437 protein-coding genes, 8 tRNA genes, 8 pseudogenes, 2 CRISPR repeat arrays and 1 riboswitch (2 of these 456 running past the window's edge) are annotated in these 453,985 nt (G+C 53.8%); of the genes and pseudogenes, 227 read left to right on the top strand and 226 right to left on the bottom strand.

The window, feature by feature from the left end; all coding sequences use genetic code 11:
* A protein-coding gene (locus RHH81_RS08630) for an IctB family putative bicarbonate transporter (protein WP_206199833.1) crosses the window boundary here: on the top strand, window positions 1-707 show its 3' portion. It extends 691 nt beyond the left edge of the window; 707 of the gene's 1,398 nt are visible here — the last part of the coding sequence; the start codon falls outside the window, past its left edge; the stop codon is at window positions 705-707.
* Here RHH81_RS08630 and RHH81_RS08635 read toward each other — a convergent pair.
* Entirely contained in the window at window positions 676-957 is a 282-nt protein-coding gene (locus tag RHH81_RS08635) for a hypothetical protein (protein ID WP_302678079.1), read from the bottom strand. The two genes, RHH81_RS08630 and RHH81_RS08635, sit on opposite strands and share 32 nt — an antisense overlap.
* Before the next feature lie 821 nt (window positions 958-1,778).
* Between RHH81_RS08635 and RHH81_RS08640 the strand changes: the two genes are divergently transcribed.
* The gene (locus tag RHH81_RS08640) at window positions 1,779-2,876 is read left to right on the top strand and encodes an ArsA-related P-loop ATPase (protein WP_302678080.1); all 1,098 of its coding nucleotides are present in this window, start codon (window positions 1,779-1,781) and stop codon (window positions 2,874-2,876) included.
* A gap of 6 nt (window positions 2,877-2,882) precedes the next feature.
* Here RHH81_RS08640 and hisD read toward each other — a convergent pair whose 3' ends face one another.
* From hisD to RHH81_RS08665, 5 genes are all read right to left on the bottom strand, one after another.
* Window positions 2,883-4,178, bottom strand: coding sequence for a histidinol dehydrogenase (gene hisD / locus RHH81_RS08645; RefSeq protein WP_206199836.1), 1,296 nt, complete (start codon window positions 4,176-4,178; stop codon window positions 2,883-2,885).
* A 141-nt stretch (window positions 4,179-4,319) separates the two neighbouring features.
* Window positions 4,320-4,811, bottom strand: a complete 492-nt coding sequence (locus RHH81_RS08650; protein ID WP_206199837.1) for a DUF29 domain-containing protein — start codon at window positions 4,809-4,811, stop codon at window positions 4,320-4,322.
* The gene (gene ruvB / locus RHH81_RS08655; RefSeq protein ID WP_206199838.1) at window positions 4,795-5,883 is read right to left on the bottom strand and encodes a Holliday junction branch migration DNA helicase RuvB; all 1,089 of its coding nucleotides are present in this window, start codon (window positions 5,881-5,883) and stop codon (window positions 4,795-4,797) included. The genes RHH81_RS08650 and ruvB overlap by 17 nt, the downstream gene beginning before the upstream one ends.
* Window positions 5,884-5,904: 21 nt before the next feature.
* Window positions 5,905-6,900, bottom strand: coding sequence for a ketol-acid reductoisomerase (gene ilvC / locus RHH81_RS08660; protein ID WP_149818542.1), 996 nt, complete (start codon window positions 6,898-6,900; stop codon window positions 5,905-5,907).
* A gap of 102 nt (window positions 6,901-7,002) precedes the next feature.
* Entirely contained in the window at window positions 7,003-7,287 is a 285-nt protein-coding gene (locus tag RHH81_RS08665) for an RNA-binding protein (protein ID WP_181494467.1), read from the bottom strand.
* A 234-nt stretch (window positions 7,288-7,521) separates the two neighbouring features.
* Between RHH81_RS08665 and mnmA the strand changes: the two genes are divergently transcribed.
* The 8 genes from mnmA (at window position 7,522) to RHH81_RS08705 (ending at window position 15,488) form a co-directional block, all read left to right on the top strand.
* Window positions 7,522-8,631 carry a tRNA 2-thiouridine(34) synthase MnmA gene (mnmA, locus tag RHH81_RS08670; RefSeq protein WP_206199839.1) on the top strand — a complete coding sequence of 370 codons (1,110 nt, stop codon included), beginning with the start codon at window positions 7,522-7,524 and terminating at the stop codon, window positions 8,629-8,631.
* A 14-nt stretch (window positions 8,632-8,645) separates the two neighbouring features.
* Window positions 8,646-8,876 (top strand): DNA-directed RNA polymerase subunit omega, encoded by a 231-nt coding sequence (locus tag RHH81_RS08675; protein WP_206199840.1) that lies wholly within the window; start codon window positions 8,646-8,648, stop codon window positions 8,874-8,876.
* Window positions 8,877-8,881: 5 nt separating this feature from the next.
* Window positions 8,882-9,562, top strand: coding sequence for a hypothetical protein (locus tag RHH81_RS08680; RefSeq protein WP_206199841.1), 681 nt, complete (start codon window positions 8,882-8,884; stop codon window positions 9,560-9,562).
* 25 nt (window positions 9,563-9,587) lie between these two features.
* Window positions 9,588-12,179, top strand: a complete 2,592-nt coding sequence (locus RHH81_RS08685) for a TIGR03960 family B12-binding radical SAM protein (protein WP_302678083.1) — start codon at window positions 9,588-9,590, stop codon at window positions 12,177-12,179.
* Complete coding sequence (locus tag RHH81_RS08690; protein ID WP_206199843.1) at window positions 12,176-12,871, top strand: N-acetylmannosamine-6-phosphate 2-epimerase; 696 nt, start codon at window positions 12,176-12,178, stop codon at window positions 12,869-12,871. The genes RHH81_RS08685 and RHH81_RS08690 overlap by 4 nt, the downstream gene beginning before the upstream one ends.
* Before the next feature lie 119 nt (window positions 12,872-12,990).
* Entirely contained in the window at window positions 12,991-13,626 is a 636-nt protein-coding gene (locus RHH81_RS08695; protein ID WP_149818527.1) for a peroxiredoxin, read from the top strand.
* A gap of 125 nt (window positions 13,627-13,751) precedes the next feature.
* Window positions 13,752-14,447, top strand: a complete 696-nt coding sequence (locus RHH81_RS08700) for a DUF3153 domain-containing protein (protein ID WP_310744283.1) — start codon at window positions 13,752-13,754, stop codon at window positions 14,445-14,447.
* Between the two features lie 6 nt (window positions 14,448-14,453).
* On the top strand, window positions 14,454-15,488 hold the full coding sequence (locus RHH81_RS08705) for an AI-2E family transporter (RefSeq protein WP_206199845.1): 1,035 nt from the start codon (window positions 14,454-14,456) through the stop codon (window positions 15,486-15,488).
* On the opposite strand, the gene RHH81_RS08710 is transcribed toward RHH81_RS08705, so the two are convergent.
* The 8 genes and pseudogenes from RHH81_RS08710 to RHH81_RS08735 form a co-directional block, all read right to left on the bottom strand.
* On the bottom strand, window positions 15,489-16,136 hold the full coding sequence (locus RHH81_RS08710; RefSeq protein ID WP_310742913.1) for a hypothetical protein: 648 nt from the start codon (window positions 16,134-16,136) through the stop codon (window positions 15,489-15,491). It abuts the gene before it with no gap.
* Window positions 16,137-16,435: 299 nt separating this feature from the next.
* Window positions 16,436-16,600 (bottom strand): annotated as a pseudogene (locus RHH81_RS13090) (DNA methyltransferase); the annotation flags it as partial.
* Window positions 16,601-16,812: 212 nt separating this feature from the next.
* Entirely contained in the window at window positions 16,813-17,688 is an 876-nt protein-coding gene (locus RHH81_RS08715; RefSeq protein WP_310742914.1) for a DNA adenine methylase, read from the bottom strand.
* A gap of 13 nt (window positions 17,689-17,701) precedes the next feature.
* A pseudogene (locus tag RHH81_RS13025) lies at window positions 17,702-17,990 on the bottom strand (N-6 DNA methylase); the annotation flags it as partial.
* Between the two features lie 47 nt (window positions 17,991-18,037).
* Window positions 18,038-19,345, bottom strand: coding sequence for an aminopeptidase P N-terminal domain-containing protein (locus RHH81_RS08720; protein WP_310742915.1), 1,308 nt, complete (start codon window positions 19,343-19,345; stop codon window positions 18,038-18,040).
* Between the two features lie 424 nt (window positions 19,346-19,769).
* Complete coding sequence (gene cobD, locus RHH81_RS08725) at window positions 19,770-20,834, bottom strand: threonine-phosphate decarboxylase CobD (RefSeq protein WP_310742916.1); 1,065 nt, start codon at window positions 20,832-20,834, stop codon at window positions 19,770-19,772.
* Between the two features lie 5 nt (window positions 20,835-20,839).
* Entirely contained in the window at window positions 20,840-21,166 is a 327-nt protein-coding gene (locus tag RHH81_RS08730; protein WP_190278230.1) for an HU family DNA-binding protein, read from the bottom strand.
* Between the two features lie 409 nt (window positions 21,167-21,575).
* The gene (locus RHH81_RS08735; RefSeq protein ID WP_302678089.1) at window positions 21,576-22,778 is read right to left on the bottom strand and encodes a phosphoglycerate kinase; all 1,203 of its coding nucleotides are present in this window, start codon (window positions 22,776-22,778) and stop codon (window positions 21,576-21,578) included.
* 154 nt (window positions 22,779-22,932) lie between these two features.
* Here RHH81_RS08735 and RHH81_RS08740 point away from each other — a divergent pair, with 154 nt between their 5' ends.
* Entirely contained in the window at window positions 22,933-23,322 is a 390-nt protein-coding gene (locus RHH81_RS08740; RefSeq protein ID WP_206199852.1) for a universal stress protein, read from the top strand.
* 107 nt (window positions 23,323-23,429) lie between these two features.
* Window positions 23,430-25,988, top strand: a complete 2,559-nt coding sequence (locus tag RHH81_RS08745) for a DUF3536 domain-containing protein (protein ID WP_310742917.1) — start codon at window positions 23,430-23,432, stop codon at window positions 25,986-25,988.
* On the opposite strand, the gene RHH81_RS08750 is transcribed toward RHH81_RS08745, so the two are convergent.
* Window positions 25,985-26,575 carry a Uma2 family endonuclease gene (locus tag RHH81_RS08750; protein ID WP_310742918.1) on the bottom strand — a complete coding sequence of 197 codons (591 nt, stop codon included), beginning with the start codon at window positions 26,573-26,575 and terminating at the stop codon, window positions 25,985-25,987. The two genes, RHH81_RS08745 and RHH81_RS08750, sit on opposite strands and share 4 nt — an antisense overlap.
* Window positions 26,576-26,716: 141 nt before the next feature.
* On the opposite strand from RHH81_RS08750, the gene RHH81_RS08755 reads away from it, so the two are divergent.
* Window positions 26,717-27,451 (top strand): DUF2993 domain-containing protein, encoded by a 735-nt coding sequence (locus RHH81_RS08755; RefSeq protein ID WP_310742919.1) that lies wholly within the window; start codon window positions 26,717-26,719, stop codon window positions 27,449-27,451.
* On the opposite strand, the gene RHH81_RS08760 is transcribed toward RHH81_RS08755, so the two are convergent.
* Window positions 27,401-28,093, bottom strand: coding sequence for a phosphoribosylanthranilate isomerase (locus RHH81_RS08760; RefSeq protein ID WP_206199855.1), 693 nt, complete (start codon window positions 28,091-28,093; stop codon window positions 27,401-27,403). The two genes, RHH81_RS08755 and RHH81_RS08760, sit on opposite strands and share 51 nt — an antisense overlap.
* Window positions 28,094-28,188: 95 nt before the next feature.
* Here RHH81_RS08760 and psaK point away from each other — a divergent pair, with 95 nt between their 5' ends.
* The gene (gene psaK, locus RHH81_RS08765) at window positions 28,189-28,440 is read left to right on the top strand and encodes a photosystem I reaction center subunit PsaK (protein WP_225901542.1); all 252 of its coding nucleotides are present in this window, start codon (window positions 28,189-28,191) and stop codon (window positions 28,438-28,440) included.
* On the opposite strand, the gene RHH81_RS08770 is transcribed toward psaK, so the two are convergent.
* Window positions 28,417-29,370, bottom strand: coding sequence for a serine hydrolase (locus RHH81_RS08770; protein WP_310742920.1), 954 nt, complete (start codon window positions 29,368-29,370; stop codon window positions 28,417-28,419). The genes psaK and RHH81_RS08770 overlap by 24 nt on opposite strands.
* A 14-nt stretch (window positions 29,371-29,384) precedes the next feature.
* Window positions 29,385-31,169, bottom strand: a complete 1,785-nt coding sequence (gene pyk, locus RHH81_RS08775) for a pyruvate kinase (RefSeq protein ID WP_302676097.1) — start codon at window positions 31,167-31,169, stop codon at window positions 29,385-29,387.
* 208 nt (window positions 31,170-31,377) lie between these two features.
* Here pyk and RHH81_RS08780 point away from each other — a divergent pair, with 208 nt between their 5' ends.
* Genes RHH81_RS08780 through RHH81_RS08800 form a run of 5 tightly spaced genes read left to right on the top strand, consistent with a single transcriptional unit; the run spans window position 31,378 to window position 34,470 of the window.
* On the top strand, window positions 31,378-32,463 hold the full coding sequence (locus tag RHH81_RS08780) for a GTP-binding protein (RefSeq protein ID WP_310742921.1): 1,086 nt from the start codon (window positions 31,378-31,380) through the stop codon (window positions 32,461-32,463).
* 9 nt (window positions 32,464-32,472) lie between these two features.
* Entirely contained in the window at window positions 32,473-32,628 is a 156-nt protein-coding gene (locus tag RHH81_RS08785) for a DUF2256 domain-containing protein (protein ID WP_206199860.1), read from the top strand.
* A gap of 32 nt (window positions 32,629-32,660) precedes the next feature.
* Entirely contained in the window at window positions 32,661-33,038 is a 378-nt protein-coding gene (locus RHH81_RS08790; protein ID WP_302676094.1) for a SaoD/DsrE family protein, read from the top strand.
* Window positions 33,039-33,054: 16 nt separating this feature from the next.
* Window positions 33,055-33,273, top strand: coding sequence for a GDCCVxC domain-containing (seleno)protein (locus RHH81_RS08795; protein ID WP_206199861.1), 219 nt, complete (start codon window positions 33,055-33,057; stop codon window positions 33,271-33,273).
* Between the two features lie 9 nt (window positions 33,274-33,282).
* The gene (locus RHH81_RS08800) at window positions 33,283-34,470 is read left to right on the top strand and encodes a geranylgeranyl reductase family protein (protein ID WP_310742922.1); all 1,188 of its coding nucleotides are present in this window, start codon (window positions 33,283-33,285) and stop codon (window positions 34,468-34,470) included.
* On the opposite strand, the gene RHH81_RS08805 is transcribed toward RHH81_RS08800, so the two are convergent.
* Window positions 34,467-36,431 (bottom strand): CHASE2 domain-containing protein, encoded by a 1,965-nt coding sequence (locus RHH81_RS08805; protein ID WP_206199862.1) that lies wholly within the window; start codon window positions 36,429-36,431, stop codon window positions 34,467-34,469. The two genes, RHH81_RS08800 and RHH81_RS08805, sit on opposite strands and share 4 nt — an antisense overlap.
* A gap of 41 nt (window positions 36,432-36,472) precedes the next feature.
* On the opposite strand from RHH81_RS08805, the gene RHH81_RS08810 reads away from it, so the two are divergent.
* The 3 genes from RHH81_RS08810 to RHH81_RS08820 all read left to right on the top strand — a co-directional run bounded on the left by RHH81_RS08810 (window position 36,473) and on the right by RHH81_RS08820 (window position 37,609).
* Complete coding sequence (locus RHH81_RS08810) at window positions 36,473-36,985, top strand: hypothetical protein (protein WP_206199863.1); 513 nt, start codon at window positions 36,473-36,475, stop codon at window positions 36,983-36,985.
* 71 nt (window positions 36,986-37,056) lie between these two features.
* Window positions 37,057-37,138: transfer RNA gene (locus RHH81_RS08815), tRNA-Tyr, on the top strand.
* Window positions 37,139-37,153: 15 nt separating this feature from the next.
* The gene (locus tag RHH81_RS08820) at window positions 37,154-37,609 is read left to right on the top strand and encodes a hypothetical protein (RefSeq protein ID WP_206199864.1); all 456 of its coding nucleotides are present in this window, start codon (window positions 37,154-37,156) and stop codon (window positions 37,607-37,609) included.
* Window positions 37,610-37,637: 28 nt separating this feature from the next.
* On the opposite strand, the gene RHH81_RS08825 is transcribed toward RHH81_RS08820, so the two are convergent.
* Window positions 37,638-40,106: a cyclic nucleotide-binding domain-containing protein gene (locus RHH81_RS08825; RefSeq protein ID WP_310742923.1), complete on the bottom strand. Its 2,469-nt coding sequence runs from the start codon at window positions 40,104-40,106 to the stop codon at window positions 37,638-37,640.
* 139 nt (window positions 40,107-40,245) lie between these two features.
* Here RHH81_RS08825 and typA point away from each other — a divergent pair, with 139 nt between their 5' ends.
* The gene (gene typA / locus RHH81_RS08830) at window positions 40,246-42,036 is read left to right on the top strand and encodes a translational GTPase TypA (protein ID WP_206199866.1); all 1,791 of its coding nucleotides are present in this window, start codon (window positions 40,246-40,248) and stop codon (window positions 42,034-42,036) included.
* On the top strand, window positions 42,036-42,317 hold the full coding sequence (locus tag RHH81_RS08835) for a DUF3593 domain-containing protein (protein WP_302676089.1): 282 nt from the start codon (window positions 42,036-42,038) through the stop codon (window positions 42,315-42,317). Before typA ends, RHH81_RS08835 begins: the two co-directional genes overlap by 1 nt.
* 4 nt (window positions 42,318-42,321) lie before the next feature.
* Here RHH81_RS08835 and RHH81_RS08840 read toward each other — a convergent pair whose 3' ends face one another.
* A complete protein-coding gene (locus RHH81_RS08840) occupies window positions 42,322-43,968 on the bottom strand; it encodes an AarF/ABC1/UbiB kinase family protein (RefSeq protein ID WP_310742924.1) in 1,647 nt (548 codons plus the stop codon).
* Between the two features lie 128 nt (window positions 43,969-44,096).
* Between RHH81_RS08840 and trxA the strand changes: the two genes are divergently transcribed.
* Both trxA and RHH81_RS08850 read left to right on the top strand, forming a co-directional pair.
* Window positions 44,097-44,411 carry a thioredoxin gene (trxA, locus tag RHH81_RS08845; RefSeq protein ID WP_149818701.1) on the top strand — a complete coding sequence of 105 codons (315 nt, stop codon included), beginning with the start codon at window positions 44,097-44,099 and terminating at the stop codon, window positions 44,409-44,411.
* 126 nt (window positions 44,412-44,537) lie between these two features.
* Window positions 44,538-45,695, top strand: coding sequence for a DUF445 family protein (locus RHH81_RS08850; RefSeq protein WP_310743548.1), 1,158 nt, complete (start codon window positions 44,538-44,540; stop codon window positions 45,693-45,695).
* Here the strand turns inward: RHH81_RS08850 and RHH81_RS08855 are convergent.
* Window positions 45,692-46,282: a DUF3318 domain-containing protein gene (locus RHH81_RS08855; RefSeq protein ID WP_310744284.1), complete on the bottom strand. Its 591-nt coding sequence runs from the start codon at window positions 46,280-46,282 to the stop codon at window positions 45,692-45,694. The two genes, RHH81_RS08850 and RHH81_RS08855, sit on opposite strands and share 4 nt — an antisense overlap.
* Before the next feature lie 114 nt (window positions 46,283-46,396).
* Between RHH81_RS08855 and RHH81_RS08860 the strand changes: the two genes are divergently transcribed.
* Together RHH81_RS08860 and RHH81_RS08865 are read left to right on the top strand one after the other, a co-directional pair.
* Complete coding sequence (locus tag RHH81_RS08860; RefSeq protein ID WP_310744285.1) at window positions 46,397-47,674, top strand: FAD-dependent hydroxylase; 1,278 nt, start codon at window positions 46,397-46,399, stop codon at window positions 47,672-47,674.
* Between the two features lie 80 nt (window positions 47,675-47,754).
* A complete protein-coding gene (locus RHH81_RS08865; protein ID WP_310742926.1) occupies window positions 47,755-49,074 on the top strand; it encodes a class I SAM-dependent methyltransferase in 1,320 nt (439 codons plus the stop codon).
* Here the strand turns inward: RHH81_RS08865 and RHH81_RS08870 are convergent.
* From RHH81_RS08870 to dapF, 4 genes are read right to left on the bottom strand one after another with little or no spacing between them, the layout of a single operon-like run.
* The gene (locus tag RHH81_RS08870; RefSeq protein ID WP_310453701.1) at window positions 49,066-50,178 is read right to left on the bottom strand and encodes a DUF819 family protein; all 1,113 of its coding nucleotides are present in this window, start codon (window positions 50,176-50,178) and stop codon (window positions 49,066-49,068) included. The two genes, RHH81_RS08865 and RHH81_RS08870, sit on opposite strands and share 9 nt — an antisense overlap.
* Entirely contained in the window at window positions 50,171-50,890 is a 720-nt protein-coding gene (locus RHH81_RS08875) for a peptidase (RefSeq protein ID WP_206199872.1), read from the bottom strand. Before RHH81_RS08875 ends, RHH81_RS08870 begins: the two co-directional genes overlap by 8 nt.
* Before the next feature lie 9 nt (window positions 50,891-50,899).
* The gene (locus tag RHH81_RS08880; RefSeq protein WP_310742927.1) at window positions 50,900-51,802 is read right to left on the bottom strand and encodes a VWA domain-containing protein; all 903 of its coding nucleotides are present in this window, start codon (window positions 51,800-51,802) and stop codon (window positions 50,900-50,902) included.
* A 7-nt stretch (window positions 51,803-51,809) separates the two neighbouring features.
* Window positions 51,810-52,670 (bottom strand): diaminopimelate epimerase, encoded by an 861-nt coding sequence (gene dapF / locus RHH81_RS08885; protein WP_206199874.1) that lies wholly within the window; start codon window positions 52,668-52,670, stop codon window positions 51,810-51,812.
* A gap of 29 nt (window positions 52,671-52,699) precedes the next feature.
* On the opposite strand from dapF, the gene RHH81_RS08890 reads away from it, so the two are divergent.
* Entirely contained in the window at window positions 52,700-52,918 is a 219-nt protein-coding gene (locus RHH81_RS08890; protein ID WP_206199875.1) for an Hfq-related RNA-binding protein, read from the top strand.
* Here RHH81_RS08890 and larC read toward each other — a convergent pair.
* A complete protein-coding gene (gene larC / locus RHH81_RS08895; RefSeq protein ID WP_310742928.1) occupies window positions 52,910-54,109 on the bottom strand; it encodes a nickel pincer cofactor biosynthesis protein LarC in 1,200 nt (399 codons plus the stop codon). The two genes, RHH81_RS08890 and larC, sit on opposite strands and share 9 nt — an antisense overlap.
* Window positions 54,110-54,181: 72 nt before the next feature.
* On the bottom strand, window positions 54,182-54,562 hold the full coding sequence (locus RHH81_RS08900; protein ID WP_149818723.1) for an MGMT family protein: 381 nt from the start codon (window positions 54,560-54,562) through the stop codon (window positions 54,182-54,184).
* 332 nt (window positions 54,563-54,894) lie between these two features.
* Here RHH81_RS08900 and RHH81_RS08905 point away from each other — a divergent pair, with 332 nt between their 5' ends.
* The 9 genes from RHH81_RS08905 to RHH81_RS08945 all read left to right on the top strand — a co-directional run bounded on the left by RHH81_RS08905 (window position 54,895) and on the right by RHH81_RS08945 (window position 62,210).
* Window positions 54,895-55,632 carry a V4R domain-containing protein gene (locus tag RHH81_RS08905; protein WP_310742929.1) on the top strand — a complete coding sequence of 246 codons (738 nt, stop codon included), beginning with the start codon at window positions 54,895-54,897 and terminating at the stop codon, window positions 55,630-55,632.
* Complete coding sequence (locus RHH81_RS08910; RefSeq protein WP_310742930.1) at window positions 55,613-56,188, top strand: hypothetical protein; 576 nt, start codon at window positions 55,613-55,615, stop codon at window positions 56,186-56,188. Before RHH81_RS08905 ends, RHH81_RS08910 begins: the two co-directional genes overlap by 20 nt.
* A 9-nt stretch (window positions 56,189-56,197) precedes the next feature.
* On the top strand, window positions 56,198-56,683 hold the full coding sequence (locus RHH81_RS08915; protein ID WP_310742931.1) for a phycobilisome protein: 486 nt from the start codon (window positions 56,198-56,200) through the stop codon (window positions 56,681-56,683).
* 56 nt (window positions 56,684-56,739) lie between these two features.
* Window positions 56,740-57,411, top strand: coding sequence for a V4R domain-containing protein (locus RHH81_RS08920; RefSeq protein ID WP_286626872.1), 672 nt, complete (start codon window positions 56,740-56,742; stop codon window positions 57,409-57,411).
* A gap of 50 nt (window positions 57,412-57,461) precedes the next feature.
* Window positions 57,462-57,944, top strand: coding sequence for a 2Fe-2S iron-sulfur cluster-binding protein (locus RHH81_RS08925; protein WP_206199881.1), 483 nt, complete (start codon window positions 57,462-57,464; stop codon window positions 57,942-57,944).
* A gap of 38 nt (window positions 57,945-57,982) precedes the next feature.
* Complete coding sequence (locus tag RHH81_RS08930; protein ID WP_206199882.1) at window positions 57,983-58,783, top strand: tetratricopeptide repeat protein; 801 nt, start codon at window positions 57,983-57,985, stop codon at window positions 58,781-58,783.
* A 94-nt stretch (window positions 58,784-58,877) separates the two neighbouring features.
* A complete protein-coding gene (locus tag RHH81_RS08935; protein WP_225901544.1) occupies window positions 58,878-60,665 on the top strand; it encodes a serine/threonine-protein kinase in 1,788 nt (595 codons plus the stop codon).
* A 43-nt stretch (window positions 60,666-60,708) separates the two neighbouring features.
* The gene (locus RHH81_RS08940; protein WP_225901545.1) at window positions 60,709-61,677 is read left to right on the top strand and encodes a metal-binding protein; all 969 of its coding nucleotides are present in this window, start codon (window positions 60,709-60,711) and stop codon (window positions 61,675-61,677) included.
* The gene (locus RHH81_RS08945; protein WP_310742932.1) at window positions 61,674-62,210 is read left to right on the top strand and encodes a hypothetical protein; all 537 of its coding nucleotides are present in this window, start codon (window positions 61,674-61,676) and stop codon (window positions 62,208-62,210) included. Before RHH81_RS08940 ends, RHH81_RS08945 begins: the two co-directional genes overlap by 4 nt.
* Before the next feature lie 40 nt (window positions 62,211-62,250).
* Here the strand turns inward: RHH81_RS08945 and cobT are convergent, their stop codons facing one another.
* From cobT to RHH81_RS08965, 4 genes are all read right to left on the bottom strand, one after another.
* Entirely contained in the window at window positions 62,251-63,339 is a 1,089-nt protein-coding gene (cobT, locus tag RHH81_RS08950) for a nicotinate mononucleotide-dependent phosphoribosyltransferase CobT (protein ID WP_310742933.1), read from the bottom strand.
* Entirely contained in the window at window positions 63,336-64,106 is a 771-nt protein-coding gene (pgeF, locus tag RHH81_RS08955; protein WP_310438179.1) for a peptidoglycan editing factor PgeF, read from the bottom strand. The genes cobT and pgeF overlap by 4 nt, the downstream gene beginning before the upstream one ends.
* Before the next feature lie 44 nt (window positions 64,107-64,150).
* Window positions 64,151-64,444: a nucleotidyltransferase family protein gene (locus RHH81_RS08960; RefSeq protein WP_310742934.1), complete on the bottom strand. Its 294-nt coding sequence runs from the start codon at window positions 64,442-64,444 to the stop codon at window positions 64,151-64,153.
* 85 nt (window positions 64,445-64,529) lie between these two features.
* Complete coding sequence (locus RHH81_RS08965; RefSeq protein ID WP_310742935.1) at window positions 64,530-65,243, bottom strand: phycocyanobilin:ferredoxin oxidoreductase; 714 nt, start codon at window positions 65,241-65,243, stop codon at window positions 64,530-64,532.
* A gap of 87 nt (window positions 65,244-65,330) precedes the next feature.
* On the opposite strand from RHH81_RS08965, the gene shc reads away from it, so the two are divergent.
* Window positions 65,331-67,259, top strand: coding sequence for a squalene--hopene cyclase (shc, locus tag RHH81_RS08970; RefSeq protein WP_302678109.1), 1,929 nt, complete (start codon window positions 65,331-65,333; stop codon window positions 67,257-67,259).
* A gap of 6 nt (window positions 67,260-67,265) precedes the next feature.
* Here shc and RHH81_RS08975 read toward each other — a convergent pair whose 3' ends face one another.
* On the bottom strand, window positions 67,266-68,105 hold the full coding sequence (locus tag RHH81_RS08975; protein WP_225901546.1) for a M48 family metallopeptidase: 840 nt from the start codon (window positions 68,103-68,105) through the stop codon (window positions 67,266-67,268).
* An 88-nt stretch (window positions 68,106-68,193) separates the two neighbouring features.
* The gene (locus RHH81_RS08980; RefSeq protein ID WP_206199891.1) at window positions 68,194-69,183 is read right to left on the bottom strand and encodes a cysteine synthase A; all 990 of its coding nucleotides are present in this window, start codon (window positions 69,181-69,183) and stop codon (window positions 68,194-68,196) included.
* 137 nt (window positions 69,184-69,320) lie between these two features.
* On the opposite strand from RHH81_RS08980, the gene RHH81_RS08985 reads away from it, so the two are divergent.
* Window positions 69,321-69,407: transfer RNA gene (locus RHH81_RS08985), tRNA-Ser, on the top strand.
* Window positions 69,408-69,520: 113 nt separating this feature from the next.
* On the opposite strand, the gene RHH81_RS08990 is transcribed toward RHH81_RS08985, so the two are convergent.
* Together RHH81_RS08990 and pyrR are read right to left on the bottom strand one after the other, a co-directional pair.
* Entirely contained in the window at window positions 69,521-70,315 is a 795-nt protein-coding gene (locus tag RHH81_RS08990; protein WP_206199892.1) for a site-specific DNA-methyltransferase, read from the bottom strand.
* Between the two features lie 15 nt (window positions 70,316-70,330).
* Window positions 70,331-70,873 carry a bifunctional pyr operon transcriptional regulator/uracil phosphoribosyltransferase PyrR gene (gene pyrR, locus RHH81_RS08995; protein ID WP_302676066.1) on the bottom strand — a complete coding sequence of 181 codons (543 nt, stop codon included), beginning with the start codon at window positions 70,871-70,873 and terminating at the stop codon, window positions 70,331-70,333.
* Window positions 70,874-71,233: 360 nt separating this feature from the next.
* On the opposite strand from pyrR, the gene uvrB reads away from it, so the two are divergent.
* The 3 genes from uvrB (at window position 71,234) to ispF (ending at window position 74,474) form a co-directional block, all read left to right on the top strand.
* Window positions 71,234-73,243 (top strand): excinuclease ABC subunit UvrB, encoded by a 2,010-nt coding sequence (uvrB, locus tag RHH81_RS09000; protein ID WP_206199894.1) that lies wholly within the window; start codon window positions 71,234-71,236, stop codon window positions 73,241-73,243.
* 158 nt (window positions 73,244-73,401) lie between these two features.
* On the top strand, window positions 73,402-73,911 hold the full coding sequence (gene apcB / locus RHH81_RS09005; RefSeq protein WP_149818761.1) for an allophycocyanin subunit beta: 510 nt from the start codon (window positions 73,402-73,404) through the stop codon (window positions 73,909-73,911).
* An 80-nt stretch (window positions 73,912-73,991) separates the two neighbouring features.
* The gene (gene ispF, locus RHH81_RS09010; RefSeq protein ID WP_302678113.1) at window positions 73,992-74,474 is read left to right on the top strand and encodes a 2-C-methyl-D-erythritol 2,4-cyclodiphosphate synthase; all 483 of its coding nucleotides are present in this window, start codon (window positions 73,992-73,994) and stop codon (window positions 74,472-74,474) included.
* A 9-nt stretch (window positions 74,475-74,483) separates the two neighbouring features.
* On the opposite strand, the gene RHH81_RS09015 is transcribed toward ispF, so the two are convergent.
* Entirely contained in the window at window positions 74,484-75,230 is a 747-nt protein-coding gene (locus RHH81_RS09015; RefSeq protein WP_206199895.1) for a pentapeptide repeat-containing protein, read from the bottom strand.
* Window positions 75,231-75,325: 95 nt separating this feature from the next.
* Between RHH81_RS09015 and RHH81_RS09020 the strand changes: the two genes are divergently transcribed.
* Together RHH81_RS09020 and RHH81_RS09025 are read left to right on the top strand one after the other, a co-directional pair.
* On the top strand, window positions 75,326-76,279 hold the full coding sequence (locus RHH81_RS09020; RefSeq protein ID WP_315862887.1) for a LysR substrate-binding domain-containing protein: 954 nt from the start codon (window positions 75,326-75,328) through the stop codon (window positions 76,277-76,279).
* Window position 76,280: 1 nt separating this feature from the next.
* Entirely contained in the window at window positions 76,281-76,925 is a 645-nt protein-coding gene (locus tag RHH81_RS09025) for an alpha/beta hydrolase (protein WP_206199896.1), read from the top strand.
* Here the strand turns inward: RHH81_RS09025 and RHH81_RS09030 are convergent.
* Complete coding sequence (locus tag RHH81_RS09030; RefSeq protein WP_302676061.1) at window positions 76,912-77,562, bottom strand: diacylglycerol/polyprenol kinase family protein; 651 nt, start codon at window positions 77,560-77,562, stop codon at window positions 76,912-76,914. The two genes, RHH81_RS09025 and RHH81_RS09030, sit on opposite strands and share 14 nt — an antisense overlap.
* A gap of 26 nt (window positions 77,563-77,588) precedes the next feature.
* Window positions 77,589-78,713: a non-hydrolyzing UDP-N-acetylglucosamine 2-epimerase gene (wecB, locus tag RHH81_RS09035; RefSeq protein ID WP_206199897.1), complete on the bottom strand. Its 1,125-nt coding sequence runs from the start codon at window positions 78,711-78,713 to the stop codon at window positions 77,589-77,591.
* Between the two features lie 261 nt (window positions 78,714-78,974).
* Here wecB and RHH81_RS09040 point away from each other — a divergent pair, with 261 nt between their 5' ends.
* The 4 genes and pseudogenes from RHH81_RS09040 to cas5c form a co-directional block, all read left to right on the top strand.
* Window positions 78,975-79,490, top strand: a complete 516-nt coding sequence (locus RHH81_RS09040; RefSeq protein ID WP_206201676.1) for a bifunctional nuclease family protein — start codon at window positions 78,975-78,977, stop codon at window positions 79,488-79,490.
* 1 nt (window position 79,491) lies between these two features.
* Complete coding sequence (locus tag RHH81_RS09045; protein ID WP_310742936.1) at window positions 79,492-80,613, top strand: aldo/keto reductase; 1,122 nt, start codon at window positions 79,492-79,494, stop codon at window positions 80,611-80,613.
* Between the two features lie 242 nt (window positions 80,614-80,855).
* Complete coding sequence (gene cas3 / locus RHH81_RS09050; protein ID WP_310743549.1) at window positions 80,856-83,075, top strand: CRISPR-associated helicase Cas3'; 2,220 nt, start codon at window positions 80,856-80,858, stop codon at window positions 83,073-83,075.
* 89 nt (window positions 83,076-83,164) lie between these two features.
* Window positions 83,165-83,758 (top strand): annotated as a pseudogene (cas5c, locus tag RHH81_RS13030) (type I-C CRISPR-associated protein Cas5c); the annotation flags it as partial.
* A 64-nt stretch (window positions 83,759-83,822) separates the two neighbouring features.
* A CRISPR array of direct repeats spans window positions 83,823-84,002; the repeat unit is 37 nt; unit sequence GTTGCGATCGCCCTTCGGGGCGATCGAGGATTGAAAC.
* Here the strand turns inward: cas5c and RHH81_RS13035 are convergent.
* The 7 genes and pseudogenes from RHH81_RS13035 to rsmH form a co-directional block, all read right to left on the bottom strand.
* A pseudogene (locus tag RHH81_RS13035) lies at window positions 84,003-84,200 on the bottom strand (hypothetical protein); the annotation flags it as partial.
* On the bottom strand, window positions 84,188-84,490 hold the full coding sequence (locus RHH81_RS09060) for a hypothetical protein (protein WP_206199900.1): 303 nt from the start codon (window positions 84,488-84,490) through the stop codon (window positions 84,188-84,190). The gene RHH81_RS09060 and the pseudogene RHH81_RS13035, both read right to left, overlap by 13 nt.
* Window positions 84,491-84,666: 176 nt before the next feature.
* Window positions 84,667-84,739: transfer RNA gene (locus RHH81_RS09065), tRNA-Ala, on the bottom strand.
* Window positions 84,740-84,749: 10 nt separating this feature from the next.
* Window positions 84,750-85,301: a photosystem II reaction center PsbP gene (gene psbP / locus RHH81_RS09070; RefSeq protein ID WP_310453708.1), complete on the bottom strand. Its 552-nt coding sequence runs from the start codon at window positions 85,299-85,301 to the stop codon at window positions 84,750-84,752.
* Window positions 85,302-85,325: 24 nt separating this feature from the next.
* A complete protein-coding gene (locus RHH81_RS09075; protein WP_302678125.1) occupies window positions 85,326-87,092 on the bottom strand; it encodes a penicillin-binding protein 2 in 1,767 nt (588 codons plus the stop codon).
* A 9-nt stretch (window positions 87,093-87,101) separates the two neighbouring features.
* Window positions 87,102-87,542, bottom strand: a complete 441-nt coding sequence (locus RHH81_RS09080; protein ID WP_310742937.1) for a hypothetical protein — start codon at window positions 87,540-87,542, stop codon at window positions 87,102-87,104.
* A gap of 88 nt (window positions 87,543-87,630) precedes the next feature.
* Window positions 87,631-88,503 (bottom strand): 16S rRNA (cytosine(1402)-N(4))-methyltransferase RsmH, encoded by an 873-nt coding sequence (gene rsmH / locus RHH81_RS09085; RefSeq protein WP_206199904.1) that lies wholly within the window; start codon window positions 88,501-88,503, stop codon window positions 87,631-87,633.
* A gap of 59 nt (window positions 88,504-88,562) precedes the next feature.
* On the opposite strand from rsmH, the gene RHH81_RS09090 reads away from it, so the two are divergent.
* From RHH81_RS09090 to RHH81_RS09110, 5 genes and pseudogenes are all read left to right on the top strand, one after another.
* Window positions 88,563-89,108, top strand: coding sequence for an Npun_F5560 family protein (locus RHH81_RS09090; protein WP_149818787.1), 546 nt, complete (start codon window positions 88,563-88,565; stop codon window positions 89,106-89,108).
* Window positions 89,109-89,126: 18 nt separating this feature from the next.
* Window positions 89,127-89,438 carry a nucleotidyltransferase domain-containing protein gene (locus RHH81_RS09095; protein WP_310742938.1) on the top strand — a complete coding sequence of 104 codons (312 nt, stop codon included), beginning with the start codon at window positions 89,127-89,129 and terminating at the stop codon, window positions 89,436-89,438.
* A 146-nt stretch (window positions 89,439-89,584) separates the two neighbouring features.
* A pseudogene (locus RHH81_RS09100) lies at window positions 89,585-89,815 on the top strand (nucleotidyltransferase substrate binding protein); the annotation flags it as partial.
* Window positions 89,812-90,444, top strand: a complete 633-nt coding sequence (locus RHH81_RS09105) for a hypothetical protein (RefSeq protein WP_206199907.1) — start codon at window positions 89,812-89,814, stop codon at window positions 90,442-90,444. The pseudogene RHH81_RS09100 and the gene RHH81_RS09105, both read left to right, overlap by 4 nt.
* Window positions 90,445-90,471: 27 nt before the next feature.
* Window positions 90,472-91,830, top strand: coding sequence for an OB-fold nucleic acid binding domain-containing protein (locus RHH81_RS09110; protein WP_310742939.1), 1,359 nt, complete (start codon window positions 90,472-90,474; stop codon window positions 91,828-91,830).
* Here RHH81_RS09110 and RHH81_RS09115 read toward each other — a convergent pair.
* Window positions 91,827-93,077 (bottom strand): SufS family cysteine desulfurase, encoded by a 1,251-nt coding sequence (locus tag RHH81_RS09115; protein WP_310743550.1) that lies wholly within the window; start codon window positions 93,075-93,077, stop codon window positions 91,827-91,829. The genes RHH81_RS09110 and RHH81_RS09115 overlap by 4 nt on opposite strands.
* 317 nt (window positions 93,078-93,394) lie before the next feature.
* Here RHH81_RS09115 and RHH81_RS09120 point away from each other — a divergent pair, with 317 nt between their 5' ends.
* On the top strand, window positions 93,395-94,633 hold the full coding sequence (locus RHH81_RS09120; protein WP_149818794.1) for a DUF4912 domain-containing protein: 1,239 nt from the start codon (window positions 93,395-93,397) through the stop codon (window positions 94,631-94,633).
* A 57-nt stretch (window positions 94,634-94,690) separates the two neighbouring features.
* Here RHH81_RS09120 and RHH81_RS09125 read toward each other — a convergent pair whose 3' ends face one another.
* Both RHH81_RS09125 and RHH81_RS09130 read right to left on the bottom strand, forming a co-directional pair.
* Window positions 94,691-95,566 (bottom strand): alpha/beta fold hydrolase, encoded by an 876-nt coding sequence (locus RHH81_RS09125; RefSeq protein ID WP_206199911.1) that lies wholly within the window; start codon window positions 95,564-95,566, stop codon window positions 94,691-94,693.
* 84 nt (window positions 95,567-95,650) lie between these two features.
* Window positions 95,651-95,971, bottom strand: a complete 321-nt coding sequence (locus RHH81_RS09130; protein ID WP_149818796.1) for a DUF1815 family protein — start codon at window positions 95,969-95,971, stop codon at window positions 95,651-95,653.
* Between the two features lie 371 nt (window positions 95,972-96,342).
* On the opposite strand from RHH81_RS09130, the gene RHH81_RS09135 reads away from it, so the two are divergent.
* Entirely contained in the window at window positions 96,343-96,786 is a 444-nt protein-coding gene (locus RHH81_RS09135) for an NUDIX hydrolase (RefSeq protein ID WP_206199912.1), read from the top strand.
* Here the strand turns inward: RHH81_RS09135 and RHH81_RS09140 are convergent.
* The 5 genes from RHH81_RS09140 to RHH81_RS09160 all read right to left on the bottom strand — a co-directional run bounded on the left by RHH81_RS09140 (window position 96,783) and on the right by RHH81_RS09160 (window position 99,687).
* Entirely contained in the window at window positions 96,783-97,499 is a 717-nt protein-coding gene (locus RHH81_RS09140) for a metal ABC transporter ATP-binding protein (RefSeq protein WP_206199913.1), read from the bottom strand. The two genes, RHH81_RS09135 and RHH81_RS09140, sit on opposite strands and share 4 nt — an antisense overlap.
* Window positions 97,496-98,569, bottom strand: a complete 1,074-nt coding sequence (locus RHH81_RS09145) for a metal ABC transporter substrate-binding protein (RefSeq protein ID WP_206199914.1) — start codon at window positions 98,567-98,569, stop codon at window positions 97,496-97,498. The genes RHH81_RS09140 and RHH81_RS09145 overlap by 4 nt, the downstream gene beginning before the upstream one ends.
* A 122-nt stretch (window positions 98,570-98,691) precedes the next feature.
* Complete coding sequence (rpsR, locus tag RHH81_RS09150; protein ID WP_011057896.1) at window positions 98,692-98,907, bottom strand: 30S ribosomal protein S18; 216 nt, start codon at window positions 98,905-98,907, stop codon at window positions 98,692-98,694.
* Between the two features lie 13 nt (window positions 98,908-98,920).
* Window positions 98,921-99,115, bottom strand: a complete 195-nt coding sequence (gene rpmG / locus RHH81_RS09155) for a 50S ribosomal protein L33 (RefSeq protein WP_149818803.1) — start codon at window positions 99,113-99,115, stop codon at window positions 98,921-98,923.
* A 35-nt stretch (window positions 99,116-99,150) separates the two neighbouring features.
* Entirely contained in the window at window positions 99,151-99,687 is a 537-nt protein-coding gene (locus RHH81_RS09160; protein WP_225901548.1) for an RDD family protein, read from the bottom strand.
* A gap of 90 nt (window positions 99,688-99,777) precedes the next feature.
* On the opposite strand from RHH81_RS09160, the gene RHH81_RS09165 reads away from it, so the two are divergent.
* From RHH81_RS09165 to RHH81_RS09175, 3 genes are read left to right on the top strand one after another with little or no spacing between them, the layout of a single operon-like run.
* Window positions 99,778-101,538 (top strand): NFACT family protein, encoded by a 1,761-nt coding sequence (locus RHH81_RS09165; RefSeq protein ID WP_302678132.1) that lies wholly within the window; start codon window positions 99,778-99,780, stop codon window positions 101,536-101,538.
* 39 nt (window positions 101,539-101,577) lie between these two features.
* Window positions 101,578-102,036 (top strand): photosystem II protein PsbQ, encoded by a 459-nt coding sequence (psbQ, locus tag RHH81_RS09170; protein ID WP_302678133.1) that lies wholly within the window; start codon window positions 101,578-101,580, stop codon window positions 102,034-102,036.
* A 36-nt stretch (window positions 102,037-102,072) separates the two neighbouring features.
* Entirely contained in the window at window positions 102,073-104,691 is a 2,619-nt protein-coding gene (locus tag RHH81_RS09175) for a DNA polymerase III subunit alpha (protein WP_206199918.1), read from the top strand.
* Here the strand turns inward: RHH81_RS09175 and tmk are convergent.
* The gene (gene tmk, locus RHH81_RS09180; protein ID WP_206199919.1) at window positions 104,617-105,330 is read right to left on the bottom strand and encodes a dTMP kinase; all 714 of its coding nucleotides are present in this window, start codon (window positions 105,328-105,330) and stop codon (window positions 104,617-104,619) included. The genes RHH81_RS09175 and tmk overlap by 75 nt on opposite strands.
* 192 nt (window positions 105,331-105,522) lie before the next feature.
* Between tmk and RHH81_RS09185 the strand changes: the two genes are divergently transcribed.
* From RHH81_RS09185 to RHH81_RS09205, 5 genes are all read left to right on the top strand, one after another.
* Window positions 105,523-105,876, top strand: a complete 354-nt coding sequence (locus RHH81_RS09185; RefSeq protein WP_149818813.1) for a hypothetical protein — start codon at window positions 105,523-105,525, stop codon at window positions 105,874-105,876.
* Complete coding sequence (locus RHH81_RS09190; protein ID WP_310744286.1) at window positions 105,873-106,997, top strand: FAD-dependent oxidoreductase; 1,125 nt, start codon at window positions 105,873-105,875, stop codon at window positions 106,995-106,997. Before RHH81_RS09185 ends, RHH81_RS09190 begins: the two co-directional genes overlap by 4 nt.
* A gap of 25 nt (window positions 106,998-107,022) precedes the next feature.
* A complete protein-coding gene (gene psbM, locus RHH81_RS09195) occupies window positions 107,023-107,133 on the top strand; it encodes a photosystem II reaction center protein PsbM (RefSeq protein ID WP_149818817.1) in 111 nt (36 codons plus the stop codon).
* A 69-nt stretch (window positions 107,134-107,202) separates the two neighbouring features.
* Entirely contained in the window at window positions 107,203-108,333 is a 1,131-nt protein-coding gene (locus RHH81_RS09200; RefSeq protein ID WP_206201677.1) for an iron-containing alcohol dehydrogenase family protein, read from the top strand.
* The gene (locus RHH81_RS09205; protein ID WP_310742941.1) at window positions 108,334-109,533 is read left to right on the top strand and encodes an aspartate aminotransferase; all 1,200 of its coding nucleotides are present in this window, start codon (window positions 108,334-108,336) and stop codon (window positions 109,531-109,533) included.
* Window positions 109,534-109,575: 42 nt separating this feature from the next.
* Here RHH81_RS09205 and RHH81_RS09210 read toward each other — a convergent pair whose 3' ends face one another.
* The gene (locus tag RHH81_RS09210; protein WP_310742942.1) at window positions 109,576-110,847 is read right to left on the bottom strand and encodes a sugar ABC transporter substrate-binding protein; all 1,272 of its coding nucleotides are present in this window, start codon (window positions 110,845-110,847) and stop codon (window positions 109,576-109,578) included.
* Window positions 110,848-110,859: 12 nt separating this feature from the next.
* Window positions 110,860-111,276: a large conductance mechanosensitive channel protein MscL gene (gene mscL / locus RHH81_RS09215; protein ID WP_302676038.1), complete on the bottom strand. Its 417-nt coding sequence runs from the start codon at window positions 111,274-111,276 to the stop codon at window positions 110,860-110,862.
* 223 nt (window positions 111,277-111,499) lie between these two features.
* On the opposite strand from mscL, the gene RHH81_RS09220 reads away from it, so the two are divergent.
* The 4 genes from RHH81_RS09220 to RHH81_RS09235 all read left to right on the top strand — a co-directional run bounded on the left by RHH81_RS09220 (window position 111,500) and on the right by RHH81_RS09235 (window position 114,798).
* Entirely contained in the window at window positions 111,500-112,492 is a 993-nt protein-coding gene (locus tag RHH81_RS09220) for a 30S ribosomal protein S1 (protein WP_149818829.1), read from the top strand.
* A gap of 1 nt (window position 112,493) precedes the next feature.
* The gene (gene pdxA / locus RHH81_RS09225) at window positions 112,494-113,519 is read left to right on the top strand and encodes a 4-hydroxythreonine-4-phosphate dehydrogenase PdxA (protein WP_302678138.1); all 1,026 of its coding nucleotides are present in this window, start codon (window positions 112,494-112,496) and stop codon (window positions 113,517-113,519) included.
* A gap of 85 nt (window positions 113,520-113,604) precedes the next feature.
* Window positions 113,605-113,928, top strand: coding sequence for a DUF1825 family protein (locus RHH81_RS09230; protein WP_310742943.1), 324 nt, complete (start codon window positions 113,605-113,607; stop codon window positions 113,926-113,928).
* 12 nt (window positions 113,929-113,940) lie between these two features.
* On the top strand, window positions 113,941-114,798 hold the full coding sequence (locus RHH81_RS09235; protein ID WP_206199927.1) for an aminotransferase class IV: 858 nt from the start codon (window positions 113,941-113,943) through the stop codon (window positions 114,796-114,798).
* 11 nt (window positions 114,799-114,809) lie between these two features.
* Here RHH81_RS09235 and RHH81_RS09240 read toward each other — a convergent pair whose 3' ends face one another.
* The gene (locus RHH81_RS09240) at window positions 114,810-115,436 is read right to left on the bottom strand and encodes a hypothetical protein (protein WP_310742944.1); all 627 of its coding nucleotides are present in this window, start codon (window positions 115,434-115,436) and stop codon (window positions 114,810-114,812) included.
* A 35-nt stretch (window positions 115,437-115,471) separates the two neighbouring features.
* A complete protein-coding gene (locus RHH81_RS09245) occupies window positions 115,472-116,122 on the bottom strand; it encodes an exopolysaccharide biosynthesis protein (protein ID WP_310742945.1) in 651 nt (216 codons plus the stop codon).
* Window positions 116,123-116,234: 112 nt separating this feature from the next.
* Here RHH81_RS09245 and RHH81_RS09250 point away from each other — a divergent pair, with 112 nt between their 5' ends.
* Window positions 116,235-116,597, top strand: a complete 363-nt coding sequence (locus RHH81_RS09250; RefSeq protein ID WP_149818841.1) for a DUF6464 family protein — start codon at window positions 116,235-116,237, stop codon at window positions 116,595-116,597.
* A 76-nt stretch (window positions 116,598-116,673) separates the two neighbouring features.
* On the opposite strand, the gene RHH81_RS09255 is transcribed toward RHH81_RS09250, so the two are convergent.
* Both RHH81_RS09255 and RHH81_RS09260 read right to left on the bottom strand, forming a co-directional pair.
* Window positions 116,674-119,202 carry a glycogen/starch/alpha-glucan phosphorylase gene (locus RHH81_RS09255; RefSeq protein ID WP_310742946.1) on the bottom strand — a complete coding sequence of 843 codons (2,529 nt, stop codon included), beginning with the start codon at window positions 119,200-119,202 and terminating at the stop codon, window positions 116,674-116,676.
* Between the two features lie 147 nt (window positions 119,203-119,349).
* A complete protein-coding gene (locus RHH81_RS09260; RefSeq protein ID WP_310742947.1) occupies window positions 119,350-120,093 on the bottom strand; it encodes a hypothetical protein in 744 nt (247 codons plus the stop codon).
* A gap of 130 nt (window positions 120,094-120,223) precedes the next feature.
* Here RHH81_RS09260 and RHH81_RS09265 point away from each other — a divergent pair, with 130 nt between their 5' ends.
* Entirely contained in the window at window positions 120,224-121,165 is a 942-nt protein-coding gene (locus tag RHH81_RS09265) for a MoxR family ATPase (RefSeq protein ID WP_302676030.1), read from the top strand.
* Window positions 121,162-122,619, top strand: a complete 1,458-nt coding sequence (locus tag RHH81_RS09270; RefSeq protein WP_310742948.1) for a DUF58 domain-containing protein — start codon at window positions 121,162-121,164, stop codon at window positions 122,617-122,619. Before RHH81_RS09265 ends, RHH81_RS09270 begins: the two co-directional genes overlap by 4 nt.
* On the opposite strand, the gene RHH81_RS09275 is transcribed toward RHH81_RS09270, so the two are convergent.
* Both RHH81_RS09275 and RHH81_RS09280 read right to left on the bottom strand, forming a co-directional pair.
* The gene (locus RHH81_RS09275; protein WP_206199934.1) at window positions 122,616-122,831 is read right to left on the bottom strand and encodes a hypothetical protein; all 216 of its coding nucleotides are present in this window, start codon (window positions 122,829-122,831) and stop codon (window positions 122,616-122,618) included. The genes RHH81_RS09270 and RHH81_RS09275 overlap by 4 nt on opposite strands.
* A 163-nt stretch (window positions 122,832-122,994) precedes the next feature.
* Window positions 122,995-123,255 carry a hypothetical protein gene (locus tag RHH81_RS09280; protein ID WP_206199935.1) on the bottom strand — a complete coding sequence of 87 codons (261 nt, stop codon included), beginning with the start codon at window positions 123,253-123,255 and terminating at the stop codon, window positions 122,995-122,997.
* Between the two features lie 436 nt (window positions 123,256-123,691).
* On the opposite strand from RHH81_RS09280, the gene RHH81_RS09285 reads away from it, so the two are divergent.
* Window positions 123,692-126,373, top strand: coding sequence for a CHAT domain-containing tetratricopeptide repeat protein (locus RHH81_RS09285; protein WP_310742949.1), 2,682 nt, complete (start codon window positions 123,692-123,694; stop codon window positions 126,371-126,373).
* Here RHH81_RS09285 and RHH81_RS09290 read toward each other — a convergent pair.
* Window positions 126,370-127,527, bottom strand: coding sequence for a DUF58 domain-containing protein (locus RHH81_RS09290; RefSeq protein WP_206199937.1), 1,158 nt, complete (start codon window positions 127,525-127,527; stop codon window positions 126,370-126,372). The genes RHH81_RS09285 and RHH81_RS09290 overlap by 4 nt on opposite strands.
* A gap of 14 nt (window positions 127,528-127,541) precedes the next feature.
* Complete coding sequence (locus RHH81_RS09295) at window positions 127,542-128,000, bottom strand: co-chaperone YbbN (protein WP_225901551.1); 459 nt, start codon at window positions 127,998-128,000, stop codon at window positions 127,542-127,544.
* Between the two features lie 32 nt (window positions 128,001-128,032).
* On the opposite strand from RHH81_RS09295, the gene RHH81_RS09300 reads away from it, so the two are divergent.
* Together RHH81_RS09300 and recA are read left to right on the top strand one after the other, a co-directional pair.
* Window positions 128,033-128,821 (top strand): hypothetical protein, encoded by a 789-nt coding sequence (locus RHH81_RS09300; RefSeq protein ID WP_310742950.1) that lies wholly within the window; start codon window positions 128,033-128,035, stop codon window positions 128,819-128,821.
* A 74-nt stretch (window positions 128,822-128,895) separates the two neighbouring features.
* Window positions 128,896-129,954, top strand: a complete 1,059-nt coding sequence (gene recA, locus RHH81_RS09305; RefSeq protein ID WP_310742951.1) for a recombinase RecA — start codon at window positions 128,896-128,898, stop codon at window positions 129,952-129,954.
* Here recA and RHH81_RS09310 read toward each other — a convergent pair.
* A complete protein-coding gene (locus tag RHH81_RS09310; protein ID WP_310742952.1) occupies window positions 129,921-130,460 on the bottom strand; it encodes a GNAT family N-acetyltransferase in 540 nt (179 codons plus the stop codon). The two genes, recA and RHH81_RS09310, sit on opposite strands and share 34 nt — an antisense overlap.
* Window position 130,461: 1 nt before the next feature.
* Window positions 130,462-131,328, bottom strand: a complete 867-nt coding sequence (locus RHH81_RS09315; protein WP_310742953.1) for a tetratricopeptide repeat protein — start codon at window positions 131,326-131,328, stop codon at window positions 130,462-130,464.
* A gap of 226 nt (window positions 131,329-131,554) precedes the next feature.
* Between RHH81_RS09315 and RHH81_RS09320 the strand changes: the two genes are divergently transcribed.
* The gene (locus RHH81_RS09320; RefSeq protein WP_149818861.1) at window positions 131,555-131,824 is read left to right on the top strand and encodes a CD225/dispanin family protein; all 270 of its coding nucleotides are present in this window, start codon (window positions 131,555-131,557) and stop codon (window positions 131,822-131,824) included.
* Here RHH81_RS09320 and nagA read toward each other — a convergent pair.
* The 9 genes from nagA to RHH81_RS09365 all read right to left on the bottom strand — a co-directional run bounded on the left by nagA (window position 131,795) and on the right by RHH81_RS09365 (window position 140,967).
* Window positions 131,795-132,946 (bottom strand): N-acetylglucosamine-6-phosphate deacetylase, encoded by a 1,152-nt coding sequence (nagA, locus tag RHH81_RS09325; RefSeq protein ID WP_206199941.1) that lies wholly within the window; start codon window positions 132,944-132,946, stop codon window positions 131,795-131,797. The two genes, RHH81_RS09320 and nagA, sit on opposite strands and share 30 nt — an antisense overlap.
* Window positions 132,943-133,170, bottom strand: coding sequence for a ferredoxin family protein (locus RHH81_RS09330; protein ID WP_011057929.1), 228 nt, complete (start codon window positions 133,168-133,170; stop codon window positions 132,943-132,945). Before RHH81_RS09330 ends, nagA begins: the two co-directional genes overlap by 4 nt.
* A gap of 50 nt (window positions 133,171-133,220) precedes the next feature.
* The gene (locus RHH81_RS09335) at window positions 133,221-134,852 is read right to left on the bottom strand and encodes an ATP-binding protein (protein WP_206199942.1); all 1,632 of its coding nucleotides are present in this window, start codon (window positions 134,850-134,852) and stop codon (window positions 133,221-133,223) included.
* Between the two features lie 3 nt (window positions 134,853-134,855).
* Complete coding sequence (locus RHH81_RS09340; protein WP_310742954.1) at window positions 134,856-136,103, bottom strand: D-alanyl-D-alanine carboxypeptidase; 1,248 nt, start codon at window positions 136,101-136,103, stop codon at window positions 134,856-134,858.
* A gap of 7 nt (window positions 136,104-136,110) precedes the next feature.
* The gene (locus RHH81_RS09345) at window positions 136,111-136,317 is read right to left on the bottom strand and encodes a DUF2839 domain-containing protein (protein ID WP_302678153.1); all 207 of its coding nucleotides are present in this window, start codon (window positions 136,315-136,317) and stop codon (window positions 136,111-136,113) included.
* A 59-nt stretch (window positions 136,318-136,376) separates the two neighbouring features.
* Window positions 136,377-136,862, bottom strand: coding sequence for an adenylyl-sulfate kinase (cysC, locus tag RHH81_RS09350; RefSeq protein ID WP_310743551.1), 486 nt, complete (start codon window positions 136,860-136,862; stop codon window positions 136,377-136,379).
* A 107-nt stretch (window positions 136,863-136,969) separates the two neighbouring features.
* Window positions 136,970-139,537, bottom strand: a complete 2,568-nt coding sequence (gene leuS / locus RHH81_RS09355) for a leucine--tRNA ligase (RefSeq protein WP_310742955.1) — start codon at window positions 139,535-139,537, stop codon at window positions 136,970-136,972.
* A gap of 73 nt (window positions 139,538-139,610) precedes the next feature.
* Complete coding sequence (locus RHH81_RS09360) at window positions 139,611-140,309, bottom strand: response regulator transcription factor (protein WP_206199946.1); 699 nt, start codon at window positions 140,307-140,309, stop codon at window positions 139,611-139,613.
* Window positions 140,310-140,361: 52 nt separating this feature from the next.
* On the bottom strand, window positions 140,362-140,967 hold the full coding sequence (locus tag RHH81_RS09365; RefSeq protein ID WP_310453720.1) for a hypothetical protein: 606 nt from the start codon (window positions 140,965-140,967) through the stop codon (window positions 140,362-140,364).
* Window positions 140,968-141,161: 194 nt separating this feature from the next.
* Between RHH81_RS09365 and RHH81_RS09370 the strand changes: the two genes are divergently transcribed.
* A tRNA-Met gene (locus RHH81_RS09370) sits at window positions 141,162-141,235 on the top strand.
* Between the two features lie 69 nt (window positions 141,236-141,304).
* Complete coding sequence (locus RHH81_RS09375) at window positions 141,305-142,012, top strand: fimbria/pilus periplasmic chaperone (protein ID WP_310742956.1); 708 nt, start codon at window positions 141,305-141,307, stop codon at window positions 142,010-142,012.
* On the opposite strand, the gene RHH81_RS09380 is transcribed toward RHH81_RS09375, so the two are convergent.
* From RHH81_RS09380 to RHH81_RS09415, 7 genes and pseudogenes are all read right to left on the bottom strand, one after another.
* A complete protein-coding gene (locus RHH81_RS09380; RefSeq protein WP_310742957.1) occupies window positions 142,009-144,492 on the bottom strand; it encodes an O-antigen ligase family protein in 2,484 nt (827 codons plus the stop codon). The two genes, RHH81_RS09375 and RHH81_RS09380, sit on opposite strands and share 4 nt — an antisense overlap.
* 71 nt (window positions 144,493-144,563) lie before the next feature.
* Window positions 144,564-145,796 carry an LL-diaminopimelate aminotransferase gene (locus RHH81_RS09385; protein WP_302678157.1) on the bottom strand — a complete coding sequence of 411 codons (1,233 nt, stop codon included), beginning with the start codon at window positions 145,794-145,796 and terminating at the stop codon, window positions 144,564-144,566.
* Between the two features lie 273 nt (window positions 145,797-146,069).
* A pseudogene (locus RHH81_RS13040) lies at window positions 146,070-147,025 on the bottom strand (type II restriction endonuclease).
* Entirely contained in the window at window positions 147,025-148,449 is a 1,425-nt protein-coding gene (locus tag RHH81_RS09400) for a site-specific DNA-methyltransferase (protein WP_315863388.1), read from the bottom strand. The pseudogene RHH81_RS13040 and the gene RHH81_RS09400 overlap by 1 nt, the downstream one beginning before the upstream one ends.
* A gap of 166 nt (window positions 148,450-148,615) precedes the next feature.
* Complete coding sequence (alaS, locus tag RHH81_RS09405) at window positions 148,616-151,291, bottom strand: alanine--tRNA ligase (RefSeq protein WP_310742961.1); 2,676 nt, start codon at window positions 151,289-151,291, stop codon at window positions 148,616-148,618.
* 304 nt (window positions 151,292-151,595) lie between these two features.
* Window positions 151,596-152,447, bottom strand: coding sequence for a prepilin peptidase (locus RHH81_RS09410; protein ID WP_399372818.1), 852 nt, complete (start codon window positions 152,445-152,447; stop codon window positions 151,596-151,598).
* On the bottom strand, window positions 152,402-152,629 hold the full coding sequence (locus RHH81_RS09415; protein ID WP_225901554.1) for a hypothetical protein: 228 nt from the start codon (window positions 152,627-152,629) through the stop codon (window positions 152,402-152,404). The genes RHH81_RS09410 and RHH81_RS09415 overlap by 46 nt, the downstream gene beginning before the upstream one ends.
* Before the next feature lie 317 nt (window positions 152,630-152,946).
* Between RHH81_RS09415 and RHH81_RS09420 the strand changes: the two genes are divergently transcribed.
* Complete coding sequence (locus RHH81_RS09420; protein WP_310742962.1) at window positions 152,947-156,687, top strand: PAS domain S-box protein; 3,741 nt, start codon at window positions 152,947-152,949, stop codon at window positions 156,685-156,687.
* Here the strand turns inward: RHH81_RS09420 and RHH81_RS09425 are convergent.
* The 3 genes from RHH81_RS09425 to RHH81_RS09435 all read right to left on the bottom strand — a co-directional run bounded on the left by RHH81_RS09425 (window position 156,620) and on the right by RHH81_RS09435 (window position 157,461).
* Window positions 156,620-156,970 carry a hypothetical protein gene (locus tag RHH81_RS09425; RefSeq protein ID WP_206199956.1) on the bottom strand — a complete coding sequence of 117 codons (351 nt, stop codon included), beginning with the start codon at window positions 156,968-156,970 and terminating at the stop codon, window positions 156,620-156,622. The genes RHH81_RS09420 and RHH81_RS09425 overlap by 68 nt on opposite strands.
* Before the next feature lie 9 nt (window positions 156,971-156,979).
* Entirely contained in the window at window positions 156,980-157,186 is a 207-nt protein-coding gene (locus RHH81_RS09430) for a hypothetical protein (protein ID WP_310742963.1), read from the bottom strand.
* A gap of 95 nt (window positions 157,187-157,281) precedes the next feature.
* On the bottom strand, window positions 157,282-157,461 hold the full coding sequence (locus RHH81_RS09435; RefSeq protein WP_206199958.1) for a hypothetical protein: 180 nt from the start codon (window positions 157,459-157,461) through the stop codon (window positions 157,282-157,284).
* A 236-nt stretch (window positions 157,462-157,697) separates the two neighbouring features.
* On the opposite strand from RHH81_RS09435, the gene hemL reads away from it, so the two are divergent.
* Window positions 157,698-158,933 carry a glutamate-1-semialdehyde 2,1-aminomutase gene (gene hemL, locus RHH81_RS09440; protein WP_315862931.1) on the top strand — a complete coding sequence of 412 codons (1,236 nt, stop codon included), beginning with the start codon at window positions 157,698-157,700 and terminating at the stop codon, window positions 158,931-158,933.
* On the opposite strand, the gene RHH81_RS09445 is transcribed toward hemL, so the two are convergent.
* A complete protein-coding gene (locus tag RHH81_RS09445; protein WP_206199960.1) occupies window positions 158,924-161,080 on the bottom strand; it encodes a HAMP domain-containing sensor histidine kinase in 2,157 nt (718 codons plus the stop codon). The genes hemL and RHH81_RS09445 overlap by 10 nt on opposite strands.
* A gap of 218 nt (window positions 161,081-161,298) precedes the next feature.
* On the opposite strand from RHH81_RS09445, the gene RHH81_RS09450 reads away from it, so the two are divergent.
* The 5 genes from RHH81_RS09450 (at window position 161,299) to RHH81_RS09470 (ending at window position 166,791) form a co-directional block, all read left to right on the top strand.
* Complete coding sequence (locus RHH81_RS09450) at window positions 161,299-162,150, top strand: circadian clock protein KaiA (protein ID WP_206199961.1); 852 nt, start codon at window positions 161,299-161,301, stop codon at window positions 162,148-162,150.
* Between the two features lie 5 nt (window positions 162,151-162,155).
* On the top strand, window positions 162,156-162,482 hold the full coding sequence (gene kaiB / locus RHH81_RS09455) for a circadian clock protein KaiB (RefSeq protein ID WP_206199962.1): 327 nt from the start codon (window positions 162,156-162,158) through the stop codon (window positions 162,480-162,482).
* A gap of 69 nt (window positions 162,483-162,551) precedes the next feature.
* Window positions 162,552-164,108 carry a circadian clock protein KaiC gene (gene kaiC / locus RHH81_RS09460; RefSeq protein ID WP_206199963.1) on the top strand — a complete coding sequence of 519 codons (1,557 nt, stop codon included), beginning with the start codon at window positions 162,552-162,554 and terminating at the stop codon, window positions 164,106-164,108.
* Window positions 164,109-164,196: 88 nt separating this feature from the next.
* Entirely contained in the window at window positions 164,197-165,117 is a 921-nt protein-coding gene (locus RHH81_RS09465; RefSeq protein WP_206199964.1) for an NAD(+) kinase, read from the top strand.
* Between the two features lie 60 nt (window positions 165,118-165,177).
* Window positions 165,178-166,791 (top strand): HD domain-containing phosphohydrolase, encoded by a 1,614-nt coding sequence (locus RHH81_RS09470; protein ID WP_310742964.1) that lies wholly within the window; start codon window positions 165,178-165,180, stop codon window positions 166,789-166,791.
* On the opposite strand, the gene RHH81_RS09475 is transcribed toward RHH81_RS09470, so the two are convergent.
* The 3 genes from RHH81_RS09475 to RHH81_RS09485 are packed head-to-tail and all read right to left on the bottom strand — an operon-like array spanning window position 166,788 to window position 168,192.
* The gene (locus RHH81_RS09475) at window positions 166,788-167,384 is read right to left on the bottom strand and encodes a CPBP family intramembrane glutamic endopeptidase (RefSeq protein WP_206199966.1); all 597 of its coding nucleotides are present in this window, start codon (window positions 167,382-167,384) and stop codon (window positions 166,788-166,790) included. The two genes, RHH81_RS09470 and RHH81_RS09475, sit on opposite strands and share 4 nt — an antisense overlap.
* Before the next feature lie 4 nt (window positions 167,385-167,388).
* Window positions 167,389-167,715, bottom strand: a complete 327-nt coding sequence (locus tag RHH81_RS09480; protein WP_149818908.1) for a 2Fe-2S iron-sulfur cluster-binding protein — start codon at window positions 167,713-167,715, stop codon at window positions 167,389-167,391.
* Between the two features lie 42 nt (window positions 167,716-167,757).
* On the bottom strand, window positions 167,758-168,192 hold the full coding sequence (locus RHH81_RS09485; RefSeq protein WP_310742965.1) for a thioesterase family protein: 435 nt from the start codon (window positions 168,190-168,192) through the stop codon (window positions 167,758-167,760).
* Between the two features lie 157 nt (window positions 168,193-168,349).
* Between RHH81_RS09485 and RHH81_RS09490 the strand changes: the two genes are divergently transcribed.
* Window positions 168,350-169,360: a WD40 repeat domain-containing protein gene (locus RHH81_RS09490; protein ID WP_310744288.1), complete on the top strand. Its 1,011-nt coding sequence runs from the start codon at window positions 168,350-168,352 to the stop codon at window positions 169,358-169,360.
* Between the two features lie 88 nt (window positions 169,361-169,448).
* On the opposite strand, the gene sufB is transcribed toward RHH81_RS09490, so the two are convergent.
* Window positions 169,449-170,885, bottom strand: coding sequence for a Fe-S cluster assembly protein SufB (sufB, locus tag RHH81_RS09495; RefSeq protein ID WP_206199969.1), 1,437 nt, complete (start codon window positions 170,883-170,885; stop codon window positions 169,449-169,451).
* Between the two features lie 121 nt (window positions 170,886-171,006).
* On the opposite strand from sufB, the gene sufR reads away from it, so the two are divergent.
* The 5 genes from sufR to aroQ all read left to right on the top strand — a co-directional run bounded on the left by sufR (window position 171,007) and on the right by aroQ (window position 173,681).
* Window positions 171,007-171,666 (top strand): iron-sulfur cluster biosynthesis transcriptional regulator SufR, encoded by a 660-nt coding sequence (gene sufR, locus RHH81_RS09500; RefSeq protein WP_149818916.1) that lies wholly within the window; start codon window positions 171,007-171,009, stop codon window positions 171,664-171,666.
* Between the two features lies 1 nt (window position 171,667).
* The gene (locus tag RHH81_RS09505; protein WP_310742967.1) at window positions 171,668-172,546 is read left to right on the top strand and encodes an alpha/beta hydrolase; all 879 of its coding nucleotides are present in this window, start codon (window positions 171,668-171,670) and stop codon (window positions 172,544-172,546) included.
* 50 nt (window positions 172,547-172,596) lie between these two features.
* On the top strand, window positions 172,597-172,929 hold the full coding sequence (gene psb28 / locus RHH81_RS09510; protein WP_149818920.1) for a photosystem II reaction center protein Psb28: 333 nt from the start codon (window positions 172,597-172,599) through the stop codon (window positions 172,927-172,929).
* 126 nt (window positions 172,930-173,055) lie between these two features.
* Window positions 173,056-173,184, top strand: a complete 129-nt coding sequence (locus tag RHH81_RS09515) for a hypothetical protein (RefSeq protein ID WP_255451719.1) — start codon at window positions 173,056-173,058, stop codon at window positions 173,182-173,184.
* A 50-nt stretch (window positions 173,185-173,234) separates the two neighbouring features.
* Window positions 173,235-173,681: a type II 3-dehydroquinate dehydratase gene (gene aroQ / locus RHH81_RS09520; protein WP_190278250.1), complete on the top strand. Its 447-nt coding sequence runs from the start codon at window positions 173,235-173,237 to the stop codon at window positions 173,679-173,681.
* Here aroQ and RHH81_RS09525 read toward each other — a convergent pair.
* The gene (locus RHH81_RS09525; RefSeq protein WP_206199971.1) at window positions 173,678-174,217 is read right to left on the bottom strand and encodes a YqeG family HAD IIIA-type phosphatase; all 540 of its coding nucleotides are present in this window, start codon (window positions 174,215-174,217) and stop codon (window positions 173,678-173,680) included. The two genes, aroQ and RHH81_RS09525, sit on opposite strands and share 4 nt — an antisense overlap.
* 143 nt (window positions 174,218-174,360) lie before the next feature.
* Here RHH81_RS09525 and RHH81_RS09530 point away from each other — a divergent pair, with 143 nt between their 5' ends.
* From RHH81_RS09530 to RHH81_RS09545, 4 genes are all read left to right on the top strand, one after another.
* The gene (locus tag RHH81_RS09530; protein ID WP_206199972.1) at window positions 174,361-174,858 is read left to right on the top strand and encodes an HNH endonuclease; all 498 of its coding nucleotides are present in this window, start codon (window positions 174,361-174,363) and stop codon (window positions 174,856-174,858) included.
* 172 nt (window positions 174,859-175,030) lie between these two features.
* The gene (locus RHH81_RS09535; protein ID WP_206199973.1) at window positions 175,031-175,741 is read left to right on the top strand and encodes a Crp/Fnr family transcriptional regulator; all 711 of its coding nucleotides are present in this window, start codon (window positions 175,031-175,033) and stop codon (window positions 175,739-175,741) included.
* 68 nt (window positions 175,742-175,809) lie between these two features.
* Window positions 175,810-176,394 (top strand): hypothetical protein, encoded by a 585-nt coding sequence (locus tag RHH81_RS09540; RefSeq protein ID WP_206199974.1) that lies wholly within the window; start codon window positions 175,810-175,812, stop codon window positions 176,392-176,394.
* 112 nt (window positions 176,395-176,506) lie between these two features.
* The gene (locus tag RHH81_RS09545; protein WP_310742968.1) at window positions 176,507-177,619 is read left to right on the top strand and encodes a sigma-70 family RNA polymerase sigma factor; all 1,113 of its coding nucleotides are present in this window, start codon (window positions 176,507-176,509) and stop codon (window positions 177,617-177,619) included.
* Here the strand turns inward: RHH81_RS09545 and ispE are convergent.
* Window positions 177,616-178,551 (bottom strand): 4-(cytidine 5'-diphospho)-2-C-methyl-D-erythritol kinase, encoded by a 936-nt coding sequence (gene ispE, locus RHH81_RS09550; RefSeq protein ID WP_206199976.1) that lies wholly within the window; start codon window positions 178,549-178,551, stop codon window positions 177,616-177,618. The two genes, RHH81_RS09545 and ispE, sit on opposite strands and share 4 nt — an antisense overlap.
* Window positions 178,552-178,633: 82 nt before the next feature.
* Between ispE and RHH81_RS09555 the strand changes: the two genes are divergently transcribed.
* The gene (locus RHH81_RS09555; RefSeq protein ID WP_149818932.1) at window positions 178,634-179,488 is read left to right on the top strand and encodes a metal ABC transporter permease; all 855 of its coding nucleotides are present in this window, start codon (window positions 178,634-178,636) and stop codon (window positions 179,486-179,488) included.
* Here the strand turns inward: RHH81_RS09555 and tsaD are convergent.
* Window positions 179,433-180,494, bottom strand: coding sequence for a tRNA (adenosine(37)-N6)-threonylcarbamoyltransferase complex transferase subunit TsaD (gene tsaD / locus RHH81_RS09560; protein WP_302678173.1), 1,062 nt, complete (start codon window positions 180,492-180,494; stop codon window positions 179,433-179,435). The genes RHH81_RS09555 and tsaD overlap by 56 nt on opposite strands.
* A gap of 215 nt (window positions 180,495-180,709) precedes the next feature.
* Here tsaD and RHH81_RS09565 point away from each other — a divergent pair, with 215 nt between their 5' ends.
* Window positions 180,710-181,147, top strand: coding sequence for an Rrf2 family transcriptional regulator (locus RHH81_RS09565; RefSeq protein WP_206199978.1), 438 nt, complete (start codon window positions 180,710-180,712; stop codon window positions 181,145-181,147).
* Between the two features lie 63 nt (window positions 181,148-181,210).
* Window positions 181,211-182,176, top strand: coding sequence for a cysteine synthase A (gene cysK / locus RHH81_RS09570; RefSeq protein ID WP_206199979.1), 966 nt, complete (start codon window positions 181,211-181,213; stop codon window positions 182,174-182,176).
* A gap of 85 nt (window positions 182,177-182,261) precedes the next feature.
* Here the strand turns inward: cysK and RHH81_RS09575 are convergent.
* The 3 genes and pseudogenes from RHH81_RS09575 to RHH81_RS09585 all read right to left on the bottom strand — a co-directional run.
* Window positions 182,262-182,537, bottom strand: a pseudogene (locus RHH81_RS09575) (transposase); the annotation flags it as partial.
* A gap of 83 nt (window positions 182,538-182,620) precedes the next feature.
* Window positions 182,621-182,926 (bottom strand): hypothetical protein, encoded by a 306-nt coding sequence (locus RHH81_RS09580; RefSeq protein ID WP_310742969.1) that lies wholly within the window; start codon window positions 182,924-182,926, stop codon window positions 182,621-182,623.
* Window positions 182,927-183,018: 92 nt separating this feature from the next.
* Window positions 183,019-184,410: a ParA family protein gene (locus RHH81_RS09585; RefSeq protein WP_310742970.1), complete on the bottom strand. Its 1,392-nt coding sequence runs from the start codon at window positions 184,408-184,410 to the stop codon at window positions 183,019-183,021.
* Window positions 184,411-184,628: 218 nt separating this feature from the next.
* Here RHH81_RS09585 and rpsB point away from each other — a divergent pair, with 218 nt between their 5' ends.
* Entirely contained in the window at window positions 184,629-185,420 is a 792-nt protein-coding gene (rpsB, locus tag RHH81_RS09590; RefSeq protein ID WP_149818942.1) for a 30S ribosomal protein S2, read from the top strand.
* A gap of 17 nt (window positions 185,421-185,437) precedes the next feature.
* Window positions 185,438-186,364, top strand: coding sequence for a translation elongation factor Ts (tsf, locus tag RHH81_RS09595; protein WP_206199982.1), 927 nt, complete (start codon window positions 185,438-185,440; stop codon window positions 186,362-186,364).
* 5 nt (window positions 186,365-186,369) lie between these two features.
* Here tsf and RHH81_RS09600 read toward each other — a convergent pair whose 3' ends face one another.
* Genes RHH81_RS09600 through RHH81_RS09620 form a run of 5 tightly spaced genes read right to left on the bottom strand, consistent with a single transcriptional unit; the run spans window position 186,370 to window position 193,173 of the window.
* On the bottom strand, window positions 186,370-187,020 hold the full coding sequence (locus RHH81_RS09600) for a riboflavin synthase (protein ID WP_302678174.1): 651 nt from the start codon (window positions 187,018-187,020) through the stop codon (window positions 186,370-186,372).
* 7 nt (window positions 187,021-187,027) lie between these two features.
* A complete protein-coding gene (locus RHH81_RS09605) occupies window positions 187,028-188,878 on the bottom strand; it encodes a prolyl oligopeptidase family serine peptidase (protein ID WP_206199984.1) in 1,851 nt (616 codons plus the stop codon).
* On the bottom strand, window positions 188,875-190,323 hold the full coding sequence (gene purF / locus RHH81_RS09610; protein ID WP_206199985.1) for an amidophosphoribosyltransferase: 1,449 nt from the start codon (window positions 190,321-190,323) through the stop codon (window positions 188,875-188,877). The genes RHH81_RS09605 and purF overlap by 4 nt, the downstream gene beginning before the upstream one ends.
* Complete coding sequence (gene purL, locus RHH81_RS09615; protein ID WP_310742971.1) at window positions 190,324-192,609, bottom strand: phosphoribosylformylglycinamidine synthase subunit PurL; 2,286 nt, start codon at window positions 192,607-192,609, stop codon at window positions 190,324-190,326. It lies immediately after the preceding gene.
* 39 nt (window positions 192,610-192,648) lie between these two features.
* On the bottom strand, window positions 192,649-193,173 hold the full coding sequence (locus tag RHH81_RS09620) for a GNAT family N-acetyltransferase (RefSeq protein ID WP_302677753.1): 525 nt from the start codon (window positions 193,171-193,173) through the stop codon (window positions 192,649-192,651).
* Window positions 193,174-193,244: 71 nt separating this feature from the next.
* On the opposite strand from RHH81_RS09620, the gene RHH81_RS09625 reads away from it, so the two are divergent.
* Both RHH81_RS09625 and RHH81_RS09630 read left to right on the top strand, forming a co-directional pair.
* Complete coding sequence (locus tag RHH81_RS09625) at window positions 193,245-193,967, top strand: hypothetical protein (protein ID WP_149818954.1); 723 nt, start codon at window positions 193,245-193,247, stop codon at window positions 193,965-193,967.
* Between the two features lie 40 nt (window positions 193,968-194,007).
* Complete coding sequence (locus RHH81_RS09630; RefSeq protein ID WP_310742972.1) at window positions 194,008-195,666, top strand: Ppx/GppA phosphatase family protein; 1,659 nt, start codon at window positions 194,008-194,010, stop codon at window positions 195,664-195,666.
* Window positions 195,667-195,677: 11 nt separating this feature from the next.
* Here the strand turns inward: RHH81_RS09630 and RHH81_RS09635 are convergent, their stop codons facing one another.
* From RHH81_RS09635 to RHH81_RS09660, 6 genes are all read right to left on the bottom strand, one after another.
* Complete coding sequence (locus RHH81_RS09635) at window positions 195,678-196,613, bottom strand: branched-chain amino acid ABC transporter permease (protein WP_302678176.1); 936 nt, start codon at window positions 196,611-196,613, stop codon at window positions 195,678-195,680.
* Window positions 196,614-196,997, bottom strand: a complete 384-nt coding sequence (gene gcvH, locus RHH81_RS09640; RefSeq protein WP_206199991.1) for a glycine cleavage system protein GcvH — start codon at window positions 196,995-196,997, stop codon at window positions 196,614-196,616.
* A gap of 16 nt (window positions 196,998-197,013) precedes the next feature.
* Window positions 197,014-197,211, bottom strand: a complete 198-nt coding sequence (locus tag RHH81_RS09645; RefSeq protein ID WP_206199992.1) for a hypothetical protein — start codon at window positions 197,209-197,211, stop codon at window positions 197,014-197,016.
* Window positions 197,212-197,229: 18 nt separating this feature from the next.
* Window positions 197,230-197,796: a peptide deformylase gene (gene def, locus RHH81_RS09650; protein ID WP_149818965.1), complete on the bottom strand. Its 567-nt coding sequence runs from the start codon at window positions 197,794-197,796 to the stop codon at window positions 197,230-197,232.
* Between the two features lie 72 nt (window positions 197,797-197,868).
* A complete protein-coding gene (locus RHH81_RS09655) occupies window positions 197,869-198,210 on the bottom strand; it encodes a LapA family protein (protein WP_149818967.1) in 342 nt (113 codons plus the stop codon).
* Window positions 198,211-198,305: 95 nt separating this feature from the next.
* Window positions 198,306-198,671 carry a hypothetical protein gene (locus tag RHH81_RS09660; RefSeq protein WP_206199993.1) on the bottom strand — a complete coding sequence of 122 codons (366 nt, stop codon included), beginning with the start codon at window positions 198,669-198,671 and terminating at the stop codon, window positions 198,306-198,308.
* Window positions 198,672-198,749: 78 nt separating this feature from the next.
* On the opposite strand from RHH81_RS09660, the gene RHH81_RS09665 reads away from it, so the two are divergent.
* The 4 genes from RHH81_RS09665 (at window position 198,750) to RHH81_RS09680 (ending at window position 202,621) form a co-directional block, all read left to right on the top strand.
* Entirely contained in the window at window positions 198,750-199,577 is an 828-nt protein-coding gene (locus tag RHH81_RS09665; RefSeq protein ID WP_310742973.1) for an aldose epimerase, read from the top strand.
* 33 nt (window positions 199,578-199,610) lie between these two features.
* On the top strand, window positions 199,611-201,131 hold the full coding sequence (gene trpE, locus RHH81_RS09670; protein WP_302677743.1) for an anthranilate synthase component I: 1,521 nt from the start codon (window positions 199,611-199,613) through the stop codon (window positions 201,129-201,131).
* Window positions 201,132-201,297: 166 nt separating this feature from the next.
* Window positions 201,298-201,915, top strand: a complete 618-nt coding sequence (locus RHH81_RS09675; protein ID WP_206199996.1) for a Crp/Fnr family transcriptional regulator — start codon at window positions 201,298-201,300, stop codon at window positions 201,913-201,915.
* A gap of 124 nt (window positions 201,916-202,039) precedes the next feature.
* Window positions 202,040-202,124: riboswitch (Glutamine riboswitch) on the top strand.
* Window positions 202,125-202,168: 44 nt separating this feature from the next.
* The gene (locus RHH81_RS09680) at window positions 202,169-202,621 is read left to right on the top strand and encodes a DUF4278 domain-containing protein (protein WP_310742974.1); all 453 of its coding nucleotides are present in this window, start codon (window positions 202,169-202,171) and stop codon (window positions 202,619-202,621) included.
* Window positions 202,622-202,738: 117 nt separating this feature from the next.
* On the opposite strand, the gene RHH81_RS09685 is transcribed toward RHH81_RS09680, so the two are convergent.
* From RHH81_RS09685 to RHH81_RS13045, 3 genes and pseudogenes are all read right to left on the bottom strand, one after another.
* Window positions 202,739-203,287: a hypothetical protein gene (locus tag RHH81_RS09685; RefSeq protein WP_206199998.1), complete on the bottom strand. Its 549-nt coding sequence runs from the start codon at window positions 203,285-203,287 to the stop codon at window positions 202,739-202,741.
* A gap of 551 nt (window positions 203,288-203,838) precedes the next feature.
* Window positions 203,839-203,973, bottom strand: a complete 135-nt coding sequence (locus RHH81_RS09690) for an FmdB family zinc ribbon protein (protein ID WP_225901716.1) — start codon at window positions 203,971-203,973, stop codon at window positions 203,839-203,841.
* A 5-nt stretch (window positions 203,974-203,978) separates the two neighbouring features.
* Window positions 203,979-204,095, bottom strand: a pseudogene (locus RHH81_RS13045) (acetamidase/formamidase family protein); the annotation flags it as partial.
* 130 nt (window positions 204,096-204,225) lie between these two features.
* On the opposite strand from RHH81_RS13045, the gene RHH81_RS09700 reads away from it, so the two are divergent.
* Both RHH81_RS09700 and lnt read left to right on the top strand, forming a co-directional pair.
* Window positions 204,226-205,425 carry a DNA double-strand break repair nuclease NurA gene (locus RHH81_RS09700; RefSeq protein WP_310742975.1) on the top strand — a complete coding sequence of 400 codons (1,200 nt, stop codon included), beginning with the start codon at window positions 204,226-204,228 and terminating at the stop codon, window positions 205,423-205,425.
* Window positions 205,376-206,896 (top strand): apolipoprotein N-acyltransferase, encoded by a 1,521-nt coding sequence (gene lnt / locus RHH81_RS09705; protein WP_310742976.1) that lies wholly within the window; start codon window positions 205,376-205,378, stop codon window positions 206,894-206,896. The genes RHH81_RS09700 and lnt overlap by 50 nt, the downstream gene beginning before the upstream one ends.
* Here lnt and RHH81_RS09710 read toward each other — a convergent pair.
* Window positions 206,859-207,686 carry a DUF3598 family protein gene (locus tag RHH81_RS09710; RefSeq protein WP_310742977.1) on the bottom strand — a complete coding sequence of 276 codons (828 nt, stop codon included), beginning with the start codon at window positions 207,684-207,686 and terminating at the stop codon, window positions 206,859-206,861. The two genes, lnt and RHH81_RS09710, sit on opposite strands and share 38 nt — an antisense overlap.
* A 179-nt stretch (window positions 207,687-207,865) precedes the next feature.
* Between RHH81_RS09710 and RHH81_RS09715 the strand changes: the two genes are divergently transcribed.
* The 3 genes from RHH81_RS09715 to RHH81_RS09725 are packed head-to-tail and all read left to right on the top strand — an operon-like array spanning window position 207,866 to window position 211,322.
* Window positions 207,866-208,732 carry a response regulator gene (locus tag RHH81_RS09715; RefSeq protein ID WP_302678181.1) on the top strand — a complete coding sequence of 289 codons (867 nt, stop codon included), beginning with the start codon at window positions 207,866-207,868 and terminating at the stop codon, window positions 208,730-208,732.
* Window positions 208,729-209,976 (top strand): FAD-binding oxidoreductase, encoded by a 1,248-nt coding sequence (locus RHH81_RS09720; protein ID WP_310742978.1) that lies wholly within the window; start codon window positions 208,729-208,731, stop codon window positions 209,974-209,976. Before RHH81_RS09715 ends, RHH81_RS09720 begins: the two co-directional genes overlap by 4 nt.
* A 20-nt stretch (window positions 209,977-209,996) precedes the next feature.
* Window positions 209,997-211,322: a (Fe-S)-binding protein gene (locus RHH81_RS09725; protein WP_206200004.1), complete on the top strand. Its 1,326-nt coding sequence runs from the start codon at window positions 209,997-209,999 to the stop codon at window positions 211,320-211,322.
* Here the strand turns inward: RHH81_RS09725 and RHH81_RS09730 are convergent.
* From RHH81_RS09730 to RHH81_RS09740, 3 genes are read right to left on the bottom strand one after another with little or no spacing between them, the layout of a single operon-like run.
* Window positions 211,319-211,753, bottom strand: coding sequence for a hypothetical protein (locus tag RHH81_RS09730; RefSeq protein ID WP_206200005.1), 435 nt, complete (start codon window positions 211,751-211,753; stop codon window positions 211,319-211,321). The two genes, RHH81_RS09725 and RHH81_RS09730, sit on opposite strands and share 4 nt — an antisense overlap.
* A 27-nt stretch (window positions 211,754-211,780) precedes the next feature.
* Entirely contained in the window at window positions 211,781-212,152 is a 372-nt protein-coding gene (locus RHH81_RS09735) for a hypothetical protein (protein ID WP_149818994.1), read from the bottom strand.
* 54 nt (window positions 212,153-212,206) lie between these two features.
* Complete coding sequence (locus tag RHH81_RS09740; protein WP_206200006.1) at window positions 212,207-213,916, bottom strand: AarF/ABC1/UbiB kinase family protein; 1,710 nt, start codon at window positions 213,914-213,916, stop codon at window positions 212,207-212,209.
* 357 nt (window positions 213,917-214,273) lie between these two features.
* Here RHH81_RS09740 and RHH81_RS09745 point away from each other — a divergent pair, with 357 nt between their 5' ends.
* Together RHH81_RS09745 and RHH81_RS09750 are read left to right on the top strand one after the other, a co-directional pair.
* Window positions 214,274-216,199, top strand: a complete 1,926-nt coding sequence (locus tag RHH81_RS09745) for a DICT sensory domain-containing protein (RefSeq protein ID WP_206200007.1) — start codon at window positions 214,274-214,276, stop codon at window positions 216,197-216,199.
* A 48-nt stretch (window positions 216,200-216,247) separates the two neighbouring features.
* Complete coding sequence (locus tag RHH81_RS09750; protein WP_310742979.1) at window positions 216,248-216,973, top strand: segregation/condensation protein A; 726 nt, start codon at window positions 216,248-216,250, stop codon at window positions 216,971-216,973.
* On the opposite strand, the gene RHH81_RS09755 is transcribed toward RHH81_RS09750, so the two are convergent.
* Together RHH81_RS09755 and RHH81_RS09760 are read right to left on the bottom strand one after the other, a co-directional pair.
* A complete protein-coding gene (locus RHH81_RS09755; RefSeq protein WP_206200009.1) occupies window positions 216,970-217,821 on the bottom strand; it encodes an inositol monophosphatase family protein in 852 nt (283 codons plus the stop codon). The two genes, RHH81_RS09750 and RHH81_RS09755, sit on opposite strands and share 4 nt — an antisense overlap.
* A 6-nt stretch (window positions 217,822-217,827) precedes the next feature.
* Window positions 217,828-218,220, bottom strand: coding sequence for a 2Fe-2S iron-sulfur cluster binding domain-containing protein (locus RHH81_RS09760; RefSeq protein ID WP_225901556.1), 393 nt, complete (start codon window positions 218,218-218,220; stop codon window positions 217,828-217,830).
* Window positions 218,221-218,361: 141 nt separating this feature from the next.
* Between RHH81_RS09760 and RHH81_RS09765 the strand changes: the two genes are divergently transcribed.
* Together RHH81_RS09765 and RHH81_RS09770 are read left to right on the top strand one after the other, a co-directional pair.
* The gene (locus tag RHH81_RS09765) at window positions 218,362-218,910 is read left to right on the top strand and encodes a DUF1269 domain-containing protein (RefSeq protein WP_206200010.1); all 549 of its coding nucleotides are present in this window, start codon (window positions 218,362-218,364) and stop codon (window positions 218,908-218,910) included.
* Window positions 218,911-219,141: 231 nt separating this feature from the next.
* On the top strand, window positions 219,142-220,914 hold the full coding sequence (locus RHH81_RS09770; protein WP_310742980.1) for a hypothetical protein: 1,773 nt from the start codon (window positions 219,142-219,144) through the stop codon (window positions 220,912-220,914).
* 6 nt (window positions 220,915-220,920) lie between these two features.
* On the opposite strand, the gene RHH81_RS09775 is transcribed toward RHH81_RS09770, so the two are convergent.
* Window positions 220,921-221,754, bottom strand: a complete 834-nt coding sequence (locus RHH81_RS09775) for an acyl-CoA desaturase (protein WP_206200012.1) — start codon at window positions 221,752-221,754, stop codon at window positions 220,921-220,923.
* Between the two features lie 702 nt (window positions 221,755-222,456).
* Here RHH81_RS09775 and RHH81_RS09780 point away from each other — a divergent pair.
* The 4 genes from RHH81_RS09780 (at window position 222,457) to ntcA (ending at window position 227,704) form a co-directional block, all read left to right on the top strand.
* On the top strand, window positions 222,457-225,183 hold the full coding sequence (locus tag RHH81_RS09780) for an MGH1-like glycoside hydrolase domain-containing protein (RefSeq protein WP_206200013.1): 2,727 nt from the start codon (window positions 222,457-222,459) through the stop codon (window positions 225,181-225,183).
* A gap of 367 nt (window positions 225,184-225,550) precedes the next feature.
* Entirely contained in the window at window positions 225,551-226,213 is a 663-nt protein-coding gene (locus RHH81_RS09785; protein ID WP_310453745.1) for a hypothetical protein, read from the top strand.
* 6 nt (window positions 226,214-226,219) lie between these two features.
* On the top strand, window positions 226,220-226,864 hold the full coding sequence (locus RHH81_RS09790) for a DUF2834 domain-containing protein (RefSeq protein ID WP_310742981.1): 645 nt from the start codon (window positions 226,220-226,222) through the stop codon (window positions 226,862-226,864).
* A gap of 174 nt (window positions 226,865-227,038) precedes the next feature.
* Window positions 227,039-227,704 (top strand): global nitrogen regulator NtcA, encoded by a 666-nt coding sequence (ntcA, locus tag RHH81_RS09795; protein WP_190278317.1) that lies wholly within the window; start codon window positions 227,039-227,041, stop codon window positions 227,702-227,704.
* Here the strand turns inward: ntcA and RHH81_RS09800 are convergent.
* Together RHH81_RS09800 and psb35 are read right to left on the bottom strand one after the other, a co-directional pair.
* A complete protein-coding gene (locus RHH81_RS09800; protein ID WP_310742982.1) occupies window positions 227,701-229,317 on the bottom strand; it encodes a cyclic peptide export ABC transporter in 1,617 nt (538 codons plus the stop codon). The genes ntcA and RHH81_RS09800 overlap by 4 nt on opposite strands.
* Complete coding sequence (psb35, locus tag RHH81_RS09805; protein WP_315862889.1) at window positions 229,314-229,559, bottom strand: photosystem II assembly protein Psb35; 246 nt, start codon at window positions 229,557-229,559, stop codon at window positions 229,314-229,316. The genes RHH81_RS09800 and psb35 overlap by 4 nt, the downstream gene beginning before the upstream one ends.
* Before the next feature lie 144 nt (window positions 229,560-229,703).
* Between psb35 and RHH81_RS09810 the strand changes: the two genes are divergently transcribed.
* Complete coding sequence (locus RHH81_RS09810) at window positions 229,704-231,047, top strand: TIGR03279 family radical SAM protein (RefSeq protein ID WP_206200017.1); 1,344 nt, start codon at window positions 229,704-229,706, stop codon at window positions 231,045-231,047.
* A 64-nt stretch (window positions 231,048-231,111) separates the two neighbouring features.
* Window positions 231,112-232,074: a hydroxymethylbilane synthase gene (hemC, locus tag RHH81_RS09815; RefSeq protein ID WP_206200018.1), complete on the top strand. Its 963-nt coding sequence runs from the start codon at window positions 231,112-231,114 to the stop codon at window positions 232,072-232,074.
* A 7-nt stretch (window positions 232,075-232,081) separates the two neighbouring features.
* On the opposite strand, the gene RHH81_RS09820 is transcribed toward hemC, so the two are convergent.
* The 3 genes from RHH81_RS09820 to accD form a co-directional block, all read right to left on the bottom strand.
* Complete coding sequence (locus RHH81_RS09820) at window positions 232,082-236,344, bottom strand: CHAT domain-containing protein (protein WP_310742983.1); 4,263 nt, start codon at window positions 236,342-236,344, stop codon at window positions 232,082-232,084.
* A 110-nt stretch (window positions 236,345-236,454) separates the two neighbouring features.
* Window positions 236,455-238,314, bottom strand: a complete 1,860-nt coding sequence (locus RHH81_RS09825; protein WP_310742984.1) for a serine/threonine phosphatase — start codon at window positions 238,312-238,314, stop codon at window positions 236,455-236,457.
* A gap of 119 nt (window positions 238,315-238,433) precedes the next feature.
* On the bottom strand, window positions 238,434-239,357 hold the full coding sequence (gene accD, locus RHH81_RS09830) for an acetyl-CoA carboxylase, carboxyltransferase subunit beta (protein WP_310742985.1): 924 nt from the start codon (window positions 239,355-239,357) through the stop codon (window positions 238,434-238,436).
* A gap of 235 nt (window positions 239,358-239,592) precedes the next feature.
* Here accD and rseP point away from each other — a divergent pair, with 235 nt between their 5' ends.
* The 5 genes from rseP (at window position 239,593) to RHH81_RS09855 (ending at window position 244,147) form a co-directional block, all read left to right on the top strand.
* Complete coding sequence (rseP, locus tag RHH81_RS09835) at window positions 239,593-240,699, top strand: RIP metalloprotease RseP (protein WP_310742986.1); 1,107 nt, start codon at window positions 239,593-239,595, stop codon at window positions 240,697-240,699.
* Between the two features lie 8 nt (window positions 240,700-240,707).
* The gene (gene nth, locus RHH81_RS09840) at window positions 240,708-241,376 is read left to right on the top strand and encodes an endonuclease III (protein ID WP_206200023.1); all 669 of its coding nucleotides are present in this window, start codon (window positions 240,708-240,710) and stop codon (window positions 241,374-241,376) included.
* Between the two features lie 10 nt (window positions 241,377-241,386).
* Window positions 241,387-242,016 carry a Uma2 family endonuclease gene (locus tag RHH81_RS09845; protein ID WP_302678195.1) on the top strand — a complete coding sequence of 210 codons (630 nt, stop codon included), beginning with the start codon at window positions 241,387-241,389 and terminating at the stop codon, window positions 242,014-242,016.
* Window positions 242,013-242,771, top strand: coding sequence for a hydroxyacylglutathione hydrolase (gene gloB, locus RHH81_RS09850; RefSeq protein ID WP_310743552.1), 759 nt, complete (start codon window positions 242,013-242,015; stop codon window positions 242,769-242,771). Before RHH81_RS09845 ends, gloB begins: the two co-directional genes overlap by 4 nt.
* 62 nt (window positions 242,772-242,833) lie before the next feature.
* Window positions 242,834-244,147 (top strand): hypothetical protein, encoded by a 1,314-nt coding sequence (locus RHH81_RS09855; RefSeq protein ID WP_310742987.1) that lies wholly within the window; start codon window positions 242,834-242,836, stop codon window positions 244,145-244,147.
* Here the strand turns inward: RHH81_RS09855 and RHH81_RS09860 are convergent.
* Genes RHH81_RS09860 through RHH81_RS09875 form a run of 4 tightly spaced genes read right to left on the bottom strand, consistent with a single transcriptional unit; the run spans window position 244,144 to window position 248,610 of the window.
* A complete protein-coding gene (locus RHH81_RS09860) occupies window positions 244,144-245,712 on the bottom strand; it encodes a trypsin-like peptidase domain-containing protein (RefSeq protein ID WP_310742988.1) in 1,569 nt (522 codons plus the stop codon). The genes RHH81_RS09855 and RHH81_RS09860 overlap by 4 nt on opposite strands.
* A gap of 53 nt (window positions 245,713-245,765) precedes the next feature.
* On the bottom strand, window positions 245,766-246,647 hold the full coding sequence (locus tag RHH81_RS09865) for a 3'(2'),5'-bisphosphate nucleotidase CysQ (RefSeq protein ID WP_225901558.1): 882 nt from the start codon (window positions 246,645-246,647) through the stop codon (window positions 245,766-245,768).
* On the bottom strand, window positions 246,644-247,177 hold the full coding sequence (locus RHH81_RS09870) for a GIY-YIG nuclease family protein (protein ID WP_206200028.1): 534 nt from the start codon (window positions 247,175-247,177) through the stop codon (window positions 246,644-246,646). Before RHH81_RS09870 ends, RHH81_RS09865 begins: the two co-directional genes overlap by 4 nt.
* Window positions 247,174-248,610, bottom strand: a complete 1,437-nt coding sequence (locus tag RHH81_RS09875; protein ID WP_310742989.1) for a cache domain-containing protein — start codon at window positions 248,608-248,610, stop codon at window positions 247,174-247,176. The genes RHH81_RS09870 and RHH81_RS09875 overlap by 4 nt, the downstream gene beginning before the upstream one ends.
* Window positions 248,611-248,688: 78 nt before the next feature.
* On the opposite strand from RHH81_RS09875, the gene rodA reads away from it, so the two are divergent.
* The 4 genes from rodA (at window position 248,689) to RHH81_RS09895 (ending at window position 251,275) form a co-directional block, all read left to right on the top strand.
* A complete protein-coding gene (gene rodA, locus RHH81_RS09880) occupies window positions 248,689-249,963 on the top strand; it encodes a rod shape-determining protein RodA (RefSeq protein WP_310742990.1) in 1,275 nt (424 codons plus the stop codon).
* Window positions 249,964-250,017: 54 nt separating this feature from the next.
* Window positions 250,018-250,185 (top strand): DUF3285 domain-containing protein, encoded by a 168-nt coding sequence (locus RHH81_RS09885; RefSeq protein WP_206200031.1) that lies wholly within the window; start codon window positions 250,018-250,020, stop codon window positions 250,183-250,185.
* Between the two features lie 20 nt (window positions 250,186-250,205).
* The gene (gene ybeY / locus RHH81_RS09890; RefSeq protein ID WP_206200032.1) at window positions 250,206-250,694 is read left to right on the top strand and encodes an rRNA maturation RNase YbeY; all 489 of its coding nucleotides are present in this window, start codon (window positions 250,206-250,208) and stop codon (window positions 250,692-250,694) included.
* Between the two features lie 128 nt (window positions 250,695-250,822).
* Window positions 250,823-251,275 carry a diacylglycerol kinase family protein gene (locus RHH81_RS09895; RefSeq protein ID WP_206200033.1) on the top strand — a complete coding sequence of 151 codons (453 nt, stop codon included), beginning with the start codon at window positions 250,823-250,825 and terminating at the stop codon, window positions 251,273-251,275.
* Between the two features lie 24 nt (window positions 251,276-251,299).
* Here RHH81_RS09895 and ychF read toward each other — a convergent pair whose 3' ends face one another.
* The 5 genes from ychF to RHH81_RS09920 form a co-directional block, all read right to left on the bottom strand.
* The gene (gene ychF / locus RHH81_RS09900; protein WP_310742991.1) at window positions 251,300-252,391 is read right to left on the bottom strand and encodes a redox-regulated ATPase YchF; all 1,092 of its coding nucleotides are present in this window, start codon (window positions 252,389-252,391) and stop codon (window positions 251,300-251,302) included.
* Between the two features lie 235 nt (window positions 252,392-252,626).
* Window positions 252,627-254,042 carry a type I glutamate--ammonia ligase gene (glnA, locus tag RHH81_RS09905; protein ID WP_310438122.1) on the bottom strand — a complete coding sequence of 472 codons (1,416 nt, stop codon included), beginning with the start codon at window positions 254,040-254,042 and terminating at the stop codon, window positions 252,627-252,629.
* A gap of 109 nt (window positions 254,043-254,151) precedes the next feature.
* Window positions 254,152-254,649: a DUF2085 domain-containing protein gene (locus RHH81_RS09910; protein ID WP_206200036.1), complete on the bottom strand. Its 498-nt coding sequence runs from the start codon at window positions 254,647-254,649 to the stop codon at window positions 254,152-254,154.
* Between the two features lie 168 nt (window positions 254,650-254,817).
* On the bottom strand, window positions 254,818-256,176 hold the full coding sequence (locus tag RHH81_RS09915) for a glycosyltransferase family 1 protein (protein ID WP_206200037.1): 1,359 nt from the start codon (window positions 256,174-256,176) through the stop codon (window positions 254,818-254,820).
* 59 nt (window positions 256,177-256,235) lie between these two features.
* A complete protein-coding gene (locus RHH81_RS09920) occupies window positions 256,236-257,312 on the bottom strand; it encodes a glycosyltransferase family 4 protein (protein ID WP_149819063.1) in 1,077 nt (358 codons plus the stop codon).
* Window positions 257,313-257,655: 343 nt separating this feature from the next.
* Between RHH81_RS09920 and RHH81_RS09925 the strand changes: the two genes are divergently transcribed.
* From RHH81_RS09925 to RHH81_RS09950, 6 genes are read left to right on the top strand one after another with little or no spacing between them, the layout of a single operon-like run.
* Window positions 257,656-258,525, top strand: a complete 870-nt coding sequence (locus tag RHH81_RS09925; RefSeq protein WP_206200038.1) for a branched-chain amino acid ABC transporter permease — start codon at window positions 257,656-257,658, stop codon at window positions 258,523-258,525.
* A complete protein-coding gene (gene rfaE2, locus RHH81_RS09930) occupies window positions 258,509-259,054 on the top strand; it encodes a D-glycero-beta-D-manno-heptose 1-phosphate adenylyltransferase (RefSeq protein WP_225901559.1) in 546 nt (181 codons plus the stop codon). Before RHH81_RS09925 ends, rfaE2 begins: the two co-directional genes overlap by 17 nt.
* The gene (locus RHH81_RS09935) at window positions 259,030-259,737 is read left to right on the top strand and encodes a GUN4 domain-containing protein (RefSeq protein ID WP_206200039.1); all 708 of its coding nucleotides are present in this window, start codon (window positions 259,030-259,032) and stop codon (window positions 259,735-259,737) included. The genes rfaE2 and RHH81_RS09935 overlap by 25 nt, the downstream gene beginning before the upstream one ends.
* Before the next feature lie 45 nt (window positions 259,738-259,782).
* Window positions 259,783-260,178, top strand: a complete 396-nt coding sequence (locus RHH81_RS09940) for a Spy/CpxP family protein refolding chaperone (RefSeq protein ID WP_206200040.1) — start codon at window positions 259,783-259,785, stop codon at window positions 260,176-260,178.
* Between the two features lie 4 nt (window positions 260,179-260,182).
* A complete protein-coding gene (locus RHH81_RS09945) occupies window positions 260,183-260,341 on the top strand; it encodes a hypothetical protein (protein WP_206200041.1) in 159 nt (52 codons plus the stop codon).
* Window positions 260,334-260,462 (top strand): hypothetical protein, encoded by a 129-nt coding sequence (locus tag RHH81_RS09950; RefSeq protein WP_255521451.1) that lies wholly within the window; start codon window positions 260,334-260,336, stop codon window positions 260,460-260,462. Before RHH81_RS09945 ends, RHH81_RS09950 begins: the two co-directional genes overlap by 8 nt.
* Window positions 260,463-260,805: 343 nt before the next feature.
* Here RHH81_RS09950 and RHH81_RS09955 read toward each other — a convergent pair whose 3' ends face one another.
* On the bottom strand, window positions 260,806-261,108 hold the full coding sequence (locus RHH81_RS09955) for a carbon dioxide-concentrating mechanism protein CcmK (RefSeq protein ID WP_206201682.1): 303 nt from the start codon (window positions 261,106-261,108) through the stop codon (window positions 260,806-260,808).
* Between the two features lie 96 nt (window positions 261,109-261,204).
* Here RHH81_RS09955 and cofH point away from each other — a divergent pair, with 96 nt between their 5' ends.
* From cofH to RHH81_RS09980, 5 genes are all read left to right on the top strand, one after another.
* Window positions 261,205-262,386, top strand: coding sequence for a 7,8-didemethyl-8-hydroxy-5-deazariboflavin synthase subunit CofH (gene cofH / locus RHH81_RS09960; RefSeq protein ID WP_206200043.1), 1,182 nt, complete (start codon window positions 261,205-261,207; stop codon window positions 262,384-262,386).
* A complete protein-coding gene (locus RHH81_RS09965; protein ID WP_206200044.1) occupies window positions 262,383-264,011 on the top strand; it encodes a DUF3352 domain-containing protein in 1,629 nt (542 codons plus the stop codon). Before cofH ends, RHH81_RS09965 begins: the two co-directional genes overlap by 4 nt.
* A 58-nt stretch (window positions 264,012-264,069) precedes the next feature.
* Window positions 264,070-264,984 (top strand): pentapeptide repeat-containing protein, encoded by a 915-nt coding sequence (locus tag RHH81_RS09970; RefSeq protein ID WP_302677693.1) that lies wholly within the window; start codon window positions 264,070-264,072, stop codon window positions 264,982-264,984.
* 57 nt (window positions 264,985-265,041) lie between these two features.
* A complete protein-coding gene (gene leuB, locus RHH81_RS09975) occupies window positions 265,042-266,127 on the top strand; it encodes a 3-isopropylmalate dehydrogenase (protein ID WP_310453754.1) in 1,086 nt (361 codons plus the stop codon).
* Window positions 266,128-266,253: 126 nt separating this feature from the next.
* Window positions 266,254-266,784, top strand: a complete 531-nt coding sequence (locus RHH81_RS09980) for a YqhA family protein (RefSeq protein ID WP_310742992.1) — start codon at window positions 266,254-266,256, stop codon at window positions 266,782-266,784.
* A gap of 29 nt (window positions 266,785-266,813) precedes the next feature.
* On the opposite strand, the gene RHH81_RS09985 is transcribed toward RHH81_RS09980, so the two are convergent.
* From RHH81_RS09985 to RHH81_RS09995, 3 genes are all read right to left on the bottom strand, one after another.
* Window positions 266,814-268,952: an EAL domain-containing protein gene (locus tag RHH81_RS09985; RefSeq protein ID WP_310742993.1), complete on the bottom strand. Its 2,139-nt coding sequence runs from the start codon at window positions 268,950-268,952 to the stop codon at window positions 266,814-266,816.
* Between the two features lie 140 nt (window positions 268,953-269,092).
* On the bottom strand, window positions 269,093-269,416 hold the full coding sequence (locus tag RHH81_RS09990) for a hypothetical protein (RefSeq protein WP_310742994.1): 324 nt from the start codon (window positions 269,414-269,416) through the stop codon (window positions 269,093-269,095).
* Window positions 269,417-269,722: 306 nt separating this feature from the next.
* Complete coding sequence (locus RHH81_RS09995) at window positions 269,723-269,854, bottom strand: hypothetical protein (RefSeq protein WP_302677689.1); 132 nt, start codon at window positions 269,852-269,854, stop codon at window positions 269,723-269,725.
* Between the two features lie 119 nt (window positions 269,855-269,973).
* On the opposite strand from RHH81_RS09995, the gene nrdR reads away from it, so the two are divergent.
* Window positions 269,974-270,462, top strand: coding sequence for a transcriptional regulator NrdR (gene nrdR / locus RHH81_RS10000; RefSeq protein WP_206200049.1), 489 nt, complete (start codon window positions 269,974-269,976; stop codon window positions 270,460-270,462).
* Here nrdR and RHH81_RS10005 read toward each other — a convergent pair.
* From RHH81_RS10005 to RHH81_RS10020, 4 genes are read right to left on the bottom strand one after another with little or no spacing between them, the layout of a single operon-like run.
* Entirely contained in the window at window positions 270,459-271,655 is a 1,197-nt protein-coding gene (locus RHH81_RS10005; RefSeq protein WP_310453757.1) for a GNAT family N-acetyltransferase, read from the bottom strand. The two genes, nrdR and RHH81_RS10005, sit on opposite strands and share 4 nt — an antisense overlap.
* A 44-nt stretch (window positions 271,656-271,699) precedes the next feature.
* Window positions 271,700-272,692: a pentapeptide repeat-containing protein gene (locus RHH81_RS10010; protein ID WP_310742995.1), complete on the bottom strand. Its 993-nt coding sequence runs from the start codon at window positions 272,690-272,692 to the stop codon at window positions 271,700-271,702.
* 48 nt (window positions 272,693-272,740) lie between these two features.
* The gene (locus tag RHH81_RS10015; RefSeq protein WP_302678207.1) at window positions 272,741-272,992 is read right to left on the bottom strand and encodes a hypothetical protein; all 252 of its coding nucleotides are present in this window, start codon (window positions 272,990-272,992) and stop codon (window positions 272,741-272,743) included.
* Entirely contained in the window at window positions 272,985-273,266 is a 282-nt protein-coding gene (locus RHH81_RS10020; protein WP_011057702.1) for a helix-turn-helix transcriptional regulator, read from the bottom strand. The genes RHH81_RS10015 and RHH81_RS10020 overlap by 8 nt, the downstream gene beginning before the upstream one ends.
* A 43-nt stretch (window positions 273,267-273,309) precedes the next feature.
* Here RHH81_RS10020 and RHH81_RS10025 point away from each other — a divergent pair, with 43 nt between their 5' ends.
* The gene (locus tag RHH81_RS10025) at window positions 273,310-274,707 is read left to right on the top strand and encodes an aminotransferase class I/II-fold pyridoxal phosphate-dependent enzyme (RefSeq protein WP_310742996.1); all 1,398 of its coding nucleotides are present in this window, start codon (window positions 273,310-273,312) and stop codon (window positions 274,705-274,707) included.
* Here the strand turns inward: RHH81_RS10025 and RHH81_RS10030 are convergent.
* From RHH81_RS10030 to acpP, 6 genes are all read right to left on the bottom strand, one after another.
* Entirely contained in the window at window positions 274,704-275,249 is a 546-nt protein-coding gene (locus RHH81_RS10030) for a DUF3727 domain-containing protein (RefSeq protein ID WP_225901561.1), read from the bottom strand. The genes RHH81_RS10025 and RHH81_RS10030 overlap by 4 nt on opposite strands.
* A 180-nt stretch (window positions 275,250-275,429) precedes the next feature.
* A complete protein-coding gene (locus tag RHH81_RS10035; RefSeq protein ID WP_190278265.1) occupies window positions 275,430-275,840 on the bottom strand; it encodes a hypothetical protein in 411 nt (136 codons plus the stop codon).
* A gap of 4 nt (window positions 275,841-275,844) precedes the next feature.
* Window positions 275,845-276,246, bottom strand: a complete 402-nt coding sequence (locus tag RHH81_RS10040; RefSeq protein ID WP_206200055.1) for a hypothetical protein — start codon at window positions 276,244-276,246, stop codon at window positions 275,845-275,847.
* 107 nt (window positions 276,247-276,353) lie between these two features.
* On the bottom strand, window positions 276,354-278,348 hold the full coding sequence (gene tkt, locus RHH81_RS10045) for a transketolase (protein WP_310742997.1): 1,995 nt from the start codon (window positions 278,346-278,348) through the stop codon (window positions 276,354-276,356).
* A 35-nt stretch (window positions 278,349-278,383) separates the two neighbouring features.
* Complete coding sequence (gene fabF, locus RHH81_RS10050; RefSeq protein WP_206200057.1) at window positions 278,384-279,646, bottom strand: beta-ketoacyl-ACP synthase II; 1,263 nt, start codon at window positions 279,644-279,646, stop codon at window positions 278,384-278,386.
* Window positions 279,647-279,650: 4 nt separating this feature from the next.
* Window positions 279,651-279,896 carry an acyl carrier protein gene (acpP, locus tag RHH81_RS10055; RefSeq protein ID WP_149819108.1) on the bottom strand — a complete coding sequence of 82 codons (246 nt, stop codon included), beginning with the start codon at window positions 279,894-279,896 and terminating at the stop codon, window positions 279,651-279,653.
* 221 nt (window positions 279,897-280,117) lie between these two features.
* On the opposite strand from acpP, the gene RHH81_RS10060 reads away from it, so the two are divergent.
* The 7 genes from RHH81_RS10060 to RHH81_RS10090 all read left to right on the top strand — a co-directional run bounded on the left by RHH81_RS10060 (window position 280,118) and on the right by RHH81_RS10090 (window position 287,469).
* Complete coding sequence (locus tag RHH81_RS10060; RefSeq protein WP_206200058.1) at window positions 280,118-282,382, top strand: ribonuclease R family protein; 2,265 nt, start codon at window positions 280,118-280,120, stop codon at window positions 282,380-282,382.
* A gap of 36 nt (window positions 282,383-282,418) precedes the next feature.
* A complete protein-coding gene (gene fmt / locus RHH81_RS10065) occupies window positions 282,419-283,414 on the top strand; it encodes a methionyl-tRNA formyltransferase (protein ID WP_310742998.1) in 996 nt (331 codons plus the stop codon).
* A 132-nt stretch (window positions 283,415-283,546) separates the two neighbouring features.
* Complete coding sequence (locus RHH81_RS10070) at window positions 283,547-283,870, top strand: ribbon-helix-helix domain-containing protein (RefSeq protein ID WP_206200060.1); 324 nt, start codon at window positions 283,547-283,549, stop codon at window positions 283,868-283,870.
* Between the two features lie 44 nt (window positions 283,871-283,914).
* A complete protein-coding gene (locus RHH81_RS10075; protein WP_206201683.1) occupies window positions 283,915-285,444 on the top strand; it encodes an AAA family ATPase in 1,530 nt (509 codons plus the stop codon).
* 120 nt (window positions 285,445-285,564) lie between these two features.
* Window positions 285,565-285,918 carry a DUF1257 domain-containing protein gene (locus RHH81_RS10080; RefSeq protein ID WP_149819118.1) on the top strand — a complete coding sequence of 118 codons (354 nt, stop codon included), beginning with the start codon at window positions 285,565-285,567 and terminating at the stop codon, window positions 285,916-285,918.
* Between the two features lie 247 nt (window positions 285,919-286,165).
* Complete coding sequence (locus RHH81_RS10085) at window positions 286,166-286,990, top strand: DNA-methyltransferase (protein ID WP_399378998.1); 825 nt, start codon at window positions 286,166-286,168, stop codon at window positions 286,988-286,990.
* Window positions 286,978-287,469 carry a hypothetical protein gene (locus RHH81_RS10090; RefSeq protein WP_206200061.1) on the top strand — a complete coding sequence of 164 codons (492 nt, stop codon included), beginning with the start codon at window positions 286,978-286,980 and terminating at the stop codon, window positions 287,467-287,469. The genes RHH81_RS10085 and RHH81_RS10090 overlap by 13 nt, the downstream gene beginning before the upstream one ends.
* Here the strand turns inward: RHH81_RS10090 and RHH81_RS13095 are convergent.
* The 4 genes from RHH81_RS13095 to RHH81_RS10105 form a co-directional block, all read right to left on the bottom strand.
* Entirely contained in the window at window positions 287,361-287,747 is a 387-nt protein-coding gene (locus tag RHH81_RS13095) for an IS630 transposase-related protein (RefSeq protein WP_206200062.1), read from the bottom strand. The two genes, RHH81_RS10090 and RHH81_RS13095, sit on opposite strands and share 109 nt — an antisense overlap.
* A gap of 142 nt (window positions 287,748-287,889) precedes the next feature.
* A complete protein-coding gene (locus RHH81_RS10095) occupies window positions 287,890-290,100 on the bottom strand; it encodes a glycosyltransferase (protein WP_206200063.1) in 2,211 nt (736 codons plus the stop codon).
* 31 nt (window positions 290,101-290,131) lie between these two features.
* Window positions 290,132-291,211: a PIN/TRAM domain-containing protein gene (locus RHH81_RS10100; protein WP_206200064.1), complete on the bottom strand. Its 1,080-nt coding sequence runs from the start codon at window positions 291,209-291,211 to the stop codon at window positions 290,132-290,134.
* 49 nt (window positions 291,212-291,260) lie between these two features.
* Window positions 291,261-292,223 carry an HMA2 domain-containing protein gene (locus tag RHH81_RS10105; protein WP_206200065.1) on the bottom strand — a complete coding sequence of 321 codons (963 nt, stop codon included), beginning with the start codon at window positions 292,221-292,223 and terminating at the stop codon, window positions 291,261-291,263.
* A gap of 105 nt (window positions 292,224-292,328) precedes the next feature.
* On the opposite strand from RHH81_RS10105, the gene RHH81_RS10110 reads away from it, so the two are divergent.
* From RHH81_RS10110 to RHH81_RS10120, 3 genes are read left to right on the top strand one after another with little or no spacing between them, the layout of a single operon-like run.
* Window positions 292,329-293,351, top strand: a complete 1,023-nt coding sequence (locus tag RHH81_RS10110) for an ATP-binding cassette domain-containing protein (protein ID WP_310743001.1) — start codon at window positions 292,329-292,331, stop codon at window positions 293,349-293,351.
* On the top strand, window positions 293,351-293,761 hold the full coding sequence (locus RHH81_RS10115) for a hypothetical protein (RefSeq protein ID WP_302677676.1): 411 nt from the start codon (window positions 293,351-293,353) through the stop codon (window positions 293,759-293,761). The genes RHH81_RS10110 and RHH81_RS10115 overlap by 1 nt, the downstream gene beginning before the upstream one ends.
* Before the next feature lie 3 nt (window positions 293,762-293,764).
* Window positions 293,765-294,904 (top strand): LptF/LptG family permease, encoded by a 1,140-nt coding sequence (locus tag RHH81_RS10120; protein ID WP_206200068.1) that lies wholly within the window; start codon window positions 293,765-293,767, stop codon window positions 294,902-294,904.
* Here the strand turns inward: RHH81_RS10120 and RHH81_RS10125 are convergent.
* The 5 genes from RHH81_RS10125 to ndhO form a co-directional block, all read right to left on the bottom strand.
* Complete coding sequence (locus RHH81_RS10125) at window positions 294,901-296,082, bottom strand: M20 family metallopeptidase (protein ID WP_206200069.1); 1,182 nt, start codon at window positions 296,080-296,082, stop codon at window positions 294,901-294,903. The two genes, RHH81_RS10120 and RHH81_RS10125, sit on opposite strands and share 4 nt — an antisense overlap.
* Window positions 296,083-296,120: 38 nt before the next feature.
* Window positions 296,121-296,603 (bottom strand): CYTH domain-containing protein, encoded by a 483-nt coding sequence (locus RHH81_RS10130; RefSeq protein WP_310743002.1) that lies wholly within the window; start codon window positions 296,601-296,603, stop codon window positions 296,121-296,123.
* A 3-nt stretch (window positions 296,604-296,606) separates the two neighbouring features.
* Window positions 296,607-298,070 (bottom strand): carotenoid oxygenase family protein, encoded by a 1,464-nt coding sequence (locus RHH81_RS10135; RefSeq protein WP_302678214.1) that lies wholly within the window; start codon window positions 298,068-298,070, stop codon window positions 296,607-296,609.
* A complete protein-coding gene (locus tag RHH81_RS10140; protein WP_286627071.1) occupies window positions 298,067-299,422 on the bottom strand; it encodes a folate/biopterin family MFS transporter in 1,356 nt (451 codons plus the stop codon). The genes RHH81_RS10135 and RHH81_RS10140 overlap by 4 nt, the downstream gene beginning before the upstream one ends.
* Before the next feature lie 110 nt (window positions 299,423-299,532).
* Window positions 299,533-299,745 (bottom strand): photosynthetic/respiratory NAD(P)H-quinone oxidoreductase subunit O, encoded by a 213-nt coding sequence (ndhO, locus tag RHH81_RS10145; protein ID WP_181494778.1) that lies wholly within the window; start codon window positions 299,743-299,745, stop codon window positions 299,533-299,535.
* Between the two features lie 257 nt (window positions 299,746-300,002).
* On the opposite strand from ndhO, the gene RHH81_RS10150 reads away from it, so the two are divergent.
* Window positions 300,003-301,433 carry a mannose-1-phosphate guanylyltransferase/mannose-6-phosphate isomerase gene (locus tag RHH81_RS10150; protein WP_310743003.1) on the top strand — a complete coding sequence of 477 codons (1,431 nt, stop codon included), beginning with the start codon at window positions 300,003-300,005 and terminating at the stop codon, window positions 301,431-301,433.
* Window positions 301,434-301,448: 15 nt separating this feature from the next.
* Here the strand turns inward: RHH81_RS10150 and RHH81_RS10155 are convergent, their stop codons facing one another.
* The 8 genes from RHH81_RS10155 to RHH81_RS10190 all read right to left on the bottom strand — a co-directional run bounded on the left by RHH81_RS10155 (window position 301,449) and on the right by RHH81_RS10190 (window position 306,139).
* Entirely contained in the window at window positions 301,449-301,898 is a 450-nt protein-coding gene (locus tag RHH81_RS10155) for a divergent PAP2 family protein (RefSeq protein WP_149819142.1), read from the bottom strand.
* Window positions 301,899-301,949: 51 nt separating this feature from the next.
* A complete protein-coding gene (crtE, locus tag RHH81_RS10160) occupies window positions 301,950-302,873 on the bottom strand; it encodes a geranylgeranyl diphosphate synthase CrtE (protein ID WP_149819144.1) in 924 nt (307 codons plus the stop codon).
* Window positions 302,874-302,883: 10 nt separating this feature from the next.
* Complete coding sequence (folD, locus tag RHH81_RS10165; RefSeq protein WP_310743004.1) at window positions 302,884-303,804, bottom strand: bifunctional methylenetetrahydrofolate dehydrogenase/methenyltetrahydrofolate cyclohydrolase FolD; 921 nt, start codon at window positions 303,802-303,804, stop codon at window positions 302,884-302,886.
* 203 nt (window positions 303,805-304,007) lie between these two features.
* The gene (locus RHH81_RS10170; RefSeq protein ID WP_149819148.1) at window positions 304,008-304,343 is read right to left on the bottom strand and encodes a hypothetical protein; all 336 of its coding nucleotides are present in this window, start codon (window positions 304,341-304,343) and stop codon (window positions 304,008-304,010) included.
* Window positions 304,340-304,537 carry a DUF454 family protein gene (locus tag RHH81_RS10175; RefSeq protein WP_206200076.1) on the bottom strand — a complete coding sequence of 66 codons (198 nt, stop codon included), beginning with the start codon at window positions 304,535-304,537 and terminating at the stop codon, window positions 304,340-304,342. Before RHH81_RS10175 ends, RHH81_RS10170 begins: the two co-directional genes overlap by 4 nt.
* A gap of 77 nt (window positions 304,538-304,614) precedes the next feature.
* Window positions 304,615-305,259, bottom strand: coding sequence for a pentapeptide repeat-containing protein (locus RHH81_RS10180; protein ID WP_149819152.1), 645 nt, complete (start codon window positions 305,257-305,259; stop codon window positions 304,615-304,617).
* Between the two features lie 5 nt (window positions 305,260-305,264).
* Complete coding sequence (locus RHH81_RS10185) at window positions 305,265-305,726, bottom strand: Fur family transcriptional regulator (RefSeq protein ID WP_206200077.1); 462 nt, start codon at window positions 305,724-305,726, stop codon at window positions 305,265-305,267.
* A 134-nt stretch (window positions 305,727-305,860) separates the two neighbouring features.
* The gene (locus RHH81_RS10190) at window positions 305,861-306,139 is read right to left on the bottom strand and encodes a TMEM165/GDT1 family protein (RefSeq protein WP_310744289.1); all 279 of its coding nucleotides are present in this window, start codon (window positions 306,137-306,139) and stop codon (window positions 305,861-305,863) included.
* Window positions 306,140-306,322: 183 nt separating this feature from the next.
* Between RHH81_RS10190 and RHH81_RS10195 the strand changes: the two genes are divergently transcribed.
* The 3 genes from RHH81_RS10195 (at window position 306,323) to RHH81_RS10205 (ending at window position 308,873) form a co-directional block, all read left to right on the top strand.
* Window positions 306,323-307,303, top strand: a complete 981-nt coding sequence (locus tag RHH81_RS10195; protein WP_206201685.1) for a hypothetical protein — start codon at window positions 306,323-306,325, stop codon at window positions 307,301-307,303.
* Window positions 307,300-307,626 carry a hypothetical protein gene (locus RHH81_RS10200; RefSeq protein ID WP_310743005.1) on the top strand — a complete coding sequence of 109 codons (327 nt, stop codon included), beginning with the start codon at window positions 307,300-307,302 and terminating at the stop codon, window positions 307,624-307,626. Before RHH81_RS10195 ends, RHH81_RS10200 begins: the two co-directional genes overlap by 4 nt.
* Window positions 307,627-307,730: 104 nt before the next feature.
* The gene (locus RHH81_RS10205; protein WP_302677664.1) at window positions 307,731-308,873 is read left to right on the top strand and encodes a histidine kinase; all 1,143 of its coding nucleotides are present in this window, start codon (window positions 307,731-307,733) and stop codon (window positions 308,871-308,873) included.
* Here the strand turns inward: RHH81_RS10205 and RHH81_RS10210 are convergent.
* Window positions 308,870-309,829 (bottom strand): hypothetical protein, encoded by a 960-nt coding sequence (locus tag RHH81_RS10210; protein WP_206200080.1) that lies wholly within the window; start codon window positions 309,827-309,829, stop codon window positions 308,870-308,872. The two genes, RHH81_RS10205 and RHH81_RS10210, sit on opposite strands and share 4 nt — an antisense overlap.
* Window positions 309,830-309,942: 113 nt before the next feature.
* Window positions 309,943-310,959 carry a UDP-3-O-(3-hydroxymyristoyl)glucosamine N-acyltransferase gene (gene lpxD, locus RHH81_RS10215; RefSeq protein WP_206200081.1) on the bottom strand — a complete coding sequence of 339 codons (1,017 nt, stop codon included), beginning with the start codon at window positions 310,957-310,959 and terminating at the stop codon, window positions 309,943-309,945.
* A 204-nt stretch (window positions 310,960-311,163) separates the two neighbouring features.
* On the opposite strand from lpxD, the gene RHH81_RS10220 reads away from it, so the two are divergent.
* Window positions 311,164-311,349, top strand: coding sequence for an NblA/ycf18 family protein (locus tag RHH81_RS10220; RefSeq protein ID WP_024125509.1), 186 nt, complete (start codon window positions 311,164-311,166; stop codon window positions 311,347-311,349).
* Window positions 311,350-311,420: 71 nt separating this feature from the next.
* On the opposite strand, the gene RHH81_RS10225 is transcribed toward RHH81_RS10220, so the two are convergent.
* Entirely contained in the window at window positions 311,421-312,104 is a 684-nt protein-coding gene (locus RHH81_RS10225; protein WP_310743006.1) for a hypothetical protein, read from the bottom strand.
* A 233-nt stretch (window positions 312,105-312,337) separates the two neighbouring features.
* Here RHH81_RS10225 and RHH81_RS10230 point away from each other — a divergent pair, with 233 nt between their 5' ends.
* Entirely contained in the window at window positions 312,338-312,619 is a 282-nt protein-coding gene (locus RHH81_RS10230) for a hypothetical protein (protein ID WP_302677660.1), read from the top strand.
* 46 nt (window positions 312,620-312,665) lie between these two features.
* Window positions 312,666-313,388 (top strand): superoxide dismutase, encoded by a 723-nt coding sequence (locus tag RHH81_RS10235; protein ID WP_310743007.1) that lies wholly within the window; start codon window positions 312,666-312,668, stop codon window positions 313,386-313,388.
* Here RHH81_RS10235 and RHH81_RS10240 read toward each other — a convergent pair.
* The 4 genes from RHH81_RS10240 to rpsP are packed head-to-tail and all read right to left on the bottom strand — an operon-like array spanning window position 313,333 to window position 315,150.
* On the bottom strand, window positions 313,333-314,355 hold the full coding sequence (locus tag RHH81_RS10240; RefSeq protein WP_149819174.1) for a PhoH family protein: 1,023 nt from the start codon (window positions 314,353-314,355) through the stop codon (window positions 313,333-313,335). The genes RHH81_RS10235 and RHH81_RS10240 overlap by 56 nt on opposite strands.
* Before the next feature lie 9 nt (window positions 314,356-314,364).
* Window positions 314,365-314,538 (bottom strand): 30S ribosomal protein S21, encoded by a 174-nt coding sequence (gene rpsU, locus RHH81_RS10245; RefSeq protein WP_015126245.1) that lies wholly within the window; start codon window positions 314,536-314,538, stop codon window positions 314,365-314,367.
* 3 nt (window positions 314,539-314,541) lie between these two features.
* Window positions 314,542-314,895 (bottom strand): KH domain-containing protein, encoded by a 354-nt coding sequence (locus RHH81_RS10250; protein ID WP_181494762.1) that lies wholly within the window; start codon window positions 314,893-314,895, stop codon window positions 314,542-314,544.
* Between the two features lie 3 nt (window positions 314,896-314,898).
* On the bottom strand, window positions 314,899-315,150 hold the full coding sequence (gene rpsP, locus RHH81_RS10255) for a 30S ribosomal protein S16 (RefSeq protein WP_149819178.1): 252 nt from the start codon (window positions 315,148-315,150) through the stop codon (window positions 314,899-314,901).
* 106 nt (window positions 315,151-315,256) lie between these two features.
* Here rpsP and fabD point away from each other — a divergent pair, with 106 nt between their 5' ends.
* Both fabD and RHH81_RS10265 read left to right on the top strand, forming a co-directional pair.
* Entirely contained in the window at window positions 315,257-316,147 is an 891-nt protein-coding gene (gene fabD, locus RHH81_RS10260) for an ACP S-malonyltransferase (protein WP_206200085.1), read from the top strand.
* On the top strand, window positions 316,144-316,779 hold the full coding sequence (locus tag RHH81_RS10265) for a 1-acyl-sn-glycerol-3-phosphate acyltransferase (RefSeq protein WP_206200086.1): 636 nt from the start codon (window positions 316,144-316,146) through the stop codon (window positions 316,777-316,779). Before fabD ends, RHH81_RS10265 begins: the two co-directional genes overlap by 4 nt.
* Here the strand turns inward: RHH81_RS10265 and gap are convergent.
* From gap to RHH81_RS10300, 7 genes are all read right to left on the bottom strand, one after another.
* Window positions 316,776-317,798 (bottom strand): type I glyceraldehyde-3-phosphate dehydrogenase, encoded by a 1,023-nt coding sequence (gap, locus tag RHH81_RS10270; RefSeq protein ID WP_310743008.1) that lies wholly within the window; start codon window positions 317,796-317,798, stop codon window positions 316,776-316,778. The two genes, RHH81_RS10265 and gap, sit on opposite strands and share 4 nt — an antisense overlap.
* 23 nt (window positions 317,799-317,821) lie before the next feature.
* Window positions 317,822-318,157 (bottom strand): rhodanese-like domain-containing protein, encoded by a 336-nt coding sequence (locus RHH81_RS10275; RefSeq protein ID WP_206200088.1) that lies wholly within the window; start codon window positions 318,155-318,157, stop codon window positions 317,822-317,824.
* Window positions 318,158-318,209: 52 nt separating this feature from the next.
* Window positions 318,210-319,757, bottom strand: coding sequence for an NAD(P)H-quinone oxidoreductase subunit N (locus RHH81_RS10280; RefSeq protein ID WP_206200089.1), 1,548 nt, complete (start codon window positions 319,755-319,757; stop codon window positions 318,210-318,212).
* 145 nt (window positions 319,758-319,902) lie between these two features.
* The gene (locus RHH81_RS10285; protein ID WP_206200090.1) at window positions 319,903-320,799 is read right to left on the bottom strand and encodes an LD-carboxypeptidase; all 897 of its coding nucleotides are present in this window, start codon (window positions 320,797-320,799) and stop codon (window positions 319,903-319,905) included.
* Between the two features lies 1 nt (window position 320,800).
* Window positions 320,801-321,337: a DUF2808 domain-containing protein gene (locus RHH81_RS10290; protein ID WP_206200091.1), complete on the bottom strand. Its 537-nt coding sequence runs from the start codon at window positions 321,335-321,337 to the stop codon at window positions 320,801-320,803.
* Window positions 321,338-321,340: 3 nt separating this feature from the next.
* Window positions 321,341-321,862: a transcriptional repressor gene (locus RHH81_RS10295; RefSeq protein WP_206200092.1), complete on the bottom strand. Its 522-nt coding sequence runs from the start codon at window positions 321,860-321,862 to the stop codon at window positions 321,341-321,343.
* Window positions 321,863-322,084: 222 nt separating this feature from the next.
* On the bottom strand, window positions 322,085-324,016 hold the full coding sequence (locus RHH81_RS10300) for a transglycosylase domain-containing protein (RefSeq protein ID WP_206200093.1): 1,932 nt from the start codon (window positions 324,014-324,016) through the stop codon (window positions 322,085-322,087).
* Between the two features lie 175 nt (window positions 324,017-324,191).
* Here RHH81_RS10300 and tyrS point away from each other — a divergent pair, with 175 nt between their 5' ends.
* The 4 genes from tyrS (at window position 324,192) to RHH81_RS10320 (ending at window position 329,279) form a co-directional block, all read left to right on the top strand.
* Window positions 324,192-325,418, top strand: a complete 1,227-nt coding sequence (gene tyrS / locus RHH81_RS10305; protein ID WP_206201686.1) for a tyrosine--tRNA ligase — start codon at window positions 324,192-324,194, stop codon at window positions 325,416-325,418.
* Window positions 325,419-325,475: 57 nt separating this feature from the next.
* Window positions 325,476-325,805, top strand: a complete 330-nt coding sequence (locus RHH81_RS10310; RefSeq protein ID WP_149819198.1) for a hypothetical protein — start codon at window positions 325,476-325,478, stop codon at window positions 325,803-325,805.
* A 62-nt stretch (window positions 325,806-325,867) separates the two neighbouring features.
* The gene (locus tag RHH81_RS10315) at window positions 325,868-328,552 is read left to right on the top strand and encodes a pitrilysin family protein (protein WP_310744290.1); all 2,685 of its coding nucleotides are present in this window, start codon (window positions 325,868-325,870) and stop codon (window positions 328,550-328,552) included.
* Window positions 328,553-328,556: 4 nt separating this feature from the next.
* Complete coding sequence (locus tag RHH81_RS10320) at window positions 328,557-329,279, top strand: cytochrome c biogenesis protein CcdA (protein ID WP_310743010.1); 723 nt, start codon at window positions 328,557-328,559, stop codon at window positions 329,277-329,279.
* A gap of 295 nt (window positions 329,280-329,574) precedes the next feature.
* Window positions 329,575-330,398: direct repeats of the CRISPR family, unit length 36 nt; unit sequence GTGCTGGGATTCTTTCCCAGCCGAATTAATGGAAAC.
* 57 nt (window positions 330,399-330,455) lie between these two features.
* Here RHH81_RS10320 and RHH81_RS10325 read toward each other — a convergent pair.
* Window positions 330,456-331,676: a F420-0:Gamma-glutamyl ligase gene (locus RHH81_RS10325; protein WP_310743011.1), complete on the bottom strand. Its 1,221-nt coding sequence runs from the start codon at window positions 331,674-331,676 to the stop codon at window positions 330,456-330,458.
* 75 nt (window positions 331,677-331,751) lie between these two features.
* Here RHH81_RS10325 and RHH81_RS10330 point away from each other — a divergent pair, with 75 nt between their 5' ends.
* On the top strand, window positions 331,752-332,528 hold the full coding sequence (locus tag RHH81_RS10330) for a DUF1350 family protein (RefSeq protein ID WP_302679163.1): 777 nt from the start codon (window positions 331,752-331,754) through the stop codon (window positions 332,526-332,528).
* 48 nt (window positions 332,529-332,576) lie between these two features.
* Complete coding sequence (trpB, locus tag RHH81_RS10335; protein ID WP_206200100.1) at window positions 332,577-333,818, top strand: tryptophan synthase subunit beta; 1,242 nt, start codon at window positions 332,577-332,579, stop codon at window positions 333,816-333,818.
* A 1-nt stretch (window position 333,819) separates the two neighbouring features.
* Here trpB and asnS read toward each other — a convergent pair whose 3' ends face one another.
* The 3 genes from asnS to RHH81_RS10350 form a co-directional block, all read right to left on the bottom strand.
* Window positions 333,820-335,208 carry an asparagine--tRNA ligase gene (gene asnS, locus RHH81_RS10340; RefSeq protein ID WP_206200101.1) on the bottom strand — a complete coding sequence of 463 codons (1,389 nt, stop codon included), beginning with the start codon at window positions 335,206-335,208 and terminating at the stop codon, window positions 333,820-333,822.
* 11 nt (window positions 335,209-335,219) lie between these two features.
* Complete coding sequence (locus tag RHH81_RS10345; protein WP_310743012.1) at window positions 335,220-337,559, bottom strand: endonuclease MutS2; 2,340 nt, start codon at window positions 337,557-337,559, stop codon at window positions 335,220-335,222.
* Between the two features lie 119 nt (window positions 337,560-337,678).
* A complete protein-coding gene (locus RHH81_RS10350; protein ID WP_206200103.1) occupies window positions 337,679-338,638 on the bottom strand; it encodes an FHA domain-containing protein in 960 nt (319 codons plus the stop codon).
* Between the two features lie 195 nt (window positions 338,639-338,833).
* Between RHH81_RS10350 and RHH81_RS10355 the strand changes: the two genes are divergently transcribed.
* Window positions 338,834-339,310, top strand: coding sequence for a Dps family protein (locus RHH81_RS10355; protein ID WP_206200104.1), 477 nt, complete (start codon window positions 338,834-338,836; stop codon window positions 339,308-339,310).
* Here RHH81_RS10355 and RHH81_RS10360 read toward each other — a convergent pair.
* Window positions 339,307-339,681: a hypothetical protein gene (locus tag RHH81_RS10360; RefSeq protein WP_206200105.1), complete on the bottom strand. Its 375-nt coding sequence runs from the start codon at window positions 339,679-339,681 to the stop codon at window positions 339,307-339,309. The genes RHH81_RS10355 and RHH81_RS10360 overlap by 4 nt on opposite strands.
* 81 nt (window positions 339,682-339,762) lie before the next feature.
* On the bottom strand, window positions 339,763-343,158 hold the full coding sequence (locus tag RHH81_RS10365; RefSeq protein WP_310743013.1) for an EAL domain-containing protein: 3,396 nt from the start codon (window positions 343,156-343,158) through the stop codon (window positions 339,763-339,765).
* A gap of 144 nt (window positions 343,159-343,302) precedes the next feature.
* Here RHH81_RS10365 and RHH81_RS10370 point away from each other — a divergent pair, with 144 nt between their 5' ends.
* Genes RHH81_RS10370 through mutL form a run of 3 tightly spaced genes read left to right on the top strand, consistent with a single transcriptional unit; the run spans window position 343,303 to window position 346,344 of the window.
* Window positions 343,303-343,518 carry a DUF2555 domain-containing protein gene (locus RHH81_RS10370; protein ID WP_206200107.1) on the top strand — a complete coding sequence of 72 codons (216 nt, stop codon included), beginning with the start codon at window positions 343,303-343,305 and terminating at the stop codon, window positions 343,516-343,518.
* Window positions 343,505-344,722, top strand: coding sequence for a bifunctional phosphopantothenoylcysteine decarboxylase/phosphopantothenate--cysteine ligase CoaBC (gene coaBC / locus RHH81_RS10375; RefSeq protein ID WP_310743014.1), 1,218 nt, complete (start codon window positions 343,505-343,507; stop codon window positions 344,720-344,722). The genes RHH81_RS10370 and coaBC overlap by 14 nt, the downstream gene beginning before the upstream one ends.
* Complete coding sequence (gene mutL / locus RHH81_RS10380) at window positions 344,710-346,344, top strand: DNA mismatch repair endonuclease MutL (protein WP_310744292.1); 1,635 nt, start codon at window positions 344,710-344,712, stop codon at window positions 346,342-346,344. The genes coaBC and mutL overlap by 13 nt, the downstream gene beginning before the upstream one ends.
* Here the strand turns inward: mutL and RHH81_RS10385 are convergent.
* Complete coding sequence (locus RHH81_RS10385; protein ID WP_310453466.1) at window positions 346,341-346,832, bottom strand: NADAR family protein; 492 nt, start codon at window positions 346,830-346,832, stop codon at window positions 346,341-346,343. The genes mutL and RHH81_RS10385 overlap by 4 nt on opposite strands.
* Before the next feature lie 239 nt (window positions 346,833-347,071).
* Here RHH81_RS10385 and psb27 point away from each other — a divergent pair, with 239 nt between their 5' ends.
* Window positions 347,072-347,476 carry a photosystem II protein Psb27 gene (gene psb27, locus RHH81_RS10390; protein WP_206200110.1) on the top strand — a complete coding sequence of 135 codons (405 nt, stop codon included), beginning with the start codon at window positions 347,072-347,074 and terminating at the stop codon, window positions 347,474-347,476.
* Window positions 347,477-347,481: 5 nt separating this feature from the next.
* Entirely contained in the window at window positions 347,482-348,192 is a 711-nt protein-coding gene (locus RHH81_RS10395; RefSeq protein WP_302678251.1) for a M15 family metallopeptidase, read from the top strand.
* 14 nt (window positions 348,193-348,206) lie between these two features.
* On the opposite strand, the gene rpmB is transcribed toward RHH81_RS10395, so the two are convergent.
* The 7 genes from rpmB to RHH81_RS10430 all read right to left on the bottom strand — a co-directional run bounded on the left by rpmB (window position 348,207) and on the right by RHH81_RS10430 (window position 353,750).
* Entirely contained in the window at window positions 348,207-348,443 is a 237-nt protein-coding gene (gene rpmB / locus RHH81_RS10400) for a 50S ribosomal protein L28 (RefSeq protein WP_149819231.1), read from the bottom strand.
* A gap of 80 nt (window positions 348,444-348,523) precedes the next feature.
* Window positions 348,524-349,162: an LON peptidase substrate-binding domain-containing protein gene (locus RHH81_RS10405; protein ID WP_149819234.1), complete on the bottom strand. Its 639-nt coding sequence runs from the start codon at window positions 349,160-349,162 to the stop codon at window positions 348,524-348,526.
* Window positions 349,163-349,221: 59 nt separating this feature from the next.
* Window positions 349,222-349,305 (bottom strand) — tRNA-Leu (locus tag RHH81_RS10410).
* A 62-nt stretch (window positions 349,306-349,367) separates the two neighbouring features.
* Window positions 349,368-349,814 (bottom strand): hypothetical protein, encoded by a 447-nt coding sequence (locus RHH81_RS10415; RefSeq protein ID WP_206200112.1) that lies wholly within the window; start codon window positions 349,812-349,814, stop codon window positions 349,368-349,370.
* 116 nt (window positions 349,815-349,930) lie between these two features.
* A complete protein-coding gene (gene pcrA, locus RHH81_RS10420; RefSeq protein ID WP_310743016.1) occupies window positions 349,931-352,252 on the bottom strand; it encodes a DNA helicase PcrA in 2,322 nt (773 codons plus the stop codon).
* Window positions 352,253-352,602: 350 nt separating this feature from the next.
* A complete protein-coding gene (locus RHH81_RS10425; RefSeq protein ID WP_206200114.1) occupies window positions 352,603-353,526 on the bottom strand; it encodes a hypothetical protein in 924 nt (307 codons plus the stop codon).
* Window positions 353,505-353,750, bottom strand: coding sequence for a hypothetical protein (locus RHH81_RS10430; RefSeq protein WP_206200115.1), 246 nt, complete (start codon window positions 353,748-353,750; stop codon window positions 353,505-353,507). Before RHH81_RS10430 ends, RHH81_RS10425 begins: the two co-directional genes overlap by 22 nt.
* 155 nt (window positions 353,751-353,905) lie before the next feature.
* Here RHH81_RS10430 and menB point away from each other — a divergent pair, with 155 nt between their 5' ends.
* From menB to RHH81_RS10470, 8 genes are all read left to right on the top strand, one after another.
* Window positions 353,906-354,742: a 1,4-dihydroxy-2-naphthoyl-CoA synthase gene (gene menB, locus RHH81_RS10435; protein WP_206200116.1), complete on the top strand. Its 837-nt coding sequence runs from the start codon at window positions 353,906-353,908 to the stop codon at window positions 354,740-354,742.
* Between the two features lie 42 nt (window positions 354,743-354,784).
* Complete coding sequence (locus RHH81_RS10440) at window positions 354,785-355,033, top strand: Ycf34 family protein (protein ID WP_149819240.1); 249 nt, start codon at window positions 354,785-354,787, stop codon at window positions 355,031-355,033.
* Window positions 355,034-355,197: 164 nt separating this feature from the next.
* A complete protein-coding gene (locus RHH81_RS10445; RefSeq protein WP_255521454.1) occupies window positions 355,198-356,517 on the top strand; it encodes a TrkA-related ion transporter in 1,320 nt (439 codons plus the stop codon).
* Between the two features lie 4 nt (window positions 356,518-356,521).
* Complete coding sequence (locus RHH81_RS10450) at window positions 356,522-357,046, top strand: SRPBCC family protein (RefSeq protein WP_206200117.1); 525 nt, start codon at window positions 356,522-356,524, stop codon at window positions 357,044-357,046.
* Window positions 357,047-357,055: 9 nt separating this feature from the next.
* Entirely contained in the window at window positions 357,056-357,817 is a 762-nt protein-coding gene (locus RHH81_RS10455; RefSeq protein ID WP_206200118.1) for a hypothetical protein, read from the top strand.
* A gap of 105 nt (window positions 357,818-357,922) precedes the next feature.
* The gene (gene clpB / locus RHH81_RS10460; protein WP_310743017.1) at window positions 357,923-360,634 is read left to right on the top strand and encodes an ATP-dependent chaperone ClpB; all 2,712 of its coding nucleotides are present in this window, start codon (window positions 357,923-357,925) and stop codon (window positions 360,632-360,634) included.
* The gene (locus RHH81_RS10465; protein ID WP_302678258.1) at window positions 360,631-361,503 is read left to right on the top strand and encodes a ParA family protein; all 873 of its coding nucleotides are present in this window, start codon (window positions 360,631-360,633) and stop codon (window positions 361,501-361,503) included. The genes clpB and RHH81_RS10465 overlap by 4 nt, the downstream gene beginning before the upstream one ends.
* 16 nt (window positions 361,504-361,519) lie before the next feature.
* Window positions 361,520-362,335: a ParB N-terminal domain-containing protein gene (locus tag RHH81_RS10470; RefSeq protein ID WP_302678259.1), complete on the top strand. Its 816-nt coding sequence runs from the start codon at window positions 361,520-361,522 to the stop codon at window positions 362,333-362,335.
* On the opposite strand, the gene chrA is transcribed toward RHH81_RS10470, so the two are convergent.
* The 3 genes from chrA to nblR form a co-directional block, all read right to left on the bottom strand.
* The gene (gene chrA, locus RHH81_RS10475; protein WP_310743018.1) at window positions 362,332-363,564 is read right to left on the bottom strand and encodes a chromate efflux transporter; all 1,233 of its coding nucleotides are present in this window, start codon (window positions 363,562-363,564) and stop codon (window positions 362,332-362,334) included. The two genes, RHH81_RS10470 and chrA, sit on opposite strands and share 4 nt — an antisense overlap.
* 431 nt (window positions 363,565-363,995) lie before the next feature.
* Complete coding sequence (locus RHH81_RS10480) at window positions 363,996-364,508, bottom strand: DUF192 domain-containing protein (protein ID WP_310743019.1); 513 nt, start codon at window positions 364,506-364,508, stop codon at window positions 363,996-363,998.
* Window positions 364,489-365,178 (bottom strand): response regulator transcription factor NblR, encoded by a 690-nt coding sequence (gene nblR / locus RHH81_RS10485; RefSeq protein ID WP_149819255.1) that lies wholly within the window; start codon window positions 365,176-365,178, stop codon window positions 364,489-364,491. Before nblR ends, RHH81_RS10480 begins: the two co-directional genes overlap by 20 nt.
* Before the next feature lie 65 nt (window positions 365,179-365,243).
* Between nblR and RHH81_RS10490 the strand changes: the two genes are divergently transcribed.
* The 3 genes from RHH81_RS10490 (at window position 365,244) to frr (ending at window position 366,633) form a co-directional block, all read left to right on the top strand.
* Window positions 365,244-365,317, top strand: a tRNA-Arg gene (locus tag RHH81_RS10490).
* Window positions 365,318-365,369: 52 nt separating this feature from the next.
* Window positions 365,370-366,098 carry a UMP kinase gene (gene pyrH / locus RHH81_RS10495; RefSeq protein ID WP_310743020.1) on the top strand — a complete coding sequence of 243 codons (729 nt, stop codon included), beginning with the start codon at window positions 365,370-365,372 and terminating at the stop codon, window positions 366,096-366,098.
* The gene (gene frr / locus RHH81_RS10500; protein WP_149819259.1) at window positions 366,085-366,633 is read left to right on the top strand and encodes a ribosome recycling factor; all 549 of its coding nucleotides are present in this window, start codon (window positions 366,085-366,087) and stop codon (window positions 366,631-366,633) included. Before pyrH ends, frr begins: the two co-directional genes overlap by 14 nt.
* Window position 366,634: 1 nt before the next feature.
* Here the strand turns inward: frr and RHH81_RS10505 are convergent, their stop codons facing one another.
* From RHH81_RS10505 to RHH81_RS10515, 3 genes are read right to left on the bottom strand one after another with little or no spacing between them, the layout of a single operon-like run.
* Window positions 366,635-367,273, bottom strand: a complete 639-nt coding sequence (locus tag RHH81_RS10505) for a histidine phosphatase family protein (RefSeq protein ID WP_206200125.1) — start codon at window positions 367,271-367,273, stop codon at window positions 366,635-366,637.
* A gap of 52 nt (window positions 367,274-367,325) precedes the next feature.
* Complete coding sequence (locus RHH81_RS10510) at window positions 367,326-368,495, bottom strand: SpoIID/LytB domain-containing protein (protein WP_302678264.1); 1,170 nt, start codon at window positions 368,493-368,495, stop codon at window positions 367,326-367,328.
* A gap of 37 nt (window positions 368,496-368,532) precedes the next feature.
* Window positions 368,533-369,261 (bottom strand): HpsJ family protein, encoded by a 729-nt coding sequence (locus RHH81_RS10515; protein ID WP_310743021.1) that lies wholly within the window; start codon window positions 369,259-369,261, stop codon window positions 368,533-368,535.
* A gap of 214 nt (window positions 369,262-369,475) precedes the next feature.
* On the opposite strand from RHH81_RS10515, the gene glmU reads away from it, so the two are divergent.
* Window positions 369,476-370,825, top strand: a complete 1,350-nt coding sequence (gene glmU, locus RHH81_RS10520) for a bifunctional UDP-N-acetylglucosamine diphosphorylase/glucosamine-1-phosphate N-acetyltransferase GlmU (protein WP_310743022.1) — start codon at window positions 369,476-369,478, stop codon at window positions 370,823-370,825.
* Here glmU and RHH81_RS10525 read toward each other — a convergent pair.
* The 7 genes from RHH81_RS10525 to RHH81_RS10555 all read right to left on the bottom strand — a co-directional run bounded on the left by RHH81_RS10525 (window position 370,822) and on the right by RHH81_RS10555 (window position 375,786).
* Window positions 370,822-371,154, bottom strand: a complete 333-nt coding sequence (locus RHH81_RS10525) for a hypothetical protein (protein ID WP_206200129.1) — start codon at window positions 371,152-371,154, stop codon at window positions 370,822-370,824. The genes glmU and RHH81_RS10525 overlap by 4 nt on opposite strands.
* A 54-nt stretch (window positions 371,155-371,208) precedes the next feature.
* A tRNA-Val gene (locus tag RHH81_RS10530) sits at window positions 371,209-371,280 on the bottom strand.
* A 53-nt stretch (window positions 371,281-371,333) separates the two neighbouring features.
* The gene (gene pyrF, locus RHH81_RS10535; RefSeq protein ID WP_302678266.1) at window positions 371,334-372,038 is read right to left on the bottom strand and encodes an orotidine-5'-phosphate decarboxylase; all 705 of its coding nucleotides are present in this window, start codon (window positions 372,036-372,038) and stop codon (window positions 371,334-371,336) included.
* 24 nt (window positions 372,039-372,062) lie between these two features.
* Window positions 372,063-372,659 (bottom strand): DUF3611 family protein, encoded by a 597-nt coding sequence (locus tag RHH81_RS10540; RefSeq protein ID WP_302678267.1) that lies wholly within the window; start codon window positions 372,657-372,659, stop codon window positions 372,063-372,065.
* A 30-nt stretch (window positions 372,660-372,689) separates the two neighbouring features.
* Window positions 372,690-373,526, bottom strand: coding sequence for a sulfurtransferase (locus RHH81_RS10545; protein ID WP_310743023.1), 837 nt, complete (start codon window positions 373,524-373,526; stop codon window positions 372,690-372,692).
* Between the two features lie 13 nt (window positions 373,527-373,539).
* Window positions 373,540-374,691, bottom strand: coding sequence for an NAD-dependent epimerase/dehydratase family protein (locus tag RHH81_RS10550; RefSeq protein WP_149819273.1), 1,152 nt, complete (start codon window positions 374,689-374,691; stop codon window positions 373,540-373,542).
* Window positions 374,692-374,784: 93 nt separating this feature from the next.
* Window positions 374,785-375,786 carry a hypothetical protein gene (locus tag RHH81_RS10555; protein ID WP_310743024.1) on the bottom strand — a complete coding sequence of 334 codons (1,002 nt, stop codon included), beginning with the start codon at window positions 375,784-375,786 and terminating at the stop codon, window positions 374,785-374,787.
* 358 nt (window positions 375,787-376,144) lie between these two features.
* Here RHH81_RS10555 and RHH81_RS10560 point away from each other — a divergent pair, with 358 nt between their 5' ends.
* From RHH81_RS10560 to RHH81_RS10585, 6 genes are all read left to right on the top strand, one after another.
* Window positions 376,145-376,732, top strand: coding sequence for a Uma2 family endonuclease (locus RHH81_RS10560; RefSeq protein ID WP_286627127.1), 588 nt, complete (start codon window positions 376,145-376,147; stop codon window positions 376,730-376,732).
* Window positions 376,733-376,823: 91 nt separating this feature from the next.
* The gene (locus tag RHH81_RS10565; protein ID WP_310744293.1) at window positions 376,824-378,506 is read left to right on the top strand and encodes a DUF3685 domain-containing protein; all 1,683 of its coding nucleotides are present in this window, start codon (window positions 376,824-376,826) and stop codon (window positions 378,504-378,506) included.
* A gap of 276 nt (window positions 378,507-378,782) precedes the next feature.
* Window positions 378,783-380,579, top strand: a complete 1,797-nt coding sequence (locus RHH81_RS10570; RefSeq protein ID WP_310743026.1) for an iron uptake porin — start codon at window positions 378,783-378,785, stop codon at window positions 380,577-380,579.
* 94 nt (window positions 380,580-380,673) lie between these two features.
* Entirely contained in the window at window positions 380,674-381,909 is a 1,236-nt protein-coding gene (locus tag RHH81_RS10575; protein WP_310743027.1) for a S41 family peptidase, read from the top strand.
* Window positions 381,899-382,540: a phosphoribosylglycinamide formyltransferase gene (purN, locus tag RHH81_RS10580; protein WP_302678273.1), complete on the top strand. Its 642-nt coding sequence runs from the start codon at window positions 381,899-381,901 to the stop codon at window positions 382,538-382,540. Before RHH81_RS10575 ends, purN begins: the two co-directional genes overlap by 11 nt.
* Window positions 382,541-382,689: 149 nt before the next feature.
* The gene (locus tag RHH81_RS10585) at window positions 382,690-383,310 is read left to right on the top strand and encodes a hypothetical protein (protein WP_206200137.1); all 621 of its coding nucleotides are present in this window, start codon (window positions 382,690-382,692) and stop codon (window positions 383,308-383,310) included.
* Between the two features lie 36 nt (window positions 383,311-383,346).
* Here the strand turns inward: RHH81_RS10585 and RHH81_RS10590 are convergent, their stop codons facing one another.
* Window positions 383,347-384,513 (bottom strand): aminotransferase class V-fold PLP-dependent enzyme, encoded by a 1,167-nt coding sequence (locus RHH81_RS10590; RefSeq protein WP_310743028.1) that lies wholly within the window; start codon window positions 384,511-384,513, stop codon window positions 383,347-383,349.
* Between the two features lie 142 nt (window positions 384,514-384,655).
* On the opposite strand from RHH81_RS10590, the gene RHH81_RS10595 reads away from it, so the two are divergent.
* A complete protein-coding gene (locus tag RHH81_RS10595) occupies window positions 384,656-385,402 on the top strand; it encodes a hypothetical protein (RefSeq protein WP_206200139.1) in 747 nt (248 codons plus the stop codon).
* A 41-nt stretch (window positions 385,403-385,443) separates the two neighbouring features.
* Here RHH81_RS10595 and ruvX read toward each other — a convergent pair whose 3' ends face one another.
* Window positions 385,444-385,899, bottom strand: coding sequence for a Holliday junction resolvase RuvX (ruvX, locus tag RHH81_RS10600; RefSeq protein ID WP_310743029.1), 456 nt, complete (start codon window positions 385,897-385,899; stop codon window positions 385,444-385,446).
* 90 nt (window positions 385,900-385,989) lie between these two features.
* Here ruvX and ileS point away from each other — a divergent pair, with 90 nt between their 5' ends.
* The 5 genes from ileS (at window position 385,990) to RHH81_RS10625 (ending at window position 390,530) form a co-directional block, all read left to right on the top strand.
* A complete protein-coding gene (gene ileS / locus RHH81_RS10605; protein ID WP_310743030.1) occupies window positions 385,990-388,851 on the top strand; it encodes an isoleucine--tRNA ligase in 2,862 nt (953 codons plus the stop codon).
* A 16-nt stretch (window positions 388,852-388,867) separates the two neighbouring features.
* The gene (locus RHH81_RS10610; RefSeq protein WP_310743031.1) at window positions 388,868-389,668 is read left to right on the top strand and encodes a site-specific DNA-methyltransferase; all 801 of its coding nucleotides are present in this window, start codon (window positions 388,868-388,870) and stop codon (window positions 389,666-389,668) included.
* On the top strand, window positions 389,665-389,808 hold the full coding sequence (locus tag RHH81_RS10615; RefSeq protein ID WP_206200142.1) for a hypothetical protein: 144 nt from the start codon (window positions 389,665-389,667) through the stop codon (window positions 389,806-389,808). Before RHH81_RS10610 ends, RHH81_RS10615 begins: the two co-directional genes overlap by 4 nt.
* Window positions 389,809-389,943: 135 nt before the next feature.
* Entirely contained in the window at window positions 389,944-390,159 is a 216-nt protein-coding gene (locus RHH81_RS10620) for an IS630 transposase-related protein (protein WP_399373389.1), read from the top strand.
* Complete coding sequence (locus RHH81_RS10625) at window positions 390,159-390,530, top strand: pentapeptide repeat-containing protein (protein ID WP_310743032.1); 372 nt, start codon at window positions 390,159-390,161, stop codon at window positions 390,528-390,530. The genes RHH81_RS10620 and RHH81_RS10625 overlap by 1 nt, the downstream gene beginning before the upstream one ends.
* Here RHH81_RS10625 and gltX read toward each other — a convergent pair.
* Window positions 390,520-391,977 (bottom strand): glutamate--tRNA ligase, encoded by a 1,458-nt coding sequence (gene gltX / locus RHH81_RS10630; RefSeq protein ID WP_310743033.1) that lies wholly within the window; start codon window positions 391,975-391,977, stop codon window positions 390,520-390,522. The genes RHH81_RS10625 and gltX overlap by 11 nt on opposite strands.
* A 58-nt stretch (window positions 391,978-392,035) precedes the next feature.
* Window positions 392,036-394,135: a TIGR00300 family protein gene (locus RHH81_RS10635; RefSeq protein WP_149819303.1), complete on the bottom strand. Its 2,100-nt coding sequence runs from the start codon at window positions 394,133-394,135 to the stop codon at window positions 392,036-392,038.
* Between the two features lie 259 nt (window positions 394,136-394,394).
* On the opposite strand from RHH81_RS10635, the gene tig reads away from it, so the two are divergent.
* From tig to clpX, 3 genes are all read left to right on the top strand, one after another.
* On the top strand, window positions 394,395-395,864 hold the full coding sequence (tig, locus tag RHH81_RS10640; RefSeq protein WP_310743034.1) for a trigger factor: 1,470 nt from the start codon (window positions 394,395-394,397) through the stop codon (window positions 395,862-395,864).
* An 84-nt stretch (window positions 395,865-395,948) separates the two neighbouring features.
* On the top strand, window positions 395,949-396,638 hold the full coding sequence (gene clpP, locus RHH81_RS10645) for an ATP-dependent Clp endopeptidase proteolytic subunit ClpP (RefSeq protein WP_149819305.1): 690 nt from the start codon (window positions 395,949-395,951) through the stop codon (window positions 396,636-396,638).
* Between the two features lie 32 nt (window positions 396,639-396,670).
* The gene (gene clpX / locus RHH81_RS10650; protein ID WP_149819308.1) at window positions 396,671-397,993 is read left to right on the top strand and encodes an ATP-dependent protease ATP-binding subunit ClpX; all 1,323 of its coding nucleotides are present in this window, start codon (window positions 396,671-396,673) and stop codon (window positions 397,991-397,993) included.
* On the opposite strand, the gene RHH81_RS10655 is transcribed toward clpX, so the two are convergent.
* Window positions 397,990-398,709: an SDR family oxidoreductase gene (locus RHH81_RS10655; protein WP_310743035.1), complete on the bottom strand. Its 720-nt coding sequence runs from the start codon at window positions 398,707-398,709 to the stop codon at window positions 397,990-397,992. The genes clpX and RHH81_RS10655 overlap by 4 nt on opposite strands.
* Before the next feature lie 163 nt (window positions 398,710-398,872).
* Between RHH81_RS10655 and RHH81_RS10660 the strand changes: the two genes are divergently transcribed.
* From RHH81_RS10660 to RHH81_RS10680, 5 genes are all read left to right on the top strand, one after another.
* Entirely contained in the window at window positions 398,873-403,570 is a 4,698-nt protein-coding gene (locus RHH81_RS10660) for a translocation/assembly module TamB domain-containing protein (protein ID WP_310743036.1), read from the top strand.
* Between the two features lie 88 nt (window positions 403,571-403,658).
* Window positions 403,659-405,941 carry a cache domain-containing protein gene (locus tag RHH81_RS10665; RefSeq protein WP_310743037.1) on the top strand — a complete coding sequence of 761 codons (2,283 nt, stop codon included), beginning with the start codon at window positions 403,659-403,661 and terminating at the stop codon, window positions 405,939-405,941.
* Window positions 405,942-405,950: 9 nt separating this feature from the next.
* Window positions 405,951-406,628, top strand: coding sequence for a bifunctional demethylmenaquinone methyltransferase/2-methoxy-6-polyprenyl-1,4-benzoquinol methylase UbiE (ubiE, locus tag RHH81_RS10670; RefSeq protein ID WP_310743038.1), 678 nt, complete (start codon window positions 405,951-405,953; stop codon window positions 406,626-406,628).
* A gap of 196 nt (window positions 406,629-406,824) precedes the next feature.
* Entirely contained in the window at window positions 406,825-407,316 is a 492-nt protein-coding gene (locus RHH81_RS10675) for a universal stress protein (RefSeq protein ID WP_206200150.1), read from the top strand.
* Window positions 407,273-407,905, top strand: a complete 633-nt coding sequence (locus RHH81_RS10680; RefSeq protein ID WP_206200151.1) for a tRNA-(ms[2]io[6]A)-hydroxylase — start codon at window positions 407,273-407,275, stop codon at window positions 407,903-407,905. The genes RHH81_RS10675 and RHH81_RS10680 overlap by 44 nt, the downstream gene beginning before the upstream one ends.
* 2 nt (window positions 407,906-407,907) lie before the next feature.
* Here the strand turns inward: RHH81_RS10680 and RHH81_RS10685 are convergent, their stop codons facing one another.
* Window positions 407,908-408,597: a hypothetical protein gene (locus RHH81_RS10685; RefSeq protein WP_206200152.1), complete on the bottom strand. Its 690-nt coding sequence runs from the start codon at window positions 408,595-408,597 to the stop codon at window positions 407,908-407,910.
* 198 nt (window positions 408,598-408,795) lie between these two features.
* Here RHH81_RS10685 and rpe point away from each other — a divergent pair, with 198 nt between their 5' ends.
* Complete coding sequence (rpe, locus tag RHH81_RS10690) at window positions 408,796-409,491, top strand: ribulose-phosphate 3-epimerase (RefSeq protein ID WP_302677601.1); 696 nt, start codon at window positions 408,796-408,798, stop codon at window positions 409,489-409,491.
* On the opposite strand, the gene thiO is transcribed toward rpe, so the two are convergent.
* On the bottom strand, window positions 409,488-410,594 hold the full coding sequence (gene thiO / locus RHH81_RS10695; RefSeq protein WP_206200154.1) for a glycine oxidase ThiO: 1,107 nt from the start codon (window positions 410,592-410,594) through the stop codon (window positions 409,488-409,490). The genes rpe and thiO overlap by 4 nt on opposite strands.
* Window positions 410,595-410,770: 176 nt before the next feature.
* On the opposite strand from thiO, the gene RHH81_RS10700 reads away from it, so the two are divergent.
* The 7 genes from RHH81_RS10700 (at window position 410,771) to hmpF (ending at window position 420,898) form a co-directional block, all read left to right on the top strand.
* Complete coding sequence (locus tag RHH81_RS10700; protein ID WP_206200155.1) at window positions 410,771-411,280, top strand: TIGR02652 family protein; 510 nt, start codon at window positions 410,771-410,773, stop codon at window positions 411,278-411,280.
* 2 nt (window positions 411,281-411,282) lie between these two features.
* Window positions 411,283-412,269, top strand: a complete 987-nt coding sequence (thiL, locus tag RHH81_RS10705) for a thiamine-phosphate kinase (protein WP_206201692.1) — start codon at window positions 411,283-411,285, stop codon at window positions 412,267-412,269.
* Window positions 412,270-412,490: 221 nt separating this feature from the next.
* Window positions 412,491-415,910: a phycobilisome rod-core linker polypeptide gene (locus RHH81_RS10710; protein WP_310743040.1), complete on the top strand. Its 3,420-nt coding sequence runs from the start codon at window positions 412,491-412,493 to the stop codon at window positions 415,908-415,910.
* A 250-nt stretch (window positions 415,911-416,160) separates the two neighbouring features.
* The gene (gene rpaB / locus RHH81_RS10715; RefSeq protein ID WP_149821735.1) at window positions 416,161-416,904 is read left to right on the top strand and encodes a response regulator transcription factor RpaB; all 744 of its coding nucleotides are present in this window, start codon (window positions 416,161-416,163) and stop codon (window positions 416,902-416,904) included.
* A gap of 18 nt (window positions 416,905-416,922) precedes the next feature.
* Window positions 416,923-417,723, top strand: a complete 801-nt coding sequence (locus RHH81_RS10720) for a hypothetical protein (protein WP_206200157.1) — start codon at window positions 416,923-416,925, stop codon at window positions 417,721-417,723.
* A 5-nt stretch (window positions 417,724-417,728) separates the two neighbouring features.
* A complete protein-coding gene (locus RHH81_RS10725) occupies window positions 417,729-418,925 on the top strand; it encodes a homocysteine biosynthesis protein (RefSeq protein WP_206200158.1) in 1,197 nt (398 codons plus the stop codon).
* 287 nt (window positions 418,926-419,212) lie between these two features.
* Entirely contained in the window at window positions 419,213-420,898 is a 1,686-nt protein-coding gene (hmpF, locus tag RHH81_RS10730) for a pilus motility taxis protein HmpF (RefSeq protein ID WP_206200159.1), read from the top strand.
* Window positions 420,899-420,901: 3 nt separating this feature from the next.
* Here hmpF and RHH81_RS10735 read toward each other — a convergent pair whose 3' ends face one another.
* Window positions 420,902-421,903, bottom strand: a complete 1,002-nt coding sequence (locus RHH81_RS10735; protein ID WP_310744294.1) for a tetratricopeptide repeat protein — start codon at window positions 421,901-421,903, stop codon at window positions 420,902-420,904.
* Window positions 421,904-422,135: 232 nt separating this feature from the next.
* Here RHH81_RS10735 and RHH81_RS10740 point away from each other — a divergent pair, with 232 nt between their 5' ends.
* On the top strand, window positions 422,136-424,130 hold the full coding sequence (locus RHH81_RS10740; RefSeq protein WP_286625052.1) for an elongation factor G: 1,995 nt from the start codon (window positions 422,136-422,138) through the stop codon (window positions 424,128-424,130).
* On the opposite strand, the gene RHH81_RS10745 is transcribed toward RHH81_RS10740, so the two are convergent.
* Window positions 424,127-424,975, bottom strand: coding sequence for a glycosyltransferase family A protein (locus RHH81_RS10745; protein WP_206200162.1), 849 nt, complete (start codon window positions 424,973-424,975; stop codon window positions 424,127-424,129). The genes RHH81_RS10740 and RHH81_RS10745 overlap by 4 nt on opposite strands.
* A gap of 100 nt (window positions 424,976-425,075) precedes the next feature.
* On the opposite strand from RHH81_RS10745, the gene RHH81_RS10750 reads away from it, so the two are divergent.
* Window positions 425,076-425,148 (top strand) — tRNA-Glu (locus RHH81_RS10750).
* 96 nt (window positions 425,149-425,244) lie between these two features.
* Entirely contained in the window at window positions 425,245-426,408 is a 1,164-nt protein-coding gene (locus RHH81_RS10755) for a pyridoxal phosphate-dependent aminotransferase (RefSeq protein ID WP_310743043.1), read from the top strand.
* On the opposite strand, the gene RHH81_RS10760 is transcribed toward RHH81_RS10755, so the two are convergent.
* From RHH81_RS10760 to RHH81_RS10770, 3 genes are read right to left on the bottom strand one after another with little or no spacing between them, the layout of a single operon-like run.
* Entirely contained in the window at window positions 426,405-427,007 is a 603-nt protein-coding gene (locus RHH81_RS10760; RefSeq protein ID WP_206200164.1) for a Uma2 family endonuclease, read from the bottom strand. The genes RHH81_RS10755 and RHH81_RS10760 overlap by 4 nt on opposite strands.
* A gap of 44 nt (window positions 427,008-427,051) precedes the next feature.
* Window positions 427,052-427,948 carry an ROK family protein gene (locus RHH81_RS10765; RefSeq protein ID WP_302678291.1) on the bottom strand — a complete coding sequence of 299 codons (897 nt, stop codon included), beginning with the start codon at window positions 427,946-427,948 and terminating at the stop codon, window positions 427,052-427,054.
* Window positions 427,945-429,312, bottom strand: coding sequence for an LCP family protein (locus RHH81_RS10770; RefSeq protein ID WP_206200166.1), 1,368 nt, complete (start codon window positions 429,310-429,312; stop codon window positions 427,945-427,947). The genes RHH81_RS10765 and RHH81_RS10770 overlap by 4 nt, the downstream gene beginning before the upstream one ends.
* 191 nt (window positions 429,313-429,503) lie before the next feature.
* Between RHH81_RS10770 and obgE the strand changes: the two genes are divergently transcribed.
* The 5 genes from obgE (at window position 429,504) to dnaN (ending at window position 437,193) form a co-directional block, all read left to right on the top strand.
* Window positions 429,504-430,514, top strand: coding sequence for a GTPase ObgE (gene obgE / locus RHH81_RS10775; RefSeq protein WP_310743044.1), 1,011 nt, complete (start codon window positions 429,504-429,506; stop codon window positions 430,512-430,514).
* 38 nt (window positions 430,515-430,552) lie between these two features.
* Window positions 430,553-433,078, top strand: a complete 2,526-nt coding sequence (locus RHH81_RS10780) for a CHAT domain-containing protein (RefSeq protein WP_310743045.1) — start codon at window positions 430,553-430,555, stop codon at window positions 433,076-433,078.
* 2 nt (window positions 433,079-433,080) lie between these two features.
* A complete protein-coding gene (locus RHH81_RS10785; protein WP_225901719.1) occupies window positions 433,081-434,352 on the top strand; it encodes a cell wall metabolism sensor histidine kinase WalK in 1,272 nt (423 codons plus the stop codon).
* 66 nt (window positions 434,353-434,418) lie between these two features.
* On the top strand, window positions 434,419-435,987 hold the full coding sequence (murJ, locus tag RHH81_RS10790; RefSeq protein WP_206200170.1) for a murein biosynthesis integral membrane protein MurJ: 1,569 nt from the start codon (window positions 434,419-434,421) through the stop codon (window positions 435,985-435,987).
* A 96-nt stretch (window positions 435,988-436,083) separates the two neighbouring features.
* Window positions 436,084-437,193: a DNA polymerase III subunit beta gene (dnaN, locus tag RHH81_RS10795; protein WP_310743046.1), complete on the top strand. Its 1,110-nt coding sequence runs from the start codon at window positions 436,084-436,086 to the stop codon at window positions 437,191-437,193.
* Here dnaN and RHH81_RS10800 read toward each other — a convergent pair.
* Window positions 437,190-437,822, bottom strand: coding sequence for a CPP1-like family protein (locus tag RHH81_RS10800; RefSeq protein ID WP_149819363.1), 633 nt, complete (start codon window positions 437,820-437,822; stop codon window positions 437,190-437,192). The two genes, dnaN and RHH81_RS10800, sit on opposite strands and share 4 nt — an antisense overlap.
* A gap of 294 nt (window positions 437,823-438,116) precedes the next feature.
* Here RHH81_RS10800 and RHH81_RS10805 point away from each other — a divergent pair, with 294 nt between their 5' ends.
* The 4 genes from RHH81_RS10805 (at window position 438,117) to RHH81_RS10820 (ending at window position 441,127) form a co-directional block, all read left to right on the top strand.
* The gene (locus RHH81_RS10805) at window positions 438,117-438,374 is read left to right on the top strand and encodes a hypothetical protein (RefSeq protein WP_302678296.1); all 258 of its coding nucleotides are present in this window, start codon (window positions 438,117-438,119) and stop codon (window positions 438,372-438,374) included.
* Between the two features lie 66 nt (window positions 438,375-438,440).
* On the top strand, window positions 438,441-439,286 hold the full coding sequence (gene bchL, locus RHH81_RS10810; RefSeq protein WP_149819367.1) for a ferredoxin:protochlorophyllide reductase (ATP-dependent) iron-sulfur ATP-binding protein: 846 nt from the start codon (window positions 438,441-438,443) through the stop codon (window positions 439,284-439,286).
* A gap of 44 nt (window positions 439,287-439,330) precedes the next feature.
* A complete protein-coding gene (locus RHH81_RS10815; RefSeq protein ID WP_206200172.1) occupies window positions 439,331-439,711 on the top strand; it encodes a DUF5331 domain-containing protein in 381 nt (126 codons plus the stop codon).
* Window positions 439,712-439,744: 33 nt separating this feature from the next.
* Window positions 439,745-441,127 carry a ferredoxin:protochlorophyllide reductase (ATP-dependent) subunit N gene (locus RHH81_RS10820; protein ID WP_206200173.1) on the top strand — a complete coding sequence of 461 codons (1,383 nt, stop codon included), beginning with the start codon at window positions 439,745-439,747 and terminating at the stop codon, window positions 441,125-441,127.
* A gap of 53 nt (window positions 441,128-441,180) precedes the next feature.
* On the opposite strand, the gene RHH81_RS10825 is transcribed toward RHH81_RS10820, so the two are convergent.
* The 7 genes from RHH81_RS10825 to RHH81_RS10855 all read right to left on the bottom strand — a co-directional run bounded on the left by RHH81_RS10825 (window position 441,181) and on the right by RHH81_RS10855 (window position 448,658).
* A complete protein-coding gene (locus tag RHH81_RS10825; protein ID WP_310743047.1) occupies window positions 441,181-443,337 on the bottom strand; it encodes an AMIN domain-containing protein in 2,157 nt (718 codons plus the stop codon).
* A 94-nt stretch (window positions 443,338-443,431) separates the two neighbouring features.
* Window positions 443,432-444,154: a pilus assembly protein PilO gene (locus RHH81_RS10830; RefSeq protein ID WP_310743048.1), complete on the bottom strand. Its 723-nt coding sequence runs from the start codon at window positions 444,152-444,154 to the stop codon at window positions 443,432-443,434.
* The gene (locus tag RHH81_RS10835) at window positions 444,151-444,852 is read right to left on the bottom strand and encodes a PilN domain-containing protein (RefSeq protein WP_310743049.1); all 702 of its coding nucleotides are present in this window, start codon (window positions 444,850-444,852) and stop codon (window positions 444,151-444,153) included. Before RHH81_RS10835 ends, RHH81_RS10830 begins: the two co-directional genes overlap by 4 nt.
* Window positions 444,853-444,863: 11 nt before the next feature.
* Window positions 444,864-445,943 carry a type IV pilus biogenesis protein PilM gene (pilM, locus tag RHH81_RS10840; protein WP_225901572.1) on the bottom strand — a complete coding sequence of 360 codons (1,080 nt, stop codon included), beginning with the start codon at window positions 445,941-445,943 and terminating at the stop codon, window positions 444,864-444,866.
* Between the two features lie 273 nt (window positions 445,944-446,216).
* The gene (locus tag RHH81_RS10845; protein WP_310743050.1) at window positions 446,217-446,798 is read right to left on the bottom strand and encodes a L,D-transpeptidase; all 582 of its coding nucleotides are present in this window, start codon (window positions 446,796-446,798) and stop codon (window positions 446,217-446,219) included.
* A gap of 29 nt (window positions 446,799-446,827) precedes the next feature.
* The gene (locus RHH81_RS10850; protein ID WP_286625069.1) at window positions 446,828-447,259 is read right to left on the bottom strand and encodes a hypothetical protein; all 432 of its coding nucleotides are present in this window, start codon (window positions 447,257-447,259) and stop codon (window positions 446,828-446,830) included.
* Between the two features lie 169 nt (window positions 447,260-447,428).
* Window positions 447,429-448,658 (bottom strand): acetate kinase, encoded by a 1,230-nt coding sequence (locus RHH81_RS10855; RefSeq protein ID WP_310453502.1) that lies wholly within the window; start codon window positions 448,656-448,658, stop codon window positions 447,429-447,431.
* A gap of 122 nt (window positions 448,659-448,780) precedes the next feature.
* Between RHH81_RS10855 and RHH81_RS10860 the strand changes: the two genes are divergently transcribed.
* Window positions 448,781-450,478 carry a phospholipase D-like domain-containing protein gene (locus RHH81_RS10860; RefSeq protein ID WP_310743051.1) on the top strand — a complete coding sequence of 566 codons (1,698 nt, stop codon included), beginning with the start codon at window positions 448,781-448,783 and terminating at the stop codon, window positions 450,476-450,478.
* Window positions 450,479-450,505: 27 nt separating this feature from the next.
* Here the strand turns inward: RHH81_RS10860 and RHH81_RS10865 are convergent, their stop codons facing one another.
* Together RHH81_RS10865 and RHH81_RS10870 are read right to left on the bottom strand one after the other, a co-directional pair.
* Window positions 450,506-451,018, bottom strand: coding sequence for an adenine phosphoribosyltransferase (locus RHH81_RS10865; RefSeq protein WP_206200182.1), 513 nt, complete (start codon window positions 451,016-451,018; stop codon window positions 450,506-450,508).
* 49 nt (window positions 451,019-451,067) lie between these two features.
* Window positions 451,068-452,372, bottom strand: a complete 1,305-nt coding sequence (locus RHH81_RS10870) for an NCS2 family permease (protein ID WP_206200183.1) — start codon at window positions 452,370-452,372, stop codon at window positions 451,068-451,070.
* 394 nt (window positions 452,373-452,766) lie between these two features.
* On the opposite strand from RHH81_RS10870, the gene RHH81_RS10875 reads away from it, so the two are divergent.
* On the top strand, window positions 452,767-453,985 hold the 5' portion of the coding sequence (locus tag RHH81_RS10875) for a hypothetical protein (protein ID WP_310743052.1). The gene runs 503 nt beyond the window's last position; only the first 1,219 of its 1,722 coding nucleotides appear in the window; it begins with the start codon at window positions 452,767-452,769; its stop codon lies off the right edge, out of view.

Here is a 453,985-nt window from a genome sequence, read left to right on the forward strand (position 1 = left end):
CAAGCCTGATATTGACGTTTAGCCGTGGTGGTTGGTTGGGGTTGGTTGCGGCGACGATCGCTGGGGTGGGGTTGCTGGGGATTTGGTTTTGGCCAAGGTTACCGCTGCAATGGCGGCGTTGGGGGGTGCCAACTGTGGGGGGGCTGGCGATCGCCCTCTGTATTGGTGCGATTGTGAGTGTGGCGCCGCTGCGGGAGCGAGCAGCGAGTATTTTTGTTGCCCGAGGGGACAGTAGCAATAATTTCCGCATTAATGTTTGGACGGCAGTGCAACAGATGATTTGGGCACGGCCTTGGCTCGGCATTGGACCGGGGAATGTGGCCTTTAACCAGATTTATCCACTCTATCAGGTGAATGTGCGCTTCACAGCATTGAGTGCCTATTCCATCTTTCTGGAAATCCTTGTGGAAGTAGGGGTGATGGGCTTTAGTGTCTTTCTCTGGTTGTTGGCGGTGCTCGCCGATCGCGCGTGGCGTTGTTTGCGGGCGTTACGGACAACAGCAAACCCTCAAGGGTTCTGGTTGATGGGAGCTGTGGCAACCATGGTGGGAATGCTCACCCATGGGTTGGTAGATACGATTTGGTTTCGCCCGGAGGTGGCTACCCTTTGGTGGCTGATGGTGGCGATCGTTGCCAGCTTTGCGCCGTTGGCAGACCGAACAGAGAATACAGCCGCTAACGGTCTGGATGCTGAGCCGTCAACCTAGGCATAAGCTCGGGATCGCCCGCTTGATCTTGCCAGCCACAGTGGGAGCAATGGCACTGACCTATCTTGAGTTGGGAGTGATGGATGGGTTGCCGACACGCAGGGCAGCGACCGGTGAAGTAAGGGTGGTACATCAGCATCCGAATCTGCTCAACAGGAGGAAGATGACCAATCACTTGCTCAAGACTGGCTGTGGGGGATTCTAGGGAAAACATCAGGGAGTCCACAGGAACGTTCGTATCGGTTGGCACAATCTCTTTTTTTCAGTGTGCGAGCGATCGCCGGCAAGGGGAATCGTAGAAATACGGAAATCTTCCCCCTCTAGCCTGTGGAAAACTCCAAAAAGCCTGTGGAAAATTCTGGGGAAAACCTGTGGAAAACCCCGGAAAAACTCTGAAAAACTGTGGAAAACTTTTTATTCTTTTTCCACTAAGATAATGGCTTGTGGAAAAACCCCCCACTTTTTCCACAAGTTTTCCACAGGGGGGAAGTGGCTCAAAGTCGCTCTGCAAGCGGGTTTCCGAAAATTTTTCCACATTTCCACAGCCCCTACTACTACTATAAATATTATTTAAATAATTTAGTAGCAGTAGTAGATCTCTAGATCTAAGGGGAATAAGATTCTGACAGAGAAAAATAAAAGATGTGATTTGGGGAACGTGGGGTTAGTTTGAAGCTGGCTTAGAGCTTGAGGAAATCTTGGTTGAGAGGGTTGTGATACTGGGAAACATTAGGAAGACAAGAACAAAACGAAAGGTTGAGATGGCTAGAGGATCAGAACTTCCAAGTGCTTGGGGAAAACTTTGGGGAATTTGGGGAAAACTGTGGAAAAGGATTTGAATTTAGGTTCAGGATGCTCTAATAAGGATCTGTTTGCGCCGCGAAAAATTTTTTTGGCCTGAGAAGGGTCTAGAAGCCCCTAGAAGGAGGGCGATCGCCCTAGTGAGTAGGTTTTATCGTTGAGGGGATTTTGCTGCCCATAGAGGCGATTTTATGAGGGGTTGTCTAGACAACCTTGGGATAACCGTTTGTCGATAGGATAGTCCAAGCAACTACCGTCCTCAAACTTGCCATGACACGCATTGTTACTCTCCTAGGAGCAACCCCAGAACAACAAACGGCACTGGGTCTGGCCATTGCCCAGTGGTTTGCCGAGCGACAGCAGCGAACCTTGTTAGCGGTGCCGAGTCCAGCCACTTCCCTGCAATTTCTCATTGGCAGTCCAGATCGGGCGATTGGTTGGCAACCCAAGTTGCTGTCGGAGGGATTAGCGATCGCCGAGCTGATGGCCACTGAAAGTCTCAACGCGGCATGGCAAGAACTTAGCCGTTTAGTGGAACCCTATTTGCCCCAAGAATTGGTGGGTAAGGTTTATGCGGGCGAATTGGTGATCTTGCCGGGGATGGATACTTTGCTGACCCTAAATGCGCTGCGCGTGCACTACAGCAGCGGTGAGTACGATGTGATTGTCTATGTGGGGGGGAATAGTCAAGATACACTGCGGCTGATTGGGTTGCCCCAAGGGTTGGCATGGTACTATCGCCGCTTTCAACGTTTGCTGGATCAACTGGATCTCAACGCGATCGCCAATGCGATTGGGGGGCCGATCGCCAGCGCAATTATGGCGGCCAATATTGACACCCAAAAAGTGCGTGAGCGTTTCGGTGAGGCGAAGGAGTGGATCGATCGCGGTGTGCAGATTGCCGCGGACTCGCAACGGTTATCGGTGTTTCTGCTAACGGATGGCACAGTGATCTCAACCGCTCAAACCGAATGGTTATGGGGCAGTGCTCAACAGGTGAATGTCCCTATTTCTGAGGTCTTTTGTATGGGGGAACCCACGCCAGAGGTCAGCCGCACGTTTGCACCGCTACGCATTTCCGCTCTTCCTAAAGACTGGAACAACTGGCAAAGTCTTGTTTCCTATCTTCCAGACTTGAACCAGCTAGGAGCGGCACCGGCTCCCTATGAGTTTGATGAGACGCAACAACAGGTGCGCATTTTTCTACCGGGATTTCGCAAAGATCAGGTGAAACTCAGCGAGTTTAGTGGGGAACTGACGGTGGAAGCTGGCGATCAGCGGCGCCACATTGAGCTACCCCCTAGCCTCAAAGGCAAACCCGTTCGCGGGGGTAAATTTGAAGCTCCCTACTTGATCGTCAGTTTCTAAGACTTTCTAAGGTTCAAGGCGCAGACGCACAGAGTCGCGGTGGGAAATCAGGCCTTCTGTTTCAGCGAGGGTCATGACCGCTCCCCCCTGTTTGCGCAAGGCAGCAGGGGTGTATTGAATAATGCTGGAGTGTTTGAGGAACGTTTCTACGCCCAAGGCAGAAGCATAACGGGCGGCACCAGAGGTGGGCAGGGTGTGATTGGGACCCGCGAGATAGTCGCCAACCGCTTCAGGGGTGGAATAGCCGAGGAAAATCGCACCGGCATGGCGCACCTGCTCGACAAGGCTCCAAGGGTCTTCGACTTCCAATTCCAGATGTTCAGGGGCAAAGTGATTGGAGAGTTCTACCGCTTGTTCTAGGCTCTCGACAATGCCAATCAGGCCATAGTGGGCGATCGCCTTCTCGGTGAGAACCCGGCGCGGATGGTCAGCCAATTGTTCGTTCACCGCTGTAACCACCGCCTTTGCAAGGGGCAAACTCGGAGTCAGTAAAATGGCCGCTGCCAAGGGGTCGTGTTCTGCTTGAGCTAGCAAATCAGCGGCAATGTGAACAGGATTGGCCGCCTCATCGGCAATGATTAAGACCTCTGAAGGCCCTGCTAGGGAGTCAATACCAACCCGCCCATAGACTTGCTTTTTGGCAAGCATGACATAGAGGTTTCCCGGCCCTGTAATCACATCCACGCGCGGAATCGTTTCTGTGCCATAGGCAAGGGCAGCAATGGCTTGGGCGCCACCAACGCGATAAATCTCTTGAATTCCCGCTTCTTGGGCGGCAACGAGAACCGCAGGATTAATACCTTTGCCCTGACCGGGAGGGGTGACCATGACAATCCGCTGCACACCGGCCACCTGAGCGGGAATCGCATTCATTAACACCGTACTCGGATAGGCAGCCCGTCCCCCCGGCACATACAGTCCGGCAGCATCAACAGCAGTGTAGCGTTTGCCGAGGACAATGCCATCTTCACCAAATTGCACCCAACTTTTGGGCACGCGCTGGCGGTGGAAGGCTTCAATTTGCTGCTTGGCAAGGCGAATGGCATCGAGGAGTTCTTTGGACACCTGTTGGTAAGCGGCATCCAGTTCATCTCCTTTCACTCGTAAGGTTTCGGGGGTGAGGTCAATGTGATCAAACTGGGCAGTGTACTCAATCAGGGCGCGATCGCCTTCCTTGGCCACACGGCGCAAAATTGCCTCAACAGTAGCCTCTTGGTCGCTCATCTCCCCGCTATCGGTGCGATCGCAAATGCGGCGTAGTTCAGCGCGTAGGTCGGTTAACTGGGTGATGATCCGCAACATGGTCGTTCACGTAGGCGAGGCAGAGAGTCGGGGAAAGGTTAAAAAACCTTAATCAACCCTATCAATAGCTTACAGCGATTTTCCAATTACAGGGGCGGGCTAAGGCTGGCCAACAACGAGTGCTTAGGGCAAGATCGCGATTCACGAGACTGAGCCTTCGGAGTTCGCATCAGATTGCCAAGGCAGCCACTCCTCATCTAGAGCTTCCTCCATTGTGAAGTCGGGGACTTCCGGAATCACGTCAGGGGATAACCCAATCGCTTTCAACATATTTTTCCTTGCCTTTTGATAGGAGTCTAGGAAAGCTGCCTTTGCAAATGGCTGAAGACTGAGGCTATCCTGCAAAATTAGCGCAATTTCTAAACGGAAATGACTAATCTCCAACAGCCAACCCCTATAGCAGTATTGTCGCTCAGTTTCCCAGTATTTGAGCTTGAGAAGATGCTCACAAAGACGCAGTAGATAGCTGAATAGGGCGCATTTTTCGCTTCGACCCAAGCTCTCAATCTCCTCAATTAAATTTTCCACATCTAAGTGGTCAAAGTTCCCTGCCTTGAGGTGGGCAACGGTCTCCTTAAGCCAAAGGTAATAGTCGGTCTCATAGAGGAGTTGGGTCTTAAGACAAGGGGTCATGGGGACTAGATAACAACGGCAACTGGTTTTCTGGTGGAGTATAGCCTAGGTGTTGCCAAGCGCGGGGAGTGGCAACGCGGCCTCGGGGGGTTCGTTGCAGATAGCCCATCTGGAGCAGGTAGGGTTCATAGACCTCTTCAATGGTTTGCACATCCTCACCAGTGGCTGCAGCAAGGGTTTCAATGCCCACAGGCCCGCCTTGATAGGACTCAATTATCAGACTGAGGAGCCGGCGATCGCTCCAATCCAAGCCTGCTGGATCCACATTGAACAGTTCAAGGGCAGCGGTAGCCACCTCTAGGCTAATCGTGCCATCGTGCTTCACATCGGCATAGTCCCGTACCCGCTTTAGGAGCCGCAGGGCAATGCGGGGTGTACCCCGACTGCGGCGGCCAATTTCTAGAGCGGCTTCAGGAGTAATGGGAGTTTGTAAGAGGGCTGCCCCCCGCTGAACGATCTGCTGGAGTTCTTCGGGATGATAAAAGCGCAAGCGCTCCACTAAACCAAAGCGATCGCGCAAGGGCGAGGTCAAGGCGCCGGCACGGGTGGTTGCTCCCACAAGGGTAAAGCGATTGAGTTTCAGTCGTCGCGTGCGTGCCGTTTGCTGTTTGCCCACGGTGAGATCAAGGTAAAAATCCTCCATGGCGGGATAGAGGAGTTCCTCGGTCATGCGGGAGAGGCGGTGAATCTCATCAATAAAGAGAATATCCCCCGCTTGCAGGTTCACCAAGAGACCCACAATGTCGCGGGGGCGTTCCAAAGCTGGGGCACTGGTCACTTTGCAGTTGACCCCCATTTCTGCCGCTAAGATCAAGGCAATGGTGGTTTTCCCTAAGCCCGGCGGGCCATAGAGCAGCAGGTGATCAAGGGGTTCTTGGCGTGCCTTGGCTGCCTCGATCGCAATGTGCAGCACATCCTTGAGTTCCTGCTGGCCAATGTAGTCCTGCAAAAAGCGGGGACGTAGGGACTCCTCAGCCGGCGAGTGCTGTTCCTCTGGGGTGGGTTGATTGGAAAGCAGTAAAGGGGGGCGCGATCGCTCCGGCGGTGAATTTTGCGACGAAATAATCGCCATTGCTGCCCCCTAGGGCAAAGCTTAAGCCCGTTTTAACCAGCTAAACATGGAACGCAGTTCTTGACCCACCTGTTCAATGGGGTGTTCTGCCTCCCGTCGCCGCATTGCAGTAAAGCCCGGTTTACCCGCCATATTTTCCAGCACAAACTCACGGGCAAATTGACCCGTTTGAATTTCGTGGAGAATTTTGCGCATTTCCGCGCGGGTCTCCTCGGTAATAATCCGTGGGCCACGGGTGAGGTCGCCGTATTCTGCGGTGTTGGAGATGCTGTCCCGCATTTTGGCAAGCCCCCCTTCCACAATCAAATCCACAATCAGCTTCACTTCATGGAGACACTCAAAGTAGGCCAGCTCTGGCTGATAACCGGCCTGCACCAACGTTTCAAAGCCAGCCTTAATCAGGGCGCTGAGGCCACCACAGAGCACCACTTGCTCACCAAACAGATCGGTTTCTGTTTCTTCGCGGAAGGTGGTTTCCAGAATGCCGGCACGGGTGCCTCCAATTCCTTTGGCATAGGCCATGGCGAGATCACGGGCTTGACCACTGGCATTCTGATAGACCGCAAACAGGCAGGGTACCCCTTCCCCTTGGGCATAGGTGCGGCGCACGAGGTGACCAGGGCCTTTGGGCGCCACCATCACCACATCCACATTGTCGGGGGGCACAATCTGGCCAAAGTGAATGTTAAAGCCGTGGGCAAAGGAAAGGACATTCCCCGCTTGCAGGTGGGGGGCAATCTCCTGCTCATAAACAACCCGCTGAACTTCATCGGGCAGAAGAATCATAATCCAGTCGGCCAGTTTCGCAGCTTCCGCCACGGAGTGCACCGCTAGACCATCGGCACGGGCGCGCTCTGCAGAACGACTGCCGGCATAGAGACCCACCACAACATTGAGACCGCTATCCCGCAGGTTGAGGGCATGGGCGTGGCCTTGGGAGCCATAGCCAATGATGGCGATCGTTTTGTCCTTGAGGAGTTCTAATTGGGCATCTGCGTCGTAATACATGCGCGCCATAGTGATGATGTTCCTTTCCAATTGCATTCAGCAGGTCGTTATTATTTCTCTACCACATTGGCAGAGCCGATATAGCACCTCCTAGAGGGCTAGTTGCGGGAGTTAGCGATTACGGGAATAACGATTGTTCCCACCGCCCATGGCTTCACGGGGGCGTGCCTTGTTGACCTTGAGTTGCCGTCCCATCCACTCGGCACCGTCGAGATCAGCGATCGCCGCATCTTCTTCAGCATCCGTGGACATTTCCACAAAACCAAAGCCCCGCTTACGGCCTGTTTCCCGATCCACCGGTAAATAGACTTGTTTGACGGAACCGTACTCGGCAAAAACGGCCTCTAGGTCTTCTTGGGTGGCCGTGTAGGAAAGGTTGCCGACATAAATAGACATAATCTGATCTGCTCCAAAGCAAAAATTGAACCCTGTGTTGACGCTGACTTCGGAGAGACGACTGTCACGTAACCAACCTTCCCTAAAACCGAACTCAAGAATCGCTCTACTTAAAAAACTCAAGCGGCGATTACTCGCCAACCTTGTCTTCCGATTATAGCCGATTGCGATCGCCTGCGCTGCGAAAGTAGGGATGCTACCCTAAAAGAGGTAGATTTTTTGTGAATCTTAACAATGTCCGATTTACCGGCGGTTGTTGTGGGCCTTTCCGGCGGTGTTGATAGTTCCGTGGCCATTGCTAGCCTCAAAGCTCAAGGGTACCCCGTTGTTGGTCTGACGCTGTGGCTGATGAAGGGTAAGGGGCAGTGCTGCTCTGAGGGGCTAGTGGATGCGGCGCGTCTTTGTGAGGAGCTGGGAGTCCCTCACCATATTGTGGATAGCCGCGAAATTTTCGAGAAATATATTGTGAACTATCTGGTCAGTGGCTACGCCAGTGGGGTGACACCGCTGCCCTGTTCCCAATGCAACCGTTTGGTGAAGTTTGGGCCGATGCTCGCCTATAGCCGTGAGCAACTGGGGATTGACTACATTGCTACCGGGCATTATGCCCAAGTGAAATACAATCCCACCAGCGATCGCTATGAACTGTGGCGGGCGGTGGATCGTCATAAGGATCAAAGCTACTTTCTCTATGACTTGCCCCAAGAGATTCTGGCTCATGTGCTGTTTCCTCTTGGTCAGCAAACCAAGGCGCAGACCCGTGCCCTCGCGGCGCAGTATGGCCTGCATACCGCCAGTAAACCGGAAAGCCAAGATCTCTGCCTGATTGAAGCCCATGGCTCCATGCGCCGATTCTTGGATCAGTATCTGCCCAGTCAGCAAGGGGAAATTGTCGATGTCCATGGCCGGGTGCTGGGGTACCATCAGGGGATTCACCACTATACGATTGGCCAGCGCAAAGGCTTGGGAATTGCGGCACCTGAACCGCTTTATGTGGTGGCCTTGGATCGGGAACACAATCGCGTCATTGTCGGCGATCGCGCCACCGCCGGCCGTCGTGAGTGTACAGTGGCCCGGGTGAACTGGGTCTCGATTCCCCCCCCCACAGAACCGATCACAGCCACGGTACAAATTCGCTATCGTACTCCTCCAGTGCCGGTGACTATCATTCCCGCTGCCAACGCTGAGCAGGTACAATTGGAGTTTACTGAACCGCAATTTGGGGTAACGCCGGGGCAAGCGGCGGTTTGGTATGCGGGCGATCGCCTGCTGGGGGGCGGCATTATCCAGCCCTTTGTGACACCGACACCACAACCCCTACAAGCAATGGCCACCCACGTTTAAGGAAAAGACTGACCATGCAAAAGCGCCTTCATTACTCATCCTTGGAAATTAACCGCCGAGCAGAAGAATTAATCAAGCACTCCGCCAATCGCTATCGGATTACGGTGCAAATTGCCAACCGGGCGAAACAGCGGCGGGGGCTAGAGGCCAGTGAAGATCTCGATGATCTGCCCCTGAAGCCGGTGACCCGTGCCATTATCGAAATGTCCGATGAAATTGCTCAACCGGAGTTACTGGCAGATTAGGCGCCATGGGAAGACGACGGGGCTGGACGTTTTTGGGCTGGGTGACGTGGGGGTGCTTGCTGGCACTTCTGTGGCTGCCCCTGAGCAGTACTTGGAGTGTGGGGCGATCGCAACCTGACCCCAACCTACCCGATGCCCCTGCCCAAATTCTCATTAACCCGCGGCTGGTGGCAGAAACCCTCTATCCGAAGTTGCCCGGTTTGCCGAAGGAAAACCACTATATCCGTCAAGACAACCGTCAGCCGGCACCAGAAAGTACCCTCCTTGAGCGATTCATTGTCTATCACACCACTGTCAAAGGGCGATCGCCCCTCTACCGTTTTGACTGGAAAATTTCCCTTGCTGACTATTTGGGGCTGAATGACTTCCTGCGCAGAGAAACCTATCCGGGACGTTCTTACCTGACAGTCAACCCCATGGAAGGGGATATGGCTGCCATTCGCCAACTCAATCGCCAACAACGGGATGCCTTGGTGAGCACACTGGCCACCTTCTACGCCCAGCAAGCGGGGTTACCCACGACTACACCCCAGCGTCCCCAACCCCAAACAACACTGCCAGAACCGACATGGAGACCCCCCACCGTTCTGCCCCCCGTTCCCCAACCCGGCAGTGCTGGACTTTTGGCGCCCCCCGAATCCCCCCGCCCGCTGCCCACTGGGGAATCCCGTTTTTTACTGCCCTAGATGTTTGCAATTGGGTTCATGAGTCATGGCTGTTCCGATTACTGAGTTGCTCACCCCAGAGATTCTCAAACCTGCTCGCTATTTGGGCAATGAGCGAGGGGCAGTTCATAAGCCGTGGCAGGCCGCAACGGTGCGCTGGGTGCTCAGCTATCCGGAAATCTATGAGGTGGGCGCCTCGAACTTAGGACACATTATTCTCTACAACATTCTCAATGCCGTCCCCGATCAACTGTGCGATCGCGCCTACTTACCCGCAGCGGACTTAGCCGCCAAATTGCGAGTGACCCAAACTCCCCTTTTTGCTGTGGAATCGCGCCGCGCCCTGCGGGAGTTTGACCTCATTGGCTTTAGCCTCAGTTATGAGTTGGGTGCCACGAACATTCTGGAAATGCTCGACTTGGCCGGCCTACCCCTGACTTGGCGAGAACGCCAACAGGCACCCCTAGAAGAGATTCCCCTTATCTTTGCCGGTGGACAGACAGCGACATCAAACCCTGAACCCTACGCTGACTTCTTTGACTTTTTTGCCCTTGGGGATGGCGAAGAACTCTTGCCCGAAATTGGCCTCGTGGTGGCAGAAGGCAAACGAGCCGGCTTGAGTCGGCAGGACTTGCTATTGGATTTGGCACAGGTGCCGGGGGTCTATGTGCCGCAATTTTACGATCGCCAAGGGGATGGCGCCGTCAAACCCAATCGTCCCGATGTGCCCGAGCGCATTTTGCGGCGAGTAGCTACCCCGATGCCCCACTATGCCATTGGCTTGGTGCCCTATGTAGAAACCGTTCACGATCGCTTGACAGTGGAAATTCGCCGGGGCTGTACGCGCGGCTGTCGCTTTTGTCAACCGGGGATGCTCACCCGCCCTGCCCGCGATGTTGCCCCCGATGAGGTGATTGCCGCCATTGAAACGGGGATGCGCGCCACGGGCTACAACGAGTTTTCGCTACTGTCGTTGAGTTGCTCCGACTATCTAGCTCTGCCCGCCGTGGGTGTGGAAATTAAAAATCGCCTGCAAAACGAGAACATCTCCCTCTCACTCCCCAGCCAGCGGGTGGATCGCTTTGATGAAAACATTGCCCACATTGTCGGTGGCACGCGCCAAGGGGGACTGACCTTTGCGCCGGAAGCGGGAACGCAGCGGCTACGGGACATTATCAACAAGGGGCTGACCAATGCGGAATTGCTGCGGGGGGTCAAAACTGCCTACGAACAGGGCTGGGATAAGGTCAAGCTCTACTTTATGATTGGCCTGCCGGGGGAAACTGATGCTGATGTGTTGGGCATTGCTGAAACGATCCGCTGGCTGAAGCGAGAATGCTGGATCAAAGGACGCAAGCCCCTGAGCTTTAACCTGACCATCTCTAACTTTACCCCCAAGCCCCATACACCCTTTCAGTGGCACGCCGTCTCCACCAGTGAGTTTCTGCGCAAACAGGAGCTACTGAAGGCGGAATTCCGCACGATCAAGGGGCTAAAGGCCAACTTTACCGATGTGCGCATCTCAGCAATGGAAGACTTTGTCGGTCGGGGCGATCGCCAACTGGGGCCAGTGATCCGCCGCGCGTGGGAATTGGGGGCACGGGAAGATTCTTGGTGGGAAAGCCTCGATCGCGCCTATGCCGCTTGGACGCAAGCCATTCAAGAAGCGGGTCTGGACTGGAAATACCGTCAACTGGAAGCGGGTGAGTGGAATGTCTTTAGTGGTGGCAGCCACAACCTTGATGCGCCCCTGCCTTGGGATCACATTGATACGGGCATTAGTAAAACATGGCTGAAGGAAGACTTGCAGCGTGCCCTAGAAGCGGTGGTCGTTCCCGATTGTTCCTTTGAGGGCTGCTCCCATTGTGGCGTCTGTGGCATTGACTTTGGCCATAACGTGGTCGTGCCGCCCCCCCCGATTCCGCCTATTCAAGGTCAACCCCAAGCCCCCCAAGAACGGGTGCAACGTCTGCGCCTCACCTTTGGGAAAACTGGGGAAATGACGCTTCTCAGCCATTTAGATCTACTGCGCCTCTTTGAGCGAGCAGTACGCCGTGCCCATCTACCCATTGCCTTTACGGGGGGATTTCATCCTTCACCCCGCATCTCCACCGCCAGCGCCTTGCCCCTTGGGGTGACCAGTTATGGCGAAATTGTTGATCTGGAATTTTATCGCGAGGTGGAGCCGTCAACGGTGCTGGAGCAATTGCGGCAACAACTGCCGGCGGAGGTGCCCCTTTACACCTGTGCAGTGGTGCCCTTAAGTGAACCGGCAGCAAGTCAAGCCCTGCGGGCAGCTACTTATGAACTGCTCATCCGTACCCCTGAACCTGTGGAGCGGGACACTTGGCAACAGTGGTTAGAGGATTTGCGAGCCACCCCTGAAATTCTCTATGAGCTAACCACCAAGTCAGGGAAAACCCAAGTGGTGAATTTGCGCGATCGCCTGCTGCAGATCCGCCTCAAGGAGCACCAAGACCACTGGCCTGCCGTCAGCCTCATCTACACGGGAGTCTGTCGCAATGATGGCACGTTCCTGCGGCCAGAGCATTGTCTGTACCTCCTAGAAAAAGTGAGTGGTCTGTCCTTGGAACTGGGGGCGATCGCCCGTCAGAAATTACACCTCGAAACGCCATGAACCTAGCAACGCAAATTCGCGGCGGTCTGATTGTCTCCTGTCAAGCCCCGGCAGATTCCCCTTTGGCGGCGCCAGAAATCATTGCCGCTATGGCAGGGGCAGCGGTTTTGCGGGGCGCAGTGGCCGTGCGCATCAATACCCCGGCCCATATTCAGGCAGTGCGCCAAGCAGTAAAGGTGCCCATTATTGGTCTCTGGAAGCAAGTTTTGCCCGAGTACCCTGTGTATATTACGCCTCGCTTTGCCGATGCGGTGGCCGTTGCGACAGCAGGTGCTGATGTGATTGCCCTCGATGCCACAGCGCGATCGCGCCCTGAACCCCTACAGGACTTGATTCAGCGAATTCACGATGAACTGGGCAAGCCCGTCATGGCCGACATTGACTCCCTTGCAAGTGCTGAAGCGGCGATTGCTGCCGGTGCTGATTGGGTGGGCACGACCCTCTTGGGTTACACCGAAACCACGGCGCATACCCCACCCCCCAGTTGGGCGCTCCTGAGTCAGCTGGTTGAGCACCTCAACGTGCCTATTCTCTGTGAAGGGGGGATTGCCAGTCCCACAATGGCTGTAAAAGCTTTGACTTTGGGGGCTTGGGCAGTGGTCGTGGGCACCGATATTACAGGCATTGACCTCAAGGTGCAGCAGTATGTCCAGACCCTAAAAGCAACGACGATTGAAAATTCTCAACCCTAAATCCTATCCAATTCTATCGGTTTGTATATTTTCCTCTATATTCCGACCGATAAACGAGAGTTTGTGGCAAGATAGAATCCGTAGCTAAAGATACATCGTTAGCCTAGGAGCCACCATCTATGAGCCTAAAACTTGGGGATGTCGTACCCAACTTTACCCAAGCCTCTTCTATGGGGGAAATCAACTTCTATGAGTGGGCAGGGGATAGCTGGGTTGTATTGTTTTCCCACCCAGCGGATTACACCCCCGTTTGTACGACAGAACTGGGCGAAGTGGCGCGGTTACGCTCAGAATTTGAGAAGCGCAATGTCAAAACCTTGGCCTTGAGTGTGGATAGTGTGGAGTCCCACCTCGGCTGGATCAAAGACATTGAAGAAGTCAACAACGTCAAGGTGGATTACCCGATTTTGGCAGATGAAGATAAAAAAGTCTCCAACCTCTACGACATGATCCACCCCAACTCCCTCAACAACCTGACGGTGCGCACAGTCTTTATCATTGACCCCCAAAAACGCCTGCGCTTGACCTTGACCTATCCCGCCAGCACGGGGCGTAACTTTGCTGAGATTCTGCGGGTGATTGATTCGCTGCAACTGACGGACAACTACAGTGTGGCCACCCCCGTCAACTGGCAAGAGGGTCAAGAGTGCGTGATTGTGCCTTCCCTCAGCGATGAAGAGGCGAAGCAGAAGTTTCCCAAGGGCTTCAATGCTGTTAAGCCCTATCTGCGGTTGACACCTCAACCCAACAAATAGCCTAGATTAGCCTAGACAAGTCATGGCGACACCCTGAGCTGTTCGGGGTGTTTTTTTGTGCCTTGGCAGCATCCCAAGATAGGATAATCTTGCACAGCAAAACCAAGGAAAGGAATAGAGGCGGAATGCAGCGCTGGATACTTTGGCTCTTGATACCCCTTGTGGTCTGTTTGAGTGGATGCGTCCAAGCAGATATGGTCATCCAGCATCAGGGACAAACTGGGGGGAACCTCACCTACACGCTGACGCTGCCCCAACCCGATCTCCCTTTTACCGAACAGGTGATTCAGCAGGCGCGCCGCTTGGGGGGAACGATCAAGGAACGGGATAAAACGCATCTTCAGGTGACGATTCCCTTTGACACCAGCCAGCAATTGGCCACTATCCTCAACCGCATTGGTGGTGTGCCCTATCTTCCCCAAGTCACTGCTGAGGCGGATATTTTTGACCAGAACTGGTTGCTCTTTGTGCGGGAGCGCTTTCGCTATGACATTGATCTGCGCCCCTTGGGTATTGAGTCCCGTGATCAAGCTGTTCTTGTGGCACCGCAGTCGCTCCTGAAGTTTCAACTTGCCCTAGAAACCCCTTGGGGGGCGCGCCCGATTGAGCGTCCAGCCACTACTGCTGATACCGTGGTCAATCCTCATGTTCAGCGGGGGGGCGATCGCCTGACTTGGACATTGATGCCCGGTTATCTGAATCACCTAGAGGCAGCCTATTGGTATCCAAGTCCCTTGGGTTGGGGCACACTGGCGATCGTGGGCTTGCTGGTGCTGGGCAATTGGTTACGCACTCGCCTGCCTAGGAGTCATTCAACCTAGAGTCCCATGAGATGGTCTGGCCCGCCGCAGAGTTGGCAACGGTATCTTGCCTATTTAATAGCGGGACCTCTGATTGTCCTCAATCTCTGGGTGGCGGAGCAAGTTTACCTCTATTTTGAATATCCGATTAATCTCCTTGTCATTGCCGCCATTTTGGCTTTTTTGCTCAATCAAGTGGTGATTCGCCTCTGTGCTCGTGGTTTGCGGCGGCGGAATGCGATCGCCTTGGTGTTACTGATTACCCTTTTGGTGGTCAGTGTCTTGATGCTGTTGCTGCTCCCCCTTGCTATTCAACAGGCGGAAGAACTCCTAAATCAACTGCCAGAGTTGGCGGATACGGGCAATCAAAATTTGCGCCATCTAGATCAAGTGCTGCGCCGCTACCAGTTCCCTGTGGGGGTGAATGACTTGATGGAAGAGCTGACGATCCAGCTCAAAGGGATTGCCGCCATGTTACCGGGTGTGGCGATTACAACCCTAACTAAATTTGTTGATGTGCTCCTCGTGCTGATCCTAACGGTGTATATGCTCTTTTATGGCAGTGAGATTTGGCGCGGACTCATGAAACTGGTACCCAAGCCTTGGCGGCAGATGGTGGATTACTCGCTGCGGCTGAATATTCGCAGTTTTTTCTCGGCACAGCTTTTTTTGGGGCTGTTTATGTTTCTTGCCCTGATTCCCTTTATGATCGCCTTCAAGGTCAATTTTGGCTTTCTCTTTGCCCTGATCATTGGTATTGCCCAGCTCATCCCTGTGGTGGGGGCGACCTTGGGCATTGGTTTAGTAACACTGCTTATCCTTTTTCAGGATGCGTGGCTGGCTTTGAATATTTTCGTGATTGCTGTGGTCTTGCAACAAATTAAGGATAACGTGCTTACCCCGAAGTTACTGGGGGACTTGATGGGTCTGAATCCCCTCTGGCAGTTTATTGCGCTACTCATTGGCGGACGGGTGGCGGGTTTCTTGGGAATTTTGCTGGCCATTCCCCTAGCCGCAACACTGAAAACCGTCCTCGAGTCTGAGCCTGTCGAAGACACCTAACTAGGCGATCGAATAACTAGGCGATCGAAACGTTTTGATCACCGTACACACCCCATGACCGCAAATGTTCATCATGACGGCATTTGTAGCCCCACCAATCACGCCACTCACAAGGGGAACGGCTCGCGCAGGTAGGGTGAGACTTTTACTCGAGACCTTGCCAAAAATCTGCTGCAAAAGGGGACGCGGAAGCTGCCTGAAGACCGCCATCAGCACTTGGGATAAATTTTTTTGCGCCGCCCGCCGGCCAAAGGTCTTGAAGATTTGCCGACAAAATTGGGTACCGAAGTGGTTTGCAAGTTCAGCGGCAGTAACCCCCAAGGCAGTGGGAATCAGCATCATCAGCACATTTTCGTTTTCAGAATCTAGGCCATAGATGGTGAACAGCGCCGCTGCCAGCTTGATTTGGGCATGGTAAAAGTAGGCAATATCGAGGGGCACGCCAGCCCAGCCCATGACGCCAGTGGCGACTCCAGAACCCACTGACCAGAGGGTGGCTTCATAAATTGCATGGTTGGCCATGCGATCGCGATCGCCCCCCCAGCGAGGATCATGGAGAAATTGGTATCCCCACTGCCGCCCCTCTTCGATGGCAAGGAGCATGAGCTTGAGCAGCCAATCGGGTATAGACGCTGACGCTGTGGCCATAGGCTTAAGAAATAATTGTCAACTTAAGGGATGGCATTGGCATAAATCTACCACAGTCAAAATTGAGCAACAATCTAAAAATGTAAAATTTTAATAAATAAAGTTTTAATAAAAATTATTGGCTAAAGTGTTGGACTGCATGGATGAATGTGAAACTTCAGGGGAGCGATCGCCCCTTGGCAATTTCTCACCGCTACGCGTTTGTTATAGACGGTATCATTCATCGAGGCACTGTTGAACACGCCCAGATTGACCAATAATTCGAAATCTTTTTTCTTTTTCAACCCGATCTTAAGGTGTTATTCTCTATCTGCTTCTGCAGCTTGCCTTAATGCTAAGAAAGCTTCTTTGAGAGGCTGACTCACTGCACTATCGGGTTCATTCAATACTAGCTTTTGATACGCGTCCAAAAACCTGGCTCGTGACCTGTGGAAAAAATGCAAAAAGTGGCGCAAAAAACCTAGTATGGCTTTCGGGGATCAACATCTGGTCGGTCTATTTTGGCTAACAGACAAGCCATAAGAAGTCTTGTGCACACCCGATTACTAATCTGTCGGCACACATACTCAATCCGTGAACGAATATCATGGTCTGAAATAGCCGAATTGTTTATATCTTGATAAGCACGTTTTAGGATGTTTGTAAGAGCCTTATCAGGTGTACTCATTGTTTTTTCCTAAAATAATGTCTTTTGATTGATCGCTTTGGGGGCATAATTTGTCCACAGAATCTCAGTTCGCTCATCTTTGGTCGAATGTATTGTTTTGCTCGGGGCGATATTTTTGTACCAATTCGGAGAAGGATACAACTCGTCCATTAAATCGCAATCGTAACCTGAAATGGCAACAATACCTTGAACTGAATTCAGCACGGACGCCAGCTCACGATGTTCTTTGTTGCTCATTTCATAAGCGTAAGCGTTACTATCGCCCCGCGTGTCATGGACATAAGGTGGATCACAGTAAAAAAGCGTATCTGGTGAGTCGTACAAACGTATGACTTCAATAGCGGGTCTATTTTCTATTTGAACACGCAACAAACGCAGGGCTATATCTGGTAAGTCTTCAATTGCACCAAGCCAGCGAGACACAGCTCCTGACATACCTGCTCTACTCGTGTTTTTGCAATTTGCCCAGCGTCCCAGTGTTGCAGATTGAGCTAGACCAGTTTGCACTTGACGGGCGCGTACATAAAACCTTCTTGCACGTTCAACAGGATCTAAAGATGGGTCTATTTCACAGGCGATTGAAAATTCTTCACGTGAAAAAGGGGTGAGACCAATTGCTCTTATCAAACGCTCTGACTCATCTCGTAAGACGCGGAAGAAATTTGCAACCTCACCATCAACGTCATTATATGTTTCTACAGCTGAAGGTTCTCGGTTCAATAAAACAGCAGCTGAGCCCCCAAATGGCTCACAGTAATGGTGGCAAGAGGGCAATAGAGGCAAAAGCCAATCAAGGTGTGAATATTTTCCACCATACCAACCAAATGCTATTATCCTTTTTCTGCTTCGCTTGACGACTGGGGAAGGTGTGCCGTTTCTCTTCATTACACGATGAGTGCCTTTTGCGATACTTCTCGGTATTGTCCTCTACGATGTCGATACCATAAATTGATGCCACTGCCAGCACCGTGTAGCGCTCATATTCAAGTTGAACCTTGGCATAACGGGCTTCCGCGCGAGGATTTCTACCAAGAAGTTGCCAGTACCGCAGGTGGGTTCCAAGAAACGCGAGTTAATGCGTTCGGTTTCTGGCTGGACTAAATCTAGCATGGCCTGCACGATGTGCTGGGGGGTGAGACTTCACCATGGTCAGGAACGCGGCGTTTGGATTTGACAGTTTTTTCCACGGGGACTTGCTGTAAAGGACTCAATGAGGAGGACTTCCTGCTTTCTATTATTTCGGCACAGCTGCTGTCAGTACTTCGTGCCCCTCGGTGGTGACCAAGACATCGTCTTCGATGCGCACACCAATGCCGCGCCAGCGATCGCTAATCTCGGGCTGACCCTCAGCGGGCATTGCCTCAGGATGAATATAAATCCCCGGCTCCACTGTCAGCACTTGACCCGGTTGCAGCGTGACCCATGTTTCTTTGTTGTGCTTGTAAAGACCGACATCATGGACATCGAGACCCAGCCAGTGACCGGTGCCATGCATAAAGAAGGTGCGATATTTCTGGGTATTGTTCTCTTTGCCTTCGTTGATCAGATCGTCAATCGCTCCCCGCAGCAGGCCAAGCTCTACTAGACCCTCAACGATCACCCGCACCGCCGCATCGTGGATTTGGTTGTAGGTATTCCCCGGTTGCACCTGCTCAATGGCGGCTTTTTGGGCAGCGAGGACAATATCATAGATCGCCTGTTGCTCGCCGCTGAACTGGCCACTCACAGGAAAGGTGCGGGTAATATCAGCGTTGTAGTAGCGATAGGCACAGCCAGCATCAATTAAAAGTAAGTCTCCTGCTGCCATTTGCCGTTGGTTCTCAGTGTAGTGAAGCACACAGGCATTCGACCCCGAGGCAACAATCGAGGGATAGGCCGGGCCATCGCCCCCCCGTAGGCGAAAGAGATGCTCTATCTCTGCCTGAATTTCATATTCCCAGCGTCCGGGGGCAGCCACTTCGCGGGCACGCTGATGGGCTTCGACAGTGATGGCGATCGCTTGGCGCATCAAGGCCAATTCTGCTGCTGATTTAATTTGCCGCATCGGTGCCAAGAGAATACTGGGATCGGCGATCGCCCGTGGGCCTGTGCCCCGTTTTGGTAGTGTCGCCAAGAGGCGCTGATAGTGCTTGAGAATCACTTGATTAAAGCGCTCATTGTGACCAAAGTGGTAATACAGCGGATCCCCCGTCTCCAAATAGCGAGGGAGGTGCTGCTCTAGCTCACTAATGGGATATACGGCATCGGCACCTAATTGCTCCTTGGCTGCTTCTACCCCAAGGCGTGCCCCTGTCCAGATCTCTTGGCTGAGATCCTTGGGCTGCACAAAGAGAACATAGCGATGCTCACTGTGGTTTGGCGCAAAAACAGCAACGGCCTCTGGCTCATTAAAGCCCGTGAGGTAATAAAAGTTACTTTCTTGGCGAAAGTTGTAGTCCACATCATTGTGCATGATGGCGCGCGGGGCACTACAGAAAACAGCGACACCCGTGCCCAATTTCTCTAAAAACTGCTGCTGTCGTTGCTGGTACTCTGTTTTCATCGCGCCTTGAAGAGTGGGTCAACCCTTGGGAATGATGACCCTGAAGTGGTTTGGTGGGGGCGGAGGGACTTGAACCCTCACGACTTGTTTAAGGTCAACGGATTTTCATCCTCCTGCCGCTTTCGCGACCACCCCTTGGGTGTTGAGGATTGGACTCTCCCTTTACCCGCGTAGAGGATCTACGGTAGGGTAGCTCCCGTCGAGTCTCTGCACCTTCCGTTTCCAGTCTGGGTTTGAGAAACGGCTTGGCTCAGGATTGCCCTATTTGCCCTATGGACAAACGTAGGTTTCCCTGAATTTGAGAGCATTCACTTAATAGATTTCTCTACTAAGGCTCAATTTCTTAAGTCCGCAGCGTCTACCATTCCGCCACGCCCCCTTAAGTACCGCTACTATACCACCTTGGCTTTGGGGGATGCAATTCCTACTGGCGTTGGTAATAAGCCCGCAACCCCTCGAGGAGCCGCTGATTTTCGCTGTCACGGCGCACCGCCACTCGGAAGTAGGAAGCGCCCAATTCGGGAAAGCTGCAACAATCACGAATCAAAATGCGATGCTGCTGGAGGAGGTAGGTTTGCAGGGGCAAAATGGCGTCCGTTGCTTTGATGAGTAGAAAGTTTGCCTTACTCTCGGTCACTACCTTCAGTTCGGGCATAGTATTTAAGGCCGTTGCAAAGGCATGACGCGCTGGCGGTAACCATGCCCACGTCTGTTCCTGAAAGGGGCGATCGCCCAAAGCTGTGACACCGGCAATGATTGCTAGACTATTCACACTCCAAGGATCGCGCCACGATCGCCAGCGTTGCCAACGTTCTGGAGAGGACACACCATACCCTAAACGCAGACCCGCCAGACTATAGAACTTCGTTAGCGATCGCAGAACAATCAAGTTGGGGTACTGAGGCACAACCCCCACTAGGGATTCACTAGCCGCCGGCGGCAAAAAGTCCATAAAGGCCTCATCCACGATCACCAAGGCACCCGTCTCTAGCAACGGCTGGAGCTGATTGCGAGACCAGAGCTGTCCACTGGGGTTATGGGGATTGTTAATGAGGATGGCATCTTCAGGGGTTAGGGAGGGCGCGATCGCCCCAAAGTCGCTTTGCACCCGGGCTAGGGGAATCGGCACAATGGGGCAAGCAAAAGACGCCAGTGCCCGCCGGTAGTCAGCAAAGGCAGGAGTAATAAGATAAATCTGCTGGCGATCGCCACACTCGCGACCTACCCAAGTCAATAACTCCGCCGCGCCGTTGCCCACCAAAAAATAATCCCTCGGTAGTTGATGCAGGGTGGCAATAGCATCCACTAAGGGACGGCAATCGGGATCGGGATAGTCGCGAATCGTGGGCAAAGCAGTCTGTAGGGCGGCAATCACTGAATCAGGGGGCCCCCAAGGGTTGAGACTGGCCGAAAAATCCAAAATCTCATCGGGAGCACAGCCAGCGATCGCTGCCGCCCAAGCTAAATTGCCACCGTGGCGGGGGGGCATTCAGACTATTTTTTCTTGCCCTTGGCCGCCGGTTCGGGAGCTGCAGGCGGTGCAACTTTTTCTTTGAAGAGTTTCCCTGCTGAAAAGGCGGGAACGGTAGTTGCTGGGATTTGCATTTTTTCTTTCGTTTTCGGGTTGCGTCCCTCACGGGCCTTGCGCTCCCGCGGTTCAAAGGCACCAAAGCCCACTAGTGTCACTTTTTCTCCCTTGGCCACGGCCTCCATGATTTCCTCGACGGTGGCTGAGATAATCGCCTCAACTTGCTTTTTGGTGACGTTGTTGGTGCTATGGGCACGACTAAACACAGCATCCACGAGTTCAGCTTTATTCATGGGGATAACTCCACAGAAACATTAAAGGTTGTTAATTGAGGAACAAATGGGTGAAAGGCACGAAACCCTTGCCTCTGCTTGCTTTCAAGCCTCATTCTAGAATAGCCAGACCCCAACTGGAACCCTGAAACCTTTAAGATATGTGGTTTTCAGCCACTTTTATCCATTAGAAATTTCTCAAACCCTTGATTCATCAGTCTTTTAGTCTATTCCATCCTCTTTGCAGGGATAGTTTGGGGCAGTGACAGTTGTTAGAAAAATTAACAAATCACGGTGTCCCAAGGTCTGAATATCGCCCCAGAGAACAAAAAAGCCCCATGGCTGAGACGATGGGGCATTCACAAATTTCATGAATTTAATGCTTGGATTCGGAGGATTTGATCACAGCGTATTGGCGATGATCTATCCCCTAGGCATCATCCAAGGCGGCAATACCAGGAAGTTCTTTGCCTTCGAGGAGTTCAAGGCTCGCCCCCCCGCCCGTGGAGATGTGACTCATGCGATCGGCAACGCCCACTTTTTCAACCGCTGCCACAGAATCGCCACCACCAATAATCGTCGAGACGCCCTCACTGGTGAGGTCAGCCAAACAGCGAGCGATCGCCTCCGTGCCCTTGGCAAATTGATCAAACTCAAACACCCCCATTGGGCCATTCCAGATCACTGTTTTGCAATCCTTGAGCGCCTCTTGGAAGAGTTTGACCGAAGCAGGCCCAATATCCAGACCCATCCAGCCATCGGGAATCGCTTCGATACTGACCACTTGACTATTGGCATCGGCGGCAAAGTTATCCGCCACCACGACATCTGTGGGCAAGAGCAACTCCACCCCTTTTTCTTGGGCTTTGGCTGCGAGGTGTTTGGCTAGCTCCAACTTGTCTTCTTCCACCAAGGATTTGCCCACATTGAGACCCCGCGCTTTGTAGAAGGTGAAGATCATGCCGCCGCCGATCAGCAATTTATCCACTTTTTCTAAAAGGGCTTCAATCACACCAATCTTAGAAGAGACCTTAGATCCCCCCACAATCGCAGCCAAGGGACGGCGGGGATGCTCAATGGCGTTTTGGAGATATTCCAGTTCTTTCTCAATCAAAAAGCCCGCCACACAGGGACTGAGGTATTGCGTCACCCCAGCAGTTGAGGCATGGGCGCGGTGCGCAGTGCCAAAAGCATCATTGACATAGACTTCTGCACAGGCCGCTAGTTGCTTGGCAAATTCAGGATCATTTTTTTCTTCCCCCGGATGGAAGCGCACATTCTCGAGGAGACAGACATCCCCATTGGCCATTGCTTGGGTATGGGCCACCACGGCATCACCAATGCAGTCATCGAGCTTGGCCACGGGTTTGTGGAGCAGTTCCGAGAGCCGCTGAGCCACAGGAGTGAGGCGCAGTTTATCATCCACACCCTTGGGACGGCCAAAGTGGCTGACAAGAATCACCTTGGCACCTTTGCTGATCAGGTCTTGAATCGTCGGCAGTGCGGCGCGGATGCGGGTATCATCGGTGATGACACCATTCTCATCGACAGGAACGTTAAAATCCACCCGCACGAGGACACGCTTTCCTTCTAAGTCGGCAGCCGATAACTGTGCCACGGATTTTTTAGACACGCTAGAGCCTCCTAAATGCGTTAAAACATGGATGATGGTACTAGGGGCATAACAATCCCAGCCAGCGATGGAGTGACCCGTTACAGAACCCTCACCTGACCCTCATTCTACCCAAGGGCGTGCCCTTCCACTTGACTCCAATGAGGTGAACTCTATGTTCAAAACCATTCTTTTTCCCATTGACCGTAGCCGTGATACCCAAGAAGCCATGCCCACTGTGGTTGAGATGGTGAAACTGTTTCAGAGTCAGTTGTTTCTGCTCTCGGTGGAGGAAACCCCAGAACCCGATGCGGAGCTAGAGGCGGCGATCGCGGAATTTTTGAATCGAGTGAAGGAAGCCTTTGCCCAACACGCGATTGTGGCGGAAACACTGCTGCGGCGCGGCAAACCTGCCTTTGTGATCTGTGATGTGGCCGATGAGATCAATGCCAGTTTGATTATTATGGGTTGCCGGGGAACGGGTCTGACCCCAGAGGGGTTTCAAGAAAGTGTCAGCAACCGCGTGATTAATTTGGCGCCCTGTCCGGTCTTGGTGGTACCCTAGCGTAACTGAATCTTGCGGAGCTTAAAGTTTCGTCACAGGCGGCCTAGCCCTTGGGGCGATCGCCGATGATCAAGGAAAGTGAATGTGTTGTCTTGTGGTTGATCTGCATGCTGAATCCAACAGATGTAACGCCGACCGTGTTTTCCCCTGCTGCTGATCAACTGCAAGCCCTTGGGGTGTACGTAACCATCCATGGCCATTTCTATCAGCCCCCCCGCGAAAATCCCTACCTCAATGCCATTGAACACCAACCCAGTGCCCAGCCGTTCCACGATTGGAATGAGCGTATTTACTACGAGTGCTATCGCCCCAATGCCTTTGCGCGGATTCTCAACGATCGCGGTGAGGTCATTGGTATTGTCAATAACTTTGAATACCTCAGCTTTAATATCGGCCCGACGCTCTTTAGTTGGCTCGAACGCTACGATCTTGAGGTCTATCAGCGCATTATTGAGGCTGATCGCCACAGTTGTCAGCGCTTCAATGGCCACGGCAACGCGATCGCCCAAGTGTATAACCACATGATTTTGCCCTTGGCCAACTACCGCGATAAACTCACGCAAATTCGTTGGGGCAAGGCGGACTTTCGGCGGCGGTTTGGCCGCGAACCGGAGGGGATGTGGCTGGCAGAAACGGCCATTGACTATGACACCGTAGCCGCCCTGATTGAGGAGGGGATTCGCTTTACGATTTTGGCGCCTTCCCAAGCCCAACGCTGTCGTCCCATTCTTGCCGACGGTGAAAGCGAGTGGATTGAAGTCAGTGGCAGCCAAATTGATCCGACCCGTCCCTATCGCTGCTATTTGCCGGGGGGCGATCGCCAGCGGGATTACTTGGATATCTTCTTCTACGACGGCCCCATTTCGCGGGACATGGGCTTTAGCGATCTGCTCACTAGCTCGCAATTTCTAGCGGGGCGGTTGGGACAGGCCGTGCGCGGTGATCATCGCCCCAGTCAAATCATTGCCGTTGCCACTGATGGGGAAACCTTTGGCCATCACAAGTATGGCGGTGAAAAAGCCCTCGCCTATGCCTTTAAAGTGGAATTTCCACAGCGGGGCTGGCAGATCACTAACTTTGCCTACTACCTCAGCCTGTTCCCGCCCACATGGGAGGTGGAACTCAAACCCGTCACGGCGTGGAGCTGTGCCCATGGTGTGGATCGCTGGCAGGACAATTGTGGTTGCGGTGGGGGCGGTGAGTGGCATCAACGGTGGCGACGCCCCTTGCGGGAGGCACTGAACTGGTTGCGGGATGAGCTAATTGAAATTTATGAAACCTTGGGCAGTGAGCTATTTCAGGATGTTTGGGCAGCCCGCGATGCCTATATTGAGGTGATTGGCGATCGCTCGCCGGAGACTCTGCATCGTTTTTTGGCACAACACCAACGCCGCCCCCTGAGTCAAAGCGAGCAAATTGATGCCCTGCGCTTGCTGGAGATGCAGCACCATGCCCTGCTCATGTTTACCAGTTGTGGCTGGTTTTTTGATGAACTCTCGCGGCCTGAGGGGGTGCAAATCCTCCGCTATGCGGCACGGGCGATCGAACTCGCGGCAGATGTGGCAGGGGTGCAGTTGGAACCCGAGTTTATTGAGCGTCTGGCCGCTGCCCCCAGTAATGTGCCGCAGTTTGGCGATGGGGCAACGGTCTATCACCAGTTGGTGAAAACGGCTCAAATTAGCTTGCAGCAGGTGGCCGCCCACTATGCCATGAGTTCCCTCTTTAATAGCTACCCCCGCCAACATCAACTGTACTGCTATGAGATTGAGCAGGGGGATTATCATCTCCAACGCATGGGCAGCCTGACCTTGGCGATCGGCCAGATTCAACTCACCTCGACGATGACAACCGAGTCCCAACTGCTGATCTTTGCTGTCTTGCACTTGGGGGGCTGGGATTTCCACTGTGCGATTCAACCCTTCCAAGGGCGGCGGGAATATAGCCAGATCAAGACCCATCTCCTGCAAGCCTTCCAACAGGGGAGTGCAGCACGGGTGGTGATGGCAATTACGGAACGCTTTGGGGGGGTAGCCTACAGCTTGGATGATCTCTTTGCTGAGGAACGACACCGTCTCATGGGGGTGCTGGCGCGGGAAACCCTTACGCGCTTGGATCAGCTTTATACCCAAGTTTATCGCGATAACTACGGCATCCTGATGGGGTTTCAGCGGGATGGCCTGAATGTGCCCCAAGAATTGCAAGTCGCGGCAGCGGTGGCGTTGACCCATCGTGCCATTAGCCATTTGCGGAGTTTAGAGCAAGACCTGAGCGATCTCAGTGATTTGCCCTTGGCGGATCTGCAAAACCATCTGGCAGAATTGGCGGCGATCGCCCGTGAAGCACGGTTGTTGGGTTGTCACCTTAGCCTTCAAGAGCAACAGCGACTCCTTGAGCAGCAAATTAGCACTGGATTGCGTTATCTTGCCCACCACCTCGACAGTGACACCCTTAGCCAGTTGAGTCCCCTGCTGCAGGACTTGATCACCATTGGCGATGCCTTAGGTTTGAACCTGAATCTGGATCGGGCACAGGAACAGCTTTATACCCTGATGGGTGAACTGCGGCAGAAGGGCACGCACCTCAGCGAGGGCGATCGGCGGCACCTACAAACCTTAGCTATCCGCCTCAAGGTTGATCCCCAACTATTGGTTGCCCTCTCTTCCTAGGGAAGAATCTCCGTTAAATCCAGCACGAATCCGGGGAGCAGGTCTTCCCCAAAGAGGTGCCGAGGGGCGATCGCGACTTCAGGGGGCATTTGAGAACGGTAGATTTCTACCCGTTGATTTTGCGGGTCAATCAGCCAGCCCAGGTGCAGACCATTGTCCAGATATTCGCGCATTTTGGCTTCGAGTGGCCGCAGATCATCACTGGCAGCGCGCAGCTCAATTACAAAATCGGGACAAAGCGGTACAAATCCTTGCCGTTGTTCGGGGGTCAAGGCGTGCCAGCGATCGCCTCGAATCCAAGCAACATCGGGACTGCGAATGGCGCCGTTGGGCAGCTTAAATCCCGTCGAGGAGTCAAAGGCAACGCCCAATCGGGATTGCTGATTCCAGAGGTACAGTTGAACAGCTATTTGAAGATGACGCCTGCCAGTTTCTCCACCTGTGGGGGGCATAATGATTAGTTCTCCACGGGACGATCGCTCCAGCCGCAGATCAGGGTTTTGGCGGCAAATTGCGGCAAACTGCTCATCGGTTAGTTCCAGCACCGGTTGTAGGGCGATCGTCAGCATGGCTGAGCAGCCTCTCATCGCATTTCCACTACCCCAGTTCTAGCAAATTAGGAAAGTTGCCTCTGACCAGACCCAACCTACGTCCAGTTTCGTTAAAATCAGCGAACTAGCCCCATAGGTTGGCCTAGGTATCACCCAAAAAGTGTGTGAGGAGTACGTATGTCGTTAACGTCCCCAGAAATGGCTGAGGCGTTTGGTGCCGCTTCTGAACGCGGACTAATTCCCCGGGTCTTGCAACCGGCGTTGCACTGGTGGTTATCTGCGCAGTTGGAGCAGGCAACAGGCTTGGAAATTCAAATTCAAGGGGGCGATCGCCAGATTTTGCAGGGATACTTACCCCACGTGCGCGTTGCCGCAGCTAGCGCCAGTTATCGCGGTATTCAATTGCGCCAAGCAGCCGTCCAAGCGGAACAGATTCAGATTAATCTAGGGCAAGTGTTGCGAGGCAAACCCCTAAAACTCTTGGCACCAGTGCCGGTGCGCGGGGAACTAATTCTCAGCCAAGCCGATCTCGACGCCTCTTTGGGGGCGCCGCTCCTGCAATCCAGCCTACGGGAACTGCTGAAATTGCTCGATCAGCGCGGCTTGGGCAAAGCAGGGGTCAATCTGCAGGAGTGGCAATTGCGGCATACGCAGGCAGAATTGGGTGCTGGGTGCCTCAAACTGGTGTTCTCGATGGTGAATGCCCAAGGGGAGCAGGCGGATTGGCATTTGATGACCCAGGTGCGCTTGCAGGATGAGCGAACCCTCTGCTTAGAAAAGGTGCATTGGCAAGGGGAAGGTGACCCTCATCCCACGGTGGCCATTGATTTGGGTGAGGGGGTGGCCATCCAAGAGTTGCGGCTAGAAACGGGTGCCCTCAGGGTGCAGGGAATGATTTGCATTTATCCCTAGGTTGCTCAGCAATGCTGCTACGCGCCCTAAATCCTTGATCCCCGGTTGGCTTTCCACACCACTGGCTAGGTCAATCCCTTGGGGTTGGGTTTGGGCGATCGCTTGACGGCAATTTTCCGGCGTGATGCCCCCCGCCAGCCACCAAGGGCAAGGAATGGCTAAGTCTTTCAGCAATGTCCAGTCAAAGGGCTGCCCCGTGCCCCCCAACTGCTGCGGGTGATAGGCATCTAGGAGAATGCGATCCACAATCGGGGCGTAGGCGGGAATCTCGGCGAGGCTGGCTGCCGATCGCACCCGCAGGGCTTTGATCAACACAATATTAGGGAAGGCATGGCGTACCTGTTGGCAAAACTCGGGCGATTCGCTGCCATGAAGCTGCAGTGCCTGTACCCCTGTGGTTGTGACTAAATGGGCTAATGCTGCTAAATCGAGATTGGCAACCACGGCAACAGTCAGTACTGAGGGCGGCAACTGGCGACAGATCTCGGCAATGGTTGCTGCCGGGACATAGCGGGGGGAATGGGGCACGGTAATAAACCCCAAAGCACTGACGCCCATTTGGGCGATCGCGATCGCCTGTTCGGGTAGAGTCAAGCCACAAATTTTGACAGCAATTTTGACAGGGACAGTTGAGTTAAGCATTTGTAACGAGATGCACCATTTTGTAAAGAACTAGCGGTGGGCGATCAGGCCGTTCCGTATAATTCATGGGCAATTGTACCCATTTAGGAGGAACCATGGTGTTAGCCACGCTCCCCGATACCACTTGGACGCCGTCTGTGGGTTTGGTGGTGATCCTCTGCAACCTGTTTGCGATCGCCATTGGCCGCTATGCCATTCAATCACGGGGAAAAGGCCCCGGTTTACCCGTTTCCTTGCCCGCCCTCTTTGAAGGCTTTGGTCTGCCCGAATTGCTGGCTACCACCAGCTTTGGTCACCTTTTGGCGGCCGGGGTTGTCAGTGGCCTACAGTACTCCGGTGCCCTCTAGGGTCGGAATACCACTGGCAATTTGACGGGAAATAAAGGGCAAAACCTCTGTATTCATACTGGCAGTGCGATTCTCAATAAAGACCACCAAGGTATAGGGGCAATGATTGGGGAGTTCAATATAGGCCGCATCGTGGCGCACCCAACTGGTGAGTCCCGCCTTTGACCACAACTTTGCCCCCGGAGGTAGCCCTTCCCCCAAAAAGCCCTGTACTTGGTTTTCTGGATCCTCGGCCAAAAGCTCTGGATCGAGGGAACGCTCCATCAGTTCCATCATCGCTTGACTGGCGCTAGCAGACACGGCAACACCGCCCACAATACTGTGGATTAACTTAGCCGTGGCATCAGTGGTCAGACGATTAGCATTCTGGCGATCGCGCCCGACAAATTCCTGCTCTCGTCCATAGGGGCCATCACACCACGTTTTTTGATTCACGTTGATATTAGTGAGCTCTGGCCACCCTAAGGATTGAAAATAGCGATTGACGATATTGCGCTGGTATTGCCATGTGCGAAAAGGTTCCGGTGGCAGCACCGGGCCACTAGTCGTCCCCGTGAGCATATCCACCACGAGGCTCGTGGCATCATTGCTGGAGTCCACAATCATATCCCGCAGGGCGCGTGCTAATTCCGCATCCGGCTGAAGCATACCGCTGTGGAGCCACTCATGACAGGCCACCAGATAAAACAACTTCACCACACTGGCCGGGTACATCGGCACATCGCCGCGATAATGGGCGCCGGGAATCGAATACTGCCAAAATTCTGCTGCGGTCAGCGCTCCGCCCGTATTCACGGGAATGGGGGGTGGATACACCAATAAGGTCAGGGCAATGTCCTCTTGTCCCAGCCAAGGAAAGTGTTGCCATGTCGCTTGGAGCGTCCGCGTCACCAAATCCGTGAGATAGGTGTTGGCCTGAAAAAAAATCATTGCCTGTTCCACTCCTACTCGGGCGATCGCTCGACGCCATTGCGCGCACCGGAATAGACCAAGCCCCGCTCCACATCCATAGTGAGAATCGTGCCCTCGCGGATCAGGCGGGTGGCATTTTTGACCCCGACAATCACTGGAATTCCCAAGCGCAACCCCAAGACCGCCGCGTGGCTCGTCAGGCTATCCTCTTCGGTAATAATGCCTGCCGCTTTGCGAATGGCTTCCACCAATTCAGCACTGGTGCGCTCGGCCACCAAAATTTCGCCACTATTAAACGTGCGAACTGGCATTCCTTCGTGCACCACCCGCGCCGGGCCACTCACCGACCCATGACCAATGCCACAGCCGCGTCCCATCACCGAGGTGACGAGTTCCACCTTGATCATATCCGTGGAGCCAGAGACTCCTTGCAGCGTGCCAGCGGTCATCACCACTAGATCCCCTTCCTCTAGGAAGCCCCGCTCCTGTGCCGCATTAATGGCTGCCTGAAACGACTGCCGCATCGAGGGATGATCCAGAGTCAGCAGTGGTTCGACCCCCCAGACTAACTGCAAGCGCCGTGCCACCTCGATATGGGGCGTTGCCGCCAAAATCGGAATTTGGGGACGAAACTTGGAGACATTGCGGGCTGTAGCGCCGCTCTTGGTTTGGGTAATGATGGCCTTGGCATGAAGCTGTGCTGCCACCTGTCCCACCGCTTGACTAATGGCATTGGGAATGGAACGCACCGCTATGGACTCAGCCACGGGCGGTTGCCGCAGTTGGGGTTGGTTGTCGATGCGGGCAGCGATCGTCGCCATCATCTTCACTGCCTCGACGGGGTATTCCCCCATGGCCGTTTCATTGGAGAGCATCACGGCATCGGTGCCATCGAGAATAGCATTGGCGACATCGGAAATCTCGGCACGGGTAGGGCGGGGGCTTTTCACCATGCTGTCCAGCATTTGTGTGGCCGTAATCACGGGAATGCCCAAGCGGTTGGCGGCAGCAATCAGCCGTTTTTGCAGAATCGGCACCTCTTCGGCGGGCAGTTCCACCCCCAAATCTCCCCGTGCCACCATGACACCATCGCAGAGGGAGAGGATGGCATCCATTTGCTCGATCGCCTCGTGCTTTTCGATTTTGGCAATCACCGGCACCTGCTTGCCCGCATTGGCAATCAGTTCTTTGATCTCCAGTACATCTTGGGGATTGCGAACAAAGCTGAGGGCCACCCAATCTACCCCTTGATTGAGGCCAAACATCAGATCTTCACGATCTTTCTCTGTCAGGGCCTTAATGGAGAGGTAAACCCCTGGAAAGTTCACGCCCTTGGCATTCGAGAGCGTGCCGCCAACAACCACTCGGCAGTGGAGTTCACCCGCCTCCTTATCCACTTCTTCAACGACCATTTCCACGCGGCCATCATCCAGCAAAATCGTGGCGCCGGCGGGAACCTCCTGAGCCAAGGGGGGATAGGTAATCGAGCTAATGTGCTGGTTGCCCATGACGGAGCGACTGGTGAGGGTAAAGCGATCGCCCCGTTTGAGGGAAATGGCGCCCTGTTCAAACCGCCCGAGGCGAATTTTGGGGCCTTGCAAGTCCTGCAAAATGCCCACGGGTTGCCCCAACTCATAGGAAATTTGGCGAATCAGGCGAATGCTGCGCTGGTGATCGTCGTGGGTACCATGGGAAAAATTCAGGCGCAGGGTAGTCGCTCCCGCTTGGATAATGGCGCGCAGTTTATCGGGATGGCTAACCGCTGGACCAATGGTGGCGACAATTTTAGTGCGGCGTTGCAACGGCTGGTTCGACATATTCAACTTAATCGTTAGGCCTCAACAGGTTACCCTATTTTGCTTGACATGGGGAGACATGCAGGAGCGTTTTGGACATTGTCCTACCCACGGTAACGGCTGTTGGTGGCAATCGGGTCTTGTTTCTAGCCTACAGCGATCGCTCACCCCTTGAGCGAGGTGCAGCGGCTATAATTTGAGAATAATTCTCGCTCTTAACATCCTGCCTATGACGACTTCTTCCCTGCCTACAACTGCCAAAATGGAGGCAATGAAGCACGGCCTACCGGTAACTATCATTACAGGGTTTCTCGGTAGTGGTAAAACCACACTCCTCAATCATATTCTGACCAATCAACAGGGACTGAAGACCGCCGTCCTTGTCAATGAATTTGGGGAAATTGGTATTGATAATGAGCTATTGGTGACCAAGGATGAGGGCATGGTGGAGCTCACCAATGGCTGTATCTGCTGCACGATTAACAATGACTTGGTGAATGCAGTTTATCGGGTTCTCGAACGTCCTGACAAGGTGGACTATTTAGTCGTGGAAACAACGGGCTTGGCGGATCCACTGCCGGTGGCTCTGACCTTTTTGGGAACTGAGCTGCGGGATCTCACCCGTTTGGATTCAATTATTACGGTGGTGGATGCGGAGAACTTTAGTCTTGATCTTTTCAATAGCAGCGCTGCCCAAAGCCAAATTGCCTACGGTGACATTATTCTCCTCAACAAAGCAGATCTGGTGACTGAGGAACGCTTGCAGGAGTTAGAACGGCGAATTCACGAAATGCGGGAGGGAGCGCGGATCATTTGTACGGTGAAGGCGCAAGTGCCCCTGCCCTTGATTTTGAGTGTGGGGCTGTTTGAGAGCGATCGCTACTTCCAGCCTGAGGCAGCGCCCCAGCATTCAGAACACGACCATGAGCACCACCATCACGACCACGGTCACCACCATCATCATGAGTGTGATGACCATTGCGATCATGATCATCCTCACCCCCATCAGACCTCCAACCACCTTGAAGAGGATGGCTTTACCTCCGTTTCCTTCCAGAGCGATCGCCCCTTTGAACTGCGCAAATTCCAGTATTTTCTGGATCACCAGCTACCGGAATCCGTCTTTCGTGCCAAGGGCATCCTTTGGTTTAAGGAAAGTCCCCGCCGCCACGTCTTTCACCTCAGTGGTAAGCGCTTTAGTCTCGATGATGAGGAATGGAAAGGCGATCGCAAAAATCAACTGGTGCTCATTGGCCAAAATTTGGATCATCCAACCCTGCTGACCCAGTTGGCCGCCTGTGTCACTGACGCATAACCCCCAATCATGGCCAAGCAACGGCGCAAAGAAAACCTTCCCAGCAAAATTTGTCTGGTCTGTGGCCGGCCTTTCCAATGGCGCAAAAAATGGGCGAATTGCTGGGAGGAGGTGAAGTACTGTTCTGAGCGCTGTCGGCGGCGGCGCTCCCAAGCCCAAAGTTAATGTGCTTTTGCTGAATCAAAAGGAATGGTTCTATGAAAGTTGCCTATATTTTTGCCACTGACATGGCCAGCACCTTTAAGCTGGCAACGATGGTTTTACCGCAGCTGGAGCGGGGCGATCATGGCGCTGAAGTGGTGGGTATGATGTTTTTTGATGATAACCTCTTTTGTTTGCGTTTAGGGGATCCCGTTGGTGAGCGCTTAGCCCGCATTGCCAAGGAACAGGGGATTTTACTCATGGCCTGTGATCAGTGTGCGGTGCGCCGTGGTTTGGCCGAAGGAACATTTGACGAATGTGGTACCGGTTCTGTCAAAGCCAAGGGGATGGTTGAAGGGGTAGTGTGTGGCTGCTTTCCGCAGTTTTATGCTAGCCTTGCAGACAGCGGACTCGATCAAGTCATTACCCTTTGAGTCTCTGCTGAGGAAGATGAGTCAACCGTCAGTTGTGTTTTCCAGCACCTTGGTCTGTCCCCATTGTCACACGGAGCAAGCGGAATGGATGCCCAGCGATGCCTGTGTCGTGTTCTGGGAGTGTCCCCAATGTCATGCCCACCTCAAACCCAAGGCGGGGGACTGTTGTGTCTTCTGTAGCTACGGCACGGTTCCTTGCCCATCGCGGCAGCTGGAACACACTGGCGATCGCTAGAATTGGGGGTTGCTACCCCCTGCGGAAACCGCTATCGTGGGGGCGCTTTTGCCTCCCGTGAGTAACCGTATGCAGGCAATCTACGACTGTATTGTGGTGGGTGGGGGTGCTGCTGGCGGGTCAGCCGCCTATCATCTCGCTTGCCGCGGACGTCAGGTTTTAGTTCTAGAAAAATTGGCCTTGCCCCGCTCAAAGCCCTGCACTGGAGGGGTTTCACCCGCCATTGCCCAGTGGTTTGATTTTGATTTTCAGCCCGCCATTGCCGATACCACCCGCACTGTGCGCTACAGTTGGCAGCTCAGTGATGCCATTGAAGCCGAGTTAAGCATTCCCGAACCCATCTGGATTGTTGATCGCACGGTGTTTGATCAGTACCTGTTGCAGCAGGCACAACAAAGGGGTGCGGTTGTTACAGATCAGACCGAGGTTACTGGGATTACGTTCCAAGCAGATCGCTGGCAGATCCACACGGCAACCACGACCTATGGTGGGCGGTATCTCATTGCTGCCGATGGTGCCAATAGTCAAGTGGCTCAGTGGCTGGGGTTTAAGCCCAAAGTGGTGCGCACGGCGGCGGTGATGACCATCCCCAATCTAGGGGGGGATCGCGCGGCGCATTTTGAATTTGGCCTCGTGAAAAATGGTTACCTCTGGAGTTTTCCGAAGGGGAACCAGCGAACCGTTGGGGTTGCTGTTGTGCGGGGCAGCGATCGCCCCAATTGGGAACCGATTTTGCAACAGTATTGCGCTGCCCATGGGCTGCAGTTGGCCGACGCTGCCATTCAATACCATCCCCTGCGGGTATGGGAGGGTCAGCAACCACTCCATACCCACCATGCCCTCCTTGCGGGTGAAGCCGCTGGTCTGGTAGATCCCTTTTCGGCTGAGGGAGTTCGTCCTGCTCTCTACAGTGGCATGCGGGCTGCTGAAGCCATTGACGCAGCTCTTGCTGGCGAAGTGGATGCCTTGGCCACCTACAGCAAAAGATTGCAGGAGGAATGGGGAGCGGATTTAGTGTGGGCGCAACGCCTCGCAGCACTCTTCCATCGCATGCCGAAGGTCGGCTACCACCTTGCCATGAAACGCCCCTCCGCTACCCAGCGGCTCGGTCAAGTCCTCTGTGGTGAGTTGCGCTATCGCGATATTGCTGGCCGTGCCATCCAACGGCTCAGCAGTTCCCTGATTCCCGGACGTTAGATCTCCACTTCAATGGCGGTGGGCTGATTGGGGGCGATCGCCAGCCCTTCGCGGACGCCGAGAATGCGAAAGACCTGAATTTTGCGCTCTTTGCCCTTGAGTTCCAACGGTCCCCATGCCTCGACCTCGTAGCGATCGCCGAGATACTCCAGCGTTTCCTGTGCCACTAAAATCCGACAGGGGCTAGGCTGGCGGTGCTTGTCCACACTCTCAAGGCGCGAGGCGGTATTCACACTGTCGCCAATCACACCGTACTCGAGGCGATTTTTACTACCGAGACTGCCGACCACAATCGGACCTGTGTAGATCCCCGCCCGCATCATCACCTGCGGTAACCCTTGAGCCGCCCATTCACGATTCAGTTCCTCTAGTAGTTGTCCCAAGGCCAAGGCACAATCCACGGCATTGCGGGCATCAATGGCAATTCCTTCGCGGCTGGTTCGTTTAATGGGCACGCCAAACACGGCCATAATGCCGTCACCGGTGAACTTATTAATCACGCCGTGGTAGCTTTGTACCACATCCGCCACTTTTTCGAGATAGGCATTGAGCCAGTTAAAGAGTTCCTCCGGTTCCATACCTTCAGAAATGGTGCTAAACCCCTTCAAGTCAGTAAAAAGCAGTGTGGCAATCAGGCGTTGGCCGGGCAACTTACCATCCTTGAGGAGTTCATCCCGCCGTTCCCACATGGCAGCGGCAATTTCCGGTGAGATATTTTGGCCAAGGAGGCGCATCACCATTTGCCGTTGCTGTTGGGCTTGTTGTGCAGTGTAGGTGACGACTCCGCCACTGCCAAGGAGGAGGGTCAATGCTGGCGGTACAAGGGGCACCCAGCCCAATTTCAAAAACAACCCATAACAGGCCAGCAGTAGGATGAGGAGAGCCGTGCCCACTGCCGTTGCTAGAGCCAAGGGATGGCGCACGCGCCAAGCAAGGATGGCACCAATCAATGCCCAAAGAACAATCCAAACGTTCTCGACACTGTTGGGCCAAAACCATATAACCGCGCGATCGCCCAAACCCGCATCAATGAATTGCCCCACCATTTGGGCGTGGATAAACACCCCTGCCATGCGCTGATTGTCCCGCAGGCCGGAACTAAAGGGGGTATAGAAAAAGTCTTTGCCACTTTCGGCAATGTTGCCAATGAGAACCACGCGATCGCGAATCAATGCAGGAGCAACCCGCCCATTGAGCACATCCTCCAAAGGTACCCAAGTCACTGCCCGCTGATCACCGCGATAGTTGAGCATAATTTGATAGCCCGCCGTATCGGCACCCACATAACCGCCGTCATTGGGTTGCAGGGGTGTGAAAATACTCTGCCCCAACTGCATTACATTGGGATCGGCATCACTGCCCCGTGGCTCAATCCCCCCATCGGCTAAGTACCGCAGCGCCAGCCGCAAGGAGAAAGAGTACAGCGTATTCCCCTGATCGTCCGGCAAAAATAACAAGCTGCGACGGACAATGCCACCGGCATCCACAGTGACATCATTAAATCCCACCTGATCGGCACTGAGGGCCGCCGGCGGACGAATGGTTGGGTGAGTGGCATCCCCTAGTTTCGTGACCGCAAACAGGCGATCGGAACTTAACCAAAGGCGGTTTAATTCCTCATGTCCCGGCGGTACAGCAAAATCGCGGTAAATATCAAGACCAATGGCACGGGGCTGATGTTTGAGGAGTTGTTTTAGAGCTTGGGCATAGATCTGATCCGGCAGCGATAGGGAGCGGTAACGTTGAATATCGGCTTCGGTGACTGCCACCACCAAGAGTCGCGGATCGGGGCCGGGCATAGGGCGCAATTGCATCAGGCGATCGTAGGCACCCAATTCCAGGGGTTGGAGCCAACCCATTTCGCGAATCCCAATCACCACCGTGCTGGCGATGGCACTGGCTACGACAATCAGACCCAGATCAGCAAAGGTGCGGCGAAAGTGGGACAATAGGGGCAGCATAGCTTTGCAAGCAAGCAAGAGATTTTCTTCATCCTATCGCTATGAAAAATTACTTGGTAGCGACATTGGGCGATCGCCTCCAAGCCGAGGCCGTTTATACCCAGCTGGAAAAGGACGGCTTCCCCATGGCAAAGGTCGCCCTTTTGGGTCGAGGCTACAAACAGTGGTCAGAGTTGGGACTTACCGATCCCTTTCAAGTGGCACGCCAGCAAATGCAACGGATGTTGATCTGGCTTGTTCCCTTTGGCTTCTTTGCCGGTTTTACCTTTAACCAAGCGACTCAAATTGACATTCTGCCGATGCTGGATCGCCTCAACAATAGTCTTTTGGGGGGCATCTTTGGGGCGATCGCTGGCGCTCTCGGTAGTCTCACCGTAGGTGGTGGTCTGCAAGTGGTGATTACGGGTAAGTCGGGCATCCCCTTTGAAAAGCGATTGCAGCGGGGCAAATACCTGATCCTAATTCAAGGTAGCGACAGCGAGATTCGCCGCGCCGAACGTCTCCTCAAAGTGCAACCCCTAGAAAACCTGCAAAGCTACACCCTCGACGAGTAGGGAATGGTTTTCTCAAAACGGGAAGCTCAAGTCTCCCCCCTGATGTGGTATATTAAAAAATCGCGATGAAAGGGTCGGTGCCCGAGTGGTTAATGGGGGCGGACTGTAAATCCGTTGGCTACGCCTACGCTGGTTCGAATCCAGCCCGGCCCATAGAGATAAAAAAGCATGAGTGAACCTGTAACGCGATCTGAATGGAGTCAAGTGTTGGATGCCATCCAAGGGATGCAGGCCAGTCTTCAGGCTATAGAGAAAAAGCTAGATATTCACATTGCCACCAGTGGCGAGAGGTTCCAACGACTTGAGGACAAAATTGATGCTGTTGAGGCGAAGCTAGAGCAGCGTATCAATGCTGTTGAGGCCAAGCTAGAGCAGCGTATCAATGCCGTTGAGGCCAAGCTGGAACAGCGCATCAATGCCGTAGAGGCGCAATTGTCGCAGCGTATTAGTGCCGTAGAGACACAATTGGGGCAGCGCATTGACACAGTAGAGACCACATTGCAGCAAATTGTCAAACGGCAGGATGGAACCGATGCTCGTTTGTGGGGATTCTTGGTGACGCTGCTAGTGCTGGCTGCTGGCTTAATCACTAAGCTGCTGTTCTTTGACACGCCACGCCTTTGATGAAGTTTTGCGAATCCAGCCCAGCCCATCAAAGTAAATAGGCAATTCCCCAAGCGAGAGCGAGAATGCCTAGCCAAGGGTGCCACATCTGTCGTAGGGGCGATCGCGCAATCTTTTGACTGAGGAGCAAACTGGCAAGGGTACTGACAACAAGTGTGGTCGTTTGCAGGAACCCGATCACTGCTGGATGGGCTTGCCAACTGGGCAAACTCGTGCCATCGAGGCCAAAGGTTGCAAAGGTTACGGGCAACAACTGACCCGCCTCCCCTAGACCAAGGGGCAAATAATAGGCCAAATTGGCACCCAGCACCAAAGGCAGATACCCATAGGCCAAGCGCACAAAGGGAACCGAGCCTTGTCGGTGTATCTGATGCCAACCCCATGCCAAGAGTCCCGGCAGAGCTAGCGCCACCACCGCAATCATCGCCTGCACGCCCAAATTGGCCTCTGCAAGTCCCAGCCATGCCAGAAGCAGCGGTAAACGGTGCAATACCACCGCCCCCAAGAGCAAAAACAGCAGGCAAACTTCAGCCGCCGTGGCCTCATGACTGGTCCAGAGATCAATAGCCGGCGGACGCAGATTCACTTCCACCGAGCGATGCGGGCAAGCCTTGAGACAGGTCATACACAAAACGCAATTGCGGTTATCCGTTAGTTGAGCCGGATGGGAATAGACGGGACAGCCCCCCGTTTCTTGACCTTCCCCAAGGGCGGGCCCCCCTTTGTAGCATTGGTAGGTCTGGCAACTGGCAGCGCACACCCCCTGCTGTGCCCGCAATTCAAGAATGGAGAGTTTGCCAAAGAGGCCATTCATGCCACCAATGGGGCAGAGATAGCGACACCAAAAGCGACGTTCATAGAGCTGAGAAAAAATCACGGCTCCCGCTGTAATCAAGATCAGTAGCCAACTGGAGAGATAGGCCGTATTGGGTAAATCCCACAATTCTTCCCACAGGAGAATCACGGCAAAGAGGCCAAAGAGCACCCAGCCCCCCCAGCGTTCCGCCAGTTGACGCGGCCAAGGGCGCAGCTTGCGCGGCCAAATCTTGAGGGATAGCCTTTGCAGGACTTCGCCGTAAATCATAAAGGGGCAGACCGCACACCAAATGCGCCCCAAGAAGGGAAAGATCAGCAATGAGACCGGCCACCACCACGCCCAGAAGAGGTTCAGGGTAAAGTTGTCTGGGCGATCTTGGGGTCCCCAGAGGCCAATGCCGACAATCAGCGGAAAAAGCCAAAGGGTCAGGCCATAGTTGAGGCGATCGGGCCACCACGGACTGCGTAGAAAAGCACGCAATTGGGGATAGGCATTGAGTAGGTTCCAACGAAATCGCCGTTGGCGCGATCGCTCCGGCCAAAAGACTTCTTCAGTGAGTAACTCCGCCCCGTCTGCTTGCACAAGGGCACGCTCCACCAGACTCGCCAACTCCCGCAAATTGCCGGGAAAATCATAACTTTGCAGCCGGCGTAGGGCTTCGGGGGTAATCTGAGGCTTAGGAATGCCCCGTTGCCGGCAGTAGAGGGCAATATAGTAATTCACCAAGGCTTCAATATCTGCTTTTGTCACCCGCAGTGGGGGTACTTTAATTTGGTGGTGCACCAGATTTTGGTAACCGCAGCCTTTCTTTTCGGCAATCAAGATCAATCGCCCCGGAAAGCGGCGGGAGGGTACGGGGGGGTCGGCGACGGGTTCATAGGTCTGTTCGGCCACAAGGCGGCGCAGTTGCGGATAGAGCTGGGCAGGCCATTCATGGACATTGTTGAGGATCAGGGTGCCCTCTGCGACCCAGTCAAGGAGACCTAGTTTCGTGGCTTTGCCAAAGAGTTCTGCCCCATTGGCGGATAGGGTGCCACAGTTAAAACGAATCAGGGGTTGGCGACGATCGCGCGAGCCATAATGAATTAGCGCAGCAATATTGTCCTTTTCCAGACCCGGTTCACCAAAAATCAATACCGGCTGGCGATCGCTCGCGGCCTCTTTAATCCCTTGGCGTAAGCGCACGGCATAGCGACTACTCCCCACAATTCCCTGTTTTACGCGCGGTACAAGATAGGGGCGCAAGACTGCCTGCCGCTCCTGCTCGTGGGCAAGATCACTGAGGGTACTTTGCAACTGCTGCGACACCTGTTGGCGGAGTTCGGGAAATTGATCAGCCAATGTGGCAAACACCTCGCGGGGCAATGTCCACAATTCACAGTCCGTGAGGGTAATCACTGTTTGCGGTGCCCGTTGCTCCAGTACCAGTTCTGGCCAGTGCAAAACCGTTCCCGGTGGCAGGGTCGTTATAGTGGCGGGGCGATCGCGGGTGGTGTGGTAGGCTTCCAGCTCTCCCGATCGCAGGATCATCAGATGAGTAACGGGTGTGTCTTCAAGGACAATGCGACGATTGGCCGCAATGGATTCTGTGCGCAGGGCGGCAGCGATCGCCTCTAATGCTGCCAAAGAAAGCGATCTAAGAGGAGTATGGGTTTGCAGCCAACTCAGGCGATCGGTCATCGAGGGCACCCCCCAACAAAATTAGTGATGAGGAAACACCTCACTACCTATGGCTCAGTTCCTTTACCAAACTACGCTAGGATTGTAAAGGTTTCTTACGCTCCTCAACGCTCTATTACAAAACCCGCAGGAAGTCGCTATGAGTCTGCCGATTCGTAATGTTGCCATTATCGCCCACGTTGACCACGGCAAAACCACTCTGGTGGATGCCCTACTGCGTCAGTCGGGTACCTTTCGTGAAGGGGAAGACATTCCTGAGTGCGTCATGGACTCCCATGATCTGGAGCGCGAGCGTGGCATTACGATTCTGGCCAAGAATACAGCGGTTCGCTACAAAGACTTGACGATTAACATTGTGGATACCCCCGGCCACGCCGATTTTGGCGGTGAAGTGGAGCGCGTCCTTGGCATGGTGGAGGGTTGTCTGCTGATTGTCGATGCCAACGAAGGGCCAATGCCCCAAACCCGCTTTGTCCTGAAAAAAGCCCTGGAAAAAGGTCTGCGCCCCATTGTGGTTGTGAATAAAATTGACCGGCCGCAGGCAGAACCCTACAAAGCCATTGATAAGGTGTTGGACTTATTTATTGAGCTGGGGGCGGATGATGATCAGTGCGAGTTTCCCTATCTTTTTGCTTCGGGCTTGGCGGGCTACGCAAAAACAGATCTAGACGAAGAGGGCAAGGATATGCAGCCCCTCTTTGAGGCCATTGTCCGCCATATTCCACCGCCCGTGGGCAATCCCGATGCGCCGCTGCAACTGCAGGTGACCACCTTGGATTACTCGGAGTACCTAGGGCGAATTGTCATTGGCAAAATTCACAACGGCACCGTGCAGGTGGGACAGCAGGCGGCCTTGGTCAAGGATAACGGCCAAATTGTCAAGGCAAAGATGACCAAACTCTTGGGCTTTGAGGGACTGAAGCGGATTGAATTGGACATGGCCAGTGCCGGCAATATTGTGGCGATCGCGGGCTTTAGTGATGCCAACATTGGCGAAACCATCACCGACCCCAACAACCCCCAAGCCCTACCCCTGATCAAGGTGGATGAACCGACCCTGCAAATGACCTTTGCGGTCAATGACTCCCCCTTTGCCGGTCAGGAGGGAACCTTTGTGACCTCGCGGCAATTGCGCGATCGCCTGTTTCGGGAACTGGAAACCAACGTGGCACTGCGGGTCGAAGAAACTGACTCCCCCGATCGCTTTGCCGTTTCTGGTCGGGGTGAATTGCACCTTGGCATTCTCATTGAAACGATGCGCCGCGAAGGCTATGAATTCCAAGTGTCCCAGCCACAGGTGATCTATCGTGAAGTCAATGGTCAGCCCTGCGAACCCTACGAATGCTTAGTGCTCGACGTTCCCGATGAAGCCGTTGGCGGCTGTATTGAGCGTCTCGGCCAGCGACGCGGTGAAATGCAGGATATGCAGGTGGGGGGCAATGGTCGGACGCAACTGGAGTTTGTGATTCCGGCGCGGGGTCTCATTGGTTTCCGGGGCGAATTTATGCGCCTAACGCGCGGCGAAGGGATTATGAACCACAGCTTTTTGGACTATCGTCCCTTGGCAGGCGAGATCAGCACCCGTCGCAATGGCGTCTTAATTGCCTTTGAGGAGGGCACGGCCACCTTCTATGCCCTGAAAAACGCCGAAGATCGTGGTGTCTTTTTCATTACCCCCGGCACCAAAGTCTATAAGGGTATGATTGTCGGTGAGCATAACCGTCCCCAAGACCTCGAAATCAACGTCTGCAAAGCCAAACAACTCACCAACTTCCGCTCCTCAACGGGGGATGAACTAGTGCAACTGCAAGCACCTGTGGAAATGAGCCTAGAGCGGGCACTGGAGTACATTGGCCCCGATGAACTGGTGGAGGTAACGCCCCAATCCATCCGACTGCGCAAAATGAGCAAGAAGCTGGCACGCCGCTAATGCTGACGAATGCCTTTTTTGCCCTCTCGCTGTTTCCCTATTTGGGGTTCTTGTACTTCATGACCCGCAACCCCAACACCCCCCGTTTAGCCCTCATTGGCTTCTATGGGACACTGGTGTTTGTTGCTGTCACCATTCCAGCGGGACTCTATGCCCAGCAGGTCTATGACACAACCTTGGCCAATGTGGATGGGTTGCACGGGGGGGCAGAATTTTTTCTAACCTTGGCCAATATCCTGATTGCCTTGGGCTTTCGCCGCGCCCTCAGGGAATCCTCCTAACCGCCTATTGCCAGCGGCATAACCAAAGAAAGCGCAGCCAACTACGCAGGAGTGCCAAACCCGCTAGTGCTGCTACTGTAAAAAGAGCGATCGCCCCCCCCAAAGCTTTGGCTGACCACAACATCGCCCCCGCCAAAAGGGTAAAACCAGCCAATCCCAAATAGACTAAACAAATTAACAAACTCTCAATGCGCCGCAGTTGCCGCTCCATGGTGGGATTGCGCACCGACAGTTGCAGTTCGCCACAAGCCAAGCGATCCTCTAACTGTTGCAGCCGCACTTCAAGGCGACTGGGCTGCTGTAATCGCTGGTTGATTAGGGTTTGGGTTTGATGAATCAGTTCTCGCCAGCCCCCCCGCGAGCGACGCATGAATTCCTTGACAAAGGGTTGGGCCGCCGCACTCAGGTTGTACTCAGGGTCTAAACTGCGGGCAATCCCATCGAGGGTTGTGAGGGACTTGAGAATATAGGTCATCTTTGCGGGTAGGCGAAAGGGCTGCTGCTCAAAAAGGGCATACACATCCTGTTGCAACTCCCGAAAGGCGGTTAAATCCACAGGCCGTTCGGTAAATCGATCTAAAATCAATTGCATAATCCGTTGTAGGGGGACTCTATCGGTAACAGGCATCAATAGCCCCAGTTCAATCAAGGCAGCAATCACGCGATCGCTATCCTTTTGCAGCACCGCAAAAAATGTTTGTACCATCTGCTGCTGATTCAGGGCTGGCACTTCTGTCATCATGCCGTAGTCATAGAAGATCAGATCACCTTCCTTGGTCACGGCCAAGTTCCCCGGATGCGGATCGGCATGGAAAAAGCCATCAACTAATAACTGCTTGAGATAGCAACAAATTCCCCGCTGGTTAATCATCTGGGGATTCAAGCCAAAGGCTTCGATGGCGGCGCGATTGTCAATGCGAATGCCGGGGAGATACTCCATCGTCAGGACATAGCGGCAAGTATGTGTCCAATAGACCTTGGGGACGCGAATATGGGGGTCTTGGGCAAAGTTGGCACGAAAGCGATCGGCATTTTGCCCCTCTTGAACGTAATCAATTTCCCGCAGCAGAATACTAAAAAACTCCTCATAAATCTCTTGGAGGGCATAGGGACGGAGAAAGGGCAGCCAGCGATCGCCCCAGCGAATGAGTTCACCAATGGCCAGATAGTCCAGATAAAGTTGTGCCTCTAGATGGGGGCGTTGCACCTTGACAACAACCTGTTCACCACTGTGGAGTGTGGCGCGATGGACTTGACCGAGACTGGCGGCTGCAAGGGGTTTGGGATCAAAGGTGGCGTAGAGATCGGCAAGGGGTTGCCCCAAGTGCTGCTCAATCAGGGCGATCGCCTGTCGCGAGTCAAAGGCAGGCACCTGATCCTGTAGCTTTCTTAGCGCTTCAATGTATGCCGGGGGCAAAAGATCAAAACGAGTGGAGAGAAACTGACCAATTTTAATAAAGGTCGGTCCCAAGACCAATAATTGCTGTACGAGCCAACGCGCACGTTGAGATTGGGCGCGATCGCTCCGCCGCCGCCAAGTATAGTCCCACAGCAGTTGACTCCCAAAGCGCCCCAACACCCCCACAATTTGGCTCACACGGCGAAACAGGAGCCAGCAACTCGGACGATAGGTAGAGGCAGTAACCAGCATTCAGCAGCAATCACAAAAAGTGCCCAACCTCAACAATACTCCCTTTTTCACGGGCATTCAGATTTGCTCGCCCCGATTCTCTTCTGCCGTGTCTATGATGAGAACTAGAGTCCTGATCGGAATTTGCTATGGCGACCACACGTCAATTTAGTAGCTTCAGCGATCTCCTAGCCACCACAGACAAACCCCTCTTGGTTGACTTTTATGCCGACTGGTGTGGTCCTTGCCGCATGATGGCGCCGATTTTAGAGCAGGTCAAGCAAGTTTTGAAATCGGCTGTTGAGGTCGTCAAAATTGACTCCGAGCGCTATCCCCAACTGTCGAGTCAATACCACGTTCATGCTCTGCCAACCTTGATTCTTTTCCACCGAGGCCGTGAGGTTCAGCGCTGGGAAGGGGTTCAGCCGCCAGAAGTTCTGATTGATGCGATTCGCCGCCTGTAAAATTCTTCAAAAGAAAGGTGTTTGAGGAATCAATCAGGATTGGCCAATATCAGCTATTGGACATTGCTCGTACCACCGTTGGCGGGGGGCGTCATCGGCTACTTTACGAATGATTTAGCCATTACCATGCTCTTTCGCCCCTACAAGCCTATTTATGTCGGCGGCAAGCCACTCCCCTTTACCCCCGGTCTGATTCCCCGCAATCAGGAGCGGCTGGCTCGTCGCATTGCTGATGCCATTCTGGGTTCTCTCCTGACGCCAGAGGAGCTGCAAAACTTAGCGCGGCGTCTGTTGCAAGTGGAACGAGTGAAGGCGGTCATCCATTGGCTCCTACAAACAAGTCTGAGCCAAATTCAGGCTCAAAGTGAACAGCGATCGGCCCAAGTTTTGGCCAATATTCTACGGGATTTTTTTGGCAGTGCCCTACCCCGTTTGATTAAAGTGTGGTCGCGGCGGGAAGATTTTCTGGAACCACAACTGAATCAACTCTTTGATCAGGTATTAGTGGAGCTGCAACTGAGTGATGAGCAGGCGGAAAAACTGGCAGATTGGCTGCTGTCGGTCATGTTGCCCCCCGATCGCCTGCGACTGGCGATTATTGACTTTCTCACCGATCGCACGATTAATGTCCTCGATCAAGAACTGCGGCAAAACACCAGTGGCACCTACTGGGTGGTGGCTAATCTGGTGGGGGTGCGCAATACGTTAATTCGCCTGCGGGAGTATTGTCTCAATGAACGCGAAGCTTGTAACCGCCGCCTTGGAGAATTAATCACGGCATTGGCACTGCGGCAACGCTTGGTGGAAGCGCTGCAAAATATCACCCTACAAAGTTTGCCCCTCGGTACGGTGCGGGAGCTACGGCAACTGTTTCGGCAGACAGTGCGCAGCTATATCCAGGAGCAGGGCTTTAGTGTCGTTGAAACGCTCAGTCAAACGGTGGAGTGGGAAACGATTTCCCTGAGTATTTTGCGGCGACTGCGGGATTCAGCCAGTCTGGGTGCCTCGCTGGAAGTGGTCAGCGATGAATTGGCTCTAGTGCTCGATCGCTATCTGGAACGGGATATGGAACTGATTATTGAGCGGGCGATTCCGATTTTGGATTTGGATCGGGTGATTGTGGAGCGGGTCAAGGCCACCTCGCCAGAAAATCTGGAACTAGCCATTCAGGGCATTGTTCGCAGTGAGTTGCAAGCCATTGTCCGCTTGGGGGGCATTCTTGGCTTTTTGATTGGGGTGGCACAGGCCGGCTTTTTGTACTGGCAAAGTCTTCAGGGGGTCTAAACAGGGACTTTGACCTCAGATTCACCCGCCAACTGGCGTAGATTTTGGCAGCGAATGAGTTCAGTGACATCAAGAATAGGACGCCGCTCTAACTCTGCCACCTGAGAAATCCCTGCAAGGAGAGCCTTGGCAGCCTCTTGTTCACTGTAGCCGCGCCGTTGAGCCAATTGCAGGGCTTGGCGATCGGCCGCCACTTCCACGGGAATGCCCCGCGTATTTTGCCACACTTGAAGGCCAGCAAAGGTGGTTAGCCCCCCGGCTACCAAAATGCCGACAGGATCTGCTTGGACAACTTGTAAGACTGTACCCAGCAAGCCTGCCACCGTGAGTCCTTGGTAGAGGTCAAGTTTGATCAAACCCGTGGTGTTAAACCACGCCACTGCCCGCAGCAATAAAAGATCGCGCTCTGGGGTATCGAGATGCTGCCACAGGCGAAAGTTAATTTCAATCGGGCGATCGCCCCAAGGAAGAGCGGGCTGATAGCGCAACACTTTGCTTTGTTGTGGTCGAGAAACCAACTTACAGCGCATCCGTGCCGACGCCGGCATCAGATCAAGCAAGCGCGGAATCTCAGCCTCTGGGGTCATAGGGAAAGTCATACACTCATTGCTCTGCCTTTAGTCTGCCATTACCATCCCTTTTCTGCAATCTTTTAAATTCCTTAGAATGAGGGAGCAAGTGTTTTTTGTGCCCAAATCAAAATGGTGATGACATCGGCCTTTGCCCCCTCAGAACAATCGCTGGTTGCTTCTGGCCAAGAATTGCCCGCCGTGGATGTGGCGATTGTCGGTGCGGGGATTGTGGGTCTGAGCTTGGCCTGCGCCCTACGCCATAGTGGCCTAGCGATCGCTCTCATCGAAGCAACACCCTACGCGCGGGAAAACACCAAAGGCCAAGCCTATGCTCTGCACCAAGTGTCCCGCTACTTCTTTGAGGGGATAGGGGTGTGGGATCAGCTGATGCCCCATGTGCAGCCCTTTGAGGTGGTGCAACTCTCCGATGGCCATTGCCCCTTGACCGTTCGCTTTTATCCTGAGGATTTGGGCACAGCGGCCATTGGCTATGTCGGTGAACATGCAGCGATCGCCGAGACCCTTCAGAGCGTTCTACAGTCTGTTGGCAATGTGACGTTCTATTGTCCGTGGCGGGTGGTGGCCAATGAAGTGAAGGGCGATCGCGCCCACCTCACCCTCATCTCTGACCACTCCTCAGAACCCCAAGTGGCGCATTTGGCAGCGCGTTTAGTGGTGGCAGCAGATGGTGGCAAGTCTCCCCTGCGGCAGCAGATGGGCATTGAACCCAAGGGATGGCAATATGGTCAGTCCTGTGTGGTTGCTACCCTCGAGGTTGCCCATCCCCAACCCGTGATCGCCTATGAACGCTTTTGGCCAACAGGCCCCATGGGGGTGCTCCCCCTAGCGGGGAATCGCTATCGAGTGGTTTGGACACTGCCCCACCCAGAGGCACAAGCCGTTGCTGCCCTCGACGATCGCGCCTTTCTAGCGAAACTTCAGCCCTATCTTGACCCGCAGATGGCGCAGATTACGGGGGTGAGCGATCGCTTTGTCTTTCCAACCCAATTAATGCAAGTGAATTCCTATGTGGCCGATCGCTTTGTGGTTATTGGCGATGCCGCCCATCGCTGTCATCCAGTGGGAGGGCAAGGGCTAAATTTAGGCCTGCGGGATGTGTGGGCACTGGCGCAACAAATTCTTGCTACACCTTGTGAGAGACTGGGCGATCGCCCGTCCTTGATCCAATTTCACCGTCAACGCTGGTGGCAAAATGCCCTAACCCTTGGATTTACCGACCTACTCAATCGGCTTTTTTCCAATGCGTGGTGGCCTTTGGTGGGGGTGCGCCGCTGGGGCTTGTGGCTGTTGCGAACTGTTGCCCCCTTCAAACGTCTGGTGCTGCGGTTTATGGCCGGTCTCCTGCTACCCCTACCGAGCGATCGTCAATTCCCCAGAGGGCGTTAAAACTTTCTGCGCAATTATCTCCAGCGCCGTCATTCTGTAGGATTAATTTGACAGAGAAATGAACCACTTGGGAGAAATAGATGGCTGCTACGGATGATCTAGAGAAAATTCGCCGCCAGTTTGACTATGGCCCCTATCCCCGTGTTGCCATTGACAAAACTCCCAAGGATGAGCCGAATGTTCTCTTTGTCCACGATTTGGTGACCGCCTTTTATGTGCGGGATCATTGGGTGCCAGAGACCAAGGGCAAGCGGATTCTCGATGCCGGGTGTGGCACTGGCTATAAGTCCTTAGTGCTGGCGATCGCCAACCCCGGCGCGGAAATTGTCGGTATTGATCTATCCCCTGAGTCTGTGAAGTTAGCGGCAGAGCGACTCAAGTTCCATCACTTTGACAACGTTTACTTTGAGGCGCGCTCCATTTTGGATTTGCCCAGTTGGGGCGAGCAGTTTGACTACATCAATTGCGATGAGGTGTTGTATCTGCTGCCTGACCCCGTCGCAGGCCTCAATGCCCTCAAAAGTGTCCTTAAGCCCGATGGTATCTTGCGCGCCAATCTCCACAGTGCGCTGCAACGCTTCCCCTACTTTCGTGCCCAAAACCTCTTTAAGCTGATGGGCTTGATGGACGACAACCCCGAAGAAATGGAAATGGACATTGTCCGCGAGATCATGAAAGAACTCAAGGATGGTGTCGATCTGAAGGTTCGCGCTTGGAACCCGCACTATGAGAAGGAGGAGAGTAATGAGACCCTCTTGGCGAATCATTTACTGGTGGGCGATAAGGGCAGCACGATTCCCCAACTCTTTCAATACCTAGAAGCAGCGGGTCTGGAATTCATTTCCATGGTTAACTGGCGCCACTGGAATCTGGTGGATCTCTTCAAAGACCCAGAGAACCTGCCCACCTTTTTAGCGCTGAGCTTGCCCGATGTGCCCCAGGCAGTGCAATTGGAGATGTATGAACTTTTGCATCCCGTGCATCGCCTCTTGGATTTTTGGTGTAGTCCGCAACCCCGTGCCGCGGTACCCGACTTAGGGGAATGGTCTGAGGAGCAGTGGGATCAAAGTACGATTTATCTGCATCCGCAACTGCGCACTGAGGCAATCAAGGAAAAATGGCTAGGGTATCTCAATGACCGCATGATTGTAGACTTGGGCACATTTATGTCCTTTTCTAGTCCCACGTCGGTCTATGTGGATCCGCTGGGATTGGCAACACTGCTGCCCTTGTTTGATCAGCCCTTGGCCTTTCCAGAGTTGTGCGATCGCTATCAACGCTTGGCTCCCCTCGACCCCCTCACCCTAGAACCCATTGAACCAAGGGTGGCACGGCAACAACTGCAAGCCCTTTTGACCCGCTTGGAATTGAGTTTATTTGTTCTGGTTAGTTTACCCTAAACCCATCCAGCCAAGAACTTGGGCAAGCGCCAGTCCCAAATAGCTGGCGATCGCATAGCCAAGCAGTCCCAAGGTAATCCCGACCCCCATTAACTGGGGTTGATGCCGACCCGTGGCTTGGGCAACGGCTGTGGTTGGTCCGCCAACAGCTGCCTGGGAGGCAAGGGCAAGCAGTTCCACATCCAACTTCAGGAGTGCCCCAAGGCCGAAGGTGACAAGACCGTGGGTAAACACAATCATGGTGGTAAAGAGAATCATTTCCAGTCCCACCGGAATGAGCGAGGGCACATGGGTACCGGCACCAATCACCGTAAAAAAAAGATTCAGGCCAAACATTCCCAAAGCGCCCGTGCCCCGCAGGTAGCGCATCCATTTGAATTGCGCCAGCGCCAAGCTGAGGGTGGTGAGCCAGACAATGGTGGGAATCAGCGGCCAAAACTGATGCAGTGCCGTTGACAAGACCAAGATAGCTATGGCCAAGCTGAGGAGAATGGCCAAATCCACAGGAGCGATCGCTGAGGTCGTCGGTAGCGGCATCACTCTAACAGTTGCCTCTGCATCCCGTGAAGGATAAAAACGGGCTAATAGCGAGGGTAGAGTAAGGGTTATCGCCAGCCAAACTGCCGTGAGCAGGTTATCCGCCGTCGTGGCCGCACTAAAGAGCAAATCCGAAAGGTTGAGGGCACGCCCAACCCCCACAAAGTTAATGCTGCCGCCAATATAACTAGCCGCCAAACTGCCCGCCAAGCGGGGGGTATCCCCCAAAAACCAACGATGGAACAGCACACCTGCAAGGAGAGCGCCCACCAAGGTTCCACAACTGGCCAGGCCAAAGGCCAACAGCGCCGATCGCCCCAAGCGCCGCACATCCTGTAAATTCACCAGCAGTAGTAGCCAGACGATCGCCAAGGAGGTGATGGTGCCGTAGATCGTGTCATAGACCGGCGATTGTTGGGGAATAAGACCCAAATTTGCACAAATGGCAGCCAGAATCAAAACAATCAGCGCAGACCCCAAGCGTGCTGCCCAGGGAAAACGCTGCTCTAGCCATAGCCCCAGCGCCGTCAGCGTCGATAGGATGCCCCAAAGGATCAAGTCATCCATGGGGGGTCAACTCCGCTAGCCGCTGTCCCAACCGTGTCGGCTGCTCATAGACCCGCCGCAGGGTATTCACATCCCGCTGTGAAATGGGGGGCGGATCCGCCACTTGGGCAAAATAGAGGGCATCAGTGGGTAGGGGGCTATGTCCCCAAATGCCGAGGGCATGACCCAGTTCGTGGCGCAGCGCTGCAAGGACAAACTTGGCAGCTTGAGTCGGACGCACCACGACACGGCAGCGATGGCGCAGCACCCCTTGGCTATCCACAAAGAGTTCGTAGCTGGTTTCAGCAAAGCGGGCGCGGCGGTTATTTTGATCCGTGGGTCGCTGCGAGAGCAAGCGAATATTCGCCGCTAGGCTGGCATCCACAATTTTTAAGGGCAAATAGGCGGACCACTCCTTTACGGCCTGTTCTGCCGCTGCTTGCCACACATGGTTCGGATCCCACGGCGGCGGTTCAATTGCAACGGTGACCGGGAACTCTGTCCACAGTAGATAGCCCACTTCCACCGCTTGGACTTCATCAAAATAGTCCTCACCTTTCCTAGGAATCTCAGCGAGGGAGGGGGGCAACGGATAATGCACTGCTGCTGGCAGTTGGATATTCTGGCGCGTCAGGTTTGCGGTGCCTGCCAAGGACTCCCAATTCCCTTGGGTACCGCCCAGCATCAATCCTAGGGCAACCATGCACACCAAGAACCACCAGCGACGCTTCATCCTTGCTCCTCAACAGGTCTGTACAAAGGGCCAGCCCGGAAATCGCCAGAGAATAAGGGGAATTGCCACCGTCCAGAAAAAGGCATTGAGCAAGGCAATTTGACCCGCCAGATTCATCGGCAAATGCAACCATCCCTGCAACACCCAGCGATCCAAGGGCAAGACCAAGAGCCACATAAAACAAATGACGGCCATTCCGCCCCAAAAGATTGGCCAGCGGGCGTTGCTATTGAAGCCCTCAAAAAAGGTTTGACCCACCAGTTCTTCGAGAATGGCGACGGGGGCAGAGCGGTATTGCCCACCTGTGACTTGGGTAGCGGCGGCCAGTTGCGGAGCATGATCACCGACAACAATGGCGTTGATTTTGACTCGTTGTTGGCGGGCATTGGCCACCACGCCTGCATCTACTGGGGCTTCCCCATCGGTAATGAGGAGCAGTTGGCGGCAGCGATTCGAGATCTGTTGCAGTTGTTGGGTGGCCATGGCGATCGCCCCCGAAAGATTGGTGGCACTGGGATCCACTTGGGCAAGCAAGTCACTGCGATTAAGGGCTTGATCCAATTGGGTGAGGAGCAGATCACTATTGGTCTCAAACCGCGGCGTCAGAAACACCACATTGCGGCCAAAGCCGTGGATCATGACTTCGTTGGGGTTGGTGAGTTCCCGTTGGTTGCGTTGCAAGTAGAGCTTGGCAGCGAGCACCTGCTGCGCTATTACAGTTTGGGGTTGATTAAATTGCAACGGATTATTGCCAAACGTACTGCCGCTGAGATCAAGGGAGAGGACAACGGCGACACTAGGACGTCCCCAATTCAACAGTGAGAAGAGCAGTGCCAGCAGGACACAGCCTATGAAAAGAATGAGGGGAATCTGAAAAAGAGGGTAATACCACAGTTGTCGCCGACGGGTCATAACTCACCTAAGGCAAGGTACCGCTAAAGACTGCGAGGGCAGGCCCGGTCATATACAAATGTTGGCTAGGCAAATCCCAGCGAATATGGAGATCTCCCCCCGGCAGTTCAACCGTGGCTTGGGCTTGATCGCCCACAGGACTCAGGCGATGGGTCAAGACGGCAGCGACGAGAGTGGCACAGGCTCCCGTTCCACAGGCAAGGGTCATGCCCGCTCCCCGTTCCCAGACGCGCATCCGCAGGCGATCGCTCCCTAGGACTTGGACAAACTCAGTATTGGTACGCTGGGGAAAAACGGGGTGATGTTCAAACTGTGGGCCAAGGGTTGCCAGATCAACCGCAGCGACATCCTCGACAAACGTGACACAGTGGGGATTTCCCATACTCACACACGTCACCAACCACGGGCGATCGCCCACCATTAGGGGCACATCAATCACCTTTTGATCTGCGGCTGCCAAGGTGGTGGGAATCTGCTGCGCCAAGAGTTGGGGTTTGCCCATATCCACCGTTACCTGACCATCCGCTTGTACCTCTGGCACAATGAGACCGGCAAGGGTGTCAATGCGGTAGCGCACGATTTCGCCGGCGGAGCGACCCTCAAGGGCAAAAATAAACTTGGCCAAACAGCGAATGCCATTACCGCACATTTCGGCCACTGAGCCATCGGCATTGTACATCCGCATGCGGTAGTCGGTATCCCCCGTGCCTGTCAGCAAAAAAATGACGCCATCGGCGCCCACGCCAAAGTGGCGATCGCACCAGTGTTGCGCTTGTTCTGGGGTTAAGAGCAGCTCTTCCTGATGGCGGTTGTCAATGAGGAGGAAGTCGTTTCCTAACCCTTGATACTTCTGAAAAGATAGGCTCATAAAATTGAAAAGGTATGAGAGGGAAATCCATGACCGACGAATTCAATACGGCACTGCCCAGCATTCACCAGTTGCAGACCTTCATTAAAGATAGCACCGAGGTTGAAGTCAAGCTCAGCACCAGTGATCTCGTGGTTGGTAAGGTGCGCTGGCAGGACGCCAATTGCCTGTGCGTTGTCGATCACTACGATCAACCCACCATTATTTGGAAACAGGCCATTGTCTTTATTAAACCCAAGCTAGCCTAGGAGCCACAGTGGCAGCGCCACAGCCAAGGCCTCTTGATAGACCACCTGCCAAGGTTGCTGATGCTGACGGGCAAGGGCGGCACAGTCTTCGTATTCGGGCTGGACATTGAGCCGCTGTCCTTGGTGTTCGGCTACTTTCACCCGTACTTCACCAAATGATGTTGTGATGGTTTTGATTTGGCGTTCAAGGATATAGCGCTCCTGTACCTGCCGCCGCAGCCCCAGCGTCGTTGTTTCGCGAAAGAGGGTCTGGACACAGGCGGCCTCTGCACTGGGGGGACACAACACCGTGAGCAACACCCCCAAGCGTGACTTTTTCATCGTAATGGGTTGGTAAAAGACCTCAATCGCACCAGCAGCATAAAGTTGTTCAAGAGTATAGCTGAGGGCTTGGGGTGTCATGTCATCCAGTTGGGTTTGCAGTTCGACAATGGTTTTTGCCGTAGTTGTTTCTGCTGAGTTCGACAGGGTTCCCAACCAGAGACGCAAGAGATTCGGTAGGGGCAACTCTTGACTCCCAGCGCCTAAGCCCACCCGTTTCAATGTCATCGCTGGCGGTGCCCCAAAGCCCTCACTCAGGGCACAAACCAAGGCAGCTCCCGTAGGCGTGACCAGTTCTTTTGCAATGCCATTGCTATAGAGGGGCACTTGGTAGGTTTGGCACAGTTGTAAGACCGCAGGAACAGGGACTGGTAGTTGACCATGGGCCGCTTTGACCGTTCCGCCCCCAGTGGGTAGCGCCGAGCAGTAAATGTGACTAACATCGAGGTAATCCAACCCCAAGCAGGTGCCGACAATATCCACGAGGGCATCTACCGCTCCCACTTCATGGAAATGTACTTTTTCTGGCTCAATGCCATGCACGGCGCCCTCAGCAATGGCCAAGGCTTCAAAAACCTTGAGGCTCCAGTCACGGGCGCGATCGCTGAGGTGGGCGGCACGGATTTGCTCTGCAATGTCTGGCCAATGGCGATGGTGATGGGAGTGGCGATCGCGCAGATGCACCTGTGCTTTTAATCCCCGCTGTCCCTTGCGCTGCACCGTTTCTGTGGTCAACTCAAACGCATCGGCAATCCCGAGCTTGGCCAGTTGGCTTTGCAGATAGTCGAGGGGAACCCCCAGATCAAGGAGGGCACCCAGACACATATCCCCTGCCACCCCAGCAGGGCAGTCAAAATAGGCAACCGTCATAGCAAACTCACAGGTGCAGCGGCACTAAGGACTATGATACCGGGTTTATAGTGAGCGAAACTGCAAGGAGACTTACCCTACCGCTGAGGTTTCTGTGGCGATCAACAGCTCATCAACTATAACCGACGGTTGCCACTGGTAGCGCCTCAAGTTAATGCGATCGCCCGCCTCAAAAATAATCCCCTCTGCCTCTAGGCGCCAGCGCTGTAACTCATCCGTCCCTTGGCGTTGGGGCGCGTAGGAGATTTTGCCTTGGGCATTAACCACCCGATGCCATGGAATGTCAGAATTCGGTGCCACTTGATAAAGGGCATAGCCCACATAGCGTGCATGACGCGGCCAACCACACAGGGCGGCAATTTGGCCATAGGTGGCCACACGTCCTACGGGGATTTGCTTCACTAACCAATAAATTTTTTGTTGAAACGTCAGTGCCTGCGTGTCTGTCTTCATAAGATTTCACATTTTAAGGCACATTCAACTCCTCTAAATCCGTATTCCTACGGAGGAAAGCATCAAAATGAACCCCCTAGATTAAACATTAAGGGTGGTAACAGGATTACTAAATTCAATTAAGAACACCTGCCCCCGAAAAGATAGATCGGTCATGATTTAAGCAGCAGCAATGCTGAGGCAGGGGAGGGTGGAATTCGTTGTTTTGTGTTGAACCATGATGTGTTTCTCATCGAATTGCTTTTTGCTGAATGATGGCTTCTATGCTTTTTTGACTTGAGTTCCCAATTCTCTTTGTCGATATTCTTGACGCTATTTGATGGAGTCACCCTATGACCATGACCAGTTCCCGACCCCAAGCCGCCACTGGCGATCGCTATGGTGTTAACCATCTCCTGCGCAAAAAATACCCGAAACGCCACCATCACTATGCCTTTTGGGACTTCTTTGAATTCGATAGCGATCGCGGTACCTACACCGATTGGAACAATGCCCGCAACCTCCTCGTCACCGAAGACTTCATCATTGGCCTCATTGAAGGCCTTGAAGAGGAAGTTGGCCCTGCCTCCAGCGTCGTCATGTACAAAATTGGTGAAGAATGGGGACGCCGCGATGCCCGCTTCTTCCAAGAGTGGTTTCCCACGGAATATGGCTATGAGCAGGGGATCAAGCAAATGCGGCTTCCCTATGTCCTCGAAGCTTGGTGGTGGCCCTGCACAACCCAAGGCTGGGGCAACTGGGAAGTGGATCTCAGTGAGCAAAAACACGGCTTCATGTTTATCAACATCTTTGATTCGGTTGTGGCGCGTACCTTGGGGGATGTTGGCCGACCCGTGTGCCACCTTTACGCAGGCCTCTTTGCCGGTTTCTTTAGCGGCCTGATTCAAAAAGAACTCAGTTGTATTGAAATCCAGTGCTACGCTATGGGAGAAACCTACTGCAAGTTCCTGCTCGGCAAGCAGGATCGCATTGATGCCGCTGCCTTCTGGCAAAACGAAGGAGCCTCCGCCAAAGATATTGAAAAACGGCTCCGCAGTGGAGAACTGGTCTATGAAAAACCGAAACGGTAATTGGCAACAGCAAGCCGTTGCTGAATTCTTTGAGGAACTGAACTGGCTGGGCTTGGTGCGCCAGCAGCCGGTCGCAGAAACCTTGGTTCTCAACTGGCAATCCCTGAAAGTAGGAGAATTTTGGCAGCGGGTCAATTGGCTGGGGCTTGAGGTCAAAGGGGCGATCGCTCCCACGAGTCCCACAGAATGGCCCAGCTACCGCGTCAAGGACTTCTTTGGTCACATCAACTGGGAAGGGATTGGGGTCATCTTGCCTGCGATCTCACCCCCCCTAGAGGAGGAAATGGCGGCTCCCCCCGTTGCTGCCCCTACCCTCCCTTGGGCTGCATGGTCGGTAGAAACCTTCTTCCGCCAACTCAACTGGGAAGGCCGTCCGGATCAAGCCATCTCCCTCGAGCCAAGTCTGTGCCTCTGGCGCCTGTCGGTCAAAGACTTCTGTGCCAGTATTCCTTGGGCAGGCCAACCCGTGATTGCCCAAGTGAGGAAAGTGGAACCCCCGCCCCCTGCCCCCGTGGAACCCGAAGTCACCCTCTCAGACTTATCAAACCTGTTTTAGGAGATCCCTATGCACACGGAGTTAATGAATCTCTACTACAAAGCCGAAGAAAACTACCTCAGCAATGTGGACATCAAAGTCTTCCGCCACCACATCGAGTCTCTGCAACAGCGGTTGAGTACCTATGAATTTCTGCGGGATCATGAAATTGAAATCTTCCAGCCTGTGGCCGACACTCTGCAAAAGAAATACCCCACCGAAAATCCCCAAACCCTTGAGCAAGTGTTGCGTCAAGCGATCGCCCTACTGCGCTATGCCGCCATGGCCATGCTCCTGAATAACCCCGAGTTTTTGCAGCATCGGCTCCTCGAGTGGCTCACGGAAGTGGTCAACGCCCACCAAACCCAAACCCTATGGAGCAGTTGCCACGAGCTTCTTAGTGCCCGCCTCAAGGAAATGCTCACCGAGGCTGAACAGGACTTGATTTTGCCGCTGTTGGATCACGCCCAAGCGACCCTTGTGGGTCTGCCAGCGGTGGTCTCTGTCCACGCCTAGATTAGGGTTGGAAGTCTGCTGAAAGTGCTTGTTATGCCTACGAATGAGGATGTCCTATGATCTCTGTTGCTGATTTGGTCAAAGACCCCATCATCCCCGGCAACTACTACGCTGCCGATGCCTATGTACAGGGGGATTTTGAAACAGGTCTGATTGAAAACCGCAAAGGTGCCCGTCTCATTGCCCTACCGGATATTTTGCTCCAAGCCATCTATGCCGGCCTCGATCAGGAAGTGGGACAGGCCAGTGGGGTGGTTCTCTTTAACTGTGGTCGCTGGTGGGGCAAGAACTTTTATCGCCGCTTTGTCGAGGAGGTCAGCGAGTACTATCGCCGTCCCCTTGCGGAAATGGAAATGGTGGAGTTTCTCCAGTGTCTCAAGGAATGCTGGAAGACCCACGGTTGGGGCACGATTGATCTCGATGTGAGCTTCTACCAGCAGGGCTTTTTGGTGGTGAAAACGTGGGACTCCCCCTTTGCGGCGGCGGCTCCCAAAAATACGGGTCAGCCCCAATGCGCTGCCGAGGCGGGGATTTTAGAGTCCTTCTTTAGCCAATTGACCGGTCGCGATCTCCACTGTGTGCAAACTGCCTGTGAAACCCTAGGGGCAACCAATAACCTCTTTGTCTTGGGCTTGCGGGAGCGGGTCGAACCGGCTAAGGCTTGGCTGCAAGAGGGACAGGATCATGACACGATTATGGAGCGGCTATGTCGCACTCAAGCCGCTTGAGTATGATCCTAAAGTAACTCTCGATGCGTCATTAAAAGGAGAAAAGAGCAGTGGCCAAAGTTGTCAAACTTGAACCCATCTCGCGGGAAACCACGATTAATACCAATGACAATTTGCTGTCTGCTCTATTGGACTCTGAACTCCACGTGCTCAAGGAGTGTGGCGGGCGCGGGATGTGTGCCACCTGCCATGTCTATATCAAAGAGGGGATGGAGAGCCTCTCCCCGATCAGTAAGCGTGAGCAACGCACCCTTGAAGTGATTACAACGGCAAATGCCACCTCTCGCTTGGCCTGTCAGGCACGGGTACTGGGGCCGGGGGTAGTGGTGGAGCTACCCTCAGGGATGTATGTCAGCGCGGTTGAAGATATTGAGTCTTTGATTGGGCGGCGGGCTGAGCAGGATATTTTGCACCCCCTCGATGGCCGCGTCTTGGTGGAAGCGGGCAAGCTCATTACCCGCACGATGATTACCCAGCTGAAAGATACCCAAGTGCAGGTGGGGCAATATCTCGCCAATACGTCGGATGCCTAACCAACCACTTCATTTTCATCCTCAGGGAGGCACCATTTATGGAAGACCGTAGTTTGAATTCCCATGACACGCCATCGGGCAGGGGGCTAGCACCCCTAGAATGGGGCGCAACAGGGCTAACGGTTGTGTTGTCGGTGGCGGCGGCTGCGACCCAACAGGCCATTTTGACAGCGATCGCTCCTTTGCCCCTCTCATTGGCGGTGGGCTTAAACTTAGTGAGCCGTAAAAAATTGGATGCCCAGTTCCAAGCCTTTGTGCAGCAACAGGAGGCCAAAATTGCTGAATTGGTGGCGTCCCAAGGGCAGCAGCAGTCAGAGGTCGGCGGCCTTACCTTGGCCCTGAGTCAGGTATGCGATCGCCTTGAGGATGTGCAGAAACAGGTCATGCAACTCAACCAAGGGGCACGGGATCTCCACGACTACACCCGCATTCTTGACACCGAGCAAAAACAAATTGAGGAAGTGCTGGATTGCTTGCGGGAAATCGAGAAAAATACCCAAGTGATCCAAGTGGATCCCAGCCATGCCAAGGCCTACTACAATCGCGGTCTGACCCATCAGCGTCTAGGGGATGCCGAAGCAGCAATTCTCGATTACACAGAAGCGATTCGAATTAACGATAGCTATGCCAAGGCCTATCACAATCGCGGTGTAGCGCGCTCAACTTTGGGCGATCGCAAGGGAGCAGTAGAGGATTTGCGCACAGCGGCGAAGCTCTTCTTTGAACAAGGGGACATTAGCAGTTATCAGCGGGCACGGGATCTGGCCAAGCGTATCCATGAAGTGGGGAGTATTGAACAGGACAATAAAGAGGTACCCTTAGAAATCCTCTTCTCCTAGGGGACAATTCATTTTGCTGCTGACCCTGCATTGACAGGGGCAAAATTGCGAATCATTCTGAGAAATGTTTTTCGTTGATGGTTGAGGCTCCTTGTTGGCCACGGCTCGTGCTGCCCAAACCTCCCGTTACCGGCTGGTGGATCTAGCCGGTCAAGGCCAGTACGGACAAGTTTATCTGGCGGTCAATCGCGAGTCGGGTGAACTGGTGGCAATTAAGGTGCTCAGCGAGCGGCAATTGCTGACCCGTGGCTTTTTGCGGGAGTTGAATTTTCTCCTGACGCTTCAGCATCCCCATGTGGTGGGTTGTCAGGCGATTGACTATATTCGCGTGCACCATAGCTCCCAAGTAAGCCGCAGTTTGGTAATGGATTATTGTGCCGGGGGGACCTTGCGATCGCTCCTAGAGCAAGAACAGGCCTTACCCCTGACCACCGCTTTGCGCCTTACGCTGGATGTGCTGGCAGCTTTGACCTATGCCCATCATCGCGGCATTCTCCACTGCGATCTCAAACCGGAAAATATCCTGCTGGAGGTGACTGCTACGGGCTGGCAGGCAAAGGTGTCCGATTTTGGTGTCGCACGCCTCATTGAGGATGTCAAGGGCAGCGGTCAAACGGGATCTCCTGCCTATATGGCGCCGGAGCGTTTCTATGGTCAGACGATGCCCGCTTCGGATCTCTATGCAGTGGGGATTCTCATGTACGAGATGATCGTTGGCGATCGCCCCTTCCACGGCACACCTGCTGAACTCATGACTGCCCACCTTAGCCGTCCCTATACCCTTCCTGAAGGCTTGCCCTTTCTGGTGCGGAGCACTATTACTAAAGCGTTGGATAAATTACCGCAGCGCCGCTATAAAAGTGCAGCGGAAATGACGATGGCGGTGCAATTAGCCCTAGAGGTGATCGAGGCAGAGCGTCATGAGCAGCTGTTGTTGTTCTCTAGGTCACCGGCGGCGGTTTGGCTGGGGGAACCCCAAGGCTATTCTTTAGCGATACCGCCCCAACAGGTTGCTAGTACGGCCACAAGGTTCTATGGGGTGGTGGGCGATCGCCTGTGGGCCTGGCAAGCCAAGGAATCTCACCCTGAAGTGATTGGCCAATGGCCGCTGCCACCGTTGCCGATTCAACTCTATGGCGGTGAATTGAGGGCTTGGCTGGGCATCCAAGGGCAGCCACCGCAGCTTTTCTGTATCCATGACGGGCTCATTCCCCTAGAGTGTCATCTTCGCTCCACTCTGAACCAATTAGCCATTGACGCCACTGGTTATTGGTGTGCAGAAACGCAGATTGATGATGCAGGAGAATTAACACTTCATGTCCAACTGCTCAATGGTCAAGGACAGCGCACTCTCCGCTGTGGATGGCAGGGACGAGCTTTTGTGGATACACTCCTCCTCAATCGTCGTTATGGCTTGGTCATCAGTCGTTCCCAACATTCCGAGACGGAGCATGCCACCACCCATTTTCAACTCTTTGACCGCCGCGGACACTGGCGGCTATACACCCAACTGCCTGCCCACCTGACATTGTTTACCCCGGCCCATCACCAGCCGTGGCAACTAGCAGCGTTTGAAGATCATCCGCAGCAACCTCTATTGATGCTCCTCCATTTGCGGCCTTGGCGGATTCAACGCTTGGGGCTGCGGTTTCGTCCCCAATTTCTCTGTGCTACGCCCTGGGGCTATGTGGTGGCGGGTCGCCATCGTTTGAACTTAGTGACCCACAGCGGCGAAATTGTCGGCACGGCTGAAAGTGAGCAGGAGATTTGTGGCCTCGGCTTTACGGGCGATCGCCACCTTTGGCTGGTTCGGCAGCATCAGGGCAAGTATATTTTGCAAACGTGGGATATTACGGCCTGGGAAATTGACCTCATCCTCTAGGCCAGCCGCCTATGATAGAAAGAATAGCCGTGGGATATGCCCCATGAAACAGCCCCAGATTCTCAAAATTACCCGCAAAGCGGCCAGTCTGAAACAAAAGCAAAAGCAGCAGTCATCTCCCACCACCCTTGATGTTACAGCGACAACGGTAGCCCCTGAACCCGTCGTTGAGGTAGCAGCGGGCGATCGCGACAGTGCTCAAGGGCGTCAACATTGGTGGAGTGAACGCTGGATTGGTGTGCTAGAGTCCTTTGGCTGGCGCCGACGCCTAGAGCGGGCACGCAATTATGTCCGTGAAGGACGGGTGCTCACCTTGGAATTCAAGGGCAACCAAGTCCATGCCCAAGTTCAAGGCACGGCTCCCGAACCCTATCACGTCAAACTGCATTTGGATGCCTTTAGTGAAGAGCAGTGGCAATATGCCATTGACGGCATGGCACAAAAAGCCTTCTATGCCGCGAAGCTCCTAGCGGGAGAACTGCCCCCCAGTATTGAAGAAGTCTTTACCCAAGCTGGACTGAGTTTATTTCCCTTTACTAAGTTCGACATCCATAGCCGCTGCAATTGCCCTGACCCCGTCAATCCCTGCAAACATATTGGCGCGGTTTATTACTTGCTGGGGCAATACTTCAACGAAGACCCCTTTTTACTCTTTCAGTTGCGGGGCAAAACCAAAGAGGAGATTCTCCAACGCCTGCGCCACTATCGGGCAACGGCGACTACCCCCTCTATGGTGCCCACCCCCCCACCCCTCTATGAGCCACCGAAAACCGATGCTCCCTTTTGCCAATATCGCCAGCCCCTACCCCCAGAGTTAGTGGTGCTTGTCCCCAGTGGTCAACCCCATGCCGTGCTATCCGTGTTACCCCCCTTTCCCCATGAGGTTCCCAGTGAAGTGGCGCAGTTAATGGCCACCCTAGAGCAGATGTACAGCAGTGCCAGTCTTGCGGCCTGTCAGTTGGCGATGGGTGAACCGCTGAGAGGAGATGAGGGAACCGAAAGTGAGCCATGAAACCCAACCAGTATGACGGTCAGGGCGAAAATCTCAAACGTGGTCTCAAAGCAGAGGACGCCTTCTTAGAGCTTGCCCGCAAGCAGGGATTCCAAGTTCACCACGCGAGCGAAGCTGCTGATATTCATGAGCACTGGGATTGTTTGTTGATTAAGGGGTATGCGTCCCTGAAAGTGGACATCAAGGCAGTCAAGAAAATTCAACGCCAAGACCCGCAGCCCCAAGATCAATACACTTGGATAGAATTGCAGGGGGTACGTGATCAAGGCTGGTTGTTTGGCGGTCACTCAGACTATATTGCCTTTCAAACGTTGAACTCATTTATTTTGGTGCAGCGCACAGCACTGATAGCGTTTGTGCAAAAGAATGTCGATCTCGCCGTTCAAGTGACCCAACCTACAGAGGCCCTAAAAAAACATCAAGGCAAATATCCTGTGTACCGTCGCTTAGGGCGGAGCGATCGCCTCATCTTAGTCGAAACCGATATTCTAAGACAGCTTCCGGGCAGTATCGAGTGGCTGAATCCCCAGTAACTTCCCCCTTTTCCCCAATGAAAGTCGCTCTCAAAGAAGATCACATCCCTTTAGACCAGCGATCGCCCAACCTGTCAATAATATGCACCATGTCTGAATTGCTCCAGCCCGCCAGCAGATGGGCAGCAATGGCACACCCCCCCGCACCAACCCCTTCCTTGACAAACCCCTGTTCATAGGCACGCAGGGCAGGATGACGGGATGCGCTGAAATCAAGTTGCGTGTAAATGAGTGGACACTGAACACGCTCTGCCAAGCGGTGAATCTGAGCCGTTTGATCTTCAATCAGCCAGCGGGTTGTGCCCACCACGATTTGTGCGGGACACCAAGGAAGCTGACGCCACTGGGCGATCGCTCGCGCAAAGGCATAGACCGCCATCATTTGTGACCCCCCCGCCAGCAACACACCACAGGTTTGACTTGCCCGCAGGGCCATAGCCGCCACCACCACCTGCATTGGATCGCCAATCGCTGCTACACAAGTGAAAGGATCCGCATTAGCAGGGAGATGGGCAAGCCCCTGTTGCACGAGTGACCACTTTTGGGCATGGTTACTCTGGCGATGACTACTGCCTACACAATCGCGAGCGGGGATGCCCAAACTTTCACAGAGGGCAAGGGCAGTGGTTGTGCCGCCCACGACACATTCAGCAATGATCAGCCACGGATATTGGCTGCTGAGCTTGGCTCCCCAAGACCATCCCTGTTCCCAGAGCTGCACTACGGTTTGGGCTGTCATCGCTTCAGCCGTGGTTAGGCAGCGCGCCGGAGCGCCCCCCAAGTCAATCATCTCGGGCAGACGCGGCAAAGGTAAACCCGCATCAAAGACGTAGAGGGGCAACGCCAAAGCCTCAATGAGGGCACGACTAATTAGAGCAGGGGACGCACCCGCCGTCAGGGGTGGCAGCGGATAGCGGTAGTAGGGTTGAATGCCTCGCAGCAGGAACTCGCCATCCGCTAGGGCTGTGGTTCGGCGATCGCTGGGGGTTTGACCCGCTGCCGAGATTCCGGGAATCAATGCCGTTTCCGTAAAGCCAAGAACACAGACTAGGGCAGGAAAGTCGGGGTGCTGGCAGTGGCGATCGCCCCAAGCGCGGGCAATGGATTCTCCCGTGGCAACGCCAATCATACTAATCGACTAATAATTCCCGACCACTGCACCTGCTTGAGGTGTTCACGGCGATAGGAGAAAAAGCATTCAGCATCGCGAAACGTACAGTGGGGAGACAGGGCAATTTGCTCGTCCCTTAGCCCCAATTGCAGCAATTGCAAGCGATTCACCCGTGCCACATCCACCCGAAGTCGCTCAGGGTCTGGATCAAGAAAGATCATCTCTGGGTCTAAGGCAGCGAGACGCTGGTAAAGATCATCGCGGTCAGTGGTTTCCGTCACCCCCTCAAGAATGGTCTGCGCCAAGGCACGGGCCACATTCAGCCCCACTTGATAGACCTCACCGCGAATCGCAGGCCCCATGGCAATCCGTAAATTGGCAAGATCACTGCCGAATGCTTGCATCTGCTGGAGCGTGGCCCTAGAGATTTGGATCGCTGTCCCCCGCCACCCCGCATGAATCGCCGCAACCCGTCCACTGCCCACATCGGCAATGAGTAGCGGCACACAATCGGCACTACACACCCAGAGGGCTTGATCAGACCCTGTGGCCACAAGGGCATCCGCTGCCAATCGTTCATCACGGGCTAAAACTTCTGCTGCCAAAGCCACGCGATCGCCATGCACCTGTTGTGTCCGTAGCGGTGTTGCTGTCGTGCCTAGGGCTGCGGTGAGGGTGCTGAGGTCTTGTCCTTGCCAATCGCGAGTAAAGAAGCCATGCTGAAACCCCTGCAAAAGATCGCAGGTGAGAAAGCGCCCGAGGTCAGTGGTTTGCCAGCGCCACATTGTCAGATCCAATGACAGCTAAACTATGGCGTTCTCGTAGCTCCCTAGAAGGCACGAATCGCCTCCTTTAATACCTCCTCCCTAAGCGTTGAACGTAAAGATTGGGGTGTGCCCAAATCAACAGAACAGCTTAAGATTTCCTCCAAATATTCTTTTAGCTCAATGAAGGTAAATAATCCAACAGGCCTTTCAAACTCTACTAACAAATCAACATCACTTTCAGCGTGAGCTTCATCCCGTGCCACTGAACCAAACAGCTGCAGGGTCTTTACTGCAAATTTTTTAAGGGATTCTCGACGGTTTTCTAAGGTATTGATCCCTAATTGACGACTCAACATTCCAATGTTTCCTTATTCCTTTAATCTGAATCTGACCGATCCACTGGCTGATGCGGTTCATCGGGGAGAGAGTCCTTAAGGGGTTCTAGGCAGCAGGGGGCAAGTCAAAGAGAACGGTGGTCATGTAGCGTTCTGCCCAAGCAGCACCAAAGGCTTTTTCCAGAACCCGGCGGGTTTTATCGTTCTGCTGTTGCTGGTGGCAGTACTGCCGTTGGCCGGCAATCACGGCTTCGGGCTGATCCGTGGGCACAGCTTGCTGGCTAAGTTGACAGTGGAGCGTGAGGTACTCACCAATGCGATCGAGAAATTGCTGTTCCTCAGTGTCTCCCTGTGGCCGAATAAAAATGCAAAAGGACGAGAAGATATGTCCCCAAGGGGGCAACTCACGGGGTTGACTAAAGGTGAGTTTTGGCAAAGCACTTAAAGCCGATGTATAGGCAGCGGGCAACTCACCCGTCACCGGCGAGAGATCCACAATTGCGGCACTAATTTGCCCTCGGCCACCCACGAGGTCACAGCCAAACATTGGCAGATCGTAGCGCGGCTCTGGAAACATGACACAGTGTAAAATATCCAGACTCTCCCCCACCCGTGCCAGTTCAAGGTGAAGTTTGCGAAAGGGCGGCGCTTGGTAGCAGTGGTTCTCAATCGTTAGCCGCTCCCCTTCCAGTTTGCCCTCGACATAACCGAGATCCTCAGGCAGGGTATAGGGGGCTAAGGGCAAAGTGCTCTGCCAAATCTGCTCAATGCGATCGGCGAGCCGCTGAATTAGGGGATGCTGGTGTTGACGGAGAGACATAGCCTTGATCCTAACCCAAGTCTGTGCCGCTTGCGAGGGAGCGATCGCCCCCGCTAAACTAACCAAGAGTCTAACAGCCGAGGAATCATGCAAACTCAAATTGCCGCTGCCATTGACCCAAAGCAACTCCAACAGGCGATTCGCGCCAGCCAAGACTTTCTCTTTTCACAGCAATATGCCGAGGGCTACTGGTGGGCAGAATTAGAGTCCAATGTGACCATGACCGCAGAGGTGATCCTGCTCCACAAAATCTGGGGCACTGAACAGCGGCTACCCTTGGCCAAAGCGGAACAGTATTTGCGCAACCATCAGCGGGATCACGGCGGTTGGGAGCTATTTTATGGCGATGGCGGCGATCTCAGCACCAGTGTTGAGGCTTACATGGGACTGCGGCTCTTGGGCGTGGCCGCCGATGATCCTGCCTTGGTGAAGGCACGGCAATTTATCCTTGCTCGCGGTGGCATTAGCAAAACTCGCATCTTTACCAAACTGCACCTTGCCCTCATTGGCTGCTACGACTGGCGTGGGATTCCCTCCCTCCCCCCTTGGATCATGCTCCTGCCGGAGGGTAGCCCCTTCACTATCTATGAGATGTCTAGTTGGGCACGCAGCAGCACCGTGCCGCTGTTGATTGTCATGGATCGCAAGCCCGTTTATGCCATGGATCCGCCCATTACCCTCGATGAACTCTATGCCGAAGGGCGGGCAAATGTGATCTGGGAACTGCCCCGCCAAGGCGACTGGAGTGATGTCTTTATTGGTCTCGATCACGTTTTTAAGCTCTTTGAAACCCTGAACATTAATCCCCTCAGAGAACAGGGGCTAAAGGCCGCCGAAGAATGGGTGCTCGAGCGTCAAGAAGCTAGTGGCGACTGGGGCGGCATTATTCCGGCGATGCTCAACTCCCTATTGGCATTGCGTGCCCTTGACTATGCTGTGGATGACCCCATGGTGCAGCGGGGGATGGCAGCAGTGGATCGCTTTGCGATTGAAACCGACACCGAGTATCGCGTCCAGCCCTGTGTCTCCCCAGTTTGGGATACTGCCTTGGTCATGCGCGCCATGGTGGATTCAGGCGTCGCCCCCGATCATCCCGCCCTGGTCAAAGCTGGCGAATGGTTGCTGTCCAAGCAAATCCTTGACTATGGGGACTGGCACGTAAAAAACAAAAAAGGTCAGCCGGGGGGATGGGCCTTTGAATTTGAGAATCGCTTCTACCCCGATGTGGATGATACAGCGGTGGTGGTGATGGCGCTTCATGCTGTGACCTTGCCTGATGAAAACCTCAAACGGCGAGCCATTGAGCGGGCAGTCGCTTGGATTGCCTCAATGCAGTGTCGGCCGGGGGGCTGGGCAGCCTTTGATGTGGACAATGACCAAGATTGGCTCAATGCCATTCCCTACGGCGATCTCAAGGCAATGATTGACCCGAATACTGCTGATGTCACGGCACGGGTGCTGGAGATGGTGGGGCGGTGTCAGTTGGCCTTTGACAGTGGTGCCCTCGATCGCGCCCTTGCTTACTTGCGCCATGAGCAGGAACCGGCAGGCTGTTGGTTTGGCCGCTGGGGGGTGAACTACCTCTATGGCACGAGTGGGGTGTTGGCAGCCCTCTCCCTTGTTGCTCCTCGCTACGATCGCTGGCGCATTCGCCGTGCCGCTGAGTGGTTGGTGCAGTGTCAAAATGCCGATGGTGGTTGGGGTGAAACCTGCTGGAGCTACAACGACCCTTCTCTCAAGGGCAAAGGCGATAGCACCGCTTCCCAAACTGCTTGGGCCATTATTGGCCTTTTGGCCGCTGGCGATGCCACAGGAGACTACGCCACAGCAGCCATTGAAAAGGGGATTGCCTACCTGCTGCAGACCCAGCGCGCCGATGGCACATGGCACGAGGATTACTTCACTGGCACGGGCTTTCCCTGCCACTTTTACTTGAAGTACCACTACTACCAGCAGCACTTTCCGCTGACGGCCTTGGGGCGCTATGCTCGCTGGCGCAATCTGTTGGCTAGTTAGGTGAGATTAGAAGGAGCGCAGTTGTTGTTGATAGGCCACCGGATCGGTGCCACACAGGGGTTGGGGGGCAACCACACAGTCATTGCTCAAACCAGAGCGAATTAAGTTTTCAGCAAGCAACTGGCGATCGCGCGGCGCAGGGTGGGTACTCAAAATCGTTGGCGGTGCCCCTCCCTCCCGTTGCAATTTCTGCAGAAATGTCACCATCGCCCGTGGATCATAGTTGCTGCGAGCCAATAGCCCCAAACCATAGCGATCGGCCTCTAGTTCCTGCTCACGACTGCGAGGACGTCGAAAGGCAAGTTCCATGGCCATTTGTAGCCCGCGATCGCGATCCAAGCCCGCAGCCGTCATTAAGCCTTGGGCGATCGCCATTTGTTGCAGTTGACGAATCACATGGCGCTGATCAATGTGGCCAATTTCGTGGGCAATGACGCTGGCTAGTTCCGCCTCGTTTTCCGCCCGCAGCATTAGCCCTGTAGTGACATAGACAAAGCCCCCCATTGTGGCATAGGCATTCACTTGGCGGTCTTGGATGATGTGAAACTGGTAGGGCACACCTCGACGTTCGCCGACATTAACCAAGCGGTCACCAATGCTATGCACATAGTTTTGCGCAGCGGGATTGCGAACAAGGCGCATCCCTTGCCGCAGCATCTGCTCATGGATCTGTTGCCCCAAGGCCACCTCTTGGCGGGGCGAGATATTCGATAGTTGGATGACCTGAATCCCCTGCAACAGTAACCGCTGCCAGAGATTTTGAGCCTGTGCAGCCACAGGATGGAGAGCGATCGCCACCCCACAGACCAAGCTGGCAAAGAGGAGAAACCAACGTTGTTTTTTCACGGCTAATATTTCGCGTAAAGTCCACACCCACGCCTAGCGGCTACTTGCCCCCTTCTGACCCCTCTATTTTAGACATTGTTCCCAAGGCTTAACGTTTTTTAATCTCTGGCACCCGTAGCCCTTTACTGGCCAGCCACTCTGGATTAAAGAGCCGCGATTGATAGCGGGAACCCCCATCGCACAACACAGTAACAATTGTGTGACCGGGTCCGAGTTCCTTGGCGAGGCGTACCGCTGCCCCCACATTAATCCCGACGGAGCCACCCATAAAGAGGCCATCGTAGTGCAGCAGTTGATAAATGATCTCAAGGCACTCTTGATCCTCAATTTGAATCGCATCATCAATGGGAGCGCCTGCTAAGTTGGCGGTAATGCGGCTATTGCCAATGCCTTCGGTAATGGAACTGCCACTGCTACTGAGGGTGCCCGTTTTCGCATAGCTATAGATGGCACTGCCCATGGGATCGGCAATCACAGTGCGAATCGCGGGATTTTTTTCCTTGAGGTACATCGCCACCCCCGCATAGGTGCCTCCCGTGCCAGTAGCTGCTACCCACGCATCAATGCGGCCATCGGTCTGCTGCCAAATTTCAGGGCCAGTGGTTTCGTAGTGGGCTTGGCGATTGGCCAAGTTATCGAACTGGTTTGCCCAGATGGCATTCTCCATTTCCGCAGCAATCCGGCCAGAGAGCTTCACATAGTTATTGGGATCTTTGTAGGGCACAGCGGGAACGGGGCGCACCTCGGCACCTAGGGTACGCAACAGATCAATTTTTTCTTGAGATTGGGTATTGGGAATCACAATCAGGCACTTGTAGCCTTTGGCATTACAAATGTGGGCTAGGCCAATGCCCGTATTGCCTGCTGTGCCTTCGACCACCGTACCACCGGGTTTGAGAAGGCCCTTTTTTTCAGCATCTTCAATAATGTAGAGGGCAGCCCGATCCTTAACAGAGCCACCGGGGTTGAGGAACTCTGCCTTACCGAGAATTTCACAGCCTGTGAGGTCACTAAAGTAGTTGAGGCGAATCAGCGGCGTCTGCCCGACGGTGCCGACAAAACCCTGTTTAATATCCATGCCGTCGTTGTTTTAAGTTAACTGAATACTTTTATCGTAAAGGGGTTTGCCGCCAGAATTGCCTTGAGGGGGAGCGTGACGGAGTCAATCGCGAAGTGTGCCTTTGGCATTCACCTTTGCTATGATTGGAGATCCTTGGAGAGGTGGCAGAGTGGTTGAATGCGCTTGACTCGAAATCAAGTTTAGGGTAACACCTAACGGGGGTTCGAATCCCCCCCTCTCCGTTGATGTCCCCGATAGTTTAGAAAAACGGGTACCTCGCTTTAGCTAGCGATAGATGTAGTGGCACGACTGACCTAGAAGCTTGGCTAATAGAACCCGTCAAGCTCGAAAAGTCCTATAAATTGATCACATCAAAAAGTGTAATCTCATTCAGGAGTCTCTCCTTTGCCAGTTCTGCATATCGAGGATCAATTTCAACGCCGACGCCTTTTCGTTTGTTGGCAAAAGCTTCCACCAGTGTTGTGCCGCTGCCACAAAAGGGATCGAAGACGATATCGCCCGGAAAACTAAAGAGCTTGATACATCGTCTCGGCAGTTCCCTTGGAAACGGTGCAGGGTGACCAATCTTTTTTTTGCTTTCGCCGCTGAATGTCCATAGCCCGTTTGTCCATTCCATAAATTCTTCCCGAGTAATATCGGCCTTTTCATCGGACTTGCGCCGCCACTCCTCTTTGTACAACACCACAATTAACTCCACAGGCGCAATCACATAGGGTGCTGAGGGCGACATCCACGATCCCCAAGCCGTCCGCCGCGAAATATTACCCTCATTCCAGACAATGGTGGACTGATATTTCCAGCCAACCTCTTGAGCCAAAACCGTCAAATCCGCGCCAACACTGCGCTGTCCCCCTTTGTTTTTATCGAGGGGAATGTTAAGGCAAAACCGCCCGCCCGTTTTTGTCCAGTGAAAACAGTTGGACAGCCAAGCGCGACTAAATTCTAGATAATCGCTGTAGGGGACATCATCTTTGACTGAGCGATATTCAAGACCCACATTGTAGGGCGGGGAAGTCACAATCAGGTCAATAAAAGGCTCAGTAAATAAATCAGCATCAAGGCTATTGGCATTGAATAGCCATGTATCTTTCATTTGAAAGAAGGCTTCTTTTTTTGAGATGAATGGCATTGAGTTTTCCCAAGATTAAGAGGGTTTCCATAGCTCTACCCCATCCCGCTGATCAATCCCCTGCAAGAGTACCTTGACCACTTCATCGCGAGCCGTGGGCAGTACTTTACCCGTAAAGTCGGGGTGAATCGGCAATTCGCGGTGCCCGCGATCGATGAGTACCAATAACCAAATGGCACTGGGGCGACCGTAATCATGGACGGCATTGAGGGCAGAGCGAATCGTGCGGCCACTAAAAATCACATCATCCACCAAGACCACAATCCGCCCAGAGAGATCCACGGGAATCAGGGTCTGACGCGGTGTGCGCGGGCCAATGCGATCCAAGTCATCGCGATAAAATGTAATATCCAACTCACCAATGGGGAGGTTCACTCCTTCCAGTTGTTCAACTTGTTGCCCCAACAGCTTGGCAAGGGGAACCCCACGGGTATGAATCCCCAACAACACTAATTTGTCGAGGGCATCGCGAGCCTTCTCCACCACTTGGGAGGCTAAGCGCGTGACAGTGCGCCGTAGATCATCGGCACTGAGAATTTCAACGACTTCACCAGCCATAGCCGTCACGGTAGGGAATTCACAGATTTTAGCGAAATTCCCGCAAAAAGAGACCCTACGCCAAGCGGGTAGGGCCAAAGACGCAGTTAGGAGGTATCTTGCTTCCCTACGATACTGCCGATATTTTGGGGGAGCGAAAGCTTTTACCAATTCTTTAGATTTGGCGCAATTAACTGTTACAATACACGAGAAACTGTTATTTAGAATACCAAATCTTAGGGCTGCTTTCTCAAATAGGCGAGGACGTGGTTTTGACCGTTTCAAGCGCCTTCAATCCTTCTGAACAAGATTTTGGGTGGCTCGCTCCTCCGTTGCTCGACTACCCTAAAAGCTAGGTAAGAATTCGTTAGAAATTGGGCAATGACCAGCACTCCCTTTCGTATTCACGCTCCCTTTGAACCGACGGGAGATCAACCCCAAGCCATTCAAAAACTGGTTGCAGGGGTACAGGCGGGATATCGCTTCCAAACATTGCTGGGGGCAACGGGCACCGGCAAAACCCACACGATCGCCCGCGTGATCGAGGCCCTTGGCCGCCCGACCCTTGTGCTGGCCCACAACAAAACCCTTGCGGCGCAACTGTGCAATGAACTGCGCTCATTCTTTCCAGAAAATGCCGTCGAGTACTTTATCTCCTACTACGACTACTATCAGCCCGAGGCCTACATTCCCGTTACCGATACCTACATCGAAAAAAGTGCCTCTATCAATGAAGAAATTGATATGTTGCGACACTCGGCCACCCGCTCCCTCTTTGAACGGCGGGATGTAATTGTCGTTGCCTCCATTAGCTGCATCTACGGCTTGGGTATTCCAGCAGAGTACCTCAAAGCGGCGATTTCCTTGGAGGTGGGCAGTGAAACGGATCTGCGACAACTGCTGCGGCAACTGGCCACCATTCAATACACGCGCAACGATGTGGAACTGGGGCGGGGGCGCTTCCGTGTCAAGGGAGATGTTTTAGAAATCGGCCCAGCCTATGAGGATCGCATCATTCGGGTTGAGTTTTTTGGGGATGACATTGAAGCGATTCGCTATGTCGATCCCCTGACGGGGGAAACATTGCAGAGTGTCGAACGCCTGAATATCTATCCCGCGAAGCACTTTGTCACCCCTGCCGAACGCCTGGAAGCGGCTTGTGCTGCCATTGAAGCGGAACTGCAAGCCCAAGTGGCTTACTTGGAAGCCCAAAATAAACTCCTTGAAGCACAGCGCCTGAGTCAACGTACCCGCTATGACTTGGAAATGCTGCGACAGGTGGGCTATTGCAACGGTGTGGAAAACTACTCACGCCATCTCGCCGGCCGGGCAGCGGGGGAACCGCCGGAGTGTTTGATTGATTATTTTCCTGACGACTGGCTGTTGGTGGTGGATGAGTCCCATGTAACAGTGCCGCAAATTCGCGGGATGTTTAATGGTGACCAAGCCCGCAAAAAAGTGCTGATTGATCACGGCTTTCGGCTGCCCAGTGCGGCGGATAATCGCCCCCTGAAGGCGGAGGAATTTTGGCAAAAGGTGAAGCAATGTATTTTTGTCTCGGCAACCCCCGGCGATTGGGAATTGGCGGTGTCTGAAGGGCAAGTTGTCGAGCAAATTATTCGGCCGACGGGGGTCGTGGATCCAGAAATTTTTGTCCGTCCCACCCAAGGACAGGTGGATGATCTCTATGGGGAGATTCGCCTGCGGTGCGATCGCCAAGAGCGGGTACTGGTGACTACTCTCACGAAACGCATGGCCGAGGATCTCACGGAATACTTCCAAGAACGGGGGGTACGAGTGCGCTATTTGCACTCAGAAATCAATGCCATTGAGCGCATTGAGATTCTTGAAGCCCTGCGCCAAGGGGACTTTGATGTGTTGATTGGTGTCAACCTGTTGCGGGAGGGACTGGATTTACCTGAAGTGTCCTTGGTGGCCATCCTTGATGCAGATAAAGAGGGCTTCCTGCGGGCGGAGCGATCGCTGATTCAAACCATTGGCCGTGCTGCCCGGCACGTCCGTGGACAGGCGATTCTCTATGCCGACACCCTCACCGACAGTATGCAAAAAGCCATCCAAGAAACAGAGCGCCGCCGCGCCATTCAACTGGCCTACAACCAAGCCCACGGCATCACCCCTCAACCCATTGTCAAGAAAACCAGCAATGCCATCTTGGCCTTTTTGGATGTGTCTCGCCGCCTCAATGCCGAGTCGGTGCCTGTCTTATCTTCCCAAGCCTTACAGGAACTGAGCCTAGAGGATATCCCCCAACTGATCCAAGACCTTGAGGCGAAAATGAAGGCGGCTGCTCAAGAATTGGCCTTTGAGGAGGCTGCCCGCTACCGCGATCAAATTAAGCGTTTGCGCGATCGCCTCGTGGGGCACCCCTAGAATTATGAACTTTTGTAATAGTTCGCAACAGTCCGTAAACGGGAGCGAAGGGGGAGAAACCCTACCGTGATAAGCTAAGTACGATTTTAGATCCGCGCAATTTCGGCTGGCGTTCGGGTTGACGCTAGTTTTACCAGTTCTAGGAGTAAGAAAAACCTATGCGTGATGCCGTCACCACACTGATTAAAAACTATGACTCCACCGGTCGCTACCTCGATCGCGATGCTGTTGACAGTTTGCGCTCCTACTTTAATTCCGGTGCGGTACGGGTTAAAGCGGCAGCAGTGATCAATGGCGATGCCGCAGCCATTGTGAAGGAAGCGGGTTCTGCCCTCTTCACAGAGCAGCCGGAACTGATTCAACCCGGCGGCAATGCCTACACCACACGCCGCTATGCCACCTGCCTGCGGGATATGGACTACTACCTGCGCTATGCCACCTACGCCATTGTGGCCGGGGATGTGGATGTCCTCAATGAGCGCGTCCTCGAAGGTCTGCGGGAAACCTACAACTCCCTAGGGGTACCCATTGGACCAACGGTGCGCGGCATTCAAATCATGAAGGAGATTGTGCGCGATCGCGTGGCAGCGGCGGGCATCGAGGACACGAGTATTGTCGAACAACCCTTTGACTACATGTGTCGGCAACTGAGTGAAGTGAATATCTAGGTTGGCCAAGATAGAAGACTCTGCAACAATAGAGGGCGGTGGCATTGGCGATCGCCCCTTCGTTGTCCTGTGCAGCAAGTATGAAAATTCGCATTGGTAATGGCTACGACATCCATCAATTGGTGCCCGAGCGGCCTCTGATTTTAGGCGGTATCAAACTAGAACACACCTTGGGACTCTTGGGACACAGTGATGCCGATGTCCTCACCCACGCAATTATGGACGCCCTTTTGGGAGCCCTCAGCCTTGGCGATATTGGCCATTACTTTCCCCCCAGTGATCCCAAATGGGCAGGGGCAGATAGCCAAGTCTTGCTGGCGAAAGTAGCGGCACTGATTGCAGAACGGGGTTGGCAAGTGGGCAACATTGATGCCGTAGTGGTGGCAGAGCGTCCGAAGCTGAAACCCTACCTCGACCAGATGCGCGATCGCCTTGCAACCACCCTAGGGATTGATCGCGACCAGATTAGTATCAAAGCCACCACCAATGAAAAACTGGGGCCAGTGGGGCGTGAAGAGGGCATTGCCGCCTATGCCGTGGCGCTGCTCCAGTCAGAAGCTTAAGATGAACTACTAGCGAACATACAGGCTGTAGTGAAAATCCGTTTGCTCGCACTGGCTTTGCTGAAGATTGGCATGGCGAAAATTGGCCCAGCGACAGATGGCATGACTGAGGTTGGCGCGCACAAAAAGGGCATGGGAAAAATAGCCCCGCGTCAGTCCCGCATAGGCTAAATTGGCCGCATAGAAGTTGCAGCGGTAAGCCTGAACCCCCTCAAGACAAGCCTGCACCAGTTGCGCAAACCGCAGCGTAGCTTCATTGAGACTGGCTGCCATCAGCAGCGCAAAGGAAAAATCACTGGCAGCGGCGCGGGCATGGCTGAGATCTGCTTGACACCAATTGCTGTGGCGACAATCCGCCTGTTCAAGAGTGACCCAAGAGAAATCGGCATAGGTCAACCGAGCGTACTGCAAGTTGGCCAGTTGAAAATTTGCCCGCTGGGCAGTGGCGCGATCGCCCACCACTTTTAAGAACAACGCCCCTCGGCAATCGGCATCATCGAGGTTCGCCGCTGTCAGATCCGCCTCATAGAGGTTAGCAAAGCGCAAATCCCCGTGGGCAAGGTTCACCTCTCGCAGACAGGCACGGCTGAGATTGCAGCCCCGCAGGTCATAGCCCCGCAGATCCATGCCCGTAAGATTCATTTCACTCAAATCTACAGTAAGCTGAGGATAAGCTCGCCGCCATTCGTTCCAGAGGTCTTTTCCCCCCCGCAGGCGATCGCTCATTACCTGATTTAAGTGCCCTTTGATCATCATTCTTGCCTTGAGATTCTTCACATTTCGTTATCGTGGCGCGAAATTTGATAGAATTTCGTCTATGTAGCCCTATCGCTGACGAAAGGAGAATGGGTTTGAAACAAGCAACCCTACATCAGCTTAAGGTTTTTGAGGTCACTGCTCGCCACGGAAGTTTTACCCGCGCTGCCGAGGAACTCTTTCTGACGCAGCCCACCGTTTCGATTCAAATGAAGCAGTTGACCCGTGCCGTTGGTATGCCCCTCTTTGAGCAAGTGGGCAAGCGGCTCTATCTGACAGAAGCCGGCAAGGAACTGCTGGCCACCTGCCAAGACATCTTTGAGCGCCTTGAGCGCTTTGAAATGGCCGTTGCTAATCTCAAGGGTCTCAAGCAGGGACACTTGCGGCTGTGTGTCATTACCACGGCCAAATATGTGATTCCGCGGCTGCTGGGGCCATTTTGCCAGCGCTATCCGGGGATTGATGTTGCCCTGACGGTCACCAACCATGAACAGGTGGTAGAGCGCATTCGAGGCAATATGGACGATCTCTATATTCCCAGTTGCCCACCGGAGAATCTGGATGTGGAGTGCCACCGCTTTTTGGATAATCCCTTAGTGGTGGTTGCCCCCAGTCACCATCGCCTCAGTGGTCGCAGTAAAATCCCGATCCAAGAACTGGCGGGAGAACCCTTTATTATGCGGGAGCAGGGATCGGGCACCCGCCAAGCGGTGGAGAAGCTCTTTGCAGAGCACGGTGTGCCGATCAATATCCGCCTTGAGCTGGGAAGTAACGAGTCCATTAAGCAGGCGATCGCTGGCGGCCTAGGGATTTCTGTCCTGTCTCACCACTGCTTAGCCCTTGATCGCGAGTCCAGCCAGTTGACGATTCTCGATGTCGAACATTTCCCGATTCAGCGGCACTGGCATTTGGTCTATCCTGCGGGCAAACAACTGTCGGTTGTGGCTCAGGCCTTCTTTGACTATGTGTCCACCGAGGGTCGGGAAATGATTGAATCGAGCCTCACCTATCCTAGTGTGGCGCCGGCCAAGGAACTCAACCCCGTCTAGCATGACAACCCTCCAATTTCTCACCTTTCCCGATCCGCCGATCGCGGCAGATCACAGCCTTCTATTGCTCCACGGCTGGGGTGCCAATGCCGCAGATCTGATTTCCCTTGGATCGTTGCTGGCTCCCCAAGCCCAAACCTATGCAGCGGAAGCCCCCTTTCCCCATCCTTACGTCCCCCAAGGGCGGATGTGGTACGACTTGAATCAGCACGATGCCCTCAGTGGCTCATTACTGCTCGATGAGCGGGCAATGGATCTAGCCACCAGTGAAGCGGCACTGCGGCAGTGGATTGCCAGCTTGCCCATTGATCTGAGCCGCACAATGTTAGGGGGGTTTTCCCAAGGGGGAGCACTGACATTGGCTGTGGGGTTAACGTTGCCCTTGGCAGGGTTGTTGGTCTTTAGTGGCTATTTGGTGCGCCCGCCAGGGGTAAGCTCTACCTCACCGCCCGTGCTGATGATCCATGGCACAGCCGATCCTGTCGTGCCCTTTGCCAGTGCCCAAGCCAGTTGGCAAGCCCTGCAAGCGGCAGGCGTGAAGGGAGCGTTTCATGCCCTACCCATGGCCCATGAAATTAATGGAGACGCGATCGCGATCGCCCGCCAGTTTATTGAGAAGACCCTGCCTAACATCAACTCAAATTGAGTAACCCATAGGCAAGCAAAGCGCTACCGATCGGAACTGTGAGATTATCAACCCCTCGCCAAGCAATCAGTTCCAAAAGGGTCGCACCCAGACCTACTAAGGGGGCAATCCAGAGCAACTCTAAGGTCGCAATGGGGGTGAGGGATAGAGCCGCCACCACGGTACTCACACAGAACATGGTCAGGGTTCCTTCCCAGCTTTTACTGGTTCGCGGCAGGGGATGGCGTCCCCAGTTAATCCCCACAAGGGCAGCCAAGCCATCTCCCCAAGCCATCACTAAAATTCCCAGAACCGCCAGTTCCGGCAGCGTGTTCCAAAAGAGCGCCATTAATGTGCCAATACTCACCGCATAAAAAAAGGTGCCCCAGCTTTGACGCCCCACGCCACTAATACTGGGAAAAATCGGTATGCGGTAAGAAAGCAGTGTGACGACGCCAGCGATCGCTGCGGCCACAATTCCCCAACTCGTGGGTACTCCCAAGGCATAGGCAATGAGAATCACTTGACCGGCACCAATGTGAACCACTTTCCGTGACCATTCCTTGGCATTGGGAAGCCAAGCGTGAATCAGTTCTGCGGTTAACAGCACCAAGCCCAGCCAACTGGTGACCAAAATTCCTGCCCAGAACATTGTCATTGCTATCCTCAGATGGCCGTGGCTCCTTACTGTGTCTGCTGGGCAAAAAACTGGGTCACAATCTCAAGGATGCGATCGCTGGCATGACCATCGCCAAAGGGATTAATCGCCGTCGCCATGCGGTTGTAGGTCACTGGCTCCGTGAGCAGTTCAATGGCTGCCGCGGCAATCGTATCCGCAAACGTGCCCACCAGTTTAGCAGTGCCAGCGGTGACCGCTTCCGGCCGCTCAGTGGTTTCCCGTAACACCAGTACCGGTTTACCAAGGCTAGGGGCTTCCTCTTGGAGACCACCGGAATCCGTCAGCAGGAGCGTTGCTCCCTTAATCGCTGCCACAAGAGCAGGATAGTCCAGTGGCTCCGTCAGAAAAACGCGGGGATGATGCCCCAAATAGGCTTTGAGGGGTTCACGCACAGTGGGATTGCGGTGCAGGGGCAAGAGCAAAGCGGTATCGGGAATCGTGTTTAAGATTTTCAGGAAGCCATTGGCAATGTCTTCTAGGGGGGCACCCCAGTTTTCCCGTCGGTGAACGGTAGCGAGGATCACGCGATACTGTTGCCAGTCAAGGCCGGGGACATGGCACACTGGCTGGCGATCGGCCACTTGCAGCAGGGCATCAATCACGGTATTGCCCGTCAAGTGAATGCTACCCGTGACCCCGGCCGCCTGAAGATTCTTGACGGCTTGTTCCGTAGGGGCAAAATGCAACTGCGCTAATTGGGAAATAAGGCGGCGGTTGGCTTCTTCTGGATAGGGGTTGTAGAGATCGTCGGTGCGCAAGCCCGCTTCCACATGGCCGACAGGAATCTGCTGATAAAAGGCGGCAAGGGTAGCGGCAAAGGCGGTTGTTGTATCCCCCTGAACCAAAACAAGACGGGGCAGGAGTTCTTGATAGAGTTGCTCCAAGCCTTGGAGAGCACGACAGGTGATTTCGGTCAGGGTTTGCTTTGGCTGCATAATGGCCAAGTCCCGATCTGCCCGCAGGTCAAACAGTGCCATCACTTGATCCACCATTTCGCGGTGCTGTCCCGTGAGGACAACGTAGGGTTCAAACAGGGGCGATCGCTGGAAGGCTTGAATGACCGATGCCAATTTGATTGCCTCCGGGCGCGTACCCAACGTAATGCAGATCGGGATCGGGGAAGCAATCATAGCCGTCTAAATACCAAAAATAATAACTTTAGTGTACCGAGAAGCGAGCGTCAAAAAAGTGTCTAGTTGCCACTGCCCATGATTCCGTCGTTCGCCAGTCTTTTTCTAAAGCATGGAGTCCCAAGGAATGCCTGCGCGTCGCCCCTCCGTTACTTCCCCCATAGGGAGTCTTACAGTGGTAGGGGTGTGCCATCTTGGTGGGAAGGACTGTATGTTAATAATAGAAGGGAATGCACCGCCATTGCGCTCGCTGAGGTGGCCATGATTGAAATGACCGTTGCTGGGATTGCCCTCGATGCCACTAACCGTCGCACGCCAATTGTCTTACTCAAAGACGGTGCTGGACGGCGAGCACTGCCCATCTGGATTGGTGATAATGAGGCGCGGGCAATTTTAATGGCCTTGGAAAATCAACGAGCACCGCGACCGATGACCCATGATCTGATGGTCAACATTCTCAACGAATGGAATATGACCCTAGAGCGGGTGGTGATCCATTCCTTGGAAGACAACACCTACTATGCAGTGCTCACCCTGCGCCAAGGAGAAACTCGTAAAGAGATTGATGCTCGTCCCAGCGATGCCATTGCCCTTGCCCTGCGCTGTGATTGCCCGATTTGGGTGATGGAAGCGGTTGTTGCCGATGCCTCGATTCCCGTCGATCGCGATGCTGACGAGGAAGAACGCCAAGCCTTTCGCCGCTTTTTAGATTCGATTCGCCCTGAAGATTTTATTCAGCAGGGCCGGGGAATGGAAGAGGATTCCTCCGCAGGCTAGAATGCGCTACCGCCGCTTTGGTCGCACGGGGCTGAACCTCTCGGTTTTTTCCCTTGGAACGATGCGTGCCTTGGGCAGTCCAGAGGTGATGCAGGCGGTCATTGAGGGGGCGATCGCCCACGGCATGAACCACATTGAAACCGCCGCCGCCTACGGTGCCAGTGAAGCCTATATTGGTCGTGCCCTCAAGGCACTGGGTCAGCCCCCCGTTTTTATCACCACTAAACTCTTGCCCCAAGGGGATGCGGATCACGTCCAGCGGCAAATTGCTCAATCCCTTGAGCGTCTTCAAGTCTCACGGTTAGATGGTGTCGCCCTCCATGGCCTCAACACCCCTGAGCATCTCGCATGGCTGAGCACTGAGGGGATGATAAGGCTGCAGCAATTGCAAGCAAAGGGGGTAATTGGTGCTTTAGGCTTTTCCAGTCATGGATCGTTATCTGTGATTTTGCGGGCGATCGCTAGCAACCAATTTGACTTTGTGAATCTCCATTACACCTACTTTCAGCAACGCAATGCCCCAGCGATCGCCGCTGCTGCCGAGCGGGATATGGGGATTTTTATCATTTCGCCAGCCGATAAAGGGGGACAACTCTACCGGCCTTCCCAACGGCTCCAAGACCTCTGTGCGCCCTTTCACCCTCTCCATTGGAGCTATCGCTGGTTGCTGAGTCAGCCGGCCATCACCACCTTGAGTATTGGACCGGCCACCGTTGCCGAGTTGGCCTTTCCCTTGGCCGTGGCTGATCAGGTGGCACCCCTGAGCGCTGAAGAGCAAGCGGTGGGCGATCGCCTGCAAGCAGTGATGCAGGAAACCTTGGGCACCGATTTGTGTCAACAATGTTATGCTTGTTTGCCCTGCCCTGAGGAAATTCACATCCCCGAAGTGCTGCGGCTTCACAACTTAGCCGTCGCCTACGACATGACAGAATTTGGCAAGTATCGCTATGGGATGTTTGGTCGTGCCGGGCATTGGTTTCCCGGTCAACCCGCCAACCGCTGTACTGAATGTGGCGATTGTTTGCCCCGCTGTCCCAGTGGCTTGGAGATTCCTCGGCTATTGCGCGAAACCCATGAGCAGTTGCAGGGCAGCTCGCGAACCCGCCTTTGGCAGAACATTTAATCAAATAATCAAAAATCGAAAAAACTTCCTATTTTCCCACCCAGTACCGAACTCAACTGTCAAGTATGGGTCAATCCCAATATTCCCGTCCTGTTCCCAACTCAGGGACTTCGCTAAAATCTAAAGTGAAGATAGCTTGTCATCCCGCCACAATGTTGCGCAGTATTGTCAAGGTTGGGTTAAAATTCTTTCTCTCAATCTCAATGTGAAGTATATAAGCTGAGAAAGAATTATGTGAAATGATGTCAAATTACTATGCTCATACTCCAAACCAAGATGGTCAATGGCATTCCCTGTCAGCGCATCTTTCTAAAGTGGCTGGTAGAGCGTCGAAGCTGGCTGGAAAGTTAGGTACACCTCAACTGGGCAACTATGGTGGCCTTTGGCACGACTTAGGCAAATACAACCCTGATTTTCAGGCTTATCTCCAAGCCTGTACCCAAAATCAAGCTGTTAAAGAGAAAGTCCCTCACGCTAAGTATGGTGCGCTCCTCGCTTTCCAGAAGTGTCAGCCTCTTGCACCAATGATCTATGGCCACCATAGCGGCCTGCCTAATATGGCAGATTTGCAGAATCGGTTGGCGGAGGTTGATCGGGTAACCTACGAGCATATTAAAGGCCTAGCCAAGGCGGATGGGATTGATTTAGACCCGTCAGCAGATTTTCAAAAAGAGTTAACTTCCATTGCTAGCCCTGAGCTAGACATTGCAACTCGTAAATTAAATACTGAACTGTTCCTGCGCTTGCTGTTTTCCTGCTTAGTGGATGCGGACTACCTTGATACGGAATCCCATTTTGATCCAACCGCCGCAGCCCAACGGGGGCAGTACCCCTGCCTACAGCAGCTATGGTCAGCGTTTGCAGCGAATCAGACTCAATTGATGGCCAATAGCCTAAACACCCCTGTTAATACGGTTCGTAAGGATGTTTATCACCATTGCTTGACCGCAGCCAAGGAGCCGCAGGGAGTCTTTCGCTTGGCAGTCCCCACTGGCGGTGGTAAAACCCGCAGCAGTCTAGCCTTTGCCCTTCAGCATGCTTTAACACATGGGTTAGATCGCGTCATTGTTGCGGTGCCCTACACCAGCATTATTGAGCAAACAGTCGCCGTCTATCGGGAGATTCTGGGTGAAGACACTGTTCTGGAGCACCACAGCGCGGTGCAAACAGATTTTCAGAATGAAGATGATGCGCGATCGCTCCAAGCCTGTGCCCGCCTAGCAGCTCAAAACTGGGATGCACCGCTGATTGTCACCACGACGGTGCAACTATTTGAAAGCCTATTTGCCAATCGCCCCAGCCGTTGCCGCAAACTTCACAACATTGTCAACAGTGTAATTATTTTAGATGAGGTACAGACCCTGCCGCTGAAACTGTTAGCTCCTATTCTGAGTGTTCTGAAGACACTAGTAGCGCGGTATCGAGTCACGGTTGTGCTCTGTACGGCAACGCAGCCCGCCTTAGCTGGGACAACGCCCTACCTAGAGGGATTTGACAATGTCAGGGATATCATTCCGCCTGAAGAAGCTCAACAACAATTCTGCACCCTGAAGCGGGTCAATTATGAGCAGCCGCCAACCCCGTGGTCATGGCAAGACCTTGTGGCGGATTTGAAGCAGCAACATCAAGCCCTCGTCGTGGTGAATACCCGCAAAGATGCGCTTGCTATTCTGGATGCCTTGGGTGAGGAGGAGCACGATCGCCAGTTTCATCTTTCAACATTGCTCTACGGTGCCCATCGGCAAGCCGTCCTACAGGAGGTGCGCGATCGCCTGCGAAACAATCAACCCTGCTGGCTTATTTCTACTCAAGTGGTCGAAGCGGGTGTAGATTTAGATTTTCCGGTCGTTTATCGTGCCATGGGGTCACTGGATCGCATTGTGCAGGCGGCAGGTCGCTGTAACCGTGAAGGGCAACGTTCATCCTTGGGACGAGTCGTGATTTTTGACCCCCAAGAGGGTCGCACGCCTCAAGGGGAGTATTGCACCGCTGTTGAAACTACTCGCACTTTACTCAGGCAAGCCATGGTTGACCTAAATGACCCTACAGTTTTTCAGAGGTATTTCCAGCAGCTTTACCAAGTTCATGATCTTGATACCGAAAAAATTCAGCAGTATCGTCAGGCATTCAACTTTCCCGAAGTTGCGCAACGCTTTCGTCTCATCGAGGATCACACGTATCCAGTTGTCATTGTGCCCGATCAAGCAAAAAATAAAGATGAACACAATCAAGTAAAACAGTTAATTCGCCGTATTCAGCAACGCGGCTTAAGGGCAAAAGAAATCCGCGCATTGCAGCCTTACCTTGTCAACCTACGCACCAAGGAATTTCATGACACTGAGCACCTGCGGGAACTGATTGCTGCCGGCCTCTGGGCTTGGCAGGGTGACTATGACCCTCTCAAAGGGATTGCGATCGCAACAAGCCCCATCGTCGCAGATCCCAGCGATCTTATTTTTTAGGTCAGTCAGAGTTAAACTAGAGGAACGGCATCATCGGCTTTCCTAAGCCAATCAAAAGTAAGCTGGCGATAACAATTAAAATCAAATCAATGCTCAGTGTTAAAGTTTGGGGGGATTATGCTTGCTTCACCAATCCTGCCTTTAAGGTGGAGCGGGTGAGCTATCCAGTGATGACACCTAGTGCCGCGCGGGGGGTGTTGGAGGCGATTTTTTGGAAACCTGAGTTTATTTGGCAAGTGGAAGAAATCCACGTTCTGAAGCCGATTCGTCATTTTTCAATTACCCGCAATGAGGTCAACTCTCTGCAAAGCGATTGCGCCGCCCGTCAAGAGAGCTACCGCTATTTTGCTGATGAAGATCGTGCCCAGCGCCATACCCTAGCACTGCGGGATGTGGCCTATGTGATCAAGGCTCAGATTGTTCTACGTCCCCATGTCAATGCTGACATTGCCAAGTACTGTGAGCAGTTTCGCCGTCGGGTCAGGAAGGGGCAATGCCACCACCAGCCTTACCTAGGTACTCGTGAATTTAGTGCCTTCTTTGAGGAACCTACGCCAGCGGATCAGCCGATTGCCCACAGTGATGATTTGGGGTGGATGTTGCTGGATGTCGTCTATGAGCAGGATACCAAGGTAAAGACCCTCAGCTACTGGCGCCACGATGGCAATGGCGCCCATTTAACTACTGGGAAAGCAGAGCCAAAGTTTTTCCATGCGCGATTGATTAATGGTGTCTCAAGGGTGTCCCAAGTTGCGATCGCCCTTCGGGGCGATCGAGGATTGAAACCCCTTATTTGGCGGCACAAACGGAGGTAAAGGCAGTTGCGATCGCCCTTCGGGGCGATCGAGGATTGAAACTCGCCCCAGTTTGCAAAATACTGCCTTAGTGAGGTTGCGATCGCCCTTCGGGGCGATCGAGGATTGAAACGACACTCACAGCATCAAAGCGATCGTCCCCGGGACGATATGACAGGATTTCTAAACCAATTGGCTCCCCAGTCACCCCATCCTTGAACAAAATCACCCCATCTCCAAGTTCTGTCGCAACTTGGTTTCTTCGTGGAACTTGCCAGAATACACTTAACAGCTCTGTTTCTGGCTCATAAAATACTCTTATTTGAGCCACACTCTCTCCCCTTCTTTAATGGCATCAGTTTGATAAGCAGTGATTAAAAAACCATCTCCATTTAAGCGTCGTGCCACTGCAACAACCCAACGTTTTTCTCGCTGTACCCGATAAAACAATAATACTCCTGAATCTCGGCTACTGCGACGAACCTCATCTGGTGTAGAAAGAGCCAACCGCACACAATCTTCCAACTCCTCAATATCAGGGTGCTTGATGAGCAGCCGTTGCCAATACTCCTCAGAGGTTCTAACCGTAAATCCAAGCGGTGTAGAAATTTCAAATTTCATGAAACTACTGTGGTAGCAAGGGGTGTCTATCGGAGTTGCGATCGCCCTTCGGGGCGATCGAGGATTGAAACTATTCAATACGAATGACTCGCCCCATTGAATGAGGTTGCGATCGTCCTTCGGAGCGATCAAGGATTGAAACGAGGCGATCGAGGATTGAAAAGGGGGCAAAAATATGGAGAGTAGGGAACTCGAATCCCTGACCTTCGCGGTGCGATCGCGACGCTCTACCAACTGAGCTAACTCCCCGATTCTTTCTTTAATATACGGTAAACGAGGACACGATGGTCTTAAATTGGTCTTCTACCTTTGGCCATCGCTCCTCTGGAGCTGAAACACTCAGAGTATAGACCTTGCCTCGGCTCACAGCAATACTCGACAAATTGTGTCGCTGCTGAGCATTGTCCCCATCCCCCGGCAGAGTGACGGCATACTCCAGAATGTAATAAGTTTTGTCATCTGCCTTTTGGGAGGTCGCGGAGATCAGGGCAGAACTGCGCCCGCTTTCAGTTGGGGCAATGATATTTCGCAGCAGGCGATCGCCCACCTCCTCAGGGGATCCCAATTCCTCAAGAGACTTTGTGCTGGAAACCGTATTCACAACCACACTGACGTTTTCTGTCGTCTCGATAATGTCGTGAAAGACCACATCCACGGGGTCATCCACCTGTACTTGTACCCAACCGCGGGGGTAGAGAAACTCATAGCCATCGTAGCTATCCACATAGGCCTGTAGCCCACTGGTGGCCGAACACCCCCCCAGCAACATCACAAGAATCGCCAACGCTGTGGCAAAAAACCGTTGAATCATACCGTCCTTTTGCGCTGTTCTCCCCTATTGTGACACTGAAGCTGGCGTAGCGGGGCGGCGCAATTCCTCTGGATGTGAGGGGGGAATGCCCTCAATCGTAATCAGGGACTCCGTTACCGCTCGCACAATCGGAATCGCCACCGTTGAACCGTAGGCATCATCCCCCTTGGGTTCATCCACTACCGCCAAAATCACATACTGCGGCTGATCAAGGGGAAAAATAGCCGCAAAGCTCGTGATGCGCAGATTGCTGTAGGTACCGCCAATTGCTTTTTGTGCTGTGCCGGTTTTACCCCCCAAGCGGTAGCCGAGAATATGGGCGGGTTTCCCTGTACCGAAGCGCACCACTTCTCCCAGCATTCTGACCACTGCTTGACTGGTGCGCTGCGAGAAGACCCGTCGAGGGGGGCGTTGCTCAAGGCGTTTTTGCAGTTGGCCATTTTCATCGTAGAGGCCATCAATGACATGGGGAGTGACCATCTCTCCCCCGTTGGCGATCGCCCCCAATAGTTGAGCCAAATGCAGCGGCGTCAGGGAAAAGCCTTGGCCAAAGGCCGTTGTTGCCGGTTCAATGGGGTAGTTAATAAATTGCTCCGGGGGCTTTAACTGGGCGGCGGTTTCAAAGGGGAGATCACTGCCCACCTTCTCGGTCAGCCCCAAGCGATGCAGATAGCGATAGTAGTGGCGGGCGGGAATGCGGTTCATCATGTGCACCATGGCCACATTGCTGGAGTAGGCGAGAATTTGGGCAATATTGAGGGCACCGCGGCCGCCGCGTTGGCTAAAATCACTGTTTTGAATTGGCCAGCCCCCCACCGTAATCCGCCCCTCATCGGGCAGCACTGTATCGGGAGTAATGGCATTGAGTTCAAGGGCGATCGCGGTGTTGATCGGCTTAAAGGTTGATCCCGGCTCATAGAGATCCGAGACTGCCCAGTTGCGAAAAAGGGCTGGATCAGCCCGGTAGTAATGATTAGGATCGTAGGAAGGCTCTGAGACCAGTGCCCGCAGGGCACCAGTTTTCACTTCTAGGACAATGACCGTGCCCCGCTTAGCGTTGAATTTGCGTAACTGCTGTTGCAGGGCTTGGCGTGCTGTTTGTTGCAAACGAGTATCAATCGTGAGGCGCACATGGTACCCCTGACTCAAAGCACGCGGATCCGCAGGGGCAAGGGCAGGTAACCATTGACCCAAAGCATTGGTTGATAGGAGCTGGCGGTTATGGGAAACCTGTAAAAACTGGTTTTGGCTAAACTCAATCCCCGCTTGACCTTGGTGGTCACGATCCACATAGCCGACAACGCCCGCCATGAGTTCCTGCTGCGGATAAATGCGCTGCCACGCTTGGTTGAGTTCTAGCCCATCGTAGTTCAAAGCGCGAATTTTAGCAGCAGTTTCCTCATCAATGTCGTAGGCAATGGGTACCCCCGTTGGGTAGGTACTGAACTTGGCCAACAGTTGCTCTGGAGATTGCTTGAGTAAAGGGGCCAGATCGCGGGCGATCGCCCGCCGCTCCACTTTGAACTGAATTGGATGGGCAAAGAGGGTAAACACAGGCCGATCGAGAGCAACAACCGTCTCTCGGCGATCGGTAATTGGGTAGCGTGCCAAGGTTGGCGGAGTATAGCGCCGTTGTTGTTGCTGTGCCCGTGCCGCTAAGGTTTTCCCCTGAACCACTTGCAAATAAACTAGGCGAGCAACCACACCCCCCATCACCATCAGCAAAAAGCCAAAGATCAAGCCAACTCGCAAGGGGGGCAGGGATTGGTTTTGGGGGCGGGCCGTTGTCATGGATAGCGATCAGTAATTGACAGTGCGCTGCGGTGGTGGTGTCACGGGGAGCTGTTCAAAATGAGTTTTGGCAGCCATCTTGCCCTCATTGGGCACAAAAAGAACGTGTTGCGGGGTTTGGGGCACGAGACCTTGGGGCGCGCGCTGGACTTGCTGCGTCACCCGATAGCGGAGGGTTTCATTGCTCACCAGTAGCTCCCGCTCCTGCCGTTTGAGGGTTTCTAAGCGGTCATAGGCTTGACTCCACTGCTGCTCAGAGAGGGCTGACCAACCATAGAGAGGCAGTACAGCCACAAGGGCACCGGTGGCTGCCACCCCAGAAACCCATTGAATCCCCAGCAAAGTTTTTTGCCACAGGGGCATTTGCGGCTTGGGGAGAGGCCGAATTTCCGTCAGTGTTGGCGACGATTGGGGAATAAATCGGGATTTGAATTTAGGGGCAGCAACCATAGACTCCAGCACTCCTCAGCAATTTATTACCCTAAAAGATTATGACGCACTGTAAAGATACCCATAAATAAACCATCATTCGGGCAATTCATGCAAAAGTACGCGCTGCAATTCGTAGCTTTGCCGATCGCGATCGCGGGTTGAGAGCAACTTCCGCTGCATCCGCCACAATCGGTTTACGAGTCACAACTGCCAAGAGGGGATTGCCACGCCACGCCTGCTTCACCCGCCGATCTTCCAAGCTATGGAAGCTAATGACGGCAATGCGCCCTGCGGGCTTTAACCATTGGGGCGATCGCGCCAAAAATTGGTCGAGTACCGCTAGCTCTTGGTTCACATAGATCCGCAAGGCCTGAAAAACCCGTGTGGCTGGATGAATGCGTTGCCGCGGAGAAGCTTTGAGGCAGTGGGCAACCAACTGCGCCAGTTCTTGGGTGGTGGCAAGGGGACGACGGGCAACAATGTGGCGAGCAATGCGGCGGGCAAAGCGTTCTTCGCCATATTCGTAGAAAATATCCGCCAGTTCTCGCTCGCTGTAGTGATTAATCACCGTTGCCGCTGTCAAAGGGTTAGCGGGATTCATGCGCATATCGAGGGGGGCATCAAAGCGAAAACTAAAGCCCCGCTCTGGACGATCCAACTGGGCGGAACTCACTCCTAAATCTGCGAGAATGCCATCAAACATCGGCTCAGCCACAGGCAGATCAGCAAAGTTGCCGTGCCAAAACTGGACGCGATCGCCAAAGGGGGCGAGGAATTCCTGAGCCGCCGCTAGAGCCATCGGGTCTTGATCGATCGCCAGCACCCGACAGGTAGGTTCACTGCGCAATAGCAGTGCCGTGTGGCCGCCACCTCCCACCGTTGCATCCAAATAGAGTCCCCCGGCCTTGGGTTGCAATGCCTCCAGAACTGCGCTTGCCAGTACCGGTTGATGGTAGGTGGAAAATTCCAAATCTTGCATGAGCGGATCAGAACCAGCGTAAAATTTGCCACAGCACAGTCCCTTGGAGAGCAGCCGCCGTGAACGATACTTCCCTCAACTTAGCCGATGAACTGCTGATACGGGATCAACTCGTGCAGCAACTCTCAGAGGAACTCTATCAACTCATGGTGCAGCATCCTGAGTTATTTGTGCGCTTTTACCAAGCCCGCAAGACCGAGGCAGCCAATGCCGCAGCCCTGAAGTTGCTGCAAGCCCAAGTGCAACAGGTGGAAGCACAAATTGCTGCCTATCAAGAACAGATCCTTGCCTACCAGCAGCAGAGCCAAAGTCGTGAAGCGGAAATGAATGAATTGAAAGCTCAAGTCATTGAATTGAGCGATCGCAATGAGATGCTAGAGCGCGTCATCCAAGAAATGCCCGAAGTCTATCGGCAAAAATTTAGTGAGCGGCTGAGTCAAGTGAAACTCAAAATTGAAAGCCTCGAAAAAGAAAACGCGCAACTGCGTGCCGAACTGCGGAATCTGCAAACCCTCTTGGCCGCTCAAGCCCGCCAGCAACAACAGCAGGGATTCCCCTCATTGCAACCTGCGCGCGTTGGCTTGATTCCCAGCTTTAATACCTAGGTGGACAGGAATCAAAGCGTGACCGCTGCCAACGAAGATCTACGGGAACTCAAAAAAATACTAGAAGACTTTTTTACAGGGTTTCCCGTCAAGGTCTATCTATTCGGCTCGGCTGCCCGTGGTGCTCTCTGCCAAAGCTCTGACTTAGATGTCGGGATTTTGCCCCTTGCACCACTGCCCGTGGGGCTGTTGAGTGAGTTGCGGGAGCGCCTAGAGATGTCCAATTTGATCTATCCAGTCGATGTCGTGGATTTATCAGAAGTGTCCGCCGACTTTCGATCGCGAGTGATTGCAGAGGGAATTGAGTGGATCGGCTCAGGGAACGATTAGTGGTTGCCCAAAGAGCGCTAGCTGCTTTGCAAGAATTGCCCTTGGGTAAGCGCACAGATACGATTATTCGGGATGCTGCAATTTAGCGATTTGAATACACCCTAGAAGCCGTCTGGAAAGCAGCACAACTATATCTACGGGAACGCGAAGGATTAGACATCGCCTCACCGAAGGGCGTGATCCGTGCTTGCTTGGCTGTTGGCCTACTTACTCCAGAGGAAGGCCGTTTAGCGCTAAAAATGGTGGATGATCGTAACTTAACCGTCTACACCTACAATGAGACCTTGGCAGATGCAATTTTCTCGCGGTTAGCACAGCACGCCATGCTCATGGATCGCTGGTTAGCTGCCCTCGCAGCAGGAGGATTAGAGGATTGAAAATACGGATTTGGTGTGCGGCACAGCCAAGGGAAGCTGAACTGTCTGCGGATCAAGTCGCGACCCAAGTGGTACCCCTGCTGCAACAGTGCCAAGACAGTGCCGAGATTGCCATCTGTCCTCTCGATGCCCCGATCGCGATCGCTCCCCAACCGCAGGTGCTAGACTATAGCCTCACCCATTGGGCATCATCCGAGCTTTGGCAGCAGTGTCAAGCGTTGCGTGCCTTGGTTACCCAGTGGGGGATACGAACCAGCACAGGGGGTCTCTATCAGTTGCCACTAGCGCAAACGGCAAAGGGGACGCTCTTTGGCGAAATCATTGGCTGCCTTGAAGGGACATGGCAGTTACCTATCCATGCCAGCGATCGCCAGCGACAAACCCTCTATGCCCTCGGACGGCGACTCCTAGATCACTTACAGGCACCGGTGGGCTGCTATTTTCTGCAATTTGGCTGGCAGGGGGAAGTGATCTTTGAGCGACTGTGGCCTTTTCCAACCGTGGCGGCCCTAGCCAGTATTGGTGTGCAAACGCCTGATTGGTTCACAGCTCACTACCAGTGTTTAAGCGCCATGCCCCTGCGGGATCTGCGGATTCCCGCTCGCGAGACAGTGCGGCGATTAGAATAGAGAGCGCAGCGTTTGGAAAAGTGAAGCGTGAAGATTGTCCGCCGGCGGCTAGTGGGTTGGCAACCGGTCTATGACATTGGTTTAGCTGGGGATCACAATTTTCTCTTGGCCAATGGAGCGATCGCCGCCAATTGCTTTAACAAGTCCCACTCCACGGCCTACGGCTATGTGACCTATCAAACCGCCTTTCTCAAGGCCAACTTTCCCGTCGAGTACATGGCCGCCTTGCTCACGGCGAATAGTGGCGACCAAGACAAGGTACAGCGCTATATTGCCACCTGCCTCAGCATGGGGATTGAGGTTCTTCCCCCCGATGTGAATCGCTCGGATATTGACTTTACGCCCGTGGGGGACAAAATTCTTTTTGGTCTGTCGGCCGTACGCAATGTTGGTCAGGGAGTGATTGAGGCCATTTTGCAGGCACGGGCAGAGGGGGGTGCCTTTCAAAGTTTGGCGGATTTTTGCGAACGGGTTCCGCGTGCGGGGGGCGATAGTCGCATTCTCAACCGTCGTGCCCTTGAATCCCTGATTGCCTGTGGTGCCATGGATAGTCTGCATCCGCAGCGCAACCGCAACCAACTGATGCAGGATCTCCCCCTCGTGCTGGAGTGGGCACAGGCGCGCGCCAAGGATCGGGCGGTGGGGCAAGTCAACCTCTTTGATATGTTGGCGGGTGGCTCCAGCAATGAATCCGGCGGTAGCTATGACCCAGCCCCCAGTGCGCCCCCAGTGGACGACCTACCGGATGCCGAAAAGCTCCGCCAAGAAAAAGACCTACTGGGATTTTATGTGTCGAACCATCCCCTCAAGGATATTCATCGGCCAGCGGCCATGATTGCCCCTATTAGCTTGGCGGATCTCGAGCAGCACACAGGTCAAGGGATAGTGAGTGTCATTGCCCTGCTCACAGGACTCAAGCCCATTACCACTAAGCGCGGCGAGCGGATGGCCATTGTGCAGTTGGAAGACCTCACGGGTCAAGCGGAAGCTGTCGTCTTTCCCAAAGCCTACGAGCGCATTCATGGGCAGTTACAGCTTGATCATCGGCTACTGCTGTGGGGCACCCTAGAGATGCGCGACGATCGCCCCCAACTCCTGATTGAAGATGCCGAACCCCTTGAAGCGGTGAAGCTGGTGCTTGTGGATTTGCCTGTTGAGCAAGCGGGGGACATTCAAGCCCAAAGTCGCCTCTCGGAAGTGCTCAAACAACAGGTGGGCGACATGCCCAAGGTGCCGGTAGTGGTCAAAGTGACCGATGGCTACCATGCCCAGTACGTACGCCTAGGACCACAGTTTCGCGTTGAAGATGCCGATCGCGCACGCCATGCCCTTGCTAGTGCCGGTTTTCAGGCTGAAGCGAGTGAACTGTTGAGTCTCAAGCTCTAGGCAAAGACATCCCTAAAGAAGGCAATGGCTTCCCCAAGGGCAGCAATAAACTGATCAATTTCAGCGCGGGTGTTGTAGAAATAGAGGCTGGCCCGTGCCGTGGACTGAACCCCTAAATGGCGGTGCAAAGGCTGTGTGCAGTGGTGTCCTGCGCGGATGGCAATCCCCGACTGATCAAGGATGGTCGAGAGATCGTGGGGATGCACCTCACCAACGGTAAAGCTGGCCAAGGCAGCGCGATCGCCGGACTTCGGGCCATAGAGGGTGACACCGGGCAGTTCTTGGAGGCGTTCAAAGAGATAGGCGGTGAGTTCCTGTTCGTAGGCATGGATGCGCTCCATCCCCCACTGGCTCAGATAATCCACCGCTGCCCCAAGGGCGATCGCCTCCGCAATCGCTGGCGTTCCCGCCTCAAACTTATGGGGAATATCGGCATAGGTGGCATGGTCGAGAAAGACATCGGCAATCATTTCGCCACCGCCCAAGAAGGGGGGCATTTGCCGCAGGAGTTCCGCGCGTCCCCAGAGGAAACCAATGCCCGTGGGTGCACACATTTTATGACCGGAGGCCACCAGCCAATCGCAGCCCAACTGCTGCACATCAATGGGGAGGTGAGGCACACTTTGGCAGGCATCCACCAGTACCCGCGCCCCCTTGGCATGGGCAAGACGCACAATCTCGGGAATCGGGTTCAGGCACCCCAGCGTGTTGGATACATGGGCGACGGCCACTAACCGCGTGCGATCGCTCAAAAGACTTTCGTAGTGGTTGAGATCAAACGTTTGCTCTGGCGTCAGTTCGACAAACTTGAGGCGAGCACCGGTTTTCTGAGCCACAAACTGCCACGGAATCAAATTACTGTGGTGCTCCATCACCGTCAGGATCATTTCATCCCCTGCCTGCAGCGTATTCATGCCCCAACTATAGGCCACGAGGTTAATCGCCTCACTGGCATTGCGGGTATAGATAATCTCCTCGGCATGGGGGGCATTGACAAAACGCGCCACTTTTTCCCGTGCCCCTTCGTAGGCCGTGGTCGCCTCAGCACTCAGGGTATGTACGCCCCGATGGACGTTGGAGTTGTAGCGACGATAGTAGTCCTCAAGGGTATTGAGAACTGCCAAGGGCTTTTGGGAGGTGGCTGCATTGTCAAAGTAAATCAAGGGGCGATCGTGCACCTGTCGCGCCAAAATCGGAAAGTCAGCACGGCAAAGGTCAGCGAGGGAGCGGCTCGGGGCGATCGTCATAGTGGTTGTGGTGACATCAGTAACATTCAGGAATTTCCTAGCAAGTCCCCACGGCATTTGCAGGGATACATTTCTCACTATACTCCCTTCCCCCTCGCAGAAGGTGGTTTGAGGCTGAACAGGAATAGCAAACCGCTATCTTGATCCCCGTGCAGAATAAATGTTATGAAATCCTGACATTTGATCCCTGCGAAAGACTAAACTGCGTATAAATCCCTAGGAGTGTGCCCGAATTCCCTTGACGCCCCAAGACTTTTTTGCCAAAGATCAAGGGCAAAGGATAGCTCTGTCTATCAACCCACGATAAGGAGGCACCCATGCCGAAAGATCGCCCCCCTTTAGAAGAAATGACCTTGCGGCAGTTGCGGCGCGTCGCCAGTGAACTGCAAGTGTCCCGTTATAGCCGTATGCGCAAAGATCAACTCCTCGCTGCCATCCGTGAAAAGCAGGCGCAAGCCAACGGATCCACCACTACCATTTCTGTCCAACCTGTCCCCTCTAATCTGGAGTCGCAAGAAAAAGTGGAAGCAGCAAAATTTGACCTCGGTCCTGCTCAAGAGGATGTTCTCTTGGCCTCTGTAGATGAAGGTCTTGGGGATTTGCCGGGGGGCTATGGTGAAAGCCGCATTGTCCTCATGCCCCGGGATCCGCAGTGGGCCTACGCCTATTGGGATGTGCCCAACGAGCACCGCGAAGAATTGCGGCGGCAAGGGGGTCAGCAACTGGCTCTCCGGCTCTACGATGCCACGAATATCAACCTCGATAGCCAAATTCCCCACAGTGTTCAGGAGTACCCCTGCGATGAGTTGGCGCGGGAGTGGTATCTGCCCATCCCCGTGAGCGATCGCGACTATGTGGTGGAAATTGGTTACCGCTGTGCCGATGGCCGCTGGTTGGTTCTAGCCCGTTCTGCCCCTGTGCATATTCCCCCCACCTACCCCTCAGATTGGGTCTGGGATCAATTCATTACAGTGGATTGGGATATGGATCTGCGGGGCAAAACCCTCTTTGATCTGGGGGCACCCTTGGCGGGCACTGCCGAACCCCATCCCATTTACGAAGGCATCTTTGCCATGGCCGAAGGGGCCGAAGCGCAGCGGGTGGCAGGTTCTCTCTTTGGCTCCATGCACCAAGTCCCCGGCTCCATCTCCCAGTTGCCCGAAATGGCCATCAGTTCCTACGTCTTCCCCTCTGGGGTTGGCCTATGGGCTGTGCCGACGGTGTCGGGTCTGACGATGTCGGGCGTTGGCTTCTCAGCTTCGGCGGCTCCGATTCGTCCCCGCAAATTCTGGTTGGTGGCGGATGCTGAACTCATTGTCTATGGGGCTACGGAGCCAGATGCCACCGTCACCATTGGTGGGCGCCCGATCAAACTCAATCCCGATGGTACATTCCGCTTCCAAATGTCCTTCCAAGATGGCCTCATTGACTTCCCGATCTTGGCAGTGGCGGCAGATGGGGAACAAAACCGCGCCATTCACATGAAGTTCACCCGCGAAACCCCCGAACGTCGCACCAATACCAAGGAAGAAGCGGTGCTGGAGTGGCTGGCCTAAGCGAGTTGGTTGGCTCAATCCATGCCTTTCCCTCTGCCGAGTGGTGGGGGGATTTTTTTAGGCACGCAAAAAGGCAAGCAGTTCACGATTGACTAGCCCCGGCACTTCCTGTTGTGCCCAATGGCCACAGTCGGGCAGATATTTCAGCCGCCACGGTGCATGGATCCACGCTTCGATACCGTTGGCAAGGCTGGGTTGGGCGAGGGGATCATCGGCGCCCCAGAGAATCAGGGTGGGGCTGGTAATGGCTTCCGTGTGCTGTTGCAGTAGGTGCCACCACTGTTGGGGTGAAAAAAGATGGCGATAACTTTTGAGCACCGCAGCGATCGCCCCCGCTTTTTCGAGAGCCGCTTGATAGAGTTGCACGGTTTCTGCCGAGAAGGCAGCCTTGCGGATGGAGTAGCGTTGAAAGAGATCCTGCAAAAAACTCCGCAGATTATGCCCTAGCCAGTATTCCGCCAAGCCGGGGATGTGGCAAGCCAACAGTGGCCAGTTGCGCCAAAAATGCTCTACCTGTTGCCAGAGTTCCAGTCCCACACGGTAGGGGTGGGGGGTATTCAAGACGGCTAAATGCTGCACCCTCTGCGGAAAACGTGCCGCCACGTGCCAAGCAATCAGGCCACCGCAATCATGGCCGACAATGTGGGCGCGTTCATAGCCCAGTTCTTGGATCAGCGCCGTGACATCTTGGCTGAGGGTATCGAGATCATAGCCGTGGGCAGGCTTCTCGGAGTCATTGTAGCCCCGTAGATCTGGCACTACAACCTTGAAATGACGAGCCAGTACGGGAATTTGAAATCGCCAAGAGTACCAAAACTCTGGAAAGCCATGCAACAGAATCACAAGATCACCGCTGCCTTGGGTGACATAGTGCAGGCGTACTTGGTTAACGCTGAGGTACTGGTGTTGCCAACTAAGGGACGCTTCAGTCATTGAGGGTGGGGATCAAAGTAGAAGGAAAGTCCAGCTACTTTTAAGCTAGCACCGACAAAAGATCGAGGGATAGCCCCGACAGGATTAAACCGCAGTGGGGATACGGACTTCCTTGAGGAGATTGGCCAGTTCTTGCAGTTGATTGATCGCCTCTGCCCCTTCGAGTTTCATGAGTTCGCGGTCATCGCGCATTTCAGTCCAAGTGATCCCATAGTCAGAGACCAAAAAGCGAATCAGGTGGTTGTCGGCCAAGCTGACCATGAAGGAGGCACTGTTGAGTTCACCGCCACAGGTGTAGCAGGAGGCCATGTAGCCTCGATTTTCTAGGGCAATTGCCAGAGCTTGCAGGTTCAACACTAAATCGCGAATAAACTGGCGGTGTTGTTCGGCTAAACGGTAAAACATAGGACGATGCACTCCAAGCAATGAACAAAGTTATAGCACAGCTGCTAGGGAAATATTAAGACAATCTTAAGAAAGGGCAAGGCCGTACCAACGTTGTTAAATTCCTGCAGCCATTTGTAAAATTTGATAGAAAAATAAGGGAAGCTCAAATTTGTTATCGAAACCATCTTATGAAAGAGGGGACTTAACAGCTGCCCGCTGGGGATAGCCCTCCAAAGCGCGACGTTTACCTCTGGCTACCCTTTGCTCAACGTTTTAGCGGTTGTTGATTTGTTCTTGCTACTATACTCTTCATTTTAGCTTTAATCTACTTTAGGATTGGCTTTACGTTTCTAGGGTAGAGTAGCCCTAACGACATATCTTGCAAGACAATGCCAGCAACCACGATTGTTCCCGTTGCCCTTGCGGTTCTTTACCAAGGCGATCGCGTCCTTATGCAGCTGCGCGATGACAGTCCCCATATTTTGTATGCCGGCCACTGGGGACTTTTTGGCGGTCATCTTGAACCCGAAGAAGCACCGCTCGCGGGCGTCCAGCGGGAAGTCTATGAGGAGATTGGCTACTGCCCACCTCACCTCACCTTTTTTGGAGAGTACGGCGATCCCCAAGTACATCGCTATATTTTCACAGGCCCTTTGACGTGTGCACTGGAAAACTTGGTACTCAACGAAGGACAGGGCATGGACTTGGTACCCTACGATTCGGTGGTGGCTGGGGTTCACTATGCCCAAACCCTCGGCGAAGATCGCCCCTTAGGCGCCATCCACCAGCGCATTCTGCTGGATTTCTTTGCTAGGAGAGAATCCCCCGTTTAAGCAGCAAACTGTTGCAGCACCCGTTCGGGGGTTCCCAGTCCTTGGACAGAGCGATCGAGATACAGCACCTGATCACAGGTTGCCCTTACCCGCTCCAAGTGATGGGAAATTTGTAAAATTGCCCAGCCCTCACTCACCTTGAGGGTCTCCAGTAGGTCATAAAATTGTTGCTCACCTCGGAGATCTAAGCCAGCGGGAGCTTCATCCAAAATCAGGAGACGACGGGGTTGCACCAAGCAATAGGCCAAGAGGGCGCGCTTTGTTTCGCCCCCGGAAAGGGAACTCATGGGTTGTGTCGCAAGATGCTCGAGGTGCAGGCGTTGGAGACTTTCCAAGATGGCGCGATCGCGCTGCTGTCGATGCTGCCAAGGCCACTGCCACGTAGGTTGCCCCCAGCCCAAACCCACAAATTCAGCCACGGTGATCGGAATGCGTGGATCGCACTGAAAATTTTGCGGCAAGTAGGCTACCTGTTGGCGGACATAGGGGAGCGTGCGGCGATAGCCCATACCATAGCCCAAGAGGGTCACCCGTCCCTGCTGGTAGGGAATAATGCCCAAAATGGCTTGAATCAGGCTACTTTTGCCCGCCCCATTGGGACCAATAATGGCCATATTCGTATCGGCGGCGAGGGTAAAGGAGACATTTTCCACCACCCAGCGATCGCCCCGCCGCACCGAGAGGTTTTCCACCTCTAGCAGGTATTCGTTCACAGTGCTGCCCCTAACGGTCTATTCACCTGCATCCACCATGTCCCTACCACCGCGATCGCATCGGGACGACGATAGGCTTGCTGTTGCGCCCCAAAAGCCTCAGCCAGATTGCGAATGTTTTGCTCCATTCTTTGCAGGAAGTAGGTCGGCGTGAGATCAGCGGCAGTGGGAGCACGCTCTAGGGGATCAAACACACTCACTTTTACGCCCAAATCCTGCGCTAAACTTTCAAAGACCTGTTCTTGCCCCGGTTCCGTCAGGAGCGTTTTCAGATCACTTTGTTGCACCGCCTGCATCACCCGCTGCACATCCGCAGGTGAGGGGTTAACCGACGGAATGCCCACGAGATAGATCGCTTTCAGGTTATAACTCTCGGCAAAGTAGGGTGCGACATCGTGATAAACCACAAATGTTTTGCCCGCAAAGGGAGTAAGTTTTTCCCGGGCGAGGGCATCTAGGGCTTCTAACTCTCGAATAAAGGCAGTGCTATTTTGCGCGTAGATGGCAGACCCTTCGGGATCCACAGCAATCAGACCATCGCGAATGTTTTTCACTTGCTGCATGGCACGCTGGGGATCTAGCCAAATGTGGGGATTGAATTCACCGTGGCTGTGACCGTGGTCATCATGAGCGTGGTCGTGGTGGTGATCGTGGTGGTGCTCGTGATTATCCTTTTCGCTGGCAAGGGTGGCCACCCCCGCGCTGGTATCAATGATCTTGAGATTGGGATTGGCGGCGTTTTCAATCAGTTTGTCTAAAAAGGTTTCCATCTCAAGGCCATTTTTGACCAAAACCCTTGCTGTGGCCAGCAGCCGCACATCCTCAGGCCGCGCTTGAAAGTCATGGGGGTCAATATTGGCCGGCAAGAGTTGCTCAACAGTGGCGCGATCGCCTGCGACCGCTTTTGTAAAGGCAGTGATGGGTAAGAAAGTCGTCACAATGGTGAATTGGGCTTCTGCCTGTGAGGTCTCTTGCTCCTGTGGCGACTGGGCTTGGGGGGCACAACTGCCCAAAAATACCCCCAGAGTTACCAGCAGCCCCCAGCGTTTAAGGTGAGCTTGGATAGCCATAGAGAAATAGATGAATGATAACCATTCTCATATTTGCACACTTAGGCAGGGAGAGCAAGCAAAAATAAAGGGGCAAGTCTAAACCTCCCCCTTCGCAAAAACCAATTAGCGATCGCGAGTTTTTAGCCTTCGAGATTCAAGAACGGCAAGAGTGCCATGATCCGTGCCCGCTTAATCGCCACTGCCAGTTGTCGCTGTTGCTTGGCCGTGAGACCGGTCACCCGCCGCGGCAAGATTTTCCCCCGTTCAGTGATAAAGCGCCGTAGTAAATCAACATCCTTGTAATCAATGGGCTGTCCAGGGGGAATGGGAGAAATGCGTCGCCGATAAAATGCCATAGCTGTCCTCTAATTACTTGATTTCTTTGTGAATGGTGTGCTTGTTGCAGTGGGGGCAAAATTTCTTCAGTTCTAACCGCCCTGTGGTGGTGCGACGATTTTTGGTGGTGGTGTAGCGAGATACGCCAGGCGATCGCTTGGCCGGATTAGTGCGACACTCTGTGCACTCTAGGGTGATAATGATTCTGGCGCCTTTTGCTTTAGCCATGGTCTTGCCTATCTATCCAGTGAGCCGATCTCTAATTATGGCAGATCTTTGCGGATTTTGCTCACCAATTCAATGAGCTTGCGATCAAGGGCAAAGCCCCGCCGACAGCGATATACCTTTGTGCCGCCAAGGCGATCGTGGAGCGTGCGGTGCTCTTCATCAATCCACGCCAAGCTACAGTCAACGGCCAAGGGCAGTGCCAAAATAATCAGCGCCATACTCGGGCCATAGGACTCCAAGCCTGCCAATGTCAACAGCGCCCCGACACCAATCACCAGTTCTCGCTTGCTGAGGGAAAGGAGATCCGGTGTCCGCTGCCGCTGATCCAACAGGCGCACATTCATTAGCCAATGGCCGGGGCTTTGACCCTTATTGCGGTTCACCATCGCCACCCGCAGCAACCACCAAACCAAGGCAAAAACAAACAGTTGCCCCCACTGAATGGCTGCCCCCGGCGTGATACCGACAACACTCGTCAACCAGATGAGGATAAAGTCAATGCTGGTGGCGATCGCCCGTCGCCAAGGCTGAGCCAGTGGTAAGGGGGGTGGATATTGACGGGAAAGTGCCATAGCAAACACGCGGTGGCAAAAGGCCAGAGAGTGGCTAGACTAGTATAGCTTGAGGCCGATTCCCTCAAAAAATTCTGCGGAGTTTGGACGGTGCAACCCGTTGATTTGACGACCTTGCGTGCTGTTTGTGCCGATCTCCAACATTGGCTACCGGCACGGCTCGAAACGGTTTACCAGCGCGATCGCCACACGATTGCCTTGGCGCTGCGCACGCTGAAAAAACAGGATTGGCTGACCCTCAGTTGGCATCCCCAAGCGGCACGCATTGCCTTTGAACCACCGCCCCCCCGCCAACCCGACACCTTTACCTTTAGTCAGCAACTCCATGCCCAACTCAATCGCCTTGCCCTTGTGCGGGTGGGGTTAGTCAACCCTTGGGAGCGCGTCTTGGTCTTGGAATTTGCCCCTCGTCCGCAGGCAGCAACGCAGTGGCGTCTCTATGCCGAGATCATGGGCAAGTACAGCAACGTGATTCTGGTTAACGCTGCCGGGGAAATTGTTACTGCTGCCCACCAAGTCAATGCCCAACAGTCCCGCTTGCGCCCAATTCTGACCGGTCAACCCTATGTGCCCCCACCCCCCCTAACGGCCGCGTTGCCCAGTTGCGAGATTCCCTTTGAGCAGTGGCAACAACAGGTAAGCGTGATTCCCGGACTGCTGCGGCAGCAACTTCTGAAGGCCTATCGGGGACTGAGTCCAGCCTTGGTACAGCAACTACTGGCGGATGCCGCATTGTCCCTAGAAAGTCACACCACAGAGCTAACCGCTGAAGAATGGCGACGGCTATTTGACCATTGGCAGCACTGGCTGGCGTGTTTAGAGAGCGGGCATTTTGTCCCCCAATTGACATCAACGGGCTATCGCGTCATTCCCCCCCTTGGGACTCAGAGCCAGCCAACGGCCACTATCCATGAGCTGCTTGCCACCTACTACCAAGACCAACTGCGGCAACAGCAAACGCAGCAACTCCGTCAACAGTTGCACCAGAGCCTACAGGCACAGCGGCAAAAACTGATCGCCAAAATTGAGGGCTTTCGGGAACGCTTAGCGGCGGCGGCTGGGGGCGATCGCCAGCGGTATTTGGCCGACCTACTGATGGCCCATGCTCACCTGTGGCAACCGGGGATGACGAAACTGATCGTGACGGACTTTGCCACCCAAGAACCCCTTGCCATTTCCCTCTCGCCAGAGAAGAGTGCCATCCAAACGGCGCAGGAGCTGTACAAACAACAGCAGAAACTCAAACGTGCCCAGCAGCACATTACGCCGCTCCTCACCGCTGCTGAAGAGGAACTCGCCTATCTCGATCAGGTGGCGGCCACCCTCGCCACAGCCACATCCTTAGATGTCCTTGAGGAGATTCGCGCTGAATTGATTCAACAGGGATACCTGACGGCGCCCGATTACTATCGTCCCCCTACCACGCCCAGTCCCTACCTACGCTATACGACACCAAGTGGCTTCACGGTTCTCGTGGGGCGCAACAACCGCCAGAATGACGATCTTACGTTTCGCGTTGCCAGTCCCTACGATTGGTGGTTTCACACCCAAGAGATTCCAGGAAGCCACGTGATTCTCCGCCTCGCAGCGGGGGAGGTGCCCAGTGAGAAAGATATTCAATACGTGGCGAATTTGGCGGCCTACCATAGTCAAGCCCGTGCCAGTGCCCAAGTACCCGTGGTCTATACTCGCCGCAAGTATGTGCAAAAACCGAAGGGCGCTCCACCGGGGATGGTGATCTATGATCAGGCGACAGTGGTGTGGGGGTGCCCTCTGAGTGTCAGTGATGGCTCTTCCGATCTGTCCCAAGGGGGTGCTGGCGGCGATCGCCACGGGATCATGGCAGAATAGAACCGTGTTTTTTACGACACCATTGACTGCTGAGGTTCTATGCTGCGCCTAAATCGAAAATCCCTAATTTCAATCCTATTAAGCGTTGTTGCCATTATTTTAGTCGGCTGTGGCAGCCCCAGTGCCACGACCACCCCTCCGCCCACCTATAGTGAGTTGCAAATTACTCGCATTCAAGACTACCTGAGTGACATTGAGAAAAATGCTGAACGCTTTGCCGACCTAGAGGTCAGTGTGGCCAAAGGGGATTGGCAGGAAGCCCGCAACATTATGCGCGGCCCTCTCGGTGAAATGCTGATGGATATGCGTGCCCTCAACCGCAATCTCTTGGCCAAGGATCAACCCACCCCCACAGCTTTGACCCGTGCCCTGACGGATGACTTCCTGAAAATTGATCAGGGGGCGGATCTGAATAGTGTCACCGTGGCTCAAGAGGGCTTCCGTGATGCTGAAGCGGACTTCAAGGCCTATCTCAATAGCTTGCCTGAGTTGTCCTAGTCCCCTGCGTTTCTCCTAGGTTGATAGCCGTTGCCCATGTCCTTCGTCGGTCTGCATATTCACAGTGATTACAGTCTCCTCGATGGAGCTAGCCAGCTTCCCGACCTAGTGGCACGGGCAATGGAATTGGGGATGCCCGCGATCGCCCTCACGGATCACGGGGTGATGTATGGCGCCGTTGAACTGTTAAAGTTGTGTCGCGGCAAACCCCTGAAGCCAATCATTGGCAATGAGATGTACGTCATCAATGGCGACATCACCAAACAGGAGCGCAAACCCCGCTTTCACCAAGTGGTGCTGGCCAAAAATAAACAGGGCTACCACAACCTCTGCAAACTCACCACCATCTCCCACCTGCAGGGCTTCCAAGGCAAGGGAATTTTTGCTCGCCCCTGCATCAACAAAGAACTCTTGGCGCAATACCGCGACGGACTCATTGTCACCAGTGCTTGCCTCGGTGGTGAGATTCCCCAAGCCATTTTGCAGGGCAAGCCGGATTTGGCACGCAGTGTTGCTGCCTGGTATCAAGAGACCTTTGGTGAGGATTTTTACCTTGAGATCCAAGACCACGGCAGTCAAGAGGATCGGGTAGTCAACGTTGAACTGGTGCGCATTGGCCGCGAGTTGGGGATCAAAATTATTGCCACCAATGACTCCCACTTTATCTCCTGCAATGACGTTGAAGCCCACGACGCCCTGCTTTGTATCCAGACCAACAAGCTGCTCACCGATGACAAGCGGATGCGCTATAGCGGCACGGAGTACCTGAAATCCGCTGCTGAAATGGCTCGGCTGTTTCGGGATCACTTGCCCGCTGAGGTCATTGAAGAGGCTTTGGCGAATACCCTTGAAGTGGCCGAAAAGATTGAACCCTATGACATCTTTCGTGAACCCCAAAGTCCAGAGTTTCCAGTGCCTGCTGGCCATACAGCCGATACCTACCTAGAGCAAGTGGCGTGGCAAGGACTGTTGGAGCGATTTCACCTCAGCGATCGCCAGCAGTTGGATCCCACCTACCGGCAGCGACTGGAATATGAACTGAAAATGCTGCAACAGATGGGGTTCTCGAACTATTTCCTCGTGGTTTGGGACTACATCAAATATGCCCGCGACCACAATATTCCCGTCGGGCCAGGGCGGGGATCGGCGGCGGGTTCCCTTGTGGCCTATGCCCTGCGCATTACCAACATTGATCCCGTACACCACGGCTTGCTCTTTGAGCGGTTTTTGAACCCTGAGCGCAAGTCCATGCCCGATATTGATACGGACTTCTGCATTGACCGCCGCGAGGAGGTGATCCAGTACGTCACCGAAAAATACGGCAGCGATCGCGTCGCCCAGATCATCACCTTCAACCGCATGACCTCAAAGGCGGTGCTCAAGGATGTGGCACGGGTGCTGGATATTCCCTATAGCCAAGCGGATCAAATGGCAAAGCTGATTCCGGTGGTGCGGGGCAAACCAGTTAAATTGGCGGTGATGATCTCCGATGACACCCCCTCGCCAGAATTCAAGGAAAAGTACGACAGTGATCCGCTGGTGCGCCGCTGGATTGATATGGCGATGCGCATTGAGGGCACCAACAAAACCTATGGCGTCCATGCAGCCGGCGTTGTCATTGCCTCAGAACCCTTGGATCAACTGGTGCCGCTGCAACGCAATAACGATGGGGCGGTGATTACCCAGTATTTCATGGAGGATCTGGAATCCCTTGGCCTTTTGAAGATGGACTTTTTGGGTCTCAAGAACCTGACAATGATCCAAAAGACGCGGGAGCTGATCCAGAAAAACCACGGTCAAGCCCTTGATTTGGATGCATTGCCCCTCGACGATGCCAAGACGTACCAAATTCTGGCGGAAGGTAAACTGGAGGGCATCTTCCAACTAGAATCTTCGGGGATGCGCCAAATTGTCCGAGATCTCAAGCCCTCAAATCTGGAAGACATTTCCTCGGTGCTGGCGCTCTATCGACCGGGACCGTTGGATGCAGGCCTGATCCCCAAATTCATTAACCGCAAGCATGGTCGGGAACCCATTCAATATCAACATGAGCTTTTGAAACCCATTTTGCAGGAAACCTACGGCGTTCTTTGTTATCAGGAGCAAATCATGCGGATGGCGCAGGACTTGGCAGGCTATTCTCTGGGTCAAGCGGATCTGCTCCGCCGCGCGATGGGCAAGAAGAAAAAAGAGGAAATGGAAAAACATGAAGCCCTCTTTATTGAGGGAGCGGCGAAAAATGGGGTGCCCAGCGCAGTCGCCCAAGAACTCTTTAAGCAGATGCTGGATTTTGCTGAATACTGTCTGAGTGGCGAGACGGCGGTGATGACGGTGGAATATGGGGCTGTCCCGATTCGCCGCTTGGTGCAGGAACAGTTGGCCTGTCAGGTGTACAGCCTTGATTCCCAAGGGCATCTTTATACCCAGCCCATTGCCCAATGGCACTTTCAGGGCTTCCGTCCCGTGTATGAGTATGAACTTGAGGATGGCTCAACGATTTGTGCGACACCTGATCACCGCTTTATGACCACCCGTGGCCAGATGCTGCCCATTGAGCAAATTTTTCAGGAAGGACGAGAGCTATTCCAATTCGCGATCGCCCCCAGTACGGCGCTGGCTCAAGGTCTCAAACCAGCGGTGCAGATGAGCCGCTAGACAATCTTGAATAGCTTCACTCACCTGATCAGTGGGTTGATCCGCCGCAATTCGCTGCCAGCGATCGCCCCCTGCCTCAGCCAAGGCCATAAATCCTTGACGAACTCGCTCATGAAAGGCCACCGCATGCTGCTCTAGGCGATCCGCTATGCCCCGCCGTTGGGTGCGGGCAAGGCCAACCTGAACCGGCAGATCCAGCCAGAGAACTAAATCCGGCATCAGTCCAGCGGTGGCAATCTGGTTGATGTGCTCGATGAGGCTCAAGTCCAGTCCCCGCCCATAGCCTTGGTAGGCAATGGTGGAAGCCGTGTAGCGATCGCACAGGACAATGCCCCCCCGTTGCAGTTGGGGGCGGATACTCGTCGCCACGTGCTGGGCGCGATCGGCGGCATAGAGAAGGAGTTCTGCCATGGGATCAATCTCTAAATCACTATGGAGCAGCAGTTGCCGCAGGCCTTGGCCAAGGGGCGTTCCCCCCGGTTCACGGGTCAGCAGCAGGGGCGGATCAATGTCAGCGGATCGTAATTTTGCCAGCCAGCCACTTTCCTCTAGCCATGTGGCGATCGCCCCCATTTGGGTCGTTTTGCCGGCACCCTCTCCCCCCTCTAGGACAATAAACAAACCAGTGTAGGGATGCATGAATTCAGCGATTTTGAAGAAAGGTTTGATATAATCGCGGCATCCTGCCATACAATGCAGGTCACCTTACAATGGGGGTAATGCTCAATTCCCTGTGATTTCCTAGGAACACCCGCAGTGACAGCGCCCCGTCTGTTCCGTGATTACACTAGAACCATTGTTCGCGAATTATTAGTTTACCACTTGGCGGTTATGGCTCGATATGCTCGTGTTGTTACTATTGCACTCCCTCGGGCACGGCTAAAGGAAGAGCTGGTGCAAACCCTAGAAGCCTGCGATTTGACGGTAACCCATGTGGGGGATGATTACGTCGTGGCACGGGAGAGCGCGCTCGATGCCATTTCAATGTCCCAACTGGTCACGGTTGAAGTCCTGATTGATAAAACCACGCCCCAAAAGGATGTCACCAAGTTTGATCTGGTGCTCAAGAATAAGGAACTGACCCTCAAGAAAAATAATCACTGCTTTGAATGGTTTGACCGTGTGAGTCGCGCCATTGCCGAAAATGAAAATTGGGAATTAGTTAATACAGTTGCCACACTGTGACGGTGCTGCCAGCAAATGCAACAGTGACCATTGTGGGCGCTGGGGTGGTTGGCTCGGCGATCGCCTACGAACTGAGTCGTGTGCTTGATCCAGCGGAAACGCCGATTCTTGTCCTTGAAGCACAACGGGAGGAAGATTGGCAAGCGACCGGTGCGGCTCTTGGTGTTCTCATTGTCCACCTCAGTCGGCGGCGACGTGGACGCAACTTTCAACTACGGCAGGCCAGTTTGGCACGTTATGAAACCCTCATTCCGGAGTTGGCGGCAGAAACGGGGGTTCAGATTCCCTACCAGCGCCGAGGCATTATCGAAATCTGTACCACTAAGGACGAGGCGATCGCCACCCAAGCATGGTTGCAGGAACAGGCTCCCCAAGGCGTGCAGTGGCTCTCGCCAAAAGAAGTCCAAGATCAATGTCCCCTTGTGGATATCCACCACATTCACGGTGCACTTTGGGCAACGGGCGATCGCCAAGTCACCCCTAAACCCTTGACTCAAGCCCTGCGCCAAGCGGCTCATCAACGGGGCGTCAAGTTCTTGTATCAAAGCCCTGTCCGGCAGCTCCAGCGATCGCCCCAAGGGGGATGGATTTTACAGCTCAATCAAGCAGCCATCGAGACCGAATACCTGATCTTAGCGGCAGGTCTAGGGACAACGCCCCTTACGCAAGCCCTCGATCGCTCTGTCACTGTGGAACCGGTTTTGGGACAAGCCCTAGAGTTTGCCTGTCATATTGATGCAAATACACCAGTGATGACGGCTGAAGGCATTCATTTTGTCCCCTTGCCTTGGGGGCGGGTGTGGGTGGGCGCCACCGTGGAGTTCAACACCCTCACCGCGAATCCGCAAACCCTTGATCAACTGCATGGACGGGCGATCGAACTTTGGCCAGTTCTGAAAACGGCTCCTGTGACCCAACAGTGGCAGGGACTGCGACCCCGCCCGAGCGATCGTCCGGCACCCATCATCGAAAAAATAGACGACCACACTTGGCTGACCACTGGCCATTACCGCAACGGTATTTTGCTGGCTCCCATCACCGCCCAAAAAATTGCCCAATCCCTGAGGCTGACCTTGGCCAAGGGCGATCGCCCCAAGGGGGACACAGCATTGATAAAATAAAAGCCAGCGTTGTGGGGTACATACCATGGAAGTGAATCCTTTTGGCTTGGTGGCAACAGCCATGTTTGTCTTGGTGCCAACAGTGTTCTTGATTATTTTGTACGTGCAAACGGAAAGTCAGAAGAAGAGCAGCTAAGATAGATCTCTACGGCTAGAGCGAAAACGACTCTATTTTTGCCGCAGATGCTCTAAATAGTCCTTATTTATACGGCCTGTGACTGCTGCTTCGTTTTCACCCCTTTGTATTGCACCTACCCACGTCTATCGCGGTTGGTCAATTCTCTCCCAAGCGGGGGAAGCCATTGTTCAATTGGGGCATCATCCCCTTTTAGTGGTTTCACCGCAGCGGTATCAGCAGCTTGAGCAGGAGTGTCAGGCGATCGCCCGCTCCCATGATCTCACCTTCAGCGTAGGGACATTCCATGGTGAGTGCAGTGAATCCACCCTTGCCCAGCTCCGCCAAGAGGCGCAAGGCAGCGATCTCATCATTGGCATTGGCGGTGGCAAAGCCCTAGATACCGCTAAACTTTTGGGGCATCAATTACACTTGCCCGTAGTGACGATCCCCACGTCTGCAGCCACCTGTGCCGCTTGGACAGCCCTCTCCAACATCTATACGGAGGCCGGTGCCTTTGCCTATGATGTGGCACTCCACCGTTGCCCGGATCTGCTGCTCTTGGACTATGCCCTGATTCAAACGGCGCCGAAGCGAACCCTGCTTGCCGGCATTGGCGATGCCCTTGCCAAGTGGTATGAGGCCTCGGTGAGTAGTGGTCACCGTCAAGAAACCCTGATTGTGGCGGCGGTACAGCAAGCCCGAGTATTGCGCGATATTCTCTTGCAGCAATCCGCTGAGGCCCTAGCCAATGTGGGCAGTACCGCTTGGGAAAATGTCGTCGATGCCAGTGTCCTCATGGCAGGGATGATTGGGGGCTTGGGGGGTGCCCAATGCCGCACGGTGGCAGCCCATGCGGTGCACAACGGTCTGACCCAACTGCCCCAAAGTAGGGGCACCCTCCATGGAGAAAAAGTGGCCTACGGTATTCTGGTGCAACTACGCTTGGAAGAGCTAGTTCAAGGCAGTCAACTAGCTGCTAGCGCTCGCCATCAGCTGTGCCAGTTCTATGAACAGGTGGGTTTGCCCCTGACTCTAGAGGACTTGGGTTTCCAAGAGGCCAGCTTAGCCCAGCTCCAGCATGTTGCTACGGTTGCTTGTGCCCCCCACTCCGATATTCACCATTTGCCGTTTCCGGTGACGCCTGATCTGGTGCTAGAAGCAATGGTGTCCACCGTGGTCGGCTACAGTGCCACAGTCTTGGATGGGAGTGCCCGTTAGATGGGGTTAGAGTGGATTCAGCCGGCCGATCGCTTGGGGGCATTGCCGCCCTACGTCTTTGCGCGTCTCGATGAACTGAAGCTGAAAGCTCGCCAGCAGGGACTGGACTTAATTGACTTGGGGATGGGCAATCCCGATGGCTCCGCCCCGCGTCCGGTGATTGAAGCGGCCATTGCCGCCTTTGAGGAACCCAGCTACCACGGTTATCCCCCCTTTGAAGGCACAGCGGTTTTCCGTCAAGCCATTACCCGTTGGTATCAGCGCCGCTACAATGTCTCCCTTGATCCCGATGGTGAAGCCCTCCCCCTGTTGGGATCAAAAGAGGGACTGACGCACCTTGCCCTTGCCTATGTCAATCCGGGAGATGTCGTCCTCGTGCCCAGCCCGGCCTATCCTGCCCATTTTCGTGGACCTGCGATCGCCGGTGCCAACATCTATCCCCTCATTCTCAAACGGGAAAAGGGCTGGCTCATTGATCTCAGTGAGATTCCCAGTGACATTGCCCGCCAAGCCAAGGTTTTGTACTTCAACTATCCCAGCAACCCTACGGCGGCGATCGCCCCCCGCTCTTTCTTTGAAGAAATCGTTGCCTTTGCCCGCGAATATCAAATCCTTCTAGTGCATGACCTTTGCTACGCTGAACTGACCTTTGATGGCTATCAACCCACCAGCTTACTGGAAATTCCCGGTGCCAAGGAAATCGGCGTTGAGTTCCATACCCTCTCAAAAACCTACAATATGGCCGGTTGGCGGGTGGGGTTTGTGGTGGGCAACCGCCACATTATTCAGGGCTTGCGTACCCTGAAAACGAACTTAGATTATGGGGTTTTTTCCGTCTTACAGAAAGCGGCAGAGGTGGCCTTGAGCCTGCCCGATAGCTACATTGCCTCTGTGTGCGATCGCTATCGCCAACGGCGGGATTTTCTGATTCAAGGCTTGAATGAACTGGGCTGGCAACTCACCCCAACCCAAGCAACGATGTACCTGTGGGTGCCCGTACCCGTGGGCATGAGTTCGACAGATTTTGCCCTCAAGCTGCTTCAGGAGACAGGCGTTGTTGTGACCCCCGGCAATGCTTTTGGCGAAGGGGGTGAAGGATACGTGCGCATTAGCCTCATTGCCGATCGCGATCGCCTAGGTGAAGCCCTCAAACGCATGGCTCAAGCCAATATTCGCTTCGATAGCTTAAGTCAATGTTAAAAGCCCGGAAGGCTGATGAAATTTCACACCCACTCGCAAAGGTCATCCTAGGCGGCTATTCCAAGCGGTCTCGGCGTCCTTGAGAGCCTGATCAATTGTCTTTTGTCCGAGGAGGACAGCTTGCAAGTTTTCGTAGAGGAGTCGTTGTAGCTCCTTAATATCCCGCAGGGGGGGAATGAGAACCTCTGCTTGGCTCATTTGAGCAGCGCTGACGGATCGGGCAATGTCCACAGGGGTGGCATTTTCGCCAATGGTGCGAAAGTAGGAATCCGCTAAGGCCGCTTGTGTAGAAGGCAGAACATTGGCTTCCTTGGCAAAGGCGAGTTGGTTTTCATTGTTGGTGACAAAGAGGGCAAATTCTACGGCTAGGTCAGGATGGCGACTCTGGCGGGGCACCAGTAAATTCATCACAGCAACATTTTTCTTGCCAGTGTCTCCGGTCAACTGGGGGGCAGGGGCTGAAACGGCTGCAATAGTGGGGGCATTGGTGGCGATCGCGTTCAAAAATTCCGGACTGGTCATCACTAGCGCCGTTTGTCCCGCTTGATAGAGTTCAATACCTTGGCGGTGGCCTTCAGTCAGCACCTGTGGCGGCAAGAGTCCCTGACGATAGAGATCCAGCCAATACTGGAAAACGGCTTTGCCCACTGGGGAATTAAAGGCAGCACGGCCTTGATCATCGACAAGCTTTACCCCCATCTGTACCATGGCCTGCATCAGTTCGGCAGAGTCCTCGGGCACCATCGTGATAAAGAAGGCGTATTTGCCCGTTTTCTCCTTCACGACTTTAGCAACACTGGCAAGTTCAGCAAAGGTTTGCGGGGGGCGATCGACCCCAGCAGCGGCAAGAATCGCTTTGTTATAAATCGTTACCCGCGAGGTGAGGTACCAAGGCACGGCAAAACTCTTGCCCTCTAACGTCGTTGCCTGCCAGATATTCGGTAAATAACGCTCGCGCACGGCTGGCGGCACATAGTCATTGAGATTGAGCCACGCATTGCGTCCTGCCAACAACGCCGCAAAGTCGGGGTTCAGGTTCACCACATCAGGCGCAGTGCCCGCTAATACTGCCATGAGAATTTTGGTCTGCATTGCTGTCCAAGGAATATCCACCCAGCGCACATGGACATCGGGATGTTGGGCTTCAAATGCCGCAATCAGGCGATGGAAGTAGTCAGTAAATTTCGGTTGCAGTTGCATGGTCCAGAATTCAATCTGGGTGCCTTGGGTAGGCGGCGTTGTTCCACAACTGGTGAGGATGGCCAGCCATAGCCCCACCAACAGCCCAGAGATCCAGCGTTGCCACGATCGCATTGCTGAGGACTCCTACAGGGGGGGGAGTTCAGAGGTACAGGCACGGCAGCGACTCGCCTTGAGGGGCACAGACTCCAAGCAGTAGGGGCACTCCCGTTGTTCGGGGGCAGGCGGTTTCTTGGGCAGCAAGGGCAAAATCAGTTTCAGGAGAATAAATAGGCTGAGGGCAATCACCCCAAAGTCGAGTAAACTACCCAAAAATTTGCCAATTCGCATGCCTGAGCCGACGGTCAGTTCGCGCCAGTCGCCCCCGGGAATCAGAGGATTGACCAAGGGCATGATGAGGTCTTCAACAACGGAAGTAACAATGCGGCCAAAGGCACCCCCCACCACGACAGCGATCGCTAGATCAATCACATTCCCCTTTAAGGCAAATTCGCGGAACTCCTGCCAAAATTGCTTGACCTGTCGGCGGTTTAGTCGCGCCATGCCCACTCCTCAGTAGTACACAAAAATTAACATTTATCTTCATCAATGACCAAAATTTTATCGATGCCGCTAGCCAACGGGCAAACTCTAGGCTAACATTGTAGATCCAGTCAGAAAGTGTTCGAGCGATCGCTGGTATGATTGCGTATGGCACCCACTTCTGCCCGCTTGATAACTCACTATACACCCCCATTTTCGTTAAAGGAGCTAGGAAAACACTCGCATGGTCAATCAGGAAAAAACGTTAGACGTGGGCTTTACGCATGCTGATTTTGCAGCCTTACTGGACCGGTACGATTACCACTTCAACCCCGGCGACATTGTTGCTGGCACCGTCTTTAGCATCGAACCGAAGGGTGCCCTGATTGACATCGGTGCGAAAACCGCTGCCTACATCCCTATCCAAGAAATGTCTATCAACCGGATTGACAGTCCGGAAGAAGTCCTGCAACCGAACGAAACCCGTGAGTTCTTTATCTTGGCGGATGAAAATGAGGAAGGGCAGCTTACCCTCTCGATTCGTCGTATTGAGTATATGCGGGCTTGGGAGCGCGTTCGCCAACTGCAAGCGGAAGATGCCACCGTTCGTTCTCAGGTCTTTGCCACCAACCGTGGGGGTGCCCTTGTGCGCATTGAAGGGCTGCGCGGCTTTATCCCCGGTTCCCACATCAGCACCCGTGTCAACAAAGAAGAATTGGTGGGTGAAGAGCTACCCCTGAAGTTTTTAGAAGTGGATGAAGAGCGCAACCGCCTCGTCCTCAGCCACCGCCGTGCCCTTGTCGAACGCAAGATGAACAAACTAGAAGTGGGCGAAGTGGTGGTTGGAACCGTGCGCGGGATTAAGCCCTACGGTGCCTTCATTGACATTGGTGGGGTTAGCGGTCTGCTGCACATTTCCGAGATTTCCCACGATCACATTGATACGCCCCACAGTGTTTTCAATGTCAATGACCAAGTCAAGGTGATGATTATTGACCTTGATGCTGAGCGGGGTCGGATTTCCCTGTCCACCAAGCAACTGGAGCCAGAACCCGGTGACATGGTGAAAAATCCGCAGTTGGTCTATGAAAAGGCTGAAGAGATGGCAGAGCGCTATCGTCAGCAACTCCTGCAACAACAGCAGCAGGCCACCGCAGAGACCACTGAGGAAGTCATTGAAGACATTCCCGAAGCCACTGAAGACGATACGGCTGAGCCGATTCTTCAAGAAGCCTAGGATGTCCCTTGCCCTCACCCTTGGGGATCCAGCGGGCATTGGCCCAGAAATTCTCCTGAAAGCCCTAGCTCACCTGCCCTCAGAAATGTTAGGGCAGTTTTTTATTGCTGGTACAGGCCAAGTATTAGAGGAAACGTACGCTCGCCTCTGCCAGCAGGGACAGGTGGCCATTGATCCTGCCCAGCTTCGGATTTGGGAGCACCCCCTCGATGCGGTGATTGTGCCGGGGCAACCGAGTGTGGTGAGTGGGGCGGCGAGCTTTGCCTACTTAGAAACAGCCATTCAGCGGACGATCGCTGGCGAGGTGGCAGGCATTGTGACGGCACCGATTTCTAAGGCCAGTTGGCAGGCGGCAGGCTATGCTTTTCCGGGTCAAACAGAAGTGCTGGCTCACTTTACTGGAACCGCCCACGTGGGCATGGTGTTCTTGGGGCGATCGCCTGTAACCAACTGGGTGCTGACCACTTTACTCGCGACGACCCACATCCCCTTGCAAGAGGTGCCCAAAGCACTAACCCCCGAACGCCTCAATGAAAAACTCGCGCTCCTTGTGCAGTTTCTGAGGGAGCGGCGGCATCTGGAGCGGCCTCGCATTGCCATTGCTGGCTTGAATCCCCACAGTGGTGAGCAGGGACACTTAGGCCAAGAGGAAGTGACTTGGCTGATTCCATGGCTCGCAGCAGCCCAGCAGCAGTATCCCCAAGTTGAACTGATTGGTCCTGTGCCCCCCGATACCCTCTGGATTGGAGCTGCCGATGCGTGGTGGGGACGCCCTGCCCCGGCAACTGCCTACGATGCCTACCTCGCGCTTTACCATGATCAGGGGTTGATTCCCGTGAAGATGCTCGCTTTTCGGGAAGCGGTGAATACGACGATTGGCTTGCCCTTTATTCGCACGTCCCCGGATCACGGTACGGCTTTTGATATTGCGGGTACAGGGATGGCAGACCCCCAGAGTTTTCTGGCGGCGATCGCTTGGGCGCAAACCCTGAGTCAAGGATCGGTTTTCCCTCTTACCCCCGCCTAAAGTGCCTTTGATAGAATGCAACTAGATAACAAACCAAACGGTCAATCGTTGGCATTTGGGTTGTTGCTGTATCGGGCAGAGTCATATGGGATTCTTTGATTCAGAAATTGTTCAACAGGAAGCACAACACCTGTTTCAGGACTACCAGCAGTTGATGCAGCTTGGCTCCGAGTACGGCAAGTTTGACCGCGAAGGGAAGAAGATTTATATTGCAAAAATGGAAGAACTCATGGAGCGCTACCGTATTTTTATGAAGCGCTTTGAGTTGTCCGATGACTTCATGGCGCAGATGACCATCAAACAATTGGAGACCCAACTCAGCCAGTTTGGTATGTCTGCCCAAACCATGTTTGATCAAATGCATCAAACCCTTGAGCGCATGAAAGCCGAAGTGGAACGCCAACCCTAGGGGAGAGGGCGAGTGTTGCTCTGCAATTTGGATGGGGTGATTACGCCAGAGGCCTCGATTTCTGTTTTTGATCGCGGGTTTCTCTACGGTGATAGTGTTTATGAAGTGATGCGTACCTACCGCGGGATTCCCTTTGCCCTACCAGAGCACCTCGCACGGTTGCGCGCCTCAGCCGCCTATCTCTACATGAGCGTGCCGTGGTCTGATAAGCACATTACCCAAGAAGTGCAACGCACCTTAGCGGCTGCCCCAGCGGGAGAATATTACATTCGGATTGTCGTGACCCGTGGCGCCGACCAGCGGATTGGGTTACTGCCAGAACCAACGACCCAACCAAGGTTATTGATTGTGTTGATGGCGATCGCCCCCGAACCAACATTGAGCGAACAGGGAATTTGCCTGACCATAGGCAAGCGCCAACGCACGAGCACCGCTGCCCTTGATCCTGCCGCCAAAACGGGCAATTACCTCAACAATATCTTGGCGCTATTGGAAGCGCAGCAAGCTGGGTTTGACGACGCCCTGTTGCTCAATGCCCAAGGGCAGATGACCGAGGCCACGACCAGTAACCTCTGGATTGTCCGTGAGGGTGTGGTCGAGACACCCCCCACTGCTGTTGGGATGCTCCACGGAATTACGCGAGCGACGCTGTTGCAGATCGTTGCAAACTTGGGCATGCCCCATCGGGAAGTGATTCTCACCCCACAGGATCTGGCGAGAGCCAGTGAGGGCTTTCTGAGTTCATCGGTGCGCCTGCTAATGCCGATTCGCCAAGTGGATGAGGTGATCTTTCCCGCCTGTCCAGGCCCTGTGACCCAAAAGCTATGGCAGGAATTATTAACAGTGATGGAAAAGGCGACTCTGGCCTAGATACAGTCCTTTTAGCGAAGTTCTTGAGTTGGGAACATGACGGGAATATTGGGATTCACCCATACTTGACAGTCGAGTTCGGTACTGGGTGGGAAAAAAGGAATCGGGTTGCCTGCGGCATCGGTGACTTCTGGCAGATATTCAAGGGGTAGGGCATCAAATTGACAGGTGTAGGCACCATAAATGACCTGCCGGCGATCGCCCAAAGGGCGCGCTGCGCGATCGCGCAGGATCAACTGATAACCAAAGCTGCGACTGGCATTCCCCAACTGATTGATCAGGGCAAAACGCCGTAAATAGGGCAGGCGTCCCCAAGCAGACGGCGACACAAAGGCTTCAACTCTACCCCCCGGCGCTGTGATGGACGGAAAAGCCTGCCAGCGCTGAATCACCCCATCCCCAAACTGCTGAACTGCCCACCAGAGACTCGGTACGGTCAAGCCCACTGCCGAGGGTTGCTCGCTAACCACAACTTGCTTTTCATTGACCGGCAGCGCGATCGCCTCGGCAACCGCTGGCGGTAGGTCTTCTGTACTGGGATTGGCGGTAGTTCTAACGGGGTGCAATGCCACTAAAGCAATTGCCCCAACTGTGCTGAGCCAGCGACCGCAAGACTTCAGTATGGATAGGCTTTTCATTGATCCTTAGGCGTGAGGGAGATTACCTCCTAATATTACGAATGCAGCCATGCCCTCAATACATCGAGGAGGCTATTTCCCCCCCAAGCAAGGGCAATGAGAATGGATGTGGTGACTGCTAAACCAATCAAGGAGATGACCACCCCTGCCAGACTAATCAAACCATCGTCATCCAACAATCCAAAGCCAATCGTAAAAATGCCCATCGCTGGAATGGTGTTGGTGCCGGGAACGGGCAAAATCATCGAGATTGCCATCAGTGACACGGCAACTCCCAAGCCCAAACGTCCGCCTCGGGTCGTGCAAATGGGGCGCAAGCGGGGACGGGAGATCAATTCAACCCGCCGCAGCCAAGGCAAAGCTGTGCGCACAATCTTTTGAATCTGGGATCGCGGCATCGTGCGCTTCAGCAGCCGCAGGGGCAACCAAGGGGTTGAGGCACCCACGAGCAATTGCCAGCCCAACAGTAACAGCACAATGCCAAAGGGGGTGGAGTAACCGGGGGCTGGAATAGGCAGCGCCGAGGGCAATGAAAGTACAGCCAGCAAAAAGCCGAAGGTTCGCTCTCCCGCCAACTGCAGAATATCCCCCAAGGACACCAGTTGCTGCGTTAACACCTCGCCATCGCTGAGGCTGGGCACAGGACTCAAAAAGGCACGTTCGAGGTCAGTGGACAGTTTTGCCATAAAAAATTACGGGAGGTGGAAATGTTGCCACTGCTAGGATACGATAGATTGATCGTTAGTTATGCCCAACACAGTTGACAGGCGATCCTAAGGCCGCGATCAACCTGAAGCCATGGCAACCCCATCCGACTTACCGACAGAGTTGCACCTGATTAACCCGCGGCGATCGCTGGGTCATGTTTATCTCGACTGGACACCCCAACCTGGTTGCCATGTGGATCATGAAGGGGAAACCTATACCGTGTTAGAACGCCGTCATCGCTACCGGTTTCGTGGCGGACGTTATCAACTGGAAAAAATTGCCCTCTATGTGCAGCATAGTGACACCACGAGCGATCGCCATCTCGTCAATGGACAGTGGGTGATTGGAGATCCCACCTGCCGCTGGAATGCGCTTTCACCCTTGTTGCGGTGTGCTGTGAACCCTCAAGGCTCCTGCCAAGACTGTCGAGATTACCAGCCTCGAGAACCTTAACGTTTTGCTGCGAAACCCCCCCTCGCGCAGAGGGGGAGCATCAGGGTGATTTCAGATTGAGCCAGAGACGGCCAGTCTACTGCACAGCGGGCGTCATATAGGACGTTTCCGGTAGAACAATTTTCACCGGTTCAACGTGCCAGATGTCTTGGCAGTACTCGCGAATGGCGCGATCGCTAGAAAATTTGCCCATCCGTGCCACATTCAGAATCGACATTTTTGCCCATTGGGCTTGATCTTGATACACCTGAAGCACCTGTTGATGGCAGTCCACGTAGCTTTGGTAGTCTGCCAAGAGGCAATAGCGATCGTTTTGCCAGAGGTGTTCCACAATTGGGCGAAAGAGTTCCGTATCCCCATGGGAAAAGTAACCAGAGCCGATGAGGTCAAGGACTCGCTTCAGCATCGGGTTATTATTGGCAAACTCCCACGGACGGTAGCCGTTACGCCACAATTCCTGCAATTGCTCCACCCTATTGCCAAAGAGGAAGAAGTTTTCTGCTCCTACTTCTTCACGAATCTCCACATTGGCACCATCGAGGGTTCCAATCGTCAGCGCCCCATTGAGGGCAAATTTCATATTCCCTGTCCCTGAGGCCTCGTAGCCTGCCGTTGAGATCTGCTGTGAGAGATCCGCTGCGGGATAGACGCGCTGTCCCAGAGTCACATTGTAGTCGGGTAAAAAGACCACCTTCAGGCGATCGCGCACCGCTGGATCACGGTTAATCACGTCGGCTACCGAGTTGATGAGCTTGATGATTAGCTTGGCCATGTAGTAGCCCGGCGCCGCCTTACCGCCAAAAATAAACGTTTGGGGTACCATCTCCAGTTGCGGATTGTCCTTCAACATCTGATAGAGGGTGATGATATTGAGGACACACAGGTGCTGCCGCTTATATTCGTGGATGCGCTTCACCAAAATGGAGAAGAGGGAATGGGGATCCACCGTTACTCCCACGCGATCGCGAATGTATTCCGCAAGGCGTTCCTTATTTCCATGCTTCACCGATCGCCACTGAGCCGCAAAGTCGCGATCCTCTGCCAAGGGTTCCAATCGCCGCAGTTGATCCAAGTGCTTCACCCAATCTTCGCCAATGCGTTCGGTAATCAGGCGAGTTAATCCGGGATTACTAAGCACCATCCAGCGCCGAGGGGTGACGCCATTGGTTTTATTGGAAAATTTCTGCGGCGTCAGTTCGTAGAAATCCTTGAGCACCGTTTGTTTCAAGAGTTCTGAGTGCAGCGCCGCCACTCCGTTGATGGCATGACTCCCCACCGCTGCCAAGTGTGCCATGCGCACATAACGACAGCCACTTTCATCAATAATCGACAGCCGCCGTAGGCGATCGTTATCCCCCGGATATTGCAGGCGCACCTGATCGAGGAAGCGTTGGTTAATTTCGTAGATGATTTGCAAGTGGCGGGGTAGTAGTGAGCCAAAGAGATCTAGCGGCCATTTTTCCAGTGCCTCGGGCAAGAGGGTGTGGTTGGTGTAGGCAAATGTCTTGCAAGTAATGTCCCACGCCTGATCCCAAGGCATGAGATGCTCATCCACCAACAGGCGCATCAGTTCTGCCACCGAAATCGCCGGGTGGGTATCATTCAACTGCACGGTGAACTTTTCGTGGAAGCGGCTGAGATCCTTATTCCCCGATTGCTTGTAGAGGCGGATCATGTCCTGAAGGGCACAGGAGCAGAAGAAATATTGCTGCATCAGCCGCAGTTCTTTGCCCTGCAATTGCTCATCGTTGGGATAGAGCACCTTGGTGATGTTTTCTGAGGCAATTTTTTGGTTGACGGCACCGTAGTAGTCGCCCGTGTTAAAGGCTTGAAAGTCAAAGGACTCCACCGCCTCTGCCCGCCACAGACGCAGAAGATTGGCGGTATTCACCTTGTAGCCCAAGATTGGGGTGTCATAGGCTACCCCTTGAATCACTTGGTGAGGTTCCCAAACGACCCGATAGCGCCCTTGATCATCGGTGTAGCTATAGGTATGGCCGCCAAACTTTACCTGCAAAATCAACTCTGGCCGCGGAATTTCCCACGGGTTGCCGTAGCGTAACCACTTATCCGTAATCTCCACTTGCCAGCCATCGCGAATCTCTTGGTCAAAGATGCCGTACTCATAGCGAATGCCGTAGCCAATGGCGGGGATTTCCAATGTGGCGAGGGAATCCATATAGCAGGCAGCCAAGCGACCCAAGCCACCATTGCCCAAGCCCGGCTCTTCCTCCTGATCAAGGAGTTCCTTGAGGTTTAAACCCGTTTGCCGCATGGCTTCCTCAACGGCTTCATAGAGCCCAAGATTAATTAGGTTATTGCCAAGGTGGGGCCCCAGTAAAAATTCGGCGGAGAGATAGCAAACGGTGCGGCTTTCTTGATCTCGATAGGTTTTGGCAGAATTCAGCCAGCGCAACAGCAGGCGATCGCGCACGGTGTAGGCCAAGGCCAAGTAGTAATCATTTTTCGTCGCTACTTCGGGGAACCGCCCTTGGATAAAGAAGAGATTATCCATAAAGGCGCGGCGCAGCGTTTCAATACTCGTACCGGTGCGATCGTCTTCCGTCAGCACCGTGGGACAACCGGGCGGAATGAGACTGGTCATTGTGGGAATCCTCGCAAAGAATTAACGCGATTAGTAGTCAGCCCTTCCCTTCTGTTCTACCGCGATCGCCAAGGATTCCCCGCTAAGTACAGAATCTCTTTACCAGAAAAGGGCGGAATATCCCAAAGGAACCTTAGCAGGTGCTCATTAACTCTGGAGAAAGAGTTGGCAGGTGAGTTCTTCCTCTGCGTCTGTCTGTGAAGTGACGGCTGGAATAACAGTGGGTGGGGTACTGCCAAGGGTATCCTCTGGGGGTTGGTTTTGTGGATACCGTTGATAGAGCGTGCTTAGGAGTTTGATCAGGCGATCGCCGGCACTGGCATAGAGAGGGTCATCGGGCAAGCGCGCCAAAGCAGCGGCCATCTGCGTCTGCAAGATCTCTAAATCCCCATAGCGGCGAGTCAGCCGTTGCAGTAAATCAATGAGGGTAAACCGCTCTAGGCCTTGAGCATGCACCGGTTTGGTGGTCAACAGGGCAGCCACAAGAAGCTTCATCTGCAGGGGGGTACAGTAGCGAGTGACTTCCAAGCGCAAATCGTAAAGATCGGCGGTGCTGAAGGTTGGCGCCTCGATGGTCAGTGTGGCCGTTGGGGATTGGGTGTAGAGGGGCACCAAAATTTGCAGGAGTGCCGCTGAGAAAACCTGATAAGCCTGTGCTTTGTTGAGACTATTGACAATGGCCGTTAGGCGCTGTCCCAAAAGGGTGGGGGTTTTCAGCCGCTCAAGAATTTGGATCACGGCCTGTTGTACCTCGCTCACGGTCCACGGCGGTGTTTGGGTCGGCCACTGATTCTGCTGCAGGGCATACAGTAGCTTAAAAAGACGGCTGTGCTGCGGATGCTGGACGATTTGTTGGGCAGCGGTGGCAATTGGAGAAGTCGTTGTCGTCACAGGTTTGCCCAAAGTCCCTCGATCTGTATTTTAGCCAATTTTCCTAGACGATAATTTATTGATTGTCATCAAGGGGAGATTGTCAAGACCTCTGCTAGCATTGGGAGAGTTTAGCAGTGACAGAACGGGTGTGAAAGAGCTTTTTCATCGCCTGCAGCAGCGTCTCAATGAGATTGTTGTCGGTCAAGGGGCGATCGCCCAAGGGTTGGTTGTGGCACTCCTCGCCGAAGGCCATGTCATCCTTGAGGGGGTGCCGGGAACCGCCAAAACCCTCCTTGTGAAGCTCCTCGCTCGCCTGATTGCAGCGGAATTTCGCCGGATCCAACTCACCCCCGATGTCCTCCCCGCCGATATTCTCGGTACGAGTATCTTTGACTTTAACAGTCGCACATTTCGCCTGCGCAAGGGGCCAATTTTTACCCAAGTGCTGCTGGCGGATGAAATTAACCGCACACCGCCTAAGACCCAAGCGGCTCTCCTCGAAGCCATGGAAGAACGGCAGGTAACCCTTGACGGCACCACTCTCCCCCTCTCGGGTTTATTTTGGACAGTGGCCACCCAAAACCCCTTGGAATTTGAAGGGACATATCCGCTGCCAGAAGCCCAACTGGATCGCTTCCTATTTAAGCTAGTCGTCCCCTACCCAGAGCCAACTTCAGAACGGCAAATGCTTGAAAATGCCCTTGGGGGCTTTGAGGCGCGGGATCTCGATCAACTCAATTTGGAGCCGTTGATTACCGTTGAGCAAGTCTTGGCAGCACGGCAGCAAGTGCGGCAAGTCCATGTGGCGCCTGCGGTGTTGGAGTATCTGTTGGCCTTGGTGCAGGCCAGTCGTCAACATCCCGAACTGCTGTTGGGGGCTTCCCCACGAGCGGCGGTGGGCTGGTTACGTGCCACCCAAGCCCAAGCATGGTTAGAGGATCGCAGCTATGTCACCCCTGAGGATGTGAAGGCGATCGCCACCCCGCTACTGCAACACCGCTTAATCCTCAAGCCCGAAGCCCAGTTAGACGGCACCACGCTGCCCCAAGTGATCCAAGGTATTCTCGCGAAAGTTGCTGTCCCCCGATGAAAGCACCTGCCAGTTATCAGTTTGGTCGCCATCGCCCCCGCTGGGTGCCCACGGTTGGCTTCTATGGCCTGTTGCTGCTGGGGCTTCTCTTTCCAGTGCTGACCAGCTTTCTGCCAGCAGAGCTATGGCCGATCGCCGAGGCGGTTCCCCAAGGGAAGTTGCGGGAATGGTTGCACCACTGGCCTCTGGGGCTGGGATGGCTCCTGATGGGACTGTACGATCTGGTCATTTTCGGCCTGTCCCTGTGGGACTATATCCGCATCGGTCGCTGGCAACTGACCCTCGATCGCGCCTGTGAGTCACGGCTCTCCATTGGTCGGCAAAACCCGATTCGCCTCAGGCTGCACACCCGTGGTGAGGTTTCCTTGAATGAGCAGATCTGGGTTGAACTCTACGACTATGTGCCTGCTGAGTTTACGGGTGAAATCCCCTACTTTGCCTTTGCGGCCTCAGCCCAGAGTACGCTGGAATTGCTCTACCATGTGTTTCCACCGCGACGGGGTGCCTTTCAATGGTCAGGCTGCGATGTGCGGCTGCGCAGTTCTTGGGGCTTGGCGTGGCGACGCTGGTTTGCACCCGTTGTGACTGAAGTGGAAGTCTATCCCGATTTGATGGGCTTGCGATCGCTCTCGATTCGCCTCAGTTTAGACTTCAGTGGCAGCTTGCGGCGGCGACGCTATGCCTTGGGGGGCACCGAGTTTGCCGAATTGCGGGAGTACCACTTGGGGGATGATCTGCGCCTCATGGACTGGAAAGCGAGTGCCCGCCGCGGACGGCCTCTTGTGCGCGCCATGGAACCCGAACGGGATCAACCCCTGATCATTCTGCTGGATCGAGGCCGCTTGATGACCGCTACTGTCGCTGGTTTGAAACGCTTTGACTGGGGCTTAAACGCGGCATTGGCACTGGCGCTGACGGGCTTGCGACGGGGGGATAAGGTGGGCTTGGGGATTTTTGATCAGCAACTGCACACGTGGATTGCGCCTCAAAGTGGCGATTCCCATCTGGGGCAGATTCTGAGTCAGGTGTATCGCTGTGAACCCGTTCTCGAAGAATCTGACTATGTGGGCACCGTCAGTGCGATCTTGGGACACTATACCCGCCGTGCCCTTGTGGTGGTTCTCACAGAGGTCATTGATGAGGTGGCTTCCCAAGAACTCCTCGCAGCCATGGCTCGCCTCACGCCGCGTTTTCTACCCTTCTGCGTTGCCTTGCGCGATCGCCACATTGAAACCCTTGCCCACCGCCCGTTGATGCCACAGCCCTTAGCTGCCGTGGATCAAGTGACCAGCCTCTATGAACAGGCCGTCGCTCTCGATCTGCTGCATCAGCGGCAACGTGCCTTTGCCCACTTGGAGCAACAGGGGGTTCTTGTCCTTGACGCGCCTGCGGATCAAATGAGTGAGCAACTGGTGGATCGCTATTTGCTGCTGAAAGCCCGTGGCCGACTCTAGGGTTGGCTAGCCTCGATCACACTGGTATTCCTTGGCTCCTGTAATGGCCGTAGGGGTGGGCGATCGCCCGTTGGTGTCCCTAGGGGAAGGGGTGTCGAGGTCTGCGTCAGCCCACAAGTTGCCCGCAAACGCGCTTGCAGGAGTTGACTCACCACCTGACGTCGAATAAATTCTTGCTCAATTGCTGGGGGGACTGAACGTTGCAGTTCCATAGGTTGCCTCGAATTCACCGTTGTTCACGGCGACACAGGCTTCCGTGCGCTTCCCACACCCACATTCAACGGTCATAGGCCTCACCTTGATCTTAACGGCGATCGCCCACGATTGTAAAAATGACTACCAAAATGCAGTGGGATTTGTGGGGATTTCCTAACACTATTGCAACGGGGATACATTCGGGGATTGAGGTGATTCCCATTTCTGCTGGCAAAACTCGTGGATCACCTTACCGCCATGAATAATCACATAGAGCGTCACTCCACTGAGGACAAAAGGCATGATCTTCTCGAGCCAAGGAAGATGGCAACCGAGGCGGGTCAGGACAAGGGCAAAGGCATCATCTAAAAGGCTAATCAACAAAGGTAGCAATTGTCTTAGAAGGGTAAGAATCTCTGGTAAATAACCATCACTATCCATAAAAATACTCTCGGCTGAGTTGACGCAGAAAATCACTTAAAGAAACATTGATTAGTTGGGATGATTGGTGAGTGGAAATACTTCATAGGCACTTCGTTCTCATCAATACAAATAAAGAATTGAAAAATGAATTACACGTCTTTACAAATTGATGACCTTTAGATAAGCCTACCCTAACTGCGATTGTTGTTTCTGCGAGTGTTCCCAAGAATAGCCGAAAACCCTGCCCGTCAGGCATTAAGGCTGCTATTGCTATTGCTAAGTTCGGTTGCAAATGAGAGATTATCGTGAATTGTTAACAACCGTAACACTTCTATTATAGGCAACGCCTAGGGGTTAGGGGATAACTGTAATTTGTCGTTACATTGGGAACGCATTCTGAAAGTTAGCTGTCTAGGATAGAGATGACAGCAGCGGCAGGTGCTTTATGAGACAGATGTCGGGTCATCGGTGTGGTTTTGCGCTTCTGTTGGCGATCGCCACCACCACAGGATTTTACCAGCGGGGACTCGCACAAAATGAAGCCCAACAGTTGCGCGATATTATGCAGCGGTTGGATGCCCTACAACAGCGCTATAGTGCCGCCGTCAGTGAACTAGACGTGATTCGCAAAACCTCTTTTGGCGGCGATAGTAATCATGTCATTGCCCTCACAAATCAGATTGAGCAGTTGCAAAAACAGGGGAATTATGGCGCAGCAGTGGCACCCTCGCGGGAATTGGTGGCGATCGCTGAGCGGGTTTTAGGTGCCCATCACCCCACTGTGGCTGCAACTTTGAATAACCTTGCTGTCACCTACAAGGAACTGGGCAACTTTAGTGAGGCGATTCCCCTCTATCAGCGCAGCTTAGCCATCCGTGAACAAGCCCTTGGCGCCAATCATTCCGATGTTGCCACCAGCCTCAATAACCTCGCCAACCTCTACACCGATCAAGGCAACTACGGTGAGGCCCTGCCCCTCTATCAACGCGCCCTTGCCATCCGTGAACAAGCCCTTGGCAAGACCCATCCCGATGTGGGCTTGAGTGTGCACAACTTGGCAGTGATGTACCATTTGCAGGGCAGCCTAACCACAGCCTTGCCCCTCTACCAGCGCAGTCTGGGTCTCCTCGAACCCGCCTTAGGGGCAGAACATCCCTTGGTGGCAACGGTGTTGAATAACCTTGCCGAACTCTATCGTGCTCAGAGCAATTATGGCGCGGCACTACCCCTTTACCAACGCAGTTTGGCTATCCGCGAAAAAGTGCTGGGGACAGATCACCCCGATGTGGCCACTAGCCTCAACAACTTGGCTGAACTCTATCGAGTCCAAGGCAATTACGGGGCGGCGCTTCCCCTCTATCAACGCAGTATTGCCCTGCGGCAGCGTACCCTTGGTGGCGAACATCCCTACTTGGCGCTGAGTCTTGCCAATTTAGCCAAAGCCTACTGGGCACAGGGGACAATCAATGAGGCCTTAACCGCTCTCAACCGTGCCCTTGAGATTGAAGAGGTCAACCTTAGCCGCAACCTCGTGGTTGGCTCCGAGGAATACAAGCGCAACTATCTGGCCACGTTTCAAGACTCCACCAACACCGCCATTTCCTTCCATTTACAGGGGAATCCCCAGAATCCAGCAGTGGCCAACCTAGCCTTGACTACCATTTTGCGCCGTAAAGGTCGGTTGTTGGATGTTTTAGCGGCAACGGCCAGTCGCCTACGCCATCAATTGGATGCCTCGGGGCAGCAGCAACTGGATCAATTAATTCGTGTGCGAACACAGATTGCTAGCCTCACCTTTGTGCGCGATCGCCCACCGCCGGCCAGCCAAATTAGCCAACTCGAACAGCGTGCTAACCAACTGGAAGCGCAACTGGTGAGTCAAAATGCCAACTTCCGTTTAGACGTTACCCCCGTCACCCTCAGTGCGGTGCAGCAAGCGATTCCCGCCAATGCTGTGCTATTGGAGTTTATCCAGTATGTGCCCTACAACCCAAAAACCAACCGCTGGGAAGCGCCCCGCTACGCCCTCTATGCCCTGAAAAATAGGGGTGCCCCCCAATGGCGTGACTTGGGTACCGTCGCTGATCTCGATACGGTCATTAAGGCAGCACGCCAGCGGATGGCGGATCCAAGATTGCCCGCTACCGTAACGAAGCCCTCTTTGAAGGCGGCCTATGAGCGCCTCTTGGCTCCTCTGGAACCCTTCCTAGCGGGCAGTACCCATCTGCTGGTGGCTCCCGACGGTCAGCTCAATACTCTCTCCTTTGAGGCCTTGGTGGATCGGCAGGATCGCTATCTGGTGCAGTCCTATACGATCACACTGCTCACCTCAGGACGCGACTTGCTGCGGCTGCAACAGCGGGGCAAACCGGCAAATCCCCCCTTGGTAGTGGGTAATCCCACGTTTAGTCAAGGGAGTGGTCGTGCTGTGGCCGGTAGTCAGCGGGGAGTGAACCCGCGATCGCTGGATTTGCGCAGCCTGACATTTACGGAGTTACCCGGAACCGCCACGGAGGTGAAAACCGTAAGCACGCTCTTGCCCCAAGCGCAGATCCTCACGGGTAGCAGTGCCACCGAAACTACCATCAAACAAACGCAGCGGCCACGGGTACTTCACCTCGCCACCCATGGATTTTTCCTAGAGAGTCCGCCCGTCTCTCCCCAAGTGCTGCAAAACACTCGTGGTCTCAATGCCAATACTCCCTTTAGGGGGGAAAATCCACTGTTGCGCTCCGGCTTGGCCTTGGCGGGTTTCAATCAACGGCAGAGTGGGGTGGATGATGGCGTGTTAACGGCTTTTGAAGTCACCGGCATTAACCTTGATGGTACCGAGTTAGTGGTGATGTCCGCCTGTGATACGGGGCGTGGCGATATTCTCAATGGCGATGGTGTCTATGGCTTGCGGCGAGCCTTTACCTTGGCGGGGGCACGTACCCAAGTGAGTTCCCTCTGGAAGGTGGATGACACCACGACCCAACAACTGATGGTTGCCTTTTATCAAAATCTAGCGGCTGGCAAGGGACGCAGTGAAGCCCTACGGCAAGCGCAGTTGCAGTTAATGACTGACTCCAGTAAGCAAATTCCCTATTTTTGGGCGGCCTTTGTTAGCAGTGGTGAGTGGCGCCCGCTGCCCTAAGACAGGGGGTAGCTGATAGGGGTTTGTAATTGGCTGCCGAGGGGGCGATCGCGATCAATCCACAGAATTGCCCCTTGCCGCCGTGAGGGTGGCTCTCCCCAGAGCACAGTGATACTGCCGGGGGGCAAAGGTTCAGGGCTAGGCCATTGACTGGTGAGCCAGACAAGGGAATCGATGGGATACTCAGCATCGGTGTCGCCGGGGGCGATCGCTGCTAGGGCCCGCAGTACCGTTGGCTGACCGTGGAGCATCCCCGTGGCGGGACTCCAAAACTGGACAGGAATTTGCTGTTGCAAACTGTAAAGGTAGAGGCTAGCCGCCGCAATCACCGCCTGCTCAAAGTCTTCGCCGCTCCAGTGGGGACGGGTATCAAGGGCAACGGTCACGGCATTGCCACCGCTAAAGGTGTCAAACTCGCGCACTCGCAGTTCGCCATAGCGGGCACTGGTGCGCCAATGCACTAGACGCAAAGGGTCTCCCCAGCGGTAGGGACGTAAGGCACGGGTGATGCCCTCTTGGGCAACGTGAAGATGATGCTGGCGATCGCGCCACTCTTGGGAAATCTCTTGCCCCAGTTGATCGAGTAAAGGACACTGTTGCAGTTGCAAAACCTGCGGATAAACCACCACCTGCTGCGGTACGGGAAATGAGCGCTGACACCAAAAGAGGCCCAAGGGGGCAGCGGTGCGCAGCCGAAGCTGTTGCCACTCATAAATCCCCCGCCGCGGTGGGATGAGATCGTACTGCCAAGTGGTTGTTTCCTGTGGTGGCAGCCGCTCGATCGCCTGTTGGGGACATTCGCGCTGGGTGGCTGACCAGAGGCCACGGGGAACGGGGTCAATCACTTGCAAATTGTGGCGAGGCGTTTGGGTGGCATTGGTCAGAAAGACGGTCAGGCGTAGGCGATCGCCCGCATGAACTGGATCCACCTTGGCTCGCTCCAGCACCAATCCCCGCAAATAGCGCGGCGGTAGAATCGCCGCCACCAAGAGCAGACCAAAAATGATCCCCGTAATCACGTACAGCCAACCCGCCATCGAATTAATGGCTGCCGCAAAAAGAAAGAGATTCATGCCCAATAGCAGCAGTCCCGCATAGGCGGGGGTCACCCAGCGTTCCTCTAAAAACTGACTGAGGCGACGCAGCTTAGTCATCGCAACTTCGGGTCTTAGGAGCGGTGGGACTCAGCAGGCAAGAGGCTAGGAAAGGAGTGGGCAAGCAGTTGCTGCAAGGCTTGACGAAAGTCCCCCTTGACAAGAGCAGGATCAAACCGCTGCACCAATTCGCCGCGCTCAAAAAAAAGAAGGGTTGGCAGGCTCGTCAGTTGAAAGTGACGACTGAGGGCAAAGTTTTCATCGGCATTGATCCGAAGAATTTGCAACCGGTGCGGCAGCGACTGCTCCAGTTGATCCAGCAGGGGATCAATAAGGCGGCAGAGGCCACACCAAGGAGCCCAAAAATGCACGATCACAGGCACGGGGGCACTGCGAATTTGCCGCTGGAATCCTTCAATATTAAATTGCTGAATGCCCTTCACGTTGTTATCTCGGTTTGTCTTGGGATCATGGTAGCAGTCAGCGGCGGTTTTGCAGCAGCGATTTGCGGCGATCTGATGCCGTAGGATCAAAAATAGCTCATACGATCGATTGGCGCTCCCAAATGACCCCCAAGCCCACCCTTTGGCAAAAACTTTTCCCCCTGCTGTTACGGGAAGCGATCGCCACACTTCAGGGAATCAGTGAACTGCTTAGCAAGGCCACAGAGCAACTCAAGGGGGTGGCCACACAACGGGCGATCGCCCCAGAGCAGTTGACTCCGGAACGTTCATGGGTCAGTCGAGGGGCAGCCCTATGGTGGCAGGGAATGGGCTGGGTGCAGCAACGGCTGCCGAGTCATCTCCAGGAGCGTTATAACCGCGCTACTCTAACTGGGATCGCGATCGCCCTACTTCTCATTTTGCTCTGGTTGAATCCCCTGAGTTGGTTTCAATCTCCCCCTCGGCCAACGGTGAAAGCAACCCAGCGTCCCCAACCCAGTGTCCTTGTGCAACCCCGCCCGGCACCCACACCAGTGGCGGCAACACCCGCCCCAATACCCCAGCCGACACCGACACCCACTCCGTCACCAGGGGCGATCGCTCCTTCCACCTTCGTCAGTGACAGCCTCACCGTCCGCCAACAATTGCTGGCCCTTTGCGATCGCTACAGCAACGCTCTTGATCCCACCCTCACCCTCACCCCCAGCGAACAGCGCTTGGAATTGATGCTGGCCAACAGTTGGTATGATCTCAGTCCTACAAAGCAGGATCAACTAGCCCAGAACCTTTGGCAAACTGCCCATGACTTGGGGTATCAGACCGTCATTGTGGTGGATACCGAAGGTCACCTGCTTGTCCGTGATCCGGTGGTGGGTGATAATGCCATCGTTGTGCGTCGCAAGCTGATCTAACTCACCCTCGCAGCTTAAGCCATCAATTTCGCCAATCCGCTAACCTAGAAAAGTGCCAACTTCTTCAGCTTGCTATGAGTGACACCACCCTTTCCCCCGAAAAGCGCAAAGCCCTTGAGCTTGCCGTCTCCCAAATCGAACGCAACTTTGGTAAGGGCAGCATCATGCGCCTTGGGGATGCCACCCGCATGAAAGTGGAAACCATCTCTAGCGGGGCACTCACCCTTGACCTTGCTTTGGGGGGTGGACTGCCGAAGGGGCGGATCATTGAAATTTATGGCCCTGAAAGTTCGGGGAAAACTACCTTGGCGCTCCATGCCGTAGCTGAAGTCCAAAAAGCCGGTGGCGTGGCTGCCTTTGTCGATGCTGAACATGCTCTTGATCCCACCTATGCGGCTGCCCTCGGCGTGGACATTGAAAACCTACTGGTTGCCCAGCCAGACACTGGCGAAGTGGGTCTAGAAATTGTTGATCAACTGGTGCGCTCGACAGCCGTAGATATTGTGGTGGTGGACTCCGTTGCTGCCTTGGTGCCCCGCGCCGAAATTGAGGGGGATATGGGGGATAGCCATGTGGGATTGCAAGCCCGCCTGATGAGCCAAGCCCTGCGCAAAATTACCGGTAATATTGGTAAAACAGGCTGCACCGTGATTTTCCTGAACCAATTGCGGCAAAAAATTGGTGTCACCTACGGTAACCCAGAAACGACAACCGGCGGAACCGCCCTCAAGTTCTATGCCTCGGTGCGCCTAGATATTCGGCGGGTGCAAACCCTGAAGAAGGGAACGGAGGAATTTGGGATTCGCGCCAAAGTTAAGGTGGCCAAAAACAAGGTGGCACCGCCCTTTCGCATTGCCGAGTTTGACATTATTTTTGGTAAGGGTATTTCCAATCTTGGCTGCATTCTTGATATGGCCGAGGAAACCGGTGTGATTAGCCGCAAAGGGGCTTGGTATTCCTACAACGGCGAAAATTTGGCCCAAGGCCGCGACAACACGATTAAATACATGGAGGAGAACCCCAGCTTTGCCCAAGAGGTCGAACAGCAGGTGCGGCAAAAGCTAGACCAAGGGGCAGTTGTCTCCGCCAATACGGTGACTCATACCCACGATGACATGGGTGACGGAGAATAGGGGCGATCGCCCGCGAGGGACTTCCGTAGGAGCAATTTCCGCTCTCCCCAAAAGGTGAAGCCTTCCTCAACCACTGCAAAGCCACAGCGGGCATATAATTGCTGTGCTGCTTGATTTTGAGCAAGGACGTGCAGATAGAGATCGCAATAGGTAGAGCAAAGGCTGCCCTCAACAGTGTGCAACAAGCGACGGCCAATGCCACGCCGCCGGTAGTCCGGATGCACTGCCAAATTGGACAGGTAAGGTTTGGGTTCACCCTTGATCTCACGGAGCTGCACTTCCACACTCCCCACACATAGAGCAGACGTTCCCATGGATATGACGGCTAGCCAACACTGGTAGTGGGGACGCTCGCGCTGCCAGCGATCGCGCAAATCCTGCTCCATCCCCAACTGGACAAAGCTGCGCCAAAGGGCTTGCCAACCACCACCGGGGTGAAAACTCAAGGCCACTAATTGGGCAATGCTGGCAAGGTCAGTGATCTCTGCCGCACGAATCTCAATCATTCTAGGGCTGAGGAAGGGCAGATTGGTCAGGTTGGAGTTGGCTCATCAGTGCCCGCAGAGGGGGCTTGGCCAATAGGGTTTGCGTATCGGCCACTAGGCGATCGCCCCAGAGGTTTTCCCGCTGGAATTCCACCGTGCCGTAGCGGCTATCGAGACGCAGGGCTTCCGCTGCCAGTTGTAGTGCTCTTGCTTCATTCCCCAGTTGCAGCAGGGCTGTGGCCAAAGCAAGTTTCGGCTCACTGGCTTTGGGGTCAATGTTTGCCGCCTGTTCCCAGTTTTTTGCCGCTTGGCGGATATTGCCTTGTTCATAGAGCACGAGGCCAATGTTGGTATAGGCTGGCCAAAACTGACGATCCAAGCGCAATGAGCGGCGGTATTGCTCGATCGCCCGATCCTTTTGTCCCAGTTTTAGATAGGCGTTGCCAAGGTTGAACCATTCCTCTTTGGCATCGGGTTTCAGTGCCAATCCCTGCTCGATCGCCCGCACTGAGGCTCCATAATGTCCGAGGCGAAAATGGGCAGAGCCTAAGTTGAAATAAGCCCCCGGATTTTTATCATTGAGTTTCAAAGACTGCTCTAGGGCTGGCACTGCATCCTTGGGTTGATTGACCGTGAGGTAGAGTCCCCCCAGCAATGCCCAAATTTCGTGGGCTTGAGGTGCCAACTGCACTGCCAGTTTTGCCCGCACCAACGCCTCTTGAAATTGCTGGAACTGTGCCAGTTGCAGGGCTTCTTGCGCCACAATAAAACCATTTTGCTCCATCTCCTTGGCATTGAGTTCAAGGGTGCGCGGTAACACCACTTGTGCCGTTGCCAGACTGCCACTCAGGAGAACAAGACCCAGACTCAGGGTTAAACGGGCAAGCATTTTAGGCACGATCAATTTCCGTGTTGCAAGCTAAGTGAATTCCTCTTTAGTTTGCCATACCCTACCGACGTTTGCGGTGACTGAGGGCAACTCTTGACAAAAGTGGAAGGGAGATGATTGCCTTTAGAGAAAAAATAGGCTAGCCTGTGCTTATTCAAAGATCGCTAATCAATTGCTGTCAATTTTTTAAACCCTATTCAAACCTGATTTTTAAGGAAATTTAACAATGAACCCTTCAAATGAAAACATTCCTAACTACATGGTTCCAGCGATTCTGTCCACGATTTGCTGCTGTTTGCCTTTCGGTATTGTCGCTATTATTTTTGCTGCCCAAGTCAATTCAAGGTTAGCAGTAGGCGATCGCGCCGGGGCGTTGGAGGCCTCAAACAAGGCCAAGCTATTTACTTGGATTTCGGTGATTGCGGGATTGCTCGGTGGTGCCCTTTATGCGGTACTCATGGTGCTCTCAATCATGGCTGAGCAAGGGGGGATGTAGCTCGCTGGCCAGTCGTTCATAGTGGTGGGGCGATCGCCAGCGCAGAAGATGGGTCACCGGCTGCTGTAGGAGTTCTGTCGTCAAACCGATGGCGCGGCGAGGATTCACCGTTGCGAGGGTCAACGCTGCTTCAAAATCGCAAACTCCCCAATCCACTAGGCGTCCCACCATTGCCAACAGCGGCACAGTGGTGCCACAGAGGGTGCCATCAGCCAGTCGTGCCGTCCCATTTTTCACTGCAATCTGCCGCTGATCCCAAGGATAGACCCCATCGCCTAACCCCAGCGGAGCAAGGGCATCACTCACCAAAAACAGGCGATCGCCTGCGCACTGCCACAACACCTTCAGCATTTGTGGATGAACATGCACCCCATCGCCAATCACACCGCACCAGACCCGCTGATCTGTCAAGGCTGCTGCTAACAGTCCCGGCTCGCGATGATGTAGAGGGGGCATGGCATTAAAGGCATGGGTGATCATTGTGGCACCGGCATCAAAAGCCGCCTGCGCTTCCTCCACGGTGGCCAAAGAGTGACCTAAACTCACGGTAATTCCCAACTGCCGCACATAGGGCAGCGCTTCACCATTGGTATCTAACTCTGGAGCAAGGGTGAGAATCTGAACGGTGTCACTGAACTCCCCTAAAACTGTTTGCACCCTTTCTAGGCTCAAGGGCTGAAGATGGGACTGAGGATGAGCACCGCGCTTCTGGGGATTGAGGAAAGGCCCCTCCAAATGCACACCTAAAATTTTGGCTTCAGGCTCTTGCGCATTGGGCACGTATTCGTGGATCACCCTCAAGGCAGTGTGAATTTCCGCTAGGGGAGCAGTCACAATCGTCGGGGCGTAGGCATCAATCCCCTCTTGCCAAAGATAGCGGCCAATTTTTGGCAGTGGTTCGGTGGTCTTTAACCAAGGAAAGGGAATGCCCAAGGCACCGTTAATTTGCAGATCGACGCCCCCAAGGGAGAGATAATCGCCGCCGAAGTCCAGCACCTCAGAGCCATCGGGGGGAATCAGGTCAGTGCCGATCGCCGTCACTTTACCATTTGTGAGTTGTACTTGTTGCCAGCGATCGCTCCCCAAAAGCCGCACGCGATCGAGCCATTGCTCAGTCATCATGCCGGCGTTGCTTGCAGATCAGGGCGTTCTTCAGGCACAATTGCCCCCTCCACGGGACACACTTGCAAACAAATGCCACAGTCAATACAGGTGGCAAAATCAATCCAGAACCAATCGGTGCCCTTGGCATTTTTCCCCGGTCCCGGATGAATACAGGCCACCGGACACGCCTCAACGCAATCGGCAACCCCTTCGCAGGTATTCGTGACAATGGTGTGCGCCACAGCGTTTTCCTCACTGAGAGTTGATTCAGGATCAATTCTAAAGCTCTAGGCTAGATCCCCAGATCTGACTTCGCCGCTTGAGCCGCCTCCAATAACATGGGTGTAGGGAGTTCCTCCCAATCGCGATCGCCGATCTCGGCATAGAAGGTTTCGTCATAGCTGCGGGTTTGGATCACCACAGGCATCGGCACCGCATGACCCAGCACAAGCGCCTGTTGTTTAGAATCCAGCTTGGCCAACACCGATCGCAACTGCTGCGAACCCGCCACCCCAGTGAAAATGGCCTCAATGTCCTTTTCATCGTTAAGGAGTGCGGTGATGCGGGTGCCAATTTGCGACATGATCTCGCTATCAATGCCCGAAGGCCGTTGATCAACAACGAGGAGCGTGACAAAGTACTTGCGCATTTCGCGGGCGATCGTCCCAAAAATCGTTTGCTTCACCGTCGCTGCATTCAAGAAGCGGTGAGCCTCCTCAATCGTGATCACCAGTTGACGCGGGCGATCGCTGGGATTTTTGGTTTGCAAAAAAATCTCCGACTGCTGCACATAGGCTTGGTGGATGCGGCGGGCAATAATATTCGTCGCCAGCATATAGGAGAGCATATTGGCTTGGGAGCCAAACTCAATCACCACATGTTGACCCGCCGCAAGAGTGTCCAAAATCTGACCAATGTAGTTCTTGGTACAGGTATTCCGCAGGTACTTCAGTTGCTCTAGCCGTGTCAGTTTGCGTTGCAGCGCCATGATCGAGGCTTTGCTGCCCATCTTCGTTTCGCAAAACTCCTGAATCTCCTGATTTGTCATCACCAAAAGGCGACTAATCCAACCCTTGCCAAACTCATTGCGCAGAATAATGGCATTTTCGAGGCTGGCTTCTGAAAGGTTAAGTTCCCCCTGCACCAGCGCCAGATCCTCCACCTCAATTTGATCAAAGCCAATGTAGAGTTCTTGGGCATCGCGCACCCCCCGCCGTTGCGTGGATTCGGGATCAAGGGTATAGATCTTCACCTGCTGTGGAAACAGTTGCCGCAATCCCTTAACGGTGCTGACTGACTTGCCTTCACGGGTGGCTTCCCAGCCATACTCCGAGTGCATATCAAAAATCAAGTTCACCGCCGCCTGTTTGCGGATAATCCCCGACAGCAACAGCCGCGTTAGGAAGGATTTGCCCGTCCCCGACTTGCCAAAGATGCCGTTGCTGCGCTCGACAAAGCGATCCAAGTCCAAACAGATGGGGACTGCCATATCTAAGGGAGTCCCAATGGCAAAGTTGCGCCGCTGCGGATCGTCTTCCCAGCCAAACACGGCGCGAAACTCCCGTTCACTGGCCTCATAGACAGGACTGAAATGGGCAGGGATCGTTTTTACGGGCAGTAAATCCTGCTCATCGTTGAGGATCATCAACATCGGTGCCACACTTAGCGTCGCAAACGTGCCCGTACCCGCCAGTACCTCCTGCAAAAAGGTATCCTCAAGGGCGGGGGGATTGAGCAGAATGCGGGGATTGGCCGTACCAAGCACGACATCCGTCAGCAGACAAAAGAAGCGCGATCGCTGGCCTTGCACCACCAAAAATTGACCAACCCGCAGTTCCTCAACGGAGACGCTACCACTGAGCCGCACTTCAAGGCCTTGACTGAGGGAACCTTGGACGACAATTCCCAGTTGTTGTGCTGTCATCGTTTATTGCGCCTTCAGGAGCTGAATGCGTTGGGGGTCGCCAAACCGCGGAGCAGGGGCTTGGCGGTGAAATTCAGCACCCAGTCTTTGGGTCGCTTGTAGCGTTTGACTCAGGTGCTGCACATAGCGATCCTGTGCCCGCCGAAACCCTTCTAGGTTGTCTCCGCCATTGAGAAGCGCAAAGCAGACGGTGCCGTATTTTGCTGTGGGTAAGACGCCAACCAACGCACTCACATTCCAAAGAGAACCGGTTTTCACCAGTGTGGCGGTGGGTAACTGACGATACTCAACGGTGCCGCGATCGCGCCCCGCCATGGGTAGCACATCCGCCAAACTGTGGTTTTTCTGAGCGAGCATCTCCTGAAGCGCCAAAAGCATCCCACACGCCGCCCGGGGAGAAATGCGATTCTCCTCCCCCAGACCTGAGCCGTTGATCAGTTGAATTTCACTGGGGGGTACATTGGCTTTACGGGCGGCCACTTGAGCTACGGTTGCAGCACCCCCTGCCATCTCGGCTAGCGTTTCCGCAATCTCATTATTACTGTAGATATTCATTTGCCGCACAATTTCCCCCAAGGGGAGTGAGCGATGCTCGAGGCGCAGGGTAACACTCGCAGGGATCGTGCTTTGGAAGCGTGTTTCACCCGTCATACTTACTTGGGGGCGGGGTTGTCCCTTCAGGTGCTGTTCATAGGCCGTTTGAATTTCAGGTGTCCAGCGGCGGTGATCTAGGGCGAGTTGGAAGAGCGCTGCGGCGGTCTGGGATTCAGGGTAAAAGTTCATGGCAAAAGGGGGAACGATGACTAAATTCCCCTGCACTTGACGAATGCCCAAGCGATTGAGGGCATTACCGATGGCGATCGCCTCCTCCCAGACAAAGAGGGGATCATTGCCGCCAATCAAGACCAAGTCCCCCCTGAGGACACCATTTTGCAGCGTGCCTGTGGTGCCGATGCGAGTCAGGAACTGATAGTCAAAGGAGTATTTATCCAGCACAGCGAGGCTCGTGGCAATTTTAGTGACCGATGCAGCCGCAAGGGGGCGATCGCCTTGGTGGTTCACGAGTAACTGCTGAGCACTTTGAACCCAGATGCCCTGTTGATTGGGAGAAAAACCCTCCTGAGCCAAGGTTTGCAGGTAGCGATCGCGATACTGATACAGTGCCACCTCAGAGGGAAAGATGACTGCCTTTAATGCCTCAATGCGCGGCTGTCCCCAGTACCATGCCAATGCTGCCAACAAATCTAGCATACCCGTTCTAATTTGCTGTCAATTGCCACCATCCCAAACTGGGGCCAATAAAGCGAACTGTGAGCCAAATGACTACCAGTAGGCCAATGCCGACCCACGTGCCCCGCGTCACCCACTTCTGAATCAGCAGCAGTTGCTCCTTCTTGAGCCAGCCCCCCTTTTCTTGACCGTAGGCCTCACCGAGGGTTTCTTTGCGCCGTTTTGCCTCACCCATACTCGCTGCTCGAACGGTTACAATCTCTATCCTAGATACTTTTGCGGGGCAATGACCCTCTAGGACTCAACGATTGGGCACACCACACCAAACTTCGCCAGCTTTTGCAACACCTTAGCCGCACTCTCCTCAATCGTCTCCAAATCCGTGCGGCATTCCACCTCTGGATTCAAGGGTGGCTCATAGGGGTCATCAATCCCCGTAAAATTGCGAATCTCCCCTGCCCGCGCCCGTTTATAGAGTCCCTTTACATCCCGCTGCTCACACACTGTCAAGGGGGCATTCACATAAACCTCAACAAAGCGGCCAATTTTATGCCGCACCTCATCCCGAATCTCGCGATAGGGCGAAATTGCCGAGACAATCACGATCACCCCGTGGCGAGTCAGCAGTTGAGCCACAAAGCCAATGCGGCGGATATTTTCATCCCGATCCTCTTTAGAAAACCCCAGCCCCTTTGTCAAATGCTGGCGGACAATATCGCCATCGAGAAGTTCAACAGCATGGCCAGCCGCCTGAAGCTGCTTGTGGACATAGTGAGCCAGCGTTGTTTTACCAGCCCCAGAGAGACCAGTAAACTAGAGAGTTAAGCCTTCGGAGTGGGTCATAGGAGGTCAATACAGTTAAGTGGACTGCGGCAACCAGTGAGGGTCTAGGGGGCTAAGACAAAGTTCACTAACTTGCCGGGAACGACAATCACTTTTTTGATCGTTTTGCCCGCTAGGTAGCGTTGGCCAATCTCCGACTGCTTGGCGGCTTCCTCCAGTTCCACTTGACTAGCCGTGGCAGGCACTTGGATCGCGCCACGGGTTTTGCCCATGACCTGAATGACAAGGGTGATTTCATCGGCAACGAGGGCAGTGGGGTCTGCTTTTGGCCAGGGCTGGCGGTGGATGGAGTCGGTGCCACCCAGTTGGTGCCAGAGTTCTTCACTGATGTGGGGGGCAAAGGGGGCGAGTAGGGTGAGTAGGGTTTGGATGCCTTCGCTATAGACCCCCGAAGTGTGGCAGTCGGCACTGCCAAGGGCATTACTGAGTTTCATTAGTTCGGCAACAGCGGTATTGAGTTGATAGTCGCCTTCCAGATCGTCGCTAATTTCTTTGATGGCAGTGTGAATGGCACGGCGCAGCTCTTTTTCCGTTTTAGTGAGGCTTGCCGGCAGGGGTTGACCCAGCTGACCACCCTTGGCTTTGAAGGTTTGCACGAGGCGCCAAACGCGGTTGAGAAAGCGAAATTGGCCTTCGACATCGGCATCGTCCCACTCGAGGTCTTTTTCGGGGGGCGCCTTGAAAAGGATGAACATGCGGGCAGTATCCGCCCCGTACTTCTGAATCACATCGCCGGGGGCAACGCCGTTGTACTTAGATTTGGACATTTTTTCATAGACCACCTCTAGGGGCTCCCCTGTGTCCGGGTCGGTGGGTTGGCTGAGATCGGCGATGCGGCTAGGAATGATGTACTTGCCCGTGCGCGGATTTTTGTAGGTGCGCCCTTGAACCATGCCTTGGGTGAGTAGGCGTTGGAAGGGTTCACTGACATGGACAAGCTGGCGATCGCGCAAAACTTTGGTGAAAAAGCGCGAGTAGAGCAAATGGAGAATGGCGTGCTCAATCCCCCCTACATACTGATCCACGGGTAACCAGTCCTTGATGGCCGCTGGGTCAAAGGGGGCTTCACTGTTGCGCGCATCGGCGTAGCGGAAGTAGTACCAAGAGGAGTCAATAAAGGTATCCATTGTGTCCGTTTCCCGCTGGGCAGGGGTACCACATTTCGGGCAGGGAACATCGCGCCACGCCGCAAGTTTGGCCAAGGGAGAAGGGCCACGACCGCTAAACTCCACCTCTTCTGGCAGCAGCACAGGTAACTCTGACCGCGGCACCGGCACCGCCCCACACTGCGGACAGTGAATGATCGGAATGGGCACACCCCAGTAGCGTTGGCGAGAAATGAGCCAATCCCGCAGCCGATACTGCACTTGTTCGCGTCCCCAACCTTGGGTAGCAGCATACTCGGTAATCGCTGCTTTGGCGGCGGTGGAGTCCATGCCATCAAATGGACCACTGTTGATCAATCTCCCCGGCTCCGTATAGGCGGCCTTGAGGCGGGCACTGGCTTTGCCGTCTGGGGGAATAATCACTTGGCGAATGGGGAGCTTGTGGGCTTTGGCAAACTGAAAATCGCGCTCATCGTGGGCAGGTACGCCCATCACGGCTCCAGTCCCATATTCGTAGAGGACATAATCGGCAATCCAGATAGGAATTTCCTCCCCAGTAAAAGGATTGACGGCTTTGCCACCGGTGGCCACACCGCGTTTGGGGCGATCGCCCGCTGTGCGTTCCAGTTCACTTTCCTGTTGGACACTGGCAATAAAGGCTTCGACGGTTTTGCGGCGGCGGCTAGTGGTGACTTTCGGTGTCAGGGGATGTTCGGGCGCCAGCACCACGTAGGTCACCCCATAGACGGTATCGGGACGGGTGGTAAAAACAGCAATTTTCTCATGACTGCCAACAATTGGGAATTCCAGATAGGCACCCGTGGACTTGCCGATCCAGTTGGCCTGCATCAATTTCACCCGCTCTGGCCAGCCCGTCAGTTGTTCTAAGTCATTCAACAGTTCCTCGGCATAGGCGGTAATTTTCAGGAACCATTGCTTAAGCAGTCGCCGTTCCACTAAGGCGCCCGATCGCCACGATCGCCCTTCGCTATCCACCTGCTCATTGGCCAAAACTGTTTGATCCACGGGATCCCAGTTCACCGCTGCTTCCTTCTGGTAGGCCAAACCCGCCTCAAAGAATTCCAAGAAGAGCCATTGCGTCCAGCGGTAGTAGTCGGGGTGACAGGTGGCTACTTCCCGTTCCCAATCGTAGGACAGGCCAAGGCGTTGCAGTTCTTGGCGCATTTGGGCAATGTTTTGCTGTGTCCAGACGCGAGGATGAATCCCCCGTTCAATGGCGGCATTTTCTGCCGGCAGGCCAAAGGCATCCCAGCCCATCGGGTGGAGAACGCGATAGCCCTGCATCCGCCGACAGCGGGCAATGACATCGGTAATCGTATAGTTGCGGACGTGCCCCATATGCAGATTCCCGGAGGGGTAGGGAAACATCGAGAGGGCATAGAATTTCGGCTTTTGCGGATCGGTGTTGGTGCGATCGATCTGGCGGGCAGCCCATTCCCGTTGCCACTTGGCCTCAATCACTTGGGGGTCGTAGCGATCGTCCACAACAGTTTTCCCAAAAGAACAGCTTATCTATTGTATCTGGCACGTTCCTCTCCAAGATACGGCAACAGTGGTCTTAGCTTGCCGGTGCCGCAACGGGGCGTAGCCGATAGCCTTGACCATAGACCGTTTGAATTAGGGAGGGTTCGTCGGCATGCTCAATTTTGCGCCGTAGCAGTCGAATCTGGGCGGCCAATAGGTTGCGATTGACACAGGTCTGATCCGGCCACAGTTGACTAGCAATCAATTCATGGCTGAGAAGTTCCGTCGGGTGCTTGAGGAAAAGAGCTAGGAGCGCTGTTTCCTTCTCAGAGAGGGAGATACACTGTGTTCCTCGGTAGAGCAAGCGACCTTCGACATCGAGCCGCAGATCCTGCCAGCAAAGAATCGGTGCCGTACACCCCATCGTGTGGCGCCGTCGCAGCAGTGCTCGTACCCGTGCCAGCAATTCCCGCAGTTCAAAGGGTTTAACCAAGTAATCATCAGCACCGGCATCCAGACCCCGCACCCTGTCATCCACCGTATCTCGAGCAGTGAGAAAGAGAACGGGAGTCTCATCACCGGCTTGGCGCAATCGTTGACAAAGTTCTAGCCCCGTAGGCGGTGGCACCATCCAATCCAAAATTAAGAGGTGGTAGGGGCGCTGCGTTTGCCAGTAGGTTTGAGCCGTTTCACCATCGTAGGCCACGTCAACGTGGTAGCCCTCTTGGCGCAGGATGTGACCCAAGGGGTCGGCGAGTTCCGTTTCATCCTCTAGCAGCAGAATGTGCTCCACAACATCAATTGATGGCCGATGGACACCAAAATTTTAGCGAAATCCTCTTGAGTTAGGCGGCTGCTTGTAGCAACTGAGGCGGCACTGGAATTCCCGCTGCGATCGCCTCCGCTGGCAGTGTGGGTACAAGGCGATAACAGTAGAGAAGAAATTGCTCTAACCATGTTTGTAGCAGGTCTTGCTGCTTCTCATTGAGGTAGCGATCGGGAGCAGGTACTTGCTCAGTGTAAAAGGTCTCAACCCGAATCGTGCGCAGCCAAGGATGAGTCGGGCGGGTAATCAACCAGTAGTTACGCACAAGGGCACAACCGAGGTGATTCTGCACGATCTGGCTTGCCTTCCTAAACCATGGCAGATAGTTTTGCAGCGTCTGTACCACTGGTGGCGTAAACAAGGGGCGTACTGCGGATGTCACACCAAGCAGGTTCAGGATTTCACCCTCTAGTGCCAAGAGGTAGGCCAAATTGATAGGGAGAGACGCCTTAGCCCGATCGTAGGATACCAGTAGTGTTTCTAGGGTGGCACGGCTCGCTTCTGGGAGTCCTTCAATCAACAGGAGAAGCTGATTTTCAGTTCGCAGGGGACTGGCAGAGAGGGCTGAGCCTTGGCGCTGATAAATTTCCCTCAGAGTATCGAGGAGAAGAGGCGGTAGCAGCATTGCTCAAGGAGTTAGTCTAAAAAGACCTAGGTAATCTTAATACTTTCTTTATATCTGTTTGTCGGGATGATGGAAGTAAGGGTTGCTACAGTTGACCCAGAAAAAACTTAGGGTATTGATAGGATTTTATAAATCTTCTAGCGATCGCTTGCCAATCCTCTAGGGAATACGCTACCTTAGATAAGCTAGAGCAACGCGGGGTAGAGCAGTCTGGTAGCTCGTCGGGCTCATAACCCGAAGGTCCATGGTTCAAATCCATGCCCCGCCATTCATGATGTTTAATCGATTCTGGCGCTTCTTAGCTCCTTTAATTCCTCTCCCTAGCTTGATTCTTGGCATGTCCACAGCGCAGACGGCTCAATATCGCTTGAGTGCGCTGAAGATTGAACTGGCACCCCAAGAACCTTTTACGGTACTGGCGATCGCTAATACGGGCAATGTCCCCCTCGACTTTAAGGTGCGGGTGCAGCAGTGGCAACAGCGGGCAACGGGGGAAGATGAACTCCATCTCTTACCCGCAAATAGCCTAGAGCTAGTCGCCTTTCCCAACCTCCTGCATCTGCCCGTGGGCGGACGGGCTGAAATTCGCCTTGGCCATCGCTTGCCGGCTGCTGATGTCGAGCGGACATATCGGCTTTTAGTTGCAGAAATTCCTCCAGCCCCTCAAGGAATCGGCTCAGAAACGCGCCTCGTAACGGTGCATAGCCTACCCGTATTTATCAAACCAGCGGTCATTCGGCGGCAGGGGCAACTCCTCAATGCCCAAGTGCAGCAGGGAACCCTGCAAATGACTGTCAGTAATCGGGGCAATGTGCATATCGAGGCGGATCAAATCACAGTCAGAGGCTTGGCGGAGAATGGTCAACGGCTCTTTGAGCTGCGCCCGCAACGGGAATATGTTCTTGCAGGGGTGACGCGGCCCTTAATGCCCATGCCTTTGCCCCAAGACCAGTGTGCAGCCGTGCGAATCCTACAGATTGTCTTGGACATTGCTGCCCATCCCCCCACCACCCAAATTGAGCGACCCACGGGGGTTTGCCGTTAGAGCCTTTGATTAAGAGCAGCAAAAAGACGCTGGCGATCGCCCTCTAGAGCCTGATCTAGTTCTGGCAAAAAGGTGTTGTCTGGCCACAGCGGCGCGAATAAAGTCACCATTGGCAGACTGTCAATGGCAATGAAAAAGTCCGTAGGTTGGGGGCCATCAATGTGGCGACTATTGACGCCAAAACCGGCACGGGTATAGGTAATCGCCACGGCAGGCGCCGCCGAACGCAACCAATCAAGGGGTGTTGGCTGACCAGCTATGGAGCGCACCATCTGTTCCAGTTGCTCTGGACTTCCCGGCCAAATGGAGGCCAAGAGGTCACGGCGGTTGTTAGGGTCATCCCATGCCTTGAGGAAGGTTTGCAGCGTTGCAGGAGCCTTCAATGTTGCCTCTTGGGGGTTGGCCAAGGGTTGCAGCCATGCAGCTAGGGGGTCGGTGTCCCGAGGGAGTTCCCCTTGCCACCAGCGGAGGAGGGTTGACACTTGACGCACATAGGCGCCTGAGGGGCGATCGCTGGCAATGTCCTGCTCAAGCTGACGATAACGCTCCGTGACCGCCGTCAGAACTGGTTGATAAAAGGGTGCGAGGGGAGCAACCCGCCAAGCCGGACTGGTGATGAAGATGGGATGGCGCAGCACCTCAAGGATCAGGGCTTGGGTGGCGAGTTGCGGTTGATTCTTACGAATGAGGGCTAAGCCGAGACCCAGAAAATTGCCCCGTTTAGCCGGTACCAGTTGAGCCGCTTTGGCAAAGGTAGGAACTGCTGCACCCAAATTGCCCTCGCGCCAATAAAGCCATGCCAAGTTACTATAACCAAACTCAAGGTAGGGGGACAGCTCAATTCCTTTTTCAAACTCAACCGTTGCTGTACGCAAGAGGTTTGCCCGTGCTGTGGGGTTGTCTGTCATCATGCCCCGCTGGCCATAGTGCCACCCCCGTTGCAGCGGATAGTAGGGTTCCCAAGGGGCGAGTTCCTGAGCATGGAAGAGCTTCTCAGTAAAGCGATTCCAGTCGGGAGGGGTTTCCAAGAGGGCTAGAAAACCTTCGCTGCTACTTGCCCAAGCACGGTGAATCGGTGTCAGCCAACCCACCATCACTAGGATGATTCCTAAAGCCACGCCCACCAGCGAGAGTGCCCAGCGTACCCGCAACCGTTGGGGAGGAGTTTGCCCTTGGCCTGTGCGAATCAGGGTTGTTAAGAGGGTAAGTTCAATTAGGAAGAGGCCACCAATGCCAACATTGTCCAGTTGAAAATCCGTAAGACTGAGTACGCCGTAGCCCCAAAGCGCAAGGTAGAGGGCGATCGCCAGCCGTTGTTCCCGTTGTGTTAAGTTCGGCCACCAGCAACGATAGCGCATTGCCCAATAAACCAGTAGCCCCACCCCCAAGAGCAATACGGCAATGCCCCAAAGGCCAAGTTCGGCCCACAGTTGTACGGGGGTACTGTGGAGTTGATAGATCCACTCCGCTTCACGGCCAGCCCAGCCCGGACGATAGTGCTGATACCACAGGGGCACACTGCCTAAGCCATTGCCCCTCAGAGGATGGGCGGCCCCCATCCGCCAGCCAACAATACTGGTAATCCAGCGGTAGGCTAGTTCGCTCCCTTGTCCTCCCTGCCAGAGAGCCACTAAGCTGCGGCGCAGGCGATCGTTGGCCAAAGCGACCACCGCTAAGCCCACCAAAGCCAACAAGCCCCACCAAGAGCGACGCTGGCGGCGATAGTGCCAAACCCAACCCACGCCAAGGGGAATGACCATTGCCAGTAAGCCGAGGCCGCCCCCCCGTGAAAATGTTGTATAGAGGGTAACTAGACCCAAAAGCAGCACCGCCATCCAAAACCGGCGCGATCCACTGGCTTCTGCTTCTATGGCCAACAGTCCTACCAAGGGTAGAGCCAATAGGAGATAGCCCGCCACGTAATTTTGGTGGCCAAAGGGTGCCCAGTTGCGGAGTTCCAAAGTGTCCACATTGAGGTGGGGCGTTAATCCTTGGGGAGTATCAAAAATTGCCGGGGCGATCGCTGTGCCCAGCCAAAGGCCTAAACTGACAAGAATCACGAGGGCAGTGAGATAGCCTTGAAAGCGCACAATTTGCCAGCGGCGTTCTGGGGTGCGCAACCAAGCCCCGAGGGGATAAAGAACAGCAATACCTCCCAACAGTGCCCAGCCATACCAGCGAGCCTGATGGGGAAAAGTACTCCACGTCCCTGAAATCGCCAATGCCAACAGGAGTAATAGCACTACGCCATCAAAGCCATTTCCCAAGGGCTGCACCCGCCGTTGATAGGCCAACACCTGCAAAAACCAAAGCAGAGGCACCCCCAGCGCGGCTTGCCAGAGTAAGACCCAAGGCCACGCCACCATGAGACTGTGACTATCGGGTAGAAGCGTAAAAAAGGTATAGCCAGCTGCTGTGAACAACCCCAGCAGAATGCCCTCCTGTTTCGCTGCCTGTTCGCCCCAATGTTTTGCCGTCATCGGTGATGCTAAAAGGGTTTAAAGCCGCTCCAACCGCTTTGATGAGCCTTGTCCTGATTCTAGGTGAATTCTTAGGCAAAGGCTGCCACCACCCGATCCATGGCTTCAACCACATTTTCCCGACTATTAAAGGCCGAAAGGCGCAGATAGCCCTCACCCGCTGCCCCAAAACCAGCACCGGGGGTACCCACTACATAGCAAGTGTGCAGCAATTTATCGAAAAAGTCCCAACTGCCAATCCCTTGGGGCGTCTTCAGCCAGACATAGGGAGCATTGACCCCACCATAGACTGCAAAGCCCGCTTGGGTGAGTTTTTCGCGAATGAGACGGGCATTGTCCATATAGAAGGCCACCAGTTCCCGTACTTGGGCTTGACCGGCTTCAGAGTAAACCGCCTCGGCGCCCCGCTGCACAATGTAGGACACACCATTAAACTTCGTGGATTGCCGCCGTTGCCACAGCGCCCAGAGTTCGACGGCCTCGCCACTGGGGGTTTGCCCCTTGAGACCCTTGGGTACTACGGTAAAGGCACAGCGAGTTCCCGTAAATCCGGCATTTTTCGAGAAGGAGCGGAATTCAATGGCACACTCGCGGGCACCGGGAATTTCATAGATGGAGTGGGGAATAGCGGGATCGGTAATAAAAGCTTCGTAGGCGGCATCAAAGAAGATAATTGCTTGGTGGGCACGGGCATAGTCCACCCACGCCTCTAAATGCTCCCGTGTGGCCACCGCACCGGTGGGATTGTTGGGGAAGCAGAGGTAGATTAAGTCCACAGGTTCACTGGGTAGCGTGGCGGTGAAGTGGTTTTCAGCGGTAATCGGCAAATAGACCAGTCCAGTGTACTCCCCGCGTTCATTGGCTTCCCCCGTGTGCCCTGCCATGACATTGGTATCCACATAGACGGGATAAACGGGGTCGGTAACGGCAATGCGGTTGCCGTCGCCAAAAATATCGAGGATATTCCCTGTGTCGCACTTGGAGCCGTCGGAAATAAAAATTTCACTGGCATCAATGTCGCAGCCGCGGGCTTGGAAGTCGTGGGCGGCAATTTTTTCCCGTAGCCAAGGATACCCCTGCTCAGGCCCATAGCCTTTGAAGGTGGCGCGATCGCCCATTTCTTCCACCGCTTGAATCATTGCTTGACGACAGGCTGCCGGCAGCGGTTCGGTGACATCCCCAATGCCGAGACGAATCAGGGGGGCATCGGGATGGGCTTGCAAGAATTGATTGACACGGCGGGCAATTTCCGGAAAGAGATACCCTGCCTTGAGTTTGAGGTAGTTTGCGTTAACAAAGGCCATAGATTAGACTGCAATCAGGGAGATTTGTTAAATTTTAACCTCAAACATTCTAAAGTGATGCTTTAATTTGGGCAACTCAATATCTTTCAGGATGAGCACCCTAAAGAATACGGGATTATTCACGCTTTCCTCACTCATATTCGCCAGCGATTGCTCTATAAGCCTCTGGAACTGCACAGTAAAGCTCACGGTCTGAAAAGCAGTACTTGCAGCAAAAGTGAGTCCTCCATTGGGGCGATCGCTGGTTGGTATAACTAAATTGGGTCAGCACTTTTACAAATCACATAACCAGCGACAGATCGATGCAATTTGATTTGGATTGTTTAGGTTAGCAGCGTTGGCAAGTAATCCCTTTTCCAGTTGATCCCATATCTCGACCGCCATTTTCTTCTCAATCGCTGCACCTATAAAGAAAACATGCGGGGAGTGTTTCGCTTTCGAAAACGCTTCACGGATACGGTCAAGAGCCGCTCGCGCAGTTTTCCAATGCTCGTCTGTGCCTGCTGGGTCTATTCCCCCTTTGAGTTCACCGAGTGCAATATAAGACGTGGCCAATTGATGCTCTGTGGACTGCAACTCCTCAGGGCTAAGGTTAAATAAACACATGTCCACATTGTTTTTCACCAAAGGGACGGTCAAGTTGTCAATCAAGGTGCGCGACTTACCCATGCTTTCCCAGCTCAAGCCACGCAAAGACAACTCGATTTCCAAGTCATCGTCAGTCATGTCAACCCACCGCCTAGTCTTTGAATGTTGCCATCTATAACTGATGCCAGCTATCGCCAGCGTTGAAATGATTGCGCGAGTAAGTTTTCTCTGCGCTAAGACGCCGCCAATGTTGCGCATTGATCCGCCGAGGGCGTCGCCACGCGTCAGCAGAAACCTGAACACTAGTTCTTCAATAAATTTCTCTCCCGCTGGCTCAAGAAATTCTTGATGAGGCCATTGATGGCTTCCGCCTTGTCTGCTGGCTGTAGATGAACCAGCGCCTTGTCAGATAATCCTGCTCCCCTGAGAAGACCTACTTCTATGTCTTTGATAGCCAGCAAATCAGCAGGGGTTTTAGCCCCTGATGCAGCTTCTTGCAATGCCCTTGCTTCGGCGACGTAAGGCGTAGAGCGACGATTCTTTTCGAGCGCAAGAGCAACAAAGCCTGCGCGTGTGGCTTCATAGCTCGTAACGAGATCATCACTAGACTGAAGATGGTTTCGGTATGGGCGCAAAGACATTACAATTTTCTCCAGATGTAAATGCCCTTACGTAGAGCTTCGCGTCCGTACTCCCCCATCTGCTGGCTACTATTGCCTTTGCCGTTTGGCAAAACGAGAATACGTTCAACATAAAAGCCTAATTTCTCTGCAATATCAGAGAGGATCATATCGACCGAAACGCTCGCTCCTGCATAACGGACATTATCGTTGACCATAAACAAGAGTGCGTTTGGTTTCAATACACGCGCACATTCGGCGACAACACAAGCCATCTCATAAAAATAGCCTTTTACCATCCGAGGAATTCCGTTATTGTTCAGAGCCCGTTGCGCTTTTTGGTCTTCCAAGTACTTCAGAATGGCTTGTAATAGTTCCTCCTCATCAGCAGCAGCCAATGCCGTTGCCCATTGCGGGTTAATGCCCAACAAGTCTTTTGGGCGATTTTCCACTGTACAACTAAGCATCTCTTGGCGAAGTCTCAGTAGTTTTTGTTCATCTGTGCCCAACAACGCGAGTTCCAGTGCATAGGTACGCGTATAGTCATAGCGGTTGCAGTAAGGCGGAGAGGTCAGAATTGCATCGTAGGTGCTGTCGGGTAATTGCGGCAATATTTGAAGACATGAACCCTCAAACAAACGGATTTGAGCCTGAAGTTTTTCCGCAGCAAACAAAGTTGTTTGATGATTGGGTGATACATCTTCTAAAATCTCGTTTATCTTTTCACAAATAGCCTGATCGAACTCTAGGATTTCGCCCTTGTCGAAAATTTTCTTACCCTGTGTGCGTCCAGAGCGGTAATCCCACCGAAGGTATTGACCATCCTTTCGAGTAAAACTGATGGATTCCAGTACACAAAGTAAAGCAAAGCGCAAGATGGATTGAACTCTACTATTCTCGACTTGGTACGCGCCTATATATTTTTCGATGGCTTCCTTTGTTGTTTTGGGATAAGCTCCCTGTGTGATTCGCAGCTCTGGCAAGGGAACACTTATTTGCGACTCTTTCCAAACTCTCAACGTCGACCATTGGCACAATCTCTCGAAGTCTTCAGGGGTGAATTCGGCATCTAGAATTTGTTTGGCCGCAATGATTTCGCGACCAATGGGTAACAACTCGATCCCATCTGCATCTATACCCATTGCACTTGCAGCAAACAAAGCTGTTCCACTGCCTGCGAAAGGATCCAGAATTCTACCTGCGTTAATACCGTTATGAAATAGATGTTCGACTAAAGAAGCTGAAAACGCTTCTTTGAACTTGTACCAACGATAAGAAGGTCTAGTTTTATTGCCTTGGAAACTCACCAAAAAACGCGAGAGTGTAGGGTCAATGTCGAATCTGTTTCTGAACCGATCGTGTAGCTGCTTATCAAGATGTCTAATAGTGCTGAGGAACTCAGGGGGTTGAGACAATACAGCAGTGGATGCCGTAGTATATTGCATTTCAATAGCTGAATACTAAACGTACCGATAGGTTGTGACCTCTCGCCTGCACGAGAAGACTGCTGCTCTCGGTTAAGTGTTTCTGTCTCCGGGGCAGCCAGTTGTGCTTCACGGCTCTCACTCCAACTGAGCAAAGATCGACAAAGAAGATAGTGATGCTAATCTATCAACCCTCGAGTACTTCCTGTAGCCGCGATCGCGCCCTTTCAAAGGCCTCGGCCAATTTCTGAGGTTGAGATCCGCCGGCCTGAGCAAAGTTGGGACGCCCGCCGCCGCGGCCACCACAGACTTGGGCGAGTTCCGCCACCAGTTGACCGGCATGAACCCCCCGCTCTACAACGTCCGGACTGGCGGCGACTAAAAGGTTCACTTTGTCAGCAGCCGGTTGAGTGGCCAACACCACAGCTCCACTGCCCAGTTTATTCAGGAGCCATTCAGCAGCGGTTTTTAGCCCTTGGGGATCTACCCCCGCCAGCGAGGCAATAAGCAGATGGGTAGCGCCGATGGCTTCAGCCTGCTCCAAGAGGGCTTGGGTTTTGGCAAGAGCTAGTTCGGCTTTGAGGTGTTCCAGTTCCTTTTGCTGGGCTTTGAGATCCGCTTGGAGTTGGCTAATGCGATCTAGAATCTCTTCCGGTTTGGCTTTGAAGCGATCGCACAACTCGCGGACAATGCTATCGCGCTGTTGCAAATAGTCACGCACCGCCGGTCCAGCAATGGCTTCAATGCGGCGAATCCCAGCCGCCACACCACTTTCGCTAATGATCTTAAAGAGGCCAATTTCAGCAGTGTTGTGGACATGGGTGCCACCACAGAGTTCCATAGAGACACCGGGAATATCGAGAACGCGCACCTGCTCACCGTATTTTTCACCAAACATGGCGATCGCCCCCTTGGCCTTGGCTTCATTGAGCGCCATGATACTCGTGTGGGTGGCATGGCTTTCACTAATCCACGTGTTGATTTGATCTTCAATCTGTTGCAGCTCTTCGCGAGTGAGGGCACGGGGGCAGTTAAAGTCAAACCGCAGCCGATCAAAAGCCACCAGTGATCCCGCTTGGGAAATGTTTTCGTCAATCCGCTTTTTCAAGGCCGCCTGCAAGAGATGCGTTGCGGTGTGGTGCGCCTGTACCCGCCGCCGACAACTGAGATCAATTTGGGCGCTCACGCGATCGCCAACGCTGAGGCTGCCCCGCTCCACTTTGCCGTAGTGAACAAACACTTCCTTTTGCTTTTGCACATCGTGGATTTGCACTAGCGCATCACTGGTGGCGAGATACCCGCGATCGCCAATTTGGCCACCGGATTCAGCATAGAAGGGAGTTTCTTCAAGGATCACCTGCACTTCAGTCCCTGCTGTTGCCGTTGTTACCGGATGACCCGCCACCAAAATCGCTGTTACGGTCGTGGTCAAACTAAACTCGTCATAGCCACGAAACTGCGTCGGATGCAGTTGATCCGCTAGGGAGTCAATCCCCTCCTGAACGGTAATATCAATGGTTTCGTGAGCGGCTTGGGAGCGTTGCCGCTGCTCGGCCATACAGGCTTCAAACTCAGCCACATCCACACCAATGCCTTGCTCAGCGGCAATCTCTTGGGTCAACTCCAAGGGGAAGCCATAGGTATCAAAAAGAACGAAAGCATCGCGCCCTGCCAATTGTGGTTTACTGCGTTTTTTGCCCTTAGTTGTCTTCAATGGAGCGAGCATCTCCGCTAAGAGCTTCTCACCCCGATCCAAGGTCTTAAGAAACTGTTCCTCCTCCCGCTGGAGTTCGCTGAGAATCACTGCCTGCCGCTCGCGCACATTGGGATAGACATTGGCAGCCAGATCAATCGCCACTTGAGCCAAGGCAGGGGTCACCAGTTCATTGATCCCCAACAGCCGACTATGGCGGACAATGCGCCGAATCAATCGCCGCAGGACATAGCCACGCCCCACATTACTGGCGGTGACGCCATCGGCAATGAGATGAACCACGGCACGGGTGTGATCGCCAATCACCTTGAGGGACGTTTTGGTGCTGGCATTGGCTTTGCGGTACTGAATCCCGGCTCGCTGCGCTGCCGCCTCAATCATCGGGAAAATTAAGTCTGTCTCGTAGTTGTTGGGCACCCCTTGCAGAACCTGCGCCATTCGCTCCAAGCCCATACCGGTATCAATGTTTTTCGCCTTGAGGGGGGTGCGGCGCCCTTGATCGTCTTGGTTCAACTCCATGAACACCAGGTTGTAGAGTTCGATGAAGCGGCGATCGTCATCGAGATCAACGTCAGCTAGCCCCTTTTCCGGATAGAAGTCGTAGTAAATCTCAGAACAAGGGCCACAGGGACCCGTTGGCCCCGCCGTCCAGAAGTTGCTCTCCTCTCCCATGCGCTGGATGCGCTCCTTGGGCAAGCCCACTTGGCGATGCCAAATGTCATAGGCCTCATCGTCATTTTCAAAGACGCTCACCAAGAGCCGTTCCGGGGGCAAACCATAAACCGTGGTCATCAATTCCCATGCCCAACCAATGGCCTCCGCCTTGAAGTAGTCGCCAAAGCTGAAGTTGCCCAACATTTCAAAGAACGTGTGGTGGCGAGCAGTGCGACCCACATTTTCAATGTCATTGGTGCGCAGACACTTTTGCGCAGTGGTGACGCGGCGTACCTTTGGCGTTTCTTGGCCGAGGAAAATGGGTTTGAAGGGGAGCATGCCGGCGATCGTCAGCAGCACCGTCGGATCCTCTGGAATCAGCGAGGCACTGGGCAAAATCGTGTGTCCCTTAGCGGCATAGAACTCAAGGAATTTTTGGCGAATTTGATCACCTGTGAGGGCAATTGTCGCCGACGCAGAGGGGGACGAGGTCATTGGAGCAACGTCTCAACGGAGCGCAACAAACGGCAAGAACATTATTTCATCATACTGGATTGTACTCTGGGAATAAGGCACCCCATTGGCAGGATTTACGAGAATAGCCATGACTGAGCCAGCCACCCGCTCTGAAATGGGTCAACTCCTTGAGGAAGTGAGAGGAATGCGCGCTAATATGAGAAAGTTGCTGATCTGAGCGATCGCCAGCGGGTGGTGGATGCCCACCTATGGGGTTTTATGATTGTCGCCCTTGTCAGGGGATTTTGGCTTATCTTATCAAGTTGTCTTTCTTTGATAAGAGTTAGCGCACAAACACGCCGGGCAAAAAGGTTTCGAGATAAAGATGAATCAATTGGCGGCCAAAGAGACCACTGACAATAGCCGCTACTGCCAAAAAAGGGCCAAAGGGAATCGGTTGCCGCCGCTGAATCCAACCGAGGGCAATCCCCAGTCCACCCATCAGGCCACCGAGGGCACAGGCCAAGAAAAAGGTAACGAGCAATCCCTGCCAACCTAGCCAAGCCCCGATCATCGCTGCCAGTTTGCTATCCCCTCCCCCCATGACCTCCTGACCAAGGGCGATCGCCCCCCCCCAGCGGATCAGATCAAAGAGCCAAATGCCAATCACTGCGGCAATGATGCCTTCCGTGAGTCCGCCTAGACCCGTCGTTAACCCTCTCAGGAGCAGGCCGACAATCAACCCCCATTTTGTCAGGGGATGGGGCAGCGTCATCGTGTCTAGATCAATCAAGGCCAAAGCCAAGAGCCACGCACTCAGCAGCCAGAGCACAAGGGTTTGCACTTGCCAGCCACTCACAGCCACAATCAGGACGTACAGCAGTGCCGTCAACAGCTCAATCGCAGGATACCGCCAAGAAATGGGTGCATGGCAGTAACGACATTGCCCCCGCAGGAATAGCCAGCCCAAAATTGGGATATTGTCCCAGGGCTTGAGTGTGGTCAAACAGATCGGGCAGCGAGACGGCGGATAAAGGAGCGATCGCCCACTCGGCACACGGTAGATCACAACATTGAGAAAGCTCCCCACCGCTGCCCCAAGGCCAAAGACAAGGCAGTAGCTAGCAAAGGTCAAAAAAGTTAGTGCAGTTATAGGCGTGTTACTTCCGGCAGATGATCGTAGGGAATAAAGCATTCTTGGGGCAGCAGCACTGGTTGGCTAGTAAACAGCACATAGCCCCGCAGGGTTTGCCGATTAACAGCGACACCCGCAGGCACCGTTTTTGCCCCATGAACCTGCTGGTAGAGATTATAGATGGATTGAGCAGCGGCTAATAGGGGGGTATCAACGGTTTCCATGGTCTGCAAAACTGGCATGTGCCCCACTCCTCGGCAAGCGAACAATTAGAAACGGTTATGTTTGGTTTTGAGCCAATCATCAGTTCTCGCCAAGCGCTCCGCCTATGCAAAAGCAGATCTGAAATCCTCTACCTGACTATCAATCATCTTGTCTTAGCAAAGCGATAGCATAGGGGTAGGATGGCGCTAAGACATCTTCCTCGTGAAATCACCTCAGGAGAGTATTCATGAAGGAATTGATTGTTTCACCATGCCCAGCCCCCTGGCGATCGCTAGCCTCGCCCTGTAGCTATTGACTGTGTTCCTTGTTTCCTCACAACTCCTTTGACCCAACCATGAACTCACAGCAGTTCTCCCTTGCCAATCATCTGCACCATTTACCTCATCCTGTCTTGGCGGGCGATCGCAAGGGCACCATTCTTTATGCCAACGCTGCGGCGCAACGGTTATTGAACCACGCTAGTACCGATTTAGCGGGCCTCTCCGTCATCGAGCTACTGTCCGCCAACTTTGACCTCTCCCTAGAGCGGTTCCAGCAAGTGCTCAACACCCAAACCCCGGCACAATGGGACTGCTATGATCCGCCCAAACAGCAGTGGTGGCAACTGGATTTAACCGCTGATGCTCACGGCTGGACCCTGACCCTAACGGAAATTACCGAACGCTATCGCCATTGGCTGCTCCAAGAAGCGCGGGTTAATGAACTGGAAAAATGGTGGCAGCGATTTCACACCCTGACGGAGATAGGTCAACAGCTCTTCTGGGAAATCCAAGGAGAGTGGTGTTATTGGTACGGTGACAGTCAAGGGGTGCTGGGGTACCCCCTAGAGCAATTGCCCAAAACCCTGCGAGCGTGGCAGCAACTCATCTACCCAGAGGATCAAGAGCGCTTTTGGCAAGCCATCCCTCAGCAAGGGGGAGCAACACCCTGCGATTTGGAATATCGCCTGCGCCATGCCAATGGTGCGTATGTGTGGGTGCGCGATCGCTGGGAATATCGGCAGGAACCACCAAACACCACAACCGTCATCGGCGTCATGGTCAATATCCATGACCAAAAGATACAGGAAATGCGCCTGCGGGAAAGCGAACAACGCTATCGCAACCTCGTAGATCACCTACCCGCCGTGGTGTATCGCTGTGCCATTGATGCTTCGTGGACGATGGAATACCTAAGTCCCAAGTTCACCGAGCTGACGGGGTATCTCTCGAGCGAACTGGTGCACAATCAGGTTCGTAGCTACGCTAGTATTACGCATCCAGAAGATAGCGATCGCGTTGATTGCACAATCCATGAGGCTCTTGCCAAGGGCTTCCCCTTTAGTGTCGGCTACCGCATTTTCTGTGCTGATGGGTCGGAGCGTTGGGTACATGAGTACGGTCAGGGAGTCTATGACGTAACCGGCAAAGCCTATGCAATTGAGGGCATCATTGTGGATGAAACAGAACGGATTCAGTCAGAGCAAGCCCTCAGAGAAAGTGAGTATCGCTGGCGTGCGGTCTTTGAAAATGCCCAAGTCGGGATTATTGTCACTAGCCCTGCTAACCACTACCGCCTTGTGTATTGCAATCCCTTTTTTTGCCAATTTGTCGGCTACACCGCTCCTGAACTGGCAAATCTCACCGCCCATGATCTGACCTTTGCTGAAGATTGGCCTGAGGAGGCGGCTCTCATCCAAGAGTGTCAACTGGGACTGCGCAACACCTATCAAATTGTCAAGCGTTACCGCCACAAAAAGGGGCACACCGTCTGGGGAAATTTAACCCTCTCCTGTGTGCGCAATGCCAATGGTGAGCCTCACCTGCTGATTGCCCTGATTGATGACATTACTAGCCAACGCCAACTGCAACTCGCCCTCGATCGCGAGCGCAACCGCTATGAGCAGTTAGTGAACAATTGTCCCGTCATCATTTTGACTCTCAATCGCGACAAAACTCTCTTAACCAGTAATTGGGTTGGCTTGAAGACACTGGCAGCGGCTCAAGTGGTGCCCGGTATGCCATTTTCGGCACTGCTCCATCCCCAAGAATCAGTGACTCGGGTGGAAGCCCTGATTGACCGCGTTCTGGACAGAGAAACCATTAACGACGAAGAAATTCTGCTGCGTTGCCGCACCGATGCTCCCTGTGATATGCTCAGCCACCTTTTTCCCCTGCTGGATGAGGAGGAAGAAATTGTCGGCTGTGTGGTGGTCTGTACTGATATTAGCGATCGCAAACGTGCCCTTGCTGAACTGGATGAGCGCGAGGCTCAATATCGCAGTGTTTTCGAGTCTGTGGCCGATGGCCTAGTGATCTATGACACCGAAAACCTACAGATCGTTGAGGTCAATGATGCCATCTGCGACATCTATGGTTTCAGTCGTAGTGAATGCCTTGAACTCCAACCTGAGGATTTTCTGCACCCCGACTACCGCGATCAGTTTCAGGAATTCCTAGAGACGATTCGGCATCAGCCCACTTGGCACGGTGTCAGCAAGCATCGCTGTAGCGATGGCCAGGTTATTGATGTGGATATCTTTGCCACAAGGTTGCGCTACAAAGGCAAAAATCAAGTCCTCTGCGTCATCCGCGATATTACACAAATCAAGCGTTTTGAAGAAACTCAAGTGGCGATCGCTAAAGAACTCAGCCGACGGGAAGCACTCTTTCGCAATCTCATTAACGATTTAGATGTGGGAGTGATGCTGTTGTCTGCTGATCTCTACGCAAAAGTGATTAATCCTCGGGGCTGTGAGCTGCTGGGGGTCAAGGAAGCGGACATCATTGGTCAAAAACCAACAGAAATGGCTTGGGATGCCCTCAACGATGCCGGGGAACCAATGCCGCCAGCGGCTTTTCCGCTGATGATTGCCATTGCTCAAAAGCAACGGGTACAAGGGGTGATGGGCATTCTCAATCAACAAACCCAACAGCGGCTCTGGCTGCAAGTGACCGCTGATCCAGAAGTCACGGCAACGGGGAGCATTGAGCAGGTGATTCTCACCTTTAGCGATATTAGCGATCGCAAGCACTACGAGGCCTACCTTCAAGATCAAGCCGTTCGCCAGCGGGAACTCAACCAGCTCATTCAGGAGATTCGCGAAGCCCCTGATCTCAATCAGGCCTTTGCCAAGGCGGTACAGGAGGTGTGTCATATCCTGCGGGTCGATCGCGCCATTGTCGTCAAGTACGAGCCAGAACAGCACCACTGGATTCCCCTAGTGGAGTTTCTCAACAAACCCTATATAACCCCTAGCGTGGGGATAACGATTCCAGACGAGCATAATCCCATTGCCGCAACCCTCCGCCAAGGAAAAATTGCCGAGCTGCCTGCCCTAGAGAATCTGGATCCCACCGATGCAGTGAACCGTGCAATTGCTCAAGTGCTCGGTGGTGGCTGGCTCATTGCCCCAATTCGGATCAATCAGCAGATTTGGGGGGCTTTTTCCTTTCAGCGTTTTAATCATTCCAGCGGCTGGACAGATGAGGAACGCCAACTCATTCTCTCCTTCACCGATCAACTGGCAATTACCATTCAGCAAACAAACTTGTATGACTCACTGCAATTGGCCAATGCCGAACTCTCCCGCCTTGCGACCATTGATGGCCTCACCCAGATTGCCAATCGGCGCTATTTTGACCAGGATTTGCAGCAGCAGTGGCAGTTAGCCCAGCGAGAACAGACGAACATTTCCCTGATTCTTTGTGATGTCGATTTCTTCAAGAACTTCAACGACCACTACGGCCACCAAGCAGGGGATGACTGCCTGATCGCGATCGCGAAAATATTAACCCAAGCGGTGCGCCGTCCCACCGATTTAGCCGCACGCTACGGTGGTGAGGAATTTGCCTTGATTTTGCCCAATACCGATCTCACTGGCAGTCTGTGCGTCGCCGAACGCATCCAACAGCTTCTCTATGCCTTGGAGATTCCCCATATGGCCTCCTCAGTGAGCGATCGCGTCACCCTGAGTATGGGCATTGTCAGCTTGCTGCCCCAAGTCGGCCAACCGGTGAATGAATTCATCACCCTTGCTGATCAGCAGCTCTATCTCGCCAAGCGGGGCGGGCGCGATCGCTATTGCTATGCTTAGACTCTTGCTTAGTGAGAACTCTGTCGTAGGCCTTCAGCAGATGGTGGGGCTTGAGGGCAGTCACTTGGTAGCTCACCAAAATCAGTAGCACAGCCACGAGGGCGATCGGTAGCCCCAAGGGCAGGAACAGTCTATGCTTTGGATCATGGCTAATCATGCGCCGCAACCGCTGGCCAAAAATTTTCAACTTGCCCCGCCAGCCCTGATGATCTTGCACCCGTGGCCTTTGGGAGGGCTTTCCTAACAAGCGCTGCTGCCAGTAGTCATCGTGGCCAATGAGCAAAAATCGCCACTAGAAGTGCCAGAGGCCATTGGGGGGAGCATGACTCGCACGGGCTTGGGGTTGCCGCCAAATACACTCCCCTTGTTGCAGCAGTGTGTGGGCATGAATGAGGCAGTTACCGCGATAGAGGGACAATTCAGTGGGAATGGGGTGATCCAGCAAAAACTGACGGCGAAAAGCCACATTATTCAAAAAGTAGCCCGCCGCCGGTTCCATTTGCCTTCCCCCACTGTATTGCGGAAAAATGTCAGTCAGTGCCATAGCTGTGCGGTAAACACCAGCCCCGCGAATCGCAGTTTCCCCAGCCAGCACTAGATACGCTTGGGGAGCATCCCCTGTTTCAAGAGCAGGACTTCATTGGCGGCAGTGGGGGGTAAATCTTGGCTAGCAAGGGACTGGAGGGCACGGTGGAGTCCAGCCATATCCGCATTTGCCAAGTGCTCAGTTTCCAAGATGATGGAGAAGGTGGGCAGAAGTGGCGTGGAGGACATAGACATCTTGCAGAGGTAGCCGTTCTGTGGGTACAACTCCAGTGTTATTCTCCCAAACGCCATAAATGAGCCGCCCAAACCGTAAAGAATTGCAACATGCGCCTTTGTCGGGTTAAGGGGCAGAAGAATTGCCTATAATACTGTGAGCACGCCAATGCTTGAGGGAGTTGACGTTGACCACAACCGTTTTTCAAACCACAAAATCCCAAGAAATTTTTGCCGCTGCCCAAAAACTCATGCCCGGTGGCGTCAGTTCACCCGTGCGTGCCTTCAAGTCCGTCGGCGGCCAGCCCATTGTCTTTGATCACGTCAAGGGTGCCCACATTTGGGATGTAGACGGCAACCAATACATTGACTATGTGGGGTCTTGGGGACCCGCGATCGTCGGCCATGCCCATCCCGAAGTCATTGATGCTCTCCATGCCGCCCTTGAAAAGGGAACCAGCTTTGGCGCCCCCTGCGTGCTTGAGAATATCTTGGCGGAAATGGTGATTGCCGCTGTCCCTAGTGTCGAGATGGTGCGCTTTGTGAATTCTGGCACCGAAGCCTGTATGGCAGTGCTGCGGCTCATGCGTGCCTATACCCAGCGGGAAAAGGTGATCAAGTTTGAAGGCTGCTACCACGGTCATGCCGATATGTTCTTGGTCAAAGCAGGGTCAGGAGTCGCTACATTGGGTTTACCCGATTCTCCCGGCGTGCCGAAAGCAACCACCGCCGCCACATTAACCGCACCCTACAACGATCTCGAAGCGGTCAGTCGCCTCTTTGAACAGTATCCCGATGACATTGCGGGGGTGATCCTTGAACCTGTGGTCGGCAATGCGGGTTTTATTCCGCCAGATGCCGGCTTTCTCGAAGGGCTGCGGGAGCTGACAAAACAGTACGGTGCCCTCTTGGTCTTTGATGAAGTCATGACCGGCTTTCGCATCGCCTATGGTGGTGCTCAGGAAAAATTTGGTGTGACACCAGACCTCACCACCCTCGGAAAAGTGATTGGCGGTGGCCTACCAGTGGGTGCCTATGGCGGTCGCGCTGACATTATGAAGATGGTGGCGCCGGCAGGACCGGTGTATCAAGCGGGTACCCTCTCTGGCAATCCCTTGGCAATGACAGCGGGCATTAAAACCTTGGAAATTCTCAGCCGCCCCGGTAGCTATGAGCAACTGGATCGGATCACGGGCAAGCTGATCCAAGGACTGTTAGAGGCCGCACGGGAATTTGGCCATGAGGTGTGTGGTGGGCACATCAGTGGCATGTTTGGTCTCTTTTTCACCGCTGGTCCGGTGACGAACTATGAGCAAGCCAAGCAGTCCGATTTGAAAAAGTTTGCGGCCTTCCACCGGGGTATGTTGGAGCAGGGGATTTACCTTGCGCCATCCCAGTTTGAAGCGGGCTTTACTTCCCTTGCCCATACAGAGGCGGATATTGAGCGCACCATTGCGGCAGCGCGGACAGTGCTGAGTCAGCTTTGAGCTTTCACCGTTGCGGCAAGGAGCACCACATCCATTAAGTCCGCAAGGTTGAGGCAGGGAAAGACCATGACATCCCCCAATTGATGAATGGCTCGGCTGCTATCTTCGGCCAAGGTAATCATGGGGAGTTTTCGCAGTTTGGGATGATTCTCCAGATCGGCGACCTCGTCAGCGGGCAAATCCCAAATCAGAACATCGGGTTGCCAAATCTCCACCAAGAGATCGGCCTGTTCGAGGTCTTCTGCTTCGAGGAGCCGCAGGTGGGGCAGGCTAATGTCATGGAGGAGGCCGAGGCGGAGTACCGTTTGATTGAGGAGGGGACGCTCAAAAGTCGATTCTTCGACTGGAGCAGCCAATCGCGGGAAACACCAGCGATCGAGGACATCAATCAGCAGGCTGGGATGACTACTCAAGGGCAGCCGTTGCACAAAACCGGTCAAGCCCAAGGGAGTGGCTTCATCGGAGAGGATGATCAACGGAACAGTGGCCGTGAAGGGGCTGGTGGCCAGACTCTCAACCACATCAGCCAAAATGAGACTACTGGCGGGGCGGACAACAATGGCCGTGGGTTGCAGTTGCTCCAGCTTATCCAGCGCTTCAAGGGGATGGCGAGCGACCACATAGCCGTAGTGACTGCGCTGCAATGCGGAAGTCGTGTCCATGATCCACGTGGCATCATTACTGACCAAAAGGATCAATTGAGCCGTAGTGGGTAATTCAGGGGGAAGTTCCTCAGCAAAGGGCAGTAGTACTGTCCACTCACTGGAGTCGTCAGCTTGGGCAATAAAGGAAAGCTCACCATTGTGGAGACGACAGAGTTGGCGGGCGAGCATCAGCCCCATGGTGACTTCGGCGTAGTCCTCGAGGCATTCGTGCAGCAGGCGATCGTGATCCTTGAGGGGAATGCCATGTCCCTCTTCCCACAGTTGCAGCGCCAGCCAATTTTGCCAGCGACTCAGGCGTAGTCCATAGCGATCGCTGGGAAAGAGCATCAGCCACCCCAAGAGATGGGCAAGAATCTGCCGTAGCCGCAGAGCATCGCCGTAGAGGTACACATGGCTCAAGGGCTGATCAATGTGCCACTGCCACTGCCAACCCGGCGGGGTTAGATGGTAAAGATGCTCCGCCAACTCCTGCGATCGCAACCACAAACCCGCCAATTCTACGGTTTCCCATTGCAATTCCAACTCTCGCCAAAGGGCACGGGTGTGGTCCTGCCACGCCTGAATGAGGCGATTCATTTGCCAACCGCTACGCTGGATCAGGGCAAGGTAGTCCTGTTGCTCTGGTAGAGGGTGCTGCCACAAAAGTTGGGTGAGGCTGAGAATCGCCGTTAGGGGATTTTTGAGTTCATGCCCCAAGCTCAGGAGGAGGCGCTTTTGCTGATGGAGGCGCAGTTGGTGCAAGCGGGTGGGGGTCGTCGGATCTGACTCCTGCCGCCGTTGGGCAAAAAATAACCAATAGCGATCGCTCGCCACCGCGACACCGCTTTCTGCCTTCTCCCAGTCCAACGACGTTAAATTCAAGGGAAACGAACACACCTGCCAGAGCGATCGCCCGAAGGGCGCGCTACGCGATCGCGCCTCTAGTGCCTGACAATTCATGCCTTCAAATTTAGGCTGCACCAGTGGCAAGAAATCAGTTAAGTGTTCTGACCAAGCGCGATTTTGCCAAACGACTCTCCCTTGGGCGTTTTGAATTTGTACCGGCAAAGGCAATTCTTCAATCACCTCCAGCCAAGGCAAAGGGGGCTGGCACGCCCAGCGATAGAGCAAGCGTTGCTGATCCAGCAGTCCCAAAAAACAACCCTGTGCATCCACAACCGCAATATAGGCTGGCATCTGGACTTGGCTGCGCAACCACCCCTGAAACTGCAATAGTGTCCACGTTGCGGGTACCACCATCACGGGCGATCGCCAAGAAGCCGTCACACTCCCCACCGCCAAGTCGGCTAACGTCCCTTCCCGCTCCAAACTCAACGCCAACCGCCAGCCCTGCACCACTCCCAAGGGTTTTTGCCCCTCATCCACAATGACGATCGTCTCTGGGAGGGTTTCTTGCCAACGCTGGCACACCTCGCTGAGAGACAAACCTGCCCCCACCGTCATTGCAGGTTCAGTAAAGCTGGCTAGGGAGAGGGAATTCATGGATACAGCCCTTTTTTGCAACGGGGGATACATCAAATAATGAAGTAGGATGCCGTTTTACGCCGGCTTTGCCATTCTTGAGTGTGTTCTGTCCTTGTGAGCAGGGCTGTTGGTCCTAAGCTTGTAATGAAATGGCAACACTCCTCCAGAAAACACTGCCACCACCAGCGAGAAAGTGATAGGATGCTATCAGATGCAAACTCAAGTTCTGAAAGCACGTGGCGCAGTCAACCGCACTAACAATCTGTGGCTTAGTTTACTCGCCCGCTATTGGCCAAGAATTAGTCCGTTTGCACAACTCCGACATCGATGAACTGGTTTACTTTTCCGACGAGAGAGAGTTTTGCACTTACCTAGAGCAGCGGCGCAATAATGTCGCTTGTTTAATTTTAGAATGGGGAGAGGGGACGCCGCAAATCATTACCTATCTTCACCACAGCGCCACACTCCTGCCCGCGATCATTATCTTTCCTGCCGGCACCTCACCCGTTCCGCCGGGGCCGCACTACCACATTGCTGAAAGCATTCTTACCGCTGACAACCTCCACCAGCTCAACCACCAAATTGAGGAAGCCATTACGGGATTTGTCAAACTCTGTCCGGGCTGTGCGGTGCCGCCCCATGTCATGTTTCGCATGCCAGCCCTGAAAGAAAGTAGTAATGTCGATCCGCAGCATCGTCTTTCCCAAAAATTGAAGGAGCGGCTCGGCTACCTAGGGGTCTATTACAAGCGAGACACGGAATTTTTCTTCCGCCGTATGTCCACTGCCGATAAACGCAAGCTGCTGGATGAATTGCGCTCAATTTATCGTACCATTATCCTTGAATACTTTAATACCGATGCCAAAGTTAATGAGCATATTGACGAGTTTGTTAGTAAAGCGTTCTTCGCGGATATTTCTGTTTCCCAAGTGCTAGAGATTCACGTTGAACTCATGGATAACTTTTCCAAGCAACTCAAACTCGAAGGTCGTAGTGAGGACATTTTGCTGGACTATCGCCTGACGCTCATCGATGTCATTGCCCATCTGTGTGAAATGTACCGTCGCTCTATTCCGCGTGAGGTGTAGTTTCTATGGCCCCACTGCGGAAAACCTACGTTCTCAAGCTCTATGTGGCTGGCAACACCGCCAACTCCGTGCGTGCCCTCAAAACCCTCAATAATATTCTTGAAAAAGAATTTAAGGGGGTTTATGCCCTCAAAGTCATTGATGTCCTCAAAAATCCGCAACTGGCCGAGGAGGATAAAATTCTAGCGACCCCGACCCTTGCCAAAGTCTTGCCCCCACCGGTGCGCCGCATCATTGGCGATCTCTCGAATCGCGAAAAGGTGCTCATTGGTCTTGACTTGCTGTATGAAGAAATTGGTGAGCAAGCCGAAGACGATCTTGATTTGGAATGAGACCTTTCTTCCCCTCGGTTTAGAATAACCCTTTGGAAATCCCTTTAAGAGTGCCGACTTAGAACCTCTATGACTGATACACCAGAAAACCAGCCCAGTTCAACGCCGAAGGTGGCTGCCGAAGTCAAAAAAATCCGCACGATGATCGAGGGCTTTGATGACATTAGTCATGGTGGCCTGCCCCAAGGACGCACGACACTCGTCAGTGGTACATCGGGTACCGGCAAGACCCTCTTTGCGGTGCAGTTTCTCTACAACGGCATTACGATTTTCAATGAGCCGGGCATCTTCGTCACCTTTGAAGAGTCTCCCCACGACATTATTAAAAATGCCCTGAGCTTTGGCTGGGATCTCCAAAGTCTCATTGATCAAGGGAAGCTCTTTATCCTTGATGCCTCCCCAGATCCCGATGGCCAAGATGTGGCGGGAGACTTTGATCTATCGGCGCTGATTGAGCGCATCCAGTACGCCATCCGCAAATACAAAGCAACACGGGTTTCCATTGACTCCGTGACAGCCGTCTTTCAGCAATACGATGCGGCCTCGGTGGTGCGGCGGGAAATTTTCCGCTTGGCCTTCCGCCTCAAGCAACTGGGGGTCACCACCATTATGACCACGGAGCGCATTGATGAATATGGCCCAGTGGCACGCTTTGGTGTCGAAGAGTTTGTCTCCGATAATGTGGTGATTTTGCGTAATGTGCTGGAGGGAGAACGGCGGCGGCGCACGGTCGAAATTCTCAAGCTGCGGGGCACCACCCACATGAAGGGGGAATATCCCTTTACGATCAACAACGGTATCAATATCTTCCCCTTGGGGGCAATGCGTCTTACCCAGCGCTCCTCCAATGTGCGGGTGTCTTCGGGGGTCAAGACCCTCGACGAGATGTGTGGCGGCGGTTTCTTCAAGGATTCGATTATTTTGGCCACGGGTGCTACGGGTACTGGCAAGACCCTCTTGGTCAGCAAATTCTTGGAGACGGGCTGCCAACAGGGAGAACGGGCACTGCTGTTTGCCTATGAAGAATCGCGGGCGCAGTTGTCGCGTAACGCATCCTCTTGGGGCATTGATTTTGAGGAGTTAGAACGCCAAGGTCTGCTGCGGATTGTCTGTGCCTATCCAGAATCAGCGGGTCTTGAGGATCACCTGCAAATTATCAAGTCGGAGATTGCAGACTTTAAGCCTTCGCGGGTGGCCATTGACTCCCTATCAGCGCTGGATCGGGGGGTGAGCAATAATGCCTTCCGGCAGTTTGTGATTGGGGTTACAGGCTTTGCCAAGCAGGAGGAGATCACTGGCTTTTTCACTAACACAACGGATCAATTTATGGGGTCGAACTCGATTACGGAGTCCCATATCTCGACCATTACGGACACAATTTTGCTGTTGCAGTATGTGGAAATTCGCGGTGAAATGTCACGGGCGATTAACGTCTTCAAGATGCGTGGTTCTTGGCACGATAAGGGCATTCGTGAGTACGTGATTAGTGAGAAGGGGGCGGAAATTCGCGATTCCTTCCGCAATTTTGAGGGAATTATTAGCGGTACCCCCACCCGTATTGCTGTGGATGAAAAAACTGAGTTGGCACGCATTGTGAAAGAGGTGCAGGATCTAGACAACGAGTAACAGAGAGTCCGTTGCAGAAGGAGGGAGTAGGCGCCAACCCTTGCCTTATAGCCACGTCCTGTTTATGTCCCCCATGTAGGCACGCTGGATGCAACTAAATCAGGTCATTGTCGTTCATAAGGCGGGCGATCGCCAGAGCAAGGAATGGGCGGATCGCGCCTCCCGTCAACTGCAACAGCGTGGCGCCAATGTGCTTGTGGGGCCGAGTGGACCTAAGGACAACCCCTACCCCGTCTTTATGGCCTCGGTAACAGAGCCGATAGATCTGGCCGTTGTTCTGGGGGGAGATGGCACTTCCTTGGCGGCGGCACGGCATCTGGCTGCGGCGGGGGTTCCGATTCTGGCGGTCAATGTGGGGGGGCATTTGGGGTTTTTGACGGAACCATTAGAGCTGTTTCGCGATATGGAGGCGGTTTGGGATCGCCTTGAGCGGGATGAGTACGCCATGCAACAGCGAATGATGCTGCAAGCCCAAGTGTTTGAGGGATCAAAATTGCATCCTGAAGTGGTGGGCGATCGCTACTATGCTCTGAATGAAATGTGCATTAAGCCGGCATCTGCCGATCGCATGATCACCGCCATCCTCGAAATGGAAATTGATGGCGATGTGGTGGATCAGTACCAGGGGGATGGGTTGCTGGTGGCCACCCCCACCGGCTCCACCTGCTATACGGTCGCCGCCAATGGCCCCATTTTGCATCCGGGGATGGAAGCGCTTGTGGTGACGCCGATTTGCCCCTTGAGTCTTTCGAGTCGCCCCATTGTCTTGCCTGCACGCTCGTCAGTGAGCATTTGGCCGTTGGACGATCACAGCCTCAATACTAAACTGTGGATGGATGGCGTACTGGCCACCTCCATCTGGCCGGGACAGCGGGTACAGGTGACGATGGCCGATTGTCAGGCACGCTTTATCCTCCTGCGGGATCACTACTCTTTCTATCAAACGCTACGGGAGAAGTTGGCTTGGGCAGGGGCACGCATTCCTTACCACAACAACCACCGCAATTAGATCACAACCCCATGCTTGCAACGCATCTATAATGGGCGCATTCCTCACGGGTCTTTTGCGATGATTGTCAGTCCCCTTGAACGAGCGGTGCTTGGATCGAGTGCCGAAACGCTTGTTGATCAGCTTCTGGAAATTGGCATTGCCCTTTCCGCGAGCCAATCCCTAGAGGAACTACTGCATCTCATTCTCACGAAAAGTCGCCAAATTACCGCTAGCGATGCCGGCACAATTTTTCTAGTTCAGGGCGAACGGGCAGTTCTGGAATTTAAGGCGGCTCAAAATGATAGTGTTGCTCTCCCTGAGCAGGTACAGGACACTACAGTCCCCCTCACCCCTGATAGCTTGGTGGGCTATGCCGCCCTCACGAGGGAATCCCTGAATATTCCCGATGTGTATGCCCTAGCGGGAAACGAGCTGTACCAATTCAATCGTTCTTTTGATGAAGCCCTGCGCTATCGAACCTGCTCGGTGCTGGTGGTGCCGATGCAAAATGTCAGTGGTGAGGTGATTGGCGTTCTGCAACTGATTAACCGCAAGCGATCGCCCGACACCCTGCTGACGCCAGAAACCACTGTGGCTCTCACCCAACCCTATAGCCCTTGGGAAGAACACATTGTGCGATCGCTGGCCAGTCAGGCGGCTGTGATTATTGAGCGCAACCATCTCCTAGAAAGTATTGAACAGCTCTTTGAGGGCTTTGTCACCGCCTCAGTACAAGCAATTGAGGTGCGGGATCCCACCACGGCGGGACATTCGGAACGGGTGGCAGCACTGACAGTACGCCTAGCGGAGATCACCCATGCAACCTCAAGGGGGGTCTTTCGGGAAGTCTCCTTTAGCGATCGCCAACTGCAAGAGATTCGCTATGCAGCGCTGCTCCATGATTTTGGTAAGGTGGCCGTCCCTGAAGCCATTCTCAACAAGCAAAAGAAATTTTTCCCTGAGCAACTGGAGGTGATTCGCCAACGGTTTGCCCTTGTGCGCCGCACCCTAGAAATGGAAACGGCTCAAGCCAAGGTGAACTATCTCCTGTGCCATCCCCACACGGTTCATAGCCCAGAACAGGCCTGTCACCACTGCGCCTTTTTACGGCACCTCGATCAGGAACTCCAGCAACAACTGCTCACCCTCGAAGTCTATTGGCAGTTGCTCGAGCAGGCCAATGAGCCGCAAATTCTTGATGAAGAGCCCCTTGCCCGCCTTCAGGAATTAACCCAGTTTTATTACCGCGGCATTGATGGGCAACTCCATCCCCTGATTACGGCCAGCGAACTCGAGCAACTCTTGGTGCGGCGAGGGAATCTTACCCAACAGGAGCGGCGGCTCATTGAAGCCCACGTGACCTATACCTACCAATTTCTCTCTCGCATTCCCTGGACACCCCACCTAAAAAATGTGCCGATCATTGCCTATGGTCACCATGAGCGATTGAATGGCAGTGGCTACCCGCGAGGTATTGGGGCGGCGGAGATTCCTTTGCAAACCCAGATGCTGGCGATCGCCGATATTTACGATGCCCTGACGGCCAAGGATCGCCCCTACAAAAAGAGCCTACCCGTGGATGCGGCCCTAGAGATTCTGTGGCAGGAGGCCAAGGAATTTAAGATTAATCCCGATCTCGTTGAACTCTTTGAGCAACAGGAGGTCTTTCGGGTGCTGGGGCACCAGCGCTAGGGTTGATGGGGAGACGATCGCAAAAAGGAGACTTTCCAAAGCGTAGCCGCCAGCCAATTAGTACAGGTATGGGCGACGATCGCTAGGAGTAAATTATTCATTGCGACGGCACTATAGGCAAACAGCCCGCCCACAATGGTTGCCCACAGGGCATAGGGCCACTGCTGCCGCGATCCAGCGTGCAAAATACCAAAGCACACCGAGCTACCGATAATCCCTGCCCAGTTGAGACCCAAGCTTGGTAGGAGCACCCCGCGAAAGAGCAGCTCTTCACTGAGGCCGGGCAGAATGCCAATCCAAAATAAATCAGGCCACAGCAGCGGTGAAAGTACCAGTTTCAGGTAGGTATCCGACGCATGGCGGTAGGCGGGCCAGAGCCGATACAAAATAGCCCCCATCCCCGTAATTCCTAAGCAGAGGACAATCCCTAAAACCACTGCCCAACCATCCCAGCGCAGCGGCAGAAGTCCCGCGGAAAAGGGGGTCAATAACCACACCCGCGCCAAAATCAGCCACAGGATGGCCGTCAACGCCATGGCCACTAAGACCTGCGTACGACTCAGAGGCTCATCGGGCAGGGGGGACTCCTCCATAGGCCTACGCTTTCTGGAATTGACCAAATTGGAAGTTATAGACCTCTTCCTCTTTTTCAGAGATGAGTTTGAGATCTGAACAGGGGCGAGCCACACAGAGGAGCACATAACCTTTTTCCCGCAGTTCGGGACTCAGCCCCATGGCATCGCCGTGATCAACGGTACCCTCTTGAATTTGGGCGGCACAGGTAGTGCACACTCCCGCATTACAGGAACTGGGGAGATCAATGCCAGCAGCGGTGGCCGATCGCAGGATGGGTTTATCGGCACTGGCTTCAAACGTGTAGGTTTGTCCTTGGTGCAGGATCTCAACACGAAAGGTTTGGGTCATTCTTGCAGTGAGCTATGACGCAACATCTTTCCTATTATCCCCCTAATCCTCGCGATCGCTGGTTTCCTCTAGTGCGGACTTTAGCCAGCGGCTCAAAGGTTCAGGGATGGCGACCCGTTGGCGTTCTTGCAGGCAAATGTGTTGTGTCTGGGCAATGGCCACGCGATCGCCCCCCGCATTGTAGAGCGTATAGGTGAGTTGAAAACGGCTGTGATCCAGTCTTTGGGGGTCAATGGTCACCCGCAGGCGATCGCCACAGTAGAGGGGCTGAAGACAACGCACCTGCGCCTCCGTAATCGGCACAATCAGGCCATTGTTGCTAAAAAATTGCCGCAGATCCACCCCCAACTGGGCAAGGACATCCTCATAGGCCTCATGGCAAAACCGCAGCAGATTAGCAAAGTAAACTACCCCAGCGGCATCCGTGTCAGCAAAATAAACCGTGCGCTCATAGTCGCGAAGGGGTGTTGTATTCATTGATAACCATCCCATAGGGTTGCCCAACACAAGTCGTACAAGTCGTACGCAAAAACGCACCACAGCCTTTATTGTTAATGTAGAGTACAGCCCTTTCGCAAGCTATTGGGGTACGGGACGGATGAGGAACAAAGGCAGTTCTGATCTGCGACTTCTTTTGAGCACGCTTGTCATCAGCGGCTTGGTCGCAGCACTGGCCTATTGGCAACTCAGTCAACGCTGGACGCCCTCCCCCGATCAGAATGGTGGCTCCCCTACAGAAACCACCTCCAAGTGGCAAAAAATTGCCCTCGCTACGACGCTGCGCGGCCATCAAGATGAAGTGAACGCGATCGCCCTTAGTCCCGACGGTAATTTACTCGTCAGTGGTGGCGACGATCGCAAGCTGTATTTTTGGAATTTGGCTACGGGAACTGCCCTCGGACAAGCCACCGGTCACACCGATTGGATCTACGCCCTTGTGATCACGCCCGATGGTCAAACCGTAATTAGCGGCAGCAAAGACAAAACCATCAAACTCTGGGGTGTGAGCGATCGCCAGCTCCAAGCCACCCTCACTGGCCACCAAGATTTTGTAAATGGCTTAGCCCTCAGTCCCGATGGCCGCACCCTTGCCAGTGCCAGCTATGATCACACCGTCAAACTGTGGGATCTCCCTAGCCGTCAGGAAATCACTACCCTAAAAGGCAATGAGGGCATCATGCTCAGCGTTGCCATTAGTCGCGATGGGCGTTTTTTAGCCACTGGCGGAGTGGATAAGCTGATCCGCATTTGGGATTTGCCCTCGCGCCGCCTCCTGCGCACCCTCGAAGGACACACTAGCGATGTCAATAGCCTCGCCTTCACCCCCGACAGCAGCCAACTAGTGAGCGGCAGCGACAAAGACGGGATCAAAGTCTGGAACTTGGCCACAGGAGAACTTCAGCATCAGTTTGGCACCGAAGGTGGGCAAGTCTTTAGTGTGGCGGTGAGTCCCGATGGCAGCACCATTGCCAGTGGCCACGGCGATCAAACCGTCAAACTTTGGTCCCTCTCTGGTCAGCCATTGCGTACCCTCAAAGGCCACTCTGGTGCCGTGTACAGTGTCGTCTTTGGTCAGGATCAACTGATCTCCGCCAGTGAAGACAGCACCATTAAGGTGTGGCGCCTCTTTCCCGGAAGCTCATAGAGAACTTATATGTCTCAACTGCGAAGCAAAAAAAACGGCTAAGATGCCCAAGAATCTTAGCCACGGAGAACAACGGCTTGAATCTTCTTTAGCCAACACTCCCCTCGAGCTTCAGGCTCAGCAGGCGATCGGCCTCGACCGCGAATTCCATCGGCAACTGGTTAAAGACATCGCGACAGAAGCCACTAATCATCATTGAGACCGCATCTTCGGTAGAAATGCCCCGCTGGGCAAAGTAGAAAAGTTGATCCTCACCAATTTTTGAGGTTGAGGCCTCATGCTCCACCTGTGCCGTGGGGTTTTGCACCTGAATATAGGGGAAGGTATTGGCGGCTGCCGTATCACCAATGAGCATCGAATCGCATTGGGAATAGTTGCGTGCTCCCGTGGCCTTCGGCCCAATTTTCACCAAGCCGCGATAGCTATTTTGGGAGTGCCCTGCCGAGATCCCCTTGGAGACAATCGTGCTGCGGGTATTTTTGCCAATGTGGATCATCTTGGTCCCTGTGTCCGCCTGCTGGTAATGATTGGTGAGGGCAACGGAGTAGAATTCACCCACGGAATTATCCCCCACCAAGACACAACTGGGGTACTTCCAAGTAATGGCTGAACCTGTTTCCACCTGTGTCCAAGAAATCTTGGAATTGCGGCCAAGGCAGAGTCCACGCTTGGTCACAAAGTTATAGATGCCCCCCTTGCCGTTTTCATCGCCAGCGTACCAGTTTTGCACCGTGGAGTATTTGATTTCGGCATTGTCAAGGGCCACCAGTTCTACGACTGCTGCGTGGAGTTGATTGGTATCGAACATGGGAGCAGTACAGCCTTCAAGGTAGCTCACATAGCTGCCCTCATCAGCAATAATCAGCGTGCGCTCAAACTGCCCCGACTCCCCATTGTTAATGCGGAAATAGGTGGATAGCTCCATCGGACAGCGGGTGTTCTTGGGAATATAGACAAAAGAGCCATCGGAAAAGACGGCGGAGTTCAAAGCAGCATAGAAGTTATCGCCAATGGGGACAACGCTGCCCAAGTATTTCTGCACCAACTCGGGATATTCGTGGAGCGCTTCAGAAATAGAGCAGAAAATAATCCCTTGCTTGGCCAACTCCTCACGGAAGGTGGTGGCCACTGACACGCTATCGAAAATGGCATCTACGGCCACATTGCTCAGCCGCTTTTGCTCTGAAAGGGGAATCCCCAGTTTCTCAAAGGTTTCCAGCAGGACGGGATCCACTTCATCCAAGCTCTTCAGCTTTTCCTTTTGTTTTGGAGCCGAATAATAGACAATGTCTTGGTAGTTGATGGGGGGATAGCTCACCCGTGGCCATGTGGGTTCGCTCATCTTCAGCCATTGGCGATAGGCCCGCAGGCGAAACTCCAGCATGAACTCTGGCTCGTTCTTTTTGGCAGAGATGAGGCGGATAATGTCCTCGTTGAGACCTCGGGGAATGGTTTCCGTCTCAATTTGGGTGACAAAGCCGTATTTATAGGGCTGATTGACGAGGGATTGTACCGTTGCCGACATCGAGTGTTCTCTTGGGTGAAGGAATGGCCAAAATTTAGAGTATATTAAGCAACAAGATGGTTGCTTTATCTCTAGGACTAATTTAGCAACAAAACGGTTGTTTTAGTCAAGGGGGCGTTGCGTGACGCTCACATCAGATACTAAACAGGACATCTTACACTGCCTTCTCCGCGACGGTCACCTCAGTGCCCAGGAGTTGGCGGCACAACTGGCGATTAGTCCGCAAGCGGTGCGGCGGCACCTCAAGGATCTAGAGGCGGAGCAACTAGTGACCTATGAAGTCCTGTCGGGTACGGTGGGGCGTCCCCAATACCGTTACACGATTAGCGAGGCGGGACGAGAGGAACTACGGCAACTGCAACTGCGGCAACAGTCGAGTCAGACAAAGGGCTTTGCCGTTGAACTCTTGGAATCCGTAGCAGCAACCCTGGGCCCCGAGCAGATGCAGGACGTATTGCAGGCAGCTTGGCAGCGCAAGGCATTGGCCTATCGCGAGCAAATGGGAAGCGGTACGTTGGCGGAACGCTTGGCACGACTGGTGGCCCTGCGGCGACAGGAAGGGTATATGGCAGAGTTTTACCCCGTAAGTGAGCCTCAAGGTGCCTATCTCTTTACGGAATACAATTGTGCAATTTCCGCGGTTGCCCAGTCTTTTCCCACCGTCTGTAATCATGAGTTAGAGATGTTTGCGATCGCCCTTGGGGATTGTGCTGTGGAGCGCACCCATTGGCTTGTGGATGGTGAACATCGCTGTGGTTACCTGATTCGTCCTCTGAAGTAGCATGGCCTTTTGTCCGCCCACGTTTGTCCAGCAGAGCTTTAGCACCAGCAGTGGCCGTATGGTCTATTACACCCCCAGCGATCGCTACTGGGGTCAGGTGCAATCTCGCCCTCCCCTGGTCTTTCTCCACAGCTTGGGGGGTGGGTCTAGCCACTACGAGTGGTCGCAGGTGTATCCTGCCTTTGCGGCTCGCTACCGCGTTATTGCCCCGGATCTGATTGGTTGGGGGGAGTCGGATCACCCTGCCCGCGACTACAGCACTAGTGATTACTGGCTAATGATTGCTGAACTGTTGCGGATGCTGGGTTCCCCTGTGCCGGTGGTTGCCTCCTCCCTAACGGCGGGCATTGTGGTGCGCTTGGCGATTCAGCAACCCCATCTTTTTGAGCGTTTGTGTCTGGTCTGCCCCAGTGGATTCAATGACTTTGGTGAAGATCAAGGACAGGCGATCGCCAATGCCCTGCTGAGGGTGCCGATTCTTGATCGCCTCATTTACACCGTTGCTGCTGCTAACCCCTTGGCGGTGCGCAACTTCCTCACCCAATTTATTTTTGCCGATCCGCAGCGGCTACGCTCGGAAACTGTTGAAGCCTACTTGGATGCCGCCTGTCGTCCCAATGCCGAATGGGCAGCTCTGGCCACCCTGAAGGGAAATCTCTCCTTTGATCTCAGCCAGTATTTACCCCAGTTAACGATCTCCACCGTGATCCTCTGGGGAGAAAAGGCCAAGCTCACGCCCCTTTCTCTAGGTGAGCGACTCTATGCCACCGCCCGCGATCGCCTGCAAGCATTCCATGTGATCCCCAACGCAGGGGTCTTACCCCATCTGGAGCAACCCGAATGGGTGATCTACAGCCTGCGGCGCGATTTCTTGCTTTAAGTTGTTCCCGATACAGGTATCCTAGAAGTATTGCTTGAAGTATTGGTGCAATGGCAGAAATTCAATTTATCCGTGGCGTTGATGAAGAAGTGGTTCCCGATGTGCGTTTGACGCGGGCACGGGATGGCAGCAGTGGTCAAGCCATGTTTTACTTTGATAACCCGAAAATCGTCCAAGAGGGCAATTTGGAGATCACGGGGATGTACATGGTGGACGAAGAAGGCGAAATTGTTACCCGTGATGTCAATGCCAAGTTCATTAACGGCCAGCCCGTTGCCATTGAGGCCACCTACACGATGCGCAGCCCCCAAGAGTGGGATCGCTTTATTCGCTTTATGGATCGCTACGCTGCCAGCCATGGCCTTGGCTTCCAGAAGTCCTAACCAGTCTTAAATTGATCGGGTGCCGATTCAAAAAGATTGTGCTAGCTTAAAGTTACGATGCCTTTTTTGTCTTTATTCAGGACACAGGGCATCTGCAAGTTCTATAGCGATACAGTAGGGACATCAATGGATTATCTAGAGAGCCTGCTTGACACCCTCAAATCGTGGTTAAAAAAACTGTTGGAACTTCTAGGTGGCGCCGATCCCACCCCTGAGCTGGAGCCAATTCCGATTCCCGTGCGCGATCGCCGATAGAGCGACAGCATTCAACACCATTGAGTCAGTTTTGAACGGTTAGGTTAAGCTTGGCCTTTCATATTTTGGTGCTTCATGGCCCCAATCTAAACCTGTTAGGGCAACGGGAGCCGGGGATTTATGGGGTTGTGACACTAGCGAGCATCAACCAATCTTTGGCAGCCTTGGCGCAGGAGTTAGGGGTAACCATTGAGTGCCTCCAATCCAATCATGAAGGGGTCTTGGTAGATGCGATTCAAGAGGCAATGGGGCGTGCCCAAGGCATTTTGATTAACCCCGCAGCCTATACCCACACCAGCGTAGCTCTACGAGATGCGATTGCTGCGGTTGCCCTGCCCACTGTGGAAGTTCACCTGAGTAACATTCATCAACGGGAAACTTTTCGCCATCATTCCTACATTGCGCCGGTGGCGATCGGTCAAATTGCTGGCTTTGGTGCTGATAGTTATTTGTTGGGGTTACGGGCACTGGTCAATTATTTACAAGCAAAAGGCTAATTCTCAGCGGGGGGGGCGATCGCCAGCGGTGTTCCCAACTGTCGTGCCAGCCAAAATTCCAGATTGCGTACCCAAGATTTACCATCAAGGCGCTTGACAAGAACGGGTTGCACCAAGATCGTGAACATCCCCAAGCGATTGCCCACGAGAATATCCGTAAACAGGCGATCGCCCACCATGGCCACCTGATCATAGGGCAAATTCATGGCTTGCACGGCCTGACGAATCTTACGCCGCGAGGGCTTGCCCGCCCCCATCAAAAAGGGTAACTCCACCTGCTGGGCAATACGTTCAATGCGGCGATGGTTCAAGTTATTGCTCACTAGCCAGATCGGCATCTGATGCTTGATCTCCAGTAGCCACGCCAGAATTTTCGGCGGCAGATCTTCATCCCACGTGGGGAGGAGCGTATCATCCACATCCAGCACCATGCCCCGCAGATGATATTTTTCCAACAGACTGGGGTGCAACTGTTCAATGGTGCTTTCAAGAATTAAATCCGGTTGCAGCAGTGCTGCTAGAGACCCAGTGGCCATTGAAAACGCAAATAACGAAGAAGAAGCTTCTGCCAGACTATCACGATCCTAGGGGAGAGTGGGAACTGCAAAAATCTTTCCTAGTGTTACTCCAATCACAAAGGATATGCTACCATCTGAGAGAATGCCGCGTGTCAACGGATATGGCGAAGGTTCTGGTACTCAATGCCTCCTATGAACCACTCAATATTACGAGTTGGCAACGGGCAGTTGTCCTTTTAATCAAGGGCAAGGCGGAGCAAGTCGAGCACAACGGCAAGATGGTTTACAACAATTTTCCCTTGCCGACCGTCATTCGTCTGCGGCATTATGTCGTCACTCCCTACAAAGAAATTCCCCTTACTCGCCGCAATATCCTGCATCGAGATGGCCATTCTTGCCAGTACTGTGGCTATACCGGGGATGAGCTCACCCTTGATCACGTCATCCCCAAATCGCGAGGGGGAGGGGACACTTGGGAAAATATTGTGACCGCTTGTGTGCGCTGTAATGTCAAGAAGGGGAATCGCACCCCAAAAGAGGCCAATATGCCCCTACGGCAAACACCGCGGCGCCCCATTAGTAGCCTATACTTTGAGGTTACAAAGCACGTGCGCACGGGTACTCACCAAGAATGGCGTAAGTATGTTATTGGTGCCTAGTTTTTTCCACTCCATTGAATCCTGAGGGGAAAAGTGGCGGCCTCTCTCTGCAAAAGCCTTACCGAGACCTTTGGCAAGAATCAGTGGCTAGCAAGGGAGAAGTGAGGCGATCGCGTATTCTAGTATCGTAGGGAAGAAGCTTTACCTTTGAACAACTCCACTTAAGGTCGTTATGTCAAGTATTGAGGCCGAAAACTTTAGTCAACTCTTTCCACTGTTTGCAGCCAGTTCCGAGGCGGCACTTTCTTCAATGCTGTCAGTGGCTTGGCATAACACCTACCCGGCGGGGCGTGCCATTCTAATTGAAGATGCGTGGGGCAATGCGGTTTACTTTATCCTCTCAGGCTGGGTGAAGGTGCGGCGACTGCTCGCTGATGGGGATTTCATGACCCTAGCGATCCTTGGGCCGGGGGATTTTTTTGGTGAAATGGCCATTCTTGACCAATCACCCCGCTCAACAGATGTGGTGGCGCTGTGTCCAGCGGAAGTTTTGTCTGTGCCGGCGCAAAAATTTGTCCATGTCCTGCGCCATGAGCCGGATCTGCACTATCGGATGCTGCAATTGATGGCACAGCGGCTACGCTTGACCAATACGCGCATTGAACTGTTGCACAAACCTCCTGCCGTCAAACTAGCCCATGTCTTGGTGAATTTGGCACGGCGCTATGGTCAGCATCCAGGGGGCAATGCCAACACAGCCGTGATTTTCAATGTGCCCATCAAGGATTTAGCGGATGTGGCCAACATTAGCCCTGATGAAGCCCATCAACTGCTGGATAAACTGGTGGCGAAAAACTGGATCAAGATTGATGCGGCCAAGCAACAACTCCAAATTCTCAATTTGCCGCAACTAGAGCAATTGGCACAGCAAGCGGTGAATTAAAGTTCTGTTGGCTTGTTGAGGCGCAGTGACCTCGCCTAGGATAACAATAGTTGCAAGCTCTTTCTGCTATGGCGATCGCCCCCAACCTCTACGAACACACCTTGGTTCGCTACACGGATCCGCTGCATGCGACAGAACTCCTGCGGCAATATCGCCCGTACCTAGAAATGATTCCCAGTATGCGGCGACCTCAAGAGAGTTTAATTCCAATTCCGCTGCCGATCGCCCATATTCAGGTTCCTGCCGCCACAACCTCGAACCAACGTCCCCAAGTGAAGTCGGTGATGGTGCCCTGTGATTTGGTCTTTGTCCTGTGCGATCCCGAGTGGAAAGTCAAAACCGACATTGAACTGCTGGTCTTTATCCATCGGCCAGGGGAAAGCTTTACGGAACTGCTGACCCGCTGGCGCCAATCCCAAGTGCTCCTCAGTCGCAGTTATAGCTGGGATATGCCCCTGCAACATCGCGATATATTTAGCGAGGGCGCCAATCGTCAATTTCCCCTCTTTGTCCTCTTTCAAGAAACCCTTGCCGTGATCAAGCGCGGTCTCAAGGCTGCCCGATTGCCCTGCGTGATTGATACCACGATTCTCAAGGAACAGCCGTCTTCAGCCACAAAGCTTATGACGGGTGCCTCAGAAAGCACAGAATAGGTTGATCAATATCACAACTTAAGCACCAGCTCCATCACTGCCCTCCCCCTCGCCAAGGGCAGAGAATACCACTATCGAGCTGAATTCTCGATGTTGTGAGTTGAGTTGTCCTATGGTGGCTACCCCCATTCAACCCGTGTCCGATCGTCCATTGACAACGGATTTGGTGCGGCAGTATTTGCAGGAAATTGGCCGTGTGCCCTTGCTCACCCCTAGCCAAGAACTGCGCCTTGCCCAACAGGTTCAGCAGTACCAAGCTCTGCTCGCAGTGCGAGATCAGTCCGATGACCCCCAGATCAAGCGCTATGTGGCGGCTGTGAGGGAGCGCGATCGCCAGCAGCGGCAGTTGGGGCGTCCCCTTACCCGTACCCAATGGGCTGCGCGACTTAAGATGAGTGTGGCTGAATTGCAAACCTGTGTGCAGGCGGGTCGTCAAGCTTGGGCAAAGGCAGCGAATATGACCCTAAGTGAACTTCAGCACATTGAGCGGCAAGGACAGCGGGCAAAAACCCAATTGCTGCAAGCCAACCTGCGCTTGGTGGTGAATATTGCCAAAAAATATCAACATCGCGGCGTGGAATTTTTAGATCTGATCCAAGAGGGGAGTTTGGGTCTAGAACGTGCCGTTGAAAAATTCGATCCGACCAAGGGATTTCGCTTTAGCACCTATGCCTACTGGTGGATTCGCCAAAGTGTCACCCGTGCCGTTGCTAGCCAAAGCCGCACAATCCGCTTGCCCATTCACATGGTGGAAAAACTCAATAAAATTAAGCGTGCCCAACGGCGTCTTGCGGCTCAACAAGGCGCGATGCCCAGTCTAGCGGACATTGCCCAAGAACTGAATCTGGAGGTGTCACAGGTGCGGGAAGTGCTCATGGCTGTTCCCAAATCCGTGGCCTTGGAACAGCGGGTTGGCTCCGACCAAGAAACGGAATTGCAGGAGCTAATTGAATCCACTGCCCCCACCCCCAATGAAGTGATCATGCGTGAGTCCCTGCGTACTACTTTGAAGCAACTCCTCAGTGATCTATCGCCCCGTGAGCGGCAAGTGATGGAACTGCGCTATGGCCTCGGCGAGCAGCTCGCCCTTGAGATGGCGGAAATTGCGGCACTGCTGGGACTGAGTCGGGAGCGGATTCGCCAAATTGAGCACCGTGCCCTGCAAAAGTTGCGGCAGCCCCAACGGCGCCGAGAAATTCAAGACTATCTTGAGGAGTTTGCCTAGGGCGTCTCCAACTGAATGCCGTGGGGACAGCACTCACAGATCCATAGATCAAGGTCGGGGTCTGGTAGGGCGCGCCGTACCCGTTGCATGATGCTGTAACCTTCATCGGCAGAGGGCGCTAGGGCAAACACTGTTGGCCCAGATCCTGACATCATGCTGGCGATCGCCCCAGCGGCGAGGAATTGCTCCTTTAACTCTGCCACCAAGGGATAGCGGGGCAACACTACCTTCTCTAAATCATTACGGAGGCTGGCGGCCAATTTGGCGATGTCACGCTGCTGAATGGCCTGTAACAGGGTTGCGGATCCCCCCTCTTGGCGGGCTTTTTCCTGCTCGTTGGGGGTTTGGGCATAGGTGGCGGCGAATTCCTGCCGATAGGTTTGATAGGCCCAAGGGGTGGCCACACTGAGGGAGCGATACTTCCCTAGGATCACAGTTAATCCCTGTAAATCCGCTAGGGGCGTCAACTGTTCACCGCGCCCTAGGGCTAAGGCGGTTCCCCCTTGCAGACAGAAGGGCACATCAGCCCCCAATTGCGCTGCAAAGGTTTGCAATTCCGCTTGCGTCAGACCCAACTGCCACAGGAGATCTAAGCCCACGAGTACCGCTGCTCCATTGGTGGAACCCCCGGCCAAGCCTGCCCCCATAGGAATTCGTTTTTCAATGAAAATTTCAACGCCATCGCGATCGGGAAAATGCTGCTGGAGTAAGGCCGCTGCTTTGTAGGCGAGATTTCGTTGATCGCAGGGGACAGCCGGGTTAGTGCAATGGACTTTAATTTGGCGATCGCGCCGCGGGATGAGTTCAATGCGATCCATGAGGGAAACCGCCTGCATGACCATTACCAGCTCGTGGTAGCCACTGCCATCTAAACAATTGCCAACAATTTGTAAAAAGAGATTAATTTTGGCAGGTGCCAGCAAACGATACACGCAGCCCCATCCTCACAACCACCTCGTTCAATAGCATATTATTCTTCTATTCCTCTTTGGCAGGCGCTAAACAGAAGTCCCCATGATTTTGGAACGAATGATTGAGCTGTTGCAGTTGCCCTTTATGCAGCGGGCACTGTGGGCAGGCATCTTTACGGGAGGGATGGCGGGTGCCCTCGGTAGCTTTACAATCCTGCGGCAACTTTCTTTTTTTAGTGATGCCTTGGGGCACTCAGCCCTACTGGGAATTAGCCTAGGAATTATTCTAGGATTGAATCCCTCCGTGATGTTGCTGCCCTTTGCCGTGGTGTTTGCCCTCGGGGTGACCTATCTGCTGGAGCATACGCGACTATGGACGGATGCCCTCTTGAATATCATCTACTCAGCCTCCTTAGCGCTGGCGGTGATTTTGCTGAGTATGAGCGATCGCTATCAGGGGGGGCTAAATAATTTACTCTTTGGCGATATTTTGGCGGTGCGCCCAGCCGATCTCGTCATGAGTGGCATGCTCTGCGCCCTTGTCGGCACTTTCATCCTGCTCACGTTACGGGTGCAATTGTTAATCACAGTGAATGAGGCCTTGGCGGTGGCGCGGGGGGCGGCGGTGGGGATTCAGCGGCTGCTGTTTATCACCCTATTGGCCTTGGTGGTTGCCGTCTCGATTAAGACAGTGGGGGTATTGCTCATTAGTGCCTTTGTGGTGATTCCCGCCTGTGGCGCTCGCCTGTGGAGTCGGCAATTTTCGCAGTACGTGGTTTTGGCGGCCCTAGTAGGGGTAGGCAGTGCCATTGTTGGTATGCTCTTGTCAGCAGGGATGAATTGGCCATCGGGGCCGAGTATTGTGGTCTGTCAACTGGTGTTCTTTTTAGGCTCGATCGCGATTAACTCACTGCGAGGGGCGTGGCTGCATAGAGGGCAGAAATCTCCAGCAAGCTGAGGCGTGAACGGGCTGTCAGCTCCAAGGGGGAGCGATCGCCCCGCTGGAAATGATCCACTGCCGCACAGCCAATCATCGCCGCATTATCGGTACATAGCCGCAGAGGCGGAAAAATCAACTGTAGCCCCAAGGGTTCAGCAGCCGCAGTCAGGTGTTGTCGCAGTCCAGAATTTGCCGCTACGCCTCCCCCAATGGCGAGGGTTTTGAATCCATGATCCACTGCTGCCGCGATCGCCCGCTTGGTCAAGGCCTGTGCCACCGCCTTCTGAAAACTGGCCGCAAGGTCAGCCACCGGCAATTCATCATGGGTTTGACGCAGCTCCTCCACGAGTCGTGCCACTGCGGTTTTCAGCCCACTAAAACTGGAATCGTAGGGATGCACCTTGCCATCGGGGAGGCGGATATTTCCCTCTGGTAGATCAAAGGCCTCTGGATTGCCCTGCTGCGCCAAGCGATCGAGCACTGGCCCCCCTGGATAGCCCAAGCCCAGTAGGCGTGCTACCTTATCGTAGGCTTCCCCCGCCGCATCATCCCGCGTTTGGCCAAAGAGTTGGTACTCGCCACAGCCATAAACGCCAATGAGACTGGTATGCCCGCCAGACACCAAGAGGCAGAGAAACGGTGGTTCAAGGGTCGGTTCCGCTAAGTAGGAGGCATAGAGGTGGCCTTCAAGGTGGTGAATTCCCAAGAACGGTTTTTGCTGCACAAGGGCAAGGGTTTTTGCCGCCGTAACCCCAATGAGCAGCGACCCCACCAATCCGGGAGCACAGGTGACAGCAATGGCATCAATGGCAGACCAATCACAACCGGCCTCACTCATCGCTGCTGTGATCACGCCGTTAATGTTTTCCAAGTGGGCACGGGAGGCGACTTCCGGTACGACACCGCCAAAGGGTTGATGGGCACGTACTTGGGAGGCAATCACATGACTTTCAATGGCGCGATCGCACACTACGGCTGCTGCCGTTTCATCACAACTGGTTTCAATGGCCAGAATTCTTACCATCGGGCAGACGTGGGCATGAAGCTAGAGCCTCTTTTCAGTCTAGCCGGTTTTTCGAGTGAAGTTGCTGAAGGGCGTTTGCGCAATGCCGTGAATTCTCGAGGTTGCAACCAGCGCTACGGTGAAGATTCTTAAGAATCTCCTAAATCCCGATCAAGAAGTAGAATATACTATGGGTTGGGCAATCTGCTCAATGTCGTGCGTGTGCCAAACGTCTTGTGGAACTGTCTGCCAAAAGTGAGTACGCCCTCTTGGCGCTCTTGGAAATGTCAGCGGCCTATGAACAGGCGGAGCCGCTACAAATTCGCCAAATTGCTGCCCTGCACAACATTCCCGATCGCTATCTGGAGCAACTGATGGCGACCCTACGCCGCAAGGGGCTGATTCGCAGTCAACGGGGGGCACGGGGTGGCTACCTGCTGGCAAAAGCACCTTGGCAAATCTCAATTTTGGACGTGCTCAACTGTATCGAGGGGATTGAGTCCAAGCTCGCCCAAAAGCCGCCTGAAAAGGGCGATCTGGAGCGTAGTCTGATCCGTTCAGTGTGGCTAGAAGCCTGCGCAGCAGCCAATGATGTTTTGAAAAAGCATACCCTTCAAGATTTGTGCGATCGGCGGCAGGCTTACCAGCACGTGGATGTCATGTACTACATCTAGGCTGGGGTTGACATTCATCTAATTTTTCTAAGGTTTTTGTCTTGAATTGGAGATTGATATCCCATGAACATTGCCCCCGATATTACTGCCCTCATTGGTCGGACGCCCCTTGTACGCCTGAACCGCATTCCCCAAGCGGAAGGCTGTGTGGCAGAAATTGTCGTCAAACTAGAGAGCATGAATCCTGCGGCCTCGGTTAAGGATCGCATTGGCCTGAGTATGATTCAGGAGGCAGAAGCAGCGGGTCTCATTACCCCCGGTAAGACGGTTTTGGTGGAACCCACATCGGGCAATACCGGGATTGCCTTAGCAATGGTGGCGGCGGCAAAGGGCTATCGCCTGATTCTCACTATGCCAGAGACCATGAGTGCAGAGCGGCGAGCTATGCTGCGTGCCTATGGAGCAGAGCTGGATTTGACCCCCGGCACAGAGGGGATGAGTGGTGCCATTCGTCGCGCCGAAGAAATTGCTGCCTCCCTTGAAGATGCTTTCATGCTGCAACAATTCAAAAATCCCGCCAATCCCAAGATTCATCGTGAAACCACTGCCCTCGAAATTTGGCAAGATACGGACGGTCAAGTGGATATTTTGGTGGCTGGAGTGGGTACTGGAGGTACGATTACGGGAGTGGCAGAAGTGATCAAAGCCAAGAAGCCCAGCTTTCAGGCGATCGCTGTCGAACCTAGCAATAGTCCTGTCCTTTCAGGCGGCAAACCAGGGCCCCACAAAATTCAAGGTATTGGCGCCGGCTTTGTGCCCCCCGTTCTTAAACGAGAACTCATTGATGAAGTGATCCCCGTCTCTGACGATCAAGCGATTTATTTTGGTCGCCGCCTAGCCCGTGAAGAAGGCCTTCTTTCAGGCATTTCCAGTGGGGCTGCCCTTTGCGCTGCCATTCAGGTGGCTCAACGACCCGAAAATGCGGGCAAGTTAATTGTCATGGTGCAGCCGAGCTTTGGTGAACGCTACTTAACCACACCCCTGTTTCAGGATGCACTGCCCTTGGTACCCAGTTACTTGCAACATTAGCCACAAGTGGAGTTCAGTGTCAAGGGTTGTTTTGTGCCAACTAAAACTTGGTTTGTAGGTTGCGGCGATCGCCTAGGGTGGGTCATCAGTTAAGCCAGATAACAGCGGCAGCGAGATATATCGCACCTAAAAAGTTTCGCGCTGTCTTATCGTAACGTGTGGCAATCCCTCGATACGGCTTGAGCCTAGCAAAAAAATTCTCAATCAAGTGCCGAGCTTTGTACAGTTCTTTGTCATAACCACGACGCTGTTTACGACAAGACTTGGGCGGAATGACAGCCTCGCACCCTTTCTCCGCTAGCCGTCTTAGCACCCGCCGCTCATCTGCATCATAGGCTTTGTCCACCAGTAATGCCTCAGCAAAACACTGCCTCGATGGTCAATCGATCTGATGATACGCCCTAGAACTTCGGCCAATTGGGACTGAGTCACAGCAATTTTCCTCTAGACTCTGTCAAACAATGTAATTTTGGCCAAGAGTCCTGCCACCATCAAAAAGAGTGCCACCAGTAATGCCCACAGGCGATTGTCCGTTGAACTTTGGCGTTTCCCTAGCTCCACTAACTGTTCGCGATTGTTCTGTACTTCTAGGCGAACGGCCTCGATTTTGGCCTCCATGGTGTTGAACTTTTCACGGATTTCTGCTTGCCCCACCTTCACTTCAAGGGTGAGTTCTGTCAACTGCGACTGGATTGCCTTCACGGTTTCCAGAACTTCAGACAGTTGGGATTGGGTGACAGGCTCGGTCATGATGGCTGCTCAGGGAGGGGTAATTTCATTTTAGGGGAGCAAGCAATTTCTGTTTTCAGATTTTTTATAAATCTTGTTAGGAAGGTTGTTGGTCAGGGGAGGTCATTGACAGCAGCTAAGGGGCGAAGATAGGTCTGCACCAATGTTTGATAGAAGCCTAAGACGCGCTTATCTTTGAAAACAGCAGGGACACGGGCAAAGGCGGCACGGGAAATAATGGCATATTCAGGAATGGCAAATACGCTTGTGTCATTGGCTTGATACTGTGGCCAAAAGTAGGGAGTGAGGTGGGGGAGTTTCTGGAGAATCCGTTCAATTTCTGTTTGGGCAACGGCCATTGCCTTGTCGGTTGTGGGAGCACCATTAAAGAAAATAGGCAAAGGAAGGGGGCCGCCTTCACGGCGCAAGGTGTGAATTTCATTAAAGAGAAATTGGTGAATCACCTGAGCGGCATTGTTGAGGGAGGAGAGATCGGTGTGGCGGGTGGGAATCAAAACGGCGTCACTGGCATACACGGCGCTCTTACTTAAAAAGAGCCAAGCACTGGGGCAGTCAATGAGGATGTAGTCGTAGCGATCGCGCAAGGGGGCGAGGAGTTCCCGCAGGCGAGTAATGGGTGGATATTGGGTTTGCATCGCCTGAATAAGAATGCTTTGCAGTTGCGGCGCAGCGGGAATGACATCAAAAATATGGGCAGACTTGATACTGCTGCTGGTGCGGATGCGCAGGTCAAAAGGGCGAATCGTAGCCGTAATCGGCTCATCAGGGTTTTGCAGACAAGCCGCAAGGGTCGTACTGGTGGGGGTTAGCTCAAGGGCGCGGCTGAGATCCCCTTGGGGGTCGCAATCAATAAGCAAGACAGCGGCATCTGCCACAGCAAGGGTGGCGCCCAAGTTAATCGTGGTGGTGGTTTTGCCCACTCCCCCCTTATGGTTATAGAGACAGAGGGTGGTGGCACGGGGGCGCGATCGCAAGCAGGTTTTGAGGTCTTCGATAATGCCCTCAAGGCGATCGCCCGTCAGTTCATAGTTGGGCGTCACTGGATAGACCAAGTGACCATGGCGTTGAAAAAGCTGTAGATGGCGGGCATTCGTGATCAACCCCCAAGCGGTTCCTTGGCAATGGCAACCCCTGAGAAGTTGGCGGAGTTGTTGCAGAGCGCGGCTATGATGGGTAGACCCATTCTCAAGGTTCAAGACCACGGTTTGACTGGGGGTATTGCGGGAGCGACGGGCAGGGGGTTTAATCTCCACAATTAAATCGGGGTCAACTTGAGTCTGACAAAAAGGAGGCTGATGTTCGCGGGGAAAACGGGCTGCCACATCGGCAATGCCCATACCTGTGTCAAAAGAGGAGACGCGATCGCGATCGCCAAAGCCCAACACACTCAGGAGCGGTTGCACAAAGTGCTGCTCAATAACGGCTTCAGAGGTTTCGTCACCGTGAATTTGTTGCCATTGCGATCGCAAGCGGGAAATATCCAACGTTCAGCACCATCCAGCCGTCTTGAATCTTTACAGAATAGGTTGGCCACCCCTGAGCGTCAAGATCACGACGCTACCAAATCACTGTGGATTGAGCTTTCCAACAGCCTTGATCATTGGCTATGATAGTAAATCTGCAAATCTTTCACATTCGTCCCCTTGGGTGTCCTCACCGGATGATGGACGGATGGTTGTTTAACCCATAGGAGTACAACTCAATGGCAGTTCTTAGCCTTGCCCAAATGCTGGAGGCAGGGGTTCACTTTGGCCACCAAGCCCGCCGCTGGAACCCCCGGATGGCACCCTACATCTTCACGGTTCGCAATGGGGTGCACATCATTGACCTCGTGCAAACCGCCCAACTGGTGGATGAAGCCTACAACTACATCCGCAACGCCGCTGAAAAAGGCAAACGCTTTTTGTTTATTGGTACCAAGCGCCAAGCCGCCGGCATTGTCGAACAGGAAGCGCTCCGCTGCGGCAGTTACTACGTCAACCAGCGCTGGCTGGGGGGGATGCTCACCAACTGGAATACCATCAAAACCCGTGTCGATCGCCTCAAAGAATTAGAAAGCATGGAGGAAAATGGCCTCATTGATCTGCGGCCAAAACAGGAGGCTTCAGCCCTGCGGCGAGAACTGGCACGTTTGCAAAAATACCTTGGCGGGATTAAACAGATGCGGCGGCTTCCTGATGTCGCGATTATTGTTGATGTCAAGCGGGAATACAACGCCGTTGCCGAGTGCCACAAATTGGGGATTCCGATCGTGGCGCTGCTGGATACCAACTGCGACCCCAATCAAGTGGATATTCCCATTCCCGCTAACGATGATGCCATCCGTTCGATTAAGCTGATTGTGGGTAAACTAGCCGATGCCATTTACGAAGGCCGCCATGGTCAGTTGGACGAACCAGAAGCGGATCTCGGTGATGAGGACGACGATGGGATGACCGCCAGCGACGATGGTGATGCTGACGCCCTAGATATTCCAGATGATTCTGACGCTTAATCCTTGAGGAACAGATCATGGCAGAGATTTCAGCCAAACTAGTCAAAGAACTGCGGGACAAAACCGGTGCCGGCATGATGGACTGCAAGAAAGCCTTGCAGGAGTCCAACGGCGATATGGAAGCCGCCATTGCTTGGTTGCGGCAAAAGGGTCTAGCCTCTGCGGGCAAAAAAGCCGGGCGCGTCACCAGTGAAGGTCTGGTGGATAGCTACATTCACACTGGCGGGCGCATTGGCGTGCTGGTGGAGGTGAACTGTGAGACCGACTTTGTGGCTCGCAACGAGAAATTCAAAGCCCTTGTCCAAGACATTGCCAAGCAAATTGCCGCTTGCCCCAATGTGGAATTTGTCTCAGTGAATGATATTCCCGCTGAGTACAAGGAAAAAGAACGCCAGATTGCCCTTGGCTCCGATGCTCTCAAGGGGAAACCTCCGGAAGTCAAGGAGAAAATCGTTGCTGGCAAACTAGAGAAAACCCTCAAAGAGCTGTGCCTGCTCAACCAGCCCTTTATCCGCGATCAGTCCAAGACCGTTGAAGAGTTGGTCAAAGAGCACATTGCCGAACTGGGGGAAAATATCCAGATTCGCCGCTTCCAACGCTTTGTCCTCGGTGAGGGGATTGAGAAGCAAGAAACCAACCTTGCTGAAGAGGTGGCTGCCCAAACCCAAGCCATGAGTGCTGCCGCAAAAACGGCCAAAGCACCCCCAGAAGTGGCCGAAACTGCCCCACCTGAAGTGAGTGCCCCTGAACCAGCAGCGGAAACAACACCTGACGAGCCAGCCCCAGAACCTGTCACAGTTTCTGAGCAGACAGTGGAACCAGTGGCTGAGCCTGCTGCCAAAAACCCTGAACCAGTCGCTGAACCTACGGCTGAAAGTAAGGGATTTGGTGCTGCTGCCAAAAAATCTGGTGGCAAGTCTCGGACTGCCAAGAAGAAAAAATAATGATCCTAGGCGTAGCCATGGGCTTGGAGAAAGGCGAGGTCAATTTCGACTGCGGTTGAGGCGTCTTGAGGCTGGAGAAACTTGCGGGTATATTTGCCCAACAGATCCGCCTCTAGGTTCACACCATCGCCAACCCTAAGAAATTGCAACGTCGTTTCTGCATAGGTATGGGGGATGACAGCAATGCTGAATTCATCCCCTTTTTCATTGCAATGGGCAACGGTGAGGCTAATGCCATTGATGGCAATGCTGCCCTTGGGGATGATGTAGGTTGCTACCGCTGCAGGGGCAGAGAAGGTGAATTCCCAACTCGTGCCTGTGGGCGCGATCGCTAGCACGCTACCCACACCATCCACATGACCGGTCACAAAATGCCCTCCCACCCTATCCCCAACGCGCAGGGCAGGTTCTAGGTTCACCATTGCGCCTGCTGCCGCTTTGGCCGCCAATGTGGTGCGTTGCAGCGTTTCCGGGGAGACACTGACCGTAAACCCCGTGGCATCAACTGTTTCCACTGTGAGGCAGACCCCATCCACAGCAATACTATCGCCAATGGCCACCTCAGCAAGGAAAGGGGCATCGGTAGCGTTAATTGCCAACTGGGACTCGGAGCGTTGCTGGAGGACACCGATCGCCTGAATAATGCCAGTAAACATTGTTCTTCTAGCCGTTGAGTAAACGCCTTTGATAAAACTTTAATTCTGCCTCAAGGGCGGTGGCGATCGTGCTGCTTTGGCGGAAGCCGTGTCCCTCTTCGGCAAAGGTGTAATATTCTACGGGAATGCTCTTGGCCTGAAGGGCGGCTACCATCTGTTCCGCTTGGCTGGGGGGAACAACGACATCCTTTAGCCCCTGAAAGAAAATCACCGGACAGGTGAGGCGATCCGCATGGTAGAGGGGCGATCGCTGGCGGTAGAGGTCTGCCCCTGCGGGATAGGGGGCAATCAGTTGATCAAAATAATGGGCTTCAAAAGCATGGGTTTCCTTGAGCAGGCTAAGGAGATCACCAATGCCGTAGTAACTTGCTCCCACATGGAAGGTTGTCGTAAACGTCAGGGCACACAGAGTGGTATAGCCCCCAGCACTGCTGCCGCGAATGGCTAAGCGATCGCCATCCACCTTTCCTTGGCGAACTAAATACTCTGCCCCAGCGCTACAGTCCGCCACATCCACCACGCCCCACTGTCCCCGCAGGGCATTGCGATAGGCACGACCATAACCCGTACTGCCACGATAGTTGACATCCAACACCGCAAAGCCGCGACTAGTCCAAAACTGGATGCGCAAATCGAGACCTGTGCCACTGGCTGCCGTTGGCCCGCCATGACTTCTCACGATTAAGGGGGGGCGTGAGTCTGCCGGGGGCTGTACTTGGGGATTTTGGGGCGGGTAGAAAAAGCCGTAGGCGGTTGCGCTGTCACTCGTCGGAAATTCCATCACCTCGGGCTGGGAAATCCACTCCCGTGGCAGAGGAGAAGCAATGGGTTGCAGCGGTGTGGTGGTGCCGTCATCCAGATTGAACTCAACAATATGGGGGGGCAACAGGGGCGAACTGCCAATCAAGGCAACGGCGCGATCGCTCAGGCGAACGAGAGAATGAATCTCAGTGTAGTCCGTCGGGACAGTTTGCCACTCACCCGTGGCTAGGGAGACGACTGCCAGCCGCCATAGGCCGCGATCGCTATAGGTTAACACCACCGTTTCCGGGTTCACCAAAGCATAGGTGGATTGACCAAAGACCCACAGGGGCACACCGGCATCATAACTGGCCTGCCAAACAGGTTCATGGTGGCCATCACGGTAGCGGTAGAGATTCCACCAGCCAGAGCGATCGCTGATGTAGTAGAGGGTCTCTCCCTGCCATTGGGGTTGCTGCACCGATTCATCGCTGCTGCCAGCAATACGGTAGGGGGTACCAAGGGAGCCGTCGTCATTGAGGGTTGCCCCCCAGAGTTCACAGCCATCCCAAGGCATCTGCGGTGCTGACCATTGCAACCAAACCAAGGTGTTGCCCCCTGGACTCAAGCGTGGCGCCGCATAGAAGCCCGCTCCTTGAACCAGCACTGTCCGTTTTCCCGACAGGTGAATGGCAACAATGGACTGTTGGCTGGAGCCATCGGCAAAATGCGCCTCTTCGACACACAACAGGCGATCGCGCCAAGGATCGACGCAACCATCGGCAAAGCGCGTATTCGCCGCTTGATAGATTAACTGAGGGCTGGGTTCCCCAAGGGCATAGATTCCCTGATCGGCATCATTGACAAAGTAAATCTGATCACCGTGGTACCAGTAGGCACCGCCGCCATACTCATTCACGCGCGATCGCGCACTCCAAGGGGCAGCCAAAAGTTCTTGCCCTTGACGCACCAGCACTACTCGCCCCTTTTCTTGGGGACGCCGCTCTAACCCCACCAAACCTAGGGGAGTGGCGCGCAATTCACTGAGACTGGTGGCCGCAGCACTGACTTCGGCGGCAGAGAGGATCGAAGGCCAGTGACCGTAGTCCAAACTCATTGGGGAATTTGCTCAAGCACCAACTTTTGCCGTTTCACTGGCTCTGGGATGCTAATCGGGTACTTGCCCGTAAAGCAGGCGGAACAAAAGCGATCGCCCGTATCATAAGTGGCGGCAATCATTCCCTGCCAACTGAGATAGCTCAGGGAATCGACACCAATCTGAGCGGCAATCTCAGCCACGGACTTGGTGGCTGCAATCAGTTGATCTTGGGTATCGGTGTCAATGCCATAGAAGCACGGGTGAGTGACCGGCGGCGAGGAAATCCGCATATGTACTTCCACTGCACCGGCATCCCGCAGCGCTTTGACAATTTTGCGGCTAGTGGTGCCCCGCACAATCGAGTCATCCACAATCACCACCCGCTGTCCCATCAGCACATCCCGCAGCGGATTCAGCTTCATGCGAATTCCCGACTCTCGCATCGACTGGGTGGGCTGAATAAACGTCCGCCCCACATAGCGATTTTTAATCAGGCCTTCGGCGTAGGGCACCCCCGTCGCTTGGGAAAAGCCAATGGCAGCAGGGATACCGGAATCCGGTACAGGAATGACGATGTCCGCCTCGGCGGGAGCTTCGCAACCCAACTGCTGTCCCAACCGCTGCCGGTAGCTATAGAGGCTCTCCCCCTGCATCACACTGTCAGGGCGGGCAAAGTAAATCATCTCAAAGATACACAGCTTGCGTTGCGACTCTGCCCATTGCACACTGCCAATCCCGTCGGCACTAATGTGGACGAGTTCCCCAGGCTCCACCTCCCGCACATAGTCCGCACCAATAATATCGAGGGCACAGGTTTCAGAAGCTAGCACGTAATGGGGCGTGGTCTCACCCATGAGGCGGCCAATCATTAAGGGACGAATGCCATGGGCATCTCGCAGGCCAAACAATCCTGCTGGTGTCCCCATCACTAGACTAAAAGCCCCTTGGCACTGTTGAGCAGCGGTAATGATCCCCTCTGACCAAGATTGACCGGTGGCCACGGCTTGGGCGATCGCCCAAGCAATGAGTTCCGAATCTGTGGTACTGGCTAACACCGCCGTAGGGGCATCACAGGCTAGGACTTGTTCGCGCAGAGCGTAGGTATTCACTAAGTTACCGTTGTGGGCTAAGGCCAAAGGCCCAAGGCGAGTGTCCACCACAACGGGTTGCGCATTGACAATGCGACTAGAACCGGTGGTCGAGTAGCGGTTGTGGCCGACAGCCAAATCTCCCACCAGCCCTCCAAGAATCTCTTCGTCAAAGACTTGGGAGACCAAGCCCATATCCTTGTAACAGTGGACGGTGTCACCCGCAAATGTGGCAATTCCCGCCGATTCCTGACCTCGATGTTGCAGGGCATAGAGACCAAAGTAGGCGAGGCGAGCCACATCCGCCCCCGGGGCATAGACCCCAAAGACACCACAGGCTTCTTCCGGCTTATCAGCAAATTGTTGTTCTGTCATTTAGTCCAAATACTTCGGCAGGGGCGATCGCCACGCAAGAGCTAACTCTTCCATCGTAACCTTGATAAGCGGAGAATTGTCACAGGTGTCAATACACAGTTCTGTATGTTCACCATTAACAACCCCTAGGCGTGTCCAAGCATTGGGCAGTTGCGCCTGCACATAGGCTTCCCACACCGTCTGTGCCGCTGGCGGCACCGAAACCAGAATGCGCGCCCCCCCTTCAGCAAACAGCAGCACATCCCACCGCGGATAGGTGCCCGCTGGCAATTGAATCGTTGCCCCCCGTTGGCTGCTGAGACAGCTTTCCGCCAAGGCCACGGCCAAGCCCCCCTCGCTGAGATCGTGGGCACTGGCAACCCACCCCTGCTGAATGCCATAGCGACACACCGCCTGCACTCGCTGCTCTAGGTCTAAATCAATCTGAGGTGGACGCCCCGCCACAAGGCCATGGATCTGGGCAAGGTATTCCGACCCACCGAGGCTCAGGCGCGGATCACTCAAGGGCGTGGTCAGAGGCAACCCCAATAGGTAAATGGCATCTCCGGGCGATCGCCAGCCCTGACCGACAACCCGCTGCAAATCGGGAATCAACCCCACCATCCCCACCACGGGGGTCGGATAAATCGGCTGTGGTTGGCCATTGCGATCAATTGTTTCGTTGTAGAGGGAGACATTGCCACCCGTGACTGGCGTTTGTAGAGCCCGGCAGGCCTCCGCAAGACCGCGGCAGGCATGGGCCAACTGCCAGTAACCTACGGGCGTTTCGGGACTGCCAAAGTTGAGGTTATCGGTGACGGCCAGAGGCTCTGCCCCCACACAACTCAGATTACGAGCGGCTTCGGCCACAGCTGCTTTGCCGCCTTCGTAGGGATCCAGATACACATAGCGGCTGGGGCAATCGACCGTCGCCGCAATCCCTTTGGAGGTGCCCCGCAGGCGAATGACCGCTGCATCAGCATCACCGGGGAAAACGAGGGTGTTGTTTTGCACCTCGTGATCGTACTGACGATAGACCCATGCTTTAGAGGCAATACTGGGGGTGGCGAGAAGAGTGAGCAAAATCTCCGCGGGCGATCGCGCCGGTAGCGCCAATTGATCCACCGACCATTGCCGCGCCTGTTGGACATAGACAGGTGGCTCACTGGGACACTGTCGCTCATAGAGGGGGGTATCTTCGGCAAGGGCACGGGCAGGCACCTCTGCGGCCACCTCGCCCCGGTAAAGCACCCGCACCAGCGGTTCAGCAATGACGCGACCCACAACCACCGCCTGCAAGCCCCAACGATGGAAAATCTCAATCAGTTCGGCTTCCCGCCCTTGCGCCGCCACAAAGAGCATCCGTTCTTGGGATTCCGAAAGGAGAAACTCGTAGGGCACCATCCCCTGTTCCCGTACGGGCACTTTGTCCAAGTCCAGTTCAATACCAACACCGCCTTTGGCAGCCATTTCTGCAGTCGAGCAGGTCAAGCCCGCTGCCCCCATATCTTGGGCGGCCACCACTGCCCCCGTTTGAAAGGCTTCCAGACAGGCTTCAATGAGGCATTTTTCCATGAAGGGATCCCCCACTTGGACGGCGGGGCGATCGCTCATTGATTCATCAGTGAGTTCAGCGCTGGCAAAACTTGCCCCCCCCATGCCATCACGACCCGTTGTAGATCCCACATACAGCACCGGATTGCCAATGCCACTCGCTCCCGATTTAACAATTTCTGGGGTTTCCATGAGGCCTAAGGCCATGGCATTCACCAAGGGATTACCGGCATAGCAAGGGTCAAAATAGACCTCGCCCCCCACCGTGGGCACACCGACACAGTTGCCATAGTGGGCAATACCCGCCACGACTCCTTTCACCAATTGTTGGGTTTTGGCTTCCTTAAGATCGCCAAAGCGCAGGGCGTTCAGCAGGGCAATGGGACGCGCCCCCATCGTAAAAATATCCCGCAGAATCCCCCCCACGCCGGTCGCTGCCCCCTGAAAGGGTTCAATGGCCGAGGGATGATTGTGGGACTCAATCTTAAAAGCAAGGCGCAAGCCATCCCCTAAGTCCACGACGCCGGCATTCTCACCGGGACCGACCAGTACCCGTGCCCCTTGGGTGGGAAACTGCTTGAGCAAGGGACGGGAGTTTTTGTAGCAGCAATGCTCTGACCACATCACCCCAAACATACCCAATTCCGCGCGGTTGGGATGGCGGCCAAGGCGGCGGACAATTTCGGTGTACTCTTGGGGCTTGAGGCCTTCAGCAGCAATCTCAGCCTCAGTGACGAGGGGCGTTTGGCTCATAGCAAAGGATGATTTCGGCTACGTTATTGATTATCGAGCCTAGCGGGAATTGGGGTACCAAAACATCCCCTTAATCCCCTCGGGATCCGGGCGAAAACCCAACTGACGGTAAAAGTCGACAACATGGGGATCGGCAAAGAGGGTAATGTTGCTGATGTCCTCGCTGCGCAGTTCTTTGATCATCTGCCGCATTAATTCTTTGCCCAGCCCCCGTCCCTGAAACTCTGGATGCACGACCACATCCCAAATCGTGGCATTAAAGGCGTGATCCGAGGTCGCACGCGAAAAACCAATGAGGCGACGATAGGCACCCCGCTGCTCCCACATCGAGATCACTAAAAAGCTATGCTGAATTGCTTTTTTCACCTTGCGAATGGGGCGGCGCGACCAGCCCACGGCATCACAAAGTTCCTCGAGTTCATAGACATCAATATCTTTTTCTTTGCTGAAAATAATTTGGCTTTCGCTGCCATTGTCCCGCTCTACCTGAGAACCTACACTAGGGGACGTCGTGGTGGCGCTGGCAGTCGGTTGCGAATTGAACAGCGATTTCCAGAAGCTCATGCAAGTATGCTGGAGATGGGGAAACGACCAAGTGTAACCCGGCCTAGGCTATAGTATAGCGACTCTCACCCATGGTTTCCGATTTTCAACTGCGTAACCTTGATGTCCTGAAGCGATTCAACCGCTCCTTTCCGGACTTTTATGAGCAATTTGTTGGTCGGGATGTGCAACTGCAAAACCTGAAACTGGGGTTTCAAATTCATAAGACCAATCAGGCGGTGATTCAGATTGTCCCTGAGGGCGATCGCTCCGTTCTCCACTTTGCCCACCGCAATCACTCTTACCTGCTCAGTGATCTCTTTGGGGTGATGGCCGCCTACAAGCTGACAATTCACAATGTCTCGCTCTATGGCCATGTCCGACCACCGATGCTGGTGTTTGTCAAACTGGTGCTCTCAGAGCAGGGCAAACCCCTGACGAAAAAGCGTAGTGAAAGCGTGCGCCGTGCCCTCCAACAGACCCTCAGTGGTGAATTTGCCGTTGAGGAAATGCTGGCCATGGAGTTTAACCTCAACGAAGGCCTGCCGCAAATTACCACCAGCTTTTATCAGGATCAGGTCTTTCATCTGCCGGCACTGTTGGTGGAGTCCACCAATCATCCGGCGTTGCTCTACAAGGTGATGCACGCCATTTGGCAAGAGGAACTGCTGGTGGTGAATATCAACTTTATGCTTTGGCAGGGACGGGTGCGACTGTTACTCTATCTGCTGGGACCCAATGGCAGTGTGATTCCCGATTATTTAGGCTCGCGTATTGCTGCCAAGATTAAGGATCATCTAACGGGAAACACTTAGGGTAGGATAGGGGGTGTTTGTCTCCTTTGTTACAAGTCCAATGACGGCTGAACAACATCTCCACCTGTGGCGAGCAGTGAATCTCAGCGATCGCATTCTGGCGGCCATTGATGTTGGGACAAACTCAATTCACATGGTGGTGGTGCAAATTCAGCCCAGTTTACCCAGTTTCAAAATCATTGCTGCTGAAAAAGATATGGTGCGGCTGGGGGAACGTTGCCAAATTACGGGGCAACTGACAGAGGAAGCGATGAAGCGGGCGATCGCCACCCTGCGCCGCTGTCGCGAATTGGCCACGGGTCTGAAGGCCGAAGAAATTATTGGCGTGGCCACCAGTGCGGTGCGCGAAGCCCCCAATGGTCGCGAGTTTTTAGAGCGGGTCAAGGAAGAGACCGGCCTGACGATTGATCTAATTTCCGGCGAAGAGGAAGCGCGGCGCATCTACTTGGGCGTGCTCTCGGGGCTAGAGTTCAACGGCAAGCCCCACATCATCATTGACATTGGCGGTGGCTCCACAGAGTTAATCTTGGGGGATGGTCATGAACCCCGCTACCTCAGCAGTACCAAAGTGGGGGCAGTACGCCTGACGGACTTATTTGTCAAAAGCGATCCCATTAGCGATCAGGACTACGCGGCCCTGCGCGCCTATGTACGGGGAATGTTGGATCGTGCCGTTGAAGACCTGCGGCAGCAGCTTGGCCCCCATGAAAAACCGCAATTGGTGGGTACCTCAGGCACGATTGAAAGCCTGATGATGATTCACACCTGCGATCGCCTTGGTGCTTGTCCCCCCTCCCTACGCGGCTATGAACTGACGCTAGGGGACTTAAAGGCACTTGTGGCCAAATTGCGGCGACTAAACTTTAACCAGCGCTGTCAACTCTTGGGGATGTCGGAGCGGCGCGCTGAAATTATTGTTGCAGGGGCAGTGATTCTCGCTGAGGCCATGGAGATGCTTGGTCAAACCAGCCTGATCACCTGCGATCGCGCCCTGCGGGAAGGCATCATTGTGGACTGGATGCTTACCCACGGCCTGATTGAAGACCGCCTCCGCTATCAAAGCTCGGTGCGTCAGCGCAGTACCTACAGTTTGGCGCAAAAGTTCCATGTCAATCTTGCCAGCAGTGAACGGGTGGCCGATTTCGCCCTGACGCTCTTTGATCGCACCCAAGGGATTCTCCACAACTGGACAGAAGCAGAGCGAGAACTCCTCTGGGCAGCAGCGATTCTCCATAATGCCGGTCACTACGTCAGCCATTCTGCCCACCACAAACATTCCTACTACCTTGTGCGCCATGGGGGTCTGCTCGGCTACACCGATACGGAAATCGAGATCATTGCCAACCTCTGTCGCTATCACCGCAAGAGTCCCCCCAAGAAAAAGCATGAAAACTTCCGCCAACTGGTGGGACGGCGAGAACGGCAAATTGTCGAGCAACTGAGTGCGATTCTACGGCTGGCTTCGGCCTTGGATCGGCGACAAATTGGGGCCGTGGATCACATTACCTGTGAGTGGCGCGCTGTACAACGGGAGTTTTGTGTGCAGGTACATCCCGCTGATCCGAGCGATCGCTGTGAACTGGAAATTTGGAGTGTCAACTATAAAAAAGAACCCTTTGAAAGCCAATTTGGCGTCAGTTTGAAGGTGGAATTAGTGCCCGCCAGTAGTACGGCTCTAGCCACAGCAGTCAACTACTAAATTCAACAGCCTTAAACTTTTTCCACTGGGGGCTGCCCCAACAGTCCTTGGGGGCGCACAAGCAGCACCAGAAAGAGAATCGCAAAGGCCGCAGCATCCCGAAACCCCGAAGCAGCGGCAGGCACCATTGCCTCCACTAGTCCCAGCAAAAAACCCGCCAACATTGTCCCCGGTAAGCTCCCTAGACCCCCCAGAACAATCACCGCTAACCCCTTGAGACCAAAGATCACGCCAAACTGCGGCCCCGTAATCCCAACACTCAGGGCGACGAGGGTACCAGCAACGGCAGCCAAAGCACTGCTGACAAAAAACGTCACTTGAATAATGCGATCGCTATCAATGCCCAGTAATGTCGCGGCAGTCGGATTTTCGGCCACCGCTTGCAATCCTTTCCCCATGCGCGTCCCTTTGACCCAATAGGTCAGGGCAATCATCAAAGCCACGGCCACGGCAAAGATGACAAATTGACTAGTGCGCAGGGCAATGTCCCCCAACCGCAGGGTGAGGGGCAATCTCCCCCAGAGTTGATCGGGATAGGTATAGACTTCGGCACCCACCAAATACTGGATCAGGTTGGTGAGGAGAACAGCCGCCCCAAGGCTGGCCACCACGGTCAAGAGGGTATCGGCGCGCTGTTGCCGCAGGGGTCGAAAGACGACCCAATCAATGCCAACCCCCAACAGGCCACAGCCAAGGGCACTGAGAACTAAGGCCAGCGCAAAGGGTAAGGCAACGGGAAGCTGTCCATTGGCCAACAGACCATTAAAGCCAAAGCGTCCCCCTAAGAGGGCATAGGTGAGATAAGCGCCAATGGCAAAAACAGCACCGTGGGCAAAGTTGATGATGCCCAAAATCGAGAAGACAAGGGTATAGCCGAGGGCAAAGATGGCATAAACACTCCCTGTGGCCAATCCATCCACAAGGACTTGCAGGCTGCTTGTTAGCACCTACGCTCCTTCCACAAGGGCACGATAATCCGCTGCTGAGAGGAGTCCCGTAGGGGGGGTACTGACTTGCACCTTCACCAACCACCCCTCCCCATAGGGATCGGCAGCAATTTGCTCTGGGTTGTCAATGACAGCTTGATTGACCTCAATCACGGTTCCGGCGAGGGGTGCATAGAGATCCTCAACGGCCTTGACCGACTCAATGGTGCCAAAGCGTTCGCCGGGTTCTAGGACATCGCCAACGGCAGGCAACTCAACAAAGACAATATCCCCCAGTTGATCGACGGCAAAGGCACTAATGCCGAGGGTGGCTGTATCGCCCTCAAGGCGCAGGTACTCATGGCTGTCGAGATATTGCAGGTCGTCAGGGTAGGTGAGCGTCATAGCAGATTCCAATCCATCAGGGGCGATCGCTGGCACGGGCAAGGCGCACCGCCGTTACAAAGGCTACTAAACCAAGGGGCACACTGAGGAGCAAAATCACGGTAGTTGGAAGGGTTCCCAACTGGGCTTCTCCCGAACTCAGTTCAAAAACACAACCCACCGTGGCGATCGCTGCCACACAGGCACCCAGTAGGTATAGATAACTCTTGGCCACAGACGATGATCCTCAGGGTTAGGCAGCAATGGGACGCACGGCACTGGCGGTAAACCCATGCTCTTTGAGTTCGTGGCGCAGTAGGGCTTGGTTCTCGACGCGATCGACAAACATCACCCCCGTCAGGTGATCAATTTCATGCTGGATCGCCCGCGCCAGTAGCCCACCCGCCATGATGACTTGGGGACGCCCCCACTCATCTTTGTAGGCCACCTCCACCATGGCCGGACGACGCACCTCTAGGTACACCCCCGGAATACTCAGGCAGCCCTCTTGGCAGACTTCAAGGTCTTCACTGAAGTCCTTAATGACCGGGTTAATCATCACCAACGGTTCTGCCTCGGGGTCATCGGGATGAATATCAATGACAAGAATTTGCTTATTGATGCCCACCTGCGGTGCCGCCAAGCCAATGCCATCGGCACTGTACATGGTTTGCAGCATTTTCCGCACAATATCGCGGATACTGTCATCCACTTTGCTGACCCGTTTGGCGGGTTGACGCAGCACGCGATCGCCCAAATAGTGCAATTGCAGGGGCGGATTTTTTAACTTTTTCTTTTCAACAGCCAGAGAGGTAGCCATAGGACACGCCGATTAACACAAAATAACAAAAGTTAATCATTTCCTAGCCTAACGAATTTTCAAGGCTCTCGGCTACTTTTCCGTCGAGGCACTGCTGACACTGGGCAAGAGGCGTTGTTGCTCCTCAAGGGCAGCTTTGTAGCGTTCCACATCCTCCTCAAGGTGGGCAATTTGCTCATCGCGGGCTTCCATTTCCACCCGGATTGTAAAGATGCGCTGCACCTGTACCCAGACGTTAAAGACCCAAGCAAAGACGGCACCAATGCCCATGGCCACGATGAGTTCAATGCACAATGGGGCTTGAATCACTTTCCCTTCAAAGAACTTAATACTTACGGGTTCGGTATTCTGAATACTAAAGAGAACTAAGCCCAAGCCAATGACAAATATCATCAAGAAGTTCAGTTGTCGCATAGGGCATCCTGTAACAAATCTAAGCATAGACAGGGATTGTCGCATCGGGCCTCTTGCCAGCGACCAACAATCTTGGGCTAATCATACCACTGTGGCTAGTCCTCAATCACTGAGTGACTGACTTCTACTGCTTGGACATCAATGGTGCCGGGGGGAGCCAAGCGTTGAAACTGGCGATCGCGCACCATCAGGATTTCGCCACAGGCGGGGCATTGGGTTTGGGTATTCTTCAAACTACTAAATTCAAAGCCACACACTGGGCAAGCCGCCGTCACCAACTTCCAGCGAAACCAAAGTTGTAACCCTGCAAAAAGGAGTACAGGGGTCAACATCAAGATGAAAAACAGCACCAGAAAGGATTGCACTAACCAGCCTAGCCCCAGTAGCCCCAGTAACCAAGTTACCAGCAACACACTGAACCAAAAACGCAGGGTGGGGTTTAGGGTAAATCTTAGGGACATTGGCCTCCCTCCAAGGGCATTGCCGCTATTCTAGCGTAGTCGCGAGTGTATCCTAAAAAGCAGGCGTACTGTCCAGCTATGGTAATGCCCTATACTCTCCACGCCGAACGTACTCGCGTTGAAGTAATTCCAGAGCGCGGTGGCCTGATTAGCCGCTGGCAGTGGCAAGGTCATGAGCTGCTGTACTTGGATCGGGAGCGCTTTGCCAACCCGCAGTTAAGCGTGCGTGGCGGTATTCCCATTCTCTTTCCCATTTGTGGCAATTTGCCCGAGGATACATTTCACCACAATGGCCAAACCTATCACCTCAAGCAGCATGGCTTTGCACGGGATTTGCCATGGCAGGTGTTAGATCAGCAGGAACATCTCTTGACGCTGGGATTGCAGGATACGCCAGCCACGCGCCAAGTCTATCCCTTTGCCTTTCATCTGACCTTAACCTACACCCTTGCTGCTGATGCCTTGGCGATCGCCTTTGAGGTGGCTAACCCCGGTGACACCCCCTTGCCCTTTAGCTTTGGCTTGCATCCCTACTTTGCCGTTGCTGACAAGCACCAATTGCAGTTTGACCTGCCAATCCATGCCATGGTGGATCAGAAAACGCAACAACCCCTCACCTTTAGCGGCACGTTTGACTGGCATGCAGCAGAACTGGATTTGGCCTGTCGTCCCCTCACGGGTCAAGTGGCTCGCGTCTGTGATCTGCAACAACAGTACTGCCTGACGCTGCGCTATGATACAGCGTTTACAACCCTCGTTTTTTGGACGGTTCAGGGCAAACCCTACTACTGTCTAGAACCTTGGACTGCCCCCCGCAATGCCTTGAATACGGGGGTGGATCTCCTGCACGTACCACCCCAAAAGCACCTCACCCTTAGCGTCGAGATTGCTGTTGCCCCCCTTTAGGGAGAGAATAAGAAAGTTTTCACACATGCGACCATGTACCCCGATTTTCAGACCTTTTGTCAGCTTGCCGAGCAGGGTAACTTCATCCCCATCTATCAGGAGTGGGTGGCGGACATGGACACGCCCGTATCGGCTTGGTATCGGGTCTGTCGCGATCGCCCCTACAACTTTTTGCTCGAGTCCGTCGAGGGGGGTGAACAATTGGCTCGCTACAGCCTCCTCAGTTGTGATCCGCTCTGGGTACTAGAAACGCGGGGCAACCAAACCACCCAAACCCATCGCGATGGCTCACTCACCACATTTACGGGCAATCCCTTCACAATTTTGGCCAATTGCCTTGCCCCCTATCAACCCGTGAAGCTACCCCAACTGCCGGGGGGCATTGGCGGTCTTTTTGGTTTTTGGGGCTATGAACTGATTCAGTGGATTGAGCCGCGGGTTCCGATTCATCCTGCCACTGAAAAGGATTTGCCGGATGGCGTGTGGATGCAGGTGGATCAAATCCTGATTTTTGATCAGGTGAAGCGGAAAATTTGGGCAGTGGTCTATGCTGATACCCGTGAGACGGACTTGAAAACGGCCTATACCCATGCCAGCGATCGCCTAGAGCGGCTTTTGAGTCAACTGCGAACTCCGATTCCCGCTGCGGCCACCCAGCTGCACTGGCAACCCAGTCGCCAGACCCCTAGTTATACCAGCAACATCACTCCCGAAGCCTTCTGTACCAATGTGGCGCGGGCCAAGGACTACATCCGTGCGGGCGATATTTTCCAAGTCGTTCTCTCCCAACGCCTCAGTGCCACCTACAGCGGTGATCCTTTTGCCCTCTATCGCTCCTTGCGCCTGATTAACCCTTCCCCCTACATGGCCTACTTTCAATTTGGCACGTGGCAGATCATTGGCTCTAGCCCAGAAGTCATGGTCAAAGCCGAACACCATCCTGAAAAACGTGGGTCTCTCCTTGCCACTGTCCGACCCATTGCCGGTACCCGCAAGCGGGGTCACACCTACGCCGAAGATCAGCAGCTCGCCGCAGAACTCCTTGCCGATACCAAAGAAGTGGCCGAACACGTCATGCTCGTTGATTTGGGGCGCAATGATTTGGGGCGCGTGTGTCGTCAGGGGAGTGTCACCGTCGAGGAGTTTATGGTGATTGAACGCTACTCGCACGTCATGCATATTGTGAGTAATGTTGTCGGCGAACTATTGCCCGATAAAACGGCATGGGATCTGCTCCAAGCTTGTTTTCCGGCTGGAACCGTCAGTGGTGCCCCCAAAATTCGAGCCATGGAAATCATCTATGAATTGGAGGGCTGCCGCCGTGGCCCCTACTCTGGTGCCTATGGTTACTATGACTTTGAAGGTCAACTCAATACCGCGATCGCTATTCGCACGATGGTGGTGCAACTGCTAAGCGACCACCAACACCTCATTCACGTCCAAGCCGGTGCTGGTATTGTTGCGGATTCCGATCCGCAGCGGGAATACGAAGAAACCTTGAACAAAGCTCGCGGTTTATTGGAGGCCATCTCTGTGCTGGGCGGCAAGCCTTAACCAAATGATCAAGGAGCCATCATCTGATTTTTACATTTACCCCTTAATCTAATAGGCGGTTGTTGCTAACGTTACCCAGAACACAGGCACTGGGAATGTTGGAAAAACCACCCATCTCTCAGGCACACACCTAAGGGCTGGTTCCTTTGCTTGAGGTTCTACTGCCATGGCAAACGTCTCCACCGCTGCAATCACTCCCCCTGTGGATGGACGCTGGCGTTGCCCCTCTCGACTACACACGTTTGGCATGGGGGACAGCATCTGGATGGAGCCAGAGCGCATTTGGCTAGTGAGCCGGGGCGTCGTGCTGTTAAACCTTTTGCACCCCGATGGTGAAGAAGTGGTGGTGGGACTGGCCACACCCGGTACTGCTTTTGGTTTACCCTTGACCAGTTTAACGGCCTACCAAGCCAAGGCACTTTCCAAGGCAGAGTTGATGCTCTTTACACTGGTGGAGGTAGAATCCTCACCCAACTTGACCCAAAGCCTTGTGCGGGGTCTGGCTCGTCGCCTACGGCAAGCGGAAGGTCTTTTAGGAATTACCAGCCATCGCCGGATTGAGGAGCGATTACGCCATTTACTCTTGCTTTTGAAGCAAGAAATTGGTCAACCCCATCCCCTCGGCACTCGCTATAGTGTTCGCCTCACCCACCAGCAACTGGCAACGGCGATTGGCACAAGTCGAGTGACCATCACACGTCTGTTGGGCAAACTCAAAAAGGAGCAGTGGCTCACCTACGATCGCGATCGCCACATTATTCTCACCAACGCCGCTCAGATTTAGGTGATTTAGGTTAGTTCTCCCCTGATCAGGGCACCTCTGGCACAAAAGAGAAGGTTTCTAGTGTAAATTTTTGTAACCACTTGCACTCATAGTGGCAAAACTGTTAAATTAGATACAGAAATAAATCGTTCATCTTTGCTATGAACCACCAAAAAACTTAGGTGAATAGCGAAGACGGAAGTAGGGCAATTGTCCCGAAGGAACGCGCCTCAGCTGACAACAACTAGCCAGTACATCATTTGGGGCGATGATGATGAAAACGACACTCACCTATCGCGGCGTTCAATACGACTACGTTCCTCCGGCAGTCCGTACTGAAGCAACCGATGTTGTAGCCAAATATCGGGGTTGGAACTACCACTGCACTCGAGCAGTGAATCCTCCGGCTCAACCTGTGCGGGATTTAATCTATCGCGGTGTGGTCTACCGTACGGGTCAAACGGAAGCTGTGAATACGACAGCAACCACTGCTGCCAACACAGCCAAGGAAGTGAATATGCCAGCGCTTGATCTCAATCAACTTTCGCGGGTCATTCTCACCCATCACCACCAAGTGATCAAAAACCGCGAACAATCCCTCCTCACGCGAATGATTGCCCAAATGGGATTACCTGCGGCCGCAGGTCACTATTGGAACCAAATTCAGGGCAAAATTAAGCCCCATGTCTGGACAAGCTACGATCGCAGTCATGCCACGATGAGCTAGCACAGGGGTGTGATTGTCCTCTCTCAAGACTGATTCGTAACGGCACTCGCATGGGAGTTATCTCTGGTGCGAGTTTTTTATTTCAGCCTAGGGCGTCAAGCAATGGCTGCACTTGGCCTAACTTAGCCATTCAATCTCATTAAGATCAAAATCAAGATCGAGATCGATCTCCGCCAAGTCCTCTGGATCGGCCACCTTCTTCAGGGAGGCAAGGGATTGTTTTGAAGGCTTGCGACTTTGGGGAGTTGGGCGCTTGATATCCGACAGTGTAGCCTTCTCGATGCGCGTCCTTTCTTTGAGGGCATTGGGGTTGACGTATTCTAGGAAGAAGTTTACTGTTTCCTGTTTTACCCAGCCATTGAGGACAGCCAAGGCACCGAAGCGATAGTTCACCTGCCACTGCTCCTTAAGAATTTGTTTTATTTGCTCTTCCGTCAATAAGCCTGCCTTTTTCAGGTAAAAACCAATCGGCCGTTTTTCCTTGTCTTGGATCAGTTTTGGCCACTCTTCTACAAAAAAGTCAATGGTTTTTTGGGGCAACCAACCATGGAGGGCAACAATTTCACCAAAGCGCAAGTTGGTATAAATGCTTTTTTCCATTAAGGCGACTTGGAGTTGGCCTCGTGTAATTAACCCCGCCTTCAGTAGTAATTCACCAATTCTCATGATTGCCCCTACGAGTAGAAAATCATCAACTTTCAACAACAATGGGACATCAATTGGGTACAGCCCCTTTCACAGGGATCGAACATCCTTGCAGCAGCCAACGCCGCTGTAGGACGGGTCACACATTTTTGTGCTTATTGTGTTTAGGTACAATATGTTATGACATATTTCAGAAAAGGGCTGCCGTTTTTTCAAGGACATACATCCGTTACTCTTGACAGTACCTCTCACAATAGCTGAAGTTACGCGAAACTCCTAATTGTAATAAATCTTAATACAGCTCTTTTCAGAGGGATCTCTTCACACGAATTCAGCGTGGCCAGTACAGCTCTTTTAAGAGAAGCTAGATGTTCGGATGTCAGTTTAGCCAAGGCTGAAAAAGCGGCAAAAATGCTCACCTCATCCTGTGTGAGCGGTTAATTAGTGGTTGAGCATCCACGGGCGACCACAGGAGTGCTGCAGAAAGCGGGGAGGCTTGGGTTCTTGGGGCGATCGCTGCACCAGTTCTGGGTCACTCCCCCGCGAGGGTCGGGGTAAGGAAGAAGAGAGATTTACCGCTGGTACGGAAAAATACGTCGGCCAAGCTGCTGACACTCTGGACAAAAGGCGGGTTCACTAGATTGGGCGAGCGATCGCCATTCCTCAAAAATGCCACACGTAGAGCAGCGAAACTCATAAAGGGGCATCTTTCATCACCGGGATTGACTGAAACCACTGCGGGGATCTCTGGATGCCAGCGATTATGCCCCGGCAGTTCTTGCTGATCCATGGGCTTAGTCAAATCCACTTTGAACAGGGTCTTCGGCATAGGGACGGACTCCAACGATTAGCAGTGTGCTCACCTGTAACTCAGTACCCATGAGCAATTATTGAGATGTTGTTTAGATTTAGTATTGGAGCAGGTCTTCAGGACAGCTGTATCTCCAGATACGAAAACAGTGTTGGACTTCGTCAAAGTGGCTGCTCAAATGGGAACGGTGGGTCAAGTGATCCGCCAAGGGGCGATCGCCAGCCAACAAAAACAAGCCCGTGCCCTCGAAGTGTTGACAGCGATGGCAGAAAATTTAGAGCACTATCGCCAAGCCATCCAAGCGTGGGGCGAGTCCTTTCCCTTTAATGCTGCTGAACCCATTGAATCCCTGACGGTGAAGCACGCTGTCCCCCCTGCCCCAAGGTCACACACAATTTTTGCCACCGATGGCTCGCAAATTGCCCCCAGTCACCACGAAATTGCCTATTGCTATTTGATTAATGTGGGACGGGTGGCGATCGCCTACGGTCAAGGGCAACGCCCCCATTTAGATAGTGTGCCGCAGTTGGTTTATGACCCCGATGAATTGGGGCGATCGCGGGGCTGGGGACTCACCATAGAGGATTGGTTACGCTACCGCCGCACTCAAGCGGAAATTCTTGCCCTTGTTGAACTCATTCAAACGCAAAACAAGAAAGCCCCCAGCCTAGCACTCGTGGATGGTTCACTCATCTTCTGGGCGTGGGAATCACTGCCGCCAATGGTGCGTGAGGAATTGTTGACGCCCATCTTAGCTGCTTGGGATGAATTGCGCGCGAAGCGAATTCCCTTGGTGGGCTATGTCAGCGCCTCCCGCAGTCATGAAACGGTGAATTTTCTGCGCTTGGGGGTTTGCCCTTACCCTGAACCCAACTGTGCCCTCCACTGTGGTCAGACAAGTCAGACTGGCCTCGAGGCGACTCGCGATCGCCCCCCTTGTCAAGTCTTTGATCCCCTGCGGGATGTGCTCCTCTGGCAAGCACACTTGGCACCGCAACAGTATAGTCCCCTCTGGCGGAGCCGCAGTCGCATTCTGGAACATTACGGTGAACATCAGATCTACGTTGCCTATCTCCACGGTGGCTCGGAAGTGGTGCGTTTGGAAGTTCCTCAATGGGTGGCGCGGGATGCAGACCTGTGGCAACAGGCAGTTGCGTTGACGGCAGCACAAATTGAAAAAGGGCGGGGTTACCCCGTGGCATTAGCAGAAGCCCACAATTTAGCCGTTGTGCGCGGCAGCGATCGCCAACGCTTTTTTGCTTTACTGGAACGGGAACTGATTAAAGCAGGACACTGGCATGTGGCTCCTTCCCCCAAAGAGCAACGCAAACGCCAAAGTATTGCCTAGGTGGCTGCTGTGTGTTGGTTTAGGCATCGCGGGCTGGGGAACGCAGTTGGCGCTACCGCCAGTAAGCGGGTGGTTCTTGGCCTTCATAGGAATTGTGCCCCTGTGGTGGCAGTGTCAGGTTTTATCGCCACTGTGGGCAGCGATCGCCGGCCTGTGTTGGGGACTAGGGTTCTACGGCAGTAGCTTAGTCTGGGTGTGGGATTTGCATCCCCTGACGTGGATTGGCATTGCGCCAGTGTCCAGTTGGTTGATCTCGCGGGGGATTTGGCTTTTCCTGAGTGGTTGGGGCGCCGCCCTCAGTGGGAGTTGGGCCTTTTTGATGGCACGCTATGGGGTGCGGCGATCCGCCCCTTGGCAACTTCTGTGGGGTGTCACCCTTTGGTGTGCCCTTGAAGCCCTCTGGAGCTATTCGCCCCTGTGGTGGATTAGTTTATCCCTGACCCAAAGTCCAGCGGGACTCCTTCAACTGGGTCGTCTGGCGGGACCCACCACGATTACGGCAGTCGTGATGACACTGAATGGCTTGGTCACCCTCAGTCTGCGGCGGCACACATGGGCAAAGCGATGGCTCGTTGTTACTCTTTTGGGGGCGATCGCCCTCAATGCTGTTTTAGGCGCTAGGGTCATGGCGGATCAAGGGGAACCCCTACGGGTGGGTTTGATCCAAGGCAATATCCCGACACGGGAAAAGCTCACGCCAGAGGGTATCCGCCGCGCTTGGCAGGACTATCCCCGTGGCTATCGCCAACTGGTGGCTCTAGGGGTTGATGCCGTCTTGACTCCGGAAGGGGCACTGCCGATTTTGTGGCAACCACACCAAGTCAATCCCATCACCAGCGCTGTTCGCGAGGCAGGGGTTCCCCTGTGGTTAGGGACATTCATGGAGACGCTAGGGGGGCATCATCAGGTGCTCCTGACCCTCGATGGGCAGGGGGAGATTTACAGTCGCTACAACAAAGTCAACCTTGTTCTTTTGGGGGAATATATTCCCGATTGGCTGGCGGGGGTAGTACAGCGGTTATCCACGTTGCGATCGCGCCTCCTGCCGGGGAACCCTGATCAGGTCTTTACCACCCCTTGGGGCAAGGCCGTTGTCCTGATTTGCTTTGAATCTGCCTTTTCCCACCGCAGCCGCTGGCAACTGGTTCATGGGGGGCAGTTTATCCTCAGTGTTGCCAACAATGATCCCTACCGTCGCCAACTGATGACCCAGCACCATGGCCATGATGTGTTGCGTGCCGTCGAGGGCGATCGCTGGCTCGTGCGCTCCACGAATACGGGCCTTTCTGCGGTGATTGCGCCTACGGGGGAAACTGTTTGGCTCTCCAATGCTGATGAGTTTGTGATTCATGCGGCAACGATTTTGCGGCGGCAAACCCAGACCCTCTACACTCGCTATGGGGATTGGTTGCTACCCCTCTTGCTGGGGATGCTTAGCTTATCCGTTCTTCGACAACGAGTGTCGCACTGACCCATTCGCCGCGATCGCCATAGGTGCGAATGAGGCGTTGCCGCTGCCCCTCTGCCCACAACCAGCCCACCTCCACAAAAAAGGGGTGACGAAAGGACACCTGCAAGGGGGTTAGGCTAGAGGTACCGTCGGGGAGCAACAAAAGCTGCTTGGGTTGATCCGTATCCGTAAAGAGTAGGCGCGACCCAGCAATTGTGGCCGTTGTTTTCACCTCGTGGTCGGGGGTTTGCAGCAGTTGGTAGAGCCGATCGCCCTCGCGCCAAAGGCTCAGCTGGGTCGGGGTTTCCGTGGGCGATCGCCAGTCGGCATAGACGGTGTAGGCGGTACCGCGCCATTCCCCTAGGAGTTGATCCACGGTTAAGGGAGGACGTTCAACGGCGTTACTGTGGGCACGAAACTCGCGAATCAGAGTCATGGATTGGAGGTGCTGATTTTTGTCAAAGAGTTGGACAAACCGCAGTCGGCGATCGCCCATGACAAAGCCATACTCCGCACCAAACTCGGCAAAGGGCGCCACCTGCAACGATCCCTTAGAAAAAGCCCCCGTCGGAAAAAAGACATTTTGGCGGCCAATGGTGGCATACTCCTGCACCGTTTCACTCGTAGGGGGCTGGTCAAGGCCATTACCAAAGCGTCGCAGTTCAAAGCGCACCCGTTGACCGTCAGCAGTATCGGCAAGGATCAAAATCGAGGGCACTGACGCTCCCACGTCTCCCGTAGGGCTGATCGCCGTAAAGGAGCCATGCCATTCCCCAAGGTTTTTGCGAAAATTTTCCCAATTTGTTGTCATTGATTATCCTTGATTATCTTTACCGCTGTGTGCCACCATCATCATGACTATAGAAAAATAAAGTATTGGAGATCTTGCCAATTGGGAAGTGGCCGGCGATCGCCGGCGCTCAGAAAAAACTTTGATAGGATGGGGAGTGTCAGGGCGCTGACAAACGATCGCCATTGGGAGACCCGTGCATGACCACCGACCTCTTTGATTCAGGGGCTGGTCGCATTTTAATTGTCGATGATACCCCCGAAAATGTTGAAGTTCTCACAACGCTGCTGCAACTGGAAGGCTACGATGTGCGCGGTGCCATTAGTGGCCAAATGGCGCTCATGGGGATTGAGGCCGAACCCCCGGATGTCATTCTCTTGGACATCATGATGCCTGATATGAATGGCTACGAGGTCTGTCAAACCCTGAAGGAGAATCCCAAGACCAAGCATATCCCCATTATTTTCATTAGTGCCCTCGATGATGTCTTTGACAAGGTCAAGGCCTTTGAGATTGGCGGCGCCGACTACATCACCAAACCCTTTCAGCAGGCGGAGGTGCTGGCACGGGTAAAAAATCAGTTGACGATCGCTCTCCTACAGCGGAAGCTGCGGCAAAAAAATGCCCTCTTGCAAAAGCAAAACCAGCAGTTGCAGGAAATTGTCGAGGAGCGGCGCGACTTGGTTGCCTCATTGCAAGCAGCGCAAGAACAGTATCGGCAGATGTTTGAGGAAGCCGTGGTCGGGATTTACCAAAGTTCGCCCGAGGGGGTTTACTTCAAAGTCAACAATGCCTTGGCACGCATCTATGGCTATGCCGATGCCGAAGATTGGCTAGCGGATCTTGAACACCACAACCAGCGACCCTATGTGGATGACAGCAGTTGGCAAAAATTCCAACAACAAATTGAAACTCGTGGCTTTGTGCGCAACTTGGTTTCCAAGGTGTATCGCGCGGATCAAACAATCACCACCATTTGCGAATGCGCCCGCCCGGTCAAAAGTGAGGACGGTCAACTTTTATACTACGAAGGGTTTGTTTTTGAACTGCCCACCCGTAATCCATGAAACGCACACTGAGCGCACTGTTGGGGGATGCAGCGGTTCACTCCCTTGCTGAATTGGGCGATCGCGCCCCCCACCTGCGCCCCTACCTTCCTGAGCGAGCCCTGCTGCTGACTCCCCCCACCCCAGAAGCGGGGGCAGAAGTGATTGCCTGTGCCCGGCACCAAGGCTGGCGAGTGTTGCCCATTGGAGCAGGCACCAAACTCAATTGGCTCGGGAACACCCCCAAGGCAGATATTTTTCTGCGGACAACGGCGTGGCAGAAGCTCATTGATCATGCGGCTGCCGATATGACCGTCACCACCCAAGTGGGTATTCCCTTTCAGCAGCTCCAGCACCACCTAGCACCCGCAGGACAGTGGATTGCCGCAGATCCCCTCTTTCGAGAAACGGCCACCCTTGGCGGCTGCTTGGCCACCCAAAGCAATGGCACACTACGGCAGCGGTATGGGTCATGGCGCGATCAATTGTTGGGGGTGAAGTTCATTCGCAGTGATGGCCAAATCGTCAAAGCGGGAGGGCGGGTGGTCAAAAATGTTGCCGGCTACGACCTGATGAAACTCCTGATCGGCAGCTATGGCACACTGGGGATTCTGACAGAGGTGACGCTGCGGGTGTATCCTCTGCCAGATGCGGTACAAATCTGGCAGTTGCGGGGGGAAGTCTCTGCTTTGGCCAAGGGACTTGAGGTGATTTTGACGAGTTCCCTTGCGCCGGCGCGGTGTGTGTTGCGCCTTGAACCACGGGGGACGCTGCTGTTGGAATTGGAATTCCATACCCTGCGGGAAGTGATTGCTGCGGGTACGTTGGGCGATCGCCTGAGTCAGATTGCCCAGACCCATAATCTGCAACTGGAACCCCAAGCCCCTCTAGGCATTACCCTCAACCCCACCCCCGATCAAGTGACTCTCAAAATCGGTGTGCCTCTAAGCGAAATGTTGCCCGCTCTCACCCAGCTTCAGCAGTTGGCAAGGGAATTGGCCTGCGAGTGCCGAGGCGAAATGAGTGCAGGGGTCGGTTACGCCTATCTCCACGGACAGGAGGAGCATCTCCGTCAACTCATTCTCAGGCTGCGCCAAGGGCTACCACGGGGCTATGTCACCGTCTTAGCCGCCCCCCTGAACCTCAAGCAGCAACTCGATCCTTGGGACTATCGCGGCAACGCCCTTGAATTGATGCGGAATCTTAAGCAACAATTGGATGCAACGGGTGTCTTTGGCACTGGCGTTTTTGTCGGCAATCTCTAGACAAGTTTCAATACTTACGAATGACTGCAACTGATCCTGTGGCTGGCTTTGATGCGCAGTCGCCTCCTGATCCACACCTGATTGATGCCTGTGTCCACTGCGGGTTTTGCCTATCCACCTGTCCTAGCTATCGGGTACTGGGGACGGAAATGGACTCTCCGCGGGGTCGTATCTATCTCATGGATGCCATTCATGAGGAACAGGTGCAACTGGCGGATGTCGTACAGCACTTTGACTCCTGTTTGGGTTGCTTGGCCTGCGTCACCACCTGTCCATCGGGGGTTGAGTACGATAAGTTGATTGCTGCCACGCGGGTTCAAGTGCAGCGCCATTATCAGCGGCCCGTGGGCGATCGCTGGTTGCGGCAGTTGATTTTCCAAACGCTGCCCTATCCCCAACGGCTGCGTGCCCTCCTGTGGCCGCTCTGGCTCTACCAAAAACTCGGCTTGGCCAATCTCGAAAAGCGGCTGGGACTCCTGAAACGGCTCTTGCCCAAGTCCCTTGCGGCCATGTATCAAATGCTACCGCCCCTTTCAGCCAAAACATTTCGCGATCGCTGGCCTGAAGTGGTGCCTGCCCAAGGGAAACAGCGTGGCCGCGTGGGGGTGATTCTGGGCTGTGTCCAACGGCTCTTTTTGCCGGAAGTGAATGAAGCCACGATCTCCGTCTTAAGTGCCAATGGCTTTGAGGTGGTGCTGCCGCCGCAACAGGGATGCTGTGGTGCCCTGCCCCATCATCAAGGGGAAGAGGATCAGGCGCAAACCCTTGCTCGCCAGATGATTAATTGTTTTACTGCCGCTCATGTGGATGCGGTTTTAATCAATGCCTCGGGTTGTGGCCACACCCTCAAGGAATATCATCGCCTTTTGGCTGCCGATCCAGAGTACCGCGATCGCGCCCGTGACTTTGTGCAAAAGGTGGAGGATGTGCAGGTCTTTTTGGTCAAACAGGGCTTGGTGACACCGCTCCACCCCTTGGGCGATCGCCCCTTGGCCTTGGTCTATCAAGATGCCTGCCACATGATCCACGGCCAAAAAATTCGCCTTGAACCGCGGCAACTGCTGCGACAAATTCCCCAAGTGCAACTGCGCGAACCCCTCGATGCAGCCCTGTGCTGTGGCAGTGCCGGGGTTTACAACATTCTTCAACCCGATGTCGCAGCGGAATTGGGACGCCAAAAGGTACGCAACCTGCTGAATACTCGCCCTGATGTCATTGTCTCAGCCAATGTGGGCTGCACCGTGCAATTGCGGCAGTATCTCCAAGAGCAGAGTAGCTCCGTGCCCATTTACCACCCGATGCAACTGCTAGACTTGGCGATTCGTGGTGAGCAGCTTCCGTCCTAGGCCATATCCGGGGGAGCACTGAGGATTGCGCGCACTTGAGCTAGTAACCATTCTCGCCCCACTTCCCAGCCTCGTTCGCCATCCGCCTCAAGGATCATCAGGCTATCCACTGGCTCTGCCGCCAACAGTTGAAACAAAAGGGGAATAATTGGCATGGGCACTGGGATCACTTGTTCATCACAGGCCTCTTGAGCCATGGCTTCACTACCGTAGGCGTGGATCACATTTTTTTGCTGGTGGGGGGGCTGCTGTTCCTCAAGGGTAATCACCTGCCACTGACCATCGGGAGTTTGCAGGACGTAGTAAACCGTTTGCCCGTAGCGCTGGGCTTCCTCGTAGAGAATGGGGGCGATCGCCTGTACCGCCGCCACAGTCGCAGGGTCATCGGGGGCGTTGGCAATCAGTTCATCCACTTGGGTCAGTAAATCCACAACGCCTCCTTTAGGAGTTATAAAAAACTATTCCTTGGCCTCAAGGGCATCGAGATCAAGGGCACGGGAGCCACCCGTACTTAAAATGGTCAGCACTTTCCCCAGTTGATACCACACCAAAAGGGCGGTGGCGATCGTCAGCACAAAGGCAATGACCATACTCAGCCCTGCACCAAAGCCATAGGTCCACAATCCCGCCATCAGGAAGAGCCAGATACCAATGGAAATCCCCAAGTAGGGCAACTGAAGTTGGGGGCCGCGCAATTGACTCAGAACACGGGTGGAACGACTGCGGTTCCATTCTTGGACACTCTGCTTGAGGGTGGCTTCAAATGCTTTACCACTGGTCAACCCCATAAAAATACCCGCCAGTAGCAAGACAATGGGTGGATCAAACACGGGATACCTAATCCTTCTTGGACACTCAGGAACGTTGATAACCGCTGCCAACCCTTAGCTGGCCACCACCAAGGAATTGCTGTCTTCTTCTTTACCGAGCGTGTGGGAGACAGAGGCCTTGAGGGCTTCCCATGCCACATCAATCAAGAAGAGCGGACGCAGATCAGACTTGACCAAATTCCAAAGGCGTTGCACCTCTTCGGTGTGGAGACGGTCATCTTCGGTTAACGCTAGCACAATTTGCCGCCGCAGGTACTGCCCCTCCTCAGAAAAGAGATACTGCAAGCCCAAGGTGGCGGTTGGCGCGAGGTTAAAGTGCTGATCCTGCCGGGCGATCGCAATTAGGTTTTCCAGGCGTTGCCACTGCAGACGACCATCCTTGAAGAGGACATCCAATAACCGTCGCCGCAGTTGGGGCGATTCTCCTTGCAGCAGACGCCGTGCCACATAGGGATAGCTGACATCAACAATGCGGAAGTTAGGGTTGAGACACAGGGCAATGCCCTCTTGGGTGACTAGAGAGCGAATGATCAGGGCAAACTTAGCGGGAACCCGGAAGGGGTAGGCATACATCAACTCGGAGAAGCGATCGGTGATCACTTTGAAGTTGAATTCCCGCACACTGGAGCCAATCACCTCTTCAAAGACCGACTCAAGGGCAGGGATAATCGGCGTAATATCCGTTTCCGGGGTCAAAAAGCCCAGTTTGACAAAGTCCGTCGCCAAGGCTTGATAGTCCTTGTTCACCAAATGAACGACGGCATCCACCAAGGATTCTTTAGTGCTCTCCTCCAGTTGATCCATCATGCCGAAGTCAATGTAGGCCATACGGCCATCGGGCATGGCGAACAGATTCCCCGGATGCGGATCCGCATGGAAAAAGCCAAATTCCAAGAGTTGCCGCAAACCAGAAATCACGCCAACACGGATCAGCTCATCGGGATTGACGCCCGCCGCCACCATACAATCCGTACGGGTGAGTTTAATGCCATGGATCCACTCCAGCGTAAGCACGTGCTCCGTGGTGTATTCCCAATAGATTTTCGGTACCTTGACCGTGGGATCATCGTGGAAGTTGGCAGCAAATTTCTCGGCATTGCGCCCTTCATTGAGGTAGTCAATTTCCTCGTAGAGCTTGCGGCCAAATTCATCGACAATGTCTCGCAAATCATGGCAGAGGTTAATCGGTAGCCAAGGCTTGACCCACTGCACCAAAAGGCGAATCAAGAAGAGATCGCGGGTAATCACGGGCAAAAGGTTGGGACGCTGCACCTTGACGGCCACTTCTTCACCACTGTGGAGTTTGGCTCGATAGACTTGGCCGAGACTGGCGGCGGCCACCGGTTGGGGTGAGAATTCGGCAAAAATATCCCCTAGGTTTAAGCGCAGATCTCGCTCAATAATGGCAATAGCAATCTCATTGGCAAAGGGGGGCAATTTGTCCTGAAGGAGCGTCAGTTCTTCGAGGTAGTCGGGACAAATCAAATCGGGGCGAGTGGAGAGGGCTTGACCGACTTTAATGAAGGTTGGGCCTAAACGGATTAGGAGTTTGCGCAGTTGCATTGCCCGCAGGGGACGCTGACTTTCCTGTTGCCCTAACCACTTGTCCCACTGCAATAACAGCCAAAATGTTAGGAAAGAGACCGCAATGTTCAGGAACCGCCAGATAACTCGCCAAGGATGTCGCCAGTAGTAGCGGGCGATCGCCTCAGGATCATACCGACGATGACCAGCACTAGGGACAGCAGAAATACGGGCAGTCACAGCTTTTTCACCTTATTCTCTGAAACCCAACTTACTACACCCCTCTTGCTTTGCCATGGGTGTTTCCACGGAGCGCTTTTGGGAACACTGTAAGCAACCATTGCAATGATGAGGATTTTGTTGATCCCCGGTGCTAGAGGAGCTGATCTTTTGAGGTTTGCTTAAATATAGTATAGAAAACTACACATAAGCCCTGCCGATCAATAAAATTCTTAACAAAAGTTTAAGATTGAAGGTTCCAGCAATTCAGCCGTTGGTTGACTTAGGTACAGCCGCTCGAACTGAATTTCAATAGGTTCGCTGGTGCGGATTTGCCGATAATGGTACCGTAGGGCATCTTCTTATTCACACCCTTCCATGGCCAGCAGGATCATTGCCACATCTGTTCTTGAGGAGTTGTTGGCGCGGTTGCCTCGCTTGCGATCGCAACTGTACTTCAAGACATCGCTGACGGCGCTTTCCCATGCAATGGAGGATCAGGTTTTGGCCAATGAGGATGCGCCGATTATTATTGCCTGCTTTCAGCGGGAACGCTTTTATCGCCAAGAAGCCCATCGCTACCGCCGTATTGCCACCAAGTCCCACCACGTTTACGTTTTGGCTGCCCCGGAAACCGAGTTTAAGAACTGCTCGGGAGACTATGAAACGGTTGCCTTTGATCCCGCCGATGCCCTCAGTCAAGAATGGCATTTGACCGTCTTGGGCAAAAATTACAGCACTTGCTTGGTCTGCCGCGAAGTCCAGCGATCGCCTGCCCAGCGCTTGGATGTGTTGCCGCCGATGGATGCGGCGCGTCGTTTTGAGGGCATTTGGACCTTTGATCGGCAGGTGGCAGCGACAACCGCTGAAATCCTCCTCAACCGTATTCGGGAGTACCGCCCTGAACTGAAGGAGAAACTCAAGGAAGGTCTGGCATGGGTTGAGACCTATCGCCAAGTGGCGGGGTGCAATAGTGATCCTGCCCCCTTTGCCGATCGCCTAGTGACCTATCTCCAAGCTGGCCAGTACAAGCAAATCAAGGCCTACCGCCAAATTGCCATTCAAGAGCGCAAGGAACGCCTCACCAATGCAATTACCACGGCGATTCGCAACTCCCTTAATCCCACAGAAATTCTCACTCGTGCGGTGGCAGAACTAGGGGAAGCCCTCAAGGGCGATCGCTGTCTCATTTACCGTTGCCGCAGTACCGATACTCGCGTGCGCATTGAGCACGAGTACACCAGCGGTGCCCTACTGCCATTGCAGTACCAGTATTGGCCCGTGAGTGAACACCCCTACACCCAGCAGGCACTGGCGCATCAGCAGGTGATTCAGGTGGATGACGTAGCCGCCGATCCCCACTACGAGGCGACCCGTTTCAAACCCCTCGAGGCCGCCGGCGTCAAAGCCCTCCTACTGGCACCTGTTCTCTATCAAGGGCGGCTGTTGGGCATTGTTGAACTCCACCGAGGCGAACCGCTGCCGTGGCACGATATGGACGCAGAATTAGTGGAGGCGATCGCCACCCAAGTGGGGGTTGCCCTGATTCAGGCGGAGGCCTACGCAGATCTGGAGGAACTCAACGCGCAACTGGAGGCCTTAGATCGCACCCGCAGTAATCTCATTGCAATTACGGGTCATGAACTGCGCACGCCCCTTTCGACTATTCAAGTCTGCCTCGAAAGTCTAGCGAGTGAACCCGATATGGATCCAGAACTGCGGCAGGTGATGTTGAGTACGGCTCTCGCTGATGCCGAGCGCATGCGGAAACTGATTCAGGACTTCCTCACCCTCTCGCAGTTGGAAAGTGGCCGGGTGCAGTGGCGACCGGAACCCCTCCCCCTCCAAGAACTGGTGGACCTAGCCCTCAGTAGTCTGCGCACCCCCAAGGATCAACTACCGACCATTCGCACAGTCTTGCCCAAGGAATTGCCCTTGATCCGAGCAGATGGCGAATGGCTAGTGGAGGTGCTCTCGAAGCTACTCGATAATGCCTGCAAGTTTACGGAACAGTCGGGTCAGGTTTCCATTGCTGCCAAGCCTCGTCCCGATGGTCTATTGGAAGTGACGGTTGCCGATACGGGGCGCGGTATTGAGCCGGATCGCTTGGAAACGATTTTTGATCGCTTTTATCAGGAGGAGGGAGCACTGCGGCGCTCTGCGGGTGGGACGGGCTTGGGTCTCGCGATCTGTCGCCAGATCATTACCAATTTGGGGGGGCAAATTTGGGCGGAGTCGGCGGGGCGCGATCGCGGTAGTGAGTTTCACTTTACGATTCCCATTGCTGAGCCTTTTTCTGGATAGGGGCTGCCAAGCCTCCTAAGATAGACAACAACGAGTGGGCAGCCAACCATGAGCCAATCCTTTGCCGATACCGCGATTGACATTTTGATTGACTTGGCTGAGCGGGGGGAAATTGACCCTTGGGATATTCAAGTGATTGAGGTCTTCGATCGCTGTTTGGCGGAGTTGACACGGCGGGGGGAACCCAATCTCAGTGAATCAGGGCAGGCCTTTTTGTATGCAGCGATGCTGGTGCTCCTGAAGAGCGATCGCCTAGTTGCAGTTGCTGAACCGATGCCCGAGGAAACAGAATTCCCAGAACCGCCAGAGATCAGTGAAAACCAGTCCTTTGTGGTCTTGCCCCATGCCCTAGAGCAGCATTTGCATCGTCGCCCCGTGGCTCCCCCCCAACAACGGCGCCGCGTCACCCTTGAGGAATTGATTGCCCACCTGAAAACCATGGCAGTTCAGAACGACCGTGCAAAGGTGCTGCGGCCGCATCAACCGCGGCGGCGTCGCTGTCCCACAACCCTCAAGGCAATTACCCAACTGGCGCACCAAGAAAACCTGACGGAGATAGCTAATGAAGTAGAAAGTCTCCTCGGAGAAATGGCTCCCGAAGGGACATGGCTAGACTTCCAAGTGCTACTGCAGCGCAAACCCGATCCTGTGGGGGTCTTTTGGGCGCTGCTATTCCTCGCTGCCCAGTCTAAGGTGGATCTCCAACAAACGAATTTCTATCAACCCCTACAGGTACGGACGTGTTTAGCTGAAGCGATACGCCTAGAGGCCTAACCTCCCTCTGGCAGAAACGAAAAGCCCAAGGGTTTTACCCGCAGGAGTGCCTCACTCAGGGCAGTGTGGAGATACCCATTCGTCGCTAAAATCCGCCCTGATGTCAGTTGAAAAGGGGATTGATCGTAGGCAGTGACGACGCCCCCAGCTTCACGAACAAGGACTACACCAGCGGCCAAGTCCCAAGGGGAGAGACCCCGTTCCCAATAACCATCAAGGCGACCACAGGCAATGTAGGCCAAGTCAATGGCTGCCGCTCCGCCCCGCCGTACCCCTTGGCTGAGATGGGTGAGATAGCAAAATTCCGCATAGTTGTTGTCTTCGGTTTCACGGCGATCGTAGGCAAAGCCCGTGACCAAAAGGCTATGACTCAGTTCTGCGGTGGTGGAAACCTGAATGGGCTGGCGATCGCGGGTGGCACCGAGGCCTGTAGCAGCCCGAAACAGTTCGCGATGAAAGGGATCATAGACGACACCAATGTGGGGTTCTCCCTCTACTAAGAGAGCCACCGATACCGCACTAAAGGGGTATTGATGGGCATAGTTGGTGGTGCCATCCAGAGGATCAATCGCCCACAGAAATGGATTATCCTTCAGTCCCGAAAGACCCGATTCCTCCGCGAGCACCGCATGGTCTGGACAATGGCGATGAATGACATCCAGTACCGCTGCTTCTGACTGGCGATCGGCCACCGTGACGAGGTCACCAGAGCGCCCCTTTTCCTCAATCTCACTCAGTTTGCCCCAATAGTGCTGCAGGACAGCGCCCCCCGCCAAGGCTGCCTCCGTGGCAATTTCTAAATAGCGCTGTCGCTCACTCGCCGGCAGTGGGCAACTCACAGCTGTCATGGATCACTAGTCCTCATCGAGGGGCAGCCCCAGCTGTACCCGTCCCTTGCCAAAGTAGCGGCCAAATTGCAGCTCATAGACCTCATCTTCATCTTGGGTTTCTACCTCAAGGTCAGAGCGGGCATAGCTGACACACAAGAGGGCATAGCCTTGGGCTTGCAGGGCGGGGGAGAGTCCCATGGCTTCAGGTTGATAGACATGGCCAGAGAGAATGCGCACGGCACAGGTAGTACAGGCACCGTTACGACAGGAAAAGGGCAACTCAAGGCCTTGGCTCTCAGCGTATTGCAGGATATAGCGATCGCTCGGAACAGTAATTGTGTACGTCCGCGTGGGTGGATCCCCCGGCTTGAGGGGACGCACGTGAATGGTCACAGTGTAGGTTTGTGGCGTGCTCATGGTCTCGCTATCTTACCGTGAAAAGGGCTGTCAAAGACCTTGCTTCGTCCCTTAGCTACAATACCGCAATCCCAACCTGCTAATGACAATGCTAGGGTAGGAGCGGTTCTATGGCCCACATTCGTAGGGAGACCTAAAGTTATGAGTACCTTAGTGGTCATTGCGTTTGATGATGAGTACAAGGCGAACGAAGTATTAATCCAGCTATTAAAACTCCAGCGTGAGCATCTCATTGACCTTGAGGACGCGGCTGTTGTCGTGCGCACCAAAGATGGCAAGGTTAAAATCAACCAGACTCAGGATTTGACCCTCCAGGGGGCCCTTGGCGGTGGCTTTTGGGGGCTGCTCATTGGTCTATTGTTCTTCAATCCCCTCTTGGGCTGGGCTGCGGGTCTTGTGGCCGGGGCGATTTCCGGCAAATTTACCGATATTGGCATTGACGATAATTTCATCAAGGAATTGGGACAAACCATTGCCCCCGGCAGCTCGGCCATCTTTACGTTGGTGCGTCAAGCCACACCCGACAAAGTCCTTGAGGAAATTGCTCCCTTTGGCGGTAAAGTCCTGCGCACCTCCCTGTCAAAAGAGGATGAAGCCAAGTTGCAAGAAGCCCTTAACCGAGGCAATCTGGCCTCCCAATCGCCTGCCCCGAGCGAAGCGACAACCCCCAGTGAAACGGCGAACAGTTAGTTTGTTGAGTTTGTCTTGGGTCTAGCTCTCGCTCTAAATTGATTAGGATAATTTTGAAAGGCTCGGCCATTCCCTAGGTACAGCCCTTTTCCCAAGGATGGAACCCAGGCAACACTGCGCAAGTGAGTGTCGGGAACATTTCAGTTCCTTAACGCCTAAGAAAAGGGCTGTCACTGGGCATTGTGCTCACAGTTAGGGATGCCAATAGGGAGTGTTGGGGAGTGGGAGACGGTGCAGGATCAAACTAAATCAACCGCAGTGATCGCGATCTTAAAACGCTTTGGTGGGCGATCGCGCCAACTCAATCGTCTAGTCCCCCTTGTCCAAAAGCAGTGGTATGCCTGCTTACCTTGGTTGCAACACTGGCAAGTGGTGGCCAGCCTCTCCCTCCTCACCTCCGTCGGGATTTCCGGGCTATCCCTGTGGCTGCTGCTGCGGCAACCGACGACTCCCGGCAATTGTGATTTTGTCCTTTGGCCTTTGGCATCGGCCTCCTTTCGCCTCTACTGCGCCCAACAAGCGGCGGAGCGACACACCCTTGAAGATTTGCTCCATGCCATTGATCTCATTGATGACTTGCCTCGCGATCATCCCCTTGCCCCTGAGATTAATCGCCGCCTAGAAGCGTGGTCAGATCAGGTTTTGGCCTTGGCAGAGGTAGCCTTTCATGAGGGGCAATTACATCGGGCGATCGCCTTTGCGCGGTGGATTCCTCGGGATGTCCAAGCCTATACCAAGGTGGAAGAACGCATTCAACGCTGGCAGGAAATTTGGCAAGAGGGGGAGAGCATCTACCAGCGCGCCGAAGCCGCCCTAAAAAACCTCGAATGGCGAGAAGCTTTTCAAATCTCGCTCCAGTTGCAATTTGTTGCCTGTCGTTATTGGGCACAGGATCAGTTTGGCGCCTTTAATGAGCGGATTATCCGTGCCCAACGGGAAGATCGGCAGTTGGATGAAGCCCGTGCCCTCGTGGCACAGGGGGGAGCCGATAACTTGGCCGCTGCCATTGCAATTGTGCGGCGAATTCCCCCCACCAGTGATATTTATCCCGGTGCGCGGCGATTGCTCAATGAGTTGGGTGAACAGTTACTTGCATCAGCAGTGGCGGCTCTGAATCGCTATGACCCCCAAGAGGCAAGGCGCATTGCTGGTTTAATTCCCCGTGATGTCAGGAGTGCCCGCAGCGCTGAGGATGTAGCCAAGCTAGCCGCAGCGGAAGAATTTGCTCAAGCGGGGATGGGACAGGACATTGATCGAGCCATTGCCCAAGCGCGGACGATTACGGCAGAACGCCCCCTCTACTTTGAAGCCCAGCAGGCCATTCGGCGCTGGCAAACAGATTTGCAGGTACTGCGAACCCTCGCAGAAGCGCAAGCCATTGCCCGTGGCGGCACGCTGGATCGCCTCTACCTTGCCCTCAACCGCCTCAACATTCCTTTGGCGGACGCGAGTCCCTACCGCCAAGACCAAATCCGCGATCAGCGACGGCTGTGGCAACGTCAAATCGAGATTGCTGAGGATCAACCCCTGATCGATCAGGCCAACGCCCTTGCCCGCCAAGGCACCCCTGAAGCCCTGCTGCAAGCCCGCCAACTCCTTGAGCGAATTCGTCCCCAGCGTGCCCTCTATGAAACGGCTCAAAATCGCCTCAAAGAACTCTTTCCCCCCGTGGCAACGGAAGCAGTGAGCTGGCAGCTTGATCCGGAGATGGCTCGCCTGAATGAAGCCCAGCGCCGTGCTCGAGGGGGGCGCGATCGCGACTTTGCTGCTGCCATTGCCATTGCCCAAGAAATCTCCCCCAACTCCAGTGTCTATGCCACCGCCAACCAGTTGATTGTGCAGTGGGGCAATAATATCTTGGAGCAGGCGCGCTATTGGGTGGGGCGGGACAACCAGCAGGCGATCGCCACCGCCGAACTCATCCCCCCCACGCATCCCCTCTACCCAGAGGCGAGGGAATTGATCCGCATTTGGCAAGAAGCGGAACCCCAGTACCCCTTTTAAGGGCTTTTACTGATTCGTGGGGGCTTCCACGAGCCGCACCTTTTGGGCCAGACCAATCGCTTGCAATGCCCGAATCGTGATCCACGTAATATCAAATTCCCACCATTGCAGACCGTGACGTGCCGAATGGGGGTAGGTGTGGTGGTTGTTGTGCCAGCCTTCGCCAAACGTCAGCAGGGCAACCCACCAACAATTTGTGGAGCGATCGCCCGATTCAAAGGTGCGGTAGCCAAATTTATGGGTGGCACTATTGACAAACCAAGTGAGGTGATACACCAGCACAAGGCGGACAAAGATGCCCCAGACCACAAAGGGCAGTCCCCCCCACAGATACAGCAAGACCCCTAAAACCACTTGAATGGGCACAAAGTACTGATTCAAAAAGCGATACACCGGATCAGTGTTAATGTCCTTGGTGAGGCGTTCTACCTCTGCCTTGGCGGGCACTTCTTGGAGCATCCAACCCATGTGCGACCACCAAAACCCCTTTTGGGAATTGTGCTGATCCAGTTCTTGATCGGAGTGGAGGTGGTGATTACGGTGGAGGCCAACCCATTCAATAATTCCACCCTCACAGGCCAAGCTGCCGCAAAAGCCAAAAAAGTATTCCAGCCATTTCGGGCACTGGAAACTGCGATGGGTGATCAGGCGATGCCAGCCTAGGGTGATGCCAAGGCCTCCAGACACCCAATAGAGAACAACACACAACAGCACAGCCGGCCAAGAAAACAGCCCCGGTACCAATGCCAGCAACGCTCCCAAATGCACAATGCCCATAAAAAAAATCACCCCCCAATTGGGACGCAGGGGGCGCGCAGGCAACGAAGAAACAGATGTCATAAAACTCTCGAACAAATTGACAAACTCACAGGGGAGTTGAGCCCTGTAGGCTGCTCCCTTAGAGCAAAGATGGTTACGACTGCTTTTTACCTAGATGCCTAGAGAAATGGCTTCCTAAACAATCTACGTTTAACGAGCAAACAACCAACCCTTACTTTCATCGTAGCAGAGATTGGAGAAGACTTGACCTCCTCCCCGGCCTGAAAGCCGCAGATTCCTACGACGGGGATGACTGCGCAATCGTTTCGGCGGGTTCTAACCGCTGCTTGTATCTTGCCGGCATGCCCTGCCGTAGGCCACCTTGGGTTTCAGTGGCAATACCATGATTAGGATGCCGCCGCCATCCGCACTATCCTTCGCCGCCGACATGAATGCCGGGGCTTGCCGCGCATCAGGTCAAGCAAAATCTGGGTCGGGTACTACCTCTTTCACGAAGACGCTCAACACTGCGACAACTCCTACTGTAGCGGATTGGATTCCCAGATGTCCCCCTAGTTCAGGAAAGGGCTATATCTGCCCTAGCAGATTACTAAGCCTTAATGTTTCCTTTCTTGGAGTTTAGGATATTTTGCTTATACTCAAAATCTATGAGCTTAAGCTCTTTATCTCTTTTTATTTTTTTTATTTATAAGAGTTTTCGCTTAAGTTCATATAAGTTTGTAGGCCTTTATGGAATTTTTGAGATAACAAGCGAGGTTAAAAATGGCTTCTCCTGTCAATCCTGAACTGGAACGACTCAATCAAGTTCATGGCCAAGCCAACCCTTGGAAATTTTGGGGACCTTACTTGAGCGAGCGGCAGTGGGGCACTGTACGGGAAGACTATTCCGCCGACGGCAATGCTTGGGAGTATTTTTCCCATGATCAAGCGCGATCGCGCGCCTACCGTTGGGGTGAAGATGGCCTCGGTGGCATTTGTGATGCACAGCAACGGCTTTGTTTTGCCTTGGCTCTTTGGAATGGCAACGATCCAATTCTCAAGGAACGGCTTTTTGGCTTAACCAACAATGAAGGCAATCATGGGGAGGACGTTAAAGAGTATTACTTTTACCTCGACAGTACGCCCACCCATTCCTACATGAAATACCTCTACAAGTATCCCCAAGCTGCCTATCCCTACATTGATCTGGTGATGACCAACCGCCACCGCAGCCGCTTTGAAATGGAGTATGAACTCTTGGATACAGGGGTCTTTGAGGGCGATCGCTACTTTGATGTCTTCATCGAATATGCCAAAGCGGCTCCCAATGACATTTTGATTCAAATCAGCATTCACAATCGCGGCAACGAAGCTGCCCATTTGCACGTTCTGCCCACCCTCTGGTACCGCAATACGTGGAGTTGGACACCGGACAAGGTTCTCGCCAAACCAGAACTGAAGCAAATGGATGCGACACTGGTGCGGGCACGCCATGGGGAGCTAGGAGAGTATGAATTTGTGAGCGATCGCCCGGTGCCCTTCCTCTTCACCGAGAATGAAACCAACTTTGAGCGGCTCTTTGGCCAGCCCAATGCCTCGCCCTACGTTAAGGATGCCTTTCACCGCTACCTGATCAATGGTGAGCAAAATGCCGTCAACCCCGACAAAGTCGGCACCAAGGTGGCTGCCCACTATCAAGTCACAGTTGCCGCCCAAGGGGTTGAGATCATTCAACTACGCCTAGCATCTGCCAAAAGTAGCCCCCTCAGCTTTGGCAATGCCTTTAGCGATCGCCTCAACCAAGCCCGCACCGAAGCGGATCTCTTCTTTGATCACCTCATCCCCAGTGACTGCACGGCTGATCAGCGCAATGTGGTTCGTCAAGCCTTTGCCGGCATGATGTGGACAAAGCAGTACTACTACTACCCTGTCAAGCAGTGGCTGGAAGATAAAGCGCTGCCCCCCGATGTGGAAGAGCGCATCGTTACCCGCAACAAATCGTGGTTCCACCTTGAAAGCGCCGACATTATCTCCATGCCCGACAAGTGGGAATATCCTTGGTTTGCCGCTTGGGACTTGGCCTTCCACTGCTCGCCCTTAGCTCTGATGGATATCGACTTCGCCAAAGAGCAGCTTAAGCTGATGGTGAATGAACTGTATCTGCACCCCAACGGTCAAATTCCCGCCTACGAATGGAACTTTGGTGATGTGAATCCGCCTGTGCATGGGATTGCCACGTGGCAAATCTATCTCTTGGACAAAGCCATGAAAAAAGGCGAAGGCGATTTGGCTTTCCTTGAGAGTGTCTTCCACAAGCTCATGCTCAACTTTACGTGGTGGGTCAACCGCAAAGATTCCCTCGGCAACAACGTCATGGAGGGTGGCTTCCTTGGTTTAGACAATATTGGCGTCTTTGATCGCAGTGCGCCCCTACCCACGGGTGGTGTTCTTGAGCAGGCGGATGGTACGGCTTGGGTGGCAATGTTTGCCCTCGATATGCTCTCTATGGCGCTGGAGCTAGCACAGCACAATCCCGTTTATGAGGATATTGCCTGCAAATTCTATGAGCACTTCGTTTACATTGCCGGAGCGATGGATCGCATTGGTGTCCAGAAAGATGAACTCTGGGATGACAAAGATGGCTTTTACTATGACCTGCTGCGACTGCCCGATGGTCGTGCCCAGCGCCTGAAGGTACGCTCGATGGTGGGATTGCTGCCCCTGTGTGCCACTGCCATTTTCTCGGAAGAGTTGCTGGACTCCCTACCCACCTTTAGGGAACGCATTGCTGCCTTTAATGCCCGCCACCCTGAGCTTTTGGCCAACATTAACCCCATCGATCGCCCGGGTGTAAAAAAACGGCGGTTGCTCTCGCCCGTCAACGAGGCCAAACTACGGCGGATTCTCACCCGCATGTTGGATGAGAGTGAATTCCTCAGTGACTATGGCATCCGTGCCCTCTCCCGCTACCACTACGATCACCCCTATATTTTCCAACTCGGCCGCGAGGCCTATCGCGTTAGCTATGAACCCGGTGAATCCACCACCGGCCTCTTTGGCGGTAACTCCAACTGGCGTGGCCCCATTTGGATGCCCGTGAATGCCCTTTTGGTGCAAGCCCTCCGCAAAATGTATGGCTATTACGGCAACGAGTTTACGGTGGAATGCCCCACCGGTTCAGGCCGCTGGCTCAACCTCTGGGAGGTCTCGGCAGAAATTGCCCGCCGCTTGGCCAGTATCTTCCTCAAGGATGAATCGGGGCGGCGACCGGTCTATGGTGGCACCGAAAAATTCCAAAGCGATCCCCACTGGCGTGATCTAATTCTGTTTTATGAATACTTCCATGGGGATAATGGCGCAGGACTAGGTGCGAGTCACCAAACCGGCTGGACGGGTCTGATTGCACGGATCATCATGGGACTCAATGTTCTCGACGCCGATGAGGTACTGGAGAAAGGACACTTGGCTGTGGTCTCGAAACGCTTAGCGGAGTTGGTCAGCGCCAGCTAGCACCTGATTAAGGCTGAAGCGTATTGTGATAGGGGGGAGATCGCCCCCTTTTTTAGGTCAAGACTTGGCCACCCCTACAAAAGTCTAAAACTCAGTAATCCTAGCTGATTTTAGTTCTATTAAGTTTGCCAACGTACAAGTAAATTTCCGTGAAATTACTGGCCAAACAGCACCCTCCATCTTCTACATTGATAAAGAGATAGGAGGAATGAACACACTTTTGCCTAAAGTTAGTTTCTACTGCTGCTGGAATCTGCTTCAGCAAGTATAATGCTTACATTTTGCAATACAGCAAGAGACATGTTAAGCTAATTTACAAAAGTTCACATTCCACTCGTGTTCCACATTGGCTGCATTTGAGGTTCAGATGATGTCGCTCACACCCATGACCCGCTATTACATTCGCCGTCTCCTTGCAAAGCGTGCTGAATCCCTTGGGTTGACCGTAAGTGGTGCCGAAAGTGACAGTCAAGCCTTTGCCGATCAATTGGCACGCCTAGAATCCTTGGCGGCAACTAAGTTGGCAGAAATTGATCTCATTGTGCGGATGCACCAAACCCTGAGCCGCAACGGCCAAACCTACAATAGCTACCTCGCCAATCTGGAACAAAAACTCTTTGCCCTCATGGGTCTGGGGGGACAGCCTCGCGAAGAACTGACAGACATTACCCTGCCGCAGCTTGAAGAAACAAAAGGCGCCGCAGCAAAAGTCCTCACCTTGGCGGAAGTGCTAGAACACTTTAACAAAATTGGCGATATCGCCCAGAAATACCTTGGCAAGATGATTGTGGCCAACTATTGGCGGGGGACTCGTCCCTACAGCAGTTGGTTTGCTGACTTTACAGTGACCAATGATGGTCGTGTGGTTTGTCAATCCTACCAGTCCAGCCGCGATGTGTTTCTCAGTGAGGAGCAGCTAGAGCACTTGCAAGGTTGGCTAGAGGCCTTTATCCGCCAGTGCCAGCGAGTGCTGCCGCAATTTACGAAGCAACTGCAAAAAGCGGGGGTACCCGAAACGGTTTTAGCTTAGGGCGGTATGCGGATTTTCTTTGCGGTTCTGTGGCTGGGATTGATTGTCTATAGCTTTGGTTTTGCCCCCCCCGATCAACCGCAAACACTGACACTTATTCAACGGCTAGCAACGGGAGACTGGCAAGGCATTAACCCCCTCATTGTCAGTCTTTTTAATTTGATGGGCGTCTGGCCACTGATTTATACCGCATTACTGGTGGTGGATGGTCAAGAACAGCGATTTCCCGCGTGGCCATTTGCGGCTTTTAGTTTTGCCGTGGGTGCGTTTGCCCTGTTACCTTACTTCATCCTGCGCCAGCCAGCACCGATCTTTAGCGGAGAACTCAATCGGGGGGTACGCCTTTGGGAATCACGGCTCACTGCCGTTGTCATTGGTTTATTGGCTGTGGGCTTTCTTGGCTATGGCTTGGTTGGCGGTAATTGGCCAGACTTTTGGCAGCAGTGGCAAACCAGCCGCTTTATTCATGTGATGAGCCTAGACTTTTGCCTCCTGTCGTTGCTCTTGCCGGTGCTACTAGTGGATGACTGGCAACGGCGAGGACTGGAAAAGTCACCGTGGCGCTGGTGGAGCCTTGTCCCCCTCTTGGGAGCATTAGGGTACTTGCTTTTGCGTCCGCCCTTAATTCTCTCGAAAAAAAGTGTGGCATGATACAAAAAAATGCCCCTGAATTGGTTTTACTAATCTGTCAATGCTGAACTCTTCACCCAGAGCAAGATTCGCTGGCGTTGAGAGAGTTGCATTGTTGGGGGGATATCAATGCCGACAGCACCCTATGCGATCGCCACACCACCAGTTAAACCACCTTGGATTGACACACGACTCATGAATAAAGATCAACCCTTAGCACCCGTCTTTCGCCACATGGCCAGTGGCCTGTTTCCATCCACCACTGAAACTTACGAACGCGGCAAAACCATTTTCTTTCCGGGAGATCCAGCGGAAAAGGTCTATTTTCTCCTCAAGGGGGCAGTGAAGCTCTCACGGGTGTATGAAGCGGGCGAGGAAATTACGGTGGCACTGCTGCGGGAAAATACCGTATTTGGGGTGCTGTCCCTGATTACGGGCACCCGCTCCGATCGCTTTTACCATGCGGTGGCGTTTACGAATGTGGAGCTATTGGCCGTTCCCATCGAACAGGTGGAAAAGGCGATGCACGAGGATCCCGATTTGCCGATGTTTATGATTCAGGGGCTGTCATCGCGGATCCTGCAAACGGAGATGATGATCGAGACCCTTGCCCACCGCGATATGGGATCCCGCTTGGTGAGCTTTTTGCTGATTCTTTGCCGTGATTTTGGGATTCCCACGAGTGCGGGAGTCACTGTGGATTTGAAGCTTTCCCATCAGGCGATCGCCGAGGCCATTGGTTCGACACGGGTAACCGTAACTCGCCTTCTCGGGGAACTTCGGGATCAAAAAATGATCTCAATTCACAAAAAGAAAATCACGGTGCATAACCCCTTGATGCTCAGTCAGCAGTTTACCTAGGTCACGAGTTGGCCATAGTCGAGTTTGATCAGGCGATCGGCCACGTCAAAGTAGCGATCGTCATGGCTAATCACAAACACCGTTTTGCCCTGAGCCTTTAGCTCGGGTAGGAGTTGGCGGTAGAAAATCTCCCGAAACACAGGATCTTGATCCGCTGCCCATTCATCAAAGAGGTAGGCGGGGCGATTGTCGAGATAGGCCATCAACAACCCCAAACGCTTGCGCTCCCCTTGGGAAAGAGATGTCGTAGAGAAGCGGTTACCTTCTAGGCAAACTTTGTGGCTCAAGCGCAATTTTTCGAGGTAACTTGGCACTTCTGCAAGGCGTTCGGGGCACTCAATGCCCAACAGTGACTCAAAAAGATAAAAGTCACTAAAAACAGTGGCAAAGTGTTGGCGATACCATTCGTAGTCCTCAGGCTGCAAACAGTGATCATCCACCCAAATTTCTCCCTGATCGGGAATGTACAGGCCAGTAATAATTTTTGCTAGGGTGGATTTACCGCTGCCATTGCCACCGACAATAAAAAGGAGTTCCCCAGCCTGCACGGTCAAACTCAAAGGGCCGAGGGTAAAGGTCGCAGGTTCATCCTCGTGGCCACTGCGGTACTGATGACAGATCTGCCGCAGAGAGAGGGTTTTCCAGCCAAGGGGAGGGAGTTCGCCTGTATCGTTGAGGTTTTGGTGCGGATCTCCAAGGCTGAGTTGCAAAGATTCCACTTTTTTCAGGGCAACCCTAGCACGGCTAAAGACAGGAATCGCATCAATCAGCTGCTGCATCGGCAGCATGAGGTAAATGATCGTCAGAACATACCCTGAGAGAACTGTGGGTGTGGCTCCTAGCAAATGGGGCAGCGTAAAGAGAAAGAAGCCAATGGTGACAAACAGCAGCAACTGCCCCCAACTGGCAGCAATGGCAAAGACCATGTACCCTAGCTCGTTTTGCTGCCGGGTTTTCTGAGCCGTGGGTTCCAATTCCCGATAAAAGAAGGCCAACCGCCGTTGCCGATTGAGCTTGAGTTCTTTGTTGCCCTCGGTGAGTGTCCGAAAGTGTTGAAAAAGGTGATCCTGTTGCTGCCGTGCCCGCTCTAGGAATTTGCGTGCTCTGCCCGCTAGAAACAAGTAGCTGCCAGTACCAACGACAATCAAGCCCACAAGGGCAAAAAAGAGGGGCGGCGACAACCAACCCATGTAAATCAGGCAGCCAATAACAATGGCAATGGCATTAAAAAGATTGGGCAGGACGGAAAAGGAACGGGAAACGGCATCCACGTCCTCTGTCAGCGTCGCAAGGAGTTGCGGATTGCCAATGGCTTCTAACTGGCGTAGGGGTGAAGCGAGAATCTGGCGGCTGAGGAAGAGGCGCATTTCATAAACCGCCTGTTGGGCAGCCCGCACCAGGAGCACTTGAGAGCTAAAGTGGGTCAGCAGTAGGAGGGTTCCGAGGAGAATAAATCCCCAAGGTAAGAGGCGCTGGAGGGCAGGGGTTTTCTGCAGGGCGGCATTCATCAGGGCAATGAGCGCAGCCGTACTGCCACCGTTGAGAAGTCCAGCGATCGCTGCCGCAACAATCGTCGGCCAAGCTGCCCGTAAAAGAATCCGAAAGAGCTTCACGAATCTGTTGTCTCATCAGGGGTGGGATTGGACTCAGACTCTTCGAGATTCAACTTGGGAATAAAACTGGGGCGATCGGCATTTTCCCAACCGGGGGGACGCTTCGAGTTGTACCATGCAATGAGGCCAATGCTCACGGCCGCCACAAGACCCAGCAGCAATACCCCATAAAAGGGGACAAAGTTACCTGCACCAACGGTAAAGCTAATCCCCAATGACCCCATCATCGTCCTCGTTAACATTTTTTAGAAATATGTAGAACACCACTATATCAACCCTATGGTTGCTTTGAGAATCCTGAGAGTTGGAAGCGGCTGTGCTGCCTAAGGTACAGTACAAGATAAAGAAGTTTTGCTGACTGTCCCCCCTCTTTTCAACAATCAACCATGAGCGATCGCGCCCTTCGCCCGGCTGTTGTGGCTGCTGTGGAACCCGGCTCCATTGCCGCTGAGTTGGGATTTGAACCCGGTGATGCGTTGGTGGCCATTAATGGCGATCGCCCCCGCGATTTGATTGATTATCGGTTTCTCTGTGCCGAGGAATACCTCACCCTCGAAATACTGGGCAAAGACGGCCAAACCTATGTTCTCGAAATTGAAAAAGACATTGATCAAGATTTAGGACTGGAGTTTACCACCGCCCTCTTTGATGGGTTGATGCAGTGCAACAATCGCTGCCCCTTTTGTTTTATTGATCAGCAGCCCCCCGGCAAACGGGAAAGCCTCTACGCCAAAGATGACGACTACCGCCTCAGCTTCCTCTACGGCAGCTACATTACCCTGACGAACCTGCTTCCCTCAGAATGGCAGCGCATTGCCCGCTTGCGCCTTTCCCCCCTCTATGTCTCTGTCCATGCCACAGTAGCCAGTGTTCGCCAACGCCTACTGAAAAATCCACGGGCGGGGGAAATTCTGCAACAGATGCGCTGGTTTCAAGAGCAACGGCTGCAACTCCATGCCCAAGTGGTTGTCTGTCCGGGGATTAATGACGGCGAGTGCCTCGAGCAAACACTACGGGATTTAGCCCAGTTCTATGATCCTGAAGAGCCAACCGTGCTTTCAGTGGCAGTGGTGCCGGTGGGGCTGACTCGCTTTCGCCCTGCTGAGGATGAACTGATTCCCGTCACCCCTGATCACGCCCAAGCGGTGATTCAACGGGTACAGGCACTCCAACAGCGGTTTGAACAGCAGTGGCAAACCCCCTTTGCTTGGCTAGCAGATGAATGGTTCTTGATTGCCGGATCGCCCTTACCCCCCGCCGCCCACTATCAGGACTATCCGCAACTCAGTAATGGCGTGGGAACGATTCGCCTGTTTTTAGAAGAGTTTGAGCTTCACGCCCAACAGCTTCCCCAACGCTTACCGCAGCCGCGTCATCTGAGTTGGGTGGTGGGTAATACCGTGGAACAGGCCTTTGCACCCTTGGTGGCTCGCCTTAACCAAATTGAGAACCTGCGCCTTGATCTCTATGCCCTTGCTAGCGACTATTGGGGACAGCAGATGTCCGTGACAGGGCTATTAACCGGCCATGATTTGATCTATCACCTGAAGGGCAAACCCTTGGGCGATCGCCTGCTTCTGCCCAGTCTGATGCTCAAGCACGATGAACCCGTTTTTCTCGATGATGTGTCTTTAGCCACTGTGGAGGAAGCGCTAGGGGTCCCCATTCAAGTGGTCTCTGGTGGCGCGGCAGCGATTATTGCTGCTTGTACTCACCCCGAAAATGCCTGATCTTGCCCCTTGGGATCCCCGCAACCTATAATGGCTGGATGCTGTCCGCTGCACACTCAACCCTATGATTGCCACCTCCTCCCGCCCGGTTCGCATTGGTTCCCGCAAAAGTCAACTGGCGCTTGTGCAAACGGAATGGGTACAGGCGCAGTTACAAGCCCATCATCGCGATCGCGCCTTTGAGGTGGTGACCATGACCACCCAAGGAGACAATATCCTTGATGTCGCCCTTGCCAAAATTGGCGATAAAGGCCTCTTTACCAAAGAGCTAGAACTTTCAATGCTGCGGGGTGAGACCGATTTGGCCGTTCACTCCCTCAAGGACTTACCCACCAAGTTGCCCGCTGGTTTAGTTTTAGGCGCGATTACTGAGCGGGAAGACCCAGCAGATGCCCTTGTTTTAGGTGCAAAATGGACAGGACACACCATTGATACCCTACCTGAAGGCACGGTCATTGGTACTTCGTCACTGCGTCGCTTGGCACAGTTGCGCCACCACTACCCCCATCTCACGTTTAAGGATGTGCGGGGCAATCTAAATACTCGCTTGGCCAAATTAGATGCTGGGGAATACGATGCCTTGATTTTGGCGGTAGCTGGCCTGCGGCGTTTGGGCTTTGGCGATCGCATTAGCCAAGTCTTACCCGCAACAGTGTCCCTCTATGCTGTCGGTCAGGGTGCCTTGGGCATTGAATGCCGCGCCGACGATCCCGACATTTTAGCCTTGGTCAAGACCCTTGAACATCCAGAAACAGCAGCCCGTTGCTTAGCAGAGCGAGCCTTCCTGCGGCAATTGGAAGGGGGCTGTCAAGTGCCCATTGGGGTGCATACGGTGATTGAAAATGGTCAACTCACCCTCACAGGATTGGTCGCCAGTCTCGATGGCCAACGCCTTGTCAAAGACACTCTCACAGGGGAGCCTGCCAGTGCAGAAGCACTAGGGACGCAGCTTGCCCTGAAACTCCGGGAACAGGGAGCCTCAGAGATTTTGGAAGAGATTTTTGCTACTGCCCGTCTCGAGCGTTAGTTTATCCCTACCATGGAACCCCTACCATGGTAAAGGCAGCCCAGTAGTAGGGATGATCGAGGGAACGACGACCAGCCCCTTGGGTAACTTCTGGGGGTAACGGGATGCGGCCACGAATTGTTTGCAGTTCATTGTCCTGGATGCGAATATTGCCGCGCAGCATCGCTAGCTGCGCTTGCCGTAGCGCCTCGGCCTTAATGGGTACCGTATTTAACAAATCGTAGAAAGTGGTCATCAACGCCAACGTCCCCTCATCGCTGACATACCACAAACTGGCCAGCACCGACTTCGCCCCCGCCTGTACCGCCAGACCCGCAAACCCCAGTTCTGCATCCAAATCTCCAACCGCCGTGCGGCAGGCACTGAGGGTCAAAAATTCTGCTTGGGGACGGTTAAGCTGTAAGCCTTGGAACTGCAAAAGATTCAATCGCCCATCCCTAAAAGCAATGTAGGAATTTTCTGCAGCCCCCGGTTGAAACTCAGCGTGAGTGGCCAAATGGATCACGGGATAGATTCCTTGACGGCGCTGTTGTCTAAAATTAGCAATTGTAAAGGCCTCATTGAGAAAGGCTTGGCCTCCTCCTAGGTTTTTAACAACCTGTGCTACCTCTAGGGGTGCCATCGGCAAGGGGGACTGATCTGGGAATTCCGATGCTCCCATTGCCAAGATGGGTTCCCGTTGAATACTGCGGTAGCGAATATCTATGAGCCTTATACTGGGAACCAGCGCCGTACTAAATTGCTCTACAAGAAAGTTTTGACCATCATGGAGCGCTGCCAAGGGAAGGCTACGCATACCACTGTCTAGAACAAAGACCAGTGTATCAATGCTCTGGGCATTCAAGTTAGCACGCAAGGGGGCAATCAACCATTGGTAAAGCTGTTGTGCCGCCGGTAGATAAGTACGGGTATTGATCAGGCGTGGATCACGCACCCTGTTAGTCAAAGTATCCACTGTTTTCAATAACTGTTCACGTCCCACGTTCTGTAGGGGTGTATAAAGCGGCCTCCCCTCTGGGGTAACCAAGATGAGATCAAATTGGTCAGGCCGGGCTAGGGTATAAATGACCGCTGGCTTTTTACCTGTTTGCTTGGCAATTTCATTGAGGGCTGCCTGTAAATCCTCAAGGGAGAAATCTTGCCTATCACAAGTACGTTGTAGGTAACTGCTGACTTCTTGACAGCCCCGTAGATCGAGTAACGCCAACGCACCCTCGATGTTATTGCTAGCTAGGGCAGTCTCGATATCTCTAGTCAAGAGAATTTCAGGGGGAGCGGTAGGTACTTTAAGGGGATCGGAGATGGCTGGTGTAGGGGGTTCTAACAGAGGATTGATTTTTTCTGGAGGAACGAAGCTCCTATCGACAACATTTTGACCTGTATTTTCAAAACGAATATTTCCGACCTCCACAAGACCTGAAAGCGTTGTAGGTACAGGAATAATCGATCCCTCGGCTTGAATTGCCCCTGCAGTTCCATTCTTTTCGGAATTGCCCACTAAAAATGGAGTAGCATTGTTGATAAAGATATTCACTGAGTCACCCCATATCGTGGTAGGTACACCATTGGAAACAAACGTACCCAAGCCACGCAGTGAATTTTGCGCATAAATATCAACACTGCCCGCCCCAGCATTAATCCAGTTGAAAACTAGATTGCCGCCCCTTAGGTTGACATCCCCACCACCAGTCGTCAAATGGCCCAGCGTTAAGTTGCCGCTGGGTATTGTCTGGAGATTAGTGAATAGATCGGGCAGTGTTAAATCATCATCCGGAATTGGATCAATCGTACCTCTAGAGGTTGGAATAGGGAAATCACCAGTCCAAGCTAAGAAGTTACCACCGTTGGTGAAGATATCACCCGTCGTAATCGTAGGCGCAAACAGTGTAACATTGCCACCACTGCCAGCTGTATTGATATTACCTATTGTTAAAGCACCCCTGTAGGCAACAGCAGCCAAATCACCCCCGCGAGTCGTGATATTGCCAGTTGTTATGTCAGTTATGGAATCAAGATAAACAAAACCACCGTTGCTGTTGATATTGCCAGTTGAAATACCCCCGCTTCCTGAAAAGACTGCGATCGCTCCGCCTGCACTGATTAGGTTGCCGAGAGTGATGTCATTAAAAGCAACTACGCCGACAGTACCACTACTTTGAGTTACTTGCAAATTACCAGCAGTAATATTAGATGCCGAGTCTAGACTAATACCTGAACTAGTGGTGACATTGTTCAGCTGAATATTACTAAGAGCATTGATGCTTAGACTTGCAGTGTTGATTGTTCCTAAAACTACGGTTTGACCTGTTGAGTCAATATTCAAAGAATGATTGCCATTGATATTGCCATTGAATGTAATATTTTTCCCTGAAAAGCTCGTTGAGTTTAGTAGAGATGTGTTACCACTGAATTGAATGCTGCCTGCAGATGCATTAACTAAACCTCCAAGGGAAATCGTACCTCCACTACTCTGTAGATTAATACTTCCACCTGATGTACTGAGAACACTGCCACTAGAAGGAAGGAAGATATTGCCACTAGCTTGGAGGGTGATATTGGCGCCATTAGTTTGTATGGGAGCATTGGCACTAATGTTTGCTGCACTGATATTAATTGGATTATTGAAGGATGATTGATTTTGAATCACTCCCTGTGCTTGTAATACCAAGCTCCCCTGAAGCGAGATGGGGTAGCCGATGATGATATCATTATCAGCCTGTAGCGTGAGTGAGTTTGTCGAGCTGCTGGAAATTGAGGTTTCTACATAGATATTCCCAGTAGTTAGCGCCGTACTGTCTGTTGTTATGACAACGTCTGTGGAATTGAGTGCTGATAACAGCGTTCCTATAGTTAACACAGAAATTGGATAAGAGTTTGATAGTGCTTTAAAGGGCGAAGAGGAAGTAATGTTGACATCATACATGCTGTCAGTGATGTATATGTTTGTCGGATCAAGTAATAATGTTCCTGTGTTACCATTTAGGGCAGTGGTATCGACTGTGCCTTGAAAATCTAGAAACTGTTTGCCAGAAACTTCGACAAAGCCGCCATCTCCCCCAAGCGCACCGCCACGGCTACTGATCTGGCCATAGAAACGTGTGTTGTGCTCTGCCCAATTGATAATTGTGCCCCCGTTGCCCTGATGGGTGGCATCAGCATTCAAAAGAGTACCGGCATTAACAAAAAGGTTTTGCGCATTGAAGCTACTGCCTAGCCGGCCAGTTCCTGTTGTTCCCCCTAAATAGTCACCACCAATGAGAATTGTGCCGCCCCCTGTATTACCCGCAGCATTCAGTTGAGCATTAATCAGAGCAATATTACTGCCTTGGCCAGCAATGGTGATTTTACCCCCGGCGCCGGTGGTATGACTCACATCAATCGTGCCGCCAATGACTGCTGTATTTGTGGTTAGGGGAATCTTGGTACTGTCGTGAACCAAATGAATCGTGCCATCTGGATTTTGAATCACGCTATTGACGGCAGGATAGCCATTACCCCCTGTGAGTAACGTCGGGAGATCAATTGGCTGAATAATGCCTGCGGCGGGCAATCGCTCTTTGGGAATCTCTAGACTGAGGAGCATGCCCTCTTGGGAAATGCGCACCAGACCTGATTCAGGTACCGCCACAACATTGACCGTGCCCCCTGCTGCGCCAAGGGTACCTGTATTGATCACCTGATGCGCCATCAGGGTCAGGGATTGACCAGCATTCACCCTAAGATTGCCTTCATTAATTAGGATGCCTCTATTGGCCAATTCAAAGCCAATCGGGGAGCCATTGAGTTGGCTGTAGGTGTTTGAACCATTGAGATCAAAGAGGCCATTGCCAAAGTGAACGCGCTGGGCTGTCGAGGCATGGAATGCCGCTGGTAGATTCAACTGCGCATTCGGACCAAAAACAATACCTGCAGGATTCAGGAGGTAGAGATGACTGTTTCCGCCTGTAACTTGCAGCACGCCGTTGATATAACTAGCACTGCCACCATTGACGCCAGCAAGAATGTTGCGAATTTGCGGGGTAGAAAGAAAGTTGGCGGTTTGCCCCTGCTGGACATTGAAATCACGAAACAGGTGAAAGAGGTTTTGGCCATCGGCAGAACGTTGTCCGCCACCAATGTTGAACTGATGGTTGACGGTTTCTACGGTGGTGCCAGTGGCATTGGGAGCGGGGGTAATTTCAGCAAGGGCGGGTGTACCAAGAAAAGAGGTCAAGCTAGTCAGGATCACCCAGCTGTAGGGCAACACTTTTGTTAAGCATCGAGAATTCATATGACGTTATGTAAAAAACTTGCTAATGAGGATAGTTTTATCCTCAGGGACTATTTTAAGTGCGATCAAGGCAATGTACCACTTGGTAAAGTGTCTGCTGGAGATACTGTCTAAAATAGGGCGTTAAGAACAGAGCGCAATTTGAAGCGGAGGGCGATCGCCGTCAAGTTATCGTGGCCATTGACTTGATTTCCAATATCAATGAGTTTATGAAGCGACTGATTGAGGGGGAGACTAAAATCCAGCATTGGCAGCAAATGGCTAATAATGTGGGTTTCGAGGCAGCGGTTATCGGAAAGGCCATCGGAGCAAAGCAGAATCAGGGTGTCTTCTTCGATGTCCAAGTCTATAACCTCAGGGGCAATGGCTTCATTGCTGCGGGGGCCAAGGGCTTGGGTGAGTTGATAGGCATCGGGACGACCGTAGGCAATTTCAGGCTCTACCCCTTGTTGAATCAGGCGTTGACCGACTTCGTGATCAATGGTGAGTTGTTGCAGTCCTTGGCGTTTGGTGAAGCGGTAAATGCGACTATCACCGACATGGCCAAGGCGTAGGTGGTAGTTATGCAGTAGAGCCATGACAAGCGTGGTCCCCATGCGACCACTGCCGGTTTTCCCTTTTTGATCATTAGTGGCAAAAATGACTTCATTGGCACGGTAAATAGCGTTGCGTACTTCCTCCGCACTCGGCAGTTCTCCCTGCCACGGCCAAGTCTGCTCGAAGTATTCATGAACAGTTTTAGTGGCAAGGGAACTGGCAATTTCACCTTCTGCATGCCCCCCCATGCCGTCACAGAGCACGTATAGTCCCTGAACATCCAACTGCTGCCCCTGGGGGGTGAGACGCACTTGCTGCCGATGATCAATCAGGTAAAAATCCTCGTTGTGGTGGCGATCGCGCCCGGTGTCTGTCTGGGCAGCAACATCCACTTGAACCAGTTGCCGCGGTAAGAGGGCAGTGGGTGCATCCTCAATAGCGGTATGATCCTCTTCTGGTGATTCTGATGAGAGGGTGATGTCTGGCAGTTCATTAATCAAGTCACCCGTACTTTCACCTGTCTCCTCCTCAAAGTCTGGCAGGGGTTCACTGCGCAGGGTGGAGGCGAGAGAGTCGAGCAACATCTGAATTTCTGAGATTTTCTCTAGAGGAGCCGTGCTCAAGGAGACCAAGAGCGGCATAAAAACGGCTTGACGACGACTAGAGGCATGGCGAAATAACTCTTCCCAAACAGTAACGAGGCTGGGGGGTGGCGTGGGTCGCTCAAAGGTTTTCACTAGGGGCAAGGTGAAGTCCAGTTGATGCAGCCGCAATTGATCGTCAGGGTTGACGGCTAAATTCCTAACTGTGAGCAAGGAATAATGGCAGTGCCACGGTTCTAGAGTCTTCCACAGCTCAATCATGTCCTCTAGGTACTGGAAAATTTGCTCATCGGAAATGTTGTCGTCTTGCCAGACATCTTGCAGAGGGCGCGCTGTGTGATCGTAGTCGAGAATAATGCCGTGGCAGTAGTTGGCCGGTAAGTTGCTTGTGGAAACGGTATCTAGCCACGCATCGTGAATGGCTGGAATGGTTTCGGGATAGACAAGGTGCAAGGCAAGGTAGGCGATCGCCACCGCACTGAGGTCAGGGTATTGAGCTTGCAAATGGGGAATGACCACACTGGGGTCGAGAATGTTTAACCCCTGTGCCCAATCCTGAGCCGTTTCGCGGAGGGCTTCTAAGAGCGTCGGTTTCTCAGGCTGTAGATCCTGCACCAGTTGGGGCAAATCACAGGCGTAACGGTGATCCCAGCGTTGGTAGCGGTGCTGGGGGTCAAAAAAGACAGCGGCATTGGGAGGATTGGTGTCCTGCTCAAACACAGTGCCCTCAGAGTTACGGTTGGAGACAGCCAAAATGGGGTGATCGGTATAGGCAGGATAGAGAACGCCCCACCAAAGTTTGAGGTTTTGATCAGTTTGAGCGGTAGGCATTAGAGCAGGTGAGCCAGCAAAGACAGCACAGTGACGACCACCCCTTGCGGTGTGGGAGCGGTATCCCCTATTGTATAGCGATCGCCCTAGGACAACCCTTGATCTGGGGGTTGCTGCTGTTATTCCTCAGCCATTGCCATCACAGGAAATGATTTGGGCAGCAGGGTCGAGGAAACATGACGCGTCACCGGTTGATGTAAACGAATTAACTGTGCCAAAGTTGACTTCAGGTGAGTCCGCGGCACAATCACATCCACAAAGCCGCATTTCTGGACAAATTCGGCGGTTTGGAAGTCATCGGGGAGTTTTTCCCGCAGCGTTTGCTCAATAACCCGCCGCCCCGCAAAGGCGATCGTTGCTTTTGGCTCGGCAATGATAATATCCCCTAACATGGCAAAGCTAGCCGTCACGCCCCCAGCAGTGGGATGGGTCAAGACGGGGATATATAGCAGACCTGCACTGCGATGCCGTTCGAGGGCAGCAGCCGTTTTCGCCATTTGTACCAAGCTGAGCATCCCTTCTTGCATGCGGGCACCGCCAGAGGCACAGACAATCACAAGGGGAATCTGCTCCCAAGTGGCCCGTTCAATCAGGCGGGTGATTTTCTCGCCGACCACGCTGCCCATGCTACCGCCCATGAAGGCAAAGTCCATCACCCCCAAGGCAACTGGCAGACCCTCGAGTTGGCCGAGGCCGGTTTGTACGGCATCCTTGAGACCGGTTTTCTCTTGATATTCCCGCAGGCGATCGCTATACAGCTTGCGATCCTTGAATTGTAAGGGGTCACAACTGACCAAATTTTCATCGAGGGGGCGCCATGTGTGGGGGTCAATCAGTTGTTGGATACGCTCACTACTGCTGACGCGATGGTGATGGCCGCACTCTGGGCACACCAGTTGATGGCTATGCAGATCCTTGCTGTAGATCATGACGCCACAGGCTTCGCACTTTGTCCAGAGACCATCGGCGATCTCCCGCTCTGGCTGCATGGGGGTCAAGGCGGTTTCTTTACGGCGATTTGCAAACCAATCAAATAAAGACATTGTAGAAAATTCCCTTTAACGTTGAGGTCTCAAATAGCACGTTTGTATGGGTCTCTCTCAGGAGCGTCCACTAAGAATAATTACTTATCATCCCACTTTGTTGCATTTTTGCAATATATCGCACAAGTTTGAGAAATGATGCAAGGGGCTGTGGCGAGATCACCGATCCAAGGGGAAGTTCGGTGTCACAATAAAAGTGAGTTAACAATTCGCAGCGTAGCACTGGGTTGAATCTATGTCCATGGTTGCAGTCGTGGTGGCGATCGCCATCCTAGGAATCTTGATTTTTGTCCATGAGTGGGGGCACTTTATCGCTGCCCGCAGCCAAGGCATTCATGTCAACCGCTTTTCCATCGGCTTTGGCCCCATCCTCTGGAAGTTTCAAGGCAAGGATACCGAGTATGCCCTGCGCCTAGTTCCCCTAGGGGGCTATGTGGGATTCCCAGACGATGACCCCAATAGCAGCGTTCCCGCCAACGATCCCAATCTCCTGAGCAACCGGCCGATTTTGGATCGCGCCATTGTCATCAGCGCGGGGGTGATTGCCAACTTGGTCTTTGCCTATTTGCTACTGCTGGTGCAAGTGGGCGTCATGGGCATTAGTCAGGCCACCTACTATGAGGGTGTCCTCATTCCCGCCCTTGTCCCGGAAAGTAGCCTTGTGGCCACCAAAGCGGGCATTCAACCGGGGGACTTGGTGTTAGCGGTGGATGGCCAACCCTTGGGTGCCGATGCCAATAGCTTACCAAACCTGATGCGAGCCATTCAGCAGCATCCGCAGCAACCCCTGACACTGACGATTCAACGTCAAGGACACATCCAAGAGATTACCGTCACGCCAGAGGTGAGTGAGGATGGTCAAGCCCGGATTGGCGTTCAATTAGCCCCCCATGCCGACATTCACCGTGAACACACCTTAAACCCGATTAAATTAGTCACGGCGGCTGCGGCGGAGTTTCAGCGGGTGATTGTGCTGACCCTAGAGGGGTTTCGCGAACTTTTCCAGCATTTTGATCAAGCGGCTCAACAGGTCTCTGGACCGGTGGCGATCGTAGCGATGGGCGCGGATATTGCCCGCTCCAATGCTGAACAGCTCTTTACCTTTACCGCCTTGATCAGTATTAACCTTGCAATTATTAATATTCTGCCCTTTCCAGCCCTTGACGGCGGTCAACTGCTCTTTTTACTGGTGGAAGCGCTGCGGGGTCGTCCCTTACCCAATCGCATTCAAGAGGGCGTCATGCAAACGGGGCTGGTGTTGCTCCTTGGACTGGGGATGTTCCTCATCGTGCGGGACACCGTGAACCTCACGGGCTTGGGCTGGGTGCAGCAACTCTTTTAAGTCCACCTATGGCTATTACCCGTCGCCTCTCCGCCAAGCAACAACGGGCCTTGGAAATTCTCACCCGCCTCAAACGCCTCTATCCGGATGCCACCTGTAGCCTCAACTTTGCCAATCCGCTGCAACTGCTGGTAGCCACGATTCTCTCTGCCCAATGTACGGATGAGCGGGTGAATCAAGTCACACCGGCGCTGTTTGCTCGCTATCGCGATGCCGAGGACTTTGCCATGGCTGATTTGGCTGAGCTAGAACAGTACATCAAGTCCACTGGTTTTTATCGCAACAAAGCCCGCCATATCCAAGGCGCCTGCCGCCGCATTGTCGAAGTCTATGGGGGTCAAGTGCCCAAGGTGATGGAAGATTTGCTTTCACTGCCGGGGGTAGCTCGCAAAACAGCCAATGTGGTTCTTGCCCATGGCTACGGCATTTTGGGGGGAGTGACGGTGGATACCCATGTCAAGCGGCTGAGCCGGCGGCTGGGGCTGACCCAAGAAACGGATCCCGTGAAAATTGAGCGGGACTTAATGCGCCTGATTCCCCAGCCCGATTGGGAAAACTGGTCAATTCGCTTGATTTACCATGGCCGCGCCGTTTGCCAAGCGCGCCAACCCCAGTGCGAAGGCTGTGAACTCATTGATTTGTGTGCCACAGGTGGGAAGCTGATACCAAAGTCATAGGGGATTTGCCATGAAAACCCTAACCACAACTACGGGCGAACAGCGTGTCACGCTCCACGGCCTCACTTGGCAGCAGTACCAAGAGATTCTTAATGCCCTGCCGCAAACCCGTGCTGCCCACTTGATATTTGATCGCGGAATCCTTGAAATTACGATGCCCCTTGAAGAGCATGAGTTTGCCAGTGAGCTAATGGGTCTATTTTTGCGCATTCTGGTGGTGGAAACAGGACTGCGGCTGCGATCGCTGCGCTCAACAACCCTGTGGCGACCGGATCTGAAGCGAGGAGCAGAACCAGATAATGCCTATTACATCCACCATCAACCACAGGTGGCTGGCCGCAGCATTGATCTGAGCATTGATCCACCGCCTGATTTAGTGATTGAGGTGGACATGACCCATACCGATATCGATAAAAACCAGCTGTATGCGGCCTTGGGGGTACCGGAGCTATGGCGGTACAATGGTCGGGAATGGCAAATTTTCCAGTTGTGGGACGGATGCTATCAGGGGTGCGATCGCTCCCCTTTGTTTCCATGGGTGCCCAAGGAATGCCTTTATCGCTTCTTGGCAGAGGCCAAAATGGATGAGGTAGAGGCAGAGAAAAATTGGCGACGCTGGGTACAGGAACAACGGCCATGATGATTTATCGCCTCAATGCCCTTACAGATAACTACATTTTTTTGCTCCATGATCCGCAAACGGCGACAGCGGCAGTGGTGGATCCGGCAGAGCCAGAACCTGTTCTTGCCAAATTAGCGGAATTGGGAGCAACACTGACGGCAATCTTCAATACCCACCACCACTGGGATCATGTGGGGGCCAATCGTGCCCTGCGATCGCGCTTCCCCAATATCGAAGTCTATGGCAGCCGCGAAGATCAAGGCCGCATTCCAGAGCAAACGGTTTTTCTTAGTGCCGGCGATCGCGTGCCCTTTGGCGAACATGCTTTTGAGGTGCTGTTTGTTCCCGGCCATACCCGCGGTCACATTGCCTACTATGAGCCAGCAACGGGCGATCTGTTTTGCGGTGATACCCTCTTTGGCGGTGGCTGTGGTCGTCTTTTTGAGGGGACACCGGCACAGATGTTGGAGTCTTTGAATCAACTGCGGCAATTGCCGGAGCAAACGCGGGTCTGGTGCGCCCACGAATATACCCAAAAGAACCTCAGCTTTGCCCTGACAGTGGATGCCAATAATCCTGCCCTGCAAGAGCGCTATGCTCAAGTCTGTCGCGATCGCGCCCAAGGAAAAAGCACGATTCCCAGTACGATTGGCGTTGAAAAGGCAACGAATCCTTTTTTACGCTGTGAAGTCAGCACCATTCAAGCAGCAGTGGGGGCAACCACACCCCTCCAAACCTTTACACGGTTGCGGGGTAAACGGGATCAATACTAGGTGCCTATTGAGCACCTCAGAACGCTAATCTAGTTTTATATTCCTCTACCCCCAAAGCTGCGATGGCAGTTTCCTATCAGAGTCGCTTCTTGAGCTTTTGGCAACAGCAATGGCACCGTTGGCAGCAACACTGGCAACGCCAACTATGGCAAATTGAAAGCAGCCTCAGTGGCACGCTGCAAGTGATTGGCGCCATTCTGGCACAGGTTTGGCAGCGGGGACTCCCCCAACTCATGGGCAGCGTCTCTCGAATGCGTCAACGCCTCCTAGCGCAACCCACAGCGGCACCCCCTGCCGATGAAGCACTGCTAACCGTGATGTCTGCCCTCTCCCTGACGAAAGGGGAGGATGACTCTTGGGTGGTGGCGATCGCCCCCATTGCCCGTCCACTTCCTTGGTGGCAGCGCTGGATTGCTAGTGTGCAACGCTGGTTTCAACCCCAGTCCAAGACGTTACCACCACAGGATGCACCTTTGGCACAGCGGCAGCCCTTTTACCTTGCCTGCGATCGCGCCGCAAAATCCCTATTGCTTGTGGATGAGGCTGCCCGTCCCTTGAAAATCTTCACCGCCACAGAACAGCGGCAAATTGAGCAACGCATTGCCTATGCCTTGGCAGTGTACTATCAGCACCTTCGGCAGTGGTATCGGCGACGGCATCACTGGCTCTGGGGTTGGCAGCAGCGATCGCTCAAAGCAGGCTCTAACCCACCGTCCTGTTTGGTGGGCAATTTTCTAGGGCAACTTCAGTTAACAGGTGCTAGTGAAGGGGATTTAGTCCTACCCCCAGTGTCTCCCCTAGCCGCTGTCTTCCATTGGTTGCGATCGCGCCTTCCCTTCGGCCGCAAAAATACGCTGTCCCAAGTGCGGGTGCAGGGGATTGCCACCCTTCTAGAAACCCAGCAGATGGTGCTCATCGGCAGCGATAACGAGATTCTTTATACCCTCACCCCTGCCCAACAGGCGCAAGTTCTGGCTTGGATTGAACGCCATCTCAACCCCTTCAAGCTGCCCTTCCCAGACTGGCTGAGTCAACTCTCCTATTGGCTAGGGGGATTCCAACCTCCAGTGGTGGCAGCCGTAAATTCACCGCTATTGGCGGCTACGGATCCTTTGCCAGTCTTTTCTCCCGTGGAGACCCTTCTTAGCCTAGGCAGTCGCTCTGATTCCCTAGCCCATTCGCCACCCTCAGAAACTGCGGCCACCAGTGTCCCTCCAAATCCAGAGCAGTTAATTCTTGATGTGGATGCTGCCCTGATTGGCTATGAACTCCACTGGTTTGAACGCCTCCTGCTGTGGTGCGATCGCCTGTTTCTCTGGATTGAAGAACACCTGATTCGTTTCGGTCGTTGGCTCTTGCAGCAGTGGCAACGCTAGCGGTTCTCAATCTGACGAATTGCCTCCATCATTTCGTTGTAGGACTGCATATTCCCCTGTTGGCGATAGAGTTCAGCGGCTTGGCGCAGATCCGGTAGGCTCGCTTTGGGGTTCTGTTCAAGGAGATACGTTACACCCCGCACCGCAAAGGGGATGGGATCTTTGGGGGTAAGTTGCGTCAAGGCTGTCCAACTGGGGCGACTGAGGGCATAGTCTCCCATGAGAAAAGCCGCAATTCCCCGCAGCAAATGATAGTCGGTGCTCTTGGGATTGGCGGTAATGAGACGATCAAACACGGGGATACTGCGGCGAAAATCGCCACTGAGAAACAACGCCAAGGATTGAATCATTTGCAGATCGCTGTTGTTGGGACTGAGGGCAAGGGCGCGATCGCTATCCGCAACGGCAGTACCAAAGTTGCCGAGGAGCAAATTCAAAAAGCTACGGATGCCATAGGCTTCGGTGTACTGGGGATTGAGGGCGATCGCCTTGGCAATGTCCTGCTGAATCGTGCCGGGGCGTTCAGCCATATTGCGGACAAACGTATCCAGCATGGGGGTGGGCGGGTGGGGGGGAAAGGCATCCTTGAGAATAGGGTTGCCTTGGGTCAGACGACTCAGGTACTTGGTTCCCAGTTCTTCACCGAGCTGATTAAAGTCTTGGTGAGGCACAAGGGCAAACATTTGCGCCACGGCCCGCCCCAGATAGGCTTCACTGTAGTTAGGATTAAGGGCGATCGCCTGGCTATAGTTGTCAATGGCGGCGGCAAAATTCTTGCGTTGGAAGTGCTCCTCAGCGGCGAGGAAATAGTCCGCTGCCTTCAGGGGGGTCGGGGCAGGCAGAGCCGTGGTTTCCCGCGACGGTGTGGTCAAACTCAAGTAGGTATTGATGGGAATGCCGAGATTAAAGCCGCGTTTCACAAAGACAGTACTGGAGCCACTGCCCTCCTGCACAAGGGTAGAAGCAATATCGGCACTGCCATGAACCCCAATTAAACGGCCATTTTCATCGAGGACAGGGCCGCCACTCATCCCCGGCAAGGTGGGATTGCTATAGACCAAGGCATAGCCATCTTGAATCGGACGCGAGGCATTGGCCGTCAACCGCCCCTCGGTAAATTGGTAAATGCCCCCCAGAACCGAGGCCTCCTGAGCAGGAAAACCAGCCACAAAAACGGGCATGCCCTCCACTGCCTCTACGGCGTTTCCCAGTGTGGCAAGGGTGTAATCGCGGTTGCTTTCAATTTCCAGCGTGGCCAGATCAACACCGGGCAAGCGACGAATGGAGTTGGGTTGCATGGCATAGCGCTGACCATCAACCGTTTTCACCGTGTACTGGCCGGCCTTTTCAACCACATGGTAGGCGGTGAGGATAACGTAGGTACTGCCCTTGCGCTGCAATAGGATACCTGAGCCATGGCTGTTGGTACCTTCAATGAGCACAGTGATATTTTTGGCAATGCGGGCAACTTCTGTAACGCTCACCCCTTGAGCCGGAAAAGGCTGAGCAATATGGACGGTGGCGATCGCCATTCCTACCAATGACCAACTGTGCCAGCGCCCCATCGGGATGCCTCCAAGCAGACTCTAGCCCCACGATAGCCTATTTCTCAGAGATGCTAGGTAGAGCCAAGGGACAGTTGAACGGCGGTAATCGCCTCCACCAAGGGCGATCGCAAGGCAGCGATATACTCTGGCCAGCCAATGAGAATTGGTTGCTGATGGGCAAGGGTCTGTCCCTGTAACCCCGTAGCATCAAAGCGCAAGGGATTTCCCTGCAAGTCGGTGCACACCAAACCTGCTGCCGTTGCTAAAGCCAAGGGGGCAGTGGTGTCCCAGAGCTTCACCCGCTGATTTAAGTAGAGGTAGAGTCCCGCCCGTCCCAAAATCACTTCAATCACCTTGAGGCCAAAACTGCCCAGAAAGCGAAATTCCACTTGGGGCAACACCCGATGAATTGCATCGCCGTAGGTGCGGTAGTCGCGATAGCCAATCATGATCGGGCAATGGTCTTCACTAGGAGAGGGCGGGCAAACCGGTAATAGGGGGACAGGGGGACCACCACTGCTCATCTGAAAGAGTCCCCAATCTTTACCGCCATAGTAGAGGTGATCCAGATTGGGAGCATAGATCCAACCCGCCACTGGACTGTAGTGCGCCAGCAGGCCCACCATGAGGGCGTAACCTTGGCGATGGTGAATCAGATCATCCGTGCCATCAAGGGGATCGATCAGCCAGTAGCGGCTTTTCGGTTCTTGAAAGACTGCTTGGGAGTCAGCATTTTCTTCGCTGATGATGCCATCCTCAGGAAACCAAGCGCGAAATTTTTGACTCAAGAGCCGATCCAAAAAGCGATCAATACTCGTAGCGAAGTCTTGGCGTCCCTTTTCAATGACCTCAAAGGGTTGCTGTGCCAGTTGCCGTGCCCGCTGCCCCGCTTGGCGCAGGAGTTGATTGATTTGCCAGATTTGGCTAGAGGTCAGGGGGGGAGAAGTCATCATTTGAGGTTCAGCCGTCCACTTTCCTTTAGTTTGGCGTTAAAGACCAGCGGCTCCTGTAGCGATCGCTGCTTTAGCTGTTCCAGAATTGCTGCTTCAACCCGCCGCGCCACCTGTTTCAGCAGTTTCGGTTGCGTCAATGGATCGGCACTTGCCCATGCAGTGCGTTCGGCCTCGGTCATTTGCTCCCTGACATCAATGGCATTTTCCCACTGGGGGCGATCGCGATCATTGCCGAGGGGGACGGTCCCCAATTCCGCTAGCCACTGTTGTTTTACCGCTTCTAGCCACGGGCGATCGGGACGTTCGATGGCGATCGCCTTATAGCCACGACACTGCTGGGGACAACGCACAAGGTGTTGCAGCAAACTCAGTCGCATATCCCGCGAATAGCCAATGTATTGCACGCTGCCAGTGGCATCAAAAATGGCATAGAGACCGATCGCCCCCTTAAGATCCGGTGCTACCCGGCCTGCATCATCAATGTAGGGATGGAAGGGCAATTCAGCCAAAGTCGGCGCAGGAAAGCTCATGTTGGCAGGGGTGGCTCATCTTTGCGTGCTTCACCCTCAGTATGCCCTATCTGTGGATGTGTGGCAGGAGTGGGAGATTGGGTATGGGCACGTTGGCGCAGTTGTTGTGCCCGTTGGCGCAGTTCTTGAAAGTAGTCGGTGCTGGTAATTTCGGCAACGGATTTCTTTCGCTTTTCTTGGTCAATTTCGATTTTTAGTTCACTCAGTTCCTCCTTCAGTTGATCTTGGCGCTGCTCTACCGCCTGTGCCATGTCCAAAAAGACTTGGGCAAGTTCTGCCATGTCATCACTCCCTTGAGCATAGTGCCTGAGAACTCTGGGATTAAACTCGTTAAACTGGTCATGCTTGAGGGCGTGGGCAGCACTGACAAGGGCACGAATCGGCTTAGTAATCGAACGAGCCACAATCAGGGAAATGAGAATGACCCCAACACCAACAAAGAAAAGACTGAGGAAACCTTGGGTCGCCAACCGCTCTAAGGGCGCTAGAAACTCGCTCAACCGTACACTGACCACAACAACGCCCTGATGACGGGTCAGGGGCGCATAGGCATAGATATAATCGGCATCGCCTCCGGAAGAACGACTGGCGAGGAGAGCACCGACCTCTTTTGATTTGGCCTTGAGAAAGACATTGCGCAAGGTGTAGCTGCGATCTGCCACTGTGGGAATGGGTTGAGGTGATGTCAAGAGAAAATATTGGTCGCGAATCTCGGGGGGGAGTGGTTCAATGCTATGCAAATTCAGGTAAGGATTTGTGGTGCTCAGAATCAGACCGTGATCATCAATGAGAAAAGATTCACCGTGAATATCGGGCACTAGGTAGGTCACGATGTCTTTGACTGCGGTCGCTTGTAGAGGTAGTAGAACTGCTCCCAATCGTTCATTATTGCTATCAATAATCGTTTGGAAGACAACAAACAGGGGTTGCTCAGTGATCGCGCTATTGATTTTGACCCGAGAAATGAAGTAGTCTGCTGTTGCCGACTGCTGCCAGAGGGGGGTGTTCTTGTAGTCTAGCCCCAGACGGGTACGCCGTGTCCCTGCGATCGCTTGGCCATCACGGTTGAGGAGAATCACCTGATAATAGGCTGGGTTCAGGTTCTTGACATCTTCGAGGAAGTTATTCATCGTCGCTTGCTCGATGGCACTATGGCTCCCACGCCTCAGGAAATACCGTACGTCACTGTCATTGGCTACCAAGAGAGCATCATTGAGGGCATCCTGAAACAGCTGATCAAGGGAACGGGCTTTGCTGATCGCCAGCAGTTGCAGGGCATCAATTTCCCAACGCTTCATCATTTCAGCGCTTTCAGTTTGGTTGTAGAGCACCACCATCCCCATCGGTAATAGGGAAATCAGCAGCATCACCAGCAGCAGCCGCCCCGAAATTGACCACAAAAGCCTTGACCAACCCTGTCGCCACCGAAGCATGGATCCACTCAAGCTAGAATGGGAATCTTGATCAAACCACCACTGTTCCAGCCTAGTGCGAACGAAGGATATTGGGCGATGTTTTGGACAACTCGGCTATGGCAACGCCGCTGGTCTGCTTGGCTCCACCCTTGGCGGGGGATGGATTGGCTCCTTTTAATTGCCGTATGGCTGATTACGCTGTTGGGGGCAGTGGCCATTCACAGTGCCGAGCTGCACATTGGCGAAAAGGATGGCTTCCAACATCTGGCGATCGCGAGCGTGGGGACGATTTTGCTTTTCCTACTGGCACGGGTGCCGACATCGGTCTTTATCTCAGTCCATTGGTGGGTCTATGGTATCAGTTGTGCCCTCCTACTAGCTGTAAGCTTATTTGGTGTTGAAGCTAACGGTGCCCAAAGTTGGCTGCCCATTGCGGGCTTTAACCTCCAGCCTTCAGAATTTGCCAAAATCTCGATCATCCTCACCCAAGCTGCCCTACTCCAGCGGGTGCCTGCCAATGGCCTCAGCGGCATTCTACGGGTGTTTGCGGTAACGGTCTTGCCCCTAGGGTTGATCTTATCGGAACCTGATCTGGGAACCTCCCTTGTTTTTGGCGCCATCACCTTGGGCATGCTCTATTGGGCCAATGCCCGTTTGGGCTGGATTGTGCTCATGCTCTCCCCTTTGGTGGCGGCCATTCTCTTTGCCCTACCCCTGCCCTATGAACTGAATTTGGTGCTGTGGTTTTTGTGGACATTAGGGATGGGGGTTGTGGCATGGCAAAACCTGCCCTTGGGGTGGATTGGGGCGATCGGCGGCATTGTTCTCAATCTTTCCGGGGCAGGGTTGGGGCACTTGCTGTGGAGTGTTCTCAAGGACTATCAAAAGGATCGCCTCTTAATGTTTTTAGATCCCGATAAGGATCCCTTGGGGGCGGGCTATCACCTGATTCAGTCCCGCATTGCCATTGGTGCCGGTGGACTGTGGGGGCGAGGTCTGTTTCACGGGACACAGACACAGTTGGGGTTTATTCCCGAACAACACACCGATTTTATTTTTTCCGCCATCGGTGAGGAATTAGGCTTTTTGGGGGGGCTGCTGGTTTTGGGACTGTTTTGGTTGATTGGCCTGCGGCTATTGCAAATTGCCAATAGTGCCCGCAATGATTTCGGCTCGCTGCTGGCGATCGGTCTTTTTGCCATGTTGATGTTCCAAGCGGTGGTCAATATCGGCATGACCATGAACCTATTTCCTGTGACGGGCATTCCCTTGCCTTTCCTCAGCTATGGCCGTTCTGCCCTTTTGGCAACCTATATTGGTTTGGGGCTAGTGCAATCAGTGGCCAATCATCGCCCGCGATCGCGCTACTGAAGTCAAGCACCCTTTGTTAAAATTCACGAAGATTGTCCATAGCAGTGAAATCCCATGAGCGAGTCCCCAGAACCCACGTCCTCCCCTGTCGAGCAGCCCAGTTATGTCAAATTGGCCATGCGGAACATGGTGCGCAAGGGGGGCAAATCTCTGACCCATTTTGCCCTCACGAGTATCGGTCTGTTGGCGTTGTTGGTGGGCTTGTCCTACCTCACCCGCTAGTGAGAACACAGCAAAAACAAATGACGGTTACCGTCTATCTAGAACTTCACGATCCTTCCCTGAGCAATGAGGTGGCAGAACTTCCTTGGCAAGTGTGGTTTCGCACGTGGATTGCCATGGTTGAACCAAACCAAGGTAAGGCCTATGAGGTAACACTGCGTTTGACGACGGATGCTGAAATTCAGGTACTTAATCATCAGTATCGCGATCGCGACACCCCTACGGATGTACTCGCCTTTGCCACCCGCGATGACGCTCTGCCGCTGCCCCTAGAGGAACCTGAATACCTTGGCGACATCATTATTTCTGGCGACACTGCCCGAAAGCAAGCCAGGGAAAGGGGGTATTCTCTATCCATAGAAGTGACTTGGCTGGCTTGCCATGGCCTACTCCATCTTTTGGGCTGGGATCATCCCGATGAGACGCAATTGGCACGGATGCTGGCTCAGCAGGCTGAGTGTCTTAGGGCAGTGGGTCTTACCCCTCCCTATTCTCCCGATAATCCATAGGAACGAAATCCCAAAGGATGTGCTTAAATGGGAGGCGTTAACAGCCAAATTTTTTGAAAAACTTTTTAAGGCGTATGGAATCCAGCGTCAACACTTAAAGACCAATGTTTGGTGTGATGGGTAACGTTATGACACAAAAAGTTCTTGCCACCTATGCTGAGAAAACATCAGGGATAACCATACTGCGACAGCGCTCCTACCGTGTGGCGCCCTCTTTACTGAATAGTTTCCGTTATGCATGGGCGGGGGTGGTCTATACCTTTCAGACTCAGCGCAATTTTCGGATTCACACCGCAGTTGGTCTTAGCGCGATCGCCCTCAGTGGTTTGCTAAAACTTCCCCCCGTTGAGGTGGCAGTGATTTTGCTCACGATTGGGATTGTCATGGGGCTAGAGCTGCTGAATACGGCTCTTGAAGCGGTGGTGGATCTCACCGTTGGCAAGGAATATCACGAGCTTGCCCGCATTGCCAAAGATTGTGCCGCTGGTGCGGTTCTTCTCAGCGCGATCGCAGCGGTGGGGGTGGCGATGGCCTTAATTGTGCCCCCCTTGGTTTACCCCATTGTCGGAACGTTGTTATAAATTGTCATAAATCGGGGGGAGCCACTAAACGTTGAAGCGGAAGAGCATCACATCCCCCTCCTGCACAACGTAGTCTTTGCCTTCACTGCGGACTAGGCCTTTTTCCTTAGCCACCGTCATGGACTGGCAGGCCACTAGGTCTGTGTAGCTCACCGTCTCAGCGCGAATAAAACCCCGCTCAAAGTCACTGTGAATAACGCCTGCGGCTTGGGGGGCTTTGGCACCGGCGGGAATCGTCCACGCTCGAGTTTCCTTAGGCCCTGTAGTAAAAAAGGTTTGCAGACCCAGCAACTTGTAGGTTGAGCGAATCAGCGATCGCAAGCCCCCTTCACTGACGCCAAGACTGGCGAGATACTCGGCGCGATCGCCCTCGGGCAAATCCACAAGTTCAGCCTCCACCTGAGCAGAGACAATCACCACCTCCGCCCCCTCCTGCCGGGCAATCTCCTGAACCGCCCTTGTCCATTCATTGCCAGTGGCCAAATCCTGCTCAGCCACATTAGCGGCATAGATCACGGGCTTACGGGTGAGCAATCCCAGAAAGCGAATGGCGGCTTCTTCGTCCTCCGTCAGTTGACACAGACGAGCCGGCTGTCCCTCATTGAGCACGCTAAGGAGCTTTTCAAGAGCCGTGAGTTCAATCTGTGCCTCTTTTTGCGATCGCGCTGCCTTACGGGTACGTTCAATACGCTTTTCGATTTGCGCTAAATCCGCCAGTGCCAACTCTAAGTTAATGACCGCAATATCCTCGACAGGATTGACGCGACCTGCCACGTGGACAATATCCTCATCTTCAAAGCAGCGCACCACGTGCACAATGGCATCCACCTCGCGAATATTTGCCAAGAACTGGTTGCCCAATCCTTCCCCTTTACTGGCTCCCTTCACCAAACCCGCAATATCCACAAACTCCACCCGCGTCGGCACGATCTGCGCTGATTGGGAAATTTTTGCCAATACCTCCAGCCGTTCATCGGGGACGGCCACCACACCGACATTGGGTTCAATCGTACAAAACGGAAAATTGGCCGCCTCGGCCTTAGCATTGGCCACAAGGGCATTAAACAGCGTTGATTTGCCCACATTCGGTAGGCCGACAATTCCCGCGCGTAGCATCAGACCCTACAACCTCATTCTTAAGGAAAGACTTTTCCCAAACATGACACCCAAAAATGGGAATGTTAATTTTTAATAACACTCCAACTTATCAGAAATTCCAGCCCTAGGCAACTACGGGCACACTCAAAACCGCTGTCAGAGAAGAATCGGCAACAAAAATAAAAGAGGCAACCCTTGATGAGTGCCTCTAAGTGCTATATCCCTAAATGCAAGGCTCTAGCGATTCACTGCCCTAGGCATCAAAGTAGAGGGTGAATTCATAGGGGTGAGGACGCAGGGACATGGGAATCACTTCTGTGTCCAGCTTGTACTGAATCCAGTTGAGGATAAAGTCTTCGCTAAAGACACCGCCCGCTGTGAGGAAGCTATGATCCTTTTGCAGGTTTTCCAGAGCCGCCATGAGTGAACCGGGGGTGGAGGGAATTTTGGCCAGTTCTTCGGGGCTGAGGTCATAGATATCAACATCCAAGGGGCTACCCGGATCAATTTGATTCTTGATGCCATCAATCCCTGCACACAGCATCGCCGCAAAGGCAAGGTAGGGGTTACTTGTGGCATCGGGGCAACGAAACTCTAGGCGCTTCGCTTTGGGATTGGCACCAGTGAGAGGAATCCGCACAGAGGCAGAGCGGTTGCCTTGGGAATAGGCAAGGTTCACGGGGGCTTCAAAGCCGGGAACCAGTCGTTTGTAGGAGTTCGTTGTCGGGTTGGTAAAGGCCAACAGCGCTGGAGCGTGCTTGAGAATACCACCAATGTACCAGAGGGCAATTTGGCTCAAATTGGCGTAGCCCTCGCCCCAGAACAGGGGCTGACCATCTTTCCAAATCGACTGGTGGGTGTGCATCCCCGAACCATTGTCGTTGAAGACAGGCTTGGGCATAAAGGTTGCCACTTTGCCATGCTTGCGGGCAACATTCTTGACACAGTACTTATAGGTCATCAGCCAGTCGGCGGCTTGAATGAGGGTGCCAAAGCGGAAACCCAGCTCGCACTGACCGGCTGTGGCCACTTCGTGGTGATGTTTTTCAATGGGTACACCGCACTTGGCCATCGTCAAGAGCATTTCTGTGCGCAGGTCTTGCAGCGTATCTGTGGGCGCAACGGGGAAGTAGCCCTCTTTGCTACGGATTTTGTAGCCGAGGTTGCCCCCTTCTTCTTCGCGGCCAGTGTTCCAAAGACCTTCAATACTATCAACGTAGTAGTAGCCAGACTTTTGGTTTTGGTCGTAGCGAACGTCATCGAAAACAAAGAACTCGGCTTCGGGGCCAAAGTAAGCCGTATCGCCAATGCCGGTGGCTTTTAGGTACTCAATGGCACGGGTGGCAATGGAGCGCGGGCAGCGATCGTAGAGTTCTCCGGTGCGCGGATCTTTGATGGTGCAAATCATGCTCAGGGTGGGTTCTTTCATGAAGGGGTCTTCCCACGCCGTATCCGGATCCGGCACCATCACCATGTCGGATTCGTTGATCGCTTTCCAACCGCGAATACTGGAGCCGTCGAAGGGCACACCCTCGGTAAATGAACGTTCGTCAATTTGGCTCTTGTGAACCGTCAGGTGTTGCCACGTGCCGGGCATGTCAATAAATTTCAAGTCGATGAGCTCGTACTTGCTGTTGATCAAATTCAAGATTTCTTGGGGCGTTGCCATGTATAGGTTACTCCTTCTGTATTGGGCGCACCACAGCGACAATCTATGGTAGAAAGTTGCCCCAGTTAATTTTTGTATCGGAGGCTACCAAAATTTCGGTGTTTGCTCCCTAGCGGGAGGTAGCAAGGCGCTGTTTGGGATATAACAGGGGCATGATCAGTAATCCCAAGCCCAGTCCCGCGATCGCCCCAAAGGGAAAGACAATCCAATTGGAATAGCCCCAGACGCCATAGTGTTGCAGTGCCCACTCAAGGGGATAAAACAGCATTAACAACACCGCCACTAAAAAGCCCCCCAGACCATACTGCGGCAGCCAGTACCACTCGCGGGCAGTGGTGGAACGCTCAATCCACCAACGGGTGAGGAGAACGCCCAAAAGGGTGCCATAGCAGCGCATGCACACCGCCATTTTCCAAGGGGGAGCGAGCATCAAGCCCATTTCTGGCTGTGGACATACATGATTGCCCATCGTGTAGATAATGTGGGCAATTTTAGGCAAGAAAAGAAAATGACTAGCGGCCAAGAAAGGCGCAAACAAAGGACCTAGAATCAGTGCCGCCAGAATGACATCAGGCCATAGAGGAGAAAGCGATCGCCACCGCACCATTGGATGTTAGAAATGATACAAAATGATAAACAACCCCCTAGAATTTAACAAATTGTTCACAGCAAGGGCAATCAGTAATTGGGCAGAGCGGCGAGATAGAGATGATCCCTCCACACGGGAATGCTGCTTAATCTTGTCCTCAACCACTCTGCCACGTCATTAAGAAGCTTAGGAGGCTAAGGCAGCTTTGGTCACGGTTGTCAGTGGGGCTGTGTTCTTAACCGTCTCTAAGCGCGGTGAATTCCCCATGAGGGAGGCAGCAAAGAGTTGCCGGTACAGTTGCCCCATCTGGAGGGCGATCGCTTCCCAGTTGAAGAGGGCTTGCACCCGCTCGCGGCCATTTTCCCCAAGGGTACGCGCCCAAGCTGGATTAGCCAAGATACGCTGAATGGCCTTGGCCAAGGCAGGAGCATCCTGAGGCGGCACCAGTAGCCCTGTTTTTTCGGGAATCACCGTGAATTGCAGACCCCCAACCGCAGAGGCAATCACCGGCGTGCCACAGGCCATGGCTTCAATGGCCACCAAGCCAAAGGGTTCATAGTAGCTGGGCACAACGCAGACATTGGCAGCACTGTAGTAAACCGCCAAGCGCTCATGGTCAATTTGCCCGACAAAGGTCACGCGATCGCCCAGGTTGTACTCCTGCACTAATCCTTCAATGCGCCGCCGTTCGGCACCATCACTGCGCTGCGGATCACTCCCCCCCACAAGCAGTAACCGCCCTTGGGGTACCTGAGCCATCGCTGCCACCAGCGTTTCAATCCCTTTGCGGCGATCAAAGCGACCCACATAGAGCACAATCGGCTCATCGGCAGGCAAATTCAGTTGGGCACGGGCATCGGCCACGGGGTAAAAGAGATGCAAATTCGTGCCACAGGGAATCAGACGTGTTTGCCCTGCCTTGGAGACCCAACGCCGTAGGTAAGCTTCCTCTTGGGGGCTAGTCACAATCACACAGTCGGCATTTTCAAGGATGGCTTTTTCCACCATGAGGCGGGTTTCATCCCGTTGGGCTTGCTCAGAAGCCACTTGATATTTCACCACCCCCAAGGAATGGTAGGTGTGCAGCCATTGGAAATTCAACTCCTGACGCAACTGCCAACCCACCCAGCCAGAGAGCCAGTAATTGGTGTGGATCAGGGGATAGCCATATTTGGCATGGTAAGCCTTGAAGGCTTCGACAAACTTCGGCAAGGTCTCAAAGAGTTTCTCACGCGGAATATAGGTCAAAGGCCCTGCCTCGAGGCGAATGGTGCGACAGTGGGGACTGTGCTCAATGACATCGGGGTCATCGGGATGGATTTTGCGGGTAAACATATCCACGTGCCACCCGGCTGCCGCGAGGGCTTCCCCCAATTGCCGTACATAGATATTTTGACCACCGGCGGATTCATGGCCGACATCAGCGGCGGGATCCCCATGCACAGAAATCAAGGCAATGGGTTGACGGGCAGGCACCTGCGGTTGGGGCATGGCAAACGCCCGAGGAAGTGTATTTTTTGCTGTACGGGTTGATAATGCTTGCATAAATACACCTTTTGAATAACGGTCAAAAAAACACTTTTGCACAGGGTTCAGGGATACACTTAACTGGCCAGCAGTTCAATCGTCCCCCTACGATGTCCATTATGGACAAAGGTGTCGGCGAGAACGGTATCATAAACTGCTTCATACTCGCTCACCATCCGTTCAACACTGAACCGCTGCCAAACATAGTCTCGACAGGCCATGCGATCCAGTTGCGGCACTTGGGCAACAGCCGCCACACATTCGTCAACGGAGTGACACAGAAAACCGGTTTTGCCGTGCTCAATCACTTCAGGCGCTGCCCCCTTGGCGATCGCCACCACTGGTGTACCGGCTGCCATGGACTCAATCATCACTAGGCCAAAGGGTTCCTGCCACGTAATCGGAAAGAGCATGGCGATCGCTCCACCTAGGAGAGCATTTTTGGTTGGATGATCTGCTTCGCCGATAAATTGGATCAATTCACCATCAATGTGGGGTTCAATCAATTCCTTGAAGTAGTCGCGATCCACCCGATCCACTTTGCCGGCCATCCGCAGGGGGATGCCCACTCGCTTAGCAATTTCAATGGCATGGTGAGGGCCTTTTTCCGGCGAGAGCCGTCCCAAGAAGGCCAAATAGGGTGGATCGCTGGGCTGGGAATAGAAGTGATGGGTTTCCACGGCAATGGCGTTATAGACCGTGGCAATGTAGTTCAAATCCCGTAGTTGCCGCTGGGAATGGGAAATACTGACATAGTTTTGGTTGCGATATTGGCTGAAAATGCGCTCATTATCCGTCGTAAAGCGACCATGGAGCGTGTGAACAACGGGTGTTTTCACCAGGCTGGCGTAGGGTAAAGCCGTATAGCCCACATGGGAATGGATGACATCAAATTCATTGGCGCGACTAAAGACTTCTCCCAGTTGCAGGGCTTCATAGACGGCATATTCCTGCACATTGGGATCGAGGCGAATGGCGTGGGGATAGGTAGAAACCAATTTGGCTTGGGTAATAGAATCGCCACTGGCAAACAGCGTGACCTCGTGCCCTCGCTTGACTAACTCTTCTGTGAGCAGACTCACCACCAACTCCACACCCCCGTAGGCTGGCGGCGGTACCCGTTCCCACAGGGGAGCGATTTGAGCAATGCGCATACAAGCCTCCTCGAACAATACGGTTGGTCACCGCTGCCTTGATGCTAATCGCGCGATTGACTCAGCAGCATGGCTGCCTCAACGGTACGCAATCTCACTGAAAAAGACCAAGGGGGTAAATCCCTACCTGAAACTTCGGGAATCCGTACTATTATTTGTTATTGTCGCTACATTTTGGCAGTATAAATCAAGATATAATCTTGGGTTTGGCTTGAAGCTTTCGAGATAGAACTCACTTTTTCCAGTGAGAGAAAATGCTCTCGTCTAAACACCCCACTGATCGCTATTCTATGAGCAGGTGCTGCCCCTTTCACGTTTTCTCAAATTTTAGTCGCAATCGTTCATGGATATTCAACTGATTCAACTCTTTGTTAACGGATTGGCGGTGGGCAGTATTATTGCCCTCGCAGCAGTGGGTTTGACGCTCACATTTGGGATTTTGCGCCTGCCCAATTTTGCCCACGGCGACTTTATGACGGCGGGAGCCTACCTAACGCTGGTGGCTAATGCAACAGGACTGGATATTTGGCTCTCAATGGCGATCGGTGGCTTGGGAACGGCAGGGTTAATGCTCCTGAGTGAGAAGCTCCTGTGGCAGCCAATGCGCGATCGCCGCGCAACTTCCACAACACTGATTATTATTTCCATTGGTCTGTCGTTTCTGCTGCGCAATGCCGTGATTCTCATCTGGGGCAGTGAAAACCAAACCTATCGGCTGCCAGTGATGCCTGCCCTTGATTTTTGGGGCGTGAAAATTATTTACGCGAAGGTGATTGTCATGATTTTGGCAGTGGTGGCGATCGCTACTGTGCACTTAATCCTGCAACGCACCAAGGTGGGCAAAGCCATGCGAGCGGTGGCAGATGATTTAGATTTAGCGCGGGTTTCGGGGATTGATGTTGAGTGGGTGGTGCTGTGTACTTGGCTGTTGGCGGGGGTGCTCACGGGGGTGGCCGGGGGTCTCTATGGCCTGATTACGGCTGTGCGGCCAACGATGGGCTGGTTTTTGATCTTGCCCCTCTTTGCCAGTGTGATTCTCGGTGGCATTGGCAATCCCTACGGGGCGATCGCTGGCGCCCTGATTATTGGCGTGGCTCAGGAGATGAGTACCCTGATGATTCCTTCTGAATACAAGCTGGCCGTTGCCCTAGTGATCATGATGGCGGTGCTTTTAGTACGTCCCCAAGGGCTATTTCGTGGCACACTCAGTTAGTGTTCTTAGGAGAAGTCCCCTGAACCTTTACACCCTTGAAGCCCTTGTGGCTACGATCAATGCTGCGCCCCAAGATTGGCGCCCCTTGGTGTTTACCAATGGCTGTTTTGACCTGATCCATGCGGGTCATGTGCGCTATCTGGCGGCAGCCCGTGCCCTGGGTAAACGCTTGGTGGTGGGGTTGAATAGCGATCGCTCGGTGGCAACTCTAAAGCCAAAACGGCCAATTATTCCCGAACAGCAGCGGGCAGAGGTGCTGGCTAGTTTACGATCAGTAGATGCGGTGCTGCTATTTAGCGATCGCACTGCCACGACCCTAATCGAGGTTCTCCAACCGGAGATCTACGTCAAGGGGGGCGATTACCAACTGGAGACCCTACCGGAAGCGGCGGCTGTGCAGCGCTATGGTGGTCGCATTGAACTCATTCAAGTAGAGGTTCCCAGTTCGACAACGGCGATCGTCCAACGCATTTTAGAGTTGCATGGGGAGGAGTCACCGGGCGCATGGTCACCACAGAACCAGCCTTAGCCGATTTACGGGAGCAGTTGTACAACGGCAACGAAAAATCCCAACTGGCCGCCATGACCACCCTGAGTACGGCAGGCAGTGACGGCTATCACCTCTTGCAGGAATTCCTCAAAGACAGTGCCACCTTTTCCCCCCCACCCGCCCCTTGGATTCGCGGTCAGGCCTATCGTCTTCTATTCCACAGCCCAGAAGCCTCTGTGCAAGCCTTTTTGCAACAACACTATCCCCAAGGGGTGATCCCGCTGCGCTCCGATCGCGGGGTGGACTATCGAGAACTGGCTGAACTCCTAGTGGCCGAAAAATTTGAAGCCGCCGATCGCCTAACCAGCCAAAAGCTCTGTGAACTGGCAGGCCCGATGGCACAAAAACGCCGCTGGCTGTATTTCACCGAGGTGGAGCAGTTGCCAATTGTGGATTTGCAAACCATTGATCAGCTATGGCTGGCCTTTTCCCTAGGCCGCTTTGGCTATTCGGTGCAACGGCAACTGTGGCTAGGCTGCGGTCAAAACTGGGATCGGCTGTGGGAGAAAATTGGCTGGCGGCAGGGCAAGCGGTGGCCGCGCTATCCGAATGAATTTATCTGGGACTTGAGTGCCCCGCGCGGCCATTTACCCCTGACCAATCAACTGCGGGGTGTACAGGTGATCAACGCTCTTCTCAATCATCCCGCTTGGACAACCTAGAATAGGGGTAGCAACAAGCGTAGCAGCAGTGGTGAGGTGGCAGCGATGAAAAAGAATATTCAGCGATTCATGGTGGCGATCGCCTTGATTATTGGCATCAGTGGCACAGTCATTCCACCTCAGGTGATGGCTCAAACCAGTGGCGGCCTATTGACCGCTGAGCAAATGAAAAAACTCAATCTCAGTGTTGAGCAAAAACAGGCGGTGCTGCGCCTTACCCTGCGCACCAACGATCGCATCCTGAGAATTTTGGATCGTGACCAACAGCGCATCTTTCGCAATGCCATCAAACAGGGGAAATCTACCGGTGAAGCCATGGACGCCGTTTCATTGCGCCCTGATCAAAAGACACAACTCTCGAAGGTGATGCAGGATACCCGCGTCGAAATGCTGACAATTCTCACCCCTGAGCAAGTGAAGCAACTGCAAGGATCCCGCTAGCGTTATGAACGTTTTTGTCCTCTGTACCGGTCGCTGCGGTTCGGTCACGTTTGCCAAAGCTTCCACCTTCATCACCAATTTCAGCAGTGCCCATGAGTCGCGGACATTCCTGCTCGGTGAGGTGCGTTTGGCCTACCCCGATCGCCCCATTAGAAGTGGATAATCGCCTTTCTTGGTTTTTGGGACGACTCGATCAAACCTATGGCGATCGCGCCTACGACGTTCACCTGCGGCGGGATGACCTCAGTGTTGCCCGCAGCTACCGCCAGCGCTATGGCATCTAGATGATGAAAGCATACCGCGAGGGCATCTTGCTCAACTTGCCAGCCAATGCTGACCCCTTAGAGGTGTGTTTGGACGATTGCCATACGGTGAATAGCAACATTGAACTCTTTCTGCGGGACAAAACCCACAAAATGACGATTGATTTAGCGGACATTCAAACCGCTTTTCCTCAGTTTTGGGAATGGATTGGTGCTGAAAGGAATCTAGAGGCTGCCCTAGGTTGTTTTCAAACAAAGCATAATGCGGCTTACTTTATTCCAGCTACCGCCATTGATAGCCTAGTACGGTCAGTGCGACGGCTCCTACCTCAGCCGCCCATTCAAAACACCTTAAAAAAACACCTTAAAGTAGAAAATCCTCGGGTGGCTGCTGCGGGACTACAATCGGTAAAACCGGTTCGAGATTGCCATCGGGACGGCCAATAATCTGATGGGAAATGACCTCGTGGCCACTGAGCGATCGCGCTGCTCGAACTGCTGCATTCACGTCCGCCACCTCTCCCCGAATCACCACTGTCCAATAACCCGCACCAATCCCCTCACAACTGACAAGGGTAACCTGAGCCGCTTTGACCAAGGTATCGGCCACAGCAAGGGCTGCCGGGTACCCCAAGACCTGCACCATGCCCACCGCTTCTGCTGCCATTGCCATTCCCCCTTCCACGTCTCCCATATTTTAGAAAAGGGCTGTGCTTAAGCTGAAGAAAGAGTGACCTAATTTCCTAAAGGTGGAGTAGATTCGATGCAGACCATAGGGGCGATCGCTGAGCTAGAGGCGGCTCTTGCTAACAATGGCATTTCTGCCCAACAAGCCCTCACCCTTTTGACAGCCGCTCTTCCCTTAGCCGCAAGCAGTGATCCTCAAGAACCATTGCCCCCCCTCCTCAGGGCACTACAAACCGCGAGCGATCGCCTGCGCCAACAACAGGTAGGCGACACCGTCACCTATGTGATCAACCGCAACATCAACTTCACGAATATCTGCGAGCAACACTGTGGCTTTTGTGCCTTTCGTCGCGATGCCACCGCTGCCGATGCCTACTGGCTCGACATTGACACGATCCTGAGCAAAGTGGCTGATGCAGTTGCCCAAGGGGCGACAGAAATCTGTATGCAGGGGGGACTCAATCCAGCCGCTAAAGAATGTGGCTCCAGTTTGCGCTATTACCAATCCCTCGTGCGGGACATTAAAACGGCCTTTCCTGAAATCCATCTCCACGCCTTTTCGCCCCAAGAAATTCAATTCATTGCCCGCGAGGATGGCCTCTCCTATGCCCAAGTGATTGATGTTCTGCATCAGACTGGGGTGGACTCCATGCCCGGTACCGCTGCGGAGGTGTTGGTGGATCGGGTGCGCTCAAAAATCTGTCCTGAGAAAATAAACACCGCGACATGGCTAGAGATTGTTGAAACCGCCCATCGTTTGGGGGTATGGACAACCAGCACAATGCTCTGCGGCCACATTGAAACGCCAGCGGATCAGGTGGCTCACCTACAACACCTACAGCAACTTCAGCAAAGGGCTTTGGAACACGACTATCCCGCGCGAATTACCGAGTTTATTCTGCTGCCCTATGTGGGGGAACTTGCCCCCAAGGCAATGCGACAATGGGTAGGACACCACCAACCGCAGTTATTACCGACATTGGTGCTAACGGCAGTGGCACGGTTGTTTTTAGGGCGATGGATTCCGAACCATCAGCCTAGTTGGGTCAAACTGGGTCTTGAGGGGGCAACCATGGCCCTGAATTGGGGCTGTAATGATTTGGGGGGAACACTGATGGAAGAACACATTACCTCAGTGGCTGGAGCGCAGGGGGGCACGGGCGTTAGTCCAGCAGATCTGGTGGCCGCAATTGGCTCCTTAGGGCGAACCCCATGTCAGCGCACCACACTTTACCATCCCGTTGGAGAGTTGCGATGACCACGGAATCTCAGCCTTCGGTTCAGTCTCCCCGTCGGTTCCGCCCTTGGCTGGTGGGGGGTATTGCTGTGGTTATTGCCGGGGCAGCCGCCGCTGCGGGGGTCTTCCTGTGGCAACGGTTTAGTCAACGTCCGATCGCGCCCGGAATGGCGATCGCCCCCAATAGCGCCCTACTGACCCTCACTTTACCCACGGATCCCAAGCCTTGGGAAGCCCTTGCCAAAAGTGGCCTGTTACAAGCCCAACCTTGGTTGAACCCCAGCTATGATCCGCTCTCGCCAGAGGGGGTGAATTTGGCGCAACTGGATTACCTCAAGGATGTGCGCCCGTTTATTGGTGACCAAGCCACAGTGGTCTTGTTGCCCATTACCCCAGAGTCCGTCAGAGAATTGCCGGTACCGCCCCACGTTTGGATTGTGCCGACCCTAAATGTACCGATGGGGGAGCAACTGCTGCAAAGCGTCATTGGCGAGCCGATCACAGAAATCAACGGCGTGAAAATCTTCAAGGCCAAGGGGATTCTCCCTGACCCCGATAGCGGCGCGATCGCCCTTATTACGCATGAGAATCAGGCCTACATCATTTGGAGTCAGCACCAGAGCGCCCTGCAACAAGTCATTGCCACCGCCCAAGCCAACAACGGCATTGGCAGCCAGCCCACCTATCAACAGGCAGTGAAAGGGTTATCGGATCATCGCCCTTTGGTGGAACTTTATTTGAACCTACCCGCCTTTTTAGCCAGTCAGATGGCCGCCCCTGAAGGAAGTCTGCCTGAACCGCCGCGGGAACTGCAAGGGATGGTGCTCACCGCAGACATGACCCCTGAGCAAATTGAACTGGAGGCAGTGACGTGGCGTTCGCAACCGGATCAAGCCCTTGTCAGTGAAGGTGACAGCCGTGAACTGAGCCGTCTGGTGCCAGAGACCACCTTGGCCTTTTACAGTACGGGTTCCTTTCGGAATTTATGGCAGAACACCCCTGTCTTTGTTCAAGAAACAATTGCCAATACGGTTAAAGATCTCACAGGCCTTGATTGGCAACAGGCCTTTGTGCCTTGGATGGATGGTGAATTTGCTGCCGCCTTTGTGCCCGTTCCCGCCCTAGGCAATGCCCCTAGTTTGCTCTTTCTGAGTCAGACCAGCGATCGCCCCCAAGCGAGTCAAACCCTGAGCCAGCTCGATAGCCAAATTCGCGATCGCCTACGGTGGCAAGTACAACAAACCGCCCCTGAACCGCAACCCCTCACCACTTGGCGCATTCCTCCAGGCCTGCCGGTGGGGCAGCATGGCTGGCTAAATGACCAGACCCTCTTTTTGGGACTTGGCCCGTTGACGGATATGCGTACCCCCCCTACGCGCTCCTTGGCTGACTCTCCCCTCTATCGTGCAGTGCTTCCCCATCCCAAGGGCACCCAGTTTTACCTCAATTTGAGTGATTTGGCGCCGTTGCAAAATAACTTGCTGTTGCCACAGTTAGCCCCTGAAATCGCGCGATCGCTCCAACCCTTTGCTGCCCTAGGCATTACCAGTCAGGTGCGAGATAATCAGTTTACCCACTACATGGCTCGAATTCGCCTAAAACCCCTCTCACCACCGGAGGTTCAGCCAACGCCGGGGGAACCCTAAAACTAGACGCAGATTTGCTACTGAAGGACATGACTGAATTACTGTGGAACCAGATGTTTTGCTGAAACGATATAGCGTGGGCGATCGCGACTTTGCCGGGGTACGCTTGCGCCGTGCTAACCTGAGTCGGTGTATTTTGACGGGCATTGATCTTTCCCGTGCCGATCTCACCGATGCTGCCCTACAGAGCACGAACCTGCAAGGGGCTGATTTGCGGGGGGCAATTCTCACTGGCGTGAATCTTAGTCAGGCGGATTTGCGGGGGGCGGATCTGCGGGGCGTGATTTTAATCAGTGCCGATCTCCGCTGGGTGTCGTTGCGCAAGGCCAACCTAACGGGGGCGGATCTCAGCCGTGCCAACCTTGCCAATGCCGATCTCAGTGAAGCCAACCTCACCGGTGCCCAACTGAGTGAAGCGATTTTGCGGGATGCTAATTTGACGCTCACGGATCTTACCCTTGCTGAGCTAGAACGTGCCAACCTCACCCGTGCCAACTTAACGGAAGCCTACCTGCGGGGCGCTGATCTTGCGGATGCCGTCTTGCGGGAAAGTCAACTGGTACAGGCCAATTTGCGCGGTGCCAACCTCAGTGCCACCAATCTGTACCAAGCCAATTTAGAGCGAGCCGTCCTGATTGGGGCGAATCTGCGTCGTGCCCGTCTTGAGGAAGCCCATTTGCGGGAAGTGGCCTTCAAAGAAGCCAACTTACGCCATGCCTGTTTGGACAAAGCCAATCTTGTTGGTGCCGATTTACGGGGAGTGAGCCTTGCCCAAGCACTGTTGCGGGGAGCCGATCTCAGTTCCGCGATTCTCATTGGTGCCAACTTAATGGGGGCGAATCTCAGCGGTGCCGATCTGCGGGGAGCCAATCTCATTGAAGCGATTCTTACCGGTGCCAGCCTCAATGGCGTTGATCTCAGTGCTGTGGATATGAGCGAGGCGATTTTGCCGGATGGCTATCTCTCGGAATAGCCTCAAGGGAAGACCGCTGCTGGTGTAGATTAGAAGATCGGTGATTTTGAGACAGGCATGGCAACCACGTATCGCATTGCTGTTTTGGCCGGGGATGGTATTGGTCCAGAAATTACGGCTGTTGCCCTCGATGTGTTACAGGCGATCGCCCCTCGCTTTGAATTGGCCTTTGACTTTATTCCTGCCCTTGTGGGCGGCTCTGCCATTGATGCTGTGGGGGAACCCTTGCCAGCAGCAACGCTGGAAACCTGTCGGCAAAGTGATGCCGTGCTTTTAGCCGCCATTGGCGGAACGCAGTGGGATAGCTTACCCCGTCATCTGCGCCCGGAGACGGGATTACTTGCCCTTCGCGCTGGTCTGGGTTTATTTGCTAACTTACGCCCCGCCAAGATTTTTCCGCAACTGCTCCATGCCTCGTCCCTCAAGCCGGAAGTGATTGCCGGCGTGGATCTCATGGTGGTGCGTGAACTGACTGGCGGCATTTACTTTGGTCAACCGCGCGGTATTTTCACCACGGAAACGGGTGAGCAGCGGGGGGTGAATACGATGGCCTACACCGCCACGGAAATTGATCGCATTGGCCGCGTGGCCTTTGAAACGGCTCGCAAACGGCAGGGCAAACTCTGCTCGGTGGATAAAGCCAATGTCCTTGAAGTTTCCCAACTGTGGCGCGATCGCCTGACTGCGCTTAGCGCTGAATATCCCGATGTGGAACTCAGCCACCTCTATGTGGACAATGCCGCAATGCAACTGGTGCGTGCCCCGAAACAGTTTGACACAATTGTCACCAGTAACTTATTTGGTGATATTCTCTCCGATATTGCTGCCATGCTCACGGGCAGTATTGGTATGCTTCCCTCCGCCAGCCTAGGGGAATCCGGGCCGGGTCTGTTTGAACCGGTTCATGGCTCGGCGCCCGACATTGCCGGCCAAGACAAAGCGAATCCCTTGGCAATGGTACTCAGTGCGGCCATGATGCTGCGTTATGGCCTCAACCAACCAGCAGCAGCGCAAGCGATCGAAGAAGCGATTACTGCTGTTTTAGATCAAGGCTACCGCACTGGCGATTTAATGGCTGAGGGCTGTACGCTGGTGGGCTGTCGCGAAATGGGCAACCTCTTGATTAAAGAATTATCCCAATAGGCTCCTACTCCTTTGCTAGTAATCTTCAACTACTAACCCCTAGCTATTACTCCCCCAACATTGCCCACCTTCTTTGATTGGCGAGTGCCTCTGCTAGGATGTTAGGAGCTTTTGGTGCTCTTGGTAATGCGAAGATTATCCCAACTGGAGAGGCTTGTTGAGCCTTTTCTCTGGTATTTCCGTCTTTTTGTCATTATTCCCGTCATTTTTAGCCTACTCAGTACCTTTGCTCTATTTATTCTCGGCAGTCATGAAATTCTTTTAGGGCTGGGCATCCAATTTCGCAATTATGGGGATTCCACAATTTATATCAAAACCCTTGGCTACATCATCACGGGTATTGATTTGTATTTAATTGGCATTATTTTGTTGCTGTTTGCCCTCGGTATCTATGAACTGTTTATTTCTAAAATTGATGCGGGTCTGGCTCGCGATCGCGCCACTGATATTTCCCTGATGCAGGCTCAGAGCTTAGATCAGCTTAAGGATAAACTGCTAAAAACAATCGTCATGGCTCTGGTGGTGACTTTCTTTAAGCAACTGATTGCCTTCAATGTCAAAACGCCCCTTGACCTACTCTATCTGGCCACCGCAATTCTGATTATTGCCATCAGCACATACTTGATGTACCGCGTCAGTTCAGAAGCCCATCACTAGATGCTTAGGGTCTCCAAGAAATGGTGTTTCTAAGTAGCATGAATCTGCGCCAACAGGGCATCCACCTGCTCAATACTCAGGGGTTGCGAGAAATAATAGCCCTGGGCATAGTCACAGCCCAGTTCCCGCAGTCGCGTCACTTGATAGGGATGCTCCACCCCTTCGGCAATCACTTCTAGTTCCAATCCCTTGGCAAGGCTGACAATGGCATCAATGACGAGGTGTTTTTGGCTAGTTTCGGTGATCAGCTTCACAAAGCTGCGATCCACTTTGAGGATGTCAATGGGAAGATTGGTCAAGTAGCACAGGGAAGAATAACCCGTGCCAAAGTCATCGAGGCTGAGCTTGATGTCTTGAGCCTTGAGTTTAAGTAATATGTCGCGCACCTGATCGGGCTGATCAATGCCTACACTTTCGGTCATTTCGAGGTGCAGGCAATGGGGGGGAATCTGGGTTTGCGCCAAGGCGGCTGAGATTTGCTCCAAAAGGGCAGGGTACATCAGTTGCCGATTCGATAAATTCACATTCACAGACAACTGACACTGGGGAAATTGCTCGTGCCAGTGCTGAAGATCGCGGCAAGCCCGCCAGATCACCCAATCGCCAATAGGCAAAATCAGTCCCGTTTCCTCAGCAAGGGGAATGAAGCGATCGGGCAGTAATAAACCTTGGGTGGGATGTTGCCAGCGAATCAGGGCTTCAAAACCGTAGAGACGATTATCACTAAGACGATAGATGGGCTGATAAAAGAGGGTAAATTCATCCCGCTCAATAGCTTGGCGCAACCCCACTTCAAGGGAGAGGCGATCGCGCGCCATCAAATGCATTTCTTCACTAAAGACTTGATAGCGATTGCCCCCCGCCAGCTTGGCACGATACATGGCAATATCGGCATTGCGCAAGTAGTTTTCTGCTTTTTCAATGTGGGACGATCGCGTGGCCACGCCGATACTCACCCGCAGCGTAATTGGTTGATCTTTGACCATAAAGGGTTTATCGAGTTCACAGCGAATGCGATCGCACACCCCCAAAGCATCGTTGTTGTCACGAATATCATCCAGCAAAATCACAAACTCATCGCCGCCAATACGAGCCACGGTGTCATCGGGGCGCACAATTCGGGTGAGGCGATTGGCCAATTCAATCAAAATCAAGTCACCGCAACTGTGGCCGAGGCTGTCGTTAATGACCTTGAACCGATCAATGTCAATGAACAAAATGGCAAACTTGTAGTCGGGACGACGCCGACCATGGCGAGCTGCCTGTTCAATGCGGTCAAAGAGGAGCGTGCGATTGGCTAGCCCCGTCAGCGAGTCATGGAGGGGATCATGGAGCAACTGTGCCTCGGCAAGGCCATGTTCCGTCAAATCGGTCAGAGAACCTGCAACCCGCGTGGCATTCCCGTAGGCATCCCGCAACACCAGCCCCCGTGCCAACGCCCAGCGATAAGAGCCGTTGCGATGTTGAATGCGAAACTCTTGGTGGAAATGGGGGGTTTGGCCGCGCACATGGAGCATTAAATTCAATTTGACCCGCTCAACATCTTGGGGGTGTATCCGCTTGAGCCAATCGTCAATGTGGTTGCCAATTTCGTGATCCTGATAGCCGAGAATATTTTTCCAGCGCGAGGAATAAAACGTCTCATTGGTCGTCAAGTTCCAGTCCCAGATGCCATCATTGATGCCACGGGTGAGCAACGCGTAGCGATCGCTGGTTTCCAGCAACGCTGCTTGGGTTAACTTTATATCCGTGATGTTGTAGCCGCAGATCAGGCCTGCGCCATTGGGAAACCGCACAAAAGCCCAGATCACCTCTCGGACTTGGCCATCTGCACCATGGACAGGTACCTCCTGCCAACCGCTAGGAGCATGAATCATCCAATAGTGAATTTGCCGCTGGGTCTCTGAATCGGGAAAGCATTGACTCAAAAAGTCCTGCGACAGTAAATCTGCTATATCCCATCCCAATTGGGTCGTGACCTCTTGGTTGATGGAGTAAATCTGCCCTTCATTGTCATAGAACAGGATCAGCAGAGGTAAACGGGCACAAACCCCCCGCAGCAACTCGTAGGGGTCTGCACTGGCTGAAAAGTCAAATCCATAGCCCGCCTGCCCACCCATGATTGGCCGACCGAATTGAGGAAACAAAAACGAGGCATCGTGCTCCATAATCCTATCCTAGCTTTGGTGTTTGGGAAATAACAGCTGAAGCCAGCCAATGGCACTAGAAAGACCCCTTCCCCTTGGAGCCTCCTTCGACATCATTCGTTGCAAACCCCGCAGATTTTTGTATTTTCTAACCTGACTGGTTAAGCAATATCTAATTGTTGCCCCACCTCTGGTGAGGTATATTTTAATCCCAAGATCCAGAAAATTTGCTGCACAATTGCCTCATATTGCTCACTAGAGAGGAGGTTTTTTTTCTGATGTAAAAGAAGTAGCCGACTCAACTGTTCGGTGGCGGTTGCCAACTCCTCAGCCTCGGGATAAAGACTCTCCAGTACAGCGCCCAGATCCGCTTCTGCCGTAGCCACCTGTGCTGCCCCTTCAGCAATCACAGGCTTGAGCATTGGCGCATACTGGCGCAGTAGATGCCGTAGGTAATAAATTTGGGAAATGGATAGGTGTACCATAATTACTTGACGCCTGCTTTGCCAAGGCAACAATAGAAAAATTTTGGCTTCATTCAAAACCTACCACGCACCTCGGGGAAAAGGGGTTGCTTAGGCTACACTATCCTAGGGAATGTTCTAAATTTTTCTTTAATTTCTTGCTGCTTTTTTATTGATTAGACTCGTCCTTTGCTCTTATCTTTATAATTCTTAACATTTTTTATAGTCAATCCTTAGGGTCTCCTAGGCTTTTTTGCGGCCATTGAGGGGTCGTTGCAACGAAACTCTTTTCAGAACGATAACGGCAAGGCGGTTGGTGTTTTCAGCCTAGTGCGCAAAAAAGCCCACAATCACCAGCGGAATAAAGAGGCTTAGGGCAGCAATGAGGAGTAAATTTTCTGGCTCGACGTTAATGATCGTGGGTTGATTACGTTTCTTTTGGGGGTTTGGATCGGTCATGGCAGGATACCCGATGGATACCCCTAGCCTAACAAACGCTGTCGCAGCCCTTGCGCATGTTAATCGCTCGAAAGAATCGGCTATGATACTCTCAGGTGCCTAAATAAGCGGGGATCCCTATGCAGTGTCCCTATTGCCACCATACGGATAGTCGGGTTCTAGAGTCTCGATCGGCAGAGGGGGGGCAGAGTATTCGGCGGCGTCGAGAGTGCCTCCAATGTAGCCGTCGCTTCACCACCTACGAGCGGATTGAGTACGTTCCTATTACGGTCATTAAACGCAATGGCGATCGCGAGTCCTTTGATCGCTCAAAATTGTTGCGGGGCATCATGACCGCCTGTGGCAAAACCAACATTCCCCAACAAAAAATTGAAGCCCTCGTAGATGATATTGAGGCGGATTTGCAGTTGCGATCGCGCCGCGAAGTCACCAGCGCTGAATTGGGGGAAGCAGCACTCCAACGGCTGCGTCATCTTAGTGAAGTGGCCTATGTTCGTTTTGCTTCGGTCTATCGCCAGTTCCAAGGGATTAGTGATTTTGTTGCCGAATTAGCCCATCTCCAAGAGACCCCTGCTTCACCAGAGTTGGTGACGGCCTCCCAGTCTTAGCGCTGCTTCATCGGTAAGTCGGCATTAATTGTGTCAATGAGCCGCTGCTCCTCGTCATTGATCTGGTCAATGTAGTGATCAAAAATTTGCGCTAACTGCGGTGCATAGAAGCGGTGCAGGCTGTAGTTGGGCGTCGCTGGGAAGCCCCGCCGTTTTTTATGGCGTCCGCCCGCCCCCGGATCAAAGCGCTGAATGCCGTTGGCGATCGCCCATTCAATGGGTTCATAGTAACAGGCATTGAAGTGCAGGCAATCAATCTCCTGGACACTGCCCCAATAGCGACCGTAGAGATTGGCTCCCTTGGTAATACAAAACGACATGGCAATGGGACGCTGACCGCCATTGCTGGGATAGGCAGCAAAGAGCACCACGCGGTGACGATAGCGATCGCTGAGGGCTTCAAAAAACTGCCGTGTTAGATACTTGCTGCCCCACCAGCCAAATTTGTCGCAGGTATCGGCATAGAAATCGTACATCTGTCGCAACAGGCTGCGGCTGACCTCATCCCCCTGATGAACTCGAAACGTGAGATCCGCTTGAGCCACGGCCTTGCGTTCCCGCTTGATGTTGCGGCGTTGGTTGGCATTGAAGTCCGCCAAATAGTCGTCAAAGGTCTGATAGTTGCGATTTTGCCAAATGTAACTGTGGTGGAGCCACGCACGATAACCGTAGGCTTCGGCAGCGGGTTGCCATTGGGGATCGACGTAGAGAAAGTGGCAACTGGAAAAACGGTGACGCTGACAGAGGCGATCAATTTCGTGGAGCATCACCTTGGTCATCAGAGCCACATCCACTCCCTCGGCCATGAGAAAGCGATAGCCCACCGCCGGCGTAAAGGGCGCCATCCCCAGCAGCTTCGGATAATAGCGAATGCCCAACCGCGCCGCCAGCTCTGCCCATTGGTGATCAAAGACAAATTCCCCTTGACTGTGGCCTTTGACATAGAGGGGAGCGGCAGCGACCAGTTCCCGCTGACCTTGGCGATCGCGCCAAACCAAGAGATGATGGGGGAGCCAACCGGTTTGCAGCGTTGCACTGCCAGAGGCTTCAATTTGGTGCAGCCATTCCCATTCAAAGAAGGGGGTTTCTAGGGGCAACGCAAGAGCATCCCACTGCTCCTCGGGAACGCTGGCGATCGCATTCACCCACTGAATCGTTAGCTCCGGTGCCAGTGCCGCTGCAAACTCTGCCATACCCCTCAGGGAAACTGCGTCTCTGTTGTACTATAGCAAGTGCTTTAGATAAAGACACTGCCATCGGGCATTAATGCCTGCTCCAAGCAAGCCTCCAGCAACAGGGCACTACTGAGATCAGCACGCATTAGGTTGGCTTGACGTAAATTGGCACCCTTGAGATTCGTGCGGGCTAGGTAGGCATCAATGAGGCGAGCTTCTTGCAAATCCGCCCCGGTGAGATCCGTACGCCGCAAATCCGCCTTATTCAAAACCGCTTCCCGCAAGTTCACCCCTTGAGCTTGGGCATCATCAAGCCGCGCCTCAGAGAGAATCGCTTGACTTAAATCCGCTTGCGTGAGAATCGCTCCCCGCAGGTCTGCTTGAGCCAGCCGCGACTGCCGTAAGTTGCTTCCCACCAGATTCGCCTCATAGAGAATGGCACGGGTGAGAATCGCCCCCTGAAGATTGGTATTTGCCAAATTGGCTTGGGTCAGGTTGGCGGCATTAAGGTTGGCCTCCTTGAGATTGGCTCCCTTGAGGTTAGCCCGTGATAAATCCGCTCCTGCCAAATTCGTTCCTTGGAGATCGACTTGGCGGAGATCTGCACCCACCAGACTTGCCCCCTCCTGATAGTTCTCTTTGCGAAAGTTAGCACTGCGCAGACAGGAGCCAGCCAAAACCGTATGGCTTAAATTCACCTGTCGCAAGTCACTACTCAGGAAGTTGCAGTCGCGAAAAACCGCCAATGTGAGATCTGCCCCCTGCAAATTGGCGCGATCAAAAACGCAACCATGACATTGGGCATCACGAAAATGGCTATCGTTAAAAACTGCTTGGGTAAAGTTGCATCCTTCCAAGCGTGCTCCCGTCAACAGAGCATAACTAAAATCAGCACGGCCAAAATGACAGAACTGCAAGTGTGCCCCCTGTAAACTAGCACCCCGCAAATCAATGCCGATTAAATCGGCGCCAACCAGATTGAGGCCAGTCAGATTCACAGTTTGAAAATTGGTTTGACCCTTGGCATAGCAGGCGAGCAATTCTGCGGATTCCATCGTTAGTCTCCAGCAGGGAGCAGCATTGGCATTCCAGCAATACCATACCTATAGTGAACCCTGCCAGTCCCCATACTGCAGTCCATAGTGTTGGAGAATCTCCTCACAGCGTGCTTGCATGTTTGGCGTTGGCGGCCAAGTCACGGCAATGCCTTCAATTTGGCTCAATTCGTAGTCAAAGCGGGAACAGGTTTGGGGCAACAGCCGCACAGAAATCCCATCAAGTAACTGCAAGTGGGCAGCCAGCTCACGATAGACGGCCAGTGGCAGGCGGGGATTGTAGTACACACGTTCACTCATGGGGCTGGGTAGGGGGGGTGGGCAGTGCACAACAATTGACATCATTCAAGCAAACTTTACCCCACGCTAAAGCCCAGCGCACAAGTGCCACACGATTTTCTGATTTTGTTTTCATCAGAATATTACTGATATGGTTATCTACCGTACGCTTGCTGATGTCTAGTTTGGCGGCAATGTCTTGGTTGGTTAGCCCCGCCGCCACAAGCTCCAACACCTGTAGCTCACGCTCCGACAGCAGTGAATACTCCAACCGATCGTCTTGCGGTATAGACATCCCTAAATCCGTATAATTACTTAGACCCTTATACTCATTCTAGTTGACGATTTCTCTCCTTGCTGCTCTTTTAGCCCAAAACCACACGATTCCCTTACACACGCCCGGCCATCAACGGGGTCGAGGCATGGAACCGCTGTTGCGTGCCCTTTGGGGAATGGCCTTAGCCCAAGATTTAAGTGAGTTGCCCGGCCTTGATAATTTGGCGCAGCCAACAGGAGTGCTGGCAGAGGCACAGGCGGCGGTAGCGGCGACGGCGGGGAGCGATCGCGCTTGGTTTTTGGTGAATGGTGCCACCAGTGGTCTTTTAGCCGCACTTCTAGCCACGGTAGGGCCGGGCGATCGCGTTCTTGTGGGGCGCAATGTCCACCGCTCAGTGATTGCGGGACTGGTGTTAACGGGGGCGAAGCCCGTCTATTTGGGAGTCGCGGTTGATCCCCAGTGGGGGCTGCCGTTGCCCATTACCCGTGATGTGGTTGCCGCCGGCTTGGCTGCCTATCCCGATACCAAGGCGGTTGTGCTTGTCAGTCCCACCTATGAAGGCCTTTGCTCACCCTTGGTCGAGATTGCTCAGTGCGTCCATGACCACGGTTTGCCCCTCATTGTCGATGAAGCCCACGGCAGTCATTTTGCCTATCATCCCGCCTTTCCGGTAGCTGCTTTGGCCGCAGGCGCAGATGTGGTGGTGCAGTCGTGGCACAAAACCCTCGGCACGTTAACCCAAACGGCAGTGCTGCATCTGAAGGGGGAGCGGGTGTCTCCTGAGCGCTTGAGTCAAGCCCTGAACCTCGTGCAAACCACCAGTCCCAGCTATTGGTTTTTGGCAGCCCTTGAGCGGGCGGGGGTGCAGATGGCTGAGCAGGGAGAGCAAATCTACGCCCGACTTCTCCAGTGGGTTAAGACCTCTGAATGGCCTTTGCCGCGCTGGCAGCCCACAGGCATCCCTCAGGATCCGCTGCGATTGACCCTAGGGACGTGGTCGATCGGTCTGACGGGGTTTGCCCTAGATGAGCTGTTGCAACCGCAGATCATTGCTGAATTTCCCAGCGGGCGATCGCTCACCTTTTGCCTTGGCCTCGGTACCAGCCAAACAATGCTCGAAATCTTGGCCGATCGCCTAAAAAGTGTTTGCGCCGAATACTGCTACCATGCCCCTCTGCCACCACTGGCCATCCCCCCAATCCCTAACCTTGAAGAACCTACGCTCTCACCACGGGACGCCTACTTTTGCCCACAGGCATCGGTTCCCCTCAAGGCGGCCTTAAATGAGATTAGCGCCGAGACACTCTCCCCCTACCCACCGGGAATTCCCGCTGTTATCGCCGGGGAACGGATCACTGCATCAGTGATTGAAACCTTGCAAACCCTCCAAGAGCTGGGGGCAGAGATCGTGGGGGCTGCCGATCCTACGCTACAAACCCTAAGAATCTGTAGGGTCTAGTCTTCCCAGTCCTCCTCTTCAATGAGATGGCTCACCAAATGCTGTTCCAAGAGGGGTTGCAGGTGTTGAAAATCTTGGGGAGAGAGGAGTTCAGGTTCTTGACCGGGGACAAGACGGGCAACGTACAGGGTCGGACTCAGGGGCGTATAAACGCTGTATTCTCGCGTACCGCAAAAGAAGCTACTGCCGAGGGGTTGATACTCCTCAATGTCATCATCGGCTTCCACTTCAACCGTGAGAATCTCATCTTCATCCAGATCCGGTAGTTCACCCGCTACGGTGAGGGTCAGTGCAGTGCGCTTGAGGGTGAGGTTTTGTTCTTCAAGGATGGCACGGGCTGTATCAAAGACCGCATCAATTTCCTGCTCCTCTAGGGGCACCAAGGTTTCTTCCTCGTCGTTTTCGACCACGACCGCAAAAATTTCTACGGGATAGTCCACTGGCCGCAGCAGCGCATAGGTTTCCCCTTGCACATTCAGACGAAACTCGATGTAGCAGTCGAGGAAGCGACCGTCATCATCGTAAAGGCGGAGTTGCTCCATCTCCTCCTCGAAGTCTTCCTCCTCCCAGGGCTGCTCATTACTGTTTTGCTGGTTTTGATAGTTTGAACCCATGCTGCTTCGGTAAAAAGATTCCCTATGGCATTGGAGCATACCATGCAGCGGGTCGCCGTGGGGCATTCCCTGTGGCAGCCTTGGTTAATTTTCTACAAAAAATTAAAATTAAGGGGGATCTAAGCCGGCAAATAGGGCGGCAACCACCTGTGCTGCCTTCTGATCGAGCTTGTGCCAGTCCACCTCCCCAGCAGGGTCAAAGAGGCTGAGGTCAGCTTGCACCTCCCCCACCTGAAAGTCATGGATGCCGCTGTAGTCGAGTTCTGGGGTGTACTGCTGAAAACAAATTTGGTAGCACAGCTCCCACAGGTTCACCCGCTCTTGGCGATCGCCCTGACGTAAGTGCAGCCAGTAGAGAATTTGTGGTTCGGCTTCACCACAGGGAATCTCAACGGTTTCATAGGTGCCCTGCCAAGGGGAAGTTTCTAGCGATCGCCGCAGATGATCAAGCAGGCGAATCAGTGCCGGTTGAATCAGTTGTGCCGCTGCATACCAAGGATGATCTGTGTTGGCCGTCATGAGACTAAGCGAGGGGTTTTTTGACATTGTAGGCTTCGTGGGAGAGCACACTACGGGGTTCAATGCGATCGCCCGTGTCATAGCAGATGAGGCGATAGTCATAGCTCAGGGGAATACTAATAATGCGGCGATCGTGATTCAGGCGCTTGCCCTTGAACTGGCGATAGTCGGCCCCTGCAAGGAGTTCTGCAATCACTTGGCGGGCTTTGAGGACAATCCACTTGGGCAATCCCTGTAGATCCACCACATCCTTGGCAAAGGTGGCCTCCCACTCCTGCCGTGCCAGTCGTGCCTGTTCCCGTTCTGCTACCTCTAGAGCTTTTGCTTGGATCAACTGAGCGCAGTAGTGGCAAACCTGACCATAGCCTTGGTGGCCGCAGGGAAATTTTTTCCGACGACGTGGCATAGGGCGTTCTCAAAAAAACTCAAAAAAAGCAAAACAGGGCAGAGAGTTATACCCCCCACCCTGAGCATCTATTGATATTTTCCGTCTAAAGGCGTACCACCGGCAACTTAGCCAAGCAGGGCATTGGCCTTGGCCACCACATTGTCCACCGTGAAGCCAAATTTCTCCATGAGGACGTTACCGGGAGCCGAGGCACCAAAGCGCTCGATCGACACCGTTGCATCGGCATAGCGGCACCAACCAAAACTCGAAGCCGCTTCTACAGCAAGGCGTTTTACCCCCGCAGGGAGCACACTGGCTTTGTACTCAGGGGATTGCTCCTCAAACAGTTCCCAAGAGGGCATGGACACGACCCGCACCTTCTTGCCACTGGCCGTCAGGGTTTCAGCAGCCTTGACACAGAGGGAGACTTCTGAACCGGTGCCAATCAGGATCAAATCGGGTGTCCCTGCACAATCTACCAGCGTGTAGGCACCTTTGGCGACATTGGCCGCAGAGGTACCGGCCAAGTTGGGGACATTTTGCCGCGTCAGTGCCAAGAGGGTTGGCTGTTTGCGGCGTTGGACGGCCACTTGGTAGGCACCCGAGGTTTCATTGCCATCGGCAGGACGGATCACCAGTAGGTTGGGAATGGCACGCAATGAGGCCAAGGTTTCCACGGGTTGGTGGGTAGGGCCATCTTCACCAAGAGCAATGGAGTCGTGGGTCATCACATAGATCACCCCCGCTTGGGAGAGGGCTGAGAGGCGCAGGGCAGGCCGCAGGTAATCGGCAAAGACCAAGAAAGTGGCACAGTAGGGAATCAAGCCGGAATTGTGGAGAGCAATGCCGTTGCAGATGGCGGCCATGCCGTGTTCCCGTACGCCAAAGCGAATGTTGCGATTTTGGTACTGGCCTTTTTGGAAGTCACCGGAGCACTTGAGTTCGGTGAGGTTGGAGTGGGTCAAGTCGGCAGAACCGCCAATGAGTTCCGGCAGATTGGGGGCGATCTCGTTCAGGCAAATTTCCGAATGCTTGCGGGTGGCCACAGCCTTATCTTCAGGAGTGTAGCTCGGCAGATTGGCATCCCAGTTGGCGGGCAGCTCACCCCGCAGCAGCCGTTCAAATTCGGCAGCCTCCTCAGGATACTTTTGGCGATAGGTGGCGAGGGTTTGGTTCCACTCCGCTTCATAGCTAGCACCGCGCTCCACGGCTTTGCGGAAGTGGTTGAGGACATCCTCGGGGACAACAAAAGGCTCATAGTTCCAGCCAAGGTTTTCGCGGGTGAGCTTGACTTCCTCAGGCCCAAGAGCAGCGCCGTGCACCCCAGCGGTGTTGGCTTTGTTGGGGGAACCATAGCCAATGGTAGTGGTGACTTTAATGAGTGAAGGTTTATCGGTTACGGCTTTGGCCGCTTCAATGGCTTTGGCAATGCCCGCAAGATCCGTATTGCCATCGGCGACGTGCTGCACGTGCCAACCATAGGCCTCAAAGCGCTTGCAGACATCCTCTGTAAAGGCAATGTCGGTGGAACCGTCAATGGAAATGTGGTTATCGTCGTAGAGGGCAATGAGTTTGCCTAAGCCCCAGTGACCCGCAAGGGAGCAGGCTTCGCCGGAGATGCCCTCCATGTTGCAGCCATCGCCAAGGATAACGTAGGTGTAGTGATCCACTAGTTTGACATCGGGCTTGTTGAAGCGAGCCGCTAAATGGGCTTCCGCCACTGCTAAGCCAACGGCGTTACAAATCCCTTGACCGAGAGGGCCTGTGGTCACCTCCACACCGGGGGTTTCAAAGTTTTCCGGGTGACCGGGTGTGCGCGATCCCCATTGGCGAAACTGTTTAATGTCCTCGATGGTGACGCTGTCGTAGCCCGTGAGGTAGAGCAGGGCATACTGCAACATACAGCCATGACCCGCCGAAAGGACAAAGCGATCGCGATTGAACCACTGCGGATTTTTGGGGTTAAACCGCATGAACTGGTTCCACAGCACATAGGCCATGGGTGCTGCCCCCATGGGTAGGCCGGGGTGCCCGGAGTTGGCCTTTTGCACCGCATCGATCGCTAGGAAACGAATCGCATTAATACAGAGTTCATCAAGGGATTGAGTCACCGCAGGCATTGCTTTCTCTCTCTAATTGGGTTTGCAGCAGACAGTTAACGATCGGGAGTAAATTTGCGGAAGGCCAACGTCACGTTGTGCCCACCAAAGCCAAAGGAGTTGGACAAAGCCACCGTCACCGGACAAGCCCGGCTCTGATGGGGAACATAGTCCAGATCGCAGGCAGGATCCGGTTGCTCCAAGTTAATTGTAGGGGGGATGCGATCGTGGGCAACTGCCATCACCGTTGCGATCGCCTCAATACCCCCTGACCCCCCTAGGAGGTGCCCCGTCATGGATTTTGTCGAACTCACGGGAACGCGACGGGCATTTTCCTCACCAAGGGCACGTTTAATGGCGGCAGTTTCCGTACTGTCGTTGGCGGGGGTGCTTGTACCGTGGGCATTGATATAGCTCACCTGATCCGGGGCAATCTCCCCATCCTTGAGGCAGGCTTCAATGGCACGGGCCGCCCCTTCTCCCCCCGGTGAGGGAGCAGTCATGTGGTAGGCATCACAGGTCAAGCCATAGCCCACCATTTCTGCATAGATGCGTGCCCCCCGGGCAAGGGCAAATTCCAATTCTTCAAGGATCAAGATGCCTGCCCCTTCCCCAAGGACAAAGCCATCGCGGTTGAGGTCAAAGGGACGGCTGGCATGGTGGGGGTCATCATTGCGGGTGGACAGGGCACGGGCTGCCGCAAAACCCGCCACCGATAGGGGAGTAATCGCTGCCTCAGTACCGCCACAGATCATCGCCTTGGCATAACCGTGCTGCACCATGCGGAAGGCATCGCCAATGGCATTGGAACCCGCTGCACAGGCGGTCACGGAACAGGAATTGGGGCCTTTGGCACCGGTGTGAATGGCGGTGAGTCCGGCGGCCATATTGGCAATCATCATCGGGATCATAAAGGGACTACAGCGATCGGGCCCCTTGGTGAGATAGACCTCCTGCTGATCCTCCATCACCTTTAGCCCGCCCACACCCGTACCAATAATGATGCCAATGTCAGTGGCATTGCCCTCGTCAATCGTCAATTGGGCATCTGCAAGGGCTTGCTTACTGGCAGCCACGGCAAATTGAGCAAAGCGATCCATGCGTTTGGCATCTTTGCGATCCATGTAGAGGGTGGGATCAAAGCCACGCACCTCACCCGCAATGCGGCAGTCATGACGACTGGCATCAAAAGCCGTGATGTAATCAATGCCGTTGCGACCGGCCATTAACCCTTCCCAATACTCCGCAAGGGTGTTGCCGAGGGGGGTAATTGCCCCCATCCCCGTGACAACGACCCGTTTTTGGTGCGCCTTTGCCATGGATCTATGCAGCTACCTTATTGTTGATAAAGTCAAGGACATCTTGGACGGTTTTCAGTTTTTCCGCCTCTTCGTCGGGAATTTCCACACCAAACGCTTCCTCAAGTGCCATGATCAACTCCACGGAGTCAAGGGAGTCAGCATTGAGATCCTCGGCAAAACTTGCTTCGGGCACAACTTTTTCTGCATCAACACTGAGTTGATCGGCAACAATGGCTTTTACTTTTTCGAGAATTTCAGACTGATTCATAGATGCCTTAACCGGATGGACAACGATTGAGAACAGTAATTGATGCGGGCGATCGCCATTCCTCAAATCTAGGATGTTTCGTGCCCAGAATCAACGCGCCATAATTATAGGACAGATTGGGGATCCCCTAGGATGCTTCCGCAACTGTGATAAGCTACAGTTTGGATACTTGACACCAACAACGCTACATCCACTATTGCCCTCCCTTCACCGAGTTGCCGATGCATTTTACGATTGCCAGTCTGCTTGCCAACTTTAGCGAAGATAAATTTGTTGCCCCCAAGGTTCTCGAAAAAAAACTCGGCTGTGACGATCCTGAGAGCCAGCGAGAACTGGAAATTGCCCTCGATGCCCTAGAACGCATTGGTCTGCTTATTAAAGAACGGGGCAAGTATCGCCGCGCCAGTGATGATGGCTTGATTGAAGGGCGGCTGCGCTGCTCCAGCAAAGGGTTTTGCTTTGCGATTCAGGATACCGAGGGTGCCGAAGATATTTTTGTGCGCGAGCATCAACTCAGCACTGCTTGGAATGGCGATCGCGTGCTGGTGCGGGTCACCCGTGAAGGCCGCCGCAAGAAATCTCCAGAGGGGGAAGTGAAACTGATCCTTGAGCGGGGAAACCCCTCGGTGATTGCCCGGGTGAAACAGACCGAAGATGGGTTTCGGGCCACACCCCTCGACGATCGCCTGCTCTTTGAAATTGCCCTTGAACCCAATGACCTCGTCCCCGATCTATCCACGGTGGTGGATCAACTGGTGCATGTGAACATTCGCCGCTATCCCTTGGGGGGGTACCTGCCGACGGGGGAAATTGGCCAGATCCTAGGGAGTGATGCCCAATCGGCACCTGCTTTGGACTTGATTTGCTGCAAACATAATCTTGTCCGCCAATTTAGCCCCGCCCTGCGGACAGCAGCCGCCACCTTAAATGCCCAGTTGGAAACCTTGGACTTGAGCGATCGCCAAGACTTGCGGGAACTGGTCACCATTACCTTAGTGGCTCCCGGCCAAGAACCCCAAGTGGCCTTTTCCCTCGATGCCCTCGAGCAAAATCTCTGGCAGTTGGGGATTCACATTAGCGATGTGGGGGGATTGCTCCCCCGTGATGAACTGCTGGATCGCACTGCTCGCCGTCAGGGTATGACCCTCGCCACCCCTGAACTGAGTTTGCCCCTCTTGCCGCAGGAATTGGAGAGGTTGCGCTTGCTGCCGGGGGGCGATCGCGCTGCCATTTCGCTGCTGATGGTGATCAACAATGCCGGTGAAGTTCAGTCCTACAGAATTTACCGCAGTTGTATCCGCGTTGATGCCTGTGTCACCAGTGAGCAGGTGGCGGCCACCCTTGCCCTAGGGGATAGTTCCGGTGATTGGTTGCGTGCCCTGATTCACCTTGCCAATGCCGTGAGTCAGCAACGACAGGCACGGGGGAGTATTGAAGTCACCCCAGCGGATGCCCTGAGCCTTGCCTATGCCGATGAGGGTCTCGCCCCCGCCATTCCCCTACCGAGGGTCACCCCTTGGACAAGCTTAGTGATCCTTGCCAATGAACTCCTTGCCCGTCATTTGGCGAAGTTGGGGGTACCGGCTCTCTACCGCACGCAGCCTGTGCCCGAACTCTATGCCGTGCAGGATTTTCTCAAGCTCTGCCAAAATCTCAACTTGCCCTTGAGCCTAGACAATCCCGCGCAGGTCACGCCCCGCGACTGTCAGCGCTTTATGGCACAATTGGCCACCTCGGATCTGGCAGCCGTGTTGCAGGAACTGTTGCTCGATAAACTCAAACCCGCCAGCGATGCCGCCGTGGCGCTGCTCCACTTTAGTTTGGCCACTGGCGAGGGCTATGGCCATTTCTGCTCACCCCTCCAACGCTACACTGACATTGTGAATCAGCGCATTTTGCACATTCTCCTGACGGAAGGGCGCGATCGCCGCGGGCCACGGGCAAAAGAGCGCGTCAATCTTGGCGAATCCAGTTGCTTGGAGCAGGTGAATTGGACCGTCTTCACCACCGATACCCAGCGGGAAGTGGACACCCTGGTTAATGAATTAGCCCCTCACCTCCAAGAGCGGGAGCGGCAAACCTACGCCGCATGGAAAGATTTGGTGGGCTTGCAACGGGTGCGCCAAGTCCAAGCCTGCATCGGCGAAGTGCGTTCGGGCATTATTACCGGCGTGCAGTCCTATGGCTTCTTTGTGGAACTGATTGACTTTAATGTTGAGGGCTTAGTCCACGTCAGCTCCCTCAAGGATGACTGGTATGAATACCGTGCCCATGCCCAAACCTTGACGGGTCGGCGTAACCGCTTGCGCTACCGCTTGGGCGATCGCGTGGAAGTCCTGATTAAAAATGTGGATTCCTACCGCCAGCAGGTGGATTTGGCGGTCATTAGTGGTGGCTCCCAAGCGACGGAAGAAGATCTGAACGGCGCTAGTGATGGTGGGGAAGCCCTCACCCCTTCTGAGGATGACGCTCCTGAGACTCTCTAAACCAGCAGTTGACGTTTTGCAGGGAGTGGGCAGCGATTGAAAATCATTTATTTTGGCACACCGGAGTTTGTCCTTGCGCCGCTACAACGGCTGCTGGAAACAGAGACCTATCAAGTGTTGGGGGTGGTCACCCAGCCCGATCGCCGACGGGGACGGGGCAACCAATTATCGCCTTCTCCGGTCAAGGCCTTAGCCCTTTGTCACGGGTTACCAGTTTGGCAGCCGGAACGTCTGCGTCGGGATCCAGAGCTGCCTGAGGTCTTGCGATCGCTAGGCGCTGATGTCTTTGTGGTGGTGGCCTACGGTCAAATCCTGCCCCCGTCGATCCTTGAGATTCCCCGTTACGGCTGCATCAACATCCACGGCTCGCTGCTGCCGAAGTATCGCGGTGCCGCTCCCATTCAGTGGGCACTCTACCATGGCGAAGGGGAAACCGGCGTGACGACGATGCGCATGGATGCGGGTATGGACACAGGCCCAATGCTCCTGAAGCGCAAAGTAACGATTCATCTAGGAGATAACGCTGCTACCCTCAGTGCCAAGCTCAGTGACATCGGTGCCGACCTCCTACTAGAAACCTTGCAGCAACTGCCACAGCTTCAACCCGAACCCCAAAACGACGCTGAGGCTACCTACGCACCGCTCATTCAAAAAAGTGACTATGCCATTGATTGGGGGCGATCGGCCCTAGCCCTTCACAACCAAGTGCGCGCCTTTTACCCCTATGCCTATACCCAGTGGCAAGACACCCCCTTGAAACTGCTGCAAACGTGGCCATTGGTGCCCGAAGTGAGGGCCGAATTACCGGAACCTTTACAGTCTTTTGTTTGTGAGCCTGAGGCAGCTTCCGCCCCGGGTACGGTGGTAGAGCTAATTAAGGGATGGGGCCCCGTGGTACAGACGGGCAAGGGTCGCCTGCTGCTGAGTCAAGTGCACTTGAGTGGTCGCAAAGCCCAATCGGGGTGGGATTTTGTCAATGGGGTACGGCTGGCGATCGCCACTCAATTCGATATGATGCCCTCAGCCCTGTAACTGAGTTTTAAGCACGCGGGGCTTAATGTAACTAAATGTTACGATTTTGCCGTTTTGACAGCATTTCACCTTGACACCCCTCGGATCGGCTCACTACACTGGCACACATACCTAGGTACGTCTCTAACCCCTATGGAAGATAAGCAAAAGGTTACGTTGTATCTATCCCCCGATGTGCACCGCCAGCTCAAGATTGCCGCTGTCGTCGAGCAGGAAACGATGTCCACCCTTGCTGAACGTGCCATTGAATTTCTGCTGGCTCACCCAGACGTACTGGCGGAATATGCCGAGCAAAAGCATGGCAATGTGCATCGGGTTTACCACTGCCCAGAGTGTGCTAGTGCCCTTGTCCTGCGGGGGGATGAGCTAACGGCCTTGGTCAATCAGCCCACAGTGATTGATGACGACAGCCTCAGTGTTCCTTCGCTCTCCGTCGAGTTGGTGTCTGCCCGCTAGTGGCGGGGGTGTTGGGTCAGCCTTGAAAGAAGGAGGTGATTGCTGTGCAAGAAGAATTGAGTATCCTCATCCAAGCGCAATATCCGTTGATCTACCTCCTGACCTCTGAAGAAGAGCGGGCTGAGCAGGCGATCGCCACCATTGCCCAAAGTCAAGTCGGGCCTCAAGGGCGGTCTCCCCGCAAGCTCTACATCTGGACAGTGACCCACGGCATGGTCGAGTATGGCCATCCCCGCAACAACAGTCACCACAACACTGTCTCGCCGGAAGCTGCCATTCAATGGGTTGTTCACCAACGGGAACCGGGCATCTACGTCTTCAAGGATTTGCACCCCTTCATTGATTCGCCCCCTGTGACTCGTTCTTTACGGGACGCGATCGCCAGCTTCAAAAGCAGCCACAAAACCATTATTCTCATGTCCCCAGAAGCAGCGCAGCGGATTCCTGTCGAACTGGAAAAAGAAATCGTTGTCGTTGACTACCCCCTACCCAGTATCAACGAACTAGATCAGGTTCTCGGGGAGCAACTGGATCCCCGCAATCGCCGCCTCACCCCTGAAGTACGGGAAAAACTCGTCAAAGCCACCCTTGGCCTGACGCGGGATGAAGCTGAAAAAGTCTTTCGCAAAGCCAAAGTGACCGCTGGGCGCCTTACGGAAGCCGAAGTGGACATCATCCTCTCTGAGAAAAAGCAACTCATCCGCCGCAATGGCATCCTCGAGTATATGGAAGTGGATGAAACCATTGATTCGGTCGGCGGTCTAGAGGAACTGAAAGTCTGGTTACGCCAACGCTCCAACGCCTTCAGTGAAAAGGCGCGTGAATACGGCTTACCGCAACCGAAGGGGATGTTAATTTTGGGGGTCCCCGGCTGTGGGAAGTCCCTGATTGCCAAAACCACCTCCCGCCTTTGGGGCTTGCCGTTGCTGCGCCTTGATATGGGGCGCGTCTATGACGGTTCAATGGTGGGGCGATCGGAAGCGAATTTGCGCAATGCCCTGAAAACCGCTGAATCGATCTCCCCTGCCATTCTCTTCATTGATGAAATGGACAAGGCCTTTGCGGGCGGAGCAGGCTCCTCGGACTCCGATGGCGGTACCTCAAGCCGGATCTTTGGCTCCTTCCTCACTTGGATGCAGGAGAAAAAGTCTCCCGTCTTTGTCTTGGCGACAGCCAACCGCGTCGAACGGCTCCCCGGTGAATTTTTGCGCAAAGGTCGCTTTGACGAAATTTTCTTTGTGGATTTGCCCAATGCCGAGGAGCGCAAGGAAATCTTTCGCATTCACCTCACCAAGCGCCGCCGCGACATTGATCGCTTTGACCTCGAGCAACTCGCCAATATCTGTGATGGCTTTTCAGGTGCCGAGATTGAGCAGGCCATCATTGCTGCCATGTACGAAGCCTTTGCTCAAGGGCGTGAGTTTACCCAGTTAGACATTATTGCCGCTAGCCGTGCCACTCAACCCCTTTCCAAGACGATGCAAGAGCAGGTCACGGCACTGCGTGATTGGGCACGCCAACGGGCGCGTCCGGCGGCTGCTTCAGTGGCTGAATACCAGCGACTGGAGTTTTGACAAGCTTCCTTCTGTCTGCCCTGCGCAGATGGGAGAAAGACCCGACCACAGGGGTTTGGTTCGCCATAAATTGTGGTTCATTCAGTCCAATGTTTCTGTCTCAATCTGGAGGAAATCCACATGTCTCACTTCAGCACCCTGCGTACGAAAATTACCGATGCTGAAATCTTGAAAGCGTCCCTGCGGGATCTGGGCATTACGGTGAAAACCAATGCCGATGTGCGTGGCTACAATGGCCAACGTGTTCGCTCTGACATCGTCGCTGTCCTCGATGGCGAGTATGATCTGGGCTGGTCTCGCAATGCTGATGGCACCTTTGATCTGATTGCTGACCTCTGGGGTGTGGCCAAAAAACACAACCAAACGGAGCTGATCAACTCGATCAACCAAAAATATGCCATCAACAAAACCTTGGCTGAGGTGAAGCGTCCTGGCCTTCAGAACGCCAACGTCAAGCTTGTGGTGCATAGCTAATCCTGTTGCCAATTGCTTTGTACTGTCTAGCGCGCGTTCCCAAGTAATCCGCTGGCTGACTCCCTAGGGGTCGGCCTCTTTTTTTATCTCAGGATTACGAATATGGTATTTTGGCGGTACAGGGAAGGATGGCTTATAGTTATTGAGTTCTGGCCAGCACATTCAAGAGCGTTTTTCTCCAGAGGCTAAGCTAGTCGTTGCCAGTGGAGATGTCTGTGAGGTGATTCGTCAGGTGCCGGATAAGGCCATGACGCTCATCTTTACGTCGCCGCCCTACAACCTCGGCAAGGCCTATGAAACGCCGGTGGCGATTGAGGACTATCTCCAAAGCCAAAGCCAAGTGATTGCCGAGCTATATCGAGTGCTGCGGCCAGAGGGAAGTTTGTGCTGGCAAGTGGGGAATTTTGTTCAAGGGGGAGAGGTGTATCCCTTGGATATTTTGTTTTATCCCCTGTTCAAGCGGTTGGGTTTGAAGCTGCGCAATCGCATCATCTGGAAATTTGGCCATGGTCTCCATTCCACAAAGCGCTTTTCTGGCCGCTATGAAACGATTCTCTGGTTCACGAAGTCCGATCACTACATCTTTAATTTGGATGCCGTGCGTATTCCAGCCAAATATCCGGGGAAACGCCATTTCAAAGGTCCCAATAAGGGCAAACCCTCGGGCAATCCCTTGGGCAAAAATCCATCCGATGTCTGGGAAATCGTTCTTCAGGATTGGCAAGAACTGGTGTGGGATATTCCCAATGTCAAGTCCAATCATCCTGAAAAAACATTGCATCCCTGCCAGTTTCCCATTGAGTTAGTGGAGCGGTGCGTTCTCGCCCTCAGCCATGAAGGGGATTGGGTCTTTGACCCCTATATGGGGGTGGGATCATCCCTCTTGGCTGCCCTAATGCACAATCGGCGGGCGATGGGCTGTGAAAAGGAACCCACTTATGTCAACATTGCTCGCCAGCGGATTCAGGCCTATGAAAATGGCACCCTGCCCTACCGTCCCCTCGGCAGACCGGTCTACGCCCCCACAGGGCATGAGAAAATAGCCCAAGTTCCTGAGGAGTGGCAACAGTGAATTGGCGATCGCTCGATGAACGGGTACGCATTCAATCCAAGTGGGTGACCTTGATTGCCGAGAAGTGGTTGACGGACACAGGTGAAACCCTAGAATACTGGCGGGTAGAAAAGGCGGACTCGGTGATTGTCCTGCCGCTGCAAGGGAAGGATTTAATCTGCCTGCCGCTAACCTTTCGGGTGGGGGTTCAGCGAGTTACGGTGGATTTTCCCGGTGGCAGAGTAGGGTCGGATCAGGATCCGATCGCGATCGTGCCGCAAATTTTGACACGGGAATTGGGAATTACCGCTAATGTCATTCAAGGAATCACCCCGATCAGTGAGCAGCCTTGGCTAGTCAATATACACCACCGTTTCCTCGCCGTGACTCTCTACCCATGTGTCGAGCTGCTGTTGATACGCTTGTCGCTCTGCCTCACACCGTTCTTGGTAACGTATCTGTTTTTTTTGCGGGTGATGCCCATCTGGTCGAGGGCATAACTAATGGTGGAAACTTGAACGCCAAATCGCTGGGCACGGTCGATTAAACGGTCATCGGGATGGGCAGCAACATCGGCTGCTAAGGCCGCCCAATCCAGCTTCCAAGGACGACGGGGGACAACTGTGGGGGCTAAGTCGTCTCGCTTCAGCCAGCGATGGATAGTGGCGCGGCTCACCTGAAAAATTTGAGTCGCTTCACTGATTTTGCCACCTTGCTTGATATAGGAGACAACCCGCTCTCGTAAGTCCAAGCTATAGCTCATATTCTTGAGTAACATTCATGACGCTTTGAGTATAGCCTATGCCTCTTGAAAATATCTCACTCCCTTTGGAAACAGCTATAGCTATACGTTGACATCTCCCCTATTGCCAAACTTTTATTTTCCCCTAGGGCAAATTTTTGAGCTATGAGCCTATCGGTCAATTATTGCTATAGAGGCTAAAGAGCGATCGAAAGTCGAAGAGACGAATCAACATTGGCCAAAAGGCATCTAGGCCATTGGGGGCTTTGGGTTTGTGCCACCATGTGAGGCCACCATAGAGCAGTTGTACGAGGTGCCGCTGTGCCTCATCACTGACCTCTAAAAACCGCAGGTAAATGCAGCACCGCTCCTCTTCAGTGCGGGTACGAACCACGGCTGCGGTGACGCTAAAGTCCTGTTCCAAAAAGGTCAGCGTGCCGACGGTATCTCTTTGGGCTTCGATAAAACGCCCTGCGGTCAGCAATAGGGCAGCACCAGTCTCCGACACATCGCGGGTATAGCCCCAGTAGGTTTGATCCCCCAGTTGGAAACGACATACAGTGCAAACGGGAAAGCGATCGCTCTGACGGCGGGTGGGCTGATCAATGGAGGACAGAACCGCAATCAAGGCAATAAAGGCGTTGTAGAGCGTCCAAGCCAGCATCACCTCTAAACCCGCCCGTTCATACTCCATTGGTGGCCAGATATGGAGCCAGTAACCCCCATAGCGGATAAAGATGCCCACTCCGACTGCAATCACAAATACTGCGAGCGGCCATGTATAGCGTAAATTCAACCGCTTCCGATTGGAGAGGGTGCCCTTATTAGTGACAATGCTGCCAATTTTACCGAAGGGATTGCGGAGGATTTTAATCAGTTGCACCATCCCCGGAAAGGCAAAGGTCACCTCATAGACTTCACCCCAGAGGGAAAAATACCGCCCTTCTGTCGCCCAGCTAAAGGTGGCAATTACTAACAGCGTGTAGGGCAGGGCATAGAAAAGGTACTCACCCAATGTCGCCACCGTTAAGGAGATGCCTGTCATTAGGCTCAAAAACGGACCAATGAGAAAGCAGGTGCGGGTAAAGGGATTGATGTTGTGCAACAGCAGCGAGAGGTGGCAACTGCGCTGAAACCAAGAAAGCTTTGACCAAATGGGGAGATCATTACCACAGAAATAGATTTGCATATTCCCCTGTAGCCAGCGCAGCCGTTGCTCCAGATGATCTTGGAAGTTGCGAGGAGACTCCCCCATGCTGAGGATTTCATTGAGGTAAACGAGGCGATAACCAGCGATCTGCATTTTGGTTCCCGTTTGGAAATCCTCGACCACACAGCGGGTGTAGTATCCGCCTACGGCTTCTAGGTCACGGCGGCGCACCACATAGGAGGTGCCACAGCAAATGATGGCGTTGCCAAAGTCCCGCCCCGGCTGAATAAAGCCAAAAAAGTACTCCATATCGCCGGGCATCATGAACTCAATGCCAAGGTTTTGGGAGTGGTAGTCAGGGTTAAAGAAGTGCTGGGGGGTCTGCACCATGGACACGTGATCATCTTGAAAGAAGCCCACGGTGCGGCTCAGGAAGTTCTGAAAGGGAATAAAGTCGGCATCAAAAACAGCAATCAGTTCACCAGTGGTGTATTTCAGGGCATGGTTGAGGTTCCCTGCTTTGCGGTGCTCATTGGTGGGACGGGTGAGATAGTTGACCCCCAGATGCTCACAGAGATCCGCAATTTCCGATCGCCGACCATCATCGAGGACATAGATGCTTTTATTTCGGTAGTTGATCGCCTGACAGGCCACAATCGTCCGCCGCAAAATATAGGGAGGCTCATTATAGGTGGGAATGAAAATATCCACACTGGGGCAGTATTCACCACTGAGAACCGCCTGCTGATAGTAATTGGCCTGTCGCGATCGCCATGCAGTCGTCAGCCATGCCGTCTGATAGAAGTAAAGCAAATAGGTGAAAAAGTAGAGCACCTCAAGACCATAGAAGCCAATACTGGCAGTAAAGCTCAACCAGTGGGCATCATTGAGCGTCACCCAGCCCCGCCACACCAGATAGCGGCAGCCAAAGAGAATAACAATGAAGCGAATGATCAGGCGGCTAACATTATTGCTGGGAATAAAATTGAGGGCAACTGCCATCACTGCTGCAAGGACAATGGGCCACCACACGCTTAAATCATCGGTGGGCATCTGCAGGAGGTCAGGCAGAGGCCGCAACTGATCGGGATTCACTAAATCAACGGGAAAGAGCGTCGGTCGCCACACCGTCGCCAACAGCACACCAAAGAGGAATAGGATGCTGAAAACAAAAAGACCCCAGACCCACGGTGAAACCAGTTGCGGGGGGGAAGTGGGCTTGGGTGGCTCATGGGTCATAAGGAGACCCCCTAGGGGAAAAAGAGGAAATTTAGGCCATCGTCGGCATTTGCAGGCGAGCAAAAATCATGCGGCCTGCCGAGGTTTGCAGGGCACTGGTCACAACCACCGACAACTGATCGCCAATGTGATCCACCCCCTCTTCGACAACCACCATCGTGCCATCCTCAAGGTAGCCCACCCCTTGCGCTGGTTCTTTCCCTTCCTTGAGAATCTTCAACTCCAGCGTATCGCCGGGGAGGTAGATGGGGCGCAGGGCTTGCGCTAACTCGTTGACGTTAAAGACATCCACTTTTTGGAAGCGGGCAACTTTGTTGAGATTCAAATCATTGGTGACAAGGGTGCCGTTGATTTCTTGGCACAGGCGCACCAGCTTGGCATCCACCGTTGTTAATTCTGGATAGTCTGCGGAGTGAATGACAATGCGATCGCCCAAACTGGCTTGGAGACGATTGAGAACATCGAGACCCCGCCGACCGCGAATCCGTTTTTGCTCATTCCCCGCATCGGCAATGAGTTGCAGCTCCTGAAGCACAAACTGGGGCACAATGATTTGCCCTTCGAGTACCCCGAGATTCAACAGTGCCTCAATGCGGCCATCAATAATGCAACTGGTGTCCAGTACCTTTGCTCGGGCAGGTTTGAGCATCCCCTCAGCCAAGAGACTGCTGGCAACGGCATTGGGGTTAATTAACCGCAGCAGGGCAGGCCCGTGACTATCGGCCAAGGTGGTTCCCGAATAGGCAAAGACAATACTGGTGAGAACAGCAATCAGGGGTTTAATAAAGGAAAAATCTTTGGGAATGGGCAACAGGAAAATCGGTGCCAGCATCAAGTTGGCCAAGAGCAACCCTACCACCAGACCCACGGCTCGCGACAAGAGCGTTTCTGGGGGCAATTGGCGGATACTGCGCTCAAGACGATGGTAAAGGGACTGCAACAATAAACCAAGGGCAATGCCAACGATGGTGCCAAAGCCAGCCATGACCCACTGCAATCCCCGCACATTGGCCACTTGAGCAAGAACCGTTTCTGGGAGGAGGTCAATGCTGTTGAAGCCAACGGCAATTCCCATCACGACGATAATGAGGAGTAAGATGGTATCGAGCATTAGTTCGCTCCTGTCGCGCTGGACATCTCCATAGGCCATTACTTTAGGATTATACTTTTTTCTCTTTTGCTGCGGTGTTGGGCTGCTGCATATCGAGATGGCGACTAATGCGGGTACCGGCTCGGATGCCCTCAGCTTCGGCTTGAGGCCCCAGAATGGCCCGTGCTACCATACCACCGAGGGTCGCCCATAGCGTTTCCTTAGTGAAGGTTTGACTGGTTTTCACCCACCACTCTAGAAAAAGATGCAGGGATGGGGGAGGAGGTTCCTCAGGGGATGGCGCCGCCAACTGTCGCCCGAGATCTTCCCCCAGTTGCGAACCAACCATATTGCCCACTACGCGCCCGACGGTTTCGCCCACAGGCCCCAAGACCACTTGCCCTGCCAAACCGCCAGCAATTTCACCGGCGGTACCCCCGATTTTGTCACCGCTGTGAATCTCCAAGGCTTTCGCGACCCGTTCCGGCGTTGCCTCAAGGGCAGTAAATTGCAGTTGGGTGATTTGCTCCGTGGCTTCCATCCCTAATCGCGCACCAATCACACCGCCAACAAAGGTGCCCACTTGCACCCCCATGACCGCACCCGCAGGCCCCATAAACAGGCCACCCGCCGTTCCCCCCACCATGCCACCAAGAATATCGCCCACGTAGCCGCCCATGAGAAATCCGCCCATGGAGGTGAGTTTGTTGCCCACCTCTTCAGGTTCGAGATCAAAGGCGCGGGTGAGGTTTTGCAAGCCCTTATTGCCTTGGCCAATGATCTGGACATCCCCCCAAAATTGAATGGCCGCCAACAGTTGTAGGGGCGTGATTTGCTCGAGGTGATACTCAATGGTAATTGAGGCGGCAAGGGGGTTAACGTGAACAGATTTGATCCCTTGGAGGGTTTTCAGATAGGCACTCAGGGAATCGCGAAAGGCAGCATCCGTTTTCAGTTCTTGAATCCGCAATCGCAGGCGATCGCCCGTGAGGTGCATGACTTCGGCAATCGGCGCAGTTTCGGCAGTGGCCATGGGAAACCCACCCAATAGGCTCTAGTTGCCGTTGTAGCACGCGCACCAAAGTAAGGAGGAAGATCTGTCAAAATGTTAAGGGAATCACACACAGAGTGAATGACCATGACAGCCACGGTAAAGGTCGAACATCTCAAGAAGTCCTACGGTTCCATTACAGCGGTGGCCGATGTCTCCTTTAGCGCCCATCAAGGGGAAATTTTTGGGGTGCTGGGGCCAAATGGCTCAGGGAAAACGACAACACTGCGCTGTCTGTGTACCCTCTCGCGACCGGATGCTGGGGTATTGGAAGTCTGTGGTCTTTCGGTTCTCCACCAACCTCATTTAGTGCGCCAAAAATTAGGCTATGTGGCTCAAGAGGTGGCGCTTGATAAAATCCTCACGGGTCAGGAATTTCTAGAATTACAGGCGGCGCTGTACCACATTCCCCCTGCCCTGATTCCAGAGCGCATTGAAGCAGTGCTGGCACGGTTGGATTTATTGGAATGGCGCGATCGCCAATGTGGTACCTACTCGGGTGGCATTCGCAAACGCTTTGATCTCGCAGCAGGACTACTGCATCAACCCCAAGTGCTTGTCTTGGATGAACCCACCGTAGGCCTCGACATTGAAAGTCGCCAAGTGATTTGGGATGTGCTGCGGGATCTCAAGGCTCAAGGACTGACGATTATCTTGACCAGCCACTACCTTGAGGAAGTGGATCTCCTTAGCGATCGCTTGGCGATTCTGGATAAAGGGCGCGTCATTGCCAGCGGTTCGCCTGAGGAACTCAAGGCCAATATTGGGGGCGATCGCGTCACGTTGCGGGTACGAGAATTTACACCGCGTCAAGAGGCACAAATGGCCCAGACCCTTCTCAGTCAATTGGACTGCGTGAAATCGGCGCTGATTAATGCCAACCAAGGCAACTCCTTGAATCTGGTGGTCACAGATGCGGCTGTGGCGATCGCAGCCATTAGAAGGGCGCTAGAGGAAGCAGGACTCCCCCTCTTTAGCGTGGCGCAGTCACGACCCAGTTTAGATGATGTCTATTTGGCCGCCACGGGTCAAACCCTCTTGGATGCCGACTTGGCAGCAGCGGCGCAGCGGGACAGCAAACAGTTGAAAAAAGAGGCCATGCAACGCTAATGGGGCAGCCAATTCTTTGGGTTCATGGAGACTGCCTCGACCCCACGGCGCCCATCTTTGACCGCTATCCCCACGCGCCGGCCATTTTTGTTTGGGATGTAGCGCTCCTCAAGGAGTGGCAAATTCGCCTGAAGCGGCTGGTCTTTCTCTATGAGTGCCTGCTGGATCTCCCCGTGGCAATGTACCGGGGTGAGGTCGCTCCCTTGGTGAATGCCTTTGTTGAGGTGCACGGGGGCGATCGCGTGGTAACAATGGCCAGTCCTAGCCCTCGCTTTCGCGCCATTTGTCAGCAATTGGCCTATCCAGTGGAGATCCTAGAGCCAGAACCCTTTGTCACGTTACCTGCCAATGCCGATTTGAAGCGATTCTTTCGTTATTGGAAGTTGGCAAAACCCCGCTTGGGACTATAAAAGATGCTGGCGATCGCCCGATCCCTTGAGAAGATGCCTTGGCAGCCGCGATTCTCCCTGTTGGATCGCTATATTCTGCGGGAGATGATTCGCCCCTTTGTCTTTGGTTTTGGCATTTTTACGGCGATCGCTGCCGTTATTGGTACAGTGTTCTACCTCATTCGCAATATGGTGGAGCACAACCTTGGCATCCTCAGTGCCCTTCAAGTCTTTTTTCTGCGTTTGCCCACCTTTGCGGTGCTGGGCATTCCCATGGCGATGCTCTTTGGTTCGCTCCTTGCCTATAGTCAACTCTCCCGTCGTAGTGAACTGATTGCTTGCAAAAGCTGTGGGGTGAGTCCGCTGCGTTTAGTGCGACCGGCGCTCCTAGCGGGGTTCTGTGCCTTGCTCTTTACCTTTGCCCTCAATGAACTGGTGGCTCCCCCCATGGCCTACCGCGCCATCAAGACCTTGGAAGTGGCGATTCAACGCCCCCAACCTACCTTTCAAACCCGCAATATCTTCTACCGTCGTTTTGCTGGGGGGCAGCTTCAGCAACTCTTTTTTGCCCATCGTTTTGATGGCGAGGTCATGGGTCAAGTGACGGTGTTGAACTTTGAGCAGGGGCAATTGCGAGAAATTATTACGGCGCAGGAAGCCCAGTGGCAGGGTTCGGCGTGGCTGTTTCGGCAGGGCACCTACCACCACCTGACCCGCGATCGCGACTATGACGTGGCCGAGACCTTCTCAGAACGAACATTTGCCTACCCCCGCACTCCCCTTGATTTGGCCATGGAAACGCGGGCACCAGAGTTTATGACCAGCCGCGAAATCTATCAGTACTTGCAAGTTTTGGCGGAAAGTGGCGATGCCAAACGTCTGCGGCAGTGGCGGGTGCAGTTGCAGGAAAAGCTCTCCCTTCCCGTTTTGTGCCTGAGTTTTGCCGTTGTCGGTGCCGTTTTGGGCATCAGTTCTCCTCGCCAAGGACAGGGGCGTGCCTTTGGTCTCAGTGTGGCGATTATTTTTGGCTATTACGTTGCTGCCTTTATTTTCACCGCCTTTGGCGAGGGGGGAGCAGTGTCGCCCATCGTGGCCAGTTGGTTACCGAAGGTTGTCGTCAGCGCGATCGCCCTCGGCATGCTCTACCACGCCAATCGGCACTAGTAGGGAATCTGCCAATAGCGACAGGCCGCATGGGCAAGGGTCATCACGCCCACAGGGATAGCTTGTTCATCGACATCAAACTCCGGGTGATGCAGGGGATAGTTGGGGCGATCGCGAAACCCCACCCCAAGGCGAAACATCGCACCGGGGGCATGCTCTAGGTACAGGGCAAAATCCTCTGCCCCAAGGGACGGTTCCGGCAAAATATGCACATGGGGGGCACCCACCACATCAGTCGCCGCCTCCGCCAGCAGTTGCGATAGGTAGGGCGTATTTTCCACCCCCGGTACGCCCCGCCGATAGTGGAGTTGGTAACGGGCACCGTAGGCATGGCAGACATTGGCCACAATTTGCTCAATCCAGGTCGGGAGGGTGGCACGGGTTTCTGGATGGAGCGATCGCACCGTTCCCTGAAGCGTCACCTGATCGGCAATGACATTGGCAGCCCGTCCCCCTTGAATTTTGCCAAAGGTGACCACCACGGGTCGCAGGGGATTCTGCGTGCGGCTAATGGCCTGTTGCAAAGCACTGATCACTTGAGCGGCAATCCAAATCGCATCTACCGCTTCATGGGGGCGGGCACCGTGGCCCGATTCTCCCAAAATCGTTAACTCAATGTCATCGGCAGCCGCCGTCAACGCCCCATAGCGTACCGCTACTTCCCCCGCTGGAATGGTGGGAAACACATGGAGCGACAAAATGGCACTCACCTCTTTCATAGCGCCATCGGCAATCATCCAACTCGCCCCTTGGGCAATTTCTTCCGCTGGTTGAAAAATAAACCGCACCCGGCCGGGGAACTCCTCCTTGAGGGCTGCTAACACCATTGCCGTGCCCAGACCCACCGTGGTGTGGACATCGTGACCACAGGCGTGCATCACCCCGCTATGTTTTGAGCTAAACTCGAGTCCAGTGCGCTCTTGAATCGGCAGGGCATCCATATCGGCGCGAATGGCCAAGAGCCGCTGTTTTTTAGGATTCCCCGCCAGTTCCGCAATCACCCCCACTTTGCCCACATCCTGCTGTACGGTTAAGCCGGCGGAGGAAAGTACCCCCGCCACGTAGGCAGCCGTTTGATGTTCTTGACCACTCAATTCGGGGTAGCGGTGCAGATGGCGACGAATTTCAATGAGACGGGGGGTGAGGGTTTGGGTAATCTGGCGAATCCGAGCAAGCATAGCGCAGCCGTGGCGATATTTTTGTATCCTATCGAATCTCAGGAATTGCCGGTTGCCCACTCCTGATAGGGGTGCTCCGCTAAGTAGGCATTGGTATAGCGGGGGTCGTCGGTCACCTCAAGGCCAATCCAAGGGGGTAGAGTCAGGGGATAGTGAGCACGGGGCAATTCAATTTCTGCCAAAATCAGGCCAGTACAGGCGCCAGTAAATTCATCCACTTCCCAACACAGATCACCCGCTGGAATACGATAGCGGTTTTTCTGGATGATGGGTTGTAGGCACAATTCCGCGAGGAGTTCCCTTGCATCAGCAATGGGGATAGCATACTCATACTCACGGCGTTGGCCACCGCTGGCTTTGCCCTTGATCGTGATCCATGCCTCCTCCCCCGCAAGACGCACCCGCACCGTGCGCTCAGGAACTGTGGACAGGTAGCCTTGGGCAAATTGGGACACACTTGTGACCAGCGATCGCCATTCTTCGCCTATGACAAGGAACTTGCGCTCAATTTCGATGCCCATTGCCTAGACCGCTGTGGTAAATGAACCGTGGAGACCATAGGGAATGTGGTGTTTCAAGCGCAATCGTGCCACTGGCCCGGCGCTAATGGCTGCCGCATCAAAGATGAGTAACTGCGATTTGTGGCAACTGGCATCATACACCACCTGCAAAAGCCAGCCATCTTCTTCCCCTTGGGCACCCTGCCAGAGAAAGTCACCCTTTTGCAGACCCCGCGGGACAAAAATGGGTTCACTGGCAAAGCCACGCGGCGCCGCCGACCAAAATTGTTCCTCGCCCGTCTGGCGATCGCACCGCCACAGAGCCTGGAGAGGCGCATTGGTTTTCGGATCATGCCCTGCCGCCAAATAGGTGTAGCGATAGGGTTGCCCCACCTTGGCCGGATGCACTACGGGAAATTCACAGGGGCGATCGCTCACCACTTGCCAATCCACCGCCTTGGTTTTGGGGTTCAATTGAATCCGCCACAGCAGGCTTGAGGGCAGCGCCGCAAAATTCACCTCCCGAAAATCCATGCCCGGTTCGAGATTGGGAAAGTGGCTGTAGGCAATGGACTCCACATGAATTTCATCCCCAGCTTCGTAGGCATTGGCATGGTGAAAGACAAAACAGGCGGGCATCGTCAACATCTGGGGAGTCCCACCCCGACGAGGCAGCAGCCAAACCCGTGTCGGTTCCTGCGCATGGAATTGAATGCACTGGGCAGCGCCCCGCAGTCCCAGCAGATAGGGCAGCGGATTTAACCGCACTGGATTTTGAAAGACAATGGCGTAGTTGGGGGTCAGGGCAAAGTCATGGATAAAAGCAAACCCCGGAATCTGAAATACGGGTTGCGAGACACACTGACCACTGGCATCAAATTCATAGAGTGTAATGCGGGTGCTGAGGCCGGGCTTGACACCAAAATTCACGAGCCGCTGCGTCTGAGGATCAAAGCGGGGATGCGCTGCAAAGGCATCCCTCTCCTTGAGGAGACCCCCTAGGTTGTCGAGGCCAATGGTTTCTAGGGTCACAGGGTCAAGGCAGTAGGGCAGACCGGCTTCCCAGAGCGCCAGTAATTTGCCCCCCCAATAGATCACATGGGTATTGGCAATGTTTTTGACCCGAATATCGAGGAAATTGGCCAGCCAGCCCCCCGGTTTTTGGGTGCCAAAGACACCGCGATAGAGAAGGCGATTGGCCTTTTCCTCCGCCAAAAATCCGGCGGTACGCACGTAGCGATTGCGAAAATGCACCCGTCCCTTCTCAAAGCGAAAAGCACAGATCATGCCGTCGCCATCAAAGGGATGGGCTAAGGGCACTCCCCCGCGCTCCAACCGTCCAGGGCCATTGCGGTAGAGCGTTCCCACCAAATCCGTGGGCACCGTACCTTCGACATCCTCAATCCAATAGTCATATTCTTGGGTGAGAGATTCGGTCCCCCCCCGCCAATCCGCCATCGTGTAGGGGCGATCTAAAACTCCAGTCATGAGACACTTGGCTCCAACTCAACAGTGACAGAGGATTGAGAGGCGGGCGCCGGCACCTGCTGCGGCAACCAGTTCAACAGGGGTAGGGGCAATAGCGTACTCAGGTTGGTAATGAGCACCAGCAACCAGAGGCGATCGAAGTTATGCTCGGTAATCCCCAGCCAGTGGGTCAGCAGTGCCCCCAACTCATGGGAGACCAGATTGGCAAGGTTGCTAATGGACATCAGCAGCGCAAAGAGGGTGGCCTCAATCCCCGGCGGACACAGCCGCGCCGCCAACACGAGTACCGGCATAAAGGCAATCTGCCCCATAACTGCCAAAATGAGGCTATCCCCCAAGCTAAACCACTGGTCACTAATGCCCCATTGGCGATTGAGGTGGGTGACCAAAATCAAGCTAGAGAGTCCCAAAAGGGCTGAGAGAATCGTGCTCCAGAAAAAAATGGTACGAATGGGCAGCGTTTTCAAGTAGCGCTGGAAAATCCACACCCCCAAGAGGGAGGCGATGCTAGTGACAAGGCGCACCCGCCCCAAAAACTCCGCCTCAAAGCCCAATTCATTCGTTGTGAAGAAAAAGAAGGCTGATTCCGAGCCGGGGGTGGCTTGCCAGAGGAAGAGAAACGCCACCGGCAACCAAATCCGTTTTTGCATCATTGCTTGGCGCACACGGTTGATGTGCTCCCAAGTCTGACGCAGTTGAGGCCGAGCCGTAACCCGTGCTTCGGCGATCGCCCACGCAACCCCCGACATCAAGAGCGGAAACGCCGCTGTAATTTGAAACACTGTACGCGGACTAAACCACTGCAACAGTTGGCCACTAAAGTAAGCGGTGAGGATGCCCCCCACGGCAGTCGCTGCCCAGCTTAGGGATTGCAGCGTTCCCATTTCAGTCGCCGATTCTTGGCGTGCCCGTTCCACCACCAGTGAATCGACAATCACATCACTGAGGGCGATCGCGATCGAGGCTGCGAGAATCGCTGCCGTTGCCTGCCAAGGGGTAGCCACCCACGTCCCCAAGCTCAACCACGCCCCACAGCCCAGCAAGCCCGACAGGACAAGATAGGAACGGCGACGAAATCCCAAAAGCGGCACACTATCAGAAATGAGGCCAAACACCGGCTTAATGACCCAAGGCAGCGCAGCCACACCCATTAATGCTGCCACTTCCGCTGGCGACAGCCCCAACTCATCCTTAAAGAAAAAGCTAATGGCCAGCCGTGCTAAGCCCAACACCCCTTGGACAAAATACACCAGCAAAATGGCTAAGAGTTCGCCACTGGGTTCTTGCCCAAAAAGGAGCGTCTCCTTGAGCCACTGAAACCAGCGTTGAGGTTGCGAAGGTTGAACTAACATTACCAAATGTTAAGCAACAGCATTGCCTCCATCATATCCAGACAAGCTGAAAATTGCTAACACGGGTACTCTTCATTGGCTCCTAGACTCGCAAGAGACCCTAATGGCGGTTATTTGGCAACCTCCAGTTGATCGAGGCGCAGCCAAACTGTAGGGGTGGGCACTGGAAATTTAATCTGCGCATAGTCACCGCGAATCTCCACCACCTCACCCCGTCCCTCAAAGAGATAGGGGGGATAGCGATGATCACTGGCCAAGGCCTCAACACTGTTGGCCAATTTTTCAGCAACGACCTTTACCAAATCTCCCTTTTTAATCGCCATAGGAAACCCTAACGCTGCTCAGCCCACATTCTATCCTAAGGAGAATTGCCAAGGGCTTTAAGTCTGTTGATGAATCCAATTGCCAAACCTTAACCAAGGGGAAACGCCACCTCAGTCCTTCACTGCCATTCATCGGGCACTGCCAAAACAGTAGCCCCTAGAAAATGAGCAACAAAAAGAACAGGGGTCTGAACCAAGACGAAGTTCTTTGGCGATAGACTACGCTTAAGCACCACACTACCTAAGGAAAGCCTTGCATGGACTGTATTCCAGTGATTCTATCGGGGGGAGCCGGAAGTCGACTTTGGCCATTATCGCGCCAAGCCCATCCCAAGCAGTTTATGCGCTTAACAGCCGAAGGGCAGAGTCTGCTACAACAAACGTGGCAACGGTTACAGGGGTTGCCCCATCTTCATCCCCCGGTGATCGTGGCCAATGACGCCCATCGCTTTCTTGTGGCAGAACAATTTCAAGAGCTAGGGGTGACACCAACGCGGATTTTGCTTGAACCCTTGGGGCGCAATACGGCTCCTGCGATTACCCTTGCTGCGCTCTACGTCACAGAAGTCCTCGCCACCGATGCCATTCTTTTGGTGCTACCAGCGGATCATTTAATTCAGGATGTGGCTGCCTTTCAGCAGGGGCTACAACGGGCACTGGCACCCGCCACCAAGGACTGGTTAGTGACCTTTGGCATTACCCCCACCTCTCCCCATACAGGCTACGGCTACATTCGGCGGGGGGAAGCCCTCAGTGAGGCCCACACCTATCGGGTGGCAGAGTTTGTCGAAAAACCCGATTTGGCAACGGCAGAGGCTTATCTAGCGGATGGCCATTACCTTTGGAATAGCGGTATGTTTCTCTTCCGCGCCCAGAGCTTCTTAGCAGAATTGGCACAGCAGCAGCCAGACATTTTGCACCATTGCCGCTTGGCACTGCGGGAGGGACAGGAGGATTTGGACTTTATCCGCTTGGCCAAAGCACCCTTGAGTCAGTGTCCCAGTTTATCGGTGGACTATGGGGTGATGGAAAAGACGCAAAAAGCAGCGGTGGTGCCCCTAGAGTGCGGCTGGAGTGATGTGGGGTCTTGGTCGAGTCTCTGGGAGGTGACACCCAAGGATGAATTTGGCAACAGTTGCCGTGGCAATGTCCTTCTCTATAGCAGCAAAGAGTGCTTTGTTCACAGTCAGCATCGCTTGGTGACCCTACTGGGGGTCGACGATCTGATCGTTGTGGAAACAGCCGATGCCGTTCTCATTGCCCATCAGAAGGCAGCACAACAAGTCAAACAAGTGGTGGAGCAACTGCAAGCGCAAGGGCGCCCGGAGGCGGACAACCATCCCGTCGTCTATCGTCCTTGGGGGCACTACACTGCGATTGATGCTGGTCATCGCTTTCAAGTGAAGCGGATTACGGTCAAGCCGGGGGCGAGTCTTTCGCTGCAACAGCACCATCACCGCGCAGAACATTGGATTGTTGTCAGTGGTACAGCGGAAGTTACCTGCAATGGCAAAACGTTTCTGCTGACGGAGAATGAGTCCACCTATATCCCTGTGGGCGCTGTGCACCGCTTGGCCAATCCGGGGAAAATTCCCCTTGAAATGATTGAAGTGCAGTCGGGAGCCTACCTTGGCGAAGATGATATTGTCCGCTTTGAGGATCGCTATGGTCGCGAGACAGGGCGATAACCGCTGGGCAAACCCTTAGACCGCTAGCCAAGCGATCGCCACCCCAAGGGCGGAACCAACGATGACTTGAATGGGGGTGTGCCCCAATAACTCCTTGAGGCGGGCTTCTGCCAATTCGTGCCCATCTTGGAAAAATTCATCAACAATTTGATTGAGAATGCGGGCTTGTTTACCAGCGGCTTGGCGCACCCCGGCCGCATCGTACATGACAATGCAGGCAAAGACAACGGCGATCGCAAACTCAATGCTATCCCAGCCCCGCTGCAGCCCCACCCCAGTCGCCAAAGCAGTAACAAGGGCGGAATGGGAACTGGGCATGCCCCCCGTTTCCACCAGAACGCGGAAATTGAGCTTGCGGTGTTTGGCAATGTCAATCAGTAACTTGAGCATTTGGGCGATCGCGCTGGCGGCGAAAGCGACCCAGAGGACATGGTTAGCCAGTAGCTCACGAAGACCGTCCATCATGGTTACGGACAAGGACAAACTCTGCGCCCATCCTAACCCACTTCGGGATCGTTAATGACTGCGGCTGGTAATGTAGTCGGCGATCGCCTGCAAAGGAACGGCGGCTGCCCCATACACAGCCAACTCTGCCTTCGCCTCTGCCACCAAGCGTTCAGCCTCTTGGCGAGATTTTTCCAGACCCCACAGGCGCGGGTACGTCATTTTTTGGGCGGCCACATCTTTACCAACGGTTTTACCGAGGACATCGCGGGTCGAAGTAATATCCAAAATGTCATCCACAATCTGGAACGCCAAGCCAATATTTGCCGCATAGCGCGACAGGCGAGCCACATCAGATTCATTCGCCCCCGTCAGTAATGCCCCAGAAACCACAGAGGCCTCCAGTAATGCCCCCGTTTTGTGGGAGTGGATAAAGTGCAGCGTTTCTAGACCAATGTTCGGCTGCCCTTCACACTCCAAGTCCACCACTTGACCGCCCACCAATCCCGTTGCTGCCACCGCATGCCCCAACCGCGCCACAATTTTCAGCAGATATTCTGCGGGCACGTTTTTCGTTTGTTCCACCACATATTCAAAGGCATAGGCCAGTAAGCCATCCCCCGCCAGAATGGCAATATCTTCGCCATAGACTTTGTGATTTGTGGGCTTGCCGCGACGGTAGTCATCATTGTCCATAGCCGGCAGATCATCGTGGATCAGCGACATCGTGTGGATCATCTCTAGGGCACAGGCGGTGGGCATGGCCATTTCCACGGTGCCCCCCATCAGTTCACAGGTGGCCAAGCAGAGAATTGGGCGCAGCCGTTTGCCCCCTGCCATCAGTGAATAGCGCATCGCATCGTAAATTTTCTCTGGGTAGGCAACGGGGATCGATGCTTCGAGGGCAGCTTCCACAAGGGCTTGGCGTTCTTTGAGGTAGGCCTTGAGATCAAATGTGCCGGCGGGATGGACTTGGGGGGGATCAGCGGAAATCATGAACAACTCCTCAGCGTGCGGGCGGCATAGAGGTCAACGAGAGCAGGGGCTGGTGCCAGTTGTGACGGCGACAATAGCTCCATACAGTATTGTGCAACAACATGGCAACGGTCATCGGACCGACGCCCCCCGGAACAGGGGTAATATAACTGGCCACAGCACAGGCAGCCTCATAGTCCACATCGCCCCAGAGACTCGATTTGCCGTCGGGGCGTTGAATGCGATTAATCCCGACATCAATGACCACTGCCCCCGGCCGAATCATGTCGGCAGTAATCCGCCGCGGCTGTCCCATCGCTGTGACTAAAATCTCAGCACTACGGGTGACACTGGCAAGATCACGGGTGCGCGAGTGGGCGATCGTCACCGTTGCATTGGCAGTGAGTAACATCAAGGCCAAGGGCTTGCCGACCAAAATACTGCGACCCACGACCACTGCCGAGCGACCTGCAACATCAATGCCATAGGCGACCAAAAGCTGCATCACTCCAGCAGGCGTACAACTGCGCAGTCCCGGTTCATCGCGCACGAGCCGACCGAGATTTTCGGGATGCAGGCCATCCACATCTTTATCCGGATGAATCGCGTATAGCAGGGGACGGGGATCAAGGTGGGGTGGTAGGGGTAATTGCAGCAGAATGCCATCCACCCGTTCGTCCTGATTTAGCTCAGTAATTCTGGCCAATAAATCCGCTTCTGTAATGGTGGCCGGTAAATGGGCACCAAAGGATTGAATCCCGACGCGGCCACAGGCTTGTTCTTTGGCACGGACATACACGGCACTGGCGGGATCATCACCAACCCGCAACACGGCCAACCCAGGCGATCGCCCCCACTGGGCTTGAAACGTCCGCACATGATCAGCCAACTGGCGTTCAATGGACTGGGCTAAGGATTTGCCATCAAGGCAGGCAGCGGAGTTTGCAACCAAAGGACACCTTAAAATTGATCAATCACGAAAGTCTAGGGTTGAGTTGCCGAATGCGTTTCCATCGGTTGGCAACAACATCGAACTAGTTTACCTCAAACAGGGAACACCAAGGCTAGCATTGATCAAGTTCTCTCTGCTAAGCCACCGCAGATAGGGAATTGCGCCAGAAGAGTTAACGAATTGTGCCAAAGGCTTAAGAATCGCTAGGGGCGATCGCCCGAAGGGGAGGTTCGCTCCACTTGAATTTTGGCAATGGCAGGGGTAGTACACAGGTAGGTCAGCACATCCTCCGCACTCATCAGGCGCTTGAGCACCACTTGGCCAATGGTTGAGGCCGGGTCAGGATGGCTGGGCTTCACTTCTACCATGAGAACCATCTCCTCCACTTGGTACAGCCAGAGCTTTTCCTCCCCCTCTAGAATGTAGAGGCAGGTACGGGTGATCACGGGCGATCGCCGCCACGCTTGCTCATTCCAGAGGCCTTGGGGTTCCCACACGCGGCCAATCTGCCACCCCTCAGTGAGGAAAAAGTATTTCATGCCACGGGTGGCGATTCATTCCCTTGGGCACTGGCGGCCTCCTCAGGTTCCATAGAATTAAAACAAGCTGCCGCTATCAGCAAAAATGGCGTTCCTGGCAGGAGGGGTAAAATAAAGCCGATAACCCCAATAATTCCAAAAATCACACCAAGAACCATACGTGCTGTATTACGGATGCTTTTAGTCACAGGCATTCCCTTCGAGTTGCAATCGGCGAGGATGATTCACCTCTAACGTAGCCTGAACCTTGCCTTTTCACAAGTTGCTGGTGCTAAGCTTTATCGAGAATCGCATCCCGCAGATCCATGCCGTCCATTTCTGCTTTGTAGAGGTTTGCCCCCTTAAAGTTGGCACGGCGGGCATTGGCCTTCGACATCTTGGCCGCAATGAGAACCGCATATTCAAAGTTCGCCTCAATGAGACTGGCACTTTCAAGAATCGCTTCTTGCAAAATTGCGCTCTTGAGATCGGCCAAGTGCAGGTTGGCCTGAAAGAGATTGGCACGGGTGAGGTTGGCATAGGCAAGGGTCGCTTCCACTAGGCTCACTCGCCGCAGTAGCGTGCCCACCAAGTTGGCTTGGCGCAGATCGGCCATGGCAATATTTGACTTGTAGAGATCAGCACCCGCTAAGGTAGCCCGTTGTAAACAGGCCCCCTGCAAATCTGCCTCAATCAGGTCACTCATGTAGAGGTTTGCTCCAGCCATGTAGGCATCCTTGAGCAAAGCGTTGCGCAGATCCGCCCCCGCTAAATTTGCCTGATCAAGATTGGCATTGGTGAGGTTGTACAGCTCCAAATTGGCGCCAGTGAGATCGGCTTGTCCCAGATCAGGGCGAATATCACTGTTTTGCTCCCGCCATTGATTCCAAGCGGTAACCCCCTGCTTGAGAAGCTGAAGATGTTGGGGATTGGCCACGGCAGTTATCCTTGGGCACTCGGATCAGTGTTTTGATAACCGTAAAAATCAATGCGATAGTCAACAATTTTCACGCCAGTTTTTGCTTCAATCTCAGCAATGAGAGAGGGGGGTAGCTCAACATGAACGTCAATAATTTTCTGGCTATCGAGACAATTGACATGGCTGTGACTATCACTGATATTGCCGTAAAGGCGCCCATCGGCACGCTCAACGCACTCAATAATGCCATGCTCGGAAAGGGCTTCGAGATTCTGATATACAGAGGTATGGCCGATGTCTTTGCCGGCTTGATTCAGGCGATCGTAGATCTGCCGCGCTGAGAGGTGATCCTTGGCATCCCAGAGCAGTTCAAGAATGGCACGCCGCTGCCGACTGAGCCGCAATCCAAGCCGCTGACAGCGATCGATCGCATCCTCAAGGGAACGAATGGGGGGTAGGGGACTGGGAGCAGGAGACGTGAACACGGCGCTATCCTAAAAAATAAAATTCAAACAGCAGATTTTGCTTAGCTAAGTAGCCTATTGCAGTTAAATCGCAGTTTTAGGGTTATCCATTTGCTAACCTGTAGTCACTATGATAATCAATCCTTTGGTTATAATCAAATTTGCTCCTTGTCAAGGCTGTCAGCCGCTCTTTGAGACAGCAAATAAAACCCCAGAAAGGCAAACATCATGGCAGCGATCGCCTTGACCACTTTCACGGGGATCAATGTGGCAATCCCACTGCCCAAAAGCACACCGAAAAACGTTGTACACACCAAGCCAGAGGCCACGCCTAGAAAGACAGCGGTAGCGGAGCGGGCATTACTCCCTAAAGTAATCGCCACCAGTTGACTCTTGTCCCCCAGTTCTGACAAGAACACAATCGCAAAACTCACGGCGAAGGATTGCCAGTCCATCCAATTTCTCCAAAGATGTTGCTGCTATAGGGCAGATTAACGGTATGGGCAGTTGCGGTCAACGATCGCTAGTGGCGCAGGGTGGCAGGATCAGCTTAAAACAAGTTACGATTCTTAATATCAATTCTGCTTATAGCCCTGTTCTAAATGGCGGAGGTGCTCATGTTGAATACCACTACTGACGGATCGAGCGCGATCGCACCGGACACCACCTCCTTGAGCAGTCTGGCACAGGCTTGGGCAAAGCGCTATATTACCAACCTCAACACCACCGCCCTTGCGGAGGATGATCCAGCGGTGGTTGCCCCTCGGCTCTTGGCCGAATTGCGGAATGCCAGTGTCAAGGCTTGGCAGCGCACTGAAGGCTTTTTGGCCGCAGAGATGATTCGCCATGGCATCCCAGCGGAACTGGTGGATCCTTGGAGCATCTCCAAAGACATCCATGACATTTATCAGCGCACCCTCAAACTCTACGAAGCCGGCAAGGGCACCCAGCAAATGACCGCCAAGCTGGCTAGTGCCATCAGTGAGATTCGCCGCCGCTATACTGCCGTCGATCCGCGGGTGATTGGCTTTGTCAGTATGCAGTTTCACCACACGGGGGTATTACTGCTAGAAGTGGCACCAACGAGCCAACGTCCGATCCTCAGTAGCTTCTTCAAAGTTATTGATGATCACCTCTACATGCCCTTGCACCGTGCCTATAACGCAGCAGCCAACTACGACTACAATGATCCGGCCTTGGCTTTAGTGCGCCATCTGTTGCCCCAGAGCACGGCGATCGCCACCGCTATTTGTGATCGTGTTGCCGAACTCAACCCCCAGCACCGCTGTTTTAGTGGCCCTTTGACCCAAGCCAGTGTGCGTGTTTCCAGTATTCGCGATGTCGAGATGTTCCAAATCTACCTCTGGGTATGTCTTTTGGAGCAAAGCCTTGAGGCGCTGCAACGGGAACTCTTTCCCCTGTGTTTGATGCTTTATCCTTCGCTGAATGTGATATGGGAGCTAGTGTTTCAAATGGTGCACCTTTTGGGTAAGGAAATACAAACCCGTGCCGCTGGCTATGATACAAGTGTTTTTACCCCCTACTATCTATCTCTCCGAGAAATGTTTGATCCCAAGATTTTTCAAGGACTCCTATGATTCCCAATTTGCAGCAGGTTTCTTTCTCCCCCATTGCCATTGCGGGGTCTGGTCTGTGGGCGATCGCCCTGTACTGGGGCTTTTATCCCACGGGGCAAGCCTTAATACAGCGTTTAGTGACGTGGCTAGGGGGTGAAGCAAACCAAAGTGCCGAATTCTGGGCAGGGATGGTGGGGCTAGTTCCCTTTATTCTGGTGGGGACGAGTTGCTTTATCCTCTGTAGTTTGGGCTTGGGACAAAGTTGGGCCTTGAGTTTAGGCCTGATGGCAACCATCGGTGGGGCAATCTACGAACTTGGCCGGCGGGATGGCCAACAATCCTAGGTTGGGTTGCGGGGGAGAATCCGCTAACATTTAGTTAATCTTTATGGTGTTTCCTAGAGAGGAAGCGCACTTCGTTGCCCCTGAGAATACTCGCCGGTGATTCAATGAAAGCGTCTGCGGATGCCAGTTCTACCCAAGAAACGACACCGCCGCTCAGTTTGCTCCTGTTTGTTGCCAATCGTCCGGGCGATGAAGAGGAAACCGCTGCTATTCAAGCCCACATTCAGCAACTACCCTCGAACTTTGGCTTTGAGTTAAAAGTGGTGCCCATAGGTGAGCAGCCCTATCTCCTAGAGGAGTACAAGCTGGTTGCCACGCCTGCCTTGATTAAAGTCCGTCCTGAACCGCGTCAAACCCTCGCTGGTCGTAAGCTGCTGCAAAAAGTAGACTATTGGTGGCCGCGCTGGCAGCGGGAAGTGGCTCTCGGCCTACAGGCAGATATGCAAAAGTCGGCAGCGGAGCAGTCCGATTGCTCGATGGAACTCAGCCGCCTGAAGGATGAGCTGTTTCAACTGCGCCAAGAGCGCGATCGCCTTGCCGAACAACTGCAATTTAAAGATCGGATTATTGGCTTGCTGGCCCATGAGTTGCGTAACCCCCTCACTGCTGTTGGCATTGCCCTTGAAACCCTCGAAGCCAACCTTCAGGAAGAGAGCACTCAGCAACTCCATATTGAGGACATCCAACGCCTGTTTCACCATGCCCGCAGTCAAACCCAGATGATGGGACAACTGATTACGGATTTACTCTTAGCGGCGCGCGGACCCCAAGATAAGCTGCAAATTATGGCACGGCAACTGGATCTGCGACAACTGTGCCAAGAAACGGTTGAGGATGTGCGCCTCAATTTTGAACGTAAAAAGCAGCACTTTACCACCGACATTCCTTTGGATTTACCCTTGGTCTATGGCGATGGCGATCGCATTCGTCAGGTCCTTGTTAATCTGCTGGACAATGCCTGTAAATACACTCCTGAAGGGGGCAAAATCCACCTGAGCGCCTTTCACCGCATGACTCAAAAAGTACAAGTTACCGTCTGTGACACTGGCCCCGGTATTCCCATTGAGCAGCAGGAAAAAATTTTTGGCGAGACGGTTCGCCTCGATCGCGATCGCACCATTGAAGGCTATGGCATTGGCCTTGCCCTTTGCCGCCAAATTATTCGTATGCACTACGGCCAGATTTGGGTGGACTCCCAACCGGGAAAAGGCAGTTGCTTTCACTTCACACTGCCCGTTTATAGCTAGCGCTGCCCTTCCTTAACCATGCGGGCGATCGTTTCAGCGCGCAGATAGGGATCAGGCCCAAGGGGCAAAATTTCGTAGAACTCGTTATCTGGCAAGCGCATCAGTTGTAGGGATTCCTGCTCGCGATAGATCACATAGACTCCCGGTGGCCATGTTTTGGCACTGCGCACTGGCACAGGAATGTCACGGCGCTCTTCGCCAACGCAGGCAAGGCGTACCACCTGTGTATTGGGACGATAGACCACCTTATCTTCACGGGTGCGCCGAAATAAAAAGCGATCCAAAACCTTGGGTAGAATCTCTGTTTCTGTGCCCCCCAATTGCAAATTCAAATCCAGCAATTTGTCTTCAAGGGTAAGTTCAATGATGTGGGGTTCAGGGACGAGGGGTTGGGAGTGAATCTCAGTGGTCTCTTGGGGCGGTTCGGCGTTAGGTTTCACCTTCTGGACAATTTGGCTGATGTATTCCAGATCCACTGTCGTGATTTTCTTAAAGGTGACAAACCAAGAGAGGAAACTGATCGCCACTGCCGGTTCCAGTGTCGTAATCAAGGCTGCTAAGTCCAACTCATCGAGACGAATCGCCTTGAGGGCAGCCTCAGTTTGACCCAAGACAACGGCTTGATCCCCTGCACTTAAGTGCTTGAGACTGCCGTAGAGCAATCCCAAATCAATGGTTTCTTGACAGCCTTGGGTGGAAATGCGATAGGTGATGTCGTAGAGCCAATCTAGCGTCACCAAGTCATGGTTGAGCATCCAGAGGGCAAAGTTAAAGGCCGTTTGGGGAAAGGCAGCTTGGGCAATGCTTTTGACAATGACTTGGGCGCGATCGCGCTGGAGCAAGGTAAGTAAGGCTGCTTGCTTGTCTGCCTTGGTTGTCAGTTCATGGTAGCCAAGGAGCGCTTGGAACAATTCCTGATCACTGGGCAGTAATCGAATGGCTGCTGGAGGAGTCATAAGCTTTAGTGTCGCAGATTCGTGTGACCCATTGCCCCTCACCCTATGATGAACGATCCAAAAGGCAACCCTAGCCCTTAATTCCACTATAGAGGGTGGTTAGAATATCTATGCTATCCCCCTACCTTTGCTTCCAATTGGCGCACTCGCTTGAGGAGATCCGGCAGCTGCTTCACTGCGGCTGAAACCTTGAGGTAGAGGGTTTGATCCATGGCCGGAATCCCCCCCATGCGGCTATCTGGGGGGACAGAGCTACTGATGCCGGATTTAGCAGAGACAATGGTGCGATCGCCAATGGTCAAATGACCCGCTGCCCCCACCTGTCCCGCCAGAACGACATGATTACCAATGTGGGTCGAACCCGCTAAGCCCACTTGAGCACAGAGAATCGCGTTTTCACCGATGGTACAGTTGTGAGCCACCATCGTCAGGTTGTCAATCTTCGTGCCATTCGCCACAGTAGTCTCCCCGAGGGTGGCGCGATCAATCGTTGTGCCGGCACCAATTTCGACATCATTGCCAATGACCACGGTGCCCACTTGCGGAATTTTATAGTGGCGACCATCGGGCAGAGGCACATAGCCAAAGCCATCACCGCCGAGGACAACACTATTTTGCAGAATGACGCGATCGCCCAATTGTACCCGCTCCCGCAGGGCACAGTGGCTATAGATACGGCAATCGGCGCCAACCACCACATCATCGTAGAGCGTGCAATGACTATCAATTACTGTGCGATCGCCAATGCGCACGCGATCGCCAATCACGGTATAGGCACCAATGGTCACCTCAGCTCCCAAGACGACATCGGCTCCCAGAATTGCCGTCGGGTGAATTTTGGCGGAGGGTTTGGGTTGCGGATAAAACCATTCAATACATTTGGCAAAGGCAAGGTAGGGATGGGGCACCCGCAGCAGGGGACAGGCTGCCTCCCCTTGAAAATCGGGACGGACAAACACAGCAGCCGCTGCCGTGGTCTGCAATAGAGCGGTGTACTTCGGATTGGCCAGAAAAGAGATATCCGTGGCTGTTGCTGTTTCTAAGGGGGCTACCCCCAACACGGGGCGATCGCCCTGCTCTGGACAATCAAGGGTTGCCCCAAACCGTTCGGCCACCTCTGCCAACCGCATCTTGCCGTCCTCATCATCAAACTTGAGTTTTAGCTCAGTCTATCAGGTCTCGTTTGTGAAACCGATCAAGAATTTAGCGAAATCGTTCATACTGAACATTTTATCCTTTGCACGGGTGATATTCATTGAGTGGCAACTTTGTCAATGTGTTTGTTATATTTTTTAACACGTATGCCCGATAACATGGAGTAAGGAGTACATTCTATGGAGCAACGCTTCCCCGAACTGAATGTTGACCTCAGCTTTGAACAGGAGTTTCAAATGCGGGTGATGGAGGAGCAAGTGAGTGCCATGAGCCTTCAGGAAGCGCGTGAGCTACTGTTGCAAGCCTCTCGCCTATTGATGATGAAAGACAACGTCATTCGCTCCTTGGTCAAACGCGCTGCCTAGGTCACACAGGTGTGGGACGGACCTCTTTCTCCACCTTGCTTCCGCCGTCGAATCAAGTAGGGGATAGTGGCCTACCACGCACGGGGCTGAAACTGCGGGTCGTTGAGAATCGTCACCCCATCCCCCGACTGCGCCAACACAAACAAACCTTGCCGATAAGCGTAGCGAGCCACCTCGGGCGGCACAATCATCCCTGCCACGGCACCCAAGAGTTTGGTGCCACGATACTGGTGAGCTAGACGGCGAAATTTCGCAATCCGCTCTAAATGTTCATCAACATCCCCTTGGCTAAGTTTTGTTTTCACTTCGATGAGAACGGCTTCATGGGTGTTAACGACCAACAGATCAATTTCTAAACTCTCGTTGCCGTCTTGAAGAATCACATCACTGTAGAGTTGAGAAACAGCAATTCCCCGACTCTGAAATAAGCGCAACACGGCTGGGCGGACTTGCCACTCCACAAATTCCCCAAGGCGATTGCCCAGTTTGCCAATTTGTTGGTTGAGCTGCCGTGCTTCTTCTCGGAGCAACCGTTCGGTTTCTTGAAAACGCCGGTCAGTCTCTTGGAACCGCCGATCTGTTTCTTGAAAACGTTGAGCCGTTTCCTGAAATCGCTGTTCAAGATCCTGAAAACGCCGGTCAGTCTCTTGAAATCGCCGATCTGTTTCCTGAAATCGGCGTTCTGTTTCCTTTTGAGCCGCCAGTAGCTCTGCCAATAATCGCCAAACATCTTCAGGGGTGTATGCCTGTGTCATTCTGGATTGATAATTGCCAACAAACTGGTGCGTACGCCTTACCATCATAACTTAGGAAACAATACAGAAGCTTGGTAGCTTCAACGCTTCAGTACGAGGGAAAAAACCCAAAAAGGACTTTAGTTCCAGAGGATATAATAAGAATGAGGGCTGACCTTGGTGAAAAAAAATAAGCGGTTAGAAGAAGCCTACTGTAAAAATTATTTGCGATCGCTCCTAAGAGGTATTGATATATGACTCGTCCACTGCTGCTGAGCGTGGTGTTGCTGGGGATATGTTATCCCTTGGCCACGTTGGCGACTCCCCTGCCCCCGATCTTGAATCCCATTTCCCCGACCACCGGCTTTGAATCCTCGGAAATGAACCGCCTTTGGCAAAATCACTGGCGTTCTAAAGACCGCCGTGAGGCCAGTACGATGCTGCAACCATCCGCTGACAAGGTGCTACAAATTGAAGTGGATGGCCAACTGCTGACGCCCAGCCAAGCTCAACAACTGCTACTGCGCCAAGAATAATCCTGCGGGACTTAAACTATTAGCGGGAACATTTCACGTACTCGCTATGCCCCTAACCCGTCGTCAAACCCTCGGCCTCCTCGTCGGCAGTGCCGCTACACTCTGGTTGCGATCGCGCCCAGCCGTGGCTGAAGGTGAGCCGTCAGAAATTTATACGCTGCCGCCTTTGCCCTACGGCTACGATGCCCTAGAGCCAGTGATTGATGCGGAGACGATGCAGCTACACCATGACAAACACCATGCGGCCTATGTGAAGACGCTGAACAAGGCACTGACGCCCTACCGGCAATGGCAGGGGCTACCCATTGAGGATTTACTGTGCCACATTCGCCAACTACCCACCGCTATCCAACAAACCGTGCGCAACCACGGCGGCGGCCATGCCAACCATTCCCTCTTTTGGCAAAGTATGGCACCGAATGGGGGCGGTGAACCCACGGGGGAGTTGGCCACAGCAATTGCAACCACCTTTGGCTCGTTCTCAGCGTTTCAAACCCAGTTTCAGCAGGCGGGTCTGAAGCACTTTGGCAGTGGCTGGGTCTGGCTTGTGCTGACGCCCCAAGGAAATCTGGCCCTTACCACCACACTGAACCAAGATTCGCCGCTGATGCAAGGGCAAGTGCCGATCTTGGGCAATGATTTGTGGGAGCATGCCTACTACCTGACCTATCGCAACCGTCGCGATCAGTACCTAGAGGCTTGGTGGCAGGTGGTTAATTGGCCTTGGCTGAGCGATCGCTACGCCCAGATGCGCGCTCTTTTGACTTAGTAAGCAAGGCCTGCTCATGGCGATCGTAGGCATCAATAATTCGCTCGACAAGGGGATGGCGAATCACATCCCCCTTGGTTAAATAACAAAACGCGATCCCTTCGACATCTTTGAGAATTTTCGTGGCCACACTGAGGCCGGAGGTTTGATGTTCTGGTAGATCGGTTTGTGTCAAGTCCCCCGTCACCACCAAGCAGGAGTTAAAACCAATGCGGGTCAACACCATTTTCATTTGGGCAGGGGTAGTGTTCTGGGCCTCATCGAGGATGACAAAGGCATTATTGAGGGTACGCCCTCGCATATAGGCCAAGGGAGCCACTTCAATCACCCCCCGCTCCATCAGGTTACTAATTTTCTCCGGCTCCACTAGTTCGTAAAGAGCATCGTAGAGGGGACGCAAATAGGGATCAATTTTTTGCTGTAAATCTCCCGGCAAAAAGCCGAGCCGCTCCCCTGCTTCCACCGCAGGCCGTGTCAAAATCAACCGCTCATAAGTACCCGACAGTAGCGCTTGGACGGCTAGAACGGTGGCCAAGAAGGTTTTGCCGGTGCCCGCTGGCCCAATGCCAAAGGTGAGTGTGTGGCTGCGAATGGCTTGAATGTACTGGCGCTGGCGAAAGGTTTTGGCACGAATAATGTCGCCACGACGGGTGCGAGCCAGAATATCCTGTTGCAGCTCTTGGAGGGCTTCCCGCTGCTGGGTGTCGTAGGCATGGCGGACGGTGAGAATATCTACCCCAGACACAGGACGCCCCTCGCGCCAGAGGGTACCGAGGTCTTGAATCAGTTGTTGGCAGAGTTGGATTTGAGCAGGGGTACCAGTGATGTAGAGATCCCGCCCCCTTAAAACAAGGGTCGCCCCTGTTTGGGCGGCAAAGATGCGCAGGTTGGCTTCTTGCTCACCGACAAGGGCGATCGCACTCTCAGTGCTGTGGAGGTCAATCGTGAGGCTTTCCCTCGTGGTCATACCCAAGGCTTAGCGATTGCGCTTGCGGGCGGCCTCCTGTTTGCGTTTGCGGCGCAGGCTGGGTTTCTCGTAACGTTCACGCCGTTTGACTTCCGAAAGAATGCCCGCTTTTTGGATTTTTTTCTTGAATCGCCGTAGAGCGGACTCAATGGATTCGTTTTCACCTAAACGCACTTCAGACACGCGCTAACTTTGCCTCCTTGATGATGGATAAGAACGACGACGGGATCGTCGGGGGCGATCGCTCCCTTGATGATCTATTTTAGGTGTACTTTTGGCATCGTCATAGACATCTAAGTAAACCTGCTGACCGGCGGCTTGGGCAGCAGCCTGTAAAACCGCTCGAATGGCATGAAGATTGCGACCGCCACGGCCATAGACCCGTCCCTTATCCTCGCCAGCAAAGGCAAGGCGTACCCAGATGCGAGAATTGGCAGGGGAAAATTCCGCATGCAGCCGTAGGGTTTCTGGTGCTTCCATAAAGGGTTCCAGCAGGAAGCGAATCAAGGCAGCGTAATTGGGGGCAGCCGACTCAGTCATTGCCTATTTTTTGGCAGTTTCAGGGAGAAGATTCGCTTTGACAAACAGCCGCCGCACGGTATCTGTGGGTTGTGCGCCCTGCGCCAAACGCCGCTTGATAGCCTCTTCCTTAAGGCGCACTTCATCACGGATCGGATCGTAGAAGCCCAATTCTTCGAGGGCACGCCCATCGCGGCGATCCGTATTATTCATGGCCACAATCCGATAGGTGGCGTTCCGTTTTTTGCCGTAGCGTTTGAGACGCAGTTTAATCATGTCAGCCTATGGAGATAAAAGGGGCAGATTTTTATCGACAATTTTCTAGTATAACGGACATCCCAAATCGGGTAAAGTAGATTGCGGTTCGAGTTGAGCACTGCCGATGACAAAGACAGCATGGTTATTTCCCGGCCAAGGGTCGCAACATCCAGAAATGATGGCGGATTTGCTAACGGCCTATCCCCCAGCCGAGGAGCGGTGCGCACAGGCAGCGGCTATTTTGGGGTGGTCGGTCATTGAGTGCTGTGCAGGTCGTATCGGTAACTTAGATCAAACCCTCTATACCCAGCCGAGTTTGTTTCTGGTGGAGAGCTTGCTGGTGGATGCCCTCAAGGAACGGGGGGCAAAAGCGGACTTTGTTGCGGGGCATAGTCTCGGCGAATATGTTGCCCTCTATGCGGCGGAGGTTTTTGACTTTACAACAGGACTGAAGTTAGTGCAGCGGCGAGCCGAACTGATGAATGCCGCCGGGGGGGGCAAGATGGTGGCCTTGATTGGCTTTGACCGCGAGCAGTTGCAAGAGGCGATCGCCAGCACAGCCAATGTGGTTCTGGCCAATGATAACCATCCGGGGCAGGTGGTGATTTCGGGGCTGCCGGCAGCGGTGGACGCGGTGCTAGGCAAAATTAAGGTGAAGCGAGCGGTTCCCTTGAATGTGAGTGGGGCTTTTCATTCCCCGTTTATGGCGGAGGCCGCAGCCACGTTTGCCACGCTGCTGGAGGAGTACACCTTCCACGAGGCGATCTTTCCCGTTTTGAACAATGTCGAACCTGAACCGACAACAGATGCAGCGGTGATCAAGGCACGCTTGCGATCGCAGATGACCGGCTCTGTGCGGTGGGTGGACACCTGTCATGCCCTTGCGGCAGCGGGGGTGACCCAAGCCTTTGAAATTGGTCCCGGCAACGTATTGGCAGGCTTGGTTAAACGCACGACCCCAGAGATCACCGTTACCAGCATTGCCACGATCGCTAGTTTGGAGAGCCTTGGGTGAGTCGCGATCGCGAGCCGCTGATCAGTTTGCTCCTCTACCATCTTTTCAAATGGTCAGTGGTGAGTCCACTCCTGCACACCTACTTTCGCGGGCGCATCTATGGTGCCCATCAGGTACCGCTGCGAGGGCCACTGGTGGTGGTAGCCAATCATGCCAGCTACTTTGATCCACCCCTGATTTCTAACTGTGTGCGCCGACCGGTGGCTTGGATGGCCAAGGAGGAATTATTCCAGATTCCCATTTTTCGGACATTGATTCGGTGGTATGGTGCCTATCCTGTGAAGCGGGGAGCCGGCGATCGCCGCGCATTGCAGGCCGCCCTCAAAGCTCTAGAACAGGGTTGGGCAGTGGGGGTCTTTTTGGAGGGCACGCGCACGAAAGATGGGCGCATCTATGATCCGAAATTGGGGGCAGCACTCATTGCCGCCAAAGCTCAGGCGCCTCTATTGCCCGTCTGCCTTTGGGGAACCCAAGAGATTCTCAAAAAAGGTGGATTTCCCCGACCGGTTCCGATTACGGTGCGCATTGGTGCCCCCCTTCCGCCCCCGGCTTCGGGCGATCGCCCTGCCCTAGAAGCAGTCACACAGCACTGCTGCGAAGTGATCCACCGTCTCCATGACTTGGGTCGCTAGAGCAGACCATCCTTAGCGGCCATCAATTTGAGGAGATCCACCACACGGCAGGAATAGCCCCACTCATTGTCGTACCAAGCCACCACCTTAAAGAAATTGGCATTGAGTTGGATCCCGGCTGTGGCATCAAAGATACTGGAGCGGCCATCACCGATAAAATCACTGGAGACAACGGCCTCTTCGGTATAGCCAAGAATGCCCTTGAGTTCACCCTCGGCCGCTGCCTTCATTGCCGCACAAATCTCGTCATAGCTCGTGGCCTTCTCGGTTTTGAAAGTTAAATCCACCACAGACACATCGGGTGTGGGTACGCGAAAGGCCATCCCCGTCAACTTGCCCTTGAGTTCGGGCAACACCAGTGTCACCGCTTTAGCAGCGCCGGTAGAGGCGGGAATAATATTTTGGCCAGCCCCGCGGCCGCCGCGCCAATCCTTCTTACTAGGACCATCCACCGTCGGTTGGGTTGCGGTGACAGAGTGCACCGTGGTCATCAAGCCCTCAGCTAGCCCAAAGGTTTGATGTAGGACCTTCGCCACCGGTGCCAAGCAATTTGTCGTGCAACTGGCATTAGAGACAATCACATCCACCGCTGGATCAAAGGCCGCATCATTAACACCAACGACAATTGTTTTCACCTTGTCGGCATCCTTGGTGGGGGCTGAAATCACCACTCGTTTCGCACCGGCCTGAAGATGCTGCGAGGCGCCATCATAGCCGGTAAATAGACCGGTGGATTCAACAATGTAGTCGGCGCCAACTGATCCCCAAGGCAGTTCTGCGGGATTGCGAATGGCCGTACAGGGAATGAACTTACCATCAATTTCAATGCCCTCTGCCGTGGCCTTGACGATCCCCGGATAGATGCCGTGGGTGGAATCGTACTTAAAGAGGTAGGCAAGGTTATCCGCAGGCACGAGATCGTTAATGCCGACAAACTGAATATTGTCGCAGGCGAGACCCGCCCGTAGCACCAAGCGGCCAATGCGGCCAAAGCCATTAATACCGACTTTCAAGGTCATGAAAACTCTCCCAAGGCAATCAACTAATAACGGGGTAGGGTTGGATCCACTGCCGCAGCATAGGCATCAATACCACCGACAATGTTTTTCACATTACGGAATCCCTGCTGAATCAACCAGTGACCCATTTGCGCCGATCGCACACCGTGGTGGCAGAGTACCAAGGTTTCCCGATCTGGATCAAAGAGCTGGCAAATTTGGGGCGACCATTGGGGAAACGCACTCAGGGGCAAAAGGGTGAAATGGGGGAGGTGAACAATCGCCCACTCCTCTGGTTCCCGCACATCAATGAGTTGCAAGGTATCCGCCTCTGTGGCTAGGCGTTGCGCCAATTCCACCACTGTGATTTGTCCTAGCATGGCTTCCCCTTGATTCTAGGAGGATAGATCGGGGATCGTACTAAAGTCATCCTTAAGATTTACCTGCCGGCGGTAGGCTTTGGTAGGCCACCTCGATCGCCGTCGGTTGATGAGCCACTTGGGGCACATCTAGTACTGCCGTATTCACCAAGTTAAAGAGGGGATTGGCCAAGATACCCGCCAAGGAGGTGGCAATCACCGTCATCACTAGACCCACCTGCAACGGACGCATGCCAAAGGTTGACCAAGAAACCTCGGGATAATTTTGCACAGCTAGGGACATTTCTTGGGGTTCCTTGACCACCATCATCTTGACAACACGAATGTAGTAGTAAATCGAGATCACACTCGTTAATAGACCCAGCAGCACCAGACCATAGGCACCGGCTTGCCAACCCGCCCAGAAGAGGTAAATTTTGCCAAAAAAGCCGGCCAAGGGAGGAATTCCGCCCAAGGAAAGCAGACAGAGGCTCAGGCCGAGGGTCAGCAACGGGTCTTTTTGATAGAGGCCGGCATACTCACTAATTTGATCGGTACCCGTGCGCAGGGAGAAGAGAATCACACAGGTAAAAGCGCCAAGGTTCATGAAGAGGTACACCAGCAGGTAAAAGAGCATACTGGCATAACCTGCCTCAGTGCCAACGACAAAACCAATCATCACAAACCCCGCCTGGCCAATGGAGGAGTAGGCCAGCATCCGCTTCATGCTGGTTTGGGCAAGGGCAACCACATTGCCAAGAATCATGCTCAGGATCGCCAACACCGTAAAGATGAGTTGCCACTGATCGGTGACACTGGGGAAGGCCAAGGTCAAAAAGCGAATGGCAAGGGCAAACCCAGCCGCTTTGGAGCCAACGGAGAGAAAGGCAACCACAGGCGTAGGGGCACCCTCATAAACATCGGGCGTCCATTGGTGAAAGGGCACTGCCGAAATTTTGAAACTAATGCCAGCAATAACAAACACTAAGGCCACCACCAGACCCAAGGATTCCCCAGAGAGAGCTTGGGCAATTTCTGGTAACTGGGTGTGCCCACCGGAGAGGCCATACAACAGTGACGATCCATAGAGGAAAATGGCAGAACTGGCCGCACCAATCAGGAGATATTTCAAGGCGGCTTCGTTGGAGCGGCTATCGCGCTTGGTGTAGCCGGTGAGCAGATAGGAGGCAATACTCAGGGTCTCTAGCGCCACAAAGATAAACACCAGTTCTTGGGCACCGGCAATGAACATGCCACCCACCGTGGCCGTCAACAGAATCGTCATAAATTCGCCGAGGGAACTGCCGGTTTGCTCAACATAGCGAATGGACATGAGAATCGTGCCCAAGGCTGAAAGGGCAATCAGTCCCCGGAAGAAGAGGCTGAGGTGATCAGAAATAAAGCTGCCAAAGAAACTGACGGTGTCGGGCTGAGTCCACAGGGGAATCATCGTGGCGATCGCTCCCCCTAAACCGACAATGGCAAAGTAGGGGGTCCAGCGATCGGCTTGGCGTCCCTGAATCAAATCTGCTAGGAGGACAACAAGCAGCGTCACAATCACGATGGTTTCCGGCAAAATGGTGCCTGCATTCAGCTGTCCGGCCAGTGTCACCAAATCCATAACTCTTTACGCGCCTTGATGGAATCCCCCATATCTTATCACCCAGATTTTCATTTCATTGTTTGCCCGCGATCGCCTTCTGCTTATGAGTGGGATTAGTTTTTACCAATCTCGGCACTGGCAGAGGTGGTATTTTGATTTTGGGTCAGAGCAATAGCCGCAAAGAGCCGCGATCGCCATCTAGCTCAGCTGCCACCCCCACCGGTAATGCAGCATTGACCCCCTCATGACCAAAGGGCAAGTCACTGACAATGGGAAGCCCCAAATCCGCCAAGCGATCGCCCAAAACCTCAATCACGCGAAAATTGGGTTGGGTGGTGGGATCCTCACAGCGACTAAAACGACCGAGGGCAATCCCCTGAATCTGATGCAACACACCACTGCGGCGCCACTGCGTCAACATGCGGTCAATGCGATAGGGGGCTTCACCCACATCCTCTAGGGCTAAGATCACATTCTCAAAAGAAGGACAATCAGGCGTCCCCAGTAAATGAGTCGCGACTGTTAAATTCCCCACCAAAAGACGACCCTGCACCACACCGCCCCCCCAACCCGTTCCCAAGAGCGGCTCTAGGGGTTTGCCCCGCACCAGATCAAAAAGCCGCTGCTGACTCCAAAGGGGTTCTGCCGCCAGCGTGGTGAGTACTGGGCCATGGACACCGGCCACCCCTTGGTTAGCATAGCTCCACAGCAAAGCCGTAATATCCGAAAAACCAATCAGCCATTTCGGCGATACCGCTGGCCACTGCCACTGCTCCAACAGACGAGTCGCTCCAAATCCGCCCCGCCCGCAGAGAATACCCTTAATAGAATCATCTTGCAATAAGTGCCGCAGGCGATCGCGCCGCTGTTGATCGGCACCCGCAAGGTAGCCCCAGCCGGCAAAGGCCGCCTCATCGACAATCACCTCATAGCCCTGAGCTTGCCAACAGGCCACTCCCTGCCAAAAAGGTTCCCTTTGGCGGAGGACACCACTAGGAAAGGCGACGGCAAGGCGATCGCCCGGCTGAAGCGGCGGCGGTAATGTTGCAAAGACGGTCACGTTAGAAAAAATTAGAATTGCGGTAAAACTGCAAGCGCCCCGTGCCGATATTTTGACCTATGGCGCGATCTCCTCCCCGAGGAAAGGCTGTCACAGCAAAAAGATACGTCCCATCCCATTGGGGATTGCGCACAGGAGCAACCTCAACCCGCAGGTACCACCCCGGTGGCACAGGGGGATCAAAGGTCACTGTGAGCAGCGCTGAATGGCCATCAAAGGTCACCTTGCCCAAGGGAATCGGCTGGCGGGAGCGATCGCCGATAAAAACACGGGTACGTTGGGGCAAAAAGTAAATCGTCTCAATGCCGGGCAGTTGTTGAATGTCGAGCCGGGCAAGGGGTTCGCCTGCGGTGGTCGGTATCTGCACAATGAAGTTGTAGGTGGTATTCGTTAGCCACACTTGAGGATAGCGGGTATTGGCTTCAACAAAAATGGGTGGCTGATCAAAGGCCACCCGACCATCGGGAAACTCAACCCCTAGGCTCTGAGGGGGCAAAGCAGCTATGCCAACAAGGGCGATCGCGAAGGGTCGTCGCATCCCTTATTTACCCCGCGAGGGGGGTTCTGTGCCGTGGGCGATCGCGCTACTACAGACCCAGTTTTCCGGCAGGCCGGGGTAACCGCGCCGCAACGCCTCTGGACAAATGGTATAGATCGTCAGTTGGCAATCAATCAATTGCACACCATACTTCTCCGTCTGCTTCAGAGCCTGCTTGAGAATCGTATCATTGTCGAACTCCATTGTGCGGTTGCATTGCACGCACACCATGTGGTGATGGTGGTGCGGAGACATTGTATTGAGTTCGTAGTGCTTGTGTCCCTCGGCCAGTTCCAACTCCCGCAGAATACCCATCCGTGACATCAACTTCACAGTGCGATAAACGGTGGATAAACTAATGGAGTGTCCCTGTTTACGCAACTCATGGTGCAGGTCTTCAGCACTCAGGTGGTTGCCCTTAGGCAGATTCTGGAAAATATTGAGAATGGTTTCTCGCTGTGGCGTCAACCGCCAGCCCTTCTCATTCAGTTCTGCCTTTAAGGCTGCTGCTGTATAAAGTGGCATAGGAGATTCGCGTGATCTGCCGATATTTGGTTTGCATGATAGCCGACAACAAGTGTCATTTGCAACAACCACAGCTTATTGAGAATAATTACAATAGTTTTACTGAACTTTCTGCAAATGAGTTGCAACGCCCAAGCCCTATCCGATCAAATCGATCAAATCAAGTGTTAATGGGTTCAATGGCGCAGAACCCAGTTCAAAAACCAATCCCTAATTTGTTTGCTAGTTTGTTTGCCGTTGGGGCTTGGGTCGCTGGAACTTCGACATCGGGGTAAAGTCTTCGACGGGCACATCCTTGAGTGCCTGACTCATGAAATCCCGCCAAATGGGTGCCATAAAGCCACCCCCCGTTGCCCCCTGCCCGAGGGGCGCATAGTTGTCATTCCCTGCCCAAACCGCGGCTGAGAGTTGCGGCACATAACCGACAAACCAAATATCCCGCTCAGAAGAGGTGGTGCCTGTTTTCCCTGCGGCGGGTCGGCCAATGTTGGCACCTGTGCCTGTCCCACTGGTGATCACACTTTTCATCGTGTCATTGATGGCTGCGGCCGCCCAAGGATCCAGCACCAGTTTGGGGCGAGGGGTGTGATCCAAGAGCAAATTGCCATTATTATCCGTAACTTGAATAATCGTCGTGGTGGGGGATTGCCAGCCATTGTTGGCGAATGTGGCATAGGCAGCGGCCATTTCCAAGGGCGTCAGATCCACCGCCCCCAGAGGTAGAGAAACCACAGGAAGCATGGGACTGGTAATGCCAAGGGTACGGCAAATTTCAATGACGCGCTCAATACCCACCTCTTGGCCAAGAACAATGGCAGGAATATTGCGGGACATGGCCAAAGCCATACGCATAGACATCCCACCCATAAAGGAGCCATCGTAATTTCGCGGCACATACCACCCACTGCCATCGCGATACCTGACGGGCGAGTCGTTAATTCCAGAATCGGGCGTATATTTGCCACTGGCATAGGCAGCATAAAAGACAAAGGGCTTAAAGGCAGACCCCGGCTGACGCATCGCTTGGGTGGCGCGATTAAACTGACTGCGGTTGTAGTCCACACCGCCGACAAGGGCTTTGACATAGTGCGTTCGTGGATCTACCGCCGCCAAAGCCAACTGATCGGCGCGCACACCACTGCCCCGTAGGGTTTGATAGCCGCGTTGGATTGCCTCTTCGGCCATTTTTTGCACCTTGACATCAAGGCTACTTTGTACCCGCATTCCCCCACGGATGACCGCTTCACGACCAAATTGGCGGGTCAACTCCTGTAACACAGCATCGGTAATCCAAGGACTGCGACTGCGCTGGAAGGAGGTAATTTCCCCCAGCTTGATCGGTTCTTGGGCAGCAGCAGCGGCCTCCTGGGGGGTGATCCAATCCAATTCCACCATCCGATCCAGCACCAATTGCTGCCGTTCTTTGGCGAGGTCAAAATCCACAAAGGGGCTATAGGCCTCGGGCGCTTGGATAATGCCAGCCATCATGGCAGCTTCGGCAAGCGTGAGATCAGCGGCATTTTTTTTGAAGTAGCTTTGGGCGGCGGTTTGTACGCCGTAAGTGTTATGTCCCCAATAGACTTGATTGAGGTACATCTCCAAAATTTCATCTTTGCTGAAGATCTGCTCGAGGCGCATGGCCAGAACAGCCTCAGCCACTTTACGACTAATGGAGCGATCTTGAGACAAAAAGAGATTTTTCACCAATTGCATCGTCAGGGTAGAGCCACCCTGTACGGTACGCCCCGAGGTGAGGTTGACCATTAAGGCACGGGAAATACCAATGGGATTAATACCGCGATGCTGATAGAAGCTACTGTCTTCGATCGCCATCACAGCCAGCTTCAAATTGGGCGAAATTTCGCTGAGGGGAACGACTTCGCGGTTTTCTTCATCGTGAAGGCTGACAAGGAGGGTGCCCTTAGCATCGTAAATGTGCGTCGTTTCACTGGGAATGTAGCCCCGCAGCGATCGCACATCCGGCAAATTCCGAAAGCTAATCGCCAAGCCCAGCAGCCCCCCGCCGATTGCCGCACAACCAAAGGTCATCCCGACAAGGAAGGTACGGTTAGCAATTCGCAGGACCCCACGCCAGAAGTTTTCATCTTGGGGGCGGGTTTGGGAGGGGTGTTTGCCAAGGGTAGTGGTGGACACGACAGTCGCTTCCTGACGCCAATTATTTTTTACTTCGTATATGATTTTTTTATTGGGATAAAAGTAGGGGATGGCAAAATGACCGCGCGATCGCAATTGATTGCTATCATAGCCATCCTAGACCAGAAAATGTCCTCGCCCAAATCGAATGCCCAATCCAATGCCCAATCAAGTGATGTCTTCAGACCTTGAGGCCACAATTGCACGGCTGCAGCGCGGCGTTGTCGAAACCTTTCCCCATGTCCCTGATTCCACCAAACCCGAAGAAAATCTCTGGGTCTATTTGCGGCAAATGGAGCGCCCGCTGCGAATTAAGCTTGGCATTGATCCCACGGGCAGCGAAATTCACCTCGGTCATAGCATTGTCCTGCGCAAGTTACGCCAGTTTCAGGATGCGGGGCACTGTGCCGTGCTGATTATTGGTGACTTTACGGCTCAAATTGGCGATCCCACAGGGAAGTCGGAGGTGCGCAAACAACTCACCCCTGAGGAGGTGGCAACCAATGTGCAAACCTACCTTGAGCAAGTGAAGCCCATTTTGGATTTTGAGACCCCCGGCCGCTTAGAAATTCGCTACAACTCGGAGTGGCTCGCCAAGCTGGACTTGCGGAAAATTCTCGAGCTACTGGGAACGATGACTGTTGGCCAAATGCTGGCCAAGGAGGGGTTTGCCGAACGCTACGCCAAGGAAACGCCCATTTTTCTCCATGAGTTTCTCTATCCATTGATGCAGGGCTATGATTCAGTGGCGGTGGCGGCAGATGTGGAACTGGGGGGTACCGATCAAAAATTTAACATTGCTGTGGGTCGCGATTTACAGCGCCATTTTCGCTTGCCCACCGTGCAATTTGGTCTGCTGATGCCGATTTTGGTGGGGACGGACGGAGTACAGAAAATGTCGAAGTCCCTTGGCAACTATGTGGCGCTTACGGAGTCGGCAGCCAGTATGTACTCCAAGCTGGAGAAAATTCCCGATGCCTTGGTGAACCAATACATTGAGTTGCTCACGGATTTGCCTTTGGACAGTTTACCCACCAATCCCCGCGATCGCCAGAAGGCCTTAGCCCTAGAAGTCGTGAGTCAGTACCATGGGCGCGATCTCGCCCTGCAAACCCAAGCGGAACTAGCCGCGATCGTCACCCAAGGACAAACGGCACAGGCGGGATCGATTCCAGAGTATTCCCTTGGGGAGTTTCAGTTCCCTGTGAAGCTGACTTATGTGCTCAGTCACACCAAACTCTGCCCCAGTAGCAGCGAAGCGCGGCGACAGATCCAAGGGGGTGGGGTGCGTCTCAACGGCGAAAAAATTACGGATGTGGACTTTACCCTCACGGCACCGGAACCCTATGTGAACCAAGTGCTGCAAGTGGGTAAGAAAAAATTCCTGCGCTTTGTACCTTAGGTGGCAGTTGGCATTCTCTGCCAGAATGAAGATGAGGTGGTGCAGAGAATGTGTAGGATGAGCGAGCAGGAATTTCAAGCCAAGGTACTCAGCGAGTTGCAGGCGCTGCGTGTAGATGTGGAGAAACTCGGCACCGATGTTGAAAAACTACAAACGGATGTCGAAAAGCTCCAAACTGATGTGCACAAACTGCAAGGGGATGTGAGTGAGTTAGCCACTCAGGTGAAAAATCAAGAGTACAAGTTTGAAGTTTATCAACGGGGAACCGATGCCATGGTGCGGATGGCAACAACGATCATTATTGCGGCGGCATCCGTTGTTGTTCTGGCGAGTCTTTCCCCGGCGATTACAGCACTTGTGAGCGCGATCGCCCACCAAGGGAATTAACTACAACGATGACCCTAGGGCTGGTTCCACGATTCGTTAAAATCTTCTTATTTATTGGCTTGATGCTCTTGAGTACCAGTTTGGCGGTGATTTTTCCCCTGCACACGGTAGAAGGACTCGGTAGTGGTGTGACCAAAACCGTTTTAGACAATGGCCTTACGGTGCTGATCAAAGAGATTCCCACAGCACCCGTCGTGAGTTTACAGGTGTGGTATCGCGTGGGTTCGCGCCATGAACCCAAAGGGGAAAACGGCATTGCCCACCAACTGGAGCATTTGATGTTTAAGGGCACCAAGAGCCGTCCCGTCCAGTTTGGTCAGTTGTTTTATGCCCTTGGCAGTTCTTCCAATGCCTTTACCAGCTACGACATGACCGCCTACCACCATACGGTGCGCGCTGACCAACTAGAACCACTGCTGATTCTCGAGGCGGATCGCCTGCGCAATATCCTGATGACCCCCGATGCCCTTGAGAGTGAAAAACGGGTGGTGATCTCGGAGCTGCAAGGCTATGAAAATAGTCCTGAATATCGCCTCAGTCGAGCCGTGCTGGCCGCCCTCTATCCCCATCATCCCTACGGCTTGCCAGTGGGGGGAACGGCCAGTGATGTGGAGCAGTTTACGCTGCCAGCGGTGAACAGTTTTTATCACCAGTACTATCGCCCCGATAATGCGGTTGTGGTGATTGCTGGCGATGTCCGTCCCCCAAGGGCACTGGAACTGGTCAAGAAAACCTTTGGGCAGATTCCTCGGCCAACCGACCCTCTAAAGTCTCCTTCATTACCGCCGCCAACAGCAGGTCAAGCCCAGCGAATTCGCCTCACAGAACCGGGAAGTGCGCCGCTATTACAGATTTTGGTACCCATTCCAGCGATGACCCATCCAGATCAGGCGGCCTTGGATGTGCTGGATATGCTCCTGAGTGGCGGACGCAGTTCGTACTTGTATCAGGAATTGATGGAAACGGGTCAAGCCAGTTCGGCCTACTCCTATGTGGCCGCGTTACAGGCGGGGGGCTGGTTTGAAATTGGCGCGATCGCGGCCCCGGAGCAATCCCTTGAGACCATTGAGCAGACCATTCACCAGATTCTGAACCAGCTGGCAGAGCGTCCCTTGAGTGCCGCTGAACTGCAACGCGCCAAACAACAGCTCAAGGCCAACTTTATCCTGCGCAATCGCGACATTGATGCCCAAGCCAGTCAACTAGCCAACGATGAAACCCTGACGGGAGATTACCGCTTTAGCGATCGCCACCTTGCGGCCATTGAAAAAGTCACGGCTGCGGATGTTCAACGAGTGGTGCAGACCTACTTTGGGCGCGATCGCTGGATTGTGGGGGAATTTATTCCCAGTGAATTTGCCGATGTTGAGCTTTCAGGTCGGCCGGGTGCCCAAACCACCGCCCATAATCTTGTCGGTGAGCCTGTAGATCCGCAAACCATTGCCGCCTATTTACCCCAAGGGAGTGGGCAGGCTGCCCCTGAGGTCAAAAGCAACGGGGTGGAAACCTTTACCCTGAAAAATGGCCTGCGGGTGCTCTTACTCGTGGATCGCAGTACACCAACGATTACGCTGGCGGGGCGCATTGACGCAGGAACAGCCTACGATCTCTTGACCCAACCGGGGGTGGCTCACCTGACGGCTGCGAACCTGCTCAATGGCACGCGGCGCAAAAATGCCCTGACGCTGGCACAAACCCTTGAGGATCGCGGCATTAGCCTAGAATTCAGCGCCTTCCGCGATGGAGTGGATATTGAGGGCTATGCCTTGGCCAGTGAGCTACCCATCCTCTTGCAAACCCTTGGTGAAGTGCTTCAGGAGGCCACCTTCCCAGAGTCGGAGTTTCAGCTCAGCCAGCAGCGCTATCTCACGGCTCTGAGTCTTGAGGCGGATGATCCTGTGCGCTGGGGGCGCCGCGTCCTGCAAGAAACCCTCTATCCCGCCAATCATCCCCTGCATCCCTTTGCCACTCCTGAATCTGTACAAGCAATTCAACGCCCAGACCTGTTGAACTTTTATCGTGCCGCCTATACCCCCGATCACACGATTTTGACCCTCGTGGGAGATTTTGACCCTGTGGAGGTGCGATCGCGCCTCAATGAAATTTTTGGCTCGTGGCAACCCCAAACGGATCCCCTGTCCCTAACCTTTCCTGCAGTTTCACCGCCCGAGCAAACCCTCTTTAAGAATGCGGTGATTGCCGGTAAGAGCCAAGCGATTACCTATCTGGGGACGCCGGGGATCGATCGCCGCGATCCTCGCTTCTACGCAGCGATGCTGATGAATCACATCCTAGGGGGAGACACGCTGGCCAGTCGCTTGGGCACAGAGATTCGCGATCGCCAAGGGTTGACCTATGGCATCTACAGCTTCTTTAGTGCCAGTCGTCAAGCAGGGCCTTTTATCATTCAATTGCAAACTGCCCCTGAGGATACCGCCAAGGCCATTCAGGCCACCTTGCAACTTCTCAGGGATGCCCACCGCCAAGGATTCACCGCCGCCGAACTCGGAGCCGCCAAGCGCAGCCTCAGTAATACTTACCTTGTCGAATTGGCCAATGTGGATGTGGTGGCGCGGACGCTTGTAGGGAATGCCAGTGTGGATTTACCCCCAGAAGAACTCCAGCAGTTTAGCGATCGCCTGCAGCAGGTGACCTTGGATGAAGTTAATCACACTCTGCGGAATCTGATTGATCCAGAGCGACTGGTGATTGTCACTGCCGGTCCTAGTGTTTCCTTTAGCCCCTAGAACGATGGCCAGCTTAACCTTAGGACTTTACCACCTAGAACAGTGGGCCAACCAATGGGTGACGGCTCAACTGAGTGATCTCACCGTGATCAGTGTCGGTATTGTGTTTCTGGCGGGACTGCTCACAAGTCTGACTCCCTGCACCCTTTCGATGCTGCCAATTACTGTCGGGTACATCGCCGGCTACGCCACAAAGCAAAATAGCTCCGTCTTGCGCCAGTCTATTGGCTTTGCCCTTGGCCTCGCAACCACCTTAACCCTGTTGGGGATGATTGCTGCTGTTGCTGGTCGCATCTATGGTCAGGTGGGCTGGGGGTTAACGATCGTGGTGAGCTTGGTGGCGATCGCCATGGGCTTAAATTTGCTCAATGCCTTGCCCCTGAGCTTTCCCCGCAGTCGCTTCCTAGAGGAACTGCCGGCTCGGGTTCCTGCGGGGTTGCAAGCTTATACCCTAGGGGCAACATTTGGCCTTGTGGCAGCACCCTGTAGTACGCCGGTCTTGGCAACGCTGCTGGCATGGGTGGCCACAACCCAAAAGCTAGTGGCGGGGGCTGGTCTGCTGTTGGCCTATACAACAGGGTATGTCGCGCCGCTGATTTTAGTCGGAGTATTTAGCGGTGCCTTGCAAAGGCTCTTGGCACTGCGGCAGTGGTCGAGTTGGATTACCCCTGTGAGCGGTGTGCTCCTCATTGCTTTTGGCGTCATTGCTTTAGCCATTCGTCTTTAGTGCTCAAGCCAAAGGGGCAGTGGTTGGCCGATGGCGGTAGCCATGCAAGCACCTCTGGACAAAAATATCCTCTCAGCTCGGCAATTTTCTCAAACCCAGTCTCCACAACGCTTTGAGCAATTTCTAACAGATTTGGAGGTGCTTGAATTTTCCCGAAATTCAGCTCCAGAGTGACTTTCACGTCCTGTGACCCTACGGATCTAAAAATTTTACAAAAACAAAAAAATGATCCCGTCTAGGTGCTTGAAAATGACCTGTGCTATAGTAGTCGTAGAGCACCTTCTAGGAGGGTGCCGTGCTGGGATTCTTTCCCAGCCGAATTAATGGAAACAGGGCTGGGCTGAGGGTTGGGCTGAGGGCTGGGCTGTGCTGGGATTCTTTCCCAGCCGAATTAATGGAAACACCAAGGCAAAAGACCAAGACCAAGGCAAAAGACGTGCTGGGATTCTTTCCCAGCCGAATTAATGGAAACATGTAGGGCAGAAATCCCCATAGTATATGCCCCAAAGGTGCTGGGATTCTTTCCCAGCCGAATTAATGGAAACGATTGATTCATCACACTGTAATCGTAGTCAAAGTGCTGGGATTCTTTCCCAGCCGAATTAATGGAAACTGGAAGTAGCTAGGACGTAAAGGTTTTGAAATACTGGTGCTGGGATTCTTTCCCAGCCGAATTAATGGAAACAAGTAGGTTGGGATACATACTTTGAACTTGTTGATGTGCTGGGATTCTTTCCCAGCCGAATTAATGGAAACGGGCAGAACACCCGCTTCAGCAGCAGTTTCTCCCGCAGTGCTGGGATTCTTTCCCAGCCGAATTAATGGAAAACCGCTTTCGCGGGTGCCGCTTTCACGGGCGTGACCGCGTGCTGGGATTCTTTCCCAGCCGAATTAATGGAAACGTTCGTAGATCGGCTGGCGTGTAGATAAGTTTACGCGTGCTGGGATTCTTTCCCAGCCGAATTAATGGAAACTGGCGTCCCTCGTTGCTTCGGTCGTGATTGTTCCGGTGCTGGGATTCTTTCCCAGCCGAATTAATGGAAACGTTCAACCAACAAATGTATTTGGAAAGCCTCAGTGTGCGTGCTGGGATTCTTTCCCAGCCGAATTAATGGAAACCCGCAATGTTTTAAAGAAACAGAATTATATTTTTCTTCGCAATGTTGGCCATAAGAGCTAATGCATCTTGTCTAGGAAACCCTCAGTCGAGCTCGGAGAAACACCGCAAGGCCGGATTAAGACAATGGGTGTCTGCTCATCGGCATTACCGGCGGGGTTTTTCTTCAGAGCAGTCGTGAGGAAGTGAGGGGAGACTCCTTGGCTAGCGGCAAGCACCTTGACTGCCCCTAGGTCGTTAACATCCACAATGGCGATGCCCAAACCCGTTTTTGCTGCTAGATCCTCCACGACGGCTTGGGGGTTAACAGGTCCCATAACAATAAATTGATCGTAGGGGGGCAGAGTACCTGTCACATCGTCAATGAGGCGGGCTTGTTCGCCAGCCAATTGATAAAATCCGCCCTTGTGGCCAAAGACTTTGGCGATCGCCCCCCCCAAAAAGGCCAAGAGTACCCGTAGCGCTCCCACTTCCTCCACCAGCGCTTGCATGCCACAGGCGGTGGCCAAACTTGAGGTGGGCAAGAAAAACTGACACACCCGCGTTGCTACCCACCCCGGTTGCATTTGTGCCGGATCCTTGAGGCGACCTTGGATAATGGCAAGGGGTGTTTCCCCAATGGCAACAATGTCTCCAGGTTGGGCATGGGGCATCACATAGCGATTGAGCACCTCTAGGGGAATATCCAACGGCGTCAGTAAATGGGTGCGAATGGGGAGTACCTGACATCTCTCCGCCTGTCGCCACACACCTGTATCTCCCGTGGCCGGAAACTTGAGGGGGATAAATTCATGGTGGGTTTTGGCAAAGCGACCGTGGGGGCCATAGGCAATGTAGTGAATCTTGACCCAAGCAGCCTTGACCTCGCTCACGCCAATTCCCTGCAAATCCACACAAATCTCGACATTCGTTTGCTTGGTGGACTTGACGATATAGGCAAACCAATAGCCATCGGCACGGGGGAGAAATTCTGGCTCCGGGTGGCGGGGGATGACCTGCACATCCGTCTGAATCATATCGACACGGCCATCGGACAATAGCACCACCTCTGCCCGTAAGTCTGGCACCATCACCTCAAGGCCACGGTGGGGGTTGCTCAGTCCCAATAGCCCGACAAAACGGTAGTGGGTTGGCTCATAGATTTCCAGATTCCAAGTGGCACCGATCACTTCAAGGGGATGGGCTGGCCGCCGCCGATACCGCCATTCCAAGGCCAAGAAGATCAAAGCCGCAATGGCTCCGAGGACTGCTGCACCACTGCCAACGATCGTCTGAATCATTTCTTGGGCTCTCCCACCGCATCTCTTGTATTCGCTAGATTACTAGCAGTGAGGTATCTTTTGGAGTCATTGATTTTGCAGTGGCAAGAAGTTCGCGGCAATTGGTTGTATATTCCCCCGCGCCCCTTGGGGTGGATTCACTTTCTCGGCGGCGCCTTTGTGGCCACCGCACCCCAAGTAACCTACCGCCGTCTGTTGGAGCATCTTGCCGAAGCCGGCTATGGCATTATTGCCACGCCCTTTGTGAACACCTTTGACCATGGGGCGATCGCCCTCGATGTGCTGAATAAACTCGACTATGCCCTTGATTGGTTGATCTATCGCCGAGGCTACCCAGCGGCATTGCCCATCTATGGTTTGGGACACAGTATGGGCTGCAAGCTCCACCTGCTGATCAATAGCCTCTACGATGGCGATCGCGCCGGCAATCTCTTCATGGCCTTCAACAACTACCCCGCCAGTCAATCCATTCCTTGGATAGAAAACCTTGCCCCCGTGGGTGTCGAATTCAGTCCCAGCCCGACAGAAACCGAAAAACTGATTCAAGAGCGCTATCCTGTGCGCCGTAATCTCTTGATCCGTTTCCAAGAGGACGATATTGACCAAACAGCCCGCCTGCGCAGTCTCCTCAGAGCCAAATTTGGCGATATGGTCACTGCCTTGAAGCTACCGGGGAATCACCTCACCCCCCTCAGCCAAGGACTCAAGTGGCAAGTCGGCGCAGAATTTTCTCCCCTAGATGCCGTCGGCCAGTGGATCAAGCAAAGTCTCTTTCCCGAAATGCAGATTCTGGAGGAGTGTCTGTTGGAGTGGCTCAATCCCCTAGGCACTGCCCGCCGTTCCCGCCCGTAGCGTGGCACAATCACATAAGGAACCCTTGATGAAAAAAGGACTTTGCCCGTGACTGTTGCCCCCTCTGCTGCCCTCAGTGCTGCTGCACGCCCCGACTCCCGCGGTCGCTTTGGTCGCTTTGGTGGCAAGTACGTTCCCGAAACGCTGATGCCCGCCCTCAGTGAATTGGAGGCGGCCTTTGCCCACTATCGCCAAGACCCTGATTTTCAAGCCGAATTGCAGCAACTTCTGCAAGACTATGTGGGTCGTCCTAGTCCCCTCTACTTTGCCGAACGCCTCAGTGCCCACTATGCCCATGATCAAGCCCAACCCCAGATCTATCTAAAACGGGAAGACCTCAACCATACGGGTGCCCACAAAATCAACAATGCCCTCGGTCAAGTGCTCCTTGCCAAGCGCATGGGCAAACAGCGCATTATTGCCGAAACGGGTGCTGGTCAGCATGGGGTAGCCACGGCAACCGTCTGTGCCCGCTTTGGCCTCCAGTGCGTCATCTACATGGGCGTTCAAGACATGGAGCGGCAGCGGTTAAATGTGCTGCGCATGCGCCTATTGGGAGCAGAAGTGACCCCCGTCAGTGCAGGCACAGGCACCCTAAAAGATGCCACCTCCGAAGCGATTCGCGATTGGGTGACGAATGTTGAAACCACCCATTACATCTTGGGTTCAGTGGCGGGGCCCCATCCCTACCCGATGCTAGTGCGGGAATTCCATGCCGTCATTGGGGCAGAAACGCGGCGGCAGTGCCTTGAAAAATGGGGCGGGCTGCCCGATATTTTGCTCGCCTGTGTTGGCGGCGGCTCCAATGCCATGGGACTCTTCCATGAGTTTGTTGAGGAACCGCAGGTGCGCTTAATTGGTGTTGAAGCTGCGGGTCAAGGGGTGGACACGGGTCACCATGCTGCCACCCTCACCAAAGGGGAAGTGGGGGTACTCCACGGTGCCATGAGCTATCTCTTGCAGGATGCCGATGGTCAGGTGGTTGAGGCCCACTCCATCAGTGCCGGTTTAGACTATCCGGGCGTGGGGCCAGAGCATAGCTACCTCAAGGACATTGGTCGGGCAGAATACTACAGTGTCACTGATGCTGAGGCCGTGGCTGCCTGTGTGCGCCTAGCTCAGTTGGAGGGAATTCTCCCTGCCCTCGAAACCGCCCATGCCTTGGCCTATCTGGAAACGCTATGCCCGCAATTGACAGGGCAGCCGCGCATTGTCATTAACTGTTCAGGACGCGGCGACAAGGACGTGGAAACGATTGGCCGCTATTTTGAGGCACAGCAAGCCCCCTGAGCTAGAACTCCGCATTCCCCGGTGTACGCGGAAAGGGAATGACATCACGGATATTGTCCATGCCCGTCATAAACTGCACCAACCGTTCAAATCCTAAACCAAAGCCGGCATGGGGGACACTGCCATAACGGCGTAAATCCAAGTACCACCAGTAGGGGGCAGGGTCTAGGCCTTGGCTCACAATTCGCTCCTGCAGCACGTCAAAGCGCTCTTCCCGCTGGGAGCCACCAATGATCTCGCCAATTTTGGGGGCGAGGACATCCATTGCTGCTACAGTTTTGCCATCGTCATTGAGGCGCATATAGAAGGCTTTGATGGCAGCGGGATAATCATAAACAATCACGGGGCGCTGGCAGTATTCCTCAGCAAGGTAGCGCTCATGCTCCGATTGCAGGTCTAGCCCCCAAGCCACGGGAAATTCAAAGGCGCGGCCACTTTTTTCTAGGACTTGAATGGCTTCTGTGTAACTAAGGCGGGCAAAGGGTTGAGTTGCCATCTGTTCGGCGGTGGCCATGACGCTATTGTCAATGCGCTCCTGAAAGAAGGCCATATCCTCACTGCAGTGGTCAAGGACATGGCGAAAGACAAACTGCAAAAAGGCCTCCGCCAGTTCCATATCTCCCATCAGGTCACAGAAGGCCATCTCTGGCTCCACCATCCAAAACTCGGCAAGGTGACGCGAGGTATTGGAGTTTTCAGCGCGGAAGGTGGGACCAAAGGTATAGACATTGGTAAAGGCTGTGGCCATAATTTCTGCCTCCAGTTGGCCACTGACGGTGAGGTAGGCACGACGACCAAAAAAGTCTTGACTGAAGTCAATATTCCCCTCTGGGGTTTTGGGTGGCTGCGCTAAATCCAGGGTGGTGACGGTAAAGAGTTCCCCAGCCCCTTCGCAGTCACTGGCGGTAATGATCGGGGTGTGTACCCACAGGAATCCCCGCTCCTGAAAGAACTGGTGAATGGCAGTGGCACAGGCATTGCGCACGCGCATCACCGCGCCTAGGGTATTGGTTCGCGGTCGGAGATGACCAATGGTGCGTAGAAATTCAAAGCTGTGGCGTTTCTTTTGCAGGGGATAAGTTTCTGGATCGGCACCGCCCCAAAGGTGAATCTGCTGGGCATGGAGTTCAATGGCTTGGTTTTTGCCGGGAGAACGCACCAGTTCGCCACTGAATTCTGCGGCAGCCCCTGTGGTCAGGTCTTTAATGGCTGGCGTTGCTGCTGCCACGGTGTTGGGAATGACCACCTGCAATCCGGCTAGGGTTGAGCCATCGTTGACGTTGACAAACGTACATTCCTTGAGTTCGCGTTTGGTGCGCACCCAGCCCTTGACGGTGACGCGATCGCCCACTTGACCTTGATGAAGAATGTCCTTAATCCGCTGCTGCATGGGTCTTGTTCCTATAACTGCACAATGGTTACTCCCCGGCCACCCTCTTCAGGAGGCGCAAGGTGATAGCTTTGAACGCTGGGGTGCTGATCTAAAAATTGATGCACAAACTGGCGGAGGGCACCACTGCCGTGGCCGTGGATAATCCAAACCGTTCCCTGCTGGCGGTTGAGAAATTCCTCTAGGAGAGGTTCCGCCTCATGGGTGCGCTTGCCCCGCAGATCGAGGGTACGGCTCTCTGTGCGAATGGCGGGTGCTGGGGTGCGAGAAGGGGGTGGGGGGGGAGCTTGAGCTGGGTCGGACTTGGGTTTAGATGGTGTGCGTACCGGTTCGCCCTTGAGGGACTCTACGGCGTGGGGCGGCACAGTAAATTTCACGGAACCCACTTGGACGACAATATCCCCCTGCTGGCTGACACTGAGGACTTCGCCCACCTGTTGCCATTGGGGCAAGCGAACGCGATCGCCCGGTTGAGGAATAAAGCCAACGGGCGGAGGTGGTGGTAAGTAAGTTTTCTCAATCTGATGCAGCGCCGTTTGGGCAGCTTGTACCTGTTCGGGACTGTTGGCGCGTTGCAGTTGAGCAATGACTTTGGCAATTTCCTGCTGTGCTCTACGAAGAGCTGTGCGTACCTCTTCTTCCAATTGTTGACGAAGTTGCTGCTGGCGTTGTCGCAGTTCCTGCGCTTTGGTGGCAATTTCTTGGTAGAGGGCTTCAGTATCGCGAAGCAGGGTTGCCGCAGCGGTGGTTTTCGACTCCTGCACTTGGCGTTGTGCCACTAGCCCGCTAATCATCTCGTTGACACTGTTGCTGTCACCGCTTAAAAAGGCCTTGGCACCTTCAACAATACTGGGATGTAGCCCCAACCGCTGGGCGATCGCTAGGGCATTAGACTGTCCCGGAATGCCCCACAGCAGCCGATAGGTCGGGGCAAGGGTGGTCTCATCAAACTCAACGGCGGCATTTTCAAAGCGGCTGTCCTGATACTTGAGGGCTTTGAGTTCGCCATAGTGGGTGGTGGCAAAGGTGAGACTGGCGTGGTCTGCCAGATAGCGCAACAGGGCGATCGCTAGGGCTGTACCCTCACTGGGATCCGTGCCGGCCCCCACTTCATCGAGGAGCACCAACGTATTGCCCCCTGTCATCTCGAGCTCGGTGAGAATATCGCGGATATTGCAGATATGACTGGAAAAGGTGGACAGGTTTTGGGTCAGGGACTGCTCATCCCCAATGTCTGCCCAAATCCCTGTAAACCAAGGCAACTCTATGGGCGCTGCCGCTGGCACATACAACCCTGCTTTTGCCATCAGTGCTGCCAAGCCCAAGGCCTTCAAGGTTGCTGTTTTGCCGCCGGTGTTGGGGCCAGTGATTGTCACTACCTTGGTGGGGGGGGGCAATTCAATGTCAATGGGCACCACGGTCTGTCCTTGCTCATGGTGCTCTTGCCACACCAAGAGGGGATGCCGCAACGCCTTCAGGTGCAGCCGCGTGTCACTGACAAACTGCGGGGGATTGCCCTGCAACCAGAGACTATAGTGGGCACGGGCGACCGCCATATCGAGGGTGGTCAGCACATCGAGCAGATACCACAAATCATCACTAATCGTGGCCAACTGATCCGAGAGGGCTTGGCAAATGGTGCGTTCGGCCTCAGCCTCTTGATGGGTAAGTTGTTGCAGGCGGTTTTGCAGGTCAATGGTTTCTTGCGGCTCAATGTAGAGCGTGGCACCACTGGCGGAGAGATCGTGGACAATTCCCGGCATCTGGTCTTTGTGGGTGGCTTTGACTGCCAACACATAGCGATCGCGCCGTTGGGTGACCACCGCCTCTTGAATGGCACTGGCTCGCTGCTGCAGAATCTGCTGCAGTTGCTGCTGGATCTGGGCACGGCACTGCCGTTGCTGCTGGCGAATCTCAGCCAATTCTGGACTGGCGCGATCGCTCACTTGCCCCTGATCGGTAATACAGCGGTAAATCTCCTGAGTCATCTCAGGATAGGTACGGACACCAGCCACTAGTTGTTGGAGTTCATTGAGTTGCGCGTGTTCCTCAATTTGACGCCGCTGTTGCCGCGCCGCACTCAACAGGTGGGCGATCGCCAGTAGCTCCATTCCCTGCAAACAGCCTTGGCGATCCAGCCGCGCCAGCGCCGGTTCAATATCTGTGACTTGGCTAAAATCGAGGTGCACTTGGTGCACCGTTTCAAGGGTAATCACCTCAGTGGTTTGAGCCAACAGCACTTGACTGGCTGCTTGGGTGCCCCCTAGAATCTCTCCCCCCTGCAGCTGGCGCATCCCCCGTTTGGTAGCAGCAAACGTTGCCAACTGCTGACAGAGACGCGGCCACCCCAACCGCCCTAGGGATTTGTCTAGTGCACTAACTTGTGACGTGAGAACAACCAATGTTCGCTATCTGCTGAAAACACTACTTTCACTGACTGTAGCACTGCTCACCAATCCGTGCAGCGGTTCTAGAGGACCATCCCCGACGACATCTCCGCATCCACGGCATCCTGCAGTTTCAGCAGGGTACTGGTGAGGGCTTCAGGATTGAAGTAGGTCCATTCGATGGCTTGGGCGATCGTTTGCAATCGCTCGGTAATGCTCGTGAGATCTCCAAACAGATTTTCGCGCGGCAAGCCCGCAAAGAGTGCCATCGCGCCTTGGTTGACCGCCCACTTGCACTCCGATTCATGGACACGGGTGCGCAGGCCACTGAGGAGAATGACATTCATTTCTGGATAGCGCTGGCGATACTGGCGACAAAAATCGTAGGGATTGGTTTTTGGCATTCCCAAATCGAGGAGCAAGAGGCTGACTTTGCAGTTGAGGGACTCCACATGGGCAATAATTTTTTCTAACTCAAAGTGGGATGTTGCCCAAATCGTCGAAATCCCTTGGGAGTTCAATAATTCCCGCCACATTTCCCCTTGGGTACGCGAAGAGTGGGTCATCAAGACCGTGACTTGGCCATTACTCCCATGGGACTGATTGGTGTAGGGGTGGGGACTCGGCGCATCCCGCAGGTCAATGTACTCTAGTTCTGACTCACCAATGGAAATGCGATCGCCGTGTCTGAGGAGATGGGGAGCGTGGATACGGTTATTGCCGATAAATGTCCCGTTCATGCTTCTGAGGTCGGTCAGCCGATAGCGATGATCCGCCTGCCGCTCAATGCGAATGTGATGCCGCGAACACCAGCGATCGGGTAGGACAATATCACAATCTTTACTTCGACCAATTTGCCAAACGGGTAACTGATCCAACACAATTGAACGTTGCATGTAAACGGAGTGCAATAATAGTCGGGGTGTTGGTGCCGCTAGAATCAGCTCACTGGGACGCATGAACCCCCACTGCTGTTCACCAGAACGGCTGGGTGCTTGTAGGTGTGGAACGTAGGTATTGGGGCGATTGGCTGAGGCGTCCATAGCAGCAGCTAAAAAACACTAAAATCATCAAACTTATTTTTATGCTGCCTATCCTAGCGTTGATGAGCAGCGAGGGACTACCTCCATCTTAGATGTCAATAGAATGGCAGTAGCACCCTCTAGGTTGCTAAAACGTACTCGTTATGAGTATGATAAATAGACAGGACAGTTCGATAACTGTCAAAGGAGACCACTATGACTGCAACAATCACACTAAAAGAGCAAGTGCTAGCCACCCTGAAACGGGAACAGGCCAATGCGGTTGTCCTGTATCTGAACTATAAAAAGTACCACTGGCTAACCTATGGCCCCTTGTTTCGGGAGTTGCACCTGCTGTTTGAAGAACAGGGAACAGAAGTCTTTGCCATGATTGATGAACTGGCTGAGCGTAGCTTGATGCTTGATGGCCAGCCAGTGGCAGACCCCGCAGACTATCTCAAAGTGGCAACGGTAACCCCCTCAAGCGGCCAACTCACGGTCAAGCAAATGATTGAGGAGGCGATCGCTAACCATGAGCTGATCATTACCGAGATGCACCAAGATGCAGAAGTGGCCACTGAGGCGGGCGACATTGGTACGGCTGACCTCTACACCCGTTTGGTGCAAACCCACCAAAAACATCGCTGGTTCCTTAAGGAGTTTTTAGCCAAAGGCGATGGCTTGGTCAGTTAGTTGCGAATTGGGCCGTTGTAGTCAATGGTGGTGCGACCATCGGCAGCCACAGTAACGACAGTTTCGATACTGGGCAGGGATGCGGGCACGCCATTGCTGACTCGATGGCCCAAAATCCGAAACGTGTAGGAGCCGTCGGCATTGCGCACATAGGGGGCTTCACGGACAGGCCCATGCAGGGACTGATCGGCTCGATAGCGACTTAATCCGCCATTGATACGTTCTGCGGCTTGGCGGGCATAGTTGCGGGCGCGAACGAGCTCGACAATGCTGACAGGCTCAGGATTAGTTGCTTGGGCAACGGCAAAGGGAGCGATCGCTCCCCCAAGGGAAAGACTCAGCATGAGGCTAGCAATCAGCGGCTGGGTCATCAGGCTTCTCCACTCAGCGGTCTTTATCTAAGATAGCCAAAGGGCTTTGCTAACCCCTAGATAGCGGTCTTGATGCAACAATTATTTGCTTTCCGTTTGACAAGGCGTGATCCTCGCTTGTAGTAACTGGTGCGCTTGCTCCTCAGAGAGGGGTTTACCAAAGAGAAACCCCTGGCCCCGCTGACAGCCCAACGCCTGCAAGCACTGCTTTTGGGAGAGATGTTCAATGCCTTCGGCAACCACTTCTAGTTGCAGGGCTCGGGCGAGGCTAATAATGGCACGAACAATTTCTAAATTTTGGAAATTGGTTTCGATGTCCCGGACAAAGGACTGGTCAATCTTTAGGGTATACAACGGCAGTTGGCTAAGGCGGCTGAGGGAGGAATAGCCAGTGCCAAAGTCATCAATGCCACAACGAATATCAAGGGCTTGGAGCGCCTCCAATTGCTCTTGGGCAAACCTTGAATCGGGCATGATCACTTCCTCGGTAATCTCCAGAATCACTTGCTGGCCGCGAATCCCATAGAGCGGCAACAGATGCTTGAGCAAAGGAACCATTTGGCCAGAATTAAAGAAAGCACTGGAAATATTGACACTGAGGGTGAAGTCGGCAGCCCGAGAACCCAGTGTCTGTTGCCATTGGTAGAGGTTGAAAATTGCCTTTTGCAGAACCCATTGATCCAGTTTTGTGGCTAGACCCAACCCCAGAGCCAAGGGCAAAAATTCTGCCGGACTGATCCAACCGTTTTCGGGATGCTGCCAACGAACTAATACTTCAAAACCAACAAGGCTGTCCTGACTGAGGCTGACAATGGGCTGGTAGAAGAGCGCTAGTTGCTCCTGCTCTAGGGCACGGCGAAATTCCTGTTCCCGTTGTAAGCGGGTGTAAACCGCTTGGTGGTGCTCCGATTCAAAGAGTTGCATACCGTTGCACCCTTGCCCCTTGGCAGCATACATGGCAATATCAGCATCCCGCAGCAGTTCACCGGCAGTGCGGTAACGAGAATTAACAATGGCGATGCCAATGCTGACGCTGACACTTACTTCAGTGCCCTTGAGCACATAGGGTTCACTAATGCAATGGCGCAGGCGATCGCCATACTCATAAATCTGCTGGAGACCCTCAATGTGTTCGAGGATGGCAATAAACTCGTCTCCCCCCAATCGGCCAACGGTGTCCTGCTGGCGCATACTCGACCGAAGGCGATGGGCAATTTCTAGAAGTAACTCGTCGCCGGCATCATGACCCAAGCTATCATTGATGACCTTAAACCGATCCAAATCCAAAAACAAAACGGCAAAGGGCGGAATGTCACCGCGGTGGTAGGCAGCCAGCAGTTGATCAATTTTTTCTGTGAGGAAGGTGCGATTGGGGAGATTCGTTAAACTATCCTGGCAAGCCAGTTGCCGCAATTTCTCCTCCGCTAGCTTGATGTTGGTGATGTCCAAGCAGGAACCAAGGTAGCCAATGCAAGTGCCGTCTTCGGCATAGCGGGGTGCCGCTTGCTTGAGTACCCAGCGATAGACACCTTGGCCATTGCGCAGGCGGTGCTCAATTTCATAGCTTTGCTGCTGCTCAACGGCAAGACGGATGGCCTGCTCGGTGCGCTCCCGATCCTCAGGATGGACAAGGTCTAACCAGTTCCAGCCAAGGATTTGGTCTAAGGAGGCGCCCAAGACGCGGCAAATGGTTTGGTTGGCAAACTCAATGGTGCCTTTGCTATCTGCCAGCCAGATCATCAAAGGTGAGGCATCGGCCATCTGGCGAAAACGGGTTTCACTTTCCACTAGGGCTAGCATGGCTTTTTTGCGTTGGGTGACATCCACCCCCACCGTGGTGATCAGGTAACTGCCATCCCCTTGAGGTTCAGCGGTGGCATTGAGGGAAATCCACACCTCATGGCCGTCGCGATGTTGAAAGCGATATTCGGTGTGGGCACAGCCTTCTTGGAGTAATTTCTCGCGAAACGGACGATGATAGGCTTCCCAGTCCTCGGAGGGAACCCGCGATCGCCAAAGATTCGGGTCTTCTTGAAAGTCAAAGGGGCTGTAGCCGAGAATGCGCAGGTGCCCTTGGGAGAGATACTCATAGCGCCAAGAGCCATCAGGAAAGAGCCGTATTTCACTGACAAAGGCATCAGCGCGATCCAACAGTTGATTGAGCTTTTCTTGGGCGGCGTGGAGTTCCCCATTGACTTTGTGCAAATCGAGGGTGCGGGCAATCACCTGCGCCTCAAGGTCCGTTCGCTGGGCTGCAAGTTGCTGGGTCAGCTGCCGTTGTCGCGTGACATCCACTGCCGTCAGTAAAATGAACTGTTGGTTGCTGTTGGGCAGTTGCAGCGGCAGGGAAACCATCTGCCAAATACGCTCTTGTTTGGCGCGAGTGCGGATGCACACATCCCCATGCTCAACCCGTGCCTGCGTTATAAGGCAGCGTTGGAATTCTGTGGCCGCCCACTGGCGTTGCGCTGCTTCAGGAAAGGCAATTGCCAACCACCCCTCCCATGTGAGGGTTTCCTCTGGGCTGCTGCCGGTTTGCTCTTGCCATGCCCGATTCATCAACCACAGTTGACCATCCGCCGCCACCAACGCCATCGGCAGCGGTGATAAAAGCAGGCTGTTGCGGAACACCTCGTCCATTTCAGTGTAGGCGCGCCAAAATGACTGCCGCTCCTGCTCTACTTGGTTCAGATGCTGAGCCTCAATAACTAAAAGAGTGACCAAAAAAGCGATGATACTGATGATCTGCACCTCTTGGGCTAAGCGCTCCGAAAGCCATAGGCGATCGTGGTGCACCCATTGAATTACCCAACCAATGAGGAGGGGACCAAGGATGATCCAAGGCAACAATCGCCGCAAAAGTAGGCCACCTATCTTTTGTGAACTGAAGTAACGCATCACCCCTTGGGAGGGATGCCATTCGATAAGGCAGAGGTTCAGCAGCCCAAGAAGAACGCAGGCGAGGATTTGGCCAAGGGCAGAGGTACTAAGAGACAGCGGCAATTGGTACAGACCGGCCAATACCTCAAGGAACAGCAGACAGGCACTTGTGATTGCCCCACCTTGGCCGAAAATCACTTGCCAACTTGACTCCCCCATGACCCCCCACAGGGCCACCCCTAGCCCTATAAAGGCCACAGGCCGTAGCAAACTGGTGTAGGCCGGCAAAGATAGAGCTTGCCACGGAGCAGTGATTTCCTGAGCATTGAAAACTGCTACGGCAATTGCCATCCCCATGAGAACAAGCACTAGGCCACAGAGCTGGGGGAGGCATGCTAATTCTCGATCTCTGCCCCTAGATCCCATGAGGGTGATGGCCAATGCGGTTAACCCAAGGGCGATGGCAGCAAAAATATCAATACCGACCAAGAGAGGCGAGTGGGAAGTGATGGCAGCGAGAACCCACTCTATAAAAACAGCTGTTGCTACCCCTAGACTCAACAGAGCAACCACTCGTAAGAATTGGGGATTGGTCATAGGCAGGGGTAAAACCGGCTAGGGACATCGTACCCCGCAGGGCAGTAGCTTTTTTAGTCTAGCTCCTCAATCTTGGGGTTGAGGCCAAGGGGTATGTAAACTAGTGTTGTAGGACTACTCTTTAGGCGTCCTGCAGGAGGGGGTATGCAAACAACTCACCACTACACTCAGGAGTATATCAATCACCTCACCCCCCAGGAGGTGGCTGCCTTGGCACGACGGCTTGAGGAGGATGATTACGATACACCCTTTGCCGCCCTTGAAGACTGGCATCTGCTGCGCTCCATTGCCTTTCAGCGGCCAGAGCTGGTAGAGCCTTATTTGTATCTTCTGGATTTAGAAGCCTTTGACGAGTCCTAGGGCAGTTCCCCATCTATTAGTGGGGGTGGGGGGTGGCATTGCTGCCTATAAAATCTGTGATGTGATCTCCACGCAAGTAAAGGCGGGGTGGCAAGTGTCTGCCATCCTTTCAGAGACCGCCTCGCAGTTCATTACGCCGTTGACCCTTTCGACCCTGTGCCGGCGATCGGTACTCACAGATGCGGATTTTTGGCATCCCCAAGCGCCGCGACCGCTACACATTGAACTGGCAGAAAAGGCAACGCTGATGTTGATTGCTCCCCTCACGGCCAATACGTTGGCAAAGCTGGTGCTGGGTTTGGCGGATAACCTACTGACCAGTACGGTGCTGGCCTCCCAAATACCCATCTTGGTGGCACCGGCCATGAACACGACCATGTGGGAGCAACCGACGGTACAGAGCCATTGGCAACAACTGCAACAACAGCCCCGTTATCATTGCTTACCCCCGGCCTATGGCCGCTTGGCCTGTGACAGCGTCGGTGTGGGGCGGATGGCGGAGACGCAGGAAATCATTGCCTATTTGGACTCCTTGGCCTATACCCACGGCAAACGAGACTTGGCGGGGAAACATCTGCTGATTACTGCCGGTGGCACCCGCGAGTATTGGGATACAGTGCGCTTCATTGGTAATCCGGCAACGGGGAAAATGGGGATCGCTCTGGCAAGGGCAGCCCTGCATCGCGGCGCCAAGGTGACGTTGATTCATGGGGCGATCGCCGAGCCGATCCCAGCCCAGGTACGCGCTATTGAAGCAATCAGTAGCGAAGCAATGTGCAAAGCTGTCCTTGAGGTGTGGCCAGAGGCCGATTGGCTGGTGATGGCTGCCGCCGTTGGCGATGTCCGCCCGGCCCAACAGTGGTCGGGAAAGCTCCCGAAATCGGAGTTGCCTACCGCCTTACCCCTGAGTCCGGTGCCCGATATTTTGCAAGCGGTGGCTCAGATGCGCCAACCCCACCAACGTCTGATTGGTTTTGCTGCCCAAACGGGGGATATTGTAACGCCCGCCCGCGAAAAGCTAGAACGCAAGGGCTTGGATTTGATAGTTGCCAATGCGGTGGATCAAGCCGATGGTGGCTTTGGCAGTAGCGAAAACGCAGCGGTGGTTCTGGATCGGCAGGGGCGATCGCGCGATCTTGCCAAGGTACCCAAGTTAATTCTGGCCCACCAAATTTTTGACGTTGCCCAAGAATGGCTGCCATGAGTGATGGCCTCACGGTTGTCCCCTTGCCGCTCCAAATGCAGCGGGCGATCGCTGCCGCTGAAACCCTGGACTCCCTCGCCACAGTGGTACAGGAGCTTGTGGAAAATGCGCTTGATGCCGGGGCGAGTCGCATTCACCTCCACTGGCGCCCTTCAGCATGGCATCTTGAGGTCACAGACAATGGCGAAGGGATTCGCTGGGCAGATCTCACCCAAGTGGCTCTCCCCTACACCAGCAGCAAGTTGCCCCCCAGCGGGGAATTGGCGGACATCACAACCTTGGGATTTCGCGGTCAAGCCCTCCACAGTTTGGCGCAAATGGCACAGTTAACGATTTGCAGTCGCCACCGTGAGGCGGAGACCGGTTGGCAAGTGAGTTATGATGCCCAGGGTCAAGTGCGCAGCCAGCGTCCTCTGGGAATGGCCGTGGGGACTCGCGTGATTGCTGAGCAAATTTTTCAGGACTGGCCGCAACGTCAGCAGGGAGCAAATCCGAAACAGGTACAGCGGCGGCTTCAGGAAATCGCCCTGTGTTTTCCCCAAGTGGCTTGGCATCTCCTTAAGGATAGCAAGCGCTGGCACCACTGGCCGGCAGTGACGTCTTTGGGCGATCGCCTGCTGCAACTCATCCCACAACTCCATCCCCAAGATCTGCGCCAAATGAGCGATGCCCAAATTGAACTGGTCTTGGCGCCGCCGGATCGCCACCATCGTCCCCGCCCTGATGGCTTAGGGGTGGCTGTCAATGGCCGTTGGGTGGAACTGCACAGTGATCCCTCGTGGCAGCAGGTGATTCTTGAGGCCTTTGGTTGCGGCCTACCTCGGCAGCGCTTTCCCCTGTGTATTGCCCATCTCCATTTACCCCCAGCGGCGATTGATTGGTCAGCAGAACCCCAAAAGCGCACGATCTATCTACGGGAACCAGAGCAATGGCAAGCCCTCTTGGTAGAACGCATTGGCCAACTCCTTGCCTGCCCCTCAATCCCCCTGAGTGATGCCAGCAGCTATCAGGTGCTCAAGGCGGCTGAACCACCAAACCGCTATCGGACGCTGTTATCGCCCAATTCAGCTCAAGTTTCCTTGCCAAGCCTGAAAGTGGTTGGCCAATTGCACAACATGTACATTATTGTTGAGCACGCCGAAGGCATCTGGTTGATTGAGCAGCACATTGCCCATGAACGCGTGCTGTACGAGCAAATTGAAACAGATTGGCAGGTGGTGGAGCTAGAGCAGCCGGTGTTGGTGGACTCCCTCACGGAAACGCAAGTGCAACGCCTTCAAGACTGGGGGTTAGCGATCGCCCCCTTTGGGGTACAGGTTTGGGCAGTGCGCCGTGTGCCTGCTCTCTTGCGCGATCGCCCAGATGTCGTGGCGGCTCTTATTGAACTTAGCCAAGTGGCGGATCTGACCGCTGCTAAGGTGGCCGTTGCCTGTCGCAGTGCCATTCGTAACGGCACGCCCCTCACCCTTGCGGAAATGCAAACCCTTGTGGATCAGTGGTACCGCTGCCGTCAACCCCACACCTGCCCCCATGGTCGCCCCATCTGTCTGCAACTGCAAGAATCTAGCCTTGCCCGTTTTTTCCGTCGCCATTGGGTGGTGGGCAAAAGTCATGGCATCTAGCCAAATGAGCAATCCTGCAGAGGAGTGAAGGTGTGAAGATCTGCCCCTTGGCGCAGACACTGCCGCAGGTGCATCAGCAGCCGTCCCAAATAGTTACAGCCTTGGCGATCGCTACCACAGCCCCAATAGCGATCTACGGGGGAATCTTCGACCAATTCTTCATCCCCAGTTGCTAAGAGCAGTTCCTGTAGGTCGGGATGGGTGGTAAATTTGGCAACAAGGGCACGCCACATCACTGCCTGTTTCAGTTGATCCCACTGAGGATGAACGGGGTAACGACCACTGCGACCGAGTTGGGCAGCGGCTTCAGGAGTTGGGGCAGTGCGAATAGTATGACCAAAGGCTTCATGGGCAGTGCCAAAGAATTTATGGGCTTGGTAGTAGTGCTCCGCTGTTGGCCAGTAATAGCCCTCGAGGGTAAACCCGTGGGGAGAGAAATTGGAAAAACTGCCGTAGGCATCCTTGACGCGATAAAAGTAGATGGTCATTGCCAACCGCGTTCCTACACCCCTGTGATCAGCTAGCATTCATCATGGCTGAGATCATCATCCCCCAAATGCAACTCTTTTCACTAGGGATACAACCTGTTCAAAACAGTTCAATCTGAAAGATGACGAACCCCCTATCTTCGAAAAGGGCGATCGCCAAACTTGAGACTCTAGGGGCAGATCCTTGCTAAGATGAGCCTCATGGGTACGTTGAGACCGATTTTGTTTTGGGGTTTGCTATGAAACGTTTTTGGGCGATGGTTTGCGCACTTTTCCTGAGTGTGTCACTGCTCCTGACCAGTTGTGCTAATGTGCCCACGGGGCTAACGGGAAATTTCCGTGAAGATACCCTTGCGCTGATCAGTAGCCTGCGCGAAGCGATCGCCCTACCAGATAATGACCCCAACAAAAAGGCCGCCCAAGCAGAGGCTCGCAAAAAACTCAATGACTTCTTTGCCCTCTATCGTCGCGATGACTCCCTGCGATCGCTCTCTTCCTTTATGACGATGCAAACTGCCCTTAACTCCCTCGCGGGTCACTACAGTTCCTATCCCAATCGTCCCCTCCCGGAGAAGCTGAAAGCCCGCCTCGAACAAGAGTTTAAGCAAGTTGAACTCGCCCTTGATCGCGAAGCCAAGTCCTAGTCCCAATGGGGGATAAGCCCTATACCAAGATTCCTATTGCAGAGTGTGGGGAACCCCTAGCGCCTATTCCACCTACCTTTCTGCGGCTGCAACCCCATCCCTATCAAAGCCGAGGTGCCCCCTATGGCAAAGCCTCTCCCTTTTGGTTGCGGGTGGGGGTCATTGCTGCCCTTGAGCGCGCCCAAGCGTTCCTAGAACCTTACGGCTGGCAACTCGCAATTTTTGATGCCTACCGGCCAATTGCGGTACAGCAGTTCATGGTGGCGCATACCTTTGCTACCCTCTGTCAAGAACGGGGGTATGATGCGCAGCAACTTGAGCCAGCGATCGCCCGCGAGATTTGGCAACAGGTTGATCAATTTTGGGCGGTGCCCAGTTCAGACCCTCAGCAACCACCCCCCCACAGTACCGGTGCTGCTGTTGATCTCACCCTCGCTGACCCCGCAGGCCATCCTTTTGAGATGGGGGGTGTCATTGATGAAGTTTCTGAACGTTCCTTTCCCGATTTTTACGATCGCCATCCTGAGCAGGCTAATGCCGCCTGCTTTAGCCAACGCCGCAAAATTCTCTACCAAGCAATGCGCTATGCCGGTTTTCAGCGCCATCCTAACGAGTGGTGGCACTTTTCCCTTGGGGATCAGTTGTGGGCTTGGCAAACGCAGCAACAGACTGGCCAGCGGGACATCCTCGCTCGCTATGGCCGCGTGGATCTTTGAGTCTGGGCAATGCCTTAGAGCTTGTTGAGATTCAACCCCGCTTCTTTGGCAAATGCACTCAGGCCTTTGCGCTCAAGGGTTTTAATGGCTTTGGTAGAGAGGCGCAGCCGCACCCAACGGTTGCCTTCTGGCCACCACACCCGTTTCCATTGCAAATTCACTTCTTGCAGTTTTTTCGTCCGCCGGTGGGAGTGGGAAATGGCATAGGCGTTATTGGCTTTTTTTCCAGTTAGTTGACAAACACGGCTCATTGGTTTTCTCCCCAGCAAGGCAGATGGTGCAAAATCATCAGGATTTCCAGCCTAGCATATTCAATGGTGCAGGGCACTGCCTATTTGAAGGTCTCCTTAAGAACAGTCCGTGCGGCTAAGTGATTGCGGGTGGTGGTTAAAATTTCTGCTTCCCGCAGTAGGCGATCGTAGGTGGATTGTAGCTCTAGAAGACGTTGCTGCTCCTGAGCCACACCGCGAAAATTACTGGCAATCCAATAGGACAATTCAAGGGCAGCCGTGGGCACATCGGGGGGCAGCTCCATGGGTTGTTCCGTCAGTTTTGCTGAGAGGCGCACCACATCCTCAAGAAGTTGCCGCACTTCCTTGGCCAAGGGGCGCAGATCAATGCTGGTGGGTTCATCCTCAATCCACTCCACCAGTCCAACGCGGTAGGGTTTTTCGCGCACGTAGTCCAAGATGCGAAACCGCTGCTGACCCAAGGAATCAATGAGCATGCGGTCATCGGGAAGCCGTTCGTAGCGACGCACTTCCGCACAACAGCCCACCGTGGCTGGCCGTCCCGTTTGTGGATCCCACATCACGATGCCAAAGCGGCGATCGCTCTCAAGAATCGTATTCATCATGATGCGGTAGCGAAATTCAAAAATGTGGAGTGGCAGTGGTCGCCCCGGAAAGAGCACAACATCCGGCAAGGGAAAAATGGGGAGTTCGCGAACGGCAATGGACGAAAAAGCCATAATGACAGCGCACAGAAGCCAATGCTTCTATCGTACCCTACTTTGCAGGCTTCCTAGGATGCGGAACCGGGGACTTGAACCCCGAAGTCCTTGCGGACACTAGAACCTGAATCTAGCGCGTCTACCAATTCCGCCAGTTCCGCTCGTGATAGATTTGGTCAGCGATCTTTTATTATCTTGGGTTTGGTGGAATTCTGTCAACTCATTATTTCATCTTGCCTCGGAAGGTGAGCACAAAGGGCTGACCATCCAATTGACCATTGCCTGCCAAGTTGAGAATGGACTGCTGACCGCCATAACGGAGATTGAGGGTGCCATTGGCATCGGCCATACCAGAACTAGTCAAGCGAATCCGCAGATTGTAGGCATCCTGCTGAATGACGTTGCCAGAAAAGCCAATATAGTTGCCATCCGCCAGTTGCATATTGATATCCGCCACCTTTTGTGGATCAATGGCAATGCTCATAAACGTTACTTTTTGATTCGGGCGACCACTGATGCGAAATAGACCCTCGCCCATATCAGCATAGAAGGTGGTGCCTGCGGGTTGGGCTGGCTGAGCGACCATTGTGGGCATTTGGGGGGCGATCGCGTAGGTGTGCGCCCCAGCGCTGAGGGCAAGCAGCGTTGCTGCAATAATGCTCTTGCTCACGGGAAGTTCCTATAGGTTCATGCTTATCATGACGCTCAAAAAGCGTGAGTGGCACCCAAACAGCCGCATCCTGCAATAAGACTTCATATTGTTCAGCTCGGATCGGTTCGCTCGATTTATAGCCGCTCAAGGGGTGTCAGGCGGGGATCCACCACCTTTTGCCCGCGACGTGGGAAACGAATCGCCAAGGAGAGCTTCGGGCCAGTATCAAAGACATGGGTAATTTCCCCTTCGCCATAGACAGGATGGAGAATGCGATCGCCCACCCGCCAACCAGAGGCAGCAGCCTTGCTCAACCGTGCGGGGGATAGCTTCGTGACAGCAGCCATTTTGGGTCGTCGTTGAACATTCCCTGTCAGCAGTTCTGGGGGTAGCTCTGTCAAAAATTGCGAAGGAATCGTATCTTCACTGCCACCGTAGCGGCGACGGCTTTGGGCAAAGGTGAGAAAGAGTTGTTCTTGGGCACGGGTGATGCCGACATAGCAAAGGCGGCGTTCTTCTTCAAGGGCCATGGGGTCGTTGAGACTGCGGAAGTTGGGAAAGAGTCCCTGCTCCATGCCCACCAAAAAGACAACGGGAAATTCTAGCCCCTTAGCGGCATGCAAGGTCATCAGGGAAACGCCGCCCTCTCCCTCCTGCAAGGTATCCAAATCCGAGGTAAGGGCAGAACTGTTGAGAAAATCGCTGAGGCTTGCCCCCTCGTTTTCTTCGCTAAATTGCTGGGCAGCGTTAACCAATTCCATTAGGTTTTGCAGTCGCTCTAGGCTTTCCTTAGTGTCTTCGTTTTCGAGTTCGCGGCGGTAGCCTGTCTCTTCAATCACGGTTTTCACCAGTTCAGGCAATTCAATGTCGTCCACTAGCGATCGCAGGCGGGTCATGAGGGTCACAAACTGCTGCACGGCACGACTGGCTCGCCCGGCCAAGGGCGTCATGGATTCGGTATCGGCAATTAAATCCCACAGGGAAATGCCAAGGGTTTGCGCGGCGTCACTGAGGCGATCCAAACTGGTTTTGCCAATGCCGCGTCGTGGCACGTTAATAATTCGCCGCAGACTCACGGTGTCTTGGGGGTTTTGCAGCAGCCGCAAATAAGCGAGAACATCCTTGACTTCCTTGCGCTCATAGAATTTGAGACCACCAACCACGGTGTAGGGAATGTTGGCGCGAACTAAGGCCTCCTCAAAGGGGCGCGATTGGGCGTTGGTGCGGTAGAGAATGGCAAACCGTCCCCATTGGGGTTCGAGGGATTGACTGCCCAAGGCTTTGATGGTTTGGACAACAAAAGAGGCTTCATCGGTTTCAGTGTGGCAACACTCGCAGTAAATGGGAGCGCCTTCTCCTTTGGTGGGACGCAGCACTTTAGCAATGCGTTCGTTGTTGTGCTCAATGAGATGATTGGCGGCCTGCAAAATGTTGGCAACAGAGCGATAGTTTTCCTCTAGCTTGATCATTGTGCGGCTATCGTCATCGGGCAGGCGATCGCCAAAATCCTGCTGGAAATTCATCAGGATAGTGAAATCAGCGCAGCGAAAGGAATAAATGGACTGATCGACATCGCCGACGACAAAAATCGAGCGATCGCCCCAATTCTGAAACTGTTGCGGTGGCGTACCATTGGTGGCCAATAGCCGAATGAGATCGTATTGGGTGCGGTTGGTGTCTTGGTACTCATCCACCAGAATATGTTGGAATTGCTGATGCCAATACTCAAGGCGCTCGGGGTGCTGTTGTAGCAGCTGCACCGTTCGCAAAATCAAATCATCAAAGTCAAGGGCGTTATTCTGGGCAAGGGTTGCCTCATAGCGACGATAAACCTCGGCGGCCACCCGGCCAGCGGGCGATCGCTGTTCCTGCTCCAATTGATCGGGGCTTAGCCCTCGGTTTTTGGCATGGCTAATTTTGTAGCGGATACCGCGCGGATCATGCTGGCGCTCATCGAGATTGAGTTCCGCAGTGGCAATTTCCTTAATCAAACTTTGCACATCTGACTCATCAAAAATGGTGAAATGCCGCGTCCAGCGATACCCTTGGGGATGTTGATAGGCCTCTATTTCCAAGCGCAGGAGTCGGGCACACAGGCTGTGGAACGTGCCAATCCAAAGGGGCTTCGTGTACGTTTGATAGACTCGCGATCGCACCCGCTGTTGTTCGAGAGGAGAGAGATCCAGCCAGTCCCGCCCGTAGAGTTGCTGAGCCACCTCTTGACCAAAGAGAGCTTCAATCCGCTCCTTCATTTCGCGGGCGGCCTTATTTGTAAACGTCACCGCCAAGATATTTTCTGGTGCCACCTGATGCTGGCGAATCAAATGGGCAATGCGATAGGTGAGCGTGCGAGTTTTCCCGGAACCGGCGCCTGCCACCACCAACATCGGGCCACAATAGTGCTCCACCGCCTGCCGTTGTGATGGATTCAGTCCTGCGAGAAAATCCCTACTCATTTGCTGCTACGCCCATTCGCCTAAAGTTTTATGATACCTGCTATGACCAGCCAACGGGTTGGCACCCCCATCCGCCAGTACTGCGGGCATCACGGCATCAGACGGCGATGGGTTGACACAAATTGATATTAAAGGGGATTTTGGATTATGAGTTGAGTAATTCCCGATGAGTTTTTACAAACAGCGCACATCACTGAAGCTGATCTCAAACTCGAAATTGCCATTCTACTACTCCAGTAGGGAAAAATTACTCTGGGCACGGCCCGCCAGCTCTTCTTCTTGATGAGTCAAGATAACACAATCACTGCGGGGGTAGGCAACGCAGGTTAAGACGAATCCTGCATCAATACTCAAAGAATCAGGGGAAGTTTCTGGCGATCGCGCCCCTGTTGTTCGAGGCAGCGGTTAATGCCTGTCACCGCCTCGTTGTACATGGCAATCTTGGCCTCTAGTTCCTTCAGTTTGGCGGCATTGTGCTCAATGCTTTCAGCCGCTTCTTTTTCTAGGGTTTTGCCGAGGTGCTCCCGTGCCTGTTGCTGTTGCTGGAGAATCTCTTGGCTATGTTGCTTGGCGGCAGTGAGGAGAGGCTCTGTAATCGCGGTGGCGATCGCGGCTCGATAGGTCACTTCAATGGTTTTCTTGATCTTGTGAACAAAGTCCATTTTCAGGAGTTCCCGCAGTTCGGTTTCCGCCTCAAACATACTCGAAGCATCAAAGGTATTGCAGGCTTTGCGCAGCACCTCCCGCAGTTTCATCACCCCTTGGGTATCATGATAGAAATCCTCGCGCTCCCGCACATAGCGATCGCACTCAATGCGTGCCACCGTCGTAATACTAGTCAGTACCTCCTCCTCCAGCTTGGCCAACATTTGATCAATGCCGCTGTCATTCCCCAGTAGGCGAAAGAGTTCGCGATAGTAAGGCTGCTGGTAAATCTCCCGCCTCAACTGCTTAAAGAGATTTTTGATCACCTCTTGGGAAGACTCGACGAGGGTTTTCTTGAGACCATTGGCCAAGTAATAGAAGGCCTCCGCCAAAATCCCCATAACGGGAACAACGGAGTTGGTGGGATGACTATCAAGGGCCTGTTGATAAATAGTAGCCACGGAGAACTGGCGCAGGAGTTGCTCGAGGGAAGTGACAAGGTTGTTTTTCAGCCGTTTATAGTCCTGCTCTGCCTCTGGAGACTGGCCGCCCTTGATACGATTGAGAAACTGATCAATATGCCGATAAAACTCATCCCCGGCGATTTTCAGTTCTTGGCTAAGATCCAACTGTAGAGGAGTTCGCGCTCCAATAGTGCATTGATCAGCATTGATTTGCCAGCACTAAAAGGCCCTGCAAAAACAATCTCAAATGTCGGCGAAACCGCCTTGCGCAGGGAAGTTTGAACTGGCGTAATATCAAAGGAGCGCAGCTTGGGTTCCGCATTCAATAGGTCAAGGAGGCGATCACAATCCGCTTGCAAATTGGGGCAGGTGTTGAGGAGGTCGCTCATAGCAAAGAAGCACAAACTATTGTCAGCAACAGCCTAACATAGCTCTCCTAGCCTCCCCTAGGTGGTGGATGTTAATTTTTTTTGCGATTTTGCTCCCCTCTAAACCCGAGAACCCCTCAGGTTACAATGAGAATCCATCTTACCCATCACACTCTATGGACAGCGTCCACTGGCAGCAGGTTCACCACTACACTGACATCCTCTACCACAAAACGACGGGCATTGCCAAAATTACGATTAACCGTCCCCACAAGCGCAATGCCTTTCGTCCCCAAACTATTGTGGAAATGAGTCAGGCCTTTGAGGATGCCCGCAACGATCCCACGATTGGCGTTGTCTTGCTCACCGGGGCAGGCCCCCACACCGATGGTAAGTATGCCTTTTGTGCGGGTGGTGACCAACGTATTCGGGGTGAGGCAGGCTATCTGGATGATCAGGGGGTAGCACGGCTGAATGTGCTGGATCTGCAACGGCAAATTCGCTCCCTGCCAAAGGTGGTGATTGCCCTTGTGGCCGGCTATGCCATTGGCGGTGGCCATGTGCTGCACTTGGTCTGTGACCTCACCATTGCTGCTGAGAATGCCATTTTTGGTCAAACGGGGCCACGGGTGGGTAGTTTTGATGCGGGGTTTGGTGCGAGTTATCTTGCCCGCATTGTCGGCCAGAAAAAAGCCCGTGAAATTTGGTTTCTCTGTCGACAATATACAGCTCAGGAAGCCTTAGCGATGGGTCTAGTCAATGCTGTTGTCCCCGTTGAGGAACTGGAGGCTGAGGGGATCCGCTGGGCGCAAGAGATTCTCACCAAAAGTCCCTTGGCCATTCGCTGCTTGAAGGCGGCCTTTAATGCCGATTGTGATGGTCAAGCCGGCCTACAGGAATTAGCCGGCAATGCAACCTTGCTGTACTACCTCACTGAAGAGAGTGCCGAGGGCAAAAACGCCTTTTTGGAAAAACGTCCCCCCAACTTTCAGCAGTTCCCTTGGCGCCCCTAAGGGATGCGCTAGAGTAGGAGCATGTGGCATTGGGAGAGTTCCATGTGTATCTGTGTTAACTGCGCCCTTGTGGATCGCTGTACCACATACTATGCCGTTGAGGAGCAGCACCAACAGCCCCATCTGACCCTCACGCCAGACTTTGACCCAATTGAGCCGACGATCAATATCAACATCCGTACCCAAGGGGAAGAGATTCTATTGGAGTGGGATGTGGTTGGTTGTGCCAGTTTCGTCGAAGAACAGGGACGGTGGGCAAAACTGCGTCCGGGAGAATTGATTCCCACCTAAATCTGATGGTTAGCCGGCGATCGCGGCAAATTGCGGCAATTTGATGTTCTCTTCTAGCGGCACTCATGGGACAAAGCCGGCTAAGACAACAGCTTGATCTATTTCTGCACGCACCACAGGTAGAAATCAGCCTGTTGGTTTTGATCCTCATATGGGTACTTTTAGTGGTGGTCGATCTTTTCTGGGTACAGCCCGGCCACCCTAATTTTTTTCTGATGCTGGCGGATTTGCCCCTACGGCTGTGCTTTGTTGTTGAGTTATTCCTACGCTTTGCGATCGCCCGCAAAAAGCAACGATTTTTCCGCCACTACTGGCTTGATCTAGTCGCAATTTTACCGATGCCGCCCCAGTGGCCCCTGTTTCGTCTGCTGCCCCTTTTGCGCCTACCCCGTGCCTCGATTCTGATAAACCGCAACCTACACTACATTTCTCCCCAGATTTCTGGTCTCTACGGTGCCCAAATTTCAGCACTGTTAATCATTGTGTTGATCATGCTCTTTGGGGGACTGGCTTTTTATATTATCGAAGGAACCTCAAACCCAGACATCGAGACCCTTGGGGATGCCCTGTGGTACAGCTTCTTTTCCTTAGTGTCCGCCGAACCCATTGGTGCCTATCCCAAAACCCATGCCGGGCGGATCATTACCCTAGTGGTGGTTTTGTCGGGGCTGACCTTGTTTGCAGTGTTTACAGGGGTGGTGTCTGCCTTTATGGTGCAGCGGTTGCAATCAGTCATGAGCATTAAGAACTTTGACTTGGATGAGTTGCGCAACCACATTATTCTCTGTGGCTGGAATCGCAGTGCCCCCCTAGTGTTGCAGGAGTTGCAAACCGATCCCCAAACCCGCCATGCACCGATTGTCATTGTTGCTGAACTGGAACAGTTGCCCTTGAGTGAGTTGCGGAGAGTAGATCAAAATCGCCTCTACTTTTATTCGGGAGACTATACCCGCATTGACGTTTTAGAGAAGGTGCAGATTTACCACGCCTCCCGTGCCATTCTCTTGGCGGATACCAGCCAGCCCCGCAGTGATCAAGACCGCGATGCCCGAACGGTTCTCGCTGCACTGACCATGGAAAAACTCAATCCAACGATTTACACCTGTGCCCAGCTTTTGGATCGCAATAATAATGTGCAACTTCAGGCGGCAGGGGTGGAAGATGTGGTGGTGGCTGATGAAATGGCGGGTCATCTCATTGGCAATGCGGTGCGCAATCAAGGGGCGATGGATGTCTTTGCCGAACTCCTAACGGTACAGGTGGGCAATCAATTTTATCGGCTGCCTTTGCCGTCAACGCTGGCAGGCAAAACCTTTTGGTATGCGCAACGACACCTCAAGGAGCAGTACGATGCCCTCTTAGTCGCTGTGGAACGTCGCATTGAGGGGCGTCGCCAGACGGAGGTTAACCCACCAATGGACTATGAGCTGCAAGGGGGGGACTATGTGGTTGTGATTGCGCGGCAGTATCCACAGTGGGGATAGGGTGATGGAAATTGCCTCCCAAGTAGAGCTGCCCTTTCCCCGCGAGCACGTCTATCGTACCTATCGCGATCGCCTGCCTGAGTTAGTCAACTGGATGCCCAATGTGCGTAAAATTGAGGTGCAAGAGCGCAGGGAACAGCCTGAGATCTTAGAGATGGTTCTGGTCTGGCATGGGGGTGGCGAAATTCCGGCAGCGGCTCGGGCACTGCTGAGTGAGGCAATGCTCTCGTGGACGGACTACACCCATTGGGACGATCGCCACTATCTCACCCGCTGGCGCATTGCACCCCATGCCTTTACCGAGGCCATTGACTGCCAAGGGGAAAATCAATTCATTGCTGTGGGTGACTCAACAATTATCACTAGCCGAGGTCATCTACGCATTGATCCAAAACGCATTCCGGGGGTACCCTCCTTCCTAGCTGGCATGATTGCTCGCGCTGTGGAGGAGTATCTCGGCCAACGCATCGAACCCAATTTTCAGCAGTTGGCAGCCAGTGTCGCAGCATTTTTGCGTGCTCAAGGATAACGATCAGCGATGAAAATCTTGGAGCAAACGGACTATCGCTTGCGCTTGCGGGAGCGCCCTTTGCTGAGTTGGTTTATGGGTGGGGTGTTTGCTCTTGTACCTACGTTGATGCTCAGCTTCTTTCCTGTTACAGAAATTCACTGCCAACGCCAAACCCTACCCTATGAATGTATTGCCACCACAACCTCCTTCGTGAGCCAAGAGCGGGTGAAAATTCCGCTTCCTCTACTGCGACAGGCAAAGTTGGAGGACTACATTGACAGCGAAGGCGATCGCATGTACCGCGTTGTTCTTGAAATAGCGGGCAACTCAACCATATTAGGCGTTGCCTCCTCGGAGCCGGGCGATCGCGCCGCCATGGTGCAGCAAATTAATCAGTTCTTAGCCAATCCCAATCAAACCGAACTTTCAGCGCGTGTGGACGATCGCTGGCTCATTGGGATCATTGCGGGGGTGTTCTTTCTGGTAGGGATGAGTTTCATTTCTTTCGCATCCGTCTTAACACTGGATTTGGATCGGGGCAGTGGCACCTTGACGATTCTCCATGCAAATTTTTTCCGCCGCACTCAGAAGGAATTGCACTTGCGCGCGATCAGGGACATTGCGATTGAAAGCTCCGTGGATTCTGATGGCGATCGCTTCTATCGCGTCGTGGTGCACCTCACTTCTGGCGAGACAGTTCCCCTGCGGCAGTACTACAGTAGCGGCTATGACAGCAAGAAAAAACTCGCTAATCTCCTGCGGCGGTTTCTCTATCTGCCACCTCTATAAATCGTCCTGCGGGTGTGGCGCTGGCCTGTTGATTACACTGAAGATGATGGCATAATGCATTCACGGTCGGTGGGGTTTTGCCCTCAATTATCCTCAATTATCACTATGCAACCAACGGATCCAACAAAGTTTACTGATAAAGCATGGGAAGCCATTGTTAAGTCCCAAGATGTGGCACGGGAATATCGCAGCCAATATCTGGAAACAGAGCACTTGATGATTGCCCTCCTGCGCGAAGAAGGACTGGGGCAACTGATCTTTGAACGAGCGGATATTGACACTGAATGGGTTCTCAAGCGGCTGATAGACTTTGCCAAACAGCAACCCCGCGTGCCAACGGGAAGCGAACTCTACTGTGGCCGCAGCTTGGATGCTCTCCTTGATGAAGCCAATCGTCTGCGCCAAGAGCAAGAGGATCAGTTTATTTCGATTGAGCATCTTGTCCTCGCATTTGTGGGCGATCGCCGTATTGGTCAACGTCTGTTCCGCGCTTTGAATTGCGATCGCGAGCAGTTGGCGGCCACCGTCAAAGCCATTCGCGGCGCCCAAAAAGTCTTAGACCAAAACCCCGAAAATAAATACGCTGCCCTTGAAAAGTACGGTCGCGATCTCACCGAAGCAGCCCGCCAAGGTAAACTAGATCCGGTCATTGGCCGCGATGAGGAAATCCGCCGCGTCATTCAAGTGCTCTCGCGCCGCACTAAGAATAATCCCGTGCTCATCGGCGAACCTGGAGTTGGGAAAACGGCGATTGCCGAAGGTCTTGCCCAGCGGATTATCAATGGCGATGTACCCGAATCCCTGAAAAATCGGCGGTTGATTTCCCTTGATCTGGGGAGTCTGGTGGCGGGTGCCAAGTTTCGCGGTGACTTTGAAGATCGCCTCAAGGCGGTTCTCCACGAAGTGACCCATTCCGACGGTCAAATTGTTCTCTTTATTGATGAATTGCACACCGTGGTTGGTGCCGGTGCCAATCAAAACGCCTCGATGGATGCCAGCAACCTCCTGAAGCCGATGTTGGCGCGGGGCGAACTGCGCTGTATTGGTGCCACCACCCTAGACGAGTACCGCAAGCATATTGAGAAGGATGCTGCCCTCGAGCGTCGCTTCCAGCAGGTGTATATTGGCCAACCCAGCGTTGAGGATACAATCTCAATTTTGCGGGGTCTCAAGGATCGCTACGAAATTCACCACAACGTCAAAATTACTGACTCGGCATTGGTGGCAGCGGCGATGCTTTCGGATCGGTATATTAGCGATCGCTTTTTGCCCGACAAGGCCATTGATCTCGTGGATGAAGCGGCGGCCAAACTGAAAATGGAAATCACCACCAAGCCCGCTGAACTGGAAGCCCTTGAGCGACGCCTGCGGCAACTGGAGATGGAAAAACTCTCCCTCAAGCAGGAAGAAAGTCTGCCCCTGAGCCAAGTGCCACTGCAAGCCACCCGCGATCGCCTGCAGCGCATTGAAGAGGAAATTGCCCAACTGCAACCGCGACAACAGGCCATGCAAGCCCGCTGGCAAGCCGAAAAAGACCTCCTAGAGCGCATCAACAGCCTCAAAGAAGAGGAAGATCAGGTAAAGCTGCAAATCGAGCAAGCGGAGCGGGACTACAACCTCAACAAAGCTGCTCAACTTAAATATGGTCGCCTCGAGACGCTGCAACGGGAATTGGAAAGCACCGAAGCACAACTTTTGGAACTTCAGGCCGAAGGTGGCACCTTTTTGCGCGATCAAGTCACCGAAGCCGACATTGCTGAAATTGTTGCCAAGTGGACGGGAATTCCGCTGCAAAAATTAATGGCCTCAGAACGGCAAAAACTCCTGCAACTGGAACAAGTCCTCCATCAGCGGGTGATTGGTCAAACCGATGCCGTGGCCGCCGTGGCCGCAGCGATTCGCCGAGCGCGAGCCGGCATGAAAGACCCTGCCCGTCCCATTGGTTCCTTTCTCTTTATGGGTCCCACGGGGGTGGGCAAAACAGAACTGGCCCGTGCTCTTGCCGAAGCCCTCTTTGATGATGAAAATGCCCTTGTGCGCATTGATATGTCGGAGTACATGGAAAAACACGCTGTCTCCCGCATGATTGGCGCACCACCGGGGTATGTCGGCTTTGACAGTGGCGGTCAACTGACGGAAGCGATTCGCCGTCGTCCCTATGCCGTGGTTCTGTTTGACGAGGTGGAAAAAGCCCATCCGGAAGTGTTCAACGTGCTCTTGCAGGTGCTCGATGATGGCCGCGTCACTGATTCCCAGGGGCGAACGGTGGACTTCCGCAATACCGTGATCATTATGACCAGCAACTTGGGCAGCGAGCATATTTTAGATTTGGCCGGGGATGACAGTCGCTATGAGGAAATGCGCCAACGGGTACTCCAAAGTGCGCAAAAGTATTTTCGCCCCGAATTTCTCAACCGCATTGATGACTTGATCCTCTTCCATGGCCTAGGGCGGGCTGAACTGGCACAGATTGCTCAAATTCAACTGCGACGGGTGGAGAAACTCCTTGCGGATCAAAAAATTCGCCTGCGCCTCACCCCGGCAGCGCTAGATCATTTGGTGGCGGTGGGCTTTGATCCAGTCTATGGGGCACGTCCTCTGAAACGCGCCATTCAACGGGAATTGGAGAACCCCCTCGCCGTGAAGATCCTTGAAGAGGTCTTTGCACCCGGCGATACGATTTTGGTAGATTTGGTCAATGGTGAGTTGACCTTTAGCCCTGCCAACCTCGCAGGTGCAGGCGATCGCGACACCGTCACCGCCTCCTCAGCCTTCAGTAACCGACTCGACAACCGACTCGACAGGAAAGAAGCGTGAAAGTTATTACCATTTATCACAACAAGGGTGGTGTAGGGAAAACTACTGTTGCTGTCAACTTAGCAGCTGCCTTTCGTTGTCGGGAAAAGCGGGTTTTGGTTATTGACATGGACTCTCAAGCCAATACGACCTTTGCCACTGGCTTAATGAGTTTTCTGTTTGAAGAGGAGGATACACTGCGGGATGCTCATATCTTCCATGTGCTCAGATATGCCGATGAGTATCCCATTGAAAAAGTGGTTAGGAAATCCCAGTCTTTTAATCACCCAGAGATTGATGTTGTCCCTGCCCATATTGATTTAGTGAGCATTGAAACCCGTGATCTCCTGAAGGAGATTGATGCCATTCATCTACAACTGCTTATGAAGTTAGAAGCACTCAAGGATGCCTACGATATTGTCATCATAGATGCACCGCCAGCTTGGGATCTCTACGCCGAAATTGCCCTGATTGCCTCAGATTATCTCATTATTCCCTCAGATTTTAAGCCCTTTGCCAATCAAGGCCTAAAGTACGTCATGTCGTTTGTGAAAGATATTAATCGACGATTTGCAGACTTGCGGGTCAAGTTGGGTAAAAAACCCTTAGATATTGTGGGAATTTTGCCCTCAAAAATTCATGGCCGAACTAAGAATTCAAGTAAGTTTATTGCTGTTCAAAAAGCAATTACGAATAAGTATCCTCTGAAAATTCTAGAGACAATTATCACCGAATCTGTTGACTTATCCAATAGCCTCAATCGCGTGACTGCCAGTGGCGATAGTGAAATACCAGCCCCCCAATCTATTTTTCGCTTTAAGCCCAATTCAAATTCTGCCCGTGAATTCAATGATTTGGTAGATGAACTCAATTGGATCACTCAGTCCTAGTCAACCCTAAAATGCAATGGTCAATAGCAAACGTATTCAATTGACAGCGATTGAACTGAGCCCTGACCTTGTGCCCGCAGATCAGGGAAGGATAGAGGAACTGGCTAGTTCAATTCTCAAAGCAGGTATCTGTTTTCCACCGCTAGTGGTGCGGCGTTTGGGCGATCGCTTAGCCTGTCATCGCTTCAAACTCTTGTCAGGTCATCAGCAGTATTATGCTGCCCAAAAAGCCAATCTTAAAGAAATCAATGCCCTGATTATTGAAGAAAATGATACGCCAGAAATAGAAACTGCAATTCTCAGTCAAATTCAGTCTAACTCCACAATTTCTGAAGTAACAGAAGCACAAAACCAAGAACAAACTACAGAGCCTTTAGCTTTTGACTCACCAGCGAGCAACTCCAACGGAAATCTTACCAAGACACTCCTTCAGCAGCTTCTAGAGCAAAATCAAGCTATTTTTCAGTCCCTAAAAGAAATGGAGGCAGCCCTAGTAAACATCAATGCCAAACTAGATAACTTACCACTGCCACAGGTGTCACCCCCCACACCAACAACAACACTATCAGGCTCCTCGGTAGATCGCAACCAACCTCAGTTAAAAATACGCTTGCTTAATCAAGGCTCCAGAGCCGAAATCCAACAGTGGCTTATAAATGCAGGAGTAGGTGAAACAAGCCGTCGAAAATATATCAAAGAGATTATTGAGTTTCGTACTCAATCTCCCTTTCAGTCTCTCATTCACCTTAAAGAAATTTTGAACCTGAGACCCCAGACCCTTACAAAACTCGAAAAGTGCCCCGTACCAGCAAGTTTGAGTTTTCTTCACTAGGCCGTGCCAGTTAACCATTGGCCACCGCATAATCCAACTGTTGCTCCCACAGCAAGGGCGATCGCTGGGTGCCATTTGAGGCGCGTAATCGCCACAAGGGAAAAGACCAAGAGCACGCTATTGAGAATGAGACTGACGGGCTGATTGAGGTGGACAATGGCAGGCGCAAGGTTAATGGCTGCTGACAACACCATACCCACCACCGCAGGATTGACCCCTGCCAAAAATTGCTTCACCCGTTGGAGATGCTTCACCACTTGATAGTAGTGGGCAAGAGCAAACATCAATAATAGGGATGGCAAAAATAAGGCCACGGTTGCCAAAAAGGCACCACCAATACCAGCAACACGGAATCCCGCAAAAGTGGCAATGACAGCGATCGGCCCTGGGGTCAATTGACTAATAGCCACACCATCAATAAATTCCTGCTGCGTCAGCCAATGCAACTGATCGATCAACAGTTGTTTCAACACGGGGATCAGGACAAAGCCACCACCAAAGAAAACAATGCCCACTTTGAGGAAGGTAAGCACTAGGGTCAGCCACTGAACGGGTTGAAAAGAGGCAGTGGCCATTTGGGCAGCTTGGTGGGGTAGGGTCTGGATCGCTAGGGGTAAGCCAACGAGGGCGGATTTTTGGGAAGTTTGGAGTTTTGTGGTTTTTGTCGGTGGGCTGAGTTGGAGAATGAGACCAATAATGCCACCACTGCCAAGGATGAGCAAGGGATTAATGTGGGTCAAACTGCCGAGACAGGCCGCAATGGCGATCGCGATCGTGACCGTCGAGCGCACAGACTTTTGCCCCATTGACCAGACTGCTGCCAAGATGATGCCAATGACCACTGGCGTTAGCCCCGCTAGGGCACCTTGCAATGAGGGAATCGTATGAAACCCAAAATAGAGCCAAGATAGTAAAATCACCGCCACAACGGACGGCAGCAGAAAGGTCAGACTACCCAACAGACCGCCCCAAAAGCCATGGAGGCGATAACCAATAAAGAGCGCCGTATTGACTGGGAACGATCCTAGGATTTGGCTGAGGGCAACCCCATGCAGAAATTCATCAATGGCCAAGAGCCGCCGTCGCTTGACAAACTCATTTTCCATGAGGGCGATCATGGCAATTCCACCGCCAAAGCCAATACTGCCCAGTTTCAGAAATACAGCGGTCATTTCCCAGAGATTCAGAGGCAGGGGGGACGATGACTCTTCGATCTCGGACTCTAGCATGGGTTCCTCGCAATGGCTGTAGCTAATTATGTTTTCTTATATTGCCATATAGTTAAATAATAAACAAGAGGGAATGAGGTCAATTGTAGATAAAGTAAAAAAATGTGAAACAAACCTTGACAGAGTCTTAGTACTTAACTTAGGATTTTGGCTAAATTATATTAGTCATAAAACTTCTTGCAAAAATTTAGACTATGCTCGACAAGCTCTCTAAATCACCAACCTACCTAAAAACCATGACCGCTATTGGCATCGTGGGTCTAATTGTTACTCTAATTGAAGAAAAAAGCAGTGAAAGTAAAGGAGATACAACGGCTGTAGACGAGGCTAGGAAACGAAGAGAGTTTATTACCAAAGCTACAGCACGGAGTTTAATCAAATTGCTTTGGAATAACAACAATCTTTAAGAGTTAAGGAACCCTGTCCATCAGTCAAGGCGCCAAGTACTGTATCTTTACAGAATCATTGACCTTAAGTCCCAATTCAGCGGCGCGGCCACCTGCCAGTTCTAAAACGGCATCGACTGGAACCCCAGATTCGTAGGTGGGGCAGGGCAGGGTTTCGCAGGGGGGCGCTGCGGGGGCGATCGCTACCACTTTACCGTCCCTAAGAAAAATCAAGTCCAAGGAAATGAGACAGTTTTTCATCCAGAAGCTAGCCACTTGAGGCGGAGAGATGGGAAACAGCATCCCGCGATCGGGGGGTAACTCCGAACGAAACATCAAGCCCAACTGCTGCTGTGCCGGCGTGCGTGCCACTTCCAACTGAATCCATGTATCGTGAATGCGCGCCTTGGCCGTAATGGGTAGATATTGCGGAATGCCGCGAACCACTTGCGGGGGTGCGGCCGGATCCCCTTGGCTCAGACTTTGACAGCCCAGCAGTAACCCCAACGTGACCAATCCCAGAACCAGCCAGCGTAACTTAGGCTTCACGGAGAACATAGCCCACTCCTCGCACTGTGTGAATCAATCGTTTTTCGCCATCGGGTTCAATCTTCAACCGCAGATAGCGAATATACACTTCAATGACGTTGGATTCTCCCAAAAAGTCATAGCCCCAGACATTTTCTAAAATTTGCTCACGGGTAAGGACTTCGCGGGGATGCTCCATGAGAAACTTCAGTAGTTCATACTCCTTCATCGTTAGATCGATCGTGCGTCCATTGCGCTCCGCCCGCCGCGTCAAGAGATCAAGAGTCAAATTATCAAATCGCAACACCTCACTTTGGGTGACTGGCGGCTTCAGATAAAGCTGAATCATTTGCAAAAAGGGCTTGGGACTATAGGGCAGCAGTAGGTAATCATCGGCACCCGACTCCAGCACCGCCACCCGATCCTCTAGGCGATCGCTCTCCAGCATCAGTAGAATTGGCAAACTAATCCCCTGCTGGCGCAACCGCTGGCACAACTCCATACTGTTGAGCCGCCCCAAATAGCGATCCATGATGATCAGGGCAGGCTGCCATTCTGCGCAGGCCAAGTGACATTCCTTTTCCGTTGTTGCAATCACGGGGTCATAGCCTGCGGCTTGGAGGTCTTGCCCCATGCGCTGTGACAAGGGGTTGTCAGCGCAGACCAAAAGTAAACGTGAAGGGGGAGAATTTAGCTCCATCTCAATCATCCCTACTATGAAGATCTTACTTTCAGCTTATGCCTTGTGGGAAAATGTTCAAAAGTGCGCCCGTAGCTCAGCGGAATAGAGCACTCGCCTTCTAAGCGATTGGTCGTTGGTTCGAGTCCAACCGGGCGCGTCTAACCTGCTATCGTTGATGGGGAGCGTATTGGAGTGTAAGAATCCTCGCAATGAGTCCTAAATATCGCCGCGTATTGCTCAAATTGAGCGGTGAAGCCCTCATGGGCAACCTGAACTACGGCATTGATCCAAAAGTGGTGCAGGCATTTGCCAGCGAAATTGCTCAGGTGGTGCAAGCGGGAGTTCAAACTGCCATTGTGGTGGGGGGTGGCAATATCTTTCGCGGTGTGAAAGGAGCGGCTGCTGGCATGGATCGGGCGACCGCAGACTACATCGGTATGATTGCCACCGTTATGAATGCCATGACCCTGCAGGACGCCCTCGAACAAATGAATGTCCCTACGCGGGTACAAACTGCCATTGCCATGCAGGAGGTGGCCGAACCCTACATTCGTCGCCGTGCCATTCGCCATCTGGAAAAGGGCCGGGTGGTCATCTTTGGAGCCGGGTCAGGAAATCCCTTTTTTACCACTGACACAACAGCCGCCCTGCGAGCTGCCGAAATTGATGCCGAAGTGATCTTCAAAGCCACTAAAGTCGATGGCGTCTATGATGCCGATCCCCACAAAAATCCGAATGCGCGTCGCTACCGCAGTCTCACCTACACCCATGCCCTCACCCATAACTTGGCGGTGATGGACAGTACAGCGATCGCCCTGTGTAAAGATAATGATATCCCCATTATTGTGTTTAGTTTAGAAACGGCCGGTAATATCTACCGTGCCTTGACTGGGGAACCCATTGGTACGATGGTTGGAGGCTCCTGTGAAATTAGCTGATGTCGAAGAGCGGATGCAAAAATCGGTTGAAGCAACCCAGCATGACTTTAATAGTATCCGCACGGGTCGCGCCAACGCGGCGTTATTAGACCGGGTGATGGTGGATTACTACGGCACGGAAACCCCCTTGCGCTCCTTGGCCAACATCTCTACCCCCGATGCAACCACGATTTTGATTCAGCCCTACGATCGCTCCACATTGGCCAGCATTGAAAAAGCCATTCAACTCTCTGACTTAGGATTGACGCCCAACAACGATGGCTCCAGCGTCCGCCTCAATATTCCGCCCTTGACCACAGAGCGACGCAAAGAACTGGTGAAAACTGCCGCCAAAATTGCCGAAGGGGGCAAAGTTGCCATTCGCAACATCCGTCGTGATGCCATTGATCACATCAAAAAAGAGGGCAAAGCCGGCGAACTCACTGAAGATGAAGTGAAAGACTTGCAAGAGAAAGTGCAAAAGCTCACCGATAAATACATCGGTAAAATTGATGCCCTGCTCGCCGAGAAAGAAAAGGACATTATGACCGTATAGGCTAGGTGCCCGGCAAGTGCCGCAGTTCGGGACTCAGGTGCGATCGCTCCGCAAGGGCAAGGAGCAATGGCCCACGGGAGGTATATTCGACAATACTGACACTGGCTACTGGGGCAGCAATGCGATCGCGAAATCGTCCCACATCAATACCCAGAAGACCACAGAGCATAATCCGAATGGTGGCCTTGTGGGAAACCAGCAGAACATTGCCGTCGGGATACTCCCGCTCAATTTCTAAGAGAACGGCATTACTGCGGTAGTAGATGTCAATCCCCCGCTCACCCCCTGTGGGCGCATTCCAGCCCGGATCCGCCAGCCAGCGCACATAATCATCGTGGAACTTGGCATTCACCTCTTCCGGGGAGAGGCCTTCCCACTGACCATAGTAAATTTCCCGCAGACCATCGCGAACCTGCATTTGAAGACCCACGCGATCGCACAAAAACTGTGCCGTGGTTCGAGTGCGCAACGTTGGACTGACAAAGACGGCTTGCCAAGGCAACTGAGCATAGTGTTCGGCAAAGGCCTCAGCCATCGCTAGACCGGCATCCGTTAAGGGTGGATCCAGTTCTCCACAGTAGGCATTGGCGCGACTAAAGCTAGTTTGCCCGTGGCGCAAGAAATAGAGTGTTAAGACCACAACCTTCACCCCATACCGCTAGGGGCAGCATAGTCGAGGGGCACAAAGCTCGTCAACGCTGAGTCGTGTCCAATACACTCAATGTAACGCCTTGGTAATAATGCCCCAAAATTTGGTCGTAGGTGTAGCCCTGTAATGCCATACCGTAAGCCCCCCATTGACTCATGCCCAAGCCATGACCGTGACCCCGGCCAGTAATTGTAAAGGCCACTGGCACACTTTGCCCCCTTTGACTGGCCACGTTGCCATACTCTGGCGTAATCGTCAGTAGGGTACTGCGCAATCCCAACACCCGCCGTAGTTCACTACCTGAAATGGTGCGGCTACCTGCTGTGCCCACCACTTGCACTGCCATGACTCGCCCTTGGGGAGTCAATTGCAAGGGGCGAAAGCCAACGATGGTACCAATACCGGGGAGGCGTTGTTGCAGTTGTGCCGCCGTGAAACGCACCGTCCACTGAAAGTTGGGGGAGATTTGGTCAAAGTCAGGGGTACCGCGCAGGTAGGGAACGGCATTTTGCCAAATGTGCTCTGAATTTTCGGTGTGACCCCCTGAGGAGGCATGGAAGACGGCTTCAATGATTTGGCCATTGTAGGTGAGCACTTGACCGCGTGTGGCGGCAACGGCAGCTAGGGTACTGGCGGTTTCTGAACTGACCCCCGGATACACCTGATGGGTGACGGTGGCACCGACATCAAAAAGACTACCGGGACGACGGCGTTCGCGATCGCGCCGAAAGAGGACAAAGGAACGGGAGGCCACCGCTTGAGCTTTGAGGGCTTCCAGCGGCCAAGAGGGATACATTTCCTTGCCCACGACACTGGGCAGATACTCCTCTAAATCCACAAGGTTGATGGCGATAATCCCCTCACTGGTACTCACCAATTGCAACCGCCCGCGATACCAGCGATCGCCCACCCGCACGAGGCCATGGTCTCGAGGTTCGAGGAAAACTTGCCGCCCCTGCACACCCCCTGCTTGTACCCCCGCCCCCGTGAGCACAGCCGTAATATTCTGCTGCGGTGCCACTGTCAGCACCCGACCCGCCTCATCCCGTAATTGTGCTGGGGTGGAGCTACTGATTGTTACTTGGCGTACCCGATCTAAAACCGCGACCCGCAATTCCACTGCTGCGGCCGTCAGTTGGAGCAGCAGGCTGATCAAGCAGCCGAGACCCAGCGACTGCGACAGAAGACGCCAACGTACAATGAGGTAAAGCATATTCTACTCCTCAGGTAGGCGGCAATGGTGACGATGCCTAGCGGTGTTCGCGCAGACCACTCCAACCAATGGTAATAAAGCCCACTGCCAATAGAAAACTACGAAGTCCTACCCTGAGACGATTCACAAAGGCTTCCTGTTGCGCCCGATTCACCGCTTCCTGTTGTTGGTTGCGGATGCGCTCCCGTGCCTGACCCGCTTGTTTATCAAGGGCTTGGGGGTCTTTTTGTAACTGCTCGAGAATCGCCTGTTGATCGGGGGGCAGTTGATTGCTTTTCAGGAGTTGCTCCAGTTGACCGCTACTGGCCAATTGTTTAATTTGCTGCTGTTCCTGCTCAACCCGAATTTCTGCCTGTGCCGCCTCTTGATTGATTTGGTTGACCGCCTGTTCCGTAATTTGCCCCGTAATCGATAGGTAGAGGGGAATCCCCAGCAGGCAGAGCAATCCTAGCAAACTCGAGAGGACAAAGACCCAAAATCGCCAATCCTTGAGGGCAGGTTCCCCCGGCTCCGGCTGCGTCGTACTGCCAGAAACCGCTTGAATCCAAAAGCCAGTGTAGATAAAGACAAACCCAATCAAGGGGGTGGCACCGCGCTCAATGAATTGGTTAACGACCGTGAGTTGCCACTGGCTATTATTGAACTGGGGAGTAATAAAGAGAATGCTCCACTCGACCAAAAAGGTGAGGAGCAGGATGATTCCCACCAATTTTAGGAACTGAGCCGCCAAGGGGACAGGTCGCTTGGTTGATTTTGAAGCAGTCATGGACTGTGAGTGACTCGTCAACTACTGCATCAACCTTACTGGATTTTGGGGTCGTTGATGCATCTTGGACGCATTGACTCGCCTGTGGTGCTGCTATCTTTGGCTACCGCAACCTTGGTATACTCCAATTGTGCATGGCGCTGATGCGGCTGGGCTGCTTCTCCCCAGTATTGCTCGTTTGCCATCCCTTTGCGCATTGAGGCACAACAAATCCATGGTCATTGTGGCAGTCTTAGCGGCAGGACGAGGCACACGGATGAAATCCTCGCTGCCAAAAGTTCTCCATCCCCTAGGTGGGCGATCGCTGGTGGGCTGGGTTTTGCACCAAGTTCAATCTCTGCAACCGCAACGGCAGTTTGTGATCATTGGTTATGGAGGCGACACAGTGCGGGCTGCCTTAGCGGATCAACCCCACGTGGAGTTTGTCGAGCAGCGCGAACAACTGGGAACGGGTCATGCGGTACAGCAGCTTTTGCCCCACCTCAAGGACTATGAAGGCCATCTTTTGGTACTCAATGGCGATGTGCCCCTCTTGCGTGGGGAGACGCTGGCGAAGTTGCTCGCAGTCCACCAGAAACACAACAATGCGGCCACGATTTTAACGGCACAAATTCCCAACCCCCAGGGCTATGGCCGTGTGATTTGTGACAGTCAGAATATCTTGAAGCAAATTATTGAAGACCGTGACTGCACCACAGCCCAAAAGCAAAACCGCCGCATCAATGCTGGGGTGTATTGTTTCCACTGGCCCCAACTGGCTGCTGTGTTGCCCCATCTCCAATCCAACAATGATCAGCAGGAATACTACCTCACCGATGCCGTCAATGCCCTCAGTCCTGTGATGGCGGTAGACGTGGAAGACTATGAGGAAATTTTGGGCGTTAACGATCGCGTGCAGTTGGCGGCAGCCTATCAAGTGCTGCAAAATCGCATCAAAACTGCTTGGATGCAGGCGGGGGTGACCCTGATTGATCCGGCCAGCATTACCATTGAGGACACCGTGGAGCTGGCTCCCGATGTGGTGATTGAACCCCAAACTCACCTGCGCGGCCAAACCCGTATTGGCAGTGGTAGCATCATTGGCCCCGGCACTTTGATTGAAAACAGTGTGATTGGCGAACGGGTGACGGCTCGCTATGCCGTGATTAGCGACAGTGAGATTGGCCATGATACCCAAGTGGGGCCTTTTGCCCACATCCGCCAGCAAAGCCTGGTTGCCGATCACTGCCGCATTGGTAACTTTGTCGAGCTAAAAAAAGCGCAGTTGGGCAGTGACACCAAGGCCTCTCATCTGTCCTACCTAGGCGATGCCACCTTGGGCGATCGCGTCAATATCGGGGCAGGAACCATTACCGCCAACTACGACGGCGTGCGCAAGCACCCCACCCATATCGGTAGCGGCACCAAGACCGGGGCTAACAGTGTTTTAGTGGCTCCGGTAACCCTCGGCGAAAATGTTACGGTGGCGGCGGGTTCAACGGTGACAGAAGATGTACCGGCTAATGCCCTTGTCATTGCCCGCTGTCGTCAAGTGGTCAAGCCCAACTGGCACCCCAAAGCCTAGCCCGCCCCACAGCAGGGTTCAATGCCCAGCCGCCGCAGGAGCAGATCACTCACCGCATTAGCAACCGCAAACTCGCTATAGAAGCTTTGGGAAAAATCAAACTCTTGCAACTCCGTGACCAGAGCCAAGAGAATGCCGCCAAGATCATGCTCCCCTTCCAGCCGCTGACGGCGGTACACTTGGGCGGCTCGCTGGGCGATCGCTCGATTCACAGCTTCTGGCAAATACTCGGTGTTGAGCCAATCGAGAAGAGCTGCCTCCAACCATGCCGCATCCGCAGTGCAGTCACCACAAGGGGGAAGCTGAATCGGCGGAATCGGGGTACTCATGGCAGAGTCCTAAACTCGTCTGATTATGTTCATCTTATAACTTGAACTAAGCAATGGGCGATACTGGATTCGAACCAGTGACCCCTTCCGTGTGAAGGAAGTGCGCTACCACTGTGCTAATCGCCCTAGTTCAGACAATTCTTAATCATATCTTGGATTGCAGGTTTTTGTAAATTGCCTTAAACAACGCTGCGGCAAATTTCATCAAAGGTTGCGGCGGGATCCGCTGCTTGTAAAATCGGACGGCCAATTACAAGGTAAGAGGCACCAGCAGCAAAGGCGGCATTGGGCGTCAGCGATCGCGCTTGATCCCCTGTGGCAGTACCAAGGGGGCGAATCCCCGGACAAATTCTCAAGAACTCCTCTCCGCAGCGTTGTTTTACCCGTGCCGCCTCCTGAGGAGAGCAGACAATGCCCGCCAGTCCCGCTTGATGGGCTAGATCAGCCATGCGTTCAACATAGGTGGCCGGATCAAGGGGAATCTGGAGTTCTTGCTGCAGGGTGTTTGCGTCAATGCTGGTGAGCAAGGTCACCCCAATGAGTTGGGTGGCGCTTCCCCCTAGAGCCGCCTGCGCGCTTTTCAGACCCGCTAATCCCGTTGCCGCATGGATAGTCACAAAGTCCACGCCATAGGGGGCGATCGCCCGGGCTGCGGCGGCCACCGTATTGGGAATATCGTGGAGCTTCAAATCGAGAAAGATACGCTTCCCCTGATCCTTGAGGACATCGAGAATAATCGGCCCGCTGGCACAAAAGAGTTCTAGCCCCACCTTCCAAAATTGCACTTGGGGCAGCGTATGAATAGTGGCGATCGCGACCTCCAAATTGGGCACATCCAAGGCCACAATAATTTTGCTGGCAACAGCCTCTTGAGAATTAAACAAGTCTCTTGGATCTCCTCAGACGATTCACAGGGGACGGCGCACACAGCGCAACAACCACAGCGCCACAATAATACCCGTCAACTGAGCGGCAATCGTATTCACCTTCGCCTGAATCACAAAAATCTCCAACGGCTCAATCAAGACATTAGTGGCATAGACCGCCGCCCCTTGGGGAATTGACAGCACCTTGAGCAACAACATGCCCACATTCCACTCTGCGGCAGCCACCGTAAAAATCATGCCCGCAATATTTACCCAGAGACCAATATTCAAACTGCGGATCACGTGCTCCTTGGTCGGGCGTTTTTCTGGGCGATCCAAGCGTCGTCCCAGTTGCGGATAGCGATAGCAGCAGTAAATACTCACGCCCAAAAACACTAGACCAATAATCGCCAGCACTAAGCCCAGTGTGGGACTATTCATGCCATTTTGCGGACGATTGATGTTAAATTGGCGACTAAAGATAACAATGATAATAATCAACAGCGAGACAAAGCCAAGGACGACCTGTGTCCAAAAGCCAATCCAGCCAAAGCGTTGCAGTTCACGGCCAAGACGGTGGAGAGGCTGGGTCGTACTTCGATGGGATGGTGGGGGGGCATTACTGGGAAGACGTTCCATGGTCGGGTGAGGAAGAGGGCTTAGGCTTGATCATAGCGAACGGTCATGAGGTGCCGCCAAGTAGGAACACCAATCGCTCCAACTGCCCGCATAGAGCTTGGTTTGATGCAGGCCAGCGATCGCCAGCCCCAAAATATCCACACAGGCCGTTACCCCCGATCCGCAATAGACAATAATTTGCTCAGCCTCAGCCAAAGGCTGCCAGTGGGCTTGCAGTTCCGCCACAGATTTCAGGCGCCCCTGTGCATCGGAGATGGCCTGCCACGGATAATTCACTGCTCCGGGAATATGACCCGCGATCGGATCAATGGGTTCAATTTCACCGCGATAGCGACGGGGTTCGCGGGCATCCACAATCACTGTCTGGGGGTCAGCTTGAGCAGCCATCACGCCAGTCCGATCCACCACCCACTGCGAATGAGGATGGGGCTGGAAATTGCCCGGTCGAGGCGAGGGAACCTCAGGGGTTGTCGGATACCCGGCTTCGACATAGGCGCGATAGCCACCATCAAGCACCGCTGCGCGATCGTGTCCCAGCCAACGTAAGAGCCACCAGCAGCGAGCGGCATAGGCAAACCGCGAATCATCGTAGGCCACCACCAAGGTGTCTGGGGTAATCCCCATTTGATTGAGCCGTGCTGCCAACTTCTCTGGATCGGGTAGGGGATGACGCCCGCCACGCTCTTGCCGAGGGCTGGAGAGATCCTGCTCTAGGTCGAGATAGTAGGCTCTTGGAATGTGCCCCTGATCATACTCCCGTTGCCCGCGGGTGATGTCCATGAGGTCAAAGCGGCAATCCACAATCACCACTGCGGGATCGGCCAAATGCTCAGCCAACCAAGACGCCGTTACGGCATAGGGGGTCATAGCGGCCGTGGGTTTAGGCGCGCCATTTCACTTTGGGCAGAATGTGATTAACATCCACCCGGTCTTTGTACTTGATGGCAAAGTTCAGCAGGGAGTCGAGGAGCGAATCCGACAGGTAGTGGGGTTGCAGTCCCAAATCCAGCAGTTTGGTGTTTTTGGCGTTGAAGTAGTGCTCTTCTTTTTCAACACGGGGGTTTTCGAGGTGCTGGATTTCCACCTTGAGGCCGAGGGCTTTACCCGCTTCTTGGACTTTGTGGGCAAGGTCACCGACACTAAATTGTTCTGTGAATTGGTTGAGGACGCGGAATTCACCCGGTGCGGCGGGGTTGTTAACGGCCAATTCGATACAACGCACGGTATCGCGAATATCCAAGAAACCGCGAGTTTGCCCGCCCTTGCCATAGACCGTCAGGGGATGACCAATGGCAGCTTGAATACAGAAGCGATTGAGGGCGGTGCCAAAGATACCGTCGTAGTCAAGGCGGTTGATCAGCAATTCATCCATGCCCGTTTCTTCGGTGAGCACGCCATAGACTACCCCTTGGTTCAAATCGGTGGCGCGCAAGCCCCAAATGCGGCAGGCAAAGTGAATGTTGTGGCTATCGTGAACTTTACTGAGGTGATAGAAGCTACCGGGCTGCTTGGGATAGGGCAATGTATCCTTGCGACCATTGTGCTCAATGGTGATGTAGCCCTCTTCAATGTCAATGTTGGGGGTGCCGTATTCACCCATCGTGCCTAGTTTCACTAGGTGGCAGTCGGGGTTGTGGGTATGGATGGCGTACAGTAGGTTGAGGGTGCCGACCACGTTATTGACTTGGGTGAGGACGGCGTGTTCACGATCAATCATGGAGTAGGGGGCGGAGCGCTGTTCGCCAAAGTGGACGATCGCCTCGGGCTGAAACTCCAGCATGGCGCGCTCAAGGAAGTGATAGTTACAAATATCGCCAATATAAAGGCCAATCTTTTTGCCAGTGAGATCCTGCCAGCGTTGCAGACGGTGCTGAATGGGGGCGATCGGTGTGAGGGTCTCGACACAGAGTTCGGCATCCCAGTGGCGCCGAATTAGGCTATCTAAAATCGCAACATCATGGCCACGATTTGAAAGGTAGAGGGCTGTCGCCCAGCCGCAATAACCATCACCGCCAATTACGAGGACTCTCATGCTAACCGTGCTGAAATCGATAACTACTCCGCCAGCCATTGAATGGCTTCCATACCACGTTACCAGTAATGGGGACATCGGTGATCCATTGGGTTAGAATTCGGGGGCGCGAGTTTGACTCTCAGAAAAGATATGTAATTTAATGGTTTGTCCCGCTAAGTCAATTTGCACCATATCGCCAGAGAGAAAATCCAAGGCTTCTAATAGGGCTTGTAATTGCGGTGTGCTGGCACCCGATTCTTGGTAGAGGCGATCGCTCAAATGGCTGAGGCGCTGCCACGTGGTATAAAGCCGAGCAATGGTACTTTCCAGTTGGGCGGCCTGCTGCAGGAGATCGGCAACGGTTTGCAGTTGCTCAAGGCGCTGGGCTTCGATCAGGACTTGTTCCAGATCCACAGGGTGGGTCTTGAGGGCTTGAATTTGGGGAGCGGCCTCAAGATAGCGGCTGAGTTGGCGAGCCGTCGCCGTGATTTCCTTAACCGTTTCCACACTGGGATCGCTGGCCAGTTCTTGGGAGAGTTCCTGCTGCTGTTGGGGGGGGAGCTTTTCTAATTCTTTGACTAAGGGGGCAACGTAGCGGGGGGCAAGGGTGCGATCGCTGGCCTTTTGGCGCACCACTGGCGGTAAGAGATCAGAGTGCAGAGCCGTCCATTCCGCTTGGAGTTGGCGCACTTCACGGTGGGTAATGCGATCGCCCGCTGCTGCGGCTTGGGTAATCAGGGCTTGCACCTCAGGATCCGCTGCGGCGGTCTCCAAAAAGGCGCGTTTACTAAAGCGAGAAATGGCTTCGGGGGGCAGGGGACGTTCCTTGAGCAATTCATCGGCGCGATCGGCCAACTGAATCAAATCATCGGCACGGCGTTTACTGATTTCGTGTTCCTGGAGCCACTGCTGAAAGCCAATACCCCGCTCATCCCCTTGATGGCGATAGCGATCGCGCACCGCCCGTAGAATTTGCCCCCGCCAGATCTCTGTTTGTAGATCAAAGCGCTCACACACCTGCCACGCTTGGCGCATCTGTTGAAGAAATTCCTCCTCAGAGAGGGGAGTATCCGCAGCCGGAATGGGCAAAACAAAGTCAGGCGTTGGCTCCATTGGTCGGCGAAAACCACAGCTTCAGCAGTATAGCCTATCCCAAACAATAGAGATAACCATCCCGTGCGGCAATATAGGCAATATAGACCTTGCCGTCCCAAACAACAGGTGAAATTCGCTGTCATCGGGAACCCGCGTTTGGGCTTCACACCATTAGCGGAGGGTCAAACTGGCTACCAAGGCTGCATTTCCCCAGAGGAGTAAGCGGTTGATTTGGCGACGTTTCACTGACAGACTCTGTCCCAAGAATTGACCACGCTCAAAACCCTAGTAGAAGAACATTTCACCGTGTACCCCATATGTTAGAAAGGGGCGTTGAATTGCTTAGGATTGAACTATCGCGTTGACGGGAACTCTGATGACCACAGTATTGGAGCCAGCGGTCACGTACCTCACTCCGGAAGCTTACTTAGCTCAAGAAGTGGTGGCAACGGAGCGCCATGAGTATCGCCAAGGAGAACTTTACACTATGCCCGGGGGCAGCGTTAATCATAATGAGTTGGTTCGTTCCTTAACTGTTCTGTTGAGTTTGGCACTCAAGGGACAGCCCTACCGCGTCTTTGTCACAGATCAACGCCTCTGGATTCCGGAAACGCAGTCGTACTACTATCCTGATGTTATGGTGACGCCGAAGCCGGTGCCCCTAGTGGCGGGACGCAACGATGTGGTGATGCAGCCGATTTTCATTGCTGAGGTTTTATCGCCTTCGACAGCGGATCGCGATCGCGGGACAAAATTTTTCGACTATCGTCAGATTCCAACCCTGCAAGAATATCTCCTGATTAGCCAAGATCGCCCCTGTGTTGAACAATATTTGCGGCAGGCTGAATATCAATGGCTGCTCACGATTTGGCAAGATATTACGCAGGAACTACTACTGCCCTCGTTACAGACTTCCTTAAAACTCAGTGATCTCTATGCAGACGTTGAGTTAGGTGAGTCCTAAAAAGAATTCCTTAATTGTCATGGCAAATTATCATGGCGCGGCTTGTCAGTCAATATCTGAATAGTCCCAACCCCAACTAAGTCTTGCGCAAATGTCGATGTCCCCTATCACTGCTGATGCCTCCCCCAACTTTGGTCTCATCATTGTCGAGGGAGAGGATGTGGTGCGTCTTGGCCTTTGGACAGGAATTCAGCAGCAGTTGGGGATTGAGCCGCTGGTCTTTCACGATGGCCATGGTCTGATCACCTATCTGGAAAACACGCCCCTCGATCAAGAACGCACGCCTTGGGTTGTTCTCTGTGATGCCCAACTCACAGTGAATGATGCCACTACCCCTTGGCTGTGGCAGTGGTTGAAGCAGCACTATCCTGCCCTGCGGATAATTCTCACTGTCCGACCCGCTGCCCTTGAGTTAGTTTCCCTTGCCCAACAGGCGGGTGTCGAAGGCATTTACCATCGCAATACGGCGCTGAGTGATCTCTTGGCGGCAATTCTGGCCATTGCCCAAGGGGAAATCGTTCACACCGTCACGCCCCCAAAACCCCCCTTGAGTGTGCTCTTTCCCAATCCGTGGGATCGTTGGCGGTATCAGGTTCTGCAGCAGGGATTGGGGGAAATGGATGCGTGGTTACAGGGTTTGGATCAGTACTTGGGGCGATCGCGCCTCTCTGCCCTCGAACGGCTGGTGTGTGAAGGTCGCCATCGGGAAATTCGTGCCGCCCGCTGGTTAGTCTCCCGTTTCTTGCCACAGCCAACTCAAGCCCCTCCTGCGCCAGTAGTGTCCCCCGTGCGTCCGCAGATTGAGATCATTTCCCAATTGGTGGATCGCTGCTTACAACGGATGCAGTCGGATCTCTTGAACCTAACGTCGCGGCCTTTGGAGTTAGAGGTGCTCACCCTACAACAGCGGCGGGAACTGCTCTATACCATCCTGCGGCAGTGGGATCTCCTCGTGCGCACTTTACAAGCAACACCACCCAGTATTGAATTTCTGCACCAGCGGGGTAGCTCCCTACTGCAAGACCTGTGGGAACAGAGCCTGCGGGAGTTTTTTCGTCCCTATCGTTTTGCCCTCGGCAGTGACGCCGACCTGATTGAGCAATTGCTCACAGAAAGAGAAACTGTGGCCAGCGTCTATCTGAAGCCAATCCCCTTTGTGGCGGAGATGCTGGCTCATTTACTGGTGCAACAGCCCCTCACCCTCCATCAGCAGACCTATCGCTACGGCACTGCTGCCGCCTTGGAGATCCTCGATGCCCTCCTCGATCACTGGTTGCTCACTGTCGCCAATGGCATTGTTTATCCGCTGCTGAATCGGTGTTGCTATAGTGCAGTGATTCAACAGACATTTTTTCAGCCGCAATACACCTCAACGCGGGAAATGGAACGCTTTCGCAACGCTCTCTCTTGGCATTACCGCTGGCGGCGCTGGGTCAAGGAACCCCAAGATATCTTTGAAAGTCGTTTGGTCTTACTGCGGCTCACGGAGCGAGGAATTCAGGAACTAGCGCTGACCGTCCCCCGTCAACAGGAACTGATGCAACTCGAGGGGATTCCCTACGCTCTAACCTTGGCGCTGGAGGCGCGTGATGCTTTAGCCCCCCCAGTACGGGCAGTGGTGGCTTGGGTCGGCAAGGGAGTGGTGTATCTGCTGACGCAGGTGATTGGTCGCGGTTTGGGGCTGATTGGCCGCGGCATTTTGCAGGGAATTGGTCAATCCGTTAGCAGTGGCTGGAGTCGTTCTGAAGCCCAAAAAACCTCATCCAAACCTTGAGCCGGCCTAATTCTTAAACGGCTCCTAACCTTGAGATAACCTTAAGCCAACGAACACGGTGTTAGAATCTGGCTGATAAGTAACTATCTCTGCCCCTTGGGGGATAGTTTCTATGAGATGTGCTAAAGCCTCTGTAAGAAAGCCTGATAGCTCAGCTTGCTGGCAGATGAATAACTTTAGCGAGCATCTCAGTAGGATCAATAATTGAAGGAGAATTCTGTCTTAGGGACTCGTTCTTTAGGACAAGTTCATTGAGGAGTGAAGGAGTAAGACGTTATGTCCCGCATTTTTCCGGGGTTGGTTTTGACCTCGCCTGTTTTATTGTTGGGTGTGCTGGCAGGTGCAGCGACAGCCGCTGATACCTCTTTGACCAACTTCAGTAGCACTCAGTTTCAAACCCCTACTGCTGGTACTGAATCCCTAACCACACTGCCCACCAGCACGACACTTGTTGCCCAAAATCGCCGCAGCAACCTCTCTGTGCCCTCAGTGGCCGAACTAGAAGCGGGGCGTGTCCCTACGACATCGAGCATGGGTCAAGTGACCTCCGTTAGCCAACTCTCGGATGTGCGCCCTACAGACTGGGCCTATCAAGCCTTAGCCTCCCTTGTCGAGAAATACGGCTGTATTGCCGGTTATCCCGATGGCACCTTCCGTGGCAATCGTGCCGCTACTCGTTATGAAATGGCAGCCGCTTTGAATGCCTGCCTCGATGTAATTAGCGATCGCTTTGCCACCAAGGAAGACCTTGAAACCCTGCGCCGCCTGATGCAGGAATTTGCCAATGAACTCGCCGTCATCAAAGGCCGCGTCACCAACCTTGAAGGCCGCGTTGCCAACCTCGAAGCCACTCAATTTGCCACCCTCACTAAGCTCAACGCTACGGTTATCTTCAACGTCTCCGATATATTGACGAACGAGCGGGCACTACGTCCTGGTCTAGGTGGTGTGCAACCCCCAATTGATGACAACACTGTTGTTAACAACCGCGTTCGTCTCAACCTCGATACCAGCTTCTATGGCAAGGATCGCCTACGGTTGCGCTTGCAAGCAGCTAATATTACTGGTTATGCCGGATTGATGGGCACCAATATGGGGCGCCTTGGCTATGATGGCAATAATAATAACCAATTTGAACTGCAAAAAGCCTTCTACAGCTTTCCAGTGACCCGTCGCGGTCAAATGATCCTAGATTTTGTGGGGGGTGAGTTCAACGACAATGTCAACAATTTCAACCCCTTCCTCCAATCCAGTGATACGGGTGCCCTCTCTCGCTTTGGGCGTTACCATCCCATCTACCGTGCAGGAAGTGCTGCCAATGCTGCGGGTGTGACCTTTAAGTACGACCTCATCCAAAATAAAGAACGGGGCACCGGCGTCACCCTCAATGTGGGCTACCTTGCACCCTTTGCCAACGACCCTGATCGAGTCGCGAACAATGGCCTCAATGGCTTCTTTGATGGTGCCTATGCTGCTTTGGCTCAGGTGGATGTGCGCCCCATTAAAAACCTCGCCTTGGGGGTGACCTACACCCACTCCTATGGCCTTGATCCCTTTGGGGGAACAGGTAGCTCTGGTTTCCGCTCAGCGGCAAACCCTTTGGGGGCTCCACCACCACCTAGTGTAGCTAACAACGTGCCTAACCAAGCAGCGGATGCGGTGGGCTTCCAGTTTACCTATCGCCCGATCAAGCAGTTGAATGTTGCGGGCTGGGCAGGGTATGCCAATGTTTATGGTGTTCGACCGAATGCTTTTGTGCCAAGTGGCCGCCGTGAGGCTGAAATTGTCAACTGGGCCATTACCTTTGCTTCCCCTGACCTCTGGCGGAAGGGAGATCTGCTGGGTCTTGTTTTTGGCCAGCCCCCGCAGCTCATTAGCATCACAAACGTCCCTCCTACTTCTGGCGAGAGTTACACGCGCTTCAACTCCTATCACTTAGAGGGCTTCTACCGCTTTGCCGTGAGTCGCAATATCTCGATTACCCCTGGGGTGATTGCCATCTTCAACCCCAACAGCAACTCAAACAACGACCCCATTGTTGTTGGCGCTGTGCGGACAACCTTTAGCTTCTAAATCCGCACTGACCTGTTTCCCCCTCCCTGTGAGGGGGATTTTTTTATGTGGGAACGATAGAATAGGGGCGAGGCGTTGTCAATGGATTTGTGGGGTGAAATACTGGGCAATTCTCGGCGTCGGTGTTGCACTATTGGGAATGCCGTCAGCACTGGGGGGCACCAGTACGCTCAAGGATGCTCCCAAGGCCTTGGTCGATGAGGCGTGGCAAATTATCTACAGAAGCTATCTGGATCGCAGTTTCAATCGTCTGGATTGGCAGGCCATTCGTCAGGAGTTGCTCTCCCAACCCTATGGCGATCGCGAGGCCGCCTATCGGGTGATTCAGCAAGCCCTTGTCCGCCTCAATGATCCCTATACCCGCTTTCTGCCGCCCCAAGCGTACCGTCAACTGCTCCTGCAAACCCAAGGCCAGCAGGTGGATGTGGGTCTCACCCTCGTGGAGTCGGGGGAACTCTTTCGCATTCAGGCAATCCAAGCGGGGTCAGTGGCTGCCAAGGCGAATTTGAAAGTGGGAGATGAAATTCTGGCCATTAACGGTCGGGGGAGCGATCGCCTGACCTTGGAGCGAGCCAATCTGGCGTTGCGAGGGCCAGCGGGGAGTCAGTTGCGCCTACTGGTGCGCCGTGAAGGTAAACCCCAACCCTTTAGTGTCGAACTCACCCGCGCCGGTGAAATTCCGCGTACAGTGAATTTTCAGGTTCTGAATCATCCTCGGGTGGGTTACATTCGCCTCAGTGGTTTTAATAGCCGCTCCCAACAAGAGATGCAAGCGGCGATCCAAATCCTGCAACGGGAGAAAGTTCAAGGCTTCATTCTGGATTTGCGCCACAATCCGGGGGGACTCCTAGAAGCCGGCATTGAAATTAGCCGCCAATGGCTCGATTCTGGGGTGATTGTGCGCATTCAGCAAAACCAGCGAGAAGAGACGATTCGTGCCCGCCAACGCGCCTTGAGTCAGTTGCCCCTCGTGGTCTTGGTAAATCAGGCCTCCGCCAGTGCCAGTGAAATTTTAGCCGCTGCTTTGCAGGATCAGGGGCGCGCAACCGTGGTGGGGACACCAACTTTTGGCAAGGTGCGGGTTCAAGCAGTTCATGAACTGGGGGATGGCTCTGCCCTCGTGGTAACAGTAGCTCGTTATCTGACGCCAAAGGGGCGCGATATTGCCGCAGGGGGGATCACCCCCGATGTACTGGTGACGGTCGATCCCAGTAGTGATCTGGAATTGCGGCTCAATCCCAACTTGGTGGCACGACCCACGGATCCAATGGTGGCCAAGGCCTTAGAATTATTGAGCACTAAAATCAGTAACGCCCGTCATGTCCAGTGAGGCTCTTGTTGTCCCTTCTGCTCCAGCGATCGCGCCCGCGCCCCATCCCCTGCGGTTAGGCGTTTTAGCTTCTGGCAATGGCTCCAACTTTGCTGCTCTCGCGGAGGCGATCGCCCAAGGGGAATTGGCTGCCCAAATTCAAGTTCTGATCTACAACAATCCCGATGCCTTGGTGGCAGAGCGCGCCAAACAGTGGCAGATTCCCAGTGTGCTGCTCAACCATCGCCACTACCCCAGCCGTGAAAGTCTGGATGCGGCCATTGTCGAAACCCTCAAAGCCTATGGGGTCGAGTGGGTAGTGATGGCGGGCTGGATGCGGATTGTGACGCCTGTCCTCCTCAATGCCTACCCCCAGCGGGTAATTAACCTGCATCCCAGTTTGCTCCCCAGTTTTCGGGGATTGCATGCCGTTGAGCAGGCCTTGGCAGCAGGTGTGAAAATTACTGGGTGTACCGTCCATCTGGTGGAAGAGGAAGTGGATAGTGGCCCAATTTTAGTCCAAGCAGCAGTGCCCGTTCTCCCCGATGATACGCCTGCCACCCTCCACGCCCGCATTCAAGTCCAAGAACACCGCATTCTCAAGCAGGCGATCGCCGACATTGCCGCGCGGCAATCACAAGCTTCCTGCTGATCCTTAGCCAATAGTAAGGATCTCTCAGGGCGAGGGTCCACCCGCTTTTCTGATTGGCTTGGGAATTGCGTCAGCATCCTTTTCTCGGTGGGGAGCATTGATTCGGATTAGGATTGGGGATGTATCCGTGAGCAATTGTTAATCCAGTCATGACGCAGGCATACACCCCTGAAGATGTTTGGCGGTTATTGGGGGAACTATTAGAGGCTCAGAAGGAAACCGAACGCCGCTTTCAAGAAACAGAGCGCCGCTTCCAAGAAACGGATCGGCGATTTCAAGAGACTGACCGACGGTTCCAAGAAACGGAACGCTTGCTGCGCGAAGAAGCGCGCCAACTCAACCAGCAACTGGGGAAACTGGGCAATCGCCTTGGGGAATTTGTGGAATGGCAGGTGCGCCCCGCCGTGCTGCGCTTATTTCAGAGTTGGGGAATTGCCGTCTCTCAACTTTACAGCGATGTCATTCTCCAAGATGGCAACGAGAGTTTAGAAATTGATCTGCTAGTCGTCAATACTGATGAAGCCGTCCTCGTCGAGGTGAAAACGAAACTGAGCCAAGGGGATGTGGATGAGCACTTAGAGCGGATCGCGAAATTTCGTCGTTTGGCACACCAGTATCGGGACACCCAGCTCTTGGGCGCCGTAGCAGGAATGATCGTACCCCCTGAAGTAGCTCGCTATGCCTATCGGCAAGGTTTGTTTGTGTTGGCGCAATCAGGAGATGGGGTGGCGATTCTCAACGATGTGCAGTTTCAGCCCCGTACATGGTAGGTGACTCTAATCGCTCTAATTCAATTCTCAAGCGTCCTAAGGATGATTCTGGAGCCAGTGTTTGAGGGTAGCAACAAAGCGATCGCACTCCTGCGGCAGCGTAAAGTAATGCACACAGGCTCGCACCGAGGCAGGATAGAGCAATTCCCGCACCAAGATATTCTCTGCCTCAAGGTCTTGCACCAATTGGCGATGCTGACCATTAGCTAACTGAAAGGCCACCAAGCCCGACGGCGGCGGCACGAGACTCAAGCAGGTCAAACCCACCATGCCCTGTAACTGTTGCCAAAGATAATGACTCAGCTCACAAATGCGCTCATATCGCGCTTGGGCAGTCCCCCATTGATCATGCACCCGCAGGGCAGTGGTTAACCCCGGTACCAAGGAAAAGGCGGTTGTGGCCACTTCAAAGCGACTGGCATCCTCCTTCCAGCCGGCGGGTTGGGCATCACGGGTTTGGTGAATGCCGCGCCAGCCAATAAAGGTGGGTTCCAATGTGGCCAAGCGATCGCGCCGAATGTACAGCCCGCCAAGACCCGCAGGGCCACAGCACCACTTGTGTCCTGTAAAGGCATAGTAGTCCACCCCCAAGGCGGGTAAATTGAGGGGCACCATACCCACACTTTGGGCACCATCCGCCAAGACTTGGATGCCGCGACGGTGGCAAAGGTCAACAATTTTCTCCAACGGCAAAAGTTTCCCGGTATTCCACAGCAAATGACTGAGGACGACCAAGCGTGTGCGGGGATGGAGTTGGGTTTCAATGGCGGCCACCTCATCGTCACACCAAGGCCAAAAGGCCACCCGATCCACCACCACCCCCAACCGCCGCGCCAATTGTTCGGTAATCGCCACTACCCCCGGATGCTCACAGTTAGAAATCAGCAGGCGATCGCCCGCTTGCCAGTTGATCCCCCAGAGAACGATATTGCAGCCAGTGGTTACAGAATCTGTGAGGGCAATGGTCTCGGCGCTCGTCCCCAAAAGCTGTGCCAGTTCTTGCCGCAGGGTTTGCAGTTGTTGGCTCAGCCACGGAAAGACGCGATTGGCAAAGGGGCCTTCCTCTTGAATGTGGCGATCGCTCTGGATGATGGCCTGCCATGTGTCTTGGTGCAGCGGCCCTTGTCCCCCATAGTTGAGGTAGATCTTATTCAGTAGGGCGGGGTAGGTGTCGTGGTAGGTGCGCAGTGTCTCTAGGTTCATCGATAGTGATTGCAGAGCGATAGATAGATGCTACCGCAAAGGATTTAAGATAAAGATCTGTAGCAAGTCCCCTTTTCATTCCCCCACTCAAGGGGCGGCACTTGCAAGCACGGCTCGGTAAATTAATCCTGTCAATTAAGTCATGACAAAGGCATACACTCCTGACGATGTTTGGCGATTACTAGGGGAGCTGTTAGAAGCTCAAAAGGAAACCGAACGCCATTTCCAAGAAACAGAGCGCCGCTTCCAAGAAACAGAGCGCCGCTTTCAAGAAACAGAGCGCCGCTTTCAAGAAACAGAGCGCCGCTTCCAAGAAACGGATCGGCGATTTCAAGAGACAGATCGGCGATTTCAGGAGACGGATCGGCGATTTCAGGAGACAGATCGGCGATTTCAAGAGACGGATCGGCGATTTCAAGAAACGGAACGCTTGTTGCGGGAAGAAGCGCGCCAACTCAATCAGCAACTGGGGAAACTGGGCAATCGCCTTGGGGAATTTGTGGAATGGCAGGTGCGCCCCGCCGTGCTGCGCCTATTTCAGAGTCGCGGCATTGCCGTCTCTCAGCTTTACAGCGATGTCATTCTCCAAGATGGCAATGAGAGTTTAGAAATTGATCTGCTAGTCGTCAATACCAATCAAGCGGTTCTCGTCGAGGTGAAAACCAAACTGAGCCAAGGGGATGTGGATGAGCATTTAGAGCGGATCGCGAAATTTCGTCGTTTGGCACACCAGTATCGAGACACCCAGCTCTTGGGAGCGGTGGCAGGGATGATCGTGCCCCCTGAGGTGGCTCGCTATGCCTATCGGCAAGGGTTATTTGTGTTGGCGCAGTCGGGAGATGGGGTGGCGATTCTCAATGATGCGCAGTTTCAGCCCCGCACATGGTAGCCCGTGCCCAAGAATTTGAGCAGACAACTTTTGAGCCTCCGTTATAGCTGCGGATCAGCGGGTGCCAGTGTTGCTTTTGCGGCTTGAGAACGGGCATCGAGCCATTGTTGCAAAATGAGGGCAGCAGCAATTTGATCCACTAAGTCCTTGTGGTGACGGGGCGATCGCCGCCGTTGTTTGAGGATTTCCTCCGCTTGAAAGGAGGTTAGCCGCTCGTCAACGTATTCCACGGGTAAATTTAGGGCTGCGCCAATTTTTTCTGCCAAATGCTGTACCTGCCGTGCTTGGGATCCCAGTTGGCCATCGAGGGTGTAGGGCAAGCCCACAATTAACTTCTCTACCCCTCGCTCTTGGCAAATCTGGCGAAGCTGCGCCACATCACTGGCAAAATTGCGCCGCTGGATGGTTGTAATGCCTGTGGCCAACTGCCCCAAGCGATCGCACCCTGCCACACCAATGCGCTTGCGCCCCAGATCCAAACCTAGAACGGAAATCATCCTTGAGTGAATAAGAACAGTTCTCCTACAATTGAATCCATTCCCGATTTTTTCTTGCCCTCCAACGATCATACCCCGCTGTACCCACCCATGACTGACGCGACCCCCGACTACAAAGACACCGTCAACCTGCCCCAAACCACCTTTGAAATGCGGGCAAATGCAGCCACACGGGAACCCCAGTTGCAAGCCTTTTGGGCACAGCACCAAATTTATGAAACGCTGCAGCAAACCAATCCGGGTGAGGTCTTTATTCTCCACGATGGCCCCCCCTACGCCAATGGCGCTCTCCACATTGGCCATGCCCTCAACAAAATTCTCAAGGACATCATCAACAAGTATCAACTGCTGCGGGGACGCAAGGTTCACTACCGCCCCGGTTGGGACTGCCACGGCCTGCCCATTGAACTCAAGGTACTGCAAAACCTGAAACCCGAACAGCGTGCCCAGCTTACCCCCCTGACCCTCCGCCAACAGGCCAAGGAATTTGCCCTCAAAACCGTTGCCGAGCAAAAGCAGAGTTTCCAACGCTATGGGGTTTGGGGCGACTGGGAGCACCCCTATTTGACCCTCACCCCTGACTACGAGGCCGCCCAAATCGGCGTTTTTGGTGAAATGGTGCTGCGGGGCTATATCTATCGCGGTCTCAAGCCCGTCCACTGGAGTCCTAGCTCCAAAACCGCCCTCGCCGAAGCCGAGCTGGAATATCCCGAAGGCCACACCTCCCGTAGTCTCTATGCCGCCTTTGAAGTCATCGAACTGCCGCAAGGGCTAGCCAAATCGTGGTACAAAGCCCTCGGCAAATTGGGGGTTGCCATCTGGACAACGACCCCTTGGACCATTCCGGCCAACTTGGCGGTGAGTGTCAATCCGGATCTCACCTATGCCCTTGTTGAAGTCAAACCCAGTGCCCGCTACAAATATTTGATTGTGGCCAAGGATCTGGTGGAGCGCCTTAGCCAAACCCTTGCTTGTACCCTCAAGGTGGTGGCCACCGCCAAAGGGGCTGACTTGGAAAATGGGCGCTATCGACATCCCCTCTTTGAGCGCGAGAGCAAAATTGTCATTGGCGGCGATTATGTCACGACTGAATCGGGGACGGGTCTGGTTCACACGGCCCCTGGCCATGGCTTAGAGGACTATGCGGTGGGTCAGCGCTATGGCTTGCCAATCCTGTCGCCCGTGGATGAAAATGGCTGCTTTACAGCAGAAGCGGGACAATTTGCCGGTCTCAATGTCCTCAAGGAAGGGAATGAGGCGGTGATTGCGGCACTGCAAGCGTGTGGCGCCCTCCTCAAGGAAGAACCCTATGTCCACAAATACCCCTACGACTGGCGCACGAAAAAACCAACCATCTTCCGCGCCACGGAGCAGTGGTTTGCTTCCGTTGAAGGCTTTCGCGATGCCGCCCTCAGGGCGATCGCCGAGGTGAAGTGGATTCCTGCCCAAGGGGAAAACCGCATTACGGCAATGGTGGCGGAGCGTTCCGATTGGTGTATTTCGCGGCAGCGCAGTTGGGGCGTGCCCATTCCCGTCTTTTATGACAAAGCCACGGGGGAACCCCTGCTGACGGCAGAAACCATTGCCCATGTGCAAGCCATTATTCGCGATCGCGGGTCTGATGCTTGGTGGCAACTCTCCGTTGCGGAATTGCTGCCTGAATCCCTACGAGATCAAGCCGATCGCTACGAAAAGGGCACCGATACGATGGATGTCTGGTTTGATTCTGGCTCTTCCTGGGCGGCGGTTCTCGGCGATCAACAGGCGGATCTCTACCTCGAAGGCTCTGACCAACACCGCGGCTGGTTTCAATCCTCATTGTTAACACGGGTTGCCGTTAAAGGCCAAGCCCCCTACAAAGCAGTCCTCACCCACGGCTTTGTCCTCGATGAGCAGGGACGGAAAATGAGCAAGTCCCTCGGCAATGTCACGGATCCCCGCGAAGTGATTGAGGGGGGCAAAAACCAAAAGCAAGACCCTGCCTATGGTGCCGATGTATTGCGCCTGTGGGTGTCCTCCGTGGACTATGCCAATGATGTCCCCATTGGTAAAAATATCCTCAAGCAGTTGGCGGATGTCTATCGCAAGATTCGCAATACGGCTCGCTTTCTTTTGGGGAATCTTCACGACTTTGACCCCGATCAAGATGCCATTCCCTATGCCCAACTGCCCGCCTTGGATCGCTATATGCTACATCGGCTGCATGAAGTCTTCAGCGAAGTAACGGCGGCCTTTGATAGCTTTCAGTTCTATCGCTTTTTCCAAACGATTCAAAATCTTTGTGTTGTTGATCTGTCGAACTTTTATCTCGATATTGCCAAGGATCGGTTGTACATCAGTGCTGCCGCGAGCGATCGCCGGCGCAGTTGTCAAACGGTTCTGGCCGTTGCCGTTCAAAACCTCGCCCGTGCTATTGCCCCAGTGCTTCCCCATTTAGCCGAAGATATTTGGCAGCATTTGCCCTTCAAAACCCCCTATCTTTCGGTTTTTCAAAGCGGCTGGGTACAGCTTCCTGCCCAGTGGCAGGATCAGGAGCTAGCCAGTGAGTGGCAGCGCCTGCGGCAACTACGCCTAGAGGTGAATAAGGTGCTCGAACAGGCCCGTGCCGAAAAGCTCATTGGCTCCTCTTTGGAAGCCAGAGTGTGGCTCTATGTTGCTGATCCACAGTGGCGCGATCGCCTTCAGGACATGAATCCCAGCGATGCCCTCAGTGGCAATGGGGTGGATGAATTGCGCTATCTCTTTTTGGTGTCCCAAGTGGAGCTGATGCCGCAACAGGCAGGGGTGGACGTACCCTATGTCCTTGAAGCCGAAGGACTATGGATTGGTGTTGGTCATGCCAAGGGTGAGAAATGCGTCCGCTGCTGGAATTATTCTGAAAGTGTGGGACAATCGGCCTTGCATCCCCAGTTGTGCGATCGCTGTCAAGCCGCCCTAGAAGGGATGTTTTAGATGATTGAGCGAAAGCATGCTAGAGATTGATCGTATCTACCAAGCTGATGCTTTTACCCTCTTGCCCCAGATTGAAAGTGCGAGCATTGATCTCATTATTTGCGACGGCCCCTACGGTGTAACCACCAATCCATGGGATCGCATCTCTAACATCCAAGAGTTTAACCTCAAACTCATCACCATCTTTGCTAAAAAATTGAGAGAGGGAGGAGCACTCTACCTTTTTGGTAAACCTGATTGTATTGACTTTATTGACTACCGTCCATTTCTTAACTTACAGGCAAAAATTGTCTGGTATCAGCCCAGTCGCCTAGCCCAAGGACGGATCAACTACACAAATAACTATGATCTTATTTGTTACTTTATTAAGGGCCAGCGTCCCAAAACCTTTAACTTAGATGCTATTCGGGTACCACAGCTAGTAGAGCTAGAGCACCGTCGTCGTTGTGAGCGGGTACCATCAGTGATTAATGGTAAGTATGGCAAAACTAAATTCAATGAAGAAGGTAAAAACCTAGGAGATGTCTGGGGAGATATTAAACAGCTCACGTATAAATCAAAAGAACTAGTAGCTCGCGAAGCACTCAATACCATTCAAAAGCCAGAGCAGCTGATTGAACGCTTAGTCAAGGCAAGCTCTAATAAGGGTGACTTAGTGCTTGATCCATTTGCCGGTGTCGGTACAGCCCCTGTAGTTTGTAAACGCTTGGGAAGGCATTTCATTGCTATTGAGCAAGATCAAAAGTTTGTCCAAGCAGCAAACGAGAGATTACGTGAGGCAGAGTATGAAATCGCGGGGAGGCTTTTTGATTGGTGAAACAGCAAGTTTATCGTCAAATTGTTGATCTGATCCGTCAAGCGTCTCAACTTGCTCAAACAATTGGTATTCGCAACCTACTGCAGCCGGGGTTAGTTAAGGAAATGATTATTGCTGACCTGCTAGGTCACGAACTATAGCTATTTCGAAAGGAGATGAGATATTTTCAAGAGGGATAGGCTATACTCAAAGCATCATGAATATCACTCAAGAATATGAGCTATAGCTTGGACTGACGAGAGCGGGTTGTCTCCTACATCAAGCAAGGTGGCAAAATCAGTGAAGCAACTCAAATCTTTCAGGTCAGTCGCGCCACCATCCATCGCTGGTTGAAGCGAGAGGACTTAGCGCCCACGGTTGTCCCCCGTCGTCCTTGGAAGCTGGATTGGGCGGCCTTAGCAGCCGATGTTGCTGCCCATCCCGATGACCGTTTAATCGACCGTGCCCAGCGATTTGGCGTCCAAACTGTGATCTGCGGGGCGCGAACCTAATGGATGCCAATTTGTTTAAGGCGAATTTAGCAGGTGCCAATTTGGAGGGCGCTTATCTGGCGGGTGCGAATCTCTTTGGCGCCAATTTGGAAAGGGCAAACTTGAACCGTGCCAGTCTCTATCTAGCGATTTTGGTCAATGCCAATTTGGCAGGGGCACAACTGGTGGGAACACGCCTCACCCTTAGCAACCTTGTCAATGCCAACCTTAGCGGTGCCAATTTGGAGAATGCGGTCATGAAGGGGGCAAACATGATTGATGTGAATTTGACGGCTGCAAACCTGAAGGGGGCAGATCTCGATCGCGCAAATTTAAGTGGGGCTAATTTAAGCCAAACGATCTTCGATCGCTCCCCAGCCCCTAGGAAGTAACCTGTGCCTGTGTCAATGCTGCCGCAAGTCGCGGTTGATCCCAGCCCCGTTGGTGGAGAATTTGCCACGTGGCCATTAAATCGGGACCGTGGACAGCACCCGTGAGAGCAGCGCGCAGCGATCGCATCGTTGCTCCCTTTTTCACCCCTGCGGCTTTGCTGGCCTGTTGAATCAGGTGTTGTCCCATCTCCACCGTGAGCTTTGGCTCTGTCGGCAAGTGTGCTAGTAGGTACGCCAAAATCGTCGCACTCTGGGGTTGACTCAGTTGAGCCATTGCTTCAGCATCAAGGGGGATGGTGGGTACAAAGAAAACTGCCCCTTGATCAATGGCCTCCTTGAGGGTGTTGAGACCCGGTTGAAGGAGTTGGGCAAGGTCAAGCAACCAAGGGCGATCGCCTCCCTCATCAAAGGCATAGCCTGCCCCCTGCCATAAGGGAATCAGTTCTGCCAAAAGTTCTGCTGGCTCTAGTTGCTGAATGTACTGACGATTGAGCCAATTGAGCTTATCCCAATCAAAGCGGGCACCTGCCTTGTTAATTCGTTCAAAACTAAAGTGCTTCGCCGCCAGATCAAGGGTAAAGAGTTCCCCTATCCCTTCAGGGGGCGACCAACCCAAGAGTGTCATGTAGTTGGCCAAGGCGGGGGCTAAATACCCCATGGCTCGGAAGTCAGAAATGGAGGTCACCCCATCTCGTTTCGAGAGTTTTTGCCCCGCTGAGTTGAGAATCAAGGGAGTATGGGCAAAGTTGGGGGGAGTGGCGCCAAGGGCTTCATAGAGCAAAATTTGTTTGGGTGTGTTGCCAATGTGGTCTTCACCGCGAATGACATCGGTAATGCCCATGGCAATGTCATCGACGACCACCACCAAGTTGTAGAGGGGGTAGCCAATTTCGCCGCGGGGGGCAGCTCGCGCAATCACCATATCGCCCCCCAGATCAGCCCCCTGCCAACTCACTCGACCGCGCACCAGATCCTGCCATTCAATCTGGCGATCGTCCTCAATTTTGAAGCGAATGACGGGGGTGCGTCCTGCGGCATCAAAGGCGGCTTGCTCCTCTGGGGTCAAATGGCGGTGACGGTTGTCGTAGCGCGGGGCTTGTCCCTTGGCTTTTTGTGCGGCTCGCAGGGCATCGAGTTCTTCGGGGGTGCAGTAGCAGTAGTAGGCAAGTCCCTTGTCCAAGAGGGTTTGAATCGCTTGGCGGTACAGATCAAGGCGATCGCTCTGGAAATAGGGGCCTTCATCCCACGTCAGCCCCAGCCATTGCAAGCCCTCAAGGATATTCTCGGTATATTCGGGTCGAGACCGCTCGCGATCGGTATCCTCAATCCGCAGAATGAATTTCCCTCCCCGATGGCGGGCGTAAAGCCAGTTGAACACAGCGGTACGGGCAGTCCCAATGTGCAGATTTCCTGTCGGACTCGGTGCTAAACGAACACGAACTGTCACTGCTGACCTCGAATACAAAAATTGCCCTTTCGATCCTACCCCATTGGCTGAAAAGCTTCTAGGCAAGGGTATAGGGACGATTCAGCCGCTCCAACTGCTGCACCATCAGGCTGAGGAACAGTCCCACATCGGTGACCACGCCCACGGATTCCACAGAACCCCGATCCGCTAGTTTAGTGACGACCGCTGGGTTAATATCCACACAGACGAGCTTCACCCCGGCGGGGGTCATATTGCCGACACCAATGGAGTGCAGCATTGACGAGAGCATCAAAATCATGTTTGCGCCCTGAATCAGGCGGGCATACTCCCGCTGCGCCTCAATTAAATCCATGAGGGTATCGGGCAGTGGGCCATCATCACGGATTGACCCCGCTAGGACAAAGGGCACATTATTCTTCACACACTCATACATCACGCCACTGGTGAGGATGCCCTGAGCCACGGCGTTGGCAATGCTGCCACAGCGACGAATGGTATTGATCACTTTCAGGTGGTGACGGTGACCGCCCCGCACAGGAACGCCCCGCTGCATATCCACCCCCAAGGAGGTGCCCATGATGGCTTGCTCCATATCGTGCACCGCGATCGCGTTACCGCCGAGGAGTCCTTGGACATAGCCTTCACGGATCAGCTTGGCTAAATGCTCACCACCGCCGGTGTGGATAACCACTGGGCCGGCCACCACAATCACTTTGCCCCCCTGATCGCGGATGCGCCGCAGTTCCCAAGCAATTTGTTCCACCACCAGTTCGACGCGGCGTTCACTGGAGACCCCTGATCCCATGAAGGTGAACTCTTGGGTGCTGCGCTGGCTTTCCGTTTTCCGAATCGTGCGGATGCCTTCGACGCCCACGACCACGCGATCGCCCACCTCTAAATCCCGCAGAATGCGACACTCCGCCACCGTGCCTTCCGGGGTTGAGCGCACCACAATCGCCCCATCCATGCGTTGGTTTTGAACCCGAACCCACTCGCCGGCAACTCGTACCTCTGTGGGATAAATCGTGGTTACATAGAAGTCATCCGGGGCAACCCCCGCTTGGGTGACGGTTTCGAGGGTCGCATCACACACCTCTGAGGGCGGTAAAATCGCACCGAGGGTGATCAACTGCGCCATGATCGCATCCATGACCTCGGCATCGGGCGCCATGACCCGAATATCCGCTTGGGAGGGACTTTGCCGTTGTTCGCCAAGATTAAATTGCAGGACTTGGAAACTGCCGCCACTTTCCACAATTGTGTCTAGGACACGGTTCACAAGGCCAGAGTCGAGGAGGTGTCCCTCCAGATGAATGACCCGACTGGGAATTGTCGCCGTGGCATGGAGTTCTTCGCGCACGGGTTCGGTCACCCGCAAGGTCAAGCATTTAGCTGCACCCCCCGCTTTGAGAAATTCTGTCAGGGGCGTTTCCACCACCTCAAAGCCCACTTGGGCAAGGGCGGACTTCAATTCTTGGCTGGCACAGTTGAGAATCACCGTGCGATCGATATTGACGGCATTGCAAGCAAAGTTGACCGCATCAGCCTCTTTAACGGCAATTCGTTTATCCGCTGGTACCCGCAGTTCAATCAGGCGGTTGGAGTAGGCATCAAAGGCGGGAGGATAGTAAAGTAAGTAGCCATCCGTGAGCGGACAAAAACATGTGTCAAGGTGGTAGAAACGCTCATCCATGAGCCGCAGGGAGAGGACTTCAATATCCAGCCACTTCGCCAAATAGGCATGGGAATCCAATTCTGAACGGAAGCCATACCCTGCCCACAGCCAGCGACCCTCACGATCCAAGAGGGCATCTCCGGCTCCCTCAAAGGGCAGTTGCTTCGGTAGCTCAAAAACTTGATACCCCTGAGATTCAAACCACGCTTTGAAATAGGGTTCTTCCCCTTGACGTTCTGGATGATAAAAGCGACTGAGCACCACGCGATCGCCGAGCACCAAGCCCGCATTCGCCGTAAACACCATATCCGGCCAGCCCGGCTGCGGCTCAATCAGGTCAACCGTGGCCCGAGCATGGATAATTTCGTAGAGTTTTTGCCACTGCTCCTGTGCCCGATCGCGGGAGGACTTGTGGATATTTCCCTCCATCCAAGGATTGATCACATAGTCCACCTCATAATGGGTGGGAGGGCACATGAGGAATCGCAGGGTTGAACTCATAGGGGTTGTTTAGAAATCGTTGCAATTTGTGAAAATAGTTAGGTGTGGGCTACACGGCACCCATGACAAACTTTTATTCTATAGGCAGTGGGGATCCTGACGATTGGTTTTGTCATCAAACCTTGACATTACACCCATTGCCCTGTGTCTTTAAGCGCAACTCCATTTGCAAAGAGCAGGGGAAATCTGCGCTAAAATTATAATTTGTGCGATCGCGCACAGCCAACTGACACTACACTGACACCATTTGCGAAGGGGAATGACCTTGACTGACGTGACTGACCTCATTTCCATGACGACTGAACCCCGTGCCAATAGCCAACTCCTCGCCACGATTGAGGTTTCGGGGGCACACTCTCAACAGGTCTATAACCAAGTGGTCAATGATCTCCTTCGCCATACACAGGTACCCGGATTTCGCAAGGGCAAAGCCCCCCGGCAGCTTGTCTTGCAGCAAATTGGCAAAGAGCGGCTGCGCTATGTGGCCATAGAAAAACTGATTGAGGATACCGTCAAAGCCGCCGTCGAAAAGAACAACATCCCCTATCTAGGCAACCTCGAACTCCAAGGGGATATTACAGAGCTACTGAACCAATTTCAGCCGGGGGACAACTTTTCTTTCAGCGTCACGTTTGATGTCGAACCAGAAGTGACAGTCACAGCCTATAAAGGGCTAACCATTGAGTACACTCCCGTCACCTACAATCCCGAAACTGTCGAGAAGCTCTTGCAGCGGCACCAACGGGAGCACGCCACCCTCATTCCCGTCGAAGACCGACCCGCTCAGTGGGGCGATGATGTCACCCTAAAACTGGTGACCAAAGATGAAAATGGCGAGGTGGTGAAGGAACTCTCAGCAGATGAACTGCCCCTGTCCCTCGATGAAGAGCAACCCTTTTTGATTAAAGAAATTCCTGCTGCTGTTGTCGGCATGAGTGTCGGTGAAGCCAAAACGGTGACGGTGTCTGTTGCCGAGGAAGTCAAGGAAGGGAAAGCAGACATCCCCAAACAATTGACTGCTGAGATTGAACTTTTAGGGATTAAAGCACCGGAACTGCCCCCCCTAGACGATGCCTTTGCCGCTGAGCACAGTGAATTCAGTACGATGGCAGAATTGCGGGCCTATCTAGAGCAAAACCATCAGGAGCGAGCTGAAAATCAAGACAAGAAAGCGAAAGAAGCTGCCCTCATTGATACCCTCATTGCCCAAAATCCAGTTGAATTGCCAAAAACCCTGATCCGCAAAGAGGCAGATGTGAAGGTGCGGACGACGCTGATGCAAATTCAGTCCCAAGGCGTTGATCTCAACAAGATCATGACCGAGGAACTCTACGAAAAAATGCGTCAAGAGGCAGAGCCGGGGGCAGCGAAGGAGGTGCACTCCCGTTTATTGTTGAGGGCGATCGCTCGTCAAGAGGGCATTGAACCTAGTCCCGACGCAGTGGAGGAACGGCTGAACCGCTACAAAGAGGTGTTGGGCAACCAAACAGCCAAGGATCTAGAACGACTCCGCGAATTTGCCCACGATGAAGTGCAGCAGGAGGAAGCCCTCAACTGGCTCCTAGAGCAAAATACATTTCAGCCAGTGCAGTCCGACACAGCCACTGAGCAGCCCACAGCGACTGCTGAAGCGCCCAAAGATACCCAGACGGAGGCCGTTGCTGAAAAGCCATCTAAGCCGCAAAAACGCTCTGGGAAAAAAGCAAGTTCTGCCCCAGCCCAAGAATAGTTCGGCATAATGAAAGTGATGATCCCTACGGGGACAAACCGCTAGTTACAATTAATTACAAACGAACCGTCATTCTAGGCAACTATGCTGCAATCGCGTTACGACCATCCCCTCAGTGCCATTCTGCGCTCTCCAGCGCTCAACCTGCCGCCTACCCATGCCAATATTGTGCCGATGGTGGTTGAGCAGTCGGGGCGGGGTGAACGAGCCTTTGATATCTACTCGCGACTCCTGCGGGAGCGGATCATCTTCCTAGGGGGGGGTGCGGGCGATCGCCGCGGCATTGATGATGCGGTTGCTGACTCCATCGTGGCACAGCTTCTATTCCTTGATGCCGAGGATCCGGAAAAAGACATTTACCTGTACATCAACTCACCGGGTGGCTCGGTTACAGCCGGCATGGCCATCTACGACACCATGAAGCACATTCGCCCCGATGTGTGTACCCTCTGCTTTGGCTTGGCGGCGAGTATGGGTGCCTTCTTACTGTCTGGCGGTACCCCCGGCAAACGGATGGCGCTGCCCCATGCACGGATCATGATTCACCAGCCCCTCGGAGGTGCCCAGGGTCAGGCAGTGGATATTGAAATCCAAGCGCGGGAAATTCTTTACCACAAGCGCAAGCTCAATGAACTCTTGTCACAGCACACGGGGCAACCCATCGAGCGCATTGAAGCTGATACGGAGCGGGATTTCTTTATGTCCGCTGAAGAGGCCAAGGCCTACGGTCTGATTGATCAGGTGGTGACGCGGCAGACCCTCCCTAGCCACTAAGTACACCCTACGTGCAACCCTAGAGGTTCCCTATGGCCAAATATGATACCCACCTCAAGTGCTCCTTTTGTGGTAAGTCACAGGAACAGGTGCGTAAACTCATCGCCGGCCCTGGGGTCTATATCTGTGATGAATGCGTAGAACTGTGTAATGAAATCCTCGATGAGGAATTGGCCACCGTTCCCAATGCGGCGGCTCCCCGTCGAGACTCCACACCGTCGCGATCGCCCCGCAGCACACCCCGCAGTCGGCCCCTCAGCCAAGTGCCCAAGCCTCGGCAAATCAAGGAATTTCTTGATAAGCACGTGGTTGGCCAGCATGAAGCTAAGAAAATCCTCTCAGTTGCGGTCTATAACCACTACAAGCGCCTGAGTCTTTTGGATGGTGATCAGCGGGGCGATGACAACGTCGAACTGCAAAAGTCCAATATTCTCCTGATTGGCCCGACGGGTTCTGGCAAGACCCTCTTAGCTCAGACATTGGCGAAGCTCCTCGATGTTCCCTTTGCCGTTGCCGATGCCACTACCCTCACGGAAGCCGGCTATGTGGGGGAAGATGTGGAAAATATCCTGCTGCGCTTGCTGCAAACCGCCAATATGGATGTGGAGGAAGCACAACGGGGGATTATCTATATTGACGAGATTGATAAGATTGCCCGCAAAAGTGAAAATCCCTCAATTACCCGTGATGTGTCCGGGGAAGGGGTACAGCAGGCGCTGCTGAAGATGCTAGAGGGGACGATCGCCAATGTGCCGCCGCAGGGGGGGCGCAAGCATCCCTACCAAGACTGCATTCAAATTGACACGACGAATATCCTCTTTATCTGTGGGGGCGCCTTTGTTGGTTTAGAGAAAACCATTGAGCAGCGGGTGGGCAAGAAGGCAATGGGCTTTGTCCGCGATGGCGAACCCCTCCCCAAGGAAAAACGCTCTGCGGATATTCTCAAGCAACTGGAACCCCACGATCTGGTGAAGTACGGCATGATTCCAGAGTTCATTGGCCGTATTCCCGTGGTGGCCGTGCTAGAGCCGTTGGATGTGGCCGCCTTGGCAGAAATTCTTACCCAACCTCAAAACGCGCTCCTGAAGCAGTACCAAAAACTCATGCGCATGGACAGTGTGGAGTTGCGCTTTGAACCGGCGGCGGTAGAGGCGATCGCCCAAGAGGCCTACCGTCGTAAAACCGGTGCCCGTGCCCTGCGCGCCATTGTTGAAGAGATTATGCTGGACGTGATGTACGAACTGCCTTCCCGCAAAGACCTGCGCGAATGTACCATCACGCCCGAAATGGTGGAAAAACGCTCCACGGCTGAACTACTCCTGCATCCTTCTTCGCTGCCTACGCTTTCTGCTTAGAAGAAGACGTGGCTATCGGGCATCAAGCTCAACTCAAGGGGAACCGCATGGGGATCCGTTTCTAGGGTAGCGCGAATCAGACGGGCAACGGTGGCCGGTCGCAGCAGTTTCTGGCGATCGATTTTGAGGCTGACGGCATCCCAAAAGGGCGTATCCACACCGCCAAAGTAGAATAGACTAAAGCGAATACCATAGCGCTTGAGTTCTTCGGCCATACACTTGCTGAAGCCCACGACTCCAAATTTCGCAGCACAGTAGGCTGACCCCATCGCCATTGAATGTTTACCGAGGATACCGACAACGGTGCAGATGTGTCCCTGTTGTTGCTCTTTCATGAGTTCGGCAGCCTGTTGGCTGGTGTAAAAGCAACCCTTAAGGTTGAGATCCAACATCTGATCCAGTTCAGCCGCAGTAATTTTTTGATAGGGCTTGAGGAGGCCAGCCCCCGCCGCGTTGATCAATACATCGAGTCGTCCCTGCTCACTGCGGATGGCTTGCATTAATTCGCTCACTTGCGCCGGCTGGGTGATGTCACAGGGCTGAATTTGTACGGTGACTGAGGAGGGAAGCTGCTCTACCAAAGCTTGCAGGCGATCGCTCGAGCGAGCCGCTAAGACCAACTTGGCACCCGTTTCTTGGAGTTGCTCAACAACGGCTTGACCAATGCCACCTGTGGCACCCACCACTAACACCACACGATCTGCTAAGACACTCATTTTGTTACATTTCTTTACGTTCATCCTTTTATCCTAGCGTTTCTTGAATTGCCCAGAACCTACCCATCGCTTGGGCAATCAAATTTAGAAAGACGAGCCTTTGTTCTGCGTATTAGGATTGAGCTGTTAAGCGTCTTGCCTAGGTGTGACGGAGTTGGGATGAATGACGCAGCAACCACAACCCCCCTTTACCCTTTGGTCTCGTCAGTGGGGATGGAGAATGATTGCCTTGGTGGTGCTCGGTGGAACGCGGGCGTGGTGGTTTGTGCACTATGAATTGGCTCCTGAAATTGCCCAACAACTACAACAGCGTCTCAATCGGCCAGTGGAAATTGGCGACGTTGAGCACGTCGGGCTGAATGTTGTTCGTTTTGGCTCCTCAGCGGTTCCCAGCTACACGTCAGAAGATGGCACTCCCGAGTTGGACAACGCGCTAATCAATGGCATTGAAGTCGCCTTTAATCCATGGCAGCTTCTGACAGGTCAAAAACTAGATCTCGATGTGACTCTCCACCAACCCCAACTCACGGTGGTTCAGGATGCCCAAGGGCGGTGGTGGCGCACAGAAGTTCAGCTGCCAGAGGAGGAGCCGAGCTTTTTTCAACTGAATCAAATCAAGGTGAAGGTGCGGGATGGCTCTGTGCTGGTTCAACCCTTTCGGCGTCCTGCCTACCTGCTGTACCAAATTCATGGCGGATTGACCCTGACGCCCGATCGCCAGAATTTTGCCCTCGAAGGTCAAGCGGAAGGACAACTGGCCGGGGGTGGCCAATGGCGATTGCAGGGGGACTGGAACCAACCCCAAGAATCAGGACAACTGGATTTGCGCTTCAGTAAGATTCCCCTTGGGCTCGGGAATGAGATTCTGCCAGAGACCATTCGTGTCCAAGGCGGCCAATTGGAGGGGCAATTACGGGTTCGTCTGCCTTTACCAGAAACCCCCGAAGTCACGGGTCAAATTTGGTTGCGGGATGGTACTTTACGCACGGCCTTTGTGCCCCAAGACATCAAGGGATTACAAGCCCATGTGCAATTGCAGGGCAATCAGGCAAAGCTGCACTATTTGCGCGGGGCGATCGCCAATGTCCGCTGGCAGGCTCAAGGCACCGTCGGTCTCCGAAGCGGCTGGAACATTGAAGCGCAAGTGCCGAGGTTTGATCTCGCCCCTACCTTAACGGCCTTGCAGATTACGCCACCGGTTCCCCTGCGGGGTCAAGTGGAAGTTCCCACCCTTCGCGTGCAGGGGGATCTGGAGAATCCCCAAGTCATGGGTGAACTGCGCAGCCAAACGCCGCTCCAAGTGGATCAACTGCAACTGCAACAGGTACGGCTGCCGTTTATGGCGTCCCTTGAGCAAGGGGTTAGGCTGATGGAGGTTCGCGCCCAGTTGGTGGATGGCGGTGAGGTACAGGCAACGGTTGGGGTAGAACCCACGGGCGAGTTTCGTGGCCAAGCACAAGTGCAGCAGGTGAATCTGCAGGCGATCGCCCGCCGCTACGATGTGGCTCCGCCCGTGTCCCTAGGGGAGGGGTTTGCACAACTGGACTTTGCTGGCAATCTGCGTACCCCAGAGGCTTGGCAGGCCAATGCCGCCTTTCAACTACCGACGGCTCAGTATCCACTGCGGGGCACCGCCCGTCTGACGCAAACTCAACTGCTCGTTCCGGAGTTTCAAATGCAGTTTTTAGGGGGGCGTCTGCGGGGTCAAGTGCAAGCCGCCGCCGGTCAGTGGCAGTTGCAGGCTCAGGCTGAGAATATTCCCCTACGGCAGTTGAATCAAGAGTTACAAGGTCGTCTCAGTGGGCAGGCGATCGCCCAAGGACGGGTGGATCAACTAACGCTACCAGCGATTCGAGCTAGTGCCAATCTGCAAGTGGATCAAACCCCCACGGGTGATCCGCTGATTGCAGTTGTGAACTGGGATGGTCAGCAATTGCAAGTCCAAGAAGCCACCCTCGGTGCGATCCGCGCCCAAGGCACTATTGGTGTTGATTTAGCGGCCTTACAACCCACTGACATTCAATTGGGCATCCAAGCCAGAAATCTCCCCCTGAGTACCTTAAGCACTTTCTCGGAACCGAATCTCCCCGTTCCCCTCACCCTTGCAGGTACCACGTCCTTTCAAGGCCAACTCACAGGCCGCCTCGATAGGCTCCAGTTTCAGGGGGCACTGCTCACCCAAGGATTGGCGGTGAATGATTTGCGCTTTGCCCCTCAACTCACGGGCACGGTTACCTTGAGCCAACAACAGGGGGCAGCCCTCAATGTACAGGGGGGGGGCGATCGCTTGGCATTTCGTTTGGATGCCGATGGCTTACCCCGCTCACTGCTGGTTCAACGGCAACAGGCGCAACTGATCGGCCAGCGCCAAGGGGAGAGCTTTGATCTGCGTCTGCAGCAGTTTCCTGTGGAATCCCTGCGGTTACGGCTCCCGGAACTCCCCGAAAAAGCCATTCTCGCAGGAGTGGCCTCAGGCAATCTCCAGTTGCAAAATTGGACGAGGGGGCAGGGTAGTTTTACCGTAGAGCGACCGGGGTTAGGGGCATGGCGGGGCGATCGCCTGCAAGCGCAATTCCGTCTGAGTCGCGATCGCCTGACGATTCAATCCGGCCTTTTTACAAAAGGGGAAAGTCGCTATCAATTCACTGCCGATCTCCAGCCTCAACAATTGGGGGCGCAGTTGACGATTGCCCAAGGCAATTTAGCGGATTTAACGGGACTCGCCATCGTCCTCGGGATTGGCCAACCCACCGCTCGGGGGACTGCCGCAGATTTGGGCACACCCACCGCAGGGGAAGGTCTGCAAGTCTCACTGCTCACACAAATTCGCCGCCTTGCCGAAATTGAGATGCTACAAGCCCAAGCGGCTTTGGTGCGGCGGCCGGAGCTGCTGCCCCCCTTGGAGCAACTTCAGGGGACTTTTAATGGCCAAATCAATCTGAGTCAAACCCCGCAGTCGGGTCTGGTGGCCAGCTTTGATCTTAAGGGCGCCAATTGGCAGTGGGGAAATTACGCAGTTGATCAGTTTCTGAGTCGCGGTCGCTTTGCCCAAAATCAACTGGTGCTGACAACCCTCAATCTGCTTGTGAATGGTGGGCAATTAAACGTCAATGGCATTCTTGGCGGTAACCAGCAAAATGCCCAACTGCGGCTAGAGCAATTCCCTGTGAGTCTTGTGGCAAGTCTTTTGCCGCCGGGGGTGGATGTGGAAGGTAAGGTGAATGCCCAAGCGGTGTTGACTGGCTCATGGCAGCAGCCCATTCTCGCCGGTGAGGCGACCCTTGCGGAGGGTCGGTTGAATCAACGTCCCTTGGAGGCAGCGAATGCCACATTCCGCTACGCCCAAAATCGTCTTGCCCTTCAGGCGATCGCCCGCTTGGATACGCCAGAACCGCTCATGGTGACAGGTTCGGTTCCCTTGATCTATCCCCTTGACCCGCGACCCGTGGTGGATCCGCAGTTAGCCCTAGATGTGAGTGTCAAGGATGAGGGATTGTCGTTGATCAACCTCTTTACCGATCAGGTGCAATGGCAACAAGGAAGGGGAGTTTTCCAAGCCCAACTGCGGGGAACGTGGGCGGAGCCGATGGTGAATGGCGTCCTGAGTGTGGATGATGCGGTGATTAAAACTCCCGCCTTTGAGGAACCGGTGACTAATCTCAGTGCGCGGGTGCGCTTCGATCGCGATCGCCTGCGGGTGGATGGCATTCAAGGTCTCTTTAGCCAAGGGCAAATTACTATGGCAGGGGTGTTACCGATTCAGACGCCCTTGGTCCCCGATGATCCTGATGCTGCGACCCCCCTCACCGCGTCCTTGCGACGCTTGCAAGTGAATGCCGGCAATATCTATCGCGGCACCGTAGATGGCACCCTCGTGATTACGGATACGCTCCTGAGTCCTGATTTGGGGGGCAGTGTCCACCTCAGCCAAGGCCGTTTGGATTTAGGCGCCATCAATGGTTTGGTCAATGGCAATGGGTTAGCCACTCCTGCTGACAGTCCCTTTGAACCCCTAGCTTTTGATAACTTGGTAATTAATATCTCAGATGCCTTGCGGGTGACGCGATCGCCCGTTCTCAACCTAACGGCCACTGGCAGTTTAACCCTCAATGGGGGTCTCGATAGTCTCCAGCCTGACGGCAAAATTCGCCTCACAGGCGGGCAACTGAATCTGTTCACCACCCTCTTTTTGCTCCAGCGGCGAGCGGATAACTATGTGCTCTTTACCCCCGCCAATGGCTTAGATCCCGAACTCAACCTCACCCTTGCTGCCACTGCCACTGAAGTTTATACCCCCGGCACCGTGACGCGACTCTCCGATGCGGGTTCCCTCACAGCCACCAGTCTGGGAACATTGAACACCATTCGGATCACTGCCCGCATCAATGGTCGTGCCAGTCAATTGCAAACCAATTTGCCTGCGGTGCTTGAGCTATCCAGTACCCCTTCGCGCAGCACGACCGAACTCCTTGCCTTGATGGGCGGTGGTTCAATTGCGGATCTCAACCAAGTGGGGGGAGAAGCGGCGGTGGCCAGTCTTGCCGGATCAGCTCTTTTCAACAACCTACAGGCATTGATTGATCAGGCCACGGGTAACCGCACTTCCTTTCGGATGTTTCCAGCCGTCGTGCCCCCCGATCGCCAGGCCCAAAGCCAAGCCCCAACCCTTGCCCTAGGGGCTGAACTGGGTTTTCAAGTGAACAGTTTTACCTCGGTTTCCCTCTTGCAGTTGCTCACCGCTCCCAGTGATCCGACGCGGTTTAACCTTGGGTTTCAGGTGACAGAGCAGATTCGCCTTGGCGGACAGGTGAGCACCAGTGGTCAGGGCACAGGCTTTATTGAATTCCGTTACCGTTTTTAAGGTCGTCTAAGATCAATGTACTGCCAGCAACGCTCAAGCTTGGAAAGTAGCAATTGCGGCAGTTGCAGTAGCCTCGGTATCAATCTTGATGAAAAATTCCGCTAGAGCCTTATCTCAACGATTCTCGACCGCATGGCAGCGGTTAAGTCTGCGTTGGAAATTTACCTTGGCCTTGGCTCTTGTGGCGCTCTTTCCAGCCGTGATTATTACCGAAGCCCTGATTCAGGTCAGTAATCATAACTTCGATCGTCAACTTGAGCAGCAACTGCGCTCTAGTTTGCAGGATTTGCAGTGGGAAATTGATAACTTGGCCTATGAGTCTCGCATTCAAGCCCTCTTGATTGCCAATGGGATGTATGTGCAGCACGTGGGTCAACCCCTCACCCGTATGATGAATCCCTCCACTATCCGCGATCTGCTTGAGGAGGTGGATCCCACTGAGCGTCCCATGAATCTGATGCTGGTGAGCGATGCTAGTGGTCAGGTACTCGCCCAGCAAACAATGGTCTTGGCTAAAACGGGAGAGGCACTCCTCGACTTGACCCCCGAAACCCATTCCTACTATCGTCTCAGCTCACATCAAGCCAGCAGTATTGCTCACTTACCGATGTTTCAAGTGGCTCGCGATCGCCAGCAGATGATTAGCGGTCTGGTGCTCCTCAGTCGTGAGCAGTTACAAGAACTGGGCTTAGCCCAGCAGGCCAAGATCACATTGCGTCCTCAACCCATTGCAACTCTACCCGCCAAGCAACAGCCAGCCCCTGTCGGTACCTACCCCATTGCGGACGGCAATATTGGCTTACTGGCCTTTGCCGCAAAGCCTCTCTATGAAAACAACCAATTTCAGGGGCTAATTCTGACGGGCATTTTACTCAACAATATGCCGGATCTTGTGGATGCCACCACAGAATGGTCCACGGTAGATACGGTGGCAACAATTTTTGCCCAAGATTTGCGGATTGCCACCAATGTACCTTACACCGATGGTCAGACTCGCGCCCTTGGTACCCGCGTTGCTCGCGAAGTGGCCACTCAAGTGCTCAATCAGGGCAAAACGTTTTTCGGCACAACTGACATTTTGGGTTCTCCCTATGTAACGATCTACAGTCCATTGCAGGACTTTCGCCAGCAGCTCGATTTGCCGCATCCACCGCCCATTGGTATCGCCTTTGTGGGGAAGTCCCAAGCGTGGATTCATACCATGACCACCCAGAAACGGTTGGTGGCCTTTGCCATTACCCTTGGTGCCCTGTTGTTGGCCAGTGTTTGGGCCTATCTCACGGCCAATGCCATTGTCAAACCCATTCAATCCTTGGCGACTTCGACCCGCCGCGTGCAGGCAGGCGATTTGACGACACTGGTACAGGTGCACTCCCTTGATGAGGTGGGGGAACTGGCCAATGCCTTTAATGCCATGATGCGCCAGTTGCGGATCTCTTTTGAGGAGTTAGCCCAGAAAAACCACTCCCTTGAGCAGATTCGTGATGAACTGCTTGAGGCCAATGAACAGTTTGAGGCGGTACTCAATGCGGTACCGGGTACGATCTCGTGGATTAATGCCGAGGGCATCTATAAGGGGGTGAATCGCAAGTTGGCAGAAACCTTGAATTTGCCACCAGAGGCGTTTATTGGTCGTCCCTTGGGCTTTTTGCGTGAGGATAGAGAGTTGGCAGCCTTTATGCAGGAGTTTGTGGATTCTCCCGATCAATTTGCCTCACGGGTGATCTCCGTTAAGCGCAATGGTCAAACCGCATTTTACCTCGTGGCTTTGCAAAAATACATGCAGGGTACCCATACGGTTGCCGTCGGTATTGATATTAGCGATCGCATTCGCGCCGAGGAAGCACTGCGCATTGCTGAGGAAAACTACCGCAGTATTTTTGAGAATGCCCTTGAGGGGATTTTTCAGGCGTCAACAGAAAATCGGTTTATTCGGGTCAATGCCGCCATGGCCAGAATTTTTGGCTTTGACTCTCCTGAAGAAATGGTGCAGAGCGTCACCAGTATTCCCGACCAAATCTATGTGGAAGCCAGCACCCGTGATGAGATTCTGAATCATTTTGCGACTGGAGGAACAACGGGACATTTTGAATTCAAGGCCTATCGGCGCGATCGCCAGATCATCTGGGTCGAATTGGATATGCGGGCGGTCTGGGATGCCGAGGGCAAGGTTCTCTACTATGAAGGATTGGTGCAGGACATTACTGAGCGCAAACAGCGTGAGCAAGCGATGCAGCAGCAAATCGAAGAGCTAAGGGTGGAAATTGATCACGAAAAACGGCGGCAGCAGGTGGCAGAAATTACCGAAACGGAGTACTTTCAGCAATTACGCCGTGAGGCGAACTATTTGCGTCAGCGTCGCCAGCGCTAAGGCTAAACCATGACCGATATCCAAGCCCTGTTTGAGCGCATTGCCCCCCTCTACGATCGCCTCAATGATCAACTGAGCTTTGGCCTTCACCATGTCTGGAAGCAAATGGCCGTGGACTGGCTCGAACTGCCTGCAGGGGCAACGGCTTTGGATCTCTGCTGTGGCACGGGCGATTTGACTCGTATGCTGGCGCGGCGGGTGGGGCGGCAGGGGCGGGTGGTGGGGTTAGACTTTGCGGCGGCACCCTTGGCGATCGCCCGTCAGCGCAGTTGCCATTACCCGCAAATTGAATGGCTTCAGGGGGATGCTTTGGCTGTGCCCTTTGCAGATCAAACCTTTCAAGGAATCACCATGGGCTATGGGCTGCGCAATGTCGTGGATATTCGCCAAGCTCTCAGGGAAATGTTTCGGCTGCTGATTCCCGCTGGGCGAGTCGCCATTCTTGACTTTAGCCATCCCCAAACCCCCGCACTCCAGCAATTTCAGCAATGGTACTTGCAACAGTGGGTGGTGCCCACCGCCTGTCAGTATGGCTTGGCCGCAGAGTATGACTATTTGTGGCCGAGTATTCAGGCTTTCCCCAGCCCAGCCACCCTCTGTGATCTAATTCAAAACGTGGGTTTTCAGCACGTGAAACACTATCCCCTCTTGGGCGGGCTAATGGCGATTACTGTTGCGCAAAAGTAATCTATGTTACAAAATGTAGGTTTTAGCCCCGTGGGAATCTTCTAAGCTAGAGATAGAGCCTTTTTCTATTTTTTGATGAACAGTTGAGGAGTCAGGAGTGAGATTCGCTTTTAGGAATAGGAATGGGTTTGGGCAGTCTTGAGCAGGACTCCATGACTGTGAAAAAGGCGGTAGGCAAATTGGAGGGCAGGGCGTTATGTACAAAAAAATTCTCGTTGCCGTTGACGACAGTGAACTGGGAGAACAGGTCTTTCAAACGGCGCTGGATTTGGCACAGCACTACCAAGCCCGCATGATGCTCATTCATGTCCTTTCACCCACCAATGAATCCTATCCTGACCCCATCTTTACCACCCCCTTCGCTTCCGGGGTCTATGTGGGACTCCATGAGGAAGTGATGCGTACCTATGCCGAGCAGTGGGAAAACTTTGAGCAAAAAGGTTTGGATATGCTGCGCAATCTCACCCAAATTGCCACTGAAAAAGGGGTGCCCACAGAATTTACCCAAGCCTTAGGGGATGCGGGTCGAGCCATTTGTGATCTGGCCAAAGATTGGGAAAGTGATTTGATTGTGCTGGGGCGGCGGGGTCTCAAGGGCTTGAGCGAGTTCTTCCTTGGCAGTGTCAGCAACTATGTGCTCCACAATGCCCCCTGTTCTGTGCTCACCGTTCAGCGCCGCCGTGATTGAGACGCCCGTTCGCATTAAGTTTCTTGTGCAACCCACCCGTGCCGATTGGGTGGTGCAGGCGATCGCTCACTTGGATACGATTTTGCTCGATCACTCCCACTGTGAGCGCAAAGCGGCTGGCGTAGCTATCAATCTCATGTTTCGCTATCCTTCCCACAAGCGATTGGTAGATGCCCTCACCGATATTGCCCAAGAGGAACTCGATCACTTCCGTCAAGTCAATCAGCAACTGGAACGCCGCCACATTGCCCTTGCCCCCCTCAGTGCACCCCCCTACGCCTCTCGCTTGAATGCCGCTGTCCGCCCGCAGGAACCCGATCGCTTTCTCGATACCCTATTGGTTTGCGCGTTGATTGAAGCTCGCAGCCATGAGCGGTTGCAACTGTTGGCTCAGCATTGCCCAGATCGGGAGTTAGCAGAATTTTTTGCCAGCCTTGTGACCTCTGAGGCACGCCACTATGGCACCTATTGGTACTTGGCCTATGAGTCCTTTGGTCAAGAGGTGGTGGCAGAGCGATTGCAGCAGTTGGCTGTCCTTGAGAGTGAGATTCTCAGCACGCCCTACCCCTTGCCTCGTATGCACAGTTAGCCTTAGATAGTGGGTGGCGTTGCCTCTTGCGCAGTGGTGGGCTGACCGACCGTAAGGCGCACCGTTTGACCAAATTGCTCCAAAATAACTGCGGGTGTGGTGTCATAGGCATCAATGGCGCGCACAAGCACATTGCCAGCGATCGTATCCCCCACCTGCACCGTACGGGTGACATTCTCTTTGGGCGAGCGAATAATTGCCTGTAGGCGACCATTTACGGCAGCCACACCAAAAACCTTCACCGCTTGGGCATCCACTGGAGGCGGCAGGGGTGATGGGGTGGGTGGAATGGCGGCAGCGGGAGTACCTGTTCCATTAGCAGCTGTTTGAGGAGAACCGTTACCCGCATTACCCGTAGCGGCGGGCGCACCGTTTGGCGTTTCACCCTTGGGAGCTTCGTTCCTGTTGGGGGGAAGCAGCGGGGCGAAGGGATTGGCACGACCGACATCTGCCAGTTCCTCAAGGTAGGTTTTAGGGTTGGTAGGAGGAATTAATGCTGCAACCGCAGATGCGGTGACACTGGGAGGTTCGGGTTCAAGGTCTGGGGCAGCTGCTGCCGGTGGCGCCACCGCTTGATTGGGTTGATTGGTAGGGTCTATTTCGACTTCAGTGACGATAAAGCCACAGCCGCTCATGCCTGAGGCCAGCAACCCAATGGCAATGGTGATGATCGTGGCGCGCTGTTTCAACATTTGGTGTCTCACCTTTGGCTGATGATATTGGTGGTGCAGACGAACTCTATTGTTGCCTACTATAAAATGTACCGTTGGTCTGCAGTGGCTATGCATAGGCACTTGCCAAAGTGGTCTGGGTGGTGGAGAGTTGCTGTGGGGGCGATCGCTCGGTACACTGAAAAACAATTGTAACGTTATTTACGGAATGAATCGGTCATGAGTGCTAAGCCCGTCGTGATTGCTCCCTCCATTCTCTCTGCGGACTTCAGTCGTTTGGGTGAAGAAATCCAAGCGGTGGATCGGGCGGGAGCCGACTGGATCCATGTCGACGTCATGGATGGTCGTTTTGTTCCCAATATCACGATTGGGCCATTGGTTGTTGAGGCAATTCGCCCCTTGACCCAAAAGCCCCTCGATGTGCACTTAATGATCGTTGAGCCAGAAAAATACGTGGCGGATTTTGCCAAAGCGGGGGCGGATATTATCTCTGTCCATGCGGAACACAACGCCTCGCCTCACCTGCATCGCACCCTCTGTCAAATTCGGGAACTGGGTAAACAGGCGGGGGTAGTGCTCAACCCCTCTAGCCCTCTTGAACTCATTGAGTACGTCCTTGATGTCTGTGATCTCGTGCTGATTATGAGTGTCAACCCTGGCTTTGGCGGCCAGAAATTTATTCCAGCGGTTTTGCCAAAAATTCGGCGGCTACGGCAGCTGTGCGAAGAGCGCGGTTTAGACCCATGGATCGAAGTGGATGGCGGTCTCAAGGCGGAAAATACGTGGCAAGTTCTCGAAGCCGGTGCCAATGCCATTGTGGCTGGTTCAGCGGTCTTCAAGGCACCGGATTACGCAGCAGCGATCGCGGGCATCCGCCATAGCAAACGTCCTAGTCCTGAGTTGGTGACGGCCTAGGCACTGGCTGCCGACGGAGTTTGAAATCGCTGCCACGAAAAGGCTTTCAGGTGGCGATCGCCCGTCCGATGCAAAATCAAGTTGGCCATCAGCTTCGCTGTAATCGGGGCAAGTAAAATGCCATTACGGTAATGCCCCGTGGCCAAGTAAAGATTCGCCGCTGGCCCTTCCCCCAAAATCGGTAAATCATCGGGGGTGGCTGGACGATAGCCCCACCACGTATCAATCACCTCGTAACTGGCCAACTCTGGAATAACGGCGGTGGCACGATTCAGCAGTGCTTGCAGGCCAGCAACCGTAGTTCCCTCTTGGAAACCCACATCCTCACTGGTGGCACCCACCACCACTTTGCCAGAGCGACGCGGCACGAGATAGAGTTGATCGCCAAAGATCACATGGTTCAGTAGGGGTTGCCCCGGCGGTTTTAGGGCTAACATTTGTCCCTTGCGGGGGGTGACGGGTAGGGGAAGTAGGCTTTGTGCCCATGCGCCTGTGGCCAGAATGTAAATCCCCGCAGACCAACGCCCGCGATCGCTCTCCAAGGCTGTAATTTCCCCTTGGGGGGTTTGCTGAAACCGCTGGACACTAATGCCCTCAATCACTTCGATTCCTAGAATGCGAGCGGCACTCACCAAGACCTTAGCCAAGTTGCGCGTATTCACCTGCCCATCTTGGGGAAACCACCAAGCCCCTAGCACACTCTCCGCAAAGCCCGGTTGATAGTTCCCAAGTTCAGATGCATCGAGCCAGCGGCTGTCGGGTTCCATAGGGTGGGCGCGATCGCGCTGCCGCTCATCGGTCACGGGTGCCAAAATACCACAGAGCCAGTAGCCCGCATCCATGCCCGTCAGTTGCTCAAGCTTATCAATCCAGCTGGGATAGAGATTGCGGCTCGCCGTACACAAATTCCACATGGCGCCTGCGGGCAAGCCTTCTGCTTGGGGGGCTAACATTCCCGCTGCGGCATGGAGCGCTGCTTCCCGAAACTGGCGGCTCAGAACGGTGGGTCGTGCCCCCCGCAATGCCAATTCGATGGCGATCGCCAGCCCCATGGTGCCGCCACCAATAATCAAAATGTCCCGCTGTTCATCCCCAAGGATCATTCTTGACGCTTCAATCCCAATTTACACATTTCTTTATCTTGGCATCTGCCACCCCTTAAGGGTAGCCCAAACCACCCACTTGAGGGGGAACGGCGCCTTGTTTTCCGCTCCTGAAGTCAACTCGTTATAATAAGGGCGATCGCGGTGGATTTGCTGCCGCTGTGTGGTAACTGTCCATGATCTCATCCGGCTCTCACTACCCGATCTTTGGTCCTGAAATTCGTTGTCCCCACTGTCGGCAAGTCATTCCCGCCCTGACCCTCACCGATACGTACCTGTGCCCGCGCCACGGTCCTTTTGAAGCTGATGCCAAAACGGGGGAATTAATGCACCTACAATCCGGCCGCATTTGGCGCCTCTGGAACGGCGAATGGTATCGCCAGCACACCCACCCCGACGGGATTCGCTTTGAAATTCACGATGCCCTCGATCGCCTCTACACCCAAGGCTACCGCGCCACCAAAGTCATTATTGCCGAACGCTATCGGGATCTCTTTTGTGCCTACCTCGAACGCAGCACCCCTTGGCGAGGCTCCACGGATCCCCAAATGCTGCGCCTCTTTGGTTTGCCCGTTGAGTTTAGCCCCCCCGCTAGCCAAGAGGAGCGCTGGGATGTGATTAACTTTGATCTCGAAAAAGAACCCGGCGCCCCCATTCGCCCCCCCTATTTTCGGATGTTTGACTAGTGATGCTCACCCTCACCGACTGTGGCGAACTGGAATTGATTGAGCGCCTGCGCCCCTATTGCCACAGGGAATTGATTGGCGATGATGCCGCGGTTCTGTCGCTACCCCTTGGGGAGCAACTGATTGTCAGTACCGATGTCCTAGTGGAGGGGGTGCACTTTAGTTTAGGCATGGGCGATACCCCTGTGACCATGACGCCAGTGGATGTGGGCTGGCGATCGCTGGCCGCCAATTTATCCGACCTTGCAGCCATGGGGGCATTGCCCTTGGGGTTAACGGTGGGTCTCGCGGCACCGCGCAACTGTCCTGTGGCAACAATTGAGGAGATTTATCAAGGCATGGCCGCCTGTTGTCAGGCCTATGGCACCAGCATTATCGGTGGTGATACCTGTCGCTCTAGCGTTCTCAGTCTCAGCATCACCGTCTTGGGCAGTGCGCCGCCAGAACGGATTATTTATCGCGATCGCGCCCGGGTGGGGGATGTCATTGTCGTGACGGGGGTTCATGGTGCCTCCCGCGCTGGTCTCGAGTGCCTTTTGTATCCGCAGTGGGCTAGTACTGTGTCCGCAGAACTACGGCAAGCGTGGATCCAAGCCCATCAACGCCCTCAACCTCGATTGGATATTGTGCAATGGCTGCGCCAACAGGTGCCCCCGCCGCGTCTGGCTGGCATGGATAGTAGTGATGGCCTCGCGGCAGCTGTCTTGCAACTCTGTCAAGCCAGTGGGGTGGGTGCGATTCTTTGGGCAGAGCAAATTCCGATGGTGGGCTATAGCGATCGCCCGCAGGCCTTGAACTGGGCACTCTATGGCGGTGAAGATTTTGAACTGGTGTTGTGCCTTGCCCCAGACTTGGCTCAAGAACTTTGTAGGGCAGCGGGTGAGCAAGCCGCCATTGTTGGGGAAATGATTCCTGAAAAGAGAGTGCAACTCAAGCTCAATGGTGAATTATTGCCCCTGCAGCCCGATCAACTTTTTCAGCACTTTTAGGCGATCGGTTGAGTGGGCGAATTAGTTGCCTGAAGCAGGCATGGGTGTTGAGGTCGGGCACCGCCGTCAAGGAATATTACAAAAATTCATAAAGCTTAGGGGCGATCGCCGATAAATCCCCATAAATTTATACATTTCTTAAAAAAATACCGAGCTACCCCCGAATCGTTCTAATCTAAGTTAGCGCGTTAACTAAAAGTAAAGGGAGCCTCTTAGTAACCATGGTTGTCAAAGCAAGTGGTGGAAGCTCGGTTGCCCGCCCGCAACTTTATCAAACAGTCCCCGTTTCAACGATTATTCAAGCCGAACAGCAGGATCGCTTCCTGAATCGGGGTGAGCTGGATGAACTCGCTGTTTATCTGCGCTCTGGGGCAAAACGCCTTGAAATTGCCACCACCCTCACCCGCAACGCCGACATCATTGTTTCCCGTGCTGCCAACCGCATCTTTGTCGGTGGTTCCCCCATGGCCTTCCTCTCCCGTCCCCAAACTGCAGAAGCCCCCCAATTCACCACTGGGGCAAGGGGCGAAGCCATTGACATGAAAGAAGCCATGAAGTTGGGAACCGCAACCTATGTGGACACCCGTGGTGGATTCCTAGAGGGCTTGCGCTCCGTCTTTAGTGCCTCTGGTGGTGGTGCACCCGTGGGCTTCAAGCCGATCAACATTGCCCGCTATGGCCCTGCCCGCATGGAAAAATCCCTGCGCGACTTGGATTGGTTCCTGCGCTATACCACCTATGCCATTGTGGCTGGCGATCCCAACATTCTGGCGGTGAATACGCGCGGCTTGCGGGAAATTATTGAGGCTGCTTGCTCCACTGATGCCACCATTGCTGCCCTACAGGAAATGCGGCGGGCGGCTCTTAGCTACTTTGAAAAAGACGCCGAAGCCAAGGGCATTGTGGAAACCTACTTTGAAGTTCTGATCAACGAATTTATTGCCCCTGCCCCCTCCGATAAAGTGCGGCAGCGCAACTCCACGGATCTTCAAGGTCTGCAACTACCCCAGATTTACTTCAATGCCGCCGAACGCCGTCCCAAATTTGTGATGAAGCCGGGGCTATCCGCTGCCGAGAAAAACGAAGTGGTCAAAGCCGCCTATCGGCAAATCTTTGAACGCGACATCTCCCGTGCCTACGGCTTGGGCATCTCTGACCTAGAATCCAAGGTGAAAAATGGCTCCATCTCGATGAAGGAGTTCATCCGCCAACTGGCCAAATCGCCCCTCTATCGCAAAAACTTCTACGAACCCTATATCAACAGCCGTGCCCTCGAACTGGCCTTCCGCCATATTTTGGGTCGTGGGCCTTCGAGCCGTGAGGAAGTGCAAACCTACTTTGCCATTATTTCCAAAGGGGGTCTTCCAGCCTTAGTGGATGCCCTTGTGGATTCCAAGGAATACAGCGACTACTTTGGTGAAGAGACGGTGCCCTATCTGCGGGGTCTGGGTCAAGAGGCTCAAGAGTGCCGCAACTGGGGTGCCCAACAGGATCTCTTCAAGTACAGTGCTCCCTTCCGTAAAGTCCCGCAATTCATCACCACCTTTGCCGCTCAGGATCAGCCGCTGCCGGATCAACACCCCTACGGTGCGGGCAACGATCCCTTGGAAATTCAGTTTGGCGCCATCTTCCCGAAAGAGAAGAAAAATCCCAATGCTCGCCCCCAACCCTTCAACAAAGACACCCGCCGCATTCTCATTACGCGCGGGCCAGGGATCAACAATCAGGTGAGCAATCCCGCAGCGCGTGGGGTCGCCCCCGGCAGCCTAGGGCCAAAAGTCTTCAAACTGGATCAGCTTCCCAGCATCAATGCCCGCATTGGCAAACGCTCGATCGCCACGGGCGGCGACAGCGTCAAATTTGCTGAAAGTTCGACCCAGCGGGTGATTCGTGCCGCTTATCTGCAAGTCTTTGGCCGCGATGTCTATGAAGGGCAGCGCCAAAAAGTGGCCGAGATCAAACTGGAAAACGGTGAAATCTCTGTGCGTGAATTTGTGCGGATTTTGGCCAAGTCAAACCTCTTCCGCAGCCTCTACTGGACACCGCTGTACGTCACGAAGGCGATTGAATATATTCACCGTCGCCTCTTGGGTCGTCCCACCTATGGTCGCCAAGAGATGAATGCCTACTTCGACATTGCCTCGAAGAAAGGTCTCTATGGCTTAGTGGATGCGATCATTGACAGCCAAGAGTACAGCGAAGCCTTTGGCGAAGATACGGTTCCCTACGAGCGCTACATTACGCCCCAAGGTCTGGCTCTGCGATCGCTCCGCACTGGCACGATTGGTGAAACTGGCGTACCCCCTGAAAAAGAAGAAACACCTCGCTTTGTCGAACTGGGGGCGGTGACCGAACTGCGAACCGAGCCAGCAATTCAGTTCCGTGCCAATCAAGGGGTGAGCAAGCGCCGCGACCAAACCAAGGTCTTTAAGCTCACAGATCTCAATGACAAGCAAAATCTGCAACTAGTGATTCAGGCGGCCTATCGTCAGGTCTTTGAGCGGGATGTGGCGCCCTACATTGTCCGCGATGAATTTACTGCCCTTGAATCGAAGCTCAGCAACGGCGAGATTACCCTCAAGGAGTTTATCGAGGGCTTGGGTTGCTCGGAACTCTATCAGAAGGAGTTCTACACCCCCTACCCCAACACCAAGGTGATCGAACTGGGCACCAAGCACTTCTTAGGTCGAGCGCCCCTTGATCAAGCGGAAATTCGCCGCTACAACCAAATTCTGGCCACCCAAGGCTTAAAGGCCTTTGTCCAAGCCCTCGTCAGTAGTGCTGAATACGCTGAAGCCTTTGGTGAGGATACGGTGCCCTATCGTCGCTTCCCCACCCTGCCGGCGGCCAACTTCCCCAACACTGAGAAATTGCACAATCAACTCACGAAGCAAAGTGATGCGATTGTCGTGCCCAGCTTCGCACCCGTGAAACCTCGCCTCGATAACACGAAGCTGCCGCTCCTCAGTCGGGCGATCGCCGAACAAGAGGCCAAAGCGCGTCAAGCGGATCCCAGCAAACCCCGCTTTATCGAATTGGGACGCTCCTTCCGCAATGGCGATGGTCAATCGGTGGAAGTGGGGGTCGGTACCACCCGTCGCCGTCCTGCTCGCATTTTCCGCATGACCGTGGGTGCCCCTAGTGCTGAAGTGGAACTGGTGATCAATGCCATCTACTGCCAAGTGATGGATGTCTTCAGTGGCCAAGTGCCCAGCCAGTTCCGGCGCCCTGATCTCGAGAGCCGCCTGCGCAACGGTGAAATTACGGTTCGCGAGTTTGTGCGTACCTTGGCCAGCTCGGAGATCTATCGCAACCGCTTCTACACCCCCTATCCCAACACCAAGGTGATTGAATTCCTCTTCCGTCACCTCCTCGGTCGCGCCCCGGCCACCCAAGCGGAAATTCGCCAATACAACAAAATCTTGGCGGATCAAGGCCTCAAGGCTGCTGTCGAAACGATGGTGAATAGCCCTGAGTACAGCCGCTACTTTGGCGAAGATGTCGTGCCCTACAAACGCTTCCCCACCCTGCCAGCGGGCAACTACATTGGCAGTGTCAAGGCCGAGGCCGACTTGGTGAAGCAGTCTTGGTCAAGCCTCTCGCCCTCGTTGGTGGGGATTCAGCCAAGCCACCGCGACTAGGGAACGCTGCCACTAACCACTGGTGAATCAATACACTAGCGGATGCTCTTGCAGGGGTGTCCGCTTTTTTTCTCGACAAGACCACATTAAAATATCTTAAAGATTCTCAATTCTGAAAAATCGGCAAAATCCTGTCCTAGTCAGGGCTGGGAGTCTTTCTATAGCCAGTAAAAAAATGATAGAGTACAAAAAATTCACATTTTAATTTCTTATCCATTACTGTTCTCATTGAGTAGGAGTGTCCGTTACTTTGGAGAGCCACAAAGAAAAGATACTCGTTGTTGATGATGAAGCGAGTATTCGCCGCATTTTAGAAACTCGGCTGTCAATGATTGGCTATACCGTCGTCACTGCTGCCGATGGCGAGGAAGCCCTGACCACATTTCGGCAGGAGCAGCCAGATTTAGTAGTGCTTGACGTGATGATGCCCAAACTAGATGGCTATGGCGTCTGTCAAGAACTGCGCAAAGAATCCGATGTCCCCATCATTATGCTCACTGCCCTTGGCGATGTCGCCGATCGCATTACAGGGCTGGAACTGGGCGCCGATGATTATGTGGTCAAGCCCTTTTCCCCCAAGGAGTTGGAAGCCCGCATTCGCTCGGTGCTGCGACGCATTGAAAAAACCAGCACCTCTGGTATCCCTAGCTCTGGGGTGATTCAGGTGGGCAATATTCGCATTGATACCAACAAGCGCCAAGTCTATAAGGGGGATGAGCGCATTCGCCTCACGGGTATGGAATTTATGCTCTTGGAATTGCTGGTGGGACGCTCGGGGGAACCCTTCTCACGGGGAGAAATTCTCGAGCAGGTGTGGGGCTACACGCCAGAACGCCATGTGGATACGCGGGTGGTGGATGTCCACATTTCCCGCTTGCGGGCTAAGCTAGAGGAAGACCCCAGTAATCCAGAATTAATTTTGACAGCACGGGGAACAGGCTATCTCTTTCAGCGGATTACTGAACCGGGAGAAGCAAGCAACAAAAATTCCTAACTGGCTTGAGGGTGAGCCATGCTTCAAAAACGCTGGCGCTGGTCAGAAGCTGTGGGTCTGGGTCTGACGGTTGTGGCCCTGAGCATTATTGCCTTTATGCAGCAGGATGCCCTGCGTCAGTTACAGGCTCAAACGGGAGAACAATTCACCGATGCCGAATATGAGCGCCAGAATGCCCAGACCATTACACAGATGCGGCTTTTGGCCAACCTACCCGCCTTTGGTTTTGACAATTTAGTTGCCGATTGGGCGTTTTTGCAATTTCTCCAGTTTTTTGGTGATTCCGCTGCCCGCCAAGTCACGGGTTACGACGATGCACCTGCTTTCTTTGCGGTAATTATCGCTAAAGACCCCCGCTTTGCCCCAACCTATCCCTATCTTTCAACGGCAATTACGGTGTATGCAGGACAGCCGCAAACCTCTGTGGCCTTGATGGATCGGGGTCTGGCAGCGATGGATCCTGCCTATCAACCGACAGCTTACTTGGCATGGGTATTTCGGGCGATGGATGAATTGCTCTTTTTGGGCAAGGGGCGAGCGGCAGCAGAGTCCTACGATCGCGCGGCGGCTTGGGCAGAAATGAATCCAGATCCACAAGTCCGCGCCGCAGCAGAGTATTATCGCTCGTTGGCACAAACCCTACGGCGGGATCCCGATAGTCGGATGGCACAGATCAATGCCTGGATTTGGGCACTGGTGAATGCGGTCAGCGATCGCTCGCGACAAACGGCCATCGAGAATATTGAACGTCTAGGAGGTAAGGTCTCACGGCTGCCTGACGGCACTTGGCAAATCCGCCATCCTGAAGATCTGCGGTAACGCCTGTGGAACGCACGATTGCCGAAATCAATGAAAAGATTACAGCAGGCAAAGCCACCGTTTGGACATTGGCAGAACTCAAAGCCCGCCTTGAAAGCTTGAGCATTGCGGAAGCAACGCGCCAAGTGGATGTGATCACGACGGGCACGTTTGAACCCATGGAATCGTCTGGGGCGATGATTAACTTGGGGCCGACGGATCCACCGATTAAACTGCGGCAGTGTTGGCTCGATGGCATTCCTGCCTACAGTGGTTTTGGCGCCGTCGATCTGTACTTGGGGGCAGCCCAATCCCTGGATCCCAATTCCGAAGCGGGCGAAGCCGACAGTCTGCGGGAGCGCGGGGGGGGCCATGTCATTGCCGATTTGATTGCGGGTAAAGCCATTCCCCTACGGGCAGTGGGCTATGTCACGGATTGTTATCCCCGCGCCAGTTTAGAAACGGTGATTAGCAAAGAGACGATCAATCAGTTCTATCTCTATAACCCCCGCAATCTTTATCAAAATTTTATTGTCGGTGTCAATGGGGGCGATCGCCCGCTCTATACCTACCTTGGTCCGCTGCAACCGCAACTGGGGAATGCTGTCTATGCCTGTGGCGGTGCCCTTTCACCTCTATTGAATGATCCCTACTTGCGACTGGTGGGGATTGGCACGCGCATTTTTCTCGGCGGTGGCATTGGTTATGTGGCGTGGGAAGGCACTCAACACTTCCCCTTGCAAAAACGGTTGGCCAACGACACCCCCATTGGTCCAGCAGCCACCCTTGCCCTGATTGGTGATGCCAAACAGATGGATCCCTTTTGGGTGCGGGGCTGCTATTTCAAGCACTATGGAGCGTCCCTGATGCTGGGGGTGGGGGTTCCGCTGCCGGTGCTGGATCAAGAGGTCATTGCCCGCTGTGCCATTCGCGATGAGGAAGTGGTGGCGCCGATTATTGACTTTTCAATTCCCCGCCGCGTGCGTCCCACCTTTGGCATGGTCAACTATGCTCAACTCAAGTCAGGCAAAATCAAAATTGAAGGCAAAACTGTGCGCACTGCTCCCCTGACGAGTCTTTACTTTAGTCAGCGCATTGCCGAAGTCCTCAAAGACTGGATCCACAGTGGTCGTTTTACCCTCACAGAACCCGTTGCCCCCCTGCCGCGCGATCGCGTCTTTTTGCCACAGCAACCTTGGATGCCCGCTGCCAGCGATGATTAATGACATTAATGACTTTTGGCGGGTAGCAACCCTCCTTTCGCTATAATGACCAATAGTTCAACCACCTTGGCCTTGGCAATTCTCCAGTCCCCGACCGAGTGATTCAGGCCACTGCTGAACACTTGCCGATGGGTGTTTAATAAAAATATAGGGTTCTGGATTCCAGCGATCGCGGACAGACGAAAAGTTGCATCCTTCATTCACTTAATTTCGTCATGCGTATTATTACGGTTGTTGTATGTTCTAGTTGTGTGTCAGTCTCAGCGTTAGGGTAGAGGTCAAGGGCTGTGCAGTATCTTGCCGAGGTGATTAAAAAAACGGGTTTCATGGGGACGAAATCCGAGTTGAAGTTGTTGATGCGTGAGCAGTCGGGCTACTGGCACCCTGTCCCCCAAAACGAAGAAACGATTCCCTTTGACAACAGTCGTGACTACGGCAATGGTGTGTTGGTCTTTGTTGAAATGGCCGCCAACCGCCAGATTCAAAACGTGGATGAAGCAACGCGCCGTCTCACCGGTATCTTGCACGGCTTCACACGGATGCGTGAGCGCTTCCAAAGTCAAGAGGAAGAAATTGAGGGCTGGAAGCAATCCCTCTCCTATCAAGCAGAAGCTCTGAACCAACGGGAACAGGAATTTGAGCAGCGCAGAGAAGAACTCCAAGAACTAGAGGCGCAACTGGCCGGCGCTGAAGAGCAGCTAGCACAACTCAACAAATTGCGAGAAGAATTGACCGCCGAGGAACAGCGGATTCAAGCAGAGCGCCAAGCCCTTGAAAATTTACGCCACCAAGTGCACCAAGAGCAGCAGCGCTGGGAACAACTTAAATCAAGCCACAGCGTTGGCCTATCCCCAGAGCAAATTCGCCAAGTGGACTCGATTTTGCGGCAGTTGGCAGAGACCCTCAACAGTGGTGGGCGTCCTCAAATCGCGGAATGTTTTCAAATTTTAGACCAGCAGCAGGCCTTGCTGAGTCAATACTGGCAGCAACTGGAGCAACTGGAGCAGGAGCTGAGTCAACGGCAAGCTGCCCTAGAGGAACAACTGCAAGCCTTCCATGCAAAGGAGGAGACGTGGCGCACCGCCCAAGAACAATTTTGGCAAGACAGTCGGGCGATCGCCCTGCAGGAGGAACTCTGCCGCTACAAACAGTCCGTGCTTGAAAAAGAACGTCACCTCCTTGCCCAACAGGAGGAAATGATCCAGCAAATGCGCCAAGCCATGGTCAGTGATCTCACAGAGGCCGTGGATGTGAATGCCCTGATGAAAATGCCCATGGAGGAACTCGAAAAAGAAGTCGCCAACCGCGGTAATGACCTCAAACGTGCCTCTGCCTTTGTCAACGATCAAGAAGAAGAGCTAAAAATGGCTCTGGAGTCCTTAGCAGAACTGGAGCAAAAAGTCAAAGACGCCAGTGATTTCGATCGCCTGCAACTGGCAGGAGAACTGGAGGACGAACGCCAGCGCTGTAATCTGCTCAATCAGGCGCTTGAAGGACAGCGGCAAAATATCCGTGAAAAAGAAGCGATCTACAAAATCCACAAACAAGTGCTAGAGGCGCGCAAAGATCCCGCCTCCCAACAGGGCATTAGCCTCATTCCCATCCTCAGTGAACTGGAGCGCCAGTTTCAAGAGTACAGTGTGGCTGTCAATCAACTCGCGGAAGAATTGCAGCAGGCCTATACTGATCTCGAAAGTCTGCGCCATGACCTTGAAGAGCGCCGCAAACTGCAACAGCAGCAAAAAGATCAACTCAGTCAAGAAGAACAGGCACTGATTGAAGAGCAACGGTTACTCGCTGCCAAGCGCGGCCAAGCGAATCTACTGCGGGAGATTTTACAGCCCGTTCAAGATCGCCTCAATCACCTGCGCCAAGGCCTAGAGGGACTAAACCAAAATATCCTCAATGGCCGTCCCAGTGCTCTCATTTCTGAATTGCAGCAGGTCGTCATGAATCTAGGGCAGGGGGCTTAGTCGCTAATTGCGCTGCCGCATCGCGTCTCGGACTTTGGTTTCTCCTGCGCGGTTATTTTGCTCACGGTACAGTTTCAAAGCCACTTGATAGGCACTGCGAGCCTCCTGCCGCCGCCCTTGCGCTGCCAAGGCTTTGCCCAAGCGATAAAATCCCTCGGGATCTCTAGGGTTGATCTGCGTAGCTTGACGATAAATTGCCGCCGCTTCAAGGGGGTTGTTCTGCTGCATTAACAACTCGCCAAAGCTAAAGTAGGTGGCTAGCCGTTCGGGTTGCAAAGTGATTAGGCGGCGATAGGTTTGAATGGCTCGCTCGGGTTGATTCGCCGCAACGGCCAGTTCAGCCACCTGTTGTAGCAGATCCGCATCCCGCTGACCCAAGTTAGCGGCGCGATCAATCGCTTGCCAGCCATTGCTAGGATCGCCGGCGGCCAGAAGTGCCATCCCCAAGTTGAGTTGAATCGAGGCATTGCCGGGGGCAAGGGCTGCCGCCTGTTGCAGACTACTGAGGGCTTCAGGAATATTGCGTTGTTGGAGCAGCAAAACGCCTAATCCCTTTTGAGCCGCCCAATTGCGGGGGTCAAGACTGAGGGCGGAGCGGTAGGCCTGTATAGCGCCTTGGGGATCCCCCATGCGGGCGAGAATCACCGCCAGTCCTTCGTAGGATTGGGCATTACGGTTATTCAGGCGAATGGCTTGGCGGTAGGCGGCAGCAGCCCCGTGGTTTTCCCCCATCATCCCCAGACTGTAGCCGAGGGCATAGTAAAAATCAGCGTTTTGTTGATCCAGCTCAATAGCGCGTTGGTAGGCACGGGCGGCTTCGGCAAATTGTCCCTGCTGGGCATAGATGTAGCCAATGGCAGAATGCACGCGGGGATTACGGCTCTCGCTCTGGAGCAGTTGCTGATAAATGGCCAAGGCTTGGGCATAGTTTCCTGCTTCCACTAGCCGTCGCCCTTCTTGCATCAGCGTGCTGACTTGGCTATTGGCGTGTACTGGCGATGCCATCCAAAGGCCAAGACTGGCAATACTAGCCCACAAAAGGGAATTGAAGCGCATCGTGAGTGAGTCCTCCTCGCAAACGTTAACCCCAACTTAACGGTTGTTTACAGCTCTCTTAAGAGATACTGCAAATTCCGCCAAGGGCGATCGCCAAGGGTTAAGAGATCTAGTTAAGGCAAACTAAGGCTCTATTCTGGACAATTTTGACCCGAATGGCAAATCAAAAGGTAGGTGTGCGATGGCGAGACGATGCAACATTGCCCTTGTGGGCAGCTACAACAGTGGCAAAACAACCCTTGCAGAAAGCATTTTGCGCCTTACCCACGCCACGAGCAGTAAGGCCAGTAGTCTTCTAGATACCAGCCCTGAGGCTCGCGATCGCCAAATGGGGGTGGAACTGAATGTCGTTCATACCCAGTATGGGGACTTGGAGCTGACGCTTCTCGACTGTCCCGGCTCGGTGGAATTGCTGCAAGAAACCCTCAATGCCCTCGTGGGGGTGGATATGGCGATCGTTGTCTGTGAACCCCTGAGCGATCGCGCCTTTACCCTAACCCCCCTGTTCAAATTCCTCGATGACTGGCAGATTCCCCATATTCTTTTTGTCAACAAGATGGAGCGCGCCCATGACCCCTACATGGAGATCCTCGCGGCCTATCGCCAAGTTTCCAGTCGCCCCTTGGTACCCCACCAGTACCCCATTTGGCAGGGGGATGATCTCTTGGGCTACATTGACTTGGTGACGGAGCAGGCCTATCACTATCATGCGGGGGCAGCGGCGGATTTAGTTCCCTTTCCTTCGGAATTACAAGCCGTTGAACAGGCGGCGCGGGCGGAGCTACTGGAGGCTCTAGCCAACTATGATGACCACCTTTTGGAAGAACTCCTTGAGGATATTGCGCCGCCAGAAAGTGAAATCATGGCGGATCTGCGCTGGGAGTTGGGAGCCGATTTAATTGTGCCCGTCTTTTTTGGCAGTGCGCAAACGGACTACGGTGTGCGCCCCCTATTGGCAGCCCTTGATCGCGAAGCACCCGATGCCACAGAAACTGCTGCCCATCGCCAGATCAATGGTGAAGAACCCCTCGCCCAAGTGCTGAAGACCTTCTATCTACCCCAAGGAGGCGGCAAGCTCTCCCTCGTTCGGGTCTGGCAGGGTACCTTGACCGATGGTATGAGCTTGAATGGGGTGCGCGTGGGGGGTATCTACCGTGCCCAAGGTACACAACTGGAATCCTTGGGACAAGCCACAGCGGGGGACATCGTTCTCTTGGCGCGGCTAGAGGGCATTCGTACGGGTGAGACCCTCAGTATCAATGGTCAGGCGGTGCCTTTGCCCTGTGCCCCCCAACTAGAACCCGTCTATGCCTTGGCCATTACCCCCAGTAAACGCAGTGATGAGGTGAAGCTCACCAGCGCGCTGCAAAAACTCCTTGAGGAAGATCCGGCGCTGCGCTGGGAACAGCATGGCGATACCCATGAAATTATTCTCTGGGGACAGGGTGACATTCACTTGCAGATTGCCCTTGATCGCCTGCGCCGCAAATATAACCTACCGATGCAAACCCATCTCCCCCAAGTCCCCTACAAGGAAACCATTCGCCGCAGCACGAAAAACAGTCATGGCCGCTATAAACATCAAACCGGTGGCCACGGCCAGTTTGGCGATGTCTACCTCGATATTGCTCCCCTAGAACGCGGCAGCGGCTTTCAATTTAGTGAAACCATTGTCGGCGGCGTTGTGCCCAAGCAATATATCCCCGGTGTCGAGCAAGGGGTGCGGGAATTTCTCAACCAAGGACCGTTGGGATTTCCGATCGTGGATGTGGCGGTGACCCTCACCAATGGCTCCTATCACTCCGTGGATAGCTCTGAGCAGGCCTTTCGCCAAGCGGCTCGCCTCGCCATGCAAGCGGGAATTCCCCAGTGTGAACCGCAACTCCTAGAACCCATCATGGCAGTCCAAGTGTGGATGCCCCAAGCTTTTACGGCTAAGGTGATGCAGGCGTTGACGGGGCGGCGCGGTCAGGTTTTGGGCTACAGCAATAAGGAGGGTTGGCCCGGCTGGGAACAGATTGAGGCTTATTTACCCCAAGCAGAAATGCATGACTTTGTGGTGGAGTTGCGATCGCTGACAATGGGCACAGGTGGCTTCCATTGGCAATTTGACCATCTTCAAGAAGTACCGGAGAAACTGGCCGCGACGATTGTCCAGCGCCACAAAAAAGCCTAGGCTACCAGTTGAGCCGCCTTGGCCTGCAATTCCTGAAGTCGTGTGGCCATAATCTGCTGAATCTGCGCCTCCTGCTGGCGATCGCTCGCATCCAGATCATCAGCCACGGTGCCGGGAGCCGCTTGGAATTTCTTGAGTTGACGGTCAAAGAAACTATTGGGAAAGCGGCGGTACTCAACGGTCTGCTGCTGGAGGTGGGCAGTGTGGCAAAACTGGTGCAGCCAATGGGCATAGGCCACATCCTCAGCCCCATAGCGAAATTGGCGAAACACCTCCTCTTCGGGAAAGCCGCCAATAAACTCATGGACTTCGCGGCGCACGGCGAGATTGAGCACCAGCGTTTGCTCGAGGCTTTTGTGCCAGTAGGGATGCAGGCGATCGCGACAATAGACCCCCGTGCGTACCGCCCCAAAATACGCTGGGGCATAGGGTGCGGGTAAAGGCTGATTCAACACCGATAGGGCTAAAAACAGATGCTCAGGGCGGTAGAGATCATCGGCATCACAGAAAAAAATCACCTCCCCTTTGGCCAAGCGCACCCCCATGTTCCGCGCTGCCGCAATCCCAATATTCGTCGGCAAGCCCACCAATTGTAGGGGCACGGCATTCGGCCATCCTGCCGTCGCCACATCACAGGTGTGATCCGTTGAACCATCGCTAATCAGGATGAATTCCCCCGCAGTGGCGTAGGGGAAGTGCTGTTGGAGGTAGCGGCAACTGGCGGCAATGCTCTCAAGGGTTTCCCGAAAGACCGTTTCTCCCCGTTGGGTCACCACATTGTAGGCGGGCATCACAATCGAGAAGGAACGTAGGCCAGCAAGTTCCACAGCAAGTCCCTCAGTCACTCGCCCTCATTTTCTCCCTAGGAGCGGCTGCGATGCAAAAATTTCCCGAGGGGTTGACAAACGCTCAGGGCATTCGCTACATTAACTAATGCTGAGTCTTGCCCCCATCGTCTAGAGGCCTAGGACACCTCCCTTTCACGGAGGCGACGGGGATTCGAATTCCCCTGGGGGTATCCTCCATTGGCAACCTCAACGTGAACGGTCGATATTTGATTCGCCGCTCCCCTGCCAAAGTGCCACAATACGGAAAGTAGTGCAGGAGACAAAGGATGGACTGGGCAACGCGGGTGATGCGGGTCACGCCGTCGGTAACGCTGGCGATTGATGCCAAAGCCAAGGCAATGCGCGCAGCGGGAGAGGATATCTGTAGCTTTAGTGCGGGCGAACCCGACTTTGACACCCCTGCCCACATTCGTGAGGCGGCAAAAGCAGCGCTCGATCAAGGCAAAACCCGCTATGGTCCGGCGGCAGGGGAACCGGCCTTGCGGCAGGCGATCGCCACCAAGCTCAACAACGACAACCACCTGCCCTATCGCGCCGAAAATATCCTAGTGACCAATGGCGGCAAGCAAGCCCTCTTTAACCTGATGCTAGCCCTAATCAATCCCGGCGATGAGGTGATTATTCCTGCCCCCTACTGGGTGAGCTATCCAGAAATGGTGCACTTGGCCAGTGGCACGCCGGTGATTGTGACAACCACTGCGGAAACCGGCTATCGGATTACCCCTGCCCAGCTAGAGGATGCCATTACCCCCAAAACACGGCTCTTTGTCCTCAACTCCCCCAGCAACCCCACGGGCATGGTCTATACCCCCGAGGAAATTCGCGAACTAGCGGCAGTCATTGTGCGGCATCAACTGTGGGTGATCTCCGATGAGATTTACGAGAAGATTCTCTACGATGGGGCTGAACACCTGAGCATCGGTGCTGTCAGTGAGGCGGCCTTTGAGCGAACCATTGTCTGTAGTGGCTTTGCCAAGGCCTATGCGATGACAGGTTGGCGTGTGGGCTATCTGGCAGGGGCAACCGATGTCATTAAAGTCGCCACGAAAATTCAGAGCCACAGCACCTCAAATGTCTGTACCTTTGCCCAATACGGTGCCCTTGCGGCTCTAGAGGGAAGTCAAGCCTGTGTGGCCGAAATGGTGGCCGCCTTCCGCGATCGCCGTGCCTGTATCTATGAACGCATTTCTGAGATTCCTCGCCTGCGCTGTCTCAAACCCCAAGGCGCCTTTTATCTCTTTGTGGATATTAGCGAAACGGGTTTAAGTTCCGTAGAGTTTTGCGATCGTCTGCTGGAGGAAGAAAGAGTGGCCACGATTCCCGGTAAAGCCTTTGGCATGGATGATCACATTCGCCTCTCCTACGCCACAGATTTGGCCACCATTGAAAAAGGCCTGACGCGACTGGCAAAATTTGTCGAGCGGCTCTAAATCCACAACTGCGCCATCGGTAGGAGAAACCCCGGCATCACCTCACTGCAATCAACCACCTCAGGGGAGTCCAAAACCACCACTTCCGCTTGGGGACGATAGAGTTCCACTTGACGGTCTTGGGAATTGATCAGCAGCCCCAAGCGCACCCCCAGTCGCCGATACTCCTGCATTTTGGCGCGTAAGCGGTCAATCGCATCCGAGGGCGATCGCAACTCAGCAACGAAATCCGGCACGATGGGGATAAAGCCCGTCAGATCAACGCCCTCTAGGCGGGGGCTAGCAATCCAGGAGACATCTGGGGAGAGTTTGCCGCCCCCCAAAGCTGTAAAGTCATAGCCCGTTGAGGAATCAAAGGCACGCCCCAGTTGCGTTTGCCGGTTCCAAAGCCCCACTTCCACAATCAGCTCAAAATTTTGGGCACCCGTTTGCCCCCCCGTTGGCGGCATGACAATCAATTCTCCAGCCTTGGTCAATTCTAGGCGCAGATCAGGATTATCGCGGCAGAGCTGATCAAACTGCTCTGGGGTCACCTGCACCGTTGCATTGCGGACATTGAGCAGCAGCGGCGAGCTGTCCACGGCTGTCGTAGAAGTCATAACAGTTGGTTCAAGCCGAATAACTTGATCCTAGCGAAGGCGACTTAGAGATGGTCTTTGACGTATTTCCACGCTAGTTTGGCTGCACCGACGATGCCCGCGTGATTGCCAAGGGTGGCTCGCAAACAGTGGAGGTTATTGCGGGAGGTGGGCAGCACCCGCTCTTCCAATTCAGCAATCATCGAGGGAAAAAAGAGGTCACTGGCGGCACTAATCCCCCCACCAATAATCACTGCTTCGGGGGTGAGGACATACACAAGGCTCGCAATGCCAGCGGCTAATTCACGGCCATAGCTTTGCCAGAGGGCGATCGCCTCAGGGTCACCATTGTTGGCTCGCTCTGCCATCTCATGGGGTTCACAGCCCCAGCGCCGCCGCAGGGCTTGGGCAGAAACATGTTGCTCAAGGGAACCGCGATTGCCACTGTTGCAGGGAGGCCCTGTGTAGTCGAGGGTAATCAGCCCCAACTCGCCGGCGGCGCCATCCCGACCGACAAAGAGATCGCCATTGAGGATGATCGCACCGCCGACCCCCGTCCCCAAGGTCAGCAAAATTAGATCCTTAAACTGACTCCCTGCCCCTAGCCATGCTTCTCCGAGGCCGGCACAGTTGGCATCGTTACCAATCACGGTGGGCTTGCCCGTCAACTGTTCGAGGCTGTCGCTAATGGGCACTTCGTACCAGTCAAGGTTAATCGCACGGCGGGCAATACGACCAGTGGCATCCACAGGCCCCGGTATCCCCATCCCGATCGCCAGCGCCCGATCCTCCCCATCCAGTTCTTTAATCCCCTGCACAATGGCTTTAATCACCCGTTCTGGAAAGGGGGGCTGAGGGGTCGGCAACGTCAGGGCATTGAGGCAATCTCCCTTGGGACTAAAGCGCCCCATTTTGATGGCAGTGCCACCAAGATCAACACCAATCACGTAGGGTTCACTCACAGAGATTTTGTGGGTCTCAATTGCAGGCGATCGCGGGCATCGTCGCCCAGTTGAATCGTCACATCCGATGCTAACACACCTGTACTCTCCACCCGCACTTCACCAAATCCCAGCAATAGCTGCACCCGCCGCGCTGCCGCCAAATCCCCCTGCTGAGCAATGATCCGTGTCATCGGGAGCGGTTGGGGCAATGGCTCTGCCAGCAAAGGATCAGGGTAACCGGCGGTTTGCAGTTGCTGACTCAGACGCATGACCAATGATTCTGGCAGGGTGGTATTTTGAATCGCAATGCGCACCTGGGCAGGGGGGGTCAAACCCGTCTCGCGCGGATCAGCCGTGGGAGTATCGCGGAAATAGTGATCCGTCAGCCAAGCAATCCGTTGGTAATCGGGCAACCAATAGCTCACTTCCACTTCATCGGTGCTGCCATTAAAGTTCCCCGGCAGCATCAGAAACTCCACCCGCGATCGCGGCAAGCTAGTGAGGAATTGCCCCAAGCTCATCAGTTCCTCAACCGTTAAATTGGTATCCAAGTTTTCGCGAATAATACTGAGAAGCTGGGGGGTACGGGCAAGGGTTTCGGGGCGAGCCGTTTGCTCCATTAGTGTCCGCAAAAACATCTGTTGTCGCTGCACGCGGCCAATATCGCCAAGGGCATCGTAGCGAAAGCGCAGAAATTGTAGGGCTTGGTTGCCATTCAGGTGTTGTCGTCCGGGCTGCAAATCAATGTAGAGGCGCTGACTGTCATCCCGATAGCGCATGGCTGTGGGTACATCCACTGTCACCCCCCCAAGGGCATCAATGAGTTTCTCAATGCCTTGAACGTTAATGCGCAAATAGCGATCGATGGGCACATCCCCCAGCAAATCACTCACGGTTTCCGCCGCCAGTGCGGGTCCACCGAGGGCATTGGCTTCGTTAATTTTGGCGTCGCCTCGGCCGGGGATAAAGGTCAGCGTATCGCGGGGAATTGACAACACCACTAACCGTTGCTGCACTGGGTCAAAACGCACGAGTAGCAGTGAGTCCGATAGCCCTTCAACGGAATTCACTAGGGCATGGTAGGTAAGGTTGGGGTCAGGCGGTTCATCTAAGTCGGAGGTTAAAACCTTGGAGCCAATGAGCAGTAAATTCAAGGGTTGATGGAGCCTTGCCCCTGTCCAGCGATCGCCCCGTTGAAACACCTGCCACTCCCGACTGCTGAGCGATCGCTGCATAAGCGGTGTACTCTGACTCAATAGCCCCCAGAGTGCCCCCAAGCTGCCGGAGATTAAGGCAACCCCTAGCCACAACACCAGTCGCCAAAATAAACCCCCTTCTTCAGGCGGAGCGGGTCGTCGTCGGTGTTGCCATCGAATAAACACTATTGCCTCGGCACACTAAAATTCCCTTAAGCCTACCATATAGCCCTTTTCTCCTATGACGTACATGAAGCGTCTTCGATACGGAGTTTCACCCTTTGGAGCCGGTGTCATCCCTGTAAAAAGAACTGTCAACAAGGTGGCAGGATACAATACTCAGATACCCAACCTATACGCAACCGATTGCGGCTAAAATGCAATTTATTGACCTTGCCGAAATTCATGTCAAAGCTGGAAAGGGGGGCGACGGCATTATTGCCTTTCGCCGTGAAAAATACGTGCCTGCGGGAGGCCCCTCAGGGGGGAATGGTGGCAATGGTGGGTCAGTCATTCTCAAAGCGGTACCCCATTTACAAACGCTGCTGGACTTTCGCTATGCCCATGTCTTCAAAGCGGACAATGGCCAACGGGGCGGGCCGCATAACCGTACGGGTGCCTGTGGTGCAGATTTAGTGATTGAAGTGCCCTGTGGCACCATGGTTTGGGATGCCGAAACCGAGGAATTGCTGGGAGACCTCACCACCCCCGGTCAAACGCTGCTGGTGGCTAAGGGGGGCAAAGGGGGTTTAGGGAATAAGCACTTCCTGAGTAATCATCAACGGGCACCAGACTATGCCCTACCGGGGCTAGAGGGGGAAGAACGGCATCTCCGACTAGAACTCAAACTACTGGCGGAAGTGGGCATTATTGGCCTGCCCAATGCCGGTAAATCCACCCTAATTTCGGTGTTGTCGGCAGCGCGACCGAAAATTGCCGATTATCCCTTTACAACCTTGGTGCCCAATTTAGGTGTGGTGCGCCAACCCAATGGTGATGGAACCGTGTTTGCTGATATTCCCGGTCTCATTGCCGGTGCCCATGCGGGGTTGGGGTTGGGGCATGAGTTTCTCCGCCATATTGAGCGTACCCGTCTGCTGCTGCACTTGATTGATGCCACGGCTGAGGATGTGGTGGCTGCTTACCAAACCATTCGCGATGAGCTAGTGGCTTATGGTCACGGCTTGGCCGATCGCCCGCAAATTATTGCCCTCAACAAAATTGATGCCCTAGAACCTTCCCAAATTGCTGCAGTTGAAGACACCCTTACTGCCTATACCGGTCAACGGGTTTTTGCCATCTCTGCGGTGGCGCGTCAGGGGTTAGAGCCTCTCTTAGATGCCATTTGGCAGGAACTGGGGGTGAGCGTTTCCCATCAGTATTCTTGATTGTGACGGGTGCTGTTGAGGAACCACCGAGGAAAAAAATGAACACCAGAAGATGCCTTGTCCGGGGCGCGATCGCCCTTGGAAGTAGTCTGATTCTTGGTCTGTGTTCGCCAACTCTAGCCCAGCCATCCCCCCAGCAATTTCAGGAACTCGCCAATCAAATTGATCAACTGCGGGAACAAGGTAATATGCAGGCTGCTATTCCCCTAGCAGAGCGCTTTGTGACCTTAGTGGAAAATACACTGGACAGCAACCATCCCCTTTTGGCAGCCAGTCTCAACGAATTGGCAAAGCTCCATGTTGAGCAGGGAAATTATGCAGCAGCACTCCCCCTCTATCAGCGGGCATTGACTATCTACGAGCGTGCTGGCGGGTCAGATCAACCAGAGGTGTCTGCAACACTCAATAACTTGGCCAATCTTTACCGTGCCCAAGGGAACTATGATACTGCGTTGCCAGTGTTTCAGCGGGCATTGGCGATCGCCGAAAAGACCCTAGGGTTCAATCATCCCGAAGTGGCGGTCATTCTCAATAACATCGGTCTCCTCTACACTGAGCAAAAAAAGAGGGCAGCCGCCCTGCCCTTGTATCAACGCGCCCTCAGAATCTTTGAGCAAACCCTTGGGGAGAAGAGTCCCTACGTGGCAACAACGCTGAACAACCTCGCAGCCCTGTATCGGGAACAAAAGAATTATGCTGACGCCTTGCCCTTGTACCAACGTGCCCTTCAGATTCGCGAACAAACGTTGCCCGCAGGTCACCCCGATATTGCTGCCAGCCTGAATAATTTAGCCACGCTCTATTTTGATCAGCGCAACTACGCAGCGGCACTGCCTCTCTATCAACGGGCGCTGGCGATCGCCCAATCCCGCCTAGGAGACCTCCATCCCAACACTGCCGTTGCTCTCGGCAACCTTGCTGCGGTCTATTGGCAACAGGGAGATTTGAGGCAGGCCCTTGCCCTACTGAACAATGTTCAAGAAATCGAAGAAAAGAACCTCACTCAAAATCTGGTCGTTGGCGCTGAGGATTACAAGCGTAGGTATCTGACTACCTTTCAAGACACGACGAATGCCATTCTCACGCTGCACCTGCAGAACCTGCCCCAAGATCCTGAGGCCACCGCCTTGGCTCTGACAACACTCTTGCGCCGCAAAGGGCGATTACTGGATTTTCTCAGCCAGAACCAAGCACGACTGCGACGGCAACTAGCGGCGCCAGATCAAGCGAAGCTCCAGCAACTCACCACATTGCGCACAACCATCGCTAAACTCGTTTTTGCTTCAGCAAAGCCAGCAGCTTTCTCCCAAGTCCAGCAGCTTCAAGCCCAGGCCAATCAACTGGAAGCCGAACTGAGTCTGCGCAGTGCTAGCTTTCGCGAACTCACTCAACCCGTAACCATCGCTGCGGTTCAACGAGCGATTCCGGCTAATGCTGCTTTGATTGAGTTTATTCGCTATCGCCCCTACGACTTGGGCAAACAGAGCTTTGGTGAGCCGCGCTATGGCGTCTATGTATTGCGTGCCACGGGTCAGCCCCTAGGGAGAGATCTTGGCACCGCTGCTGAAATTGATACCCAAGTACGCCAGACTCGCTTACGTTTGGCTGACCCTCGCTTACCCAAGGGTGAAGTTCAACGGGCAGCTCAAGTTCTTGCCGAGCGGGTGATGACGCCGATTCGTCCGTGGATTGGCAATGTGACTCATTTGCTCATTGCCCCGGATGGGGAGTTGAATACTATTCCCTTTCAGGCACTTGTGGATGCCCAAGGGCGCTATTTAGTGGAGTCTTACATGATCACATTGCTGACCTCTGGGCGCGAACTCTTGCGCCTTCAATCCCAATCTGTAACTGTTCATACTCCTTTGATTATTGCTGACCCTAGTTTCGATCGCTCCTTCGGCAATGCCCCTTCAGCAACGGTGCGCTCTCTTGATTTGCGGAGTTTGACTTTTGCTCCCCTACCGGGGACGACTGAGGAAGCGCAAGCACTGAGGGTGCTCCTTCCCCAAGCTCAGGTATTACTCCAAGCAGCAGCCACAGAAGCAGCGGTTAAGGCAGCAAATTCCCCTAAAGTTCTCCACTTGGCTACCCATGGCTTCTTTCTAGCCCCATCAGGAAACAGGGATATTCTGGAAAACCCCCTCTTGCGATCCGGGTTGGCCTTAGCGGGATTTAACCAACGCCAGAGTGGTTCAGATGTGGATGATGGTGTCCTTACTGCTTTGGAAGTGACCGGCATGAACCTCAGCGGCACAGAATTAGTGGTGTTATCGGCCTGTGATACGGGACGGGGGGAGGTGGTCAACGGTGAAGGGGTCTATGGTCTGCGCCGTGCCTTTACCATAGCCGGGGCGCGATCGCAGGTGAGTACCCTATGGAAAGTGGATGATCAAGTAACCCGCGATATGATGGTGGCCTTTTACCAAAATCTGCACCGAGGCATGGGGCGCACAGAAGCCCTGCGGCAAGTCCAGCTTCAGCGACTCAAGGATGAATCCCCCTACTATTGGGCGGCGTTTGTTTCCAGTGGTGATTGGTCTCCCTTAGCATTGCCCCGATGACGATGGTTCGTGCCATTCAATACCGTCTTGCACTGTGGTATGTGGGGGTAACGGCACTCCTGCTCCTCATCTTTGCCACGGGGTTCTTTTTCTATGTGCGGGGAACCCTGATCGAGCGCATTGATGACACCCTCAGCCACGTTGTTGAGGTGGTGAGTCGTTCCCTGATTATTGACACGGCCACGGCGGAAGCCATTGATTGGCAAACCAGTTTAGGCAGTAGTCCCCTTGCGGCACTGGAGGAGGATCACATTGACCTAGAGGGGTTTACTCCGGATCAGCAGTTGGCTTGGAGCACGTTTTCAGAACCCCTTGATCTGCCCTTGCATCTGAATCGGACAGCAGAAACGGTGCAGGTGGGGGAGGATCGCTGGCTACGGCAGATGACGGTGGCCTTAGTGGTGGGCGATCGCCTACTGGGCTATTTGCGGGTCAGCCATCCTTGGTTCGAGGTGACCCAACCGAGTCAAGCCCTACTCTGGGATCTCTTGGTTGGTATGACCATCACGCTGACACTGGTGAGTATTAGTGGCTGGTTTTTGTCACGGCTGGCGATCGCCCCCCTGCAGCAGTCCTATGCTTATTTGAAGCAATTTACCGCTGATGCTTCCCATGAATTGCGCAACCCCGTGGCCCTCATTCAAACCAATGTCCAGGTTGCCTTAGCCACTGCGGATCCGGAAACCCAACGCCAACAACTCCTAGTCATTGAACGCCTTAGTCGCCGCCTCAGTCGCTTAGTGGATGATTTGCTCTTTCTAACTCGTCAAGATAGCGGCATGATTCCCCTGCAGGCCCAGCCCTGTCACCTTGATGCCCTGCTTTTGGGGGTGATTGAGGAGCAGACGCCCTTGATTGAGCAAAAACACCTTCAACTGGCGTTGGAGCTTGCGGATCCCCAGACCTCAGAGACAGAGGCCTATCGTCTGTGGGGCAACCCCGATCACCTGAGTCGCTTGTTAACAAATATCCTCAGTAATGCCGTGCAATATACCCCTGCCGGTGGTCAGATTCAAGTGAGGTTGGATCAGCAGGGCAAATTCTACCGCTTGGTGATTGCCGATAATGGACCGGGGATTCCCGCCAGTGAACTGCCCCGCCTGTTTGATCGCTTTTATCGCCTTCAGGGCACAAAGTCCGAAGGGACGGGTTTAGGGCTGGCGATCGCCCAATCCATTGTCAAAGCCCACCGCGGTCAGATTCAGGTGACTAGCGAAGTCGGTCAAGGCACCTGCTTTACGATTCTGCTGCCAGCGGAAATAAAAGAGATCTAGATCACTGGTACGATCATCGCCAGAGTTATCCCCAAATCCGCCAGTTTTATTAGGATTGCCACCACTGTGGAAAAGAAATCGCGTTCGCTTGCCCATGTTGCCACCATTGTTGCCGTTGCAACGCTGTTGAGTAAAGTCGCGGGACTGGTTCGCCAGCAGGCGATCGCCGCCGAATTTGGTGTTGGCGCCGCAGTGGATGCCTACAGTTATGCCTATGTGATTCCGGGGTTTCTCTTTGTGCTCTTGGGGGGGATCAATGGCCCGTTCCACAGTTCGATCATCAGTGTGGTTCTCAAGCAGCCGCCCGAAAAAGCCGCGCCCCTCGTGGAAACCATTACCACCGTTGTGGGTGCCCTATTACTGGTGCTGACCGCCATTTTGATGGTGCTGGCTGACCCCTTAATTCAACTCATTGCCCCCGGTGCCAGTCCAGAGATTCAAGCCTTAGCCGCAGAGCAGTTTCGGATTATGGCACCCTTGGCCGTGCTCTCGGGTTTGATTGGCATTGGCTTTGGTACCCTCAATGCTGCCGATCAGTACTGGTTGCCCTCGATGAGTCCCTTGCTGTCTAGTTTGGCAGTGATTATTGGCATTTGGTTCTTTGCCGATCAATTTGGCCCAGCAGTGCTCGCTTGGGGAACCCTAGCGGGAGGGGTGCTGCAATGGCTTGTACAAATTCCTGCCCAATGGCAAGCCGGCATGGGTACATTGCGATTACGTTTTGATCTCAATCGTCCTGAGGTGCGGGAGTTAATTCAACTCATGGGGCCTGCTACCCTATCCTCGGGAATGCTCTTGATCAGCGTCTATATCAGTCTCTTCTTTGCCTCCCAGTTGCCTGTGGGGGCTGCGTCGGCCTTGAGTTACTCCCAACTGCTCTTTCTAACGCCCTTAGGGATTCTCTCCAATGTGATCCTTGTGCCCTATATGCCCATTTTTTCAAAGTTGGCACAACCAGAACATTGGCCGGATCTCAAGGAACGCATTCGCCAGAGTTTGGTACTCACTGCCTTGAGTATGATGCCCCTCGGTGGCATGATGGCAGCTTTGGCATTGCCGGCAGTGCGGGTGGTCTATGAGCGGCGTGCCTTTGATTTTCAGGCCTCCCAACTGGTGGCGGCGCTACTATTGGTTTATGCCATTGGTATGTTTTTCTACCTTGCCCGCGATGTTATTGTGCGGGTCTTTTATGCCCTAGAGGATGGCCGCACACCCCTCTACATCACCCTCTGGGGATTGGGATTTAATGCCCTGTTTTGCTTTTTCTTTACCCAAGCCTTTGGCGCTGTTGGGTTGGCAATGGCCACGGTTGGAGTGAATACCGTATCGTTTATTGCCCTGACTTGGATTTTGCACCGTCGTTTGGGGGGGCTACCTTGGGGGGAGCTAATTGTGCCCTTGGTGGGAATTGCCCTAGCCAGTGTGCTCAGTGGTGGGGCAGGTTGGGGTGCCCTCAAAGGACTGGAATTGCTCTGGGGGCGGGAAGGCTTGGGGGTGCAACTGTTGCAGTTGGCGATCGCCGGCAGTGTCAGCCTAATTGTTTTTGCAGCGGCTATCTCGCCCCTAAATCTACCGGAGCTAGAGTTTTTCCTGAGCAAAGTACGGCGGTTTTTGCCCAAGCGATACCAGTCATAGATTGCATAGTATGCTAGTAGATTGGCCAATAACGAGCCGCGTTTTTTCTTCTCTCCGTTGCCTCTCATCCCATCTGCCTCTGCCGTGGAGTACACCATGAAAGTTGTTTGTTCACAATCAGTTCTCAGTAGTAAGCTTGCCCCCCTGAGTCGCGTTGCGCCGAGCAATCCGTCGCACCCGATTTTGGCGAATATTCTCCTGCAAGCTGAAGGTGGCCGCCTCGGACTCTCCGTCTTTGATCTCAGTTTGGGGATGCAAATCTGGCTGGATGCAGAGGTGAAGGTGCCGGGGGCAATTACTGTTTCTGCCAAGCTCTTTACTGAGATGGTGGCGCGGATGCCCAATCGCGATATTGAGATTACGGCGGAAGATACGCGGGTGATCCTCGACTATGGCAGCGGTTTCTTTGAGATTCAGGGGATGAGTGCCGAGGAATTTCCTGCTCTGCCCACGTTAGAGGATGTGACACCTGTAACCTTGACCGCAGAGGCATTGCGGCGGGGACTTCAGGGGAGTTTGTTTGCGGCGAGCACTGATGAAACCAAGCAAATTCTCACCGGGTTGCATGTGACCTTTGAGGTCGATCGCCTTGAGTTTGCAGCAACCGATGGTCACCGCCTCGCCGTTACGCTGACTGAACAGCCTGTGCCGGAAGCCCTCTCGCCGATTACAATTCCGGCAAAATCCCTCAAGGATCTAGAGCGGCTGATGGCAAAACAAGACGGGGATGTAGCGCTGCGCTGTGACCCGACTCAAGTGGTGTTTGATATTGGCAACGATGCTCGCATTACCAGCCGTTTGTTGGAGGGGCAGTATCCCAATTACCGCCAACTCATTCCCAAAACCTTTGCGCGCCAAGTCACGGTGGAGCGATCGACCCTAGCAGATGCCCTAGAACGGGTGGCAATTCTTGCGGCTCAAAAGAATAACGTCGTCAAAATCAACATTGATGCCGAGGCTCAAGAACTCAAACTCTCGGCTGAGGCGCCGCAATTGGGCAGTGGCGAAGAGAATGTACCGGCTCAGATTTCTGGGGAGTCGATGGAGGTGGCCTTCAATGTCAAATATCTTCTCGAAGGACTGAAGGTGATGAATAGTTCAGAGGTGCAACTGCAACTCAACGGCGAAACCCAGCCTGCGATCCTCCTCCCCCTTGGGGAAGCCCAGATGAAATACTTGGTGATGCCGATTCAAATTCGCAGTTAGCGCAGGAAATTGCTGGTGAGCCAAAAGGTGACGAAAACGCCAATGCCCACCAGTTGATCCACATTGAGGAAGACCCCCGGCAGACCAAGCTGGTAAATGCCCACGGCGATCACTGCGCCCAATATCAAGGCAAGGAGGGTGATCAAAAAGGCACGGCCAAGGCGTTGTTCCTTGCGTTGCAGCCACACGAGGTTAAAGCCAACCCCCAGTGACAGCACCAATGCCAAGGTATCGGGATTGGCCTGAGACAGCCCGATCGCCATCAGAACGGCATAGACCGTTGAGGTAATGGCAATGCCCCGCAGGTTGGGGGTGTCCAACTGTTGCTGCCACCACTGAAGGGCGGGATGATTCGCAATGCGATTGGGCTTAGCTGGCGCCGGTTCATTGAGTTGCTCAGCATAGCGAATGCGCTCAGGCACTTTGATTTTGCCCTCTTGGCGTTGCCGCAGCCGATCCATCAAAATGGCATCGTAGGCTGCTTCAATTTCGGTACGCTGCCGTTCATCCCCCGGATGAGCCGCTAATAGCGCATCCCGTGCTTCCTTGATTTGCTCGAAAGAAGCGTCTTCCGGCACTTGCAGCTTTTCGTAGGGGTTGTCACTCATGGCAAATTGATCTTTGTTCATTGGCCATTCTTACGGGCGGTATCAACAGCGGACTGAAGGCTACCCTACAGCTTAACGATGCCGCACCTTTCCAAGGAGCTAATTTTGCTCGTTCAGAGAGATGGCAGAGAAAAACGCTGTAGCACAATCGCCTTCCCTCAAATTCTAACCACTTCCTAGGGAAAACGAGAGAAAGTAGCGCTCAAAGGGATACAACCGCCTAAATTGTAACAAATCATTTACTTTCGAGATTTTTAATAATTCTTTACAACGATGCGGGCGATCGCCCCCTAGGAGAAACGTTTCTTTTTTCAAATGTTTTTTGGCGCGATCGCTGGGCAGGTCAATTTTAGCCTTGGGTGCAATCGGTCAGGGAATGACTTGGCGGGGGGAGTTTTTGTATTTTTGTTTAATTTAACTAAAAAACTAACAGCAAAAAAATTAAAGATAACTTCTCAAAGAACCGCCAGTTTCCTGAGAGACTTCCAAAACTTGAAAAAGCGTTTGCTCATCCTCAAATCAGCTGAAATTTTATTACAAAAAGATTATTTTTCTAACCACTGCCGCTTCTAGCGATCGCTGGCCGAGAATAGCAGTTAGGTCATCGTGTCGCTCCATTACTTAGGAGGCAAGGTCAACGTGAAACTCGCAGTGTACGGTAAAGGCGGAATTGGCAAATCCACCACCAGTTGCAACATCTCAGTGGCGCTGGCGCGGCGGGGTAAGAAAGTCCTGCAAATTGGCTGTGACCCCAAACACGACAGCACATTTACCCTGACAGGCTTTCTGATTCCCACCATCATTGACACGCTCCAAGCCAAGGACTACCACTACGAGGATGTCTGGCCAGAGGATGTGATCTACAAAGGCTATGGCGGTGTGGATTGCGTCGAAGCGGGTGGCCCCCCGGCTGGGGCAGGTTGTGGTGGCTATGTCGTCGGTGAAACGGTCAAGCTCCTCAAGGAACTCAATGCCTTCGATGAATACGATGTCATTCTCTTTGACGTTCTGGGGGATGTGGTCTGTGGTGGCTTTGCGGCCCCCCTTAACTATGCCGATTATTGCCTGATTGTCACCGATAATGGTTTTGATGCCCTCTTTGCGGCGAATCGCATTGCCGCCTCCGTCCGTGAAAAAGCGCGCACGCACCCCCTGCGCCTCGCGGGTCTCATTGGTAATCGCACCAGTAAGCGGGATCTCATTGAAAAATATGTGGAAGCCGTGCCCATGCCCATCCTTGAGGTGCTGCCGTTGATTGAGGATATTCGCGTGTCACGGGTCAAGGGCAAAACCCTCTTTGAGATGGCCGAAAGCGATCCCAGTCTCAACTATGTCTGTGACTACTACTTGAACATTGCCGATCAAATTTTGGCGCGGCCTGAGGGGGTGGTGCCCAAGGATGCCCCCGATCGCGACCTTTTTGCCCTGCTCTCCGACTTCTACTTGAATCCCCAAGGGTCAGAACGGTCACTCGCAGCGGTCTAAAACTCCCCTAGAATACTCCACGGATCCCCTTCGCTGGAGTGAGTATGAACCCTGAGCAATTACGGCAAAGCGCACGCAGTAAGTGGCTGGCCTACTACCAAGAAAACCGCCATTGGATTGTCCGCTTGGCGATTTGGAGTACCTATCGCGGTCAACGGCGCCCCTCCTCAAGTTTTATTTTGGGGGTGCTGACGGCTTTGGAACCGCGCTTACTGGATGCTCTACCCGTCATTGTCGAACTCAGCAACGATCCCGATCGCATTATTTCTGCCTTGGGCTTGAACTTCAACCCCGACGAAGAACTGACCAACGGCGATAACCCTGCTCAACTGCTCCCCGAACCTCGCTTACTACCCCCTAAGCCCTTTGTCAGTAATCGGGCTGAAGAACACGGTGAGGAGGCTGCTCAAAGTCATCAAACCTAGTTCCAATCGTTTCTAAATTTGGAGGCTCTCCCTATGACTGCGACTGCTCCCAATGCCCTCAACTTTGAGTGTGAAACGGGCAATTACCACACCTTTTGTCCCATCAGCTGTGTGGCTTGGCTGTACCAAAAAATTGAAGACAGTTTCTTTTTGGTCATTGGCACCAAGACCTGTGGCTACTTTTTGCAGAATGCGATGGGGGTGATGATTTTTGCGGAACCCCGCTATGCCATGGCGGAGCTAGAAGAGGGAGATATTTCGGCGCAACTCAATGATTATGAAGAGCTAAAGCGCCTCTGCCTCCAAATCAAGCGCGATCGCAACCCCAGTGTCATTGTCTGGATTGGCACCTGCACCACGGAAATTATCAAAATGGACTTGGAGGGACTGGCGCCCAAGCTCGAAGCCGAAATTGGCATTCCCATTGTTGTGGCTCGCGCCAATGGTCTCGACTACGCCTTTACCCAAGGGGAAGATACGGTGCTAGCAGCCATGGCCGCCCGTTGTCCCACGCCCACAGCGGTGAGCGATCCAGAGGAACGCAACCCCATCCAGCGCCTTCTCAACTTTGGCAAGAAAAAAGAGGATCTCCAAGCTGAATCCCACCAGTACCACGACCACCCACCCCTTATTCTCTTTGGCTCTCTGCCCGATCCCGTGGTGACCCAACTCACCTTGGAATTAAAAAAACAGGGCATCAAGGTGTCAGGATGGCTGCCTGCCAAACGCTATACCGAATTGCCAGTGATTGATGAGGGCTACTACGTTGCTGGTGTGAATCCCTTCCTCAGTCGGACGGCTACGACCCTGATCCGCCGCCGTAAATGCAAACTGATCACCGCCCCATTTCCCATTGGTTCGGATGGCACCCGCGCTTGGATTGAGCAGATTTGTACCACTTTTGGGATTCAGCCCCAAGGCCTAGCAGAGCGGGAAGCCGAAACTTGGGAAAAACTGAGCGACTACCTTGAATTGGTGCGAGGCAAATCGGTCTTTTTCATGGGGGATAATCTCCTAGAGATCTCGCTAGCGCGGTTTTTGATTCGCTGTGGTATGCGGGTACTAGAAATTGGCATCCCCTACATGGATAAACGTTACCAAGCAGCCGAGCTAGAACTCTTGACGAAGACTTGTGCCGAAATGGGGCATCCCCTCCCCACCATTGTTGAAAAACCCGATAACTACAATCAACTTCAGCGGATTAAGGCGCTCCAGCCCGACCTTGTGATTACGGGTATGGCTCATGCCAATCCCCTCGAAGCCCGTGGCATCAGCACCAAGTGGTCTGTGGAATTCACCTTTGCCCAAATTCACGGCTTTGGCAATGCCCGTGACATTCTAGAACTCGTTACCCGTCCGCTGCGGCGCAATCAAGCCCTTGCAGGGTTAGGTTGGCAAAAAATGGTGACCCACTAAAGAATGAACCCCCTCTGAACAGACTCGGAGGGGGCAATCCCTACTTAGAGGCCTTAGCGTCGCCGTGGGGGTTGGAGAATCTGGTTTTGCAGGTTAGGCGGCATACTCCCCGGTGTTGGCGAGTACTGATAGCCGAACCCCGCATTCTGGGTATCATCAACAATCTTCGGCGTCACCATCACCACCAGTTCATTGCGTTGACGCTGGTTGCTCTCGCGGCGGAACAACCGCCCCAACAGGGGAATGTCTCCTAGGATTGGAATCTTAGTCACCAACGAGCGATCTTGATCTTGGATGATGCCCGCCAGCATCAAGGTTTGGCCATCCCGCAAGCGAATCCGCCCCGACTCCATCCGCCGTTGCGAGATCAGTGTCCCCGTGGAACCACCCGTCCCTGGGAAAATCACATCATAGGTACCGCTGGGAGCACTTACCTCTGGAGACAATTGCAGCGTTATAAAACCATTATCGTCAATTTGCTCTACGGTGACATTAAAAATCACCCCCACAGGTCGCAGGATTGGGCGAATCTGTTGAGTCGCGATCGCCCCGCCGCCACCAGTGGCTTGTTGAGCAGCAGTGGATTCAATGCCAGAGAAAATTTCTTGGGTCAAATTGACTTGCGCAGCACTCCCCTCCTGAATGACAAGGGTGGGGTTGGTCAGAATTGTGGCATTGCCAGTTTCAATAGAAAGTCGAAGCTGCGCAAAAAAGTCACTCAGTAGATTCCCCACGGGTGTACTGCCAAGTGCGCCAGTGAGGGGGGCAGGGGTCAAACCACCCAGGTTAGGTGTGGTGCCGCGAATCACCGTTAAACCATTTGGATCTAAAATGGCTCCCCACAGGCTGCTGCCAAAATTAGTAATTAAGTCTGCATTGGCTGTGCGTCCTCGTAGCAGGTTCACATCAATAAACTTGACATTGACCATCACCTGCCGCTTACGGATGTCAAATTGCTGAATCAATTGGGTGGCAATTTCTACCTTGCGGGGGGAGCCGATGAGGGTGACTGTGTTGGTGCGGGGGTCACCCACCACCTCTAGTCCCCGCAGGAGTGAGCTTCGACAAATTTGATCATCAACGCCCCTCGCTGCTTCTGGTACTTGCAGCTGCTCACAGCCGGTTGGCGCCTGAAATGGACCAGTATCTGGCAAGTTTGCACCATACATTTCCAACAGCTGCACTGCCCCTAGTTGCAGGTCACCCTCACGGGTACGGGTTTCGCGGTTGAGAGCAGTTTGGGCGGTTGTTGCAGCCTGGGCACCCCCAGCTCCGCTCCCGATGGTGCCCCCCGTTTGAGCCAGAGAGCTGATTTCCCGTGTCGTTGAACCCGCCCCAAAGACGCGCATCTGATTAAGGCGAATGGTGCGGACAATGCGGTTTTGGGCATCGGGGGGTAAGGCTTGACCCACAAAGATAGTGCGGCCTTGGCGATTGGCTTTGAGGTTAGTGACCCGCAGCACATAGTTGAATACGTCTTGAACGGATTCATTCTCGATATCGAGGGAGATGGTGACGCCGCCCCCTTCCCCATTGCCTTCCGGAAAGACAACGTTCATATTGGCGGCACGAGCCAGTAGGGAAAGAACCTCCCGCACTGGAGCCTCCCGCAGCAGTAGGCGGGGAATCCGTTCATTGGTGCCCAGTTGGATGACATCCGCATCCGCATTGAGGGGGCTAATCAGCATATCGCCAACAGGGGGTGGCACTGGGCGCGGCAGAAAAGGCGGCACCGCACTAGGGCCGGGGGGCATGGCCATGGGTTGACCCGTGGGGGCAACTTGGGGGCCAGCAGAGCCTTGAGCGGTGATGAAGTTAATTTGCAGGCCATCGCGTCCTTCGCGGATGACTTCACCAATGGGAGCAGCACTAATGCCATTCACGGTGACGCGGATGGTTTTGGCGTCCAGTTGCACCACCTCGACGGAGGAGATACCGGGGGCGGGGTTGTCTTGGCGGAAGGCACCCCCTTGGGGCAGGCGCAGTTGGCTATTGGGAATATCAGCAATGGAGGCATTGCCGCGATTGACTGTGAAAACCGCTGGCCGTAGATTCCCCTGCACGTTGAAGAGGAGTTGAATGCCGTTGGGCGCTGTTACCAGACGAACTCCCGTGATTTCCGTTGCTGTGGCCCAAGTGGGGGTTTGACTGGCAGCAACAAGGGCGGTTGTGGCCACCCCTAAGCCGAGACGATGTAAAAGCTGACTCACGATGCTTGACTCCTCACGAATGCCACCAAATGTATGAAAAGAGAATGCAACTCGCTCCCAAGACACTCTACGCTGCTTTTTGGCTTGCCATGCGCTATTGCTGCTGTTGTTGTTGCGGTTGTCCTTGCTGCTCACCTCCTTGGGGTGGGGGGGCCAAAGCGGCAATTTCCTCAGGGGTTAGGGGTACATAGGCCATGAGCTTAAATGTGGTAATCACTTCGCCGGGCTTATCAGCAACGAGTTCCATCGTCAGGTTGTTAATCACGAGGAAGTTCTGCTGCTGGTCAATTTTTTGCATGATCTGCAAAATGCTGGGAAATGACCCTTGAATCGTAACGTTGGTTACCTGTTGTTTTAGTTTGGCATTTAATTCGGGGCCAAGGGAGCCATCTTGGACAATTCCTGAAGCTGCACTATCGGGTTCAAATGTGGTCAGTTGGGCGCCGCTGGTCAAGATCAGGCGGTTAATGTCAAGGAGGAGGGTGTCTAGGGCTTCCTGTGTCGCAAAGAGCGATCGCACGTCACGATTTTGCCGCTTGGCACGCTCTAGCCCCGCTACCACATCATTAAGTTGCTTCAAGATCACTTCCCGCTGGGAGAGGTCATTTTCCTGCTGGGCAATTTCCTCCTGTAACTTGGCCGCTTCCTCCAGTTTGGGGGCAATGAGAAGACTCCCCAAGTAAACCGCTGCTCCCAAACCTACCAAGGCAATAAGGACACCACTGACGACGGGTGTCAGGGTAATGCCAAAGACCGTCGGATAATTGGGTGCGGGTTCCTCAATCGGCGGGCCGCCAAAATCGCCAGTTAGGGTCATTCCTGTACCACTCCTTTTTCTTTGAGAAATTGAATGCGCGCCACCAGTCCTTCAACCCCATTGGCAGCCAGTTCATTGAGAAGTTCCGAGGCTGGCACGCTGGCGATCGCGGTTTTAATACTAAAGGAAACCCTTGCGGTTGTCTCTTCCTCACCCTGTTGATTTGCCCGTTCCGCCTTCACCAACTGAGTGGCCTTGCCATCAAAGAAGGGAGAGCGATTTTGCAAGAGCAAAAGAAAGTCACTGACTGCATCAAAGGAGACGGCTGTGCCTTCAATCGTTAGCTCTTGGCCTGTTTGTCCGCCTTGGGTAATCCGTCGAATTTGTACTTCCCCTGGCGTTTGAGTTGCCATATTGCGCATCACCGCCGACCAAGGTTTGACCTGATTAAACACCGTGGCTAGGGCTTTGGTTTCTGCGGCAATCTGTTCCTGCTCTTTTTTAATTTCATCCATGCGTTGCAGGTCTGGAGAAATGGCTGCGAGGCGATCCTGAATGCTTTTTTGTTTAATCGTCAGTTGTTGCAGCCAGAGGTTGGCACCCACCGAGCCGAGGAGAGCTAGCCCCACAAAGAAGAGGGCAGCGACACCACCGATAATAATCGGCACATTACTCATTCCTGCCGCTGCGGTTGTGGTAGCAGCCATGCCCCCCACTTCGGGACGTTCTTTAAGGAGGTTAATCTCAATTGAGTACATCGGGGATGCTCCTAAGCGCCACGCAGACCAAGACCAATCACCGTGCCGAGGGCAGGGCGTTTTTCGAGGGGAATCTCTTCCGGGGTTTGCAGTCCCAGCAAACTAATGGGGTCAACCAAAGTGGTGGCATAGTTGAGCCGCTGACTAAAAAACTCATCCACTTGACCAATACTGGCACCGGGACCGGCAAGCAGCAACTGCGAGACCTCTAGACTTTCCCCTTGGTTGAGGTAAAAGTCAATGGAGCGGCGGATTTCGTCTGCTAGATCGGAGAGCACTCGCAAAATAGCGGCACCACTGGGGTTGAGTGCTCCGGTCACATCCATCGGCTCTAGGGGAACGGTCAGATTCTCAATCAGGTCAACGCCCATCGAAGGCGGCAAGTTCATGGCGCGGCTAATGGCTTCTTGCATCCGTTCTTTGCCAATGGGCACTTTGCGGTTGAACTGGGGAATGCCATCTTTGACGATGCTAATTTCTGTGCCCTCGTCGCCTATATCAATAATCGCTGCTGCTTCGCCCACAAACTGCTGTAGTGAATCCCGCAGGGTACGCATGAGGGCAAAATTGGTCACTTCAAGGGCGGTGAGTTGTAAACCGGCTTGGGTAAAGGCATTGATATAGGCATCGGTCACTTCGCGGGGCGTGCCCACGAGCAAAATTTCTACCCGCTCAATGCCATCTTCATCAAGGGAGGTTCCCAGCTTTTGATAGTCAACATCGGCCTCTTCACGGGGAAAGGGCAGGTACAGTGGGGCTTCCTGCATGAGAACCACTTCCCGCAATTCGTAGTCGGGTAATTCCGCAGGCAGGCGAATCAGGCGAATCACGGCTTCATTCATGGGAATGGCACTGATCACCTCTTTTTGTTTGATGCGCTTATCCTCAATCCCTTGACGGATGGCATCGGCGACGGCGGTGGTGTCAATGATGCGGCCTTCTTCAATGGCGCCTTCACTCAAGGGCACTGAGGCCATAGCGGTCATTTTCAGACCCTGCTTTTGCCGCTGAAGCTGTACGATATTGACCCGCTCTGGGGTGAGTTCAATCCCCAAGCCCTGCTTTGGTTTTGCAAATAGATTTCCCAGCACAATATCACCCACCAGTGAACGGTCAAGTTTGCATTAGCGAGATGGTGTGAAGAGTGAATTTCAGAACGAGGCCACACCCTAATCTGACAGGGTTATGGAAACACCTGTGTTGCTAAGGCGATCATAACCAATGTGCATCGGCTCTTTCCAATGCATTGGTATGGTTTGCAAAGTGGCTTTATGCAAAACTTGAGCGATCGCTCTTGGGGAAAGTCACCAGCGATCGCCAAATAATGATAAATGATGATATTAGTTTTTCTTGATTAAAATCAATTAGGGCTGAACAATCACTCGTGTGCCCACCTCAATTTTTTCAAAGAGGGCGCGAATATCATCGTTGCGCATCCGCACACAGCCATGGGAAACGGCTTGGCCAATCAAAGATTCATTCGTTGTGCCGTGGAAGCCAGCATAGTTGTTATTTCCCATGGGGGCAAAGACAATCAGGCGATCGCCCAAAGGGTTGCGACCCCCCGGCGGAACCAAAACCCCCGTAAAGGGATTACGCCATTGGGGATTGACGACTTTGTGCAGCACTCTGAAATTACCTTGGGGCGTTTCCCAGCCCGGCTTGCCCACGGCCACGGGATAGCTAGCTAATACTTGATCACCTTCATAGAGAAAGACGCGGCGCTCCCGCAAGCGCAAGACAATTTTGCGTTCCAAAGCGGGTAGAAACGGAGTTGCCTCACCAAGGGGGGGAAGTGCCAAGAGCGCTAAGGTGGTCGGCAAGTACGGCTCTGACTCAGAGGCACGGCTCACCTTCAATTCTTCAGCACCCACAGCAGCCATAGGCAGGGTGGCGATCGCCCCCAGTGCTAAACCCAAGGTTTTTCCTCTGACCCAGCCCAACATGAGAACAACTCCGATCTCTCTCAGGATGTTTAGAACAGAATTTGTGTTGGCGGTGCCGGCGGTGGTGCTGCGGGGGGAATGGCAGCCGGACGCGGAGCCGGTGCTGAGCCACCCACTTGAGGCACTCGAATGGGGGTTACCGCGACATACTCAGGGGCAGGCACGATGGCGGCACAGATGATTTTGGCGGTGGGCACACTGGCCTTTGGATCCAAAATCACTGCCACATCCAGACCTTCAACAATTTCCTTGCGGAAGGGGCGCTGACGGTGCTTGCGATCAAACACCACCACAATCTCTTCACCCCAAGGTTGCCGCAGGGTGACATTATCTCCATCAATGTTGGTGACAACGCCCCGCACAGCCTTCACCTGCTTGGCTTCGGCGGGAGAAAGTAAAACAGTGGTACAGGTTGCCATTGCGGCCAAGGCAACAAGAGCGGTACGACGCAGATTCAACACAGTTCAACTCCTGATGTTTTTTTGTCTTTGGACGATTTAAAGATTGAATACTGAAAACTGAATACTGAGGAGTGAATAATTACCCGCATTCTACGTACGCCAACCTTGGGGCGTCAAGGCTAGAGCATAAATCTTGATGTTTTCTTATGTTTTCTTCAGCAAATTCAGCTTACAGAAGCTGTATGCAGGCGCGAGCGATCGCCCAATCCTCTTGGGTCTGAACCACGAGAACCCGTACGGGAGCAGTCGGCAGCGCAATGTCGCGATCGCCTTTACCCTCTTCGTTAGCTGCGCTATCTAACTCAATTCCCAACCAACCTAGCCCTCGGCAGACATCGCGGCGCACACCGGCGGCATTTTCACCAATTCCTGCTGTGAATACCAACGCATCGAGACCACCAAGAGCCGGCAGAAGGCTCGCAGTGCCCCGTTGCAGGGAGTAGATAAAACAGTCATAGGCCAACTGCGCTTGGGTGTTTCCCTGATCAATGGCCGCCAAAACCTGTCGCAAGTCATTACTGACCCCAGAGACGCCCAATAGACCCGATTGGCGATTCACCAGACGATCGAGTTCTTCAACTGTCTTGCCCCGCCGCAGCAGATAGAGCAAAATCCCCGGATCAATGTCGCCACAGCGCGTCCCCATCATCACTCCCGCCGTGGGGGTAAAGCCCATTGTGGTTTCAACGGAAACGCCGCCCTTGACCGCCGTCAGGGAACAGCCATTGCCGAGGTGACAGGTAATTAGGCGCAACGCTGCTAAGGGACGCTGCAATAGGGTGGCTGCCCGTTCACTGACGTATTGATGGCTAATGCCATGGAAGCCATAGCGTTGAATTCCCGCGGTGGTCAATTCATAGGGAATAGGGTAGGTGCGCGCCACTGCCGGCAATTGCCCATGGAAAGCGGTGTCAAACACAGCAACTTGGGGTGTTTGGGGACAAATGTCGGCCATTAATTCCATTCCCAGCAAGTTGGCTGGATTATGGAGCGGCGCATATTCACTAAATTCGGTAATTGTTGCTTTCACCTGCGCATCCACGCGCACCGCTGCTTGGTAATGGCTACCCCCATGAACCACGCGATGACCAATGATCGTAATCTCTGCAAGGCTTTCTAGGAGCGTTGTCGAGCCATTGGTGAGGGTGTCTAGGAGCGTTTTGAGCCAGTCCTGTAGGCCTGCAATTCCCCCCTCTGGATGGGTTAGGCTGGCTTCGTAGCGCTGGTCGGCAGTTGTGATCTTGAGCCGCGCCACCGTTGGGTCTTGTCCCCAATCGAGCAGGCCTTGCCAAAGGGGAGCGGGGGGTGTGGCAGCCATTGCCGCCATTTCAGGTGCTAACCGATACAAACAGGCTTTGAGGCTACTAGAGCCAGCATTTAACACCAGCACCGTGATCATGGCAGGCCTGCAAAAGCATCGCCTCTATCCTAGCCAAGCGCCCGTGGCAACCGATGCAGCGCAGAACACCTTGAGGCGAAAAAGAGAGCCCTAGAATTGGGACAAGCATTGGGGAAGTCAGCGTGTTTTGGCAAAAGCTTAAATGGCGGCGACACGGTGTGTATCTGCTGTTGTTTCTATTGGGGCTGTTGATTGCGGCTGTGGTGCTCACTCAATTGCGATCGCACCCAATTCTCCGCCCTGCCCTAGACCCGCTGCCTCAACATCCGCAAATCGCGGTACACATGAATCACTCCCAAGCCCACAGTTATCAAGAACCCTATCGCCCCTATACCCGTGAAGGGGAAGACCTTGAGGCAATCATGATTGAGCAGATTGCCAAGGCACAAAAGACGATTGATGTGGCGGTGCAGGAGTTTCGCCTACCCAATCTGGCCAAGGCCCTAGTAGCACGGCAGCAGGCGGGAGTGCGGGTACGAGTGGTGATGGAAAATACCTACACTGCGCCTTGGGCAACCTACAGCCCTGCGCAAGTGAGCGCCATGGATCCGAGAATGCGGGAGCGCTACAACGCCTGGAAAGCCCTCGTGGATACCAATGGCGATGGCCAACTCAGTGCAGCGGAACTCAGCGATCGCGATGTGCAGACGATTCTCAACGAGGCCAAGATTCCTTGGATTGATGACACTGCCGATGGCTCTAAAGGCAGTATGCTCATGCACCACAAGTTTATCGTTATTGATAATCGCCAAGTCATTGCCACTACTGCCAACTTTACCCTCAGTGATGTCCATGGCGACTTGGGACGACCCGATACCCGTGGCAATGCCAACTCCCTCTTGGTGATTGATAGCCCCGCCGTGGCACGCCTATTTACTGAGGAATTCAACATTATGTGGGGGGATGGTCCCGGTGGTCAGCCCAACAGTCGCTTTGGGGTCAAAAAGCCAGTGCGTCCCCCTCAACGGGTGGCTGTGGGCGATGCCATGGTCACGGTGCGCTTTTCGCCAACCCCGCGATCGCAACCCTGGGCGGCCTCTACCAATGGCTTGATTGGCCAAACACTACGTCGAGCACGCCAAAAAATTGATATGGCGCTCTTTGTTTTCTCCGATCAGGAGTTGTCCTACGTGCTTGAGGAACGCCATAACCAAGGGGTTAGCATTCGTGCCCTCATTGACTCAGGATTTATCTACCGTGACTTTAGCGAAGCCCTCGATATGATGGGGGTAGCGATGGCCAATACTGCCCAAGCCCGTCAAGGCAACTGTTACTACGAAGCCGGCAACCGCCCGTGGCAAAACCCCATTCAAACGGTGGGCACCCCCCTCCTACCAGAGGGCGATAAGCTGCACCACAAGTATGGCGTGGTTGACGATCGCACGGTGATTGTGGGTTCCCACAACTGGTCCGAGGCGGCCAACCGCGGCAATGATGAATTCTTGCTGGTCATCGAGCATCCTACGGTTGCAGCTCACTACGAACGGGAGTTTGAGCGCCTCTATAGCAATAGTCGTTTGGGTCTGCCGCAGCATATTCGCGATCGCATTCAGCAGCAGTTGACCGCCTGTGGTGGTAAGATTGCCACCCGACCTGCCCCCTCTTCAGGAAATCGTGCCAGCACGCCGACTACACGGGTGAACTTGAACACGGCCACCGCAGAGGAACTGCAAACCCTACCGGGCGTCGGCCCCAAACTGGCGGCTGAAATTATCCGTGCTCGCGAGCAAAAGCCCTTTCAATCCTTGGCGGATTTAGATGCTGTCCCCGGTGTCGGGCCGAAGCTCCTCGAACGCTTGCGCGATCGCGTGACGTGGTAACGCCCTAGTCAGTCACACTTAATAAACCTAATAAGTTACAAGGGTGGTAATCGGCACATCGGGCAACTTTTGTCGTCCCCCCAAGTCCGTCAGCTCGACGATAAAGGCAAAGCCATGGAGTTCAGCTTGCGCTTTTTGGATCAGACCCGCCGCTGCTGCCGCTGTGCCTCCAGTGGCAATCAAGTCATCAACAATGAGTACCCGCCGACCTGGCTCTACAGCATCTTGGTGCATCTCGAGGCGATCGCGCCCATACTCTAGTTCATACTCCACCGCATAGACGGGAGCACAAAGTTTACCCGGTTTGCGTAAAGGAATGAAGCCTGCTCCCAGTCGATAGGCCAAGGGGGCACCAAAAATAAAGCCCCGCGACTCGATACCAGCCACATAGTCAATGCCCTCGTTGGCGTGTTTTTCCACCAATTGGTCAATGACGTAGCGCAGCCCCGCCTGATTTTGCAGCAGTGTTGTTAAATCCCGAAACAAAATGCCCGGCTTAGGGAAGTCTGGGACATCACGAATCAGGGATTTGAGATCCATAGGTAGTGTGTTTCCAATCAGTTCAGAAGCATCCTATCTTAGATCTTGTCTAACGCCAAAAGTAGTGGGCAATAAAGATAAGCGCCAATCCCCAGAGGGCAGGATGCACTTCCCTCCCTTTGCCTGCCGCCCATTTCACGATTGGATAGCTAATAAATCCCACTGCTAGCCCCTCACTGATGGAGTAGCTCAAGGGCATCACCAACACCACTAAAAAAGCAGGAATTGCTTCCGTGAGATCAGACCAGGGAATGTCTGGGAGCGATCGCGCCATAAAGACACCGACAAGCACTAGCGCTGGTGCCGTGGCAAAACTGGGAATCGCGGTTGTGATCGGCAAAAAAAACAGTGAGAGCAAAAACAATCCGCCAACCATTAAAGCCGTCAGTCCTGTCCGGCCGCCCACGGCAATTCCGGCTGCCGATTCAATATAGGTGGTCACGGTGGAAGTGCCAAAGAGGGCGCCAACAATTGTCCCCACCGCATCTGCCATAAAGGCTCCCAAAGCGCGGGGGAAATGTCCCTGCTGATTGAGAAACCCCGCCTGTACCCCCACCGCAGAGAGCGTGCCTACGGTGTCAAACATATCGGTAAAAAGCAGTACCAAGGTGACCAAGAAAAAAGACCCCAACTGCCGCGGTTGCAATTGTCCAAAACCCGCCAAGGCTTGACCAAAGAGATGGGACGGCCATTGCGGCCATTGGATCAAACCTGTCGGCCAAGGGGCAGCCCCCACTAGCCATGCAGCTAAGGCGGTGATCATCACCCCCCAAAAAATCGCCCCCCGCACCCCCTTAGCACAAAGAAAGGCTGTCAAAAGAATCCCAAGGGCAGCGAGGATGGGTGGCCATGTCTGAAAGGTGGTGAGTTTTGTTTTCGTGGCGGCATCAGCGATGATAATTCCCGCATTGCTAAGGCCAATGTAGGCGATAAATAGCCCCACCCCGGCAGCGATCGCCACCTTCAAGGACATGGGAATCATATTTACAATCAGCGATCGCACCCCCGTCAAGGTGAGCAGCACAAAAACAATGCCCTCTAAGAGGACAGCACTCAACGCCAATGGCCAAGGCAGCCCCATTTGCCCCACCACCGCAAAAGCAAAAAAGGCATTGATGCCCATGCCGGGGGCCAACGCAATCGGGTAATTTGCCCAAGTCCCCATCAGCATGCTACCCACTGCCGCAGACACGGCGGTTGCAATCACCAACTCCGCCTGCAAATCTTGTGGTTGCTCGCGAAAAATGGCATTGGAAAGAATTTGTGCATTGACGGGCAAGATGTAGGCCATCGTTAGAAATGTTGTCAGTGCCGCCAGTGCCTCGGTAGGGAGTGAGGTGTGTGCTTGCTGCAAATTACACCAATCCCTAAAGCGTGAGTACCCATGTCTCCTCAAGAGGTTGCTCCTTTGTGCGAGAGTTATTCAAGTTTATTTACGCTTTTATTTACGCTGAAGCCCAGTATGAGTGAATTTGATAAGGCTTGGACTTGTCCCTAACAGAGAGATTCGCCACTGCATATACTGGAGTACTCTTGAAATGGAGCCTTTTGGGAAAAGGTATAATAGGGAGCAGGACATGGATGTGAGCGAGATTACATCACCTCTCTCAAGTTTGCGGTTAAATTATATCAACTGTGTATAAAAGCCAAAAATTGAGGGCGTATTCAACTCAGCATCAGCAGCAACGAAGTTCTCGTAGTCAAGATATATTGATAGAGCAAAGGTTGGGGCAATAGAGGACAGGCCAATGATGAAAAAACTGGTGCGCTCACTGAAACGTCGCTATCCCCGTCCGGGGTATCGGCGGCGGCAGCGGGGGTTTACTCTGCCTTTGGTCTTGGGCATGGGACTGATCATGATCGTGGTTGCCCTAACCCTGCTCTCGCGATCGCAACTGGATGTGAGCACTGCTAGCTTGCAAAAACAAACCCAGCAGGCCTTTGCGGTGGCTGAGGGCGGTATGGCTCGTACCCTTGGCTTACTCAATGGCAACTACCAGATTCTGCTGCGCCGCACCTATAACCCCGCTAACAATACGAACTTTAATCCTGCCCGCCCCTACCTGATCAGTCGCGCAGCGGATGCAACAAAAGTGGGTCAGCCCAATACCACGGGTTTGAATGTTCCTGCTGTAAATGAATGGACAGCGGCGAGCCTTGATTCTGATGCGCCCCCCTGCTTTACCCTCGATAACCTAAATACGATTGTCCTCAACGGCACAATTGGCACCCCTGTGCAGGGCAATTACCGTATTCTCTCCTATCTCTACGATGCGCCAACGCAAACAGGACACCTGTTGATCGAAGGTCGCTTGCCCAATAACTCGCCGGCGAATGCCTTCATCTTGCAAAAGATGGTGATTACGGATCGCAGCGTGCCCTCCAACTTCCCTGGCCTGCTGGCACAAAGCATTAACCTCGGCAACAATGATGTCTTTGGCACCGTCAACGGCAACGTGATCTGCACCAATCCTGCCAACTGTGTGGTTCCCCAAGCCCAGTGCCAAAATGGCCAGCCGACCCAACAGGGACTGCGCAGTGCCATCGGAGCGCTCAATAACGCGATTATTGAGGGGACGATCGCCATCAACAAGATTAACCTACCGCCTTTTCCTGAAGCACCCGATGCGGTGGGTGGTTCCGTGCTAGGGAGTGTTCCCCTGACTACGCTACCCAGTTGGTTGCCATCCAGTCAAATTACCGACTTTCAGCAAGCCCTGCAAGCGGCAGGCGGCTACAGTCAAGGTGCCTACGCCAACTTTCCGATTCCAGGACAAGGCCGAAATCCTCCCCAAGACTCACAGGACATTACAGGTAGAACAACTGACCAAAACTTTCCCCGTTCGGGCGATCGCCCCTACGTTGACCCTGACCCCAACATTCCCTTCTTTATCCCTGATCCCCTACGCCCCGGGGAGCGAATTGTCAACCCAGAGAAAGTCTATTACGCCTATCGCATTCGCGACA

The organism is Thermosynechococcus sp. PKX95, from assembly GCF_031583295.1.
In the GTDB taxonomy this organism is placed as follows: Bacteria; Cyanobacteriota; Cyanobacteriia; order Thermosynechococcales; family Thermosynechococcaceae; genus Thermosynechococcus.

What these genes read in the sequence shown, in the direction of transcription:
- RHH81_RS10135 (WP_302678214.1), bottom strand. Translation starts at nt 298,070, where the DNA reads ATGACTGGAGTTTTAGATCGCCCCTACACGATGGCGGATTGGCGGGGG.
- RHH81_RS09015 (WP_206199895.1), bottom strand. Translation starts at nt 75,230, where the DNA reads ATGATGATCAAAGGGCACTTAAATCAGGTAATGAGCGATCGCCTGCGG.
- psb35 (WP_315862889.1), bottom strand. Translation starts at nt 229,559, where the DNA reads ATGTTAACGAGGACGATGATGGGGTCATTGGGGATTAGCTTTACCGTT.
- rseP (WP_310742986.1), top strand. Translation starts at nt 239,593, where the DNA reads ATGTCCATGGTTGCAGTCGTGGTGGCGATCGCCATCCTAGGAATCTTG.
- RHH81_RS09480 (WP_149818908.1), bottom strand. Translation starts at nt 167,715, where the DNA reads ATGACCCAAACCTTTCGTGTTGAGATCCTGCACCAAGGACAAACCTAC.
- RHH81_RS09760 (WP_225901556.1), bottom strand. Translation starts at nt 218,220, where the DNA reads ATGAGCACGCCACAAACCTACACTGTGACCATTCACGTGCGTCCCCTC.
- RHH81_RS10105 (WP_206200065.1), bottom strand. Translation starts at nt 292,223, where the DNA reads ATGGCCACTGCCGAAACTGCGCCGATTGCCGAAGTCATGCACCTCACG.
- rpsP (WP_149819178.1), bottom strand. Translation starts at nt 315,150, where the DNA reads ATGATTAAACTGCGTCTCAAACGCTACGGCAAAAAACGGAACGCCACC.
- RHH81_RS09075 (WP_302678125.1), bottom strand. Translation starts at nt 87,092, where the DNA reads ATGACAACGGCCCGCCCCCAAAACCAATCCCTGCCCCCCTTGCGAGTT.
- RHH81_RS10455 (WP_206200118.1), top strand. Translation starts at nt 357,056, where the DNA reads ATGAAAATCTTGGAGCAAACGGACTATCGCTTGCGCTTGCGGGAGCGC.
- RHH81_RS10430 (WP_206200115.1), bottom strand. Translation starts at nt 353,750, where the DNA reads ATGAGCGACCTCCTCAACACCTGCCCCAATTTGCAAGCGGATTGTGAT.
- RHH81_RS09400 (WP_315863388.1), bottom strand. Translation starts at nt 148,449, where the DNA reads ATGCAATATACTACGGCATCCACTGCTGTATTGTCTCAACCCCCTGAG.
- RHH81_RS08710 (WP_310742913.1), bottom strand. Translation starts at nt 16,136, where the DNA reads ATGGCCACAGCGTCAGCGTCTATACCCGATTGGCTGCTCAAGCTCATG.
- RHH81_RS08855 (WP_310744284.1), bottom strand. Translation starts at nt 46,282, where the DNA reads ATGACCCCAGAGGCTGAGATTCCGCGCTTGCTTGATCTGATGCCGGCG.
- RHH81_RS10210 (WP_206200080.1), bottom strand. Translation starts at nt 309,829, where the DNA reads ATGACTCCTCCAGCAGCCATTCGATTACTGCCCAGTGATCAGGAATTG.
- RHH81_RS08780 (WP_310742921.1), top strand. Translation starts at nt 31,378, where the DNA reads ATGACGACTTCTTCCCTGCCTACAACTGCCAAAATGGAGGCAATGAAG.
- RHH81_RS09810 (WP_206200017.1), top strand. Translation starts at nt 229,704, where the DNA reads ATGAGCGATCGCGCCCTTCGCCCGGCTGTTGTGGCTGCTGTGGAACCC.
- rpe (WP_302677601.1), top strand. Translation starts at nt 408,796, where the DNA reads ATGAGTGCTAAGCCCGTCGTGATTGCTCCCTCCATTCTCTCTGCGGAC.
- RHH81_RS08760 (WP_206199855.1), bottom strand. Translation starts at nt 28,093, where the DNA reads ATGCTTAACTCAACTGTCCCTGTCAAAATTGCTGTCAAAATTTGTGGC.
- RHH81_RS10085 (WP_399378998.1), top strand. Translation starts at nt 286,166, where the DNA reads ATGACGCTCATCTTTACGTCGCCGCCCTACAACCTCGGCAAGGCCTAT.
- psbQ (WP_302678133.1), top strand. Translation starts at nt 101,578, where the DNA reads ATGCTGCGCCTAAATCGAAAATCCCTAATTTCAATCCTATTAAGCGTT.
- RHH81_RS10610 (WP_310743031.1), top strand. Translation starts at nt 388,868, where the DNA reads ATGCTAGAGATTGATCGTATCTACCAAGCTGATGCTTTTACCCTCTTG.
- RHH81_RS08840 (WP_310742924.1), bottom strand. Translation starts at nt 43,968, where the DNA reads ATGCTGGTTACTGCCTCTACCTATCGTCCGAGTTGCTGGCTCCTGTTT.
- RHH81_RS10450 (WP_206200117.1), top strand. Translation starts at nt 356,522, where the DNA reads ATGGAAATTGCCTCCCAAGTAGAGCTGCCCTTTCCCCGCGAGCACGTC.
- pgeF (WP_310438179.1), bottom strand. Translation starts at nt 64,106, where the DNA reads ATGTGGCGCTGGCAAACCACTGACCTCGGGCGCTTTCTCACCTGCGAT.
- thiL (WP_206201692.1), top strand. Translation starts at nt 411,283, where the DNA reads ATGCTCACCCTCACCGACTGTGGCGAACTGGAATTGATTGAGCGCCTG.
- RHH81_RS10835 (WP_310743049.1), bottom strand. Translation starts at nt 444,852, where the DNA reads ATGTACTCAATTGAGATTAACCTCCTTAAAGAACGTCCCGAAGTGGGG.
- cysK (WP_206199979.1), top strand. Translation starts at nt 181,211, where the DNA reads ATGAACATTGCCCCCGATATTACTGCCCTCATTGGTCGGACGCCCCTT.
- nrdR (WP_206200049.1), top strand. Translation starts at nt 269,974, where the DNA reads ATGCAGTGTCCCTATTGCCACCATACGGATAGTCGGGTTCTAGAGTCT.
- RHH81_RS10515 (WP_310743021.1), bottom strand. Translation starts at nt 369,261, where the DNA reads ATGACTGCTTCAAAATCAACCAAGCGACCTGTCCCCTTGGCGGCTCAG.
- RHH81_RS09210 (WP_310742942.1), bottom strand. Translation starts at nt 110,847, where the DNA reads ATGCGATCGTGGCAACGCTGGATCTCTGGGCTGTTGGTGGGGCTATGG.
- RHH81_RS10205 (WP_302677664.1), top strand. Translation starts at nt 307,731, where the DNA reads ATGAAAGCGTCTGCGGATGCCAGTTCTACCCAAGAAACGACACCGCCG.
- RHH81_RS09720 (WP_310742978.1), top strand. Translation starts at nt 208,729, where the DNA reads ATGAAACGCACACTGAGCGCACTGTTGGGGGATGCAGCGGTTCACTCC.
- acpP (WP_149819108.1), bottom strand. Translation starts at nt 279,896, where the DNA reads ATGAATCAGTCTGAAATTCTCGAAAAAGTAAAAGCCATTGTTGCCGAT.
- RHH81_RS09515 (WP_255451719.1), top strand. Translation starts at nt 173,056, where the DNA reads ATGGATTATCTAGAGAGCCTGCTTGACACCCTCAAATCGTGGTTAAAA.
- crtE (WP_149819144.1), bottom strand. Translation starts at nt 302,873, where the DNA reads ATGATTTCCGCTGATCCCCCCCAAGTCCATCCCGCCGGCACATTTGAT.
- RHH81_RS09675 (WP_206199996.1), top strand. Translation starts at nt 201,298, where the DNA reads ATGGCAAACGTCTCCACCGCTGCAATCACTCCCCCTGTGGATGGACGC.
- RHH81_RS09940 (WP_206200040.1), top strand. Translation starts at nt 259,783, where the DNA reads ATGAAAAAGAATATTCAGCGATTCATGGTGGCGATCGCCTTGATTATT.
- RHH81_RS08930 (WP_206199882.1), top strand. Translation starts at nt 57,983, where the DNA reads ATGGAAGACCGTAGTTTGAATTCCCATGACACGCCATCGGGCAGGGGG.
- RHH81_RS10660 (WP_310743036.1), top strand. Translation starts at nt 398,873, where the DNA reads ATGACGCAGCAACCACAACCCCCCTTTACCCTTTGGTCTCGTCAGTGG.
- RHH81_RS08850 (WP_310743548.1), top strand. Translation starts at nt 44,538, where the DNA reads ATGCTCTTTCGCCCCTACAAGCCTATTTATGTCGGCGGCAAGCCACTC.
- RHH81_RS08730 (WP_190278230.1), bottom strand. Translation starts at nt 21,166, where the DNA reads ATGAATAAAGCTGAACTCGTGGATGCTGTGTTTAGTCGTGCCCATAGC.
- RHH81_RS08810 (WP_206199863.1), top strand. Translation starts at nt 36,473, where the DNA reads ATGAAAAATTACTTGGTAGCGACATTGGGCGATCGCCTCCAAGCCGAG.
- hisD (WP_206199836.1), bottom strand. Translation starts at nt 4,178, where the DNA reads ATGTTGCGGATCATCACCCAGTTAACCGACCTACGCGCTGAACTACGC.
- RHH81_RS08755 (WP_310742919.1), top strand. Translation starts at nt 26,717, where the DNA reads ATGTCGTTAACGTCCCCAGAAATGGCTGAGGCGTTTGGTGCCGCTTCT.
- RHH81_RS09505 (WP_310742967.1), top strand. Translation starts at nt 171,668, where the DNA reads ATGGCCTTTTGTCCGCCCACGTTTGTCCAGCAGAGCTTTAGCACCAGC.
- trpE (WP_302677743.1), top strand. Translation starts at nt 199,611, where the DNA reads ATGTACCCCGATTTTCAGACCTTTTGTCAGCTTGCCGAGCAGGGTAAC.
- RHH81_RS08835 (WP_302676089.1), top strand. Translation starts at nt 42,036, where the DNA reads ATGCTGACGAATGCCTTTTTTGCCCTCTCGCTGTTTCCCTATTTGGGG.
- accD (WP_310742985.1), bottom strand. Translation starts at nt 239,357, where the DNA reads ATGTCTTTATTTGATTGGTTTGCAAATCGCCGTAAAGAAACCGCCTTG.
- psb27 (WP_206200110.1), top strand. Translation starts at nt 347,072, where the DNA reads ATGAAACGTTTTTGGGCGATGGTTTGCGCACTTTTCCTGAGTGTGTCA.
- RHH81_RS09920 (WP_149819063.1), bottom strand. Translation starts at nt 257,312, where the DNA reads ATGCGCATTGCTCAAATCGCTCCCCTGTGGGAACGGGTACCGCCGCCA.
- RHH81_RS10590 (WP_310743028.1), bottom strand. Translation starts at nt 384,513, where the DNA reads ATGAACCTAGAGACACTGCGCACCTACCACGACACCTACCCCGCCCTA.
- typA (WP_206199866.1), top strand. Translation starts at nt 40,246, where the DNA reads ATGAGTCTGCCGATTCGTAATGTTGCCATTATCGCCCACGTTGACCAC.
- RHH81_RS10595 (WP_206200139.1), top strand. Translation starts at nt 384,656, where the DNA reads ATGACAAAGGCATACACTCCTGACGATGTTTGGCGATTACTAGGGGAG.
- RHH81_RS10555 (WP_310743024.1), bottom strand. Translation starts at nt 375,786, where the DNA reads ATGGAGCCAACGCCTGACTTTGTTTTGCCCATTCCGGCTGCGGATACT.
- RHH81_RS10395 (WP_302678251.1), top strand. Translation starts at nt 347,482, where the DNA reads ATGGGGGATAAGCCCTATACCAAGATTCCTATTGCAGAGTGTGGGGAA.
- RHH81_RS09775 (WP_206200012.1), bottom strand. Translation starts at nt 221,754, where the DNA reads ATGACATCTGTTTCTTCGTTGCCTGCGCGCCCCCTGCGTCCCAATTGG.
- RHH81_RS08940 (WP_225901545.1), top strand. Translation starts at nt 60,709, where the DNA reads ATGAAACAGCCCCAGATTCTCAAAATTACCCGCAAAGCGGCCAGTCTG.
- dapF (WP_206199874.1), bottom strand. Translation starts at nt 52,670, where the DNA reads ATGAGCCTATCTTTTCAGAAGTATCAAGGGTTAGGAAACGACTTCCTC.
- RHH81_RS08695 (WP_149818527.1), top strand. Translation starts at nt 12,991, where the DNA reads ATGAGCCTAAAACTTGGGGATGTCGTACCCAACTTTACCCAAGCCTCT.
- RHH81_RS10675 (WP_206200150.1), top strand. Translation starts at nt 406,825, where the DNA reads ATGTACAAAAAAATTCTCGTTGCCGTTGACGACAGTGAACTGGGAGAA.
- RHH81_RS09945 (WP_206200041.1), top strand. Translation starts at nt 260,183, where the DNA reads ATGAACGTTTTTGTCCTCTGTACCGGTCGCTGCGGTTCGGTCACGTTT.
- psaK (WP_225901542.1), top strand. Translation starts at nt 28,189, where the DNA reads ATGGTGTTAGCCACGCTCCCCGATACCACTTGGACGCCGTCTGTGGGT.
- rpmG (WP_149818803.1), bottom strand. Translation starts at nt 99,115, where the DNA reads ATGGCTAAAGCAAAAGGCGCCAGAATCATTATCACCCTAGAGTGCACA.
- nagA (WP_206199941.1), bottom strand. Translation starts at nt 132,946, where the DNA reads ATGATGACTGAGCAATGGCTCGATCGCGTGCGGCTTTTGGGGAGCGAT.
- RHH81_RS08715 (WP_310742914.1), bottom strand. Translation starts at nt 17,688, where the DNA reads ATGAAGAGAAACGGCACACCTTCCCCAGTCGTCAAGCGAAGCAGAAAA.
- ruvX (WP_310743029.1), bottom strand. Translation starts at nt 385,899, where the DNA reads ATGATTTCCGTTCTAGGTTTGGATCTGGGGCGCAAGCGCATTGGTGTG.
- RHH81_RS10720 (WP_206200157.1), top strand. Translation starts at nt 416,923, where the DNA reads ATGCTTCAAAAACGCTGGCGCTGGTCAGAAGCTGTGGGTCTGGGTCTG.
- RHH81_RS09605 (WP_206199984.1), bottom strand. Translation starts at nt 188,878, where the DNA reads ATGAGTTTGGACTACGGTCACTGGCCTTCGATCCTCTCTGCCGCCGAA.
- psb28 (WP_149818920.1), top strand. Translation starts at nt 172,597, where the DNA reads ATGGCAGAAATTCAATTTATCCGTGGCGTTGATGAAGAAGTGGTTCCC.
- RHH81_RS09875 (WP_310742989.1), bottom strand. Translation starts at nt 248,610, where the DNA reads ATGCTTCGGTGGCGACAGGGTTGGTCAAGGCTTTTGTGGTCAATTTCG.
- RHH81_RS09545 (WP_310742968.1), top strand. Translation starts at nt 176,507, where the DNA reads ATGGTGGCTACCCCCATTCAACCCGTGTCCGATCGTCCATTGACAACG.
- RHH81_RS09375 (WP_310742956.1), top strand. Translation starts at nt 141,305, where the DNA reads ATGTCCACAGCGCAGACGGCTCAATATCGCTTGAGTGCGCTGAAGATT.
- RHH81_RS09270 (WP_310742948.1), top strand. Translation starts at nt 121,162, where the DNA reads ATGAAAGCACCTGCCAGTTATCAGTTTGGTCGCCATCGCCCCCGCTGG.
- RHH81_RS10680 (WP_206200151.1), top strand. Translation starts at nt 407,273, where the DNA reads ATGCCCCCTGTTCTGTGCTCACCGTTCAGCGCCGCCGTGATTGAGACG.
- RHH81_RS09630 (WP_310742972.1), top strand. Translation starts at nt 194,008, where the DNA reads ATGACGGCTGAACAACATCTCCACCTGTGGCGAGCAGTGAATCTCAGC.
- ychF (WP_310742991.1), bottom strand. Translation starts at nt 252,391, where the DNA reads ATGCTACGCGCGGGAATTGTCGGCCTACCGAATGTGGGCAAATCAACG.
- rpsB (WP_149818942.1), top strand. Translation starts at nt 184,629, where the DNA reads ATGGCAGTTCTTAGCCTTGCCCAAATGCTGGAGGCAGGGGTTCACTTT.
- RHH81_RS09535 (WP_206199973.1), top strand. Translation starts at nt 175,031, where the DNA reads ATGTCAAGTATTGAGGCCGAAAACTTTAGTCAACTCTTTCCACTGTTT.
- RHH81_RS09300 (WP_310742950.1), top strand. Translation starts at nt 128,033, where the DNA reads ATGACCCCCAAGCCCACCCTTTGGCAAAAACTTTTCCCCCTGCTGTTA.
- RHH81_RS10280 (WP_206200089.1), bottom strand. Translation starts at nt 319,757, where the DNA reads ATGGATTTGGTGACACTGGCCGGACAGCTGAATGCAGGCACCATTTTG.
- RHH81_RS10070 (WP_206200060.1), top strand. Translation starts at nt 283,547, where the DNA reads ATGGAAGATAAGCAAAAGGTTACGTTGTATCTATCCCCCGATGTGCAC.
- RHH81_RS10325 (WP_310743011.1), bottom strand. Translation starts at nt 331,676, where the DNA reads ATGATTCAGACGATCGTTGGCAGTGGTGCAGCAGTCCTCGGAGCCATT.
- RHH81_RS10080 (WP_149819118.1), top strand. Translation starts at nt 285,565, where the DNA reads ATGTCTCACTTCAGCACCCTGCGTACGAAAATTACCGATGCTGAAATC.
- RHH81_RS09895 (WP_206200033.1), top strand. Translation starts at nt 250,823, where the DNA reads ATGACACAAAAAGTTCTTGCCACCTATGCTGAGAAAACATCAGGGATA.
- RHH81_RS08790 (WP_302676094.1), top strand. Translation starts at nt 32,661, where the DNA reads ATGAAAGTTGCCTATATTTTTGCCACTGACATGGCCAGCACCTTTAAG.
- ubiE (WP_310743038.1), top strand. Translation starts at nt 405,951, where the DNA reads ATGACCGATATCCAAGCCCTGTTTGAGCGCATTGCCCCCCTCTACGAT.
- RHH81_RS08860 (WP_310744285.1), top strand. Translation starts at nt 46,397, where the DNA reads ATGGTGATGACATCGGCCTTTGCCCCCTCAGAACAATCGCTGGTTGCT.
- RHH81_RS08870 (WP_310453701.1), bottom strand. Translation starts at nt 50,178, where the DNA reads ATGGATGACTTGATCCTTTGGGGCATCCTATCGACGCTGACGGCGCTG.
- gcvH (WP_206199991.1), bottom strand. Translation starts at nt 196,997, where the DNA reads ATGACGCTCACCTACCCTGACGACCTGCAATATCTCGACAGCCATGAG.
- RHH81_RS10155 (WP_149819142.1), bottom strand. Translation starts at nt 301,898, where the DNA reads ATGATGGACGGTCTTCGTGAGCTACTGGCTAACCATGTCCTCTGGGTC.
- RHH81_RS08965 (WP_310742935.1), bottom strand. Translation starts at nt 65,243, where the DNA reads ATGTCTCTCCGTCAACACCAGCATCCCCTAATTCAGCGGCTCGCCGAT.
- def (WP_149818965.1), bottom strand. Translation starts at nt 197,796, where the DNA reads ATGGCTACCTCTCTGGCTGTTGAAAAGAAAAAGTTAAAAAATCCGCCC.
- RHH81_RS08740 (WP_206199852.1), top strand. Translation starts at nt 22,933, where the DNA reads ATGTTCAAAACCATTCTTTTTCCCATTGACCGTAGCCGTGATACCCAA.
- RHH81_RS08900 (WP_149818723.1), bottom strand. Translation starts at nt 54,562, where the DNA reads ATGAAGACAGACACGCAGGCACTGACGTTTCAACAAAAAATTTATTGG.
- RHH81_RS08960 (WP_310742934.1), bottom strand. Translation starts at nt 64,444, where the DNA reads ATGTTGAGTCGTCAATTAGGGATCAATACCTTAGAAAACCGTCGAGAA.
- RHH81_RS08910 (WP_310742930.1), top strand. Translation starts at nt 55,613, where the DNA reads ATGAAAAACCGAAACGGTAATTGGCAACAGCAAGCCGTTGCTGAATTC.
- shc (WP_302678109.1), top strand. Translation starts at nt 65,331, where the DNA reads ATGCAAACTCAAATTGCCGCTGCCATTGACCCAAAGCAACTCCAACAG.
- tig (WP_310743034.1), top strand. Translation starts at nt 394,395, where the DNA reads ATGACCTTGACTGACGTGACTGACCTCATTTCCATGACGACTGAACCC.
- fabF (WP_206200057.1), bottom strand. Translation starts at nt 279,646, where the DNA reads ATGGCAAAGGCGCACCAAAAACGGGTCGTTGTCACGGGGATGGGGGCA.
- RHH81_RS10655 (WP_310743035.1), bottom strand. Translation starts at nt 398,709, where the DNA reads ATGAGTGTCTTAGCAGATCGTGTGGTGTTAGTGGTGGGTGCCACAGGT.
- RHH81_RS10800 (WP_149819363.1), bottom strand. Translation starts at nt 437,822, where the DNA reads ATGAACAAAGATCAATTTGCCATGAGTGACAACCCCTACGAAAAGCTG.
- tmk (WP_206199919.1), bottom strand. Translation starts at nt 105,330, where the DNA reads ATGCATCCCTACACTGGTTTGTTTATTGTCCTAGAGGGGGGAGAGGGT.
- RHH81_RS08920 (WP_286626872.1), top strand. Translation starts at nt 56,740, where the DNA reads ATGATCTCTGTTGCTGATTTGGTCAAAGACCCCATCATCCCCGGCAAC.
- RHH81_RS10735 (WP_310744294.1), bottom strand. Translation starts at nt 421,903, where the DNA reads ATGGCATCGCCAGTACACGCCAATAGCCAAGTCAGCACGCTGATGCAA.
- RHH81_RS09865 (WP_225901558.1), bottom strand. Translation starts at nt 246,647, where the DNA reads ATGATGACTTCTCCCCCCCTGACCTCTAGCCAAATCTGGCAAATCAAT.
- RHH81_RS09555 (WP_149818932.1), top strand. Translation starts at nt 178,634, where the DNA reads ATGATTTTGGAACGAATGATTGAGCTGTTGCAGTTGCCCTTTATGCAG.
- RHH81_RS10780 (WP_310743045.1), top strand. Translation starts at nt 430,553, where the DNA reads ATGAACACCAGAAGATGCCTTGTCCGGGGCGCGATCGCCCTTGGAAGT.
- dnaN (WP_310743046.1), top strand. Translation starts at nt 436,084, where the DNA reads ATGAAAGTTGTTTGTTCACAATCAGTTCTCAGTAGTAAGCTTGCCCCC.
- RHH81_RS09915 (WP_206200037.1), bottom strand. Translation starts at nt 256,176, where the DNA reads ATGCAAGCATTATCAACCCGTACAGCAAAAAATACACTTCCTCGGGCG.
- RHH81_RS09690 (WP_225901716.1), bottom strand. Translation starts at nt 203,973, where the DNA reads ATGCCCCTTTATGAGTTTCGCTGCTCTACGTGTGGCATTTTTGAGGAA.
- RHH81_RS09525 (WP_206199971.1), bottom strand. Translation starts at nt 174,217, where the DNA reads ATGGCCACTGGGTCTCTAGCAGCACTGCTGCAACCGGATTTAATTCTT.
- RHH81_RS10040 (WP_206200055.1), bottom strand. Translation starts at nt 276,246, where the DNA reads ATGCCACGTCGTCGGAAAAAATTTCCCTGCGGCCACCAAGGCTATGGT.
- RHH81_RS08875 (WP_206199872.1), bottom strand. Translation starts at nt 50,890, where the DNA reads ATGAAGCGTCGCTGGTGGTTCTTGGTGTGCATGGTTGCCCTAGGATTG.
- RHH81_RS08990 (WP_206199892.1), bottom strand. Translation starts at nt 70,315, where the DNA reads ATGCCATTCATCTCAAAAAAAGAAGCCTTCTTTCAAATGAAAGATACA.
- pcrA (WP_310743016.1), bottom strand. Translation starts at nt 352,252, where the DNA reads ATGAGTAGGGATTTTCTCGCAGGACTGAATCCATCACAACGGCAGGCG.
- RHH81_RS10710 (WP_310743040.1), top strand. Translation starts at nt 412,491, where the DNA reads ATGGTTGTCAAAGCAAGTGGTGGAAGCTCGGTTGCCCGCCCGCAACTT.
- RHH81_RS10140 (WP_286627071.1), bottom strand. Translation starts at nt 299,422, where the DNA reads ATGTTAGTTCAACCTTCGCAACCTCAACGCTGGTTTCAGTGGCTCAAG.
- RHH81_RS10565 (WP_310744293.1), top strand. Translation starts at nt 376,824, where the DNA reads ATGTCGATGTCCCCTATCACTGCTGATGCCTCCCCCAACTTTGGTCTC.
- glmU (WP_310743022.1), top strand. Translation starts at nt 369,476, where the DNA reads ATGGTCATTGTGGCAGTCTTAGCGGCAGGACGAGGCACACGGATGAAA.
- RHH81_RS08980 (WP_206199891.1), bottom strand. Translation starts at nt 69,183, where the DNA reads ATGGATATTAAACAGGGTTTTGTCGGCACCGTCGGGCAGACGCCGCTG.
- RHH81_RS09415 (WP_225901554.1), bottom strand. Translation starts at nt 152,629, where the DNA reads ATGCCAGTTTTGCAGACCATGGAAACCGTTGATACCCCCCTATTAGCC.
- thiO (WP_206200154.1), bottom strand. Translation starts at nt 410,594, where the DNA reads ATGATCCTTGGGGATGAACAGCGGGACATTTTGATTATTGGTGGCGGC.
- RHH81_RS08675 (WP_206199840.1), top strand. Translation starts at nt 8,646, where the DNA reads ATGCAAAAGCGCCTTCATTACTCATCCTTGGAAATTAACCGCCGAGCA.
- RHH81_RS08650 (WP_206199837.1), bottom strand. Translation starts at nt 4,811, where the DNA reads ATGACCCCTTGTCTTAAGACCCAACTCCTCTATGAGACCGACTATTAC.
- RHH81_RS09120 (WP_149818794.1), top strand. Translation starts at nt 93,395, where the DNA reads ATGCCGAAAGATCGCCCCCCTTTAGAAGAAATGACCTTGCGGCAGTTG.
- RHH81_RS10290 (WP_206200091.1), bottom strand. Translation starts at nt 321,337, where the DNA reads ATGCGACGACCCTTCGCGATCGCCCTTGTTGGCATAGCTGCTTTGCCC.
- RHH81_RS10755 (WP_310743043.1), top strand. Translation starts at nt 425,245, where the DNA reads ATGGACTGGGCAACGCGGGTGATGCGGGTCACGCCGTCGGTAACGCTG.
- RHH81_RS10150 (WP_310743003.1), top strand. Translation starts at nt 300,003, where the DNA reads ATGGACTGTATTCCAGTGATTCTATCGGGGGGAGCCGGAAGTCGACTT.
- RHH81_RS10540 (WP_302678267.1), bottom strand. Translation starts at nt 372,659, where the DNA reads ATGGAACGTCTTCCCAGTAATGCCCCCCCACCATCCCATCGAAGTACG.
- RHH81_RS09845 (WP_302678195.1), top strand. Translation starts at nt 241,387, where the DNA reads ATGAAAACCCTAACCACAACTACGGGCGAACAGCGTGTCACGCTCCAC.
- RHH81_RS08805 (WP_206199862.1), bottom strand. Translation starts at nt 36,431, where the DNA reads ATGCTGCCCCTATTGTCCCACTTTCGCCGCACCTTTGCTGATCTGGGT.
- tyrS (WP_206201686.1), top strand. Translation starts at nt 324,192, where the DNA reads ATGTCTTCAGACCTTGAGGCCACAATTGCACGGCTGCAGCGCGGCGTT.
- RHH81_RS09655 (WP_149818967.1), bottom strand. Translation starts at nt 198,210, where the DNA reads ATGCGACAACTGAACTTCTTGATGATATTTGTCATTGGCTTGGGCTTA.
- RHH81_RS09430 (WP_310742963.1), bottom strand. Translation starts at nt 157,186, where the DNA reads ATGGAACCGGCGGCGGGCTACTTTTTGAATAATGTGGCTTTTCGCCGT.
- RHH81_RS09060 (WP_206199900.1), bottom strand. Translation starts at nt 84,490, where the DNA reads ATGAAATTTGAAATTTCTACACCGCTTGGATTTACGGTTAGAACCTCT.
- RHH81_RS10440 (WP_149819240.1), top strand. Translation starts at nt 354,785, where the DNA reads ATGTGTATCTGTGTTAACTGCGCCCTTGTGGATCGCTGTACCACATAC.
- RHH81_RS09660 (WP_206199993.1), bottom strand. Translation starts at nt 198,671, where the DNA reads ATGTCCCTAAGATTTACCCTAAACCCCACCCTGCGTTTTTGGTTCAGT.
- RHH81_RS09040 (WP_206201676.1), top strand. Translation starts at nt 78,975, where the DNA reads ATGATTGAAATGACCGTTGCTGGGATTGCCCTCGATGCCACTAACCGT.
- clpB (WP_310743017.1), top strand. Translation starts at nt 357,923, where the DNA reads ATGCAACCAACGGATCCAACAAAGTTTACTGATAAAGCATGGGAAGCC.
- RHH81_RS09785 (WP_310453745.1), top strand. Translation starts at nt 225,551, where the DNA reads ATGATGTCGCTCACACCCATGACCCGCTATTACATTCGCCGTCTCCTT.
- RHH81_RS09955 (WP_206201682.1), bottom strand. Translation starts at nt 261,108, where the DNA reads ATGGCAGCAGAAGCGGTGGGCATGGTGCAGGTCTTGGGGTACCCGGCA.
- RHH81_RS09340 (WP_310742954.1), bottom strand. Translation starts at nt 136,103, where the DNA reads ATGCTAGATTTGTTGGCAGCATTGGCATGGTACTGGGGACAGCCGCGC.
- cas3 (WP_310743549.1), top strand. Translation starts at nt 80,856, where the DNA reads ATGTCAAATTACTATGCTCATACTCCAAACCAAGATGGTCAATGGCAT.
- RHH81_RS10275 (WP_206200088.1), bottom strand. Translation starts at nt 318,157, where the DNA reads ATGCTAGGACAAATCACAGTGGTGGAATTGGCGCAACGCCTAGCCACA.
- uvrB (WP_206199894.1), top strand. Translation starts at nt 71,234, where the DNA reads ATGACCAGCACTCCCTTTCGTATTCACGCTCCCTTTGAACCGACGGGA.
- RHH81_RS10785 (WP_225901719.1), top strand. Translation starts at nt 433,081, where the DNA reads ATGGTTCGTGCCATTCAATACCGTCTTGCACTGTGGTATGTGGGGGTA.
- RHH81_RS09780 (WP_206200013.1), top strand. Translation starts at nt 222,457, where the DNA reads ATGGCTTCTCCTGTCAATCCTGAACTGGAACGACTCAATCAAGTTCAT.
- RHH81_RS10350 (WP_206200103.1), bottom strand. Translation starts at nt 338,638, where the DNA reads ATGGACGCCTCAGCCAATCGCCCCAATACCTACGTTCCACACCTACAA.
- RHH81_RS10125 (WP_206200069.1), bottom strand. Translation starts at nt 296,082, where the DNA reads ATGCTTGCTCGGATTCGCCAGATTACCCAAACCCTCACCCCCCGTCTC.
- RHH81_RS09935 (WP_206200039.1), top strand. Translation starts at nt 259,030, where the DNA reads ATGGTCACCACAGAACCAGCCTTAGCCGATTTACGGGAGCAGTTGTAC.
- RHH81_RS09990 (WP_310742994.1), bottom strand. Translation starts at nt 269,416, where the DNA reads ATGGTACACCTATCCATTTCCCAAATTTATTACCTACGGCATCTACTG.
- RHH81_RS10200 (WP_310743005.1), top strand. Translation starts at nt 307,300, where the DNA reads ATGATTCCCAATTTGCAGCAGGTTTCTTTCTCCCCCATTGCCATTGCG.
- RHH81_RS10355 (WP_206200104.1), top strand. Translation starts at nt 338,834, where the DNA reads ATGACTGCAACAATCACACTAAAAGAGCAAGTGCTAGCCACCCTGAAA.
- purL (WP_310742971.1), bottom strand. Translation starts at nt 192,609, where the DNA reads ATGAGCCAAACGCCCCTCGTCACTGAGGCTGAGATTGCTGCTGAAGGC.
- RHH81_RS09985 (WP_310742993.1), bottom strand. Translation starts at nt 268,952, where the DNA reads ATGGAGCACGATGCCTCGTTTTTGTTTCCTCAATTCGGTCGGCCAATC.
- hemC (WP_206200018.1), top strand. Translation starts at nt 231,112, where the DNA reads ATGATTGCCACCTCCTCCCGCCCGGTTCGCATTGGTTCCCGCAAAAGT.
- ybeY (WP_206200032.1), top strand. Translation starts at nt 250,206, where the DNA reads ATGACGGTTACCGTCTATCTAGAACTTCACGATCCTTCCCTGAGCAAT.
- RHH81_RS10845 (WP_310743050.1), bottom strand. Translation starts at nt 446,798, where the DNA reads ATGTTGGGCTGGGTCAGAGGAAAAACCTTGGGTTTAGCACTGGGGGCG.
- RHH81_RS09680 (WP_310742974.1), top strand. Translation starts at nt 202,169, where the DNA reads ATGAAAACGACACTCACCTATCGCGGCGTTCAATACGACTACGTTCCT.
- apcB (WP_149818761.1), top strand. Translation starts at nt 73,402, where the DNA reads ATGCGTGATGCCGTCACCACACTGATTAAAAACTATGACTCCACCGGT.
- RHH81_RS10385 (WP_310453466.1), bottom strand. Translation starts at nt 346,832, where the DNA reads ATGACCATCTACTTTTATCGCGTCAAGGATGCCTACGGCAGTTTTTCC.
- pyrR (WP_302676066.1), bottom strand. Translation starts at nt 70,873, where the DNA reads ATGGCTGGTGAAGTCGTTGAAATTCTCAGTGCCGATGATCTACGGCGC.
- menB (WP_206200116.1), top strand. Translation starts at nt 353,906, where the DNA reads ATGGACAGCGTCCACTGGCAGCAGGTTCACCACTACACTGACATCCTC.
- RHH81_RS08795 (WP_206199861.1), top strand. Translation starts at nt 33,055, where the DNA reads ATGAGTCAACCGTCAGTTGTGTTTTCCAGCACCTTGGTCTGTCCCCAT.
- RHH81_RS10310 (WP_149819198.1), top strand. Translation starts at nt 325,476, where the DNA reads ATGAGCGAGCAGGAATTTCAAGCCAAGGTACTCAGCGAGTTGCAGGCG.
- RHH81_RS09725 (WP_206200004.1), top strand. Translation starts at nt 209,997, where the DNA reads ATGACTGCAACTGATCCTGTGGCTGGCTTTGATGCGCAGTCGCCTCCT.
- RHH81_RS10115 (WP_302677676.1), top strand. Translation starts at nt 293,351, where the DNA reads ATGGGGCAGCCAATTCTTTGGGTTCATGGAGACTGCCTCGACCCCACG.
- RHH81_RS10015 (WP_302678207.1), bottom strand. Translation starts at nt 272,992, where the DNA reads ATGAGTGAACGTGTGTACTACAATCCCCGCCTGCCACTGGCCGTCTAT.
- RHH81_RS10815 (WP_206200172.1), top strand. Translation starts at nt 439,331, where the DNA reads ATGAACCCTGAGCAATTACGGCAAAGCGCACGCAGTAAGTGGCTGGCC.
- RHH81_RS08705 (WP_206199845.1), top strand. Translation starts at nt 14,454, where the DNA reads ATGAGATGGTCTGGCCCGCCGCAGAGTTGGCAACGGTATCTTGCCTAT.
- RHH81_RS10030 (WP_225901561.1), bottom strand. Translation starts at nt 275,249, where the DNA reads ATGGAGCAACTCCGCCTTTACGATGATGACGGTCGCTTCCTCGACTGC.
- rodA (WP_310742990.1), top strand. Translation starts at nt 248,689, where the DNA reads ATGTTTTGGACAACTCGGCTATGGCAACGCCGCTGGTCTGCTTGGCTC.
- RHH81_RS09315 (WP_310742953.1), bottom strand. Translation starts at nt 131,328, where the DNA reads ATGCTTGCCCGTTTAACCCTGAGTCTGGGTCTTGTTCTCCTGAGTGGC.
- RHH81_RS08720 (WP_310742915.1), bottom strand. Translation starts at nt 19,345, where the DNA reads ATGAAAACAGAGTACCAGCAACGACAGCAGCAGTTTTTAGAGAAATTG.
- RHH81_RS10370 (WP_206200107.1), top strand. Translation starts at nt 343,303, where the DNA reads ATGCAAACAACTCACCACTACACTCAGGAGTATATCAATCACCTCACC.
- rpmB (WP_149819231.1), bottom strand. Translation starts at nt 348,443, where the DNA reads ATGAGCCGTGTTTGTCAACTAACTGGAAAAAAAGCCAATAACGCCTAT.
- RHH81_RS09765 (WP_206200010.1), top strand. Translation starts at nt 218,362, where the DNA reads ATGAGTACCTTAGTGGTCATTGCGTTTGATGATGAGTACAAGGCGAAC.
- RHH81_RS10830 (WP_310743048.1), bottom strand. Translation starts at nt 444,154, where the DNA reads ATGACCCTAACTGGCGATTTTGGCGGCCCGCCGATTGAGGAACCCGCA.
- RHH81_RS09145 (WP_206199914.1), bottom strand. Translation starts at nt 98,569, where the DNA reads ATGGCTATCCAAGCTCACCTTAAACGCTGGGGGCTGCTGGTAACTCTG.
- RHH81_RS09365 (WP_310453720.1), bottom strand. Translation starts at nt 140,967, where the DNA reads ATGCTGCTACCGCCTCTTCTCCTCGATACTCTGAGGGAAATTTATCAG.
- RHH81_RS13095 (WP_206200062.1), bottom strand. Translation starts at nt 287,747, where the DNA reads ATGTTACTCAAGAATATGAGCTATAGCTTGGACTTACGAGAGCGGGTT.
- pdxA (WP_302678138.1), top strand. Translation starts at nt 112,494, where the DNA reads ATGTCCCTTGCCCTCACCCTTGGGGATCCAGCGGGCATTGGCCCAGAA.
- RHH81_RS08945 (WP_310742932.1), top strand. Translation starts at nt 61,674, where the DNA reads ATGAAACCCAACCAGTATGACGGTCAGGGCGAAAATCTCAAACGTGGT.
- RHH81_RS08905 (WP_310742929.1), top strand. Translation starts at nt 54,895, where the DNA reads ATGACCATGACCAGTTCCCGACCCCAAGCCGCCACTGGCGATCGCTAT.
- RHH81_RS09385 (WP_302678157.1), bottom strand. Translation starts at nt 145,796, where the DNA reads ATGGCCTTTGTTAACGCAAACTACCTCAAACTCAAGGCAGGGTATCTC.
- RHH81_RS09870 (WP_206200028.1), bottom strand. Translation starts at nt 247,177, where the DNA reads ATGAGCTTTCCTGCGCCGACTTTGGCTGAATTGCCCTTCCATCCCTAC.
- RHH81_RS10315 (WP_310744290.1), top strand. Translation starts at nt 325,868, where the DNA reads ATGCTCTTGAGTACCAGTTTGGCGGTGATTTTTCCCCTGCACACGGTA.
- RHH81_RS10060 (WP_206200058.1), top strand. Translation starts at nt 280,118, where the DNA reads ATGCATTTTACGATTGCCAGTCTGCTTGCCAACTTTAGCGAAGATAAA.
- RHH81_RS08865 (WP_310742926.1), top strand. Translation starts at nt 47,755, where the DNA reads ATGGCTGCTACGGATGATCTAGAGAAAATTCGCCGCCAGTTTGACTAT.
- RHH81_RS09280 (WP_206199935.1), bottom strand. Translation starts at nt 123,255, where the DNA reads ATGGATAGTGATGGTTATTTACCAGAGATTCTTACCCTTCTAAGACAA.
- RHH81_RS10320 (WP_310743010.1), top strand. Translation starts at nt 328,557, where the DNA reads ATGGCCAGCTTAACCTTAGGACTTTACCACCTAGAACAGTGGGCCAAC.
- RHH81_RS08680 (WP_206199841.1), top strand. Translation starts at nt 8,882, where the DNA reads ATGGGAAGACGACGGGGCTGGACGTTTTTGGGCTGGGTGACGTGGGGG.
- RHH81_RS09025 (WP_206199896.1), top strand. Translation starts at nt 76,281, where the DNA reads ATGACAACCCTCCAATTTCTCACCTTTCCCGATCCGCCGATCGCGGCA.
- RHH81_RS09540 (WP_206199974.1), top strand. Translation starts at nt 175,810, where the DNA reads ATGGCGATCGCCCCCAACCTCTACGAACACACCTTGGTTCGCTACACG.
- RHH81_RS10010 (WP_310742995.1), bottom strand. Translation starts at nt 272,692, where the DNA reads ATGGAATCCGCAGAATTGCTCGCCTGCTATGCCAAGGGTCAAACCAAT.
- RHH81_RS10365 (WP_310743013.1), bottom strand. Translation starts at nt 343,158, where the DNA reads ATGACCAATCCCCAATTCTTACGAGTGGTTGCTCTGTTGAGTCTAGGG.
- RHH81_RS08750 (WP_310742918.1), bottom strand. Translation starts at nt 26,575, where the DNA reads ATGAGAGGCTGCTCAGCCATGCTGACGATCGCCCTACAACCGGTGCTG.
- RHH81_RS09530 (WP_206199972.1), top strand. Translation starts at nt 174,361, where the DNA reads ATGGCGAAGGTTCTGGTACTCAATGCCTCCTATGAACCACTCAATATT.
- nth (WP_206200023.1), top strand. Translation starts at nt 240,708, where the DNA reads ATGGCTATTACCCGTCGCCTCTCCGCCAAGCAACAACGGGCCTTGGAA.
- ndhO (WP_181494778.1), bottom strand. Translation starts at nt 299,745, where the DNA reads ATGGCGATTAAAAAGGGAGATTTGGTAAAGGTCGTTGCTGAAAAATTG.
- RHH81_RS09335 (WP_206199942.1), bottom strand. Translation starts at nt 134,852, where the DNA reads ATGACAGCACAACAACTGGGAATTGTCGTCCAAGGTTCCCTCAGTCAA.
- RHH81_RS09285 (WP_310742949.1), top strand. Translation starts at nt 123,692, where the DNA reads ATGTCGGGTCATCGGTGTGGTTTTGCGCTTCTGTTGGCGATCGCCACC.
- lnt (WP_310742976.1), top strand. Translation starts at nt 205,376, where the DNA reads ATGTGGCTCCTTCCCCCAAAGAGCAACGCAAACGCCAAAGTATTGCCT.
- RHH81_RS09665 (WP_310742973.1), top strand. Translation starts at nt 198,750, where the DNA reads ATGGTAATGCCCTATACTCTCCACGCCGAACGTACTCGCGTTGAAGTA.
- psbP (WP_310453708.1), bottom strand. Translation starts at nt 85,301, where the DNA reads ATGATTCAACGGTTTTTTGCCACAGCGTTGGCGATTCTTGTGATGTTG.
- RHH81_RS10805 (WP_302678296.1), top strand. Translation starts at nt 438,117, where the DNA reads ATGTTTTTTGGCGCGATCGCTGGGCAGGTCAATTTTAGCCTTGGGTGC.
- RHH81_RS10855 (WP_310453502.1), bottom strand. Translation starts at nt 448,658, where the DNA reads ATGATCACGGTGCTGGTGTTAAATGCTGGCTCTAGTAGCCTCAAAGCC.
- RHH81_RS10020 (WP_011057702.1), bottom strand. Translation starts at nt 273,266, where the DNA reads ATGTCTATACCGCAAGACGATCGGTTGGAGTATTCACTGCTGTCGGAG.
- kaiB (WP_206199962.1), top strand. Translation starts at nt 162,156, where the DNA reads ATGGCCCCACTGCGGAAAACCTACGTTCTCAAGCTCTATGTGGCTGGC.
- RHH81_RS09435 (WP_206199958.1), bottom strand. Translation starts at nt 157,461, where the DNA reads ATGTCCTCCACGCCACTTCTGCCCACCTTCTCCATCATCTTGGAAACT.
- RHH81_RS09240 (WP_310742944.1), bottom strand. Translation starts at nt 115,436, where the DNA reads ATGAAAAGCCTATCCATACTGAAGTCTTGCGGTCGCTGGCTCAGCACA.
- RHH81_RS09310 (WP_310742952.1), bottom strand. Translation starts at nt 130,460, where the DNA reads ATGATTGAGATTCGTGCGGCAGAGATCACTGACCTTGCCAGCATTGCC.
- larC (WP_310742928.1), bottom strand. Translation starts at nt 54,109, where the DNA reads ATGACGGTTGCCTATTTTGACTGCCCTGCTGGGGTGGCAGGGGATATG.
- RHH81_RS09820 (WP_310742983.1), bottom strand. Translation starts at nt 236,344, where the DNA reads ATGAATTCTCGATGCTTAACAAAAGTGTTGCCCTACAGCTGGGTGATC.
- RHH81_RS09255 (WP_310742946.1), bottom strand. Translation starts at nt 119,202, where the DNA reads ATGACCAGTCTCATTCCGCCCGGTTGTCCCACGGTGCTGACGGAAGAC.
- RHH81_RS10110 (WP_310743001.1), top strand. Translation starts at nt 292,329, where the DNA reads ATGACAGCCACGGTAAAGGTCGAACATCTCAAGAAGTCCTACGGTTCC.
- cofH (WP_206200043.1), top strand. Translation starts at nt 261,205, where the DNA reads ATGCAGACCATAGGGGCGATCGCTGAGCTAGAGGCGGCTCTTGCTAAC.
- glnA (WP_310438122.1), bottom strand. Translation starts at nt 254,042, where the DNA reads ATGGCAACGCCCCAAGAAATCTTGAATTTGATCAACAGCAAGTACGAG.
- gap (WP_310743008.1), bottom strand. Translation starts at nt 317,798, where the DNA reads ATGACCTTGAAAGTCGGTATTAATGGCTTTGGCCGCATTGGCCGCTTG.
- hemL (WP_315862931.1), top strand. Translation starts at nt 157,698, where the DNA reads ATGCCCGGTGGCGTCAGTTCACCCGTGCGTGCCTTCAAGTCCGTCGGC.
- rpsR (WP_011057896.1), bottom strand. Translation starts at nt 98,907, where the DNA reads ATGGCATTTTATCGGCGACGCATTTCTCCCATTCCCCCTGGACAGCCC.
- RHH81_RS09175 (WP_206199918.1), top strand. Translation starts at nt 102,073, where the DNA reads ATGTCCTTCGTCGGTCTGCATATTCACAGTGATTACAGTCTCCTCGAT.
- RHH81_RS09745 (WP_206200007.1), top strand. Translation starts at nt 214,274, where the DNA reads ATGGCCAGCAGGATCATTGCCACATCTGTTCTTGAGGAGTTGTTGGCG.
- chrA (WP_310743018.1), bottom strand. Translation starts at nt 363,564, where the DNA reads ATGCTAGAGTCCGAGATCGAAGAGTCATCGTCCCCCCTGCCTCTGAAT.
- RHH81_RS10170 (WP_149819148.1), bottom strand. Translation starts at nt 304,343, where the DNA reads ATGAAATACTTTTTCCTCACTGAGGGGTGGCAGATTGGCCGCGTGTGG.
- clpX (WP_149819308.1), top strand. Translation starts at nt 396,671, where the DNA reads ATGGCCAAATATGATACCCACCTCAAGTGCTCCTTTTGTGGTAAGTCA.
- RHH81_RS08685 (WP_302678083.1), top strand. Translation starts at nt 9,588, where the DNA reads ATGGCTGTTCCGATTACTGAGTTGCTCACCCCAGAGATTCTCAAACCT.
- ntcA (WP_190278317.1), top strand. Translation starts at nt 227,039, where the DNA reads ATGAATAAAGATCAACCCTTAGCACCCGTCTTTCGCCACATGGCCAGT.
- RHH81_RS10510 (WP_302678264.1), bottom strand. Translation starts at nt 368,495, where the DNA reads ATGCTTTACCTCATTGTACGTTGGCGTCTTCTGTCGCAGTCGCTGGGT.
- ileS (WP_310743030.1), top strand. Translation starts at nt 385,990, where the DNA reads ATGACTGACGCGACCCCCGACTACAAAGACACCGTCAACCTGCCCCAA.
- RHH81_RS08700 (WP_310744283.1), top strand. Translation starts at nt 13,752, where the DNA reads ATGCAGCGCTGGATACTTTGGCTCTTGATACCCCTTGTGGTCTGTTTG.
- RHH81_RS09710 (WP_310742977.1), bottom strand. Translation starts at nt 207,686, where the DNA reads ATGACAACAAATTGGGAAAATTTTCGCAAAAACCTTGGGGAATGGCAT.
- RHH81_RS08825 (WP_310742923.1), bottom strand. Translation starts at nt 40,106, where the DNA reads ATGACCGATCGCCTGAGTTGGCTGCAAACCCATACTCCTCTTAGATCG.
- ilvC (WP_149818542.1), bottom strand. Translation starts at nt 6,900, where the DNA reads ATGGCGCGCATGTATTACGACGCAGATGCCCAATTAGAACTCCTCAAG.
- leuB (WP_310453754.1), top strand. Translation starts at nt 265,042, where the DNA reads ATGGCAACCACGTATCGCATTGCTGTTTTGGCCGGGGATGGTATTGGT.
- RHH81_RS08665 (WP_181494467.1), bottom strand. Translation starts at nt 7,287, where the DNA reads ATGTCTATTTATGTCGGCAACCTTTCCTACACGGCCACCCAAGAAGAC.
- psbM (WP_149818817.1), top strand. Translation starts at nt 107,023, where the DNA reads ATGGAAGTGAATCCTTTTGGCTTGGTGGCAACAGCCATGTTTGTCTTG.
- RHH81_RS08915 (WP_310742931.1), top strand. Translation starts at nt 56,198, where the DNA reads ATGCACACGGAGTTAATGAATCTCTACTACAAAGCCGAAGAAAACTAC.
- RHH81_RS08640 (WP_302678080.1), top strand. Translation starts at nt 1,779, where the DNA reads ATGACACGCATTGTTACTCTCCTAGGAGCAACCCCAGAACAACAAACG.
- RHH81_RS10585 (WP_206200137.1), top strand. Translation starts at nt 382,690, where the DNA reads ATGACGCAGGCATACACCCCTGAAGATGTTTGGCGGTTATTGGGGGAA.
- RHH81_RS09965 (WP_206200044.1), top strand. Translation starts at nt 262,383, where the DNA reads ATGACCACGGAATCTCAGCCTTCGGTTCAGTCTCCCCGTCGGTTCCGC.
- RHH81_RS09080 (WP_310742937.1), bottom strand. Translation starts at nt 87,542, where the DNA reads ATGGTTGCTGCCCCTAAATTCAAATCCCGATTTATTCCCCAATCGTCG.
- fabD (WP_206200085.1), top strand. Translation starts at nt 315,257, where the DNA reads ATGACAAAGACAGCATGGTTATTTCCCGGCCAAGGGTCGCAACATCCA.
- RHH81_RS10635 (WP_149819303.1), bottom strand. Translation starts at nt 394,135, where the DNA reads ATGAGTTCAACCCTGCGATTCCTCATGTGCCCTCCCACCCATTATGAG.
- RHH81_RS10235 (WP_310743007.1), top strand. Translation starts at nt 312,666, where the DNA reads ATGCCCCTAACCCGTCGTCAAACCCTCGGCCTCCTCGTCGGCAGTGCC.
- RHH81_RS10295 (WP_206200092.1), bottom strand. Translation starts at nt 321,862, where the DNA reads ATGCCACTTTATACAGCAGCAGCCTTAAAGGCAGAACTGAATGAGAAG.
- RHH81_RS10250 (WP_181494762.1), bottom strand. Translation starts at nt 314,895, where the DNA reads ATGACTGAGTCGGCTGCCCCCAATTACGCTGCCTTGATTCGCTTCCTG.
- RHH81_RS09380 (WP_310742957.1), bottom strand. Translation starts at nt 144,492, where the DNA reads ATGACGGCAAAACATTGGGGCGAACAGGCAGCGAAACAGGAGGGCATT.
- tsaD (WP_302678173.1), bottom strand. Translation starts at nt 180,494, where the DNA reads ATGGTAAGAATTCTGGCCATTGAAACCAGTTGTGATGAAACGGCAGCA.
- RHH81_RS10820 (WP_206200173.1), top strand. Translation starts at nt 439,745, where the DNA reads ATGACTGCGACTGCTCCCAATGCCCTCAACTTTGAGTGTGAAACGGGC.
- obgE (WP_310743044.1), top strand. Translation starts at nt 429,504, where the DNA reads ATGCAATTTATTGACCTTGCCGAAATTCATGTCAAAGCTGGAAAGGGG.
- RHH81_RS10240 (WP_149819174.1), bottom strand. Translation starts at nt 314,355, where the DNA reads ATGACCACGAGGGAAAGCCTCACGATTGACCTCCACAGCACTGAGAGT.
- purF (WP_206199985.1), bottom strand. Translation starts at nt 190,323, where the DNA reads ATGACAGAACAACAATTTGCTGATAAGCCGGAAGAAGCCTGTGGTGTC.
- RHH81_RS09245 (WP_310742945.1), bottom strand. Translation starts at nt 116,122, where the DNA reads ATGGCAAAACTGTCCACTGACCTCGAACGTGCCTTTTTGAGTCCTGTG.
- RHH81_RS09320 (WP_149818861.1), top strand. Translation starts at nt 131,555, where the DNA reads ATGAACCCTTCAAATGAAAACATTCCTAACTACATGGTTCCAGCGATT.
- pyk (WP_302676097.1), bottom strand. Translation starts at nt 31,169, where the DNA reads ATGTCGAACCAGCCGTTGCAACGCCGCACTAAAATTGTCGCCACCATT.
- RHH81_RS08770 (WP_310742920.1), bottom strand. Translation starts at nt 29,370, where the DNA reads ATGATTTTTTTTCAGGCCAACACCTATCTCACGGATTTGGTGACGCGG.
- RHH81_RS09600 (WP_302678174.1), bottom strand. Translation starts at nt 187,020, where the DNA reads ATGTTTACTGGCATTATTCAGGCGATCGGTGTCCTCCAGCAACGCTCC.
- RHH81_RS09205 (WP_310742941.1), top strand. Translation starts at nt 108,334, where the DNA reads ATGGGGTTAGAGTGGATTCAGCCGGCCGATCGCTTGGGGGCATTGCCG.
- asnS (WP_206200101.1), bottom strand. Translation starts at nt 335,208, where the DNA reads ATGCAGCAGCGGATTAAGGACATTCTTCATCAAGGTCAAGTGGGCGAT.
- RHH81_RS09045 (WP_310742936.1), top strand. Translation starts at nt 79,492, where the DNA reads ATGCGCTACCGCCGCTTTGGTCGCACGGGGCTGAACCTCTCGGTTTTT.
- RHH81_RS10470 (WP_302678259.1), top strand. Translation starts at nt 361,520, where the DNA reads ATGGTCAATAGCAAACGTATTCAATTGACAGCGATTGAACTGAGCCCT.
- nblR (WP_149819255.1), bottom strand. Translation starts at nt 365,178, where the DNA reads ATGGAGCTAAATTCTCCCCCTTCACGTTTACTTTTGGTCTGCGCTGAC.
- cobT (WP_310742933.1), bottom strand. Translation starts at nt 63,339, where the DNA reads ATGATTGGCGTTGCCACGGGAGAATCCATTGCCCGCGCTTGGGGCGAT.
- RHH81_RS09580 (WP_310742969.1), bottom strand. Translation starts at nt 182,926, where the DNA reads ATGACCGAGCCTGTCACCCAATCCCAACTGTCTGAAGTTCTGGAAACC.
- kaiC (WP_206199963.1), top strand. Translation starts at nt 162,552, where the DNA reads ATGACTGATACACCAGAAAACCAGCCCAGTTCAACGCCGAAGGTGGCT.
- ruvB (WP_206199838.1), bottom strand. Translation starts at nt 5,883, where the DNA reads ATGGCGATTATTTCGTCGCAAAATTCACCGCCGGAGCGATCGCGCCCC.
- RHH81_RS09130 (WP_149818796.1), bottom strand. Translation starts at nt 95,971, where the DNA reads ATGTTTTACCGTTTAGCCGAACAACACCGCCAGTTTATTCGCGATTTA.
- RHH81_RS09470 (WP_310742964.1), top strand. Translation starts at nt 165,178, where the DNA reads ATGATTGTCAGTCCCCTTGAACGAGCGGTGCTTGGATCGAGTGCCGAA.
- RHH81_RS09755 (WP_206200009.1), bottom strand. Translation starts at nt 217,821, where the DNA reads ATGACAGCTGTGAGTTGCCCACTGCCGGCGAGTGAGCGACAGCGCTAT.
- RHH81_RS08745 (WP_310742917.1), top strand. Translation starts at nt 23,430, where the DNA reads ATGCTGAATCCAACAGATGTAACGCCGACCGTGTTTTCCCCTGCTGCT.
- cobD (WP_310742916.1), bottom strand. Translation starts at nt 20,834, where the DNA reads ATGCCCCCCCGCCACGGTGGCAATTTAGCTTGGGCGGCAGCGATCGCT.
- RHH81_RS09030 (WP_302676061.1), bottom strand. Translation starts at nt 77,562, where the DNA reads ATGACAATGTTCTGGGCAGGAATTTTGGTCACCAGTTGGCTGGGCTTG.
- RHH81_RS10480 (WP_310743019.1), bottom strand. Translation starts at nt 364,508, where the DNA reads ATGTTCTCCGTGAAGCCTAAGTTACGCTGGCTGGTTCTGGGATTGGTC.
- RHH81_RS09860 (WP_310742988.1), bottom strand. Translation starts at nt 245,712, where the DNA reads ATGGGGCGCTGGCACAGTTGGTCATTGGTAGGAATGGCGATCGCCACC.
- RHH81_RS10570 (WP_310743026.1), top strand. Translation starts at nt 378,783, where the DNA reads ATGTCCCGCATTTTTCCGGGGTTGGTTTTGACCTCGCCTGTTTTATTG.
- RHH81_RS09790 (WP_310742981.1), top strand. Translation starts at nt 226,220, where the DNA reads ATGCGGATTTTCTTTGCGGTTCTGTGGCTGGGATTGATTGTCTATAGC.
- RHH81_RS08820 (WP_206199864.1), top strand. Translation starts at nt 37,154, where the DNA reads ATGAGTGAACCTGTAACGCGATCTGAATGGAGTCAAGTGTTGGATGCC.
- recA (WP_310742951.1), top strand. Translation starts at nt 128,896, where the DNA reads ATGAGTGACACCACCCTTTCCCCCGAAAAGCGCAAAGCCCTTGAGCTT.
- RHH81_RS10095 (WP_206200063.1), bottom strand. Translation starts at nt 290,100, where the DNA reads ATGACCCATGAGCCACCCAAGCCCACTTCCCCCCCGCAACTGGTTTCA.
- RHH81_RS09410 (WP_399372818.1), bottom strand. Translation starts at nt 152,447, where the DNA reads ATGCTTTATTCCCTACGATCATCTGCCGGAAGTAACACGCCTATAACT.
- purN (WP_302678273.1), top strand. Translation starts at nt 381,899, where the DNA reads ATGTCCAGTGAGGCTCTTGTTGTCCCTTCTGCTCCAGCGATCGCGCCC.
- RHH81_RS09980 (WP_310742992.1), top strand. Translation starts at nt 266,254, where the DNA reads ATGCGAAGATTATCCCAACTGGAGAGGCTTGTTGAGCCTTTTCTCTGG.
- RHH81_RS09625 (WP_149818954.1), top strand. Translation starts at nt 193,245, where the DNA reads ATGGTTTCCGATTTTCAACTGCGTAACCTTGATGTCCTGAAGCGATTC.
- RHH81_RS09345 (WP_302678153.1), bottom strand. Translation starts at nt 136,317, where the DNA reads ATGGGTGAGGCAAAACGGCGCAAAGAAACCCTCGGTGAGGCCTACGGT.
- clpP (WP_149819305.1), top strand. Translation starts at nt 395,949, where the DNA reads ATGCTGCAATCGCGTTACGACCATCCCCTCAGTGCCATTCTGCGCTCT.
- RHH81_RS09220 (WP_149818829.1), top strand. Translation starts at nt 111,500, where the DNA reads ATGGTCAATCAGGAAAAAACGTTAGACGTGGGCTTTACGCATGCTGAT.
- RHH81_RS10405 (WP_149819234.1), bottom strand. Translation starts at nt 349,162, where the DNA reads ATGGCTTTTTCGTCCATTGCCGTTCGCGAACTCCCCATTTTTCCCTTG.
- RHH81_RS10130 (WP_310743002.1), bottom strand. Translation starts at nt 296,603, where the DNA reads ATGGGCATCGAAATTGAGCGCAAGTTCCTTGTCATAGGCGAAGAATGG.
- RHH81_RS09620 (WP_302677753.1), bottom strand. Translation starts at nt 193,173, where the DNA reads ATGAGCTTCTGGAAATCGCTGTTCAATTCGCAACCGACTGCCAGCGCC.
- RHH81_RS09125 (WP_206199911.1), bottom strand. Translation starts at nt 95,566, where the DNA reads ATGACTGAAGCGTCCCTTAGTTGGCAACACCAGTACCTCAGCGTTAAC.
- gloB (WP_310743552.1), top strand. Translation starts at nt 242,013, where the DNA reads ATGATGATTTATCGCCTCAATGCCCTTACAGATAACTACATTTTTTTG.
- RHH81_RS09685 (WP_206199998.1), bottom strand. Translation starts at nt 203,287, where the DNA reads ATGAGAATTGGTGAATTACTACTGAAGGCGGGGTTAATTACACGAGGC.
- pyrH (WP_310743020.1), top strand. Translation starts at nt 365,370, where the DNA reads ATGAGTCCTAAATATCGCCGCGTATTGCTCAAATTGAGCGGTGAAGCC.
- RHH81_RS08890 (WP_206199875.1), top strand. Translation starts at nt 52,700, where the DNA reads ATGACCGACGAATTCAATACGGCACTGCCCAGCATTCACCAGTTGCAG.
- RHH81_RS10550 (WP_149819273.1), bottom strand. Translation starts at nt 374,691, where the DNA reads ATGAGAGTCCTCGTAATTGGCGGTGATGGTTATTGCGGCTGGGCGACA.
- RHH81_RS09230 (WP_310742943.1), top strand. Translation starts at nt 113,605, where the DNA reads ATGGGATTCTTTGATTCAGAAATTGTTCAACAGGAAGCACAACACCTG.
- mutL (WP_310744292.1), top strand. Translation starts at nt 344,710, where the DNA reads ATGGCTGCCATGAGTGATGGCCTCACGGTTGTCCCCTTGCCGCTCCAA.
- RHH81_RS10005 (WP_310453757.1), bottom strand. Translation starts at nt 271,655, where the DNA reads ATGGCAGAGTTTGCAGCGGCACTGGCACCGGAGCTAACGATTCAGTGG.
- RHH81_RS09715 (WP_302678181.1), top strand. Translation starts at nt 207,866, where the DNA reads ATGACCACCGACCTCTTTGATTCAGGGGCTGGTCGCATTTTAATTGTC.
- RHH81_RS10525 (WP_206200129.1), bottom strand. Translation starts at nt 371,154, where the DNA reads ATGAGTACCCCGATTCCGCCGATTCAGCTTCCCCCTTGTGGTGACTGC.
- tkt (WP_310742997.1), bottom strand. Translation starts at nt 278,348, where the DNA reads ATGCCTGCGGTGACTCAATCCCTTGATGAACTCTGTATTAATGCGATT.
- RHH81_RS09420 (WP_310742962.1), top strand. Translation starts at nt 152,947, where the DNA reads ATGAACTCACAGCAGTTCTCCCTTGCCAATCATCTGCACCATTTACCT.
- RHH81_RS09185 (WP_149818813.1), top strand. Translation starts at nt 105,523, where the DNA reads ATGGCTCGATATGCTCGTGTTGTTACTATTGCACTCCCTCGGGCACGG.
- RHH81_RS10740 (WP_286625052.1), top strand. Translation starts at nt 422,136, where the DNA reads ATGGCGAGACGATGCAACATTGCCCTTGTGGGCAGCTACAACAGTGGC.
- RHH81_RS09445 (WP_206199960.1), bottom strand. Translation starts at nt 161,080, where the DNA reads ATGAATTCCCTCTCCCTAGCCAGCTTTACTGAACCTGCAATGACGGTG.
- RHH81_RS09855 (WP_310742987.1), top strand. Translation starts at nt 242,834, where the DNA reads ATGGCAGTTTCCTATCAGAGTCGCTTCTTGAGCTTTTGGCAACAGCAA.
- RHH81_RS09135 (WP_206199912.1), top strand. Translation starts at nt 96,343, where the DNA reads ATGCCAGCAACCACGATTGTTCCCGTTGCCCTTGCGGTTCTTTACCAA.
- RHH81_RS10865 (WP_206200182.1), bottom strand. Translation starts at nt 451,018, where the DNA reads ATGGATCTCAAATCCCTGATTCGTGATGTCCCAGACTTCCCTAAGCCG.
- RHH81_RS10360 (WP_206200105.1), bottom strand. Translation starts at nt 339,681, where the DNA reads ATGACCCAGCCGCTGATTGCTAGCCTCATGCTGAGTCTTTCCCTTGGG.
- RHH81_RS10560 (WP_286627127.1), top strand. Translation starts at nt 376,145, where the DNA reads ATGACCACAGTATTGGAGCCAGCGGTCACGTACCTCACTCCGGAAGCT.
- RHH81_RS09250 (WP_149818841.1), top strand. Translation starts at nt 116,235, where the DNA reads ATGGCAACCCCATCCGACTTACCGACAGAGTTGCACCTGATTAACCCG.
- RHH81_RS09475 (WP_206199966.1), bottom strand. Translation starts at nt 167,384, where the DNA reads ATGGAGGAGTCCCCCCTGCCCGATGAGCCTCTGAGTCGTACGCAGGTC.
- RHH81_RS09750 (WP_310742979.1), top strand. Translation starts at nt 216,248, where the DNA reads ATGAGCCAATCCTTTGCCGATACCGCGATTGACATTTTGATTGACTTG.
- RHH81_RS10545 (WP_310743023.1), bottom strand. Translation starts at nt 373,526, where the DNA reads ATGACCCCCTATGCCGTAACGGCGTCTTGGTTGGCTGAGCATTTGGCC.
- RHH81_RS09290 (WP_206199937.1), bottom strand. Translation starts at nt 127,527, where the DNA reads ATGACTAAGCTGCGTCGCCTCAGTCAGTTTTTAGAGGAACGCTGGGTG.
- RHH81_RS10035 (WP_190278265.1), bottom strand. Translation starts at nt 275,840, where the DNA reads ATGACGGCCAACACAGATCATCCTTGGTATGCAGCGGCACAACTGATT.
- RHH81_RS09115 (WP_310743550.1), bottom strand. Translation starts at nt 93,077, where the DNA reads ATGACGATCGCCCCGAGCCGCTCCCTCGCTGACCTTTGCCGTGCTGAC.
- RHH81_RS09925 (WP_206200038.1), top strand. Translation starts at nt 257,656, where the DNA reads ATGGATATTCAACTGATTCAACTCTTTGTTAACGGATTGGCGGTGGGC.
- RHH81_RS08690 (WP_206199843.1), top strand. Translation starts at nt 12,176, where the DNA reads ATGAACCTAGCAACGCAAATTCGCGGCGGTCTGATTGTCTCCTGTCAA.
- ispF (WP_302678113.1), top strand. Translation starts at nt 73,992, where the DNA reads ATGAAAATTCGCATTGGTAATGGCTACGACATCCATCAATTGGTGCCC.
- RHH81_RS10120 (WP_206200068.1), top strand. Translation starts at nt 293,765, where the DNA reads ATGCTGGCGATCGCCCGATCCCTTGAGAAGATGCCTTGGCAGCCGCGA.
- alaS (WP_310742961.1), bottom strand. Translation starts at nt 151,291, where the DNA reads ATGACCTCGTCCCCCTCTGCGTCGGCGACAATTGCCCTCACAGGTGAT.
- RHH81_RS09995 (WP_302677689.1), bottom strand. Translation starts at nt 269,854, where the DNA reads ATGACCGATCCAAACCCCCAAAAGAAACGTAATCAACCCACGATCATT.
- wecB (WP_206199897.1), bottom strand. Translation starts at nt 78,713, where the DNA reads ATGATTGCTTCCCCGATCCCGATCTGCATTACGTTGGGTACGCGCCCG.
- RHH81_RS09465 (WP_206199964.1), top strand. Translation starts at nt 164,197, where the DNA reads ATGCAACTAAATCAGGTCATTGTCGTTCATAAGGCGGGCGATCGCCAG.
- RHH81_RS10760 (WP_206200164.1), bottom strand. Translation starts at nt 427,007, where the DNA reads ATGACTTCTACGACAGCCGTGGACAGCTCGCCGCTGCTGCTCAATGTC.
- RHH81_RS10220 (WP_024125509.1), top strand. Translation starts at nt 311,164, where the DNA reads ATGGAGCAACGCTTCCCCGAACTGAATGTTGACCTCAGCTTTGAACAG.
- mnmA (WP_206199839.1), top strand. Translation starts at nt 7,522, where the DNA reads ATGTCCGATTTACCGGCGGTTGTTGTGGGCCTTTCCGGCGGTGTTGAT.
- RHH81_RS09160 (WP_225901548.1), bottom strand. Translation starts at nt 99,687, where the DNA reads ATGGCACTTTCCCGTCAATATCCACCCCCCTTACCACTGGCTCAGCCT.
- RHH81_RS09485 (WP_310742965.1), bottom strand. Translation starts at nt 168,192, where the DNA reads ATGAATACAACACCCCTTCGCGACTATGAGCGCACGGTTTATTTTGCT.
- RHH81_RS08785 (WP_206199860.1), top strand. Translation starts at nt 32,473, where the DNA reads ATGGCCAAGCAACGGCGCAAAGAAAACCTTCCCAGCAAAATTTGTCTG.
- RHH81_RS09910 (WP_206200036.1), bottom strand. Translation starts at nt 254,649, where the DNA reads ATGGTGCGGTGGCGATCGCTTTCTCCTCTATGGCCTGATGTCATTCTG.
- RHH81_RS09275 (WP_206199934.1), bottom strand. Translation starts at nt 122,831, where the DNA reads ATGGAACTGCAACGTTCAGTCCCCCCAGCAATTGAGCAAGAATTTATT.
- trxA (WP_149818701.1), top strand. Translation starts at nt 44,097, where the DNA reads ATGGCGACCACACGTCAATTTAGTAGCTTCAGCGATCTCCTAGCCACC.
- tsf (WP_206199982.1), top strand. Translation starts at nt 185,438, where the DNA reads ATGGCAGAGATTTCAGCCAAACTAGTCAAAGAACTGCGGGACAAAACC.
- RHH81_RS09825 (WP_310742984.1), bottom strand. Translation starts at nt 238,314, where the DNA reads ATGCCTACCGCTCAAACTGATCAAAACCTCAAACTTTGGTGGGGCGTT.
- RHH81_RS10100 (WP_206200064.1), bottom strand. Translation starts at nt 291,211, where the DNA reads ATGCTCGATACCATCTTACTCCTCATTATCGTCGTGATGGGAATTGCC.
- RHH81_RS10685 (WP_206200152.1), bottom strand. Translation starts at nt 408,597, where the DNA reads ATGTTGAAACAGCGCGCCACGATCATCACCATTGCCATTGGGTTGCTG.
- RHH81_RS10225 (WP_310743006.1), bottom strand. Translation starts at nt 312,104, where the DNA reads ATGACACAGGCATACACCCCTGAAGATGTTTGGCGATTATTGGCAGAG.
- sufB (WP_206199969.1), bottom strand. Translation starts at nt 170,885, where the DNA reads ATGTCGGCAACGGTACAATCCCTCGTCAATCAGCCCTATAAATACGGC.
- lpxD (WP_206200081.1), bottom strand. Translation starts at nt 310,959, where the DNA reads ATGCGGTTGGCAGAGGTGGCCGAACGGTTTGGGGCAACCCTTGATTGT.
- RHH81_RS10665 (WP_310743037.1), top strand. Translation starts at nt 403,659, where the DNA reads ATGAAAAATTCCGCTAGAGCCTTATCTCAACGATTCTCGACCGCATGG.
- RHH81_RS08880 (WP_310742927.1), bottom strand. Translation starts at nt 51,802, where the DNA reads ATGACCCGTCGGCGACAACTGTGGTATTACCCTCTTTTTCAGATTCCC.
- RHH81_RS10625 (WP_310743032.1), top strand. Translation starts at nt 390,159, where the DNA reads ATGGATGCCAATTTGTTTAAGGCGAATTTAGCAGGTGCCAATTTGGAG.
- mscL (WP_302676038.1), bottom strand. Translation starts at nt 111,276, where the DNA reads ATGGCGCGACTAAACCGCCGACAGGTCAAGCAATTTTGGCAGGAGTTC.
- RHH81_RS10175 (WP_206200076.1), bottom strand. Translation starts at nt 304,537, where the DNA reads ATGCCTGTGACTAAAAGCATCCGTAATACAGCACGTATGGTTCTTGGT.
- rsmH (WP_206199904.1), bottom strand. Translation starts at nt 88,503, where the DNA reads ATGCAAGATTTGGAATTTTCCACCTACCATCAACCGGTACTGGCAAGC.
- RHH81_RS10700 (WP_206200155.1), top strand. Translation starts at nt 410,771, where the DNA reads ATGATCTCATCCGGCTCTCACTACCCGATCTTTGGTCCTGAAATTCGT.
- RHH81_RS10195 (WP_206201685.1), top strand. Translation starts at nt 306,323, where the DNA reads ATGTTGAATACCACTACTGACGGATCGAGCGCGATCGCACCGGACACC.
- RHH81_RS09885 (WP_206200031.1), top strand. Translation starts at nt 250,018, where the DNA reads ATGAGCGAGTCCCCAGAACCCACGTCCTCCCCTGTCGAGCAGCCCAGT.
- RHH81_RS10230 (WP_302677660.1), top strand. Translation starts at nt 312,338, where the DNA reads ATGACTCGTCCACTGCTGCTGAGCGTGGTGTTGCTGGGGATATGTTAT.